Raw genomic sequence first — 451,527 nt, forward strand, 5'->3', positions numbered from 1 at the left:
GTCCTGGGCCTGGTGATCTACTTCGGTTACGGGATCCGGAAGTCGAGGCTGGCGTGAGGGTCGCGATCCACCAGGGCCCGCTCGAGGACCTGCGCGAAATCGACGCCGACCTGGTCGTCACCGCGGAGATGAGCACGACGGGCTACCACATCGGCGCGCGCACGCACGAGCTCGCCGAACCCGCCGACGGCCCCACCGCGGCCCGGATGTCGGCGCGGGCGCGGCAACTGGGCACCGCGCTGGCCTACGGCTACCCGGAAACCGACGGCGAGCACGTCTACAACAGCGTCCAGCTGATCGACGCCAGCGGGCACCGGCTGGCCAACTACCGCAAGACGCACCTGTTCGGCGACCTCGACAAGGCCTGGTTCACCCCCGGCGACGAGCCGGTCGTCCAAGCCGACCTCGGCGGCCTCCGGATCGGGCTGCTGATCTGCTACGACGTCGAGTTCCCCGAGCTGGTCCGCGCGCACGCGCTCGCCGGCACCGAACTGCTGGTCGTGCCGACCGCGCTGATGAGCCCGTACGAGCTGGTCGCCGACACGCTCGTGCCCGCCCGCGCCTACGAAAGCCAGCTGTTCGTCGCCTACGCGAACCGCTGCGACACCGAGCGGGAGCTGACCTACTGCGGGCGGTCCTGCGTCGTGGCCCCGACCGGCGAGGTGCTGGCCCGCGCCCGGGCCGGACCCGAGGTGATCACCGCCGACGTCACCCGGGACGCCTTGGCCGCGTCCCGCCTGGAGAACACCCATCTGGCCGACCGACGGCCCGAACTGTACCGAGGAACCACCGCATGACCTCCGCCGTCCCGACCGCGATCCACCACGACGAACCGGCGGGCCGCCCGATCACGATGTTCGGCCCGGACTTCCCGTTCGCCTACGACGACTACCTGGCCCACCCGGCCGGCCTGGGCTCGGTGCCCGCGCACCGGCACGGCACCGAGGTCGCCGTGATCGGCGGCGGCCTCTCCGGCATCGTCACAGCGTACGAGCTGATGAAGCTGGGCCTGCGGCCGGTGGTCTACGAGATCGCCGAAATCGGCGGCCGGCTGCGCACCGTGCGGTTCCCCGGCTGCCCGGACGACGTCGTCGCCGAGATGGGCGCGATGCGCTTCCCGCCCGCGTCGACCGCGCTGTTCCACTACATCGACAAGGTCGGCCTGGAGACCACGCCGTTCCCCAACCCGCTCGCCCCGGGAACGCCGAGCACCGTCGTGGACCTGAAGGGGCAGAGCCACTACGCGCGCACCCCCGAGGACCTGCCCGCCGTCTTCCGCGAAGTCGCCGCGGCCTGGGACCGCACGCTGGCCGAGCACGCCTCCTTCGCCGAGATGCAGACGGCGATCCGCGACCGCGACGCGAAGACGATCAAGCGGCTGTGGAACGAGCTCGTCCCGCGGCTGGACAACCAGACGTTCTACGGCTTCCTCTGCGACTCCCCCGCGTTCGCTTCCTTCCGCCACCGGGAGATCTTCGGCCAGGTCGGCTTCGGCACCGGCGGCTGGGACACCGATTTCCCGAACTCCATCCTGGAGATCCTGCGCGTGGTCTATACGGGAGCGGACGACGAGCACCGCAGCATCGTCGGCGGCAGCAGGCAGCTCCCGCTGCGGTTGTGGGAGCACGCCCCGGAAGACATCGCTTTCTGGCCGTCCGGCACCAGCCTGAGCACGCTGCACGGCGGACGGCCGCAGCCCGGCGTCGCGCGACTGCACCGCACGGCACCGGCCAACATCACCGTGACCGACACCGAAGGACACATCCGCACCTTCCCGGCCGCGGTGTTCACCGCCCAGAGCTGGATGCTGCTGTCCAACATCGAGTGCGACGAAGCGCTCTTCCCGATCGACCACTGGACGGCGATCGAGCGCACGCACTACATGGCGTCGTCGAAGGTGTTCGTGCCGGTCGACCGGCCGTTCTGGCTGGACCGGGACCCGGCGACGGGCCGCGACGCGATGAGCATGACGCTCACCGACCGGATGCCGCGCGGCACGTACCTGCTCGGCGACGACCCGGACGCGCCCGCGGTGATCTGCCTGTCCTACACGTGGGCCGACGACTCGCTGAAGTGGCTACCGCTTTCGGTGTCCGAACGCGTCGAGGTGATGCTGCAGTCGCTGCGCGAGATCTACCCGGGTGTCGACGTCCGGCGGCACATCATCGGCGACCCGGTGACCGTGTCGTGGGAGGCCGAACCGCACTTCATGGGCGCGTTCAAGGCGAACCTGCCCGGCCACTACCGCTACCAGCAGCGGCTGTTCACGCACTTCGTGCAGGACGAGCTGCCGGCGCGCTACCGCGGGCTGTTCCTGGCCGGTGACGACATCTCGTGGACGGCGGGTTGGGCCGAGGGCGCGGTCCAGACCGCGCTCAACGCGGTGTGGGGCGTGCTGCACCACTTCGGCGGGACCACCGATCCGGCGAATCCGGGCCCGGGCGACGGCTTCGCGGACATCGCACCGATCACGCTCCCGGACTGACCGTGCCCCGATCGTGGGTGCCCCATCCGACATCGTGCTGACTAGCCTGCCCGGCGCAACGGCCCGTGCGACGATGGGCGGATGAACACCGAGCCGGCGCCGAGATGGCGAAGACTGGAACCGGACGAACGGAAGGAACAGATCTACGCTTGTGCGGCGCGGCTGTTCGGTGAGCGTCCCTACTCCGCAGTGTCCACTTCGGACATAGCCGCGGCGGCCGGAGTGGCGCGGGGGCTGATCAACCACTACTTCGGCACCAAACGCGAGCTGTACCTGGAAATCATCCGCCGCGCGCTGACGGTGCCGCGGCTGGCCGTCGAGATCCTCCCCGACGGGCCGCTCGAACTGCGCGCCGACGTCGCCATCGAGTGGTTCCTCGACATGGTCACCAGCCAGGAGCGGATGTGGCTGGCCGCGATCGCGCCCGAAGGCATCGGCCGCGACCTCGAGGTGGAGCGCATTCTCGAAGAAGCCGACCGCGAATCCGCCGACCGCGTGCTGGAGGCCGTCGGGCTGTCCCGGGAGAGCGAGCACGGACCGGAGCTCAACGCGCTGGTGCGCGCGTTCGGCGGGATGGTGAAGGCGGCGGGCCGTGAGTGGCTCGTGCGCGGGTCGCTGACGCGGGACCAGGTGCACCTGCTGCTGTCGAAGTCGCTGGTGACCCTGGTCGGCGAGATCTTCCCGGCCATCCAGGCGGAGCCGCCGCGCACCGGCCCGCCGTCACCGCGATCGGGCGACTCCGGGTAGACCGAAGCCCCCGGCGCCACGAGGGGGAGGAGGGCGCCAGGGGCTCCGGGTCAGTGGGCGAACCACCGACGCACGCCCACGGTACGCCGCGGCACTGTCAAGTCGCTGTCAACCCGAGATGTCCGGATTGCGAAGTTCGTTCAGTCGGTGCGCCAGCCCGTCGAGACACCGCCTGACCGCGTAGTCGTAGAGCTGCGCGTAGTAGCCGGAGGCGAGGTCCGGGTCGCCCATCAGGTCGTGCATCGCCGCACCCAGCTCGGCCATCCCCGGCAGGTCGGCCCGTTCGCGGTAGGTCGCGTACTCCTCGGTGTTGTCGATCCGCAGGGCGAGCGCGCCGTCGCGGTCGTCCTCCATCGCGACGAACTGGCAGGCGGTCATCAGCAGCAGGTTGTAGGCCAGCACGCTCTCGCGGCCGAAGCCGGCGGCCAGCAGCACGCCGATGCCCGCGTCGATGGACCGCGTGGCCGCCTCGACCGACGGGCCGAACAGCGCCAGCCGCCGTGCGCAGCCCGGGTAGGTCCGCAGCACCGCGCGCAGGCCGGCCAGCAGCTCGGTGAACCACTCCTGCCACGGCAGCCGCTCGTCCGGCAGCTCCAGCAGCCCGACGACCCGGTCGACGACGGCGTTCACCACCGCGTCCCGGTCGCCGACGTGGTGGTAGATCACCGCCGGGTAGGCCTCGACCGAGCGGGCCAGCTCCCGCAGCGTCCAGTTGTCCAGGCCGCGCTGGGCGGTGAGGGCGGTGGCCGCGCTGACGATGCGGTCGGCCGTCAGCGCCGGCAGCCCCGCCGCGGCCCGCGACCGGGGGCGCTGGCCCGTACCCGAGGATGAGGTCGGCATGGGGCGTAACGGTAACGGCACCGCCGGGCCGGGTGCCAGGTCCGCGCGGGTACGGCAGGATCGGGGTATGGCACGCGCACAGGCCAACGGTCTCGAGCTCGAGTACGACACCTTCGGCGACCCGGCGGCCCCGCCGCTGGTCCTCGTGATGGGCCTCGGCGCCCAGATGATCACCTGGGAGGACGGCTTCTGCGCACTGCTCGCCGGCCACGGGTTCTTCGTCGTGCGCTACGACAACCGGGACGTCGGGCTCTCGACGTGGCTTGACCACCTGCCGCCGCCCGACCTGGCCGCGCTCGCGGCCGGCGACCTCACGAGTGCGCCGTACACGTTGTCGGACATGGCCGATGACGCCGTGGGGCTGTTCGACGCGCTCGGGATTGCCCGGGCGCACGTCGTCGGCGCGTCGATGGGCGGGATGATCGTGCAGCAGCTGGCGATCGACCACCCGGACCGGCTGCTGTCGATCACGTCGATCATGTCGACCACCGGTGACCGGTCGGTCGGGCAGGCCGAGCCGTGGGCGCTGGCGCTGCTGACCCGGCCGCCGGCGTCGACGCGGGAGCAGGCGCTGGCGGACAGCGTCGAGGGCTACCGGAAGCTCGGCTCCCCCGGCTACCCGGACGACGAGGCGTTCCTGCTGGCGAAGGCGGCGTTGCACTACGACCGCGCCCGCCACCCGGTGGGCACGCTGCGCCACGCGGCGGCCGTGGTGGCGTCCGGCGACCGAACGGCTCTTTTGCGTTCGGTGCGCTTGCCTGCGCTGGTCGTCCACGGCGACGCGGACCCGCTGATCAACGTCAGCGGCGGCAAGGCGACGGCGGAGGCGATCCCGGGCGCGGAGCTGGTGGTGATCCCGGGGATGGGGCACAACCTGCCGCGTGCGGTCTGGGCGGAGATCGCCGACGCGATCAAGGGCGTCACCGAGCGGGTAAACGAAACGTAAAGATCACGGGCCTGGGTGTAGGGAATGTGTCCTGGGCCACGCTTCGGCTTGTCCGCCGGACTGGACTGAGCGGATGACACCGGGCTTCGGATTTCCGTTCGGGTGCGTGGCCGCGGTCGCCGCCGTGATCGTGGCGGACCTGGCCGGGGCGACGGGCCGCCCCTGGTACGCGCTGGTCACCCTGGGCGCGGTCGTCCTGGCGTTCGCCTGCCGAAGTCCCCTGCCCGCCGCGGCCGGCGTCGCCGCGGTCGCCTGGGCGTTGCACACGGGCTTCGTCCTCGGCCGCTTCGGCGAACTCACCTTCGGCGCCCCAGCCCGCCTCGCCGCGCTCGTCCTCGCCGCGGCCCTGGCCACCGGCGCCCTGACCCGCGCCGCGTCGACCCTCCAGGCACGCGAGTCGGCTTCTCGATCACGCCATCCGACCCTTCAGGCACGCAGTCCGACCCTCGGGGTACGCGAGTCGTCCGTCCGAGTGCGCGAGTTCGCCGGGCGGGTGCTCCGGGTGCCGTGATCGAAGGGTCAGCTCGCGTGTTCCGAAGGTCAACTCGTGTACCTGGAGGGTCGGCTTGCGTACCCAAGAGGTCGGCTTGCGTACCCAGAGGGTCGGACTGCGTGGCCTGGAGGGTCGGGCGGCGTGATCAGCGGCGCGTCTCGCGTGATCCGAGGGGCATCTCGCGTGATTGGAGGGGCACCTCGCGTGATTGGAGGGGCATCACTCGTGGTGGGCGGCGCGGCGGGCGGCGGAGGCCGCGATGATGCGGGGTAGGCCGGCCGGGTTGAGGGGGTCGATGCCGGTGAGGTCGCGGATGCGGCGGAGGCGGTAGTCGACCGTGTTGGGGTGGACGTGGAGCTGGGCCGCCGTGCGGCGGCGGTTCGTGTCCAGGGCCAGGTACGCGTCCAGCGTCTCGGCCAGCTCCGGGTGCGCGGCGAGGGGGTCGAGCGCCGCCGCGAGGCGGTCGCGGGCCACTCCCGGACGGGTCAGCTGGTACTCGACCAGGACGTCGTCGAGGCGGTACAGGCCCGGCGGCCGGCCGAACCAGCGCAGCACGTCCAGCACTTCGCCGGTCCGCGCGGCCACTTCCCGGACCTCCGCGGGCGCCGCTGTCTCCGCGGCCGCCAGTACGGTGACCCCCGCCGCGCGCCCGGCCGCCTCCAGGAGCGCGTGCCAATCCGGGACGCGCCCGGTCACCGGCAGCAGGACGAGCCCGCCGGGACCGTCCAGTGACGCGAGCACCCCGTCGCCGCACAGCCCTTCGAACGCCGCCAGGAACCGGCGGAGCTTGCGCCGGACGGCGATCTCGGCGTCCACCCCCGGCGACTCCTCGTCCGCGTGCGGCCCGAGTTCGACGCTCAGCACGAGGTACCGCGCGGGCAGCGTGATCCCGGCGCTGCGGGCGACGACGTCGACCGGCCCGCCGTCGACCAGCACCGACAGCAGCGTCCGGCGCGCGGTGTGCTCCTGCCCGACCTTCGTCCGCAGTTCCTCCAGGTACCCGCGCGTCACCACGCCGGTGACCGTGCCGACGAACGCCAGCACCCGGTCCGCGACGTCGAGGAGGTCGGCGACGTCCGCGCTGCCCGAGGAGGCCGACCCGACGGCGAAGATCTCCCGCGCGCCGACGTGGTACGCGGTCAGCACGGCCTCCAGCGGGAAGCCCTCCTCCGCCCGGCGGACCGCGGACGCGCCCACCTGCCGCAGCTCGGCCGCGTTGAGCTCGCGGTCCTCGCGCAGGCTCCGCGCGAACGCCCGCACCGCCTGCCGGGTGATGCCCGCGATGTCGCCGGCCAGTTCCTCCACCGGCAGCCGCCGGTAGTCGGCGACCTCGGCCTGGATGCGCGCGAGCACCCGGGCGATCAGCTCGGGCTCCTCCCGGGTGAGCCGCTCGTGCACGCGCTGCCCGCCGAGGGTGAGCTCCCCGCCGCACTTGTGCTCGGTCACAACCGATCCCCTCGTTCTCTGCCCGGATTCCCAGTCAATCCCGTGACGTCCGGTGCCGATGGTGTCACGGAGACCAACATTCGGCACTGCGTCAAGGAGGACGGCGTGCGAGTGAGAACGACGGCGTTCATCGCGATCATGGTCACCGCGCTGACGGGCGCGGCGGCGGGACCGGCGGCCGCGGCCACCGCCGGCGAGTACGTGGCTCTGGGGGATTCGGCGGCGGCCGGGCCGCTGATCCTGCCACCCGACCTCTCCTCCCCCGGCTGCCTCCGTTCGCTGGCCGACTACCCGCACGTCGCCGCCGAGGAGCTCGGCGTGCCGCTGAAGGACGTCACCTGCTCCGGCGCGACGACGGCGGACATGACCGCGCCGCAGCAGACGTCGGCCGGCGCGGTGCCGCCCCAGCTGGACGCGCTGAGCGAGCAGACCCGCACGGTGACCGTGACGATCGGCGGCAACGACGTCGGCCTGGTCGGGGCCGCGACGAGCTGCATCAACCTGCTGCCCGGCATCAACCCCGACTGCGTGGACCGCTACACCGCCGGCGGCCACGACCAGCTGGCCGAGAAGATCGCCGCGTTCGAGCCGGTGTGGGGCGCGCTGCTGGACGCGATCCACGCGAAGGCACCGAACGCCGAGGTCTTCGTCGCCGGCTACGGCACCTACCTGCCGCACAACGGCTGCTGGCCGATCGCGCCGCTGACCCCGCGCGACGCGAACTACATCCAGGGCAGCATCGACAAGACCAACGCCGCCCTCGCCCGGCAGGCCGCCGCGCACGGCGCGCAGTACGTCGACGTCCGGACGGCTTCGATCGGCCACGACGTCTGCAAGTTGCCCGGCGTGAAGTGGTTCGAAAGCGTGCTCCCGACGTCGGTCGCCGCACCGATGCACCCGAACGCCGACGGCATGGCCGCGATCGGCCGCCTGGTCGCGGCGGCGATCAGCGGGTGAAGTCCCAGCGGGTGGCGCCGTGGGGTTCGGCGGTGGCGACGCCGAAGGCCGTGTGCAGGGTCAGCCGGTACAGGTGCCAGGGCGCCGGCCCGGCGCTCGCCGCCATGAAGGGCGCGTTGAACCCGCCGTCCTCCACCGTCGCGGGCCAGCCGCCCTCGCGGTAGACGGCCGCCACCCGCTCGAGCGTGGCCGGATCGGCGACCCGGTGGGCCTCGCCTTCCATGGTGAGGTCGAGGCCGCGCAGCCGCACCGACACGGTGCACGCCGGGTTCGCCGCCAGGTTGCGGGCCCGGCGGGTGCCCGGCCCGCTCACGAAGTACAGCGCGTCGTCCACCCAGATCGCGCCGACGCCGGCGGCGTGCGGCCGCCCGCCGGGGCGGACGGTCCCGACGAAGAAGGTCAGGTCTTCCGTGGGGGTCTGGGTGGCGAGGAGATCGCGCGCCCTGCTCCACGGCAGCGCCGCGGACCCGGGGGTTCGGTCGAGGTTCCTGGTTTCGCTGGCTTCGCTCATGCCTACGCGTCGAACGGGACGACGGCGGATCGACACGCGGCGAGAGTTTTTCCGCCACCGGGGTCGTCGTCGCTGGTCGCGGGCACGATGGCCAGCTCGTCGACACCGGCCTCCGCGTACTCGGCGGCCTTCGCGGCGATCTCGGCGCGAGACCCGAGCAGGCCGACCACGGCGATCGCCTCGACCGGCACCGCGGCCAGCAGTTCACGCGGGTGCGGCCGGGTGTGCGCGAAGTCGATCAGGTCGCCGAAGCCCGCCGCGCGGAACATGTCCGCGTAGCCGGGAGCGGCGAGGTAGCCGACCACGCCGCGGCGGAGCTGCTCCAGCTCGGCCAGACCCGGGTCCGCCGCGGCGACCACCCACGCGGCCACCGGCGGCGGCATACTCCCGAGGCGCGAAGCGGCTTCTCGCAGTCCTCGCACCAGCGTCGCCGCGGCGGCCGGGCTCACGAGGTTGACCACCATCCGGTCCGCGTGCCGCGCGGCGACGTCGAGCGCGCGCGGCCCGAACGCGGCGACCGTCACCGGCGACTTCGGGGCGGGCAGCCGCAGCCGGTAGCCCCGCGAGCCGACGACCTGGCCGTCCACAGTGGACTTCTCCCCGCTCAGCAGCTGCCGGACCGCCACGGCGGACTCCGCCAGTGCCGTGGCCGCACGATCGCGGGAGCGGCCGTGCCAGCCGCGCACGACGACGTCACTGGAGGTCCCGAGCGCGACGCCGGTCGCGCGGCCGGTCAGCGCCGCCACCGACGCGACGCCCACGGCGATCGTCGCCGGGTCCCGCACGGTCACCGCCAGCGGCCCGAAAGTCAGCGAAATCCGCGAGGTGGCCGCCCCGATCGCCGTGCCGAGCGCGAAGGCGTCCCACGTCGCCATTTCGCCGATCCACAGCTCCGGGTAGCCCGCGGCCTCGGCGGCGCGGGCGGTGTCCAGTGCCTCCTCCGGCGGCCGGTCCTGCCAGAGCCCCAGCGACACCGAAAGCTTCACGCACGTCCTCCTGCGGGGAACAGCCGGTTCGCCGTCCCCGGGAGACGACGAACCGGCACCAGCCCAAGGCCGCCCCGGCGAGCGGTGCTCGCCGTATCCGGTCGCGGAGGACGACCCGGCACACCATACGGGGTGCCGGCCGGCCACGCCGCCTGCTCGCACCCCTCCGGCGAGCAGAAAGCGTGCCCGGCAACCGCTTCCGGGTGCACCGCACGACCGCGTGCGGCGGTGTTTCGTTCCGATCGGCCGGCGCGAGCCCTCCGGGCCGGCGCCTGCCCGCTCTCCTCGAGCCGGCCGATCGTCTCCGCTGCGCACCATCCCCGCGCCCGGGAAGCCCCGGGCGCGACCCTCTCGACGGTGCTCAGGTGCGGAGGTTGTCCAGCTGGTCCGCCCGGACCCAGGTCGCGTGAAAACCGAGCGGGACACGCTGGGGAAGCAGGACCCTGGCCACGGGTCCGGCAGCGAGGTCGGCGGCGTCGAAGACGTCCAGTTCCGAGCGCCCCTCACGCTCGTCCTGCACGAACGTCACCAGATACCCGTCCGCCGAATCGACGGGTGCTCCTTCGCGGGGTGCGAACGGAGCCTCGCTGCCCCACCGGCCGGGACCGAACCGGTATTCGGTCTTCGTGCCGGCAAGATCGTCGCGGCGCACCAGCCCGTCGAACTTCAGCGTCGACTCGGGCGAGATGTGCACCGCGTAGGAGTACCGGTTCCGCCGTCCGACGCCGCGGGCGTCGACGGTCGGGAACTCGGTGTTGTCGTCGTCGAGCGGGCCCTCATGGCACACGCCGGTCCGCAGGTCGAAGCGGTAGCGGTGCAGCTGTGCGTCGAGCCGCAGGTAGGACAGCATCTTCGCGAGCGGCGTGTGCGCGTCGGCGCGCGGCTGCGGACGCTGGACGCGGCAGACGTCGAGGACGACTTCGCCGCCCTGCTCCCAGGCGTTGACGACGTGGTAGATGTAGCACGGGCTCGCTTCGAACCACCGGATCTGGCTACCGTCTCCGTAGCGTGGCAGGACACCGAAGCGGCTCGGCAGCGAGCGGTCGAAGTGCAGCTTGTGGCGGCCCTGCTTCGCCGCCGCGGAGTCCTGGATCAGCGGCAGGTCCATCAGCACCGCGTAGTGCTCGGTGATGGCCATGTCGTGCGGCAGGCGCGGGCCGGGCAGCTCGACGTCGGTGGTGGTCACGACCCGGCCGTCCGCGCTGATCACGCCGTAGCGCAGGTAGGGCGGGCGGGGCCCGTAGTCGAACCAGAACAGCTCGCCGGTCGTCTCGTCGACCTTGGGGTGGGCCATCATGTCGCCGGCCAGCGTGCCGAGGAAGTCTTCGGCGCCGAGGGTCTCCAGCGAGAGCGGGTCGACCGCGTACGGCGAGCCGCACAGGTACCAGGCGGCGAGGATCCGGCCGCGGTGGAAGACGACGTCGGTGTTGGCGTTGTCCTTGAGGCCCAGACCGTGGCTGTTGCCGAAGGGGTTGCCCCGCGGGTTTTCCATGACCCCGGTCCAGAGCGCCTTGCCCGCCGCGGACTCGGCTTCGAACGCCTTCGTGCGGATCCAGCGGTTGCGGTAGCGGGCCCGGCCGTTCTCCAGGTGGACGGCGTGGATCATGCCGTCGCCGTCGAACCAGTGGTAGCGGCCTTCCGGGGCGAACCGCGGGTTGGGGCCGTTGCGCAGGTAGACGCCGTTGAGATCCTTCGGGATTTCGCCGATGACCTGCAGGTCATCGGCGTCGATCTCGGTGCTGACCGGGGCGTAGACGCCGAGCAGGTAGGGGTTCGCCTCGGCCGCGTCCGCCGTACTGGCCACCATCAGCGGCTGATCGGAGGTGCTGGTCATGGACTGCTCCCTGGCTGCGCCGGCTGATGGAGACGAGACTATGATTTGTGTACCCAGCTGTCAATAGGCTTCTTTTGGTGTAGTCAGGTGCTACCCTCAGGAGGCGATGTAACGAGGGGGAAGCTTTGGTGGAGGCGACTGCACAGCGCGTCCGGCCGGCGGGAGATCCGCTCCGCCGGGCGCTCGAGCTGGTCGGTGATCAGTGGACGCTGCTCATCCTGCAGAGCCTGTTCCTGCGCTTCCGGCGGTACGAAGAACTGCGGCTGCGCCTGGGCATTTCGCCGACGGCGTTGTCCGGACGGCTGCGGGACATGGTGGACGCGGGCATGCTCACCCGGGTCCCGTACCGGGACGCGCGCCGCACGCGGCACGAGTACCGGCTGACCGAGCGCGGCCTCGAGCTGTGGCCGCTGCTGATCTCGATCTGGGCGTGGGAGCGCGAGTGGGTCGAAGGCCGCCGCGAGGTGCTGCCGACGCTGATCCACCTCGACTGCGAGCTGGCTACATCAGCGCCGCTCGGATGTGCGGCGTGCGGCCGCCGGGTCGACGCCCGGGACGTCCGCGCGGAACGGCTGGACGGCACCGGCGTCGCGGCGGCGACGGCGTCCAAGCGCTTCCGCCGCAAGGACGCCGATTCGCTGGCCGGCGACCCGTTGATGTTCTTCCCGGACACGATGGAGCTGCTCGGCGACCGGTGGTCGACCGGCCTGGTGGTCTCGGCGCTGCTCGGCTGCCGGCACTTTTCGGAGTTCGAGCGCGAGCTGGGCATCGGGCCGAGCGTGCTGTCGGCCCGGCTGAGCAAGCTGGTCGAGGTCGGCGTGCTGCGCACGGGCACGGCGGCCACGCGCACGGACGCGCGCGACTACCGGCTGACGGCGAAGGGCCTGGCGTTCTTCCCGGCGCTGGCGTTCATCGCGGAGTGGTCGCGCGGCTTCGAGGTGGCGGGCCAGGAGCCGGACATCACGCTGCACCACGTCGAATGCGGCGAGCGGCTGCGCCCGATGCTGCTGTGCGACCACTGCGGCCGCCCGCTGACCCGCACGTCCGTGCAGTTCGGCGGCGTGCCGAGCCCGCAGCGCTGACACGTGACCCAAATCGACTCGCCAAGCAGTTTGAGTGATGCCAGGCTGGGGCGGTCACACGTCGTCGTTTTCGGAGGTAAGCATGAGTGAACCGAACCCGTCGCCCAGCGGCGAGGAGGACGACGTCAAGCGCAAGTTCCGCGAAGCGCTCGAGCGCAAGCAGGCCCACGCGCGCACGGGAGCGTCCCACGAGAACGGCGGCGGCAAGAACCAGCACGCCCACGGCCCGGCGGCGAACAAGCGCACGTTCCGCCGCAAGAGCGGCTGAGACGACGGACCGAAGGCCCCCACCGCGCGCGGTGGGGGCCTTCGCCGTGTCAGGGCGTGAACTCGCCGAGGTGGTCCAGGACCACGAACTCACTGCCCGGGCTCGCCGCCGCCACCGCCTTGCGCAGCACCTCCAGCCCGCCGTTGGGGTCGTGGGCCTGGCCCAGCGGCAGGTCGAAGTCGTCCCAATGGGTGGCCGCCACGCGGCTCGGGTGGCCCAACGTGCGCAGCAGCCGCGGGAGGTACTCCCGGACCTTCGCCCCGCCCGGCGGCACCAGCACGACGTCCGGGCGCAGGCCCGCCAGCTCGGACTCGACGTAGTTCGAACCGCCGAAGTCCAGCACGCTCGCCCCGCCACCGGACACCAGATACGCCAGCGTGCCGCCCTCCAGCAGGTCCGAGATCACCCGCGGGCGATCCCGGCGGGACAGGGACCGGGTGCCGGGGAAGGCCACCTGCGCCCGGGCGCCCGTCGCCGAGTGCAGGGAGCGCAACACCCGGATCGAGTAGCCGTCGAACACCAGGTCCTCGCCGCCGGTCGCGATGGCCAGCTGGTCCTCGGGTGCTCCCATGGCCGCCATGAGACTCAAATGCGTCTCGGTGCCGATGACCGTCGCGCCCGTCCGCTGCGCCAGGTAGGGAACGTCGGTCAGGTGGTCGTAGTGGCCGTGGGTCACCAGGATGTGGTCCGCCCGGAGGAAACCGCGGTCGAGGTAGCCGTCGATCAGCGCGCGGTTCACCGAAAGCGGTGTTCGCGGATCCGCGCCGGCCGACGTGTACGTCCCCGTCTTGAACCGGGTCAGCCACGGGTCGATGAGGACCGTCTTCGACCCGATCCGGATTTCCCAGCCGTTGTTCCCCCACCACCGCAGGGTCATTCCCGAACCGGTCGTTCCCGAAGCCGCTCGCGCCACGGCCGGGACGCCCGCCAGGATCGCGGCCGCCGCCGCGCCCGCGCCGAACAGCCCGCGCCTGCTCACTCCTTTGTCCATACCGGACACCCGACCACGACCCGGACCCCGCTGTCCAAGATCACCCGGAAGTCACCTTGATACGTGGACGGCTATCGTCGCAGCGTGGACCATCTCCGTTCGCTGCGCTACTTCCTCGTGGTCGCCGACGAACTGCACTTCGGCCGGGCCGCCGACCGGCTCGGGATCGCGCAGCCGCCGTTGAGCCAGCGCGTCAAGCGGCTCGAAGCCGAGCTGGGCGCGAAGCTGTTCGAACGCGGCCGCCGCGTCTCCCTTACCGAAGCCGGCGAAGTGCTGCGGGCCGAAGCCCGGGACTTGCTCTCCCGGTGGGATCGCATGACGGCGCTCGTCGCGAAGGCCGAACGCGGGGAGCTCGACAGCCTGCGCGCGGGCGTGCCCCCGGACCTGCCCGGCCGGGTGCTGGCCGCGATCCTGACGAAGTTCGCCGAGGAGTGTCCGGCCGTCCGGCTGGACCTGCAGGAACTCACCACCGCCGAGCAGGCCCGGCTGCTCGCCGACCGCGAACTCGACGCGGGTCTCCTGCAGCTGCCGGTGGACGCGGTCGGGCTCGAGCTCGGCCCGGTCGTCGACACCCCGCTGGGCGTGGTGCTCCCCCGCGACTCGCCGCTCGCCCGCCGCGCCCGGCTCACCCTCGCCGACCTGGCCGGGGAGGGCCTGGTCCACGCCCCGCGCGCCGCCGCGCCGGGAAGCTACGACACGCTGCTGCGCACCTGCTGGGACCACGGCTTCCGCCCGGCCGCGATCCGGCACGCCCGCAACCCCGAGTTCGTGCTGGGCCTGGTCCTGGCCGGGCACGGCGTGGCCTTCGAACCGGGCGCGCGCAAGGAACCGCGGGTGGTGTGGCGCCCGCTCGAAGGCGAGGTGCTGCGGGCCCGGATGGCGTTCGCCTGGCCTTCGACCACCCCGCACCCGCAGGCGGCGAAGCTCGCCGGAATCGCGGCCGGGGTGCTCGGCGACGACGGGGTTTCGCGGCTGGTGCCGCCTCCGCAGGGTCCCCGGCCGTGGGACGTGTTCTACGAACGGAGCTGAACCGAGCCGCCGCACCCGCCTACCCCGCCGACCGCCACCTACGACCGCAACTGCTCGACCGCCGTCCGGGCGGCTTCCCCGATCGCGCGGTCGATGTCCGGGCGCCGCAGCGTCTCCCCGCCGCCGGTCGTGAACACCGCCACCGCGTACTCCGCTCCGTCCGGGTAGGTCGCGACGCCGATTTCGTTGCGGATCCCCGGCATCGTGCCCGTCTTGCCCGCCACCGCCACCTCCGGCGGGAACCCCGCCGTCAGCCGGTGCCAGCTGACCTGCGCGGACATCCATTCACGCACCGAGGCAGCCGCCTCGTCGGCCCAGAGCGCCGACAGCAGGGCCGTCATCTCGCGGGGCGTGGTCGCGGACGTCCGAAGTGGATCCAGCGCCCGCAGCGGACGGCCCGCGTCGGTGTCTTCGATGATCGTGCGCAGCACGTCCCGCGGCGCGCCGAGCACCGTCGTGCGGGTCAGGCCCAGCTCGGCCAGCAGCGACCGGACGTTGTCCACGCCCACGCGGTCGAACAGCAGGTCGGCGGCCGTGTTGTCGGACACCGAAAGGGCCAGCAACGCCGCGTCGCGCAGGCTGTAGGAAACGTCGTCCGCGAACCCCGCCGAACCGGTGCCGCCCAGCCGGTCCGCCGCCGATACGTGCACCCGGTCGGCCGGGTCCAGCAGCCCGGCCGCGACCTGCCGGGCGAATTCGTACGCCAGCGGCACCTTCACCACGGACGCCAGGACGACCGGCGAGTCCTCGTCCAGCCCCACCGAATCGGGAGAACCGAGACGGTGGGCGTGCAGGAACCCCCGCACGCCCACCGCTGCGAAAATCGCGGAAAGGGTCACCCGGTCATGATGGACCGCAGCCGCCCGACCTCCGCCATCCGCCGCTCGGCGAGCCGGTCGGCCGCCGTCGCCGGGGGCACGCCGTCGGTGTCGGCCAGCGCGAACACGGCCTTCGTCGTGTCGTAGATGGCCGTCGTCTTGCGCTTCGCGCGGTCGAAGTCGAAGCCGTGGCGCTCGTCGTCGACCTGGATCACGCCACCGGCGTTGACCAGGTAGTCCGGCGCGTACAGGACGCCCCGGTCGGCGAGCTGCTTGTCGATGCCCGCGTGCGCGAGCTGGTTGTTCGCCGCGCCGCAGACGATCCGGGCGCCGAGCACCGGCACGGTCTCGTCGTTCAGCACACCACCCAGCGCGCACGGCGCGAAGACGTCCAGCTCGGCCCGCAGCAGGGTGTCCACATCGGACGCGACCTGCACGGACGGGTAGACCTCGAGCGTACGGGCGATCGCCGGCGCGTAGACGTCGGTGATCGTCACCTGCGCGCCGGCCTCGACGAGGTGCCCGACCAGGATGTGGCCGACCTTGCCGACGCCGGCCACGCCGACGCGCTTGCCGGCCAGGTCCGGGCTGCCCCAGACGTGTTCGGCCGAGGCCCGCATGCCCTGGAAGACGCCGAACGCGGTCAGCACGGACGAGTCGCCGGCGCCGCCGTCCTCGGGCGAGCGGCCGGTGACGTACTGGCTTTCGCGGGCCACGACGTCCATGTCCTGCACGTACGTGCCCACGTCGCACGCCGTGATGTAGCGGCCGCCCAAGGACTGCACGAAGCGCCCGTACGCGCGCAGCAGCGCTTCGGACTTGAGCGTCTTCGGATCGCCGATGATGACGGCCTTGCCGCCGCCGAGGTCGAGCCCGGCCAGCGCGTTCTTGTACGCCATGCCCTTGGACAGCGCCAGGACGTCGTCGAGCGCGTCGGATTCGGTGGCGTAGGGGTGGAAGCGCGTCCCGCCCAGAGCGGGGCCGAGCGCGGTGGAGTAGATGCCGATGATGGCCTTGAGGCCACTGGCCTGGTCGTGGCAGTACACGACCTGTTCGTGCCCGGTGCCCCGGGCGAACACTCCTTCGGTCACGGTGGTGACTCCTTTGTCATCCGCGCCCGGTTTCGTGGCCGGGACGCGCTTCACGGGTTGGCGGGTACCCGGTGCGGAGGTCGTCCGCTCGGGTGCCCGGGACCAACCTAGATCCCCGATGATCGCGAGACCAGTGGTGGTCTCGGCATACGGACCGGTAGCCGGTCTGCCGCAGCTGGTCGTGAGTGGTGAGGAGGGTTCTAACCCAATGCCACTTAGCTTGTGTTGATCATGCGGCGGTGGTGAGGGTGATGGTGGCGGGTCCGTTGTGGTGGGTGCCGGTGTCGGTGGGTTTCTTAATCCGGTATGCGGTGTGGCGGGCTCGTTTGACCACGCGTGGGTAGGTTCTGTGCCGGCGTTGCGGGTTGAGGTGACGGCGGGTGGTGATGGCGGTGGTGAGTGTTCTGGTCTGCTGGTTAGGGGGAAAAGGCCGCCGGGCCGGAGGTGGTCTGGCGGCGAACGAGGCGGACGGTGCGCAGGAATTTGACCCGGTCGGGGTCGATGTCGGCTTCGGTGGCGGCTCGGCAGATCAGTGTGCTGATGGCGTAGTGGGTGAGCAGGTAGCCGTAGATTTCCTGGCGGATCATGTCCGGGCTTTTCGATCGCAGGACCCGGCCGGGGCCGCGGAGGTGGGTTTTGAGCTGGTCGTTGCCGGTCTCGTGCTCCCAGCGCTGGTGGTAGGCCTGGGCGAGTATCTCGGCCGGGGCGTCGGCGGGATCGCCGATGGTGGTGATCACGCGGATCACCTCGTCCGGGTCGGGTCCGCGGTCGGGCACGGTGTACTCGATCACGCGCACCACGGTCGCCTCGGCGGGGTCGAGGTCACCGCCGTCGCGGGCGGTCTGCAGGATCTCGGCGCGGCGGGTGGTGCTGCGCACGGTCTTGTTGATCAGTACCGACAGGTAGGATCCGTCGTCCAGATCCATCAGCTTCGGGGTCTTCACCGTGGCGGGCAGCCGCCAGAGCAGGGCCGCGCCGGTGGCGGCCGCCTTGCTCCAGTCCTGGTAGCTGTAGAAACCGGAATCGGCGATCAGCAGCCAGTCCTCGGCCAGTGCGGGCCAGAGCCGGCGGGCCAGGGTCTGTTCGCCCTGGCGCTTCCCGCCGGTCCCGCGCCCGCCGATCCGGGTGGCCACGACTGCGTGGGAGGCGCACTCGGCGATGGTCAGTACCCGAACCTTTGCAAACGCGGATGCTTTCTCGCCGGTGCCGCCGGAATACCCGAACTCGGCGACGTTGGCGTCGGTGTCGGGGGCGTCCCACTCGAATCCGTCGATGCTCATCAGCCGCCATGGCCCCAGAAACGCGCCCTGGGTCAGCTCATCGGCTACCGGGACCGCGACCGTGTCGAACACCTCCGCCAGCGGCTCGGCGCCCAGCCGCTGGCGGGCCTGGGTGATCCCGCCTGTGGTGGGAATGTCCCAGCCCGGATCCCAGCATCCCCACGAGGCCAGCGTGCCGGCGAGGCAGGTCATGACCTCTTCGTAATCGTCGTCGGCGAACAACGACAGCGCCATCGCGTAGTACACCATCACGTGCGGGGGCAGTTTCCCGCCGGAGCGCTTCGCGCCCCGGCGGGTCACCGCGATCGCAGTGTCCACCGCGTCCCGTGGCACCGCCGTGGCCAGCACCCCCACCGACATCGAGTCCGCCCACCCGCCACCAATCCCGCTCACGGCAGCGACACTAACCAGCCAACCGACACCGCCAGAAGCACCACACCGACCAGCACAACATCAACTTAAGCTAAGCGGCATTGGGTTCTAACCCTCTTTACCACTCACGAGGCCTCAGGCGGTGATCACCTTGGCCAGGGTGCTCATGGCCGTCTCGAGCTGCGTGTCCGACAGGTACGGCGCCGGACCGAAGCGCAGGTACGGCCCCCGGCTGTCGGTGCGGACGCCTTCCACGGCCAGCGCCGCCTGCAGGCCGGCCGCGTCGGCGCAGCGCAGCGAGAGGAACCCGCCGAGCCGCTCCAGCTCCACCGAACGGTCCCGCGTGACGAGGTCCTCGGGCAGCCCGAGCGAGTCGAACACCGACGCGAGCAGGCCGACCTGGTGCTGCGACACCTGGCGGAGGAACTCGGGGGTGAGCCCCTGCTCGGCGAAGAACCGCTGCACCCGGACGCCGCGGTAGTGGCTGGCCGGGTCGTAGGTGGCCCCGGCGAACCGGTCGCCGCCGATCGCGTAGGGCACCTGGTCGGGGTGGCGCTCGTCGGCGAGGGCGCCGAACTCGGCGTACCAGCCGGTGATCACCGGCCGCAGCTCCTGGGCGTGCGCGGGCAGGCGCAGGAAGCAGTTGCCCTCGCCCAGCTGCAGGTACTTGTAGCCGCCGCCGAGCACCCAGGCGTTGGTGAGCCCGAGGTCGTGCAGGGCGAACGGCACGACGCCGAGCGCGTGGTAGGCGTCGACGAGGAGCTCGATCGAACGGCCGCGGCAGACGTCGGCGAGGTGCGCGAGGCCCGGGACGAGCCGGGAGGTCTCGAACAGCACGGCCGAGACGAGCACGGCGGCGGTGTTGCCGTCGACCTCGCCGGCCACGCGCTCGGCGAGCGTCGTCACCGGCTCCAGGGGCACCCGCACGATCTCGACGCCCTCCTCTTCGAGGCGGGCGAGCTGACGGCGGAGGGTGTGGAACTCGCCGTCGGTGGTGACCAGGCGCGGCCGGCGCGGCAGCTCCATCGCCGACAGGAACCGCAGCACCAGGTCGTGCGTGCTCGCGCCGAGCGCGTATTCGCCGTGCGGGTCGCCGAGCAGCAGGCGGAAGCCCGCGCGCAGCTGGTCCGCCTTCGCGAAGGCGCGCTCCCACTTGGCGTCGACGTCCCGGGCGGCGTCGGCGAAGGACTCCAAGAGCCCCTCCTCGGCGACGTCCGGCCAGGCCTGGTGGGAGTGCCCGGAGAGCAGGAGGCGGTCGGCCACCGCAAACCGGGTGTAGTGCGCGGCGAGGCTGTTGGCGTCCGCGCGCAGGTCGTCCAAAGTGGTCACAGTCGGCTCCGTACGGCCCAGAGATCCGGGAACATCGGCTGGAAAAGCGTGGTACGCAGGTAGGTCGCGCCGGATGATCCTCCCGTCCCGGTCTTGTCGCCGATGGTGCGTTCGACCATCTTCACGTGCCGGTAGCGCCACTCCTGCATCCCTTCGTCGAGATCGACCAGACACTCCGCGACGACCGAGGGTCCCCCGTCGTCGCTGTACACGTCCAGCAATATCGCCTGCAGGGCCGGGGACGGCTCCACCGAGCGAGTGACGTCTCGGTCACACTCCACGGCATAGCCAGAAACCTTGAGGTACGCGAGAAAAGAGTCGAACAAGGACGGTCGCGCCATCGCTTCGGCAATGCGTTTCCGCTGCTCGCCGCCTTCGGGGTAGTGCGCGAACACGCGCTCGTCACGCCGTCCCAGTACCGCCTCCAGCTCGCGGAACTGGGCCGACTGGAAGCCGCTCGAAGCGTCCAAACGGGCGCGGAAACTGGTGAATTGGCTGGGCGTCATGGTTTCCAGCACGTCGATCTGCGCGACTGCGACCTTGAGGATGGTCAGGATCCGGCGCAACGTCCGGATGGAGTGCGCGGTGTTGCCCTTTTCCAGGTTCGCCTGGAGGAAGGCCGCTTCGTGCAGGATCTGCTTGAACCACAGTTCGTACACCTGGTGGATCACGATGAACAGCAGCTCGTCGTGCTCGTCGGAGCGCAGGCGCTGCGCGTTCAGCACGTCGTCGAGCCCGAGGTACGAGGTGTAGCTCAGGGCTTCCTGCGTGGCTTGGCTGGGTTCGGTCATCCCTTGGTCACCTCGTCGAAATGGCGCTGAGCGGGTTGCGCGAGCGCGGTGTACAGGTCGTGGAACAGCTCGACGGCCGCCGCCCGGCAGTCCGGGGTGGGCACCAGGCCGGCGGGCAGTTCCGGGTCGAGCGACGGGAACATCCGGAAGGTGTGCACCAGCCGGGTGCGCACCGCGAACGCCTCCGCGTCCGGCGGCTCCCGGCCCGCGTACCCGCCGAACTGGCCGACGAACGCGGCGTACCGCGCGGCCAGGTCGTCGAGGTCCCAGGCCCGGCCGGCGAACCGGCGGACGTCGAGGGCGGCCGACGGGCGGCCGAGCAGCAGCCCGGCGTGCTCGGTGACGTCCAGCTCGCCGAGCAGGGCGACGACCTCGGCCTCGCGGTCGTGCGGGGCGATCCAGGTGCCGTCGGAGTAGGGCCCGAACCCGAGGAACCGCAGCCGCCGGACCAGGCGTTCCCGCGCCTGGCGGCGGCTCTCCGGGATGTTCTGCCAGAGCACGGTCCACTCGCCCGCGGCGCGCTCGCGGCGGCCGAGGGAGAAGATCCGCTGGTCGCCGTCGGCGAGCAGCGCGACCGTGCGCTTGGTCAGCGAGTAGTGCACGGTGCGGCCTTCGCGGTGGCGCTGCAGCAGGCCCCGGCGCACCAGGCGGGTGAGCGCGATCCGGGCGGCGCCGTCGGAGAAGCCCAGCTCGGCGAGCACCGCGACCAGGCCGCCCGACCACACCCGGCGGGTTTCGCGCGGGTGCACGTAGCTGCCCAGCAACGTCATGACCAGCTCCTGGGGGCCGGCTTCGAAGGCATCTCCGGGCACGGGAGCAACTCTATACACCTCAGGCCGCTGCGGTGTAGCTTGATTTGCGTGACGTACTTCGCGGACCTCACCTCGCGGCAGGTCGCCGCGCTGCCGGACGGCGACCGCGTCCCGGTGCTGCTGCTGCCGGTGGGCGCGATCGAGCCGCACGGCCCGCACGCGCCGCTGGGCACGGACCCGCTCATCTCCCGCGGGATGTGCGAGCGCGCGGCTGCCCGCTTGGCCGCCGACGAGGACGTCCACGTGCTGGTCCTGCCCGAGGTGCCGTACGGGGTGACGCGGTTCGCGGCCGGGTTCGCCGGCGGTGTCCACATCGGCGAAGAGACGCTGCATTCGCTGCTCGTCGACATCGGCTCCGCGCTCATCGGCCAGCGGCTCCGGCGGATCCTGCTGGTCAACAACCACTTCGAACCCGCGCACCTGGTGACGCTGCGGCGGGCGGTGGAGACGCTGAACTTCGCCTACGACGGGCGCGCCGCCCTGCTCGACCTGGTCCGGCGGCGGCAGGCGGAGCGGCTGACCGAGGAGTTCCGCTCGGGCGAGTGCCACGCCGGGCGGTACGAGACGTCGCTGGTGCTCGCCGACCGGCCCGAGCTGGTCGACCAGGCGCTGATGCGGACGCTGCCGCACGTTCCGGTCAGCCTTGCTTCGGCTCCTTCCGACGGCGGCTTCGTCGCGATGGGAATGTCCGACGCGTACTGCGGCAAGCCCGCGGAGGCGACCGCGGCCGAAGGCGAAGAGACGTTCTCGACGTTGACCGACCTGCTGGTGGAAGCGATCCGGGAGCTGGCCGGTGACTGAGCCGTTCAACCTCGCCACGCACTTCCTCGACCGGCACGTGACCGAAGGCCGGGGTGACCGGACCGCCTTGCACGTCGGGGACCGGACGGTCAGCTACGCGTCGCTGGCCGCCTTGGCCAACCGCGTCGGCAACGTGCTCCTCGACGCCGGTGTCCGGAAAGGACAGCGGGTGCTGCTGGCGTTGAGCGACGGCGAGGAGTTCGTCGCGGCCTGGTACGGCGCCCAGAAGATCGGCGCGGTCACCGCCGAGGTCTACCCGTTCCTGCAGCCCAAGGACTACGCGTACTACCTCGGCTACACCGAAGCCGTGGCGGTGCTCGCGGACGCCGTCACGCTGCCCGCGCTGCGCGAGGCCGGTGCGACGGGCTTGCTCGTCACCGGCGTACCCGAAGCGGAGCTGCGCCCCGGCGAGCATCCATTCCGGACTCTGGTCGACTCCGCATCGGACACACTGGAAGCCGCGCCGACCACTCTGGACGACGTCGGGATCTGGAAGTTCACCACCGGCAGCACCGGCGCCCCCAAGGCGTGCGTGCACACCCTGCGCAGTCCTCTCGAAAGCTTCGAGCGGTACGCGGTGCAGGTGCTCGGCCTGCGCGAGGACGACCGGGTCCTGGCCGTGCCCAAGCTGTTCTTCGGGTACGCGCGCGACCTGGTGGCGCTGTTCCCGTTCGGTGTCGGCGCCGCGGGGATCGCGTTCCCGGAGCGCAGCACGGCGGACCTGATGTTCGAGTTGATCGCCCGGTACCGGCCGACCGTGCTGGTCAACGTGCCGACGATGATGAGCGCGATGGTCGCCCACCCGGCCGCGGCGGAGCAGGACCTGAGCTGCCTGCGGATGGCGACGTCGGCGGGCGAGGCGCTGCCGCCGGAGCTGCACCGGAAGTGGGACGCGGCCTTCGGGGTGCCGGTGGTGGACGGGATCGGCTCGTCGGAGGCGTACCACATCTACCTGTCGAACCGCCCGGGCGCCGCGCGCGCCGGCACGCTCGGCACACCGGTCCCCGGCTACACCGCGCAGGTCGTCGACGAACTCGGGGACCCCTTGCCGGACGGGGAAATCGGGCCGCTGCGCGTGAGCGGGCCGACCATCGCGCTGGAGTACTTCGGCGACCCGGAGAAGTCGGCGCGGACCTTCGACGGCGACACGCTGACCTCCGGCGACCTCTTCAGCCGCTCCCCGGACGGGTACTTCCGCCACCACGGCCGCGCGGACGCGCTGCTCAAGGTCGGCGGGGTGTTCGTCGCGCCCGGCGAGATCGAGGACTGCCTGCTCGGCCACCCGGCGGTGGTGGACTGCGCGGTGGTCGGCCACGAGGTCGACGGCCTGGTCGTGCCGCGCGCGTACGTCGTGGTGCGTTCCGCGGTGTCGGCCGATGAGCTCAAGACGCACGCGAAAGCCCACCTGGCCAAGCACAAGTACCCCCGCGAGGTGGTCTTCATGACGGAACTCCCCCGCACGGCCAACGGAAAGCTCGACCGGCGCGCCCTGGCGGCCCGCCCGTGAGCCGCCTGGTGGTGGTCACCGGCGGCACCCGCGGCATCGGCGCGGCGATCGCCGACCGGTTCCGATCGGCCGGTGACACGGTGCTGGCGCCCGGCCGCGCGGAGTGCGATGTCACCTCCGAGGAAGCCGTGGCCGCGTATTTCGCGTCGGCGGGCCCGGTCGACGTGCTGGTCAACAACGCCGGGATCTCCTCCAGCGCCCCGGTTTCCCGGACTTCGCTGGCCGAGTGGCGTTCGCAGTTCGAGGTGAACGCGACCGGGGCGTTCCTGTGCACGCGCGCGGTGCTGGACGGCATGCGTTCGCGCGACAGCGGCCGGATCGTCACGGTGGCGTCAACGGCCTCGCACGTCGGTTACCGCTACACGGCCGGGTACACCGCGTCGAAGCACGCGGCGGTGGGCTTCATGCGCGCGGTGGCGGCGGAGCTGACCGGCACCGGCGTCACGGCGAACGCGGTGTGCCCGGCGTTCGTCCGCACCGACATGACGGCGACCTCGGTCGAGCGGATCGTCTCGCGGTCCGGACGGTCCACTGCGGAGGCGGAAGCGGCACTGGCGGCGGCGTCCCCGCTCGGCCGGCTGCTGGAGCCGTCGGAAGTGGCGTTCGCGGTGTCCTTCCTGGCGGCCCCGGAGGCCGCCGCGATCAACGGCCAGACCCTCGTACTCGACGGCGGAGGAATCCAGTCATGAGCCCGTTCCGCGCAACTGCCCCGCTGACGAAGGAGTGGGAGCACTTCGGCTTCACGGTGGCCGACGGGGTGGCCACCGTGACATTCACGCGTCCGGAGAAACTGAACGCGCTGACGTTCGACGTGTACGCGGATCTGCGGGACCTGGTCATCGAGCTCCCGCAGCACGAGGACGTCCGGGTGCTCGTGATCACCGGCGAGGGCCGCGGGTTCTGTTCGGGCGGCGACGTCGAGGAGATCATCGGCGAGCTGCAGAAGTTCGAGACGGCGGAGCTGCTGGAGTTCACCCGGATGACCGGCGCGGTGGTGAAGGCCCTGCGCGAGTGCCCGCTCCCGGTGATCGCGGCGGTCAACGGGGTGGCGGCCGGTGCGGGTTCGGTGATCGCGCTGGCCAGCGACTTCCGGTTGCTGGCGGAGTCGGCGAAGTTCGCGTTCCTCTTCACGAAGGTGGGCTTGGCCGGGGCGGACATGGGGTCGGCGTACCTGCTGCCGCGGCTGGTCGGCCTGGGCCGGGCGACGGAGCTGCTGATCCTGGGCGACAAGGTTTCGGCGTCACGGGCTGCGGAGATCGGCCTGGCTTCGCAGGTGGTTCCGGACGCTTCGCTGGCTTCTACGGCCGCCGCTCTGGCCCGGCGGCTGGCTGACGGCCCCGCCCTGGCGTACGCGACGACGAAGGTGTTGCTGACCCGCGAGCTCGACATGGACCTGGGCAGCGCGATCGAGCTGGAGGCGATCACGCAGGCCCTGCTGATGACGGCGAAGGACCACAAGGAGTTCTACGCGGCCTGGTCCGCGGGGCGGGAGCCCCGCTGGACCGGCCGCTGAGGCCGTTCGGTTCGCTCCGGTTTCGGCGGGTTCCCGCGCTGGTGCGGCTCGAACTCGCGCGGCCCCGGGCCCGTCAGGGCACCACTTCGGCGAGGCCGAGGAGATTGCCCTCGCTGTCGCGGAACCACGCGGCCCGCTCGCCGCTGCCCTTGCTCGGGTAGTTGCCGCGGATGTCCATGATCCCGCCGCGCATGCCTTCGTACTCCTCGAACACCACCCCGCGCTCGCGCAGCACCGCGACCGTCGATTCGAGGTCCTCGACGTAGAAACCGGCCTGCGTGAACGAACCGTCGGAAACCCCTGCCGAGGCGTACAGGCAGAAGACGCCCGACGCACCTTCGTACCGCAGGCCGCCTTCGCGTTCCTCGACGGCCTCGAGCCCGAGCTTCTCGGCGTACCAGCGCCGGGCGCGGGCGAGATCCTGGGTGGGGAGGCGGGTTTCGATCCGGACGTTGCTCAGCATCATCCGATCGTAGGCGTCACCGCGATCGCCGACTCCTCCAAAGAGCCGAAATACAGCCGTCCGCGCCACTCACGCACACCCACCAGCATGTGGAAGCCGGGGATTTTGCCCCGCAGCTCGCGGACCACCGTCCCGTCCGCCGCCACCCCCAGCACGCCGACCTCACGCCCCGGGCTGGGCTGCAGGGACGTCGGCAGCCGCCGGACACCCGCCCGCACGAACGCCGGGAGCCGGCGCACCACGTCCAGCGCCGCCACCTTCGGCGATGCCTGGGTGATCCAGATCAGGCCGTCCGTGCCCGTCGAGATGTTGTCCGGGAAGCCCCACAGGCCGTCGACGAAGACGTCGGCCCGGCCGTCGTCGAGCCACACCCGCGACACGCGGCACGCGCCGGTCTCCGCGACCGCCACGAACGATTCGTCCGGCGCCAGTGCGACGCCGTTCGCGAACTGGAGGCCGTCGAGGAGCAGGTCGATCGAGCCGTCCGGGGAGCGGCGCAGCAGCCGGCCGCCCGCCGTCTGCTCGATCAGGTCGTCGCGCCAGTTGTCGATGCCGAAGCGGCGGGACGAGTCCGTGAAGTAAACCGTCCCGTCGGCGGCTACCGCCGCGTTGTTGCAGAACACGAAGTCCAGGCCCAGTGCGGAAGTCGCCAAGGTGGACACCGCGCCGCCCGCCAGCGGGAGCACCAGCAGCCCGGCCCGCGCGTCGCAGACCAGCAGCTCGTCTTCGCCGTACAGCTCCAGCCCGAGCGGGCGGCCGCCGGTGTCGGCGATGACGTCGATGCGCTGCCCGTCGGGCGACAGGCGCAGGATCCGGCCGTCGTCGACGCCCGTGTAGATCCGGCCCTCGGCGTCGACGACGACGTCCTCCGGGCCGTGGCCGTTCACCGGGTACAGCGTGACCTCGCCGAACTGCATCGAGCCTCCTAGCGGTAGGTAAGCAACGCGGCCGCGTCCGCCTCGAAGTGCGGGTGCTCGTTGAACGACAGCAGCGTGACGCCGCCGCGGCCGGACACCAGCTTGGTGATCCCGCCGTTGACCGTGACGCGGTTGAGCTTGAGCAGCCCGGCTTCCGGGGTGCCCATGAGCAGGCCGCAGATCGTGGCGATGACGCCGCCGGAGGTGAACACCACCGCGTGCTCGCCCTTGCCCAGCGACGCCACGAGGTCGGCCAGTGCTTCGCGGCACCGCGCGAGGAAGGCCGGCCACGTCTCGACGCACGGCCCGCCGTCTCCGGCCGACGTCCACGCCGTCAGGGCCGCGTCCAGGACGCCCTGGTAGGCCCGCGAATCTTCCTGGGGCGCCCCGCCGGCGTGGTGGCGCGCGATGTCGACGTGGTCGTACTCGTTCCAGCGCGGGTCCTCAGTCACCGGGACGTCGCTGCCGAGCACCTTCAGCGCCGTGGCCGCGGTGTCGCGCTGCCGGGCCAGCGAGCCGGACCGGACCTGGCTGAAGACCACGTTGCGCCGCAGCAGTTCCGCACCGACCACAGTGGACTGCTCGAAGCCGCGCGGGGACAGCGCGTCGTAGTCGGCCGCGCCGAAGGACGCCTGGCCGTGCCGGACCAGGTAGATCGCGCCCACTCAACCCTCCTTCGGGGGGTCCAGGGGGGCTTGCCCCCCGGCCGGGGTCTGGGGCTTGGCCCCAGAAAACACAGCGCTCCCCTTCGCGATGATTTCGCGGCAGCGCCAGTCCAGGTAATTGACGAACTGCCAGAAGTCCTTGAACGCCGGGTTGCGGGTGGCGCCGTCGCGGTAACGGCGGTACAGCTGCTGCAGCACCGCGGCGAGCCGGAACAGGCCGTAGACCTCGTAGAACCGCCAGTCGCCGACCGCGAGCCCGGTCTTCTCGGCGTAGCGCGCGACGAACTCCTCGCGGGTGAACATGCCGGGCACGTGGGTCGGCTGGCGGCGGCTCGTGTGCATGACGTCGTCGTCGCCGGCCTCGGCCCAGTAGGCGAGCATGCTGCCCAGCTCCATCAGCGGGTCGCCGAGCGTGGCCATCTCCCAGTCGAGGACCCCCGTGATGTTCAGCGTCGACGGGCCGTCCAGGACCAGGTTGTCGAGCCGGTAGTCGTTGTGGATCAAGCAGATCTTGACTTCATCGGGCTGGTTCGCCGCCAGCCAGGCGCGCACCTCGGCGAAGTCGCCGACGTTGTCCGTGCGCGCCGCCACGTACCGCTCCGACCAGCCGCGGATCTGCCGCTCGACGTACCCGGCGCCCTTGCCGAGATCGGCCAGCCCGGCCTTCGCCACGTCGACGGCGTGCAGGTCGACCAGCCGGTCGACGACCTTGCCGGACAGCTCGCGCGCCTGGCCGGCGGTCAGCGTCATGCCCGGCGGGAGGTCGCCGCGCAGGATCAGGCCGTCGAGCTTCTCCATGACGTAGAAGTCGCCGCCGAGCACGGCCGGGTCGTCGCCGAAGGCCACCATCCGCGGCACGTACGGGAACACCGGCTTCAGCGCGTGCTGCACGCGGTACTCGCGCCGCATGTCGTGCGCCGACGCCGCTTTGTGCCCGGCGGGCGGGCGGCGCAGGATCAGCTCGCGGTCCGGGTAGGTCAGCAGGTACGTCAGGTTGGACGCGCCGCCGGGGAACTGCCGGACGTGCGGCGGTTCGTCGCCGAGGCCCTCGACCTTCGCGCTGAGCCAGGCGTGCACCGCGGCGACGTCGAAGGTGTCCTCCGCGCGGACCTCGACCGGGGCGTTCACGCGAACTTCCGCAGCAGCGCGGCCGGCACCACGCGCATGACGGCGCTCAGCGGCACCCACGGCCACGCCGGGACGTAGGCGCGGCGCGGCTCGGCCTCGATCGCCTTGGCCAGTGCCCGGGCACCGGTGTCCGCTTTGGCCAGCAACGGGTTCCGGCCGATCCGGTCGTTCATCTCCGACTCGATGTAGCCGGGCCGGACGTCGGTGACGGCGATGCCCCGGCGCTTCAGCTCGATCCGGGTGCCGTCGACGAACGCCGAGATCCCGGCCTTCGACGCGGCGTACGCGGTGAGGTTGCCCGGGAAGGGCCGAAGCGCGCTGAACGAGGAGATGACGGCGAGGTGGCCGGCGCCCTGCTCGCGGAAGATCCCGGCGGCGGCCTCGATCTGGGCGGCGGCCGCGACGAAGTTGACCTCGAGGGTCTGGCGGTTGGCGTCGAACCGGCCGGTGCCGACCCGCTGCCCCTTCCCGAGCCCGGCGTTCACAATCACCCGGTCGAGGGACCCGAGCTCGGCGCGGAACTCCTCGAAGACGGCGAACACGCGGTCGTGGTCGGTGACGTCGAGGGTGCGCGTGACGACCTTGATCCCCGGGTGCGCCGCGGTCAGCTCGGCGGCCAGCTTCTCGAGCCGTTCGGTGCGCCGCGCGCACAGCGCCAGGTTGCGCCCTCTCGCGGCGAACTGACGGGCCATGCCTTCGCCCAACCCGCTGCTGGCGCCGGTGATGAGGATGTTCTGCCGGAGGACCATGCTCGGATGCTACCCGGTGGTAACAAGACCGGTGGCCCGGCGCTGGGGGCGTCGCCGGGCCACCGGTCATCGCGCGGTCACCTCGGCCGGTCGCACAACTCGGCCGGGTGAACCGGAGCCGGAACCGCTCACGCGGCCGGTCGCACCTGCGCCCGGGTGGGCCGTGAGGGGGAGGCGGTGCCACCGGCGCAGGCAAGTCATACAAGCGCGTCGGCCCAGGCCGGGGCAATGGTTCACAGTTGCCAGTACTAGCCCGTTCGCCCGAGTGGGGGCCGCGGCGGCCCGGCCGAAGAGGGGGACCGAGACCGCGTGGAAAACTGCTAACGTGCTCCGTGTCGGGGATCGTCGGGGGACGGCATGGGGCGGGTCGGGATTTCAGCGATGGCGGGCAGCACGGTGGGTGACGGCCAGGAGAGCGGGCGCACCGAATTCGCCATCCGGCTGCGCGCGGCCATCGCCACCAGCGGGTTGTCGCTCGACCGGATCCAGGCGCGGCTGCGGGCCCGCGGCGTCGTCGTCAGCGTCACCGCTCTCAGCTATTGGCAGTCGGGCAAGCGGCAGCCGGAGCGGCAGAGCTCGCTCTCGGCCGTCCGCACGCTCGAAGAAATCCTCGACGTCCCCGCCGGATCGCTGCTCGGGCTGCTGCCCCCGCCCCGGCCCCGAGGCGGCGCCGGGAAGCGCCACGCCGGCGGCGAGCCGATGTCGTTCCCGCGTCAGGTGCTGCAGCCGCTGCTGGAGAAGGTCGGGGCGCCGCACGCGCTCGACCGCCAGCAGCCGCTGAAGATGGTGGGACTGCACGACCTGTGCGAGATCGCCGCGGACGGCGGGCAGCGGGCGGTGACCGCGCGGGCGGTGTTCCAGGCCGCCGCGGACGGCCAGGACCGCTGGCTGCTGGTGTACACCCAGGACGACCCGGCGGCGGGCGTCCCCGAGCTGCACGCCGTGCGCAACTGCCGCATCGGCCGCGCCGAGACCGACGAGGCGCACGGCCTGCTCGTCACCGAACTCCTCTTCGACCAGCCGATCAACCGGGGCGAGACCCACCTCATCGAGTACACGCTGACCAACAGCGGGCCGCCGTACCCGGAGTGCCGCAACACCCACTACCGCGAGTTCCGCCGCCCGGTGCGGGAGTACCTCCTGGAGGTCCGCTTCGCCCCGGGCACGGCGCCGGGCCACTGCTGGCAGTACTCGCGAAACGGCGCGACCGGCACGCTCGCCCGGCGGCCCCTGAAGCTCGACGGCGCGGACGGCGTCCACGCGGTGGTGTTCGACTTCGGCCCAGGCGTCTTCGGCATCGACTGGGACTGAGCCGTACCTGGACGGCCGACCCTTCCGGTACGCAGGCCGACCGTTTCGGTACGGCGTCAGGGCAGGCGGGCCGCCGCGAGGGTGGCGAGTTCCGTGCGGTTCGCGATGCCGAGCTTCGCGTACACGTGCGCCAGGTGGGTCTTCACCGTGCCGCGGCTCATGAACAGCCGGGTGCCGATCTCCGGGTTCGTGCAGCCCTCGGCCGCCAGCTTCACGACCTCGAGCTCCGTCGGCGTCAGGCTGCCCCAGCCGCTCGACGGGCGGCCGCGGCTGCCGCGGGCCCGGCGGACGAACGCCACCACGTCGTCCAGCTCCATCGGCGGCTCGGCGGTCACCAGGCCGAGCGCGTCCAGCTCCGCCTGCGCGGACGGACGGCGAGGCACCCCCAGCTCCGCCCGGGCCTGCGACGCCGACCCGAGCACGCGAGCGGCGTCGGCCTCGCGGCCGGTGCGCGCGAGCAGCGTCGTCAAAGCGTCGAGACTGGCCAGGACGCCCAGCCGGAGGCCGTGGTCGAGGCGCAGGGTCAGGGCTTCGTGGTGCAGCTCGGCGGCCTGCTCCGGCTCCGCGAGGTACCCCTGCTGGTCCAAAGCCTCGGCCAGCGGCGACGGCAGCGACCAGCGGCGGGTCAGCTCGACGGCGGTGGCCAGCACCTGCGCGGCCTCGTCCACCCGCCCGAGCGCGCGCAACAGAGCACCGCGTTCGGGCAGCCCCTGCGCGGCCATGTACGTCCCGGGCACGGCTTCGCGCTCGAACCAGCGCAACGCCTCTTCGGCCTCGCCTCGCCGCCAATGCAGCTCGCCCAGCACGCCGGCCATGCCGGGGACGAAGACGTCACCCGCCGTCTCGACCAGCCGCAGGAACGGCTCCATCACCCGGAACGCGGCGTCGACGTCCCCGGCCAGGCCATGCACCCGGGCCAGCTGGCACAGGGTCGTGTTGACCCGGTGGAAGTCTCCGAGCGGCGCGGCGACGTCGACAGCCTGCGAGGCGAGTTCGCGCGCCCGCGGCAGGTCCGCCGCGGCCAGCGCACTCGCCGACTGCACACTGAGGACGGTCGAGGCGAGGCCGCGGTCTCCGCGCCGGAGCAGGCCCTCGGCCGCTTCGGCCAGGAGCGGTGCCGCTTCGTCGTGGCGGTCGCGGATGGTGTGGATGATTCCGCGCAGCATCACCGCGCTGTCCCGCGCGAAGCCGTCGGCTTCCTTCCCGGCTTCGACGGCGAGGTCCCACGCCGTGTCCAAGTCCGTGTACAGGTGCCCCAGCGCGGTCAGGGACAGGCATCGCGCACGCAGGTCCGCTTCGCCGAGCTCGGTGGCGAGCTCCAGGCCCTGCCGCGCGGCTTCGACGTCGAACGGTGCCGTCGTGTCCGCGATCAGGCCCATCCCGGTCAGCAGCCGGGCCTGCAGCGGCGTCCGGTCGTCCGGGCACCGGGCCACCGCGCGCTTGAGGTAGGCCAGGCCCTCGTGGCCGCGGCCGTGCAGGTTCCACAGCCACGCGACGGCGGCGGCGAGCCGGCGGCCCCGCGCGGGATCTTCCTGCGCCAGCCCCCATTCCAGGGCCGCGCGCAGGTTGTCGCGCTCGGGCTGTACCCGGGCGCGCCAGGCGTCCTTGTCCCGGTCGAGCTCGGGCTCGGCGGCTTCGGCCAGCGCCAGGTAGTGATCGAGGTGCCGGTCGCGGAACGCGGCGGTCTCCCCCGCCTCGGCCAGCCGCGCCGCCGCGTACTCGCGGAGAGTCTCCAACAGCCGGTAGCGGCCGTCTTCGGCCAGGACAAGGGACTTGTCGACGAGCCGGCCGAGCGCGGGCAGCACGGCCGGGCCGCCCGCCGCGTCCAGGGTGAACCCGCCGGCGAACACCGCGAGCCGCCGGAACACCGCCCGGTCGCGCTCGTCGAGCTGGTCGTGGCTCCACGCGATCGAGCCTTCGAGGGTTCGCTGCCGCGCCGGCACCCCGCGCGGACCGCGGGTGAGCAGGGCGAACCGGTCCTCGAGACCGGCGTCGATCTGGTGCGGGGTCAGGGTTCCGAGCCACGCCGCGGCCAGCTCGACGGCCAGCGGGATGCCGTCGAGCCGGGTGCAAATCGACCGGACGGCCGCCGCGCTGGAAGCGTCCAGGGTGAACAGCGGCCGGACCGCGCCCGCGCGCTCGACGAACAGCGCGACGGCCTCCTCGACGGCCAGCGGCGGCACCCGCCACACCGTCTCCCCCGGCACGTCCAGCGGCTCCCGGCTGGTCGTCAGCACGGCGGCTTCGGGGCAGGACCGCAGCAGCTCGACCGCGACCTCGGCGGCGCCGTCGAGGACGTGCTCGCAGTTGTCGAGGCAGAGCAGCACGCGGCGGTCGCGCAGTTCCGTCGCGACCGAGCGGGCCGCGCCGGCCTGGGGCTCCACCGGCACGCCGAGCGTCGCGGCGACCTGCTCGGCGACCTCGGTGACGGCGTCGAGCTCCACCCACCAGACGCCGTCGGGCCACTCGGTGCTCGCGGCGACCTGGGCGGCCAGCCGCGTCTTGCCGCTGCCGCCGGGCCCGGAGAGGGTCACCAGGCGCGTCCCCGCCAGCAGCCGCCGGACCTCGGCGACTTCGGTGTCGCGGCCGACGAACCCGGTCAGCTGGACCGGGAGGTTGTTCGGGACGGCGTCGAGCGAGCGCAGCGGCCCGGGTGTCTCGCCGAGCTCGAAAACGCGCTCAGGCGCGGTGAGGTCCGGCAGGCGGTGGACGCCGAGGTCATGCAGCGTGACGGCGTCCCCGAGGGCCGCCGCGGTGCGGGCCGACACGAGGATCCGGCCGCCTTCGGCCAGCGCGCGCAGCTGGGCGCAGCGGCGGACGGCGGCGCCGGTGGGCGTGCCGTCGTCGCGCATCAGCACGTCGCCGGTGTGCACGGCCGCCGGGCCGGTGGTCAGGGTCGCGAGCGCCTCGTCCGGGGTCGCGAAGACGACCGGGGCGGCGTCGGCGGCGCAGACGATCGTGACCGTGCCGGCCGGGAGCAGTTTCGTCGCAGTCATGGCCCGGTCAGTCTGCCAGCGGATCTCGGCCAGGTGGCCGATGTTGCGGCGGTCGGCGCCTGCGATTTTCGAACGGTGGAGACGTTCGAGGAACTGCTGGCCCGCTGGCGGGACGCCGACGCCGATGGCGACACCGAGGCGCTGGCGCCGCTGCTCGCCGACGGCTTCCGCGGCGACGGCCCGGCCGGGCGCGTGCTCGGCAAGGACGGCTGGCCCGGCCGCGTCCCGGCGGGCGCGTTCCGGTGGACGCGCCTGCAGGTGACGCCGTCGGTCGGCGTCGCGACCGGGCACCGCGACGGCGTCGCCTGCACGGTGGTCGCCGAACGCCGGGATGGACGTTGGCGGGTCGTCAACGTCCAGTGTGGGTCATGACCGCTTTTCGGGGGTCCGGGTGGCGGAGCCCCCGGCCCGAGGCGAAGCCTCGGTTGTCACTGGAGCTTCGTGCGCAGCACCTTTCCCGTCGCGTTGCGCGGCAGCTCGTCCAGGAACTCGACGTCGCGGGGCACCTTGTAGCGGGCCAGGTTCGCCTTGACGTAGTCGCGGATCTCGTCGGCGTCGAGGTCGGCGCCGTCGGCTTTGACCACGAACGCCTTCAGCCGCTGCCCGAACTCCGGGTCCTCGACCCCGACCACCGCCGCCTCGATCACGTCTTCGCGCTCGACCAGCAGGTTCTCCACCTCGATCGGGAACACGTTCTCGCCGCCGGAAACGATCATCTCGTCGTCGCGGCCGTCGATGAACAGCAGGCCGTCCTCGTCGAAGTGGCCGACGTCGCCGCTGGAGAGCAGGCCGTCGATGATCTCCTTGTGGCGGCCGTCGGTGTAGCCGCCGAAGCTGAGCCCGCTGCCGACGAACACGCGTCCCGTCACGTGCGGTTTGGTGATCTTCACGCCCTTTTCGTCGTACAGCGCCACCTTGCAGCCCACCGGCGCACGGCCGACGGTGCCGGGCGCCTTCGCCCAGTCCTCCGGCGTCGCGACCGTCGCCACCGCGACCTCGGTGGAGCCGTAGAGGTTGTGCACGACCGGGCCGAACGCCTCGTTAGCCCGGTTGCCCAGGTCCGGCGAGAGCGCCGAGCCGGCGACGAAGATGATCCGCAGCGCCGAGGTGTCGTACTTCTCGCGGACGTCCTTCGGGAGGTCGACGATGCGCTGGAGCATGGTCGGCACCAGCACGAGCGCGGTGCACTTGTGCTCGGCGACGCCGCGCAGCGCCTCTTCGGGGTGGAACTTGCGCCGCATCACGACCTTCGAGCCGAGCGCGAAGGACAGGATGAACTGCGAGAGGCCGGTGCCGTGGAACAGCGGCGCGCCCATGTAGGTGGCCTCGTTCGACCGCAGCGGGATCCGGTCGAGGAACTGCGCCGAGGCCAGCGCGGAGGTGTGCGGCCGCGGTGCGCCCTTCGGCGTGCCGGTGGTGCCGCTTGTCAGCAGCACGAACCCGCCGGGCTTGGCCGGCGCGGGCCACGGCCGGTCGTCGGTGCTGGCGATGATCTCCGACAGCACCGGCACGTCCCGGTCGGCCAGGTCGCTGTCCGGGTCCACCCACGCGAGGTAGCGGTCGACGCCCTCGGGGATGGCGTCGAGCAGGCCGGTGAACTCCTGGTCGTAGACGAGCGCGGTGACGCCTTCGCGCTTCGCGACGTCGGCCAGCTGCGGCTTCGCGAACCCGGTGTTCATCAGCAGCAGGCGAACGCCGAGCTTGCCCGACGCGGCCATCGTGATGACCAGCCCGCGGTGGTCCCGGCACAGCGCGGCGACGACCTGGCCCGGCTTGATCCCGCGCTCGGACCAGGCCCTGGCCAGCGCGTTCGACTGGTCGTCGAGCTGCTTGTAGGTGAGCGGGCCGAGCTCGTCGACGATGCCGACGGCGGCCGGGTCGCGACGGGCGGAGATGTGGTTCGCGCCGGCGAACGGGCCGAACTTCCGCAACGCGACCAGCGAACGCACGCCCTCGTCGACCCGGGGGAAGGGAACGAGGCCCGCGCGTCGCATCACGTCGACGCTGCGCACCGTCTCGGTCACCTTGTCCGCCACCGTGGTGGCGAGCGCGACCAGGCTCATCCGGGCACCTCCGTTGCTGCGGGGAGAGAGCTGACGCCGTACCGGCGGTATGGGAGCTACTGGAGAGTAAACCAAGGGTAGGCCGAACGCACCAGCCCGCGAGCGAGCGGAAACTGTCGGTGGTGGTCGGCATGATGTTCACGTGCAGGTGATCGCGGGACGAGAGGAGGACGGGAGCTTCAGCGTGCACACGCCGTCGTCGACGGTGAACGGCCTGGACGAGACGGCTTTCGCGGGGCTGGCGCGGGAGCTGGAGGCGTCGATGGCGCCGCGATGGGTGTTCCCCTCGGTGGAGCGGACGTACCCGGTGCTCATGGCGGCCGGGCTGCGGGTGCGGCGATGCTACGACCTCGAGCTGGCCGAGGGGCTGCTGCTGGCGTACGAGGGCGCGGAGGACCAGTCGCGGAGCCTGCGCGCGGCCTGGGCCAAGGCGAACGGCGAAGAACCGCCGGCCGAACAGTCCGCTGTCGAGCAGGCGCAGCCGACGCTGTTCGAGACCCGGGTGCCGACGCTGCCCGAGGGCGTGACGGTCGTCACGGCGGTGCGGCGCGTCCTCGCGGAGCAGGAGCGGCGGGTGGCGGCCACCGAGCACCCGGACCGGATGCGGGTGCTGCTGGCCGCGGAGTCGGCGAGCGCGCTGGCCGCGGCGGAGATGTCGGCCGACGGCCTGCCGTGGCGGGCCGACGTGCACGAGGCGCTGCTGGCGGCCCGGCTGGGGCCGCGCGTGCCGGCCGGGCAGCGGCCGAAGGCGCTGGTCGAGCTGGCGGCGAAGATCAGCGAGGCGTTCGGCGGGCGGCCGGTGAACCCGGACTCGCCGCCGAGCGTGGTCCGGGCACTGGCCCGCGAGGGGATCGAGGTGCCGGCGGCGCGGAAGTACCTGCTGAAGGGGATCGACCACCCGGCGGTCGGGCCGTTGCTGGAGTACAAGGAGCTTTCGCGGCTGTACACCGCGAACGGCTGGGCGTGGCTCGAAGAGTGGGTCAGCGACGGCCGGTTCCGGCCGCACTACGTGGTCGGCGGGGTGGTGTCCGGCCGGTGGGCCAGCCGCGGCGGCGGGGCGCTGCAGATCCCGAAGGTGCTGCGGACGTGCGTCCGGGCGGACCCGGGCTGGAAGCTCGTGGTGGCCGACGCCGCCCAGCTGGAGCCCCGGGTGCTCACCGCGCTGTCGGGCGACCGCCGGCTCGCCGACGTCGCGGCGGCGACGGACCTGTACGCGCGGCTGGGCGAGGCGTTGTTCTCCGGCGCCCGCTGGGTGCCGGCGGCCAACGACGACCGCGACGACCGCGCGCGGGCGAAGATCGCGATGCTGTCGGCGATGTACGGGGGCACGGCCGGCGAAGCGGGGCCACTGCTGGGGTTGCTGCGGCAGCGCTTCCCGGACGCGGTGTCCTATGTGGAGCGTGCGGCGCAGGCCGGCGAGCGCGGCGAGCGGGTCCGGTCCCGGCTGGGCCGCACTTCACCCGCGCCGTCGGCGGCTTGGCGAGCATTGACGGGCGGGTTGGCCTCGGACGAGGCGGCGGAGCTGAAGGCACGCCGGGCCTCGCGCGGCTGGGGTCGGTTCACCCGCAACTTCGTGGTCCAGGCGAGCGCGGCGGACATGACGGCGGTCATGCTGGCCACGCTGCGCACCCGCTTGCCCGCACCCGCCCACTTGGTGTTCTTCCAGCACGACGAGGTGATCGTGCACACCCCGGCCGAGCTGGCCGCCTCCGTCGCCCGGTCCATCGAAGACTCGGTGACGGAGGCGGCCCGGATGCTGTTCGGCCCGGCCTGCCCGGTCCGGTTCCCGATGCAGACCGCCGCGGTCGACACCTACGCCGACGCCAAATAGCGAGTGATGCCCCGCCAATCACGCGAGAAGCCCGCCCAGTCACGCGAGATCGCCGTCCGATCACGCGGCCGCTACGGGAACATCGGCAGTGTCTGGGTCACGACGTCCTGGTTCGGCAGCGTCCTCCCCGGGTTGCCGCGGAAGTCCGTCCACACCGGGTGCAGCCGGAAGTCCGCGCCCACCGCCACGGCCGTGTAGTCGCCGATGAACACGCCCTGCAGCTCCTTGCCCGTCTCCGCTCCCGTCGAGACGAACTGGACCTGCGGGTTCGCCGTCTGCGTGGTGATCCGGCGAAGCGGGGACAAGCCGTCGCCCCAGCCGGTCGCGTACGCGTAGTCCAGGCCGATGCCGTTCGGGTCGTAGGCGCGCGTGTACGTCGTCACCGCGACTCGCCCGGCGAACGCCGCCACCGCCGGGAACACCTCGTCGGCGCCCGTGCCGATCTTCACCGGCTTCGACCAGCCGTGCCGGCCGTCGGACCCGCTGAGGAACGCGTCCCCGTTCGTCTTCACCGACTCGCCGTCGCGGTACGTGCCGTTGCGGTCGTCGGCCCAGGTCACCCACAGGTGGTCGGTCACGCGGTCGTACGTCAGCTGCGGGAAGCTGTTGACGCGGAAGTTCTCGCCGGTCAGGGCGTTGTTGGCGACGTCTTCGTCGACCGGGAAGTCGAAGTCGAGCCCCACCTCGGTGTGCCGGAAGGTCCGGCCGCCGTCGCGGGAGGTCGCCACGACGACCGCGTCGTGGTCGGCGGGCTGATCGCACGCGGCCGTCGCGCACACCGACGTCTCGTACGCGACCTGAAGCGTCCCGTCGCGGGTGACCACCGGGTTCGAGCCGCTGCCGAACGGCGTGATGCCGCCGTGGAACCCGGTCAGCGACGGCGAAATCCGCCGCATCGGCGACCACGTCCGGCCGAAGTCGCGGGACTTCGACAGCACGATCGGCGATTCGACGAACGCGCCGGACGCGTCGTAGGTGAACTGCGTCCAGGTCACGTAGACGTCCCCGGTCACCGGGTCGGCGGCGATCCACTCCTTGTCGTTGAAGATGTTCGTGGGTGTCGGCGTGCCGGCGGGCGTCACGCCGTCGAGGTGCAGGATCGCCGGGTCGCCGAAGCTGCGGCCGCCGTCGTGGGACACCGACACCGCGATGCCGCTGGCGAGCTGCTGGTCGTCCGGCACCGCCGCGCGGCTGAACACGAGCGTCGCGTAGTAGACGGTGCCGTGCGGCCCGAACGCGATCGCCGGGTCACCCGCCGCGTCCATATAGGACAGCGGCGCCGAAGCCCCGGTCGGGTAGTCGAGGTGCGGCAGCTGGACGTTCGCCCAGCTCCGGCCGCCGTCGAACGAGGTGTAGGCGAAGCCACCGGAGTCGTTGCGGGCCTCGCGCGTGTTGTACAGCCGGTAGTCGTTCGCCCCGGCGACGATGTTGCGCGGGTTCTCCGGGTTGACGGCGACGGTGGTCTCGTTCTGGGCCGTGCTGCACCCGGTCTGGCTACCGGTCGGCACGATGGTGTCCCCGTCGATGACGTCGGTGTTCGGCGCGAGCGGCCGGTACGGGTTCGGCTTGCCGAGGTAGCTCTGGCAGAGCGCGGACAGCGCGGGGTCGTCGCTGTCTTCGTCCTCCCCCTCGGCGAACTGCTCCTTGAGCAGCGGGTTCGGGACGTCGTGCCGAGCCTCGGCCGCGTGCGCGGCGGGGGTCAGGAGGAACGGCAGGAGGAGCGCGGCGCAGGCGACGACGATTCTCCGTTTGGCGGACGAAACACCCAAGGACATCGGAAAGTCCTTTCCCAGGAAGTTCTCCAGCCGACCCAGGCTTGACCGGCGAAACCGCGCGGTCAACCGACGGAAGTGGGGAGCCGGACATACCCGGCGTCACCCCAGTGCGTCGTCCAAAGCCTTCGTGATCCGCTTCAGGGACACCGGATGCGCCGTTCCCAGCGTTTGCGCGAAGAACGAAACTCGCAGTTCCTCGATCATCCACCGCACCTCGCGCAACGCCGGTGACGACGTTCCCGGCGGCAGCGATGCCAAGGCATCGGAGTACTCCCGGGTGATCCACGCGATGTCCGCCGTCCGCTGCAGGTCGCGGGTCGGCTCCGAAACCAGTTTCTCCAGCCGTCGGGAAATTCCCTGCAGATAGCGCACCACGTGACGCAGCCGCGCCGCGCCCGTCTCCGTCACGAAGCCCGGGTACACCAGACCCGCCAGCTGGGCGCGGATGTCCGCCAGGGAGTCCGCCGGACCACGGGTCGACGACAGCTGGACCTCGACGTCGTTCGCCGCGCGGAGGATCTTCTCCACGTCCGTCAGCACCGCCAGCACTTCCTGGTGCAGGCCCGCCCGGACCTTCTCCAGCAGCACCTTGAAGCCGGTCTCGTCGAACACCGGGCCGCCGCCGGCCGCCATCAGGGCGTCAACCGCGCAGTCGACGCAGTCCTCGAGCAAGGCCGCGACGCTGCCGTGCGGGTTGCGGTTCAGCATCAGCTTCGACGAATTGGACAGCGACCGCGTGATGAACTTCATCGGCGAGTTCAGGTTCAGCCGCAGCATCCGCCGCGTGCCCGCCCACATCGCGTGTTCCTGCTCGGCCGGGGTGTCCAGCAGGCGCACCGCCACCGACGCGCCCTCGTCGACCAGCGCCGGGTACGCCTTGACGTCGTGCCCGCGCTGGGTCGACTCGAACACCTTCGGCAGCGAGCCGAACGACGGTTTCGTCAGCCCGGCCTTCTCGAGGGTGTTGGCCGCCTTGGAGATCGTCGCGCGGACCTTCGGCGCCAGCCGCCGCTGCAGCTCCGCGATGTCCTTGCCTTCGGCGACGCGCTTACCGCGCTCGTCGACCACGCGGAACGTCATCTTCAGGTGCTCGGGCACCGACGAAAGGTCCCAGTCCGCATACGGCACCGTGATCCCGCGCAGCGCCCGCAGCTCGCGGCCGAGCACCTCCAGCAGCGGACCGTCCGAAGGGGACACTCGCGAAAGGACGTCCCGCGCGGTGTCCGGCGCCGGGACGAAGTTGCGGCGCAACGCCTTCGGCAGCGACTTGATCAGCTGCGTCACCAGCTCCCCGCGCAGGCCGGGGACCTGCCAGTCGAAGCCGTCCGGCGTCACCTGGTTCAGCACCGGCAACGGGATGTGCACGGTGACGCCGTCGGCGTCCGCGCCCGGCTCGAACTGGTAGGTCAGCTTGAAGACCTGCGTGCCCTGCGTCCACGAGTCCGGGTAGTCACCCTCGCGGACGCTGCCCGCGGACTCGTTGATCAGCATGGACTTCTCGAACGACAGCAGGTCCGGGTCGGTGTGGCGGGCTTTCTTCCACCAGCTGTCGAAGTGGCGCACCGAGACGACGTCCGCCGGGACCCGGGCGTCGTAGAACTCGTACAGCGTCTGGTCGTCGACCAGGATGTCGCGCCGCCGCGCGCGGTTCTCGAGGTCTTCGACCTCCTCCAGTAGCGCGCGGTTCTCGGCGAAGAAGTGGTGGCGCGTCTGCCAATCCCCCTCGACCAGCGCGTGCCGGATGAACAGCGCCCGCGACATCTCCGGGTCGATCCGGCCGTAGTTGACGCGGCGGTCGGCGATCAGCGGGACGCCGTACAGCGTCACCTTCTCGGTCGCGATCACCGCGCCCTGCTTGCGTTCCCAGTGCGGCTCGGAATACGACCGCTTGACGACGTGCTGGGCCAGCGGCTCGACCCACTCGGGTTCGATGCGCGCGTTGACCCGCGCCCACAGCCGGGACGTCTCGACCAGCTCCGCCGACATCACCCAGCGCGGCTGCTTCTTGAACAACGCCGACCCCGGGAACACGCCGAACCGGGCACCCCGCGCGCCCAGGTAGTCGCCCTTGGCCGGGTCCTTGAGCCCGATGTGCGAGAGCAGCCCGGCGATCAGCGACGTGTGCACGCGCTGCGGGTCGGCCGGTGCCGTGTTCGTGTTCAGCGAGATGCCGAGCGACTTGGCCAGCTGGCGCAGCTGGCTGAAGATGTCCTGCCACTCGCGCAGGCGCAGGTAGTTCAGGTACTCGGTGCGGCACATGCGCCGGAACTGGTTGCCGGACAACGCTTTTTGCTGCTCGGCGACGTACTCCCACAGGTTCAGGTAGGCGAGGAAGTCCGACGTCGGGTCGGCGAACCGCGCGTGCTGGGCGTCGGCCGCCTGCTGCTTCTCGGCCGGGCGCTCGCGCGGGTCCTGAATGGACAAGCCCGCCGCGATGATCATCACTTCGCGGACGCAGCCGTTCTTCGCCGCCTCCAGCACCATCCGGCCCATCCGCGGGTCGACGGGCAGCTGCGCGAGCTTGCGGCCGATGTCGGTGAGCCGCCGATCGGAGGAACTGACGCTGTCGAACGCGCCGAGTTCCTGCAGCAGGCCGATGCCGTCGCTGACCTGGCGGCGGTCCGGCGGTTCGACGAACGGGAACGCGGCGATGTCGCCGAGGCCCAGCGAAGTCATCTGGAGGATGACCGACGCGAGGTTGGTCCGCAGGATTTCGGGATCGGTGAACTCGGGCCGGCTCTCGAAGTCCTCTTCGGAATAGAGCCGGATGCAAATGCCGTCGGACGTCCGGCCGCAGCGGCCCTTGCGCTGGTTCGCCGACGCCTGCGACACCGGCTCGATCGGCAGCCGCTGCACCTTCGTGCGGTGGCTGTAGCGCGAGATCCGCGCGGTGCCCGGGTCGACGACGTACTTGATGCCCGGCACGGTCAGCGACGTCTCGGCGACGTTCGTCGCGAGCACCACCCGGCGCCCGGTGTGGGATTGGAAGATGCGCTGCTGCTCGGCCGACGACAGCCGTGCGTACAGCGGCAGGACCTCGGTGTTGCGCAGGTTCGCGCGGTTGAGGACGTCGGCGGTGTCGCGGATCTCGCGCTCGCCGGAGAGGAACACCAGGATGTCGCCGGGCCCTTCGGCGCAGAGCTCCTCGACGGCGTCGAGGATGCCCTGGGTCTGGTCGCGTTCGTCGGCGTCTTCCGAGGGGTCGTCGGGGTCGACCAGCGGCCGGTAGCGCACCTCGACCGGGTACGTCCGGCCGGAGACCTCGACGATCGGCGCGTCGTCGAAGTGCTTCGAGAACCGCTCCGGGTCGATCGTGGCCGAGGTGATGATGACCTTGAGGTCGGGGCGGCGCGGCAGCAGCTGCTTGAGGTAGCCGAGGATGAAATCGATGTTGAGGCTGCGCTCGTGGGCCTCGTCGATGATCAGCGTGTCGTACTGGCGCAGGGACCGGTCGGTCTGGATCTCGGCCAGCAGGATGCCGTCGGTCATCAGCTTGACCAACGTGTCCTGCCCGGACTGGTCGGTGAACCGGACCTTGTAGCCGACGGCGTCGCCGAGCTCGGTGTGCAGTTCGCTCGCGATCCGGTCGGCGACCGTGCGCGCGGCCAGCCGCCGGGGCTGGGTGTGCCCGATCTGGCCGCGGATGCCGCGGCCGAGCTCGAGGCAGATCTTCGGCAGCTGGGTGGTCTTGCCCGAGCCGGTCTCCCCCGCGACGATCACGACCTGGTGCTTGTCGATCGCGGCGGCGATCTCGTCCTTGAGCTTGCTGACCGGCAGCTCTTCGGGGTATTCGATCTTGGGCACGCTCTCGCGCCGCGACTGGACGCGCAGCTCCGCCTTGTCGACGTCGGCGGCGATCTGCGCGAGCACGGAGTCGCGGTTGCGGGCCTTGCGGGCGCCTTCGAGCCGGCGACGCAGCCGCTGCTCGTCGCGCGGCATCAGCTCGGGCAGGCGCGCACGCAGCGCTTCAAAGGGAGATGGCGTGGACATTCTTGGGCCAAGGATAGCCGTGCGTGACGAACCCGGCCTCCGAATATCCCCGGCGCGTGACCGGGCGCACGCCGAAGGCCCCCTCGCGGGCGGCGAGAGGGCCTTCGAATACGCGCGTCAGCCGGGCTGGCCGGGCTGCTGCGGCGGCTGGACCGGCGCCGGCTGCGGCGCCTTCTTGGCCCGGCCGAGCGCCACCGACCCGCCGATCAGCGCGAGGCCGACCAGGCCGAGGACGATGCCGAACAGCGGCTGCATGTCGCTGGCCCAGGACAGGATCCGGAACTCGTAGTCGAACTGCTCGAGGATGATCGTGCCGAACCCGAGCACGGCGCACAGCACGCCGATCCGCATCATGATCGAAGACATGGGAAAACCCCCTCGTGAAAGGACTGATGGAACCACCGGTCCGTCCCCGAGCGGCCGTGGCGAGGCAGAACCGTAGCGGCCCCGGACCCCGCTGTCGCCGGAATTCCCGATTCGTTACCTCACGTACGCTGCACCGAATCCGGCCCCAGGTCGGCGAGCGTGCGGTGGCCGGACAAACCCATGGTCAGGTCGAAGTCCGCCAGCAGGCTGCGCAGGACGTGCCGCACGCCGTCCTCGCCCGCGTGGGCCAGGCCGTACACCCACGGGCGGCCGACCAGGACCGCCCGCGCGCCCAGGGCCAGCGCCTTGAGCACGTCGGCCCCGGTGCGGATCCCCGAGTCGAACAGCACCTCCATCCGGTCGCCGACCGCCGCGACGATGCCCGGGAGGGCCTCCAGGGCGCCGAGCGCGCCGTCGACCTGGCGGCCGCCGTGGTTCGAGACGACGATGCCGTCCATGCCCGCCTCGGCCGCGCGGCGCGCGTCCCCGACGTGCTGGATGCCCTTGAGCACGATCGGGCCGTCCCAGTGCTCGCGCAGGAACGGCAGCTGGTCCCAGGTCCGGTCGGTGCCGGTGAGCATGCCGATCCAGCGCAGGATCGCCATGTTCAGGTCCTCCTCCGGCGTCTTCTCCAGCAGGCCGCGGAACACCGGGTCGGTGAACGGGACGGCGCAGCCCTCGCCCTTGAGGAACGGCAGGTACGCCTGGTCCAGATCGGACGGTCGCCAAGCCAGCGTCCACGTGTCGAGGGTGACGACCAGCGCGGTGTACCCGGCGTTCTTCGCCCGGGTCAGCAGGCTCGCGCAGACGTCGTTGTCGCCGGGCCAGTACAGCTGGAACCAGCGCGGGCCGTCGCCGTTGGCCGCGGCGACGTCCTCGATCCCGGTCGACGACGCCGTGGAGAGGATGAACGGCAGGCCGACCGACGCGGCGGCGCGGGCGGTCGCGGACTCGGCGTCCGGGTGGACGATCGACTGGACGCCGACCGGCGCGACGGCCACCGGCGCCGGCAGCCGGGTGCCCAGCACCGTCGTGGCCAGGTCGCGGTCGGTGGCACCGGTGAGCATCCGGGGCACGATCCGCCAGCGGTCGAACGCCTCGCGGTTGGCGCGGGCGGTCGCGCCGGAGCCGGCCGCACCCGCGACGTAGGAGAACGGCCCGGCCGCCATGATCTCGCGGGCCGACGCCTCGAGCTTCGTCGCGTCGGTCGAGCACGGCGGCAGCTGACCACCGAGTCCCTGCAGGTAGATCTCGTTCTGGTAGCTGCCGAAGCGTTCGGTCACGGTTGCCTCCTCGCGTTCGAGGGGGCACTGTACCCGCCGGTAGTTCACCCGGCGCCGGGAAGTGACCGGCGGGTAACCTGAGCCGCGTCGACGTCCCTCCGAAGGAGCCGCCATGCGCGCGTACGACGTGGTCCTGTTCGGCGCCACCGGGTTCACCGGCGGCCTGACCGCCGAGTACCTGGCCCGGAACGCACCGGCCGGCTTGCGCTGGGCGCTGGCCGGGCGCAACCGGGGCAAGCTCGAAGCCGTCCGGGCGCGGCTGGCGGAGATCGACGACCGGTTCGGCGCGCTCGACCTGCTCGTCGCCGACTCCGGCGACCGGGCGTCGCTGGAGGCGGTCGCCTCGTCGGCGAAGGTGGTGATCACGACCGTCGGCCCGTACCTGACGCACGGCGAGCCGCTGGTGGCCGCGTGCGCCGAGGCGGGCACCGACTACGTCGACCTGACCGGCGAGCCCGAGTTCGTCGACCGGATGTACCTCGCGCACGACCGGCGGGCCCGCGAGACCGGCGCCCGGCTGGTGCACGCGTGCGGGTTCGACTCGATCCCGCACGACCTCGGCGCGTGGTTCACCGTGCGGCAGCTGCCCGAAGGCGTGCCGCTGCAGGTCGACGGCTACGTCCGGGCCGGCGGGGTCCCCTCGGGCGGCACGTTCCTCAGCGCGCTGACCATCATGTCCCGCCTGCCGGCCGGGGCACGGGCGGCCCGCGAGCGGGCGGCGGCCGAGCCGCGGCCGGCCGGGCGGTTCGCGCGCGCCCCGCTCGGGCGCCCGCACCGGGTCGCCGACCCCGGCTGGTGGGCGGTGCCGCTGCCGACGATCGACGCCGAGGTCGTCCGCCGGTCGGCGGCCGCGTCCGCGCGGTACGGGCCGGACTTCACCTACCGGCACTTCGCCGCGGTGAAGCACCTGCCGGTGCTGGCGGGCGGCGTGGCCGGGGCGGGCGCCCTGCTCGCCGCGGCGCAGGTCCCACCGGCCCGGCGCGCGCTGTCCCGGCTGCTGACACCGGGCAACGGCCCGAGCCCCGAGCGGCGCGCGCGGTCGTGGTTCTCGGTGCGGTTCGTGGGCGAGGGCGGCGGCTCCCGGGTGGTGACGGAGGTCTCCGGCGGCGACCCGGGCTACGACGAGACGGCGAAGATGCTCGCGGAGTCGGCGCTGTGCCTGGCGACGGACGAGCTTCCCCCGACTTCCGGCCAGGTGACCCCGGCGACCGCGATGGGCGGCGCGCTGGTGGACCGGCTCACCAAGGCGGGGATCCGGTTCACGACGCTTTGACGTTTCACGCTTTCACAGTGCACGAGCGTGAAATTCCGGCGCTGTGATGAATCTTCTGACGGTCCTGTTCCGCGGTTAGCGTCGATCGGGTTCTCCCTTTCCCCTTCGCGTTTCCCAAGGAGCGTCATGAGATTGCCCCAACGGTTCGCCGCGCTCGGCGGCGCGACGGCGGCGGGCATGGTGGTGGTCGGCATCGCCGTCGCCGCGCCCGCGCAGCCCGCCCCCGTGCCCCCGCCGTCCGCCGCGCAGGCACAGGCCAACGCCACCGGCGCCGCCGCCGGCCTGGTCGCCGCCCGCCCCGCCGCCCTGCACGCCGGCAAGCACGACAAGTTCGTCCAGCGGGACGTCCGGTCGGCGGCCGGGCTGTCGTACGTGGTCTACGACCGCACCTACGACGGGCTGCCGGTGATCGGCGGCGACCTGGTCATCGCCACCGACGCCGCCGGCACGGTGAAGACCACGTCCGTCGCGCAGGAGCAGGCGCTCGGGGACCTCGACGTCCACGGCGCGAAACTGACCGCCGCGCAGGCCGAGGCCGTGGCCCGCAAGCAGCTCCGCGGGCCCAAGAGCCTGCCGGGCGGGCAGCTCGTCGTGGTCGCCGACGGCGCCGGGCGGCTCGCCTACGAGAGCAACGTCGAAGGCACCGACGAACACGGCGAGCCGAGCAGCCTGAGCGTCTACGTCGACGCGGTGGACGGGCGCGTCCTGCGGACGGTCCAGCACCTGGCCGCGGGGACCGGCACCGGCAACTGGAACGGCCCGTCGCTGCCCCTGAACACCACCAAGTCCGGCAGCACGTACTCGATGGCCGACCCGAACACGCCGAACCTCGACTGCCGCAACTACAGCAGCGACTCCGTCCTGACCGGACCGGACGACAGCTGGGGCAACGGCACCGGCACGAACATCGAAACCGGCTGCGCGGACGCGCTGTTCGTCGCGCAGACCGAGAAGAAGATGCTCTCGGAATGGGTGGGCCGCAACGGCTTCACCGGCAACGGCGGCGCGTGGAAGATCCGCGTCGGGCTCGACGACGAGAACGCGTACTACTACAACTCGCGCCCGGCGTACGTGAACCTCGGGCACAACCCGAGCGGCGAGTGGGTCGGCTCGCTGGACATCCTCGGCCACGAGATGGGCCACGGCATCGACGACTACTCCGGCTCCGGCGGCTTCTCCGGCGGCGGCACGCAGGAGTTCATCGCGGACACCTTCGGCACGGCGACGGAGTTCTACGCGAACGAGCCGTCCCAGTACGACCCGCCGGACTACGCGATCGGCGAGGAGGTCAACCTGGTCGGCACCGGAGCGATCCGGTACATGTACGACCCGTCGAAGGTCGGCGACCCGAACTGCTACTCCAGCTCGACGCCCAACGCCGAGGTGCACAAGGCGGCCGGGCCCGGCGACCACTGGTTCTACCTGTTCGCCGAGGGCAGCAACCCGGCGAACGGGCAGCCGACGAGCTCCACGTGCAACAACAGCACGGTGGCGGGCATCGGCATCCGCAAGGCGATCAACATCATGCACGGCGCCGTGCAGCTGAAGACGTCCGGCAGTTCGTACCTGCGCTACCGGACGTGGACGCTGCAGGCCGCGAAGAACCTGTACCCGAACAGCTGCGCCGAATTCGACGCGGTGAAGGCCGCGTGGAACGCGGTGAGCGTCCCGGCGCAGCCCGGTGACCCGACGTGCACCGGCACCCCGCCGACCACGACCACGCCCCCGACCACCACGCCGCCGACCACCACGACTCCCCCGGGCGGGTGCAGTGGCCAGCTGGTGCAGAACCCGGGCTTCGAGTCCGGCCAGGCGTCCTGGACCGACCCGAACACGACCATCGGCCAGTGGGGCAGCCAGGCGCCGGCGCGCACGGGCAGCTACGACTCCTGGCTCGGCGGCTGGGGTTCGGCGCACACGGACACGCTGACGCAGTCGGTCACCATTCCGGCCGGCTGTAAGGCGAGCCTGACGTTCTGGCTGCGCGTGTGGACGGCGGAGACCGAGAACGTGGCCTACGACAAGCTCGTCGTGTCCGCGGGGTCGGCGACGCTGGCGACGTACTCGAACCTCGACCGCAACTCGGCGTACGTCCAGAAGACCCTCGACCTGTCCGCGTACGCGGGCCAGACGGTCACGCTGAAGTTCGCCGGCACGGAGGACCAGTCGCTGCAGACGTCGTTCGCCGTGGACGACACCGGCGTCACCGTGGGCTGACCCGGCGGGGCCTGCCACCTACTTTGGTGGCAGGCCCTCGTTGCGCCCGATGCGTCCGGTATTCATGCTTACCCGGATGGAGGCGTTATCAGCGTCGGCCTCGTTCGCCGAGGCCTTCGACCTGGCGATCCGCCGGCGCGGCCTGAGCCTGGAGGCCCTGCAGCGGCGGATGGCGATGCGGGGCGCCCAGGTCAGCCTGGCCACGCTCAGCTACTGGCGCCGGGGCCGCCGCCACCCGGAGGGCCACCGGTCGCTGCACGCGGTGGCGGTCGCCGAAAGCTGCCTGCACTTGCCGGCGGACGCGCTGACCAGCCTGGTGACGCGGCCGCGGGAACGCCGGGCGCAGCCGTGGCCGTCCGGGGTGAGCCTGGCCAGCGCGCTCGGCTCCGAACCGACGGAACTGGCGGCCTGCGACGGCATCGACCTCGACGGCAACGCCCGGCTCGCACTGGTGTCGGTCCACCAGCGGGCGACGCTGGGCGCGGACCGCACCGAGCGATCGGTCCGCACGGAGCTGGTGGTGACCAGCCGAGCGGATGGAGTGGACCGCTGGGTGTCGTTCTTCCGCCCCCAGACCGGCGGCGGCCACCAGCCGGTGCTGAGCTCCACGCACTGCTGCCGCCCGGGCCGCGTCCGCCGAGACGCGGCGTCCGAGCTGGTGGCGTGCGAACTGCGGTTCGACTACCCGCTGCGAGCGGGCGAGACGTACGTGTTCGACTTCGAGTTCGCGTACGAGGGAGAGCCGCCGGAGACGAACTACCTGCAGTTCGGGGTGCGCGCGCCGGCCCGCCAGATCGTGCTGCAGGCGTGCTTCGACCCGGCGGCGGTGCCGGTGCGGTGTTATCGGTACGCGGGGGAAGGGGCTGCCCGGCCGGAGCTGCCGGTGGGTCCGAGCGGGACGAGTCACATCGCGGTGCTGGACGCGCGGCCGGGGGTCTACGGGATGTGCTGGGAGTGGGACTGACCGAGCTCGTAGTCCGCTTCACGGAACGCCCCCACCTCCGCCCGCAGCCGCCCCGTCGAGAACGGCCAGCTGAAGCTGTTGCGCCCGTTGACATCCGTGTAATAGCTCGAACAACCGCCGGACTGGTAGACCGTGCCCGGCAGGGCCGCCTGGACCCGCGCGTTGAACGCCGCCTGCACCTCCGGGCGGACCGCTAGCGACGTGCCCTCGGAACGCAGTGTCCGGGTCACCGCCGCCACCGTGTGCCGCAGCTGCGCCTCGACGATCGTGAACGCCGACGAGTGCCCGGTGCCGAGGCTGGGCCCGAGCAGCAGGTACAGGTTCGGGAACCCGGCCACGGACGTCCCCGCGTACGCCTGCGGGCTGCCCTTCCAGTGGTCGTCGAGGCTGCGGCCGTCGGCGTCGAACACCCGCGCCGACACCGGCATGTCGAGGATGTGGAAGCCGGTTCCGAAGATGATCGCGTCGACCTCGGCCGACGTGCCGTCCGCGCCCAGCACGCGAGGACCGTCCACCGCGCGCACGGCGGTCGGGTGAACGTCCACATGGGACCGCGTCAGCGCCCGGTAGTAGGTATTGGACATCAGCAGGCGCTTGCAGCCGAGCGTGTAGTCCGGCGTCAACGCCCGGCGCAGCACCGGATCCCGCACGGCGAACCGCAGGTGGGCGAGCCCGATCTTCTGCACCTGCCGCAGCAGCCACGGGTGCCGGAAGCCGAACCCGAGCGTCTCCATCAGGCCGTACTCGGCGCCGCGCAGCGCCCGCCGCAGCACCGGGAACCGCCGCAGCAGGAACCGCTCGACACCGGGTACGTGGTGGTCCGGCTTCGGCAGGACCCACTGCGCGGTGCGCTGGAACAGGTGCAGCCGCGCCACGCGCGGCACGATCTCCGGGACGAACTGGACCGCGGACGCGCCGGTGCCGATCACCGCGACTCGCTTGCCGGCCAGGTCGTAGCCGTGGTTCCAGCGCGCGGAGTGGAAGACCTCGCCGGGGAACCCGGCCAGCCCCGGCAGGTCCGGGATCAGCGGTTCGTGCCAGGGACCGGTGCCGGCGACCAGGATCCGCGCGGTGTACGGCCCCTTTGACGTCTCCAGCTCCCAAAGGGACTGCCGGGGGTTCCACTGCGCACGCGTCACTTCGACGCCGTAGCGGATCTTCCCGGTGACGCCGAAGCGCGCGGCCGTGTCCTGCAGGTAGGCCCGGATCTCGGCCTGGCCCGCGAACGCGCGCGTCCACTCGGGATTGGGCGCGAAGGAGTAGGAGTACAGCGCGGACGGGACGTCGCAGGCGCAGCCGGGGTAGGTGTTGTCGCGCCAGGTTCCGCCGAGCGCGCCGGCCTTCTCGAGCACGGCGAGATCGCCGACGCCGGCCTGGGTGAGGCGGATGGCGGCCCCCAGCCCCGAGGCCCCGGCACCGACGACGAGGACCGCGAAGTGACGTTGTTCCATTTTCGGAGACTAACAGTATCCGAAAACCATCGGTACCCCAATTCCGAAGTTCGCTAGAGTGCCCGCATGGCCCGACTCACCCGCGCGGAAAGCCAGGCACGCACCCGCGAGCAGCTGATCGAGACCGCCAATCTGCTCTTCCTGCGCGACGGCTACACGGTGACGTCGCTGGAGAAGGTCGCCGACGAGGCGGGGTACTCGAAGGGCGCGGTGTACTCGAACTTCCGCAGCAAGGACGAGCTCTGCCTCACGGTCCTCGACCGCATCCACGACGAGCAGGTCGCCCTGATCGCCGAGGCGCTGGCCGGCGCGGACGGGATGGAAGGCCTGCTGACGGCGTTCCAGACCTGGGCCGAGCGCAGCATCGGCGACGAGGCCTGGACCGCCCTGGAAGTCGAGTTCGCGACGAACGCGCGGCGCGACCCGCACGTGCGCGCCGAGCTGGCCGCGCGCGACAAGGCCATCCGCGACACCATCGCCGGCCTGCTCACGGGGTACGCCGAGCGGTTCGGGATCACGCTCCCGATGTCGGCCGACGACGCCGCGACAGCCCTGCTCAGCCTGGGCATCGGGCTCGGCGTCCAGCGCGCGATCGACCCGACGATCCCGGTGTCCGTGCTGCCGGACGTCATCCGCCTGTTCGCCGGGGCGCGCTGAGAAGTCCTTTGCGGACCCGCGAAAAGTGGTCTGGACCGTTCACGAACATGAACGGAGTCCGCCTCTTGTGGAGCTCGCTGACTCTTCACTACCGTGTCGCTACGCCGCAGCTCCACCCGCATCACCCGTATCGCCGTGATCCGACGGCGCATCCCGCGGAAAGGGTCCCCTCCCCATGAGCAAGAAGTTGCGGCCGGTTCTCATCGGCACGCTCGGCGCCGCGTCCGTCGCGGCCCTCGTGATCACCACGCCCGCGTTCTCCTCTGCCGCTCCGGCGCCGGTGAGCGCGTCCGTGCTCGCCGTCGGCGACCTTTCGGCGCCGGCGAAGAAGGAAATCGCGATGAAGCTGGTCTCCAGCGCGGAAAATTCCTCGCTGGACTGGAAAGCGCAGTACAAGTACATCGAGGACATCGGTGACGGCCGCGGCTACACCGCGGGCATCATCGGGTTCTGTTCGGGCACCGGTGACATGCTCGAACTGGTCGAGGCGTACACGAATTCGGTCCCGGACAACCCCCTCGCCAAGTTCCTTCCCGCGCTGCGCAAGGTGAACGGCACGGACTCGCACGCGGGCCTTGGCTCGGCGTTCGAGAGCGCATGGAAACAGGCCGCGGCGACGACGGCGTTCCAGACGGCGCAGAACAACGAGCGGGACCGCGTCTACTTCAACCCGTCGGTGAGCCAGGGCAAGTCGGACGGGCTGAGCAACCTCGGCCAGTTCGCCTACTACGACGCCATCGTGATGCACGGCCCGGGCACCAGCTCCGACAGCTTCGGCGGCATCCGCAGGACGGCGATGCAGAAGGCGAAGACCCCGGCCCAGGGCGGCGACGAAGCCACGTACCTCAAGGCGTTCTTCGCCGCGCGCAAGGTGATCATGAAGCAGGAGGAGGCGCACGCGGACACCTCCCGCGTGGACACCGAGCAGCTGAAGTTCCTGAACGAAGGGAACTTCGACCTGCACACGCCCCTGAAGTGGAAGGTGTACGGCGACTCGTACACGATCAACTGACCCATGCGCCCCAAGGCGGCCTTGGTTGCGTCTGACGCACCGAAGGCCGCCTTGGGTGCGTCAGACGCACCGAAGGCCACATTGGGGCGTTTGGCGTCATCGGGTCAGGAGCGCGTCCGCCGTCCGGGTGTTGAGGATGCGCTCCGGCCCGATGCCCGCCTTGATCGCGCGCTCGCAGCCGTACCCCAGCCAATCCAGCTGCCCCGGCGCGTGCGCGTCGCTGTCGATCGTGAAGTCACACCCGATCTCCGCGGCCAGCCGCAGCAACCGCATCGGCGGATCCAGGCGTTCCGGCCGCGAGTTGATCTCCACCGCGACCCCGTTCTCCCGGCACGCCGTGAACACCTTCTCCGCGTCGAACTCCGACTCCGGCCGCCCGCGGCCCACCACCAGCCGTCCGGTGCAGTGGCCCAGCACCCGCACGTGCGGGTTGCGGACCGCCGCCACCATCCGGCGCGTCATGTCCCGCGCAGGCATCCGCAGCTTCGAGTGCACGCTCGCCACCACGAAGTCCAGCTGCCCCAGCAGCTCCTCCTCCTGATCCAGCGAACCGTCGTCGAGGATGTCGACCTCGATTCCGTGCAGCAACCGGAACGGCGCCATCAGCTCGTTGGCCTTCGCGACGATCTGCATCTGCGTCCGGAGCCGGTCCGGGGACAGCCCGTTCGCGACCGTCAGCCGCGGCGAGTGGTCGGTCAGCACCATCCACTCGTGGCCGACGTCCCGGCCCGCGACCGCCATCTCGCCGATCGAACTGCCGCCGTCCGACCAGTCCGAATGGGTGTGGCAGTCGCCGCGCAGCGCCGACCGCAGCGGCTCCCCGTCCGGCAGCTCCTTCTCGACAATCTTGCCCCGGTACGCCGGGTCGCGGCCGGCCAGCGCGTCCTCGATCACCCCCGCGGTGGCCTTGCCGATCCCGGGCAACGACGTCAGCGTGCCGTTCTCCGCCATCTGCGCCAGCTTCTCGGCGCCGGTCTTGTCGACGGTCGCCGCCGCGTTGCGGAACGCGCGGACGCGGTAGGTCGGTTCACCCGCGCGTTCGAGCTGGAACGCGATCTCCCGCAACGCCCATGCCGGATCCATGGGACCTGTCTACCCCCTCCGGGGCAGTTGATGCAGCTCGACGTCCACCAAGGCACCCTCGCGCACCACGGCGGTCTGGTACGTGCAGTACGGCTGGCGACGCCGGTCGGTCGGCGAACCCGGGTTGAGCAGCCGCAGCCCGGACGGCGTCACCGTGTCCCACGGGATGTGGCTGTGGCCGAAGACCAGCACGTCGGTGTCCGGGAACTGCGCGTCGCACCGCTGCTCGCGGCCCTGCTTGGCGCCCGTCTCGTGGATCACCGCCAGGCGCACGCCGTCCAGGTCCGCCCGCGCGATCTCGGGCAGCCGGGCCCGCAGGTCCGGGCCGTCGTTGTTGCCGTACACGCCGATCAGCCGCTTGCTGCGCGCCTCCAGCTCGTCGAGCAGCGCGACCTCGACCCAGTCGCCCGCGTGCACGACGACGTCGGCGGCCGCGACCTCGGCCCACACCTGCGGCGGCAGCTCGCGGGCGCGGGCCGGCAGGTGCGTGTCGGAGATCAGCAGCAGCTTCATCCGATGGCCTTCAGCACCCGCTCCAGGAACCCGCCGATGTGGTCGCGCAGCAGCGCGGCCGCGCCCTCGGCGTCACCCTTCTTCGCCGCGGCGAGAACCGCCTTGTGCTCGGTCCACTCCTTCTTCCAGCTGGGGTTGGCCTCCCAGCCGACGACGCTGATCAGCGCCGCGCGGTCCTTGAGGTCGTCGAGGATGCTGACCAGCAGCGGGTTGCCGCAGCCGGAGTAGAGGGCGCGGTGGAACCGGCGGTTCAGCAGGCTCAGCGCGGCCTGGTCCTTGTCCGCGATGGCCGTCGACGCCTCCTTCAGCGCCTCGGCCGCGTCTTCCAGCAGCTCGGGGTCGTGCCGCTCGACGGTCCGCCGGACGGCCTCGGGTTCGAGCACCGTCCGCACGTCGTAGACGGACTTCGCGAGCTCGGCGTCGACCGTGATCACCGACGCGCCCTTGTACGGGCTGAACGTCACCAGCCCGGAGTTGGACAGCACCTTGAGCGCCTCGCGCACGGGGGTCTTCGACACGCCGAGCCGCGCGGCCAGCTCCGCTTCGACGAGCGGTTGGCCGGGCACCAGCTCCCGGGTCAGGATGCCGCGGCGGATCTCCTCCAGGACCACTTCGGTCCGGGAGGCGGGCAGGCTGAACGTCCCGGTCATGGCGCGCTCCCTCGGTAGTGTCGGAACCCATTCAACCAGGCCAGGCAGATCGTATATCAGATGCCATACTGGATCGCATGAAGCAACCCGAGGAACTCCGCAGCCACCGGTGGTTCGGCGGCGACGAACTGCGCACCTTCAGCCACCGCGCCCGCAGCCGCCAGCTCGGCTACAACCCGGAAGAGCACCTCGGCAAACCGGTCATCGGCATCCTCAACACCTGGTCGGACATCAACCCCTGCCACATGCACCTGCGGGAACGCGCCGAACAGGTCAAGCGCGGCGTCTGGCAGGCCGGCGGCTTCCCGCTGGAGTTCCCGGTCGCCACCCTGTCGGAGACCTACCAGAAGCCGACTCCCATGCTCTACCGCAACCTCCTCGCCATGGAGACCGAGGAGATCCTGCGGTCCTACCCGATCGACGGCGCCGTCCTGATGGGCGGCTGCGACAAGACCACGCCGGCGCTGCTGATGGGCGCGGCCAGCGCCGGGCTGCCCGCGATCTTCGTCCCCGCCGGGCCGATGCTGCGCGGCCACTGGCGCAACGAGGTCCTCGGCAGCGGCACCGACATGTGGAAGTACTGGGACGACAAGCGCGCCGGGCTGATCGGCGACGCCGAACTGTCCGAACTGGAGCGCGGGCTGGCCCGGTCACCGGGGCACTGCATGACCATGGGGACGGCGTCGACCATGACCTCGGCCGCCGAGGTGCTCGGCGTGACGCTGCCGGGTGCGGCGTCGATCCCCGCCGTCGACTCCGCGCACCATCGGATGGCCGCGGCCAGCGGCGCCCGGATCGTCGACATGGTCTGGGAAGACCTCACCCTCACGCAGGTGCTGGACAAGCGGGCCTACGCCGACGCCATCACCACCGTGCTCGCGCTCGGCGGCTCGACCAACGCCGTGATCCACCTGATCGCGATGGCCGGTCGCAGCGGGATCCCGGTCAGCCTGTCCGACTTCGACACGATCGCGCGGCGCGTGCCGGTGCTGGCGAACATCCGGCCCGGCGGCGACTGGCTAATGGAGGACTTCTACTACGCCGGCGGCCTGCCCGGGCTGCTGTCGCGGCTGACCGACCTGCTGCACACCGAACGCCTCACCGTCACCGGCCGCACTCTCGGCGAGAACCTCGAACCGGCGCGGGTGCACAACGACGACGTCATCCGGACCCGGGACAACCCGGTCGCCGCCGAGGGCGGGGTCGCGGTGCTGCACGGGAACCTGGCGCCCTCGGGCGCGGTCATCAAGCACATCGCGGCCGAGGAGCACCTGCTGACGCACACCGGCCCGGCCGTCGTGTTCGAGAACTACCCCGACCTCAAGAAGCGGATCGACGACCCGGCGATCACCGCGGACTCGGTGCTGGTGCTGCGCGGCTCCGGCCCGCTCGGCGGCCCCGGCATGCCCGAGTACGGGATGCTGCCCATCCCGGCCCACCTGCTCGAACAGGGGGTCCGGGACATGGTCCGGATCTCCGACGCGCGGATGAGCGGCACCAGCTACGGCGCCTGCGTCCTGCACGTGGCCCCCGAGTCGCACGTCGGCGGCCCGCTGGCGCTGGTCCGCGACGGCGACCTGATCACCTTGGACGTTCCGTCCCGGACCCTGCGGCTGGAGGTGTCCGATGAGGAGCTGGCGCGACGGCGTGCGGAGTGGACCGCACCGGCCCCGCGGTTCGAACGCGGTTACGGTGCGCTCTACAGCGAACACATCACGCAGGCCGACGCCGGCTGCGACTTCGACTTCCTGGCCCGCGCCGGCCACAACCCCGAACCCGACGCCCGCTGACCTTTCGACGGCACTTTCCCTATGAAAGTTCCGCTTTGCGCTGCAAAGTGGAGCTTTCCCTGTGAAAGTGCTCCTCGGGTCAGGACTCGTGACCGATTCATCCCCCGTTAGGGCGAGTCGTACGGCTTGTCCGGGTGCCCCGTACGCTGTTCCCGTCACCGACGCAACCCGGTGCCGCGTCGAAGGGGTGGAGAGTTGCCGTACGAACCGCACTGGCCCGACTCGCACGGCGAGCAGACCGACGTCCTCCCGGTCGTCCGGCCCCAGCCGGAACCGGGTCCCGCCGCGAAGCGCTCCTTCCGCAAGGCCGGCCTGATCGCGGGCGGCGTCTTCGGCGTGCTGGTCGCGATCTACGGGATCGACATCCTGATCAGCCAGGGCAGCGTCCCGCGCGGGGTGACCGTCGCCGGCGTCGACGTCGGCGGGATGGGCCGCGAGGCGGCCGAGCAGGAGCTGCGCGGGAAGATCGAGCCGCGGCTCACGCGCCCGCTCGCCGTCACCGCGGGCGAGTACCAGGGCACGCTGGCGCCGACGCTCGCCGGGCTGAAGCTCGACTGGCCGCAGACCCTCGACCAGGCGGGCGAGCAGCCGCTGAACCCCTTCACGCGCCTGTCTTCGCTGTTCTCCAGCCGCGAGGTCGGCGTGGTCAGCCACGCCGACAACGCCAAGCTCACCGGCGCGCTGGAGTCGCTGCGCGGCCAGGTCGACCGCGAGCCGGTCGAGGGCACGGTGAAGTTCGAGGGCGCCAACCCGGTCGCCGTGCCGCCGAAGACCGGGCAGAAGCTCGACGTGCCGGCCGCGACCGCCGCCGTCGTGGAGAAGTGGGCGAGCGGGGAAACGCTGGTGCTGCCGGTGACCAGCACGCCGGTCCGCACCACGCCGGAAGCCGTCCAGGCGGCACTCGACGGCTTCGCGCGGCCCGCCGTGTCGGGGCCGCTGCTGATCAAGGGCGACGGCAAGGTCGCCACCGTGAAGCCGGAGGCGATCGCCGCGGCCATCACCTTCGAACCGGCCGACGGCGGCGGGCTGAACCCGAAGATCGACAACGCGAAGATCGCCGAAGCCGCCGGGCCGCAGCTGAAGTCCACCGAAAAGGAGGGCAAGGACGCGACCGTCGTCTTCGAAGGCGGCAAGCCCGCGGTCGACCCCTCCACCGACGGACGGACCATCGACTGGGACCCCAGCCTCAAGCCGCTACCCGACGTGCTGAAGAAGACCGAGGGCCGCGAAGTCCCGGCCGTCTACAAGGACAGCCCGGCGAAGGTGACCACCGAGCAGGCGAACCAGCTCGGCATCAAGGAGGTCGTCGGCGAGTTCACCACCCAGAAGTTCGCGGCCGACTCCGGCGTGAACATCCGGGTCGTCGCCCAGAAGGTGAACGGCGCCATCGTCAAGCCCGGCGAAACCTTCAGCCTCAACGGTTTCACCGGCCCCCGCGGCACGGCCCAGGGCTACGTCGAGGCGGGCGTGATCAAGGACGGCGCCCCCGGGCGCGAGGTCGGCGGCGGCATTTCGCAGTTCGCGACCACGCTGTACAACGCGGCCTACTTCGCGGGACTGAAGGACGCGGGGCACAAGGAGCACAGCTACTACATCAGCCGCTACCCCGCCGCGCGCGAGGCGACGGTGTTCCAGAACCCCAACGGCTCCAGCGTCATCGACCTCAAGTTCACCAACGACTCGCCGACCGGCATCGCGATCCAGACGATCTGGACGCCGTCGTCGATCACCGTGAAGCTGTGGGGCACCAAGCGCTACACCGTCGAGTCGATCGAAGGCGCCCAGACCAACCAGAGCGAACCCCCGACCAAGCCCGGGCCCGCCGAGAACTGCCACCCCTCGAACGGCGCGCCGGGGTTCACCACCAGCAACACCCGCGTGCTCAAGGACGCCGCCACCGGCCGCGAGGTCGGCCGGTCGACCCGGACGGTCCACTACAACCCGCAGCCGAAAATCGTGTGCGGCGAAGGCCAGTGACCTCCGAACGGACGTTCACCCTGAGCGTCCGCAACGGTACCCTGAGTGCCCATGAAACTGCGCGCGGCAGGCTTCCGGGACGTCCTCGCCGTGACCGAGTTCCGGGCGCTGTTCGCGGCGCAGCTGGTTTCGGTCACCGGTGACCAGCTGGCCCGGGTCGCGCTGTCGATCCTGGTCTACGACCGGACGAATTCGCCGGGCTGGGCCGCGCTGACCTACGCGCTGACGTTCCTGCCGGACCTCGTCGGCGGGCCGCTGCTGGCCGGGCTCGCCGACCGGCACCCGCCGCGGGCGGTGATGGTCCTGTCCGACCTGCTGCGGGCCCTCGCGGTGGCCGTGATGGCGCTGCCCGGGCTCCCGCTGCCGGCCGTCGCGGCGCTGCTGGTCGGCGTCCAGCTGTTCAACCCGGTCTGGAACTCGGCGCGCGCCGCGCTGCTGCCGCAGGTGCTGCCGGGCGAGACGTTCGTGCCCGGGATGGGCCTGCTGATGATGCTGGTGCAGGCCGGCCAGGTCGCCGGGTTCGCGCTCGGCGGGCTGCTCGTGGCCGGTCTCGGCACCGGTGGCGCCCTCATGGCGGACGCGGCGAGCTTCGCGGTGTCGGCCCTGTTCCTGGTCTCCGGCGTCCTGCCGCGGCCGCCGCGGGAAACCTCGGGTGTCCGCTGGTGGCCGCACGTCCGGGCGGGCTGGACGGTCGTGGCCGGCGACCGGCGGCGGCTCGCACTGGTGGCACTGGGGTGCGTCTCGGGGTGCTACATCGCGGGCGAGGCGATCGCCGCCCCGTACGCCGCCGAGCTCGGCGGGGGCCCGGTGGTCGTCGGGCTGCTGCTCGGGACGTTCGCGCTGGGGAACGTGCTGGGCATGACCGCGTTGTCGCGGATCCCGCCCGCGCAGCGGGGCCGGCTGCTGGGGCCGCTCGCGGCGCTGGCGTGCGCGGCTTTGCTCGGCTGCGCGCTGGAACCGGACCTGGTGGCCACTTTGGCGCTGTTCACGCTGTGCGGAGTGGCCAGTTCGTACAACTTGATCGCGAACACGACGTTCGTGCAGCTCACACCGGACGCGCAGCGCGCGCAGGCGTTCGGGTTCGCGCTGACGGCGTTGCGGGTGTCGCAGGGCCTGGGCGTGGTGCTGGCGGGGCTGGCGGCCGAGCGGGCGGCTCCGCACGGCGTCGTCGCGGGTGCGGGCGCGATCGGCGTGGTGGCGGCGCTCGGGGCGGCCCGGCTGTGGCGGCGGGCGCAGCCGGCACCCCGGTGACCGGCGCGGACGCCGGTCACCGGGCACGGGTCAGGACTTTCAGGACTGCGTCCAGTCGGTGGGGCACTGCGGCAGCGCTGGCGCGACGCCGGGACGGGTCCAATCGGTCGGCAGCTCGCGCACGGTCCAGTCGGTGGGGAGTGCGCGGGCGGTCCAGTCGGTCGGCAGCTGCCGCGGGGTCCAGTCAGTCGGGATCGCCCGCGTCCAGTCGGTGGGGAGCTGGCGGGTCCAGTCGGTCGGCCGCTGCGCGCGGCGGCGGGACGGGACGATGTTGCTGCCGTTCAGGAAGTGCGACATGGTGTTCTCCTGGTTGTGAGGGGAAGTTGCACGGTGCGTGATCGGACCGTAGCCTGACCGGCCTAGTGACACACCGCGGTCATTCGATTACAGTGACGATTTCCGCGAAGAGTTCCGTCCTGAACAGAAGGGCGTTTCGTGGGATTGTCCGGGTCCCAAGGGCGAAAGCCCAGCTCAGAACGTCCACGATCAGGTATCCGAACGTGGGCGATGTGGAAGCTGGCCACTCCGGTGTTCGGCTACGTCCTCATCGTCGACGCACTGGCGCTGATCGCGGTCCTCTCGACGGCCGCGTTGGTGCCGATCACCACCTCGTCGCTGCTCTGGTGTGGACTGATCCTCGCCGGTGAGGTCGTGCACCTCGAAGCGGCGCAACGGATCGAGCGCATCCGCGAGCTGGCCGCCGACGGCCGCCCGCACATGCACCTGCAGTCGATTTGGATCTTCGCCGGGCTGCTCCTGCTGCCCCCGCCGCTGGCCACGCTGGTCATCGTCGTCAGTTATGCCCATTCCTGGGTCCGCGTCTACAAACGGCGGGGCGTGATTCACCGGAAAGTGTTCTCCGGGGCCACGGTAATCCTCGCGTGCACGGCCGCCGGGGCGGTGTTGTGGGCGGGCACCGGGCACGTGGCGCCCTATGTGCCGTACCTGGACGGCTTCGGCGGGATGCTCGCGCTGCTGACGTCCGGGATCGTCTACTTCGGGCTGAACTACATGCTGGTGATCGTGGCGATTCTGATGAGCAACCCGGGAAAGCCACCGCGGCAGGCGTTCGGCAACCCGTCGGACGTGCTGATCGTGCTGGCCGCAGTCGGCGTCGGCTGCGGGATCGCGCTGGTGATGACGGTCCGGCCGTGGCTGCTGCCGGTGCTCATGGTGACGCCCGTGGCGCTGCACATCGGCCTGCTACTCCCCCAGTTCCAGGCGGCCGCGCGCACGGACTCGAAGACGGCGCTGCTCGCGCCGGAGTTCTGGGTCCAGCTGGCCCGCAACGAGCTGGCCCGCGCGGCGGAGCTGTCCTCGACGGCCGGCGTGCTGATGATCGACATCGACCACTTCAAGGCCATCGACGACGGCAACGGCCACCTGGCGGGCGACGAGGTGCTGCGCGCGGTCGCGGCGGCGATCCAGGGCTCGGTCCGTGGCGGCGACTACGTCGGCCGCTTCGGCGGCGACGAGTTCGTGGTGCTGCTCCCGGGCACGACCAGCGCGGAGATCGCGTCCGTCGCGGACCGCATCCGCACGGCGATCGCCCGGATCGAGGTGCCGGTCCCGGTGGTCCGCCCGGGCAAGCCCGAGGTGATCAGCGGCCTGACGGCCTCGATCGGCGCGGCGGTGTACCCGGAAACGGCCACGGAGTACACGATCCTTTTGCAGGCGGCGGACGACGCGGTGTTCGAGGCCAAGGCGGGCGGCCGCGACCGTGTGGTCCTGGCGACCGCCCGCACCGAGCTCACCCGCCCGGAAATCCCCGACGCGCTCTAAGCGGGTCAGGGCAGCGTCGCCAGCGATTTCTCGAGGGCCGTGTCGGACAGTTCGTCGTCCACCATGTCGCCGGCGAGGTAGGCGCCGTACGCCGGCAAGTCCAGGTGGGCGTGGCCGCACAACGCCGTGAGGATCACCTTCTCCTCGCCGGTTTCCTTGCACCGCAACGCTTCCTGGATGCACGCCGCGAGTGCGTGGGTCGGCTCGGGGGCCGGGATGATGCCTTCGGACCGGGCGAACCGCACCCCCGCCGCGAAGCACTCCTGCTGCCCGATGGCGATCGCCTCGATCAGGCCGAGCTCGTAGATGTGCGAAATCAGCGGGGACATCCCGTGGTACCTCAGCCCGCCCGCGTGGATCGGGTCCGGGATGAACTCGTGGCCGAGCGTGTGCATCTTGAGCAGCGGCGTGAGCCCGGCCGTGTCGCCGAAGTCGTAGGCGTACTTGCCGCGCGTGAGCGACGGGCACGCGGCCGGCTCGACCGCGCGGATCACCGGGTCCATCCGGCCGGCCAGCTTCTCGCGCAGGAACGGGAAAGCGAGCCCGCCGAAGTTCGAGCCGCCGCCGGTGCAGCCGACCAGCACGTCCGGCGTGTCGCCGGCCAGCTCGAACTGCTTGAGCGCTTCCTCGCCGATCACCGTCTGGTGCAGCAGCACGTGGTTGAGCACGCTGCCCAGCGCGTACCGCGCGTCCGGATCCTGCGCCGCCTGCTCGACGGCTTCGCTGATGGCGATGCCGAGGCTGCCGGTGGAATCGGGGTGCTGCTTGAGGATCGCGCGGCCGGACTCGGTCAGCTCGGACGGGCTCGGGTGGACGGTCGCGCCGAACGTCTCCATCATCAGCTTGCGGTAGGGCTTCTGGTCGTAGGACGCGCGGACCTGCCAGACCTCGCACTCCAGCCCGTACTGGGCACAGGCGAAGGCGAGCGCGCTCCCCCACTGGCCGGCGCCGGTCTCGGTGGTCAGCCGCGTGACGCCCTCGGCCGCGTTGTAGAACGCCTGCGGCACGGCGGTGTTCGGCTTGTGGGAGCCGACCGGGCTGACGCCTTCGTACTTGTAGTAGATCCGCGCGGGGGTGCCCAGCGCCTTCTCCAGCCGTCGCGCCCGGAACAGCGGCGACGGGCGCCAGAGCCGGTAGACCTCCCGCACTTCCTCCGGGATGTCGACATAGCGATCAGTCGTCACTTCCTGGGCGATGAGCGCCTGCGGGAACAGCGGCGCGAGGTCGTCCGGGCCGACGGGCTCGCGCGTGCCGGGGTGCAACGGCGGTGGCGGCGGCTCGGGCAGGTCGGGGATGACGTTGTACCACTGGGTGGGGAGGTCTTTTTCGTCCAGGACGTACTTGGTCTGCTCAGCCATCGAACCTCCTTGGTCGGCACCTCAACCTAGGACGCCCGAGGCCGCGGAACCAGTACGGTGATCGGGTGAGGAATTCAGTCCTGAACGACATCCCGATCCGGCAGCCCCCGTCCGGCCGCGGCCCCGGTCTGGTGCTGGTCCAGGAGATCTTCGGCCTGGACGACTACCTGCGCTCGGTCGCCGCGGACCTGGCCGCCATGGGGTACGTGGTGGCGATCCCGGAGCTGTTCTGGCGGACGGCGCCGGGGTGGTCGTCGACGCACGACGAAGCCGGGGTCGCGGCGTCGTCGGAGGTGGCGGCCTCCTTCGACCCGGCGCTGGGGCTGTCGGACGTCCTGGCCACGATCGGCCACCTGCGCTCGCTGCCGTCGGTGACCGGCGGCGTGGGCGTCCTGGGCTTCTGCCTGGGCGGCTCGATGGCGTTCGCCGCGGCGGTCGAGGGCGACCCCGACGTGGCGGTGTCGTTCTACGGCTCGAGGGTGCCGGAGCAGATCGACGGGCTGTCCCGGGTCGACTGCCCGATCCAGTTCCACTTCGGCGGACAGGACCCCTACATCCCGCGGTCCGACGTGGCCGCGGTGGAGGCGGCCGTGGCGGCCCACCCGGGCGCGGAAATCCACGTGCAGGAGGACGCCGGGCACGCGTTCCACAACCACGTGGCCCCGATGTTCCACCACCCCGGCGCGGCGGCCCGGGCGTGGGAGCTGACGACGGAGTTCCTGCGGCGGACCCTGCCGGCGTGAAGACGGCGCTCCTCCGGGGTGCCGGCGGGCGCCCCGGAGCGCTCGTCGAACTCGTCTTCCTGCTGCTCTGGTTCCTGCTGTTCACCCGGCTCGACGCCGCTGTGGGCAAGGACTTCGCGGCCGCAGACGCCAACGCGCAGGCCCTGCAGGCCGTGGAAAGCGCGGCGCACCTGGACATCGAGCTGAGCGCGAACACCTGGCTGGCCGGCCATCCGCTCCTCGGCCACCTGGCGGTGTACGTGTACCGGCTGTACTACGTGGTGGTGGTCGGCGTGCTCCTGTGGGTGTTCCTCCGGCACGCCGGGGCCTATCGCCACGTCCGCCGGACGATGGTCACGATGACGGCACTGGTCCTGCCCGTCTACTGGGCGGTGCCGATGTCGCCGCCGCGGTTCGCGCTGCCGGGCGCGGTCGACGTCGTCGCCCGGTACGACCCCTTCGGCCTGGAGAGCTGGACGCACCCCACCCACCACACCGCGATGCCGAGCATGCACGTGGGCTGGTCGCTGTGGTGCGCATATGCGGTCTGGTACGCGCTCCGGGACACCCACCCGCGGCTGGCGTGGTCGGCGTGGTCGTTCCCGGTGCTGATGGCGGCGGTCGTGTTCGGCACGGCGAACCACTACGTCCTGGACGTCGCCGGCAGCGTCGCGCTGCTGACCGTCTCGATCTTCGTGGCGTCACTGTGGGGACGGCTCGCCGGATCCCGGTAGCGCGGATCCGCGCCGGGGACGTTGACCGCCGCACTCGGATGGTGCTAATAATACTAGCACTATGAGATGGGAAGTCGATCACTCCTCGCGAGAGGCGTTGCCACGCCAGATCATGGCGTGCGTACGGCGGGGGGTGGCTTCGGGAGAACTCGCCGTCGGCGAGCAGCTGCCACCGGCGGCCGAGCTGGCACAGGCCCTCTCGGTCGACCGCAACACGGTGCTGGCCGCCTACCGGCAGCTGCGCGACGACGGCGTACTGGAGTTCCGCCGGGGCCGCGGGGCCCGGGTCGCCTCGGCCGTCACGGAACCGGCTCCGGTCACCGAGGCGGCGCAGGCGCTCGTCACCGTCGCCCGCCGGCACGGTTTGGGCCGGCACGACCTGCTTCGCCTCATCGAGAAGCTGACCTGACAGTCGAGAGGACGGTGCCCCATGACGGCATTCCCCGGCTCCGGCCGGTATGCGATCTACACGGGACGCGTGACGAACTGGCCGCTGGTGGCCGTCTTCGGCGTGGCTGTGCTGGCGCCGCTGCTGGCACTGGCCGGCATGTCGCAGGGCAGCTGGCTCGACTCGCCGAACATCGTGACCTCCCTGCTGGTGGCTGCTTTCGCGGTGCTCCTCACCGGGGTGACCGGGTTGAGCGTCCGGACGACGGCGGGCCCCAACGGCGTCTCGGTCCACTGCGGCGCGTTCGGCTGGCCACGCCGCACCTACCGGCTGGACGAGATCGACCGCGCCGAGGTGACCCGGCTGTCCCCGCTGTGGTGCCTGTTCTTCGGCAACTCGTGGAGCCCCACCCACACCCACTTCACCGTCCGGGGCGGCCCCGTCGTGCGGCTGGTCCTGCGCACCGGCCGGTACGTGACGATCAGCGTGCCCGACCCCGCTGCCGTGGTCACGATCGTCCACGAGGCCAAAGTCGCCTGACGCCTCGTTTCGGGCGTGCGCAACGCGCTAGGACTCCTGCCGCGGGCCGGGCGGGCCCACCGGCCAAGGCGGCCCGGACGGCCACGGCGGATCCACCACGACCGGCCGCGTGGCCGGGTCGCGGGCGCCGGCCCGCCAGCCCGCCGCGACGATCAGCGGCAGGCAGACCGCGGCGAGGATCAGGCCGAGGCCGGTGGCCGCGTCGTGGTCCTGCGGGTGCCCCACCGTCCAGCCCAGCAGAGGTCCGGTGTACGCCAGCCCGGTCAGGACGGCGGCCGCGACGACGGCGGTCATGCGCGGCCGGTGCAGGAGCGGCTGCCCCAGTGCGAGCCCGGCGCCGATGCCGACCAGGCACAGCACGGTCACCAGCCAAGGGCCCGTCGCCATCCCGGAGTCCGAGGTGAAGAACGCCACCGCGCCGAGGACCGGGAGGCTCAGCACGACGAGCAGGACGAGGGGAACCACGGCGGTGAACCCGCGCCCGAGTCTGCGGCGCACCCGGCCGGCCGCCACCGTCGTGCCGATCAGCAGCGCGAGCACGGTGAACAGCCCGGCGTTCATGACGCCGTCCCCGATCACCCGGCCGAACGCGGTGAGCGGAGCCGGCCGGATGTCCAGCCCGGTCTCGGGGAGCACGACCGGGAACTGGCGCCAGGCACCGTCGGCGCCGCGGACCAGCATCCCTTCCACCCCGTTGGCGACGAGCACCTCGTGTCCACCCGGGACGGTCCGGACGGCCACCTCGGCACTGCCCACTTTGGACAGATTGACCACCTCGGCCGGGAACGGGTGCTGGCGCAGGACGAACTCCCACCGGGCGGCGGGCAGCTCCCAGGCGGTGTGCCAGGTCCGGCCGCCGTCGGTCGTCTCGTCGACGCCGGGCTGCCGGCCGCCACTCGGCAGCCTCCCCTGGTTGTCGAGATCGGCGGTGCCGCGCACTCGGTAGCAGTGTGCGGCCACGTCGGGCACGCAGGCTTCGGCCTGCCGCTTCGGCGGCGGCGCCGAGGAGTCCGACGGCGACGGCACCGGCGACACGAGCTTCCAGCCGTCGACGCCCGAGGACGAGGCGTAGACCCCGTCGGCCGCCTCGATCACCACCTGGGACCCGGCGGTCTTCACCGATTCGACCGCCTGGGTCGTGTCCATGGGCGCCGACGTCGCGGTGATCGCCAGCACCGCGAACGGCGCCACGACCACCACCCGCACCCGGAACGCCAGGCCGGCCGGCAGGGGCGGCGCGGCCGTCACCCGGCGCCAGGCCCACCAGGAAAGGCCCAGTGCGGGCAGCGCGACCAGGTCGGCCGGATCGGCCAGGACCACCGAAGGCCCGTTGACCACCGACCACGCCGCCGAAGCGACCCCGGCGCCGACGGTGGTCAGCTTGACCAGCGCGAACCCGGCGCCGGTCACCAGCACCGAGGCCGCGGCCCCGGTCCGGGCGGCGCAGAACAGGCCGAGCAGCAGCCCGAGCACCGGCGGCGCCGCCACCAGCCCGGCCACGTCGCTGAGCTTGCCGGTGACGAGCCCCGGCCACGCCGGTTTGAGCACGTGGTCGTTGAGCAGCAGCACCGCGGTGGCGCCGACGCTCAGCGGATGCGCCAGCCAGCGCAAGAAGACCCCAGTTCGCATTCGGTACAGCCTGCGGTGCGGTGATCACGACCACGACACGGCTCGGCCCCGGATCGAATCCGGGTACCCGCCGGTTCGGCGACCGGCGACGCTCGGTCACCGTTGGCGCATCCCCTTTCCTCCGGGCGCCGGACACCGGATGATGGCAGGATGGCCGCGCGGAAGTGGAAGCGAGCTGTGTCGCTCGGTGTGCCGGTCGCCGTCCTCGTGTTGTTCACCGCCACCGGAATCAGGTTCGCCTGGTTCGCCGATCCCGCGCGCGGTGCGTGGCCGTGGATCGAGGCTGCCAGCTGGGTCGTCGGCATGGGCGTGGGCATCCCGTCGCTGGTGCTGCTGGTGCTCGACCGCCGGAAACCCTCGCCGTCGGCGGCCGAACCGCGCCGCGACCCCGGAATGCTGGACCGCGAGGGAGAAGTCGAGCGACTCCACGCGCTACTCTCCGAGGAGAAAGCCGGCGTCGTCACCGTGGTGGGCGTGGCAGGCATCGGCAAGTCGACGCTCGTCGAGGCCGTGCTGAAAGACCTTGAGCGCACCACACCGCGGCCGGTCGTCTTCCGGCATACGGCGGCCCCGGACAGTCGGTTCGACGTCCGGCAGCTGATCGCCGACATCCGGGGACGCAACGTTTCGTCGATCGTGTTCGGCGAAGACGCGGCACCGCTCGGCGCCCTGGCGGCCGCCCTCGAGAACGCCACGCGGGAACGCATCATCATCGTCATCGATGACGCGCAGCACCTCCAGCCGCGCGAGGACCGGCGCCTCGACCTCCAGCTGACGGAGCTGCTCGACCGGATCGACACCGACCGGCGGCACCGCGTGACCGTCGTCCTGGTGAGTACCGAACGGCTACGGGCGAAGACCGGCGACCACCACTGGCTGACCGAACGGGTGTCCGTCAGCTTGCCCTGGCTGCCCCGCCCGGACTTCGACGAACTTCTCGACCGGGCTGATCTGACGAAACTGCGGAAGAAGCGAAGAACGCTCTGCGAACAACTCCAGGGCAACCCGGGCTGCGTCCGGCTGATGCGGGCTAGGAACCTACTCTCCGCGCGGAAGATCGGCACCGAAGAACTGCTGGCGCCCTTGGGCCCCAAGGTCACCTTGAACGATCTTCTCCGGGTGACGGTCAACGAACTCAGCCCGCCACGCCAGAAGGTCCTGTACGCCCTCGCGGCCTGCGGTACGTCGGTCGACAGTGAGACCGTCGCCGCGGTGCTGGCCGGTGTCGTGCCGGACATCGAAGTCGCTGCTGCTCTGAACGATCTGGCGAGCAGTCAGCTCGTCGGGCTGGCCGACGGACAGTACTACCTGCCCGTGTCCGACCCCGGCACGCTCCTGCCGCCGGACGGCCCGGAGCGGGAAGACCTGCTGCTCAGGGCGGCCGAGGAACTCGGGAACCGGCGGGACGTCAAGCCCACCGGACCCGGCGGGTTGCGGCTGCACTTCGCGCAGTTGGAGGCGCTGGTCGCGGCGGAACGGTATCCCGAAGCCTTCGGCGTGATCGACGACATGATCGAGTTCCTGGACCGGTGGAACTGCGGGTTCATGCTGTTCGAACAGCGCAAGAAGCTGCACGGCCGGCTGGGCCACGACTTCCTGGAAATGGCGAACGACAACGCACTCGGTTCCCTCGCCAGTGCGATGGGCGAATTCGGGGACGCCAGCGCAGCCTTCGGCCGCGCGCTGGTCTACGCGGACAAGCTGGACCAGCCGGAGATCCGGACCGGCATTCGGCTGGATCTCGCCGCGATGTACTGGCGGGACGGCAACGCCGAATCGGCCTGCAACTACTACGAACTGGCCCGGTCGGACGCCCGGTCGCAGGGTGAGGCTGGGTTCCTCGCGCGCGCTCTGCTGGGCCTCGCCGACTGCCACCGCCGCTGGGGGCAGTACGACAAGGCCATCGGGCACGCCGAAGCCATCCTGGCCATGGCCGACGGTGTCGATGCCGCGCGCAGGGTCCGGGTGTCCGTGCGGCTCGCCCGCTGGTACTCGGAAACCGGCGACCAGCACACGGCACGGGAACGCCTGGGGCAGGCACAAGCGGCCGCGGACGGGGACCAGCGGCTCCAGGTGCTGTGCCGGGATGCCGAAGCCGACCGGTTCCTGGCGAAGAATCTGCCCGACCGCGCGAAGGAGCAGGCGCTCAGGGCGGTGGACCTGGCCCTGGAACTGGAGGACCCGGTCGCCATCCTCCAGGCGCGGACCACGCTGGGCATGGCCTACCTGAGGAAAGACGATCCGGAAAAGGCCGCGCCCCACCTCGAGGACGCCATGCGTTACCGCCGCCCGGGCCGGGCCCTCATCGTGCTCGCCCTGCACGCTCTCGTCACGCAGGCAACCGCCCCCGACCGCGCACCGACCCTGTTCCGGCAACTGGCCGCACAAGCCCGTGCCAGGACCGGAAGCGACCCGCGGGACTTCGGTGCGTACGACATGCTCGGTTTTGCCATCTGCGGCGTGCGCCTGGACACCGACGAGAACCTCGGCGACGCGATTGAGGCGTTCGACCGGTCACGGGCGATCACCCGCGGCGCGGAGCCGCTTCTGCAGGAGCGACGCCGTTTCCTGGTGGAGAAGCTGCAGGGTTACGCGGGAACGGACCGGTTGGCGCCGGTCCTCGACGCCTTGTCCGGCACCCGCACCCGGCCGCCGGAGTGACTCAGCCGGACAGCCAGCCGGACTCCTGGGCACGCAGGATCGCCTGCATGCGGCCGTCGACACCGAGTTCGCGGTACAAGGTCTTAAGCAGGCGGAACATCTCCCGCTCGGAGTAGCCGGCGCGGTCGGCCAGCCGCGCGACCGTCGACCCGGCCGACAACTGCCGCAACCACGACAGCTGTTCGGCTGTCAGGGGTGCCCCCTGTGCAGGCAGCGCGGTCGCGAGCGCCGTCACCACGGCGATCGGCAGGACCGCCTGCCCGTCCGCCGTCGCCTCCACCGTGCGCAGCAGCGCCTGCGCGGTCGCGTCCCGCGGCAGCACCGCCGCCGCCCCGGTCCGCACCGCACGGGCACCTGCCGCGGGCGATCCGCCGTCGAGCACCGCCACGACAACGCTTTCGTGTCGCAACCGCCCCACGAGCTCCCAATCGGCGTCGGTCAGCAAACTGACCAGTACCACGCCATTCCGGCGGTGCCGCGCCCAAGCGAAGACATCATCCGGGGTGTCGACCACGTGACCGGCCGCGGACAGCACCGCTTCGGTACCGTGCCGGAACATCGGCAGCGGGTCGAGCACCACGACACGGAGGCCCACCCGCCCCAGCAAACATCAACAGCCGCCGCGGAACCGGCGCGACGCGCACATCCGGCGGGAATTCCGCCGGATCCTGGCAGGGCTCTGCCACGCCGCGGCATGGACCGGCGCGGACACCCACACCTAGCTTGGACGTCCGGGCGAGGTGTCTGGAGGGGCCATGGTTCACGACGACGAACTGAGCGAGCCGGAAACCACCACGCTCAGGATCAGGGACATGGTGGCGCGGGGCCGGGTCCCCCGTCCGCCCGAGCACATCTACCGGCGGATCCTGGCCGAGTGCCGTCCGGGCCGCGGGCCGGTGGCGATCTGGCAGGCACTGCGGCGGGAGCACGTGACGCTCGAGTCGGTGGTGTACGTCCTCGAGGAGCAGCGCAAGGCGTCCGACCGACGACCTTAAGCTACCCCAGCTGGTCCCGGCGGCGCGTCAGGTACGCGACCTCGGCGGTGTTGCCCGCCAGCTCGATGGCTTTGCCGTACGCCGTGCGGGCTTCCGCGTCGCGGCTCAGGCGCCGCAGCAGGTCGGCGCGGGTCACGTGGTAGGCGTGGTAGCCGGCCAGCTGGTCCCCGAGCCGGTCGACCGCCGCCAGCGCCACCTCCGGGCCGTCGAGTTCCGCGACCGCGATCGCCCGGTTGAGGGCGACGACCGGCGAGGCGTCGACGCGGACCAGCTGGTCGTAGAGGGCGACGACCTGCGACCAGTCGGTGTCGCGGATGTCGCGCGCGGACGTGTGCACGGCGTTGATCGCCGCGAGGATCTGGTACCGGCCCGGCGCCACCCCGGCGGCGAGGCGCTCGCGCACCAGCCCGTGCCCCTCGGCGATCAGCGCCGCGTCCCAGGTCGCGCGGTCCTGCTCGTCGAGCGCGACCAGCTCGCCCGCCGCCACCCGGGCGGGACGGCGGGCCTCGGTGAGCAGCATCAGGGCGAGCAGCCCGGTCACCTCGCCGTCGTCCGGGAGGAGGGCGTGGAGCAGGCGGGTGAGCCGGATCGCCTCGGCGGTCAGGTCGTGCCGGATCGGGTCGGTGCCGGGGCCGGTCGCCAGGTAGCCCTCGTTGAAGACGAGGAACAGGACCATGAGCACGCTGGACACGCGGGCGGGGAGGTCCTCGGCCGACGGCACGCGGTACGGGATGCGCGCCCCCTTGATCTTGGCCTTCGCGCGGGTGATCCGCTGTTCCAAAGTGGTCTCGCGGACGAGCAGGGCGCGGGCGATCTCGGGCACCGTCAGGCCGCCGACCAGGCGCAGGGTCAGCGCGACGCGGGCGGGCGTCGCCAGCGCCGGGTGACAGCACGTGAAGATCAGCCGCAGCCGGTCGTCGTCGATGGCGCCGGACGGCTCCGGCGGGGTGTCGTCCTGCACCATCCAGGCTTCGCGGTGCTTGTCGTCGCGCTTGCTCTCCCGCCGGAGCCGGTCGATGGCCTTGCGGTTCGCGGTGGTGTTCAGCCAGGCACCGGGGTTCGGGGGCACGCCGTCGGCCGGCCACCGCTCGACGGCGGTCGCGAACGCCTCGGCGGCCGCGTCCTCGGCGAGGCCGAGATCGCCGAACCGCCTGGTCAGCGCGGCCACCACCCGGGCCCACTCCGCGCGGTGCACCCGGGTCACGGCCTCTTTGACGTCGGTCACCGGATCGGCCGGACTTCGATCTTCCGGTCGCACACCTTCGACGCCTCGGCGGCGAGCTCGAGCGCCACGTCCGGATCGGCGACGTCCCACACCCAGAAGCCGGCGAGGTACTCCTTCGACTCCACGAACGGCCCGTCGGTGAGCACCGCCTGCTCACCCCGGTTGTCGACGACCGTGGCGGCGTCGGTGTCCGCGAGCCCGCCCGCGAAGACCCAGTAGCCGTCGGCGATCAGCCGTTCGTTGAACTCGCTGATGGCCGGCTGGCGGTCCGTGCGGCCGGGGTTCTCCTTGTCGTCGATGACGGAGACCAGATACTGCATACAACATCCTCTCCGGGAGTGGCCTACGCTGAGTCCGGTCAGGACACACGCGGAGGAACACCATGCCCTACACCGTGGACTTCGACACCGTATCGACGACCGGACTGGAGTCGTCGCCGGTGGCGGACGCGCTGGCCGGGTTGCGGGCGAACGAGGCCCGCTACTTCAAGAACAAGTACGACCACGTCTTCACGGTCGAGCCCGCCGACACGGCCCGGCCGATCATCGACCGGGTGCACCGCATCCTCGAGGAGGAACGCGGCATCGTCATCGCCTCGCGCCCGCTCGAGGCGACCGAGTTCCAGGTCGAGAACATCCGGTGGTCGTACGTCTTCTACGAGAACGGCCTTTCGATCAACGTCCTGTACACCGTGGACGAGGGCGGGAAGCGGGCGGTCGGGTTCAAGCTCTCCGACGGGATGGAGGTGCCCGCGGAACTGGCCTCCTTCAAGTTCGCCCGCCAGAAGTCGAAGCTGGCCGGCACCATCCGCGGCTCCTACTTCGTCATCAAGAACGAGTACTGACCGCTCACCCCGCGAGGGCTGCGGTGATCTGGCGGGTCGTCTGCGCCGCCACCCGCGGGTCGACGGCCGCGTACGCCACATAGGCGGTCAAGCCAGTCGCCAGCGCCCAGCCGCGGCCGCGGGTCCAGGTGGCCTCGTCGACGCCGAGCGCCGTGCGGAAGGTCGCTCGCGTGCCGGCCGACATGAGGGTGAAGGCGATCATCAGGTCGCAAGCCGGGTCGCCGGCCCCGAGCTCACCGAAATCGATGACCGCGCTGAGGCGCCCGCCCGCCGTCAGCAGGTTGCCCGTGTGGAAGTCGCCGTGGCACCAGACCGGTGGACCGGCCCACGCGGGTGCCGCGAGGGCGGCGTCCCACAGTCCGGTCAGTGCCGATGTGTCGAAGGCGTCACCGACTTCCTCGATGGCGGTCCTGGTCGCCGCGTCCCGGGCGGCGAGCGGACGGACGGCGAGGTCCGCGGTTTCGCCGTCGAACCGGTGGAGCGCGGTCAGGAACCCGGCCAGCTCGACGGCGGCCTCGTGCGAGCCCGACAGCGCTTCGACCGTGGCCACCTCGCCGTCCAGCCAGCGCGACACCGCCCACGGCCACGGGTAGCCGAAGTCCGGTTCGCCCACCGCCACCGGGACGGGGACGGCCAGTGGCAGGTGCGGTGCCAGCCGCGGCAGCCACTCGGCTTCCTTCGCCGCCTGGCCGATCGCGCCGGCGTGGCGCGGCAGCCGGACCGACAGCTCGTCGCCCAGCCGGTGGATCACGTGGTCCGAGCCGGCCGGGGCGTACCGGGTCAGCGGCAGCCCGGCCCACTGCGGAAACTGCGTGCCGACCAGCCGTCGCACCAGTGCGGTGTCGATGGCCGGGGTCGTCTCGACGTCCAAGGGAGCTCCTCCGGGGAAGCCGTCGCCAGGTCCGGGGACCCGGCGACGGCTTGCGGACTAGGTGCGGTACCGGAACAGGATCCGGCCGCGGTTCAGGTCGTACGGGCTCAGCTCCACCAGGACCCGGTCGAACGGCAGGATCTTGATGAAGTTCTTCCGGATCTTCCCGCTGATGTGCGCGAGCACCTTGTGCCCGTTCTCCAGCTCGACCCGGAACGTCGCGTTCCGCAGGCACTCGACGACGGTGCCCTCGACTCCGATCCCGGCGGTGTTGGCCATCAGCGCAGCACCAGCTCGAGGTTGCTGCCCACGCGGCGGGCTCCGGCGCCTTCGAACAACGCGATCGCCGCCGGGTTCCTTTCGTTCACTTCGGCGGAAGCCGCCGGGATTCCCTTGTCGTGCAACGCGTTCAGCACGTACGTCAGCAACGCGCGGCCGATTCCGCGCCGCCGCCGGTCCGCACGGACCGCGATCAGCCCGATCCGCGGCTGCCGCGGCACCGCAGCCAGCCGGACCAGGCCCACGTAGTCACCCGCGGACTCCGCCACCACGTACTTGGTGACGTCCGGGACGGCCGGGCGGGGCAGGATCTCCGCCGGCATCTCCTCCCAGCCCACCGTCGCCTCGATTTCGGCGCGGATCACGTCTTCGGCCGAGTTCAGCAATTCCGCGTCGGCCGGCGGCCCGATCGTCACCCCCGCCGGCGCGGAGGCTTGGCCCGGCGCCGTGGGGAGCAGGTACTCCCACTCACGGCGCCGCGTCGTGAAACCGGCCGATTCCCAGCGGGACCGGAGTTCGGTGTCGGCTTCGTCGACCACGGTGTGGAGCGGCCTCGGCAGCGCGGGCAGCATGTCGGCCGCGAGCAGCGCGAAGTCCGCGTCGTCCCACGTGTCGATGCTGAGGAAGAGGCGGCCGTCCGGCCGCCGGGACACTTCGCCACGGCCGGCCACGTCCGGCCGTTCGTGCAGATGGTTCATGGTGTCGCCTTTCGGGAGTACCGGTTCCCGGTGCTCCCGGCGACAGCTAGGCCGGCCCGCCCGTGACGACCAGGGGGAGCACCCACAACGTTGCAGCGTTCACGGGTCTCACCTCCTCGGGCCGGGTCACGGACGGCGGAAAGCTATCAGACCGCCGCGCACCGCGCCCACTCCTTTTTCCGAAGCCGGCCGGGCAGACCGATCAGGAATCGAGAAGCGCCGGTCAGCGGCCCGGACCTAGCGTTACCGGCATGACGAACATCGAAACCATCACCCTCGAAGTTGCCGACACCGCCGCCGCCGAGCGCTTCTACGCCGAGGCCTTCGGGCTCACCACCCAGCTGCGGTTCCGGGTCGCGGACGCGCCGAGCGACGGCTTCCGCGGGTACACCCTCTCCCTCACCGTGCCGCAGCCCGCCGACGTCGACTCCCTGATCGAGACCGCGCTCGCGGCCGGGGCCACGACGATCAAGCCGGCCACCAAGTCCATGTGGGGCTACGGCGGCACCGTCCGGGCGCCGGACGGCGCGATCTGGAAGCTCGCGACCTCGGCCAAGAAGAACACCGGCCCGGCCACCCGCAAGATCGACGCCATCGTGCTCCTGCTCGGCGCCGCCGACGTGGCCGCCAGCAAGAAGTTCTACGTCGGCCAGGGCCTGACCGTCGGCAAGAGCTTCGGCAAGATGTACGTCGAGTTCGACGCCGGCGAGAGCCCCGTCAAGCTGGCGCTGTACCGGCGCAAGGCGCTCGCCAAGGACGCCGGTGTCGCCCCCGAGGGCAGCGGCTCGCACCGGATCGCGGTCGGCGCGGCCGCGGCGTTCACCGACCCGGACGGCTTCGCCTGGGAGACCACGGCGTCCGCGAGCCTGTCCTGATCAGTGCCCGCCCGCGCAGCAGGTCGGTGACGGCGGCCCGGTGGCTGCTGGCGCGGCGTGATCGGCGTCCGTGCCGGAGACTGGGTCCCGTGCCTGAACTCCCCGAAGTGGAACTCGCCCGGCAGGTCCTCACCGGCGCCCTCGGCCGGAAGATCCGGTCGGTGGACGACCACGACGACTGGGTCTGCCGCCCGCACGCACCCGGGGACATCGCCACGGCGTTGACCGGCGGGCGGCTGGTGGAAGCGCATCGGCGGGGCAAGACCCTGTGGTGCGAAACGGAAGGCGGCGACGGGCAGCCCGGCCCGAACCTCGGCCTGCACCTCGGGATGGCCGGGCAGCTGCGGTTCGGCGGGGCGAGCGGGCCGCCCGGCCCGCGGCGCTTCCACGGCCGTGTGGAGAAGCCCGAGTGGTTCCGGTTCGGGATCACTTTCGCCGACGGCGAACAGCTGCAGCTGTTCGACACGCGGCGGCTCAGCCGGGTGCGGCTCGACCCGGACCTCGACGCGCTCGGCCCGGACGCCGGGGAGATCTCGCGCCGCGACTTCGGTGCGCGCGTCGGCCGCGGGCGGGCGCCGCTGAAGGCGCGGCTGCTGGACCAGTCGGTGGTGGCCGGGATCGGCAACCTGCTGGCCGACGAAACCCTGTGGCAGGCGGCGTTGTCCCCGGCCCGGCCGGTGAACGAGCTGGGCGCGGACGACCTCGCGAACCTGCACAAGGCCCTGCGGAAGGCGTTGCGCGCGGCGATCCGCCACGGCGGCGTGCACACCGGGGAGATCATCGGCCACCGCCGGGCGGGCGACCACTGCCCGCGTTGCGGCGCGGAGATGAGCCACGGCACGGTCGGCGGCCGGTCGACCTGGTGGTGCTCGAAGGAGCAGGCCTAGCTGTGATGTCCGGGGAGGTTGGTCAGTCGGGTGACCGGTGGTTTGCCGCCGGTTGAGCTGTGGGGTCGGTGGTGATTGTAGAAGTGCAGCCATCCCGGTAGCGCGGCCCGGCGCAGGGCCTCGGACGGGTAGAACCGTGCGTAGGCCCACCCCTCGGCCAGGGTCCGGTGGAACCGCTCGATCTTCCCGTTGGTTTGCGGCCGGTAGGGCCGGGTCCGTTTCGGGACGACACCCAGCTCGGCGCACGTATCCCGCCAAGCATGAGAGCGGTAGGCCGAGCCGTTGTCGGAGAGGACCCGTTCGACGGTGACGCCGAGGTCGGCGAACCAGGCCACCGCCCGGCGCAGCACGGCGGTGGCGGTGGCGGCGGTTTCGTCGGCGTGGATTTCGGCGTAGGCGACGCGGGAGTGATCATCGATGACGGTGTGGACGAACGCGGTGCCGGTGCGGGGTTTGTAATCCGCGCCGCGAGGCAGGCCCGGGGTGGCTCGTTTGTTGATCTCGCCTTGCTGTTTGCCGACGTAGCGCCAGCCGCCGCCATCGGGGATGTTGCCGAACTTGGTGACATCGACATGGATCAGTGAGCCGGGGTGGTCGTGTTCGTAGCGGCGCAAGGGTTCGCCGGTGACCCGGTCGAGGCAGGTGAGGCGGTTGATCCGGCAGCGCACCAGCACCGCGTGCACGGTGGAGGCGGGCAGGCCGAGCCGGCCGGCGATCTGGACCGGGCCCAGCCGGTGCCGCCACCGCAGCCGCACGATCGCCCGCACCAGCGCGGGCGAGGTCTTGCCCGGGCTGTGGTGCGGACGGCTGCTGCGATCGGCCATCCCGGCCACGCCTTCAGCGCGGTAGCGCCGGGCCCATTTCGCGGCGGTCTTGGCGGCGACCATGAACATCTTCGCCGCTGCGGCGCAGGTCCAGCCCTGCTCGACGATCAGCCGGGCCAGGCGTAGCCGGGTGCGTGGGGTCAGGGTGGCGTTAGGGTGGGACACGAAGGCCTCCGGCAGGTGATGTGGTTCCTAGACAGCTCCACTTCACATCCGGAGGCCTTCACCTGTCTGCACGACAGGCCGTCACCGGTCACCTCAACTCGGGACAACGTCCCTGAACATCACACCTAGCTGCCTTCAGCGGCGGGACGGCATCCTCGCGGGCGTTTTTGTCGGTGGTTGCCGGTACCGTCGCGGACATGGCAACCCTGGTCACTTTCCACGCCCACCCGGACGACGAATGCCTCCGCACCGCGGGCGTCATGCGTAAAGCCGTCGAAGAGGGGCACCGGGTCGTGCTCGTCGTCGCCACCAAGGGCGAGGTCGGCGAGGTCCCCGAGGGGTTCCTCGCCGAGGGCGAGAAGCTGGAGGACCGGCGCGTCCAGGAGTCGTACGCGGCCGCGGAGATCCTCGGCGTCGAGCGCGTCGAGTTCCTCGGCTACCGCGATTCGGGGATGATGGGCGAGCCGACGAACGACGACCCCGCGTGCTTCTGGCGCGCCGACGTCGAGAAGGCGGCCGAGCAGCTCGCGGCGATCCTGCGCGCGGAGTCGGCCGACGTCCTGACGGTGTACGACGACAACGGCGACTACGGCCACCCGGACCACATCCAGGTCCACCGCGTCGGCCTCCGCGCGGCCGAGCTGGCCGGCACGAAACGCGTCTTCCAGGCGACGTTCAACCGCGAGTTCATGCAGCGCGGCTTCGAGGCGGCGGTGGCCGACGGGGTGATCCCGCCGGAGGCCGCGCCGAAGCCACCGGAGAACGTGGAGTTCGGCAAGCCGGAGGCGGAGATCACCGCGGCGGTCGACGTGTCGAAGTACGCGGCGGTCAAGCGGGCGGCGATGCGCGCCCACCCGAGCCAGATCAGCGAGGACATGTTCATGCTGGCCATGCCGGACGACGCGTTCACCTTCGCCTTCGGCACCGAGTGGTTCATCCGCTGGGGCGAAGGCCCCGGAATCACCGAAACAGACCTCATGGCCGGCCTCTGACGAGCCCGGGGCCGGGGCCGGGGCCGGGGCCGGGGCCGGGGCCGGGGCCGGGGCCGGGGCCGGGGAGCAGGCTAAGAGGTGGCAGGCGGCGATATCAACCGGCGCGAGCAGTCGGTTTGGGCCGTGTCGCCCCTCCAATCACGCGAGATGCCCCTCCAATCACGCGAGATCGCTCCCCAATCACACGAGATCCGCCTCCAGTCACGCGAGATCGCCCGCTGATCACGCGAGTTCCGGCCCCGATCACGCGAACCGACTCCCCAGGCACGCAAGCCGACCCTCCAGGTACGCCAGTCGACCGCCCGGGTACGGGTCAGGTGAGCGCGGCCGTCACGTCCAGTTCCACCAGCTGGCCCGGGAAGCCCAGCTGGGCGACGCCCAGCAGCGTGCTCGCCGAGCTGAACGCCTCGGCGATCGGCGACTCCGTCAGGCGGGTCCAGACCGACGACAGCACCGAGCGGTCCTCCGTCACCACGTAGATCACCGTCCGGACCACGTCGGCCGGGCTCGCTCCCGCGAACTCCAACGCCCTTGCCGTGTTGGCGACGACCCGGTCGGTCTGGGTCAGGACGTCGCCCTCCACCAGTGCGCCGTCCGGGGTGAGGGGGCACTGGCCCGCCAAGTACACCGTCCGGGACGCCGAGGTCACCGTCACGTGGTGGTAGCCGGGCGGGGTGTGCAAGCCGGGTGGGTTCTGCCGTTCAATGGTCACGTCCCATCTTCACCGGCTCGGCAAGCGGAAATCTCCGAGGAGGGCTCGTGCGCAGGACCATCGACTGGGCTGACGGCGCCGTCGTCATCATCGACCAGACCGCTCTCCCCGGCGAATACCGGCTGCTCGAGCTGAGGACCGTCGGGGAGCTCGTCGACGCCGTCAAGCGGCTCGCCGTCCGGGGCGCTCCCGCGCTCGGGGCCGCCGGGGCGCTCGGGGTCGCACTGTCCGCCCACCTGAACGGCGATGTCCCGAAAGACGCCGAACTCCTCGCGCACGCCCGGCCCACCGCCGTCAACCTCGCCTGGGGCGTCGAGCGCGCGCTCGGGAAACTCGGCCAGGGCAAAGACGCCGTCCTCGCCGAAGCGCTGGCCCTGCTCGACGAGGACGAACAGCTCAACGAGACCGCCTCGAAGCACGCCGCCGAGATCGTGCTCGCCGAGTGCCCGCGACGCCCTCTCAACCTCCTCACCCACTGCAACGCCGGGCGCCTGGCCACCGTCGGCTGGGGCAGTGCCCTCGGCGTCGTCTGGCACCTGCACGAACGCGGGCTCGTCGAAGAAGTCCTGGTCGACGAGACGCGCCCGCTGCTCCAGGGCGCCCGGCTGACGGCGTGGGAGCTCGCCCAGGCGAACGTCCCCTACCGCGTGCAGCCCGACTCGGCCGCCGCGGCCGCCATGGCGCGCGGGATGGTCGACTGCGTGCTCGTCGGCGCCGACCGGATCGCCGCGAACGGCGACGTCGCCAACAAGATCGGCACCTACGGCCTCGCCATCGCCGCACGCCACCACCGGGTACCGTTCATCGTGGTCGCTCCTTCATCCACAGTGGACGGCAAGCTCGCGGACGGCTCGGGTATCACCATCGAGGAACGCGACGCCGCCGAGCTGACCGAACACACGCCGGAGGGCGCGCAGGTCTTCAACCCCGCGTTCGACGTCACCCCGTTCGACCTCATCACGGCCGTGGTCACCGAGCACGGCCGCTTCGAGCCCTAGGGACGCGGGCCGATCTCGCGGCCGCCGTCGGTCACCGTGATCGCCATGGCCGGGCAGGAGTCCGCCGCGTCGAGCACCGTCTCGTCGGGCTCGACCGACGGGGTCACCGGGTGGGCCACCGCGCCGTCGAGGGTGAACACCTCCGGCATCAGGGCCGCGCACATCCCCGACCCGATGCAGGTGTGTTCGTCGACCTTCACGTCCCAGCTCATCATCACCATCCGATCGGCATCGACCGCGGTCCGCGGACGAGCATCTGCGTCTTCCACACGATATCGCCGGCGAGGTGCAGCCCCGGCATCTCGGTGACCAGCGCGCGCAGCGCCTCCTGCAGCTCCAGCCGGGCCAGCGGCGCGCCGAGGCAGTGGTGGACGCCGTGGCCGAAACCCAGGTGCTGGTTCTCCTCGCGGTCGAACCGCAGCTCGTCCGCGTCGCCGAACCGGAGGCCGTCGCGGTTGGCCGCGCCGATCGCCACCAGCACCGGTTCACCCGCCCGGACGAGCACGCCGCCGACCTCGACGTCTTCCGTGGCGTAGCGGGCGAATCCCGCGCCGGCGCCGAGCGGCACGAACCGCAGCAGTTCCTCGACCGCGGCCGGGATCAGCTCCGGGTCGGCGCACAGCCGCTCCCACTGCTCGTGCTGGTCCAACAGCGCGTAGACGAAGTTCGGGATCTGGCTCGCGGTGGTCTCGTGCCCGGCGACGAGGATGCCGACGCACAGGTCGACCAGCTCCAGCTCGGTCAGCCGGTCGCGGACGTCCCGAGCCTCGATCAACGCCGTCATCAGGTCGTCGGCCGGCTGCTCACGGTGCTCGGCGATCAGGCCGCGCATGTAGTCGCGCAGCTCTTCGCGGTTGCGCTCGAACTCCTCCGGCGTCAGCCCGCTCGTGGACAGCGCCGCGTCGCTCCACACGCGGAACTTCGGCCGGTCGGCGACCGGGACGCCGAGCAGCTCGCAGATCACCGCGACCGGGATCGGCAACGCGTAGGCGTCGACCAGGTCGGCGGGCGCCCCGGCCGCCTTCATGTCCGCGATCAGCTCGGAGGCCAGCGAAGCAACGCGCGGCCGGAGCAGCTCGACGCGGCGCATGGTGAACGCCTTGGCGACCAGCGTCCGCAGCCGCGTGTGGTCCGGCGGGTCCATCTGCAGGATCCCGCCATCGCGCACCACCGGCGAGCGCCGCGGGGCGTCCTTTTCCTTCTCCATCGCCCGCGAGAACCGGCGATCGCCCAGCACCAGCCGGGCGTCGGCGTACCGCGTGGCCAGCCAGGCCGGCTCCCCGTAGGTCATCTTCACCCGGACCATGCCCTCGGCCTCCCGCGCGGCCGCGTACGCCTCGTTCAGGTCGAGCCCGGCCTCCTCGTTGAAGGGGTACGCGAGCGGTTCGGTGTGGGTGGTGGTCATGCGGAACCCCCAAAACAGTTTGTAAGCAGCTGCTTACAACGCTACACAGTTTCTTCCCACCTGTCACGATCCGCCATTGCCTCGTCACCGAACCCTAGGTTACGGTGACCTAGGTGTGGATCGAAATCCTTCTGCTGTCGAAACTGGCCGTCGAGCCGATGCACGGGTACGAACTGCGCAAGGCGGTGGAGGCTTCGACCGGCCACACCCTGTCGAACAACTCGCTCTACCCGACCCTGCGGCGCTTCGTCGACGCCGGTGCGGTGAGCCGCAGCGCCGAGGAGCAGGAGGCCAAACCGCCGCGGCACGTCTACACGATCACCGAAGTCGGGCGGGAACTGCTGCACGATCTGCTCGCGGACTTCCCGGCCGAGCTCGCGCTCAACGAACCGGAGTTCTTGGCGCGCGTGGGGAACTTCGCCTGGCTGCGCCCGGACGAACGGACACGCGTGCTCGAAGTCCGTAAGAAAGCGCTCACCGCCGAGCGGGAACGGCTCACCGGGCTCGCCGCCGGGCAGGCCGATTCGTGGAGCCGCGCCGCACTGCAGCACGTGCTCGGGAAGTTCGACGCCGAACTCCGCTGGCTCGCCGAACTCACCACCGATCCGAGGGAAGACGCATGACCACCACCGAAGAGACGCCACGCCTGCCCTTCGCCCGCGCGGACGCGCTCGCCATCGCTCCGGACTACGCGGTCCTCCGGCGGCAGGCGCCGATCAGCCGGGTGCTCACCCCGGCCGGCGACCCGGCCTGGCTGGTGACCTCCTACGAAGAGGCCAAGGAAGTCTTCCGCGACAAGCGCTTCGGCCGCTCGCACCCGGCGCCGGAACAGGCGTCGCGGATCTCCTACGCCGCCGTGCAGGACGGCCCGAGCGGTGACTTCGAAAACGAGGAGCGCGAGCACAAGCGGATGCGCCGGATGCTGGCGCCCGCCTTCTCCGCGCCCCGCATGCGCGCCCTCGGCGACCGCATCGCCGAACTGACCGACCGCTGCCTCGACGACATGGAAGCCGCCCGCGCCGACGGACCTGTCGACCTGACCGACTTCCTCGCCTTCCCGCTGCCGGTGCTGGTGATCTGCGAACTCCTCGGGGTGCCGTACGCCGACCGGGAGCACTTCCGCGGGCTGTCCGAGCGGATCGCGGTGATGAACGGCGGCGAAGACGCCCAAGCCGCCATGGCGGAATTCATGGCGTACATGACGAAACTGGCCGACGCCAAGCGCGCGGATCCGCAGCCGGACGTCATCTCCGACATGGTCGCCTACCAGGCCGAAGACCCGACCTTCACCGGCGAGGACCTCGCGCGGATGGGTGCCGGCCTGTTGTTCGCCGGCCACGAGACGACGTCGACGCGCATCGCGATGGGCACGCTGTTCCTGCTCGCCGACACCGCCCGCCGCGACCGCTTCGCCGCCGACCCCGATGGCCAGGTGAACCAGACCGTCGAGGAGATCCTGCGGCTGACCGCGACCAGCGGCACCGGCCTGCTCCGGTACGCCCACGAAGACGTCGAGATCGCCGGCACGCGGATCATGCGCGGCGACGCCGTGCTGATCTCCAGCGACGCGGCCAACCGGGACGCGTCGGTGTTCGCCGACCCGGACGGGTTCGATCCGGACCGGACGCCGAACGTGCACCTCGCCTTCGGCACCGGCGCCCACGTCTGCATCGGCGCCAACCTCGCCCGCACCGAGCTGCGGACGGTGTTCCGGAAGCTGTTCCACCGCTTCCCCGGCCTGCGGCTGGCCGTCGGGATCGACGAGATCCCGGTGCGCACCAACCGCGTCGCCGGTGGCGTCGAGCGCGTCCCCGTGGAGTGGTGAGCCGATGAAGATCACCGTCGACACGGGCAGCTGCGTCTCGTCCGGCCAGTGCGTCCTGCTGGCGCCGGAGACGTTCGACCAAAACGAGGACGACGGCACGGTCGTCCTTCTCACCGAAGAGCCGTCCGCCGCCGAGCAGGACGCGGTCCGGCAGGCCGAGCTGACCTGCCCGGCCGCCGCGATCCGCCTCTCCGGCACCTGAGGGTCCGTCGCGCCCGCGTCCGGTTTGCCGGTTAACCTGCTGCGATGACGGAACAGGCCGGCCGCAGGCGGGACGCGGCCGCGACGCGGCAGGCGTTGCTCGACGCCGGCGCGAAACTGTTCGCCGAGCGGGGGTTCGACCGGACGACCGTCCGGGACATCGCCGACCTCGCCGGGGCCAACCAGGCGCTGCTCTTCCGCTACTTTGGCAGCAAGGAAGCGCTGTTCGAAGAGGTCATCGCCCGCAGCGGACGCGAACACCTGGAAACCCACCCGCCGGAGCGGCTGCTCAGCGCGTCGCTGCGGAGCATGCTCGAGCCGGGCGGCGACCGGAACCGGACGCTGGAGACCTACCTGCGCTCGTCCGGCAGCGGCGAGGTCGGGGCGGTGCTCCGCCAGGAGATCGGCGACGAGTACGCCCGGATCCTGGCCACGCTGACCGACGCCCCGGACGCCGAACTGCGCGCCGACCTCGCGCTGGCCTGGCTGATGGGCATCGGGGTCGTGCGCGAGCTCACCGGCAAGCAGCCGCTGGCCGGCGCCGACCCCGACGACATCGTCCGGCTCGTCCTCACCGCCGTCCGGACGCTGCTGGAGCGGGCCGAGTAAGAGCTCTGCCGCAGCCGGTCGTGAGTGGTAAGGAGGGTTCTAACCCTCCTTACCACTCACGACGAGCTGCGGCAGAGGGGTCACGGGAGCGCGCGGCGCAGCAGTTCCGCCAGGTGCACCGGGGTCCGGCCGGACTCCTGGGCGATCTGCGTCCGGCAGCTGAAGCCGTCCGACACCACGACCGTCTCCGGGGCGGCCGCGCGGATCGCGGGCAGCATCCGGTCCTCCGCCACCGCCTTCGAAACGTCGTAGTGGCCGCGCTCGAAGCCGAAGTTGCCCGCCAGGCCGCAGCACCCCGAGTCCAACGTCGTATTGCGTACCCCCGCAGCCTTCAGCGCGGACTCGTCGGCGCCGAAGCCGAGAACCGCGTGCTGGTGGCAGTGCACCTGCGTGATCGCGTCGACGTCGAGGGCCGCGAACGGGATCGGCGCCCGCTCCAGCAGTTCGGCGAAGGTGAACGTCCGGGAAGCCAGCAGCGCGGCACGCTCGTCACCCGGCATGAGCGCGGGCAGGTCGCCGCGGAACAGCGCCGTGCAGCTCGGTTCCAGCCCGGCCACCTCGTAACCGTCCTCCAGGTACGGCGCCAGCACGGACAGCGTCCGGTCCAGGACCCGCCGGGCGCCGCCGAGCTGGCCCGTCGACACCCACGTCAGTCCACAACAGACTCCACGGTCCGGCAGCACGACGTCGTACCCGGCCGCGGTGAGCACCTCGTGGGCGGCGTCCAGCACCGACGGCGTCAGGTAGTTGTTGAACGAGTCCGGCCACAGCACCACCCGGCGCTCCCCCGTCGCCCGCCGCCGGAGATCCGCGCGCGCCGACGTGAAGGGGGAAGCGGCGAACGAAGGCAACGCGCGTTCCGGCGCGATCCCGCCGAGCCGTTTCACCAAGCCCGCCAACCGGGACCGTCCGATGGCGTTGGCCAGCCGCGGAACACGAGCGCTGACCCGCAGCCACAGCGGCAGCCAGCCCATCGAGTAGTGCGACGCCGGACGCAGTCGCCGCCGGTAGTGCTGGTGCAAGAACTCGGCCTTGTACGTGGCCATGTCGACATCCACGGGGCAGTCCGAGAGACATCCCTTGCAGGAGAGGCACAAATCGAGCGCATCGTGCACTTCGGACGAACGCCAGCCGTCCTTGATGACTTCGCCGTTGAGCATTTCGGCGAGCAGGTGCGCGCGCCCGCGGGTCGAGTGCTGTTCCTCCCGGGTGGCCCGGTAGCTCGGGCACATCACGCCGCCGCCGCTGGTGTTGCGGCACTTCCCGACACCGACGCAGCGCCGCATCGCCTGGCCGAAGTTGCCCCGGTCCTCCGGGTAGCCGAGGAAAATACTGTCCTCGAAGGACGAAGACGTCGACCGCACCCGCAAGTCGGCGTCGATCGCCCGCGGCGCCACCAGGATGCCCGGGTTCATCCGCCCGGCCGGGTCGAAGATCGCCTTGAACCGCGCGAAGACGTCCAGCAATTCCGGGCTGTACATGCGGGACAGCAGCTCGGAGCGGGCCTGGCCGTCGCCGTGCTCGCCGGACAGCGAACCGCCGTGGGCCGCGACGAGGTCCGCGGCCTCCTCCAGGAACCGCCGGAAGTCCGCGACGCCGCCCGAAGACAACAGGTCGAAGTCCAGCCGCAGGTGCAGGCAGCCTTCGCCGTAGTGGCCGTAGACGACGCTGCGGCGCCCGTGCGCGCGCATCAGCTCCTTGAACTCGCGCAGGTACGCGCCGAGCCGCTCGGGCGGGACGGCGGCATCCTCCCAGCCGGGCCACGCCTCCGAGCCGTCCGCGAGCCGCGTCGCGAGCCCGGCGCCTTCCTCACGGATGCGCCACAGCCCGCGTTGCGCGGCCGGGTCGTCGACGATCGCGAAGCCCGTCAGGTCGAGCGAAGCGGCCAGCGAACGGGCCCGCGAAGCCGGATCGTCCCCGGCCAGCTCGACGAACAGCCACGCCCCGCCCGGCGGGAGGTCACCGGCGCGGCCGGGAAGCATCGCGACCAGCTCGGCGTCCACGCCTTCGACGGTCAGCGGCGACCACGGCAGGATCGACGGCACCGCGTCGGCCGCCGCGATGTCGGACGGAAAGCCCAGGACGGCCAGCACGCGCTCGCGGGGCAGCTCGGCGAGCGAAACCGTCGCTTCGAGGATGGTCACGCAGGTGCCCTCGCTGCCGACCAGGGCCTTGGCGACGTCGAAACCGTTCTCCGGCAGCAGGTGTTCGAGCCCGTAGCCGGACACACGACGCGGCCACGTCGAAAGTTCCTTGCGCAGCAACGCCAGGTTGTCGCGCACCAGCGCCCGCAGCTCGTCGAAGATCCGGCCCTCGGTGGGCTCGTCCGGGCCGACCCGCAGCCGCGTGCCGTCGTAGAGCAGGACTTCCAGGGAGCGGACGACGTCGACCGTGCGCCCCCACGCCACCGAGTGCGACCCGCACGCGTTGTTGCCGATCATCCCGCCGAGCGTGCAGCGGCTGTGCGTCGACGGGTCCGGGCCGAACCGCAGGCCGTGCGGGGCCGCGACCGCCTGCAGGTCGTCGAGCACCGTGCCGGGCAGCACCCGCGCGAGCCGCGCCGAGGGATCCAGCGAGAGCACCCCGCCGAGGTGGCGTGAGGTGTCGATCACCAGGCCGGGGCCGCACGCGTTCCCGGCGACGCTCGTCCCGCCGCCCCGCGCGATCACCGGCAGGTCACGGTCGCGGGCGGCCGCGACCGCCGCGACGACGTCGTCGGCCGTCCGCGGCAGCACCACCCCCCGGGGCACGTGGCGGTAGTTGGACGCGTCGGTGGTGTACAGCGCGAGCGTGGCGGCGTCGGTGAGGATCTCCACACCCCCATTCAAGTCGACCGGGCCGCCGCGTGCCGAACCCGTGCGACGATCCGCGGCATGACGATCGACCTGCACGCGCACAGCACGGCCTCCGACGGGACGACGCCGCCCGCGGACCTGCCGCGGCTGGCCGCCGAAGCCGGGCTGACGGTGCTTGCCCTCACCGACCACGACACCTTCGCGGGTCTGGCCGCGGCTTCCGCGGCCGCCACCGAGGTCGAGCTCGTCCCCGGTGTCGAGATCTCGTGCCGCCTGGACGAGTCCGAGGTGCACCTGCTGGGCCTGTTCGTCGACCCGCTGTTCGCCCCGCTGGCGGACGAGCTGGAGCTGATCCGCACCGACCGGGAGCGCCGCGCGGTGCGGATGGTCGAACGCTGCCGGGAGCTGGGCGCGCCGATCTCGCTGGCACAGGTGCGGGAGATCGCCGCGGGCGCGCCGCTGGGCCGCCCGCACGTCGCCGCGGCGCTGGCCGCGGTGGGCATCACCGACGCCTTCACCGCCGACTGGATCGCCGACGGCGGCCGCGCGGACGTGCCCAAGCACGTCCTGGCCACGGTGGACGCGATCGCGCTGGTCCGCGCGGCCGGGGGCGTGGCGGTGCTGGCCCACCCGCGCTCGGTCAAGCGGCGAGCTTCGGTCACCGACGCGCAGTTGGCCGCGCTCGCCGCCGCGGGACTCGCCGGGATCGAAGCAGACCACCCGGAGCAGCCCCCGGAGGTCCGCGACCGCCTCCGCGAGGTGGCCGCGGACCTGGGATTGCTCGGAACCGGCTCCAGCGACTTCCACGGCGACCGCAAGCCGGTCCGCCTCGGCGAATGCACGACCTCGCCGGAGGTGTTCGCCGCGCTCCGCTCCCGCCGGTCGTGAGTGGTAAGGCGGGTTCTAACCCGCCTCAGCACTCACGACGGGGTGAGCCGGCGTTCGGCCAGGGCGGCTGCTTCCTGCAGCGGGGTGGTGGCGTTGGCCCCGGCCGCGGCCAGGATCGTGCGCACGGTGTCCTCGATCGTCTCGACGCGGGCGAGCGCGCTTTCGTGGTCCAAGCCCTCGGCCTCGCGCGAAAGTGTGTACAGGATTCCGCCGGCGCTCGCCACGTAGTCCGGGATCCACACAATCCCGCGGGCCGCGAGCGTGTCGGCGACGGCGTCGCCGGTGAGCTGGTTGTTGGCCGGGCCGACGACGAGCGGCGTGTCGAGCCGGGCCACCGTCTCCGGGCTCAGCACCCCGCCGACCGCCGCCGGGATCACCACGTCGGCGGTGAGGGTGAGGGCCTTCTCCGGGTCGACCCAGGTCAGGCCCTGCTTCTCCGCGCCGGCCCGCTTGCCGGGGTCGATGTCGGAGACGACGACGTCGGCGCCCGCGGCGTGCAGGCTCGCCGCGAGGTGGGCACCCACCGAGCCGTAGCCGCTGATCACCACCCGGCGTCCGGTCATGGCCGCCGAGCCGACCGCGGCGCGGAGCGCGGCGAGCACCCCGACCGCGGTCGGGCCGCTGGAGGAACCGGTTCCGCCCGCCGACTCGGGCGTGCAGAACGCGTACGGCGAGGCTTCGCGGAGCACCAGCATGTCGGCCGGTCCGGTACCGACGTCCGGGCCGGCCTGGTAGCGGCCGCCGAACTCGGCGATCAGGTCGGCGTGGTCGAGCAGGACGGCCCGGCGCTCCTCGGGTGAGAGCACGCGGCCCGGCTCGGGCGCGATGACGCTTTTGCCGCCCCCGAACGCCAGTCCGGCGACGGCGCACTTCGCCGTCATGGCGGCCGACAGGCGGAGGACGTCCCCGATGGCTTCTTCGAGCGTGGCGTAGGGCTTGAAGCGGCAGCCGCCCACGGCGGGGCCGAGGACGGTCGAGTGGATCGCGACCATCGTGGTGATGCCGGATCGACGGCCTTTTCGGGTGACGAGCTGCTCATGTGCGGTCATGCGACCCGAAGCTAGAGTGAAGATCGGCGTCAGCGAGGGCATGCCGAACGAAATTCGGAACGGACCGGGAGAGCGAATGCTGGACGAACTTGATTCGGCGATCGTGCGGCACCTGCAGGAGGACGCCCGGCAGACCAACCGCGACATCGCCCGGAAGGTCGGCATCGCACCCTCGACGTGCCTCGAACGCATCCGGCTGCTGCGCGAGCGCGGTGTCATCCGCGGCTACCACGCCGACGTCGACCTGGCGAGCCTCAACCGCGGCGTCCGGGCGCTCGTCACGGCGCAGGTGCGGCCGTTGAGCCGGGCGGTGATCGATTCCTTCCAACGGTCGATCGCCGAACTCCCGGAAGTGCTCTCGGTATACGTCACGGCGGGAAACGACGATTTCCTGATCGAAGTGACCACCCCCGACATCGACGCGTTGCACGCATTCCTGACCGACCGGCTCGCGTTGCGCCGGGAGATCGTCGGGTTCCGGACCTCGATCGTTTTCCGGCACCTGCGGAAGACGACGCTTGAACCGCTCCCGTAGGGGTACTCCTCTTACACCCCGGAACGGCGCGACACGCCAAACCCTAGGTGAACCCCTGAAATACCCGGGTTCGCACGCTCGGAGGCGGAAACTGTCGGTGGTGGGGCGTCTAATGAGCACGACGGGAAGGAGGCGCCGCCATGATCACCACATTGAACCATCGTGAGCGGGCCACGTTGAGAGCCGTGGCCGGGGGCCACGCCGAGATCAGCTGCAGCTGCGAGCCCGACCTCTTCATCGACGGCCTGAGCTGCTGCGACCAGTCCACCGTGCACCGGCTCGCGCGGCTCGGCCTGATCGCACCCGCCCACCCCGGCAAGTGCGGCGAGCGCGTGCCAGCGCTGCTCACCGAAGCCGGTTCGCGGGCGCTGGGCGAGGTCTTCGCCGCCGCGGCGTAAACACGTTGCCACACTCTGGGGTCACTGCCAGCATCACCCGATGCACGTATTCCTCGAAACCGAGCGGTTGATCCTCCGCCGGTTCACCGAGAACGACGCCGACGCGCTCTTCGAGCTCTACGACGACCCGGCCGTCATGAAGTACCTCAATGGGGGACAGCCGGCCGACCGCGCCGAGATCGTCACGCTGGATCTCCCCGCGTTCCTCGGTTACTACGAGCGTTTCCCCGGTTACGGGTTCTGGGCGGCGATCGAAAAGAACACCGGCGACTTCCTGGGGTGGTTCCATTTCCGCCCGCGCCCGGACGACCCGCCGGACGAGCCCGAACTCGGTTACCGGCTGCATCGGAAGGCCTGGGGCAAGGGCTACGGCACCGAAGGCTCCGCGGCACTGCTCGCGAAGGGCTTCACCGAACTGGGGGTCCGCCGCGTGAGCGCGTCCACCATGGCGGTGAACACGGCGTCGCGCCGCGTGATGGAAAAGCTGGGGATGAAGTTCGTCCGTACCTACTTCGAGGAGTTCCCGGAGCACGAGCGCGCCCCGGGCAGCGAGCACGGCGAAGTCGAGTACGCCATCACCCGCGACGAGTGGTCTGCCGCGGCCCGGTCGTGAGTGAGAAACAGTGTTAGAACACTGTTTCTCACTCACGAGGGGTCAGCGGTAGGCCTCGAACTCGTAGATGCGGGCCGCGCCGTTGCCGTCGTTGGCCGGGGTGGTCAAGTTGAGCTTCAGGTACCGGGCCGAGCGGGTCGCGATCGGGTGATAGGTGCGGCTCGCCCGTGACCCGGTCACGGACGCGACCGTCGTCCACGACGACCCGTCGGTCGACGTCTGGATCGTGAACGCGCCGGTGTTCCAGCCCGTGGTCTCGCCGCCGAGGCCGGCGTGCTTGACCACGAACGCCGACACGTTCTGCGCCGACCCGAGGTCGACCTGCAGGTACTTCGTCGCCGCCGTGCTGCAGAACTTGCTGTTGCCCGCCAGGCTGCCGTCGACGGCTTTGTCCGGGGTCTCGGCCGAGGCGCACGACGCCGAGCCCGTGGCCGCCTTGCCCTGGGCCAGGTTCGGGCCCAGCTCGGGCGCGGCGGGTGGCGGCGTGAACCCGTCGTTGTACGACGGCGGGACGTCCGACACGCTCGTGCCCCAGCTGCTCGGCGACGACCCCATCGAGTAACTCAGTGTGGAGGCACCCGCGATGTCGCCGTAGCGGATCCACGACTTGGTCGTCACCACGCCGTTCACGCTCACGCTCTGCACGTACTGGGCGCCCTGCCCCGCGCCGCTGCCGGTGATCCGGATCGTCCCGGACGGCCGGATGATCGAAGCCGCCGGGAACAGCGGGCCGTGCAGGGCGAGGACGTCCGCGCCGGGCGTCGCCGGGTACATCCCCAGCGCGGCGAAGACGTACCACGCCGAGGTGGCGCCGAGGTCGTCGTTGCCGGGCAGGCCGCCCGGGCCGGTGGTGAACGACTCGTTCATCACGCGCCGCACCGCCGAGCTGGTGCCCTGCGGGTGGGCCGCGTAGTTGTAGGCCCACGGCACGCCGTGCTCGGGCTCGTTGCCGATGTAGAAGTACGGCTGGGTGAGGCCGCCGTTGAGCTGGGTGAAGTGGTGGTCCAGCCGCTGGACGGCGGTCTGGCGGCCGCCCATCAGGTTGATCAGGCCCTGGTAGTTGTAGGGCACCATCCAGGTGTACTGCGACGGGTTGCCCTCGGTGTACCCGCTGTTGCTCGACGGCACGACCGGCCACGCCCAGGTACCGGTGCTGCCGCGCGGCTGGATGTAGCCGGCGTCGGGGCCGAACACGTTCTGCCACCACTGGGCGCGCTGCATGTAGGTGGTGTACTTCGTGGTGTCGCCGACCGCCTTCGCGAACTGGGCCACCGCGAAGTCCGACGCCGAGTACTCGAGCGAGTCCGACGGGTCTTCGTAGACGTAGTGCCGGCTGAGGTAACCGCTTTCCCGGCCGCGGATCGCCTGCCCCTGCGTGGTGCCGCCGCTCGCGCTCTTGTCCATCAGCGTCAAGGCGGCCGCGGTGTCGAAGCCGCGGACGCCGAAGGCGTACATGCTGCCGACGATGATCGGCCCGGGGTCGCCGGTCATCACGAAGTGCTCGTTGCTGTTGTGCGACCACTTGGGCAGCAACCCGCCCTGCTGGCCGTCCAGGACCATCGACTTCGCGATGTCGCTCGCTTCGTTCGGGGCGACCAAACCGATCAGCGCGGCCCACGACCGGTAGATGTCCCAGCCGGAGTAGTTCTGGTAGACGGTGTGGGACGCGGTGTGCACCGCCTGGTCGAACCCGCGGTACTGGCCGTTCGTGTCGCTGGCGATGTTCGGGTTCTGGAAGACGTGGTACAGCGCCGTGTAGAACTTCTGCAGGTCCGCGGTCGCCCCGCCGGTGACCTGGACGCGGTTCAGCACGTCGTTCCACTTCGTGTCGGCTGCGGCCCGGATCCCGGCGAAGTCGAAGCCGGGGTTCTCGGCGGCGAGGTTCGCCTGCGCGTTGGCCGGGCTGACGAAGGAAATGCCGATCTTCGCCTGGACGGTCGAGTTGCTCGAGGTGTCGAAGGTGACGTACCCGCCGGAGTTCGTGCCGCTGGTGCTCGAACTCCCGGCGCTGACCGTGCCGCCGAGCCAGGTGCCGAACCCGCTGGGCGCGCGGTCGAACTGGATGACGTAGAAGATCTGGTACGTCTTCGACGAGCCGCAGAAACCACCGCCGGTCACCGAACCGGTGAGCTGGCTGCCGCTGATGCCGATGCTTCCGGCACGGCTGCCGGTTGCGCTGCGGCTGGTGTTGACGAGCAGCCGCGCGGACGTCGTGTTCGGGTAGGTCAGCTTCATGAAGCCGGACCGCTGGGTGGCCGACAGCTCGACGGTGGTGTCGTAGGTGTCGAGCTTGTTCTTGTAGTAGCCGGGCGCGGCCGACTCGTTCGCCTTGGTGTAGCGGCCGGCGTACCCGGTCCAGCCGGTGCCCGGCGAAGTGCTGATCGCGCCGGTGATCGGCAGCAGGCCGAGATCTTCGTTGTTGGCGCAGCCGGCGCCGTTGAAGTGGGTGAGGCTGAATTCCTCGATGCTGGTGTCGCCGTAGCGGTACCCGGACGGCGACGCGGTCGGGGTGTCCGGGCTGAACTGCACCATGCCGAACGGCACGACGGCGCCGGGGTACGTGCTGCCGCCGGCGCCGCCGGGCACCGGGTTCGGCGAGTTGCTGTTGTCGGTGCCGATGAAGGGATTCACGTACTGCGTGAGGGCGAGCGTCGCGGCGCCGGCCGGCGGCGCGGCGAACCCCGCGCCGAGGAGAACCGCGGCGAGCACGGCGGCCCGCACCCGTCCGGCCAATGGTCTGGACATGACCCATCCTCTCCTTGTCGCACGCTTACCGCCGGGCGACAACGTTGTCGGGCGTGGTGACAACGTTGTCAGCGCGGCGATTGCCGGACTGACAACGTTCAGGGGATCGAGGTGGTACCGGAACTCGGTGGCAGGACATGGTGCCACGAAAGAACCTGCCGATGGAAGCACCGAAAGTTCGTTGCGCGCCAAGCGGTTCCGCGACCGGACCACTCAGCCCCGGTGGACCACCCAGTGGTCGCCGAGTGCGGTCGTCGCCGCCTCGCCGTTGGTGAGGTCGGCGAGCCAGCCGTGGAAAGCGCCGGCCTCGCCCGGAGCCAGACCGACCTCGAAGCGGGCCAGCTCGTCGAAGCGGGTCGCGTGGAGCACGTACGAAGAGGCGCGCAGGTCGTTCTCCAGCCGGCCCGCGCGGTCGTAGCTCACCACCACCTCGACCAGGCTGAGACGCCGGTGTTCTAGTACACCAACCACTTCGACAGCGTCCGAAACGGACTGACCGTACGCGCGGATCAACCCACCGGCCCCGAGCAGCACTCCCCCGAAGTACCGCGTCACCACCGCGACCGTGTCGGTCAGCTCGCGGCGGCGCAGCACTTCCAGCATCGGCGTGCCCGCCGTGCCCGCGGGCTCACCGTCGTCACTGGACCGCTGGATTCGCCCATCCGGCCCCAAAACGAAGGCGTGGCAGTGGTGCCGAGCACCCGGATCCGCGCGACGGCGGGCCGTGATGAACTCGCGCGCGGCCTCTTCCGAGGTCACCGGAGCGAGCGCGCAGAGGAACCGGGAGCGCTTGATCTCGATCTCGTGGACGCCATCCCGAGCCACGGAGAGATAACGATCAGTCATCGGGCCAGTCCGCCATGCACCCAGCTCCCCACCCCGGCACCGGGGTCCGACAGCCGCCCCAGGCCACTTCGGACGGACGTTTCCGCAGGTCAGACGCATTACAGCCCGCTCTACGGGAGATCCAGCCCGACATATGGGACTCCCCCCGGGCGCGTCAACGCCAGCGTGGCATTTCCCACCCGGACGCAACGACGTATGTCGATAACAGCGAATTCACACTATCGTCATAAGACCCGGCGAACCCGGGAGTAACACCGCGCGCTCCGGACGGCCCCCACCACAGTGGCCGGCCTGTGCGCGCTCGCAGCACCCGACATGTTCGGCTGCCCAGCGTTGTGCGGCCTCCCAGATGACCCACGTCCGGTTTCCGAGCATCGACGCCCGGCCGGTACCTCGCGTCATCTTGCACTTCGAGCAGGACAACTGTTCTCGACTGACCATCGCGGTCCCGGACCACTTCGTTAACCGGTTCAGCTCGAACCACCCAATGGAGTGAGTGCCGGTCGCGCCGACGCCTTGGGAGGCGGCCAGCCGTGACCCACCGTGCCAGTTCCCTGCCCCCGTCCGGGGAGCAGCTCAGCAACGCCGAGGCCAAGGGCCTCTACCGGAGCGACTACGAACACGACGCCTGCGGTGTCGCCTTCGTCGCCGACCTGACCGGGCGCCGAGATCATGCGATCGTCGCCAAGGCCCTGGTCGCGTTGCGCAACCTGGAACACCGCGGGGCTCGTGGCGCCGAACCGGACACCGGCGACGGCGCCGGCCTGCTGATCCAGATCCCGGACGAGTTCTACCGCGCGGTCGTGGACTTCGAGCTGCCCGAGCCCGGCACCTACGCCGTCGGCACGGCTTTCCTGCCGCAGGACGAAAAGCGCCGCGGCCGGGCCATGACGACCATCGAGCGGATCGCCGCCGAGGAGGACATGCGCGTCCTCGGCTGGCGCGAGCTGCCGGTGCACACCGAGCACTGCGGGCCGACCGCGGCCGAGACCATGCCGCACTTCACGCAGCTGTTCCTCGCCGCGCGCCGCCCGAAGCCGGAGCACTCGGACCCGCTGCACATCGAGCGCAGCGCGTTCTGTGTCCGCAAGCGGGCCGAACACGAGCTCGTCGAGGACGACGTCTATTTCCCGTCGCTGTCCTCGCGGACGATCGTCTACAAAGGAATGCTCACCGAGCCGCAGGTCGAGCGCTTCTTCGCCGACCTCACCGACGAGCGCGTCACCAGCGCCATCGGCCTGGTGCACTCCCGCTTCTCCACCAACACGTTCCCGTCGTGGCCGCTGGCCCACCCGTACCGGTACGTGGCGCACAACGGCGAGATCAACACGTTGCGCGGCAACCGCAACTGGATGGACGCCCGCGAGGCGCTGCTCGAGACCGACCTGATCCCGGGCGACCTCAAGCGCGTCTACCCGGTGATCACCCGCGGCGCCAGCGACTCGGCGAGCTTCGACGAGGTCCTGGAGCTGCTGCACCTCGGCGGCCGCTCGCTGCCCCACGCCGTCCTGATGATGATCCCGGAGGCCTGGGAGAACCACCAGGAGATGGACCCGGCGCGGCGCGCGTTCTACGAGTTCCACTCGACGCTGATGGAACCGTGGGACGGCCCGGCGCTGGTCGCCTTCACCGACGGCAGCCAGATCGGCGCGGTGCTCGACCGCAACGGCCTGCGCCCCGGCCGCTACTGGGTGACCGACGACGGCCTCGTCGTGCTCGCCTCCGAGGTCGGCGTGCTCGACATCGACCCGGCGACGATCGTCCGGAAGGGACGCCTCGAGCCCGGCCGCATGTTCCTCGTGGACACCGTCGAAGGCCGGATCATCGAGGACGAAGAGGTCAAGACCGAGCTGGCCACCGCGCACCCGTACGACGAGTGGGTCGACGCCGGTCTCGTGCACCTCGAGGACTTGCCCGAGCGCGACCGCGAAGTCCCGCTGCACGCCGCGCTCGTCCGCCGCCAGCAGGCGTTCGGCTACACCGAGGAGGAGCTCGAAGCCATCCTCGAGCCGATGGCCCGCACCGGCGCGGAGCCGATCGGCTCGATGGGCAACGACTCGCCGATCGCCACCCTGTCCAGCCGGCCGCGGCTGATCTTCGACTACTTCATCCAGCTCTTCGCCCAGGTGACCAACCCGCCGCTGGACGCCATCCGCGAGGAGCTCGTCACCGCGCTCGGCACCCAGATCGGCGCCGAGCCGAACCTCCTCGAGGGCAACGCGGCCAGCTGCCGCCGGATCGTGCTGCCGTTCCCGGTGCTCGACAACGACCAGTTCGCCAAGCTGGTGCACGTCAACGACGACGGCGACCTGCCGGAGTTCCAGGCGGTCACCGTGCTCGGCCGGTACAACGTGCACGGCGGCGGCGACGCGCTGCTCAAGCGCCTCGACGAGATCCGCGCCGAGGTGTCGGAGGCGATCGAGGACGGCGCGCGGCTGATCGTGCTGTCCGACCGCGGGGTCGACGAGCACCACGCGCCGATCCCCTCGCTGCTGCTGACCGGCGCGGTGCACCACCACCTCGTCCGCGAGAAGACGCGCACGCAGGTCGGCCTCATCGTCGAGGCCGGCGACGCCCGCGAGGTGCACCACATCGCGCTGCTGATCGGCTACGGCGTCGCCGCGGTGAACCCGTACCTGGCGATGGCGACCGTCGAGGAGATGGCCCACCGCGGCCTGATCCCCGGCGTGACGCCGAAGCAGGCGACGCAGAACCTGATCAAGGCGCTCGGCAAGGGCGTCCGCAAGACGATGTCGAAGATGGGTGTCTCGACGGTCGCGTCCTACACCGGCGCGCAGATCTTCGAGGCGATCGGGCTCGGCGAAGAGGTCATCGAGACCTGCTTCACCGGCACGACGTCCAGCCTCGGCGGCGTCGGCTTCGAGACGCTCGCCGAGGAGGTCGCGAAGCGGCACAAGTACGCGTTCCCGGCCGACGGCGTCCGGGCGGCGCACCGCGAGCTGGAGACCGGCGCGGACTACCAGTGGCGCCGCGAGGGCGAGCCGCACCTGTTCAACCCGCAGACGGTGTTCAAGCTCCAGCACTCCACGCGGTCCGGCAAGTACGAGATTTTCAAGGAGTACACGAAGGCCGTCGACGACCAGGCCGAGAAGCTGCTGACGCTGCGCGGGCTGTTCGACTTCAAGTACGGCCAGCGGCCGCCGGTGCCGATCGAGGAGGTCGAGCCGGTCTCGTCGATCGTCAAGCGGTTCGCCACCGGCGCGATCTCCTACGGCTCGATCTCCATGGAGATGCACCAGACCCTCGCCATCGCGATGAACCGCCTCGGCGGCAAGTCGAACACCGGCGAGGGCGGCGAAGACGCGGAGCGGCTGTACGACCCGGAGCGGCGCAGTGCCGTGAAGCAGGTCGCTTCGGGGCGCTTCGGCGTCACGAGCGAGTATCTCGTCAACGCCGACGACATCCAGATCAAGATGGCACAGGGCGCGAAGCCCGGCGAGGGCGGGCAGCTGCCCGGCGCGAAGGTGTACCCGTGGATCGCGAAGACGCGGTTCTCGACGCCGGGTGTCGGGCTCATTTCCCCGCCGCCGCACCACGACATCTACTCGATCGAGGACCTGGCGCAGCTGATCCACGACCTCAAGAACGCCAACCCGAACGCGCGCATCCACGTGAAGCTCGTGTCCGAGGTCGGCGTCGGCACGGTCGCGGCCGGTGTCTCGAAGGCGCACGCCGACGTCGTGCTCATCTCGGGCCACGACGGCGGCACCGGCGCGTCGCCGCTGTCGTCGATCAAGCACGCGGGCGGCCCGTGGGAGCTCGGCCTGGCCGAGACGCAGCAGACGCTGCTGGCCAACCGGCTGCGCGACCGGATCGTGGTGCAGACCGACGGCCAGCTCAAGACCGGCCGCGACGTCATCGTCGCGGCGCTGCTCGGCGCCGAGGAGTTCGGCTTCGCGACCGCGCCGCTGGTGGTGTCCGGCTGCATCATGATGCGCGTCTGCCACCTCGACACGTGTCCCGTCGGCGTCGCGACGCAGAACCCGAAGCTGCGCGAGAAGTTCAGCGGCAAGGCCGAGTACGTCGTCAACTTCTTCGAGTTCATCGCCCAGGAAGTGCGCGAGTACCTGGCGGCGCTCGGCTTCCGGTCGATCGCCGAGGCCGTCGGGCACGCCGAGTTCCTCGACAAGCGCAAGGCGATCGAGCACTGGAAGGCGTCCGGGCTCGACCTGTCGCCGATCTTCCACGTGCCCGACATGGCCCCGGCCGGGCTGCGGCTCCAGCAGACGCTGCAGGACCACGGGCTGGAGAAGGCTCTCGACAACACGCTGATCCAGCTGGCCGAGGGTGCGCTGAACTCCGGTGACAAGGTGCGGCTGGAACTGCCGGTGCGCAACGTCAACCGGACCGTCGGCACCATGCTCGGGTCCGAGCTGACCAAGCGGTGGGGCGGCGAAGGCCTGCCGGACGACACCATCGACGTCACCTTCACCGGCACCGCCGGCCAGTCGTTCGGCGCGTTCGTGCCGAAGGGCATCACGCTGCGGCTCTACGGCGACGGCAACGACTACGTCGGCAAGGGCCTCTCCGGCGGACGGCTGATCGTGCGGCCGCCGCGCGAAGCCCAGTACGTGGCCGAGGAGCAGATCATCGCCGGCAACGTCATCGCCTACGGCGCCACCAGCGGCGAGATCTTCATCCGCGGCAAGGTCGGCGAGCGGTTCTGCGTGCGCAACTCGGGCGCGCTGGCCGTCGTCGAGGGCGTCGGCGACCACGGTGGCGAGTACATGACCGGCGGCCGGATGGTCGTGCTCGGCCCGATCGGGCGCAACTTCGCGGCCGGCATGTCCGGCGGCATCGCCTACGTGCTGGACCTGCCCGCGCACCGCGTCAACCCGGAGATGGTCGATCTCGACCCGCTCGACTCCGAAGACGCGGACTTCCTGCGGGAAACCCTCGAAAAGCACTACAACGAAACGGAATCCGCGGTCGCGCGGGAACTGCTGGCCGACTGGGACGCGGGCGTCGACCGCTTCGGGAAGGTCATGCCGAAGGACTACAAGCGCGTGCTCGCCGCCCAGGTGCAGGCCGAGCGCGACGGGCGCGACGTGAACGAGGCGATCATGGAGGCCGCACATGGCTGACCCCAAGGGCTTTCTGACCACCACCCGCGAAGAGCCGAAGCGGCGTCCGGTCGACCTGCGGCTGATGGACTGGCGAGAGGTCTACGAAGACTTCGCCACGACGAAGCTGCAGAAGCAGGCCGGCCGCTGCATGGACTGCGGGATCCCGTTCTGCCACCAGGGCTGCCCGCTCGGGAATCTCATCCCCGAGTGGAACACGCTGACCTGGCGGGAGGACTGGCAGCAGGCGATCGAACGGCTGCACGCGACGAACAACTTCCCGGAGTTCACCGGCACGCTGTGCCCGGCGCCCTGCGAAACCGCGTGCGTGCTCGGGATCAACGACGACCCGGTGACGATCAAGCGCGTCGAGATCTCCATCATCGACCGGGCCTTCGACGAGGGCTGGGTGACGCCGCAGCTGCCGGTCGCGAAGACGGGCAAGAAGGTCGCGGTCGTCGGGTCCGGCCCGTCGGGTCTTGCCGCGGCGCAGCAGCTGACGCGCGCGGGCCACAGCGTCGTGGTCCTCGAGCGGGCCGACAAGATCGGCGGGCTGCTGCGCTACGGCATCCCCGAGTTCAAGATGGAGAAGTCCCGCCTGGACCGGCGGCTCGACCAGATGCGCGCCGAGGGCACGGAGTTCCGGACGTCGGTGAACGTCGGCGTGGACGTCTCCGCTGCCGAGCTGACTTCGTCCTACGACGCCGTGGTGCTGGCCGGTGGCGCCACCGACTGGCGCGACCTGCCGATCCCCGGCCGGGAGCTGGACGGCATCCACCAGGCGATGGAGTTCCTGCCGCCGGCCAACCGGGTGGCGTCCGGCGAGCTCGACGTCTCCCCCTTCGACGCGAAGGGCCTCGACGTCGTGGTCATCGGCGGCGGCGACACGGGCGCGGACTGCGTCGGGACGTCGCACCGCCAGGGCGCGCGTTCGGTGACGCAGCTGGAGATCATGCCGAAGCCGCCGGAAGCGCGTTCGGACGCCCACCCGTGGCCGACGTACCCGATGATCTACCGGGTGTCCTCGGCGCACGAAGAGGGCGGCGAGCGGCTCTACGCGGTCAACACGCAGGAGTTCCTGGGTGACGACGACGGCCGGGTGCGGGCGTTGAAGCTGGTCGAGGTCCGCAACGAAGGCGGCAAGTTCGTTCCGGTCGAGGGCACCGAGCGCGAGCTGCCCGCGCAGCTGGTCCTGCTGGCCATGGGCTTCCTCGGGCCGCAGAAGCAGGGCCTGCTCGAGGACCTGGGCGTCGAGCTGGACGCGCGGGGCAACGTCGCACGCGACAAGGCGTTCAAGACGAGCCTGGACAACGTGTTCGTGGCCGGTGACATGGGCCGCGGCCAGTCCCTGATCGTCTGGGCGATCGCGGAGGGCCGCAGCGCCGCGGCCGGCGTCGACGCCTACCTGACCGGCCGGGACGTCCTGCCCCGTCCGATCGCGCCGACGGACCGGCCGATCGCCTGAGACCCGGCGCCGGCGGAGGTGTCATCGTCGCCACCTCCGCCGGCGCTGCACCACCGCTCAGAACCGGTAGCGGAGGATGCGCGTGCCCTGCCGGGACAGCGCGGTGCTGTGGCTCATCAGCCGGGTGGCCGCGCGCAGCGGCTGAGGAAAGGCGTCGACCTCCGGGGCGCGGGCGAGCAGTTGTTCCTCGGCCAAGGTCAGGCCCGCGTCCCAGGTCTCGGGGTCGTGTGGATCGTCGAAGCCCTGGGCGGCGGTGATGCCGATGGCCTTGATCGTCGGGTGGTACTTCATCGACCAGGCCGCGAAGCGGGTGTAGCCGTTGATGGCGAGTTCACCGGTGGCGAAGTGCGCGGTCAGCTCACGGGTCATCCGCTGGAAGCTGTCGCCGGGTAAGAACGGCAGCAGGCCTTCGGCGACGATCATGGCCGGCCGGTCGCGGGGCAGCGGGTCGAGCCAGCTTGGGGTGGTCAGATCCGCGCCGAGGCACCGGGAGCGGTCCGGGAGGAACCGGGGCCGCAGGGCGACGACGTCGGGGAAGTCGACGTCGTACCAGTCGACGCCGCCGGGCGGATCGCAGCGGAGGACGCGGGTGTCGAGCCCGCACCCGAGGTCGAGCACGACGGCGTCCGGGTGGGCGGCGACGAACGCCCGGACCGCTTCGTCGAGCTTCTTGGCGCGCAGCGCGGTGCCGCAGACGAGGCTGGGCTTCAGCTTGAGCTTGGCGAAGTCGTAGTCGATCCGGTCGGCGAGGCCGGCGGAGTGCGTGTCGCCGAGGATCGGGTGGGGCTGTTTCGCGTCCAGGGCCCTCGCGTAGAGGGTGAGCAGCAGGGTTTCCCGGAGCGGGTCCAGCTCCGGTCGCAGACGTGACACGGGAAGTCCTCAGGCTTTCGGCGGATGGTGGGCGGCGATGTCCCGCAGCCAGGTCAGGGATTGCTGGGCGGCGCGGATGCGTTCGGTCCGGGGTCCGCTGCCGCCGGCGAGTTTCGTGCCTTCGTCGGCGATGTCGCCGAAGGCACCGAGGCTGTCGAGCTTGCGCTGGATCACCTTGTGCCAGGCGTCGTCCTCGATGCGGTAGTAGGTGGTGCGGTCACCCGGCACGCGCACCTTGCGGACCAGCCCGATGGCCGCGAGGAACCGCATGTTCGAGGTCAGCGAAGCGCGGCTGGCCTGGATCGTCTCGGCGATCTGGCCGGCGGAGCGCTCGGGCGGGTCGCAGATCATCAGCAGGCCGAGGATGCGCCCGGTGATCGGGGGCAGCGCCCATTCCTCCACGCAGAAGGTGGCCACCCGCTCGATCCACCGCAGCACCTCGTCCCGGTCGTCCTCACTGGACACAGCGCTCCTCCTCGGCCGGCTCGACGGTTGCCCGTCACTGTGTCATGGCGGCGAACGACTCGCGGGTGGGCGTCGGGGTGATGGTGGCGAGCCGGGTCTTGCGCAGATAGCGGTCGAACCAGTCCACGGCCAGCGCCATCGCCTCGTCGAGGCCCGGGCCGGTGTAGAGGCCGAGGACGTCGTAGGGCAGCACCTGCAGCCGTTTCGGCTGGCCGGCCTTGGCGAACGCGCTCTGGGCCTCCTCGACCATGTGGTACGGGTCCCACCCGCCGTTGGCGACCATCAGCAGCGGAGTGGGCGACAACCGGTGGATGAGGTCTTCCGGCGCGAAGGTGAGCAGGTGCTCGGTGGAGTCGAGGGTCTTCTCGTTGCGGTAGCTAGGGAACATCTCGGCGGCCAGGTCCGGCGTGTCCTGCACCGTCTCCCCGTCCAGGGTCAGGTGCGGCACCCGGGCGCTGGCCCCGCCTTCGTAGCGGCGCTGCCAGTCCTCGTCCAGCCGGTCCCGCAGCGCGTGCACCCCGGCGCGGCCGAGCAGCCGCTCCAGGTACCGCCATCCGTTCCACACGCTGGGGCTCTGCACCACGACGCACTTCGCGCGCCGGTCGAGCACCGCGGCTTGCACCGCGACCGAGCCACCGATGCTGACGCCCCACAGCCCGATCCGCGCCGGGTCCACTTCCGGCCGGCTCTGCAGGTAGGAGATCGCGCTGCGGAAGTCCTCCACCTGCCGCTGCGGAACGTCCTGGCCCCGCGGTTCGCCCTCGCTGGCCCCGACCGTGCGGTAGTCGATCGCCAGCACGGCGAACCCGGCGCGCACGAAGTACGGCGCGAACACGCCCAGCGCCTCTTTGACCATCACCCCGCTGTGGCCGAGGACCAGGCCGGGCACCGGGGCGTCCGCCTCCGGCAGGTACAGGTCACCGGCGCACGCGGTGCCGAGGCTGTTGAACGTCACCTGCTGAGGAGTCATCGCCGACTGCCTTTCCATGAGAAGTAGCTAGTTGTTTCAGTCTCGACTGAAATAACTAGCTACGTCAAGCATGAGTTTCCTCAGCGGTCGTAGTACCCCTTCTCGAGGTCGTCCAGCAGCCCCGGCCGCGTGGGCCGCCAGCCGAGCGACTCCTGCGTTTCCACGCTGGACGCCGGCTGGTCGAGGGCGAGCAGGCCGCCAAGGAAGCCGAGCTCTTCGGCGGCCACTGACCAGACCGGCAGGCCGAGGCGGCGGCCGGTCACCTCGGCGACGTCGCGGATCCGCACGCCTTCGTCGCCGACCGCGTGCAGCACGGCTCCCGCCGGGGCCTGCTCGAGCGCGAGCCGGAACAGGTGGGCGGCGTCCAGGACGTGCACCGCGGGCCAGCGCTGCGTCCCGTCGCCGACGTACGCGGCGACGCCCTTCTCGCGCTGAAGGACGACCAGGCGCGCGATGAGCCCGTGGGCGTCACCTTCGCCGTGGACCGACCGCGGCAGCCGGACGAGGGCCGCACGGACGCCGCGGCCGGTGGAGTGCAGGACGGCGTTGGCGATGTCTCCCCGGCCGGCCACGGGGCCCGCGAAGACGGACTCGTCCCGCTCGGTCGCCGGGCGCCCGGGCACCATCGGCGTCCCCGAGGCGGCGACGAAAGCCTTGCCCGCCAGGACTTCGGTCAGGGCACCGACGACGGCCGCGTCGGTCCGGATGGCGTCGTCCATCCGGCTGAAGTCGTGACCGAAGGCGAGGTGGACGACGCCTTCGGCACTCTCGGCCCCCTTGCGCAGGACGTCGAGGTCGGCGAGGTCGCCGCGGAGGACCTCGGCCCCCATGGCGGCGACGGTGCCGGCGGCCTCGTCCGACCGGGCGAGCCCGACGACCTCGTGGCCCGCGTCGAGGAGTTCGGGCACGAGGGCCCGGCCGATCCAGCCGGACGCGCCGGTGACGAACACACGCATGAGCTTCTCCCTTAGTGATGACACCTGGTGCCATCACCCTAGCACCGTGATGACACCTGGTGTCATCGCCTAGGCTGGGGCCATGAGCCGCTGGGAGCCGAACACGCGCGTGCGACTGCTCGATGCCGCGCTCGACCTGTTCGGCGAGCGGGGGTACGACAGCGTGACGGTCGCCGAGATCGCGGAGCGGGCGGGACTGACGAAGCGGACGTTCTTCCGTCACTTCAGCGACAAGCGCGAAGTGCTCTTCGCGGGCCAGGAAGTGCTGAGCCGCCTCTTCGCCGAGGCAATCGCGGACGCCCCGGCCTCGGCAACCCCGATCGAGGCGGTCGCGGCGGCGTTGCAGGCGGCGGCGGCGCCGTTCGGGCCGCAACGACGGGACCGGGCGCGCCAGGTCCAGGCGGTGGTCGCCGGCCACAGCGACCTGCGCGAGCGCGAGCTGCTGAAGCTCGCGACGTTGCGGGCCGCCATGGCCGACGCCCTCGGCGCCCGCGGAGTTCCGGCCCCGACGGCCACCCTGGCCGCCGAGATCGGCGGCTTGGCGTTCACGACGGGCTTCGCGCGCTGGGTCGCACCGGGCAACGAGCGGGAGTTCGGCGAGCTGGCCGGCGAGGCGCTGGACGAGCTGAGGGCAGCCACCACCGCCCTCGGCTGACTCGCCGATCGCACGCGGCGGCCGCCGCGCCTCGCGCCGCTTCCCTACCTCGCCGCCACCCGGCCCGCGAACAGCTCGACCAGGCTCGCGAAGCTGTCCGCCCCGTGTCCGGCCTCGCTCGCCCGCTCCATCATGGACTTCAGCAACTCCGGCAACGCGTTGTCCACCCCGCGCGCCCCGGCCGCGTGAATCAGGTGCCCGATGGCCGCGACCTGCACATCGACCGTGGAGTCGTCCCCGGGATAGCGGCCCTCGTCCACCTGGCTCGCATACCGCGTCAGGAACCGGTTCACCGTGCCCAGCCACCGGATCGCCACCGGCGTGAACTCGGCCGCGGTCGTCTTCTCCGCTCCCACCAGCGCCGTGCCGTGGAGCCAGCCGGCCATCGCCGACCACATCAGGCCCAGCAGGGCCGCGTCGTACAGGGACGCCCGGCCCGGATCCGCCCCGAGGTACACCGGGTCGCCCAGGGCGGCCAGCACCGGTTCGTGCGCGTCGAACACCGGCCGCGGCCCGCTGTACAAGAACATCACCTCCGCCGAGCCCACCCCGTCCGGGGTGGTCATGATCGCGCCGTCGAGGTAGCCGGCGCCCCGCGCGCCGAACCACCCCGCGGCTTCCTCCGCCTGTTCCGGCGATCCGGACGTCAGGTTGACGAAGTCCTTGCCGGACAACGGAACCGACCCGATCACCGCCCGCAGCACGGCGTAGTCGAGCACGCAGGCGACGACGAGCGGGCTCGCCGCGATCGCCTCCGCGGGCGTCGCCGCGAGCCGGGCGCCCCGCTCGACCAACGGTGCCGCCTTCTCCGCCGTGCGGTTCCACACCGTCACCGCGTGACCGCGATCCAGCAGAGCCCCGGCCAGTGCCGAGCCCATCGATCCGAGGCCGAGCACGGTCACAGATTGCGTCATTTCACTGCTCCCCAAGAAGTTCGGTGATCATCGGACGCCAGATTCGCAGCGCGGGCGCACGGCAACCAGTGGCACCACTGACCACGAACACCAAATTCCTGCCATACGATCGGAAGCATGAGCGTGGGAGTCGTCGCCCTGGTCGTGCCCGCGGAAATGGGCCTGCGGTCCTGGGACCTGTACGAGGTGAGCATTGCGGCCACCGTGTTCGGAGTGCCCCAGCCCGACCTGGCCGATCCCTGGTACGACCTGCGGATCTGCGGTGTCGGCTCCCCGGCGGCGGACGCACCCGGCCTGTCCCTGCGGACGCCGTACGGGCTCGAAGGCCTCGACGGCGCCGAGACGGTCATCGTGCCCTCGGTCCCCGACGCCTGTGTGGAGGACGGCGCGCCGGTGCCCGAGGACCTGGTCTCGGCCCTGCGCAACGCCTACGACCACGGCGCACGGGTGGTGTCGCTGTGCACCGGCGCCTTTGCGCTCGCCGCGGCCGGGCTGCTCGACGGCCGCCGCGCCACCGCCCACTGGATGCACACCGCCCAGCTCGCCGAGCGCCACCCCGAGGTGCTGGTCGACGACTCGGTCCTCTACGTCGACGACGGCGACGTGCTGACCAGCGCGGGGATGACCGCCGGGCTCGACCTGTGCCTGCACCTCGTCCGCCGGGACCTCGGCGCGCACGTCGCCAACCAGCTGGCGCGCCGGCTGGTCGTGCCCGCGCACCGGCCCGGCGGCCAGGCGCAGTTCGTCGACCTCTCCGTTCCCGCCACCGACGAACAGGGCTTGGCCCCGGTGCTGGACTGGGCCCGCGCGCACCTCGACCGCCCGCTGACCATCGAGGAGCTGGCCCGCCGGGCCGCGGTCAGCCCGCGCACCTTCTATCGGTTGCTGCGGCGCGCCACCGGGACGACCCCGCTGCAGTGGCTGCTCAACCAGCGCCTGGCCCGGGCCCAGACGCTCCTGGAGTCGACCGCGCTTTCGATGGAGAAGGTCGCGGCGCTGAGCGGCCTCGGCACCGCGAACAACCTGCGTCACCACTTCCTCAAGCAGGTCGGTGTGTCACCGGGCGACTACCGGCGCGCGTTCCCGCGCCCATTCTCCGCGGACACCGGCACCTGACGCGCGAATTATTTCCGGCCAGAAACTGTTTCGCGCTCAACTTAATCTTTCGTGTGAAAGCAGAAATCGGGTGGCATCGGCCGCCTCCGGCGCTGCACCCTGTATTCAGGGGACCCGGTCGGCCGAGGGGGGAGTCCGGCCGGCCGGGTGCCCGCCGAGAGGCGGGCTTTTTTCACACGGGAGGGGACCCGAATGAGTGTCGATCTGTCCACCACGCTGTCCTGGACCACGGCGTCCGGCGATGCCGCGACGATGCTCGGCGAACTGCAGCCGAACATCCTCAAGGCCCACGTCCGCGACCATTTGTCCGCTTTGTTCCTCGCCTTCGGCGACGCGGCGGAGGCGCGTGCCTTCATCGTCTCGGTCACCGGGAAGATGAAGTCCGCCAAGGAACACCTCGACGAAGTGAGTGCGTTCAAGACCGGTACCGGGAGCGGCACGCCGTACGTCGGCGTCGGGCTCACCGCGGCCGGCTACCGCGTTCTCGGCGTCGAGAACTTCCCGCAGGACGAGGCGTTCCTGCGCGGGATGGCCGCGCCGGACACGCGGCGCCGGCTGAACGACCCGCCGCGGTCGACGTTCGATCCGGGCTACCGCGCGGAAATCCACGCCGTCGTGCTGGTCGGGGACGCCACGGACAAAGCGATGACGGCCCGCCGCAACGAAATCCTCGACCTGCTGCCGGATTCGGCCACCGTGCTCGCGGAGGAAACCGGCCTCGGCCGGGTCAACGCGCGCGGCGAGGGCATCGAGCACTTCGGGTACGTCGACGGCCGCAGCCAGCCGCTGTTCCTCACCGAAGACGTCGATGCGGAGAAGAACAACACCGACGGCATCAACGTGTGGAATCCGTCGGCCCCGCTGGCGCAGGTGCTGGTTCCCGACACCGCGGCCCCGGATCCCGGCGTGCATTTCGGCAGCTATTTCGTTTTCCGCAAACTGGAGCAGAACGTCCGGCGGTTCAAGCAGGCCGAAGCGGATCTGGCCGACACGCTCGGCCTCACCGGCGAAGACCGCGAACGCGCCGGGGCGATGATCATCGGCCGGTTCGAAGACGGCACGCCGCTGACCACCCAGCGGGAAGACGGCGCGGAAAGCCCGGTGTCGAACAACTTCACCTACGACAGCGACCGCGCCGCGCTGAAGTGCCCGTTCCAGGCGCACATCCGCAAGACGAACCCGCGCGGTTCCGGCGGCGCCGAAGACCCGGCCGCCGAGCGCCTCCACCTGATGGCCCGCCGGGGCGTCACCTACGGGGAGCGCCCGGACGACCCGAACGCCGACGTGCCGCCCGCCGCGCGGCCGAGCGGCGGCGTCGGGCTGCTGTTCATGGCCTTCAACTCGGTGCTGGGCAACCAGTTCGAGTTCACGCAGGCGATCTGGGCGGACAACCCGGGGTTCCCGATCGTCGACGGCGTCACACCGGGGCTGGACCCGGTGATCGGCCAGGGCGAGCGCGGCACGTCGGAGTACACCGTGGACTGGGGCGGCTCGGCCCAGCGGACGGCCGGCCCGGTGCCGCAGGCGGTGACGCTGCGGGGCGGCGAGTACTTCTTCATGCCGTCGCTGGCCTTCCTGCGCGCCCTCTGACCGCCGGCGAAGGCCACCAGGGGGTGGTGGCCTTCGCCGGCTTCAGGCTCGGAGCAGGTCGAAGGCCAGCAACCCGGCGCCGAGCCGCCCGGCCTCGTCGCCCAGCTCGGCGATCCGCAGCTCCGGCATCTTCTGGAAGGTCAGGTGCGCGGCCAGCCACTCGCGCACCGGCTCCAGCACGTAGTCGGCCGCGGTGAACAGGCCGCCGCCCAGCACGATCACCTCCGGGCCGAGCAGCGTCAGCAGCGTCCGGATCCCGTGGCCGAGCCCGTCGAGCGCGTCCTGGACGACGGCGACCGCGACTTCGTCACCGCGGCGGGCCAGCTCGACGACTTCGCGCGCGCCGTCGGCGGGGCGCCCGGTGCGCTCGGTGTAGCGGCGGGCGATCGCGGCCGCCGACGAGATGGCCTCCAGGCAGCCGGTCGCGCCGCAGCCGCACTTGCCGGCGTGGCCGACGTCGATGTGCCCGACCTCGCCGGCCTGCCCGTGCGCGCGGTGGATCCGGCCGTCGAGCAGCAGCGCGGCGGCGATCCCGGTGCCGACGGGGATGAACGCCGCGTTCGTCGCGCCCCGCCCGGCCCCCACCCGGAACTCGGCGATGCCGCCGGCGGTGACGTCGTGCCCGAAGGCGACCGGCAGCCCGAGCCGCTCTTCGAGGAGTTCGCCGAAGTGGACTTCGCGCCAGTCGAGGTTGGCCGAGAAGTGGCAGACGCGGGTTTCCTCGTCGACGATCCCCGGCACCACCACCCCGACCGCCGCGGGCTGCCCGGTGCCCGCCTGCTCGGCCAGCGCGGCCACGATCTCCACGGTCTGCGCGGCGAGCGCCGTCCCGTCCGCGCTGCGGGCCGTCTCCGCGCGCAGTGCCGCCTTGGGCTGCAGCTGCTCGTCGAGCAACGCGGCCTTGATCGTCGTCCCGCCCACGTCGAGGGCGGCCACCATTCGAGTCACCGCGGCATTGTCACATTGACGGGCGCCGAAAGGGGGACCTACGCTCAACCGGCCAGACGAGGAGATTCCGGAACGCGGTGCAAGTCCGCGCGGTCGCGCCACTGTGACCCCCGCCAGGGGGAAGCCAGACCCGGATCCTCGTGACCGACCCCGATGAGGCCGCGAAAGCCCGAGGAGGCCACCATGACCCAGACGGCAGCTCCCGCCGTTCCGCTCCCGATCCGCATCCCGATCCGTGAGATCGTGCCGTGGGCGGTGTTCGTGGCGCTCCTCGCGCTGATCGCGCTCTACTTCGTCAGCGCCGAGCAGGGCGCGTTCGCGGTCTTCGCGAACAACTACGTCCACGAGTTCGTGCACGACGGCCGGCACCTGCTGGCCTTCCCCTGCCACTGATCGGCGGCACGCGCTCCCATGATGAAGACCTTGCTGGTCCGCGGTATGCTCGCGGGCCTGATCGCCGGTGTGCTCGCGTTCGGGTTCGCCTACGCCTTCGGTGAGCCGTCGGTGAACGCCGCCATCGGGCTCGAGTCCGGCGACGGCCACGCGCACTCCCACTCCCACGACGCATCGGCTCCCGCTCCTGCCGCGGAAGAGGAAGAGCTGGTCCCCCGGGACATCCAGAGCACCCTCGGGCTGCTGACCGGCGTGCTCGTGTACGGCGTGGCGATCGGCGGGCTGCTGTCGCTGGCCTTCGCGTTCGCCCAGGGACGGCTCGGCGCGCTGCGCCCGCGCGTGACGGCACTGCTGCTCACGGCGGGCGCGTTCGCCGTGGTTTTCCTGGTGCCGTTCCTGAAGTACCCGGCCAACCCGCCCGCGGTGGGCCAGCCGGGCACGATCGGCTCCCGGACCGAGCTGTACTTCGGCTTCGTCGCGGTCTCCCTGCTGGTGGGCATCTTCGCCACGGTGTTCGGCCGCAAGCTCGCGGACCGCGTCGGAGCGTGGAACGGCTTCCTCCTCGCGGCGGCGGGCTACCTGGTGGTGATCGGCGTCGTGGCGTGGCTGATGCCGTCGGTCGACGAGGTCCCGGCGACGTTCCCGGCCTCGACGCTGTGGAGCTTCCGCACGGCGTCGGTCGGCACCCAGGTGACGTTGTGGCTGGCGCTGGGCCTGGCGTTCGGCGCGTTCGCGGAGAAGGCACTGAACCGGCGGGCCACGGTCGCCGCCTGAGTTCTTCGAGGTCACGGCGCTGATCCGGCTTCACCGGACCGGCGGACGCGGCCATCGGCGGCATCGCCCCGGCTGCGACGCGGTCCGGGTGATCGCGTCGCTCCTGAGCCCGCCAAGAAGCGAAGCAGCGACCCGCCTCGCCGAGGCGCGCCGTTCGTCCCGCCCGGCCTGGCTAAGGCGCGCCGGGCGGGACGAACGGGAGGTCCGGTGGTGCGCCGTGCTCGAGGAGCGTTCGCAGGGCTGCCGTGTCCAGGTGCTCGTCGACCGCGTCCGCCAGCTTGTCCAGCATTTCCTCGCGCAGCTCGCCGAAGCCGGGGGCGTCCGGCGCCGGCGCCCACCCGACCCCCGCCTGCGCTGCCGCTTCGGTGAGCCACGCGCGGCGGAAGGCGTCGTTCTCGAACGCGCCGTGCCACATCGTGCCCCAGACCGCTCCGGCGCGCTGACCGTCCAGAAAGGACTCGCCCGGGCTCGTGGTGGTCACCGAGCCGTGGTGGATTTCGTAGGCGTGCACCGGATGCCCCCGCCAAGTTCCCGTGGGCCGGGCGAGCACCTTCTCCGTGGCGAACGTCACCCGGCCGGGCAGCAGGCCGATGCCCGCCACCTCGCCCGCGCCGGACTCGATCTCGTCCACAATGGACTCGGTGAGCATCTGGTAACCGCCGCAGATGCCGAGGACCGGGCGTCTCGCGGCGGCGCGGGCCGTCACCGCCGTGTCGAGACCGCGGTCCCGCAGCCAGGTCAGATCAGCCACGGTGGCGCGCGACCCGGGCAGCACCACGACATCCGCCGCCGCCACGACGTCGGGGTCGGCGGTGAGTGTCACCGTGACGCCGGGTTCCGCGGCCAGCGCGTCGACATCGGTGGCGTTGGACGCCCGCGGGAACCGGACGACCGCCACACCGAGGCCCCCGCCGCGCGTTTCGCGGCGCCAGCCCGCCACGGCGAGGGCGTCCTCCGAGTCGATCCACACCCGGTCCAGCCACGGCAGCACGCCCAGCACCGGCCGGCCGGTGACCTTCTCGAGGCTGTCGAGGCCCGGCCGCAGCAATCCGACGTCGCCGCGGAACTTGTTGACCACCCAGCCGGCGACCAGGGCCTGGTCCTCGGCCGAGAGCAGCGCGAGGGTGCCGAACATCGCCGCGAGCACGCCGCCGCGGTCGATGTCGCCGACGACCAGCACCGGCAGCCCGAACCGCCGCGCGAGCCCCATGTTGACGTAGTCGCCGCCGCGCAGGTTGATCTCCGCCGGGCTCCCCGCGCCTTCGCAGACGACGAGGTCGTAGCGCGCGCTGAGGTCCTCGAAGGCCCCGAAGGCGATCTCGGCCAGCCCGGCCCGGCCGGTGGCGTACTCCCCCGCTTCGAGCGTGCCGAACGGCTTCCCGAGTGCGACGACGTGGCTGCGCCGATCGCTGCCCGGCTTGAGCAGCACCGGATTCATCGCGGCTTCGGGTTCCACCCCGGCGGCGCGCGCCTGCACCCACTGCGCGCGGCCGATCTCGGCCCCGTCGCCGCAGACCATGGAGTTGTTCGACATGTTCTGCGCCTTGAACGGCGCCACCCGCACCCCTCGGCGCGCCAGCCACCGGCAGATCCCGGCGGTGACCAGGCTCTTCCCGGCATCGGACGTCGTCCCGGCGACGAGCAGCCCGCTCATCGCCGGTTGTCCACAGCCAGGCCGGCACCGGCGGAGTTGTCCACAGATCGCCGAACGGCGGTTCCGCCCCGCCGGGGACCGATAGACTGGACAGGGGCCGCCCCCCAGGGAGTGGTGGGGGCTGCGATGGCGGCGGCGAGGGCGACCGCGGCCGCGCCCACCAGCCGGGAGAGGCGCACGGCGCGCCTCAGGTCCGCCGGCTCCGGGGCCCGGCCTTCGCCGAGGCGAGCCCGGCTCTCCAGCTCGCCGCCGTAACTGTTCGTGCCGCCTAGGCGGATGTCCAGCGCTCCCGCGAAGGCCGCTTCCACCTGGCCTGCGTTGGGGCTCGGGTGCCGGCCGCCGTCGCAGCGCCACACCCGCCAGGACTGCCGTGCCCGGCCGCCCGCGCACAGCGCCGTGAGGGCCGCCCCGATTCGTGAGGGCACCAGGTTGACCAGGTCGTCGGCGCGCGCCGCGGCCCAGCCGAAGTTGCGGTAACGCGGTGAGCGGTAGCCGACCATGGCGTCGAGGGTGTTGAGCGCGCGGTAGCCGAGGAGGCCCGGCATCCCGGCGACCGCGCCCCAGAACAGGGGCGCGACCACGGCGTCCGAAGTGTTCTCGGCGATCGACTCGGTGGCTGCGCGGGTCAGCTCGGCGGAGTCGAGGGTTGTCGCGTCGCGCGCGCAGAGGTGCGAGAGTCTCTTACGTGCTTCGGGCACGTCGCCCGCTTCGAGCAGGCGGGCCATTTCGGTCCCTTCGGCGGCGAGGCCGCGTCCGCCGAGCACAACCCACGTGGACGCGGCCGTGAGCAGGAAGCGCGCGAAGGGACGTCGCCGCGTCGCCGTCTGAAGCGCGACGCCGAGGCCGACGGCCGCGGAGGTGCACAGCGCTGCGTACGCGGCTCCGCGCGGCTTCGAATCAGCCCACAGACGGTGTTCCAGACGAGTCGCGGCGGTACCGAACAGGGCGACCGGATGGCCCGTTCGGGGGTCACCGAACAGAGCGTCGGTTGCGTATCCGGTCACGAGTCCGGCCGCGGTTGTCCCTAGACGGAGTGGCACGTGGCGCACGGTAGCGCGTGCACCAGAATGCCGGGTATGACTGTGCCCAACGCCGCCTCCGCGAAGAAACGTACGTCGGCGGGGCTGACCCACCGGCTCGCCGGGTATCTCGAATCCCTGGCTCGTGCCCTCCGCCGGTACGGGCGCGACGAAAGCAAGGTGCTGGTCCTCGGCGGCGTCCGCTCGGGGAAGTCGCGGCACGCCGAGCGGCTCGTGGCCCACCACCCGCACCTCGTCTACGTCGCGCCCGGCCTGCCCGCGGGCGAGGACGACCCCGAGTGGGCCGCGCGGGTGGCCGCGCACCAGGCGCGGCGGCCGGCGAACTGGAAGACCGTCGAGACGACCGACCTGGCCGGCATCCTGCGCACGGCCACCGAGCCGCTGCTGATCGACTGCCTCGGCACCTGGCTGTCCCGCGTGCTGGACGACGTCGGCGCGTGGCGGCAGAAGCCGGGCTGGGAGCACCGCCTCGACGACCGGCTCGAGGACTTCCTCGCCGCCTGGGCCGCGGCGCGGGTACCGGTGGTCGCGGTGAGCAACGAGGTCGGCAGCGGTGTGGTGCCCGCAACGTCGTCCGGGCGGCTGTTCCGTGATGTGCTGGGCGCACTCAACAACCGGGTGTCCGCCGACGCCGACCGGGTCGTGCTGGTCGTCGCGGGCCGGGCGCTCGACCTGTAGCCAGGAGGCGCCCGTGTTCGACGTACCCGTGCCCGATCCCGCCGCCCGCGCCGCCGCGCTGGAGCGGCTCGACGGCCTGGTCAAGCCGCTTGGTGCACTGGGCAGGCTGGAAGAGATCGCGGCCTGGCTGTCCGCGGCGCACGGCACCGTGCCGCCGCGCCCGCTGGACGACGTCCGGGTGGTCGTCTTCGCGGGCGACCACGGCGTGTCGGCCCTCTCGGCGTACCCGCGCGAGGTGACCGGGGCGATGGTGCGGGTGTTCCTGGCCGGCAAAAGCGGCGTGAACGTGCTGGCCGCCCAGGTCGGGGCGAAGGTGCGGGTGGCCGACATCGCCGTCGACTGGGACGGCGACGACGTGCCCGCCTCGGTGACGGCGCACAAGATCCGCCGCGGTTCGGGCTCGATCGACGTCGAGGACGCGTTGCTGCCGGGCGAGGCGCGGGCGGCGTTCGAAGCGGGCCGGGCGATCGCCCTGGAGGAGCGCGAGGCGGACGTGCTGATCCCGGGCGACATGGGCATCGGCAACACGGCGATGTGCGCGGCGGTGGTGGCGGCCTCCCTCGGGCTGCCGGCCGCGGAGGTGGTCGGCACGGGCACCGGAGTCGACGCGGCCGGCCTCGAGCGCAAGACGGCGGCGATCGCGGCGGCGTTGATCCGGTCGGCGGGCCGGACGGACGACCCGTTCGCGAGGCTGACCGCACTGGGCAGCGCCTGCCTCGCGGCGACGGCGGGCTTCCTGGTCCAGGCGGCGGTGCTGGGCATCCCGGTGCTGCTGGACGGGGTGTTCTCCGGCGCGGCGGCATTGGTGGCCCGGGACATCGCGCCGGGCGCGGAGCAGTGGTGGCTGGCCGGGCACCGCTCGACGGAACCTTCGCAGGCGTTCGCGTTGAAGGCACTGGGACTGGAGCCGATCCTGGACTTCGGCCTGCGGCTCGGCGAAGGCAGCGGAGCGGTCCAGGCGGTCCCGACGCTGCGAGCGGCCCGCGCGATCCTGGCCGACATGGGACTGCTGGCCGACCTGGCATGAGCCGATGGAGCGATGCCGTGCGGATGGCCGTCGGGACGCTGACCACCGTGCCGGTGCCCGCTCCGCGGGTCATCGACCGGGGTGTGGCCGGGCGGGCCATGCTGCTCGCTCCTCTCGCCGCGCTTCCCCTGGCCGCTGCCGCCGGGGCGATCGTCTGGGCCGGTTCGGCCGTCGGGTTGCCGTCGCTGGCGACCGCCGCGCTCGCCCTCGGTGCCGTCGCGCTCGGCAGCCGGGGACTGCACCTCGACGGGCTCGCCGACACCGCCGACGGCCTGGGTGCCTCCTACGACCGCGCCAAGGCCCTCGACGTCATGCGCCGCGGGGACTCCGGGCCCACCGGGGTGGCCACTCTCGTTCTGGTCCTCCTCGTTCAGGTCGGTGCCCTGACGGGCGCCCATCCCGTCACGGCGGCCGCGGGCGTGCTCATCGGCCGGTGCACGCTGTCCATGGCGTGCGCGCGGGGCGTTCCGACGGCGCGCCCGGAAGGGCTCGGGGCCACCGTCGCCGGCTCGGTGCCCCGAGTCGCCGCGGTGGCCGTCGGCGTCGTCGCGGCAGGGCTGGCCGTGCTGCTGCCCGGGCTGCCGTGGTGGCGCGGGCCGGTCGCGGTCGGCCTGGCCTACGCCGTCGCCGGCGCGCTCCTGTGGCGGTGCACCAAGCGGCTCGGCGGCATCACCGGCGACGTTCTCGGTGCCGGTGTCGAAGCCGCCGTCGCGGCCGCTTTGCTCGCGCTGTCAACCTAGGCCCGGTGCCCGGTTAAGGAAGGCCCGGAGCACGAGCACCTCACGCTGCCGCAGTCGCTGGTGCTGCGCGCCGGGGTGCCGAGCGGGCACCGTTGACGGCCGAGACGCGGCTGGCCGCCCCGCGCCGGCGGCGGCCGCGATCGTGCTCCTGGCCGGGGTGATCGTCGTCGTTGCGGGCCATCTCACCCAAGGAGTCCGTACCGCCCGCCAACCCGTACCAGGAAGGCATGATGACGCTCGGCTCACCGGGCTCCGCGGCCGCCTCAGCCACGAGGTCCGCCTCGGCAACTGACCGAAACTGTCATACCCCCTCCTTAAAGTGATCCGCGTGAACCGGACCGATCGTCTCTACGCCATCGTCGAAGAACTTCGCGCCGTCGCGCCGCGGCCACGCAGCGCGCGCTGGCTCGCGAACCGGTTCGAGGTCAGCGTCCGGACCGTCGAACGCGACATCAGCGCCCTGCAGCAGTCCGGCACGCCGATCTACGCCGAGCCCGGCCGCACCGGCGGCTACTGCCTCGACAAGGCGCACACGATGCCACCGGTCAACCTCACTCCCGGCGAGGCCGTGGCCATGGCGCTCGCGTTGAAACACCTCGAGGGCACTCCCTTCCGCGCCGAAGGGCGCTCGGCGCTGCGCAAGCTGGTCGCCGCGATGCGGCAGGAGGACTCGGCTGCGGCGAAGAACCTCGCCGCCTGTGTCCTCCTGCTCGGCGACGGTCCCATCCCGCCGATGCCGCACGTGCTCCACATCCGCCGCGTCCTGCGGCTGCGGTACACCGACCGCGAAGGCACCGTCACCCGGCGGGAGATCGAGCCGCTCGGCTACGTCGGCAAGCCCGAGCACTGGTATCTCATCGCCTGGTGCCGGCTGCGGCAGGAGATCCGGGCGTTCCGCACCGACCGCATCGTCTCCTTCACCGCCACCGCCGAGATCCCGCCCCGTCGCCAGTTGCGGCCCGAGGACCTCGACATCCCGCACGGCGACGTCCACCAGCTCACTTTGGCGGGGTGAACACGGAGAAGTGGTTGCCGGCCGGGTCGAGCAGGTGCGCGAACGTCACGCCGACCGGGTTGACGCTCGGTGGCCGCTGCACCCGTCCCCCGGCCTTCTCGACCTGGCGGCAGGTGGCGTCGACGTCCTCGACCAGCACGGTGAAGACCGCGTAGTTCTCCCGGCCGCTGAACAGGCCGCCGCGTGAGCCACCGGTGTCGATGACGCGGTAGGCGGCGTCGGTGCTCGCCGCGTCGTCCTGCGCGACCTTCCAGCCGAAGACGTCGCCGTAGAACCGCTCGGCGGCCGCTGGATCGTCGGTACCGATTTCGAACCAGGCGACGTCGTTGAACCCGGGCATTGTCGTTCCTCTCGCTGCCACGCCGGGCGCTTCCCGGCTTCGCCCAGTTTCGGCGGCGGTAGCGACAACCCCCTGTCGGTGTTTAGCGAACTTTCCGAAAAGCGGCCAGGAACGCGTCGGTGGTCGCCCGGTCGCGCACCGCCAGCCGCAGGTGATCGGGACCGAGGCCGGGGAACGTGTCCCCGCGCCGCACCGCGTAGCCCGCCTCACGCAGACGCATCCGCACAGAGGCGCCCTCGGGAACGCGCACCAGCACGAACGGGCCACGCGGATCGCCCAGCACGTCAACACCCGAAGCAGCCAAGCCGGACACCAGGTATTCGCGGTCCGCTTCCGCGGCCACCGCCAGCTTTTCCGCTTCTTCCAGGGCGGACGGGCGGCAGCACGCGACGGTCGCCACACCGGCCAGAGTGGACACCGACCACGGCACCTGCACCGCCCGCAGCCGCTCGACGACGTCCACCGGAGCGAGCACGTAGCCCGCCCGGAGCCCGGCCAGACCCCACGTCTTCGTCAGGCTGCGCAGCACGACGACCCCCGGATGACCGGCAGCCAGGCTCTCGGCTTCGCCGGGAACCGCGTCCAGGAACGCCTCGTCCACCACGAGCAGCCGCCCGGGCCGGGCCAAGGAACGCAGGACCGAAGCCGGGTGCAGCACCGATGTCGGATTCGTCGGGTTCCCGACGAACACCAGGTCGGCGTCGGCGGGCACCAGGGCGGGGTCCAGCACGAACCCGTCCGCTTCGGACAGGATCACCCGCGAAACCGGGTGGCCCGCCGCCCGCAGCGCGGCTTCGGGCTCGGTGAACTGCGGGTGCACGACCACCGCGCGAAGCGGCCGGAAAGCCGCGGCCAGCAGCGTGAAGGCCTCCGCAGCACCGGCCGTGACCAGCACTTCCGAAGAAGCACGGCCGTGGCGCGCGGCCACCGCCGCCACCGCATCCCCAGTGGACGGATAGGCGGCCAGCGAGTCCAACGCGGACGCGAGTTCGTCCCGCAGCCAGGCAGGCGGCCGCGGCAACCGGACGTTCACCGCCAGATCGACCAGCCCCGGCCCGACCTCGCGATCGCCGTGGTGGTGCAGGTCGTACTCAGGCATGGGCCCGGACCCGCGCCGCGAACCGTTGCGCCAGCTCGGGATATCCCGCCCAGTGAACGTGCAGGTAGGACGCGTGCAGGGTCGGCGACGCGAAGCCGTCGAGCTGCCGGTCCCAGCCCCAGGCCGCCGAGGCACCGTGCGACGGCGTCACTTCGGTGCGGTGGAACTCGTGCCCGGTGACGCGCTGACCGGCCGTCGCCAGCAGGTTGTCCTCGACGGCGACCGCGCGGCGGTAGCCGAGCTTGCCGCGGGCGGTCATCTTGGCGTCCGCGGGCACCGCGCCGACCATGGGCACCCCGTCCAGCGACTGGCACAGGTACAGCAGGCCCGCGCACTCCGCGCTCACCGGCATCCCGGCTCGGATGGCCGAAGCCACTTCATGACGCAACGCCGTGTTCGCCGACAGTTCCGCCGCGTGCACCTCGGGGAAGCCGCCCCCGAAATACAGCCCGGCGCAGCCGTCAGGCAGCGCTTGATCCCGCAACGGATCGACGTCCACGACTTCGACACCGCAAGCCGCCAGCAGCTCGATGTTCTCGGTGTACCGGAAGGTGAACGCCGGACCACCAGCGGCCGCGATCGTCACCGGTGGACCGTCCACACCGGACGGCTCCCACGGCGGCACCGAAAGCCGAGGCGCCGCGGAAGCGATCCGGACGATCGCTTCGAGATCGACGCCGTCCCGCACCCACGCGGCGAGCGCGGGCAGCACGTGCTGCGCCTCCGCGGCCCGCTCCGCCGCCGGGACGAGCCCGAGGTGCCGGCTCGGCGCGTGGATCTCTTCGTTGCGGTACAACGCCCCCAGCAACGGGACGCCGGTGGCTTCCAGCGCGGACGCGATCTCGTCGCGGTGCCGCTGCGAGCCGAGCTTGTTGAGGATGACGCCGGCAAGCCGCACGCGGTTGTCGTAGTGGGCGAAGCCGAGCACGGTCGCGGCGACGCTGCGGGAGGCGGCCGAAGCATCGACGACCAGCACCACGGGCGCGTCCAGGACCCGGGCCACGTGCGCGGTCGAGGCGTAGCCCTCGGTGCCCAGCGCGCCGTCGAACAGGCCCATCACGCCTTCGATCACGGCGATGTCGGCGCCCTGGGAGCCGTGCCGCAGCAACGGAACCAGCCGCTCTTCACCCTGCAGGAACGGGTCCAGGTTGCGCGCGGGACGTCCGGTGGCGAGAGCGTGGTAGCTCGGATCGATGAAGTCCGGCCCGACCTTGTGCCCGGACACGCGGTGCCCGGCCGAGCGCAGCGCCGCCATCAGCCCGGCGGCGATCGTGGTCTTGCCGTGCCCGGAACCGGGCGCGGCGACGACCACCCGCGCTACCACTCGATCCCCCGCTGGCCCTTCTGGCCGGTGTCCATCGGGTGCTTGACCTTGGTCATCTCGGCGACCAGGTCGGCGGCCTCGACGAGCTCCGGCGGCGCGTACCGGCCGGTGATGACGACGTGCTGGTGCCCGGGCCGGTCCACCAAAGTGGACACGACGTCGTCCACTTCGAGCCAGCCCCACTTCAGCAGGTAGGAGAACTCGTCGAGGACGTAGAAGTCGTGCGTCTCGGCGGCGAGCCGGCGCTTGATCTCCGCCCAGCCCTCACGGGCGTTCGCCGCGTGGTCCTCTTCGGAGCCGGACTTGCGCGCCCAGCTCCAGCCCTCGCCCATCTTGTGCCACTCGACCGGTCCGCCCTGGCCGGTGTCCTCGTGCAGCTTCCCCAACGCCTTGAACGCGGCTTCTTCGCCGACGCGCCACTTCGCCGACTTGACGAACTGGAAGACCCCGATCGACCAGCCCTGGTTCCAGGCCCGCAGCGCCATCCCGAAGGCGGCCGTCGACTTGCCCTTCATCTCGCCCGTGTGCACGGCGAGCAGCGGCCGGTTGCGGCGCTGGCGCGTGGTCAGGCCGTCCTCCGGCACCACCGACGGTTTTCCCTGCGGCATCAGGCGGCCCTTCCGGTCCGGGCGCGGACGGCGTCGGCCAGCGATTCGGCGGCGACGTCGGCGAGGGGGACGTGTTCCGCGCCGAGGTGGGCGGCGAGGTCGGCGGCCAGGCCGAGCCGCATCTTGCCGCTTTCGCAGTCCATGACGATCGTCGTGACGCCGGTGAGCAATCCGGCCGCGGCCTGGGCGCGCGCGACGGCGTCGGGCCCGCTGGTGGCGCGGCCGTCGGTGACGACGACGAGCAGCGGACGGCGCCGGGGGTCGCGGATCTCCTCGACGCGCAGCACGCGCGCCGCCTCCAGGAGCCCTTCGGCGAGGGGCGTCCGGCCGCCGGTCGGCAGGCCTTCGAGGCGGGACGCGGCCGCGTCGACGCTGATCGTCGGCGGCAGCGCGAGCTCGGCGGCCTGGCCGCGGAAGGTGACGAGTCCGACCTTGTCGCGGCGCTGGTAGGCGTCGAGCAGCAGTGACAGGACCGCGGACTTGACCTCGCGCATCCGCGTCTTCGCGCCCATCGAGCCGGACGCGTCCACGCAGAACAGGACGAGGTTGCCTTCGCGGCCTTCGCGCAGTGCGTAGCGGACGTCTTCCGGCTGCAGCTTCAGGCTGGCGCCGTTCCGGCCGCGGGCTTTCTGGTGCGGTGCCGCGGCTTTCACGGTCGCGACCAGGTGCGGCCGGCCTTCGCGGACGCTGGCGGGCTGGACGCCGATGGTCCGGCCGCTGTCGGTGATCGCGCGCGAACGGCGTCCGCGCTCGCCTTCGCCCATGCCCTTGACGCGGAAGACGCGGGCCTTGAACGTCTCGCCGGCGCCGACGGTCTTCTGCTGGCCGCCCGCGTTCTGCTGAGGCTGGCCCTGCGGCGCGTTTTCGCTGCCCTGCGGCGGCTCCGGCGCTTCCGACGGCGTCGAGCCCGAGCCGGGGCCGTCGTCCTCGGGTCCCGGGTCCGGCTGGGCGTCCTGGAGTGCCTGCTCCAGCTGCTCTTCGGAGATGCCCGGTGCGTCGAACGGGTTGCGGCGGCGCCGGTGCGGCAGCGCGAGCCGCGCGGCGACGCGGACGTCCTCGGTGGTCACCTCGTCGCGGCCCGACCAGGCGGCGTGCGCGACCGCCGTCCGAGCCGTGACGATGTCCGCGCGCATGCCGTCGACCTCGAAGGACGCGCAGACCTCGGCGATCTGGCGCAGGGCCTCGTCGGGGAGCTTGACGGCGGGCAGAAGGCGTTGGGCCGCTTCGATGTCCGCGGCGAGCCGGGCGTCTTCGTCCGCGTACTGCGCAGCGAAGGCGTCGGGATCGGCTTCGTAGGCCAGGCGACGGCGGACGACTTCGACGCGCTGCTCCGGATCGCGGCTGGAGGCGACCTCGACGGTCAGCCCGAACCGGTCCAGCAGCTGCGGGCGCAATTCGCCTTCTTCGGGGTTCATGGTGCCGATCAGGACGAACCGCGCCGCGTGCGAGACCGAGACGCCTTCGCGTTCCACGGTCGCGCGGCCCATTGCGGCGGCGTCCAGGAGCGTGTCGACGAGGTGGTCGTGCAGCAGGTTGACCTCGTCGACGTAGAGCAAGCCGCGGTGCGCGGCGGCCAGGAGGCCGGGCTGGAAGTCCGTGACGCCTTCGGCGAGCGCGCGTTCCAGGTGCAGGGAGCCGATCACGCGGTCTTCGGCCGCGCCGACGGGCAGTTCGACCAGCTTCGCGGGCCGCCGGTGGCTCGTGGCGCCGTCGTGCGGGCCGTCCGGGCAGAACGGGTCGGGCGCCGCGGGATCGCAGGAGAACCGGCAGCCGTCGACGACGTCCACGCCGGGCAGCAGGCCCGCGAGCGCGCGGACCATGGTCGACTTCGCGGTGCCCTTTTCGCCGCGCACCAGCACCCCGCCGACGGCGGGCGAGATCGAGGACAGGACCAGCGCCAGGCGCAGGTCCGGCAACCCGACGACGGCGGTGAACGGGTACGGCTTCAACAGCGCTCCTCCGGCTCGGCGACCGGCCGATCATCGCACAGCGCATGCCTCGCTTAGGGTGGGAAATCGTGCGCGAAGAATCACGTCGATCCGCGGCCTCCGGGAACCGCCTGACCGTGGTCGGGATCGGGGCCGACGGCTGGCCCGGCCTGTCGGAACAGGCGAAGGCCGCGGTGCTCGCCGCCGACGTCGTGCTGGGTGCGCCCCGGCAGCTGGGCTACCTGCCCGAGGAGGTCCCGGCGCAGGCGTGGCCGACGCCGTTGCTGCCGGGGCTGGACGCGGTCATCGCCGAGCACGAAGGCGCCCGGATCTGCGTCCTGGCCAGCGGAGATCCGTTTTTGTCGGGGGTGGGTGCCACACTGGTGGCCCATGGATACGAGGTCGAGGCGCTGCCCGCGCTCTCCTCGGTGACACTGGCCCGGGCACGGCTGGGCTGGTCCGCCGAGGAGACCGAGGTGGTCACCATCGTCGGCCGGTCGTCGGCCCGCGTCGCCCGGGTACTGGCGCCGCGCCGGCGAGTGCTCGTCCTGGGTGCCGACGCGCCCGCTTTGCGCTCCCTGCTCACCGTGCGGGGTTATGGCGAGAGCGAGCTGATCGCGTTGGAGAACCTGGGCGGGCCGGACGAGCGCATCTCCGACGGCTGGGCCGGCGATCCCGGACCGCTGACGGTGTTCGCGCTGGAGTGCACGGGCCCGGCGTTGCCGCTGATCGGCATCCCGGACGACGTGTACGCCCACGACGGGCAGCTGACCAAGCGCGACCTCCGAGTGTCGGCGCTGGCCCGCCTCGCGCCGAGTCCCGGCGAGCTGTTGTGGGACGTCGGCGCGGGCGCGGGCAGCGTCGGCATCGAGTGGTCACGGCTGCACGGGCTCAACCGTGCGGTCGCGATCGAACGCTCCGCGGAGCGGGCCGAGCGGATCGGCCGGAACGCACTGGACCTGGGAGTACCGGAACTGGAGGTGGTGGCGGGGGAAGCACCGGAAGCGCTGAGCGCGCTGCCCGCACCGGACGCGGTCTTCATCGGAGGCGGCGTGACGGCGCCGGGCGTACTGGACGCGTGCGTGGCCACCGGAGCTCGGGTGGTGGCGCACGGGGTGACGCTGGAGGCCGAGCAGGTCCTGGCGCGGGCGTACGAGGAGCATGGCGGGGAGCTGCTGCGGATCGGTGTGGAGAAGGCGGCGCCGCTGGGCGGCTTCACGGGCTGGACGCCGGCTCGGGTTGTGACTCAGTGGAGCAGCCGGTGACCGGGCCGCGGGCGACGGCGTGTGGCGGCGGTCCGACTCTCGGGAGCAGCCGATGACCGTGCACTTCATCGGCGCCGGGCCCGGGGCCGCCGACCTCATCACCGTGCGGGGCCGGGACCTGCTCGCCCGCTGCGGTGTCTGCCTCTACCCCGGCAGCATGACGCCACCCGACCTGCTCGCCTACTGCCCGCCCGGGGCCGAGCTCGTCGACACGGCGAACCTCAGCCTCGAGCAGATCGTCGCGAAGCTGGTCGAGGCCCACCGGTCCGGGCAGGAGGTCGCGCGGCTGTGCTCGGGGGATCCGTCGCTCTACAGCGCCGTTGCCGAGCAGGTGCGGCGGCTCGACGCGGCCGGTGTCCCCTACGACGTCGTCCCTGGCGTGCCCGCCTTCGCCGCTTCGGCCGCCGCGCTGAAGCGGGAGCTCACCGTGCCCGAAATCGGGCAGAGCCTGGTGATCACCCGGGTGCAGGCGCGCTCCACCAAGATGCCGCCCGGGGAGACCCTCGCCGCCTTCGCCGCGACCGGGGCCACGCTCGCGCTGCACCTCGCCGTCAACCACGTCGAGCGGGTGGCCGGCGAGCTGACACCGCACTACGGCGCGGACTGTCCCGTCGCCGTCGTCGCGCTGGCGAGCCAGCCCGGGGAAACCGTCGTGCGCGGGGTGCTCGGCGAATTGCCCACGCTCGTCCGCGACGCCGGGATGACGCGCGCGGCCACCATCTTCGTCGGGCGGGTGCTCGCCGCCACGAACTTTCCCGACAGCTTCCTCTACTCGAGTGCCCGCGACCGGGCGAACCAACCGGAGTCGTTGTGACGGAACTGCGCTGGGGCCTGCTGGCCGCCGGGACGATCGCCGCCCACTTCGCCGCGGGCGTCGACGAAAGCAAACACGGTGTCCTCGGCGCCGTCGCGGCGCGGGACGCGTCTCGCGCGCGGGACTTCGCGACGCGCTTCGACATCCCGAAGGCCTACGGCAGCTACGAAGAGCTCCTCGCGGACCCGGACATCGACGCCGTGTACGTCTCGACGCCGCACGCGATGCACAAGCAGTGGGCCATCGCCGCCGCCGAGGCAGGGAAGCACGTGTTGTGCGAGAAGCCGTTGACGATCACCGCGGCCGACGCCGAGGAGGTCATCGCGGCTGCCCGGGCGAACGACGTCTTCCTGATGGAGGCGTTCATGTACCGGCTGCACCCGCAGACGCGGCGGCTGGCCGAGCTGATCTCCTCCGGCGCCATCGGCGAGGTCCGCGCGGTGGACACGACCTTCTCCTTCGACAGCAACCCGGAGGAGACCGCCCGGCTGAGCGATCCGTCGCTCGGGGGCGGCGGGATCCTGGACGTCGGCTGCTACTGCACGTCGCTGGCCCGGCTGGTCGCGCAGGCCGCGACCGGGCAGGACGTCGTCGAGCCGTCCGAGGTCAGCGGGATGGCGCACCTGTCCGCCACCGGCGTCGACGAGTGGGCGACCGGCCTGCTGCGCCTGCCCGGCGACATCCTCGCGACGATCTCCTGCGGGATCCGGCTCACCCGCGAGGACGGCATCCGCGTCTTCGGCTCGGGCGGGCAGATCCACATCCCGCAGCCGGCGTGGATCCACCCGCTGCGCAAGCCCGGCGTCTCGCAGATCATCCTGACGCCGGCCGGCGGCGAGCCGGAGGTCATCGAGGTCGAAGCCACCCAGAGCGTCTTCGCGCGCGAAGCGGACCACGTCGCCGCGCACGTCGAAGACCGGCAGGCGCCCGAGCTGACCTGGGCGGAAACCCTCGCCAACCTGCGCACGCTGGACCGGTGGCGCGAGGCCGTCGGCTACGGACGTTCCTCGTGATCCTCATCCTCGGCGGGACCGGCGAAGCCCGGCAGCTCGCCGAAGCGCTCACCGAGCGCGAAGTCCGCGTTGTCTCTTCGCTCGCGGGGCGCGTCGCACGGCCGAGGCTCCCCGTCGGCGAAGTACGCGTAGGCGGCTTCGGCGGCCCGGACGGTCTCGCGCGGTACCTGCGCGAGAACCACATCGACGCCGTAGTCGACGCCACGCACCCCTTCGCCGAGCGCATCGGCGCGAACGCGGCGAAAGCGGCCGAACTGACGCAAACACCGCTGCTCCGGCTCGCGCGACCGGGCTGGCAAGCAGGCCCGCAGGACGTCTGGCATTGGGCCGACGACCTCGCCGATGCCGCCCGGCAGCTCCCCGGCCTGGGCGACCGTGTCTTCCTCACCAGCGGCCGCCAGGGCCTCCCGGCCTTCGCGCACCTCGACGACCTGTGGTTCCTGATCCGCTGCGTCGACCCGCCCGAGCCGCCGCTGCCGCGGTACCACGAACTCCTCCTCGCCCGCGGGCCGTACGGGGTGGCCGCCGAGCGGGCGCTGCTCGACCGGGTCGACGTCCTGGTCACCAAGGACTCCGGCGGCCCGCAGACCAGCGCGAAGCTGACCGCGGCGCGGGAGCTCGGCAAGCCCGTCGTGGTGGTCCGGCGGCCGCCGCGGCCGGACACGGAGACCGCCGGCACCGTCCCCGAAGCCGTCGAATGGGTCCTGCACCGATGATCGATGAGTTCTACGAAGTCCTGCGCAAGCGGCGGGACGTCCGCGGCGAGTTCACCGGCGAGCCGATCCCCGAGGCCACGCTGACGCGGATCCTCGAGGCCGCGCACGCCGCACCGAGCGTCGGGCTCACCCAGCCGTGGGACTTCGTGCTGGTCGACGACGTCGCGACGCGGGAGAAGTTCGCCAAGCACGTCCACGACGAGCGTGAGGTCTTCGCCGGGCAGCTCGGCGAAGACCGCGCGAGCACCTTCGCGAACATCAAGATCGAGGGCATCCTCGAGGCGAGCCTGGGCATCGTCGTCACCTACGACCCGGCCCGCGGCGCGCCCGACGTGCTCGGCCGGCACGCCATCGCCGACGCCGGCCTGTACTCGGTGTGCCTGGCGATCCAGAACCTCTGGCTCGCCGCGACCGCCGAAGGCCTGGGTGTGGGCTGGGTCAGCTTCTACCGCGAGCCGTTCCTGAGCGAGCTGCTCGGCATCCCGGACGGCGTCCGGCCGGTGGCGTGGCTCTGCGCGGGGCCGGTCAGCAGGCTGGAGACCGTGCCGGACCTGGAGCGCCACGGTTGGCGCAGCCGTCGTCCCCTGTCCGCGGCGATACACCACGGGCGGTTCACCCCGCGTGACCCGGGGGCTGCGTCAGCCGCCGACCTCTGACCCGTTAGCGTTGCGCCGATGCGTCTGATTGCCGTAGCGCTGGGGCTGCTCTCGGCCTTGTGCGCGCTGGCTTTCCCCTTCCTGCCGGTGGTGCAGGACACGGCGGAGGTCGTCTGGCCGACCGGCAGCGACACCCGCTCCGTCAACGCGCCCTTGACCGGGTACTGGGCCCAGGACCTGCGTGCCGAGCTGCCGTGCGCGGCCATCCGCTCGGTCGACGCCCGGACGAACGGTCCGGGCCTCCTGTTCGCCACCGTGCCGGACGGCCGCACCGACCCGAACGCGGGCAAGGGCGTCGGCCTGCAGCTGCGCATCGACAACGGCGTGCTGTTCGCCTCCAGCCAGGGCCAGCAGATCGCCCAGCAGCCGCTGCCCGCCGAAAAGTGCGACGTCGAGCTGGACGTCGACGCGACGCAGATGACCCTCGCCGTCGCCGGGACCCCGATCTTCCACGCCAACGGCGACGTCCGCCCGCGCCTGGTCGGCATCTACTCGTCGATCAACTCGAGCAAGGACCCGATCGCCGGCCTGCACGTTTCGGTCGTGCCGGACACGCGGTACCAGACGTCGCCGACCGCGCTGAAGATCGTCGTCGGCGTGCTCGCCGTGCTGTCGCTGATCGGCTGCATGATCGCGGTCTGGCGCCGCGACTCCGGCTTCGCGCGCCGCGCCCCGCGCTGGGCGCCGGTCGGCTGGTGGCGGCTGACCGCGCGGGACGCCACGGTGATCATCGCGCTCGGGGCGTGGGTCTTCATCGGGCCGGTGACCTCGGACGACGGCTACATCCTCACGATGGCCCGGGTCACCGAGGCGACCGGCTACCTGACGAACTACCACCGCTGGTTCGGCGTCGCCGAGGCGCCGTTCGGCTGGTTCTACCACGTCTACGAGCTGATGACGCACGTCAGCACGGTGCCGCCGTGGATCCGGCTGCCGTCGTTCCTGCTCGGCGTGCTCAGCTGGCTGCTGATCAGCCGCGAGGTGATGCCGCGCCTCGGCAGCCAGATCCGCACCAGCCGCCCGGCCAGCTGGGCCGCCGCGACGGTGTTCCTGATCTGGTGGATGCCCTACAACAACGGCGTCCGCCCGGAGCCGGTGGCCGCGCTCGGCTCGCTGCTGGCGATCTGCGCGGTCGAGCGCACGCTGGTGACGCGGCGGCTGCTGCCCCTGTGCCTGGGCCTGACCGCGGCCGGGTTCACCCTGGCCGCGACGCCGACCGGGCTGATCGCGGTGGCGCCGTTCCTGGTCGCCGCGCGGCCGCTGTTCAAGCTGATCCGCCAGCGCGCGAACGAGAGCGGCTGGCTGCCGGTGCTCGCGCCGGTCGCCGCTGCGGGCCTGCTCGTGCTGGTCGTCGTATTCGCCGACCAGACGTTCGCGACCGTCCAGGAAGCGACCCGGATCCGCACCCAGGTCGGCCCGAACCTGTCGTGGTTCCAGGAGCTCGCGCGCTACCAGTTGCTGTTCGCCGACCTGCCGGACGGCTCGGCGCCGCGCCGGTTCCCGGTGCTGCTGGTCGTGCTGTGCACCGCGACCTGCCTGGTCGTGCTGCTGCGCCGCAGCCGGATCCCCGGCGCGGCCCTCGGCCCGGCCCGCCGCCTGATCGGCACCACCGCCCTGTTCTTCCTGCTCTTGGCCCTGACGCCGACGAAGTGGACGCACCACTTCGGCGCGTTCGCCGCGGTCGGCGCGTCGATGGCGGCGCTGGCCGCGCTCGCGACCAGCTCCACGGTCCTGCGGTCCCAGCGCAACCGCGCGGCCTTCCTCGCCGCGCTGCTGGTGGTCGCCGCGCTCGCCGCGACCGGGCCGAACACGTACTGGTTCGTCTCCCGCCTCGGCGTCCAGTGGACGAACGTGGCGCCGTCCATCGGCGGCATCCCGCTGTCGACCATCCTGCTGGCCGCGGCCGCGATCGCCGGGATCTACGCGTTCGTCGAGAACGTCCGCGCGCACCGCCCGGGCCTGCCGGTCCAGCCACAGGAAGGCCGGCTGCGCGCGCTGCGGCTCGGGTCGCTGTCGCTGGTGGTGGTCTGCGGCCTGGTCGCGGCGGGCGAGTTCGTCACGATGGCGTGGGCGATCCACAACCAGTCCGGCAGCTACAGCCTCGGCGCGGCCAACGTCGGGCACCTGTTCGGCAAGAGCTGCAACCTCTCCGACCACGTGATGGTCGAGCGCGACGCGGCGACGAGCATCCTGCACCCCCAGGCCGAGCAGCGGACCGTCGCGGAGAAGCCCAAGGAGCCGGAATCCCCGCTGCCCAACCCGGACCAGGACAACGGCCGCGTCCAGACCGGCTTCCACACCCGCCCGGTCGACGACAAGGACCCCCTCGCCGAGCCGCCGCACGGGTTCACGCCGGACAAGGTGCCGATGTGGTCGAGCTTCCTCGACCCGGAGACGCGCGCCGGGCGGCTGCGCAGCGACTGGTACGCGCTGACGGAGAAGCCGTCGGACGGCCAGATCGTGGTGGCCACGGCGGGTGCGCCCCGCCGTCCGACCTCGGTGAGCCTCGACTACGGCGTCGACACGCCCGAGGGCGTCAAGATCCTGCGCAGCCAGTTCATGCTCCCGCCGGGCTCGGGCACGGGCGACTGGACCGACACGCGCATCAACCTGCGTGACCTCCCGCCGGAGACGAACGCGGTCCGCATCAACATCGTCGACAACGACCTGACCGAGGACGGCTGGATCGCGGCCTCGGCCCCGCGCGTCCCGACGTTCACGACATTGACGGACCGCATCGGCTCGAAGCCGGTGTACGTGGACTGGCCGGCGTCGTTCGTGTACCCGTGCGTCCAGCCGGTGACGTCGCACGACGGGATCTCGCAGGTCCCGGACTACCGCATCACGGCGGGCGGCCTGGCCGACGAGGCCCAGTGGGCGTCTTCGACGAACGGCGGGCCGATCGGCTGGCTGGAGGAGCTGGCCGAGGAGCCGGAGGTGCCGAGCTACCTGATCGGCCAGCCGAGCCAGTCGTGGGGGCAGCTGCTGCAGATCGAGCCGTTCACCGAGGGCATCGCGCCCACGATCGTCCACGGCGAGAAGACGGTGCCGGGCTGGTGGTCGCCGGGTCCGGGGCCGCGGCAGCCGAACGGCAAGGACCCGACACGCTGAGAATCGCTTGAGCACCGTGACAGGATGACGCCATGGTGCTCAAGCTCCGCAGCCTGGAACTGCGGTCCGGCGAAGAGGTGGAAATCGCCGACGGCCTCACGGTGGTCGTGGGGCCGAACAACGTCGGCAAAAGCCTGTTGCTGCGGGAAATCGGCACCCACCTCGCGCTTCAGGTGGGGCAAGAGGCGCATCCGCCGAACAAGATCCTCCGGCAGGTCACCATCGACTTCGCCACGGACCGCACGGGGTTCCTGGACTGGGTGCGAAGCACCTACCCCGTGCAGGCCCCCGATGCGCCGGGCGCCGAAGAACGAATCAGGACGAACTCGGGTACCGTCCTGACGCTCGGCCAGCTCGACAACGCCTGGCAGTACCTGCACCGGTCTCCGGGCAGCCTGGGAACCCTGTCGCCGCTCCTCGTGCTCCAGCTGGACGCCCAAGGCCGCCTCAACCAGCCTTTCCACGGGCAGGGATTCAACCCGTTCCGGGAACCGGCCACCGGAATGGCCCAGCTGCTCTACCAGAACCGGGATTTCGAGCGCGAAATGAGCGACCTGCTGCGCCGGGCGTTCGGTGAGCCGCTGACCGTCAACCGCTACGCAGGGAACCAGATCACGCTGCATGTCGGCGAGGTGACCGCGGCCGAGCCGGCGCCACCCCCGAGCCACGAATACCTACGGCAGCTCGGTGAGCTTCCGGACCTGGGTGACCAGGGCGACGGGTTCCGGGCGTTCGCGAGCATTCTCTTCGCGCTCAAGACCTCCCACTACCCCATCGTGCTCATCGACGAACCGGAAGCGTTCCTGCACCCACCACAGGCGTACCTGCTGGGCCGGTTTCTCGCCGAGGAGCACGCCGCGGGGTCGCAGGTCATCGTGGCGACCCACAGCGCCGACGTCATCAAGGGCATCACCTCGGTCCGCGCGGATCACGAAGTGGTGATCACGCGACTGACGCGCAGGGGTGAAACCAACCACGTCGCCAGCATCGCCCCGGCGAAGGTGCGCACGCTCTACGACGATCCGCTCGTGAAGTACTACCCGATCGTCGACGGGCTGTTCGCCCGCGGTGTCATCGTCTGCGAAGCGGAATCCGACTGCACCTACTACCGCGCGGTGCTGGAAACCGAGGCGTCCGCGTCGGGTCTGCACTTCACCCACTGCAACGGGAAAGCCCGTGTCGGCCGCGCGGTCGATGCGCTGCGCTCGGCTCGGGTGCCCGTCGTCGCGATCCTGGACATCGACTTCCTCCGCGACGACAAGGACTTCTCCGAGGTCGTCATCGCGCAGGGCGGCGATCCGGATTCCTTCGCGAAAGCCCGCGCGGTCATCGAGAACTCCGTGCAGTCGTGGGGCCGGAAGATCGACCGTACCGCGGCGAAGGCGATCGTCGAGGCGCAGTTCGCCAGAAGCAAGGCCGCCACCTTGAGCGGCGGCGAGATCGCCAGGATCAAGGAGGCCGTCAGCCCGGTGAGCGGCTGGCGGGAGTTCAAGAAGTACGGCGCCCACCACCTCTCGGGCGACGCCGTGACCGCGTTCGAACAGCTCGACCGGGGTCTGCGCGAGCTGGGGATCTTCGTCGTCCCGGGTGGCGAGCTGGAACGCTTCCACCCTGACGTCTCAGGCGACAACAAAGCCGAGTGGCTGCGGACCGTGCTGGAAACCGGGCGGTACGAGAACTCGGCGGCCGCGCGGGATTTCGTGCTCGCGGCCGCCGAGTTCATCTCGGATCATCAGTAGCTGCGGGGGGTCCAGACGATGCCGTTCTCGGAGCGGGTGCGGGACGAGCCCACGATGAGCAGGCAGCGCATGTCCACAGTGGATGGGTCCAGCTCGCCCAGTGTCGTGACGCGGATGTCCTCCTCCGGGCCGCCGACGTCCCGGGCCACCACGACCGGCGTGGAAGCAGCGCGGTGGCGCAGCAGCACGGCCTGGGCGTCCGCGAGCTGGGTCGTCCGGGATCGGGACGCCGGGTTGTACAGCGCCAGCACCAGGTCCGCCGCGCCCGCCGCGTCGAGGCGCTTCTCGATGATCTCCCACGGCTTCAGCCGGTCGGACAGCGAGAGCACGCAGTAGTCGTGGCCCAGCGGTGCTCCCACCCGGGACGCCGCCGCCTGGGCCGCCGTCACGCCCGGGACGATCCTGACCCGGACGCCCGTGCCGTGCCCGAGGGACACCTGCTCCAGCACCGCCGACGCCATCGCGAACACCCCCGGGTCGCCCGAGGACACCACCGCGACCCGGGCGCCGGAAGCGGCCAGGTCCAGGGCCTCGCGCGCCCGGTCCGCTTCCACCCGGTTGCCCGACGCGTGCCGCTGCTGGCCCGCCTTCTGCGGCACCCGCGCCACATACGGGCCGTACCCGACGATGTGCTCCACCGCCGAAAGCTCCGCCGCCGCCTCGGGGGTCAGCCACTCCGGGCCAGCCGGACCCAGCCCCACGACGACGACTTCGCCGCCCACAGAAGGTGAAGGAACCGGAGCAGCAGGGGAAACCCGGGACGCGTAAGCCGGCGAAGGCAGCAGGGCCAGCGAGAAGTACGGGACCGTCGAAGGATCCACCGAGGCCAGGGGCTCGATCCGCTGCTGCCCCCACGTGGCCCGCTCGATGTACACCGCGTCGTCGAGCTTCCCGGCCTCCGCGAACGCCTCGCGCACCGACGAGAACGTTCGGCCCAGCTTCAGGACCGCCGCCGCGTCCGTGTCCGCCAGCCTGCGCGCCAGTTCCGGAGCCGGGAGCGTACCCGGGAGCACCGTCAGGACCTCGTCGCGCTGCACCAGCGGGCGGCCGAAGACCGACGCCGCCGCGCTCACCGACGTCACGCCCGGGACGACCACCGCTTCGAACCGGCCGGAAAGCCGTTCGTGCATGTACATGTACGAGCCGTAGAAGAACGGGTCGCCCTCGCAGAGCAGGACCACGTCCCGCCCGGCGTCGAGGTGCTCGGCCAGCCGCTTCGCGCTCAGCTCGTAGAAGTCGGCGATCGCGCCCTCGTAGCCACCCGGGTGGTCGGTCGTCTCGGTCGTGACCGGGTAGACGAGCTTCTCCTCGATCTGCCCCTCGCGCAGGTACGGCTCGGCCACCGACCGCGCGATGCTCCGGCCGTGCCGCGCGCAGTGGTAGGCGATCACCGACGCTTCGGAAATCAGGCGCGCCGCCTTGACCGTCATCAGTTCCGGGTCGCCGGGGCCGAGCCCGACGCCGTACAGCGTGCCGGTCATTCTTCGGCGCTCGCGAGTGCGTTGATCGCGGCGACGGCCATCGCGCTGCCGCCGCGCCGTCCGTGCACCACCAGGTACGGGGCCGGGGCGCGCTTGGCCAGTTCCACCTTGGACTCCACCGCGCCGACGAAGCCGACCGGGACGCCGATGATCGTCGCCGGCGCGCCGACGCCTTCGTCGAGGATCTCCAGCAGGCGGAACAACGCCGTCGGCGCGTTGCCGATCGCCACCACCGAGCCGGGAAGCTTGTCGCGCCACAGTTCCAGTGCCGCGGCCGAGCGCGTGGTGCCCATGCGCTCGGCCAACGAAGGAACACCGGGGTCGGACAGCGTGCAGAGCACTTCGTTGTTCGCGGGCAGGCGACGGCGGGTGACGCCGCTGGCGATCATCTGCGCGTCGCACAGGATCGGCGCGCCGGCCTCCAGCGCGGCGCGGCCGGACTCGACGACGTCGAGCGTGTAGCGCAGGTCGTCGACCAGATCGACCATGCCGCAGGCGTGGATCATCCGGACCGCCAGCCCGGCCACGTCGTCGGGCAGGATCGCCAGGTCCGCCTCCTCGCGGATCGTGGCGAACGAGTGCCGGTAGATCTCGGCACCGTCCCGCAGGTAGTCGATCACAGGTTCCCTTCCATCTCGTCGAGCGGCACCCAGCGGCCGTCGATGCGGTAGCCCCCCGCTTTGGCGACAACGTCCACATGGGACTGCGACGGCTTTCCGCACCGCCGTTCGCAGCCCGAGAAGTGCGCGCGCAGGCCGGGCCGGAACACCGCGTCGGCCCGGACGTCGGCGCGCGCCTTCGCGCAGCCCGGACGGCCGATGCACGCGGTGGTCCCCAGTGCCTCGCCGCCGAACCCCAGCCGCGCGAAGACGTCGGCGGGCACGTCCGGCAGCACCACGGACTTCCACGGCGTGACCAGCACCGTCCCGAATTCGGCCAACGCACGCGCCTGCGCCGCGGACAGCTGGCCGAAGCGCGGCACGACTCCGGCCGCGAAACCGCCGTCCCGTTCGATCAGTCCCGCCGGGACCTCGAACGGGGTCCGCGGCACCGGCGTCCCGCGCCAGGCCGGGTCGTCGAGTTCGGCGACGCGCCAGGCGGCCCCGCGCACCCGGCCGAACTCCAGCGCGACCTCGACCAGCGCCGCGACGGCGTCCGCGCGCGTCACCCGCCGTCCGGTGTCGCCGCCCGCCAGCAGCAGCGTGCCCTCGGACGAACTCACCGCGAGCCAGCAGACGTCGGCACCTTCGGCGGCGACGTCGCCGCGGCCGTCGTCGAAGGCGAAGAGGAACCGGCCGGGCAGCGACGCCAGTTCCGGCGTCGCACACAGCACGCGATCCAGCGCAGCCGCCAGGCCGCGGACGTCGGCGAGGCCGCCGCGCACCCCGCTCAACGGCGACGCGAGCACGTTCCGGACCCGCTCGTGCGACGGCGAGGGCAGCAGGCCCGCGTCGGTCAGCCGGGCCGCGAGGCCGGGCCGCGTGACGCCGCGAAGCTGTACGTTGCCCCGCGAAGTGAGGTGGAGGTCGCCGTCGCCGCACGCCTCGGCCGCGTCGGCCAGCGCGCGCAGCTGCACTGCGGAAATCGTGCCGCCCGGCAGCCGGACCCGGGCCAACGGCCCGTCGGCGGCGTCGTGGGGTGCGAAAACACCGGGGCACGCGTCGGCTCGCACACGTGCTGGGGTCGGCATGGCCTCACTGTAGCTGGCGGTTTTCCCGCTCCGGCGGGTCCGGACGCGGCCGGATCCGGGCCGTTCCGGCGTCCAAGTCCACGTCACGCCAGGGTGGTGCGCCTTCGGCGTCCTGCTTGACGAGCATCGACATCGTTTCCCGGTGTTCCAGCTCACGCCGCTTGGTCCCGTAGAGGAACGCGGTGGTCTCTTCGAGGTAGGTGGCGGACAGCCGCGCCTTGAAGCGCGAGCCGTTCTTGCGCGGGCGCAATTCGATCGCCGCCATGACCAGCAGGATCACGACGCCGCCCGGAAGGGCCAGCCCCAGCCAAGTTCCCATGCCCGGCGAACCGGGTGACCGCGGGTCAAGTTCCCGAGGCCGTAGAACTCTGATCGAATATAGTAGGTGTGCTACATTCGATCGCATCAGTCAGATGGGGGTGATCACGATGAGAGACCCAGCCGATCCCGTGGTCCGCGTGCGCGGGCTGCGGATGCGGTACGCCGCGATCGACGTGCTCCACGGCGTCGACTTCGAGGCGTACCGGGGCGAGGTCGTCGGCCTGCTCGGGCCCAACGGCGCGGGCAAGACGACGACGATCGAGATCCTCGAGGGCTTCCGCATGCGGTCGGCCGGCGAGGTCAGCGTGCTGGGCGTCGACCCGGCGCAGGGCGGCGAGGAGTGGCGGGCGCGACTGGGGGTCGTGCTCCAGTCCTGGCGTGACCACGGGAAATGGCGGGTCCGCGAGCTGCTCGCGCACCTCGGCCGGTACTACGCGCCGTACTCGACGGCGTCGCACCCGCGGCCGTGGGACGCCGACGAGCTGATCGCGACGGTCGGGCTCACCGAGCACGCGGGCAAGAAGCTCAAGCAGCTCTCCGGCGGCCAGCGGCGGCGGCTCGACGTCGCCATCGGCATCGTCGGGCGCCCCGAGCTGCTGTTCCTCGACGAGCCGACCGCCGGCTTCGACCCCGAGGCCCGGCGCGAGTTCCACGACCTGGTGCACCGGCTGTCCGACGAGCTCGACACGACGATCCTGCTCACCACGCACGACCTCGACGAGGCCGAGAAGCTGGCCGACCGGATCCTCATCCTCAACGGCGGCCGGATCGTCGCCGACGGCTCGGCCGACCAGCTCAGCCGGCAGATCTCCGGGGAGGCCGAGGTCCGCTGGAGCGTCGGCGGCCAGCGCTTCGTGCACTCGACGACCGAAGCGACGAAGTACGTGTACGACCTGTTCAAGCAGCACGGCGAGGCCGTCGCCGACCTTGAGGTCCGGCGGGCGTCGCTGGAGGACACCTACATGACGCTGGTCCACCGCGCCGAGACCGGCGGCGAGACGGAGCTCGGCCTCCAGGAAGCGGGTGCGCGATGAACGCCGTCGCCGTGCGGGCCGGGGTGGCCCGCGGCTGGATCGAGTTCAAGCAGACGTGGACCAACCTCGACGACGTGATCGGGCAGGTCGTCTTCGTCCTCCTCTTCCTCGGTACGTTGTTCTTCATGCGCAACGCCACGCTGCCCGGCACGTCGTTCTCGCTCGGCGCGGCGACCGTGCCCGGCGTGCTCGGCGCCGGCATCGTGTTCAACGGTCTGACCGGCGCGGCGGGCTACCTGGCCGTCGACCGCGAGGACGGCACGCTCCTGCGTGCGAAGGCGACCCCGAACGGGATGCTCGGCTACCTGATCGGGAAGACGACCGCGCTGACGCTCGCCCAGCTCACGTCCATCGCCGCGGTCCTGGTCCCGTGCCTGTTCGCCTTCTCCGCGCTGGCTCCCGACGGCGGCTGGTCGTACCTGCACCTGCTCGGCGTGCTGCTGCTCGGGATGGCCGCGACGATGCCGATCGGCGCGGCGCTGGGGTCGCTGACCAACAGCGCCCGGTCGATCGGGCTGATCACCCTGCCGGTGATGGGCATGGGCGCGATCTCGGGGATCTTCTACCCGATCACGGCGCTGCCGGGCTGGCTGCAGGACATCGCGCAGGTGTTCCCGATGTACTGGCTCGGTCTCGGGATGCGCTCGGCGCTGCTGCCGGACGGCGCGGTCGTCGTCGAGATCGGCCAGTCGTGGCGGCCGGTGGCGACCGTGGCGGTGCTGCTCGCGTGGACGGTGCTCGGCTTCGCGGTGGCCCCGGTCCTGCTCCGCCGCATGGCGCGGCGCGAAGCGGGCTCGTCGGTGGCCGAACGGCGGCAGAAGGCCATGCAGCGTGTGGGGTAGTCATGAGTGAGGTCGTCTACAACCGGATCGCGATGCTGCGCGCGGAACGGTCGATCTCGCGGCGGCAGCTGGCCGAAGCCCTCGGGGTGCACTACCAGACGATCGGCTACCTGGAGCGCGGCGAGTACAGCCCTTCGCTGTACCTGGCGTTGCGGATCGCGGAGTTCTTCGAGGTGTCCGTGGAAGTGCTGTTCTCGACGAAGCCCTTCCCCCGCCTCGGTGAGCGGTCCGCCTAGGGTTTGCGCAGGTCGGCGTCGGCGAGCGCGCGGACGACGTCGTCGCGGCGGGTCTCGCGGGTCGTCCGGCTGAGCTCGACGTGCAGGAACGTGCCGGCCGCGGCCCGGCTCTGGACGTTCGTCGTCCCGGCCAGGCCGCGGCAGGGCTCGGCCCAGGCCCGGCGGACGCGGAACCCGGCGGCTTCCAGGCGGTCGGCGGCCCGGCGGGCCGCGTCGCCGGCTTCCGCGGCCCCGGCCGAGACGACGACGTCGGCCGCGGGCATCGTGCGGTCGTTGAAGCCGTGCAGCTGGACCTGGGGCAGGCCGCGGCGGGCGAGCAGCGTGGTGAGTTCGTGGAAGACGGTCCGCGTGTCGTGGGCGGGGTCCTCCCGGCGCCGGTGCGCGCCGGCCACCGCGAGGACGGCGCCGGGCACCTGCCGGAAGAGGGCCAGGCCGATCAGGTCGGTCCGCAGGTCGGACGAGGCATGCGGCACCTCCACCACCAGGGACGGCGGCGCGGACCGGTCGATCGCGTAGAGGCCCCAGGCCCGTTCGGTGCCGGGCTCCTGCACGACGATGTCGTCGGTCACGGAGAAGCCCAGGTCAGCCAGGTGGTGCGGGCGGCCGCCGAGGAGAGCGGCGAAGCCGGTGGCCGCGGTTTCGAGTTCGGCCGCCGTGGGGTGGCGATACGGCTGCCGCGTCGACTGCGCGGCCGTGAAGCTCCGGAGAAGGGATTCCAAGCCGTCAGGTTACCCGGGGCAACGTCACCTTGACGCGCCTCGACCGGCACCGGAGAGTGGGTGCGATACCCACGCGTCGGCAGGTGGAGGAACCCGGTGAGAGTCCGGGGCGGTCCCGCCACTGTCATCGGAGAGTGATCTTCGAGAGCCAGGAACTCCGGCCGGCGCGCCCGTCTACCCGGGGCGCGGACCCCGAGGAGGAACCTCGTGATCCTGCTTCTGTCCACTTCGGACACCGACCTGCTCAGCGCCCGCTCGGCCGATCGCGAGTACCGGCTCGGCAACCCCGCCCGGCTCGACGTCACCGAGCTGCCGGTTCTCCTGGACGGCGTGAAGATCGTCGTCGCGCGGATCCTGGGCACGCCGCGGAGCTGGGCCGACGGCCTGGACACGCTGCGGGCGTCGGGCGCGCACGTCGTCGTCCTGGGCGGGGAGCAGACGCCGGACGCCGAGCTGATGAAGCTCTCGACCGTCCCGGCCGGCATCGCCGCCGAGGCCCACGCCTACCTCGCGCAGGGCGGCCCGGACAACCTCACCCAGCTGCACCGGTTCCTCTCCGACACGCTGCTGCTCACCGGCGACGGCTTCGAACCGCCCGCGCAGCAGCCCTCGTGGGGTGTCCTCGAGCGGCCCGCCACCGGCAACGACGGCCCGGTCATCGGCATCCTGTACTACCGCGCGCACCACCTGTCCGGGAACACGGCGTTCGTGCACACCCTCGCCGACGAGATCGAAGCCGCGGGCGGGCGCGCGTTGCCGATCTACTGCGCTTCGCTGCGGACGCGCGAGCCGGAGATGATGACCGAGCTGGCGTCGGTGGACGCGCTGCTGGTCACGGTGCTGGCGGCGGGCGGCACGCGGCCGTCCGAGGTGGGCGCGGGCGGGGACGACGAGGCGTGGGACGTCGCCGAGATGGCCGCCCTCGACGTCCCGATCCTGCAGGCGCTGTGCCTGACCAGCGACCGCGAGACGTGGGCGGCCAACGACGACGGCCTCTCGCCGCTCGACGCCGGGAACCAGATGGCGGTGCCGGAGTTCGACGGGCGGCTGATCACGGTGCCGTTCTCGTTCAAGGAACTCGACGAAGACGGCCTCCCCCGGTACGTGCCGGACGCCGAACGCGCGTCCCGCGTCGCCCGCATCGCGCTCGCGCACGCCCGGTTGCGGCACACGCCGACGTCGGAGCGGCGCATCGCGCTGATGCTGTCCGCGTACCCGACGAAGCACTCTCGCGTCGGCAACGCGGTCGGGCTGGACACGCCCGCGTCGGCGATCGAGCTGCTGCGGCGGATGCGCGAGCTGGGCTACGACCTGGGGCCGGACGCGTTCCCGGGGGTCGACCCGACCGGCACCGACCAGCCCGACGGGGACGCGCTGATCCAAGCGCTGATCGCCGCCGGCGGCCAGGATCCGGAGTGGCTGACCGAGGAGCAGCTCGCCGGCAACCCGATCCGCGTCCCGGCCGACCGCTACCGCTCGTGGTTCGAGGCGCTGCCCGCCGAGCTGCGCGAAGGCGTCGAGGAGCACTGGGGGCCGGCGCCGGGCGAGCTGTACGTCGACAACGGCGACATCGTGCTGGCGTCTCTGCAGAGCGGCAACGTGATCATCATGATCCAGCCGCCGCGCGGGTTCGGCGAGAACCCGGTCGCGATCTACCACAACCCGGATCTGCCGCCGAGCCACCACTACCTGGCCGCGTACCGGTGGCTGGAAGAGGAGTTCGGCGCGCACGCCGTCGTCCACCTGGGCAAGCACGGGTCCCTGGAGTGGCTGCCGGGCAAGACCGCGGGGCTCTCGGCTTCCTGCGCACCGGACGCCGTGCTCGGGAACCTGCCGCTGATCTACCCGTTCCTGATCAACGACCCGGGCGAGGGCGCGCAGGCGAAGCGGCGGGCGCACGCGACGATCGTCGACCACCTGATCCCGCCGATGGCGCGCGCGGAGTCCTACGGCGACATGGCGCGGCTGGAGCAGCTGCTCGACGAGCACGCCAACATCGCGGCGATGGACCCGGCGAAGCTGCCCGCCGTCCGCCAGCAGATCTGGACGCTGATCCAGGCGGCGAAGCTGGACCACGACCTCGGCGTCGAGGAACGCCCGCACGACGCGGAGTTCGACGACTTCCTGCTGCACATCGACGGCTGGCTGTGCGAGGTCAAGGACGCGCAGATCCGCGACGGGCTGCACGTCCTGGGCGCGGCGCCGACCGGCGAGGCCCGCGTCAACCTGGTGCTGGCGATGCTGCGCGCGTCCCAGATGTGGGGCGGCAAGCAGGGCGCGGTGCCGGGCCTGCGGTCGGCACTGGGGCTGAAGGAAGACGCCCCGATGTCCGAAGTGGACGCGGTGGAGAAGACGGCCCGCGAGCTCGTCCAGACGATGGAGATGCGGGGCTGGGACCCGACCGCGGTCGCGTCGGTCGCCCCGGACGCGCAGGTGGCGAAGGTGCTTTCGTTCGCGGCCGAGGAGATCGTGCCCCGGCTGGCCGGGACCACCGCCGAGCTGGACTCGGTGCTGCACGCGCTGGACGGCGGGTACATCCCGGCGGGGCCGAGCGGCTCGCCGCTGCGCGGGCTGATCAACGTGCTGCCGACCGGGCGGAACTTCTACACCGTCGACCCGAAGGCGATCCCGAGCCGGCTCGCCTGGGAAACCGGGCAGGCCTTGGCGGACTCGCTGTTGAAGCGCTACCGCGAGGACACCGGCGACTGGCCGCGTTCGGTGGGGCTGTCGGTGTGGGGCACGTCGGCGATGCGGACGTCCGGCGACGACGCGGCCGAAGTCCTCGCGCTGCTGGGCGTCCAGCCGGTGTGGGACGAAGCTTCCCGGCGCGTCACGGGCATCGAGGCGATCCCGCTGGCCGAGCTGGGGCGGCCCCGGATCGACGTCACGGTGCGGATCAGCGGGTTCTTCCGCGACGCGTTCCCGCACGTGATCACGCTCCTCGACGACGCCGTGCGGCTGGTGGCGGCGCTCGACGAACCGGACTCGGAGAACTTCGTCCGCGCGCACGTGGCCTCCGACCTGGCCACCCACGGAGACGCCCGGCGTGCGACGACCCGGATCTTCGGGTCGAAGCCGGGAGCGTACGGCGCCGGTCTGCTGCCGCTGATGGACAGCGGGAACTGGCGCGACGACAAGGACCTCGCGGAGGTGTACGCGGTGTGGGGCGGCTTCGCGTACGGCCGCGACCTGGACGGCCGCCCGGCCCGCGAAGACATGGAGAGCTCGTACAAGCGGATCGTGGTGGCGGCGAAGAACACCGACACGCGCGAGCACGACATCGCGGACTCCGACGACTACTTCCAGTACCACGGCGGAATGATCGCGACGGTCCGCGCGCTGACGGGCGCGGCCCCGGCGTCCTACGTGGGCGACAGCACGTCGCCGGACGCCGTCCGCACACGGACGCTGGGCGAGGAGACGGCCCGGGTCTTCCGCGCCCGAGTGGTCAACCCCCGGTGGCTCGCGGCGATGCGACGGCACGGCTACAAGGGCGCGTTCGAGCTCGCGGCCACAGTGGACTACCTGTTCGGCTTCGACGCCACGGCCGGCGTGGTCGGCGACTGGATGTACGAGAAGCTGACCGAGTCGTACGTGCTCGACGAGGTGAACCAGGAGTTCCTGCGGCAGGCGAACCCGTGGGCGTTGCGCGGGATCGTGGAGCGGCTGAACGAGGCGGCGGACCGCGGGCTGTGGGCGGAACCGGATCCGGCGCTGCTGGAGAAGATGCGTGAGGTGTACTTGTCGCTGGAGGGCGACCTCGAATCGGAGTGACTGCAAGCGGATTGCAGGCCGCGGTGGCTACGCTTCGCCTTCCCCACCGAGGAAGGGCGAAGACTTGAAGAAGGTTCTCGGCGTAGCTGCCGCGGCACTGGTCGCCGCGCTCTCGTTCGCTTCGCCGGCGTCGGCCGCCGACCACACGAAGCACATGCACACGGGCGACGCGTTCGGCGACGTGACCGGCTGGAGCGGCGAAGGCGTGTTCACCGAGGAAGGCGACCGCGTGCACATCTGCGACACCGACGCCGACGGCCGCGGTGTCGCCATCTACGTCTACAAGGGCACCCCGGCCAGCGGCGCGCAGCTGTACTGGATGCACGTCGGCGGCAACGGCAACTGCGTGACCAGGAGCGCGGCCGACGGCGGGGTCTACAACCTCCCCGAGACCCGCGTCGGCTTCAAGTTCTGCCGGTATTGGAAGGAAGCCGACCGGTACCACTCCGGCGAGTGCAAGGACTACGACTTCCTCAACGACAACAGCTGAGCCGGAGCCCGCGGGGGCGCCCCCCGATTTCCACTCTACCCGGGGGCACCGACAGTTTTCGGGCCGTCGCGGGGGCGGCCGGGCACTTTCACCGGTTCCCGGCCGCCCGCCGAAACAAATATCGGATATTCCGGCGCTTTTCGCCCACGAGTTCGGCTTTCCCGCCCTTGGTGTCTTGACTTCGCTAATGGTCTAGTCCAATGATCTGTCCACCTCGATCCCCCACCGGGAGGACAGCTCATGCGCAGGAGCAGACTGGCCGCCGTCGGGCTCGCCGCCGCCACTTTCGCCGCCACCGCCGTCAGCCTGGTGCTCGGCGCGTCGTCGGCGACCGCGGCGTTGAGCAACAACTGGTACGCCGCGGCGCCGTACCTGATGCCCCAGAGCAACAACCCGCCCGACCCGGTCACCGTGATGAACGCGACCGGGCTCAAGGCCTTCCAGCTCGCGTTCATCCTCGCGCCGAACGGCGGCGGCTGCAGCCCCACCTGGGACGGCACGTCCGCCGTCTCCTCCGACACCGCGGTCGCGGGCGTCATCTCGCGGATCCGCGGCGCGGGCGGCGACGTTTCGGTGTCCGTCGGCGGGTACGGCGGCACCAAGCTCGGCCAGACGTGCGGCACGGTGGCCGCGACGGCCGCCGCGTACCAGCAGGTCATCACCAAGTACTCGCTCAAGGCGATCGACTTCGACCTCGAAGAGCCCGAGTACGAGAACACCGCCGCGATCGCGAACGAGCTCGGCGCCGCGAAGACGTTGCAGGCCAACAACCCCGGCCTGTTCGTGTCGGTGACCATGCCGGGCACCGCGGCCGGCACCGGCTGGTTCGGCACGCAGCTGATCGACCAGGCGAAGTCGATCGGGTTCACGCCGAACAACTTCTCGATCATGCCGTTCGACGGTGGCTTCAACGGCGGTTCGTCGCAGGTGTCGGCGCTGGAGGCGTTCCACGGCCTGCTGATGTCGCACCTGGGCTGGGACAGCGCGACCGCGTACGCGCACGAAGGCTTCTCCGGCATGAACGGCAAATCGGACGCGGCGGAGATGTTCTACACCTCGGACTTCCAGACGGTGTACGACTACGCGACCAGTCACGGCCTCGGCCGCTTCACGTTCTGGTCGGTCAACCGCGACCGCGCCTGCGTCGGCACGACGGACAACGGCGTCTGCAGCAACGTCCCGCAGAACGACTGGGACTTCACGAAGTTCAGCGTCCGGTTCGCCGGCGCGACGCCGCCACAGACGACGCCGCCGGTGACGACGACCCCGACCACGCCGGGCGGCGGTACGTGCACCGCGGCGGAGTGGGACCGGACGAAGGTCTACGTCAAGGACAACGTCGTCTCGCACAACAGCCACAAGTGGACGGCCAAGTGGTGGACGCAGGGCGAAGAACCCGGCACCACCGGCGAGTGGGGTGTCTGGCAGGACAACGGCGCCTGCTGATCCTCTCGGAGTCTCAGAAGTCGAGGTGGGTGTTCTCGCGCTGGACCTCCGGGGTCAGCGCGGGAACCTCCACCACGTGCCGCCCGGCCTGCCGCAGCAGCTCGGTGCCCCGGGCGTCGACGAAGACGGGCGGCTCCCGCCAGGCGAACACGACGCGCGGAATCCCGGCGTCGAGGATGAGCTGGGTGCAGCTGCGCGGGTGGGAACTGCGGTGACTGCACGGTTCCAGTGAGCTGTACATGGTCGCGCCGGCCAGCCGCGGGTCGCCCGCGCACTTGGCCAGCGCGGCTTCTTCGGCGTGATTTCCCGGGTCGCCTTCGCCGGAATGCCCGGTGGCGACGACCTCCCCGTCGGCGTCGGTGATCACGGCGCCGACCCGGAAGGTGTGGCTGGGCGGACACTCGGCGGCGAGCGCGATGGCTTCCTTGAGGCGCTGGACGTCCCGGCCGGTCGGTTCGACGGCGGCACGGTACTCGAGGATCGCCATCCCCTGCAGTGCGTTCGCGGCGGTCAGGGTCATCGGCCGGGGGTAGAGGCCGGGCCCGACGAACCGCGGCGCGTCCGGCTGCCCGACGAAGAACGGCGCGATCGCGAGCCGCAGTTCGTCGGCGAGACCTTCGGTGAGGAAGCGGGTGTGGATCCCGCCGCCGCCCTCGACCAGCAGGTTCCCGATGCCGCGCGCACCGAGGTCGTCGAGGATGCGCCCGAAGTCCGGCGGGTTCCCCGCGTCGACGACGGTGGCGACGTGCTTGAGCGCGTCCGCCGCACCGGGTGGCGCGTAGACGATCTTTTCGGTGTCCCCGACGGTGAAGAACTGCGCGTCCGGATCGAGCCCGCGGGTGGTCACGGTGACCTTGACGGGTTGTTCGGGCTTCCCCCGGCTCAGCCGGTGTTGCCGCAGTTCGGGCGAGCGGACGAGCAGCCGCGGGTTGTCGGCCCGCACGGTTCCGGCCCCGACGAAGATCGCGTCGGCCTCGGCCCGCAACCGGTCGACCACGGCGAAGTCGTCCTCTGTGGACAGCACGAGCCGCTCGGGCGAGGTGTCGTCGAGGTAGCCGTCGAGCGACTGCGCGGCGGACAGCAGGACGTGCGGCCGGGAGATCACCCGGCCCAGTATGCCGTAACGCGCGGGGCCGTCTCCGCGTCCTACGACGTATCCCCCTGTCGTGCGCATCCCCCCGGAGCTTTTGAACATGACCACGCGAGGCTGGTACCAGGAACGGACGCTCACCACGGTCGACACCGTCGGCCGGGAGGTGTCGGTGACGACCGGGCTCACCCGCGACCCCGAAGGCCGCCTGGTCGCGGCGATCGCGATCAGCGACGGACCGACCGCGATCTACCGCTATTCCGGCGACGCCGGCGAGCGCACGCAGCTCGTCACCAACGCCGCGGACACGGTGGCGGAGCTGCACAGGTTCGCCGGCGGCCCACCGGCGCGCTGACCTCGGCTTCGGCTCCGGTTCAGGCCGGCAGGACCGCGTACTGGCGGACGTAGAGGTCGGTGTAGGTGACCGGACCACGCGGGCCGGGGACCTTGTCGAGGTTGATGCCGGTTTCCGGGACGGCGAGCAGCTTGAAGCCGTCGAGGAGCCGGGTCGGGGCGTTCCAGAAGACGCCGGTGCCGGTGTAGCCGTCGAAGAAGGCGTCGGCGGCCGATTCGTCCTCGGTGGTGATGCCCGCGGCCAGGCCGGAGGTGCGCTCGTTGGCGATCTCGACGGCGTCGGACAGCGAGCCGACCTTGGCGACGGTGACGGTCGCTTCGCGGTCGGAGTCCAGCGCCCATTCGTAGCCGATGGGGTGCTCGTGCGGAGCCAGCGACGGCGTGACCCCGCGCTCGGCGAGCGCGTCCGAGATGGCGGGCCAGGCGTCGTCGTGGATGTCTTCGTGGATGAGCAGCAGGTTCAGCCGGTTGCAGACCCCCAGCCGGTCGAGGCTGGCGTAGACGAGGTCGCGGGCCTTGGTGACGTCCGCGCCGCGGTCGACGTACAGGACGCCGCCGCCATCGGCGTGGGCGAGGGTGCGCACGCCGTGGACGGCCGCCTCGGTGGCGAGGGCGCGGGTGCTGTCCCCGCTGCCGCGCAGGATGACCAGCGGAACGAGGCCGGGCAGCCGCACGAGCGCGGACGCGGCCTCGCGCTCCACGCGCGGCACGAGCTGGACGCAGTCGGCGTCGATGCCCGCCTCCGCGAGCGCCGGCGCGATGACGACCTCACGCAGCCGCTGGGCCGAGCCGAGCGCGGCCGACCCGGTGCGCAGCACGCCGGCGTTGCGCGATTTGACCAGCTGGGAGGCCACGTCGACGGTGACGTTCGGCCGCGCCTCGTAGTTCGCGCCGATGACACCGACCGGCCGCCGCCGTTCGACCAGCCGCAGCCCGCCGTCCAGCGTCGAGACGTCGACGGACCGCTCCTGGTGCGGCGCGCCGGCGAGCAGCCGCAGCTGCTCGGCCATGCCGGCGAGCCGGTCCGGGGTGATGGTGAGCCGGTCGAGCAGGCCGGCGCTCATCCCGTCGGCCTTGGCGCGCTCGACGTCGGCCTGGTTCGCTTCGAGGATCTCGTCACGGTGCGCAAGCAGCCGCTCGGCCATCCCGCTCAGCGCGGCATCGACGGCCTCGGCGCTCGCGGCAGCCAGCGACGGCGCGGCCGACTTGGCGGCCCGTGCGCACTCTTCGACGGCCTTGGCGACCTCGTCCATCGTTACGTCTCCCTCCGCGCGGACCACCAGTTTGCCGCATGCACGACGGTGACCGGCCACGGGCTCCACCGCCGGTCAGCCGGGTGCGCCGGTGCGCGGGCGACCACGCACGCTGCGTGGGGTCGCGGTGGGCCGGCTCGAGCGCCGCACGAACCTTGCGACCGCGGCGCTGCCGACCACCGCGCCGCGGGCGGGACCAGCAGCGGCACCCGCAGCCGACAGCCGCAATGGTGATTCTGCCGCCGACCGGCGACCGCCTGGACCGGAGGCGACCCGCTTGGTTTCCGCTCGGCGCGGCCACGACAACGATCGGCGCGGGCCCCGAGTGGGCGCGAGCGGCGGCGTGAGGCGAGCAGCTCGCTGCGAGTGGTGCGGGTCGAGGCCGTGGTCGGCTGCGGCGAGCTGGCCGGTCATGACCGGCCAGGGCCCACGGTCACGACCGGCCCGGCCCGGCAGGCAAATCCGCGGCCGGGGCTGGTCCGGACCGGCGGCCGAGAACCGCGGCCACGCCCCACAGTCAAACCGGTCGGAACCGGTGGCCGGGGGCGTTGGCTACTTGGCCACGGGCTCCAGGAGCCACAGCGCGCCGGCGATGAGGCAGCTGATCGTGGCCACCGCGAAGACCAGGACCCACAGGATCGGCGGGACCGCCGTGAGGCGGCCCAGCTGGTCCGCGTCGGAGTCTCGGGCCTGGCCGCGGCGTCGCTTGGTCTGGAGCTCGGCCACCGGCCGCACGCCTCCGAACAGCAGGAACCACGTCACCAGGTAGCTGAACGGGGCCTGGAGCTCGACCGGGGCGACGAACGCGATCAACGCGAGCACCGCCGCGCTGGCCACGACCGTGAACACCCCGTACGCGTTGCGCACCATCACCAGCACGCCGAGCAGCAGCAGCGCGATCAGGACCAGCACCGTGCCGACCAGGTCTGCGCCCAGCAGCCCGGCGAACAGCAGCCCGAGCACCGACGGCGCCAGGTACCCGGCCATCGCCGTGAACGCCATGCCCGGCCCCTCGGGCTTGCCGCGCGAGACGGTGACGCCCGAGGTGTCCGAGTGCAGCTTGATGCCCTGCAGGCGCCGTCCGACGAGTACCGCGGCCAGCGCGTGGCCCGCCTCGTGCACCATCGTCACGACGTTGCGCGCCCGCCGCCACGGTGTGCCGCCGACCAGGACCACCAGCAGCGCCACGCCGCCGGCGACCAGGGTGATCGCCGCGGGGGCCTGGGCCTGTTCGAGCAGCGAGGGGTCGGGGGCGGCAGCCGCGCGGAAAGCTGACAGCGCGTCACCGGCGGGGCCGCCGAGCGCGAGGGGAACGGGCGAACTCACCCGGACACCTCACCACAGGCGATATCTGGCTACGGTGAGTCCCCACCGACCGCCGCTCCGCGGCCTCCGGTATCGGGTCGTAGCAGTCTCCTTTCGGTCATCGGAACGCCGGACGCAACTGCACCGGCCACCACCCCGAGCCGGGCTCGGGCTCGGGCTCGGGCTCGGGCTCGGGCTCGGGCAAGCAGCACACCACGGCCACCGTGCGGACAACGCGACACCGCCGGGGCACCAGGCTCGGACTCGGGCTGCACACCAGGATCACCGTGCGGCTGGGCGCGACACGGCCCGGCTCAGGTCATCGCGACTCCCGCATCCGTGCCTCGCCCTCGACCCGGAACAGGAACGCGACCCAGCTCCGGAACGGCGCCCAGGCCTCCGCGATCTCCGCCAGCTCCGCGACTCCCGCGTCCGGGAGGTGGTACGCGTCGCGCATGATCTCGTGGAGGCGGGTCTCGCTGCGGGGGAAGACGTCCGGGTGGCCCGCGCCGCGGATCAGGATCAGCTCCGCGCTGAACCGGCCGACGCCCGGCAGCAGCTGCAGCTCCTTCAGCGCCTCCTCGGCCGGCATCGCCCGCAGCCTGGCCGCGTCCAGCATGCCCTCGGCCGCCGCCTCGGCGATGGCTCGCAGGCGCGGCAGCTTCGGGCCCGGCAGCCCTGGCTGGTACTCCGCCTTCGCCAGCGCGGCCGGTGCCGGGAAGCACCTCAGCCTGCTGCCGCCCACCTCGACCTCGGTGCCGTAGCGCTCGGTCAGGCGGCGGCGCAGCCGCACCGCCTGCGTCATCCAGATCCGGTGGCTCAGCACGGCCCAGCACGCCGCCTCGTACGGCGATGCGAACAGGACCGGGCGCAGGCCAGGGTGCAGCCCCTGCAGCAGCGAAACCACCGGGTCACGGGCGCCTGCCTCCGGGAACGCCGCGCCGTCGACGTCCAGTGAGCACATCCGCCGCACCTGGGCCACCACGGCGTCGGTGTGCTCGGGCGGGCCGTGGACCTCGACCGTGACCTCGCCGGGCGATCTCTGCCGCAGCACCGCTCCCACCGGCGTCCATTCGCCGTCGAGCGCGAACGCCACCCGCAACGCGCCTGGCTCGGAATCCGGCTGCCCGGCGGGCGCGAAGCCGGTCAAGAAGCGGGCCGCCGCGGCCAGGTCGAACTCGCCGTACACCGCGATCTCGCCACACGGGCGGGAAATCGTCGTCATCTCTCCTCCTCGGATCGGGATCTCGCCTGCGACGTTAGGAAGGGGCACCGACAATTCCGGGCGTCGAACGCCTGATCCCGGATTTGTTCACTCGAACGAGTGGCCCAGCGATTGGCATACTGCCGGTATCCAAAAGGGAGGAGAACCCGTGCCGACCAGCGCCGCCGACCGCCTCCAGACCCTGCTCGAGACGCCGGCCCCACTCCGGGACGGCTACCTCGACCTGCTGGGCACCGCAGACCAGGCGGGCCCGCCGACCGGGCTCACGCAGCGCCTGATGCGCACGACCCTGCTCCCGCAGGTCTACGAGCGGTACTGGCGCCCCGCCCTCGGCCGCGCGCTCAAAGGCCCGTCCGGCCCGAGCATGGCGGGCGAGGTCCGGCTCGCCGCGCAGCTCCTCCGGCTCGAACCCGGCCACACGGTCCTCGACGTCGCCTGCGGAACCGGCCGGTTCACCCGGGCGTTCGGTGCGGCCGTCGGCCCGGGCGGGCTCGCGATCGGGCTCGACGGCGCCCGCACCATGCTCGCCAAGGCCGTCGCCGAAGGCGGCCCGGACACCGTCGCCTACCTGCGCGCCGACGCCGTGCGCCTCCCCCTGGTGACGTCCACAGTGGACGCCCTTTGCTGCTTCGCCGCGCTGCACATGTTCGCCGAGCCGGAGACCGCATTGGACTCCTTCGCGCGCGTGCTGAAACCGGGCGGCCGGATCGCGCTGCTGACGAGCGCCCGCAGCGGCCGGCAACCCGCGCGCCTGATCGCGTCGGCCGGCGGGATCGTGAGTGGCCAGAAGATGTTCGACCGCGGGGAAATCGCGGCGAGCCTGCGCGCCCGCGGCTTCACCGAGATCACCGAACGGTACGCCGGGGTCACGCAGATCGTCGCGGGCCGGCTCGGCTGAGCGCCGCGGATTGTCGGAGGTGCCGGTTAGCATCGCCCCATGACCCACGCCGACCCCGTCCCGCCCGACGACAGTTACCTGCGTTCCCTGGTCGAGGCCACCGCCGACGCCGTCGCGGCCGCCGAACCGCTGTCCTCGCCGCACACCGGCGCGGACGAGGCGACGCGGGCCGAGGTGACCGCCGCGATCGAGCGCAGCTCACCCGATCTGGTGGCGTTGAGCCAAGATCTGCACGCCCACCCCGAGGAAGGATTCGCCGAGCACCGGTCGGTCCGCGCCCTGGCCGATCTCCTGCGGCGCCACGGCCACGAAGCCACGATCGGCGTCGGCGGGCTCGACACCGCGCTGCGCGTCAGCACTCCCCAACGCGAGGGCCCGCACATCGCCGTGCTCGCCGAGTACGACGCTTTGCCCGGGCTCGGCCACGCGTGCGGCCACAACGTCATCTGCACCACCGCCGCGGGCGGCTTCCTCGGCGCCGCCACCATCGCCGAGCGGCTCGGCGGCCGCGTCAGCCTGATCGGCACGCCCGCCGAAGAAGGCGGGGGCGGCAAGGAGATCCTCGCCCGCGCCGGCGTGTTCGACGACGTCGACGCGGTGATCATGCTGCACCCGTTCAGCCACGACATCGCGCTGCACCCGTTCCTCGGGCGGCGGCAGCTGGAGATGGTCTTCCACGGCGTCGGCGCGCATGCGAGCGCCCAGCCGTTCATGGGCCGCAACGCGCTCGACGCCGCCGTCTCCGCGTACCAAGGCGTCTCGGCGCTGCGCCAGCAGCTCCCGCAGAGCGACCGCGTCCACGGCGTGTTCACCGACGGCGGCGCCCGGCCGAACGTCATCCCGGCCCGCGCCGCGCTGCTGTTCTACCTCCGGTCCCAGACCCCGGAGACCCTGCGCGACCTCGCCGCCCGCATGACGTCGATCGCCGAAGGCGCCGCGGCGATGACCGGCTGCGGCGTCGAGCTGATCTGGGACGCTCAGCCGGCCTACCTGCCGATCCGGTTCAACACCGCACTCGCCGGGCGCTGGTCCGTCAACCAGGTCATCACCGGCCGCAAACCGCTCCCGCCGGGCATCGTGCCGGAGTCGCTCACCGGCTCGACGGACCTGGGCAACCTGTCCTACCGGATGCCCGCACTGCACCCCATGCTCGCGGTATCGGGACCCACGGTCGCCTTGCACACCAAGGAGTTCGCGGCCGCGGCCGGATCGGAGACGGGTGACGCGGGCGTCCGCGACGGCGCGCTGGGCCTGGCCCTCACGGCCGCCGACTACCTCGCCGACGCCGAGCTGCGGCAGGCGGTGCACGACGAGTTCGAGGCGGCGGGAGGAGCGCTGGACGTCCCGTCGTTCTTCGCCTGACACCTGAGGAACGGCTGAGTTTTCTCAGCTGATTCTTCTCAGCAAAGCCTGAGGTGTTTCCACAGGCTGCTCACAAGCACAGGCGCGAATCTGGTGCCATGACCGAAAACGAGAGTCGGCCCGGCCCCGCCTCAACCGGTGGGCACCAGCCGCACCACAGCACTCAGCAGTACGGGCCGTACGCGCAGTACGCCTACCAGCAGCAGGCGGCGCCGAATCCGCTCTTCACGCCGCCCCAGGCGCCCACGGCGCTGAAGGCCAAGCCGCGCAGGGGTGGCCGGGTCGCGATGATCGTCAGCGCGACCGCGCTCGGCGCCGCGCTGGTCGGCGGGGTCGGCGGCGCGGCGATCGTCGGGCTCACGACGACCTCGGCGGACGGCGCGACGACGTCGGTCACCACGCCGGCCGCGAACGGGCAGACGGTCTCGAACTCGACGTCCGGCGACGTCAGCGCGGTCGCGGCGAAGGTGACGCCGAGCGTCGTCCAGATCAACGTCACGACCGATCAGGGCGAGGCCATCGGCTCCGGCGTCATCCTCACCTCGGACGGCCGGATCCTGACCAACGCCCACGTCGTCGACGGCGCCCGGAACGTCGTCATCACCACCTCCGACGGCAAGAAGTACCAGGCGAGCGTGGTCGGCGCGGACACCAAGGCGGACATCGCCGTGGTCCAGGCGCAGAACGCCAGCGGCCTTACCGCGGCCAGCCTCGGCGACTCGAGCAAGCTCGTCGTCGGCCAGGAAGTGGTCGCGATCGGCTCGCCGGGCGGCCTGCAGAACACCGTCACCACCGGCATCGTCAGCGCGCTGAACCGCAACCTGTCCGACATCGGGCAGGGCGAGCAGCAGCAGCGCTCGCCGTTCAGCCGCACGTCGAACCAGAGCAACGACTCGCCCAGCTACACCGCGATCCAGACCGACGCCGCGATCAACCAGGGCAACTCCGGCGGGGCGCTGGTCGACGCCCAGGGCAACGTGATCGGCATCAACTCGGCGCTGTACAGCCCGTCGGCCTCGGCCAACGGCGCGGCGGGCAGCGTGGGGATCGGCTTCGCCATCCCGATCAACGACGCCAAGAAGATCGTCGACCAGATCGTGAACAACTAGGACACGGACGGGCCGTGGTCGGGGCGGCCCGTCCCCCCGCTTCGGGGAGCGGGAGAACACGCGAAGGCCGTTTCGAGAGTCAATCGGGGGCTCTCGAAACGGCCTTCGTGCTGCTCAGAGGCGGTAGTTGAGGGTCAAGTGGTGGTCGTCTCCGTCGATCTCGATGATCGCCGTCCCCGCGATCCCGGTCAGCTCGCCCGCCCCGGAGCCGGTGACGATCTGCAAGGTCATCCCCGACTCCTCGTCGGCCGTGTGGTGCAGGACGAAGCTGCCCTTGCGGCCGTCGACCGAGACTTCGAGCCGCTCGAAGCCCACATAAGCGCGCGAAGTCGCGTTGTTCACCGTCAGGAGCTCGACCTCGCTGGTCCCCTCGACCGTCCCGGTGAACGTCTTGGCGATCACCACCCGGGCGAGCTCGTTGCCGGCGAACTCGTCGGTCGCCTGGGGCTCCCACTTGTCGACGGTGAACGACGCGGTGGCGGTGCTGGTCATGGTGATCCCTTCCTCGATGTGGACACCAGCGTCCCAGCCATACCTGACAGGAAGCGTCAGGTTTTGTCAGCGCCTTCGATTGCCGAACAACCCGCGCGTGATCTCCCGGCCCAGCGCGCTCGCCGCCGACCGCATGAACGACTTGACCGCCGGGTTCTTCATGGCCGACTCGAGGAACCCCGGCTCGTCCTTCTCCGGAGCGGGCGCCTCGGGAGCCGCTTCCGGCGACGGAGCAGGCGCGGCGGCGACCTTCGCGGCCAGCTTCTCGTAGGCCGACTCCCGGTCGATCGTCTCGGCGTACTTCGCGTGCAGGCCGGACGAAGACACGGCCGCGGCGACGGCCTCGTCACCGATCGAGCCCATCTTCGACCGCGGCGCCCGCAGCCGGGTCCACGCCACCGGCGTCGGCGCGCCCCGCTCCGACAGCACCGTGACGATCGCTTCGCCGATGCCCAGCGAGGTCAACGCCGTGTCGAGCTCGTAGAACTTCGTCTTCGGGTAGGTCTTCACCGTCTTCGCCAGCGCCGCCTGGTCGTCCGGGGTGAACGCCCGCAGCGCGTGCTGGATCCGGGCACCGAGCTGCGAGAGCACGGCGTTCGGGACGTCCGTGGGCAGCTGCGTGCAGAAGAACACGCCGACGCCCTTCGACCGGATCAGCTTCACGGTCTGCTCGATGCGCTCGAGGAACGCCTTCGACGCGTCGGCGAACAGCAGGTGGGCCTCGTCGAAGAAGAACACGAGTTTCGGCTTGTCGAGATCACCTTCCTCGGGCAGCTCCTCGAACAGCTCGGCCAGGAGCCACATCAGGAACGTCGAGAACAACGCGGGCTTCGACTGCAGGTTGTCCAGCTCCAGCAGCGTGATGACGCCCTTGCCGCCGTCCTGGCGCATGAGGTCGTGCACGTCCAGCTCGGGCTCGCCGAAGAAATCCTCGCCACCTTGGGCCTCCAGATTGGACAGTGCACGCAGGATCACCCCGGCCGTCGCCGCCGACACCCCGCCGATGCCCTTGAGGTCTTCCTTGCCCTCATCGCTGGTCAGGTGCGTGATCACCGACCGCAGGTCCTTCGTGTCCAGCAACGCCAGGCCGCGCTGGTCGGCCCAGTGGAAGATCAGCCCGAGCGTCGACTCCTGCGTCTCGTTCAGCTCCAGCACCTTGGCCAGCAGCACCGGTCCGAAGCTCGTGATCGTCGCCCGGATCGGCGACCCCTTGCCGCCGGTGCCCAGCGACAGGAACTGCACCGGGAACGCCGCGCCCGCCCAGTCGTCGCCGAGCTCCTGCGAACGCTTCGCGACCTTGTCGTTCGCCTCGCCGGCCGCGGCCAGCCCGGACAGATCACCCTTGACGTCGGCGAGCACCACCGGCACCCCCGCCGCCGACAGCTGCTCCGAGATCAGCTGCAAGGTCTTCGTCTTGCCCGTTCCGGTCGCGCCGGCGACGAGCCCGTGCCGGTTCAGCGTCGCCAACGGCAGGCGCACCGCCGCCGCCGCGTCCGCCTGCCCGTCGATCACCACCGCACCCAGCTCCAGCGCGGCACCTTCACTCGCGTAACCAGCGGCGATCTCCCTCGCCGGCGACTCCTGCTCCGCCACTGCCCACACCCCGATCTGTGTCCTGGACCACACCGGGAGCGTAACGCGCCGTACGCGCAGGTAACGCCCTTCACATCCCCGTGTCGGGTTAGGGTCACCAGGTGACCGACCGCCTAGTCTGGATCGACTGCGAAATGACGGGGCTCGACCTCGGCAAGGAAGCGTTGATCGAAATCGCCGCCCTCGTCACCGACGCGGACCTGAACGTGCTCGGCGAAGGAGTCGACATCGTCATCCACGCCGACGAGGAAAAACTCGCCGGGATGCCCGAAGTCGTCCGCGAGATGCACGCCCACTCCGGCCTCACCGAAGAAGTCCGCCGCTCCACGGTGACCCTCGAAGAAGCCGAACGCCGCGTCCTCGACTACATCCGCGAGCACGTCCCCGAACCGGGCACCGCCCCCCTCGCCGGCAACTCCATCGGCACCGACCGCGGCTTCATCGCCCGCGACATGCCCGCCCTCGACGCCCACCTCCACTACCGCATGGTCGACGTCTCCTCCATCAAGGAACTCGTCCGCCGCTGGTACCCGCGCATCTACTACGCCAAGCCGGAAAAAGGCCTCGCCCACCGGGCCCTGGCCGACATCCGGGAATCCATCGGCGAACTCGACTACTACCGGCGCGTCGCCTTCGTCCCCCAGCCCGGGCCGACCAGCGAAGAAGCCAAGGCAGCCGCCGCTGAAGTGCAGGAACACCACCAGAGGTGACCCCCTGAAAACCGGTCGCGGGCACCCGCTACGATTACTGCAAGCGAGGTGATCGCAAGCAGATCCCCTCGGCGATGGTGGGCGTAGCTCAGCTGGTAGAGCACCTGGTTGTGGTCCAGGAGGTCGCGGGTTCGAAACCCGTCGCTCACCCCATCACCCCAGTTTGGACTCCGGTCCGAGCTGGGGTTTTTGCGTTCCGCCGTCCGTGGCAACGCTCACGACCGGATGGCTCAGCGTGCGAGCGGCCGAATGCCGGTGCACGGTGTTCTGGTGGCACGTTCAGCACCGAAGATCCGGGCTCGTAAGAAGAAGCTGCGATACGAGGACATCACCGTTGTCGACCAGTCGTTGCTCAAGCGCGCGGTGGGAGCCGCCGCGCTCGGCAATGCCATGGAGTGGTTCGACTTCGGTGTGTACGCCTACATCGCCGACACCATTGCCGAGGTGTTCTTCCCCGCCAGTGTGTCCCCCGGGGTCCGGCTGATCGGGACCTTCGGGGCCTTCACCGCCGCCTTCCTGATGCGGCCCCTCGGCGGGCTCGTGTTCGGACCGCTCGGGGACCGGATCGGACGGCAGAAGGTACTGGCCGTCACCATGATCATGATGGCCATCGGGACCCTGTGCATCGGGTTGATCCCGTCGTACGCCTCGATCGGGGTGTGGTCGCCCATCCTGCTCGTGCTCGCGCGGATGGTGCAGGGGTTCTCCACCGGCGGCGAGTACGGGGGCGCGACCACCTTCATCGCCGAATACTCGCCCGACAAGCGGCGCGGGTTCATGGGCTCCTGGCTCGAGTTCGGGACGCTGTCCGGGTACGTGTTCGGGGCGTCCGTCGTCACCGGGATGAAGGCCTGGGTGCCGCACGAGACGCTGCTCGACTGGGGCTGGCGCGTTCCGTTCCTGGTCGCCGGGCCGCTCGGCATCATCGGGCTCTACATGCGGCTGAAGCTCGAGGAGACGCCGGCGTTCCAGAAGCACGCCGAGGAGGCCGAGAAGCGAGGGCGCGCCGGGGAGCCGTTCTGGAAGATGTTCACCGAGTACTGGCCCGCGCTGCTCATCTGCGTCGGCCTGGTGCTCGTGTTCAACGTCACCGACTACATGCTGCTGTCGTACATGCCGACGTACCTGTCCGAGCAGCTGCACCTCGACGCCACCCACGGCCTGCTGCTGATCATCGTCGTCATGGTCGTGATGATGCTGATCATCATGGTCGGCGGGCGGATCACCGACCACGTCGGCCGCAAGCCGGTGATGATGGCCGGCTGCCTCGGCTTCCTCGTGCTGTCCTGGCCGCTGATGCTGCTCGTGCACGACGGCGGGCTCGTCCTCACCTTCCTCGGGCTGATGGGCCTCGGCCTGCTGCTGCTCTGCTTCGAGGTGTCGATGCCCGCGGCGCTGCCCGCGCTGTTCCCGACGGCCATCCGGTACGGCGCGCTGTCCATCGCGTTCAACATCTCGGTGTCGCTCTTCGGCGGCACGACCCCGCTGGTCATGCAGTCGCTCATCTCCGCCACCGGCCACGACTTCTGGCCCGCCTGGTACCTGATGGCGGCGGGCGCGATCGGCGCCGTCGCGGTCTACTTCAGCCGCGAGACGGCGAACAAGCCGCTGTGGGGCTCGGGGCCGGCGGTGTCGACCGAGGCCGAGGCGCGGGAGCTGGTCCGCGGGTCGGGCTAGTTGGCCGCCGTCCGCCACTCGTCCCAGGACAGCTGCCACACGCTCCAGCCGTCGGTCGGCTCGAGCTTCGGGCCGCCGCTGTTCTGCACCGTGACGACGTCACCCTTCTTGGACGTGTCCATCAGCCACTTCGTGTTCTCGGTGGACAGGTTCAGGCAGCCGTGGCTGACGTTGCTGTGGCCCTGCTGCCGCACCGACCACGGCGCGGAGTGGTAGAAGATGCCGCTCCAGGACAGGCGGACCGCGTACTGCACGAAGGTGCTGTAGCCGCCGGGCGCGTCCTCGGGGACGCCGTAGGTGGCGGAGTTCATCGTGTAGCCGGTGTGCTCGCTCATGACGGTGTAGGTGCCCTGCGGCGTGTTGTGGCCGGGCTTGCCCATGGAGGTCGGCATGGTCTTGACCTCCTTGTCGTTGATCGTGACCGTCATCTGGTGGGTCTGGCCGTCGGCGACGGCGACGAGCTTGTCGCCGACGGTGGCGCTGGCGCTCTTGTCCTCCCGGCCGTAGCTGCCGCCGCCGAGCGGCTTGCCGTAGACGGCGGCGTCGACCTTGATCTTGGTGCCGCTCTTCCAGTAGTCCTTCGGCCGCCAGGTGACCTGCTTGTCGCCGGACCAGCGGAAGGCGCCCTCGGTGGCCGGCTCCGCGGTGACCTTCAGCGCCTTCTCGGCCGCGGCCTTGTCGGTGACGTTGCCGGTGAAGGTGAAGATCAGCGGCATGCCGACGCCGACGGTCTCGCCCTCGACGAGGTTCACCGAGACGTCGAGCTGCCGGGCCGGCTTGACGGTGCTGAAGGTCGTCTCCGACGTGACCGGTTTGCCATCGGAGCCGGTGGCGGTCGCGGTCAGCTTGTAGGTCTTGTTGTAGCCGAGCGGCTCGGCGGAGTCCCACCCGGAGCCGTCGGCCCGCGACTTGCCGGCGACGGCCTTCCCGTCGGCGCCGGTGAGGCTGACCTCGCCGACCTTCCCATCCGCGACGGAGACGCTCACGGGCTCCCCGGGCGCGACGTTCTTGGCGTCCTTCGCGGGCGTCAGGGTGAGCACGGCCGGCTTCGGCGCGGGCTTGGGAGCGCTGCTGGGGCTCGCGGAGGCGGTCTCCCGCGGAGGTTCACCCGAAGAGGTACTGCTGCACCCGGCCAACGAGAGCCCGATCACCCCGGCGGCCACCAGCAACCGCACCGTCACACCCCGCATGCCCACCCGCCTGTTTCGCCGTCGATGTCCGACTACAGTGTGCCCGACCAGCCGGGACACCGGGGCGGCAACGCCGGAACTCCGGTTAGGGGACCCCCCTGAAACGGGCCCCGGAGCGGGTGCTAATCTTTTCCACGTCGCCGAGGGAAGCCTCCGGCAGACACCGGCGCCATTAGCTCAATTGGCAGAGCAGCTGGCTCTTAACCAGCGGGTTCGGGGTTCGAGTCCCTGATGGCGCACCCCACTGAATCGAAGCCCACCTGCGGGTTCCTCCTTCGCGAGGATCTTGCCGGTGGGCTTTGGTCGTGGATGGGACCGAACGAGGCCGCACTCGCGCGACCAGCCGGTGAAGGTGTGCGTCACATATCCCGGTGCTCAACGACCCGACGTACCGATTGGCCAACAGGTACCCGACCGGCTCCCCGCTCTGCCCCTGCTGCGATCGCAGTGCCGCCCCCGCCACCAAGCCAGGATCCACAGCGCCAAGGTGCAGACGCTCGTTCAGGTCTTCGGCGGGCACACCACCGTGCGGCCACTACGCCCCTCCACTTGGTGCAACACCTGCATTACCGCCGCAGGGTGACACCGGCGGAATTCCAGTGACCACCAACAACCAAGCTTCGGATTGGCCGGGACGGAGCCCGGATTCTGCATGCCCTCATCGTAAATATGTGAGTCGGCTGGTTGGAGTAGCCGCTCAGCGATCCAGAAAGTCCGGCCGTAGGCAGATTCGGCAACCGTCAACTTTAAGCAGGGTTGGAACTCTACGATCAGCTGGGCGTCCTGGAGAGTGATCGAGTACGGGAGCGTCTGGATGCCCTGCAACAGCGACGTGAGGTGAACTGAGATGCCCACAGCATCGACCGCGGAGTCCGTCACCCTGCTTCGGGCGGCAGGGGCCCTCCAACCGGAGCAGGACCTACGCAATCCCGACCTGCTGGCATCCCGGATCCTCCCGTGGTGGCCACCCCTGAGTGCCATGGTCAAAGTTCCCGGGCTACGCACACTCATCGGCCGGACAATCCGCAAAAAAGCGGCCGCCGGGATGTGGTACGAAGTGGCTCGAACGAAATACATGGATGACGTTTTGTCCGACTCGATTGCGGCCGGTGCAGGTCAGGTTGTTCTGCTCGGGGCCGGGTTCGACAGCCGTGCTCATCGCATGCGGGAGGAGATCGGGAGCGCGTCGGTCTTCGAAGTGGATCGGCCGCACATGTCCGTGCGCAAGCAGAAGCGCGTCCGCGGCTTGCCCAAGGCCGATGTCCGGTACCTGTCGGCGAATCTCGAGGAAGACGATCTGGGCGAAGTTCTGCAACAGGGCGGCTTCGACCCGGCCGTCCGGACCGTGGTGTTGTGGTCGGGGGTGACGCCGTACTTGCGGGCGGAGGGCGTCGAAACCACGTTGCGCTGGTTCGCACGACTGGCACCCGGCAGTTCTCTGGCCTTCGACTACTGCTGGCAGGAAATCCTGGACGGCACGGCCGTCATCCCCGAGGCGCAGGCCGTCCTCCGGCAGGTGGCCGCGCGTGGCGAGCCGTGGCGTTGGGGTGTCCGGCGAGGCCGGGTCGACGAACTGCTCGCCGCGCACCGGCTGCACCTGGTCGAAGACCTGGAGGCCGCCGCGGCTCAACGTCGATACCTGACGCGTTCCGACGGGTCAGTGCAAGGACCGATCTGGTTCTTCGGCGGCTTCGCCCATGCCCGGGTGCCCGAGCAGTAGTCATAGGAGGTGGGATCGTTGCCAGATGGCCGTGGTGAGCCGGCCCTTGATGAAGCCGGCGTCCGTACAGAAGGCCACCAGACGTTCGGACATCCAGCGCAACGACTCGTGGTAGTGCGGATTGGCGAGCGCGGCGCGATAGGCCGCCCGCGGATCCAGCCCGGCTCGCCGGTAGGTCGCCGGCCGGAGCAGTGTGCGTCCCAGCGACCACGCCAGCAACGCCACCCCGATCCGGTTCACCCGGCGCGCGAGCGGCCCGGCTTCCGCCATCGTGCGCAGCGCGGCCTCGCGCGCGTACGTCACGTGCCGGCTCTCCTCCAGGACGTGGATCCGATAGACCATCCGAAGCAAGGGCTGAATGGTTTCGTCGTTCATCGCCTCGCGCTGCAGGCGATCCACCGGCTCCTCGAAAAACAGTGCGCTGGCCCAGAAGAACGGGCCTTGGGAGATGATCGCCGAAACGACGTTCACCAGCTTGGTGACGAGCTTCGACTGCGGCACGACCGAACCGCCGAGCCACGTGATCGCCTTGGCGAACATGGTCGAATGCCGGCACTCGTCAGCGACTTCCGTCAAGGCGTACAACGCCGGATCCGACGCCGGAGCGCCCTCCTGCACTGCGCGGAGCAATGACCGCATGAGACTGAGTTCGGCGTGGATGACAACGGACGCCAGCGTGATCGCTTCCTGGCGGGCGACCTCGATCCGCTGCTCCGGCGAGAGTGACTCCCACAACGGAGTGCCGTAGAGAGGCAATCGGCGCGTCGGGAAGCAGAGCTTGTCTTCGTCGATCGGTGCGCGCCAATCGATATCCACCTGCGGATCGTAGGATCGATCGGCCGACGACCTGAGCAACCGCCGGGCGGTCTGCTCTTGGTTCACCTGAACTCCCAACTTTTCTTCGTCCGTCTTCAGGCTGCCCAGCGTGAACCCGAGCTGTCAACGCCGGCGGCCTGGTCACCGATCTGCTGCAGCAGGCACCACCACGAAGTCGGAACCACGGGCTACTGATTTCGGCCGACCGCGGCGGCAAGGTTTCGCCGCAGGGCCGCTGACGCCGGCGGCATCACCACGACTTCGGTGGAGGAATCTCATGACCGTTCGGACGATGCCCCGGTCGCCGCGCACGGCGAGGTCTCGGGCGCGGCCCGGCTGGGCGCCCTGGGTGCTCGGCGCGGTCGCCGGTGGCCTGGTGCCGTGGGTGTTCGTGCTGGGCCGGTCCCTGCCCGCGACCACGCAGGTGCGGCACTGGCCGGCCGCGTGGATCGGACTCGACCTGGCCACGGCGATCGGCTGCGCGACCAGCGCGCGCTTGCTCCACCGCGGCGACGACCGCGCTCGTCTGGCGGCGTCGGCCGTCGCGGCGCTCATGGTGGTGGATGCCTGGTTCGACGTCCTCACCGCGCAGGCCGGCACCGATTTCACCCAGGCCGTCGTCTGCGCGGTCCCGGAACTGGCCTTGGCCGGCTTGTGCACGTGGCTCGCCCTGCGCAACGCGCAAAGGGTGGTACCAGGTTCACCATGAGGCCGGGTACAGGTTTCCTGGCACCGTCCTCCTGCGGTGCCCTAGCGTCGTGCCATGACGATTGCAGCCGGGCTGAGACGCACGGTCCTCCGGGCGCGGCGGGACACCGGCTTCCTCGCCGCCGGTGTGCTGCCGCACCTGGCGCTGGTGCCCGTGTGGACCTGGACGGCGACGACGACCGCCAGGACGGGGAACTGGCTCCTCACGGTTTCCGTCTCGGCCGTCCTGGTCCTGCTCGGCACCCCGCTGCTCACGGCCGTTCAGCGGGCTCGCCACCGGGTGCTCATCGGTGTGGACCTCCCCCGGCTCACCCCCGCCGCGCCGGAACGATGGACCTGGACCTCGGCCGCCCGGTGGCTCGCGGCGTCGCGGCTTTGGCGCAAGATCGGCTACCACCTCCTGCTGGGCCCGCTGCTCGCCCTGCTGGAGCTGCTCGTGCTCGCCGTGGCGGCGGCGAGCCTGGCGGGCGTCACCGCCTACGCCTGGTCATGGGCGCTGCCCACCGGAATCCGCCAGGACTGGTTCGGTTACCTGACCCAGCTGCCGGCCTATACGGCGGCTGGGCTTCTCCTCCTGTGCGCCCTGCCCTCGACCGCGCGGGCAGTGGCCCGGGCCGAAGCGAGGCTGGCGTCGGACCTGCTCGGGCCCAGCCGGGCGGAGCGGCTCCAGGAGCGGGTCGATCAGCTGGCCCTGAGCCGGACCGATTTGATCGAGGCCGTCGACGCGGAGCGTCGCCGGATCGAGCGCGACCTGCACGACGGCACCCAGCAGCGGTTGGTGTCTCTCGCGGTCAACCTGGGCCTGGCCGTGGCCACCCGCCCGGACCTGCCGGGTGATGCCCGCGAGGTGATCGCGAGAGCGCACCTGGAGGCGAAGGAGGCGATCGCCGAACTCGACGACCTGGTGCGGGGACTGCACCCGGCCGTACTGGAAGACCGAGGCCTGGACGCGGCGTTGTCCGGACTGGCTGCGCGCACGCCCCTGCCGGTGCGGCTGCGGGTCGATCTGGAGGAGCGGGTGGCGCCCCACGTGGAGTCGGTCGCGTACTTCGTGATCTCCGAGGCGCTGGCCAATGCCACGAAGCACGCCAACGCGATGCGCGCCGAGGTGATGGTCCGTCAGGTCGGCGAGGTCCTGCGAGTGCGCGTCACCGACGACGGGCTGGGCGGTGCCGACGCCGCCGCCGGTACGGGGCTGACCGGGCTGGCCAAGCGGGTCGGCTCCCTCGACGGGGCCTTCCACTTCAGCAGTCCCGCCGGCGGACCCACCACCATCACCGCGGAGCTGCCGTGCGCGCGGTGATCGCCGAGGATTCGGTGCTGTTGCGCGTCGGCCTGATCAAGGTGCTGGAGACGGGCGGGTTCCAGGTCGCCGCGGAAACCGGCGACGCGGAGGGGCTGTTGGCCGCAGTGGCCGAGCACCGGCCCGAACTCGCCCTGATCGACGTCCGGATGCCGCCCGGCTTCACCGACGAGGGGGTGCGAGCCGCGATGGAGATCCGCCGGCGCTGGCCGGGGACGCCGGTGGTGCTGCTTTCGCAGTACGTGGAGGAGCGGTACGCGGCCGACCTGCTGTCTGCGAACACCAGCGGTGTCGGCTACCTGCTCAAGCAGCGGGTGGCCGACGTCGCCGACTTCGTGGCGGCGGTCCGGCGGGTGGCGGCCGGGGGCACGGCCCTGGACCCGCAGGTCGTCGCCCAGTTGCTGCTGCGGCGCGACAGCGACCCGCTCGCGCGGCTGACTCCCCGTGAACGGGAGGTGCTCGGCCTGATGGCCGAGGGACGCTCCAATGCCGGCATCGCGCAGGCGCTGGTGGTCAGCGAAAGCGCCGTGGCGAAGCACATCAACAACATCTTCACCAAGCTCGACCTGCCTGTGGCCGACGCCGACCACCGCCGCGTCCTGGCCGTGCTGCGGTTCCTCGGAGCGTCCCCGGCTACGGCTGGAGTGGAGGGCCCACCACCTGGCCGGGGTAGTCCCGGAAGTAGCTGAGGAAGTACTCGACGTCCGGCTCGAACCGGATTCCGTGGCTGTCCGCCAGCAGCCGGCGCCCTTCGGCGGAGAGGGCGACGTCGCCGCCCCGGTACTCGCCGGGGTGGCCATCGAGCAGACGTGCCAGCTCCTCCTCGCCGATGCCGTCGAGGTCCTGCTCGAACACCAGGCTTTCGTCGCGGCCGTAACCGGTGACCGCCCACATCTGCTTCTCCACTCGCCTGGTCGGGTCGCCGTCCTCTTCGAGTACTTCTCGACGGCGCCGTGCTGGGAGTCCCACTCAAGGGGATCAGCGCGCTCTCGCGCCAGGCGTACCCGGCCGCCTCGCGCGATCAGGCAAAGAACAGTCAGAAGCACAACGGCGAATCGACCGGAAGGTCCGGGGCCGCTGCGGATTGCTATTTCTTGACCTTCACGTCGTCCATGCAGGTCGAGCTGACCGTGAGGTCGCGGTACGGGTAGTTCTCGCGGTCGAGCAGCTCCATCGCCATCAGCTCGGCGTGGTCGTGGGCACGCTGGGTGGCGTCCTCGCCCGCGGGGACCTCCACCGCGACGCGGAAGCTGAAGCCGCCCAAGTGCGAGCTGTAGGTGAGTGATCCCGTTTCGCTGAACACCATCTCGGACAAGGCGGCCGAGCCCACGTTGGACAACAGCCTCTCGCGGACGGCTGGCGTGGGCTTGTCGAACTTGCCCCGGACGAGGACGCGGTACGTCGGCATGTCCTCAGGCTAGCCCGGCGGGGAAGTCGTTTTCGCAAGGTGCGTCGCCGGGGCGGTCTGCGATACTGGCCCGATGGACCAGACCGGGATCCCGGGGCCAGGAACCACGCACGACTGGGCCAGCCAGGTCGACACCGGCCACCTCGACCACATCCGGCGTCACCCCGCTCAGTTCGCTCCTGGCGGCGTCGGGCACTTGGTCCTCGAAGTCCTCGCCTACGCCGACGAAGAGGCCGCGGCGAACGGTGGCGGGCGGTGCTCGGTCACGCTGCACGCCGATGGTTCGGTGTCGGTTGCGGACGACGGCCGGGGCACCGCCACCGTTTTCGACGATCAAGGTTGCGCGGTCAAGAAACCCGTCATGGTGTCGAAAGACCTGCGGTTCTTCGACGCGCCCGACCCGGCACCACTGGCCGACGGGCATCCGCGCCGGGGGATGTCGGTGGTCGCCGCCTTGAGCGAGTGGCTGGTGCACACCAACCGGCGGGACAACGGCTCCTGGTCGCAGCGCTACGAAAACGCGCTGCCCGCCAGCGGACTCGTCCCGATCGCCGTCGACGGGACCACCGGGACGTCCGTCCACTTCCGACCCCTCGATGCCGTGCGCGAACTGGGCGCCGTGCACGTCGACGACCTGCTGCGGTGGACGTGGTCCTCGGCGCACCTCGCGGTCGACGTGCGCGTCACCCCCTGAACGGCGTTGCGCACCGGCTCCGGACGAACATCGAGCGCCGGAGCGCGGCGGGATCCTCGGTGCCCGCGACGCGAACGACCTGGCCATGATCACCCCTCGGCGCACGTCGATGCAATGTGCGGGGAGCCTGGAGGAATGATCGACTTCGCGCCCGCCGAAACCGCCCGGCCGCGATTCCGGTCGAACCGCCCTCTCCGGTGATGTCCGGGCCCGCACTCCGGCCCGAAGGTGGTCCGGTTACGGGCATGACGGTAAATCTGCGGGACCGGTCCCGCCGCCAATGTGCCATTCTGTTCCGATGGGGGGAACTGAGCCGTTCGGATTTGTCGGGGCCGATGTACTGGTCAAACTGCTCGGGGCGCTTTGCCTGCGGCCGCGGCGTGGGGACCGGCCGCGGAAACTCGACGAACAATGCCACTGGGGTGACTACCAGGACGAACGGTCCGAACGGCGGGGCCTGCCCATGGTGTGCCTCGTCCGGCCGCCGGAAAACGGGGATGTGCTGCCCGCCGTCGCGGAGCGGCTCAAGACCGCGAAACCGCAGGGGAGCATCCGGTACGCGCGGCCGGACCTCACTGCGTACGAAGGGAAGGACTCAGCCGGGCCCGCGACCGCCGGCTCCGTCACCGTCGTGCGGGACATCCTGCGCGAGGCGCGGAAAGAACTCGGGGACAGCGCGACCGCGCACACCAGCCGGCTGCCGTTCCCGCTGTTCGACCTCGTCTACTGGCTCATGCTGCAGGACTACGACGGCCGCGAGGATCCCGACGGGGTGCTGCGGCGGGCCATCCGGCGGATCAGCCTCGCCGAACGGTTCAGCTCCTCCGCCGAGGACGCCGTCAAGCAGCTGCCCGAAAACCAGGGCGTCTGGAAGGTGTTCTCGCTGCTCGTGCGCGGGCTCACCCTGCTGACCTTCCGGATCGCCGTCACCGGGCGGGTGCCCTTGCTCTCCGGGCGGTACCGCTGGTTCCTGCGCCAGCCCCACCTCGCCCCCGAGATGTCCGGCAGCTTCGTCCGCTTCGCCCGGCGGCTCACCAAAGGACAGTGGCAGGAAGAGGCCCCCGAGTACGTCTGTCGCCTGCTGCTCAACGCCTTCCTCGAAGACCTGCGGCGCGCCTACCGGCTGCGGCCGTGGCGGGTGTGGCGGCGGCGCCGGATGACCTACCCGGTGCTGCTGCTCGACGAGGTGAGCGTCGGCAACGGCGGCTACCGGCTGCTGGAACTGGTCAACTCGGTGCGCAACCAGGTCGGCCTGTTCGACCCGCTGCTGGTCGTCAGCGCCAGTCCCGCGCCACCGCCGGACGCCGAGCCGACGCCGCACCGCCCGCAGTTCCAGGCGGAGCAGGCGCGCGCCGCGTACGTGGCCTGGCAGAACCAGCTCGAACGCGACCGGCGGGAGCGCCGGCCGACCGCCTGGTACCTGCCGATCGGCGTCCGGCCGCCCGGCGAAGACGACGAACCCCGGGTCCGGCAGATGCTGCAGACCCTGGGCAGCGACTACCGGTTCCGCAGGCAGGTGCGGCCGCCGTGGTGGGCGAGCCGGTGGACGCGGATCGGCGCGCCGGTCGTGGTCGTCGCGCTGGTCGCCGGGTTCGTCGCCTACCGCGCCCACGACACCTACGCCGAGCACTGCGGCTCCGGCAATCCCTGGCTGACCTGGACCGGCAGCGAGTGCGTCGGGGTCACGGACGGCTCCGAGGACGTCTTCCAGCCGTCGGACGCGACGATCCGGCAGGTCGAGGCGGTCGTGCTGGACCAGAACCACCGCGCGGAGCAGCTGCACGAAGCCCATCCGGAACGCCCGTACATCACGCTCGTCGTGCTGCAGGCGCTGACGTCGTCCAACAACCTCGCGGACGGGCTGACCACCGAACGCGAATCGCTGGAAGGAGTCGCGGTCGCCCAGCTGCGGCAACTGAACGCGCCCGGCTCGGCGGACCCGATCGTCCGGCTGCTCATCGCCAACGCGGGCCGCAACATGCGGGAAGGCGTGCGGGTGGCGAACCAGCTGCGGCTGCAGGCCCAGCAGGACAGCAGCATCGTCGGCGTGGTCGGGCTGGACATGAGCAGCACGCCGACCCAGCGGACCATCGCCGCGCTGACCAACGCCGGGCTGCCGATGGTCGCCTCGACGCTGTCCGCGGACCCGCTGGCCGACCTGAACCCGATGTACTTCCAGGTGACGCCGCAGAACCGGCGCGAGGCCGCGGTGGCGGCCGGGTTCGCCGACCGGCTGCCGGGCCCGCGCGCGGTCCGCGTCTACTACTCCGACGACGACGCCGACGTGTACAGCACCAACCTGCGTGACGACGTGCTGAAGGCCTTCCGCGACAAAGGTTTCCAGGCCGAAGCGCGGGCGTTCACCCCGGACGGGGGCCTGGGCGGGCCGCCGTCGCACGTGCGGTACGGCGAGACGCTGCTGGGCAACGCCGGTGCGGCCGGGCGGGACACCTGTTCCTACGACGGCCTGGCGTTCTTCGCCGGCCGGGGCGTGCCCGACTTCGGCCAGTTCCTCGGCAGCGCCGCGCAGTGCGGCAGCCGGGCCACGGTGATCGGCGACGACGACGTCACGCGGTTCGTCGCCGACCAGGGCGAACGCCGGCGCAACCGCGCGCTGCCCTACTACTACCTCTCGTTCGCCACCGCGCCGGTCACCCAGCCGAGCGGTGCCGCGCTCGACTTCTACACGACGCTGGACGAGACGCTGTTCCCGTTCGAGCGGACGCCGGAGGGCCGCTCGTACGACGGCCACGCCGCCCTGGCCTACGACGCCGCGCAGGTGATGATCGTCGCGGCGGCGTACCTGCGCGAGACCGCGGCCGAGATCCCGGTGACGCCGGGGGCGATCTGGCGCGAGATCACCGCCATCCACACGTCGCGCCCGGGCGCCGAACAGGTCAACAAGTACCTCGAAGGCGTCACCGGCACCATCGATTACGGCGGCGACATCGGCCGGAACGTGCCCCAGAACAAGCCGGTCGCGGTGATGGGCGTGTCGGGCGGCGAGGTGGACAAGTCCGTGCACGGCTTCTGCGGCGCCGCCGACGGGCCGGTCTCGGACACCTGGTGCCCGCCCGATCCGTAGCGGACACCTCTGGTCAAACCGGGCAAGGTGAGCAAAACTCACCTTCATGCCCGAACTGAGAGTTTTCAGCCTGCTTGCCCGGATCGGGTTGACCTGCTACGCGGCCGTCCACCTGATCGTCGCGTGGCTCGCTGTCCAGGTGGCGCTCGGCGACAACGAACGGGCCGACAAGGCGGGCGCGTTGCAGATCGTCGCGTCCGAGGGCGGCGCGTGGCTGCTCTGGCTGGTCGCCGTCGGCACGGGCGTGCTGGCACTGTGGCAGCTCGCCGAGGCGATCACCGGCCACCGGAACGCCGGGCCCCGGCGGCGGTGGGTGCGGCGGACGGTCAGCGGCGTCGAAGTGGTGCTGTACGGCCTCGTCGCCTACAGCGCGGGCAAGACGGCACTGGGCGCGTCCGGCAAGGCGGGGTCGGTGGTCGCGAGCGTGCTGGGCCGTCCGGGCGGCGCGGTCGCGGTGATCGCGGCCGGCGTCCTGGTCATCGCGATCGCCGCGTGGCTCGCCTACCGCGGCGCGCGCAAGAAGTTCCTCCGCGACCTCGACTTCGGCGGCGCGTCCCGGACGCTGCGGCGATCGACCACCCGGCTCGGCCAGATCGGCTGGTGCGCGGTGGGGGCCCTGTACGCGACGGTGGGGGCGATGTTCGTCCTGGCCGCGGTCCGCTACGACCCCGCCAAGGCCGGCGGCCTGGACCCGGCGCTGAAGACGCTGGCCGTGCAGCCGTACGGCCAGGCGCTGCTGCTGGCACTGGCCGCGGGCATCGCGGTGTTCGGCGTGTTCGCGCTGCTGGAGGCGCGGTTCCGCCGGCTGTGACGCCGACCGGGGCCGTCCCCCGGGTCAGCGGTGCAGGTGCTGGGCCCAGTCCGCGGGCACGCGGTCGGCCGGCCCGGGCGCGGGCTGGGTGAGCGGCCGGTGTTCGGGCCCGGCGAGCGCGGGGCCCGATTCGTACAGCACTTCTTCGCCGTAGTCCCAGAACCACTCTTCACCGGGCTCGAAGCTGCGCGCCAGCCGGTGCCCGCTGGCGGCGGCGTGGCCGCTGGCGTGCTGCCCGGGCGACGAGTCACAGCACCCGACGTGCCCGCATTCCGCGCAGCGGCGGAGGTGGAACCACCAGCCCTGCGGGTCCGCGGTCTCGCAGTCCGCACAACCCGGGCCGCTGGGCGGCACCGAGGGATCCACTCCTTGCACGCGCACTCCTCTGCTCGACCGGACACACCCAGCTTAGAGCGTGTCTTACGTGGTGATCGGTCGCTGGTGAGCGATGATCTTTGCTGTGGTTGATCGGTTGTCGTTGCGGTTGGTGCCGGATGAGCTGTGGGCGTTGGTGGAGCCGTTGATTCCGGTGTTCGCGCCGCGTCCGCAGGGTGGTGGCACGGCGCCGGTGGATGCTCGTGCGGTGTTCACGGCGATCGTGTACGTGCTGACCAGCGGTTGTGCGTGGCGGGATCTGCCGCCGTCGTTCGGGGTGCCGTTTCAGACCGCGCACCGCCGCTTCAGTCAGTGGACGAAAGCCGGGCTGTGGCGGCGCTTGCATCACGCGCTGCTGGACGAGCTCGGCAGCCAGGGCCTCATCGACTGGAGCCGGGCGATCGTGGACGGTGCCTGCGTGCGGGCCAAAAGGGGGGATCTTTGACCGGTCCGAGCCCGGTGGATCGCGGCAAGCCCGGTTCGAAGATTCACGCCCTGTCCGACCGCGCCGGACTGCCGCTGGCCGTCGCGGTCTCCGCCGCGAACACGCACGACTCGGCCGCGCTCAAACCGCTGGTGATGGCGATCCCGGCGATCAAATCACGCCGTGGCCCGCGCCGGCGCAAGCCGGCCAAGCTCCACGCCGACAAGGCCTACGACCAGCCCGGCCTGCGCCGCTGGGTCCGCGACCGCGGCATCAAGGTCCGCATCGCCCGCAAAGGCATCGAAGCCAAGGACAAACTCGGCCGGCACCGCTGGGTGATCGAACGAACCGTGGCCTGGCTCACCGGATACCGCCGCCTCACGTTGCGCTACGAACGCAAAGCCGAACACTTCCTCGCCTTCCTCCTCCTCGGAGCCAGCCTCATCTGCTACAAGAAACTCCGCAAACTCACCACATGAGACAAGCTCTTAGGCGCCACCGGCCGGAACCCGCAGGGCCGGGCCACCGAACCGGTTTCCCTCCGGCCCGCGTCGGAAAATTGTCGATTCTTTCGATTGTTCGACGCCTTCGATCACTGAACTCCCGGGTGGAGGATTCTTATTGGCGCGAGCATTGACGACGGATACCGATCATGTTGGAATATCTCCACCAATGGGCATGAGAGGTTTCCCTTATGACTTCGAGAGCAACGCAGCTCCGGTCCGTCTTCCTCGCCGCCGCACTGGCCGTCACCGCAACGGTTTCCGGGGTCCATCCGGCCACCGCCACCACGCAGGCGAATGCCGCGCAGATCGTGGCCGACATGGGTGCCGGGTGGAATCTGGGAAATCAGCTGGAGGCCAGCAGCAACGGCGTTCCCAGTGAAACGGCGTGGGGCCAGCCGACCATCACCCAAGCGCTCATCGACAAAGTCAAGGCCGCCGGGTTCAAAACCATCCGGATTCCGATTTCCTACCTGAACTACATCGGCGCGGCACCGGGCTACCAGGTCAACACGGCCTGGCTGAACCGGATCCAGCAGGTCGTCGACTACGCCTACCAGCGCGGCCTGTACGTGCTGATCAACATGCACGGCGACGGCTACAAGAGCGTCAACGGCGCCTGGCTGATCTGCGACTCCGGCGACCAGGCCACCATCAAGGCCAAGTACCAGAAGGTCTGGCAGCAGGTCGCCGCCCGGTTCGCCGGCTACGACCAGCACCTGGTCATGGAGGCGATGAACGAGGAGTTCGACGGCCAGTACGGCACCCCGACGCAGCCGTGCTACTCGAACATCAACGCCTACAACCAGATCTTCGTGGACACCGTGCGCAAGACCGGCGGGAACAACGGTTCACGCTGGCTGCTCATCGCCGGCTGGAACACCAACATCGACTACACCACCGGCAACTACGGCTTCGTGCTGCCGACCGACCAGTTCCGTTCGTCCTCCGTTCCGGCGAGCGAGAAACGGATCATGATCTCCGTGCACTACTACAGCCCGTGGGACTTCGCCGGCGAGGAGAACGGCACCATCACCCAGTGGGGCCGCAACTCCACCAACCCGTCGAAAAAGTCGACCTGGGGTCAGGAAGACTACCTCGACGCCCAGCTGAAAGCCGTGCGCGACGTGTTCGTCTCGAAGGGCTACCCGGCCGTCGTCGGCGAATACGGTTCCGTCGACAAGTCCGCGTTCGACTCCTCGAACAACCGCTACCGCGCGGACTTCGCGCGCGCGGTCGTGTCGACGGCCAAGAAGTACGGCGCGGCGACCATTTACTGGGACAACGGCTACAACGGCCAGTACGGGCTGGGCCTGTTCGACCGGAACTCGATCACCGTGACCCACCAGGGCATCATCGACGCCGTCATGGGCGGGCTCGCCGGCTGACCGGCGGGCGAGACGAAGCGGAGAAGCGGGCAGGCGCGCCGAGGGGGAGGAGGCGCACCTGCCCGCAGGGGAAACGCTAGCGGAGTGTCCGGGAGTTCGCCGATCGAACGCCCGGACGGCCTCCTCAGCTGCAGGTCTTCCCGTTCACGGCGAAGGACGCCGGGGCCGGGTTGCTGCCCGTGTGGCTGCCGTTGAACCCGATCGACACGGACTTGCCCGGCGCGACCGAGGCGTTCCACGACATCGCCTTGGCGGTGACTTCGACGCCGGACTGCGACCACGTCGCCGACCAGCCCTGGGTCACCTTCTGGCCGGCCGGGAAGGCGAACTTCAGCGTCCAGTCCGGCCACGCCGTGGTTCCGGTGTTGGTCAGGGTGACGTAGGCCGTGAAGCCACCACTCCACGAGGTCGCCGAGTAGGTCACCGCGCAGCCGCCCGCCGGGGTGTCCGGCAGCGTCGTGAACTGCGTCGACGCCGAGTCCGGGCCGGTGAGACCCGCACCGTTGCGGGCCACCACGACCAGGGTGTAGGCGGTCGACGGCGACAGCCCGGTCAGGGTCGCCGACGTCCCGGTGACCGTGGCGAGCACCTTGCGGGCCGCCCCGGTCACGCTCACGACGTCGTAGTTCTTGATCCCGCTCTCGGCGTCCGAAGACGCCGTCCAGGTCACCGTCGCGCCGGTGGCGGACACGCCGGACACGGCGGGCTTGCCGGCCGCGGCCGGGGCGGTCGTGTCCACCGCGGACGGCGACTTCTCCGCGGTCCAGTTCGCCAGCCAGGCCAGCGCCGAGTTCCAGTTGATGGCGACCTCGTTCACCGAGTACGCCTGGATGTCGTCGACGAAGCAGCGCTGGGGTGCGCAGCCGACGAGCAGCCGGGCCGCGGTCGGGTCCTGCAGGCCGCTGTTAGGCCCGCCGGACAGCGCCCCGGGCGGCGCGGTCGACAGCGACGGGTCCAGCTCGTGCGCCCAGAACCGGTGGTGCACGTTCTGCACGGCCTGGTCACCGTGGCCGGCGACGTAGGAGTAGTTCGCGGGGTTGCGGCCGAGCAGGTAGTCCATGGCCCCGAACGCGCCGTCGCGGTACTTGTCCTGCTTGGTGAAGTCGTACGCCAGGGCCAGGACCACGCCGTTGTTGGCCACCAGGCCGTTGGATCCCCACTCGTACGTGCCGTCGGCGGTGCGGTAGGGCGCGGGGTAGCCCATCCCCGCCATCTGGGCGAGGTGGCTGTCCGCCGTCGTGGTGATGGCGGTCTTGATGGCCGCGACGTCCGCCGCGGGCAGGTCGGTGGGCACCAGCGCGAGGGTGATGTCGCCGAGCGCGCCCGTGGAGCCCCAGTCGAAGCCGTGGGTGTTGAAGCTGACGCCCCGGTAGAGCGACGAACCGGTGACGTCGGTGCGGTACCCGCTCTTGCCGGTCGTCGCGAACAGCTCCGCGGCCGCCCAGTAGAACTCGTCGGTCACGGTGTTGTCGCTGTAGGTCCCGCCGCCGGTGCCGTCGTTCGGGTCGGCCAGCAGGCTCGGGTTGGCCTTCGCCGCGGCGTAGGCCTTCTCGGCCGCGGCGAGCAGCTTCGCCGAGTACGCCGGGTCGATGGTCTTCCACAGCCGGGACGCCTGCGCCGCGACCGCGGCCATGTTCAGCGTGGCCGCCGTGCTCGGCGGGGAGAGCCGGCGCGGCTGGCTGTCCAGCTCGGGGCGAGTCGGCAGCGCGGTCCACGCCGCGTCGTGGATCTTGTGGTGCACCATGCCGGCGTTCGGCTTGCCGTCCGGCACCTGCATGGACAGCAGGAAGTCGACCTCCCAGCGGGCTTCGTCGAGGATGTCCGGGACGCCGTTGTTCCGCTCCGGGATGGCCAGCTTCCCGTCGCCCAGCGCGCTCGCGTCGCCCAGCTTCAGCGCACGCTCGTACTCGTCGAGCAGTTCCCAGGTCGCGATGCCGCCGTTGACGACGTACTTGCCGTGGTCGCCGGCGTCGTACCAGCCACCGCGCACGTCGAGGGTGTAGCCGCAGTTCAGGTCCGACCGGCAGGGCACGTTGTTGTCGCCCTGGTTCGGCGCGACGTTGACGTGGCCCGCGGGACGCGCGTAGTTCGCGCCGACGTACTGGGCGTCGATCGCGATCCCGCTGCGCTGGTGGTAGAAGAAGGCCAGCGAGTCGTAGCGCAGCTTCTTGAGCCCGTCCGCGGAGATGTCGAACGGGAAGCTGGTCTCGGAGCCGACGGCCAGGGTGTAGCCGGTGCCCGCGGTGTCGTAGGCGGAGAAGTCGATGTCGTGGACGTTCTCGCCGGAGGCGGCGTCCGCGCCGCGGGGCCGGGTCTGGCCGGTGGTCACCGCGGTGCCGGCGGCGTTGCGCAACGTCCACGTCACCGGTGTCGCCGAGCCGCTGATCAGGGTGGCGTGCTTGGGCAGGCCGGGCGTGTAGCTCTCCTGGTTCACCCGGATGCCGCTGGTCGGCGGCAGGCCGCCGGGCGGGATCACCCCGCCGATCAGCGAGATGTTGTCCAGGCAGACGGTGTTGTTCGCGGCCTGGCCGCCGAACCAGAAGGCCAGCTGGCCGTTGCCCGCGGCCGGGAAGTCCAAAGTGGACGTGAAGGTGACGGTGAAGTGCTGGGCCGTCGGGGTGACCGTGAGGTCGGTGCGGGAGATCTGCCGGTAGGGCGAGACGGCCTCGCCGGCGACGGCGGAGATCTGCTGGGTGGTCGTGGCGTGCGCGTCGAACGTCAGCGTGTACTGCTGTCCCGCCTCGAAGGGGACGCCGTTCTGGCCGGCCAGTGCGTCGTAGCCGTTGGCCGTGCCGCCGGTGACGTCGGTGCAGAACTCACCGCCGGTGACGCGGCCGGTGGTCCCGGCCCCGGCCCACCAGGGGTCGAGGGTGCCACTGGCGAACGTGCCGTTGAGCAGCCGCTCGTAGTCCGCGGCGGACGCGGGAACGGAACCCGCCGTCAGCCCGAGCGTCGTCACCGCCAGCAACACCAATCCAGCCCGGAATCTTCTGACCCGCATTCGCCATCTCCTCGTCGTCGAGCTCGGCAAAAGTGGGAGCGCTCCCAGACAGGGCACTGTAATCATGCGCACACGGCTTTGGCAATAATCGGCGAAGGAGGGTGGACGCGGTACCCGCCTTCGTCTATACATACCGGGGTCCCCGGGTCAGCCAACGCGAAACTTTTCGAAAGTTTCGGCGAAACCAAAAATGTTAACGCTAACTCTCGGTCCGCCCGTCCGGAAAGGGGCGACGATGCCCGCTCGAACCCGTTCACGGATCCTGCACTTGTTCACCGCCGCGGCCGCCGCGCTGTCACTGTCCGCCGCGGTGCCGCCGGCCGCCACCGCCGCGCCCGGGAGCCCGGCGGTCACCCCGCCGCTCGGCTGGAACAGCTGGAACAGCTTCGGCTGCAACGTCAGCGAGTCCACCATCCACCAGGCCGCCGACGCCATGGTCTCCTCCGGCATGCGCGACGCGGGCTACCAGTACGTCGTCGTCGACGACTGCTGGTTCGACCCGCAGCGCGACGCCCAGGGCAACCTGCGCGGCAACGCCTCGAAGTTCCCGAGCGGCATGAAGGCCCTCGGCGACTACATCCACGCCCGCGGCCTGAAGTTCGGCATCTACCAGGTGCCCACCGACCGCACGTGTGCCCAGCGCACCGGCACCTACCCCGGCTCGACCGGCAGCCAGGGCCACGAAGCCCAGGACGCACGCACCTTCGCCTCCTGGGGCGTCGACTACCTGAAGTACGACTGGTGCTCCCCCGCCGGCACCCGCGACGAGCAGGTCAGCCGGTTCGGCCTGATGCGCGACGCCCTGCGCGGCACCGGGCGCCCGATCGTCTACAGCATCAACCCCAACAGCTACCACGCCATCACCGGCGACAAGTACGACTGGGGCCAGGTCGCCGACCTGTGGCGCACCACCGAAGACCTGCTCGACATCTGGCAGAACGGCAACACCAACAGCTACCCGATGGGTGTCGGCAACGTCCTCGACGTCACCGCGCCGCTCGCCGCCCAAGCCGGCCCCGGGCACTGGAACGACCCGGACATGCTCGTCGTCGGACGGCCCGGCCTATCGCTGACCGAGTCCCGCGCGCACTTCGCGCTGTGGGCGCTGATGGCCGCGCCGCTGATGGCGGGCAACGACATCCGCACCATGTCCGCGGACATCAGCGCCGTCCTGCGCAACCCGCGCCTGCTGGCCGTCGACCAGGACCGCCTCGGCGCCGGCGGCCGCCGGGTCCGCGACGACGGCAACGTCGAGGTCTTCGCCAAGCCGCTCTCCGACGGGTCCGTCGCCGTCGGGCTGCTCAACCGCGGCAGCGGCACGACCACCATCACCACCACCGCGGCGCAGATCGGGCTGTCCGGGACCTCGTTCACCTTGACCGACCTGTGGACCGGCGGCACGTCGGCGTCCAGCGGGCCGATCAGCGCGAGCGTGCCCGCCCACGGCGTCGCCGCCTACCGCGTCTCCGGTGGCACCCCGCTCGCCGCCACGACGTCCCGGCTGCGCGGCAACGGCTCGAACCGCTGCCTCGACGTCGACAACGCCTCCACCGCGTCCGGCGCGGGCACGCTGCTCTGGGACTGCCAGACCGCCGCCAACCAGCTGTGGACCACCTGGGAGAACGGCGAATTCCGGGTGTTCGGCGACAAGTGCCTCGACGGCGGCGCGAGTGGCGCCCAGGTGACCAGCCGCTCGTGCACCGGCCAGAACAACCAGAAGTGGACCGTGGGGTCGGACGGCACGATCCGCAACGTCCAATCAGGACTGTGCCTCGACGCCGAAGGGGCGGCGACCGCCAACGGGACACGCGCGATCCTGTGGTCCTGCAACGGCCAGGCGAACCAGAAGTGGAGCCGCGTCTGAACCACTGCGGTTCTCACCTGACCGAGGGACACGACGCCGGTAACGCGCGGGCGGTAACGGAGCGATAACGAGGTACGGACCGTCCGACCGCAGGAGAACTTTCGCGTGGAAACACCGTGCCGAGGCCCCATCGACGTCACCCGGGTCAGCGGGTTCGACACCGGCACCGCCGACCCTGACGACCTCCGCCGCGCCCTTGCGGCGTCTCCCGGCTACACCCGGGCCGCCACCGAACAGCAGGCCGCGGTGCTCGACATCGTGCTACGGGTGGGCACCACGCCCGTCCCGGAGCCGAGACGACGCCGCGGAGTCGTCGGGAGGCTGCTCCGCCGCTGGTGACTCCGCGCACGAAAAAGCCGCGACCGACGTGTCGGTCGCGGCTTTTCTCTGCGCCGGGTGGGGCCGGCTCACCGGTTCTCCCCCGATGGCCGGGCCCCACCCGTGCCGGCGTCGGCGCCGGGTCGCTGCGTGCCCGGAACCGGGAACCGGAGTGTGCACTCGCTCCCTGTTCCGCACACGCAGTACGACGTCAGGCGCGGCGCCGTATTCCGCGCCTCGGCCGGCTTCCGCACACACAACGGGCAGCCGGGCGCGGGGACTCAGTGGCCCTGTTCGGTGCCACCGTCGGCGAGGCCGCCCGAGGCGCAGTTCTCCGGGTTCTCGCCGCTGGCCTCGTGCTCGCCCGGCGACAGGATCGGGATGCCGATGCCGTTGAGCGAGTTCTGGACCGGCACCTGGACGCCCAGCACGTTGATGTTGTTGTCGCACACGCCGAGCACGGCGTTGACGTTGTGCAGCACGTCGGTGTTGTTCAGGTTCAGCAGGCCGAGCTGGCCGGTGTGACCACCGTGGTGGTCGTGGCCGTCCGGCGTACCGGCGGCCGCGACGCCACCGGCCAGGAAAGCGCCGGCCGCCATGGCAGCCGTGACGAAACCAACCTTCTTCAGCATTTGTTCTCCTCGATCAGTCGGTGCATCGGACAGGACGGGTGCGAGGTGTGTGTTTCCGTCCCGCGTGAGGGGAAAAGTACTGATAACGAGGGAACAAATCCACTCCGTGCCACCATCGGGTGCGCACGCAGGCCGCTGACCGGGCCATGATTGGCCCGATCGGGTAAGCGAGGTTTAAGGCGGTCGAGCCGTTTCACCGGAAACGGGACGCATTCGCACACTCGTTCATGCCACAACCACCCGAAGAACCGCAACGGAAAGAGGCCGGAAGCCCTAGGCTCGATCACACGGAACTCGTTCCCCTCGACCCCGGGAGCGGGTCTCCGATGGGGAACCGGCGAGGTGTGAACCCCTCAGCCGAGCCCGCAGCCGGGCGACGCACGACCTCGCCGGTTCCCCAGTATCCCGATGGCCGCTCGCTGATTTTTCGCGCAGCAAAAAGCCGTCGCACGGAAAGGTTTCCGCGCGACGGCTTCTTTTTACGGCTTGGTCAGTGCCCCTGGGCCGTCCCGCCGTCCGCGATGCTGCCGCTCGCGCAGTTCGACGGCACCGAGCCCTCGGCCTCGCTCGCGCCCGGCGACAGGATCGGGACGTTGATGCCGTTGGCGTCGTCCTGCACCGGGACCTGCACCCCGAGCACGTTGATGTTGTCGTCGCAGACGCCGCCGACCACGTTCACGTTGTGCAGCGCGTCGAGGCTCTGCACGTTGGCCAGGCCGAACTGCTCGCTGTGGTCGGCCGGGTGGCCCTCGACCGTGACGGTGGTCGCGGAGGCCGCGCCGCCGAACGCGGCCAATCCCGCGGCCAGTGCGGTCGCGACGAATCCGAGCTGCTTGATCACGAGAAAGAACTCCTCAACTGCCGCCCCGGCACGGGGCGGTACTTCACGGCGCGAACCGCGGTCCGCGCCAATACGGAAACCATTTCTTTCCGCCGGAGCGGAAACTTCACTCGCCCTGGCTGGTGCCACCGTCGGCGAGACCGCTCGAGGCGCAGTTGGACGGCACCTCGCCTTCGGCCTCGCTGGCACCGGGCGACAGGATCGGCACGCCGATGCCGTTGAGCGACTCCTGGACCGGCACCTGGACACCCAGCACGTTGATGTTGTCGTCGCAGAGCCCGAGCGTGGCCTGGACGTTGTGCAGCACGTCGGTGTTGTTCAGGTTCACCAGGCCGACCTGACCGGTGTGGTCGTAGCCGTAGTGGCCGTGGCGGTGGCCGTGCTCGTCGCCCGGCGTCCCGGCGGCCGCGATCCCGCCGGTGACGAACGCCCCGGCCGCCATGGTGGCCGCGACGAAGCCCAATTTCTTCAGCATGGAATCTCCTCGACAAGACAAATTTGCTGGAGCAGCATTCGAGGCAATTGTTACGCCTCGGTGGGAAAAACGTACTGATGGGCCACGGGGTGTTCCAGCCGATTCACCGATCGTGTGGGGTGCGCAAGCCCCTGACCGGGGTTCGTATAGCTCGAACGGGTGGCTCACGGTCGGATATCGCGAGGTCGGCCGGCAGCGTGCCGGGGCACCCGCCCACCTTATTACACAACGTGTTCTGCCTGTCGGAACACGGCGATACGTCACGCTTTGGTGTCGCCTCCGGCCCGCGGATCGCTCTCGGAGCGTGACGAATTCCCGAACTCCATCCTTCGAAAGTGAAGCCACTTCCGCGTTCCTACGCTTTGCCCGATCACCCGGTACGCGGTGCGGGACGTGAGGAGTCGTTCGTGGTGGATTACGCGGTGCTCGTGGCCTCCGCGGTGCTCTACGCGGTGGGGATCGTCGCGCAGAGCGTCGCCGCGCGGCGGGCGGGCAACCGGCCGGGCGCCGGCCTGGGCCTGCTGGCCCGGCTGGCCGCCGATCGCCTGTACCTGCTGGGTTTCGCCGGTCAGGTGGGCGGTTTCGCGCTCGCGTTCTTCGCGCGGGCTTCCCTGCCGCTGTACCTGGTCCAGGCCGCGTCGTCGTCGGCCATCGGGCTGGCGACCGCGTTCGGGGTCGTCGTCCTCGGGTGGCGGATCCGCACCGGGGAAGCGATGACGCTGGTGCTGCTGGCTTCCGGGCTGGTCGTGCTGGCCGGGTCGTCTTCGGCCTCGGTCGCCACGGACCTCCCGCCCGCCGGCGTCGCCGCGCTGGCGGTCGTCGTGCTCGGGACCGGGCTGGCCATGATCCCCGCGGGCCGGGCGGGGACGTTCCTGCCGGCCGCGGTCCTGTCCGGGGTCGCGTTCGCCGTCGTGGCGGTGGCCAGCCGGACGCTCGCCCACCTCGATCTCGTTGCCCTGCCGGGAAATCCGCTGACCTGGCTGATGCTCGCGGCGGCCGTCCTCGGCCAGGCTTCGATGGCGGCCGCCCTGCAGCGCGGGCCCGCGGCGGCGGTCGTGGCCACCGCCGACGCGACCACGATCGTGCTGGCGTCGGTCACCGGCATCGCCGTCCTCGGCGACCACGTCGTCGGCGGGCGCGGGCCGTGGGTCGCCACCGGCCTCGCCGTGGTCGTGTGCGGCGTCCTGCTGCTCGGCGTGCAGTCGCGCGCCGGCGCGCCCGCCCTCGCGGGGGAAGCGGCGTGACCCCGCGGCCGCTCGCCAGCGTCTCGGTCGACCTCGACAACCTGTGGGCCTACCTCAAGACCCACGGCGATCCCGGCTGGCGCGACCACCCCAGTTTCCTGCCGTCCGCGGTCCCGCGGCTGCTGGAGATCCTCGGCGAACAAGGCCTGACGACGACGGTCTTCGTCGTGGGCGCCGACGTCGTGCGCGAAGACGGCGCCAAGGCGGTCGCCGAGATCGCCGCGGCCGGGCACGAGGTGGCCAACCACTCCTTCGGCCACGAACCCTGGCTGCACCGCTACTCCCGCGAGCGCCTGGAAGAGGAACTGAGCCGGACCGAGGACGCGATCGCCGCGGCGGGTGCGCCCCGGCCGAGCGGGTTCCGCGGACCCGGCTACAGCGTCACGCGCGATCTGGTCGAGCTCCTGGCCGAGCGCGGCTACGCCTACGACGCCAGCACGCTGCCGACGTGGATCGGCCCGCTGGCCCGCGCGTACCACAACCGCACCGCGAAGAACACCGACGACGGGGCCGGCGAGCTCTTCGGCGGGTTTTCGCGGGTGCTGGCGCCGGTGCACGCCTACCGCTGGCAGACGTGCGCGGGCAGCTCGCTGGTCGAGCTCCCGGTGACGACGATGCCGCTGCTGCGCACGCCGATCCACGGTTCGTACCTGCTGCAGCTGCACGCGATCTCGCCGCGGCTGGCCCGCGCGTACTTCCGGACGGCGTTGCGGCTCTGCCTCGCCCGCGGGGTGTCGCCGTCGCTGCTGCTGCACCCCACCGACGTCCTCGGCGCCGCCGACGCGCCCGGGATGGAGTTCTTCCCCGGCATGGCGGCGGCGGGTGCGCGGAAGGTGGCCTGGCTCGGCTGGGTGCTTTCCGCGCTGCGCGAACACTTCGACGTCGTCGGCACCGGGGAGTACGTCAGCCGGACGAGCGTGCGGCGCACCCGGCCGGTGACCCGGTTGGACATCGGGAGATGACGACTCGGCTCTTTCGGGGGCCCGGGTGGCGAAGCCCCGGGCTCGGGGCGGAGCCCCGGATGACCACAGTCCGGCCCTTGGCGCGCGAAGCGCGTGAGACGATCCTGCTGCGGGTACTCGCGTGCGCGACCGTCGCGTGCGCGCCGGTCGAGGGATACCTGACCGCCGTGCAGAGCCAGCTCGGCAAGGTCGCGCCCGCGCTGCTCACCGTCGTCTGGCTCGCCGTGCGGATCCGGCGGCGGCAGCTGCCCCGCCCGACACCGCTGCACGCCGTCCTCGCGCTCCTCGCCGTCGTGCTGGCGGCGACGGCGTCCGTGCATGCGGCCGGCGCCTTCACCGCCGAGTACACCGTGCGCTGGCTGCCGTTCCTCGTGGTCACCGCGGTGCTCGCGGACGTCGCGAGCCGCGAGGTGCCGATCCGCCGGCTGCTGCTGGCCGCGGCCGCGGGCGCCACCGTCGCCGGCGCGGGCGCCCTCTACAGCCTGATCGCCGAGGGCGAAGCCCGCGCGAGCGGGCCGCAACCGGATCCGAACGACCTGGCCTACTTCCTCGTCGCCGCCGTTCCCCTGCTGGCGGCGCTGCACCGCCGCGGCCGGGGGTTCCTCCTGACGGCCGCGGGCATCGTCCTGGTGGCCGGGGCGACGGCGACGTTCTCCCGCGGCGGCGCGCTCGGCCTGGCCGCCGCGGTCGGCTGGCTGCTGCTGCGGCGGGTGCTGCCGTGGCGGGTGCTCGCCGCCGCGGCCGTGGCGGTCGCCGGACTGGGCCTGGGTGCCGTGCTGTTCGCCGGACCGCAGCTGGACCGGGCGCTGCAGGAGAAGAGCTTCATCGCCGCGACCAATGTGGACACCCGGGAGCTGCGCTGGCAGGCGGCGGCCCGGATGCTGACCGCGCACCCGGTGCTCGGCGTCGGGCCCGGCGGGTTCCGCGAGCACTACGCCGCCGAGTCGCACAACGCCGAGGTCGACGAGCAGACGCCGGTGGCGCACGACATGTACCTCGAGGTCGCCGCGGAACTCGGCCTGCCCGGGTTCGCGCTGTTCGCCGGGGTGGTGGGCGTGGCCGCGGTGGCGAGCGAGCGGACGGTCCGGCTGGCCGGTGCCGGGCCGCGGCGGACCGAAGCGGTCGCGATCCAGGCGTCGCTGCTCGCCGTGCTGGTCACGTCGACGTTCCTGTCCGAGCAGTACTACCTGCCGTTGTGGTCGCTGGCCGCGCTCGCCGTCGCGGCCGAAGCCCGGGTTCGAGAAGGAGAGGGGAGCGCCGATGCGGGTGCTGCACGTGATCAGTGAGATGGGGGCGGGCGGGGCGGAGACGCTCGTGGCCGGCATGGTGGCCCGCGGCGAGGACTACGGCTGGGTGTCCGCCGTCGCCAGCGGCGGTGGCTTCCGCGCCGACGCGCTGGCCGCGGCCGGCACGCCGACGTACCCCGTGCCGCTCGCCCGCCGCAGCAAGGCCGGCGTGCTGAAGGCGGCTTGGGCCACCCGCCGCGCGATCGCGCGGTTCCGGCCCGATGTGGTGCTGGCCCACAACGTCGGCGCGAGCCTGGTGGCGCGGCTTGCCGGGCGGCGACCGGTCACCGTCTTCCACGGCGTCGCCGACGACGACTACCCCGCCGCGGCCCGGATCCTGCGCCGCACGTCCGCGCAGGTCGTCGCGGTGTCTCCCGCCACCGCCGACCGGCTGGCGGCGGCGGGGCTGGAGCGTCCGGCGGTGATCCCGAACGCGGTGTTCCCGCGGACGCCGGTGTTCGGCCGCGCGGAGATCCGCGCGTCACTGGGTGTCCCGGAGCGGACGCCGGTCGCGCTGTGCCTGGCCCGGCTCGAACCGCAGAAGCGCCACGACGTGCTGCTGGACGCCTGGGCCGCGGTCGACGGCGACGCCGTGCTGTGGCTGGCCGGCGACGGCAGCCTGCGTGGCGAGCTGGAGCGCCGGGCGCAGGCGCTGGGCCGCCGGGTCGAGTTCCTCGGGACTCGCGCGGACGTCCCGGACCTGCTCGCCGCGGCCGACGTCACGGTGCTGACCAGCGACTGGGAGGGCCTGCCGCTGGCGGTGCTCGAGTCGATGGCGGCCGGCCGCCCGGTAGTCGCGACGGACGTCGGCGGGATCGCCGGGGTGCTGACCGGCGGCGGGATCGTGGTGCCGCCCGCGGATCCGGCCGCGACGGCCGCGGCGCTGAACACGCTGCTGTTCGACGTGGCCGCGCGGGAAACCGCCGCCCGCGAAGGCATCCGGGTCGTCGAACGCGACTACGACCCGCACGCGCTCATGAAGTCCTACGACGAACTGCTCCGAGGTGCCCGATGAAGTCCCTTGTTCCGAGCGTCGCCGTGGCGCTGCTGGTGGGTGCGCTCGTGCTGCTCGTCGGCTTGACGCGCGGCGAGGAGTACCAGGGCCGGGTGAGCCTGCTCGCCGGTCCCGCGGCGGCGGACGGTGCGCCGTACGGCGAGGTCGTGTCGCTGGCGCTGCCGGCGCTGGTCGAGCTGGCCCGCAGCCCGTCGGTGCTCGCGGCGGCCGCCCCGGTGTCCGGGTACGGGCCCGACGAACTGGGCAGGAACGTGTCGGTCGAGCTGGTCCCGGCTTCCGGCCTCGCGCGGCTGTCGGTGCGCGCCTCTTCGGCGGAGCAGGCGGGCGCGGCGGCGATGGCGCTGGGCAAGGCGATGATCGACGCGGATCTGCTGGCCCCGGCCGGGAAGCTGCGGACGCTGGATTCGCGGCCGGAGGTGATCCCGGTGGCCCCGGACGCCCCGCTGGTGGGCGGGCTGGCGCTGGTCGGCGCGGTCGCGGCCGGACTGGCGACGGCGGCCGTGCGCCGGTTGACGCCGTTCGGCGCGGGTCCGGGCCCGGTCCGCCGGGCGTTGGCGGCGGCGGGCACGCACCGGCCGGTGGCGGTCCTGAGGGAGGAGGATCCCTCGGCCGCGGACCGGCTGGCGGTGCTGTGCCGCGCGGCCGGGCGCCCGGTGCGGGTGCTGCCGGTGACCCCCTCGCTGAGCGAGGTCGCGGCCAAGCTGGCGGCGGGACTGCCGGAGGAGAGCGGCGAGGGCGCCGCGGTGGTGGCGGTGACGGCGGAGGGGCGGGACCAGGCCGAGCTGACCGCGACGGTGGGTGTGCTGCCCGCGGACACGGTGCTGGTGGCGGTGGTGCTGGCGTGAGCTCGAGACAGCGCACGCCGGGCGACACCGGAGAAGGCACCCGGCCCGGTGGCGGCATGACCGCTGCGCCCGCCCCGGTCATCGGCGGCGCGCACCTGTCCCCCCGGCAGCGGCTCGTCCTGCTCCTCGCGACCCTGGCCGGTGTCCTGAGCGCCTGGCACGCCGTCAAGCCGTCCTGGCAGGTCCCGCTCCCCACCCCGGCCGTCGCGGGCGAGGAACGGCTACAAGACTTCCGGGACGCCCTCTACTTCCCCATCCGTGAATTCCTTTCCGGCGGCAACCCCTACGACCCGGCCGCGATGTTCGCGCACTGGCCGGTACGCCAGGACTTCAACCTCTACCAGCCGTACCACCTCCTCCTGCACGCACCGTTCGCGCTGCCCGGCTACCGCGCCGGCGCCGTCGCGTTCACCCTCTTTTCGCTGCTGCTGCTCGTCGCGCTCGCCGCGCTGACCGCCCACGCGGTCCGGCGGTACGTCCCGGTGCCGTTCGCCGTCACCACCGCCGTCGTCGCCGCGCTGCTCGTGACCAGCCAGGTCGGGAAGGCCCAGCTGTACGTCGGGCAGATCAACCCGCTGATCGCGCTCGGCGCGGCCGGTGCCCTGCTCGCCCGGCGCGATCGGCCCGGCTGGGCGGCCGCCGCGCTGGCGCTCGCCTGGCTGAAGCCGCAGTACGGTTTCCCGCTGGCCGTCCTGCTGTTCGCCCGCGGCTCGCGGCGGGTCGCCCTCGCCGGCACGGCCATCGCCGCGGCCGCCAGCCTGCCCGTCGTCGTGCTCCTCGTGGTGCGCGGCGGGGGCATCGGGCCGTTCTTCGATGTCATCGTCGCGAACCTCACCCACGCCCGCGGCACCTCGTACGGCGCGGTGGATTCCGTTACCGCGCAACGCATCGACGTCGCCGCAGTGGTGTTCCGGGTCACCGGCTGGGTGCCTTCCGAACCGGTGGTGCTGGCCGGCGTGCTCGGGGCGAGCGCGGTCCTGGTCCGCCGGACCGCGGAGCCGGTCGCCGACCTGCTGACCGTGCTCGCCGTCGTGGTCTGCGTGGTGCACCAGCCCGGTGACGTGCTGATCGCCGTCCCGGCGATGGCCGTGGTGGCCGCGCTGTGGTGGCGTCGCCGCGGCGAGCCGGGGTGGGGTGCGGCCGGGACGGCCGTGCTCGCGCTCGCCGTCCCCTTCGCCCATTTGTACACGGTGGACAGACTGTTCGGACCGCTTGCGTCGGTCACCGTGGACGGTGCCGCGGTGGTCGTCGCGTGGCTTCTGGCCGTGGTCGCCGCGCGGAGGGCCACGTGACCGCGCTGGGCACCCGCGCCGTCCGCGGTTCGCTGTGGCTGGGCGTGGTCAACCTGGTCAGCAAGAGCAGCCAGATGCTCGTCACGCTGGTGCTGGCCGCCCTGCTCACCGAGGGCCAGCTCGGCGCCGTGGCGCTCGCGGTGGCGCTGGTGAACCTCGGCCAGGTCGTCCAGTCGATCGGCGTCTACGACGTCATCGGCCGCACCGAGCGCGACCCGCGCCGGACGGCGGGCACGGTGCTCACGCTGAGCGTCGGCGCCGGAATCGTGCTGGCTGTCGCGCTGGTGGCCGCGGCCGGCCCGCTGACGGCGTTGCTCGGCACGCCGGACGCCGCCGGGCTGGTCCGGCTGGCCGCGCTTGGCCTGCCGTTCTCGGCGGCGGGCGGGGTGCAGATGGGCCTGATGCACCGCGAGCTCGACTTCCGGCGCCGGCTGCTGCCCGACGGCGGGAGCGCGGTGCTGGGCGCGGCGCTGACGGTCGTGCTCGCCGCGTGCGGGGCCGGGCCGTTGTCGCTGGTGCTCGGTCTGCTGGCCACGGCGGTGACACAGCCCCTGCTCGGCGCCCTGGCCCGCGGCGGCGTGCGACCGTGCTGGGACACCGCGGCCGCGCGCGAGGTCTTGGGCTGGGTGGCCGTGGTGGGGCCGGCCGCGGTCGTGGGCGCGCTGCTGGTCAACCTGGACTACTTCGCGGTGGGGCACGTGCTCGGGCCGGACGCGGTCGGCGTCTACTCGCTGGCGTACCGGCTCGCCTGGGTGCCGTACATCATGGTGGCGGTCGTGCTCGGCGCGGTGGCTTTCCCGGTGTTCACGCGGTTGCGGCGCGAGGGGGCACCGCTCGGCGGGGCGGTCACCCGGTTCACGCGCGCGGTGCTCGTGGTGACGGGCGGGTTGTACTTGGCGTTGGCGGTGCTCTCGGGCCACGTCGTGCTGCTGGGCGAGCGGTGGGCGGGCGCGGCAGGCCCGCTCGTGCTGCTGTCCGGCTACGGCGTGGGCATCTGCCTGCTGCAGATCTGGTACCAGGCGGTCAAGGCGACCGGGCACGTCCGGCGCTACCTGGCCCTGGAGACGACGCACCTGGCGCTGCTCGCGGTGGGTCTGGCGGTGCTGGCGCACGCGGGGATCGTGGCGGTCGCGGCGGCGCAGCTCGCGGCGGCGTGGCTGGTGGTGCCGCTCGCCTGGCGGGTGCTGGCCGGGCTGGGGGTGGCGCCGCCGCCGGCGGAGCTGGGCGGGATGGCGGCGCGGGTGGCACTGGCCGGCGCGGCGGCCGCGGTACCGGCGGTGGCGCTGGGGCGGTGGTTCGGGAACTCGCTGCCGGGGGTGCTGGCCGAGGCGGCGGTTCTGGTCGCCGGATACGCCGGGGGGACGGTGGTGCTGCAGCGGAGTGCGCTCGCGGAACTGCGCCGGGGAGGGCTCCGGTGAGGCCCGCCCAACCCCGAACCCGCCGCGAGGCCGCCGGTGAAACCCGCGCAACCCACCGCCTCCGCCCCAACCCACCGCGGAAGCCGCCGGTGAAACCCGCCCACCCCACCGCCCCAGCCGACCCCGGAGGCCGCCGGTGAAGCTCGTCCACGTCTCCCAGCCCGTGACCGCGGGTGTCGCCGTCGTAGTACTGGAACTCGCCGTGGCGCAACGGGATCGCGGGTGGTCCGTCACGATCGCCTGCCCGCCGTCCGGCTGGCTCGCCGCCCGCGCCCGGGAACTCGGCCTCGAAGTCCGTGGCTGGACCGCCCGCCGCGCGCCCGGACCCGGCTCGATCGCCGAAGCGCTGCGGCTGCGCCGGCTCCTGGACGACCTCGACCCCGATGTCGTCCACCTCCACAGCTCCAAGGCCGGTCTGGCCGGACGGCTGGCCGTCAGCGGCAGCCGCCCGACCGTCTTCCAGCCCCACCTCTGGTCCTTCGAGACCGCCGGCGGGCCGCTGCGCACCGCGTCCGCCGCGTGGGAGCGCTTCGCGTCGCGGTGGACCGACCTGCTCGTCTGCGTCAGCGACGACGAACTCGCCGCCGGCCGGGCCGCCGGGGTGACCGCCGAGGCGGAGGTCGTCTGCAACGGCGTCGACACCACCCGGTTCGTCCCCGGCGACCGGACGGCGGCGCGGCGGCGGCTCGGGTTGCCCGCACGCGCGCCGATCGCCGTCTGCCTCGGCCGGCTGGCCGAGCTCAAGGGCCAGGACCAGCTGCTGTCGGCGTGGCCCGCGGTCCTGCGGCAACTGCCGGACGCGCACCTCGTCTTCGCCGGCGACGGCCCGATGGGGCCGATCTGGCGCGAGCGGCACCCGGTCGCCGGGCACGCGTCCGTGCGCTGGCCGGGGCACACCGACGACCCGGCGGCCTGGTACACCGCCGCGGACGTCGTCGTGCTCCCCTCGCGCGCCGAAGGCATGGCGCTGGTGCCGCTGGAAGCGATGGCGTGCGCGCGGCCGGTCGTCGCGTTCGACGTCGGCGGGATGCGGCAGAGCGTCGCGGACGCGGGCGCGGTCGTGCCGCCCGGTGACGTCGACCTGCTCGCCGAGGCCGTCGCCGCGCGACTCGCCGATCCCGGGCTCGCCCGGCGCGAAGGCGAACTCGGCCGCCGCCGCGTGGAACTGTCCTTCGACCGGGGGCGGATGACCGACCAGATCGCCGCCCTCGTCGACAAACTCACCCCGTCGGAGCGCCTCTCGTGACCCGCATCGTCTATCTGCTCACCCAGGACCGCGGCGGCCCGGTGGACGTCACCGTCCGGCTGGCCGCGACGCTGGCCGCCGACGGTCACGACGTCCGCGTCTTCGGTCCCGTGCCCGCGCGGGACGCCTCGCTGCTCGACGGGCGGCACGAGGAACTCGCGGTGTCCGACAAGGAGGACCTCGCGGCGGCGGGCCGGGCCCGGGCGGCGCTGCGGGCGTGGCGGCCCGACGTCGTGCACGCGCAGGACCGGCGCGCCGGGCTGGTGATCGCCGGGTTGCGGTTCGCCCGCGGCCCACGGCCCGCGTTGGTCCAGACCTACCACGGCGTGCCCGACGACGTCGCGGAACCGTGGTTCCAAGGCGAGCGCGGGGCCGCCGGGCCCTCGGCGTACACGCGGACGGTGCTGGCCGCGGACGCCGTCGTCGCCCGCGTCCTGGACCGGACGGTCGTGCCGGCGTCGGCGATGGGGACGTTCCTGCGCCGTCGCCTGCGGGTGCCCGCCGGGCGGCTGGTGCACGTGGACAACTGCGTCTCCCCCGCCTCGCCGTCCCCTCCGCGAGGGCCGGTGCGGCACCTCGTCTTCGCCGGGCTGCTGGTGGAGCGCAAGGGCGTGCTGAACCTGCTGGCCGCGTTGAGCGTTCCCGGCGTGCTGCCGGCGGACGCGCGGCTGACGGTGGTCGGCGACGGCCCGGAGCGCGCGGAGGCGGAGCGGGTCGCCCGGCAGCCGCCGCTGGCGGGGCGTGTGGCGTTCCTCGGCTTCCGGCCGGACGTCCCCGATCTGCTCGCTTCCGCCGACGCGCTGGTGCTGCCGTCCACAATGGAGCAGCAGCCCCTGGTGGTGGCCGAGGCGATGGCCGCGGGCAAGCCGGTCCTGGCGACGGCCACCGGCGGCGTCCCGGCCATGCTCGACGTCCCCGGCGGCCCGGTGTTCCTGGCCCCGCCGGGTGACGTCCCGGCCCTCGCCGACCGGCTACGCGCCCTGTTCGCGGAGCCGGACCCGGCCCGCTTGGGCCGTCTCCTCGCTGAACGCGCCCGCGCCCGCTACCACCCGGAGGCCTGCGCCCGCCGTCACCTGGACCTGTACGACGAGCTGACGCCATCGTGCCGCCCCGCCAACCACCCGTGATGCCCCTCCAATCACGGTTGATGCCCCTCCAATCACGAGTGATCCCCCTCTGATCACGGGGTGCCGGTGATCAGAGCCGGAACTCGCGTGATCGCAGGGGCATCTCGCGTGCTCGGAGGGGCATCTCGCGTGATTGGCGGGGCCACACGTCGGGCGGTCAGCTGGCGCGGAGGCGGCCGATGCGGAGCTCGTCGCGGATCACTCGCCAGACGCCGCGTTTCGCGAGCTGCTGCGGGTCGACCAGGACGGTTGCGTCCGCGGCCTCGAGGGTGAGCGCGGGCAGGGCCGGGGTTGTGGTCGTGGTGGGCGAAGCCGAGGTCGAGGTGGGGGACGAAGTGCGGGTGGGGGTCGGGGTGGGGCGGGGGGCGCCGGGGGCGACCAGGCCTTCCGGGGGCACCACCGTCTGGGTGGACGCCGTCGGGTTGACCGCCACCCAGCCGTGGGTGAACGTCCGGGTCCAGACGCCGTTGGGCAGCCGGCTCGCCGCGTCGACCGCCTCGCCCAGCCCGGAGTCCTGCAGCGCCGACCACTCCGGGTTGCGGTAGTCGTCGGTCGTCGCGCGGGTCCAGCACGTGCGGGGTCCCGCGAGCAGGGCCGCGCTCGCGTACCCGGACCGCTCCTCGCGCGCGTTGTGCGTCCGCGTGACCAGCAACAGCAGGGACTCGCCGAGGGCGGCCTGCGCCCGCAGCTCCTGGAACTCGTTGCCGCGGAAGGTCAGCAGGCCGCCCGTGCCGCCGTTCTCGCGGAACCCGAAGTTCTCCTCCATCGCGCCGCCGAAGCGGGAGTGCGCGGTCCAGCGGCCCGGCACCAGGTGCGTCTCGGACACGTTGGGCACCAGCAGCTTGTCCGCGTTCGTGAGGGCGTCGCCGGCCTTGGCCAGGAAACCGTCCAGGCCGTCACGGAGCTTGCGGTCGGTCTCCGTGACGTTGGCCGTGCCCGCGAGCACCGCGGGCGAATAGTGGCGCAGCGAGTTGAAGTCGTTGTCCGCGAGCACGCCGTCCCAGCCCTCGCGTTTCACTTCCGTGACGACGGCGTCGGTCCAGGCCTGCTGGTAGTCCGGGTTCCACACCGTCATCTGCCAGTGCCGCGGGTAGCCCTGCCACTCGATCCGCCGGCCCTGGACGTCCAGCGCGAACCAGTCCGGGTGGTGGTCCTGCGCGGCGACGTAGCCGATGCCGCTCGGCAGGAAGGCCGCGTCCTGGCCGCCGTCGACCGCGCCCGGGTAGTTGCGCGTGCTCGACAGGTCCTTGTACACCAGCACCTTCACCCGCGGGTTGAGCTGGTGCAGCCGGCGCATGGCCGCGGCCTGGTCGGCGTTGAGCACGACGACCTGGTAGCGCTTGGCCGCCTGCTCGATCTCCTGGGACGTCGGCGGCTTGCCGATCCCGTACCACCACGCGCAGGGGGCGAGCGGCTTCGGCGGCGGCGCCGAGAGGTCCTGCGCCGAGCTGGCGACGCAGCCGGCCAGGCCGCCGGCCAGCAGCACGACCGCGGCTGTCCAGCACGCCATCGGGTGCCGTCGCATCAGCGTTGCCTTCGGCACAGCAGCTCTCCCACCGTGAGGATGATGATCTTGACGTCGAGCCACAGCGACCAGTTCGCGATGTAGTAGTTGTCGTAGCGCGCCCGGTCCGCGATCGAGGTGTCGCCCCGCAGGCCGTGCACCTGGGCCAGCCCGGTCAGCCCGGTCGGCACCCGGTGCCGGGCCCAGTACAGGTCGTGGACGGCGGAGAACTCGTGCACGAACACCGGCCGCTCCGGCCGCGGGCCGACCAGGGACATGTCCCCGCGCACGACGTTCCACAGCTGCGGCAGCTCGTCCAAAGAGGACCGCCGTAGGAAGCGGCCGACCGGGCCGACCCGGCGGTCGCCCACGACCGACCAGCGCGTCTGCGAATCGTCGACGGCGGCCTGGCGCACGCTGCGCAGCTTGAACAGCACGAACGTGCCGCCGTCCATCCCGACCCGTACCTGCCGGAAGAAGACCGGGAAGCCGCTCTCCACGGCGACCGCGAGCGCGCAGACCGCGATGACCGGCGCGAGGACGACGAGCGCGGCCGCGGCCAGCGCCGTCTCGACCGCCCGCTTGACCCACCAGCTCGGCCGCCGGGTCGGCGCGCCGCCCAGCCACACCAGCGGGTAGCTGCGGAGCCGGTCGACCCCCGGCCCGTCCGGGCAGAGCTCGAACAGGTGCGGCAGCACCAGGGTGACGCACCCGAGGCGGTGGGCGGTGATGGCGGCGTCGACGATCGCGCCGTCGCGGTCGTCGGCCGGAGCGAGGATCACCGTGCCCGCGCGCAGCCGGGCGATGGCGCCGATGAGGTCGCCGTCGATCCGCTCCACCGGCAGGCCCGGCGGCACCGGCTCCGGGCCGGACGCCGCGACGCCGACCGGCAGCAGGCCGAACTCGGGGTGCTCCAGCATGGTGCGCACGAGTTCGCCGCCGATCCGGCCGGAGCCCACGACGACGGCCCGGTCGCAGCGCCGCAGCCGGCGCCGCCCCCACCGGCCGAACGCGAAGACGGCCGGCCGGACGGCCTCGCTGAGCACGGCGAAGCACAGCACGACTTCCTGCATCCGGGCCGTGTCGTCGCCGTCCATCCCGGCCACCAGGCCGAACCCGGTGACGAGCGCGAACGCCAGCGCGGTGGCGGTGACCGAGCGCGGGAGGTCCTGCAGCCAGGACAGCCAGAGGCGGCGGCGGTGGACGCGGCCGGCCACCCGGGCCCCCGCGAGGGCCGCGGCGGTCACCACCGCGCACGCCGGGCCGGGCCCGGTCCGCAGCACGGCGGCCAGCCAGGCGGCGGCGTCGACGGCGACGAGGAGCACGGCCACGGCGTTGACCCGGGCGAGCAGCGGGCGGCCGCGCACGGCGTCGCGCGGCCGGTCGCCCGGCCGGACGCGCCGCTGGGCCGGCACCGCTTCGGTGACGACCGTGTCTTTGAGTTCAGTCACCGGTCTCGACCTCTACTTGACATGAGGATTCCATTCTCGCTTTCTTCACGACTCAGCCATTCGAGGCACCACCGGCACGATCGAGTGAATTTTTCCGAGAACCCCGGGAATTGCACTCGATCGGGGCGCGCAGCAGACCCGATCCGGTGAATTCAGGAAACACCAAGTAGTTCTGATGACGCGCATCCTTCCGAGGGAGTTCCGGGGCCACTAAAGAAACCACACAACATAGCCGAATAGGACTGGACGGCCCCACCAAACCCGATTCCGGACGGGTGATGGGCAACGACGAGGACGACCGAGACGAGGGGAACCGTGGCGTACGAAGAGACCACCCTGGCCACACTGTCCGAACCGGCACTGTCCGAACCGGACCGCACCGGACCGGAGCCCACCGGGGGCCGGACCGGCGGGCGGGCGCACGTCGTGCTGCCCGCGTTCAACGAAGAAGCGTCCCTGCCGCCGCTGCTGCACCGGCTCGCCGACGTGGCCCGCACCGAGCAGGTCACCGTCTGGGTCGTCGACGACGGTTCCGCCGACGCCACGGTCGCCGTGGCCGAGTCCGGCTACGGCGGGCTCGACGTCCGCGTCGTGCGGCACCTGGTGAACCTCGGGCTCGGCCGCGCGGTGCAGTCCGGGCTCCGGGCGGCGCTGGAGGACGCGGGCCCGGACGACATCGTCGTCGTGATGGACGCCGACGACACGCACGACCCGGCGCTGATCCGCGCGCTGCAGGCGGAGATCACCGCCGGCGCCGACGTCGCCATCTGCTCCCGGTTCGTCCCGGGCGGCGACGACCGGACCGCCCCGTTCGGGCGGCGGCTGCTCTCCCGCGGCGCCGCGCAGCTGTTCCACCGCGCCCTCGACGTCGACGGCGTCCGGGACTTCACCAGCGGCTACCGCGCCTACCGGGCGTCGCTGCTGGCGCGCGCCTCCGCGCACTGGGGCGAACGGCTCATCGAGGAGCAGGGCTTCGCCTGCATGGTGGAGCTGCTGCTCAAGCTGCGCCACTGCCGCCCGGTGATCACCGAGGTCCCGCTGGCCCTGCGGTACGACCGCAAACAGGGCCCCAGCAAGCTGAAGCTGCGGCGGACCGTCGTGCAATACCTGAAACTGCTCGCCCGCGACCGGCTGAGCCCGGCGCCCTACCGGAAGCTGTGACCCGGTGACCCACCCCGACTCCCCGCACGTCGCCGTGATCGGCGGCGGCATCTGCGGCCTCGCCACCGCCCACCGCCTCGCCCGCCGCGGCACGCGCGTGACCTTGCTCGAAAGCAGCGACCAGCTCGGCGGCCTCGGCACCTTCTTCGCCCACGAAGACCAGTGGGTCGAGCGCTTCTACCACTGCATCATGCCCTCCGACGTGAGCCTGCTGGCGCTGCTGGGCGAGCTGGGCCTGCGTGATGCGGTGCAGTGGCGGGAAACGACGATGGGCATGGTCGTCGACGGCCGCCACCACGGCTTCAACTCCGCACTCGACCTGCTCCGGTTCTCTCCGCTGCGGCTGCACGATCGCGTGCGCTTCGGCGTGGTTTCGCTGCTGCTGCGCCGGCTGGGGCAGGGGCGCGACCTCGACACCCTCCGCACCGAGGACTGGCTGCGCCGGCTCTACGGCGACGTCGTCTGGGAACAGCTCTTCGCGCCGATGTTCGGCTCGAAGTTCGGGCCGTCCTTCGGGGACGTTCCCGCGCTGTACCTGTGGCAGCGGCTGGGCCGCGAGCGCAACGTCGCCACCCGCGGCTACCCGGACGGCGGCTACAAGACGATCATCGACGCGCTGCGGGCGTCGATCGAGCGGGCCGGTGGCACCGTGCGCACGGAAACCCCGGTCCGGCGGCTGCACAGCACCGGCGGCCGCTCGGTGCTCACCCTGACCGGCGGCGAGGTCCTCGACGCCGACCACGTCGTCTCCACCGTGCCGCTGCCGCTGCTGCGGCGCATCGCCGACGACGCGCTCGCCACCCGGCTGCCCGACACCGACCTGCCCTACCAGGGTGTGGTCACCGGCGTGTTCTTCCTCCGGCAGCCGGTCACCGAGCACTACTGGACGCCGGTGCTGCACTCGGGCACCGAGTTCGACGGGGTCGTCTCGATGTCCGCGCTCGCCGGCACCACCGGCGGACGGCACCTCGTCTACGTCATGCACTACACCGACCGCGACTCGCAGCTGTACCTCGACGACGACGCCGCGATCGCGGCGCGCTGGTCGGTGCAGCTGCGCGGCCTGTACCCCGCGCTCGCCGACGGCGACATCGAGGACGTGCGGGTGTTCAAGGCGCCGTTCGTGGAACCGGTGTACCCGCTCGGCTACCTGGCTGCGCGGCCGCCGGTGACCGTGGACGGCACCGGCCTCCTGCTGGCCACCACCGCCCACGTCTACCCGGACGTGACGAGCTGGAACTCGAGCGTCCGGCTGGCGAACGACGTCGTCGCGCTACTGGCGGATCAGCCCGCGGTCACGCCGGCCCGCTGAGCCAGCAGGGCGTTCAGGGCCGTCACGATCCGGGCCGAGGCGGACCCGTCGCCGTACGGTGACGGGAGGTGGCGGAGGCGGTCCCGGTGGCCGGCCACGTCGTCGAGCCACCGGGCGACCTCCGCGCCGATCGCCGGGCCCGGCAGCACCCGCGTCCCGAACGTCCCGGCGATCTCGGGCCGCTCGGTGCTGCGCCGCACGACGACCACGGGTCGCTTGAGGACACTCGCTTCCTCCTGGATGCCCCCGGAGTCCGACACGAGCACCGCGGCTTCGGCGGCCAGCGCGAGGAACGCCGGGTAGGCCTGGGGTTCCAGCTCGACGAGCGGCTCGAGCAGGTGCCGCAGGCCGAACGCCTCGACGCTCTTGGCCGTGCGCGGGTGCAGCGGGAACACCACCGGCAGCGGCAGCCGGCCGAGCTCGCGCAGGATCACCGCCAGCCGCCCGGCGTCGTCGACGTTCTCCGGGCGGTGGATGGTGGCCAGCACGAACCGGTCCCGCTCCAGCGCGCGGGCCGCCAGCACGGCCCGCCGGTCCTCGGTGGCCGGGAGCGCGGCCTGCAGTGCTTCGACGACGGTGTTGCCGGTGACGGCGATCCGTTCGTCCGGCACGTTTTCCGCCAGCAAGTTGGTGCGGTTGAGCTCGGTCGGCGCGCAGCACAGGTCGGCGAGGTGGTCGATCAGCACGCGGTTGTGCTCCTCCGGCATCGCCCGGTCGTGGCTGCGCAGCCCGGCTTCGACGTGCACCAGCGGGAGGTCGTGCGCGTTGGCGGCGAGCGCACCGGCGAGGGCGGACGTCGTGTCGCCCTGGACGACCACCGCCCGGCCGGGCCGGTCCGCCAGTACCTCGTCGACCGCGCTGACCGTCCGGCCGAGCTGCCCGCCGCGGCGCCCGGCGCCCACGCCGAGTTCGTGGAACGCCGCGGACGGCGGCAGGTCCGCGCGGATGCGGGCGTACAGCGACCGGTCGTAGTGCTGTCCCGTGTAGACGACGGCGCACCCGTCGCCGAAGGCCCGCATCAGCGGGGCGAGCTTGATCAGCTCCGGCCGGGTGCCGCAGACCAGCGTGATCCCGCCGGTTCCGGCGAGCCCCACCGCCGTCGGACGGGCGGCACGGAAATCTGCGGTGGTCGTCGACATGCGGTGCGGTCCTTTCGGGCGGTGAGTTCGCCGCACGCTACTCACCGGAACCACGAAACCGGTGGCGACTCAGTCCATCGTGTGACGACGCGGTGTCGCATCGGGGAATTGCCGAACCCTAGACTGAGCGCGATCGGAATACCGGACAGGACGGCCCCGCTCTTGCTGAAGAAATTCGCGGTACTGGCGCTCGCGGCGCTCGCGGCCACCGTTTCCGCCTCCGCTCCCCACGCCGACGCGGCGCCGAACCTGCTGCTCCCCGACCTCCGCCAGGCCCCGCCGGGGTGCGCCGGCGGCAGTTCCGGCGAACTCGCGCTGTGCACCGCCTGGGACGTGTGCCCGGTGATCGAGCCGTCCGCCCCCAACGGCCGCTGCGTCGCGCCGTCGGTGGCGAAGGCCGTCCGCCTGCGGTTCACCAGCGCGGAGGAGAACGTCGGCGACGGGCCGCTGCTGCTGTACGGCCGCCGCGACAGCACGAAGCAGGAAACCATGACGGTCCGGCAGGCGCTGCGCAACGGCACGGACGGCTCGATCCCGGGCAGCTACGCGGCGGCGCAGCGCGCCACCGGGGCCTTCACGTACTACGAGCCGGCGCTGGCCCACCAGCACTGGCACCTGATGAACTTCGAGCACTTCGCGCTGGTCTCCCAGCGGGGCGAGACGGTGGTCACCGACCGCAAGAACGGTTTCTGCCTTGGCGACCGGTTCCGGGTGTACGACGCCGGGAGGCTGGGCAACGTCCCGGGCGGCGCGGGGCCGGACGCCGATCTCGCCGAAACGTTGCGGGGCAACATGTGCCGGCACCACGAGCCTACGGCGCTGGAGGTGCTCGAAGGGATTTCCGTCGGCTCGGGTGATGACTACAAGTACAATGTGGACTTTCAGTGGCTGGACATCACCCAGGTGCCGGCGGGGACCTATGACCTGGTGAACACGGTGAATGCGGACCGGACGTTGCTGGAGACCGACTACCGGAACAATTCGTCGGCTGTTGCGTTGTCGGTTTCTTGGCCGCAGGGGATGCCGGGGGCGGATGGGAGTATCTCGGGCGCGCCGGTTGTGAAGCTGCTGCGGAGTTGTCCGGGGCAGCCGCGGTGTGCCTGAGGTTTGGCGCCGGGGTTGCTCTGCCGCGGCTTTAAGGGCTCTTCCGCGGCTGGGCGGGGGAGGTCTGGTGACGTCGTTGGTCGGCTTTCGTTGCCGGGCGCCGGTTTGCGGTCACATCGCTGGCCGGGTTGCGGGGTCGGTTACCAGGGTTGGCCCGCCGCGAGGCGAGCCGTGAAACCGGTCTCGTCGCGGTGCAGCGTCACCTGGCTGCAGATCTGGTGCGCGATCCACAACCCCCGGCCGCCGATGCTGCGGTCCGCGGGTAGCAGCCCGGCGAACGGGTCCGCCGGCCCGGTACCGGCGTCGTGCACCGAAACCACCATCTGTCCGGCGCCGGCCCAGATTCGCACCCGGACCGGTGGCCGGCCGTGGCGTAGCGCGTTGTCCACGATCTCGCTCACCGCCAGCACGAGGTCGTCCACCTCGTCCGCGGGCAGGTCCAGCGGCGCCGTGGCCAGCACCGCGCGGCGGGCGTCCGCGGGCCGCGGGTTGGCGAGCTCGGCTCGCGGGGCGGTGCTCTCGATCGGGAGTGGCGTCATCGGCCGGGGGTCGGCCAGGAACGACAGCGGGTCGACGTAGCCGGTGTTCGTGTGGTGGCCGCCGCCGGGTGTGGCGACGAAAGGGTGCGTTCTGGCGACGTCGTCGAGGACGTGGCGCGGGGTGGTGCGCGTGTCGTAGGCGCACATGCTGCGCAGCGGGAACTCTCCGTAGGCGTGGTTGACCGCCGACTCGTAGCGGGCCCACCAATCCCAGGATGTGTCGATCACGGCCGGTGGGATCTCGCCGAAGACGCGGATCCCGGCCGCGCCGTCGGCCACGAACCCGGCCAGCAGCTCGCGGTAGGACTTGATCGCCGCCGCCGGCCGCGCGTACAGGTCGCGGGTGGACAGGTACTCCACCCGCGCCGACGGCGACAGGGCGTCGCGCACCAGCTCGGCGCGCTCCGGCGCCATCGACACCACAGTCGGCTCGCCGGCGGCCAGCCCGGCTTCGAGGAACGGCACGGCGACGGCGAGCAGTTCCTCGTCGCCGCCGTAGTGGACGGCCGCGTGGTCGTAACCCTGGGTGCTCATGCGGCCTGCTCGACGCGGATGCCCGGCAGGTCCAGCAGCTCCACGAGCCGGGCGGGCGTGGACAGCTTCGTCCGCAGCACCACCGTGGTGGCGTGCCGCTCGGCGTAGGCGGCCAGTGCGACCAGGCTGCGGTGGTCGACGAAGTCCAAGCCGGCGGCGTCGATGGCGATCGTGCCGCCTTCCTCCCGGAGGCCGGCGCGCTCCAGCGCCAGCGGCCACAGCTCACGGGACTCCAGGTCCAGGTCCCCTTCGAGGGCCGCGGCGCTGCCGCCGCGCGCGTGACCGTGCAGGTGGAACGGGGCCCCGCCCTCGTGGGCGGTGGGGTGCATGCACGCGAGCTGCGCCACGACGCCGCCGCCGAGCTCGGCCACGTCGTAGCCGCACATCGCCGACATCGGGTGGCCGGCCATGTAGTGGTCGACCAGGTGCTCGTAGCGGGCGAAGGCGTCCACCTGGGCCGGCGTGCGCACCAGGGACGTCGCGTCGGCCGCGACCCGCAACCCGGTGAACCCGGCCGCCAGCGCTTCGGACGTCGCCGCGGCGTAGAGCTCGACTTGGCCGGCCGGGTCGACGACAGCTCCCGTGGGGTAGGCCTCGTCCACCGAAGCGACCTGGACCGCCCCGCGCTCCAGGCCTTCGTCGCAGCGCTCGTCCGCGCGCAGCTGCCCGGTCAACGCGGCCTCGTCGCCCGGGGCGACGTAGAGCACCCGCTCGCCGGCCGCCAGCCCCTCGGCCAGGAACTCCTGCGCGTGGGCCACGAAGCCGCCGCGGCCCCGGTAGCCCCGGCACACGTGGTCGCGGGCAGGCGCGAACGGCCTGCTTCCCCGCTCGGTCGGAATCGGCACGGACCGAGACTACGCCGTGACACGGGCACCCGCCCGCGCTCGGGGGTCGCGGACCATCGCCGCCGGTTTCACGCAGACGCAGAACAGGTTGTCCTCCGGGTCGGCCAGGACGACCCAGTCGTCGTCCGGGTCGTCGTCGACGTGGCGCACGAACCGCGCGCCCAGGCCGACGAGCCGGTCGACCTCATACTGCTGGTCGTCGGCGTAGAGGTCCAGGTGCATCTGGTCGCGCGCCGACACCGGCGTCGAGGACCGTTGCAGCGACAGGTTGACGTGCGGACCGCGCAGCAGGCGGAAGTCGCGGTCCTCGGACACCGGCTCGAGGTCCAGCGCCGCCGACCAGAAGCGGGTCATCGTGTCCAGGTCGGTGCAGTTGATCACGGTGCTGCCCAGCCGGATGGCCATGTCGTCTCCCCGTCCCCGCAGGTGCGCTCCCTCCCGGCTACCCGCCGGACCGGGCTTCGAACCCCCGCTGGTGCAGGTAGGCGGCGATCCGGACGCGCAGGGCGCGGATGTCGGCCAGGCCGACGGTGAAGGAGCCACCCGAGCCGTGGCACGGGCCGTCGACGTGGACGAAGCCGTCCGCCGGGCCGCGCCGGGGCTCCGACCAGGCCGGTTCGCCGTCGAGGGTCAGCCGGCCCGCCCGCGCCCGCGCGGTCCAGTAGGTCGGCAGCTTCATCACTTCGCCGAGCGCCTTGGCGAAGCCGGGCAGGTCCTCCTCGTGCAGGGCCAGCCCGCGCCCGCCCATCACCCGGGGCGCGGGGCTCCCGGGCACGTGCGTGAAGGTGGCCTGGTCACCGGAGGTCCGAATCGTCCACCGGGGCAATTCGGTCAAAGTGGACACGATCACTCCTCGTCCTCGCCTACCCCCAGGCACCACCCACCTTAGTTGATCTCCGCCCGGCTCAGGACTCGAAGGCGCCGAGGTCCGGTGCTTTCCCGCGGTAGGGCAGGCCGATGTCGGTGCCCTTGTCGATCAGCGAGCTGTTCGAGGCCAGGCGCAGGTTCGGCAGCACCGGCAGGCTGCCGTCGGCCTGGCGCCGTGCGTCCCAGCCCGCCGTCGACACGCTCTGGAACTGAGTGTCCGACATCGTCACGCCCAGGTTCCACGAGTTGTACGACGCGCTCGTGCCCGACATGTTCGACGTCAGGGTTCCGCCGTAGGCGATGTTGTTGCGCAGGTTGCCCAGCCCGGTGGCCGCGCCGCTCGAGGTGATGCCGAGCATGTTGTAGTCCGGGTGGTTGTTGTAGCTGGTGTTGCCGAAGTAGTCGTTGGCCAGCGTGTGGTGGTTGGCGTAGAAACCCGCCGCCTTGTTGTTGAACGCCACCGAGCTGCGGATGTAGTGCTTGACGCCGTTGCCGACGTACTTGCCGCCGTAGCCACCCATCTTGAAGCCGTTCCCGTTGCCCGACGACGTGGTCGTCTGCGGCAGGTAGCCGTTGCGCCACGCCCACGAGTTCTCGATCGTCACCGACGAGAACGCGTTGATCAGGTCGAACCCGTCGTCGGAGTTCCACCACGCCCGGCAGCCGCGGAACACGTTGCCCGGGTGGTTGGCGGAGATGTGCGCACCGAACCCGTCGGCGCTCTCTCCGGCTCCGTTGGACGTCTTCGGGTCGTAGTTGTCGTGGGAATCGGAATCGAGGACGAGGTTGCCGCCGCCGTCCTGGATGAACAACCCCGGTCCCATGTTGTTGTGCAGGTTCAGTTGTTCGAAGGTGTTGTCGCTGCCGGAGATCCAGATGCCCCACGACTCGTGGTTGAGGTTGTTGTTCTGCGGGACGCCCTTGACTTCCAGTCCCTTCAGGTGGATGTAGTTCCCGGTGACGTCGAACCCCTTGATCCGGCAGTCGTCGCTCACCCGGGAGAAGTCGAACACCGGCGTCTCCCGGGATAGGCCCAGTAGCGGATCGGGTTGCCGGCACTGCCGCTCTTGTTCAGCGTGATCGCGTCCACCCGGTCGGTCTGGCTCGCGCAGGCCTTGTTCGCGCGAGCGTAGGTGTAGGTGCCCCCGCGCAGGTAGACCGTGTCTCCGGCTTGCGCGACGGCCTGGGCGTGGGCGACCGACGCCCACGGCGCGGCCTGCGTCCCGGCGGCACTGTCACTGCCCGACGGAGCGACGTAATAGGTCTTCGCGGCCGCCGGGGCCGGGGTGGCGGCGACGGTCACCGCGGTCGCGAACGCCACGAGGGAGACGGCGAGTTTCATGGGCACACTCCGAAGTCAGTCGCAGCTGCCGGAACACGGCACGAACGGCGCCGTCGTCCCCGTCAGCGTGGTCGTGCCGAGCGTCAGCCCGGCGGAACTCGCGGTCACCGTGATGGTGCCCGCGCCGGTCGCGCGCACCAGGCCGTACGCGACGCCCTGGTAGGCCTTCCGCACCGAGCCGCGGAACGTCTCCTGCACCGGGCTGCCGCTGTCGACCGCCGCCAGCACGCCCGGCCCGCTCACGCTGAACGTGATCGGGGCGGACGAACCGGTCACCACGCGGCCCGAGGAGTCGGCCACGGTGGCCTTGACGTAGGAGACGTCGTCGACGTCCGTGGACACGGTGCTGTGGTCGGGCGAGAGCAGCACGCGATCGGCCGTGGTCCCGGTCGGCGGGGGTGACGTCGTCGGGGCGCCCCACGTGCGCTGCCACGAATACCCGATCGGCCGGACCGTGCCGACGCCGTCCATCAGCCCAAAGTCCGGCTCGGCGCGTGGCCACAACCCGTCGGCCTCCCCCAGGTACGCCGCACCGGTCCAGAGGAACAGGCCGGTCACCATCGCGTTGTTCCGGACCGTCGTCCATGCGGAGGTGTCGGTGCCCATCTCGGTGAACAGCCCGGCGCGCGCCGGAGCCGTCTTCGCGGCCTGGATCACCTCGTCCGGCCGGTAGTTGCCGCCGAAGACGTCGACGATGGTCCGGGTGGCCCCGGTGACGTCGCCGCTGTCGGCCGGCCGGAACAGGGCCTGGGTGACCGGACGGCCCGGGTCCAGGCTGTGCGCGATCGCGACCATCCGGGTCAACAGCGGCGTCCGGGTCGCGATCGGGTCGCGGATCTCGTTGCCGGTGCTCCACATCGCCACGCTGGGGTGGTTGCGGTCACGCATGACGACGCTGGTGGCGTCGACCTGGTACCACGGCACCGAGCCGCTCGCGCCGGGTACCGCCGGGGTGCCGGTGGGGGCGGCGGCCGTCCGGTTGAAGTAGGTCGCGTAGTCACCGACGTCGGAGTACTTGTGCTGGGTCCAGACGTCGAAGAACTCGTCGAGGACCAGGAACCCCATCCGGTCGGTCAGCTCGAGGAACGCCGGGCTCGGCGGGTCGTGCGCGGTGCGGATGGCGTTCACCCCGAGCGCCTTCAGCTGCGCGAGCCGCCGCTGGAGCGCCCGCTGCGGCGCGGCCATCCCCAGCCCGTGCAGGTCCTGGTGCAGCGCGACCCCCTGGAACTTCACGCTCTTGCCGTTGAGGCTCATGCCGGTCGAGGCGCTGAACGTCAAGGTCTGGATGCCCACGGACGTGACCTCGTCGTCCACCACCGTCCCGCCCACGAGGACGTTCGTGGCCAGCGAGTACAGGTTCGGGCTGGTCAGGTCCCACAGCTTCGGGTTGCTCACCGGCACGTCGTAGGCGAAGGTGGCCGACGCGCCCGCGGCGATGGTCTTGGCCGCCGTCGTCACCGCGGGCAGGGCGGCCCCGCCCGGGTCGCTGAGGACGCCCTGGACGCTGACGCTCGCCGCCGCGCCGCTCTCGTTGACCACTGTGGTCTCCGCGTGCACGGCGGTGTTGCCGGGCGTGGTGACGCGGGTGGCCCACTGTCCGATGTGGATCGGATCGGTCGTGATCAGCCGCACCTCGCGGTAGATCCCGGCGCCGGTGTAGTACCGCGACGCCGGCTGCGACGTCGTGTCGGTCTTGACCGCGACCACGTTGTCGCCGCCGAGCTTCGCCGCCGCCGTGATGTCGTAGCGGAAGCTGGTGTACCCGTAGGGGTGAGTGCCGATGAGCGAGCCGTTGACGTACACGCTCGCGTTGGCCATCACGCCGTCGAACTCCAGCGACACCCGGCGGCCCGCGGGCACCCCGGCGAGCGAGAAGTGCTTGCGGTACCAGCCGATGCCCGAGGGCAGGTACCCGCCACGGCCGGTGCTCGGCGCCGACTGCGAGAAAGGATTCGCCGGCGGGTTCCTGCCCTCGATGCTCCAGTCGTGCGGCACGCTCAGCTTGCGCCAGCCGCTGTCGTTGTACGTCGCACCACCGGCACCACTGGCGTCGCCGTAGTTGAACAGCCAGCCGGCGTCGAAGTCCGTGACCGTCCGGTACCGATCGGCCGCGGCGGCGGTGCCGGACACCACGGTCAGCGGGACGAGCACGAGCGCCAGCACCGCGACGAGAGCTTTCCGGTATCTCGGCACCCCCATCACCGGGCCAACGCGAAACTGGGGTGCGGCGGCTGGTTGTAGGCCGTGTTCTGCCAGGCCACGGCCTCGCGGTACTGGCGGTCCTGCATCAGCGACACGTGCGAGATGCTCGTCGCGTCCGTGGTCGAGTAGATCCGCAGCGCGCGGTCGTCCGACGTCGGCCACACGACCTCCTCGCGCCAGTCGCCGAACAGGTCGGCCTGCAGCGACGGCGTGCTCTTCGTGCCGTTGTTCGCGTGGACGCCGGACCCGGTCAGCAGCCGGGTGTCGCCTCCGGTGCCGTACTTGTCGATGTGCGTGCCGTCCAGCAGCTCGCGCTGGGCGTCGCCGTCCCACCAGATGACGAAGTTCGTCGACGACGGCTTGCGCCCGATGTTCTGGCCGCTTGTGTTCAGCAGCCCGGACACCGCGGACGACCACGACTCGGCGCCGGGGCTGCCAGCGTAGATGTCGTCCGAGACACCGCGGCCGTTGTCGCAGTTGCAGGAGGCGTTCTGCCAGATGATCTGGCCGGTCTTGGCGTCGGCCATCCAGGCGGCCGGCTTGGACTTGTCCTCGTCCACCTTGAACTCTTCCAGACCGGGCCGCGAAGGGATCAGGTCGCCGACGTGCATGGCGTCGCCGTGGCCGTTGCGGGTGTTCCACAGCGGACGGCCGTTGTCGTCGATGGCCATCGCCCCGAAGACGATCTCGTCGCGGCCGTCGCCGTCGGCGTCCGCGATGGCCAGCTGGTGGTCGCCCTGCCCGGCGTACTGCGAGCCGGCCGAGTCCGAGTCGAACTTCCACCGCTCGGTCAGCGTGCCGTTCCGGAAGTCCCAGGCCGCGATCACGGTCCGGGTGTAGTAGCCGCGGCTCATGATCAGGCTCGGGCGGGCGCCGTCCAGGTAGGCGGTGCCGGCCAGGAACCGGTCGACCCGGTTGCCGTAGCTGTCGCCCCACGAGGACACCGTGCCGCGCGGCGGGTCGTAGTTCACGGTGGCCATCGCGGCACCGGTCTGGCCGTTGAACATCGTCAGGAACTCCGGGCCGGACAGGACGTACCCGCTGGAGTTGCGGTAGTCGGCGCTCGCGCTGCCGATGACCTGGCCGGTGCCCGACCGGGTGCCGTCCGCGGTCTTCATCGCGACCTCGGCCTTGCCGTCGCCGTCGTAGTCGAAGACCTGGAACTGCGTGTAGTGCGCGCCGGCGCGGATGTTGCGCCCGAGGTCGATCCGCCACAGGCGGGTGCCGTCGAGCCGGTAGGCGTCGACGTAGACGTTGCCGGTGTAGCCGGACTGCGAGTTGTCCTTCGAGTTGGTCGGGTCCCACTTCAGCACGAGCTCGTACTGGCCGTCGCCGTCCAGGTCCCCGGCACTGGCGTCGTTCGCGGTGTAGGCGTAGCTCTCCCCGGACGGTGTCGTGCCACCGGGCGGCGGCTGGATCGGGACGTCCCGGGTGCTCGCGGCGGCCCCGCTGGTCAAGGTCAGCGAGTCCTCCGCGGCGAAGGCCGACATCCGCTCGACCCCGCCGGCCACCGCCCGCACGGTGTACCGCGCCCCCGCGGGCGCCCCGGTGTCCACGAAGCTCGTCGGACCGGTGACCGGCGTCGCGGTCACCTTGGTGCCGTCGCGGTAGACGTTGAACGCCACCCCGGCCGGGTCGTCGGCGAGCAGGCGCCAGCCGACGGTGTTGCCCTGGGCGGTGTGGACGCTGACCACCCCGCGGTTCAGCCGGTCGATCTGCGGCGCGGCGGCGGCGCCGGCGGCCGGGGCGGGCACCAGGCCGGCCGCGATCACTGCCGCGGCGAGCCACCTACTGACGTTGCGCATGGTTGCTCCGTTCCTGGTTCAGCGCAGGTAGGCGCCGAGGGAGAGGTCGAGCTCACGAATGCCTTGCACGACGAGGTTCGCCAGCTGCGTCGCGCCGTAGACCGAGAAGTGCGTGTTGTCGGTGACGCCTTCGGCGGCCTGGGTCAGGTAGATCTTCTGGGAGGCCGACGGGCCGAGGGATTCGACCAGCGCCTTGCTCTTGGCCGTCAGGTCGATCACCGGCACGCTCGCGCTCTTGCCGAGCGCCCGGATCACCGCGGGGAGGTCCACGCCGACGCCGTTGACGTGCAGCGCGGTCGGGGTCAGCCGGGTGCCGCTGAACTGCCGCCGCACCGGCGGGGTCACCAGCACCGGGAGGCCGCCGCGCTCGCGCACGCCGTTGACCAGTTTGGTGAGGTTGTCGCGGAACGCCATCGCCGACGTCTGCTTGTCGTTGTGCCCGAACTGGACGAGCACCAGGTCCTTGCTCTTGATCAGCGGCTTCAGCGTGGGGAACAGCTTGCCGTTCGACAGGAAACTGCCCGAGCTCTCCCCCGAGTCCCCGTAGTTGGCGATCACGGCACCGTCGCGGACCGCGGTGGGCAGCAGCTGGCCCCAGCCGGTGTAGGGCGCCACCGGCTGGTCGCAGACGGTCGAGTCGCCGGCCAGGTAGGTCACGAGCGGGGCCTGGGCGGCCGTCACGGTCAGCGAGCCGATCGCGGGCGCGCTGCCGCCGAAGGTGATGTCCAGGCCCGCGGTGCCCGTGCCGCCCTGCCCGGTGGGCTGGCCCTCGGGGTCGCGGACGTTCACCGTGACGGTCGTGGGAACGACCTGGCCCGCGCTCGTCGAGACGGCGGTCAGGACCTGCCGCCGGGCCTCCACCGACATCGACGTGACGGCCGCCTTTGTCGTGCTGCCGATTCCCACCGTGACGTCGTAGTTTCCGGGGCCGACGGCGAAGTGGCACTTGATCGGCGCGGTGCCCGAGCACGGTGCGGGAAGCGCTTTCTCAGCGGCCGCGGCCACCACCGGGGCGGGAACCAGGGTGGCCGCGGCCAGGCCGGCGAGGATGACCGCTCGCTGCCTGAGGGACATGAGGACTCCTTTGTCCTGGGAAATACTGTCCTGAGGGGATGCCGGGTTATGCGGCGGAGCAGGTGCTGCCGTTGAGGGTGAACGCCGTCGGCGCCGGGTTGGTGCCGCTGAACGTGCCGTTGAAGCCGATGCCGGTCGAGGCGTTCGGTGCCAGCGAGCCGTTCCAGCTCAGGTTCTTGGCGGTGACGGCACCGCCGGACTGGGCGAAGGTGGCGCCCCAGCCCGGCGGGGTCACCTGCTGGCCACCGGCGAAGGTGAAGGCCAGCGTCCAGCCGGTGAGCGCGCTCGCGCCGGTGTTCGTGATGGTGACGTTGGCGGTGAACCCGTTGCCGCCACCCCAGTTCGAGGCGGCATAGGCGACCTTGCACGCACCGGTGCCGCCGCCCGCGCTCGTCGTCGCCGTCGCGGTCCCGGACACCGCCGAGGTGTTGCCCGCGGCGTCCCGGGCCCGCACCTGGTACCGGTAGGTGCTCGACGCGGCCAGCCCGCTGTCGGTGTACGACGTCGTCGCGGCCGAACCGACGACCGCGAAGGTGCCCCCGCTCGTCCCCGGGGCCCGGAGGACGTCGTAGCCGGTGACGCCGACGTCGTCGGTCGACGCCGTCCAGCTCAGCGTGGCGCTGCTCGAAGTCACGCCCGACACGGACGGCGTGCCCGGAACGGAGGGCGCCTGGGTGTCCGCCTGGCCGCCGCCGTAGATGGTGGCTTCCTTCGACGTCTGCCGGATGCCGTTGGCGCCGTTGAGGAACCGCTCACCCCACGGCGTCAGGCTCGCCGGGTCGAAGTTGGTCGTCATGTCGAGGTAGGCGACATCGCTGCTGTTGCCGCTCCACGACCAGCCGAGGTAGCCCAGGCCGCGGGCCTGCGCCTGGGCCATGATCGTGTCCTCGTCCGGGTTGCCGTCGGTGTGCATGTTCCCGAACTCGCCGACCACCAGCGGCAGCCCGGCGGTGCGGAAGGCGTCGAAGTAGGCGTTGATCTCGGCCGCGGTGTCGTAGACGCCGTACATGTGGATGGAGAAGACCGTGTTGTGCTGCGGGTCGGCGGCGAACACCGTGCCCGCGTTGTCGCGCATGATGTTCTGCCAGTCCTGGCCCCACATCGGCGCGTCGGCCATCAGCAGGTGCTGCAGCCCCGCGGCCCGCAGCCGCTTGATCGCGTTGCTCGTCGCGGTCGTCCAGGTCGCGCTGACCTGCTGGTCGTTGCCGAACGGCTCGTTGCCCAGGTTGATGACGACGTAGTTCTCCTGGCCCTTCAGGGCATCGGCGACGCTGATCCAATAGCTCGCGGCCTGGTCGAGGGTGGCGGCCCCGCTCTGCTCGCCGTACCCGGTGGTGTCGTGCACCTCCAGGACGCAGATCAGCCGGTTCTGCTTGCACTGCCCGATGACGCCGGTGACTTCGGCGGCCGGCGTCGGCCCCCACCGCTGGCCGCTGCCGAGGACGACGCGGACCGTGTTGGCGCCGAAGGACTTGATGTCGGCGAAGGCGCGGTTCTGGCCGGGGTACCAGACGTACGCGTGGTTCACCCCGCGCATCACGAACGGGCTGCCGTTGGCCTCGAGGATCCGGGTGCCGTCGACGTGCAGGCCGGTCGCGGTGGGCGTGTCCGGGCCGAGCGCCGCCACCAGGGCGGGGTACCAGCGGCTCTCGATCTTCTGGATGCCGGTGGTGTTGTTGGGGTGGACGCCGTCGGTCGTGTCGGCCGCGGTGTCGAACCCGGTCCACTGGTCGACCACGGTGATCGGCGACGCCGCCGTGGAGTGCGCCTGCGCCCAGCCGGGGATGGCGCCGTTCAGGTCGGCCACCCGCTGGCCGCAGGCGGCGCAGTTGGCCGGGTTCATCGGGATGATCTTCGCGACGATCAGCTTGGTCGCCGGGTTGGCGGCCCGCATCTGGCCCAGCAGCGTGGTGAAGGCGTCGAGGATCGCGCTCGCCGGGATGGCGTTCCAGACGTCGTTGGTGCCCAGGTGCATCAGCACGATGTCCGGGTGCGTCGCCGACAGCCAGCCGGGCAGCTGGTTGTCCCGGGCGATCCCGGTCGCGAGGAACCCGCCGTGGCCTTCGTTGTCGCCGTCGTAGGCGAAGCCGCAGCCCTGCGCCGGCAGGGTGCCGACGAAGTCCACTCCCGCGTGGCCGGTGTCCTGGAGGTGTTTCCACAGCAGCGCGCGCCAGCAGCCGGGCGACCCGGTGATGGAGTCGCCCAGCGCCATGACGCGCGTGGGGGTCGCCGCCCCGGCCGCGGCGGGGGCCACAAGGGCCCCGGCGACCAGCAGCAAGCCGGCCAGGAGCGCGCGAAGGAATCGCCAGTGCATTACCGACCTCCTGGAGAACGACTCGACAGGAAAGTTTCAGGCTGGGAGCGATCCCACCGTAACACGCGAACCACGGCCGGAACACCGGCTGCGGGACGGAAAACGGCCAATCTGCTGAACGTTAAGCGGCCCGTGCCACCGCTTCGAGAAAGCGTTTTCTGTCCGTGGTGGTCACGCTCGCCAGCGGACCTGCGGGTTGACCCGGCCGGAGTGGTCGAAGACGGCCTGGTTCTCCCAGCCGTTCCCGGACCCGGTGAGGTCGGCCGGATCCCAGCCGTTGCCGTTCACCGCGTACCACGTGGGTTCCCAGTAGAAGACGCCGATCGCGCCGGCGGCGCGGGCGGTGTCCTGCACGGCGGTGAAGTTCGCCGCCTGCCCGGCCGGCGTGGCCGGGTACCCCGCACACGGCTGCGCGGCCGAGATGGTGTTCGGCGTGTTGTCGTCGTTCGCCGTCGTGTAGGGGTAGGCCGTCTCGGCGAGGACGACCGGCTTGCCGTACCGCGACCGCACGTCGGACACCACCCCGGCCAGGTTCGCCGTCGTGCCGTGCCAGTAGCAGTAGTACGACAGGCCGGTGATGTCCCACGGGACGCCTTGGGCGCGGATGCCGTCGTAGAACCAGCGGGCGTGCGCGTCGCTGTCGGCGTCCGCGGTGTGGACGATCACCTGGGTACCGCTGTTACAGGCCTTGGTGGCGTTGTACCCCGCCTTGAGCAGCAGGCCGAGGCTGGTGAAGTCGTTGTTCACGACTTTCCCGTCGTTCCAGAGCATGCCGACGTTGATCTCGTTGCCGATCTGCACGCTGTCCGGGGTCGTGCCCTGGGCCTTGAGCCCGGAGCAGACGTCGTAGGTGTAGTCGTACACGTCGGTCTGCAGCCGGCCGATGGAGTGCGAAGCCCAGGCGGCGGGCTTGGTCTGCGTGCCGGGATCGGCCCACGTGTCGGAGTAGTGGAAGTCGACCAGGAGCTTGAGGCCCTTCGCCTTCACCGTGCGGGCGTACTGCAGCACCTTGGCCTTGTTGTTGTAGCCGCTGCGGGGGTTGTTCCACACACGCAGGCGCACGTAGTTGACGCCGGCGCCCTTCAGGATGTCGAGGGGATCACGGGCCACCCCGCCCGCGTCGGTGTACGTGGCGCCGAGGTCGAGCGCCCGCTGGGCGGTCGAGACGTCCGCGCCGAGCATGGTGAGGGAGTTCGCGGCCGAAGCCGCCGGGACGGGCAGGACGAGGGGCACCAGGAGCAGGGCCGCCGTCGCCAGGCGGCCGGTGCGGGTCAGATCCATTCGTTCTTCCTCTCTTCCGGCGGAGCTTTCACGGGAAAGTGGCGGCTGGGGCGCGGGCGGCGGCTCGACTCGCGGACGATCAGCTCCGGGGTGAACACCTCGTGGCGGTGTTCGTGCTCGGCCGGCGACTGCGATTCCGCGATCACCAGGGCCGCCGCCGTGCGGCCGAGCTCGTGCCTCGGCTGGCGGACCGAGGTCAGCGGCACCGCGGCCGCCGCCGCGAAGTCGATGTCGTCGTACCCCACGATCGCCAGGTCCTCCGGGACCCGCAGGCCCGCCCGCACCGCGGCCTGGAGCAGGCCCAGCGCAAGCAGGTCGTTCGCGCAGAAGACGGCGTCGGGCCGCACGGTCCTGGCCAGCAGCTGCTCGCCGGCCCGCAGGCCGCACGCCACGTTGAGGGCCGGGGCCGTCAGCACCTCGAGGACCTCGGGCGGGCGGCCCGCCAGCCGGATCGCGTCGCGGGCGCCGCGGTGGCGCTCGGCCGCCTGGTGGATGCCCGGCGGGCCGGTGACCATCACGATCCGCTCGCACCCCTCGGCCAGCAGGTGGGTGACCGCGAGCTCGCCGCCGTGACGGTCGTCGACCGCCACCGAGCACAGGTCCGCCTCCGCGGTCGGGTGGTCGAGCAGGACCACCGAAATCCCCCGCTCCCGCAGCCACCGCACCTGCGCCGGCCCGGACTGCACCGGCGTGATCAGCACGCCGTGCACCCGCTGGGCGGCCAGCAGCTCGACGTGCCCGCGTTCCTTGGTCACGGATTCGCCGCTGTTGCACAGGATCACCGCGTGCCCGGCTTCGCTCGCCGCCTCTTCGACGCCGCGGGCGACGTCGGTGAAGAACGGGTTGCCGACGTCGAGCACCACCAGGCCGATCGTGCGGGCGGTGCCGGAGCGCAGCTGGCGCGCCGGCTCGTTGCGGACGTACCCCAGCGCGTCGATGGCGGCGAGGACCCGCGCGCGGGTGGCGGCGGCGACCACGTCCGGGCGGTTGAGCACGTTGGAGACCGTGCCGACCGACACCTCGGCCCGGAGGGCGACGTCCCGGATGCCGATCGGCGCCTTCACCGCGCACGCACCGCGACGGCGGCCAGCACCAGCAACCCCGGCGCGACGACCACGAAGGCCGGCGCCTGCGCGACGACGACCGCCACGACCACGACGGCGACGACCAGCCCGACGCTGCCCCGCCAGTCCGAGACCGTCTCGCGGCCCGCGTCGGCCAGCACCCCGGGCCACCGGAGACCCGGCCGCCACGCCGCCGCGCCCCGCAGACCGGCCGCGAGCAGCCCCGCGAGCACCAGCCCCAGGACGACCCCGAACACCCGGCCGCCGGGCAGCCCGCCCAGCACCGCGACGACGTCGACGGCCCCGATGGCCAGCAGGCCCACCGGGGCCAGCACCGCCACCGGGTGGCCGAGGGCCGCGCCGAACAGCCGGGCGAACCGGCGCACGGTCGGCGTCCGGGCGTCGGCGGCCAGCTCGGTGAGCACGACGGAACCGGCGGCCGCCGCGGCCAACGACGTCACGGCGAACACCGAAGCCACACAGGCCAGGAGGCCGACGAAGAGCACTTCGGCCAGCAGCGTCAGCGAGCGGTACCGCGTGTTCATCCCTTCAGTCCCGAGGTCGCCACGCCTTCGACCAGGTACCGCTGGAAGGCGAAGAAGAACAGCCCGATCGGCAGCAGGGCGAGCACCGACATGGCGAACATCGGGCCGAACGCCGACTGGCTCGTCTGGTCGACGAAGATCTGCAGCGCGAGCGGCAGGGTGAACTTGCGGGGTCGTTGAGGTAGATCAGCTGCGAGAAGAAGTCGTTCCAGGTCCAGATGAAGGTGAAGATCGCGGTGGTGATCAGCGCCGGGCGCAGCAGCGGCGCGATCACGTACCGGAAGGTGCGCACGGGCCCGCAGCCGTCGATCGTCGCGGCCTCGTCCAGCTCCCCGGGCAGCGCGCGGATGAACTGCACCATCAGGAAGACGAAGAACGCGTCGGTGGCCAGGAACTTCGGCAGGACGAGCGGCCAGAACGTGTTGACAAGGCCCAGCTTCTGGAAGATGACGTACTGCGGGATGAGCACGACGTGCTGCGGCAGCATGATGGTGGAGAGCAGGAACCCGAACATCGGCCCGCGGCCCCGGAAGTGCAGCCGGGCGAAGGCGTACGCCGCCAGCGAGCACGACACGACGTTGCCGATCACCGCGCCCACCGAGATGACCAGTGAGTTGCCGAAGTAGTGCCAGACGCTGTACCCGGCGACCCCGCCGAACACCTGCGTGTAGTTGTCACCGGTGGCGTGCACGGGCAGCAGCGAAAGCCCGGCCAGCACCTCTTCCGCGGGTTTGAACGACGCCGAGATCAGCCACCCCACCGGATACAGGAGCACCACCAGGACGAGCACCATCAGCAGGTGCCACCCCCACGACCGGCGGGTCACCGGCCCTCCCCCGCGTAGAACACCCACCGGCGCGACCCGCGGAACAGCAGCGCGGTGAGCACGCCGATCACCACCAGCAGCACCCACGCCATCGCCGAGGCGAAGCCCATCCGGAAGTCGGTGAAACCGCGCTGGTAGAGGTAGAGCGTGTAGAGCAGGGTCGAATCCCCGGGCCCGCCGCGGCCGCTGCTGACGACGAACGCGCCGGTGAACGACTGGAAACTGTGGATGGTCTCCAGCACCAGGTTGAACAGCAGCACCGGGGACAGCATCGGCAGCGTCACCGACCGGAACCGGCGGACCGCGCCGGCGCCGTCGAGCTCCGCCGCCTCGTACAGCTCCTTCGGGATCTGCTTGAGCCCGGCCAGGAAGATCACCATCGGAGCGCCGAACTGCCAGACGGCCAGCGCGATCACGGCGAGCAGGGCGAACTGCGGCTGGTCGACCCAGCCACCGGTGTCCAGGCCGAACGCGGCCAGCACCCGGTCCACCGTGCCGCCGGTGGAGAACATCGCCCGCCACACGAGGGCGAGGCTGACGCTCGCGCCGAGCAGCGAGGGCGCGTAGAACGCCGAGCGGTACAGCCCGGCGCCGCGGTGGGCGCGGTTCAGCAGCATCGCCACGGCCAGCGCCAACCCGAGCTTGAGCGGCACCGACAGCCCGACGTACCGCGCGGTGACGCCGGCGGCGTGCCAGAACCGGTCGTCGCGGGTGAACATCGTCGTGTAGTTGTCCAGGCCGACCCAGTGCGGCGCGTCGAACAGGTCGTAGTCGGTGAACGACAGGTACAGCGACGCGATCATCGGGCCGATGGTCAGCACCAGCACGCCGATCAGCCACGGCGACAGGAAGAGGTACCCCGTGCCCTGGTCGGCCCGGCGGCGGCGGGGCCTGGCCCGTTCCCGCGTCACCGGCCGTTCCAGCACAGCTTGCGTCATGCGCTCCTCCGTCAGGATCCGAGTGACTGCTGCGCGGTCTGCACCACGCGGGCGGCCCCGTCGGCGACACTCGTGCGGCCGAAGATCACGTCGTCGTAGACCCGCTGGAAGTCGCGCTTGACCGCCGCGGCCCCGGTGGGCCACAGGCCGGTGGCCGGGCCGATCCGGTCGGCGACCGACTTCTCGTAGTCGCACACCGCCTTCGTGGCGGCCTGGGCCGCGCCGCAGACCTGCTCGCGGATCGCGGTGTTCGGCGGCAGCCCGCGCGCCACGCCCAGCAGCTTGCCCGCCTGCTGGTTGTTGACCAGGTAGCTCAGCAGCTTCGCGGCGGCCTCCTTGTGCGCCGAGCGCTGGGCGACGGCGAAGGTGACCGGCGGCATGGCGGCCATGCCGGACGCCGGGCCGTCGGCGGGCAGCGGCGCCGCCTTGATGCCCGGGCCGTAGCTCGACAGGTAGGCGCTGAGGCTGGAGTCGTAGTTGATCTCCGACCCGGCGCGCTTGGTGACCAGCCCCGAGTTCGGCATCGAGCCGTCCATCTTCGTGGTGACCTCGGGTGCGGTGACGGCCTTGTCCGCGCGCAGGCCGCCGGTGAGCGTCCAGAACTGCGTCAGGTCGGTGGCGGTGAACCCGAGCTTGCCGTCGTCGGCGTAGAGCTGCTTGCCGTGCTGGTGCAGCCAGACCTCGAACCAGTCGATCGCCCAGCCGAAGTCGGTCGTCCCGGCCACCCCGGTCGCGGCCACCTTGCGCAGGCTCTCGCCGAACTGCGCCCACGTCCAGGTTTGACCGGGCGCGGGTGGCGGCTCGACGCCCGCCCTCGCGAAGATCTCAGGGTCGTAGGCGAGCATCTGCGTGGTCTGGCCGCCGGGCACGGCGTACTGCTTGCCCTCGATCTTGCCGCCGGCCAGCAGCGCGGGCGCGATCCCGGTGACGTCGATCGCCTTGCCCACGTAAGGGCTCAGGTCCTCGAGCACGTGCCGGTGCTGGTACTCGCCGAGCGTCGCCCGGTCCAGCTGGATGAGGTCCGGCGACGCCCCGCCGGCGACCTGGGTGGAGAGCTTCTGGAAGTAGGCGTCGTAGGCGGCGTACTCCGTCTGGACCGTGATGCCCGGATTGTCCTTCATGAACGCTTCGACCGCGGACTTCGTGGCCTTGGCGCGGTCTTCGTTGCCCCACCAGACGAAGCGGATCGTCGTGGGCCCCGACGCCTCGCCGCCGCCACCGCACCCCGTGACCAGCCCCGCCAGCGTGACCGCCACGACCGCCACCAGGCCGGCGCGCACCCCGAACCGTCGGTTCATCGAAATTCCCTTCTGGAGACCACCACCGGGCGAGCTCACCGGAATTCGGTCTTGAATCGGTTCAAGCACGGTAAGTCCGCGCGCGGGCCGCGTCAACCAGCAAAGATCCCAACGAAAGCGTCGATACTTTCGAATCGGTCGAACGGACGCACGCGTTCATCCGATCATCGAGAAAGCGCTTACTCAGGTACTGGACTGTTCGGGTCGGCCGGGTTGACAACGCCGGAACGCTCTGGCTTGAATCGGTTCATCGAGCTGATCCGGAGGCCGGCGATGTCCCCGCAGTTCCCCCTTTCCCGCAGGGTCTTCCTCGGCGGTGTGTCGGCCTTGGCCGCCACCGCCGTCACCCCACCGGTGGCCGCCGCGGCGGCCACCGGCACCGCGGCACCCGGCGGCGGCGAAGTGCCCTTGCACTGGCTGGACGGCCGGCCCACCGCCCCGGTGGGCTGCGCCTTCGGCGTCCCGTGGCCGCGCGGAACGCTGGCCCGAAACGTCCCGCTGGCCCTGCACGCCGGCGACGGCACGCCGGTCCCGGTGCAGTCGTGGCCGCTCGCGTACTGGCCGGACGGCTCGGTCAAGTGGACCGGGCACGCCGTGACGTCGTCCGCCACCGCGGACACCTTCGCGCTGGCACCCGGGACACCCGCCCCGCCACCGGTTCCGGTCACCGTGCGCCGGTCGCCCCGCGAAATCGTGGTGACCAACGGAACGGTCGAGCTCAAGCTCGCCACGACCGGGGCCGTCGCCGTGCCGTCGCTCTCCCGCGCCGGGCGGGTCGTCGCCCGCGACGGCGAGCTCGTGCTGCGACTGCAGGACCAGCCGGACGACGCCGACGACACGCGGGCGCCCCGCCGGGAGGACTGGACGGGCATCGTCGAACGCGCCGAGATCGAGCAATCGGGCCCGGTGCGCGCGGTGGTGAAGCTGACCGGCCGGTACCGGCGCGACCGCGGCCGCGGCACCCGGGCGATCCTGCCCTGGACCATGCGGGTGTACCTCGGCGCGGGTGACGACTCCCTGCGCGTGGTGCACAGTTTCCGCTGGGATGCCGACGAAAACCACGACTTCGTCCGCGGGCTCGGCCTGCGGTTCTCGGTTCCGCTGACCGACGAACCGCACAACCGGCACGTCCGCTTCGGCACGGCCGCGGGCGGGGTCTGGGGCGAACCCGTCCGGGTGCTCACCGGCCTGCGCCGCGATCCCGGCTCGGCGGTCCGGAAGGCCCAGACCGACGGCACCGCCACCCCGCCGGTCGCCCAGTGGGGCCAGCAGGTGCGCGACGGTTACCGGAATCTGGCACTGTGGAACGACTTCACGCTGTTCCAGGAGTCCGCCCGGCACTTCGCCGTGTGGAAGCGCACGAGTGCCGCGGGCAGCTGGCTGAAGCACGCCGGCCACGGCGACCGCGCGTCCGGCTTCGGCTACGTCGGCGGTCCCGCCGGCGGGCTGGGCTTCGGGCTGCGCGACTTCTGGCAGCGCGCCCCGCGCTCGCTGGACATCCGCGGCGCGGCCACGGACACCGCGTCGGTGACACTGTGGTCGTACTCGCCGCTGGCCCCGGCGATGGACCTGCGCACCTACGACACGATCGCCCACGGACTCGATCTGTCCTACGAAGACGTCCAAGAAGGCTTCGCGACACCGCAGGGCATGGTGCGCTCGACGGAACTGCGGCTGTGGGCTCTGGCGGCCACCCCGCCGCGCGACACGATCGCCGCGCTCTCGGCCACGCTGACCACCCCGCCGCAGCTCGTCACCGATCCGGCCACCTACCACGCGGCCGGGGTGTTCGGCCGCTGGAGCCTGCCCGACCGCAGCACGCCCGCCCGCGCGGCCCTCGAAGACGGGATCGCGCGCGAGATCGGGTTCTACGCCGACCAGGTCGACGAGCGCGAGTGGTACGGGTTCTGGCACTACGGCGACGTCATGCACACCTACGACGCGGACCGCCACGAATGGCGTTACGACGTCGGCGGGTACGCCTGGGACAACGCCGAACTCGGCACGGACGCCCTGCTCTGGTACGCCTTCCTGCGCTCGGGCGAGCCCCGGACGTTCCGGCTGGCGCACGCCATGACCCAGCACGTGTCCGAAGTGGACACCCACCACAGCGGCCGGTTCGCCGGGCTCGGGTCGCGGCACGCGGTCGTGCACTGGGGTGACGGCGCCAAGGAGGCACGGGTCGGCGAGTCGTTCACCAAGCGGTTCTCCTACTACCTCACCGCCGACGAGCTGCTGGGCGACCTGATCCGGTCGTCGCTGCAGGCCGACGAGACGCTGCGCACGGTGGACCCGTTGCGCGAAGTCCTGCCGCCGCAGACGAAGGCGCCCGCCCGCGTCCGCATCGGACCCGACTGGTACGCCCTGGCCGGCAACTGGCTGACGGAATGGGAACGCACCGGCGACGTCCGCTGGCGCGACCGGATCGTCACCGGCATGAAGGACATCGCCACCTTCCCCGCCGGGCTCTTCACCGGCGAGGCGGGCGGCGCGGTCGGCTTCGACCCGGCGACCGGCCACCTGGTGAACCTGGAGAAGGGCGACTTCGAGGGCGGCTACAACCTGGCGATGGCCTTCCTCGGCGAGCAGATCCTCTGGGAGACGCTCGACCTGGTCGACGTCCCGGAATTCCGCCGGACCTACCTGGACTTCGCCCGGTACGCGCAGGCGCCGCCGGCCGAGAAGATCGCCCGGTACGGTCGCGACTTCAACCCCGGGCTGTTCAAGACCATCTACTCCCGCGTCACGGCTTGGGCGGGCGAGCAGCTCGGCGACGCGGACCTGCGCAAGCGCGGCTGGGACCAGTTCACCAGCGATCCCGCGGGCAAGCCGTGGCCGCCGGCCGAACGCGTCGCCGGGTCCGCCGTGGCCGGTCCGGTGACCGAGATTCCCACGCGCACCACGACCAATCCCGCGGGCGACTTCGCCACCTTCGCCACCAACGACTTCGCCCAGCGGAACCTGGCCACGATCGCCCTGCTCGCCATCGCCCCGGAGGAAGCGCCGTGAAGCTCCTCGGACTCGCCCTGGCCGCCGCGTTCACGCTCGGGGCCGCTCCGGCGGACGCGGCTCCACGGTGGACGGTGTGCGCCGGCACGTGCTCGTTCGCCGTGCCCGCGGGCGATTACGAGATCGAGGCGCTCCTGACCGGGCAGACCGGCCTCGACGTGGAAGCCCGCCGGATCGCGCTCGCCCCGGTCGACACCCGGCCGGGCCGGTACGTCCACCGGTCGGTGACGGTCGAGGTGCGCACGCCGGAGGGCATGCCGAGCGGAGAGGACGGGCCGGGCACACCCGGCCTGCAGGTGCGGCTCACCGGCCCGGCCCCGCGGCCGGCCCGGATCATCGTGACGCCGAAACCGAAGGCGCCCCGGATTTTCGTGATCAGCGACTCCACCGCGTCCGACTGGACGTTCCCGCCGAAGAACGGCTGGGCCCAGGCCCTGCCGGAGTTCTTCCGCGCCGGGCCGAGCGTGCGGAACTACGCCCAATCCGGCGCGAGCACGGTCAGCTACCTCGCCGACCCCCGCTACTTCGCCCGTGTGCGGCCGATGATCCGGCCCGGCGACACAGTGTTGATCCAGCTGGCGCACAACGACAAGCAGACCACCGAGGACGACTACCGGGCCAATCTCGCCACCCTCCTCGACGGGGTCCGCGCGCAGGGCGGGGCGCCGGTCGTGGTCACCCCGCCGGTGCGGCACCGGTTCGGCGCGGACGGCAAGCTCACCCCGCTCGGCCTGGTCGTCAACAACCTCGGCGTCGACCTGCCCGCGGTGCTGCGCGACGTCGCCCGGCAGCGGAAGCTCCCGCTGCTCGACCTGACCGCGCGCAGCCAGGTCCTGGTGGAAGGCTTGGGCGAGGCCGCGTCGTGGCCGCTGTACCTGACCCTCGCGCACGACGGCGTCGACGACGCCACCCACCTCAGCCGGTACGGCGCCGAACAGTTCGCCGCGCTCGTCGCCCGGGCGATGCGCCAGGCCCGGTTGCCGGTCGCGCGGTTCCTGCGGCCCTGACGGGTGATCGCCCGTTTCCGCCGGACCCGTCGTGGGTATTTCCCTGGCGCCGGTAACCCCGACCATGCGTGCGCACTGCGCGAGGTGAGGTCATGGTGACGACGACAGGCGATGGCGAGCCCCTTCCGATCAGCATCGAAAGCACTGACGTCGCCGAGCTCGAAGCGGCCGTCGGAGTCCTGCGGGCCCTGGACTACCGGCAGGGCGGCGGGTTCTGCCGGGACGCCGTCCGGGTGGTCAAGACGGCGAGCCTCCTGCTGCACTGGGGCACCGTCTCGGATCCGTTGCGGGCCAGGCTGTACACGGTGCTGGCCGATGTGCACAACCTGCTGGGCTGGACCGAGTTCGACATCGGACGCGGGGAACCGGCCCGGCGCCGGTTCGGGCGCGCGCTCGAAATCGCGGCCGAGGCGGGCAACCACAGCCTGGTGGCGAACATCCGCTACCGGCTCGGCCGCGTGCACCTGCACCGCCACGACGTCTCCGGTGCGCTCGCCGAGTTCGCCAGGGGCCGGGAGGCTGCGCGCCACTCGGATTCTCGCCGGGCCATGGCGATCCTCGCGTCGAACGAGGCGTGGGCGTTCGCGATGGGCGGCGACGAGCAGGCGGCGCTGACCCGGCTGGGGGAGGCCGAGGCGGCGTTCGTGGAGGCGGGCTCGTGGCCGGAACCGCGGCCGTGGGAGTCGTTCTTCCGCGAGACGGACATGGCGGCGATGCGCGGCACGGTGCTGACGGAGCTGGCCACCGCGGTGGCGGCCCGCCACAGCGGCGAAGCGATCGTCCAGCTGTCCGGAGCGGCGGACCGCTACGGCGCCGACATGGCCCGGAGCCGGTCGCTGACGTTGATCATGCTCGCGCAGAACCACGCTCTCCGGGGTGATTTCGAGGAGGCGACCCGGGTCGGCGAGGAAGCGGTCGGCCTGGCCGCGCAGCTGGGCTCGGTCCGGCCGAAGGACCGGCTGGCGCCACTGGAGCGGTTGCTGCGCCAGCACCGGGGTGATGCCGCGGTGCGGGGGCTGGCCGACCGGATCGGCCGGTACCGGGCGGAGCCACTGCGCTGACCTGCTCTGGTGGACGACCCACGGCCGTGACTCCGTTCGGGGTCGTTGCCCGATGTTTCGTTGTCGCGATTGCGGGGTATCACCGACCCGGAGCGGACCGGCCGCTCGACGAGAAGGGATTCCCGCCATGCAGACCAGGGGTGATCGTGACCGCTGACGGCAACCGCGTCCGGCCCCAGGATCTCGTGCGCGTGACGGCTCACCACTCCGGCGGCGCGGTCGTGCTGGCGGTGGCGGGCGAGGTCGACCTGCTCAGCTCCCCCGTCCTGAGCGAAGGCGTCACCGCCGCCCTCGCCGACGGGCCGGAACTGCTGGTGATCGACCTGTCCGAAGTGTCCTTCCTCGCGTCCATCGGCATCACGGTCCTGCTCGAGGCGCGCCGCGAGGCCGGCACCGGCACCCGGGTCCGGGTCGTCGCGCCCGAATCCGGCGTCGTCAACCGCACCCTCCAGCTGACGGGCCTGCACGAGGCGCTGGCCGTCGCCGCCACCCGCGAAGAAGCGCTCACCGGCTGAACCGGGCCGCGAGGGTGTGGAAGACCTCCTTCGGCTCCCACGCCAGCCCGGCGTACGCGCGCTGTCCCGTGAGGACCTTCACCACGCCGTAGCTCGCCAGGTCCAGGTCACGCCGCGGCTGCGGATCGGACGGGTATTCGTAGCCGGCGAAGGTGAACCAGAAGGCGCCGTGCACGCCCTCGGCCTCGAAGACGTCCATCAGCTCGGTGAAGTACGCGGCCTGGCCGGCCTCGTCGCGGACGTAGTCGCCGTTCAGCGCCCGCGGGTCGGACTCGAAGTCGACGATCGTCCACCCGGTTCCGCCCGCGTCGGCCGCGCCCCGGTGCGTGCAGCAGCCGAATTCCGTAATGACCAGCGGCTTTCCGTGACTTCGGTGCTTCCGCACGTGCCCGCTGAAGTCGTCGGCGTTGGCGGCCGAGCGGTACAGGTTGACGGCGGCGAAGTCGAAGTCCGCCCAGTCGATCTCTTCCCAGTCCCCGGCGGCGTAGGTGACCTTGCCCCCGAAGTGCCGCCGCGTGGCTTCGGTGAGCTCCCGCAGCACCGTGCCGAAGTCCCACTCGCGGGTGAACCCGGCCCACGCGGCGGGGTCCATCGCGTTGCGCAGCCGTTCCAGCAGGTAGGCGCCCGGCACGAAGCCGGCGCAGAACAGGGACATCTCGCAGCCGAGCACCAGCACGGTTTCCGGATCCCGGGCCCGGATCTCCTCGGCCCGGCGGGCGCAGTCCGCGAAGTAGGGCGCCAGCTGCGGTGGCGTGAGGTCCATCGGGAACGGCGAAAACCACACGCGCAGCCCGGCGTCGATCGCGGCGTGCGCGGCCACGGCGAGGCGGTCCGGGTCGTCGCCGCTGATCCGCACCGCGGTGCAGTGCAGGTCCGCCGCGATGATCTCCAGTTCCCGCCGCACGACTTCGGGCTCGAACTCGCGGCGTGACCGATCCCCCACCGCGCCCCCGAAGCCGGTGTCGTAGTTGATCCCCCTGAGCTGCATCCGACCCTCCCGGAATGTACGTCGTACACTCGACTGTACGCTGTACACTCCGCGCATGCCACAGCTGATCTGGCACCACCCGGAGCCCCCGGGGCGGAAGAACGCGCTCACCCGCGCGTCGGTCGTGCGCGCGGCCATCGAGGTCGCCGACACCGGCGGCGTCGCCGCGCTGACCATGCGCGCGGTGGCCGACGCGCTCGGCGTGTCGACGCCGATGTCGCTGTACCGGTACGTCCTCAACAAGGACGGCCTGGTCGACCTGATGCTCGACGAGGTGTCGGCCGAGGTCGCGGTGCCGGCCGCGCCGAGCGGCGACTGGCGCGCCGACCTGCGCGGGCTCGCGCTCAGCCTGTGGGCGATGATCGGCAGGCACCGCTGGTACGCCGAGCTCGTCGACGGCAGGCCACCGTTCGGCCCCCGCACCCTCCGGCGGGCCGCCTTCCAGCTGACGGTCCTGGACGGCGCCGGCCTCACACCGGCCGTCGCGTACGCCTCGCTGCTGGACAACTACGTCACCGGTACCGCGATGAGCGTCAGCCGGGAACTCGTGATGCTCGAGCGGTTCGGCATCGGCTCGACCGACGACCTGCAGGCGTACGCGGCCGAAATGGCCGACGACTCGCTCTCCGCCTGGGTCACGGACATGCCGGACCTGACCGCGGACTCCCGGTTCGAGCTCGGCCTGGACTGCCTGCTGGACGGCTTCGCACAGCGGCGGCGGTGAAATCGCCGCTCAGCCCACGTTCCGCACGGGTCGATGGCAGGATGTGCGCCGTGAGCATGCGCGCCCGGAACAACGTGACCGTCACCGGCCGGGAAGACGGGCCGACCGTCCTGCTCGCCCACGGTTTCGGCTGTGACCAGAACCTGTGGCGCCTCGTCGTCCCGGAACTCGCGCGGCGGTACCGGGTGGTGCTGTTCGACCACACCGGCGCCGGGCGCTCGGACCTGTCCGCCTGGACCCCCGAGCGCTACGGCAGCCTCGACGGTTACGCCGACGACGTGCTGGCCCTCTGCCGCGAGCTGGACCTGCGGGACGTCGTGCTGGTGGGCCACTCGGTCAGCGCGATGATCGCGGTGCTGGCCGCCAACCGGGAACCGGACCGGTTCGCGAAGCTGGTGCTGCTCACGCCGTCCCCCTGCTACCTCGACGACGACGGCTACCGCGGCGGGTTCAGCCGGGCCGACATCGACGAGCTGCTCGACTCCCTCGAGTCGAACTACCTGGGCTGGTCGGCGACGATGGCGCCGGTGATCATGGGCAACCCGGACCGCCCGGAGCTGGGCGAGGAGCTGACGAACAGCTTCTGCCGCACCGATCCCGCGATCGCGCGCGTCTGGGCCCGGGTGACGTTCCTCTCCGACAACCGGGCCGACCTGGCGAAGGTCTCCGTGCCGACGCTGGTGCTCGAGTGCGCGAACGACGCCATCGCGCCGCCCGAGGTCGGGCGGTTCACCCACGAGCAGATCACCGGCAGCACCCTGGTGACGCTGGCCGCCACCGGGCACTGCCCGCAGCTCAGCGCCCCGGAGGCGACCGCCGCGGCGATCACGGCGTTCGTGAGCGGACCGTGATGTGCGAGGACCACCCCGGCCCGGGTGGTCAGGAGCGTGCCGCACCGGAATTCTCGGCCCTTTTGGAGGACAGCGCGGAAGACCTCTACGAGCACGCCCCCTGCGGGTACCTCTCGACGCTGCTGGACGGCACGATCGCGAAGATCAACGCGACGCTGCTCGGCTGGCTCGGCTACGAGCGCGACGACGTCGTCGGACGGCGCCGGTTCGCCGAGCTGCTCACCGTCGGCGGCCGGATCTACCACGAGACGCACTTCGCGCCGCTGCTGCGCATGCAGGGCGAGCTCGGCGGCGTGGCCTTCGAGCTGAAGACCGCCGACGGCACCCGGTTGCCGGTGCTGGTGACCTCGACGGTCAAGACCGGCTCCGACGGGCAGCCGCAACTGATCCGCACCACGGTCTTCGACGCGCGCGACCGGCGAGCCTACGAGAAGGAACTGCTGCGGGCGCGCGAAGAAGCCGAATGCGAACGCGACCGGGTGCAGCGGCTCGCGCGGACGCTGCAGCAGACCCTGCTGCCGCCCGCACTGGCCGAGGTGCCCGGCGTGGAGGTCGCGGCCTACTACCACCCCGCGTCGGCCGACGAGGTCGGCGGCGACTTCTACGACCTGTTCCCGCTGACCGGCGAAACGTGGGGGTTCTTCCTCGGCGACGTCTCCGGCAAGGGCGCCGCCGCGGCCGTGGTGACGTCGCTGGCGCGCTACACGCTGCGCGCCGCCGCGGTGATCGACCCCGACCCGGCCACCGTGCTGGACCGCCTCAACACGGTGCTGCACCACGAGTACCGGGGTGCGGATCCGCGCTACTGCACCGTCATCCAGGGCTGCCTCCGGCCCGGGGACGGCGGCGCGGAGGTCACCCTCGCCACCGGCGGGCACCCACCGGCGCTGCTGATCCGGGCCGACGGCACGTCCGCGTTCCTGCCCGGCCCGGGCGGTCAGCTGGTGGGTGCGCTGCCCCGCGCGCGCTTCGCGTCCGTGGACGTCGTGCTGGAGCCGGGCGACACGCTGCTGCTGTACACCGACGGGCTGACCGAAGCCCGCACGCAGGGCCGCGTCCGCTACAGCGAAGAGCAGCTGCGGGAGCACCTGTCCGGCCTCGCGCCGACGACGGCGCCGGCGGTGATCGCGGCGGTGACCGGCCTGCTGGCGAGCTTCGGCGACGGCGTCGAGGACGACACGGCCCTGCTGGCGTTGAGCGTTCCCCGTCCCGGAGGCGATCGACCGTGACCGGCACCCCGTTCTCCGTCACGACGGTCACCACGGGGGCCGGCGCGGTGGTGACCGTCGCGGGCGAACTCGACGTGGCCACCGCACCCCGGTTCCGCGCCGGGGTGGCCGCGCTCGCCTTGGCGCGCGGGCAGGTGCTGGTGGTGGACCTGGGCGGGGTGACGTTCTGCGACTCGAGCGGGATTTCCGCGCTGATCGCGGCCCGCAACGTCGCCGAAGCGGCCGGGGCGGACATCGCGCTGGCGGCCGTCCCCGCCCGGTTGAGCCGGACGTTCGGGCTGATCGGTCTCGCGGACTTCTTCCCGACCTACCCGAGCGCCGAAGACGCGCTCAGAGACTGACCCGCGAGCGCCTCGGCATCGAGCCGGACGAACTCGACGGCCCGCACTGCGTGCCGCTCAGGCACCCGGGAGCACTGGCCGACCGGTTGGTCGGCCACCTGCTGCCGTAGCCGGTCGTGAGTGGTAAGGCGGGTTAGAACCCGCCTTACCACTCACGACCAGCCGCGGCAGGACTGTGGTCGACCTCAGCGCCGGCCGGCCCCAGCTCGGCGAGCACCGCGCGGATCGCCGGGCTCGCCTCGGCACTGCGCCGCCACACCGCGTGCACCTCCCGCTTCGGCGGCCGCCGAAGTGGGCGCGCGAGCAGGGTCTCCCCCAGCGGGGGCCGGGCCAGGCGCGGGATCAGCGCCACGACCTGGCCCGAGGCCACCAGCGACAGCTGCGTCGCGAAGTCGTCGACCCGATGGCGCACGTCGGGCTCGTCGGCGAACAACCGGCGGAACCACTGGTGGCACACCGTTCCGGGCGGGCTCGTCACCCACGCGTGCTCCGCCAGCGCCGTCTCGTCCAGCGGTGCCTCGAGCCCGGCCAGCGGGTGCGTGCGGCTCATCACCACGTCGCCGACGTCCGTGTGCACCCACCGCCGCGCCAGCGACGGTGGCAGCGGCGCGGGCAGCAACCCGTCGGCGTCGTGGACGAGAGCGAAGTCGGCCGTGCCCGCGCCGACGCTGCGCAGGGCCTCGCCGGGGTCCTGCTCCGTGACCTCCACGCGCAACTCCGGGTACGCCGCCCGGGACAGGACCGGCGCGAGCAGGCCGCGGATCGCCGTCGAAAACGCCACCACCCGGAGCGTGCCGCGGGGTGCGCCCTCGGACGCGGACTGGGCCGCTTCGGCGCAGCGCTCCAGCGCCTGGAACACCTCCGGCGCCGAGTCGGCGATCGCCTGCCCGGCCGGGGTCAGCACCACCCCGCGGCCCGCCGGCGCCAGCACCGGGACCCCGACCTGCCGCTCCAGCCGCTTGATCTGCTGCGACACCGCCGACGCGGTGAACCCCAGCTCGTCGGCCGCGCGCGCCAGCGTCCCGAGCGCCGCCACCGACCGCAACGCCCGCAGCGCACCCACCTCGATCATAAAGCCAGGCTACGCAATATCGGCAAGAAAGCATCGCTGGACCGCAGCAGTCACGCCGGGCACGGTCGGGGCATGACCGAATTCGGCGCCAACCTCGTCGCGATGGTGACCCCCATGGAGCCCGGCGGCGCGCTCAGCGCACCCGGCCTCGCCCGGCTCGTCGAACACCTGCTGGCCACCGGCTGCGACGGCCTGGTCGTCGGCGGCACCACCGGCGAGTCCCCGACCCTGTCCGACGCCGAGTCCGCGAGCCTGGTCCGGTCCGTGGCGACCCGGGCCGGAAGCCGCGCGCGGGTGATCGCCGGCGTCGGCACCTACGACACGGCCACGAGCATCCGCCGCGCCCGCGAAGCGGAGGCGGCCGGCGCCGACGCGCTGCTGCTGGTCTGCCCGTACTACTCCCGGCCGACGCAGGCCGGCGTGATCGCCCACTGCGTGGCGGTCGCCGACGCCACCGAGCTGCCGGTGATGCTCTACGACGTCCCCGCGCGCACCGGCGTCGCGATGACGGCCGCGACCCTCATCGAATTGGCCGACCACCCGCGGATCCGGGCGGTCAAGGACGCCAAGGGTGACCTGGCCGAGGCGATGACGGTGCTGTCCCGGACGTCACTGGCGTACTACTGCGGCATCGACGAGCTCAACCTGCCGTACCTCGCCTGCGGGGCGGTGGGCCTGGTCAGCGTCGTGGCCAACGTGGCGGCCGGCCGCACGGCCGACCTGATCCGCACCACCCGCGACGGCGACCTCGCCAAGGCGCGCGCGATCAACGACGAGCTGCGCCCGCTGACCGGCCGCCTCATGAGCTCCGGGACCGCGGCGGCGAACACCAAGGCGGCGCTGGCCGAGCTGGGGATCATCCCGCACGCGAGCGTGCGGCTCCCACTGGTCGAAGCGATCGCCGTCGGCACACCGGAATAGGCGTCTCCTTCGTGAATCTCCGCCTTCCTGCCCGATTTCGGGCAAGAATTTGGGGTTCGCTCGCCGCGCAGGGCATGATGGCCCGCGTGGAGGACACCGACATCGTCGAGCGCGTGGCCGCGTCCACCGGGCTGCCGCCCGGGGTCGCCGCCCGCGTCGTCGACGACGTGCTGGCCTTCTACCGGACTCCCACCGAGGACTACGTGCGCCGGCGGCACGCCGAGCTGCAGGCGCAGGGCCGGAAGAACCCCGAGATCTTCCCCCTGATCGCCGCCGAGCTCCGCGGGCGGCTGGTGGCCGCGCCCGTCCTCTCCGAGCGGCAGCTGCGCCGCATCGTCTACGGCTAGGAAGAGGTCTCCCCATGTGCGGGATCGTCGGCTACATCGGCGGCCAGAACGCCGCCCCCATCCTGATCGAGGGCCTGACCCGGCTCGAGTACCGCGGGTACGACTCCGCCGGGATCGCCGTCCTCGGCGCGAAGGGCACCGCGCAGGTCCACCGCGTGGTCGGCCGGGTCCGCAACCTCGCCGCCGCGTTGCCCAAGCGCCTGACCGGCAAGGCCGGCATCGGGCACACGCGCTGGGCCACGCACGGGCCCGCGTCGGAGGCCAACGCGCACCCGCACACGTCCGAGGACGGCCGGATCTGCGTCGTCCACAACGGCATCATCGACAACGCCGACGCGCTGCGCGCCCAGCTCGCCGACGCCGGCGTCACCCTCGCCTCCGAGACCGACACCGAGGTCCTCGCCCACCTGATCGCGCGCTCGGCCGCCGAAACCCTCGAAGACGCCGTCGTGGAGGCGGTCTCCCGGGTCACCGGCACCTACGCGATCGCCGTCACCGACAGCGCGCACCCGGACCGCCTGGTCATCGCGCGCAACGGCTCGCCGCTGATCATCGGCGTGGGCGAACGGGAGATGTTCGTCGCCAGCGACCTCGCCGCGCTCGTCCGGCACACCTCGCAGGTCGCGCACCTCGACGACGGCGAGTTCGCGACGGTCTTCGCCACCGGCTACCGCACCTTCACCGTCGACGAGAGCGACACGACCAAGCCGGCCACCGAGATCGACATCGACGCCGAGGACCTCGACCTGGGCGGCTACCCGCACTACATGGCCAAGGAGATCCAGGAACAGCCCGAATCCGTCGAGCGGATCATCCGCGGCCGGCTGGACGACCGGTTCGGCGTCGCCCGCCTGGACGGGCTCAACCTGACGCCGCGGGAGCTGCGCGGGTTCGCCCGCGTGAAGATCCTCGGCTGCGGCTCCGCCTACTACGTCGGCCAGATCGGCGCGACGATGATCGAAGAGCTCGCGAGGATCCCCGCCGACGCCGAAGCGGCGTCCGAATTCCGCTACCGCAACCCGATCATCGAGGCCGACACGCTCTACATCGCGGTCAGCCAGTCCGGCGAGACGATCGACACCGCCTTCGCCGTCGAGGAGATCAAGCGCAAGGGCGGCCGGGTCGTCGGGCTGGTCAACGTCGTCGGCTCGACGATCGCCCGCGCCTGCGAAGGCGGCGTCTACCTGCACGCCGGCCCGGAAATCGCGGTCGCCTCGACCAAGGCGCTGACCAACATGGCCGTCGGGTTCGCCCTCATCGCGCTGGCGCTGGGCCGGGTGCGCGATCTGTCCAATGCGGACGGTCAGCGGATCATCGACGCCGTCCGCGCGCTGCCGGGCCAGATCAAGGCCATCCTGGACTTCGAGCCGGAGATCGCCGAGCACGCGAAGACGGTCGCCGCCGCGAAGAGCCTGTTCTTCGTCGGCCGCGTCCGCGGCTACCCGGTGGCCCGCGAAGGCGCGCAGAAGTTCAAGGAGATCTCCTACCGGCACGCCGAGGCGTACCAGACCTCCGAGCTCAAGCACGGCCCGCTGGCCCTGATCGACGAAGCGCTCCCGACCGTCGCCGTCGTACCGTCGGACGAGCTGACCGAGCGCAACCTGGCCGCGGTGCAGCAGATCAAGGCCCGCGGCGGCGCGGTCCTGGCGGTGACCCACGCGGACGTCGACTTCGGCGAACTGGACGTCCCGCGGATCGTGGTGCCCAAGACCGAGCCGGAACTCGACCCGATCCTGCTGACCATCCCGCTGCAGCTGCTCGCCTACCACGCGGCGCTGACCCTGGGCTACGACATCGACAAGCCGCGCAACCTGGCGAAATCCGTCACGGTCGAGTAGGGCTCACTCGCGCTCGACCTTGCGCAACCCGCCTTCGGGCGTCCACCACTCGACGACCAGCAGCGTCGCCGCCTCGTTCAGGTGGGTGTGCACGACCTCGGCGACGTCGGCCTCGAACCGCTCGCCGTCCGCGGTGCGCACCCGCCCGGCGATCTTCGCCTCGCCCGGCCACTGCGCCTCGGCGCCCTCCACCGGGTCGACCGTCGCGCTGTGCAGCGCGAACCGCGGGTCCCGCCGCAGGTCCGCGCCCTTGCGCGCGTTCGGCATCGACCCGAAGACCAGCTCACCGTCCTCGAAGGCCGTCTCGATCCCCGAGATCCGCGGTGAGCCGTCCGCCCGCAGGGTCGCGATCGTCTTGTGCTTGTGCGCGTCGAACAACGCCCGCACCCGTCGCGCGAACTCCGGTTCCGCCGCTTCGAACTCCCGCCACGCCGTCATGTCCCCATGGTCTCGCACCGCAGCCCGGCGATGAGGAGCTTCACCATCCCCCGCGCGTCGTAGCGGGGGTCGTCGGCGCCGATGCAGAGGTTGCCGACCCCGCGCATGAGGTCCAGGGGCGCCACCTCGGCCCGGACCTCGCCGGCGGCGACCGCCGCCGCGAGCAGCTCGCCGCACGCCGGCACCAGGTGGTCCAGGAAGTACGCGTGCAGGGCCTCGAAGCCGGCGTTGTCCGACTGGAGGACACCGGCGAGCCCGTGCTTGGTCACCAGGAAGTCGACGAACAGGTCGATCCACCGCGCCAGCGCGGCGTACGGCGATTCGCTCGAGGCCAGCAGCGCCGGCCCGGCTTCGGCGCAGGCGTCCACCTGGTGCCGGAAGACGGCGATGATCAGGTCCGCCCGGGTCGGGAAGTGCCGGTAGATGGTGCCCATCCCGACGCCGGCCTTGGCCGCGATGTCGCGCACCGGCGCGTCCACGCCCGAGGCGACGAAGACGGCCGCCGCCGCGTCGAGCAACGCCTTTTCGTTGCGCCGGGCATCCGCGCGCTTGGGCTTGTCCACCGGTCCTCCTTGCTAAGCGGAGCAATGTTCCGTATCGTTAGCGGAGCAACGTTCCGTTTGCTCATCATGCCACGGAGGCACCCCCATGCAGTACCGCACCCTGGGCCGCACCGGCGTCCAGGTCAGCACCCTCGCGCTCGGCGCGATGAACTTCGGCGCCATCGGCCGCACCACCCAGGACGAGGCCACCGCCATCGTCGACGCCGCGCTCGAAGCGGGCATCAACTTGGTCGACACCGCCGACATGTACGGGCAGGGCGAGTCGGAGGTGATGGTCGGCAAGGCGATCGCCGGCCGCCGCGACGACCTCGTGCTGGCCACGAAGGCGACCATGCCGATGGGCGACGAGCGCAACCACCGCGGCAACTCGCGCCGCTGGCTGGTCCGCGCGCTCGAGGACAGCCTGCGCCGCCTCGGCGTCGACCACGTCGACCTCTACCAGCTCCACCGCTGGGACCCTGCGACGAGCGACGAGGAAGCGCTTTCCGCGCTGACCGACCTGCAGCGTGCGGGCAAGATCCGCTACTTCGGGTCGTCCACGTTCCCCGCGTACCGCATCGTCCAAGCGCAGTGGGCCGCCCGCGAGCACCACCTCGGCCGGTACGTCACCGAGCAGCCCAGTTACTCCATCCTGCAGCGCGGCATCGAAGCCCACGTGCTGCCGGTGACCGAGGAGTACGGGATGGGCGTCCTGGCCTGGAGCCCGCTCGCCTCGGGCTGGCTGTCGGGCGCGATCCGGGCAAGCCAGGAGATCAGCACCAGCCGCGCGAAGGTCCTGCCGGAGCGCTTCGACCTCGACGTCCCGGCCAACCGGGCCCGGCTCGACGCGGTCGAGAAGCTGGCCAAGCTCGCCGACGCGGCCGGTCTGACCCTGATCCAGCTCGCGCTCGGCTTCGTCACCGCGCACCCCGGCGTGACGAGCGCGCTCATCGGCCCGCGGACCGTCGAACACCTGCGTTCACAGCTCGAAGCGGCCGACACCGTGCTGTCCGCCGACGTGCTCGACGAGATCGACGCCGTCGTCGCCCCCGGCGTCGACCTGGCCCCCGGCGAGAAGTTCGACACTCCGCCGTCGCTGCTCGACCCGTCGCTGCGGCGGCGCCGATGAGCTTCGGCATCATGACCGCACCCCAGCAGGTCGGTTACGACGAGATCCTGCGCGTGTGGCGGGAAGCGGACACGGTGCCGGAGATCGAGCACGCGTGGCTGTTCGACCACCTGATGCCGATCGCCGGGGACCCCGCCGGCCCGATCTTCGAGGGCTGGACGCTGCTTTCGGCACTGGCGGCATCGACAGCGCGGCTGCGCATCGGGCTCCTGGTCACCAGCAATCGCTTCCGGCCACCCGCAATGCTGGCGAAGATCGCCACGACGGTCGACATCGTCTCGGGCGGACGCCTCGACTTCGGCATCGGCGCGGGTTCCCGCCCGAGCCACCCCCTCGCCCGGCGCGAGTACGACGCGCACGGCCTGCCGTACCACACCCAGGACGACGCGGTCGCGGCGCTGGCCGAGGCGTGCACGGTCATCCGTCGCTTGTGGACATCCACGGAACCGTTCGACTTCACGGGCGCGCACGTTTCCTTGACCGGAGCGTTCGGAAACCCGCGACCGGTGCAACACCCCCACCCCCCGATCGTGATCGGCGGCCGAGCAAGCGCAACCCTGCGCGTGGCGGCCGAGCACGCAAACGTGTGGAACATCCCGGGCGGCGGCGACATCGAGGACCTGGCGAGCCGCAGCCGCCTGCTGGACAGCTTCTGCGAGGAAATCGGCCGCGACCCCGCGGAGATCACCCGATCGATCTTCCTCCCGGTCGACTACGAACGGCCGGAGGCGACGCGGGCGAAGATCGCCGAGGCAGCAGAGGCAGGGTTCGGCCATTTCGTTCTGGGGCTGGCAAATCCGTATCCGGAGGGTGTAGTGGAGTGGGTGGCGGAGAAACTGATCCGGCAGCGGTGAACCCGACCCAATAGAGGAGCTGGGTGGTCATCCCGTCGCCTGAGGCCGTCAAATCACTTTGAGCCGGGCCCGCAACCGCAAGGCCAGCGTGAGGGGCCAGCGTAAGCTTGCGGGCCCGGCTCAAAGTGATAGGCCTCGTTCAGGCGACGGGATGACCACCCAGCGGCCCATCTCGAAAACGCGAGAGAACAGCGGCGAAGAGGGGTCATCCCAGAGCCTGCCCGTCCGGCGAGGACAGGTCTTTTGCTTTTCTACCGCGGCAGAGCGGGTCCGACCTCCCCCGCCCCTCCGGTGGGATTTTCAGCCGCCGGACGGGTTCGTCAAGGCGGGAAAGCGTGCCTTGACGAACCCGTCCGGCGGCTGAAGGGAAGGCTGGGATGAGGGGCGGGGGAGGTCTGGTGATGTCGCTGGTCGCCTTGCGCTCCCGGCCGCCGGTTCGCGATCACAACGCTGGCCGAGTTGCGCTGCCGGCCGCCGGTTCGGGAGTGGCCTGGGGCCGACCTGCGCCGCCGCCCACCAGTCCGCATGCCTGTGGACATCCCCTCCGGAAGCCTCCAGTTTTGTCGGTACCCCCCGCTAGGCTGGAAATCGGGGGCTGCTCACCCCGCCTCCCGGCGACCAGCGCCGTCAATCCGAGTTCGCCAGGTGCGCCAACCCCTCCCGCAGCAACCGCCGAACCTCCGGCGCCAGCCCCGCCAGTTTCCGCTCCTCCACCTCCCGGATCGCGGCCCGGACCGCCGCGTGCCGGCGGCTGCCCTCCGGGGTCAAGCGGACCACTCGCGCTCGGCGGTCGGCCGGGTCCGGGGCGCGGGCCACCAAGCCCTCTGCCTCGAGCGCGTCCAGCAAGCCGATCAAGCGGGTCTTGTCGTAGCGGATCTGCTGGGCGAGCACCAGCTGGCTGGGCGCCGCCCCGGCGGCCAGTGCCGACAGCACGACGTACTGCCACATCGAGAGGCCGTGCCGGTCCAGCACCGGCCGCTCGGCGTCGGCCAGGCTGCGGCCCGCGCCGGCGCAGAGGGCCCCGAGATCGTCGTCCTCGTTCACCGGCGAGATCTTACGCGTCGACAAATCATACGCAGGTGCGTATCGTTTCCGGCATGACACTCGGAAGAGCCGAAACGCGCACCATCTCCATCGCCACCCCGCCGCAGCGGGTCGTCGAATACCTGGCCGATCCTCGCCACCTCCCCGAATGGGCCCCCGGCTTCGCCACCGCCGTCGACCACGACCACGGCGACGTCTGGCGCGTCCACACCGGCGGCGGCCCGCAGCGGGTCGCCGTGCGGGTCGCCGCCGAGCACGGTGTCGTCGACGTCGTCAGCGCCGATGCCCCTCACCTGGGCCTGTTCACCCGGGTGGTGCCGAACCTGACCGGCGCCGAGCTGATCTTCAGCCTGTTCTTCCCCGACGACACCGAGCCGTCGGCGGTCGACGCGCAGATGGCGGTCGTCGGGGAAGAACTGCGGGCCGTGCGCGATCGCGTCGAGTCCGGGCGTTAGCCCGCCGCGCAGAGGACGCCGTTGAGCCTGAACGCCGTCGGCAGGATGTTCGGCCCGCTGTAGTCGGCGGTGAACCCGACGTCCACGCCCGCCGCCGGCGGGGCCGACGACGAGACCGTCACCGTCGTCCCGTTCTGCGCCCACGTGCCGTTCCAGCCGCCGGTGAGCTTCTGCCGCGCGGTCGGCCAGCCGAACGTCAGCGTCCAGTCCCCCACCACGCCGCTGCCGGTGACGTGGATGCCACCGACGAACCCGCTCGCCCAGTCGGTGACGTCGGTCATCCGGACCGTGCAGCTGCTCGACGCGGGCGCGCCGGTCGTGAGCGTCAGCGGCGGGGAAGCCGCGGACACGTTGCCCGCCGTGTCGCGCGCCAGCACGTTGATCGTGTACCGGCTGCCGGGCACGAGGTTCCCGACGTCCAGTGAGGTGCCGGTCGTCTCGCCCCACTGCTCGCTCACCGCGCCCACCTGCCGGTAGACCTCGTACTTCGCGATCGGGTGGGCGCCGGGCGCGGCCGCGGGCCAGCTGATCGCCGCGGTCCGGTCGGTCGCCGTGCCGGTCGGCCGGCCGGGCGCGCCGGGTCCGGCGGACGCCGCGGCCGCCGGGTGCAGCACCACGGTGGTGAGCGAGTACGGCGGCAGCGTCTGGGCCGTGCTCGTCCCGGTCGCCGCGCCGCTGATCGAAGTCGCGCCGTTGGTGAAGGTGAACACCTGGGGCGCACCGGCGGCCGGCGTGTAGCCCGCGTAGTCCAGCGTCACCGTCCTGGCCTGGTCCTGGTCCTTGTTCAGCAGCAGCACGGCGAGATCGCCGTTCGGCCGCCGGACGGCGTGCGCGCCGACGAGCGGGTCGTCCGCGGCGGCGCGGACGAACTGGTCGCCGGGGTGCGCGAAGGTGCTCAGCATCTTCAGGCCGTAGTAGGGCGCGAACGGAGTGTTGAGCGGCGGTTCGCAGACCCCACCGTCCAGGCAGGTGCCGCTGGAGAGCAGGCCGCCGTCGCCGTAGTCCGGATATCCGGCCACAGTGGACAGCTTGGTCGGCCCGTTGTGCGTGTCCCACCAATCGACGGTGAACACCCCGTTCTCGAGCAGCGAGCTGTAGGTGTCGGCGGCGAACAGGGCACCGGGCTGGGTGTTCACGCCGACCGGCGTGTTGGTTTCGGTCATCGAGATGCCGATGCGGCCGGAGTTCGCGCCCGCGTACCGGGTGATCTGCTCGCGCGCCGCGTAGATCATGTCGTCGATCTGCTCCGGCTTGGCCAGGGCTTCCGCCGCCGTCGAGCCGGTGGGGTACCAGTGCAGGATGACGAAGTCGATGTGCGGCCCCGCGATCGACAGCACGGTCTGGTTCCAGGTCGCCGTGTCGCCGGAGCCGACGATGCCGTCCGGCCAGTTCGCCGGGGTGGTCAGCACGGCGCCGATCTTGACGCCCGGATCGACGGCCTTCATCGCGTCGGCGTAGGCGACGATGCCGTTGGCGTACGCCGCCGGGCTCTTGTCCGCGTGGTTGTCGGCTTCCCAGTTCGCGCCGTAGTGCCCGTTCCCGTACAGCTCGTTGCCGATTTCCCAGTACTTGACGCCGTATCCCTTGGTGACGTTGGCGTACCGCACCCAGTCCGCGGCTTCCTCCGGCGTGCCGGTGCCGTAGTTGGCGATGATGATCGGCTGCGCCCCGGCTCTGCGGACCCCGCCCATGAAGGTGTCGAAATCGGTGTTCGGCGCCACGTACCCGCCCGGCGCGGTGTTGTCCTTCCAGTGGTAGATGTCGCCGTAGGAACCACCGGGGTAGCGCATCGTGCGGACACCGGCGGCGCCGAAGAGGTCGGCGACCTCGTCGGTCCCCAGCTGGCTGTCCCAGACCGCGTGGTTGATGCCGATCCCGGTGTCCGGCATGGTCGCCAGCCCGGCTCGGGCGTTGACGGTGACCGTCGCCGTGGGCGCGGTCGCCGCCCCGGCGGTGCCGGCCGCGGGTATCGCCGCGGCGAGCACGGCGATCACCGGCCACGCTGCCCAGCGCAGACGTCGAGCTGTCATGAAGGTCCATCCTCACTTCGTCGGGCACGAACGGATGACTGGGAGCGCTCTCAGCGAGAGAACCACCGAGCGGGCCCGAAAGTCAACGGAAGTCGCGCGAGGGCCCGGTACTCGACGGAAGTTCGAGGTTTTCGACGCGGTCGGTCGGCGAGGAGGGAGGCAGCACGCACCGGCCTGCGGCACCACGCGTCAGCGGAAATCACGGGACGGGACGGCGAGCCCGCGGATTTCGAGCGGGACAAGACGGTCCGCGACGAGCGTGACGACACCTTCGCCCGCTTGGACCAGCCCGCGGACGACCACGGCGGCGCTGGTCCGGGCCACGAGCCGCTGCCGCTGCCAGAGCCCGGGCGAGACGAGGACGTTGGCCATGCCGGTCTCGTCTTCGAGGTTCAGGAACGTGATCCCGCCGGCCGTCGCGGGGCGCTGGCGGTGGGTGACCGCGCCGCCGACCCAGACCCGCGTGCCGTCCTCGGTGCGCAGGAGCTCGGCGACCGTGATCGCGCCGCGCCGGTCCAGGAGCTCGCGCAGGTACTCGACCGGGTGGCTGTCCGCGGAGACGCCCGTGGCCCACAGGTCCGCCGCCGTCACCTCCAGCCGCGTCATCCCGGGCAGTGCCGGTGCGTCGAGGCCCGGGGCGAGGCCGGGCAGGTGGCCGGGCCGGGTCGCCGCCGCCGCGCCGGCGGCCCACAGGTCCTGCCGCCGGTCGCCGCCGAACCCGCTGAACGCCCCCGCCGTGGCCAGCGCTTCGACGGCGTTCTTCTTCAGCCGCACCCGGCGGGTCACGTCACCGATGCTCGCGTACGGACCGTGCGCCGCCCGTTCGGCGACGATGAGGTCGGCGACGTCTTCGCCGAGGTGGCGGACCGCGGCGAGGCCCAGCCGGAGCGCGACGCCGCCGGTGCTGCCGTCGTCCGGTTCGAGGGTGGCGCCGGCGAGGCTCGCGTTGATGTCGGGCTCCCGGATGTGCACGCCGTGGCGGCGCGCGTCGGCGACCAGGGACTGCGGGCTGTAGAAGCCCATCGGCTGCGCCCGCAGCAGCCCGGCGCAGAACGCGGCCGGGTAGTAGCGCTTGAACCACGCCGACGCGTACACGAGCAGCGCGAAGGACATCGAGTGCGCTTCGGGAAAGCCGTAGCCGGAGAAGGCGTGGATCTGCTCGAAGATCCGGGTGGCGAGCTCGCGGTCGAGGCCGTTGGCCGCGCAGCCGCGGAAGAACCGCGCCATCAAGGCTTTCATCTTGGCGCTGGACCGCTTGGCGCCCATCGCGCGGCGCAGCTGGTCGGCTTCGGCCGGGGTGAAGCTCGCGACGTCCACCGCCATCTGCATCACCTGCTCCTGGAACAGCGGCACGCCGAGGGTGCGGTCGAGGGACGCGGCCAGCAGCGGGTGCGCGTGTTCCCATTCCTCGTCGCCGCGGCGACGGCGGATGTAGGGGTGCACCGAGCCGCCCTGGATCGGGCCGGGCCGGATGAGGGCGACTTCGACGACGAGGTCGTAGAACTTCCTCGGCCGCAACCGCGGCAGCGTGGCCAGCTGAGCGCGGGACTCCACCTGGAACACGCCGACGGCGTCGGCTTCGCAGAGCATGTCGTAGACCGCCGGATCGGCGAGGTCCAGCTTGCCGATGTCCACAGTGGTCTCGTGGTGTTCGGCGACGAGGTCGATCATGTGGTGCAGCGCCGAAAGCATGCCGAGCCCGAGCAGGTCGAACTTGACCAGCCCGACGGTGGCGCAGTCGTCCTTGTCCCACTGCAGCACGCTGCGGTCCTTCATCGTCGCCCATTCGACGGGGACCACTTCGGACACCGGCTGCTTCGAGATCACCATGCCGCCGGAGTGGATGCCGAGGTGGCGCGGGAAGTCCTCGATCCGCGCGGCCAGGTCGAGGACGTCGGCCGGGATCGCCCCGGCGGCCTGCTGCTTCGTGGCGGCGACCCCGCCCCAGCGATCGACGAGCTTGCCGTAGGCGTCCTGTTGCCCGGGGCTGTGGCCGAGCGCCTTCGCGGCGTCGCGGATCGCCGACGGCGCCCGGTAGGTGATGACGTTGGCGACCTGGGCGGCGTGGAACCGGCCGTGCTTTTCGTAGACGTACTGGATGGCCTCCTCGCGGCGGCCGGACTCGATGTCGACGTCGATGTCCGGCGGCCCGTCCCGCTCCGGCGCGAGGAACCGCTCGAACAGCAGGTTCCACTTCACCGGGTCGGCGTGGCAGATTTCCAGCGCGTAGCAGACCGCGGAGTTCGCGGCCGAACCACGGCCCTGGCACAGGATGTCCGCCTCCCGGCAGAACCGGACGATGTCCCAGACGACGAGGAAGTAGCCGGGGAAGCCGAGCTTCTCGATGACGGCGAGTTCGTGGTCGAGCTGGGCGTAGGCCTTGGGGTGCGCCTCCCGCGGCCCGTAGCGCTTCGCGGCGCCCTGCCAGGTCAGCTCGGTCAGGAACGACATCTCGTCGTGCCCGGCCGGGACGGGGAACGGCGGCAGGTCCGGCGCGACGAGGTTGAGGTCGAACGCCACTTCGACGCCCAGCACGGCGGCCCGGCCGACGGCGCCGGGATACCGGCGCTCGAAGCGGCGCCGCTGCTCCATCCCGGACCGCAGGAACGCCTGCCCCGACGGCGGCCGCCACCCTTCGAGGTCTTCGGTCGACCGCCGCGCCCGCACGGCGGCGACCGCGTCCGCCACGACGGCGTCTTCCGGGCGGGCGTAGTGCACGTTGTTGGACACGACCGTGGGCAGCCGCAGTTCCCCGGCCAGGTCGTCGAGGAGGTCGTTGGCGGCGGCGTCGGCGGGCAGCCGGTGGTCGATCAGCTCGACGGCGATGTGCGACCGCCCGAACCGGTCGACGAGCCGCCCCAGCTCGGCGCGCGCGGCGGCCGGGCCGTGGCGGGTGAGCGCCTGCCGGACGGCCCCCTTGCGGCACCCGGTGAGGACGACGACGTGCCCGGCCAGCTCGTCGGCGAGCTCGTCGAAGTCGTAGACCGGCCGTCCCTTTTCGCCGCCGGCGAGCTGGGCCCGCGAGATGACGCGGCACAGCCGGTGGTAGCCCGCCTGCTGCCGGGCGAGCAGCAGCAGGTGCGAGCCGTGGGGGTCCGGCTCTCCGGCCTGCGGCCCGGGCAGCCCGAGCGACAGTTCGGCCCCGAACCCGACCCGCACCCCGAGCTCCCGCGCGGCGTCGTTGAACCGCACGGCCCCGTACATGCCGTCGTGGTCGGTGAGCACGAGCGCGTCGAGCTCGAGCCGCGCGGCCTCCTCGACGAGCGTCTCGGGGTGGCTCGCACCGTCGAGGAAGCTGAAGTTGGAGTGGACGTGCAGCTCGGCGTAGGGCGCCCGGATCCGGTCCCCGCCGTCGTCCCGGCCACGCCGGTTCCGCAGGTCCTCGGGCGCCCCGCCGTAGCCCTCGCGCTTGCGCGACCACGCCGGGGCGTCGCTGCCGTCCCCGGGAACGGGCGGCCGCCCGGAGGCGATCCGCTCCACTTCGGACCACGGCACGCGCGGATTGTTGAAGGCCAAGGCCGGCTCCCACCGATTTCGCTGTGGGGAAGCCAGCGACTACTGTTCGAACACACGATCGACTACTGTGGTCCGATCCTGCGTCGGGGCGCGGCCGGTGTCAACTGTGGACTGACCGAAGTCATTCGCATCACAGCGATCAGGAAACCCGGAGGCAGGTGATCCAGTAGTCGCCGTCGGTGTCCCTTGCGACACCGTGGGTTTCGCTCGGGAAGCCCGGGAAGTGCCGGTCGAAGTCCTCCAGGGCCCGCAGGTACCGCAGCGTCGGCTCGTCGTGGCCGCCGGCGTTTTCGCCCGGCATCAGGACCGGGATGCCGGGCGGGGTGGTGACGACCTGGGTGGCGACCGTCCGGCCGGCCAGCTCGGCGAGGCGGACCGGCTCGGTGCCGCCGCGCAGCAGGCGCTGGTAGGTCTGCGCCGGGGTGAGCTCCGGGCGGGGCGGGTGGGTGAACGCCGCGTCGAGGAGCGGGATGAGGTCGCTCTTGCGCAGGTGGGCGTGCATCTGGTCGCACAGGTCCCGCAGGGTGAGCTCGCCGTAGCGGGCGGGGTGCGCCTCGACCAGGGCGGGCAGGACGTCGGCCAGGCGCGCGCCGGTGTCGTGGAGTGCCTTGAAGTCGAGGAGCCCGTCGATGAGCGTGCCCCACTTGCCCTTGGTGATGCCCATCGAGAAGAGGATCAAGCACGTGTACGCGTCGGTCTTCTCGACGACGATGCGCCGGGTCTCGAGGTAGGCGGTGAGGATCCGCGCCGGGATGCCGTGCTCGGCCACGGTGCCCGCGGCGTCGGTGCCCGGGCAGGTGACGCTGACCTTGACCGGGTCCAGCAGGCAGTAGCCCGCCTCCAGCCCGGGGAAGCCGTGCCACGACGCGCCGGGTTCGAGGCTCCAGCAGGCGGGCTCGGTGCGCAGCAGCTCCAGCGGGGCGTCCGCGAACGGGTAGCGCTGCCCGGTCTCCGGGTCGCCGACCTCGTCCGGCTGCCAGGTGCCGAAGAACCAGGCGGGCCGGTCCCCGGCGGCGGCGATGCGGCGGCCGATGCGGGCCACCGCCTGCCGGAACCGGATGGCTTCGGTGACGGCCTCGTCGACCAGCCACCGGCCGCCCGGCCCGTCCATCATGCCGGCGGCGACGTCGAGCCCGGCGATCATCGGGTACAGCGGTGACGTCGTCGCGTGCATCATGAACGTCTCGTTGAACTGCCGGTGCTCGACCGGCGACCGGGGCGAGTTCTTGACGTGCAGCATCGCGCTCTGGGACATCGCGGCGAGCAGCTTGTGGGTGGACTGGGTGCTGAACACGGTCGGCCGGACGGTGTCGGGCACCGCGTCACCGTCGACGGCCATGCCGTAGCGGCGGGCGTAGAGCGGGTGGAACCGGGCGTAGGCGAACCACGCCTCGTCCAGGTGCAGCCGCGGCACGCTGGCCCCCAGCAGCTCGGCGACGCGGACCGCGTCGTAGCACAGGCCGTCGTAGGTCGAGTTGGTGATGACCGCGTACACCGGATCCGGCGCGGCGGCTCCGGCCGCGAGCGGGCTGGCCGGCAGGAGCTCGGCGACGGCTTCGCGGGCCAGCGCGGCGGGCGGGATCGGGCCCATCAGCCCGTAGCCGTTGCGCGTCGGCACGAGGTAGACCGGACGCCCGCCGGTCAGCGTCAGCCCGTGGTAGATCGCCTTGTGGCAGTTGCGGTCGACGAGCACCAGCTCGTCGGTGGCGACGCTGGCGTGCAGGGCGATGCGGTCGCCGGTGGAATCGCCGTGCAGCACGAAGTACGTCAGGTCGGCGCCGAAGATCCGGGCGGCGTTGCGCTCGGCGTCGCCGATGGGCCCGGTGTGCTCGAACAGCGAGCCCAGTTCCGCCACGGAAATGGAAAGGTCGGTGCGGAACAGCCGTTCACCGTAGTAGTCGAACAGCGCCCGCCCGACCGGCGATTTCAGGAACGCCACGCCGCCGGCGTGGGCCGGGGTGTGCCAGGAGTATTCGTGGGTGTCGTCGAACCGGCGGAGTTCCCGGAAGAACGGCGGCAGGATTTCGTCCCGGTACCGGCGGGCGGCCACGCCGATCCGGCCGGCGATGAACCCCGGCGTGTCCTCCAGCAGCCACACGTACCCGCAGATCACTTCGGAGACCCACAGCGGCAGGTCGTCCACCGACGCCGAGGTGGTCACCAGGAACACCGGCAGCCGGGTGAACCGGCCGACCAGCGCTTTCAGCACGGCTTCGGCGGCTGCTTCGCCGTCCCCCAGGTCCCAGCTCACGAGGGCGGCGGCGAGATCGGCCCGGGTCTGCACGACGGCCAGCGCGTCCTCACCGGTGCCGGCGCGCACGACCTCGTGCCCCTCGTCGGCGAGGTGCTCGCAGATCCGCGCCAGCTGCCCGGCGGGTACCGAATCCGGCGGGATTTCGGTCAACGCCAGCAGAACCGTCGAACCGGCCACGTCGGATTCCTTTCCCGGAGATCCTTTCGGTTATAGCCGCCGTCCGGTGGCGGCGTCGATCGGCCGGACGTCTGACCCGTCCTGTTCTTTCGAGTCATTTCGCGACCGAAATGGTGCCTGCCGGTAGCGCTTCATCACGCTTTCGTGGCGGCGGCTAGTCGTAGCAACCCTCGACCGTCCACTGTGGATTATCGCCGATCGTGGCGCTGAGCAGGAGCGCGATGTCGCCGTCTTCCGCGGTGTCGCCCTCCAGCACCACCTGGACGCGGGCGAGGGGCCGCTCGCCGCGGCGGCCGGGCAGGGCCGGGTGCACCACCCACGGGCCGGCCGAGCCGATGACCCGCCGAGGCGGTCCCCCGTCGACGGCGACCGTTGACGGCGGGTAGCCGAGCTCGCCACGCGCGGTGCAGCGGACGACGTCACCGACCGCGTCGAGCACCTCGGCCGGCACCGGGCGGGGCGGCACGACCGTCGGCGAGGGCGCGGGCAGCCGTCCCGGCCAGGGCCGGTCCGCGGCGAGCGGGCGGCGCGGCTCGCCCCACGGGATGAGCCGGACGCGTTCGGCCGGGCCGCGGCCACCGTCCAGCAAAGGGGTGACGACCGCGTCCGGGCCCAGCAGGCCCTGGATGCGGACCAGGGCGCGGCCGGCGCGTTCGGCGGCGTCGGCGTCGCGGCCCACCGAGCCCAGCTGCAGCTGCAGTGCCTGGCCGCCGACGACCTCTTCGGGGTCGAGACGCAGCCGGACGATGCCGGCGGTCGGCCGGTCCCGCGTGGTGAGCCAGCCTTCGCACTGCCACCGGACGCGGTCGGCCGTCGTGCGGGCGGTGAGGGGCTCGGCACAGCGCCAGACGCGTACGCGCTCTTCGCCCGCTTCGGTGACGGCGACGATGGCCAGGCGTGTGCAGGCGAGACCGTGGTTCGCGAGCCCGGCGAAGAAGCGCTCGCCGAGGGTCTTCGCGACGAAGGCGGCTTCGTCGACCCTTGCCAGAGGGGTTTCGAAAGTTTCGGTGACGGTCAGGTCCGGCGGGAGGGCGCGGCGCAGCGGCGGGCGTTCGGAGAGGCCGCGGGCGAGCCGGTGGGCGGCGACGGCGTCTTTCGGGAACCGGCCGGCGACGTCGCGTTCGGCCAGCGCGGCGAACGCACCGAGGGTGCGCAGGCCGAGCCGCTTGAGCAGGTCGACGAGCTCACCGCGGTCCTCACCCGGCTGGTTCAGCTCGGTGATCGAGAGCGGCGCGAGGAACCCGCCCGCCCGGCCCCGCGGAACGAGCGCCGACCGGCGGGCGGCGAGGGTGGCGGCGAACAGCCCGTCGGCGACGCCGACCTGGCATTCGACCCCGGCCCGGGCGGCGACTTCGTCGATGAGCAGCTCGGCGAGGGCGGCCTCCCCGCCGAAGTACCCGGCGGCACCGTCGACGGGCACGGCGACCAGCCCGGGCCGCACGACTTCGACGCCAACGGCCTGCGCTTCGACGGCGGCGGCCACGGGTTCGAACAGCCGGGCGTCGCGATCGGGATCGTGCTGGTGCACCACGAGTTCCGGACAGCGCGACTGGGCATCCCGCCGCCGCATCCCCCGCCCGACGCCGCTGTGCCGCGCGGAGGCGGAGCAGGCCACGACGCGATTGCCGGAGAAGACGGCGGCGGGCGAGGTGGGCGGGGACCCGGCAGCGGCCCCGGCGGCGACGACCGGCCAGTCCGGGCACCACAGCACGAGCAACCGTGGCGCATCGGTCATCCGGCGGCCCGCTCCTGCGGCCGGGGTGCGGTCACCGTGGGAAGAGGGCGCGCGGACGGCGGCGGGGTCATGCGCGAGACCGGAACTCGCGTGAGCGGAACCGGAACTCGCGTGATCCGGGCCGGAACTCGCGTGGTCATCCCGCGCCCGCGCCCCGGCCGCGCCGGCACTCGCCGCGGCGCCCGGGTCATCCGGCCACCTCGACCAGCCGCCGCTCGCGCGGACCGCCGCCCGTCACCGTTCCGTCCGGGCCCGGCAACAGCAGCCCCACCGACGACGAGCGGGCCGCCGCGCCTCGGCCGCGGCTGGTCGCCACCACGTCACGCGCCCGCAGGTGACCGTGGCCGTCCTGGGTCAAGCCGTGCCAGCGCCGTCCCGACACCTTGAGCTCCAGGTCCGCTCCCGGCCACGCGCCCGCCGTCAGCAGGACCGTTCCCCGGTTGCGGACCCGGTCCGCCAGCCGGCGAGCCGTCTGCGGCGACACCGAAGCCGGGCCGAGGACCACCAGGTCGAAGCCGTCGACCAGCGCCGACAGCACCGCCACCAGCTCCGTACCCGGGTTCGGCACCAGCGCCACCCGCTCCAGGTCGACGCCGAGCTCCGCCGCCGCGGCCAGGCCCAGGTCCGGCAGGGCCGCCACCGCCGCCCAGGACCCGTTGCGGGTCGCCGCCGCGAGGAGGGCCAGCACCAGGGACCGCGCCCCGCGCACCGCGACCGTGCTGCCGCGCCGCAAGCCGCCGCCGGGGAGCAGGCGGGCCAGCTCCGGCAGCACCGTCAGGACGTCCGGTCCCGGCTCACGCAGCTGCGCGGCCGTGCGGAGCCCCGGGATGGCCGTGAGCGCCTCCGGCACCGCCACCACCGCTCACCTCCAGCACCACGTACTCGTACCGGAGACGCCTCCCGGCGAACCCAGACTTATCGAACACTTGTTCGCATAGTGCGAGACGCGCGGCCCGCTGTCAAGCCGGGGATCAGCTCCGGGGGAGGACGCCGCTGACGTACCGCACGTCGCCCGTGCGCAGGTCGTCGTCCCCCAGCGACGCGAGGCCGTGGGCGGCGAGCAGCGCGCGGACGGTCTCCCCCTGCACCACCCAGCCGAGCCCGGCCAGGTACGGCCCCGCTTCGTGGCGTTCACCGTAATAGCGGAGCCGCGCCATGTCCGTGTCGAAGCTCTCCTCGCGCCAGCGTCCGGAGATCCGGTTCAGGCCTTCCCGGGTCTTCTCCTCGTCGCCCGGCCGCTGGTTGGGCCGGCTCTCGGTCGCCACCCGGCTGCCCGGCGCGCTCAGCTCGGTGATGGTGTCCAGCAGCCGGTCCTGCGCCTCGGGTGGCAGGTAGCCGAGCAGGCCTTCGGCGCTCCACGCGGTCGGGCGCGCCGGGTCGAAGCCGGCGGCGCGCAGCGCGGCGGGCCAGTCCTCGCGCAGGTCGGCGGCCACCACCCGCCGGTCGGCCGTGGGCTCGGCCCCCAGCCCGGCCAGGGTGCGGGTCTTGAACTCCAGAACCTGCGGCCGATCGAGCTCGTACACCACCGTCCCGGCGGGCCACGGCAGCCGGTACGCGCGCGAGTCCAGCCCCGCCGCCAGGATCACGGCCTGCGTGAGACCCGCCTCGGCGAAGAACTCGTCGTAGAACTTCGTCCGGACCTTGGCCACGTCGATCCACACCTGCTCGACCAGGTCGCCGGGCACCGCTTCGCCGCTCGCCAGCCGGGTGAGGACGTCGACGCCGACCGCCCGCACGAGCGGTTCGGCGAACCGGTCGTCGATCAGCGACGGATCCGCGCGGGTCGCCATCGCCCGCACCGCCGCGGCCATCGTGGCGGTCGCGCCGACGCTCGACGCGAGGTCCCAGGTGTCGCCGTCATGCCGGGCAGTCATCCCCGGATTCTGCCCGATCCCTGTGACGCGGATCGCGGTCACACCCCCGTCCGCCGCCTCGTCCAGGGGGTGAAGCGAGAAAAGAGGACGAGATGCGCCGGATCCTGATCGTCGGCGGTGGTTACGCCGGTTTCCACGCCGCCCGGAAGCTCGAGAAGAAGCTGCGTCGCGGGGAGGCCGAGGTCACCCTCGTCGACCCGCGGCCCTACCTCACCTACCAGCCGTTCCTGCCCGAGGTCGTGGCCGGCTCGGTCGAGGCGCGGCACGCCGCCGTGTCGCTGCGGCGGCACCTGCGCCGCACGCACGTCATCGCCGGGAAGGTGACCGCCATCGACCACGCCCACCGCGTCGTCACCGTGCAGCCCGCCGACGGCGATCCCCGCGAACTGGGCTACGACACCATCGTCGTGACCGCCGGGGCCGTCACGCGGACCCTGCCCGTGCCGGGCATCGCCGACCAGGCCATCGGCCTCAAGCACGTCGAAGAGGCGGTCGCGATCCGCGACCGGCTGCTCACCGCGTTCGACCGCGCCGCCGCGCTGCCCGCAGGACCTCAGCGGCGGAGGCTGCTCACCGTCACCTTCGTCGGCGGTGGTTTCTCGGGCGTCGAGGGCTTCGGCGAGCTGCTGTCGCTGGCGACGGCTCTGCTCAAGCGCTACCCCGAACTGCACCGCGGCGAGCTGCGGTTCCACCTCGTCGAGGCGTCGGGCCGCATCCTGCCCGAGGTCACCGACCGGCCGGGCCGCTGGGTCGTGCGGGAACTGGAGCGGCGCGGTGCCCGTGTCCACCTGAACACCCTGGTGACGTCGGCGGAGAACGGCCACGTGACGCTTTCGACCGGCGAGGAGTTCGATGCGGAGCTGATCGTCTGGACCGCAGGCAACGGCGCCAACCCGGTCGTCGGCCGGCACACCGACCTCCCGGTCGACGAACGCGGGTACCTCGTCGTGCGGCCGGATCTGCGGGTCGAGGGCGTGACCGATGCCTGGGCCGCCGGGGACGACGCCGCGGTGCCCGACCTGGCCTCGCCGGTTCCGGGCGCGCGGACCGTGCCCAACGCCCAGCACGCGTACCGGCAGGGAAAACTGCTGGCCCGCAACATCATCGCGACGCTGCGCGGCCGGGCCCCGAAGCCGTACGTGCACCACAGCCTGGGCGCCATCGCGACCCTCGGCCTCGGGCGCGGGATCTTCCAGTACAAACAGCTGGTCCTCAAAGGACTCCCGGCGTGGCTGATGCACCGCGGCTACCACGTGCTCGCCGTGCCCACCTGGGAACGCAAGGTCCGGGTGCTCGCGGTCTGGCTGACGCAGGCGCTGTTCGGCCGCGACATCCTCAGCCTGGCCTCGGTGCAGCACCCGCGGGAGGCCTTCGTGGCGGCGGGCCGCACCGTCGCCGGTGCGGCCCGCCGTGCGGAAGATCAGCCCGCGAAGGGGCTGGCGTCGATCGAACAGGTCTGGCCCGCCGCGGGGAAGGTTCCCGAGATCAGGTAGTCCCGCTTGACCTTTTCGGTGCACGTGCTCGGCACGTACATCGAGGAGTGGCCGTAGCCCTCGGTCACGAACACGCGCGCCCGCGCCAGTTCCGCGGCGCCGTCGCGGGCGCCGTGCAGCGGGGTGGACGGGTCGTAGCGGTTGTTCAGCACGAGGATCTCCGCCGACGTCGGGCGGTTCCACGGGCCCGTGTAGCGGTCGGTGTCCTGCGCCTTCCAGAACGCGCAGCTCATCATGTCCAGCACCGCGATCCGCCCGAAGTACGGCACGCGCTGGTCTTCTGACTCGGCGTAGCGGCTGTAGACCGCCGGGTCGGTGGGCACGTCGCTGTCGGAGCACTGGATGGCGTTGAACGATTCGGTCCGGTTCGAAACGTACTGCTCGCCCTTGACAGCCGCGGTGCGCAGAGCCGGCGTGGCCGGAGCGTCGTACAGACGCTGCAGCAGCGCGGCGATGTCCGCCCAGCCCCGCGAGTCGGACAGGTCGGCGGCCGCGTTGATGATGCCCGAGTAGGTCCACGTTTCGCCGTCGCTGACGATCGGCGCCTGCTTGGCGCGCGCCGTGAGCGCCGCCCACTTGGCCTTCGGGTCACCCGAAGAGAACGCGCACTTCGGGCCGGCTTCGGTGCACAGCCGCAGGAACTGCTCGAAGGTCTGCGCGATGCCGGTCGCGACGTCCTGCCGGGTGTCCAGCGGGACGCTCTTGCCGTTGCCGTTCTGCCCGGTCGAGTTGCCGGCGAAGTCCATGGTGCCGTCGAACACCATGGCCCGGATCCGGTTCGGGAACAGGTTCGCGTAGGTCGCCCCGAGCTGCGTCCCGTAGGAAATGCCGTGGTAGTTCAGCTTCGGGTCGCCGACCGCGCGGCGCAGCAGCTCCAGGTCACGCGCGGTGTTCGCCGTGGAGACGTGCTCGAGGATGGGGCCGGCCTTCGCCGAGCAGCGGTCGGCGAGTTCCTTCGACTTGGCGTAGAAGGCCGTGTTGCCGCTCGGGTCGCCCGGCATCTCCGGGAACGACCCGAAGAAGTCCTGCTGCTCGGCCAGGGTGTCGAAGCACCGGACCGCCGTGCTGTTGGCGATCCCGCGCGGGTCCCAGGAGACCAGGTCGAACCGGGCGCGCAGTTCGTCGGAGAACAGCCACGGCCACTTGCCGCGCTCCCGCAGCCGCTGCAGGCCGGACGCGCCGGGGCCGCCGAAGTTGACGAACAGCGAACCGATCCGGTGCTTCTGGTCGGTGGCGGGCAGCTTGATGAGCGCGAGGTCGATCTTCGCGCCGTACGGCCGGTCGTAGTCCAGCGGCACGGAAGCCTTGGAGCACTGGAAACCGTCGGCGCAGTCCGTCCAGCTCAGCTGCGGCGTCGGCACGCTGTCGATGGAGGCCGGTGCCGCGGACGCGACCGCCGGTCCCGCCGCGACGGCCATCGAGACACCGAGCGCGACGACCACGCCGCGCACGATGCCTCCCCCAGAAAGTCGGCGCACGAATAGTCCCTTCGGAGAGGAAACGATCACTTCGCCTCCACAGACGGACGAGGAGGTGGCGAGGTTGAGTCCGGGTCCCGGAAAAGATCACTGGCCCACAGCGGCCCTAATTAGCTATAGTACTAGTCATCTAGTTAAATGGAGTTGCCGATGATCGAGTTCCACCTGGACGCCAGGTCCGGCTTGTCGCCGTACCAGCAGCTGGTCCAGCAGGTGCGGCACGCGCTGCGCCTCGGCCTGTTGTCCGAGGGAGACCAGCTCCCGAAGGTCAAGGACGTGGTCGCGAGCCTCGCGATCAACCCGAACACCGTGCTGAAGGCCTACCGCGAGCTGGAGCACGACGGCCTGGTCGCGGCCCGGCCCGGCGTCGGCACGTTCGTGACGGCGACGCTGAACGGCGGCGCTTCGTTCGCCGTGCTCGGACCGCTGCGGCGCGACCTGCGCCGGTGGCTTTCCCAGGCGCGCAAGGCGGGCCTCGACGAGGAGAGCATCGAAGCCTTGTTGATGTCCACGTTTCGCGACTCCGCCAGAGAGGACATAGCGTGAGCGTGCTGATAGCCCAAGGACTGGGCAAGACATACAAGCGCAAGCAAGCGCTTACCGGATGCACGCTGGAGATCGAGGCCGGTCACGTCACCGGGCTCGTCGGCCCGAACGGCGCCGGCAAGTCGACGCTGCTCAACATCGCGGCCGGCATGCTGGAACCGACGACCGGCACGATCGAGGTGTGCGGCGGGGTGCCGGGCAGCGGCCCGGAGCAGCTGGCGAAGGTCGGGTACGTCGCCCAGAACACCCCCGTCTACAGTGCACTGTCCATCGAGGAGCACCTGCGGCTCGGCGCCCACCTCAACCCGCGCTGGGACGCCTCGCTCGCCGAAAAGCGCGTCGAACGGCTCGGGCTGGACCCGAAGCAGCACGCCGGCAAGCTCTCCGGCGGCCAGCGCGCCCAGCTGGCACTCACGCTCGGCATCGCCAAGCGCCCCGAACTGCTGCTGCTCGACGAACCGGTCGCCGCGCTGGACCCGCTGGCGCGCCGCGAGTTCCTCCAGGACCTGATGGAAGCCGTCGCCGAGCACGGGCTTTCCGTCGTGATGTCCTCGCACCTGGTCAACGACCTCGAGCGGGTCTGCGACCACCTCGTCGTGCTGGTGGCCTCGCAGGTCCGCGTGATCGGCGAGGTGGAGACGCTGCTCGCCACGCACCACCGGCTCTCCGGGCCGCGCCGTGACCTCGACACACTGCCGGCCGACCAGCACGTCGTCTCGGCGACGCACACCGACCGCCAGACCACCGTCCTCGTCCGCACCGAGGCGCCGATCCTCGATCCCACGTGGACGGTCGGGCAGCTCGGGCTGGAGGACCTCGTCCTCGAATACATGAGCAACCCCACCGCCGCCCGCCCCGCCCTGGAGGTCCTCCGATGACGTGGCTGACCTGGCGCCAGTTCCGCGTTCCCGCCTTGTCGGTGTTCGCGGGCCTGCTCGCCATCGCCGTCGTGCTCGCGATCACCGGGCCGGAACTGGTGGGCCGCACGAGCTTCTCCGACGAGGACGTCCTCTTCCAGGGGACCATCCTGGCGCTGTACCTGCTGCCCGCGGTGATCGGCGTCTTCTGGGGCGTCCCGATGATCACCCGCGAGCTGGAGAGCGGCACGCACAGCCTGGTGTGGAACCAGACCGTCACGCGCAAGCGGTGGCTCACCACCAAGCTCGGGTTCGGCCTGCTCGCCGCGATGCTCGCCGCCGCGGTGCTGAGCGTGGCGGTGTCGTGGTGGGCGAGCCCGATCGACGCGCTCTCCGCGCAGCAGACCGACCGCGGCATGATGCCGCGCATCGCGCCCGTCGTGTTCGGCGCACGCGGCATCGTCCCGATCGGTTATGCGGCTTTCGCCCTCGCGCTCGGCGTCGCGGTCGGGATGCTGCTGAAGCGGACCGTGGCCGCCATGGCGATCACGCTCGTCACGCTCGCCGCCGTCCTGTTCCTGGTGCCGACGTTCGTGCGGCCGTACCTCATCCCTCCGGAACAGGTGACTCTCCCGATCGTCGGCGAGTACGTCACGAACATCACCGGCGACGACAAGCGGGGGATCACGGAGATCGGCGTGCGGAAGCCGGCCGGGTCGTGGGAATTGGGGAACGAAACCCTGGACCCGGCCGGAAACGTGGCCGACCCGCTGCCGTCGTTCGTGCAGGACTGTTCCCCTCGGCTCGACCAGGGGCCGCCGCCGGAACGCGGCATGCTGGAAGCGTGTGTGGCCCAGCTGGGCGCACACGGCTACCAGCAACGCGTGACCTTCCAGCCCGGTTCCCGGTTCTGGCCGCTGCAGTGGCTCGAACTCGCGCTCTACCTCGCGATGACCGCCTTGCTCACCTGGTTCTGCTTCCGCCGTCTCCGCCACCTGTCCTGACGAATTCCGACTGGGGGAATCATGCGCACTCTCGCGGTAGCCACCGCACTCACTCTGGCTCTGTCCGCGTCGCCCGCTTCGGCGGCCACGACGCCGTACCTGCCCCGTCCGACCGGCCACTCGCCCGTGGGCGTCACCACACTGTCCTTTGTGGATAAATCGCGGCCCGATCCGTGGGTGCCGTCGGTGCCCTACCGGGAGCTGATGGCCTCCCTCTTCTACCCGGCGACCTCGGGAGGAGGGCCGAAGAAGCAGTACATGACTCCGCTCGAGTCGGAACGCAACCTCGAACGGCAGAACATCCCGGGCCTCCCGCTCGACGTCTTCAGCACGGTCCGGACGAACGCCGTCGTCGACGCGCGCCCGGCCGGGCGGTGGCACAGCCTGCCGCTGGTCGTGCTGTCCCCCGGCTGGACCCAGCCGCGGGTGACGCTCACCGCGCTGGCCGAAGACCTCGCCAGCCGCGGGTACGCCGTGGTGGCGATCGACCACACCTACGAAAACCGCGCCACCACCTTCCCCGACGGCCACGTCACCGGCTGCGCCGCCTGCGAGGTCGACGACCAGCCGGGGTTCTGGGAGAAGTTCGCGCGGGTCCGGTCGAAGGACACGTCGTTCGTGCTCGATTCCCTGCTCGCTTCGAAGTGGGGCGCGCTGATCGACCCGCAGCGGATCGGCATGACCGGCCACTCCGCGGGCGGCGCGATCACCACCCAGGCGATGCTGGCCGATCCCCGGATCCGGGCCGGCGCCGACCTCGACGGGAGCGTCCACGTCCCGATCCCGGCGTCCGGGCTCTCCCGGCCCTTCCTGTTCGTGGGCAGCATGGACAACTACACGCCGGGCGCGCCGGGTCCGTACGACGACTGGGAAACGGACTGGACCCACCTGACCGGCTGGAAGCGCTGGATCATGGTGTCCGGCACGGTGCACGCGTCGTTCACCGACCTCGGCGTGCTCGCCGAGCAGCTGGGCGTTGACCTCGGCGACTCGATCGACCCGTACCGCGCGCTGACCATCACGCGCAACTACGTAAGCGCTTTCTTCGACCAGCACCTGCGCTGCCGTCCGCAGCCGCTGCTGGCCGCGCCCTCGCCCGCTTACCCGGAAGTGACGTTCATCGGATGAGAATCAAGAGTCTTATGGTCATCACCGCCCTGACCCTCGCGCTGACGTCGCCGTCCGCGTCGGCGGACCCGGCGCTCACGCTGGCGAAGCCGACCGGCGACCGGCCCGTCGGCACCACCGCCCTGCACCTGAAGGACACTTCGCGGCCCGATCCGTGGGTGCCTTCGGTGCCCTACCGCGAACTGATGGTGTCCCTCTTCTACCCGGCCGCTCCGGCGAACGGGCCGACGAAGCAGTTCATGTCCGAAGCCGAGGCGAAAGCCGTCTTCGACGAAGCGGGTATCAGGGGCATCCCCCCGTCGGTGATGACGACGGTGCACACCGACGCCGTCGTCGACGCGAAGCCAGCCGGGCGCGGCCTGCCTGCCGTCGTCCTGTCCCCCGGCTTCAAGCGGCCCCGCGCCGAGCTGACGTCGCTGTCCGAAGACCTGGCCAGCCACGGCTACCTGGTCGTCCTGGTCGACCACACCTACGAGAACGTGGCCACCACCTTCCCGGACGGCCGGGTCACCGGCTGCGCGGCCTGCGGCCGCTACGACCTCGAGTTCTGGCAGAAGCTGGAGCGCGGCCGGGCGAAGGACGTGTCGTTCGTCCTGGACTCGATGGCGCACTCGAAGTGGGCGCCGCTGCTCGACGTCTCGCGGATCGGCATGGCCGGGCACTCCGTCGGCGGCGCGAGCACGATCGGCACCATGGTGACCGATCCGCGGATCAAGGCCGGGATCGACATCGACGGCACCACCGACGACCCGCTGCTCGCGCCGGGGCTCGACCGGCCGTTCCTGTTCCTGGGCCGGGCGAACATGTACTCACCGGGTACCGGCGACGAAGCCGCGTCCTGGGAACGGGACTGGAAGCAGCTGAAGGGCTGGAAGCGCTGGCTCACCGTGGCCGGAATGGCGCACCCGTCGTTCACCGACATCGGCCTGGTCGGTGAGCAGCTCGGCATCGACTTCGGGGCGACCACCCCGGCGGTGCGCGGGCAGGCGATCACCGCGGCGTACGTCCGGGCGTTCTTCGACCAGCACCTGCGCGGCCGGCCGCAGCCGCTGCTGGACCAGCCGTCCGCGCGGTACCCGGAAGTGGCCTTCGCCCGGACGTCGACGCCGTACCTGCCCGCCCCGACCGGCGACCGGCCGGTGGGCAGCACGGCGGTGTACCTGAAGGACACCTCGCGGCCCGACCCGTGGGTGCCTTCGGTGCCCTACCGGGAGCTGATGGTCACGCTCTTCTACCCGGCCGCTTCGGCGAAGGGCCCGAAGACGCAGTACGTGACGCCGGCGGAGTCGGCGGCGTTGCTGCGGGGCAGCGGCCTCGACGTGCCCGCCGACCTGCTCACGACGATGGTGACCAACTCGGTCGCCGACGCCCGGCCCGCCGGGCGCGGGCTGCCGCTGGTCGTGCTGTCGCCGGGCTACACCAAGCCCCGCGCCACGCTGACCGCGCTCGCCGAGGACCTGGCGAGCCACGGGTACGCGGTGGCGGTGATCGGCCACACCTACGAGAACACCGGCCAGAGCTTCCCGGACGGGCACTTCGCCGGGTGCGCGTCCTGCGAAGTCCCGCACGACAACGACGATTTCTGGCAGAAGCTGGAACTCGGCCGGGCCGCCGACGTCTCGTTCGTGCTGGACTCGCTGACCCGCTCCCGGCCGGGCCTGATCGACCCGGAGCGGATCGGCATGGCGGGGCACTCCATGGGCGGCGCCAGCACCATCCCCGCGATGGTCGCCGACCACCGGATCAAGGCCGGGATCGACATCGACGGGGCCACGAAGGTCCCGCTGACCGCACCCGGGCTGGCGCGGCCCTTCCTGTTCGTCAACCACGAGCAGGTGCCGAAGTGCGCGCCCGGCAACACGGACTGGGAACGGGACTACGCGCAGATGACCGGGTGGAAGCGGTGGATCGAGGTGGCGGGCACGCAGCACGCGTCGTTCACCGACGTCGGGCTGCTGGCCGAGGAGTTCGGCGTCCCCCTCGACGGCCCGAACGCGGCGGCGCGGGCGAGTGAGATCACGCGGACGTACGTCAACGCGTTCTTCGACCAGCACCTGCGTGGTGAGGCCCGGCCGGTCCTGGACCAGCCGGGCTACCCGGAAGTCTCGTTCTGCCGCTGAGAGCGCCCTGCCGCGGCTGGTCGTGAGTGGTAAGGAGGGTTCTAACCCGCCTTACCACTCACGACGGCCGCGGCAGGGTCAGCGGTCGAGGCCGAGGAACGAAATCGCGTACGCCAGCTGGCCGGTCATCGGCAGCTGGTGCCCGACGCCGGCGATACTGACGCCCTCCACCGTGGCCTGCGTGCTCGTGTTGCCGTACCGGGTCCGCGTCCACGACGACTGCGGGTGGTCGGTGTAGGCCGGGGTCTGGCTCAACCCGTTCAGGTTGGTCCACTGCTTGATCTCTTCCCCGAAGTTCGGGTACGCCAGCGTGGTGTCGGTGGTGCCGTGCCACAGCTGCATCCGCGGGTAACGGCCGGTGTAGCCCGGATACATCGACCGGGCCAGGTCGCCCCACTGCTGCGCGGTCTTGATCGACTTTCCGCCCGAGCAGGTGCTGTTCCACAGCGAGCCGTTCGTGGTGGCGAAGCACCCGGCGGGCACGCCGGAGAACGCCGAGGCCGCGGAGAACACGTCGGGGTACTGGGCGGCCAGCACGTTCGTCATCATCGCCCCGGAGGAGAACCCGCTGACCACGACCCGCGCCGGGTCGACGTTGTACCGGGACTTGGCGTAGGCGACCATGGACACGATCCCGGTCGAGTCACCGCCACCGTTGCGCCGCAACGCGTTCGGCGTCGAGACGTCGAAGCACTTCTCGCTGCGGGTCGCTTCCGGCAGCACCATAACGTACCCGTAGCGGTCGGCGGCGGTGACGTAGTCCTTGCCGTTCCAGCCGAAGATCGAACTCGCCGAACCGCCGCAGTAGTGCACCAGCACCAGCAGGGCCGGCTTGGCCGCCACCCGGTCGGGGACGTAGACGTACATGTTCAGGTTCGTCGGGTTGTTGCCGAAGTTGGTCACCCTGGTCAGCGCGGCCGCCTGGGCGGGCGCGGCCAGGCCGGTGACCATGACCACCAGGGCCAGCAGGACACCCAGCATCCGTTTCATCGCATCTCTCCTTTACGCCGCACCGAAAGCGGCACGCGGGTTGCCGATGCTGCCCGGCACCGACCGCAGGGCGGTGTACCAGACGACGGCCATCTTGTCGTAGCCGGCGGCGTTCGGGTGGACGCCGTCGGGCAGGTCGGCGGCGGACACCGCGCTGTGCATGTTCACCAGGTGCACGCGCTTGCCGGCGTTCACCTTGCTCTGCACGATCCCGGGCAGCGCGTTGTTGAACGTCCGCACCGCGGCGTCCCCGCTCGCCCACCCGATCGGGATGAGCTGGGCGACGAAGACGTCGGCGTTCGGCGCGGCGGCGGTGAGGTGGTCGATCAGCGTGGACAGCCGTCCGGGCGCGCCGGCGACGTTGTAGTTCTGCAGCACGTCGTTGGTGCCGATGTGCAGCAGCACCGAACGCGGGTTGTAGGTCCGCATCCAGCCGGTGACGTTCGCGTCGATCTGGTCGATGCGCCAGCCCGGGTGCCCTTCGTGGTCGTGGTCCCAGAGACTGGCGGGGCCGTTGAACTGCGAGCCGACGAAGTCGTTGGTGTAGCGGCCCGCGGCCAAGCGCTGCCACAGGCCGATCCGGTACCCGCCGGGCACGCCCGTGCCGTAGGTGATCGAATCGCCCAGCGGCATGATCCGCACGCCGCCGTTCGACTCCGCTTCGGCGACACCGGTCAGGCCGGTAAACGCGATCGCCGCGGCCACCGCGGCGGCCAGGAACCTTTTCATCGTCGCCTCCGGTATTTCACAGAGCCTCCTGGGGACAGGGAGAACTGATCCGGCGGCGGCCGAAACTTTCGCCGGCGGACCAGAAATTCGACGGATTCGCGAAACTTTCGTTATCCTGTTAGCGATAACATTCGATTCCGGACCAGCTTAAACCCGCATGCCGCTCGATGACAACGTCCGATGACGGACCGGTCACCCGCCGCGAGGCTTTATCGTCTACTGTGGACAGATGTGGTGGGGAAGCGCTTCCGGGCGGTCCGCCGGGTCAGCCGTGGCCGGGGTGCCCCGAACCGGCCGCGCGCAGCCCGACGATCGGCAGCTGCCGGGCCATCCGAGCGCGTGCCTCGGCGCTGCCGTCGTAGGGCCGGCCGAGGAGCTTGCCCAGCACGCAGTGGAGGACCGGCCGCGCCCACCGGTTGCGGTGCTCGTACCGGGCGAAGACCTCGACGGCTTCGGCCTCGCTCAGCACCCGGTGGCGCGGCGCGAACCGGCGCGCACCGATGACGACCTCGACCGGCGGCCGCGCGCGGATGTTGCGGAACCAGTCCGCGCCCTCCCCCAGCCCGGCGACGACGAAGTATTCGCCGTCCCGGGCACCGGCGACCTCGAGCACCGTGCGGTACGCGCGCCCCGACCGCCGTCAGCCGGCGCAGGACCGCCGCGGCCGCGGGAATTTCGCCGGGACTCAGCGCGCGGTGCAGCAGGAGCCCGTCGACCGCGGCCACCAGCACCGCCGCCGCGGCGCCCGCGTCCGGCACGCCCCAGCCGCCGAGCCGGTCCGCGAGACGTGCGCGCAGGCCGTCGACGAGCTCCCCGATGCCCCGGCGCAGCGCCTCGTCCCGGGTCGCGGCCAGGTAGGCCTCGAGGAACACCAGCGACAGCGGGTCGGTGCCGGTGTACCCCTCGACCGAGCCGAGCACCGCCTGGACGGACGCGAAGTGGTAGTGCACGACGCTGGGCGTGACCCCGGCGCGCTCGGCGAGGACCCGGGTGCTGACCGCGGACCAGCCGCGTTCCGGCACGAGGTCCACGGCCGCCTGTCACCAGGTGGGGTGGGTCGTGACGCCGCCGTCGACGACCAGGTCGTGGCCGGTGATCCAGGACGCGAGCGGCGAAGCCAGGAACACGCACGCGTTGCCGACGTCGGCGGGCGTGCCCAGCCGGCCCAGCGGGGCCGCGCGGCGCCACCGGTCGACGCCCTCCGGCCAGTCCTCCTCCAGCCCCGGCCGCGAGATCAACCCCGGCGACACCGTGTTGACGCGGATCCCGCGCGGCCCGTACTCCAGCGCCGCGCCGCGGGCGTGCATGACCAGCGCCGCCTTGGCCGCGCTGTAGTGGACGTGGCCGGGCGCGGGCTGCCGGGCCTCGATCGACGCGATGTGCGTGACGCTCCCGCCGTCGCCCATCAGCCGCACCGCGGCCTGGGTGCAGGCGAACGCGCTGGTCAGGGTGGCGTCCAGCATCGCCCGCCAGCGCTGGATCGTCAGCCCGTCGAGGGCTTCGACCGGCTGGATGCCGGCGTTGTTCACCAGCGCGTCGAGCCGGCCGCCCCACTCCGCGACGGCGTCGAGCAGGGCGTGGTCGCCGGTGAGTTCGGCGGCGAACGCCCGGGCCCGCCCGCCGGCCGCTTCGATCGCCGCGACGACGTCGTCGGCCGCACCCGGACGGCGGTGGTGCACCGCCACGGCCGCGCCCGCTTCGGCGAACCGCAGCGCGATCCCGCGGCCGATCACCCCGGAAGCGCCGGTGACGCAGGCGACCGTGCCGGACAGGTCGGGGAGGCCGGACGCGGGAGGCACCGGCCGAGCGTAGCTGCCCACCCCGGATCCGTCGTAGGTTGTGGGACATGGCCAAGACCCGGAAGTTCGCCGAGCTGCTGCAGACGCAGATCCGCCACGAGTTCACCGCCGCCCAGCAGTACATCGCCCTCGCCGTCTGGTTCGACGCGCGCGACCTGCCACGGCTGGCCAAGCGCTTCTACCGGCAGGCGATCGAGGAGCGCAACCACGCGCTGGCGATGGTGCGCTACCTGCTGGACCGCGACGAGCCGGTGGCCATCCCGGGCAGCGGCGAAGTGCGCAACGACTTCTCGAGCGTGCACGAAGCGATCGAGCTGGCCTTGACCCAGGAACGCACGGTCACCGCCGACATCGAGGCGATGGCGAAGGCCGCACGGGCGGAGGAGGACTACCTCGGCGAGCAGTTCGTGCACTGGTTCCTCAAGGAGCAGGTGGAGGAGGTGGCGCAGATGTCCACGCTGCTCACCGTGGTCGAGCGGGCGGGCGGCAACCTGTTCGAGGTCGAAAACCACCTGTTCCGCGAAGCCGGCACGGAGGTCGAGGACGCCCCGGACATGCCGCCGGTCGCGGGCGGGAAGCTCTGAGTTCCCCTGCTAGAGTGAAACATGTTCTAGTTCCGGGGTCCCGGGGAGCGCGATGTCCGAAAACCCGTTTCCGATCGTCGACGGCGTACCACCCGGGCGGGCGCTGCTCGGCTCCCGGATCCGCGAGCTGATCGAGGCCTCCGTCTGCGTACGCGACGACGAAGCCGACCTCGCCACCGCGGCCCGCACGGTCGAAGCCGTCACCGAAGCACTGCGCGCAGCCGGCGGCGCGAAGCCGTTGCTGCTCGCCGCCCTGGACGGCGGGGGTCACCTGAGCATCAACAACCCCCTGGAAGGACCGGGGAACCCGCTGGCGCCCCCGCTGTCGTGGAGGAGCGTCGGACCGGAGTCGGTGTGCGCCGACGTCCTCCTCGGCCCGGCACACGAAGGCCCACCCGGCCGCGTCCACGGCGGCTGGGTCGCGGCGGTCCTCGACCACGTCCTCGGCCGCGCCACCGCCGCAGCGGGCTTCCCGGGGATGACGGCGTCCTTGACGGTGGACTACCACCACGGGACGCCGTACGCGGTGCCTCTCACGGTGGAAGGTCGCTTGGTCCGCCGGGAGGGTCGTAAGTTGTATGCGGCGGGAGAGCTGAAGGCCGGCGATTTGGTTTGCGCAAGTGCGACGGCGATTCTGGTGCACTTCAGTGTGGATCGGTTTCCGGTGCCCACGAAGGCGGTGGAGTCGGCAGATTAGGTATCGAGGTTTGGCGCGAATGGAGTGAGCCGCCGCCACGGTCGGGCTTTTGGTGCGCACCGCAAGGGACCGGTCTGTCCTCGGCTGGGCGTGGGTGTGGGCCCGTAGCCGTTTGGCTGCGGGCCTTTCCCCTGTTCAGGCTGCGAAGGGCAGCGGTTCGTGGAGGTTGTTGCGCCGAGGTTTTCGGCGGCGATCGATGAACTCTGGCGGAAGGAACTCCGGCAAACCATCGGCCGCGATGCGGACTTCCCATCCCGAGCGGTGCAGCAAGCGGTGGTGGTGAGCGCACATCAACACCAAGTTGTTCAAGTTGGTGGGACCGCCGTCGGCCCAGTGGCGGATGTGGTGCCCTTGGCAGTGGCGGGGTGGCCGATGACAGCCGGGAAATGCGCAGCCTCGATCGCGCAGGAACAATGCGCGGCGGAGCCCAGCGGAGATCAGGCGGCGCAAGCGGCCGAGGTTGAGGGGTTCGCTCTTCGCGCCCAGGACCGCTGGGATGATCATGGCGTCGCAGGCGTGCACCCGAGCTTCAGCGGCCGAGATCGTGCCGGTGTCGCCGAGGGTGGCCGTGCCGACTCCGGTCTTCAAACCATCCAGGGACACTGCACCCATTACGTGGGCTCGTTCCCCGGCCTGCATCGGCAGGTCCGGGGAGTTCAAGGCCAGGTCGACCGCGTCGGAGAAAGCATCTCCGTAGCGCTGGGGCAGGGTTCGGAGGTCGGGACCCTCATCACCGGTCCGGCGTTCGGCCAGGGCGTCCAATAAAGCGCTGGCGCGGGTGCCGGTCTCGTCATCGAATCTGCCGCTCAGCTCCCAGAATCCGGATCGCTTGCGGCGCAGGAACAGTTCCCGGGTCGGCGGCACTGGTTCGGTGTCGGCGGGTTCCTGACCGTCGGGGGCAACATGGGCGAGGATGCGGGCGCCGAGGGCGGCGACCTGCTTGTGCCCGGCCTCCTCGGCGAAAGTCAGCAGGTTGGCCTCGGCGCTCTCACGGTGCTCGCAGGGAACCTCGGCGAGCACACCGGTGATCACATCGATCATCGGGTTGCTCAACTGCCCAGCGAGAGCAGCGGCTCCGGTAGCAGGCGCCAAAGCGGGGATCGGACTGCCATCAAGGTTGCGGCCCGGGTTCAGCAGGCGGGCGCGCTTCACCAACCGTTCAGCAGCAGCCTTGGGAATATCGGCGAGATGCTCCAGCAACCGCGTAACAGAGCGGTAGCCGAACAACTCCGTCACTCCGCGCTGCTCGATCTCCACCAGCAACGCCCCAAGCCCCGCCTCGGCCGACCGCATACACGCGACAACCTCACCGATGCGCTCGGCAAGAGCCACCGCCTCGGAAGAACACACAGCCGCGTTGTCGGACATAACCCAAGATTACCGAGATTCGAACACACGTCATCACTCGATCAGGTATGTCCACATGCGACCATCCCACCTCAGGAAGCGACCGTCGTGTGCCGAGGCGCTTCCGAACTCGACGTCGCCATCAGGACCGCGCAGATCGGGACCGCCATCGCCAGCGCCGCCAGGACGAACACCGGGAACAGGAACGAAAACACCTCCGTTCCCGACGGGTCCGGCGCGCCCGGGTCCAGGTGCACGCGCACCGCCGCCATGCCCGTGTAGTGCATTCCGGTGACCGCCGCGCCCATCACCAGTCCCGCCGCCAGCCGGGGCAGGAGCTTGTCCAGCCCCACCGTGAACCACAGTGCCGCCGTGGCCGCCACCACCGCGATGATCACCGACAGCACCACCAGCGTCGGGTCGTAGCCGATCGTGCCCTTGATCTGGACCGCCCACATGCCCGTGTAGTGCATGACGTTCACCGCGAGGCCGGTCAGCAAGCCGCCGAGGAACAGGCGCCGCCAAGCGAACCGGTTGCGGACGCCGAACACCAGGAGCCCGCAGAACACCGCCGCCACCGAGAGGATGGCCGACAACGCCGTGCGCAGGATGTCGTAGCGGACCGGGAGGCCCGGTGTGGAGAACCCGAGCATGGCGATGAAGTGCATGACCCAGATGCCGACGCCGCCGATGGACACCGCCGCGAGCACCAGCCAGGTCAGCCGGGCGCGCGGGCTGTCGGTGGACCTCGCCTGCAGCGTGCAGGCGAGGCCGAGGGCGCACCCCACCACCGAGGTGAGGTAGGCGAGCACGACGAGCCAGTTGCCCATCGCGAAGTCTTCGTGGTCCATGGGCATTTTCCGGGCTCCTTCAGGCTTTCCGTGACTGGGGGGCGTGGTGCTCGGCGAGCGCGTGCTCGGCCGCGGCGATGAGGGTCTGCTTCGTCGACTCCGGTGACCGCGCGTCGCAGGTCACGACCTCCACCGCCGCCGGGATCTTGAGGGCCTCGCGCACCTGCTCGGGCCCGTGCTGGCGGGTGTCCTGGAACTGGTTGATGGCGATCAGGAACGGCAGGCCGCGCGACTCGAAGAAGTCGATCGAGGCGAAGGAGTCCGCCAGCCGGCGCGTGTCGACCAGGACGATCGCCGCGACCGCGCCGCAGACGAGGTCGTCCCACATGAACCAGAACCGGTGCTGGCCGGGCGTGCCGAAGACGTAGAGCACGAGGTCGTCGGCGAGGGTGAGCCTGCCGAAGTCCATCGCGACCGTGGTGGCGAACTTCCCCGGCACCGCCTCGGTCCGGTCGACGCCGACACCCGCGCTGGTCATGAGGGCTTCGGTCCGCAGCGGGTCGATTTCCGAGACGGCACCGACGAACGTCGTCTTGCCGGCCCCGAACCCGCCGGCCACGACGATCTTCGCCGAGGTGATCCGGTTCTTGGCGACAGTGCTTTCCGCCGCACCGTCAGAGCGCACGTAGTCCACTGAGGACCCTTTCGAGCAGGTCGTTCCGTTCGTCCCAGGAGGCGTCCGCGGTGAGCGTGTCGCGGATCGACACCTGGCCGGCGCTGAGCAGGTCGCCGATGAGCACCCTGGCCACCCCGAGGGGCACGCCCAGGTGGGCGCCGACCTCGGCCACCGATCGCTGCTGCAGGCACAGCTGCGTGATCACCGCCAGGGGGTTGGTCGGGCTGTACGGCGCCGTGCGGCCCTCCACCGTCGTCTCCACGAGGGCTTCCACCGCCAGGTCGACCGTCGGCCGGGTGCGACCGGCGGTCCACGAGTAGGGGCGGGCCAGCGACGCCGCGTGCCGCCCGCCTTCGCGTCGCCGGCCTTCGGTCACCGGGCCGCTCCCGGAGCAGCCGCGGGCCGAGCCGGGGTCTCGACCACCTTCCCGACCCGGTCCACCAGCAACGTCATCTCGTAGCCGACCAGCCCGATGTCGCAGCCCGGGTTGGCCAGCACCACCAGGTTCGAGCCGTCGCCGACGTTCATCAGCAGCAGGAAACCCTGTTCCATCTCGATCACCGACTGCACCACCCGCCCCGCGGTGAACAGGTCGGCGGTGCCGAGCGCGAGGCTGGAGAGGCCGGACGCGATCGCCGAGAGCTGGTCGGCGCGGTCGCGCGGCAGGGTGTCGTTCGCCGCGACGAGCAGCCCGTCGGCCGAGACCAGCGCGGCGTGCGCGACCCCGGGCACCTCCTCGGTGAACGCCGACACCAGCCAGTTCCGGGACCGCTCGGCCACTTCCGCTCCTTCCTGCCGGATGCTCATCGCTGCTCCGCCTCGGGCTCGCCCGCGACCCGGTGCCGGGCCGCGCGCATGCCGCTGTAGTGCCGGGAAAGGTTGTTCCGCACCGCGACCGGGTCGCGGAAGGACGGGTCGGCCTGCTGCGGTGCGCGCGGGGCGACCGAGCCGGGCGCGAGCTGGGCGCCCGGCGTCCGGGCCGGCAGCCCCGAGTCGGTGAACTCGGTGTCGTCGAGGGTGCCGACCGCGGCCTCCGCGGCCTGGCGCACCTGGTCGGCCGGGGTGGCCCAGGCCCCGGGCCGGGCCGGGGTCGCCGGGGCTTCGGCGAACCAGTGCGACAGCATCTGGTCGAAGATCGGCGTCGGCGGGTCCGCCACGGCCACCGGCGGCGGTTCTTCGGAGGGCCACCGCGGTTCGAGCTCGTGCCGGGCGGTGCCGTTGACCGAGCCGTTGACCGCCGGGGCCGGCCCGGGCGGGACGGCCCGTGGCGGCAGGTCGACCAGGATCAGCACGCCCGGGACGTGCACGCTGGCGGTGATGCCGGCGCTCGCGGTTCGGGTGGTCGTGGGCCGCAGCCGGACGGTGATCCCGTGCGACGCGGCCAGCCTGCTCACCACGAACAGGCCCATCCGGCGGGTGGTCTCCGGGCTGACCGCGGCCCCGGCGGCCAGCCGGGCGTTCGCCGCGTCGAGGTCTTCGCGGGTCATGCCGAGCCCGACGTCGACGACCTCGATCAGCAGGCCGCCGTCGAAGCCCCGGTCGGCGGTGAGCACGACCTGTTCCTCCGGCGGCGACGACCGGATGGCGTTCTCGAGCAGCTCGGCGAGGATGTGGACGACGTCCGCCGCGGCCTCGGACTGCACCGACCCGCGCGGCGCGTTGCCGAGCGCGACGCGCTGGTAGTCCTTGACCTCCGATGTCGCGGCCCGCAGCAGCTCGACCGTCGCGACCGGCCCGACGTCGCGGCGCACCGGCTTGCCGCCCGCGAGGACCTGCAGGTTCTCGCCGTTGCGCCGGAGCCGGGTGGCGATGTGGTCGATCTGGAACAGCTCGGCCAGCCGCTGCGGGTCCTGCTCGTCGGCTTCGAGGTCCTCGATCACCGACAGCTGCAGCTCCACCAGCGACTGGCTGCGCCGGGACAGCGTCATGAACATCTCGCTGACCTGGATCCGCATCTCGGCCTGCTCGCCGACGGCCAGGCGCACCGCCTGCCGGTGCATGTCGTCGAAGGCCCGGGCGAGCTGGCCGATCTCCTCTTCGGAGTGGACCGGGATCGGCGCGGTCGCCCGCCAGTCGACGTCCTCGCCTTCGCGGATGCGTTCGATGGTGCCGGGCAGGCGGCGTTGCGCGGTGTCGAGCGCGGCGGCGTGCAGCCGCCGGATCGGGGCGACCACCGACCGGGCCACGGCGAGGGCGATGGCGAGGGCGCCGAGGAGCGACGCGAGCACCAGTGCGGCGTCGCGCAGGGCGTCGGACCGGGCGGTGTTGGTCTGCGCGCCGACCGCGTCCGAAAGCGTTTTCACCTGCTCGGCGAGGAGGGCGCCGAGCGCCGTGCGCTTCGCCTCGGCACCCCCGGCACCGGGACTGGTCGCCGCGGCGAACCGGGCGGCCGCGGCACCGGCGGGCAGCGCGCGCCGGATTTGTCCCGTCAGTACGGTTTCTTCGGCCGCGGCGCGCTCGGCGGCCGTCACCGAAGCGCCTTCGGACCGGCCGGCCGGCGCCTGCTGATCGGCGAGGCTGGTTCTCAGCTGCACCAATGATTGGGTGACGGCGGCCAGCGCGTCGAGATCACCATTCCCGGCCTGCTCGACGATCCCGGAGATCATTTCGCTCAGCGCGACCGTGAAGTCGTGGTAAGCCGCGGTTTTCACCGACGGCGATCCGCTCTGCTGCCGCAGGTCGGCCAATTTACCGAGCTGATCTTCCAATGACCGCGACAACGCCGGGTTGAGCTGCGAAAAGGCGGCGTCGTGGCGGACGGCGGCGGCTTTCTCGTCGACCGCGGCGGTCTGGTCGGCCGCGCCGTCGTGGCCCATCTCGTCGTCGACCAGCCCGGCGAGTTCGGAAATCCCTTGCACGACGGGCATTTGGTCGCGGACGGCGCTGAGCCCGCCCGCACGGGCGAGTTCGGCCTGCACCCGGCCGCCCGCCAGCAGCAGGGCGACCAGGACGGGCAGCAACAGCACCACGGAGATCTTGGTGCGCAACCGCCAGCTGCCGGGATTCCAGGAGACGGCAGAACGGCGGGACGAGAGTTCGTCTTCTTTCATCGGTGGCGTGGCTCGATTCGTACCGGTGGCCCGAGAACGATTCCGGTTCCTTTTCCGCGGAATTCAGCCGACGACGTAACTCCGGCAACCGTGGTGCTGTCAAGGAATGCCGGTCGTTTCCCCCGTACGCACCAATCACACAGCGTGAACTGCCACGGCACGGCTTTTTACCCTTGCGGAGGGTGAAGACAGCTCGCCAAACCGTGGGGAATTCCGGCCCGGGTGCGTGAATTTCCGGCGGCCGCGCGACCCCTGTCGTGGGCCCCCGCGGTGCCCGTTACCCTCGGCCGGGAAAGGGGGTCGGAAGTCGATGTTGAAAGTTCACTTCACGGACGCGGACCTGGCGAAAATCACCATCGCCGAGGACGCCGACCCGATGTGGGAGCTGCTGATGAGCAGTTACCGCATCCGGCGGCCGGAGGGCGAGCCGTTCTACGGCCGCTGGCGCCGCGGATCACGCTCCGCGGTCCCGCAGTCCGGCCGGCTGCTGATGTCCGCCGTCCCGCCGTACGGCTACTGCCCGGACTTCCTCACCCCGGCCGGCGCCCGCACCATCGGCGACGGCGTCTCCGCGGTGCTCGAGACGCCCGCGCCGGTGCTGGCCGCCGACGTCGCCGAGCTGGCGGCGCAGGGCACGCACGTCCCGGCGTGGCTGCGTCGGGTCGGTGACGGCGAATCCGGCGAGCTGCGGCGGCTGGGCGCTGCCCTGCACGACTACTACCGCCAGTGTGTCGCTCCGGACTGGGCGACGGTGCGCCGCGCGGTGGCCCGCGACCGCCACCGGCTGCAGGCCAACCTGGACCGCGGCGGGCCGCAGCTGCTGCTTTCGACGCTGCACCCGGAGGTGACGTGGTCCCCGCCGGTGCTGCGGGTGCGCTTCCCGGTCGACCAGGAGTTACACCTGGGCGGCCGCGGGCTCCGGCTGATCCCGGCGTTCTTCGCCCACGGCATGCCGACCACGTACAAGGACCCGCTCCTCCCGCCGGTCCTGGTCTATTCGATCAGCCACCCCCGCTTCGACAGCGACGCGGAGCCGGGTCCGTCACTGGCGGCGCTGCTGGGCCAGACCCGGGCCAGGGTGCTGGTGACGATCGCGACGACGAGGTGCAACACGAGCGAGCTGGCGGACCTGACGGGCATCTCCCCGGCGACGGCCAGCCAGCACGCGTCGGTGCTGCGGGCCAGCGGCCTGATCAGCAGCAACCGGACGGGGAAGTCGCAAATCCACGAGATCACGCCGCTCGGGCTGGGCATCATCCGCGCGAGCTGAACCCCTCCCGCGCCCGGTCGTGAGTGGTAAGGCCGGTTCTAACCCGCCTTACCACTCACGACCCGCTGAGGCGTGCGTGGCGTTCCGGGGTCGTGTTAGCCTGTCGCCGTGCAGCGCCCGATGCCGTCCTTGCGGCTCGTAACCCGGCGCGCCGGCTGAACCCAGGTTGCCGGCGCGCTGCGTCGACGACCGCGTTTTCTCCGGGACCTGGCCCCGATCTCGTTCCCCCTCGAACCCGGGAGATCCGCCATGTCCACTTCCTTCGCCATTCCCGCACCCCGCTCGGCCATGCTGCTGCGCCGCCGCATCGCCACCTACTTCGTTGGCGGTGCCGAACAGATCGCGCCGCTGGTCGGGGCCCTGGACGGCCGGCTCGTCCACGAGCTGACCGTCGACGTCAAGGACGGCGTCCGCGAGAGCAGCATGGTCTGCGCCGTCCTGCTGGCGGCCGAGGAGACCGGTCCCCTGCTCGACCGGCTGCGCGAGCTGCCGTCCGTCGTCTCCGCCGAGCTCGCCTAGCTGCGCACGAGGCTCCGCGGGCGCACCGCGCGGCAAACCCGGCCGAGGTCGTTGCGCGCCAGGTCGACGAGCGCAGGTCCACTTCAGCCAGCCGGTCGGCGTGCTCGTCGCGGCCGCGCGGCCGGCTGCCGCCCAGCGGCCGGATCAGCGCCTTCCCGCCCGACAAGGTCAAGCACGGCTCCCCCGACGCGCCGACCGCCTCGAACCGCGGCCCGGCGCACCAGGAATGGTACGGCGACGGGTTGATCGCTGTCAGCCGCTCGTAGACCCGCAGTCCGTCCACAGTGGCCGGTGCGTCCAGGCGTTCGACAGCACGAGCTGGAAGACGTCGACGTCGAGGATGTGCTGCCGGGCCACCTGCTCGGCCGCCGTGCGGGCGGCGGCGGGGGTCGTGCCGCGCCCGATCACCCGGCCCACGGCGAACCGGACCAGCACCTCGGGCAGGAAGAACTCGTACACCGGCCGGTCGGTCGCCGGGTGACGGCTCGGCGGCCGCTCGGAGCCCGTGCGCGGCGTCCTGACCGGGTTTGCCCGGTTCGGGGCCGGGTAGCCGGGCGCCATGACCGAAGCCCACACCCGGCCCCGGCGGAGCACCGCCCGGGCCGCCGCCCTGCTGTTCGGGATCGCGTTCCTGCTCGTCGGGGTGCTCGGGTTCATCCCGGGGATCACCGCGGACTACGGCGCGCTGAAGTTCGCCGGGCACGAGTCGGGCGCGCAGCTGTTCGGCGTGTTCACCGTGTCGGTGCTGCACAATCTGGTCCACCTGCTGTTCGGCGTGCTGGGCGTGCTGGCCGCACGCGCCAACGGCAGTTCGCGGGCGTTCCTGATGATCGGCGGCGGGATCTACGTCCTGCTGTGGGTGTTCGGGCTCGCGATGGACCACGATAGCCCGGCCAACTTCCTCCCGATGGACAACGCCGACGACTGGCTGCACCTCGGCCTGGGCGTGGCGATGATCGCCGCGGGCATCGCCACGGCGGCGGCCGACCGGGCCCGCGGCCAGTACCCGGAGCCGGAGAAGCAGCGGGGCCGCTGACCTCAGGGCTTGCGGCCCACCCCGGTCGAGACCTCGTGCAGCCGGTGCCGGTCCGGGGCCAGCGGGGCCGTGTCCGCGCCGGCGCCCTCGCGCAGCCCCGCGAGGAACTCCTTCAGCGTGGCCGCGGCGTCCCGGCCCGGCTGCCAGTCCAATTCGGACTCCGCACGGCTCGTGTCCATCACCGGCAGCCGCATGACCGCGTCGAACAAGCCCGGTGACGCCGGGATGGCGTGCACGCGCCAGGCCGCGTCCACCGCCGCACGCACCACGCCCGCCGGAACCGGGATCGTGCGCGCACCCAGCAGGTCCGCCGCGAAGCGCGGGTCCACCACCGGGCCGGTCGCGATGTTGAACGCCCCGCGCACCGGCCGCGTCACCGCGCGGCGGACGGCGTCGGCCAGGTCGTCCGTGTGCACGATCTGGAACCGCAGGCCGCGGACGTCCGGGACCACCGGCACCAGGCCCGGCCGGACCAGCGAACCCGGGACGAACGGCCCCGCGAACAGGCGGCGCTGCTCCGTCGCGGCAGTGCGCTGGAAGACGAACCCCGGCCGCATCCGGACGACCTCGAGCTTCGGGTGCCGGGCCTCGAACGCGTCGAGGTACCGCTCCAGATAGGCCTTTTCACGCGTGTACGCCGCGCCGGGCCAGCCGTGCGTCGGCCAGTCCTCCGTCACCGGCTCGTCGTCCTCCCGCGGCGAGTACGCCCCGATCGACGACGTGTAGACGAGCTTGGGCACGCCCGCCGTGGCCGCCGCCTCGAACACCCGCATCGAGCCCAGGACGTTCGCCCGCCAGGTGCGTTCGGGACGGCGGGTGGGCTGGAACAGCCACGCCAGGTGCACGACGGCGTCGGCGCCGCGCAAGTGCGGCACGAGGTCGTCGCGTTCGACGTCGGCCGTGACGACGCCCTCCGCCGGGCGCCTCGCCAGCTTGACGATGGTTTCGACCTGCGGGTCCGCGCCGAGCGCGCGCACGACCCCGGTCCCGATGTTGCCGGTCGCTCCGGTCACCACGATGCGCATCCGGGCCGGTTACCCGGGGTCGGGGCGGACAATCCTGCTATCTTCGAAGGGAAGATCCTTCGTGAGGAGCGCAGTCGTGGCAGGTGACGTCGACATCTCCGGGTAGCCCCGGAGTCCGCAGGCCCCCGGCCGTGCCGGTGCGGGCCGCCGTCGACGTCCCCTTTTCCGCATTCACTCCATCGAGGTCTTCGCCATGTCCGAAATCGTGCTGTCCGGCCTGTCGTTCTCCTGGCCGGACGACACCCCCGTCTTCGACCGCCTGTCCGCCACCTTCGCCGGTGGCCGCACCGGTCTCGTCGCCCCGAACGGCTCCGGCAAGACGACGCTGCTCAAGCTCGTCGCCGGCGTCCTGAAGCCCGCCGCCGGCAGCGTCACCGCCGACGGCGTGCTCGGCTACCTCCCGCAGGACCTGCCGCTGAGCGGGGAGCCGTCGGTCGCCGAAATCCTCGGCGTGGCACCGGTTCTCCGTGCCATCGCCGCCGTCGAGTCCGGCGACGTCGACGAAACGCACTTCACCACCATCGGCACCGACTGGGACATCGAGGAACGCACCCGCGCCCAGCTCGACCGGCTCGGCCTCGACGGCATCGGGCTCGACCGCACGCTGAGCACCCTCAGCGGCGGTCAGATCGTTTCACTGGGCCTCGCCGCGCAACTGCTGAAGCGCCCCGACGTGTTGCTGCTCGACGAACCCACCAACAACCTCGACGCCGAAGCCCGCCACAAGCTGTACGCCGTGCTCGACGACTGGTCCGGCTGCCTGCTCGTGGTCAGCCACGACCGCGCGCTGCTCGACCGGATGGACCGGATCGCCGAGCTCCACGGCGGCGAAATCCGGTTCCACGGCGGCAACTTCACCGCTTACGAAGAAGCCGTCCGGTCCGCCCGCGAAGTCGCCGAGAAGAACATCCGCAGCGCCGAGCAGGAGGGCAAGCGCGAGAAGCGGGAGATGCAGCAGGCCCGCGAGCGCGCGGCCCGCCGGGCGAGCACGGCGTCGCGCACCCTCGGCAACGCCGGGCTGCCCAGGATCTTCGCCGGCACGATGAAGCGCAACGCGCAGGAATCGGCGGGCAGGGCGGACGGCACGCACGCCGCCCGCGTCGGCGCCGCGAAGGCCAAGCTCGACCAGGCCGAACGCGAGCTGCGCACCGAACAGAAGATCAGCCTGGAACTGCCGCAGACGGTGGTCCCGGCGGGCCGGACGCTCTTCCTCGGCGAAGGCCTGCGGGTGCGCGGGCTCTTCGGCAACGGCGTCGACCTGGCGATCCGCGGTCCCGAGCGGATCGCCCTCACCGGCCCCAACGGCGCCGGGAAGTCGACGCTGCTGCGGCTGGTGCACGGCGACCTCGAGCCCGACAGCGGCACGCTCACCCGCGCCGAGGGCCGGATCGCCTTCCTGGCCCAGCGCCTGGACCTGCTGGACGACGACCGCAGCGTCGCCGAAAACCTGGCGGCGGCCGCCCCGGCGCTGCCGGCCGACCGGCGGATGAACCTGCTGGCGCGCTTCCTGTTCCGCGGCAACCGGGTGCACCTGCCGGTCGGCGTCCTCTCCGGCGGGGAACGGCTGCGGGCCACGCTCGCCTGCGTCCTGTTCGCCGAACCGGCGCCCCAGCTGCTGTTGCTGGACGAGCCGACGAACAACCTGGACCTGGTCAGCACCGCCCAGCTGGAGAGCGCGCTGACGGCGTTCCGCGGCGCGTTCGTGGTGGTGAGCCACGACGAACGCTTCCTCGACGCGATCGGCGTCGACCGGTGGCTGCGGCTCGAAAACGGTGACGTACACGGGTGACGTCGGGCGACGGTCGCCGCGGTCACTCCGGGATTTCTAGCGTGGTGAAGTCACCCGCTGAAAGACATCCCAGGAGTTTGAATGTCAAGCTGCGGCCGAGTTGATGTGATGCGGCCAGGCGGTTGTCTCGTCGTAGCGGGTGCGGGTTTTGAGGCAGCCGTGCAGGATGCCGACGAGCCGGTTGGCCAGTTGGCGCAGGGCAGCGTTGTGGCTGGATCCGCGGGCGCGTTGGCGGTCGTAGTAGGCGCGGGCGCCGGGGGAGGCTTGCAGCGCGGTGAAGGCCTGGGCCAGCAGGGCGTCGATGAGCCGGTCGTTGTGGATGAACCGGGCCAGGGCGACCTTCTTCTTGCCGGAGGCACGGGTGATGGGGGATGTGCCGGCGTAGTTCTTGCGGGCCTTCGCGGTGGCGTAGCGGTGCGGGTCGTCCCCGAATTCGGCGAGCACCCGGGCACCGAGCACCGCTCCCAGCCCGGGCTGGGAGGCGATGATCTCAGCGGCCGGGTGCTGCCCAAAATAGGCCTCCACCTGCCCCTGCAGCGTCGTGACCTGGGTATTGAGCACGGTCAGCACCGCGATCAGCGCCTGGATCGAGGCGGCGTAGGCAGAGGCCACGATCTCGGGCTGGCCCAGCTGCTCGGCGCGCAGGGCGGCTTGGATGGCGGCGGCCTTGCCGGTGATGTCGCGGCGGCGGGCACGTTTGAGCGCGGCACTGATCTGCGCGAGGCTCAACCGGGCGGCCTGGGCCGGTGTGGGGGCCTTCGCCAGCAATTCCAGGGTGTCGGCGGCGTCGAGGTCGTCGAAGGCGACCAGCGCGGCAGGAAAGTAGTCCCGCAGCGCATACCGCAGCCGCTGAGTGTGCCGGGTGCGTTCCCAGATCAGCGTTTTGTGGATACGGGCAACGACCTTGATCGCCTCGGCCTGGGCACTGTCCCCGGCCACCGGCCGCAGTTCGTGTGCGTGGGTGCGGACCATGTCGGCCAGCACGTGCGCGTCACCAGCATCACTCTTCGCGCCGGAAACCCCCAGCCGGTCGCGGAAACGCGCGGCCTGAACCGGATTGACCGCCAGCACCGTGTAGTCGGCCGCGACCAGCGCAGCCACCCAAGGACCCCGGTCGGTCTCGATCCCGATCACCACCTCCACCTCGTCGTCGGGAGCCTCGCCGACCGCATCGCCGATCATCGTGTGCAGCCGGGCCATCCCCGTCACACCCTCGGGCAGCCGGGCCCTGGCCAGCCGCCGCCCCGAGCCGTCCATCAGCTCGATGTCGTGATGGTCCTCGGCCCAGTCATCTCCCACGAACAGCCGCAACGGTCCTCCCGTCCTCGAAGCCGATCACCGTGCACAGCCGGCGGGAGAACCATCAGCGACCTAATCAAGCAGTGCTCACACCAACCGGTGGGCACGACATCCCAGCAGCGATCAACTCTCCCGGCCCACCGGCAGGGGCACTGTCTTTCAGCAGGACTCACGGATCCAGGAACACCGAGTGCTCACCCACCGGCCAGCTACCACCAGGAGTGTGCCCGACAGCCCACTCCCAGAACTGATTAGGAACAACATGTCCGAAGTGACCTACACCGCCGTCGCCACCTCCACCGCGGAGGGCCGCAACGGCGGCCGCGCGACCTCCGACGACGGTGCGCTCGACGTCACCCTCGCCGTGCCCAAGGCCTTCGGCGGCGCGGGCGACGGCACCAACCCGGAGCAGCTGTTCGCGGCGGGTTGGGCGTCCTGCTTCGTCGGGGCCGTGCGCCGGGTCGCGGGCGCGAAGAAGGTGCCGCTGAACGACCTCGCCGTGGTCGCCGAGGTGACCCTGCACCACGACACCGAGGCGGGCGAGTTCCGGCTCAGCGCCGTGCTGCACCTGGAGGCGACGGGCATCGACCAGGCCACGGCCGACGACCTGGTGCAGGGCGCGCACCAGGTGTGCCCGTATTCGAAGGCCACCCGCGGCAACATCGAGGTCACCCTCGACGCGACGGTCGCCTGATGAAGCGCGCACTCACCGCCCTGGCGGCCGCGGCGGTCGCCGGGGCGGGTGTGCTCACCGCCGCCTCCCCGGGGTCCGCCGAGGTCGCCGCGCGGCCGAAGCCGACGGTCGTGCTGGTGCACGGCGCGTTCGAGGACGCGTCCGCGTGGACGCCGGTCACCCGGCGGCTGCTGGCCGAGCACTACCCGGTTATCGCGCCCGCGGTTCCGCTGCGCGGGGTCGCCGCCGACGTCGCTTCGCTGCAGGGGGTGCTGGACGCGGTGCCCGGCCCGAAAATCCTCGTCGGGCACTCCTACGGCGGCCTGCTGATCAGCGAGCTGGCGGGCCGGACGGCCGACGTGCGGGCCCTGGTCTACGCGGCGGCGTTCATCCCGGAGGCCGGTGAGACGGCCGGGCAGCTGAACGCGCAGTTCCCCGGGTCGCTCATCGGGCCGGCCACGACGCACGCGGTGGGCCCGGAGCTGTTCGTGAACGCGGCGAGCTACCCCGCGCTGTTCGCCGCCGGACTCCCGGAACTCGACACGGCCGTCGCGGCGGCGGGCCAGCGTCCGATCCTGGCCGCGGCCTTCGACGAGAAGATCACCGCGACGGCGCCGGCGGGCATCCGGAAGTACGCCCTGGTGGCGACCCGCGACCAGGCGATTCCCCCGGCGGCGGAACGCTTCGAGGCCCGGCGCGCGCACGCGTCGATCACCGAGGTCGACTCGCCACACGCGATCGCTTCGGCGGCCCCCGGCGCCGTGGTCGACGCGATCCACCGAGCAACGCGTTAAGCAGTCTCCCGCGGCTTGTCGTGAGTGTTTAGGCGGGTTAGAACCCAATGCCGCTTAGCTTAAGTTGATGTTGTGCTGGTCGGTGTGGTGCTTCTGGCGGTGTCGGTTGGCTGGTTAGTGTCGCTGCCGTGAGCGGGATTGGTGGCGGGTGGGCGGACTCGATGTCGGTGGGGGTGCTGGCCACGGCGGTGCCACGGGACGCGGTGGACACTGCGATCGCGGTGACCCGCCGGGGCGCGAAGCGCTCCGGCGGGAAACTGCCCCCGCACGTGATGGTGTACTACGCGATGGCGCTGTCGTTGTTCGCCGACGACGATTACGAAGAGGTCATGACCCGCCTCGCCGGCACGCTGGCCTCGTGGGGATGCTGGGATCCGGGCTGGGACATTCCCACCACAGGCGGGATCACCCAGGCCCGCCAGCGGCTGGGCGCCGAGCCGCTGGCGGAGGTGTTCGACACGGTCGCGGTCCCGGTAGCCGATGAGCTGACCCAGGGCGCGTTTCTGGGGCCATGGCGGCTGATGAGCATCGACGGATTCGAGTGGGACGCCCCCGACACCGACGCCAACGTCGCCGAGTTCGGGTATTCCGGCGGCACCGGCGAGAAAGCATCCGCGTTTGCAAAGGTTCGGGTACTGACCATCGCCGAGTGCGCCTCCCACGCAGTCGTGGCCACCCGGATCGGCGGGCGCGGGACCGGCGGGAAGCGCCAGGGCGAACAGACCCTGGCCCGCCGGCTCTGGCCCGCACTGGCCGAGGACTGGCTGCTGATCGCCGATTCCGGTTTCTACAGCTACCAGGACTGGAGCAAGGCGGCCGCCACCGGCGCGGCCCTGCTCTGGCGGCTGCCCGCCACGGTGAAGACCCCGAAGCTGATGGATCTGGACGACGGATCCTACCTGTCGGTACTGATCAACAAGACCGTGCGCAGCACCACCCGCCGCGCCGAGATCCTGCAGACCGCCCGCGACGGCGGTGACCTCGACCCCGCCGAGGCGACCGTGGTGCGCGTGATCGAGTACACCGTGCCCGACCGCGGACCCGACCCGGACGAGGTGATCCGCGTGATCACCACCATCGGCGATCCCGCCGACGCCCCGGCCGAGATACTCGCCCAGGCCTACCACCAGCGCTGGGAGCACGAGACCGGCAACGACCAGCTCAAAACCCACCTCCGCGGCCCCGGCCGGGTCCTGCGATCGAAAAGCCCGGACATGATCCGCCAGGAAATGGGTCTGCCCAGGGTCTGGTTGACACCTCACCTGTGAGGCTTCAGCCTCACCTGGAAGGATGTCACCGTGCCCAAGCCCTACCCCCGCGAGTTCCGTGACGACGTCATCGCCGTGGCCCGTCGCGGCGAGGCCCCGTTGAAGCAGGTCGCCAAAGACTTCGGGATCTCCGAATCGTGCCTGGCCAACTGGCTGCGCTCGGCCGACGTCGAGGACGGCGCGCGGCCCGGCGTAACCCGGGACGAGTCCGCCGAGCTGCGGGAACTGCGGAAGCGGAACCGGCTGCTGGAGCAGGAGAACGAGGTCCTGCGCAAGGCCGCAGCCTATCTCGCGCAGGGCAACCTGCCGGGAAAATAGCGTTCCCGCTCGTCCGTGAACTGGCCGCGGCCGGCGCCCCCGTGCGGGTGCCGGTCGCGGTGACGTGCAGGGTGCTGGGGTTCTCCCGGCAGGCCTACTACCAGTGGTGTTCGTCCCCGGTCTCGCAGCGCGACTTCGACGACGCGCATCTGATCAACGCCGCCCTGAAGATCCATGCCGATGACCCGGCGGACGGGTACCGGTTCATCGCCGACGAGCTCGCCCGACAGGGCTTCGCCGCGTCGGAGAACCGGGTGTGGCGGATCTGCTCGATGCAGCAGATCTTCTCGCTGCACGCCAAGAAGAAAGGCCGTACACGTCAGGCGGGGCCGCCGGTGCACGACGACCTCGTCCGCCGCGACTTCACCGCCGCCGCACCGAACACCAAGTGGCTGACCGACATCACCGAGCATCCCACCGGCGAGGGCAAGCTGTATCTCTGCGCGGTCAAGGACTGCTACTCCAACAAGATCGTCGGGTACTCCATCGCCGACCACATGCGAGCCTCACTCGCCGTTGGCGCGCTGCGCAACGCCATCGCACTGCGCGAGCCACACGGCGTCGTGGTCCACTCCGACCGCGGAGCCCAATTCCGATCAGCGGCCTACCGGCGCCTGCTGCACGCTCATGGGCTGACCGGGTCGATGGGGCGGGTCGGTGCGTGCGGTGACAATGCCGCGATGGAATCGTTCTTTTCATTGCTGCAAAAGAACGTTCTCGATACCCGGCGGTGGCGCACCCGGGAGGAGCTCCGGTTGGCGATCGTGTCCTGGATCGAGACGAAATACCACCGCAAACGCCGGCAACGCGCCCTGGGCAAGCTCACCCCAGTCGAGTTTGAGACCATCTACACAGCCGCAGCAGCGGCCTGAAAATAGTCAGCTCCGGTGTCAACCGAAGTCTGGGCAGCCCCCCCGCCACCATCACCCTCACCACCGCCGCATGATCAACACAAGCTAAGTGGCATTGGGTTAGAACCCGCCTAAACACTCACGAGCGTCAGAGGTGGGCGGCGTCGATGATCGCCTGGGCGAACGGCCGGGGTGCTTCCTGCGGCACGTTGTGGCCGATGCCGTCGTAGATCCGGTGTTCGTACTTGCCGGTGAACTTCGCGCGGTAGGCCGTGCCGTCCTTGGCCGCGCCGTCGAAGTCGCTGCCGATCGTGATCGACGGGACGCCGATGGTCGCGCCGGCCGCCAGTTTGCGTTCGTACGCCTCGTACTGCGGCTCGCCCGGGGCGAGGCTCAGGCGCCAGCGGTAGTTGTGGATGACGATGGCGACGTGGTCCGGGTTGTCGAACGCCGCCGCGCTGCGGTCGTACGTCGCGTCGTCGAAGTTCCAGGCCGGGGACGCGGTCTTCCAGATCAGCTTGTTGAAGTCGTGGCGGTTGGCCGCGTAGCCGGCGCGGCCGCGCTCGGTCGCGAAGTAGTACTGGTACCACCAGCCCAGCTCCGCGGCTGGGGCCAGCGGCTGCTGGTTCGCCGCCAGGTTGGTGACGATGTACCCGCTCACCGCCACGATCGCCTGGCAGCGTTCCGGCCACAGCGCGGCGATGATGTCGACGGTCCGGCCGCCCCAGTCGTAGCCGCCGAAGACGGCCTTGCCGATCTTGAGCGTGTCCAGCAGGGCGATGACGTCGAGCGCCACGGCCGTCTGCTGGCCGTTGCGGACCGTCTCGGCGGACTTGAACGCCGTCGGGCCGTATCCGCGCAGGTAGGGGACGATGACCCGGTAGCCGGCGCCGGCCAGGATCGGGGCGACGTCGACGTAGCTGTGCGGGTCGTACGGCCAGCCGTGCAGCAGCACGACCGGCTGCCCGGTCGCCGGCCCGAACTCGTGGTAGGCCATGGTGAGCGCCCCGGCGTCGGCCTGCCTGACCGGCCCGAGCGAGGTGTGCTCCCCGGACCCGGCCCGCAGGTCGGGTGCCGCGGCGGGCGCGACGGCGGAGGTACCGGACGAGCAGGCCGCCAAGGACGTCGCCGCGAGCCCGGCCGCGAACGCCTGCCCGAACCTTCTCCTGCTGATCATCTGCTGCTCCTGTGCGAAAGACCGTGGGACTTTCACGACGTTAGGAGCAGGTTGGTGACCCTCGCGCCCGTCAGGTGACGCAGCCGGTGTACGTCATCCTTCGAGGGTCTTCAGCATCCCGGCGAGGTCGGCGCGGGAGCTTACGCCCAGCTTGGGGAAGATCCGGTGCAGGTGGGTGCCGACGGTCCGGTGCGAAAGGTACAGCCGCTGCCCGATCTCCCGGTTCGTCAGCCCCTCCGCGGCGAGCTGGGCGATGCTGAGCTCGTGCGGGGTCAGCTTGTCCCGGGCGTCCGGGCTGCGGTTCGGGCTCGACTCGCCCGCGCTGCGCAGCTCGCGGCGGGCCCGGTCGGCCCAGGCGGCCATGCCGAGCGCGTCGAACGTCTTGCGGGCGGTACGCAGGTGCGTCCGCGATTCGACGACCCGCCGCTGCCGCCGCAGCCACTCGCCGAAGGCCAGGTGGACGCGGCCGCGTTCGGCGGGCCAGCCGGCGAGGTCGGCGTCGAGGGCTTCGGCGAACCGTTCGTCGCCGGGGTCGAGCACGGCCCGCGCGTACCGGAGGCCGATGTGCAACGCGGGTGACGGCGTGTCGAGGCGCTCGAGTTCGGCCACGACGTCCCGCAGCTCGCCGGTCCGCCCAGCCCGGACCGCGGCCTCGGTGAGCTCCGCGACGCAGTACGCGCGCAGCGCCAGCTGGTAGGCGGGGTCGGCCGGGTCGAGCAGCCGGCGCAGGTCGGCGAAGGCGTCCTCGAACCGGCCTTCGCTCAGGTTGGTCAGCCCGCGGGTGAGCTGCACGGTGGCCAGGACGGGCCGGGCACCGGCCGCGAGCCCGGCGCGCTCGGCTTCGTCGGCGAGGGTCTTGGCCTGCTTGTGGTCGCCGCGCAGGGCGGCGATTTCGGCCTGGACGGCCGTGGCCAGCCCGGCCATGAACGGCTGTCCGGTCTCCCGGGCGAACCGCGCCGCCTCCGCCGCGGCGGGCACGGCCCCGGCGAGGTCACCCAGCCGGACGCGGCTCCACGCCTGGACGGCCAGCGCCCGCGGCAGCAGCCCGAGCCGGCCCTGGGCCCGCAGCCCGGGGGCCGCGGCGGCGGAGAACCGGGCGGCGAGGTCGAAGGCGCCGACCTGCAGCGCGGCGCTGCCCAGGTACCGGTCGACCTCGGGATCGGCGCCGGTCCTGGCGACCAGCTCGCGCAGGTGGGCCAGGACGGCTTCGCCGCGTTCGAAAGGAGCGACGTAGGCGGTGACGGCGACGATCCGCGGGTCGTGCTTCGGGATGGGCAGCCGATCGGCGACGTCCAGGAGGTCTCCCCGCGCTTGCGGGCCGGGCTCGGTCCAGAAGCAGCGCATCGCGGCGCTCCAGAGGATCCGCATGGCGGCGTCGTGGTGCCCGTCGTCCGCGACGGAGGCGGCGGTCCGGGCCAGTTCGGCGACGCGGGCCGGGTCTTCGCGGACGCCGTCTTCGAACTCGCTGAGCAACCGGCCGGCGGTGGCCCGGCGGCGGGGATCGGCGGGGCTTGCCGCGTGCACCAGGCGTTCGGCGGTCTCCCGACGGCCGGACTCGACGGCCAGTTCGGCGGCCAGCAGCAGCCGATCGGCCCGGCGGTCCGGCTGGTCGCTGAGCCGCGCGGCCTGTTCGAGGGCGGCGATGGCGGCGGCGGCCCCACCGCGGAACCGGGCGCGTTCGGCGGTCCGTTCCAGTTCGGCGGCGACGGTCTCGTCGGGCCCGGCGGTGGCGGCGGCCCGGTGCCAGGCACGCCGGTCGGGCTGGTCGCGGAGGACCCGGCCGAGGGCGAGGTGCGCGTTCCGGCGGTCGAGCGGGGTGGCCGAGGCGGGGATGGCGGACCGCATGAGGGGGTGCCGGAAGGTGACGGCCCCGGCGGACAGCTCGATCAGCCGCGCTTCGACGGCGGGCGCGAGGATCTCGGGATCGGCGGAGACGTCCAGCAGGGCGCTCGTCGCGTCCAGGGTCTCTGTCAACGATGTCGTCTCGTTCAGCGCCGCCACCAGCAACGCCGTGCGCGTCACCTCCGGCAGTGCCGCCACCCGGGCCGTGAACGTGCGCTCCAGCCGCTCCGTCAGCGGCAGCACCGGATCCAGCCCGTCGAGCGAGGCCACCGCCGAGGGCAGCTCCGTCAACGCCAGCGGCAATCCCGCCGCCTCCGCGAGCAACCGCGTCCGGACCGCCGGGGCCAGCCTCGGCGCGACCGAATCGAGCAGCGAGGCCGCCGCGTCCGGGGGCAGCCGGTCCAGCGCCATCGGCGCCAGGCCCGCGTCCGCCAACGGGGACTCGAACCCGTCGCGCAGGGTCGCCACCAGGACGATCGGCTCGGTCTCGATCCGCCGCGCCACGAACGCCAGCGCGTCCGCGCTCGCCCGGTCCAGCCAATGCGCGTCCTCCGCCACCAGCAGCAGCGGCTTCACCGCCGCCTCCTCGGCCAGCAGCGTCAGCGCCGCCAGCCCGACCAGGTACGCACTCGGCTCCGCGCCGGCCGCCAGGCCCAACGCCGTCTGCAGGGCGTCGCGCTGCGGCTCGGGCAGCTCCGCGACGCCGGCCCGGACCGGGTACAGCAGCTGGTGCAGCCCGGCGTAGGCGAGGTTCCGCTCCGCCTCCGCTCCGGTCGTGCGCAGCACCCGCAGCCCCGCCACCGACGCCGCCGCGGCCGTCGACGCCACCAGCGCGGACTTCCCGATGCCCGCTTCGCCGCGGATCAGGACACCGCTGCGGTCCTCCGGGCCGTCGACGAGCTCGCCCAGCTCCTTCAGCTCGGTGTCCCGTCCGCACAGCGCCATGGAAACGACCTTACCCAACGCCCGTTTCCGCAGCTCACGGCCGAGTGACGTACGCCGGCAGCGTCATCCGACGGGCGCCGGGGCCGCGGCCGCGCCCCTACCGTTCCCCCGCAATGACCAGCGACCGGAGAGACCCATGCCGAGACACCCGATGAGAAGCCTCCTTCTCGCTGCCGCCGTGCCGCTCCTGCTGACCACCGTCACGCAGCCGGCCGCTTCGGCAGCAACCCCGACTTCGTGCGCCGCCGTCGCGGTGCCCGCGCCGCCGGGCGCCAAGATCGAATCTGTGCAGGCCGCGCCCCAGGCGTCGTACTGCCTGATCACCGTCACGCTCACCCACACCGGCGCGGACCACGTCAAGGTCGCCGTGGCCATGCCGGACACCGGCTGGAACGGCCGGCTCCAGGCCCTCGGCGGCAGTGCGTACGCCGCCGGCAACTTCGACGGGCTCCCGCAGGCGATCAAGGACGGCTACGCCGCCGTCACCACCGACGCGGGCGTCTCCCTCGACGGCCTCGACACGTCCTGGGCGCTGAAGGACGGCCACGTCGACCAGACGCTCCTGACCAACTTCGCCACCCGATCGGTGCACGAAGAAGCCGTGCTCGGCAAGGCCGTCACGCAGCGGCACTACCAGCGCCCGATCTCGTACTCCTACTGGACCGGCTGCTCGACCGGCGGCCGCCAGGGCTACTCCGAAGCCCAGAAATATCCCGGGGACTTCGACGGCATCCTGGCCAACGCCCCCGCCGTCGACTGGACGCAGTTCGCGGTCGCGACCCTCTGGCCGCAGGTCGTCATGAACCAGAGTCACGACTTTCTTAGCCCGTGCGTGCTTTCGGCGTTCCGCACGGCCGCGGTCCAGGCGTGCGACGCGCGCGACGGCGTGACGAACGGCATCGTCGACCGGCCGGACGAGTGCGGCTACGACCCGCGCAGCCTCGTCGGGACGAAGGTGGTCTGCGACGGCCGCGAGGTCACCGTCACGGCCGCGGACGCCGAGGTCGTCCGCAAGATCTGGGCCGGCCCGACCGACGAGCGCGGCCGCCGGCTGTGGGCGGGGCTGCCGAAGGGCGCGGACTTCACGTGGCTGGCCGGCACCCAGCCCGGTCCCGACGGCACGCTGACCGCGCCCGGCTTCCCGGTGGCCGTCAAGTGGGTGCAGTCGTTCCTGGAGAAGCAGGCCGACTTCGACACTTCGAAGCTCACGTACGCGCAGTTCGCGGCCCTGTTCCGCCAGTCGGTGCGTGAGTACGACGACGTCATCGGCACGTCGGACCCCGACCTGTCGGCGTTCCGCCGCGCCGGCGGCAAGCTGATCACCTTCGTCGGTGCGAACGACCAGCTGATCCCGCCGGGCGGCACGCTGTCCTACCGCACCCAGGTCGAACGGACGATGGGCGGCCCGCGGCGGGTGAACGACTTCTACCGGTTGTTCCTCGCGCCGGGTGTCGAGCACTGCTTCGGCGGTGGTGGCCCGGAGCCGACGAACGCGCTGGGTGCGCTGGTCGACTGGGTCGAGCACGGCAAGGCGCCGGCCACGCTGGCGGCGGCGTCCGCGGACGGCAAGACGCGCAACCTGTGCCCGTACCCGCGGGTTTCGCGCTACACCGGCGGTGACCCGGCCACGGCGTCGAGCTACCGCTGCCGCTGATCCCCGGTCCGCGAGCGCTTCCCCCGGCGCTCGCGGACCGCGGTCCTTCGTGGACGCGCTGGGTGTGGCGGCGAAATCCGGGTAACCGCGGACCATGGACATCGGCTTGCTGTACCCGACCCGCGACTGCGGCGAGGACGACTTCGCCGCTCTCTGCCGCCGGCTCGATCCCGCCCCCGGCCTCGACTTCGCCTATGTCGAAGGGGATCTGGACGGGCTCGACGCGGCCGACGCGGTGCGGGTGCTCGGGACACCCGAACACCTCATCGCCGCCGCCGACACCTTCCCGGCCGTTCCGGACGTCGTGAGCTGGGCGTGCTCCAGCTGCAGTTTCACCCACGGCCTCGACGGCGCCCGCGACCAGGCGCGAGCGCTCACCGGCCACCTCGGCGTCCCCGCGAGCAGCACGTCGCTGGCCTACCTCGCCGCCCTCGACCGGCTGGGCATCGACCGCGTCACGCTCGCTTCCGTCTACCGCCCGGACCTGACCGGCGCCTTCGCCGCCTTCCTCGCCGAGGCCGGCGTGACCACGGTGCACGCCGTCTCGGCCGACGCGGGCTCCGATCGCGCGCTCGCCGGCTGGGACGGACGCCGGATCACCGAGCTCGCCGTGGCGGCCGACCACCCGGACGCCGAGGCGGTGCTCGTCCCCGAGACCGCCCTGCACACCACGCCGCTGCTCGCCGAACTGGACGAACGGATGGGGAAACCCGTGCTCACGGCGACCGCGGTCACCGTGTGGGACGCCCTCGGCGGCGCGCCGGCGCAGGACGGACTCGGGACGTTGTTCAATGCCGGGCCGGGCCTCCGTCCGCCGAGCTCATCCGCTTCGTGAACCGGGCCGCCACGTCCCGCAGCTTGATGTTCGTGTGCTGGGACTCCACGATCAGCCGGTGCATCGCCGCGTCCTCGGTGACCCGGTGGATCAGCATCAGCATGCCCTTGGCCTGCTCGATCACCGCGCGCGTCTCCATCGCGTTGCGCAGCTCGTCCGCGAGTCTTCGCGCCTCGCGGTACCGGCGGGTCAACCGCAGCACCGTCTCCACGCACAACGTGAACAGCCGCAACACCTTCGTGTCGAACTCGTGGTAGCCGTGGGTCTCGAAACCGAACAGGGTGATCGCGCCCACCAGCGTGTCGTCCACCCGCAGCGGCACCGCCAGGTAGCTGCCCACGCCGAGTTCCTTGGCCGCGGCCACGAATTCGGGCCACTGGTCACCCGTTTCGGCGACGGCCACCCGCACGACTTCACCGGTCAGCGCCGCGAGCAGGCCCGGACCGTCGCCTGCCGCGTATTGGACGTCGTCGATGCGCCGGGCTCGCTCGTCGGTGAACGCCGCGGTCTGCGTCACTCCGTCGCGGACGACCATGATGCTGGCCAGGTCCGCGTCCGGGACGACCCGGACCGCCTCGCCGCAGACCGCGTCGAGCAGGCCCGGCGTGTCGGACATCGATTCGAGGACCCCGACGAGATCGGCCAGCACGGCGTTCAGCTCGTCGACCCGCTCCGCCATGCCGTCGCCAGTGGTCGGCAAGGCCCACCCCTCCCATGCGTCAAGCGGCGAGCACGGGATCGAGCTCGCCAGCAGCGTCAACAGAGACCACCGCTGGCGTTTCAACGGGTCCGGACGAATTCTACCGGCCGGGGGAGCCCGGTTTGGCGGAGGCCGCGCCGGGTAGCCGCCGAAGATGGACAATCCGGCTGTTGACGACGAGTTGTGGGCGGAGTTCCACCGGGTGGTGAACATGACCTCGCGCGAGCTGGAGGACTGGCTGCGCACCCGCGACGCGGGCCCGGAGACCGAGCCGCTCCCCGACGAAGCAGGCCCGCCGACCGGGCACCAGGTCCTGGCCGTCCTGCGCAAACGGCGGTCCGACGTGGACGACCACGACGCCGACGTGATGCGGAAGGTGGTCGACCGGGTGCTCTCGGAGCGCCGCGACGACCTGGAGCCGACGGCGGGCGAGGCCCACTGGCGCCACCGCCTGATGTCCCTCGGCCACGACCCGCTCAAACCAGCCTGACCCAAGCCGTCGTGAGTGGTAAGGCGGGTTAGAACCCGCCTTACCACTCACGACCCGGGGAACCAGGTCAGCGGGGGATGGCCTGCCAGCGCTGGTTGGGGCCGTTGGTCGGCTTGTACAGGCCGATCCGGGCGCCGTCCTCACGGGACTCGCTCGTGACGTCGAGCAGCTGCCCGCTCGCCGCGTTGACGAACGTCCACGTGCCGTCCCCGGTCGTGGACAGCGTCCACTCCGACGCCGGGTCGCACGCGCCCGCCGCGGCCAGCGTCACCGCGCCGCCGGACGTGCTGAGCACCTGGCCCGTGCCCGCGTTGGTGATGGTGAACCGATCGCGGTTGCCGTAGCGGCCGGTGCGGTCGGTGAGCGTCCAGCGCTGCGCCGGCGCCGACGCGTCCGTCGTGCGCTGCACCAGCGCGCCGTTCTCCGCCGACAGCGACTTGCCGCTCTGCACGCCGGTGAACGTGACGGGCTTGCCCGAGCCGATGCCCGTGCCGGCCGCCGTCGAGGAGACGCCGTTGACGAGGAAGCTCGTCACCGAGCGCGCCGGCACCCGGAGCGTGGCGTGCGAAGACGTCACCTTCACCGGCTTGCCCCGCTTCAGCGCCCCGGTGACGTCGGTGACGACCGGCGTCACCGACGCGCCCGGCCGGATGTTCCGGAAGCCCGACAGGTCCAGCGTGACGTCCTGGTCGTCGGTGCCCGCGTTGGTGTGCACGACCGTGGCCAGGTCCTCGCCGCGCATCGCGACCGTCGACGCGGTGTCGTTCACGCCGATCAGCCGGTCACCCGGCTTGATGTAGTGGGTGAAGTTGCGCATCGTGTTGAACTTCGTGTTCATCTTGATCTGGCACGTCTTCAGCGTGGCGTTCTTCGGGCAGTCGAACGGGACCTGGATCTCGCCCCAGTTCATCCCGGCCGCGGACTCGCCGCCCGGCTTCATGTTGTTGTAGTCCTCGATCGGCTGCCAGCTGACCCACGCGCTCGGTTCCAGCAGCCGCAGGTCGTCGGTGATCTGCTTGGCCATGCCGAGGCCCGGGTCCATGTCGGTGAAGTCCTGGCGGTCCAGCCAGCTGCCGCCGACCTCGCTCATCCACAACGGCTTCTCCGCGCCCTTGGCCAGGTCGCGCGGGACCGGCCGGTTGCCGGTGCCGTAGGTGTGCACGTTGAGCCGGCCCGCCGCCGCGCGGGCGTCGGCCGACCAGCCGGCCCAGTCCGCGGCGAAGATGTCCGGGTTGGTCTCGTCGGGCGCGGAGACGATCGCCCGCGAACCGGCCGCCTTCAGGGCCGAGGCCATCGCCGGGATCAGCTGCGACTGGACCGCCGGGCCGATGTGCGCGCCTTCCTGCCTGCCGCCGGTCGGGTTGCCGTCGGCCCCGAGCGTGGTCTTCCAGTAGTTCGTGTTCGGCTCGTTCAGCGGGTTCACCGAGGCGAACTTGATGCCGTGCGCCTTCTCGAGCGTCCGCACCACCTGCGTCATATACGCGGTGAAGTCGCCGATCTTGTCGGAGCGCAGCTGCTCGTCGGTGGCGTTGAAGCCGCCCGAGACGTACCCGGACACGGTCTGGAAGTACGGCGGCGAGTTGCTGAACGCCTCCCACTTCGTGACGCGGTTCTTGATCTTGTCGACCCACCAGCGCTGGTTCGGGTCGGCCTTCGGGTCGAACTCGGCCGGGTCGCCCGGCGTCCACCAGTCCTTGTCGGCGCGGGTGGTGCCGGCCGGCGCCTTCCACCAGCCCGGGACCGCGGCCCCCGCACGCAGGTACGACGGGACGTCGGGGGCGTTGCCGCCGCCGACGTTGAACCGGGCGATGTTGAGGTTCAGCCCGTCGGGCCCGAAGACCAGGTCCGCCAGCTTGTTCCGGACGGCGTCGGGGTAGCCGCCGGTCGCCTCGGCCATCCAGGCCAGGCTCGCGCCCCAGCCGTCGAACGGCTGCTGCCGGTAGGTCGGGTCCGGCTTCACGGTCACCGCGGTGGCCGCTTCCGCGGGCGCGACCGCCAACCCGGTCGAAACAATCGGTACACAAAGGACGGTGAGCAAACGCCGCAAGTTCATCGTCGAACTGCCCTTCGGTGTGCGGTGGGGACTTTTCAGGCCTCGGTGTGGCCGAGCATCGGCCGCGGCACGAACCGGGCCGCGGGGTCGAGCATCGTGCCCAGTTCGAGCACGACCAGTTCGTTGGCGCCGGCCCGGACCACCGGGCGCGGCACGTACAACGTCCGTTGCGGGCCGCGCCGCCAGTACCGGCCGAGCGCGAACCCGTTGAACCACGCGACGCCCTTGCCCCACTCCCCCGTGTCGAGGAAGAGGTCGGCGGGCTCGTCGACGTCGATCCCGGCGCGCAGCACCGCCGGCCCGGCCGCCGGGCCCGTCACCGACTTCGGCGTGTCGGGCCGCAGCGAAGGCAGCCTGGCCAGGTCGAACGGCAGCACGTCCCAGCCGGTCAGCGGCTCGCCGTGCAGCGCCGCCCCGCCGATGATGCCCTTCGCCTCGCCGATGCGCGGGCCGTAGTCGACGCGGCCCTGGTCCTCGACCAGCACCAGCAGCTCGCCGGCCGCGCGCGGCAGCGGGATCGCGCGCTCGTGGTGGTCCCGGCTGAGCGTGCCCACGAGGTCGCCGTCGAAGAACACCGTGGCGCGGTCGCGGACCTCGCCGAAGGTCAGCACGCCGGGCCGGTCGCCTTCGATCCTCGTGCGCAGCAGCGCGAGCTGCGGCATCGGCGTGAGGTCGTCGAACGCGGGCAGTTCCTCGTGGAATTCCCAGGTCCCCCAGCGGTCCGGGGCGTCGAGCAGCCGGACGGGGTCGCCGAGCGCTCCGGACGGCGTCGGCGCGGGCCGCGCCGGCGGCGGGACCGTGTCGGGCACCTTGTGGTAGCGGGCGATCACGTCGCGGAAGGCGTGGTACTTCGGCGTCGGGTCGCCGGCTTCGTCCAGCGGCGCGTCGTAGTCGTAGGAGGTGATCAGCGGCTGGTAGACGCCCTTGTCGTTGGCGCCGTTGGTGAGCCCGAAGTTGGTTCCGCCGTGGAACATGTAGAGGTTGACCGACGCGCCCGCGGCCAGCAGCGCGTCGAGCTCCGCCGCCGAGTCCGCGGCCGAGGTCGTGTGGTGGTGCGCGCCCCAGTGGTCGAACCAGCCGTTCCAGAACTCGCTGCACATCAGCGGGCCGGTCGGCTGGTGCGCGCGCAGGACGGCCAGCCGCGCCTCGGCGCCGGACCCGAAGGACGCGGTGCGGTGCAGCCCGTCGAGGCTGCCGGCCGCCAGCATCTCCGGCGTCGGCTGGTCCACTGTGGTCAGTGGCACGGTGACGCCGGAGTCGCGCGTGTGCTCGGCGAGCGCTTTCAGGTAGCGCTTGTCGTCGCCGAACGCGCCGTATTCGTTCTCCACCTGCACCAGCAGCACCGGTCCGCCGCGGTCGATCTGGTGCGGGACGACGACCTCGTACACCTTCGTCAGGTATTCGCGGACGGCGTCGAGGTACTTCGGCTCGTACCGGCGCACCCCGACCGTCGGGTCGCGGAACAGCCACGCGGGCAGCCCGCCGTTGTCCCACTCGGCGCAGATGTACGGGCCGGGCCGCACGATCGCGTACATCCCGGCGTCGGCGATCATGCGCAGGAACCGGTCGAGGTCGAGCCCGCCGGTCAGGTCGAACGTGCCCGGCTCGGGGGCGTGCGCGTTCCACGCCACGTACGTCTCGATGGTGTTGAGCCCCATCCGCCGGGCCTTGTCGATCCGGTCCGCCCACAGGTCCGGGTGCACCCGGAAGTAGTGCAGGGCACCGGAAAGGATGCGGAACGGGCGGCCGTCGAGCAGGAAGTCGTGCTCCCCGATGGCGAACTCAGGCATGCGGGCCCGCCTGGGGGGTCAGCTGGAGCACGGTCCAGGACAGCGGTGGCAGTGTCACGGTGATGGTGGTCCCCCCGGGATCGGACGTCGCGACGGCGCCGGGTAGCGGCACCGGCCGGACCGGTTGTGCGTCGGCGGTGTTCACCGTGTGGCGGGTCTCGCCGTCCGGTGTGGTCAGGGTTTCGGCGGCGTAGACGCCGAACCGGGCGCCGCGCAGGCGGATCCGGACTTCGGTCGGCGACGCCGTCGCGCGGTTGGTGAGGAACACCGCCCCGCGCCCGGAGTCCTCGACCGTCGCGGCGGCGTCGACGAGGTCGACTTCGCCGTGCTGCGCGGTGCGGAGCCGGTCGCCGTCGACGGCCAGGCGCAGGCTCGCCCCGCCGGCCAGCGCGGCGACCTGCCGGAACGGGTGGAACGTCGTCTGCCGCCACGCCGGGCCGCCGGGCTCGGAGCGGATCGGCGCGATGACGTTCACCAGCTGCGCCTGGTTCGCCATGGTGACGCGGTCGACGTTGCGCAGCAGGGAACTCAGCAGCGAGCCGACGACGACCGCGTCGGTGACCGTGTAGGTGTCCTCGATGATCCGCGGGTGCTGCCGCCAGCCGCCCGCGGCGAGTTCGGCCTGGTCGACCTCGTTCCAGCGGCGCAGGTCCCAGACGTTCCACTCGTCGACGCTGATCCCGATCTTCTTGTCCAGGCCCAGCTCGGCGAGGGTGGCGTCGATGACGCCCGCCGTCGTGCGGATGTAGCGGTCCAGCGCCGCCCCGCTGGCCAGGTAGCTGTCGGTGTCGCCGTGCAGCTCCTGGTAGTAGGCGTGCAGCGAGATGTGGTCGACCAGCTCGGCCGTGTGGCGCAGCACCGTGCGCTCCCACGAGCCGAACGTCGGCATGTCGGCGTGCGAGCTGCCCGCGACGACCAGCTCGACGTCCGGATCGATCATCCGCATCAGCCGGGCGGTCTCCGCGGCCAGGCGGCCGTACTCCTCGGCCGTCTTGTGGCCGATCTGCCACGGGCCGTCCATCTCGTTGCCGAGGCACCACAGCTTGAAGCCGAACGGGCGGTCGGCGCCATTCGCGCGCCGCCGCTCGCTCAGCTCCGTCCCGCCGGCGTGGTTGCAGTACTCCAGGACGTCGGCGGCCTCCTGGATGCCGCGGGTGCCGAGGTTGACCGCGTACATCACCTCGGCACCCGCGGCTTCGGCCCACGCGACGAATTCGTGCAGGCCGAAGCGGTTGGACTCGACGCTGTGCCACGCCGGGTCCAGCCGGACCGGCCGGGTTTCGGCCGGTCCGACGCCGTCTTCCCAGCGGTAACTGGAGACGAAGTTGCCACCGGGGTAGCGCAGCACGGTCGGCCCGAGTTCCCGGACCAGCTCCAGGACGTCGCCGCGGAACCCGCGATCGTCCGCCGTGGAGTGCCCGGGCTCGTACAGCCCGGTGTAGACCGACCGGCCCATGTGCTCGACGAACGAGCCGAAGAGGCGACGCGGGACCGGGCCCACGACCTGGCCCGCGTCACCTTCGATGTGGACGGTCATCCCGCGCTGACCGTGAAGCCCTGCTGGTTGCCGTAGTCGACGATGGCCTGCTGCCAGGCCGCCAGGCCCGCGTCGAGCGGGGTGGCGTTCAGGTAGGCCTTGCCGGCGGTGTCGCTGAAGATGCTGTTGGCGTAGGTCTGGTACGGCAGGTACGTCCAGCCCGGCGCGACGTCCTTCGACGCCTGCGTCAGCACCTGGTTGATCTTCTGGCCGCCGAAGTACGGCACGGCTTCGTCGACGTACGCGGGCGAGGTCAGGTCGGCCGTGGTGGACGGGAAGCCGCCGCTCTTGATGAACGGCTGGACACCGCCGCCGTGGTTGAGCCAGCGCACGAACGCCGCGGCGAGCGCCGGGTTCTTGCTCTGCTTGACCACGGACTGGGCGCTGCCGCCGTTCTCCGCGGTGACCGCCTTCTGCCCGTCGTAGGTCGGCATCGGCGCCACGGCCCACTTCCCGCTGCCGCCGGGCACCGAGGAGATGAAGTTGCCCGGCATCCACGCGCCGGTGACCAGGGAGGAGATGGTGCCGTCACCGAGGGCGCGGAACCAGTCGTCGGACCACTCCTTGACCGGGGCGAGCAGCTTGCCCTGCACCAGCTGGTCCCACATCGCGGTCCACTTCTTGGCGCCCGCGTCGGCCAGGTTGACCTTCACGTTCCGGCCGTCGACGGTGAACGGGTGCCCACCGGCCTGCCAGATCATGCTCAGCACGAACCCGGGGTCACCGGTGTCCGAGGTGATGTACTTGGTGGGGTCGGCCGTGTGCAGCTTCTTCGCCGCGTCGATGTACTCGGCCCAGGTCTTCGGCACGGCGATGCCGTTCTTGTCGAAGACCTCCTTGTTGTAGAACAGGGCCATCGGACCGGAGTCCTGCGGGAGGCCGTAGATCCCGTTGCCGTTCTTCACCTGCGCCCACGTCGAGGCGCTGTAGTCCTTTTCGAACGACCCGAAACCGAACTGGTTGAGGTCGGCCAGCGAATCGGTCAGCGCGAACTGCGGCAGGGCGTAGTACTCGATCTGGGCGACGTCGGGAGCGCCCGAGCCGGCCTTGATCGCGTTCTGGAGCTTGGTGTACTCCTCCTTGTTGGTCCCCGCGTTGACGTAGTTGACCTTGACGTTCGGGTATTCCTTCTGGAACGCGGCCACCTGGTCCTTGGCCGAGGGGGTCCAGCTCCAATAGGTGATCTCCCCGCCGGCCTTCAGCGCGGCGTCGACGGAGTCCTGGGTGCCGGTGGCGGCGGCGGGCGCGGACGGCGAGCCCCCGGACGAGCAGCCGACCGCGAGCGCGGCGGCCAGCGCGAGGGCGGCGGCCGCCTTGACGCGGGTGCGGATTCTTGACATCGAGTGTCCCTTCACGACGGTGTGACGGCGGGTTATTGCTTAACGCTTCCGGCGCTCAGCCCGGACTGCCAGAACCGTTGCATGAGCAGGAAAGCGACGACGAGGGGAATGATGGTGAGCAGCGACCCGGTGAGGACCAGGTTGAAGATCGGCTGGGCGCCGGCGCCGTTGGCCTGGGCGCTCCACTGGTTGAGCCCGACGGTCAGCGGGTACCACTTCGGCTCGCTGAGCATGATCAGCGGCAGGAAGTAGTTGTTCCACGTCTGCACCATCGTGAACAGCGCGACCGTGATGATGCCGGGGACCAGCTGGCGCAGCGTCACGGTGAGGAAGATCCGGAGCTCGCCCGCGCCGTCGATCCGCGCCGCCTCCAGGAGCTCGTCCGGGATGGCGTCGGCGGCGTAGACCCAGATCAGGTACAGGCCGAACGGGCTGATCAGCGACGGGATGAGCACCGCCAGTGGCGTGTTGGTCAGCCCGAGCTTGCTGAACATCAGGAACGTCGGCACGGCCAGCGCGGTGGGCGGCACGGCCACCGCCCCGAGGACGACGGCGAACACCCCGCGGCGGCCGGGGAAGCGGTACTTGGCCAGCCCGTAGCCCGCCGCCGTGGCGAGGACCGTCGCGCCGCCGGCGCCGACCACGACGTACAGCAGCGTGTTGCCGAGCCAGCGGAAGAAGATGCCGTCGTTGTAGGTGAACGTCTGGCCGATGTTGTCGAACAGCGCGAACGGGCCGCCGAACGAAAGCCCCGACGTCGAGAACAGGGCGGGCTGCGTCTTGCTGGCGTTGACGACCAGCCAGACGAGCGGGACCAGGCTGTAGATCAGGTACAGCACCATGACCGACGTGAGGACGCGTGACTTGCGGGGCCGCGTCACCGAAAGCGTGGCCATCACATTTCCTTCCGGGAGCCGCGCAGCTGCACGACGTAGGCGATGACGCCGGTGATCACGCCCATCACGATCGCGACGGTGGCGGAGTAGTTGTATTGCTGCCCGTTGAAGGAAAGGGTGTACGCGTACATGTTCGGCGTGTAGAAGGTGCCGATCGTGTTCGGCACCAGGTTGCGCATGATGTTCGGCTCGTTGAAGAGCTGGAAGCTGCCGATGATCGAGAAGATCGTGGCGATCACGATGGCGCCCCGGATCGCGGGGAGCTTGACCGACAGGATGGTGCGGAACGTGCCGGCGCCGTCGATCGCGGCCGCCTCGAACAGCTCCTTGGGGATCACCTTCAGCGCGGAGTAGAAGATGAGCATGTTGTAGCCGACGAACTCCCACGTGACGATGTTGCCGATCGACGTGAGCAGCCAGTTCTCCGACAACGGCTTCACCGCGTCGGTGCCGAGCAGGTGGTTCAGGTCGGCGGCCAGTCCGAAGTGGTCACCGTAGATGAAGCCCCACATCAGCGAGGCGACCACGGCGGGCACCGCGTACGGCAGGAAGATCACGATCCGGAAGAACCCGGCGGCGTGCAGCCGGGCGCTGTCGATGGCCAGCGCCGCGATCAGGGCGAGCACGAGCATGATCGGCACCTGCACGGCGAGGAAGACCAGCACCCGCCGGAAGGCCTCCCAGAACTTCGGGTCGCCGAAGACCTGCACGTAGTTGTCGGCGCCGACGAACACCGTGCCGCCGAAGAAGGCCTGGTCGCGGAAGAGGCTCAGCACGAACGCGTACACGACGGGCGCGATGAAGGTCAGCGCGAAAACCACCATGAACGGGGCGACGAAGAGCCAGCCCCGCCATTTCCGCCGCGGCCGGCGGGCCGCGGGCACCCGGCGCGCGGGCACCGGGGCGGGCGGAGCCGCTGTGGACGTCATCGTCTCTCCGAGTGGTCAGGTGAGCCGGGCGCTGGACCCGGCGCGATGTTTACGTCAACATGGACGGCCGCAGAGTAACGTGTTGACGTAAACATGTCCAGGGAACCAAGGAGTGACCGTGCCGCGCCAGACAGCGACGTCATCCGCACCCGGCCCCGCCCGGCGCCGGGGCCCGTCGATGGCGGACGTCGCCCGCGAGGCGGGTGTCTCGGGCCAGACGGTCTCGCGCGTCGCGAACGGCAAGACCAATGTGGACGAAGCGACCCGGGAGCGGGTCCTCGCCGCGATGCGCCGGATCGGCTACCGGCCCAACAGCGCGGCCCGCGCCCTGCGCAACGGCCAGTTCCGCAGCATCGGCGTGATCATTTCGGCCCTCCCGACGTTCGGCAACAGCCGCACCCTCGACGCCATCGCGGCGGCGGTCGTCCCGGAGGGGTTCTCGATCATCCTGATGCCGGTGACGCGGCCGACGCAGGGCGAGGTGACGGGCGCGTTCAGCACGCTGAACGAGCAGGCCGTCGACGGCGTGATCATCCTGATCGAGCAGCACCAGCTTGACCAAAGCGAAATCGAACTGCCGCACGGGCTGCCGGTGGTCGTGATCGACTCGAGCGCCCGCTACGACTACCCGGTGGTCGACAACGACCAGGCCGACGGCGCGGCCCGGGCGACCAGCCACCTGCTTTCCCTGGGTCACTCGACGGTCTGGCACATCGCGGGACCGCCGCAGTCCTACTCGGCCGAGCGCCGCCGGAAGTCGTGGCAGGCCACGTTGGAGCGCGCCGGCGCTTCGGTACCGCCGGTGCTGGTGGGCGACTGGTCGCCGGAGTCGGGTTACCAGGCGGGCCTGCGCCTGGCGGCGGACCCTTCCGTGACGGCCGTGTTCGCGGCGAACGACCAGATGGCGCTGGGCCTGCTGCGCGCCCTGCACGAGTCGGGTCGCGCGGTGCCGGCGTCGGTGAGCGTGGTCGGGTTCGACGACATGGAGGAGTCAGCCCACTTCTGGCCGCCGTTGACGACGATCCGCCAATCGTTCGAGGCGGTCGGCCGCCACGCGGTGAAGGCCCTCCTGACGGAAATCGAGACGGGCACGGAAGCCGGCGAACCGGTGCTGCTCCCGACGGAACTGGTCATCCGCTCCAGCACCGCCCCACCCCCAGCCTGACAACCCGGCCAACCCCCGTGCCCAGCAAGGCATCACACGAACCGACCCTCCAGGTACGCAAGACGACCGACCAGATACGCGAACCGACCGGCCAGGCACGCGCGCGGGCGGCCTCGGGCGGGCGAGCGGGCGCGGGCGTGGCCCGGGTGGGCGGGGGCGTGTTGTGAGCGGGGGGGGAAATGGGTCGTTTCAGGGGGGCGGGGCGGGGGAATTACCGGCCACCAAGCCGGGAACTCCGGTACCCCCAACGTCCCAGTGGCGTGGACCATTCGGCCCCACTCCACGGAAACGAGGCCGTCATGCTCGCCATTCTCGCCGCCGTCCTCTTCGGGCTCGCCCTGCTCATGGAGCTGGCCGGGTTCGGGCTGGGGCCGGTGATCACCACCGGGACGCTCACCACCGCCGGGCTGCTGTGCGTGGCCCTGCACCTGGCCGGGGTCGCCACCGACCGGTCGCGGTTCACCCGGCGGCGGCGTCGTCGCTGACTCGCCTCAGCACCTGCGCGAACACCTCCGGCGACTGGGCTCCCGCCACGCCGTAGCGCTGGTCGATCACGAAGAACGGGACGCCGGACGCGCCGAGGGCGCGGGCCTGCTCGCCGTCCGCCGCCACCTCTTTTTCGTACGCGTCGGACTCGAGTACGGCTCGCGCCTCGTCCGCGTCCAGTCCCGCTTCCGCGGCCAGCGAGATCAGGGAATCGTGGTCGAACAGCGAGCGACGCTCGGTGAAGTGCGCCGCGTAGAACCTGTCCACGACAGCGTCAGCCAGACCGTGTGAAGCCGCGAGGTGGACCAGGCGGTGGCCGTCGACCGTGTTGCCCATGTGGACGCCGTCGAGGTGGTACTCGAGGCCGTCGGCCGCCGCGCGCTCCTCCATCTGGGCTTCCATCGCGTCCGCTTCTTCCAGTGTGCGGCCGTACTTCTCGGCCAGCACCTCGCGCGTCGGCCGCGATGTCCCGCGGGGGAACGTCGGGTCGAGCTGGAACGAGTGGTGCACCACTTCGACGTCGGCACCCACTTCGGCCACCGCCTGCTCGAAGCGGCGTTTGCCGAGATAGCACCAGGGACAGACCAGATCGGACCAGATGTCTACGCGCACGAAACCCACGCTAATCGAAGGGACGCCGCGCACTTCAAGGTAACCGGGCCCCACCTGCGCACTAGGGTGGGCAGGTGACCGTCTCGACCGACGACATCGTCCGGCACGCGGCCCGGCTGCTGATGGCCGGGACCCGCCTCGATCTCGGGCGGATGGCCGCCGAGCTCGGGATTTCGCGCACCACGTTCTTCCGGCGCGTCGGCAACCGCGACGACCTGATGGGCGCCGGGCTGCGGCTGCTGTCCGACCGGACCTGGCAGCGGGCGCTCGACGGCTGGCGCGCCCAGCACGGCGACGCGGTCCGCACCCCGGACGGCCGGCTGCGCTGCCTGTGGGTCATGGAGGCCTACCGCCGCGAGGTCGCCGGCAGCGAGGGCATGCGCAAGCTGATCGAAGCGGAGTCGACCGTCGCCCTCCGCGTGCTCACCGACCCGCGCGGCGCGGTCCAGCCCGGGCTGGTCGACGCGCACGTCGAGCTCTTCCACGCCGACGCCGAAGCCGCCGGGCTGGCCCCGCTGGTCGGCCTGCCGGACCTGGCCTTCGCGGTCGTCCGGCTCGGCGAGTCCTTCCTCTACTCCGACGTCCTCGCCGCCCGCTCGGTGGACCTGACCGTCGCCACGACGCTGGTCGACACCCTCGTGCGCGGTGCGATGGAGCCGGTCAAGGTTCACTGAGCGACCGCACAGTTCGTCAGACCACTCCCCCATTCGGAGGATGTGGAACATTTCGCCAAGGTGTTTCATAGGCGCAGGGAAAGCGGTTACCCCGCACCCCGCCCGCGGCACGTCTTTCCGTGGCCGTTGCACCAGTTCTCCGATCCGCCCGTCTGTGTCCGGGCGTGCTTTCGCCTGCCCGGGGAAAGAGAGCGATCCATGTCCGCACCCACCAGCTCGCCGACGACGTCCGGCTTGGGTGAGAAAATTTCCCGCCGACGCGGCTGGCGTGCCAAGGCCGCCGGCGTCGTGCTGGCCGCCTTGGCGGTGACCACCGCGGTCGCCGCGCCGGCGCCCGCCGCCGCGAACCCCTACGAGCGGGGCCCGGACCCGACCAACGCCAGCATCGAGGCCACCCGCGGCTCGTTCGCGACCAGCACCGACACGGTGTCGCGACTGGCCGTCTCCGGCTTCGGCGGCGGCACCATCTACTACCCGACGACCACGACCGCCGGCACGTTCGGCGCGATCTCGATCGCGCCCGGCTTCACCGCCACCCAGTCGAGCATCGCCTGGCTGGGCCCGCGCCTGGCCTCGCAGGGCTTCGTGGTGTTCACCATCGACACCCTGACCACCAGCGACCAGCCCGACAGCCGCGGCAGGCAGCTCCTCGCTTCCCTGGACTACCTGACGCAGCAAAGCAGTGTCCGGTCACGGATCGACAGCAGCCGGCTCGGTGTCGTCGGGCACTCCATGGGTGGCGGCGGCACGCTCGAAGCGGCGCGCTCCCGCCCGTCGCTGCAGGCCGCGGTGCCGCTGACCGGCTGGAACCTGACGAAGAACTGGTCGACGCTGCGGGTGCCGACGCTCGTCGTCGGGGCGCAGTCGGACACCATCGCGCCGGTGGCGTCGCACTCGATCCCGTTCTACACCAGCCTGCCGTCCTCTCTGGACCGGGCGTACCTCGAACTGCGCGGCGCCAGCCACTTCGCGCCCAACACGGCGAACACGACGATCGCGAAGTACACGCTCTCCTGGCTCAAGCGGTTCATCGACAACGACACCCGCTACGAACAGTTCCTCTGCCCGATCCCCAGCACCAGCCTGTCCATTTCGGACTACCGCGGCAACTGCCCGCACAACGGTTAGCCCGCCACGCCGAGGGTGACGACGACCTTGCCCTTGGCGTGCCCGGCTTCGGAGTAAGCGAACGCGGCACGCAGGTCGTCGAACGGGTAACTCCGGTCGACGACCGGCGTGACCGCGCCGCGCTCCACGAAACCGGTCAGCTCCCGGAGCACCGCCGCCTTGTCCGGGCAGGCGACGGCGTCCGCGAGCACGACCCGCCTTCGCGCTACCGGCCCGGAAGCCAGCGCCGCGAAGACGTGCCCGGCCGGCTGCACCCAGCGCCCCGCCGGACCGCCGACGGCGACGAAGGTGCCGCCCCGCGCCAGCACCCGGCGGCAGGCGAACACCGACCGGCTGCCGGCGACGTCCAGCACGACGTCGTAGCGGCGGCCGCTGCGCGTGAAGTCCTCCGCCCGGTAGTCGAAGACGTGCTCGGCGCCCAGTGAGCGCGCCGCCGACGCGTTCGCGGCGCTGCAGACCGCATCGACCCTCGCCCCCAGCGCCCTGGCCAGCTGGACGGCGAACGTGCCGACGCCGCCGGAAGCGCCGTTGACCAGCACTCGCTGCCCGGCTTCGACACCCCGCAACGACAGGAGCGCGGTGACGGCCGCCATCGGCATTGCGGCCGCTTGCTCGTAGGTGAGGTTCACCGGCATCGGCGCCAGCAGGTCCTCGCGTACGCAGACGTACTCGGCGTGCGCACCCCGTGGCAGCAGGGCGTAGACATCGTCACCCGGGGCGAACCGGGCGCCGGGCGTCGCGACCCGGCCCGCGAGGTCGCAGCCGAGGACGCCGGCTCGCGGACGCAGGCCGAAGCCGCCCGGCATCAACCGGGCCACATACGGCTCGCCTCTCAGGTGGTGCCAGTCGTACGGGTTGACCGAGCTCGCCCGCACCCGCACCAGCACCTCGCCTTCGCCAGGGACCGGATCGGGCACGTCCTCGAGGACCAAGCTCGACGCAGGGCCGTACCCGCGCTGGACCAGGGCTTTCATGTCGCCTCCCGCATTCGTACGCCGTAAGTCTTACAACGTAAGGTACGCCGTACACCGTAAGAACGTCAACGGCGCCTTACCTTGTACGATCTTGTGGGTGACAACCGACGCCCGGATGCCTCTCAGCCGCGAGCGCGTCCTGCGCGCGGCGGTCGGCCTCGCCGACGAACACGGGTTGCGCGCGCTCACGATGCGCCGCCTCGCCGAAGAGCTCGGCGCCGAGGCGATGTCGCTCTACTACCACGTGGCCAAGAAGGAAGACGTGCTCGACGGCATCGTCGACGTCGTGGCCGGGGAGATCAACGAGGCCGTCGCCAGGGTCGAACCGGCCCCGGACTGGAAGACGGCGGTGCGGCGGCGGATCCTGGCCGCGCGGCAGGTGTTCCTCCGGCACCGCTGGGCGCCCGAGCTGTTCGAGACGCGGTCGTCGACGAGCACCGAGGTCCTGCGCTACTACGACGCGCTGGTCGGGCTCATGCGCGACGGCGGGTTTTCCTACGACCTGGTCCACCACGCGCTGCACGCGCTCGGCAGCCGCGCGCTCGGGTTCAGCCAGGAGCTGTTCGACCCGAGCGCCGGCGAGTCGGCGGACGTGCCGGTCGACCTGGCCTGGCAGCTGCCGAACCTGGCGACGATGCTCAGCGAGATCGCCCACGACGACCCGGACTCGACGCTGGGCTGGTGCGACGACCAGGCCGAGTTCGAATTCGGCCTCGACGTCATCCTCGACGGCCTGGACCGGCTGCGGCAGCGGTAGTCCACCAGCTGGGACACCCCCGCTCACCGGGGCAAAATCAAAGCTGTGTCACGACCTCTGCGGAAGCTCGGCTTCCTGACCATCGGCCTGTTCGACGCGGCCGACCCGCGCCGGGGCCACGAGTCGACGCTGGAGATCATCGAGCTGGGCGAACGGCTCGGGTTCGACAGCGCCTGGGTGCGCCACCGGCACCTGCAGTACGGCATCTCGTCGCCGGTCGCCGTGCTGGCCGCCGCGTCGCAGCGGACGAGCCGGATCGAGCTCGGCACCGCCGTGATCCCGCTCGGCTGGGAAAACCCGCTGCGGCTGGCCGAGGACCTCGCCACCGTCGACCTGCTCTCCGGCGGACGGCTCAACCCGGGTCTCAGCGTCGGGCCGCCGATGCGCTGGGACGAGGTCAAGCACGCCCTCTACCCGGACACCGCCGAGGCCGAGGACTTCTCCTACGCCCGGGTGGAGCGGCTGCTCGGCTTCGTGCGCGGCGAACCGGCCACCGGGTTCAGCGGCACCGAAGGCTTCGAGGTGTTCTCCGACCGCGTCCAGCCGCAGGCGCCCGGCCTCGGCGACCGCCTCTGGTACGGCGGTGCGAGCCTGCGTTCGGCGGAGTGGGCGGGCAAGCACCGGATGAACTTCCTGACCAGCAGCGTGGTCAAGGCCGATGGCGAAAGCACCGACTTCGCCGAAATCCAGCTCTCGCACATCCGGACGTTCCGCGCGCAGCACCCCGCCGGCCGCATCTCGCAGGGCCTCGTCGTCATCCCCACCGACAGCGCGACGCCGGAACAGCGGGCGAAGTACGCGGCCTACGCCGAAAAGCGGCTGCCCCGCACGGCGGAACCCCAGGGGCCCGCGCGGATGCTGTTCTCCCCCGATTTTGTCGGCACGTCCGCGGAAATCGCCGGGCGGCTGCACGAGCACAAGGCGTTCCGCGAGATCGACGAGGTGGCTTTCGCACTGCCCTTCACCTTCGAACACGAAGACTACGTGCAGATCCTCACCGACATCGCGGAACGCCTCGGCCCCCTGCTGGGGCGCTAGCTCACTGGTTGGTGCCCGGCGTGAGCACCTTGTCGATCACGAAGACCGTGGCGTTCTTCGTGGGGATGTTGCCGCACAGGATCTTCGCGCCGTTGATCGTCATGTTCTCGCCCGAGCCCTCGATCTTCACCGGGCCACCGGCGGTGTTGAGCGTGTCGACCGAACCGGCCGCGGCGAGGCCCTTGGCGTCGTAGCGCTTGCCGACGACGTGGTACTGCAGGATCGGCGCCAGCTCGGCGGGCTTGCCGGCGAGTTCGTTGAACTTGGCGTCACCCAGCGCCTGGAACGCCGGGTCGGCCGGCGCGAAGACCGTGATGGCCTCCTGGCTGTTCAGCGTGTCGACCAGGTTGGTGGCCTTGACCGCCGCCACCAGCTTGGTCAGCAGCGGGTTGGTCGACGCGGCCGAGGCGACCGGCTGCGGGCCCATCGAGTCCAGCGAACCGGGCGCGGAGCCCTGCGGCAGCTGCGAACAGGCCGGGCCGAAGACGTCGGCGTTGGTGGTCATGCCGTTGCCGGAGCCGGACGCCATGCTGGAGGTCGGCGCGGGCACCGACGACGACGGCATCGCACTGCTGGAACTGCCCGACGAAGCGGTGTCGCTACCGCTGCACGCGGTCAGCGAAAGGGCGGCGACGGCGGCGACGCCGATTCCGGCGACACGGAGCTTGGTCACGAAAATCACTCCCATAAAGCGGCTGAGAACTGCTTCTTGCCCTGGATTCGGAACTGTGGGGAATCCGGCTTGCCCCCATTCGGGTGATCCGGGTCACCGGGCCGTGAAGGCGATGCTGTGCCACCCGGTCGCGCCGTCGGGGACGGTCCCGGCGCGCAGTTCGGTCTGCGTGTACCCGCTTTTGTCCGTCGCCCGGCAAAAGACCTGGTGGCCGCCCGGTGCGACGTCGAACTCGAGCCACCACATGCGCCAGGTGTTCAGGTTGACTTCGTGGGACAGCACGGCTTCCCGCCACGGCCCGTCGTCCAGGCGCAGCTCGACCTTGGCGATCCCGGTGTGCTGCGCCCAGGCGATCCCGGCGACCCGCACATTCCCGGAAGAAACGGTTTCAAACCCCTTCGGCGTATCGATGCGCGATTGTGTCTTGATCGGCGCTTCGCGACCCCAGCCGCGTTTCAGCCAATACGCCTGCCGCGCGTCCCAGGTCGTGACTTCGAGGTCGGTCACCCATTTCGTGGCCGACACGTACCCGTACAGCCCGGGAATGACCAGCCGGGCCGGGAAACCGTGCTCGATCGGCAGCGGCTCACCGTTCATCCCGATGGCGAGCATGGCCCCGCGCGCCCGGTCCAGCGCCGCGGCGACCGGGCTGCCGGACGTCCAGCCGTCCACACTGGACGAAAAGAGCTGCTCGGCACCGGGGCGCACCCCGGCCTCTTCGAGCAGATCGGCCAGGTCGACGCCGACGAAGTTCGCGGTGGACACGTAGGTACCGCCGACCTCGTTGGACACGCAGGTCATCGTGATCGTGCGCTCCACCAGCGGCCGGTTCCGGATGTCGCCGTAGCGGTACCGGAGTTCGCGGTCGACCATCCCGTGCAGCCGCAGGCTCCAGTCCTCGGCGCGCACCTGCGGCACGGTCAGCGCGGTGTCCACCCGGTAGAAGCGGTCGTTGCGGGTCAGGAAAGCCGGCGTGCCCAGCTTCGCGAAGTCGGCGTCGGCCGGGATCATCGGCGCGGTCCGGGCCGGGACGAGCCGCCCGACCGCTTCGCGCGACGCCGCCGCGTCCCGGCGGCCGGCGAGCAGCTGCCCGCCGAGACCGGCGACCCCCGCCCCCACGACGACGCCGGCGCCGGCCAGCAGCACCGTCCGGCGCGAAGAGTCCGGGGCGACGTCGAGCCGGTGCAGGAAGGCGAACGTCGCGACACCGGCGACCAGGCTCGCCAGCGGGGCGAGCAGCGCGACCGCGTCGAGGTCGGGCCGCGTGTACACGGCGACGAGACCGACGAGCCCGAACCCGGTGATCACCACCAGCCCCGGCAGCGGCGTCCGGCGGGACAGCAGGCCCGCCACCGCCGCGACGGCCACCATGACGACGGCCATCCCGGACAGCAGCACGAGCTTGTCGTGGGTGCCGAAGGTGCGTACGGCGAAGTCCTTGAGCCACACCGGGGTCAGGTCGATGGCGCCGTTGCCGACGGCCAGGTAGGGCGAGGCGTTGACGCCGACGAACCCGGCGACGAGGTGGCCCGCCGCCAGGGCCGCCCCGAGCGCCAGGACGCCGAGCAAGGCGGCCCACCCGCGGCTACGCAAGGGAAATCCTGGTGACGGCGGGGGTGGTGGGGCCGTCCGAACCCCCGGCGGGCTCGACGGTGATCCCGATCCGGTCGACGTCCGCCGGGAGGTCGGCCACGAGCATCCGCTGCGACTTCTCGGTCGACATCAGCCCGGCCGAGCGCGCACCTCCGCTGCCGATCAGCCACACCTGGTAGACGTGCCCGGGGTCGAGCGCGGGGAGGTCCGACGCGAGCAGCACGGCCTGGTGACGGCTGCGCGAGACGACCAGGGTGGCGTGCCCTTCGCCGACCGCCTGGATCGCGGACGCGTCCGGTGCGCTCAGCACCGAGTCGACCGGCGCGGGCGTCCTGGCCACCCCGAACACGACCGCCACCGCGGCCGCCGCAGCGGCGCCGAGCAGGGCGAAGCGCACCTGCCACGTCTTGGCCCGGCTCAGCCGCCGCACCACCGGCACGCGCGGCGGCAGCTGACGGGTGCGGGCCACCTCGGCGAGCACCGACACCTTCAGCAGCGGCGGCGGGTCCACCGCGGTGGCCACGGCGAGCCGCGCGCCGGTTGCCCGCAGCTCGGCCACCTCCTGGCCGCAGGCGGGGCATTCGCCGAGGTGGCGTTCGAACTCCGCGCGGTCCACGTCGGACACGGCGTCCAGGGCGTAGGCCCCGGTCAGCATGTGCAGTTCGGCGGTCATCGGTCCACCCCCAGGCAGTCGCGCAGCCGGATCAGGCCGTCGCGGATGCGGGTCTTCACCGTGCCCGGCGCCACCTTCAGCACCTCGGCGACCTCGGGGTAGGTGTAGCCGTTGTAGTAGGCCAGCACGATCGACTCGCGCTGCAGCTCGGTCAGCGCGGCCAGGCACTGCCGCACCCGCTGCTGCTCCAGACCGGCCAAAGTGGACTCGGTGACCTCGTCGAACGGCCGCCGCACGTCCATCAGGCCGGCCCGCTCCTCGCGGTCGACGCCGGCCTGGTGCGCGCGCACGCGGTCCACGGCCCGGCGGTGGGCGATGGTCAGCACCCACGACAGCGCGCTGCCGCGCTCCGGCTCGTACCGCGTGGCCTTGCGCCACACCTCCACCAGCACCTCCTGCGCCACTTCCTCGGCCTGCGCGTGACTGCGCAGCACGCGCGTCGCGAGGCCGAGCACCGGGCCGGCGACGAGGTCGTAGAGCGACGCGAACGCCGTCTCGTCACCCGCCGCCACCCGCGCGAGCAGCTCTTCGGCGCTCGGCGCGGGCGCCGGCGCCTCGTCCGGTGGCAGCCGCAGCCGCCCTCGCTCACCCATGCCCGATCCTCCATCCATGCCCCCACCGCCGCCCTCAACGGAGAAGCTGCGCTTCACTGCTTCACTCACACCCCTGACTTGCCGGGGATTCGCGGCCGGACGGCGGACCGGACTGGTGCTCGGTGACCCTTCCCACCCGGACGGCCCAAATCCGGCGCCGGGACCCATCCGGCAGCGACGCGGCTCCGAACTCCTGTCACCACCGGTCACGATCAGTGAGGGTGGTTGCCCGTTCGGCCACGCGGACGGTGACCTCGGCCACTTCTTGATCACCCTCGCGTGTGAAAGTTATTCGGATCGCTGGGCGTTGAACTGACTATGGGTTATCCCTGGAACCAGACGAAGTTAACCGACGAGTAGCAAAGAGGTCCGATGACCGACCCCACCAACGTCACCAGCGCCCGCATCGACTTCGCCCTGCGCACCTTCGGGGCCGGGCCGCGGCCGGTGCCGGCCGAGCTGGAGTACGACACCACCGACCCGTACGCGGTCGCCGTGGTCCTGCACGCCGGCCCGAGCGCGGTCCGGTGGCTCTTCGGCCGCGACCTGCTCGCCGACGGCCTGCTGGCCCGCTGCGGCGACGGCGACGTGCGCATCGGGCCCGCCGGCGACCCCGCGCTGGTCGTCGTCGAGCTGAGCTCCCCCGACGGCGCCGCCGTGCTCGAAGCGCCCGCCAAGGAGATCGCGGCCTTCCTCGACCGCACCTACGACGTCATCCCGGCCGGCAGCGAGAGCGACTGGTTCGACTTCGACGAGGAACTGGCGAAGCTCTCTTACCAGGACTGAGTACCGTCCCCGGGTGAGCTTCTTCCTGACGAAGGTCCTCGCCGCCCTCGACGACGGCGGTGATCGCCCGCTCTTCGTCCACGACGGCGTCACCACCTACCACCAGGCTCGCGCCCGCCTGCGCCGGCTCCACGGCGGCCTCGGGGAAACCGAAGCCACCCTCGCCGTAGACCTGCGCAACCGGCCCGAGACGGTCCTCGTCCAGCTGGCGGGCCTCCTCCGCGGCGCGACCGTCCTCCTGGTCCCCGCCTCCGCTCCGAAAGCCGACCGGCTCGCCGCGGCGAGCGGCGCCACCGTCGTCACCGACCGCCCGCACGCCTGGCCCGCGGGTGACGTCCGCACCCTCGAGGACCTCGACGGCGATCCCGAGCCGCTGAACCCGCCGGAGACCGTGCGGCTGCTGTTCCCCACCGGCGGCACCACCGGCCGCCCCAAGCTGATCCGCCACAGCGGCATCTACGACGGCATGGCGCACATCTTCGCGCCGTCGCCGGACGGCCCGGGCCGCACGCTGCTGGTCGCCCCGATGACGCACATGACCGGCAACGCCACCGTGCTCGGCGCGCTGCTGCGGCGGGACACCGTCGTCATCCAGGACGGTTTCGACGCAGGAGCGGTCCTCGACGCGATCCAGGCGCACCGGATCGACACGCTCTCGCTCACCCCGCCGCGCCTGGCCGCCGTCCTGGACCACCCGAAGCGCCCGGAAACCGACCTCACCAGCGTCCGCTCGCTCTCGCTCGGCGCCGCGCCGCTGCCGCCGCACCGGCTCGCGCAGGCGCTCGACGTCTTCGGGCGGGTCGTCGGCCAGGGCTACGGCCTCACCGAGGCGCCGATGATCGCGAGCATCTCCGCCGCCGAGCTGGCCGACCGGCCGGAGCGGCTGGGCTCGGTCGGCCGGATCGTGCCCGGCATGGAGGCTCGCATCACCGGCGACGGCGAGGTTGAAGTCCGCGGACTGTCCATGATGGACGGTTATCTCGGCGGCCCGGAGATCGGCGCGGGCTGGCTGCGCACCGGTGACCTCGGCCGCTTCGACGACGAGGGCTACCTCTACCTGCTCGACCGGGCGGACGACGTCGTCGTGGTGGGCGAGCACGGCACGAAGGTCCCCACCACCGTCGTCGAACACGCGCTCCAGACGCACCCGGCGGTGCGGACCGCGGCCGTCTTCGGCCACGGCGATCGGCTGCACGCCGTCGTCGTCGCGACGAGTGAAGTCACGGCGGCCGAGCTGCAGGCGCACGCCCGGGAGACCTTCGGCCAGGAGCACTACGTCCCGGCGCGGGTGGACTTCGCCGACGCGCTGCCGCTCACCGACGTGGGCAAGGTCGACAAGCGCGCTCTCGCTCAGCTCGTGACGGCCCCGTAGGACGACGACCGCACCAGCTTGACGTACTTGCCGAGCACGCCTTCCGGGAACTTGTTCGGCAGCGGCTCCCAGCCTTCGCGGCGCCGGGCCAGTTCGGCCGCGTCGACCAGCAGGTCGATGCTGCGCGCCTTGATGTCGACGGCGATCCGGTCGCCGGTGCGGACGAAGGCGATCGGGCCGCCGTCGACCGCCTCGGGTGCGACGTGGCCGATGCACAGGCCGGTGGTGCCGCCGGAGAACCGCCCGTCGGTCAGCAGGAGGACGTCCTTGCCCAGCCCGGCGCCCTTGATCGCCGCGGTGATCGCCAGCATCTCCCGCATCCCCGGGCCGCCCTTGGGGCCTTCGTAGCGGATGACCACGACGTCCCCCGCTTCGATCCGGCCCTCGTTCAGCGCCGCCATGGCCTCCTGCTCGCGCTCGAACACGCGGGCCGGGCCCTCGAAGTTGGCCGTGTCGAAGCCCGCGGACTTCACGACCGCGCCCTCCGGCGCGAGCGAGCCGCGCAGGATGGTGATGCCGCCGGTCGGGTGCAGCGGGTTGTCCAGGCCGCGCAGGACCTCGCCGTCGATCGGGTCGGGGTCGAGCTCGGCGAGGTTCTCGGCCACCGTCCGGCCGGTGACGGTGAGCGCGTCGCCGTGGATCAGGCCCTCGTCCAGCAGGGCCTTCATCAGCACCGGGATGCCGCCGTGGCGGTCGATGTCGTTCATGACGTACTTGCCGAACGGCTTCAGGTCGCCCAGGTGCGGGACGCGGTCGCCGACGCGGTTGAAGTCGTCGAGGGTCAGCTCGACCTTGGCCTCGTGCGCGATGGCCAGCAGGTGCAGCACGGCGTTGGTCGAACCACCGAGGGCCATCACGACGGTGATGGCGTTCTCGAACGCCTCCCGCGTGAGGATGTCGCGGGCGGTGATGCCCTTTTCGAGCAGCCCGACGACGGCTTCGCCCGAGAGGTGCGCGTAGTGGTCGCGGCGGCGGTCCGCGGACGGCGGCGCGGCCGACCCCGGCATGCTCATCCCCATGGCTTCGGCCGCCGACGCCATCGTGTTCGCGGTGTACATCCCGCCGCAGGCGCCCTCACCGGGGCAGATGGCCCGCTCGATGCGGTCCAGGTCGGCGTTCTTCATGCGTCCGGCCCGGCAGGCACCGACCGCCTCGAAGGCGTCGATGAGGGTGACGTCCTTCTCGGTGCCGTCGGTGAGCTTCACCCAGCCGGGGGCGATCGTGCCCGCGTAGAGGAACACCGAGGCCAGGTCGAGGCGCGCGGCGGCCATCAGCATGCCCGGCAGCGACTTGTCGCAGCCGGCCAGCAGGATCGAGCCGTCGAGCCGCTCGGCCTGCATCACCGTCTCCACCGAGTCGGCGATGACCTCGCGGGAGACCAGCGAGAAGTGCATGCCGTCGTGGCCCATGGAGATGCCGTCGGACACCGAGATGGTCCCGAACTGCAGCGGGTAGCCGCCGGCCGCGTGCACGCCTTCCTTCGACGCCTGCGCCAGCCGGTCCAGGGACAGGTTGCACGGCGTGATCTCGTTCCACGAGCTGGCGACGCCGATGATCGGCTTCTGCCAGTCGCCGTCGCCCATCCCGACCGCGCGGAGCATGCCGCGCGCGGGCGCGGCCTCGATTCCGTCGGTCACCGTGCGGCTGCGGGGCTTCGGGTCGATCGTCATCGCTGGCCTCCGATACGACGTTCGGGCGCTGGTCATGTTACCAACGGACGCGCGGTCCGCTGGCCGGAACGATTTCCTACCCGCGCGCGTGCGCACCGGCGAAAACTCGGCCGCATGATCGCCACAGTGGTGTGGGGCACGGGCAACGTGGGCCGTGCGGCAATCCGGGCCGTCGACGCCCATCCGGCGCTGAAGCTCACCTCGGTACTGGTCCACGACCCGGCGAAGGTCGGCAAGGACGCGGGCGAGCTGGCCGGGGTCGGTGAGCTGGGTGTCGCTGCGACGGACGACATCGAGGCCGTCCTGGCGGCGAGTCCCCGCGCGGTCGTGTACGCGGCTTCGGGCGACGTCCGGTTCGACGACGCGCTCGCCGACATCGTGCGGGCGGTCCGGGCGGGCGCGGTCGTCGTGACCCCGGCCCTGTATCCCCTCTACGACCAGCGGAACGCACCGGAAGAGCTGCGGAACCCGGTGCTCGCGGCGATCAAGGAGGGCGGCGGTTCGCTGTTCGTCTCCGGCGTCGATCCGGGCTGGGGCAACGACGTGCTGCCGCTGCTGATCAGCGGGCTCGGCACCGACGTCGACGTCGTCCGCTGCCAGGAGATCTTCGACTACTCGACGTACGAACAGCCCGACTCCGTCCGGTACCTGGTCGGGATGGGCCAGCCGATGGAGTACGACCCGCCGATGCTGATGACCGGCGTGCCGTCGATGGTCTGGGGTGGGCAGGTGCGGCTGATCGCGCGCGGCCTCGGCGTCGAGGTCACCGAGCTGCGCGAGACGCTGGACCGGCGTCCGCTGGAGGAGACCGTGACCACGCGGACCATGGGCGAGTTCGAGAAGGGCACCCAGGGCGCGGTCCGGTTCGAGGTGCAGGGCATCGTCGACGGCGAACCGCGGATCGTCATCGAGCACGTCACCCGCATCCACCCGTCGTGCGCGCCGGACTGGCCCACGCCACCCAGTGGCGACGGCGCGCACCGCGTGATCATCGAAGGCCGGCCGCGCATCGAGGTCACCGTCGAAGCGACCGACGAGGGCGAGAACCGGTCCGCGGGCGGCAACGCCACCGCCGTCGGCCGCCTGGTCGGCGCGATCGACTGGCTGGCCGCCGCCGAACCCGGCCTCTACGACGCACTCGACGTCCCGCTGCGCCCGGCAGCGGGCAAGCTCGGAAGGAGCCGCTCGTGAACATCGACATCCCCGCGGGCAAGGACCCGATCGGGTACGTCTGGGGCGAAATGGTGCCCGGCATCGGGATCGCCGCTTCGAAGTTCTCGCTGGCGGTGTACGAGCACACGACGCTGGGCCTGCGCGAGTTCGAGGCCGCGCGGCTGCGGATCGCGCAGATCAACGGCTGCGTCTTCTGCCTCGACTGGCGCACCGAACGCGACGGCGTCAAGGTCGAGCCGGAGTTCGCGGACGCGGTGTCGGAGTGGCGCACGACCGACCGCTTCGACGACCGCACGCGGCTGGCCGCGGAGTACGCCGAGCGGTACGCGACCGACCACCACAACCTGGACGACGAGTTCTGGAAGCGGATGTCGGCGTCCTACAGCCAGCAGGAGATCGTCGAGCTGTCCATGAGCCTCGGCGCCTGGCTGGCTTTCGGCCGCCTCAACCACGTCCTCGGCCTCGACACCGTCTGCGTCCTCCCGCACTCGTCGTGAGTGGTAAGGCGGGTTAGAACCCGCCTTACCACTCACGACCAGCCGCGGCAGACTCTAGAAGTCCTGCGCGATGATCTTCTCGATGTTGCGTTCCGCCAGCGCGGTGATGGTGACGAACGGGTTGACGCTCGTGTTGCCCGGGATCAGCGAGCCGTCGATCGCATACAGGCCCTGGTACCCGGTGAGCCTGCCGTAGTTGTCGGTCGCCTTGCCGAGCACCGCGCCGCCGAGCGGGTGGTAGGTGAGGTGGTCGCCCCAGGTCTTGTACGTGCCGAAGAGGTCGGTCCGGTAGATCGTCCCCTCGGTCGCGTTGATCTTGTCGAAGATGGTCTTCGCCATGTCGATCGACGGCTGCTTCCACGCCGTCTGCCAATTCAGCTCCACCGCGCGGGTGGCCGGGTTCCAGGTGAACTGCGCCCGGTTCGGGTTCTTCGTGATCGACAGGTAGAACGACGCCCACGTCTCGATCCCGGTCGGCAGCGGCGCCACCTCGGCGAAGGCGCCACCCGCGTTCCAGTTGTCGATGCCGCCGCACGGGATGGTCGACTGGGAGGCCCCGGTCGGGTCCCAGATGTGGTTGGCGCGCCCGACCATCACGTTCCCGTTGTCACCCCAGCCCCTGCCGATCTCGCCGTTCAGGTTCGGCAGCGCGCCGGTCGCCTTCAGCTTCACCAGCAGCTTGCTCGTGCCGACGCTGCCCGCGGCGAAGAACACCGTGTCCGCGGTGACGGTCTTGATCGTGGACACCGCGCCGGTGGTGGTGAGCTGCTCGATCGTCACCGTGTAGCCACCGCCGGCGGCCGGCACCACCTGCGTCACGCGGTGCAGCGGCGAGATGGTGACCCGGCCGGTGGCGGCGATCTTCGGGTGGTAGGTCTTCTGCAGGGACTTCTTGCCGTAGTTGTTGCCGAACAGGATTTCCCCGGCCAGCGCGGACTTCGGGACGGTGCCCGCGGCCTCCTGCTCCATGTAGTCCCAGTCGTACACGTCCGGCACGAACACGAACGGGAAACCGGACCGCTGGGCCTGTTTCCGCCCGACGCGGGCGAACTGGTACCAGTCGGTGGAGTCGAACCAGGCCGGGCGGATGCTCGCGACCCCGAGGCCGGCGTTGGCGCGCGGGTAGTAGACGTCGTACATCTCGTTGGCGTCGACCGTGGGCAGGATGGCGCCGAAGTTCTCCCGCTTCGGCGTCACGGCCATGCCGCCGTTGACGAGCGAGCCGCCGCCGACGCCGCGGCCCTGGTACACGGTGATCCCGCTGAACTCCTCGGCGTCGAGGATGCCGGTGTAGCGCGGGATGTCCTTGTCGATCGGGAACCCGAAGAAGTTGGAGAACGGCTGTTTCGTCCTGGTGCGCAACCAGAACGACCGCTGGTCCGGATCGGGCGTGGCGCAGAAGATCTTGCCGTCGGGGCCCGGGGTGTCCCAGGCCATGCCCATTTCGACCAGCTGCACGTCGACACCGGCCTGGGCGAGCCGGAGCGCGGCCACCGAGCCGCCGTAGCCCGACCCGATCACCAGCGCGGACACGCGGGCGCCGTCGGTGATCGCGGCCGCCGCGGCGGGCTGCGCCGACGCTCGACCGGCCAGCGCGGCACTCGCCAAGATAGAACCAGTTCCAGCAATGAAGAGACGACGGGATACGGAGCCAGAAGTTGTTCTCCACACGGGTTCGTCACTCATGTGTTGTTCCTCACCGTTGAGGTATTTAGAACAAGTTATAGCGGCGTGGTGCAGACAAGTCGACATGTACCCACGAGTAACCTGGCGGGGTTGCGGGGCGGTGCCGCTGAATGGGCCATGATGGACGACTGTGGAGTCCACCCGAGTGGACCGCTGGCTCTGGGCGGTCCGGCTGACGAAGACGCGCCCGGACGCGGCGGCGGCCTGCCGCGGCGGCCACGTGCGCGTCAACGACAAACCGGCGAAACCGGCGACCACGGTCGTCCCGGGCGACGAAGTGCGCCTGCGCGTCGGCGGAACGACGAAGGTCCTCGACGTCGTCCGCGTGATCCAGAAGCGGGTGGGCGCCCCGGACGCGGCGACGTGCTACGTGGACCGGACCCCGAAACCGCCGCCGGAGACGGTGGTCCCGGTCGCCCGCCGTGACCGCGGTGCCGGGCGGCCGACCAAACGGGAGCGTCGCGTGCTGGACGCGTTCCGGTCGCAGCGGGAGCCGTAGGTCATCTCCCCTGTGGATCGACGGATCGCCGCCGGTTTCGCGGTCGTCCCGGAAATAGCCGGGAATCCCCGCCCGCCGGGTCGGTCCGCGCGGAATGCGGGTAGTTCCTCCGCACGGAGGGACGCCCATGAACACCGACCCGGATCACCTGCTGGCCGCGGCCCGGCCACTGGTGGTGCGTTACTGCCGAGCCAGACTGGACCCCGACTCGGCCGACGACGTCGCCCAGGACGTCTGCGTGGCCCTGCTCAAGGCCCTGCCCCGGCGGCCACCGGAGCGGCCGTTCCCGGACTTCGTGTGCGGGATAGCCCGGTCGAAGGTCGCGGCCGCGCGGAAGGCGGCGGCGCGGCAGGACGAGCCGGTCGCCGAACTGCCGGACGAGCCGGACGCGTCGCTGGGGCCGGAGCACCACGCGTTGCGGCGGGAGCTGCGCGAGCGGATGGCGAAGGTGCTGGGTGTGCTGCCGCGCCGGCAACGGGAAATCGTCGTGCTGCGCGTGGTGGTCGGCCTGACGGCGGAGGAAACCGCGGCCGCGGTCGGTTCGACGCCGGGCGCGGTGCGGGTGGCCCAGCACCGGGCGCTCGGCCGGCTCCGCCAAGTCGTCACGGCGGCTACCCTGGCCTGGTGAGCGACAGCGAGAATTTCGAAGGACGCGACGTCGGGTCCGGGATCTCGGTCATCCGCGAAAGCACGGACGTCGTCGGCTCCGGTCCCCGGCTGCACCGGCACCCCTACACCGAGACGTTCGTGATCATCCGCGGGCGCGCGCGGTTCACCGTCGGCGACGAGCAGCGCGACGGCGGCCCGGGTGACGTGCTCGTCGTCCCGGCCGGCACGCCGCACAAGTTCGCCGTGCTCGGCCCCGGCGTCTACGAGGCCGTGCACATCCACGAAAGCGACCACTTCATCACCGAATGGCTCGAGTGACGCCTCAGAGCTCGCCGATCATGCCGCGCAGCTTCGTCAGCGCGCGGAACTGGGTGATGCGGACGTTGCCGGCGGAGATGCCCAGCGCCTCCGCCGTCTCGTTCGCCGACAGGCCGACGATGATCCGCAGCGACAGGATGTCCTGGTGCAGCGGCGGCAGCAACGCCAGCAGCCGGGCCAGCCGGGCACCCAGGTCCAGCTCGAGGACGTGGTTCTCCGGCTCGTTCCCGCCCAGTGGCCGGTCCGGCAGCTCCGGCACCGGCTTCGAGCGGTCCCTGGCCACCGAGCGGAACGCGTCGGCGACCTTGTTCGCCGCGATCGCGCGCACCAGGTAGAGGAACGATCCCCCGCGGTCCTGGTAGCTCGGCAGCACCTTCAGCACCGCCAGGCACACCTCCTGGGCGACGTCGTCGGCCGAAAGGTAGGACAGGTCCCGGCCGCCGATGCGCGCCCGGCAGTAGCGCACGACCGTCGGCTTGATCAGCCGCAGCAGTGCCTGGACCGCCTCCGGGTCACCGTCGCGCGCCGCCGCCACCACCGGGTCGAGCCGCTCTTTCGCCAGGACGCCCTCCGGCCTCGGCGAATCCTCCAGCACGGTGTAGCCGTCGACGGCGGTGTCCGCCTCCGCGATCATGGTCTCCACGGGCCCTCCTCTGTCCGCCACCGGGAACCGGAACCGTCCACGGCAAACAGTTCGCCGCCTCGACGGTTCCGGTCCGACATAGGGCGTAATCGAGCCGCTGACCAGCAACGTTGCAGTGTCGTGGGGGTTGTCCAGCTATTGTCCGTTAACTGGCCCAGCGGATTCCGTACGCGAAGCCCGGGCGAGGTTCCGGAACCGGACGTGGACCTCGCCTGCCCGGTCGGCCGCCAGTGCGGAACCGGTTCGCGACCGGTCGTCGGCCGCCGCGGGGGAAACCTTTTCCTGGCGCACGATCCGCTTCGGCACGCGTTCACCGAACCGCACGTGCAGATCGAAAAGATCGCACGGGTGCCGCGGCACGCAGAGGTAACGCGGTTCTCGCAGGTTCGCCCGCAATCGCAGCCCGACCTCGTGCCGCGCGCCGCGGCGCAACGGCTCCGGCAGCCGCAGCACCAGCCCGGTCCGATCATTCGATTCCGGCACCCGGCGGATCAGCAACCCGCCGTGGAACACGTCGACACCGCGATCGGACTCGTGCAGCGAATCGCCGGATTCGGCGGCGACCGGCAAGGTCGGCGCGAGGTCGAGCACGGCGATTTCGTCGGCGTCGGCGATGACCCGCCGGAATTCGAACGCCTCCGGCACCGGTTGGTCGAGAGCCAGCGTGACGCGCAGTTCTTCGGTGTGCCAGCCACGTGCCGGATAGTGCCGGGGCGCCGCGACGGCCAGCGCGGCGACCTGCTCGATTCCCTCGTCGATCCGGCGCCGGACGGTCCGGTCGTCGCGGTCGAGCGTGATCGCCGCCCAGTGCACCCGTTCCTGGTAGAACGGTTTCCGGGCCCGCTCGTCGAGTGCGAATGCGGCGAGCAAGGCGATCTTCAGATCGTCCGGCAACGACTCGACCAGCGGCCGCAATCGATCCGACAGCTTACGCCGTATCTCCACGGTTCCGTCATCTTCGAGAATGCCGCAAGTGGAGCGCAATGCGGGGCCGACCCGGTCCGCGAGCGGTGTCGTGAAAATTGCCCTCCCTTTGCGCAGGGCCTTGAGTTCGCCGACCACGTCCGCCGCACTGAGGCTCACCGTTCCCCTCCCCTTCCACGCACGGGGGTCAATGTTCGTCAGCACCACCGCCGATGTCCAGTCGATCACGGCGCGGCAAACGGATCGTTATCCCGCGGTTTCCTTTCCGGCCGCCGCCGGAAAGGCCGAAACTCATTGGCGTTCTGTTAACAAGAGCCGCATTGCGCCGCAACGATTTCCCGGCGGAAAGTCACGCCACCGCCGCTGTCGAAGGTGTCGAATGACCGGCGCCGTTCGCCACCCGTCCACGCTTTCCGGCCGGAGCACGTTCACCCGGGCGGCGCACCACTCCCGCGGGTGAACGTGACCGGGCCGTTGCCGGGGCGCCGGTTGACCGCCACCGGCCGCGGGTACTTGTTGATCATGAGCCCGAGGATGTGGCGCCTGCTGATTTCGGGGTCGCTGCGGCTGTTCCTGATCAGCACGGTGCCGGCCGCGGCGCACCTGTCCGTGCTCGTCGGACTGGCGGCGGCGGTGATCGCGTTCGTCGTGCCCGCCCCGCGCGGGCGGCACGACGAGCGTGTCGGCCCAGGCGGTTAGCGCCCCCTACGCCGCCTGCCAGCGACGGAGTTTCTCGGGATTCCGCACCGCCCAGATCCGCCGGACCGACTCGCCCGCCACCTCGAACGCCATGACGGCCACGACGCCGCCGTCCCGCAGCGCGACCAGGCCCGGCTGCCCGTTGACGGTGGTCTCCTCGAGCGTCAGCGCCGGAATCCGGCCCGCGAGGTCCACGGCGTACTGCGCGACCCGCTCCCCGCCCTCGATCGGGCGACGCGCCGCGCTGACCAGACCCCCGCCGTCGGCGACGACGGTGGCCTCCGGGTCGAGGATGCCGACCAGCCGCTCGATGTCCCCCGCCTCCCAGGCCCGCTTGAAGGCGCGGACCACCGCGGCGCTCCCCTTGGCCGGTGCCGGGGCGCGGGCGGCGCGGACCCGGCGCCGCGCGGAGGAGGCCAGCTGGCGCGACGCCGCCGGTGAGCGGCCGAGGACCGACGCCACCTCCGCGAAGGGGTAGCCGAAGACGTCGTGCAGGACGAAGGCCACCCGCTCGGCCGGCGTCATCGACTCCAGCACGACCAGGAACGCCATGGTGATCGACTCGTCCAGCGTGACGCGGTCGGCCGGGTCGGCGAGAGCAGCCGCCTCCCCGGGCAATGGCTCGGGCAGCCACGCACCGACGTACCGCTCCCGCCGCACCCGCGCCGAGCCGAGCTGGTCGAGGCAGATCCGGCCGGCGACCGTCGTCAGCCACGCACCCGGCGACGCGATCGCCTCCCGCTGCGGCTCGGACAGGGCGTACCACCGGCCGTACGCCTCCTGGACGACGTCTTCGGCATCGCTCATCGAGCCCAGGAGCCGGTAGGCGAGGCCGGTCAGCTGCCGCCGCTCGTGCACAGGATCGGTCACCCCCCTCCGACGAATCGGGGCGCCGATCTGTGACGTCACCCGCGGCGCCGCACGCACCGGCCGCGCAGCACCACCGCCGCCGGGTCGGCCAGCTGGTCCGGTTCCGCGCGCGGGTCGCGGTCGTAGACCACCGCGTCCGCCGGGGCACCCGGCTCCAGGCCACCCAGCCCCAGGTACTCCCGCGCGCTCCAGGACGCCGCCGCCAGCGCGTCGTGCGGCTTCACCCCCGCCGCCCGCAGCGCCCGGATCTCCGCGACGATTCCGCCGTGCGGCAGGGAATCCGTGCCCGCCAGCACGCGCACCCCGGCTTCGGCCGCGGCCGCCGTTAGTGCGCCGTGGACCCGCGCGCCGCTCAGGTACCACGTGCGGGCCGGGCTGTCCGGTTCCTTCTCCCGGCGGCCGAGGCTCGCCGTGATCACCGACAACGTCGGCGTCAACGCCGTGCCCTGGGCGGCCATCCGGGCCAGCAGGTCACTGTCCAGGCACATGCCGTGTTCGAGGGAGTCGACGCCCGCCGCCACCGCGGCCGCGCCGCCCTCGGGGTGCTGGCTGTGCACCGCGACCCGCCCACCGGCCGCGTGGACCTCGCGCACCACCGCCCGCAGCACGTCCACCGGCACCGCGGAATCGCCGACGCGCCAGTCCGCGATGACCTTCGCCCACCCCGTCCGGGCGGCCTGCGCCGCCGCCAAGGCGGGCAGCTCGTCGTGCGCGGCGCGGCGGCCCCAGCCGTCGAAGAACTGGCCGTGCTGGGCCAGCCACGGTCCCGCGTGCCGGGCCCGCGGGACGTCGGGATCCTCGCCGAACCACGGCGGCGGCTCGCCCGGCAGCCCCGGGGACCGGATCAGCGTGACACCGGCGTCGACGTGCTGGTGCAGCTGCTCCCGCAGCAGCTCCGCGTCCATCGGCTGCCCGGGGGCCGCGGCGCCGGGGTGGGTGTGCGCGTCGACCAGGCCGGGCACCAGCCAGCCTTCGCCGACCAGGGTCGCGCCGGGCACCGGATCGGTCGTCCAGCGGTCGCCGTCGGCGTAGAGGTCGGCGTACTCGCCGCTCGGCAGCGCGTACCCCCGGATGCGCGTGATCACCACGCCGACCGTACCCCGCGTACGCAGCCCGGCGTAGGCGCAAGTGCCGTCCGGCGGCGGACGCCCGCGAGCAGCCCGATCCCGACCATGGGAGACGCCGAAAAAGGAGGCCACCGTGACCCTGCCCGTGGAGACGACCGCGCTGACCAAGCGCTACGGCGAGATCGCCGCCGTCGCAGACCTGAACCTGTCCGTGCCCGCCGGCGAGGTCTACGGCTTCCTCGGCCCCAACGGTGCCGGCAAGACGACGACGCTGCGGATGCTGCTCGGCCTGATCCGGCCGACCGCCGGCCGCGTGCGGCTGCTCGGCGCCGAGCCGGGCCCCGGCAGCCTCGCCCGCGTCGGCGCCCTGCTCGAAGGACCCGCCTTCTACCCGTACCTGTCGGGCCGCGCCAACCTGCGGATCCTCGCCGACCACGCCGGGGTGCGCCGGACGCGCGTCGACGCCGTGCTCGACGTCGTCAGCCTGAGCGAGCGCGCCAAGGACCGGTACGGGACCTACTCGCTCGGCATGAAGCAGCGGCTCGGCCTGGCCGCGGCGCTGCTGAAGGACCCCGAGCTGGTGGTGCTCGACGAGCCGACCAACGGCCTCGACCCGGCCGGGATGGCCGACATGCGGGTCACCCTCCGCAAGCTGGCCGCCGGCGGCTGCACCGTGCTGCTCTCCAGCCACCTGCTGGCCGAGGTCGAGCAGATCTGCGACCGCGTCGGCGTCCTCGACCGCGGCCGGCTCGTCACCGAGACGACGGTCGAGGACCTGCGCGCGGGCGGCGCGCTGCGCGTCGTCGCCGATCCGCTGCGGGACGCCCGCGAGCACCTCGGCCGTCTCTTCGGCGCCGAGCGCGTCCGCGTCGAGGGGACGGCCCTCGAACTCGACGTCGAACCGGCGCAGGCCGGGCGGGTCAACGCCGCCCTCGTCGGCGCCGGGTGCACGGTCACCGAACTGCGCTGGCGCGAACCCGACCTGGAACAGACCTTCCTCGCCCTGACCGGAGGTACCCCCGATGCTGCGTGACATCCGCGCCGAGCTGACCAAGCAGGCCCGCCGTCCCGCGACCTGGCTGCTGCTGGCCGTCGCCGTCGTGCTGACGCTGACCTTCGGGTACGCCGTCCCGTACGCGGGCTTGAGCGGCGCGACGTCCGGGCCGCCGGGCAGTGGCCGCGGGCTGGCCGCGATGCTGCCGGACGCCTTCGTCGGCAGCGCGCTGGGCGGCCTGCCGATCTTCGTCGGCGCCCTCGCGCTGATCTTCGGCGTCCTGGTCGCCGGGAGCGAATACGGTTACGGCACCTGGAAGACCGTGCTCGTCCAGCACCCGTCGCGCGTCGCGGTGTACGGGGCGAAGCTCGTCACGGTCGCGGTGGCCGCCCTGGCCGCCGTGCTCACGCTGTTCGCGACGACGGCGGGAGCGAGCGCGCTCGTCGCGTCGCTCGAAGGCCAGGCGGTGCGCTGGCCCGCGGTGTCGGACGTCCTGCTCGGCCTCGGCGCCGGCTGGCTGGTCGCGACCATGTGGGGCGCGCTCGGCGTGCTGCTGGCGATCGGCCTGCGCTCGGTCGCCCTGCCGATCGGGCTGGGCCTGGTGTGGCTGCTCGCGGTGCAGAACCTCCTCGCGTCGGTCGCCGCGCCGCTGCTGGACTGGGTCGCGCAGCTGCAGAAGGGGCTGCCCGGGCCGAACGCCGGGGCGCTGGCCGCCGCGTTCGGGGCGAGTGCGCCGGGGGTCGAGCAGGTCGTCGGGGCCGGGCAGGCGACCGCCGTGCTGGCGGCCTACCTGATCGCGTTCGGCGTCCTCGGCGGCTGGCTGCTGCAGCGCCGCGACATCGCCTGACCGCCACCCGCGCCCCCGCCCCGCATGCAGTGAATGACTCATTCCTGGCGTCCGACGCCAGGAATGAGTCATTCACTGCGCTCGGGCACGCCGCCACGCCAGCCCGGCCGGACCTCGCCGACGCCACCGCTGACCGGCGCCCGTGCCGGTGCGTTCGCAGTTGATCACGCCCGGTGTAGTGTTTGCCGGTCCGACCGGCGTGCGTGACCGCGTGAGGTGCCATGACAGTGCGGCGGTACCCAGTGGCCATCCTGCTCGTCTTCGTCGTGGCGGCCCTGGTGGTGGTCAACGGTTTCGCCTTCTGGGGCGACACCCTCGCCCTCTGGGTCGACGACGCCCTGCAGCTGTCCGCCGGGATCACCGCGGTCGTCTGCGGCGTCGCCGTCGCCCGGCGGCTGCGCGGCCACCAGCGCTGGTGGCGGCTGCTGGTCGCGCTCGGCATGACCGGCTGGTCGATCGGCCAGTGCGTCTGGTCGTGGTACCAGCTGGTCGACGGCCGCGGGCTGCCGTCGCCGTCGCTGGCCGACGTCGGGTACCTGAGCTTCCCGCTGTTCGCGCTCCCGGCGCTGTTCGTGCTCGCGCACGCGCGGGCGCGGCCGGACCGCGAACGCTGGCAGCCCGCCCAGTGGACCGCGCACTTCGGCGTCGCGGTGGTGCTCGACGGGCTCGTCGTCACCGGCTCGCTGTTCATCCTCACCTGGACCGCGGCGCTCGGGCAGGTGGTCCGGGCCACCGGGCCGGACGCGCTGACCTGGGCCGTCGCCATCGCCTACCCGCTGACCGACCTGGTGGTCGTGGTCGTCGCGGTGCTGCTGGTCGTGTTCGACCGGGTGGACCGCCCGTACCGCGCGAACCTGCTGCTGGCCGCGCTCGGGATCGTCGCGCTGGCCTGCTCCGACAGCGTGTTCGCCTACCTGGTCAGCATCGGCGCGGAAAGCATGAAGCCGTGGTCGGACGCCGGGTTCGTGCTCGGCCCGCTGTTCATCGCCTTCGCTTTGCTGGTCACGCCCCACACGCGACGGCGGGACGACGCGAGCCAGCCGGTGGGCGTCGACTGGTGGCAGGTGGCGCTGCCGTACCTGCCGGTCACCGCGGTCGCGCTGCTGATCACCGTGCAGATCGTGGCCGGGGCGGGCCCGGACGGCGTCGAGGTGTTCGTCGGCGCGCTGGTGGTGTTCCTGGTGCTCGCCCGGCAGCTGCTTTCCTTGCTGGACAACAGGTTGCTGCTGCGCCGGGTGTACGAGGGCCAACAGCAGCTGACCCACCAGGCCTACCACGACCCGCTGACCGGGCTGGCCAACCGCGCGCTGTTCGCCGACCGGCTGGACCGGGCCGTCGAGCAGGGCGCGGAGGGCGGGCACCGGCCGCTCGTGCTGATCTTCGTCGACCTGGACGACTTCAAGGAGGTCAACGACCGGTTCGGGCACGCGGGCGGGGACGTCCTGCTGCACGCGGTCGCCCAGCGGCTGCTGAACTGCGTCCGCACGGGCGACACGGTCGCGCGCCTGGGCGGCGACGAGTTCGCGATCCTGCTGGAAGGCGAGGTCGACGCCCCGCAGGCGGTCGCCGACCGGATCCAGAGCGCGCTGCGGCGGCCGTTCGCGGTGCACGGCACGCTGGTGGCGGTCCGCGCGAGCATGGGCCTGGTGGTGCCGGACCCGGCCGAACCGGCGGTCACCGCCGACGTGCTGCTGGGCCGCGCGGACACGTCGATGTACGCGGGCAAGCGGCTCGGCAAGGACACGACGGTCGTGTACCACCCGTCGCCGGACGGGCCGCCCGACTTCCCGTCGGCGCTGCGCCGCGCCGACGGCGGTCTCCCGGAGGGCTTCGCGCTGGTGTTCCAGCCGATCGTGCGGCTGGCCGACGAGCAGCCGGTGGCGGTGGAGGCGCTGGCCCGCTGGACCACGCGGGACGGCACCTCGGTGTCCCCCGAGACGTTCGTCCGCGCCGCGGAAGGCGCCGGGCTCGGCGCGGAACTGGACGCGCTGGTCCTGGACCTGGCGTGCCGCGAGATCACCGCGGCCGGGATCGAGCTCACCGTGCACGTGAACGTGTGCGCGAGCCGGCTGGGGGCCGCCACGCTGGAGCAGAGCGTCGAGGCCGCGCTGGACCGGTACGGCCTGCCGGCCGAACGCCTGATCGTCGAGATCACCGAGACGGTGCCGGTCCCGGACCTGGACGCGGGTGCGGCCGCGATCCGCCGCCTGCAGGACCTGGGCGTCCGGGTGGCCCTCGACGACTTCGGCGCGGGGTACAGCTCGCTGACGGTGCTGCACGCGTTGCCGGTCGACCTGATCAAGCTGGACCGCGCGCTGATGACGGGCGTCCGCCCGGACCGCGACGCCGCCCTGTGCCGGTCACTGGTCGGGCTGTGCGCCGACCTGGAGGTGGCGGTGGTCGCCGAGGGCATCGAGACGGCCGAGCAGGCCGAGCTGGTCACCCGCGCGGGCTGCACCACCGCCCAGGGCTACCGCTTCGGCCACCCGGCCCCGCTGTCCTCGCTCCGCCTCTCGACACTCTCGGCCGGCTAACTTCGGCGGTCTGCCGCGGCTGGTCGTGAGTGGTAAGGCGGGTTAGAACCCGCTTTTTCACTCACGACCAGCCGCGGCAGGGGACCTCAGTTCGCTTTCACGCCGGGCGGGAGCACGCCGAAGATGGTGGCCGTGGAGCCCGCGCCGTTGCGGTTGATCGGGCCGCCGGCGAGGACCCAGGCACCCGTCGTGGGCAGGGCCTTGAGGTTCGCCAGGATCTCCAGGCTGATCCGGTGCCGCCGGTAGACCAGCTTGGACACCGTGTACGTCTCGTCCGTGCCGACGTCCGGGCTGAACGTGTCGGTGCCCGTTCCGCCGCGGCGGCCCAGCCGTCCGGTGTCGATCAGCCACTGCACCGCGGGGATCGAGAACCCCGGCTGGTGCAGCACGCCGTCCGCGCCGGTGTTCGGGAAGGCGGGCGTGCCCCACTTGGCGTCCCAGCCGGTCCACAGCACCACCACGGACTCGTCCGGGATGCGGCCGTGGCGCTTCTCCCACGCCTTGAGGTCGTCGATCGTCACGGCGTAGTCCGGGTTGTGCGCCGCCTTCGCGCGTACATCGATCTTGACGGCGGGCCGGAACAGGTCCGCCGGATCCATGTCGTCGGCCAGTGGTTCGCCGGTGTTGAAGTGCCCGGGCGCGCCCCAGTGCGTCCCGGTGTGCTCGCCTTCGCGGACGAACTGCAGGTAGTAGCCGTCTTGGGGAATGGTGGCGATGGTCTCCAGCTCGAAGGCCGGGTCACCGGGGAAGACGTTGGTGGTGGCGGGGTCGTTGACGTGCGACAGGTTGACCAGGTTCAGCTGGTCGAGCCGCACCGGGGGCGCGGTTTCGGCCGCTTGGGCCGTCCGCCCGGACAGCGCGGCGCCGAACACCCCGGCCAGCCCCGCGGCCAGCACCCTGCGTCTCATCGGCATGAGGGATCACCTTTCACCGTGCCGGGCAGCACCCCGGCTCAGCACGGTCATATCACCCGGACTGGGCACGGCCATAGAGCCTGCGCGAAGATGTGTTCGTGGACAACGACATCGACGACAACGCCGACGACGGCATCCTCGACCCCGAGGACACTTTGGACGACCGCGACGAGCTTGCGGAGGGTTATTCACCACCGGAACGCGCGCAGGCCACCGAAGGCTGGGGCACGACCGCGCGCGAGACGGCGGAAGGCGAGAGCTGGGCGGGCCGGCTCGCCCGCGAGGTCCCCGACCTGGCCGACGACCTCGACGACGACGGGCTGGGCGACTCCGAGGACACCGACGGCGAGCTGATCGACGACGAGGTCGGCGACGTCCGCGCGGGCCGCCTCGTCGCCACGGACGAAGGCTTCGGCGAGGACACCGACGAAGAGCTGTACGCCTCGGACGCCGGCATCGACGGCGGCGCGGCTTCGGCCGAGGAAGCGGCCGTCCACGTGATCGACCCGTCCCGCCGCTGGTGAGCCGGTAGCGGCCGTCAGCGGACGGCGGAGTCGTACTCGCGGACCGCGGCCAGGTACTCGGTGATCGCGTCGCGGTTGCGCAGCAGGCATTCCGCCCGCCGGGTCATCCGGTCGCGCTCGGCTTCCAGGGTCGCGATCATCTCCGGCGTCGCGTCCGGGAAGTAGATCGTCCGCGGTTTGTCCAGGCAGGGCAGGATCTGCTTGATGATCCGGGTCGGCAGGCCGGCGTCGAGCAGGCCGCGGACCTGGATCACCCGGTCGACCGTCGGCTCGGCGTAGTCGCGGTAGCCGTTCGGGCCACGGCCGGCGACGATCAGGCCCTGCTCCTCGTAGTACCGGAGGAGCCGGCGGGACGTGCCCGTGCGCTCCGAGAGCTCGCCGATCCGCATGTGTGCCACCTCACGCTCGCCGGGGTAGACCTTCACATCAATGTGAGGGTTCGAGCATAGCGGCATGACGAACCTCAGCACCCGAAGTCTCCCCCTGACCGCCCTCCTCGCCCTGACCACCGCCGCGTTCGTCACCGTGCTCACCGAGGCGCTGCCGGCCGGCGTACTGCCCGGGATGAGCGCCGGCCTCGGCGTCGGCGAGTCCGCGGCGGGCCAGGCCGTGACGATCTACGCGCTCGGCACCGCGCTCACCGCGATCCCGTTGTCCGCCGCCACCGCGAGGTGGTCCCGCAAACGCTTGCTGCTCACCGGGGTCGCGGGGTTCGCGGTGGCCAACACCGTCACGACGCTGTCGGCGGACTACGCGCTGACGATGGTGGCCCGGTTCGTCGCCGGGGTGGCGGCGGGTGTCGTCTGGGCGCTGCTCGCCGGCTACGCGCGCCGGCTCGTCCCGCACGGAGAGGGCAAGGCCATCGCGATCGTGATGGCCGGCATCCCGCTGGCGCTTTCGCTCGGCATCCCGGCCGGGACGTTCCTCGGCGGCCTGCTCGGCTGGCGCTCGGCGTTCGGTGTCATGTCGGCGATCGCGGTCGTGCTGCTCGCCTGGATCGCCGCGGCCGTCCCGGACCAGCCCGGGCGGGCGGCGGACCGGACGCCGGTCCTGCGCACGCTCACCGTCCCCGGTGTCGTGCCCGTGCTCGCCGTGACGCTCGTGTTCGTGCTGGCGCACACCGTGCTCTACACCTACGTCGCCGCCTTCCTCGGCCACGCCGGGATGGGTGACGCGGTCGACACGGTCCTGCTGGTGTTCGGGATCGCGTCGATGGCGGGCATCGGGGTCGTCGGCGCCCGGATCGACCGCGCGCTGCGGACCTTGATGGTGCTCAGCACGATCGGCGTCGCGGTGGCCGCGACCCTGCTGGCGGTGTTCGCGGGCCGCCCGGCGCTGGTCTACGTCGCCGTGGCGCTCTGGGGGCTCGGCTGGGGTGGCGTCCCGACGCTGCTGCAGACGGCGGCCGGGAACGCCGGCGGTGCGGCGGCGGACAACGCGCAGGCCATGCTCGTCACGCTGTGGAACGCCGCGATGGCCGCGGGCGGGGTGGCCGGCGGGGTTCTGCTCGACGCCGCCGGCCCGGCGGCGTTCCCCTGGACGCTGCTGGTGCTCCTGCTGCCGGTGCTCGCCGTGGTGCTCGGCGCCCGGCGGCACGGGTTCCCCGCCCGCTCCTGAGTGGACGAAGGGCCCGGGCGCACGCGCCCGGGCCCTCCAGCTTTTCAGCAGCGGCCCGCGATGGCCCGCAGCAGTTCGGCGTTCGCCGTGTCGCCGGACAGCTCCCAGGCGAACACGCCGCCGAGCCCCTGCGACTTCGCGTAACCGGCCTTCGCCGACGCCGTCTCGGGTGTGTCGTAGCTCCACCACTGCGAACCGCACTTCGCGTACGCCGTGCCCGCGATCCGGCCGTTGGCGGGGCACTTGGTCTTGAGCACCTTGTAGTCCTCGACGCCGGCTTCGTACGTGCCGGGCGCGGGGCCGGTGGCCGTGCCGCCCGGCTGCTTCTGCGTGACGCCGTCCCAGCCGCGGCCGTAGAACCCGAGGCCCAGCAACATCTTCGACGACGGCACGCCCTGGTGACGCAGCTTCTTGATCGCCGCGTCGGCGTAGAACCCGGCGGACGGGATGCCCGGGTAGGCCCGCAGCGGCGAGTGCGGCGCGGTCGGCCCGGTCGGGCTGGCGCCGGCGACGAAGTAGTCGTAGGTCATCACGTTGTACCAGTCGAGGTACCGGCTCGCGGCGCCGTACTCGGTGGCGTCGATCTTGCCGCCGGCCGAGCCGTCGGCGGTGATCGCGGCGGTCACCAGCTGGCGGCCGAACTTCGCGCGCAGCGCCTTGACCAGCCCGGTGAACGCCTTCGGGCCGCTGGTGTCGCAAGTGTTGCCGCAGGCGTTCGGGTACTCCCAGTCGACGTCGATGCCGTCGAAGACGCCCGCCCAGCGCGGGTCGTTGACCAGGTTGTAGCAGGACTCGGCGAACTTGGCCGGATCCTTCGCCGCCTCGGTGAACCCGGCCGACCAGGTCCAGCCGCCGAAGGACCACAGCACCTTCAGCTTCGGGTGCAGCTTCTTGAGCTGGAGCAGCTGGTTGAAGCTGCCGTGCAGCGCACCGGGTTCGGTGCTGTCGGCCTGGCCGCTGACGCTCGTGGCCGCGTCGTAGGGCATGTCGTGGTCGGCCCACGGGTCGCCGACCGCGCACCCGCCGCCCGTCACGTTGCCGAAGGCGTAGTTGATGTGGGTCAGCTTCGCGGCCGACCCGGACGTCTCGATGTCCTTGACGTGGTAGCCGCGGGCGTAGACGTCCCAGTCGGCGAAGTAGGCCATCACCTTGCCCTGGCCTTGACCGGCGTCCGCGGGCGGCGCGACGACGGTGGCGCCGGCGAGCGCGAGCGCGACGACGGCGATGCGTTTTCTCATGCGGAGCACGGGATTCTCCTCACCACCCTGACGGACCCACCGAGGCTAACAGGTCCAGACCATTGCAAACCAGGGTCAAATCAGTACGGTCAACGGATTTCCCGATGCCGCCCCAGCCGGTCGCGGATTCACGGACGTGCGATGATCGGCCGATGACCGAGTTCGGCTGCGCGCGCTGCTCCGGCGAAGACGCCCTGACCGCGCTGGCGTTCTGCACGACCCGGCTGAACAAGACCCATCGCCTGGTCGAGCGGTCGCACTTCAGCGTCTCCCTCCGCCGGTGCCCGGAGTGCGGCCAGTCGTTCGCCGCGATCTTCACCGAGTTCGTCGACCGGGCGGGCGAAGACGCGCAGTACTTCGAGTTCGTGCCCCTCACGACGGCCGAGGTGTCGACGCTGGCCGCGCAGGGTTCCGGCGTCGACCTGGCCGAGCTGGGTGCGCTGGGCAGTGTCCGCCGCCGGCTGTCGTCGAGCTGGCCGACGGGCGGCGAGAAGGAGATCGCCTGGCGGACGGATTCGCTGTCGGTGCGCGAAGGTCACTGACGCGCCAGGCGCAGGATCGCCGCGGCACTGCGGTCGACGTCGGCCTCGGTCGTCGACCAGCCGGACACCGAGATCCGCAGGTACCGGCGGCCGCGCCAGGTGGTGCCGCCCAGCCAGCAGGTGCCGTCGTCCTGGACCTTCCGGATGAGCGCGTCGGTGTCGCCGCCGAAGGACACCAGGACCTGGTTGAGGACGACGTCGTTGGCGATCTCGGCCCCGCCGTCGGCGAGCTTTTCGGCGAAGCGCCGAGCCAGCCGGCAGCAGCGGTCGACGAGCTCGGCGACGCCGTCGCGGCCCAGCTCGCGCAGCGCCGCCCAGACCGCGAAGCCGCGAGCGCGGCGTGACGACTCCAGGGTCAGGTCGCCCATGCCGGACACCTCGCCGGCGCCGGTGAGGTAGGCGGCGCGGTAGGCGATCGCGGCGGCGTGGACCTCCGGGCGGGCACAGAAGACGAAGCCGGAGTCGTAGGGGACGTTGAGCCACTTGTGGCCGTCGCAGGCCCAGGAGTCGGCGAGTTCGACGCCGTCGAGGAGTGCCCTGGTGGCCGGGTTGGCGGCGGCCCAGAGCCCGAAGGCACCGTCGACGTGGATCCAGGCGCCGGGCGCGGCTTCCCGGGCGGCGCGCAGGTCGTCGCACGCGCCGGTGTTCACGTTTCCCGCCTGCAGGCAGACGATCAGCGGCCCGCTCCCGGCTTCGCACGCTTTTCGCAGGTCTTCGACGTCGATCGCCCCTTGTGGACCGGCCTTGACCGGCTCGACGGCCCGGGTGCCGAAGCCGAGCAGCCGCAGGGCGCGATCGATGGTGGCGTGCCGCTCTTCGCTCGCGACGACGCGGACGCGCGGAGCACCGGCGAGCCCGTCGTGCTCGACGTCCCAGCCGGCTTCGGCGAGCACGTGGTGGCGGGCGGCGGCGAGCGCGGCGGTGTTCGCGGCCTGCCCGCCGGTGACGAACCCGGCGGAGGCGGTGGCCGGGAGACCGAGCAGCTCCTTGAGCCAACCGCCGGCGACCTCTTCGGCGGCGGCCGCGGCAGGTGAGAGGACGGCGTTGAAGCCGTTCTGGTCCCAGCCCGCGGCCAGCACATCGGCGGCCGTGGCGGCCGGGAGGGCGCCACCGATGACGAAGCCGAAGAACCGCGGACCGGCGGTGGCGACGAGCCCGGGTCCGGCGGCGCGGGCGAGCTGTTCGAGCACTTCGGACGGCGGGGTGGCGCTCTCCGGCAGCGGGCCGCCGAAAGCCGACCGCAGGGCGGAGTGGTCGACGGGCGGGGCGACGGGCCGGTCCGCGAGGGTGGCCCGGTAATCGGCGGCCAGCTCGGCGGCCCGGCCCAAGAGAGCGTGCATCTCGTCCACGAGCCGACTGTAGGCCGAGGCGTCTTGAATGACTCATTCATGGCGTAGGCGGTCATGAATGAGTCATTCACGACATCGGTGGCGGGAACAATCGGCAGCCTCCCGGCGTAGCGTCCTGGTATGGAGACCCCGTTGAGCACCGACCGCCTCGTGATCCGGGACTGGACGCCTGCCGACGCCGAAGCCGCGTTCGCCATCTACGGCGCGGAGGACGTCACGCACTGGCTGACCCCGGCCATGGACCGCGTGGGCGACATCGGCGCGATGCGCGCGGTGCTGCAGGCCTGGCAGGAAGCGCAGCCGAACCTGCCGCCGCCGCGCGGGCGGTGGGCGATCGAGCGCAAAGAGGACGGCGCGGTGATCGGCGGCCTCGGCATCCGGCTGCTGCCGCCGTTCGAAGAGGACCTCGAACTGAGCTGGCAGCTGGCCCCGGGCGTCTGGGGCAAGGGCTACGCATCCGAAGCCGCGACCGCGCTGATCGAGTGGGCCTTCACCCAGGACACCGAAGAGCTGTTCGCCGTCGCGCGGCCGAACAACACGCGGGCGATCGCGGTCGCCAAGCGGCTCGGCATGAACTGGGTCGGCGAGACCGACAAGTACTACAACCTGCGGCTGCAGGTGTACCGGATCCGGCACACCGACATCATCGGCTGACCGGCTCCAGCAGGAAGACGCGGATGTCCCGGTGCGCAGCCCGCACGGCGTACCGGTCGTACGCGGGCCAATAGGCCGCGACCGCGTCCCACATCCCCTGGCGCTCGTCCCCGGTCAGGAGCCGCCCGGTGACGTCGATCGTGCGCCCGCGCAGCGCGACCGTCGCCGCCGGGTGGGCCAGCAGGTTCGCCGACCACGCCGGGTGCGCCTCGCCGCCCCAGTTCGAGCCGATGACGACGTACCCGCCGTCCCGCTCGACGTAGAGCAGCGGCACCTGGCGGGGCTCGCCGCTGCGCCGCCCGATCGTCGTGAGCAGCAGCGTCCGCAGCCCGACCGCCGCGCCGACGCCGACCCGCCCGCCGCTGATCCGCAGCAGCACCCGGTCGGCGGGCACGAGCGCCCGCCCGAGCACCGCGAACGCCCTGCTCTTGCCGAACCCGGCGAAGACACCCCGCAAACCGGCCACGCCGCGATCCTAGGTCTGGCAAGGTCACGAGCATGACCCGCCCCGAAACCGCCGCCGAGGTCTTCGACGCGCTCGGCACGGACTACGAACACGCCTTCCGCACCGCGACCGGGCAGCGCGCCGCCCTCACCGAGCTGCTCGACGCGCTGCCGCCGGAGTCGAAGGTGCTCGACCTCGGCGCCGGCACCGGGCGGCCCACCGCGGAACTCCTTGTCGCCGCGGGCCACGACGTCACCGGCTACGACGTCGCCCCGAAGATGGTCGAGATCGCGCGGAACCAGGTGCCCGCCGCCCGGTTCGAGCTCGGGGACATGCGCGAACTGTCCTTCGAGGACGGCTGCTGGGACGCGGTCACCGCCTTCTTCTCGATGCTCCAGCTGCCCCGGGCCGAGCAGGAGACCATGATCGGCCGGATCGCGGGCTGGCTGAAGCCCGGCGGCCTGCTCGTCTTCGCCACCGTGCCCGCCGACGTCGACGGCGCCGACATCGTCTTCATGGGCCACCCGGTCCGCGCGTACAGCTTCGCCGCCGGCCCGCTCAAGGAGCGGCTGCGGGCGGCCGGCCTCGAAATCGTCGTCGAGGACGCGGCCGAGTTCGTGCCCGACCACCCCGGCGCCGGCCCGGAGCCGCACGTCTACCTGACCGCGCGCAAACCGGCCTGAGCCGTCAAGCCCCCACGAAATCGATCACCCGACGGACATGAATTTTGCTCAACTTCGTGCATGTCCCGTGCGGCTGACCCGAGCTAAAGTGAGGGATGGGCATCGAAGCTCTGGCCAGGCCGGTACCTCGCGAACACCGTGAGCTCCTGCGCGAAATGCTGGCCAGGCTCCCCGAGTTCGCCGACCGCCTGGCCCGGCTGCTCAGCGAGCAGGACGAGTTCTACCGGCAGGTCGAGGACGTCGCCCCCGGCGAGCTGCGGCAGGTCTGCCGGGCCAACCTCGAGCGCGCGCTGACGGCACTGGCCGAAGGCCACGGCCTCGCCCTCGACGCCGCCCGCAAGACCGGGCTCGCCCAGGCGCGCCAGGGCATCCCGCTGCCCGCGGTGCTGCGCGCGTTCCGGATCGGCGGCACCTTCGTCTACGAAGGGCTCCTCGAGCTCGCCGGGCCGGAGTTCCTCAACCCGACCCGGACGATCGAGATCAACTCCTACGTCTGGAAGGCGATCGACCTCTACTCCGAAGCGCTGACCACGGCGTACGAAGAGGTCGCGGCCGAGCCATCGCACGCGAACGCGCGGCTGCTGGACGACCTGCTGCGCGGCCGGCTCGCTGGCCAGGCGGACATGGAGGCCGCGGCCCGCGAACTGGGCCTGCCGACCGCGGGCATGTTCGTCGCCGTGGTCACCGAACGCGTCGAGCCGGACGAGCACGACTCCGTCGAGGCGCTGCTGCGGGCGCGGCGCTGGCGGTCGGCGTGGCGGCCGGGCGGCGAGGCCGGCCTGGTCGCGATCGACCGGATCGAGGACGTCCGTCGGCTGCGCGAAGTGCTGGGTTCGCTGCCCGTCGCGGCCGGGATGAGCAAGCCCTTCACCGGCTTCCCCGACGTCCCGGACGCCCTGCACCGGGCCCGGATCGCCCGCCGTTCCCTGCCGTCGGCGACCGCGGGGGTGGTGGTGTTCGGCGACTCCCCGGTGACGACGCTGGTCGCGGCCGCGCCCGGGATGGCCCGCGACGTCGTCCGGTCGGCGCTGACCGGCGTGCTGGCCCTGCCGGCCGCGGAGCGCAAGGTCCTGCTCGACACGCTGCTGGCGTGGTTCGCCGGCCACGGCTCGGCGAAGGAGGCCGCCGACCGGTTGTTCGTGCACCCCAACACGGTCCGCTACCGGCTGCGCCGCGTGCAGGAGCTGACCAAGCGCGACCTCACCGACCCGGTCGACATCGGCGAGCTGTACGTCGCGCTGGAGTCGGTGCGTCTGGATCCCGAGTCGGATTGATCGTATTTCGATCACTACCGATTGACTTTCGATAGGAAGCGCGCGATAGTCGGCGCATGGTTACCGAGAAGTGGGCCGTTGCCGCGCTCAGATTCTTCCTCGTGGTGCTGTTCGGCGTCCTCGTCGTCTTCCAGACGATGTCGCTGCCGGGCGGCATCGCCTACCACGCGCAGCAGAACCCGCACGACGCTCCGCTGCGCTGGCCACTGACCGCCATCGCGGTGTTCCTCGTGCTGTGCGCCGAGGTGGTGGTCGTCGCGACCTGGAAGCTGCTCACCCTGGTCAAGAAGGACCGGATCTTCACCACGGCGTCCCTGAAGTGGGTCGACGCGATCGTCTGGGCCGTGGCCGCCGCGTGGCTGGTCGTCGCCGGCATGCTGCTGTTCGTCGGCTTCAACGCCGATGACCCGGGCATGCCGATGCTGCTGTTCCTGGTGACCGTGGCGATCACCGTGATCGGGCTGCTCATGGTGGTCATGCGCGCCCTGCTGCGGCAGGCCACCACCCTCCGGTCCGACATGGAAGCGGTCATCTGATGCCGATCGTCGTGCGCATCGACGTCGAACTGGCCAAGCGCAAGATGAGTGTCGGGGAGTTCGCCGAGAAGGTCGGGCTGACGCCGGCCAACGTGGCCGTGCTGAAGAACGGGCGCGCCAAGGCGGTCCGGTTCAGCACCCTGGAAGCGATGTGCCGGGTGCTCGGCTGCCAGCCCGGCGACCTGCTGGAATGGGTCGAGGAAGACGTTTAGCCGAGGTCGGAAGGTCGCACGCGCAGCTTCGCGGCGATCCGGGCGAGCGCCTGCTGGTCGGCCGCGGTGAGCGGGTCGAGGACGTCCAGGACGCTGCGCACGTGCGTCGGCGCGGCTTTTTCGACGACCTCGAACCCGGCGTCGGTGAGGGCGACCAGGGTGTACCGGCCGTCGTCCGGGTCGGGCGAGCGCCGCACCCAGCCGCGGTGCTCGAACCGCTTGACCACATTGGACAGCCGCGAGAGGGAACCGTTGGCGAGGTAGGCCAGTTCGCTCATCCGCAGGCGGCGTTCGGGCGCCTCCGAGACGTGGCTGAGCGCAAGGTACTCGAAGAGCGTCAGGCCGGCTTCGTGCTGCAACGGCGCCTCCAGCCGGCCCGGGAGCAGCAGGATGAGCGAGACCAGCCCGGTCCAGGCTTCCTTCTCGGCGGGACTGAGCCAGCGCGGGCCTTCGTGATCCGTGGCCATGAGTGGCACCCTATCCGCCGTGCGATGACTTCAAGCTTGAAGTTGTGCTACGTTGACTTCAAGCTTGAAGTCAACGGAAGGAAATCCCATGTTCTTCGTGACCCCCGGCTACGGCCCCAAGCACCTGGCGGCCCTGCACTACAGCCAAGCGGTCCGCATCGGCGACCGGGTGGAGATCTCGGGCCAGGGCGGCTGGGACGACGACACGGTGTTCCCGGCGGACCTCGAGGAGGAGATCATCCGGGCGTTCGACAACGTCGAGCGCACCCTGGCGACGGCCGGCGCCACCTGGGCGGACGTGGTATCGGTGGATTCCTTCCACATCCCGACGGCCGACGACACGATCGGCGATGAGCACACGCGGGTGATGGTGGAGCAGTTCAGGAAGCGGATGGGCGACCGGGCACCGATCTGGACACAGCTCGGCGTGGCGGCACTGGGCGCACCGGGGATGCGAGTAGAGATTCGCGCGACGGCGATTCTCGGCCAAGCCTGAGCCGCGAGGCTAAGCCGCGTCGGCCTCGACCAGGCGGGCCAGTTCCAGCAGCGTGGCCTCGAAGCCCGGGCCCGCCGTGAGCGCCACCGTGAGCGGGCTGCCGTGCCGGCTTCTCCCCACCGGCAGCGTCACCGCCGGTTCCGTCCACTGCGGACGGTCCACTCCGGCCGACACCACCACGTCCGGCCGCGGTGGGCGGTGGCGGCCGCCGCCCGCGTCGAGGTCGAGCACCACGTTGCCGTGCAACGAAAGCAGCGCCGCGACGTCCGCCACCGCGTCCCGCAGCTCGCGGTCGGCGATGGAGTCCGAATGGGCGCCGATCGCGGGCCGGGGTGAGGCGTCGTCGCGGACGAGGTGGGGCACGATCGCGCCGAGGTCACCCGAGGCACAGGTCAGCACCCGGATACCGGGCACGCCCGCCTGGGGGTCGGCGATGCTGATCCCCGCGCTCGCGGCGGCCGCCACGATCCGGGCCCGCCAGCGCGCGGTCGCCGCGATGGCGACCATCGATGGGTCCTGGGGCAAAAGGGGGGTTCTCCTTCGGGGTCCGGCGCGGCGGCGTGCGGATCGTCCGATGGTGGGCCGGTGCCCGTTGTGCCCGGGAACAAACATGTTTGGCCGCTTGGTCCGAACGGCCGCGCCCATGCCCCCTTCCGGTGGCAGCGGGCGTCTGTGACCGCCGGTCACACTTTGACGCGCGACGTGGCGCGGGCCACTATCCGTGCACCTGATTACCGCCGGGTAATTTGGCTGTCCGGAGTACGACCCAGGAGGACCGTTGCGACGAGCTTTGGGCCTGATCTTGCTGGCGCTGGGGGTCTTCGCGGTCGCCGGGGCGGTGCTGCTGCCGACCTACGTCTACCCGAAGCTCGCCAAGGTGCCGCTCGACCAGGATTCGACGTCGGTGCTGGAAGGCACCGCGAGCAAGGTCCTCGCCGTGACCGACAAGGGCACCGGCCCGGTCACCGAGATCCGGGAGAACCGGAAGCTGACCGCGACCGCCCGCGTGCAGGCGAACTTCGCGCGGCCGGAGATGCGCCAGGACACCGACTACGCGGTCTGGCTGCTCGCGGTGCAGGTCAAGGACGACGATGACGGCACCGTGCTCAGCGCGAGCAAGCGGCAGGTCTGCTTCGACCGGCGCACCGCCGAGGGCTACGACCCGCGCGGAGATGCCGACCCGAAGTGCACCAGGGAAAGCAGCTACGTCACCGAGCTCGCGGACAAGGCCGACAAGGACGGCCAGAAGCCGCCCGAGCAGAACGTGTACCAGGCGCAGCCCGGCCTGAACTTCAAGTTCCCCTTCGGCACCGAGCAGAAGGACTACCAGGTCTACGACGACAACACCGGCAAGGCCGTCACCGCCCGGTACACCGGGACCGAAGAGGTGAACGGGATCGAGACGTACAAGTTCGTCCAGAACATCCCGGACACCAAGCTCGAGACGAAGTCGGTGCCCGGCTCGCTGGTCGGTGTCGCCGATTCGAGCGTCGACGCGGACCTGTACTACCGAGGTGTCAACACGATGTGGGTGGAGCCGGTCACCGGCGTGGAGGTGAAGCAGCAGCAACAGCAGCACCAGGAACTGCGTCCGGTCATCGGCAACCCGACCGTCGTGTTCGACGGGACGCTGGCCTACAACGGCAAGACGATCGCGCAGATGGTCGACCAGATCGACGAGAACAAGGGCAAGCTGGAGTTCCTGTCGAGCACCGGCCCGCTCTGGCTCGGCATCGGCGGCGGGGTACTGATCGTCGTGGCGATCGTCCTGCTGGTCCGGCGGCGTCCGGCCCCGCCGCCGGCCCCGCGGCAGCGCCGCCAGGTCGTGTTCGCCCAGACCTGAGGTTGAGCGCTTCCGCAGGACCAGGACCAGATTCCAGGAGGCGATTTCCCGGAGGCCGGGAATCCGCACGATCCACATCGCCCAGCTCGGGTGGTACCGCGGATACCCGGCCACCAGGTCGGCGACCGGCGTCGTTTTCGCCCAGCGAAGCGCAGCGCCGACCGAAACCGGGAACAGGCTTTCCCCGAATTTGTTCTTAGGCTGCTTCCCGAGTTTCCTGGCATAACGCTGCCGGGCGTAGTAGCCGCCCAGGAAATGCCACGGCGCGGTCTCGTGACCGCCCCACGGCGAATACCACGGCGTGAACGACGCGAAGACCGTGCCGCCGGGCTTGGTCACCCGGCACATCTCGTCGAGCATGACCCACGGCTCGGAGACGTGCTCCAGCACGTTCGACGAGTAGCAGATGTCCACGGAACCGCTGCGCACCGGCAGTTCCGTGCCGCTGGCGCGGATCATGTTCTCTCCCGGCTCGCCGCGGGCGGACAGCTCGCCGACGTCCGGGTCGAGGCCGAGGTAGACCGCGCCGGCCGCGCGGAAGGCGTCGGAGAAATAGCCCGGGCCACCGCCGACGTCGAGCACCGTCCGCCCCGGCAGCGGAGCGTGCGACGCCAATTGCCGGACGGAGTCGGCGGCGAGCGCGGAATAGAAGCCGTCGGGGTCGGTCTGTTCGGTGAGGAATGTCCGGAACAGGGTCACCGACCGGCGGAGCGTGGCGCGATGCGGCTGCGCCGTCGCGACAAAAACCGGATTGCCCACCATTGAACCGTCGCTTTCCCGAATACGTTCATCTAAGGTGTACGCACCAGTAACCTAGCACCGTCGCTACAGTTTGGAAAAACCCGATGCAACGTCCTCGTGTGCTCCTGCTCAACTGGCGCGACACCGGCCACCCCGAAGGCGGCGGCTCGGAGCGGTACGTCGAGCGGATGGCCGAAGGCCTGGCCAGAGCGGGGTACCGGGTCGAGATCCAGTGCGCCGCCTACCCGGGTGCGACGGCGGGCGAGTGGCGCGACGGCGTCCGCTACCGGCGGCGCGGCAACAAGTTCGGCGTCTACGCCCACGCGCTGCGCGCGATCCGCCGGGCCCGCGCCGACCTCGTGGTGGACGTGCAGAACGGCATGCCGTTCTTCGCCCGGCTGGTCGCCGGCTGCCCGGTGCTGGTGCTCGTGCACCACGTCCACAAGGAACAGTGGATCAGCGCGCTCGGCGAGACGCTGGGCCGGGTCGGCTGGTGGATCGAGTCGCGGCTGGCGCCGTGGCTGTTCCGCCGGTGCTCCTACGTCACGGTTTCCGAGGTCACCAAGGCGGAACTGGCGGAGCTGGGCATCGAAGGCGACCGGGTCACGGTGGTCCCGAACGGCCTCGACGCGCCCCCGCCGTGCACGTCGGAACGGGACCGCGAACCGACGCTGGTCGCGGTGAGCAGGCTGGTGCCGCACAAGCGGATCGAGCACGCGATCGACGTCGTCGCGCGGCTCGCACCGCGCTGGCCGTCGCTGCGGCTGGAGGTGGTCGGCCAGGGACCGTGGGACGAGGTGCTGCGCGCCCACGCCGCTTCGCGCGGGGTCGCCGACCGGGTCGTGCTGCACGGCTGGGTCGACGAGCAGGCCAAGCACGAGGTCCTCGCGCGGTCGTGGCTGCACCTGTGCCCGTCGGTCAAGGAGGGCTGGGGCATCGTCATCATGGAGGCCGCGGCGCACGGCGTGCCCTCGGTCGCCTACCGCGCCGCCGGCGGCGTGACCGAGTCCATTGTGGAGGGCCGGACCGGCTTGCTGGCCGACGACTTCGACGATTTCACCGCGCAGGTCGACGGCCTGCTCGCCGACGGGCTGCGGCGCACGGAAATGGGCTTGGCGGGCGCCGAGCGGGCCGGGCGGTACAGCTGGGACGCGAGCATCAACCGGTTCGAGTCACTGGTGCGGGACGTCTCCGGCCAGCCGGTCCCCCGCCCCCGCACCCTGGCCCCGGCGCTCGCCCGGCAGCCGACCTGATGCAGTGAATGACTCATTCCTGGCGTCGGACGCTAGGAATGAGTCATTCACTGCGGTGGTCGCGCCGTCTGGTCCCGTACCGCGGCCCGGAACTCCTCCAGGAGCCGCCCGGCGGCCGCGGCGTCGAAGTCCCGGCGGCGAGCCCGCACGGTGACCGTGGTGGTCCCGCCGGTCGTCGCCGCCCCGAACGCCACGCCCGAGCGGCCGCTCGCCGCCGGGTAGAATGCCAGTGACCGCACGGTGTCCCCGGCGGACACCACTCCGAGGTTCGAGACGAGGAACGTCGAGCCGAGCCTGCTCGCCAGCAGCCGGGTGCCCAGCCGGGCGACGCGGCTGCTGCGGGCCGGGAAGTCCGGCTCCGGCGGCTGCGCGGCGAGCACCGCGGCGACGTCCGCGCCACGCGCCAGCCGCAGCCGGAAGAACGCGCTGTCGTGCACCGGTTCCGGCGCCGCGCCGGACCGGCGCGACGCGCCCAAGGCGGCCACAACGCGGGCGGTGCGGGCCCCGTGCGCGCGGTTCCAGCGTTCGGTGGCGTGGGCGGCGGCCGCGACGAATCCCGCGGCCCCCAGCCGCAGCCGCGGCTCGTGACCGGCCACGAAGACGTCTCCCGGGCTCTCGTGCCCACGATCCGGGGCAATCCGGCCCGGTGGCGCGAAAAGCGCCTCAGCGAGTCTCTGGAGGGCCGAAATCGCAAAGGGTTTGCCGCCCGTGCGCGCACCGATCCCCCGCGCCGCCGAGGAAACCGGGACGTCGAGCAGGATGCCGAGCAGCGAGAGCAGGCCGAGGCCGTCGAGGGCACCGTGGTGCGCGGCGACGAGCAGCACCCGTTCGACGGCGGCGACGCGGACGAGCGGCGCACCGCGTTCGTAGGGCGCGGAAGCGAAGCGGTCCCGGACGGCGGTCAAGTCATCGCATGGCTCGACTTCCGGCAGCGAGCCGAGGTGCGGGTACTGCTGGATCGCGGCCGCCAGCCGGGCGCGGAGCTTCTCCGGTTCCGGTGCGGCCGCGCCGAGTTCCGCTTCGAGGAGGATGCTCCAGGAAACGGTGGGGTCGCCGTAGAGCCCGACGACGCGGTGGGCGTGGTCGGAGGCGAGCCGGGTCACGCGTCAGCGGTCGCCGTAGAGCTTGAGCGGGAAGTCGGCAGGGTTGTACTTCACCTGCGCGTTGAGCTTCTCCTGCACCGGAGCGGCGGTGTCCGGGTCGGCCGTCGTGATGAGGGCGAAACCGCCCGCTGTCGCCGCTCCGCCGCCGATGATGACGGCGACGACCGCGCCGATGACCGTGCCCACGTGTCACTCCTTCCGCGGCGGGAGAATCCTGCCGCGGCCCAATGTACGCATCGGTAACATGCGGCACAACACTGCGACGCACAGCAACGTCAACGCTACTCCGTTCGCCAGCAACACCGGCGTCCACGAGACCGCTTTCACCGCCGGCTCACCCGGGGTCCGGTACAGCGTCAGCCAATCACCCGACCACGCCGGTGTCGCGCCGGAAAGCAACTGCGGGTCGACGTACCCCGGTGTCCCGTGCTCGACGAGGATCCAGCCGATGCCCGCGTCGGTGAGCTCCCGCGCGGAGGTCGCGGCGCGGACGTCGCCGATCCTCGGGTCCTCGCCGTCGACGCGCTCGGCACCGACCTGCAGCGTGTCGTCCATCAGCACGGGTTTCGGCAGCGCACGCGGCGCCGGGTCGAGCTGGGTCCGGTCGTCGTTCCAGGCGAACCCGCGGAACGCCGAAAGCGGCAGCACGAGCACGTCTCCCGGCCGGTCACCGAGCTTTTCGGACACTGCCTGCCAGTCGGCCGGGTACTGTGCGGTGCCGAGCCGTCCCCAGCCGCCCCACGCGAGGTCCGGCATGGTCAGCAGCGGGAAAACGGCCGCCGCCACCACCAGGGCGACTCGGCCTCGCGCGGTTTTCAGCTTCGCCGCGGCGAATTCGACGGCCAGCGCGAAGCCCAGCGCGAGCGGCAACGCCCACCACGCCACCCACTTCTGCGCGTCACGCAGCAGCCCGGCACCGGGCACGGACCGCGTCGCGGCGGTCAGCAGCGCGGTCCCGCCCGGCAAGGTCGCCAGCGAGGCCAGGAGAACCCCCAGGACGCCGAGTGCGGTCAGGGACCGGACCGGCGCCGTCCCCCAGCGTTGCGCCAGCGGCCGGAGCCCGGCGATCGCGATGGCGACGACGACGAGCGTCAGCACCGGCACCAGCGGCACGCCCCGGCTGACGGGCACGGTTTCGGCGTTCCAGATGCCCCCGAGCCCGAGCACGCTCAGCAGCGCGGGACCCCAGCTTTCGGCGCGCGCGCTGAACGCCGTGACGCCGTCCGGGTCGGAGAACGTGCCGCCGGCGTTGAGGAACGCCGGGACGAGCCAGGGCAGGTTGAGCACGAGGGCGAGCGGAACCGTCTGCCAGAGCCGCCGCGAACCGGCGGCCACGACCATGACGGCGGCCGCGAGGACACCGCCCGGCGGGGTCAGCACGGCCGGGGCACAGGCGAGCACCGATCTCGGCAGGCCACCGGGTTCGTGCGCTCGCACGGCCAGCCCGGCGAGGACGATCCACGGCAGGGCCGCGTACGTCAGCAGAAGCGGCCAATGCCCGATGAACAGCCGTTCGGCGACGTACGGCGTCCAGGCGTACGCCGTCGCCGCGACGAGCCGGGTGCCCAGGTGCTCGGTGGGGACGAGCCGTCCGGCGCCGAGTGCGGCGCAGAAGATCGCCAGGAGCAGGACGACCTTCTGGACGAGGTCGCCGGGCAGCACGGTGGTGGCGAGCGCGACGGCGGCGTCGGCGGGGACGGACCGCGGCAGCGTGCTGCCGACCCCGAAGGCGTCCGGCACGAAGTACTGCCGTGGTGCGAACACCATGTCGTAGCTCAGCACGAAGCCGCGGCCGAGCAGGGGCGCGCAGACGGCGAACGCCAGCGCGGCGGCCAGCACGGGAAGGGCCGCCCGCCTGCTCGGTGCGTTCACGGGCCTTCCTTTCCGGTGCGCGCGCGGTTATCGTCCCTGGTCATTACCCGCCGGTAATGGGAGCCCGCCGTTGAGCGTAGACACCGAAGTCCCGGCCCGGACCGGCAACCGGGTCGCGGCGATCCTCGTCTCGCTCGCGCTCGCGGGCAACAACGCGGCCAGTTACGTGCTGAGCCTGGCGGCCGCGCGGATCCTCGCGCCCGGCGCGTTCGGGGAGCTGAGCTCGCTGCTGGCGGTGCTGGTGATCGGCGTCGTCCCGGCGATGGGCCTGCAGACGGTGGTGGCCCTGCGGGTGGCGCGCTCGCCGTCGCTTGCGCACGGTTCGCTGTTCGCGCTCGGCCTGGTGACGAGCGCGATCGTCGCGACGACGGCGTTGACGCTGAGCCCGCTGCTGGTGCTCCTGCTGCACCTGGGCTCGCTGGCCCCGGCGCTGCTGGTGACGGCCGCGCTGGGGCCGTTGACGCTGCTGGGCGTGTTCCACGGTCTCCTGCAGGGCAGCCACCGGTTCGCGGTGCTCTCCGGCCTGATCGCGCTGGAGGGCGTGGGCAAGGTCGGCGGTTCCCTGGTGGGGCTGGTGGTCTCGGGGTCCCCGACCGGGGCACTCGCCGGGGCGGCGATCGGTTCGCTCGCGGTGGTCGTGGCGGGCTGGCAGCTCTGCGGCCGCCCGCGGCCCCGCTGGGCCGACCGCCACGGCGGCGAGGTCTTCCACACCGCACAGGCGATGCTCGCGCTGGTGCTGCTGGTCAACCTGGACCTGGTCCTGGCCCGCCACACGCTTCCGGCGGGCGCGGCGGGCGAGTACGCGCTGGGGGCGATCGTCACGAAGATCGCGTACTGGCTGCCGCAGGCGGTGGGCGTGCTGGTGCTGCCGCGGTTCGCGGTGTCCGACCGCCGTCGCCGGGTCCTGCCGGTGGCGCTGCTGGTGTGCGGCGGCCTGGACGCGCTGGTGCTCCTCGTGTCGCTGGTGCTCGGGCCGTCGCTGCTGGGCCTGATCGGCGGGGCGAAGTACGCGGGGAGCGCGATGCCGGTGTGGCCGTTCGCGCTGGCGGGTTCGATGCTGGCGCTGGTCCAGATCCTGCTGTACGCCCGCCTGGCGGACGGCGACCGCCGGGTGACGCTGCTGATGTGGTCGGCGGTCGGTGCCGAGGCACTGCTGATCACGACGTGGCTGCACGGGTCACCCGCCCAGGTGGTCACGGCGGCGGCCGGCACCGCGGGCGCGCTGGCCGTGGCCGGGGCGTTTCTCGAGTTCCGGCCCCGGATGCAGTGAATGACTCATTCCTGGCGTCGGACGCCAGGAATGAGTCATTCACTGCATCCGGGGCTGGCGAAGCGCGGGGTCAGGCGGTCGGCTCGGTCGGGTTTTCCTTGCGGACGAACCAGTCCACGCACGTCGCCACCGTCGCGGCCGCGGCCAGCAGGAGCGCTGCCTGCGTGACCGGGCCGTACGCCCAGTCCTGGCCGTGGCCCAGGATCCGGCCCGTCACCGACACAACCGCCGCCACTGCCATGCCGCCGAACGCCAGGTACCTCGGGGCCCGCTCCGAGAACTGGCGGGCCAGCAGGCAGGCGATCAGCAGCACCACCGGCAGCATCCCGCCCAGCGCCACCAGCAACCCGATCAGCACGACCGGTGTCCCGCCACCGCCCGCCGGGATCGTGAACCGGCGCCGTCGTGCCGGCCACGCCACGCCCACCAGCAACACCAGCACCGCCGCCGCGCCGATCAGCAGGCTCAGCCGGTAGTGCGCGTCCGGGGTGAACGACAGCGACACCACCCCGCCCGCGCCCGCCGGGACGATCCACGCCTGCTGCCAGCCGTCCACGCGGGTGCGGGTCAGCTGCTGACCGTCCAAAGTGGCCGTCCAGCCGGCGTTCGCGTTCTCGGGGACGGCCAGCACCGCCTCCGCACCCGGGCCCACCGTCACCGACCGCGACGCCGCGCCCCAGTCGTCCACCTGCACCGCGCGGTGGACCGGCGGCGCCGCGGCACCCGCCGGGCGCAGCCACAGGTCCTGGGCCACGAACGACTCCGACCGGTCCGTCCGCAGCTCGTGCCCGCCGGCCGGCAGCGCGATGCCGCCCTCGGAATCCCGGCACATCCCCAGGGACAGGGGCCGGTGCGCGGTGATGTCGGACAGCTTGCCCTGCACCGACGTCCGGTAGTCCAGCCCGTCCAGGTGGACGTTCGGCCCGGAGCCGCACGGCACCGTGAACGCCGGGTCCGGCGCGGGGAGCAGGCCGTCGCTGCCGGACAGCGTGAGGCTGCCGATGCCCACCACCGCGCGCGCCGCGGGATCGTCGTCGTCGCCCGGCAGCACGAGCTGCAGCTGGTCGGTGTCCAGTGGCTCGAAGGACGCGGACCCGCCCGCGTCGAGCTGCACGGTCCGCGTCCCCGACCGGCCCACCAGCTGCACCTGCCGCGGCGCCCGCGCCCCGCTCGACGGCGAAACCGCGATGTGCAGCCCCGAAATCCGCTTCGGTGCCGCCCACCCGAGCGTCAGCGCCGGCCGCAGGTCGGTGACGTCGGGGCGCCACGTCGTACCGGGATCGCCGTCCACCGCCGCGAACCCCGCGGCCGCCGGGTCGCCGCCCAGCTGGGACGTCGACGCCACGGTGACCCCGGGCAGCGACACCGGGTTGCGGCCACCGCCGGCCGGCAGCACCGTGCCGCCGACCAGGTACGTCTGCTCGGCCGGGGTGCTGAACAACCGCCGGATGCCGTCGGGTTCCTCGCCGTCGCGGGCCGCGGCGGCGTCGCACCGCACGGCGGCACCGAGGGGCAGGCAGGCGTACCGCGGCTGCGGGCCGCGCGTGAACGCGAACCCGGGCGCCGGCCCGGTGGGCAGGTCGGCGGGCACTTCCAGGGCCCGCTGCGGTTCGGTACCGGGGATCTGCAGCTCCGCGATGCCGACGTTGCCGTCCTGCCGCCCGACCACCAGCGACAGCAGTGTGATCCGCACCTTGCGGGTGACGCCGCCGGCCACGGAGTACTCGTGCGGCCCGGCGCCGCGGATCACCGGCTGGTCGACCGAGCCGTTGTCGGTGGTGATCCGGATCCTGGTGGCGGGCCAGCCCACCCGCAGGTCGTCCACCAGCTGCAGGTTCACCGAGGTCACCAGGCGCGGGGTGTCCAGTTCGACCTCGAGCCACTGGCCGATCGGCCCGGTGAACGACGACGAGTGCCACGCCGTGCGCGGGTCGCCGTCGATCGCCGCGAACGGCTGGTGCGAGGGATCGGACCCGCCGAAGGCGTCGGCGAACGACGCCGCGGTCGACGCGGTCACCGAGCGGATGCCCCGGTAGGCGGCCACGGTCTGGTGCTCCGGTCCGGGGAACGGGAGCAGGTCGCCCGCCGCGCGCTGCTGGCGGTAGGCCTCGCCGGCGGTCAGGGTCTGGCTGAGGTTGTCGCGGACGCCGCCGACGTTCCGCTCGGCCCGGCGCAGGCCGTCGGTCACCAGCCGCGGCCCACCCGGCGATCCGCCGTCGCCGGTGAGCACCGTCGGCGTCGCCGGGTCGAGCTGGCCGGAGTCGATCAGCGGCAGCAGGTTCTCCGGGCCACCGCTGACCGTCGGGACGTCCGTTGTGGACGTCGCGGCGGCGAGCGGCACCGGCTTGCGCACCTCGTAGACCTCGAGGGGCCCGAACTCGGCCGCCTTCGCGATGCCCGGCGAGCCGGCCAGCCCGGCCCGCAGGGTCGCGATGGGCGGGGCGGCGGTCCGCTCGCGGTCGATGTCGTTGCGCAGCAGCAGGAACCGGTACCCGGAGCGCGCGAGCAGCGCGGCGAGCCCGGGGTCGCCGCGGCCGTCGGCGAGCGCCGCGTCCACGGAGTCCATCAGCCGCGTGTTGCCTTCGGACCCCAGCGGCACCTGGTTGCGGACCGCCCACGGGCTCCGCGCGATCGCCTGCGCGGGCTCGTCGACCGTGCGGCCCCACTCGTACTCGCCGAACCCGGTGGCCGGCAGCAGCAGCGTCCGCGCGTTTGGATCCGCCTTGGCGACGTACCCCATCGCGTCGTACCAGTAGCCGGGCACCGCGTCCCAGCCCGGGCCGGAGCGCAGGTTCAGCAGCCACGCCGGCGCGGCCATCACCAGCACCAGCAGCAGGCCCAGCGCGGGCCGCAGGAACCGGCGCACGGACTTCACCGGAACCGGGACGGCGATGCCGTGCACGAACGCCAGCATCAGCGGCAGCCGCAGCACCGGCTCGAACTTGTGCACGTTGCGCAGCGGGGCGAGCGGCCCGTCGAGCAGGTGCCGGACCTGCTCGGCGAGCGGGCTGTCGAGCGAGCCGACGTAGCCGATGGTCAGCAGGGTCAGCCCGGTGACGACGCCGAGCACGAGGAACCGCCGTTCGGGCAGGCCGCGCCGGGTCAGCCCGAACAGGCCGACGCCGGCGACGAGCCCGGTGGCGAGCATCAGGACCGGGTTGTCGATCAGCGACCAGCCGCCCGGCCACCACGGCGTGCCCTGCACGACGTAGGCGACCCACTGGTTGGTCCCGCGCAGCACCTCGAACAGCGACATCGGCGCGGTGGTGTTCGTCGCGGACTCGATGTAGTCCAGGAACGGCAGGCTGTACTCGCCGAGCAGCAGCAGCGGCAGGATCCACCACAGCGTCGCCCCGACGACGAAGACGAACCACCACAGCACGAGCTCGACGTGCGCCCGCGTCCACCGGCGGGTCAGCAACCACAGTCCCGGCAGGACGAGCGCCATCACCACCATCGCGCCGTTGACGCCGCCCATGCCCAGCACGGCCAGCGCGGACAGCCCGGCGGCCCGCCGCGGCGAGCCGATCGCCCCGGCCCGCACGAGCGGCACCAGCACCCACGGCAGCAGCACCGCGGGCAGCATTTCCGCGGACAGGCCGCCGATTTCGGTCAGCATGCGCGGCGCGAGCGCGTAGCCGAGCGCGCCGACCAGCCGTGTGCGCTCGGTGCCGATCTTCATCGCCCGCGCCAGCAGCAGCGCGCCGCCGAACGCGGCCGAGAGCAGGACCGCGCCCCACAGCCGTTGCGCGATCCACGCCGGCATCCCGACGGCCTGGCACAGGGCGAAGAACGGGCCCATCGGGAACAGGTAGCCGTACGCCTGGTTCTGCAGTTCCCCCGCGGTGGCCTGGGGGTTCCACAGGTGCAGGGCGCGCCCGAGGAAGGCGAGCGGGTCGACGGCGAGGTCCAGTTTGGTGTCGAACGTCGTCTTCCCCGGCATCTGCAGGAACGACAACGTGGTCAAGGCCAGCACGATCCACGTGCTGGGCCTGCGGAAGAACGCGCCCACCGAAAACTTCCGGACGCCGCCGGAGGGCGGGGCGTCGTCCCGGGACCGTTCGCGGGTGGCGGTTACCATCCGGTAGATACTAGGCCGAAACCTGGCTACCATGTGCCGACAGTTTTGCTGGAGACACAGTTCCCGACTTCAGGCAGGTGCGCCATCTCCTTCGACGATGCCTGGGCTCTGGCCGAGCCGGTCAAGGGCTGGATGACGCGCGCCCAGGGCGAAGCGCTGTGGGACGCCGTGTGCCGCCTGGAGAAGGGCGATGTCGTCCTGGAAATCGGCAGCCACCAGGGCAGGTCCACGATCGTCCTCGGCTCGGCGGCGCGCACGGTCGGCGCCACGGTGATCGCCGTCGACCCCTTCGTGGACGGCCGCCTGTTCGGCGGATCGCCGACGCGCCGGCTGTTCGAGCGCAACATCCGCCAAGCCGGGCTGGACGACGTCGTCGAGCTCGTCGCCGGTTACAGCACGGAACTGCGCCCTGACTGGGATCGGCCCATACAGCTGCTTTACATCGACGGCAAGCACGACTACTGGACCTACACCGACGACCTGCGCTGGTCGGCACACCTGCCGCCGGGCGCGGAAATCCTGGTCCACGACTGCTTTTCCTCGATCGGCGTCACGCTCGGCACGCTCGCGAAAGTCCTCTTCGGACGGCGGTACACCTATGTGGACCGTGCCACGTCGCTGGCGCGGTTCCGGCTGGCGCCACCGTCCACGGCGGACCGCCTGCGCGTGCTGGCGCAGCTGCCGTGGTTCTTGCGCAACGTCGTCGTCAAGGTGCTGCTGCGCCTGCGGTTGCGGCCGCTCGCGCGGCTGCTCGGCCACGACAGCCCCTACGACCCCTACTGACGTCGTGAGTGGTAAAGCGGGTTAGAACCCTACTTACCACTCACGAGGGGTTTGCCGACCTCGATCCGCGCGACGCACACCGGGGCGCCCGGGCTCGACAGCTGCACGCCGATGTGGTCGAAGAGGCCGTCTACCGGCAGGTACAGCGAGTGCAGCCCGGCCTGGAACCACACCGGCGTCCGCTCGACCAGCCCTTCCCCGCCGTCACGGGTGAAGTAGTCGATCTTCAGCAGGTGCCTGCCGAGCATCGGGTTGTCGAGCGGAACGCTCACCGGCGTTTCGCCGACCGTGTACCCGCAGTCCGGCACCGGTCCCGGCAGGCCGCGGGACTCCGCGGCCACGCCGGTGATCAGGTGCGGGGTGCCGGTCGCGTCGAGCAGGTGCATCCGGTTGGTCGGCTGGTCGAAGTGCGTGCCGGGCACCAGGCCGGCGACCCGGGACGCCTGCGAGTCCGCGCCGAACCACTCGTGGACCACGTCGTTCGGCACGAAGTTGTCGTAGAAGACGAGATCCGGGTCCGCCGCGACGGCCGCGCGCACGTTCCCGAGGTACTGCCCGGAACGGTCGAACCGCATCGCCGGGGCGAGCCGGGAAAACCCGGCGACGGAACTGGCGAGCAGAAGCACGCACACGACCAGCGCGATCGGACGCTCCCGCGTGCGTCCGGATGGCTCAGTGTCGTTTGGCTGCAGGAAAGCGAAAGCACCGCAGAGGGCGGCCACGAACGCCAGTTCGGCGAGGTACCGCGGGTCGTCCCCGGCGGCCGGGCCGACTTCGCGCAGCCGCGTCGCCGCCAGCAGCCCGACGTCCACGGCGAACAGCAGCCCGAGCAGCGCCCACGCCCGCCAGGCCCGGCGGCCGCCCACGCGCACGCCGGTCACCAGCAGCGCCAGGGCCGCGGCGATCAGCAGGACCACCACCGCGAACGGCGACGGCGCCCAGGTCGCGCCCGGACCGGGCCCCGACCACGGCCCGCCGGCCAGCCCGGGCAGGAAGGTGTCGCCGAGCATCCGGCCGGTCAGGTCGGCGACGGTCCCGGCGGTCATCGGCGGCCCGCCGGGTGCCACCTGGCTCGACGTCAGCGCGAGGTAACCGGCGACGAACGCGGCGAGCAGCACCGCGTGGCCCGCCCAGTAGCGCCACCGGTCCCGGAAGGACTGTCCGAGCAGGACGGTCACCCCGGCCAGCAGCACCGGGACCACCACGGCCTTTTCGTAGAACGCGAGCCCGAAGAGCGTCCACAGGAACGTGCCGAGCCACCACCGGCCGCCGTCACGCAGGTAGCGGACGTGCCAGTACAGAGCACCGGCGGCCGCCAGGACCACCGGGACGACCTGGGAGCCGTACGCCCACCACAGCGTCGGGACCAGCAGCAACGTCGACGCCGTGAACACGGTGAACGGGACGAGGATCGCCCAGCGGCGGCCGAAGCAGCGCACCAGCAGGCACCAGAACAGCACGGTCGCCGCGGCCCGCATCAGCAGCACCGGCGCCATCATGAGCGGGAAGTTCAGCGGCGCCCACCACGTCATCACCGCCGCCAGGAAGAACCCGCCGGGCATCAGGTGCCCGTGGTAGTCCTGGAAGAGGTAGCCGAGGTCGAACGGCCCGGCGAAGGCGGCCCGGTAGGTCATGACGAAGTCGTCCTGCGCGAAGTTGCCGTGCAGCGCCGCCCAGGCGTGGAAGGCGAACGGCACCGCCCCGGCCACGAACGCGGCGAAGACCAGCGCGGACGGTCTTCGGGTCACCCGAGGCGCGGGCTTTTCGATCTCCACCAACACGGGGTTCCCTCACTTCTTGCAGGCGGGCGGCTGGCACATGAGCTTGCTCAGTGCCTGGTAGAAGACGTCGGAGATCTTGCGCGGGTCCGGCGTGGTGAAGGAGTCGCCGCCGGTCGCGGCCGAGATCTGCTTCAGCTCGCTCGAATCGATGTCCGGGCCGATGCCGATGCCGATCACCGGCAGCGGTTTCCGCGGGTCCTGCAGCCGGCCGAGCTCGGCGAGCAAGCCGGGCAGCCCGATCGAGTCGTCGTCCTCGTTGCGGCCGTCGGTGAGCACGACGACGACGTTGATCCGGCCGAGCTGCCAGCTCTGCCGGGCGTTCTGGTACGCGGCGAGGATCGAGTCGTACAGCCCGGTCGCGCCGCCGGGCTTCGGTTTCACCGCCTGCAGCGTCGCCACCCCGCCCGCGGCGAGCTGCTGGGCGATCGAGCGCATCGGCAGCAGTTCCTTGTAGTCCTTGGTGCCGTCCAGCTTGGTCGAAAACAGCCAGAGGCCGATCTCGCTGGTCGGCTTGAACAGCCCGAGCCCCTGCGTCGCGGCCTCGAGCGTCAGCGCCATCCGGCTGCGGCCGGTGCCGGGCACGGTGGCGGCCATCGAGCCGGACACGTCGAGCAGCACCTGGACGCGGGCGCTCAGGTTCGCCCCGGCCCACGACTGGAGCACGCCGTACATCGCTTCGGGCGCGGGCGGCCCGGCCGGGCGCCGGGCGGCGTCGGTGCGGGTGTCGCGCGGCCGGTCGCCGAGCAGTTGCCCGGACGGTGTCCGGAACCCGCCGTCCGCGAACGCCTTGGTGGCGGTCTGGTCGAGCAGCAGCCGCAGGAACCGCTCGGCCGCCGTGCGCGAGGCCTCCGAAGCCCGTGGCAGCACGACGTACGGGTAGTCGAAGCTCGGGACGCCGGCGGCGGGGTAGGCGGCGACGAGCTTGCGGGACAGCACCGCCTGTTCCGACGCCGGCCAAGCGGAGTACGGCTCCTTCACCGCCGAGAGCTTGCGGATCTCCTCGGTGAACGCCGCCGCCGGGTCGGGCGCGTCCTTGGTCAGTTGCTGCAGGCCGATCAGCGCGCCGATGGCGGCCGGGTCCCGGCCCGGATCGGGCAGCCCGACGGGACTCTGCGCGAGCACGTCCGCCCACGACGGCGACTTCCCCGGCCAGCCGGCTTTCTTCGCGACGTCTTCGGTCAGCGCCAGCACCACCGGCGAGCTCGCCACCGGCTGGCCGGACTCGGGGAGGTTCCACGCGCCACCGTCGCGGGCCTGCAGCAGCCAGGTGCTCGACTCCGGCACCCAGACGTCGGGGCCGTTCGCGCCATTCGCTTCGAGGGCGGTGGCGGTGGCCGTCGACGGGCCGGCGGTGACCTCCACGGCGTAGCAGTCCCGCTCCGGGACGGTCCGGGCGAGCTCGGTCAGCACCGGCGCGATGTCCGGCGCGGCCGTGAGGCGCACCGTGGTGCTCGTGTCGCAGCCGCTCCCGGCCAGCCGGTTCTTCAGGTAGTCGACCCCGGCCCACGCCAGCAGGGCGACCACCAGCAGCGCGCTCAGGACGACGACCCGTGCGTCGATCCGCCGGGCCCGCGCCGGGTGTGCCGCCAATGCACGTCCTTCCTCGTGAGGTGCTGGCAGCTTGCCAGCCGGGTGCGCGGGAAGCCAGTACCGCAAGCAGAACGTCACCGCCGGCACGTGAGCTGCCGGTGAGGAAATGGCGGGGTGCGGCCGGTTCGCGGTGCTCTCACGCGGGCGGCAGCGCGCGGCACAGCGCGTCGAGGGCCGCCGAGTAAGCGTGTTCGGGCGGGGCCGCATAGCCGACGACCAAGCCGTCCATTGTGGACATCGTGCTGCCCGGGTGCCGGAAGGCGGCCAGCCCGTCGAGCGCCAGTCCTTGCCAGGCCGCCGCCTTCAGCGCGGTGCTTTCGGTGCCCGGCGGGAGGCGGAGCACGGCGTGCAGCCCCGCGGCGATGCCGGTCGGCTTCACGTGCGGTGCCCGTTCGGCGAGCGCCGTGACGAGCCGGTCGCGCCGGCGGCGGTAGCGCTGGCGCATCCGGCGGATGTGCCGGTCGTACCCGCCCGAAGCCAGGAATTCGGCCAGGGTGAGCTGGTCGAGCACGCCCGCCCACGCCTCGCGCTCGCCCTTCACGGCGAGCACGGAATCGACGAGGTGCCCGGGCAGCACCAGCCAGCCGAGGCGCACCGCGGGCGAGAGGCTCTTGCTCACCGAACCGGCGTAGACGACGTGCTCCGGGTCGAGGCCCTGGACCGCGCCGACGGGCTTGCGGTCGTAGCGGAACTCGCCGTCGTAGTCGTCCTCGATGAGCACCCCGCCGGTCGCGCGGACGTGGCCGACGACCGCGGTGCGGCGGTCGTGGTGCAGCGGGCCGCCGGTCGGGAATTGGTGGGCGGGTGTCAGCAGCACCGCGGGGACGTCGAGGTCATCGACGCGTGCGCCGTGTTCGTCCAGGGCCAATGGGATGGTGCGCACGCCGGCGGCGGCGAAGATCGAGCGGTGGAACGCGAGACCGTAGGACTCGACGGCGAGCGGTCCCGGCAGCACGGCCGGGAACAGCAGCCGCAGGGCGTGGGCGAACCCCGAGCACACGACGATCCGCTCCGGGGACGTCCGCACGCCACGGGCCCGCGCGAGGTACTGGGCCAGTGCTTCCCGCAGTTCCGGGCGGCCGCGCGGATCGCCGGGGCCGAAGGCGTCGTGCGGAGCCACGTTCAGCGCCCGCCGCGCGGCGGCGAGCCACTCGGTGCGCGGGAACGACGTCGCGTCCGGCTGTCCTTGCCGGAGGTTGTACGCCGGTTTCGGCGCTCCTGGCGCCTTTTTCGGGGTGCGGATCGGCTTCAGCGGTTCGGCGCGCTCGGCGACGCGGGTGCCGGAACCCTGGACGGCGGTGAGCCAGCCTTCGGCGACCAGCTCGGCGTAGGCGTCGGCGACGGTGTTGCGGGCCAGCCCGAGGTCCGCGGCCAGCGACCGGTAGGGCGGCAGGCGGGTGCCCGGGGCGAGCCGGCCGGCCCGGACGGCGTCCCGCAGGGCGGCGATGAGCGCGGCCCGCTTGCCGCCGGTGCCCGGCAGCTCCAGGTGCAGGTCGGCGCCGAGCCGCTCCCCCGAATTGACCCACTCTTTCGCCACGGAAATGCACCCTACACGTGGTTCAAATCGCCCCTAGATTTCTGGTCATGACGAACTCCCGCCTCAACTTCGCCAAGACCGCCCCGAAGGCCTTCAAGGCCCTGATCGGCTTCGACGCCGCCGCTCGCGCCGGCCTGGACCCCGCGCTGGTCGAGCTGGTCCAGATCCGCGCGTCGCAGCTCAACCGCTGCGCGTACTGCCTGCACATGCACACCTCGGACGCCCGCAAGGCGGGCGAAAGCGAGGAGCGGCTGCACATGGTCGCGGTGTGGCACGAGGCCGGCCACTTCCTCAGCGAGAAGGAGCGGGCGGCACTGGCGCTGACCGAAGCCGTCACGCTCATCCACGACGGCGGTGTCCCCAACGACGTCTACGCCGCCGCGCTCGAGAAGTTCGGCGAAGAGGAATTGGCCCAGCTGCTCGCACTGATCTTCACCATCAACACGTGGAACCGCATCGCCATCACGACGGCCAAGGTGCCGGGCACGGACGAGCGGGTGGCCCGGTGAAGCGCCTGGCGTTGCTGGCCTTCGCCCAGCTGATCGTCTCCCTGGACTACAACATCGTGTACGTGGCGCTGCCGGACATCGGCCGCGAGCTCGGGTTCGGCGCCCAGAGCCTGCAGTGGGTGGTGAGTGCCTACGCCGTGGCGTTCGGCGGGGCGCTCCTGCTGGGCGGCCGGGCCTGCGACCTGTTCGGCCCGCGCCGGATGTTCGCGCTGGGCTGCGCCCTCTACGCGGTGTCGTCGCTGGCCGGCGGCCTGGCCGGGACCCCCGGCCTGCTCATCGCGGCCCGGGCCGGCCAGGGCCTGGGCGGGGCGCTGCTCTTCCCGGCAACGCTGACCCTGGTCAGCACGTCGTTCGCGGCCGGTCGCGAGCGCCACCGCGCGTTCGCGGTGTGGGGCACCGCGGGCGGCAGCGGGATGATCCTCGGCTCGCTGCTGGGCGGGGTGCTGACGCAGGCCTTCGGCTGGGCGGCGGTGTTCTTCGCGAACGTGCCGCTGGCCACGGCCGCCGCTTTGCTCGCGTTTCCGGTGCTGGCGGCGGATCCCGCGCGGGAGCCGGGCCGCCGGTTCGACCTCGCCGGCGCGCTGACCGCGACCCTCGGCACGACACTGGTGGTGTTCGCGCTGGTCGAAGGCCCGGAGCTGGGCTGGACGCCGGTGCTGGTCCCGGCTTCGGCCGGTCTCGCTTCGCTGGCCGCGTTCGCGGTGATCGAGCGGCGCAGCCGCGACCCGCTGTTGCCGGTGCGGCTGCTGCGGGAGCGCAACCTCGGGACGGGCGTGGTGGTGACTTTCCTCTACATGGGCACGTTCGGGACGCTCCTGTACTTCCTCACCGGGTACTTCCAGGGCGTGCACGGCTACGGCGCGCTGGCGACGGGGCTGGCGTTCGGGGTGCCGATGGTGGCGATCGCGGCGGGTTCGCAAGCCGCGGGCCGGCTGGCCACCCGCTGGGGAACCCGGCCGACGCTGGTGGTGTCGCTGGTCGTCGGCGGAGCCGGGGCAGTCGTGCTGGGCTGGTCGATGACGCTGGAGGCGTCCTACCTGGAGCTGGTGCCGGCGCTGGTCGTGCTGGGGCTGGGGCAGGGCGCGGGCTACACGCTGATGTTCGGCGCGGCGGCGGCCGGGATCCGGGCGGCGGACCAGGGCGTGGCGTCCGGAGTGGCGTCGACGGCCCAGCAGGTCGGCGGCTCGGTGGGGCTGGCGGTGTTCGTGGCGGTGGCCAACGCGGGCACGCACGGGCTGTCGGGTGCGGCGCTGCGATCGGCCACAGTGGACGGACTGCGGACGGCGGTGCTGCTGGCGGCGGCCGGGATCGCGGTGACGGCGGCGGCCGCGCTGCGATTCCGCGGCGCCGAGCGACCGGCGGCGGCTGTCTGAGCAGCCCCCGATTTCCACGCTACCCGAGGGCACCGACAAGTTCCGGCGCCGGACGGCTCGCTCCGCCCGGTGTTCCCCAAGGCGGTCCGGCTGTGCGGAAGGGCCACCATCCCCCGCGATGGTGGCCCTTCCGCGTTCTCCCCCCTCGGCCGACTCAGTCCGCGAGGGCCAGCAGGTCCTGCTCCTGCTCCACGACCGGCTCCTCGGCCGGCTGCTTGCGGGCCACCAGGCCGCTGATCGCGATCAGCAGGCCCAGCACCGCGATGCCGGTGACCACGCTCAACGCCGGCGTCAGCCCGGTCAGCAGCGCGGCCGGCGAAGCTTCACGGCCGCCGTTGGCGGTCAGCACCGCCGTCACGACCGCGAGGCCGATCGCGCCGCCCACCTGCAGGGACGTGTTCAGCAGGCCGCCGGCCAGGCCCTGCTCGTCGTCGGAAATCCCGGCCGTGGCCTGGATGTTCAGCGACGAGAACGCCAGCGTGAAGCCGATGCCGAGCAGGATCATGCTCGGCAGCACGCTGCCCGCGTAACCCGAGTGCTCGTCGATGCGCAGGAACAGCGCGTAGCCGATGACGTGCGCGACCACGCCCGCGAAGATCGTGCGGGGCGTGCCCACCCGGTCGATCAGGGGCTCGATGCGCGGGGACCCGAACGCCACGATCAGCGCCGCCGGCAGGAAACCCAGCGCCGTCTGCAGCGCCGACCAGCCGAGGACCCGCTGCAGGTACAGCATCACGACGAACTGGAAGCCGATGTACGCGCCGAAGAACAGCGCGCCGCCGAGGTTGGCCCTGGCCAGCGGGCCCGAGCGCAGGATGCCCAGCCGCAGCAACGGGTGGCGGCTGCGCTTTTCGATGACCACGAACGTCACCAGCAGCGCCAGCGCGACGGCGAACGTGATCAGCGTGCGCGGGGCCGCCCAGCCGATCTCCGGCGCCTCCACCACCCCGAACACCAGCAGCAGCGATCCGGCGGCGCCGGTGATGGCGCCCGGGAAGTCGTAGCCCCGGCCTTCTTCGGCGCGGTACGACGGGATCAGCTTCCACGCCGCCACCAGCGCGACCAGCGCGATCGGGGCGGGCAGCAGGAACGTCCAGCGCCAGCCGACCTCGGTCAGCAGGCCGGAGAACACCAGGCCCGCGGAGTAGCCGCTGGCGCCGAACACGGCGAAGATGCTGATCGCGTTGTTGCGGGCCGGGCCCTCCTGGAACGTCGTGGTGATGATGGACAGCGCGGCCGGCGCCGTGAACGCGGCGGCCAGGCCCTTGACGAACCGGCTCGCGATGAGCAGCGCGCCGTCGTCGACGAGGCCGCCGAGCAGCGAAGCGAGCGCGAAGATCGCGACGGCGACGAGGAACACGCGGCGGCGGCCGAGCAGGTCGGCCGTGCGGCCGCCGAGCAGCAGCAGGCCGCCGTAGCCGAGCACGTAGCCGCTGACGACCCATTGCAGCGCGTTGGTGGACAGGCCGAGGTCGGCCTGGATGGCCGGGAGCGCGACCCCGACCATCGACACGTCGAGCGCGTCGAGGCCGATGACGATCGAAACGGTGAGCAGGACACCCCAGAGACGTGCGTCCCACCGGGTCGAGGTGGTGGACAAGGACACGGAAGAGCTCATGGCGGCGACATTACATGCGCGCGCATCTAATGTCCAAGCATTAAATGCGTTTGCATCTGATGTCCACGCATGCTAAGTTGGTCGCCGTGAGCGACGTCGCTGTGGAACAGGGCCTGGTCCGGGAGTGGCACGAGCTGCTGGGCCGCTACTCGGCCGTGTTCAGCACGCTGGAGTGCCGGCTGCAGGAGCGCCACGGCATCGGCGCGAACGAGTTCGAGGCCCTGGAACGGCTCGCCACCTGCGACTTCAAGTGCCGCTCGGCCGACCTGACCGAGGCCGTCCACCTCAGCCAGAGCGCCACCTCCCGGCTGGTCGCCCGCCTGGAGAAGGAGGGCCTGGTCGAGCGCGCGCTGTGCGAGGTGGACCGGCGCGGCATCTTCGTCACGCTCACCGACGCCGGCCGGGAGAAGTACCTCGCGGCGAAGCAGACGCACCGCGAGGTGCTTCGGGAAACCCTGCGCTAGTTCAGCCCACCGGCCCTTCGACGGCCTTGACCGAGAACTGCCGCTGACCGCCGGCCGCGCCGGCCACCGTCACCGTGAGCTGGTCGCCGGGGTGGTGGGTGTCCATCACGTTCGTCAGCGTCGTCGCCGAGTCGACCGGCTTGCCGTCGATGGCCGTGATCACGTCGCCTGCCGCGAGGCCCGCCTTCTGCGCCGGCCCGCGCTGGACCACCTCGCGGACCTTGGCCCCGCCCTGGCCGTCCGTCACCGAAACCCCGATGAACGCCGTCTTGCCGATGTGGATCTTGTCGGACGCCTGCCCGCCGACGATCTGGTGGGCGATGTCGACGGCCTGGTTGATCGGGATGGCGAAGCCCTGCCCGGTGCCGCCGCTGCGCCGCCCGTTCAGCTGGTAGCCGGTGGACGCGGCGGTGTCGACGCCGATGACCTGGGCGTCCGCGTTGACGAGCGGGCCGCCGGAGTCACCCGACTCGATGTTCGCCCGGACCTGGATGAGCCCGGTGAGCTGCTCCGACGACCCGCTGGACTCGTCGGAGGCGGTGATCGACTGGCCCAGCGCCGTCACCGTGCCCGGCGCGGGCACCGGGTCGCCGCCGCGGCCGCCGGCGTTGCCGAGGCCGAGGATCTGGTCGCCGACCTGCACGGTCGACGAGTCGCCGAGGGACGCGGTGGGCAGCCCGGACGCACCCCGCAGCTGCAGGACGGCGATGTCTTCGGTGCGGTCGTAGCCGACGACCTCCGCCTGGTAGGTGTCCCCGGTGCCGATGCTGGTGACCTTGATGCTGGTCGCGCCGGCGACCACGTGGTTGTTCGTCAGCACCTCGCCGTCCGCCGTGAGCACGATCCCCGTGCCCGCCGCGGCCGCGCCCTGCAGCCCGAGCTCGGTGTTGATGTTCACGATGGCCGGGTTGACCTTGGCCGACACGGCGTCGACGTCGAGCACCGTCTTGGCCGCCTGCGGCTGCCCGGAAAAGCCGAAGTTCTGGTTGCCGCCCGCGGTGGGCGCGTTCGGCCCGGCGATGAGGTGACCGATCCCGAGCCCGGCGACCACGGCCAGCGCGATCGCGACGACCGCGACGGTCAGCGCGCGCAGCGGGTGCCGCCGGCGCGGCGGCGGCTGGTAGACGGGCTGCGGGTAGGCGTAGGTCGGTTGCGGGTAGGGGCGTCCCCACTGGTCACGCGGCTGCTCATACGGCTGCTGGGCGTAGTACCCCGGCTCCTGCGGATAGCCGTTCTGGCCGTAGTAGTCGGACGAGTACCCGCCCTGGCCGTAGCCGTACGGGTACTCGCCGCCACCTTGCGGTCCTCGGTCGTACTCGCTCATGCACAGCTCCAGCTCTCGGCAAGCCTCCGGCTCGTACCAGGTAACGCCCCCTTCCTGAGAATTTCCTGGTGCGTCTCCATGGACTTGCTGTGGATTACCGCCGGATCCGCTCCATGCCGGGGTCGACCAGTGGCTCGGCGGCCACGGTGGCCGCGACCCGGCGGCCGAAGTACTCGATCTCCACGCCGCTGCCGATGTCCGCCGACGCCGGGAGCCACGCGTAGGCGATCGGCCGGCCCACCGTGTACCCGTACGCGGCACTCGCGACATACCCCGAGGCCACGCCGTCGACGAACACCGGTTCCTTGCCCAGCACGACCGTGCGGCCGTCGTCGATCGTCAGGCACCGCAGCCGCCGCGACGCCGTCTCTTCACCGCGGCCCTCGATGGCCGACCGGCCCAGGAACTCACCCTTCGCGGGACGGACCGCGAACGCCAGCCCGGCCTCGTACGGGTCGTGCTCGGTGGTCATGTCGGTGCCCCACAGCCGGTAGCCCTTCTCCAGCCGCAGGCTGTTGAACGCCGCCCGCCCGGCCGCGACGACGCCGAGGGGCTGCCCGGCCGCCCACAGCGCGTCCCACAGCCGCAGGCCGTTGTCCGCGCTCGTGTAGATCTCCCAGCCGAGCTCGCCCACATAGGACAGTCGCATCGCGATCACCGGCACCCCGGCGATCCGGGCTTTGCGCGCGCGGAAGTACTTCAGGCCCGTGTGCGAGAAGTCCTCGCGCGACAGCGGCTGCACGAGGTCCCGCGCCAGCGGTCCCCAGACACCGATGCAGCACGTCCCGCCGGTGATGTCCCGGACCCGCACCCCCGCAGGCGCGTGCTTGACGAAGTGGTCGACGTCGATGGCGCCGTTGATCCCGGCCTGGAACACCTCCGGCTCGAGCCGCGCGACCGTGACGTCACTCCGCACGCCGCCCGCGGAGTCGAGCATCAGCGTGTACGTCACCGAACCCACCGATTTGTCCAGCTGGTTGGTGGTCAGCGACTGCAGGAACTCCAGGGCTCCCGGGCCGCTGATCTCCACGCGCTTCAACGGCGTCATGTCGTACAGCGCGACACCGTTGCGCGTGTGCCACGCCTCGGCCGCCGCGATCGGCGAGTGGAACTGCGCCGACCACGCGTCCCGCGCGGGCGGGTGGGCGTCGTGCGGGAGCTTCCCGAGCAGTGGCGCGTTGGCCTCGAACCAGTGCGGCCGTTCCCAGCCGCCCGCCTCCAGGAACACCGCGCCCAGCTCGCGCTGCCGCGCGTGGAACGGCGTCACCCGCAGGTCTCGCGGGGACAGCTTGGGCTGCAGCGGGTGCAGGATGTCGTAGACCTCGACGAAGTTCTGCTGCGCCGTCTCGCTCACGTACGACGGCGCCAGCTGGACCTCTTCGAAGCGGTGGACGTCGATGTCGTGGGTGTCCACTTCGGAATGCCCGTCGACCAGCAGCTGGGCGACCGCCTTCGCGATGCCCGCGGAGTGCGTCACCCAGATCGCCTCGGCCAGCCAGAACCCGCGGACGTCGGCCGACTCGCCGACCAGCGACTGGCCGTCCGGGGTGAAGGAGAAGATGCCGTTGAAGCCCTCCTCGACCTTCGTCCCGCCCAGCGCGGGCAGCAAAAGCTTGCTCTCCTCCCACGACGGCGCGAAGTCGTCCTCGGTGAAGGGCAGCATGGACGGCATGGCCGTCTCGGTCACCACCGGGTCCAACGTGGACTCGTCGACCGGCATCGGGCGATGGGCGTAGGAGCCGATGCCGATCCGGTCGACGTGCTCGCGGAAGTACAGGTCCTGGTCCTGGTGGCGCAGGATCGGCAGGCTCGCTTCGACCTCCTCGGTGTTGCGCCCGACGAGCTCCGCGACCTGGCCGGTCTTGACGTACTGGTGGGCCAGCGGCAGCAGCGGGACGTCCATGCCCGCCATCGCGCCGATCTCGCGGCCCCAGAACCCGGCGCACGACACGACGACGTCGGCCGGGAAGTCGCCCTCGTCGGTCCGGACGCCGGTGACGCGCCCCCCTTCCTGCAGCACGTCGGTCACGCGCGTGGAGCCGAGGAACTTCGCGCCGCGTTCACCGGCCCGCGCGGCGAGCACCTCGACCGCCTTGGCGGCCCGCGCGAGCCCGTCGGTCGGGACGTGCAGCGCACCGAAGATCCGGGAACCGTCGAGCAGCGGCCAGCGGCGGACGCACTCCTCGGCGTCGATCAGCTCGCCGGGAACGCCCCATGACGTGGCCCAGCCGTGCTTGCGCTTGAGGTCCTCCCAGCGGGCCGGGGTGGTGGCCACCTCCATGCCGCCGACCTGGAGGAAGCAGCCCAGCTCGAGGAACTTCGAAACGGTGTACTTCGCGAAGTCCGTCATCGCCTTGGACGCGTTGGTCTGGAAGACCAGCCCGGGCGCGTGGGACGTCGATCCGCCGGTGCGCGGCAGCGGGCCCCGGTCGAGCACGGTGACGTCGGTCCAGCCGCGGGCGGTCAGCTCGTCGGCCAGGTTCGCGCCGACGATGCCGGCGCCGATGATCACGACCTTCGGTGCGGTCATGGCGGATCTCCTTTACCGGAAGACGACGGTGCTGTTGCCGTTGAGCAGGACGCGGCGCTCGCAGTGCCAGCGCACCGCGCGGGACAGGGCGAGGGCTTCGGCGTCGCGGCCGACGGTCACGAGCTCGCGCGGCGAGTACGTGTGGTCGACGCGCTGGACCTCCTGCTCGATGATCGGGCCCTCGTCGAGGTCGGGCGTGACGTAGTGCGCGGTGGCGCCGACGTACTTGACGCCGCGGTCGTAGGCCTGGTGGTAGGGCTTGGCGCCCTTGAAGCCGGGCAGGAACGAGTGGTGGATGTTGATCGCGCGGCCCTCGAGCTTCTGGCACAGCTCGTTCGACAGCACCTGCATATAGCGCGCGAGCACGACCAGATCCACCGAGTACTCCCCGACCAGGTCCAGGAGCCGCTGCTCGGCTTCCGGCTTCGTCTCGGGCGTGACCGGGATGTGCACGAACGGCACTCCCGCGGCTTCGGCCATCGGCCGCAGGTCTTCGTGGTTCGAGACGACGACGGCGATCTCCGCGCCGAGACCGCCCGCGCGCCAGCGGAACAGCAGGTCGTTGAGGCAGTGCCCGAACTTCGAAACCATGACCAGGATCCGCGGCGGGGTGCCGTCGGAGAACCCGAACTCCATGCCGAAGTCGCCGGCCACCGGGGCGAACGCGCGGGTCAGGTCGTTCACCGTGGCCGGCTCGGTGCAGGTGAACGACGTGCGCAGGAACAGCGCACCGCGGAGGTCGTCGTCGAACTGCTGGTGCTCGACGATGTCGCAGCCCTGCCCGACCAGGAACGTCGTGACGGCGTGCACGATGCCCGCGCGTTCGGGGCACCTGAGTGTCAAGGTGAAAGTCACGAGACGTACTCCAGACTCGCATCGGCCAGCCAGGCTTTGAAGTAGTCCGAAAAGGACTGTCGCACGAGGATCGTGTAACCGTCTTCCCGGACCATCAGCACGATTCCCGTCCGCGCGAGCAAGGTCTGCACACAGGTACCGGGCGGCGCCATTTCCAGGTCGAGGGAACACCCGTGCGCCAGCACGTCGGCCGCGTGCGATCCGGTCAGCCGCACGACGTTGCGCTGCGCCGACACGTCCACCACGGCGAGGGCACTTTCACGTGAAAGTGCCCTCTCCAGCTCCGGCTGGCGGCCGGGTGCGGCGAGGACGAGGTACTCGTCGGGGCCCATCCAGAGGAGGTCCACGCCGTGGCCGCTGGTGAAGGTGCACGGGCCGGGCAAGGGGACGCCGAGGAGTGTCTCGCCTTCCCGGAGGCGGACGGTGAGCTGGGTGCGGAACGGTTCGTCGACCGCGTCAACCGTCACGACGGGCTCCTTCCTTGTCGAAGAGCACGGACTCGGTCACGGTCACCGGCACCACCTGGTCGCCGACCGGCACGTAGAGCGTTTCGCCGATGCGCTCGCGACCCGACCGCACCAGGGCGAGGGCGAAGGTCCGGCCGAGGGCGGCGCTGTCGTAGCTGGAGGTGACGTGGCCGAGCATCCGCACCGGCGGTTCGGGCAGGGTCGCGGATTCGATGATCTGCGAGCCTTCCGGCAGCAGCACCGACGGATCGACCGGGAGCAAACCGACCAGGTGCTTGCGGTCGGGGCGGTTGTTCTCGGCGCGGGCGAAGGAGCGTTTGCCGATGAAGTCGGCCTTCTTCTTCGACACCGCCCAGGACATGCCCAGGTCGTGCGGGGTGACCGTGCCGTCGGTCTCCTGGCCGATGATCGGGTAGCCCTTTTCGGCGCGCAGGACGTGCATGGTCTCGGTGCCGTACGGCGTCGCACCCTGATCCATTATGGACTGCCAGAGCTCGGGCCCGTGCCAGGAGGGCACGTTGATTTCGTAGGCCAGCTCGCCGGAGAAGCTGATCCGGCAGACCCGCGCCCGCAGGCCCGCGACCTCGGCGTCCTGCCAGGTCATAAACCCGAAGGCTTCGTTGGAGACGTCGAGGCCCGGCGCCAGGCGGCCGAGGACCTCCCGGGAGCGCGGGCCGACCAGCGGGATCGTGGCCCAGTGCTCGGTCACCGACGTCGCGAAAACCCGCAGGTGCGGCCATTCCGTCTGCAGCCACTCCTCCATCCACTCGAGGATCTTCGCCGCGTTGCCGGTCGTCGTGGTGACCAGGAACCGTTCCTCGCCGACGCGGATGACCGTACCGTCGTCGATGACCATGCCGTCGACCCCGCACATCACGCCGTAGCGGATGCGGCCGACGCGCAGGTTGCTCATCATGTTCGTGTAGAGCATGTCGAGGAACCAGCCGGCGTCCGGGCCCTGGACGTCGATCTTGCCCAGCGTGGACCCGTCCATGACGGCGACGTCGTTGCGGGCCGCGCGGCATTCGCGCCGGACGGCGTCGGCCATCGACTCGCCGGGCCGCGGGTAGTACCACGGCCGCTTCCACTGGCCGACGTTCTCGAACTCGGCGCCGTGCTCGACGTGCCACGGGTGGATCGTCGTGACGCGCACGGGGTCGTGCAGTGCCCCGCGGTTCCGCCCGGCCAGCGCGGCGAACGAGACCGGCGTGTACGGCGGCCGGAACGTCGTGGGCCTGCGGTCGGCGAGGTCGACGCCGAGTGCCTCGGCGGTGATCCCGGCGGCGAGCATGCCGGACGTCTTGCCCTGGTCGTGCGCGGTGCCGATGGTCGTGTAGCGCTTGACGTGCTCCAGCGAGCGCAGCCCGGCACCGGTCGCGCGCAGGACGTCGGACACCGTCGCGTCCCGCTGCAGGTCGACGAACCGGGTGTCCACTTCGGACTCGGGCGCGGGCACCTGCCACAGCACCTTCGTCTCCGGGAGTCCTTCGCCCGCCGCCGCGCCCACGACGGTCACGTTCGGCAGCGAGCCGTCCGGGACGTACGCGCCCAGTTCCGGGGAGTACCGCAGGATGCCGCGGGCCTGGCTGTAGAGGTGCACGGCCGGGTTCCAGCCGCCGGACACAAGCAGCAGGTCGCACTCGACCCGCTCCCCCCGCAGCTCACCCAGTTTCGCCACGTGGGCGGCCGTGACGTGCCCGTCGGGGCCGCCGCCGGTGCCGATCACGCCGTAGCCTTCGCGGGCGTCGACGATCCGCACGATCTCGGCCCCGGCCGCCGCCAGCTCGGAGGCGGCTTCATACGCGGAGTCGTTGGTGGTGAACACGACGACACGCTGTCCGACGAGGACGCCGTAGCGGTTCAGGTACGTGCGCGCGGCACCGGCGAGCATGATGCCGGGACGGTCGTTGTCCGGGAACACGATCGGCCGCTCGTGGGCGCCGGTGGCGATGACGATCCGCTTCGCCCGGATCCGCCAGACCCGCTGCCGCGAGATGCGTTCCGGGGCCGCGGGTTCGCCCCGGCGTTCCAGGGCCAGCACGAACCCGTCGTCGTAGACGCCGAACGCCGTGGTGCGCGAGAGGAACCGGACGCCCTCGGGGGCTTCGCCGCCGGGCTGGTCGTCCACGAGCAGGACGCGGCCGGAGGCGGCGGCCGCGGCGGCGCGCCCGGCCGGTCCGGCGCCGATGACCAGGACGTCGCAGTGGGCGTGCTTCGTGTCGTACCGGGCCGGGTCCGGTTCGGTGGCGAGCCGTCCCTGACCGCGCAGGCCACGGGCCTCCAGGCCGTCGTACAGCTCGACGGTGGTCGCGGACAGCATCGGTTCCGGGAACGGCTTTTCGATCTGCACCAGCGCATTGGGGTCCTCGACACCGGCGGCGACGATGCCGCGCGGCCGGCCGTACTTGATGCTCGTCGCGACGCGGTGGATGCCGTTGGCCAGCAACGCGGACGCCAGGGTGTCGCCGAGGAAACCGGTCAGCTCGCGGCCGTCGAAGGTGAACTTGAGCGGGATGCCGGACAGCCGGGTCACGAGATCACCGGCCTGGGCTCGTCGAGGCGGTAGACCGCCAGGAGGTCGTGGGTGCGCGTGTCGCGGACGGCGTTGAACCAGCGGCGGCAGCCGGCTGAGTGGCTCCGCCGCTCGGCGAAGGGGCCGCTCGGGTTCTCGCGGAAGAACACGAACCTGGCCCACTCCTCATCGGACAGTGCCGACGGATCCGCCGGATAGGCGACGTGCGCTTGGCCGCCGTAGTGGAATTCGGCTTCCTCGCGCGGCCCGCACCAGGGGCAGGGAATCAGTTGCATGGCGATCTCCTAGTGCGCGACGGCGGCGGCGCCGTGCTCGTCGACGAGGGCACCGGTGGTGAACCGGTCGAGACTGAAGGGTTCGGCGTACTCGTGCGGCTTCCCGCGCGCGATGGTCTGCGCGAAGACGTCCCCGACGCCGGGCGTGGCCTTGAAGCCGCCGGTGCCCCAGCCGCAGTTGAGGAACAGGTTCTCCACCGGGGTCAGGCCGATGATCGGCGAGGCGTCCGGGCTGGTGTCGACGATCCCGGCCCACGTCCGCAGCAGGTGCGCCCGCGCGAACACCGGGAACAGCTCCAGCGCGGCCGCCATCTGCTGCTCGATGATGTGGAAGGAGCCGCGCTGGCCGTAACCGTTGTAGGAGTCGATACCGGCACCCATCACCAGCTCGCCCTTGTGGGCCTGGGAAACGTAGACGTGCACGGCGTTCGACATGACGACCGTCGGGTGGATCGGTTCCAGGAGCTCGGACACCAGCGCCTGCAACGGGTGCGACGTCAGCGGCAGGTCCAGGCCGACCATCTTCGCGAGCACGGAGGTGTGCCCGGCCGCGCACAGCGCCACCTTGCCCGCCGCGATCCGGCCCCGGGACGTCTCGACGCCGGTGACCCGTCCGTCCACTGTGGAGATGCCGGTGACCTCGCAGTTCTGGATGAGGTCCACACCCATCGCGTGCGCGGCGCGGGCGAAGCCCCAGGCCACGTAGTCGTGCTTCGCGATGCCCGCGCGCGGCTGGAAGGTGGCGCCGAGCACCGGGTAGCGGACGTCCGGCGAGGTGTTGACGATCGGGCAGATCTCCTTGACGCCGTCGGCGTCCACCCACTCGGCGTCGATGCCGTTGAGCTTGTTGGCCTCGACGCGGCGGACGCTGTCGCGGACGTCCTGCAGGCTGTGCGCCAGGTTCAGCACCCCGCGCTGGCTGAACAGGATCGGGTAGCCGAGGTCCTCTTCGAGGCCTTCCCACAGCTTGAGGGAGTGCTCGTAGATGCCGGAGCTTTCGTCCCAGAGGTAGTTGGAGCGGATGATCGTGGTGTTGCGGGCCATGTTGCCGCCGGCGAGCCAGCCCTTCTCCAGCACGGCCACGTTCGTGATGCCCCGCTTGGCCAGGTAGTACGCGGTGGCGAGCCCGTGCCCGCCGCCGCCCACGACGACCACGTCGTAACTCCGGCGGGGCTCGGGGTTGTCCCAGAGGAAGTCCGGGTGGTCCGGCAGATCGGTCATCGAGCGTCCTCCGAGGACTGGTCGACTTCTGATATATCAATCGTCGATGTAGGCTAAGCGCCATGCACCCGCAGGTCAATCCCCCGTCGCTGGCCGAACAGGCGTACCTGTTCGTCCGTGATCGCCTGGTCATGCTGGACATCCCGCCGGGCTCCCCGATCAACGAAGAGGAGCTCGGCACCGCGCTCGGCATGGGCCGGACGCCGATCCGCGAGGCGCTGAAGCGGCTGGAGTCCGAACGCCTGGTCGTCGCCTACCCGCGGCGCGGGACGTTCGCCACCGACGTCAACATCTCCGACCTCGCGCACATCTCCGAGGTGCGGCGCACCCTCGAACCGATGGCCACGGCCGCCGCGGCCGCGCGCGCCACGGACGCCGACCGGACCACGCTGACCGAGCTGCGCGCGCAGCTCGACGCGGGTGTCCCGGGCGGGGACAACGCCGAGCTGCTGCGCACCGACCTCGCCCTGCACCGGGCGATCTACCGGTGCGTGCACAACCCGTTCCTCGAGGACACGCTGATCCGGTACGACAACCTGGCGACGCGGATCTGGTGCGTGTTCGTGCCCCGGCTGTCCGGGATGGCCGGCCACGTCGACGAGCACGTCCCGCTCCTCACCGCGATCATCGAGGGTGACGCCGAGAAGGCGGCCGCGCTGACGCTCGAGCACGTCACCGGGTTCGAGACCGCCATCCGGGCCTTGATCTGAGCACCACCCCTCGTGAGTGGTAAAGCGGGTTAGAACCCGCCTTACCACTCACGACAGGCGGGTGCGGACCCAGTCGTGGAACGCGCCGATGTGGTGCTCGCTGGGCACGAGCACCCCGCCGCGCGCGTACGAGCGGGAGTCCATCGCGAGCTGGCAGCGTTCGCACGCCTCGAAGTCCTGCAGGTTGACGCGGTGGAACAGCTCGACCGACCGGCTGAGGTCGCGGCCCGACTCGACCACCTCGGGCAGGTAGAGCCAGTCGCAGCGCACCAGCGTCCGGTCGGGCGCCAGGGGGAACATCCGGTGCAGGATCACGTGGTCGGGCACGAGGTTGACGAACACCCCCGGCTTGATGGTGATCGCGTAGTACTTGCGGTCCTGGGCTTCGGTGACCCCGGGCAGGCGGTCGACGCCCTCGGAGCCGTCGACGGTGAAGCCCTTGATGTCGCCGCCGAACTCGGCGCCGTGGCCGACGTAGTACTGCGCGGCGTAGCCGTCGGCGAACTCCGGGAGCACCTCGGTGAGCTCCGGGTGGATCGTCGCGCAGTGGTAGCACTCCATGAAGTTCTCGATGATCTGCTTCCAGTTCGCCTTCACGTCGTACTCGATGCGCTTGCCGAGCGCGAGACCGTCGATGCCGTAGGCGTCGATCTCGGCCGGGCCGCCGAGCCGTTCGGTGACGGCCCCGATCACCGTCTCCTCGAACGACGGCGGTTCGTCGGCCAGGCAGACCCAGGCGTAGCCGAGCCACTCCTGCAGGTGGAGCTTGGTCAGGCCGAACTCGGTGCGGTCGACGTCCGGCATCCCGGTGAGGTTGGGGGCGGCGATCAGCTTGCCGTCGAGGCCGTACGTCCAGGCGTGGTACGGGCACTGGAAGGCGCGCTTCACGGTACCGGTTTCGGAGGTGCACAGCCGGGCGCCGCGGTGGCGGCAGACGTTGAGGAACGCGTTGAGCTTGCCGTCCCGGCCCCGCGAGACCAGCACGCTCTCCTTGCCGATCTGCACGGTCTCGAACGCCCCCGGCCCGGCGAGGTCGGCACTGCGCACGGCGCAGAACCAGTCCGCCTCGAAGATCTTCGCCTGCTCCCGCGCGAAGATCGCCGGATCGGTGTAGGAGCTGCCGGGCAACGTGGCGAGCAGGCTCGGCGGGAGATCGATAGCGGTCACCGGCGTGGTCCTCTCCGCGGATCAGTACGGGAGTAGTTGCGCAGAACGCGTCTTGTTGCTCACTCCGGAACAGAGTGACTGCCGCCACGCGCGCCTGTCAATGGCTCAGGCCGCCGGTCCCTCGATCGCCCGCCGGAACAGCGTTTCGATCTCCTCCCGCGTCGGCCGCGGGTCGGCGAGTGCCGCCTGCATCAGGAGGCCGCAGAACAAGCCGGCCAGGAGACGGCCGGTGAGCGGGTCGGTGCGGGAGCCGAAGAACGCGATCAGGGCGTCGTCCCAGGCCGCGCTCGCCTTGCGCAGGGCCGGCCGGTGCAGCGCCGCGACGTAGAGGTCGTACTCGACGACCGTGTCCCGGTACTGCTCGTTGATGTAGCCCATCACCAGGTCGGCCAGCGCCGCGGCGAAGTCGGCGTCCGGCGGGAGCGCGGACTCCCACTCCTTCAGCGCGTGGACGTTCTTCTCGGCCGCCTCGTGCAGGGCGACTTCCAGCAGGTCGTCCAAGGTCGCGAAGTGGTAGGTCGTCGAGCCGAGCGGGACACCCGCCGCGGCCGCCACCGACCGGTGCGTGACCCCGTCGATCCCCCGCTTGGCGACCACCTCGATCGCCGCCTTGGCGATCCGCGCCCGCCGTTCGGGGTCGTTCGGACCACGGCGCCGCGTCGCGCCGGGTTCGCTGTTCGCCATCGAGCCCCCTTGTGGACATCTGTACACACTTCGCGTACAAATGTACGCACTCTTGACGTGAACCGGCCACCACCGATCCGGAAGGAGCCGCATGGTCGATGTGCTGAACCCCGCGACCGGCGAGGTCATCGCGACCCTCGCCGCGGCGAGCCGCGCGGAGGTCGACGCCGCCGTCAGAGCGGCGAGGCGGGCCTTCGACGAGGGCCCGTGGCGCCGGACGACGGCCACCGAGCGCGGCGCCCTGCTGCGCCGGACGGCCGACCTGCTGGTCCGCGACCGCGAGGAACTGGCCCGGACGGAGAGCCTCGACACGGGCAAGACGCTCGGCGAGGGCCGCATCGACATCGACGACGTGACGAACGTCTTCCGCTACTACGCCGACCTCGCCGACAAGGACGCCGGCCGCCTGGTCGACGCGGGCAGCGCGACCGTGGTCAGCCGGATCGTGCACGAACCGGTCGGCGTCTGCGCGCTCATCGCACCGTGGAACTACCCCCTGCTCCAGATGTCCTGGAAGGTCGCGCCCGCGCTGGCCGCGGGCAACACCGTGGTGCTCAAGCCCAGCGAGGTCACCCCGCTCACCACGATCAAGCTGGTCGCCCTGCTCGAAGAGGCCGGGACACCGGACGGTGTCGTCAACCTGCTGCTCGGCGACGGCCAGATCGGCGCGGCGATGGTCGAGCACCCGGCCGTGGACCTCGTCTCCTTCACCGGCGGCTACGCGACCGGCGAGAAGATCATGACCGCCGCCGCGAAGGGCGTCCGCCGGGTCGCCCTCGAACTCGGCGGCAAGAACCCGAACGTCGTCTTCGCCGACGCCGACTACGAAACCGCGCTCGACTACGCCCTGATGGCCGCGTTCGTCCATTCCGGGCAGGTCTGTTCGGCGGGCGCCCGGCTGATCGTCCAAGAGGGGATCCACGACCGGTTCGTCGCGGACCTCGCCGCGCGCGCCGACCGGATCCGCGTCGGCGACCCGCTCGACCCCGCGACCGAAACGGGCCCGCTCGTCTCGGCGCAGCACCGCGCCAAGGTCGAGAGCTACATCGAAAGCGCTCTCAAGGACGGCGCGACGCTGCGGGCGGGTGGCAAGCGACCCGAAGGACCGGAGTACGACGGCGGTTTCTTCCTGCGCCCCACCGTGTTCTCCGACTGCACCCGGGACATGGCGGTCGTCCGGGAAGAGGTCTTCGGCCCGGTCGTCACCGTGGAACGCTTCCGAGACGAGGCCGACGCGATCGCGCTGGCCAACGACACCGAGTACGGGCTCGCCGGAGCCGTGTGGACGTCGGACGCGTCCCGCGCCCAGCGGGTCGCCGGGGCCCTGCGCCACGGCACCGTGTGGATCAACGACTACCACCCCTACCTGCCCCAGGCGGAGTGGGGTGGTTTCGGCAAGTCGGGCGTCGGCCGCGAACTCGGGCCGTCCGGGCTGGCCGAGTACCAGGAGAGCAAGCACATCTACCAGAACATCGATCCCGTTCCGCAGCACTGGTTCAAAGGCTGATTTCCCCTCCCCCACCACGTGAGGACGCATGCCATGACCACTCAGGAAATACCGGCGGGCGGGGGGCCTGCTGCCGACGACAGCTCCGAACTCGAGAAGTTCGGCTACCGCCAGGAACTCGAGCGCTCGCTCGGGTCGTTCTCCAGCTTCGCCGCCGGGTTCAGCTACATCTCCATCCTCACCGGCGTGTTCCAGCTCTTCTTCTTCGGCTTCGGGTCGGGGGGCCCGGCGTTCATCTGGACGTGGCCGCTGGTCTTCCTCGGCCAGCTCGCCGTCGCGCTGTGCTTCGCCGAGCTCGCCGGGCAGTTCCCGCTCGCCGGCTCGGTGTACCAGTGGGCCAAGCAGATCGCGAAACCGGCGACGTCGTGGCTGGCCGGCTGGATCATGATCATCGGCGCGATCGTGACGGCGGCGGCGGTCGCCGTCGCCTACCAGATCATCCTGCCGCAGGTCTCGACCGCCTTCCAGATCGTCGGCAGCGACGCCGACGCCGGCCTGACGTCCACCCCCGGCGGCGCGCAGAACGCCATCATCCTGGCCCTGGTCCTGGTCGTGTTCGCCACGATCGTCAACATCATCGGCGTCAAGCTGATGGCGAAGATCAACAACTTCGGCGTCGCGGTGGAGCTGGGGGCGAGCATCCTGCTCGTGATCGCCTTGGCCATCCACATCCGACGCGGTCCCGGTCTCGTCTTCGACACCCACGGCACCGGTGAGGGTCACTCGTTCGGGTACCTCGGCGCGTTCCTGGTGGCGTCGCTGATGAGCGCGTACGTCTTCTACGGCTTCGACACCGCGGGTTCGCTGGCCGAGGAGACGACCCAGCCGCGGCGGCACGCGCCCCGCGCCATCCTGCGCGCCATCACGGCCGCGTTCATCGTCGGCGGCCTGATCATGCTGTTCGGCATGATGGCCGTCGGGAACCTCAACGCCGAAGAGCTGAGCACGTCCGGCATGCCGTACCTGCTGAAGAGCACCCTCGGCGAAGGCCTCGGTGACGCCTTCCTGATCTGCTCGGCGATCGCCATCACCGTCTGCTGCCTGGCCGTGCAGACCGCCGCCATCCGGATGACCTGGGCGATGGCCCGCGACGGCCGCCTGCCGTTCAGCCGCGCGATGGCGAAGGTGTCCCCGCGGTCCAAGACGCCGGTGCTCCCGGCGCTGCTCACCGGCGGCCTCACCGTCGTCGTGCTGCTGATCAACCTCGGCAACCAGCGGGCGTTCTTCATCCTCACCTCGACGGCGATCATCCTGTTCTACATCCCCTACCTGATGGTCACCGGCCCGATGCTGGTGCGCCGCCTGCGCGGGCACTGGCCGCGGCCGGAGCACGGGCCGTACTTCAAGCTCGGCCGATGGGGCACGCTGGTGAACCTGGTCGCGGTGCTCTACGGCGGCGCCATGACGATCAACCTGATCTGGCCGCGGGCCGAGGTCTACGGCTCCGACCACTGGTACTTCCAGTGGGGCGCGGTGATCGTCACCGGGCTGATCGTGATCATCGGTGCGATCATGCTCTACGTCCGGCGGCGCACCTGGGGCTCGGCCCACACCAGCCCCGAGCACATGCCCGACAACACCCCGGACACCTTGCCCGGCTAGGAGGCGCCATGAGTTCCGAAACCTACGACTTCGTCATCGTCGGCGGTGGCTCGGCGGGCTGCGCGCTGGCGAACCGGCTCTCGGCCGACCCGGCGAACAAGGTCCTCGTCCTGGAGGCGGGCCGGTCGGACCACAAGTGGGACGTCTTCATCCACATGCCGGCCGCGCTGACCTTCCCGATCGGGTCGAAGTTCTACGACTGGGGCTACCGCAGCGAACCCGAGCCGTACATGAACCGGCGTCGCATCTACCACGCGCGCGGCAAGGTGCTCGGCGGGTCGTCCAGCATCAACGGGATGATCTTCCAGCGCGGCAACCCGATGGACTACGAGCGCTGGGGCGCCGACCCCGGAATGTCCACATGGGACTACGCGCACTGCCTGCCGTACTTCAACCGCATGGAGAACTGCCTCGCCGACGCGCCCGACGGGCAGTGGCGCGGCCACGACGGTCCCCTGGAGCTGGAGCGCGGCCCGGCGTCGAACCCGTTGTTCCAGGCGTTCTTCGACGCCGCCGAGCAGGCGGGTTACCCGCGCACCGACGACGTCAACGGCTACAAGCAGGAAGGGTTCGCGGCGTTCGACCGGAACGTCCGGAAAGGACGGCGCTTGTCGGCCGCGGGTGCGTACCTGCACCCGGTGATGAACCGGCCCAACCTCACGGTGAAGACGCACGCGTTCGTGTCGCAGATCCTCTTCGACGGCACGCGCGCGGTCGGCGTCGAGTACGCGCAGGGCCGCGGCGTGCCGGGCGAGGTGTACGGCAAGGAGATCATCCTCTGCGGCGGCGCGATCAACACCCCGCAGCTGCTGCAGCTCTCCGGCGTCGGGAACGCCGCGGAGCTGGAGAAGCTCGGCATCGACGTCGTGAAGGACCTGCCGGGTGTCGGCGAGAACCTGCAGGATCACCTGGAGGTGTACATCCAGTACGCCTGCAAGCAGCCGGTGTCGATGCAGCCGTCGCTGGCGAAGTGGAAGCGGCCCTACATCGGTGCGCAGTGGCTGTTCCTGCGCTCCGGGCCGGCCGCCACCAACCACTTCGAGGGCGGCGGGTTCGTCCGGTCGAACGACGAGGTCAAGTACCCGAACCTGATGTTCCACTTCCTGCCGGTGGCCATCCGCTACGACGGCTCGGCCCCCACGGAAGGGCACGGCTACCAGGTGCACGTCGGCCCGATGTACGCCGACACCCGCGGCTCGGTGAAGATCAGGTCCACCGACCCGCGGGAGCACCCGGCGATCCGGTTCAACTACCTGTCGACGGAGACCGACCGGAAGGAATGGGTCGAGGCCGTGCAGGTGGCGCGGAAGATCCTCAACCAGAGCGCTTTGGACCCGTACAACGGCGGGGAGATCTCGCCGGGGCCGTCGGTGGAGACCGACGAAGAGATCCTCGACTGGGTGGCCAAGGACGCCGAGACGGCGTTGCACCCGTCGTGCACCGCCAAGATGGGTGTGGACGAGAAGTCCGTCGTCGACCCGCAGAGCATGCGGGTGCACGGCACCGAGGGCCTGCGCGTGGTCGACGCGTCGGTGATGCCCTACATCACCAACGGCAACATCTACGCGCCGGTGATGATGACCGCCGAGAAGGCGGCCGACCTGATCCTCGGCAACACCCCGCTGGCCCCGCTCAAGCTGCCGTTCTACCGGCACGGGGAGACGCCACTTTCCTAGGGAAAGTTCCGCGCCCGAGCCGTCACTTTCGTAGGGAAAGTGACGGCCCGGGCCTTCGGCGTGCCCGAAACACCGTTACCCGGCAACGAAAAACTACCCGGGCGTACCCCCTTGACGGGGGTGGGACCGACGCCCAGACTTGTTGCGTATCACAGTCGATGTTCCCTCATGCGCAACATTCGGAGGCGTCATGATTCGCGCGTGCACGGTGGACGAGCTGCCCCCCGGCGAGTCCGTCCGGATCCCCGGGCCGCCCGCCATCGCGGTGTTCCGCACCGAGGACGGCGAGCTGTACGCGATCGGCGACACGTGCACCCACCAGGACGCCTCCCTGGCCGACGGCTGGCTGGAAGGCTGCTTCGTCGAGTGTCCGCTGCACGCGGCCATGTTCGACCTGCGCACGGGCGCGCCGACCTGCCTGCCGGCGAAGGACCCGGTGCGCACGTACCGCGTGGTCGTCGAGGAAGGTGTCGTGTACGTCGAGGGCGTGGCCGACGAGGACGCCGCGTGAAGCGCATCGCGGTCGTCGGCGCTTCGCTCGCCGGGGTCCGCGCGGCGCAGGAGCTGCGCGCGCAGGGGTACGACGGCGGGATCGTGCTGATCGGCGACGAGCCGCACCTGCCCTACGACCGGCCGCCGCTGTCCAAGGGCTTCCTGGCCGGGACGGCGTCGCGGGAGTCCCTCGACCTGCTCGAAGCCGGCGACCTGGCGTCCCTGGCCCTGGACTTCCGGCTCGGCGTCCGGGCGACGGCGCTGGAGCCGGGCGACCGGCGCGTGCTGCTGTCGGACGGGACTTCGGTGCACGCGGACGGCGTCGTGATCGCCACCGGCGGCCGCGCGCGGACGCTGCCGGGCTTCGAGGGCGCTTTCGTGCTGCGGACACTCGACGACGCCGTGGCGTTGCGGGCGGCCTTGGTGCCCGGGGTGCGGGTGGCCATCGTCGGGGCCGGGTTCATCGGGGCGGAGGTGGCTTCGACCTGCCGTTCCCTGGGCCTCGACGTCGTCGTCCTGGAAGCGCTGGCCGCGCCGCTGGCCCCGGTGCTGGGGCCTTCGCTGGCCGCGGTGTGCGCCCGGCTGCACCTCGACCACGGCACGGATCTGCGGTGCGGCGTCCAGGTGGTGGGCTGTTCCCCGGCCGGCGTCTCGCTGGCGTCCGGTGCGGTCGTCCCGGCCGATGTGGTGGTGACGGGCGTCGGGATGACGCCGTCGACCGAGTGGCTCGCCGGTTCGGGGTTGAAGGTCGGCAACGGCGTCCACACCGACGACGGGCTCGTCACTTCGCTTCCTCAGGTGGTGGCGGTCGGGGACGTGGCCCGCTACGGCGGACGGCGGCACGAGCACTGGACGAACGCGTCCGAGCAGGCGCCGGTCGCGGTGGCCAACCTGCTGGCCGGCCACACCGCGCAGACGTACACGCCGAGCGGATACGTGTGGTCGGACCAGTATTCGGGGACGCTGCAGCTGGCCGGCCACCCCCGCCCGGACGACACGCTTTCGTTCGTCGACGGCGATCCTTCGGCGTCCTCGTTCGTGGCGACGTTCTCGCGCGACGGCGTGACGACCGGGGTGTTCGCGTTGAACAACGCCAAGCTGTTCACCCGCCTTCGCCGGCAGGCTCTGCGGCGCCCGGAGTTTCAACCGTCGGTTCAAGGATAAGCTTCAGGGGCATGGAACTGGATCTTGACGAGCTGCGGGCACTGGCGGGCTGGACCGCCGACTGCGCCGCCCGGGTGTTGCCGCTGATCCCGGACGACGCCCGCCCGGCGGCGGCCATCGCGGCCGCCCGCGAGTTCGCCGCGGGCGCACCCCGCACGAAAGCACTGCGCACGGCGGCCTGGGGCGCCCAGGCGGCGGCAACCGCGGCGCCGAACCCGGCCGCCGCGGCGGCCGCCCGGGCCGCGGTGGGCGCGGCGGGTGCCGCCTACCTCCACCCGCTGGAGTCGCCGCACCAGGTGAAGCACATAGTCGGCCCGGCCCAGCAGGCCGCGCTGGCCCGCGAGCTGGCGGGCGATTCGGCCGAGGCCGAGCTCGAGTGGGCCCTCACCCACGCCCCACCCGAAGTCCGCACCCTCCTGAACCGCTTCCCACCCGGCAAACCCGGCAAAACCCGCCTCGGCGCCCTCCACCGCCACCTCGAGTCCGCCCTCCGCACCGGCTCGTGAGTGGTAAGGAGGGTTCTAACCCTCTGTTGAGTTTCAGGAGTTGTCGGACAGTTGATGTCTCAGGACCTCACGGACACTGACCGGCCTGTCGGTGTCGTGATCGGGTGGGTTGTACCGATCATGCGGCGATGGGCAGAGCAGGGTTTGCGATGGATCCTGAGTTCGTCGCCGCGGTCGCTCGGGCCGCGGGCGGGGAGAAGATCAACGTCGCGGTGTTCTGCCGCGAGCACGGACTGTCCCGGGACACCTTCTACCGGTATGTGACCCGGTTCCGGGCCGAGGGCGCCGACGGGTTCACCCGCCGCAGCACCGCCCCGCACCATCACCCCACCGCGCTCGCGCTGGAGGTGGTCGAGGCGGTGCTGCGGGCCCGCAAGCAGCTGGCCGAGGCAGGCTTGGACAACGGGCCGATCTCGATCCGCTGGCGGCTGCAGGACGCCGGGTTCCACCCCCTGCCTTCCCGGGTGTCGATCTACCGGATCCTGCGCGAACGAGGCCAGATCGTGGCCCAGCCACGCAAACGCCCCAAGACCCGGCGGCGGTTCAGCTACGCCGACCCCAACGGCTGCTGGCAGATCGACGGCATGGAACACCACCTCGCCGACGGCACCACCGTCTGCATCATCCAGATCCTGGACGACCACTCCCGCCTCGACGTCGGCACCTACGCCGCAGCCGGTGAAACCACCGCCGGCACCTGGGCCGCCCTGCAACGAGCGTTCGCCGGCTACGGCCTGCCGGTCAGAATCCTGTCCGACAACGGCCTGGCCTTCACCGGCCGCCACCGCGGGTGGATGGTCGAACTGGAACGCCGGCTCGCCGCGCTCGGGGTCACCACCATCGCTGCCACCCCGCACCACCCCCAGACCTGCGGAAAGAACGAACGCGCCCACCAGACCCTGCAGAAATGGCTCGCCGCCCGCCCACCCGCCAGCACCCTCACCGAACTGCAGGACCTGCTCGATGAGTACCGACAGATCTACAACCACCGCCGCCACCAAAGCCTCAACGGCGACACACCCCAGCAGCGCTACGACGCCCGACCGAACGCCATCCCCACCACCGGCCCACACCGACCCAGCGGCGTGACCACCCGACCGGTCTCGACCACCGGCGTGATCGCGTTCTCCGGCTGCTCCATCGTCCTGGGACGCACCTGGGCCGGACGCACCGCCAGCGTCTACTGGCAAGGCGACCGCGTCACCGTCATGATCGGCGACACCGTCACCCGCCAGCTCACACTAGACCGCTCGGTACGCTACCAACGCCTCACCAACCACACACTGTCCGGAAAGTCCTGAGACACATCTGTCCGTGAGGTCCTGAGACAGCACAGAGGGTTCTAACCCTCCTTACCACTCACGACGACCTGCGCCGGGGCTAGAGGGAGAGGTCGTCGAGGTCGGACTCGAGGCGGGCTCGCCAGGTCCAGCGGCGTTCCGTCGTGTCCGCGCCCTCGCCCGGCGGCGGGCCCAGCGGCAGGGCCGGGTCGGCCACCCCGAACGTCACCCGGTACGCCAGGACCGACGCCGCCGTGCGGATCCAGGCGTCGCCCGAGGTGCCGGGGGGTGGGGCCACCCCGAGTGCGTGGCTGAACCAGGCCGGGAGCAGGGCGTTCGAGCCCAGAGCGTCCGTGATCCGGGTCCGCAGCCGGACCTGCAGGTCGTGCCACGCGCGCTCGGCCCGCTCCAGCTGCGGGACCACCCGCGCCTCGACCGCGTCCGCCTCGCGCAGGGCCAGCCGGGCCTGGTCCGCCGTCGAGACGGCCGCCGGGATCTCCTCGTCCAGCAACGTCCGGCGCCGGGTCGACAACGCCCGCAACGACGACTCCGCGTCCCCGCGGGCGCGGGACCTCCGGTCGGTCGAGGCCAGGACGCGCACCACCTCGAGCAGGTCGGCATCGCACCGGGAAAGCGCCGACCGCACCGAATCCAGGTGCGCGATCTCGTCGGCGTACCGCGCGCGCTGCTCCTTGGTGACCAGCTCCTTGTGCAGGTCGTCCCAGCGCGCCGCCTCCGCCGCGAGCGCGCGCGTCTCCGCGCCGACGTCGTCGAGGTTCACCTGCGGGACGCCGTCGGACACGCGGACCGCGCGCTCCAAAGCCTGGACCTGCTGCTGCAGCCGGTCCAGCCGCCTGCCGAGCAGCTCGAGCCGGTCGTCCTGGCCCGGGCCGCCGCTGTCGAGCCGCTCGGTCAGGTCGGCGACCTCCTGACCCAGGCGATCTTCGGCCTCGCGCAGCCCGTCGACCGCCGCGAAGAGCTCGTCGAGGTCGCGGCGGGTCGGGTCGGCGGGCTCGAGATACTCCTGGGTGAACTCCGGGTCGTCGCCGTAGGTCGCGTAGCCGTGGCTCATGGGATCCGGCTTTCCCGCCACAGCAGGGCGATCGTGCCCGCGACACCCAGCACCGTCAGAACCGTGCAGACCACCGCCCCCGGCCACGGAACCAGGGCGAGGACCAGCACCAACGCCGTCACGCTGCCCGTCCACGCCGCCCGCCTCCGCTCGCGGATCACCGCGCCGGCCCGGCGGACGGGTGCGAAGCCGATCCACAACCCCGCGCCGAACAGCGGGACCAGAGCCGGCAGCCAGACCGGCGAAAGCACCTCGAACAGCACCAGCGCCGCGGCGACCAGCGGCACGAGCGCGGGCGCGGCCGCGAACCAGACGACCGCGCGCTGCGTCGCCGCGTGCCGGGACTCGAGCTCGGCGTCGGCCAGCCGCCGCCGGGCCTCGTCGAACGCCACCTCCGCGTCGAGCAGCCGGTGGGCCGTCGCCACGAGCTCGTCCATCGCCTCGACGTCCCCGGGCGGGGTCGCGAGCCCGTCCCGCAGGTTCTGCTTGAGCCGGGCGACGCGCCCCTCCGCGAGGTCGCGGTCGTGCTGGGCCGGTGTCGTCACGCGACCACTTTAGGTGCCACCAGCGTCACCACCCGGCCAACGCGGCCGGTGAGTCGTGAGCCGTCAGAGGTCCCCGAGGGCGGTGACCGGTGACTCCACGCAGTCGGCGACGAACCGCAGGAACCCGCCCGCCGTGCCGCCGTCGCAGACGCGGTGGTCGAAGGCCAGCGTCAGCTCGCAGATCTTCCGGGCCACCAGCGCGCCGTCGACCACCCACGGCCGGTCGATGATCCGGCCGATGCCGAGGATGGCCGCCTCGGGGTGGTTGATGATCGCGGCCGAGCCGTCGACGCCGAAGACGCCGTAGTTGTTGACCGTGAAGGTGCCGCCGGTGAGGTCCGCGGGCGCGAGCTTGCCTTCCCGCGCGGTGCGGGCGCGGTCGCCGATCGCCGCCGACAGCTCGCGGGTGGACAGCGCTCCCGCGTCCCGCACGACCGGCACCACCAGCCCGCGGTCGGTCTGCGCGGCGAACCCGAGGTGGATTTCGTCGAGCAGCACGATCTCGTCGCCTTCGACGCGCGAGTTCAGCTCGGGGAACTTGCGCAGCCCCGCGACGGCGAACCGCGCGATCAGGCCGAGCAGGCTCACCGGCTGGTCCGTCTTGGCGTTCAGCGCGGCTCGCGCGGCGACCAGCCCGGTCGCGTCGACGTCCACCCAGACCGTGGCCTCGGGGATCTCCCGCCGGGACGTCGTCAGCTTGTCGGCGACGGCCTTGCGCACGCCGGTCAGCGGGATGCGCTTGCCCTTCGCGGCGGGCTTCTTCAGCGCCGCTTCGACGTCGGCGCGGCGGATGATGCCGTCCGGCCCGCTCGGGGTCAGCTTCGCGAGGTCGATCCCGTTGTCCGCCGCCAGTTTCCGGACGAACGGCGAGATCACGCCGGGCTGCCGCGGGCGCGTGGGCGCGGCGACGTTCACCGGCCGCCGGGCTCGCTTGCGCCTTGTCGTGGGCGCGGTCCCGTAGCCGATGAGGACGTTGCCGCTACCCGAAGAGGTCGTGACACCGGGTTCGGAAAACCCGCCGACGCTCAGCAGCGGCGCCCCGACCGGCAGCAGCTGCCCGGGCTCGCCGTGCAGCGCGGACACCACGCCGGCGAACGGCACCGGCACCTCGACCGCCGCCTTCGCCGTCTCGACCTCGACGACGACCTGGTCGACGTCGACGGTGTCGCCGACCTTGACCCGCCAGTCCACGATCGCCGCCTCGGTGAGGCCTTCGCCGAGGTCCGGCAGCAGGAAGTCAGGCACCGGCCACCACCGGCGTGTCGTCCCACTGCAGGCGCGCGATCGTGTCGAGGATCCGGTCGACGTCCGGCAGCATGTGCCGCTCGAGCTTCGGCGCCGGGTACGGGATGTCGAGCCCGGTGACCCGCAGGACGGGCGCGTGCAGCTGGTGGAAGCACTGCTCGGTGACGCGCGCGACGACCTCGGCGCCGTACCCGCCGAACCCGGCGGCCTCGTGCACGACGACGGCGCGCCCGGTGCGGCGGACCGAAGCCGTGACGGTCTCGTCGTCGAACGGCGACAGCGAGCGCAGGTCGACGACCTCGACGTCCCAGCCCTCGGCCTTCGCGGCTTCGGCGGTTTCCAGTGCGGTGGCGACCATCGGGCCGTACGCGATGAGCGTGACGTCCTTGCCGTGCCGGCGGACCAGGGCCTGGTCCATGCCGGGCCCGCTGCGGGTGAAGGTGACCTCTTCACTCGACCAGTAGCGGCACTTCGGCTCGAGGAAGACCACCGGGTCCGGCGACTCGATGGCGTCGCGAAGGAGGTCGTAGGCGTCCTGCGCGGTACCCGGCGTGACGACGCGCAGGCCCGGCGTGTGCGTGTAGTAGGCCTCGCTGGAGTCGCAGTGGTGCTCGACGCCGCCGATTCCGCCGGCGTAGGGCACGCGGATGACCATCGGCATTTCCAGCGCGCCCCGGGTGCGGTTGCGCAGCTTCGCCACGTGGGAGGTGATCTGCTCGAACGCGGGGTAGGCGAAGGCGTCGAACTGCATCTCGACCACCGGCCGGAACCCGCCCATGGCCATCCCGACGGCGAACCCGACGATGCCGGATTCGGCGAGCGGCGTGTCGAAGCAGCGGTCCTCGCCGAAGTCGGCGGTGATGCCGTCGGTGACCCGGAAGACACCGCCGAGCGTGCCGACGTCCTCGCCGAAGACGAGGACGCGGTCGTCGTCCTTGAGGGCGTCCCGCAGGGCCGCGTTGAGGGCCTGCGCCATCGTGGTCGTCATCAGGCCTCCAGTTCGGCTTCGAGGGTGGCGCGCTGGGCTTCGAGCTGGCGGGTCGGTGCCGCGTAGACGTGGTCGAACAGCGACAGCGGGTCGAGCTCGGGCTCGGCGTTCAGCGTGTCGCGGACGGACTGGGCGAACACCTCGGCGTCGGCCGCGAACCGCTCGATTTCTTCGCTGGTCAGGCTTTCGCGGCTCTTGAGGTAAGTCTCGAGCCGCTTGAGCGGGTCGGCTTCGCGCCACTTCGCGACTTCTTCGGCGTCGCGGTAGCGGGTGGCGTCGTCGGCGTTGGTGTGGGCGTCGATGCGGTAGGTGTGGGCCTCGACGAGCACCGGGCCCCGGCCTTCGCGCGCGTGCTTCACCGCGTCGTCGAGGACGGCCAGGACGGCGACGGCGTCGTTGCCGTCGACCTGCTCCGAGCGCATGCCGTAGCCGACGCCCTTGTACGCCAGCGCTTCGGCGGCGCTCTGCTTTTCGAAGGGCACCGAGATGGCGAAGCGGTTGTTCTGCACGAAGAACACGACGGGCGCCTTGAAGACGGCGGCGAAGTTGAGCGCTTCGTGGAAGTCGCCTTCGCTGGTGGCGCCGTCGCCGATGAGCGCGAGCGCGACGGCGTCTTCGCCGCGACGCTGCATCGCGTGCGCCAGCCCGGCGGCGTGCAGAGTCTGCGTCGCGAGCGGAGTGCACTGAGGCGCGACGCGCGTCTCGACGGGGTTGTAGCCGCAGTGCGCGTCGCCGCGAAGGAGCGTCAGGACTTCGCCGGGCTTCAGACCGCGGGCGACGAGGGCGACGGAGTCGCGGTAGGTCGGGAAGAGCCAGTCGCGCTCTTCGAGCGCCAGCGCGGCGACGACCTGGCAGGCCTCCTGGCCGGCGCTGGAGGGGTAGACGGCGAGGCGGCCCTGCTTGGTGAGCGCGGTCGCCTGGACGTCGAACCGGCGGCCCAGGACCATCAGCCGGTAGGCCTCCTTGAGCCGGTCCCCGGCGGGTTCGCCGTACCCGCCGTTTCGGTCGGCACGACGCCCGTCCTCGGCGACGAACCGCACCGGGGCAGCGGACGGCAGGAGGGTTTCCGCAGCCATGACGCACACCACCTCTCCCAGACATATGATGCTGAAATGGTGGTTCTCGACGGTGTTGTGTTCAAGGGCTGGCGGAAATGAGCGACAAACGGCCTTCTGCAGCGGTTGTCGCTGACCAAACGTCCACGGGTGTCCTGGCTCACGGCGGTCTGGCGGGACGAACGGTCCCGGCCCTGGACGACGTGGACCGGGCGATGCTGGCGGAGCTGTCGGCGGACGGCCGTCTGGCGGTGCGCGCGTTGGCCGAGCGCCTGCACATTTCGCGGACGAACGCGTACGCACGGCTGGAGCGCCTGATGGCGGAGGGGGTGATCACGGGCTTTGGCGCGCGGATCGATCCGCGCCGGGCGGGCCTGGGCACGTCGGCGTACATCATGGTGACGGTGGAGCAGACGTCCTGGCGCACGATGGCCACGGACCTGCACGAGATCCCGTACGTCGACCACGTGACCCTGGTCGGCGGCGACTTCGACATCCTGCTGCTGGTCCGGACCCCGGACAACTCGACGTTGCGAGACGTGGTCCTGGAGCGGCTGCAGGCGCTGGAGGGGGTGCGGTCGACGCGGACGTGGCTGATCTTCGAGGAGCTGCCGGGCTCGGTGCTGAGCTGAGGGGATCAGTCGAGGTCTTCGTCCCCCGGCCGCGGCTTCCACTCCGGCGGGGCGTACAGGACGCCGCCGAGGACGCAGCCGGTGAACCGGACGTCCTCACTGAACGTCACGTCCTTGAAGTCGGTGTTCCCGCCGAACTCGACGTTGATGAACCACCCGTCCCTGGCGAAGACGACCTCGACGAACCGCGCGTCCCGGCCGAAGTCGACCCCGGGCAGGTAGGCCGCATCGGCGAATCTCGCGCGCGCAAACTCCGCGTTACCGCTGAAGGCGGCCTCGCTGAAGATCACCTTGCCCGTGAACTGGGCCTTCTCGAACCGCGCGTCGCCCAGGAACCGAGCCCGGCGGAACACGGTGGCACCGAAGAACGTGGCTTCGTCGAATCTCGCGTCGGCCCAGAACGTGACACCGTCGAACCTCGTACTGTCGGTGAACTCCGCTTCCGCGAACCAGGCCTCCCCCTCGAAGACCGCGTCGTCGAACCTCGTGCTGCCGCGAAACCGAGGTCGAGATCGAGGTCCGCCCAGAACCGCTCATGATCGCCGTCGGCCGGGGCCAGATGACCGGTGAGGATCTGCTGGGCGGTGATCCGCACCTCCCGTTCTTCCAGGCAGGCGCGCTGGTGCTCGCCGTCGGCCCGTGGCTCGTACGGCATGCGCAGGTAAGCGCTGATCACGTTGACGATGGTCTGCCGGTGGGCCGGATTGTCCTGCGCCAACCGCTCCAGCGCGTAGAGCCCGGCCAGCCGGACCGGCGCCTTCTCCGCGCCGAGTTGCCCGGCGGCCTTGAGGTAGAGGTCGCTGATCCGCCGTTCGGCCGCGTCGTGGCGGGCGTCTTCGTTGGCTTGCTCGCGCAAGAGCAGATCGTTGCGCTTCGTGGCCAGGTCGTGCTCCGCCGTCTGCTGCCGTCGGGCAGCCAGCAGCAAGGCGATGAACCCGCCCGCGCCGAGCACGATCGTGCCCACGGTCCGGACGCTCTCCAGCCGAGCCTTGTCCGCGTCGGTGCCTCGGCCGTACAGCGCCCGCAACACCCAGCACCCCGCCGCGGCCACCAGGACCAGGACAACCGCCGAAACGGCGATCGTCCGGTTCGACAGCAGCCGGTTCCCGCGCTGGACTTCCCCCACCCGTCCAGGATCGCAGCTCTGCCGCCGAGCCCGGGAAGTTCACCCGGTCGGCCCCGCTGACCAAGACCCCTGACCCGACGGGCAACACCCTTGCCCCGCAGTGCTCTTGACCTCCGGCGCCCAGCCCGTTAAGGGTGGCTCCGACACCGACCGACTCTTAGTTTATGTCGAGAATTAACAGGCCCTCCAAACAATCGAAACCCTTGACTGCCTCCCCGTCGCCCGGTGAGGATCGGCCGGTCCGCCGTTCATCGCAGAATGGACCAGACCCATGGCCAGTAGATCCCGCGCGTGGTCCCGTGCGCGCCGAAGTTCGCTCGTCACGCTGATGAGCCTGAGCCTGCTGGGCGCCGCAGCACAGGCACTCCCCGCGCAAGCCGACGCACCCGCGCAGCCCGTCATCGGCCAGCCCGCCAAGGACAAGGACGGGTGCGCCAAGATCGAGAAGAGCCTGCCGACCCTGGCGGACTGGCCGAAGGTCGACAGCCGGCTGAAGGGGAAGGCCGGCGACGAGCAGCGGATCGCCGAAATCCTCAAGGGCATGACCCTGGAGGAAAAGGTCGGGCAGATGACGCAGCCCGAGATCGCCGCCATCACCCCCGACGAGGTCCGCCAGTACGCCATCGGCTCGGTCCTCAACGGCGGCGGCTCGTGGCCGGGCGGGAAGAAGTACGCCACCCAGCAGGACTGGCTGAACCTCGCCGACGCCTTCTGGAACGCCTCCAAGACCAGCCGCACGAAGATCCCCGTCATCTGGGGCATCGACGCCGTGCACGGCAACAACAACGTCTACGGCGCCACCGTCTTCCCGCACAACATCGGCCTCGGCGCCGCGCACGACCCGTGCCTCGTCCGCGACGTCGCCGGCGCCACCGCCCGGCAGATCCGCGCCACCGGCCAGGACTGGGCCTTCTCGCCCACCCTCGCCGTCGTCCAGGACGACCGCTGGGGCCGCACCTACGAAGGCTTCTCCGAGGACCCGCGCATCACGCGCTCCTACGGCTTCGAGGCCATCAACGGCCTCCAGGACGGCGCGACCAAGCGCATCGGCTACAACGGCGTGATCGCCACCGCCAAGCACTTCATCGGCGACGGCGGCACGATCAACGGCCAGGACCAGGGCGTCAACCCCTCGTCCGAGGCCGACATGATCAACATCCACGGCCAGGGCTACTACGGCGCGCTCGCCGCCGGCTCGCAGACCGTGATGGTGTCCTTCAACAGCTGGACCAACGCCGACCTCGGCATCAACGAGGGCAAGCTGCACGGCAGCGACAAGGCGCTGAACCAGATCCTCAAGGGCAAGATCGGCTTCGACGGCCTGGTCGTGTCCGACTGGAACGGCATCGGCCAGGTCACCGGCTGCACGAACTCCTCGTGCCCGCAGGCGATCAACGCCGGCATCGACATCGTGATGGTGCCGAACGACTGGAAGGCGTTCATCACCAACACCGTGGCGCAGGTCCAGAGCGGCCAGATCCCGATGTCCCGCATCGACGACGCCGTCACCCGCATCCTGCGCGTGAAGCTGCGCGACGGCCTGTTCGAGTCGCAGAAGCCGTCCGACCGCTCCTACGCCAACTCCGACGAGGCGCTCAAGGACAACTGGCTGGCCCGCGACGCCGTCCGCGAGTCGCAAACGCTGCTGAAGAACAACGGCAACGTGCTGCCGCTCAAGCCGTCCTCGAAGGTCCTGGTCGTCGGCAAGAGCGCCGACAACATCGCGAACCAGACCGGCGGCTGGACGCTCAGCTGGCAGGGCACCGGCAACACGAACGCCGACTTCCCGAACGCCACGTCGATCCTGACCGGCATCAAGCAGAACCTCGGCGACGCCAACGTCACCTTCGACGCCACCGGCACCGTCGACCCGAAGGGCTTCGACGCGGTCATCGCGGTCATCGGCGAGACGCCGTACGCCGAGGGCGTCGGCGACCTGACCCGCAAGAGCCTCGAAGCGGCGCGCCTCTACCCCGAGGACCTGGCCGTGCTGGACAAGGTCAGCGGCAAGGGCACCCCGGTCGTCACCGTGTACGTCGGCGGCCGCCCGCTGTACATGAACAAGGAGATCAACCGCTCCGACGCGTTCGTGGCGGCCTGGCTGCCGGGCACCGAGGGCGGCGGCGTCGCGGACATGCTGGTCAAGGGCAAGGACGGCACGGGTTACCAGGGCACGCTGAGCTACTCGTGGCCGAAGAGCGCGTGCCAGTCGCCGCTCAACCCGTGGTCGCCGGGCTACGACCCGCTGTTCAAGCTCGGCTACGGCCTCAAGACCGGGCAGCGCGTGACGATCGGGCAGCTGGACGAGACCTCCGGGCCGGCGTCCTGCACCTCGACCGGCGGCGGCGGGACCGCGACCGAGGACCTGTCGATCTTCGACCGCACCGACGTCCCGCCGTACACGAGCCAGATCGGCTCGACGGAGAACTGGGGCGGCACGGTGATCGGCCCGGACGGGACGGCGGCGCACACCGAGATCAACGTCGTCCCGACGGACGTCAACGTGCAGGGCGACGGCCTGAAGGCGACCTGGACGGGCGCCGGAGCGGCCCAGCTCTACATGCAGAACACGGCGGGCACCAACGATCTGCGCGGCTACCTCAACGCCGACGCGGCCCTGGAGTTCGACACGACCGTGCAGCAGGCACCGGCCAACCGGACGGTGATCAGCATGCACTGCGTCTACCCGTGCTTCTCCGAGGTGAACGCGACCAAGCTGTTCACGGACCTGGCGGGCGGCCCGAAGACGACGGTGAAGATCCCGGTGTCCTGCTTCGACAACGGGCTGGACTTCGAGCACATCAACACCCCGTTCCTGGTCTACACCGACGGCACGTTCCAGGCTTCGTTCGCGAACGTGCGGTGGGTGCCGAAGGGCGCGAAGGATCCTGATGCGAGAACCTGTTCGAGCTTGACCTGACGGCGACCGGGCCGGGAGCGAATCCGCTCCCGGCCCGGTTCGTTTCCGGCACGATGCACCTGCCGGTCAGTGCTGCATGCCGTGCCGGTCGAAACCGGTGCCTGGGAAGCGCTTCCGGCGATCGTGCGCGGCAAGCCGCACGGGGCCTCATCCCGTCCTGGTCAGGTGGCTGCCGACGATGACACCGCCGGAAACCGTGTACGTGCCGGAAAACGTGCGGGTGGAGCCGTCGGTCTGGACAGCCGACAGCACCACGTGGACGGTGCTGCCGCGGACGTCGGTGACCGTCAGCGTGTCCCACACCGTCGTGGCGAAACCGTTGGCGTACTTGGTGTACCCACCGCCGCCCGCGATGTGGCTGCCGCCGAGGGACCACGCCGTGGCGAAGTCACGCCGGTTGATCGCGTCGTAGTACGCGATCACCACGCCCGCTTCCGTGGTTTGCCTCGGTGGCGGGGAAGCCGGCGGCTGGACGTACACCGGGACGGGCACCGCGACCGTGGCGGTGCTGGTCGACGGTGCCTGCGGGACCACGGTGACCGGCACCGGCACGCCGGTCACGGGGATCCCGCACGCGGCCGCGCCCAGCAGCACCAGGGCGCCCACGGCGATCTTGGTCGCGTTCACGGCCATCACCTTCTTCCGTGTCCGCCCCCTGGAATCGGGCGGTCGGCCGGATCTGCAACGGATCCGGACAACCGCGACGCAAGCGTTATCCCGGCCAATCCCCGCCGGGATCACCACTCCGACGAAGACTGTCCCGTGCCTCAAGGTGTGAAGATCCGGTCAGGATGCGGTGGGAACGGTGTCAGGACGCCTACCCTCGACGCCGTGTGCGCACGTGTACTGGTCGCCGAGGACGACGAGAAGCAGGCTGAGGTTCTCCGGCTCTACCTCGAGAGCGAAGGCCACGCCGTGGTGCTGGTCCCGGACGGCCGGGCCGCGCTCGACGAAGCCCGGCGCGATCGGCCCGACCTGGTGGTCCTGGACGTGATGATGCCGAAGGTCGACGGTCTCGACGTCTGCCGGATCCTGCGCCGGGAGTCCGATGTCGCGGTGCTCATGCTGACCGCCCGCGCCACCGAGGACGATCTCCTGCTCGGCCTCGACCTCGGCGCCGACGACTACCTGACCAAGCCGTACAGCCCGCGCGAGCTGATGGCCCGGGTGCGGACGCTGCTGCGGCGGACCGCCGGGCGCCGCGAGCCGCCCGACACCGCGTTGCGGGCCGGTGGGCTGCGGCTCGACCCGGTGCGGCACGAGGTGTCGGTCGGCGGGCGCCCGGTGGAGACGACCCCGGGCGAGTTCCAGCTGCTCGAGACGCTGATCCGGCAGCCGGGCCGGGTGTTCACCCGCCGTCAGCTGCTCGAACTGACCCGGGGCGACGACCGGTTCGTCAGCACCCGGATCATCGACGTCCACGTGCTCAACCTGCGGAAGAAGCTCGAACCGGACCCGCAGAAGCCCGTCTACCTGCGGACCGTCTTCGGCGTCGGGTACAAGCTGACGGCGGAAAATGAGCCCGGGTAGCTTTCCGCGGCGGCGCAGCCTCGTCGTCCGGCTCACCGCCGTCTCCCTGCTCATCGCGCTCGCCTCCATCACCGCGACCGCGTGGCTCGCCGTGCAGACCACCACCCGCGCGATCCAGCAGGAGCAGGGCCAGGCCCTCTCCGGCGACGCGACGATCTACACCGAGCTGCTCGGCTTCGCCGCGGTGAACCACACGTGGGACCAGGTCGGCCCCCGGCTGCGGGCGCTGTCGGAGCAGACCGGCCGCCGGGTCGTGCTGACCACCCTCGACCGGCGCGTCCTCGGCGACTCCGGGGGCGCGCCGGTCACCCTGCCGGTCAAGGCGACCGCGTCGGTCGACCCGCTGCACGTCGACCCGGTGCTGCTGCCCGAGGCCGGCACGAGCGGCATCGACCCGCGCGCGGCCGGTCCGTTCAAGCTGCCGCCGTCCGAACGCGAGGAGCTCGCCACCCTGGCCAGGAAGGCCACCGCCTGCCTCGGCGCGATCGGCCTGCCCAGTCAGGTGCGCGACTCGCCGACCGGGCGGCCGCTGCTCACCGGGCTCGACCAGCTGTCCGCCCGCTACTACGCCGGCAAGTGCGGGCTGTTCGAACTGGCCGAACCGACGCCGACCGAGCAGGCCGCGCTCACCGGCCTGAACGACATCGTCAACCGCTGCCTGCAGAGCCAGGGCGCCGAGCCGGTGAAACTGGGCCTCGACCTGGAAGCCCTCGAAATCCCGACCCCGCGGCCGGTCCAGGGCTGCCTCGACGCGGGCCGCCGCGAGCAGCTCTCGCCGTACGTCGCGCCGCCCGCGTTGCTGTTCACGCTCGGCCCGGGCGGCTCGCCGCTGCCGACGTTCACGCTCTCCCGGGAGAACCTGACCCGGATCTTCGCGGTGACCGGCGGCGTGCTGGTGCTGGCCGTTGTCCTCACCGCCCTCGTCGCGCGGCGGCTGTCCCGCCCGCTGCGGGCCCTGACCGAGGCCGCGCTGCAGGACCGGCCGGCGCCGGTGAAGTCCCGTGACGAGGTCGGCTACCTCGCCGCCGCGTTCAACGACCTCACCGCGCGGCGCGAACGCATCGAGGAGCAGCGGAAGGCGATGGTGAGCGACATCGCCCACGAGCTGCGCAACCCGCTCAACGTCATCCGCGGCCGGCTCGAAGCCGCCGAAGACGGGCACCTGCCGTTCGACCGGGCCCTGAGCGCGTCACTGCTCGAGGAGACCGTGCTGCTGCAGCACATCGTCGACGACCTGCAGGACCTCGCCGCGGCCGACGCCGGGCAGCTGCGCCTGCACCCCGAGCCCGTCGACGCCGCGGAGCTGGCCGGCCACGTCGCCGCCGCGCACGCCGACCGGGCCGCCGCCGGTGGTGTCACGCTCACTGTCGAAGCGCTCGGCGAAGCCGCGTTGACCGCCGACCCGGTCCGGCTCCGGCAGATCGTCGGCAACCTGGTGACGAACGCGATCCGGCACACCCCGGCCGGCGGCCGGGTGACGATCCGCGTCTCGGCCACCTCGGACGAAGTGACGCTCGCCGTGGCCGACACCGGCACCGGCATCGCCGCCGAGGACCTGCCGCACGTGTTCGACCGGTTCTGGCGGGCCGAGAAGTCCCGCAGCCGCCAGACCGGCGGTAGCGGGCTCGGGCTCGCCATCGTGCGGCACCTCGTGCAGGCCCACGGCGGGACGGTGACGGTGGAGTCCGAAGTGAACGCCGGATCGACGTTCACCGTCCGGCTGCCGCGGCAGAGCTACAGAGGAAGGCCGGCGTAATTCTCGGCCAGCTCGGTCTTCGCGGGGAGGGAACTCACCGTGCGGTGCAGCTGGGAGAGCTGGAGCTGGGCGTCGAAGTCGTCGCCGTGGCGGTGCAGCATCGACGTCATCCACCACGAGAAGTGCGTGCAGCGCCAGACGCGCCGCAGCGCCGTCTCCGAGTACGCGTCGACGAGCCGGTCGTCGCCGCGGAAGGACGCCGTCAGCGCCCGCGCCAGCAGGGCGACGTCCGCCACCGCCAGGTTGAGCCCCTTCGCCCCGGTCGGCGGCACGATGTGCGCGGCATCCCCGGCCAGGTAGAGGTTTCCGTGCCGCATCGGGGTCGTCACGAAGCTCCGCATCGGGAGCACGCTCTTCTCCGTGATCGTCCCGGTCTCCAGCGTCCACCCCGGAACGCCCAGCCGCTGCGACAGCGCCGTCCAGATCCGGTCATCGCTCCACTGCTCGATATCTTCGTCCGGCGCGACCTGCAGGTAGAACCGGCTGACCCGCGGCGAGCGCATGCTGTGCATGGCGAACCCGTCCGGGTGCCAGGCGTAGATCAGCTCGTCCGTCGAGGGGGCGACGTCGGCCAGCACGCCCAGCCAGGCGAAGGGGTAGGCCCGCTCCCAGACCTGCGACCGGGGAACCGACGCGCGGCTCGGCCCGTGGAACCCGTCGCAGCCGACGACGACGTCGGCGTCAATCCGCCGTGCCGTGCCATCACCGTCCACAAAGGTCACGTGTGGCGTGCCGGTGACGTCGTGCAGCGTGACGTCGGCGGCCGAGTAGTACGCCGGGCGGCCGGCCTTCTCCCGCGCCGCCATCAGGTCCTTGGTCACCTCGGTCTGACCGTAGACGGTCACCGACCGTCCGATGAGGTCGGTGAAGTCGACGTGGTGCCGGTTTTCGGGCCACTGCAGGTAGATGCCGCGGTGCTCCATGCCTTCGACGTCGAGCCGGGCGCCGAGGCCGACGTCCCGCAGGAGTTCCACCGTGCCCGCCTCGAGGATCCCGGCGCGGATGCGCGCCTGGACGTACTCCGCGGTCTGCCGCTCGACCAGCACCGAGTCGATGCCTTCGAGCCCGAGCAGGTGGGACAGCAGCAGCCCGGCCGGGCCGGCGCCGACGATGACGACCTGGGTGCGCACGGCGAACGTCCTTTCACGCGAGGAGAGCCCGAGCATGGATCGGCGGCCGCGCCCGCCACTACGGCATTCTCATTCAGTGAGAGGAATTCCCCATCGCCCGCGAGATGCCGCGCGCCGCGGCCTGCAGGGCGGGGATCTGCGTCCGCGCGTTCCGGTCGTTGGGCACGATCACCGACAGCGCCGCGACGACGTCGCCGCCCGGGCCCCGCAGCGGGACGGCGATGCCCGTGGTCTCTTCGTCGATGAAGCCCGCGCAGAACGCGTAGCCGGTGCGCCGGACGTCGGCGAGGAACCGGCGCAGCCGCGCCGGATCGGTCAGCGTCGTGCGGCGGAAGGCTTCGAGCGGGCCGGCCAGCACGTGTTCCTGCAGGTCGGCGGGCGCGTGGGCGAGCAGCACCAGCCCGGACGACGACGCGTGCAGCGGCAGCCGCCCGGCCACCCGCGTCACGTTGACGACCGCGCCGGGCGCCGAGAGCCGCTCGACGAACAGCACCTCGCGGTCCTCGAGCACCGCGAGCTGGGTGTGGTGCCCGACGACGGCGTACAGGTCCTCCATGAACGGCATCGCCGCCTCGCGCAGCCCGAGCGTCGGCGAGGCGCGGGACGCCAGCTCCCACAGCCGGACGCCGACGCGGACCCGCCGGTCCGGATCGCGCCGCAGCCAGCCGTGCCCGACCAGCTCTTCGACCAGCCTCGACGCCGTCGCGACGGGGAGATCCGCCCGCCGCGCGATGTCGGTGACGCGCAACGCCGGCGTGTCCGGGCCGAAGGTCTCGAAGATCCGGACGACACGGCTCAGCACGGATTCGCCCTGCGCCGGCTTGACCACGTCGGACAGTGTGCCCCACCCGGGCGGCGGGGCACACCGCCCGGCGTCACGGCAGGACGTTCAGGAACGGTTCGTGGCTGTTCTGGAACTCCCAGCCGTAGTACTTGTCCCAGTTGATCGACCACGTCATCAGCCCGCGGAAGTTCGGCGAGGTGCCGCCGCGCAGCGTGTACGAGCCGCAGCCACTGCCCTTGACCAGGCAGTTCACCGCGGTCTGGACGTCGGCGGGTGAGGTGTAGCCGTTGCCCGCGCTGACCGCGGCGGGCAGCCCGATCGCGATCTGGTCCGGCCGCAGGCCGGGGAAGAACTGCCCGGTGTTCGCGACGCTGAAGCCGGCCTTGAGCATGTCGGTCATGGCGATGTGGAACTCGGCTCCGCCCATGTTGTGGTACTGGTTGTCGAGGCCCATGACCGGGCCGGAGTTGTAGTCCTGGACGTGCAGCACGGTGAGCGAGTCCCGCAGCGCGTGGATGACGGGCAGGTAGGCGCCGGTCCGCGCGTCCCCGGCGCCCGAGCCGCCGTAGAACTGGTAGCCGACCTGCACGAAAAACGTCTCCGGCGCCATCGTGAGCACGAATCCGGAGCCGTACTTGGCCTTGAGCGTCTTCAGCGCGGAGATCAGGTTGACGATGACGGGCGTGGTCGGGTTGCGGAAGTCGGTATCCCCGGCGTTGAGCGACAGCGAGTGCCCCTCGAAGTCGACGTCGAGGCCGTTGAGACCGTACTTGTCGATGATCGCCGAGACGGAGCTGACGAACTTGTCCCGCGCGGCGGTGGTCGTCAGCTGGACCTGGCCGTTCTGCCCGCCGATGGAGATGAGGACCTTCTTGCCCTGCGCTTGCTTGGCCTTGATCGCGGCGACGAAGTCGGCGTCACTTTCGACGTTCGGGCACTCGGTGGCCGGGCAGCGGTTGAAGCGGATGTCCCCGGAGGTGACGGAGGTCGGCTCGCCGAAGGCCAGATCGATGATGTCCCAGGCGGCGGGCACGTCGGCCATCCGGATGTAGCCGGAGCCGTTCGCGAAGCTGGCGTGCAGGTAGCCGACGAGGGCATGCTTGGGCAAGCCGGTGTCAACGCACCCGGAGGTGCTCCCGCTGGCCGCGGCGCTCTTCGGCGACTCCCCGGCACCGTTGTAGGCGGCGACCGTGTAGCTGTGGGTGGTGCAGGCGGTGAGGCCGCCGACGGTGGCGCTGGTCCCGCTGCTCGTGGCGACGACGGTGCTGCCTTCGTAGACGCGGTACCCGGTGACGGTCCCGGCGCTGGCACCCCAGCTCAGGGCCACGGAGTTGGCCGTGACGGCGGTGATCTGCGGGGTGCCGGGGGAGGTGGGAGTGCCGGGGGTGTTGCCACCGGGGCCATCGAGGACGACGTCGTCGGCGTAGTAGGTGCCGGCGCCGTACCAGCCGTGGAGGTAGAGCTGGGCGGAGGTCTGGTTGCCGGTGGTGAAGCTGAGCGACAGCTGGTTGTAGGCGCTCGAGTTGCCGGACCAGGTCGAGGGGCCACCGGTGACCCCGAGGTAGACGGGGTTCCCCCGCACCCAGGCGGAGACGGAGTAGGTGGTGTTGGGCTGAACGGAGACGGTCTGCGAGCACTGGGCATAGTCGGCGCCGGCGGGGGTGCCGGCGAGGGCATGACTGCCGGAGTGCACAGGGCTGGTCACGGCGGTGGCATTGGCACAGGTCCAGCCGGCCAGCGACCCGGCGTCGAACCCGGGATTGGTGAGGAGGTTGGCGGCCGCGGCGGGGACGGCGAGCAGCCCCGAGAGCGCGAGCAGGAAAGCGGCGAGGGTTGCGGAGAGTCGGGAACGCCTCATCGGGTCCTCCAGTCAGGGAGAGACCCTATTGTCTGGACCAATGTGTGAGTTGTCCAGACCAAAAGGAGGGTTGACAGAGGCGGCCGGGCAGCACGGCTCAACAAAGCCACGGCAGAGCGATCCCCGAGCACACCCCCCTGCCGACCCGATACAAAGCCGCATCAGCGGCCGTCACGCCGGGTCAAGGCACGCTTTCCCACCTTGACACCTTCGCCACCAACCGCATCCGCCCCGCCCCCACCCGATCAACCACCCGGACACTCCGCCACCCCACCGGCACCTCCCCCGCCAGCAGCTCCTCCCGCCACTTCCCCACCCGCCGCACATGCCGCGCAAACGACCGCGCCCGCACCACCCGCCCCCGGCTGCGCTGCCCCGCCAGCGCGATCTCCGCCGGCACGTCGAGGAACAGCAACCGCACCGATCGCCCGCTGACCACCCCGACCAGCGCCAGCAGCGCCCGGGTCGAAGCGCGCGTCGACGGCTCGTGGACCACGATCGGGCCGTCCTCACCCAGCGCGCGCCCGACGATCCGCAGCCGGTGCCACGCGTGCACCAGCGGCCGGTACCAGCGGTACGGCACCGCCGCCGGGACCACCGCCCCGAGCCGCTCCCGGACCTGGTCGGAGTCCAGCACCGACAGGCCCGCCGCGGCGTGGCGGAGCATGGTCGTCTTGCCCGCTCCGGGCAGCCCCGCCACGACGAGCAGGTCGCGCGGGCCGAGCTCGAGGACAGAGGGCTCGCTCATGCCCCGCCAACGTCCCGGCGAAGGTAATGGTTCCTTTACCTTGAACTCACCCTCCGTGACGGACAACCATCCGTGCGGCGAAGACCACCCGGCCGGACAGCCCGTTGTCACCCGCCGTGCCCACGTCACTCCATCGCCTGAAAACCCATGCGCGGCAAGGCATCCGATACCGGAACCCTTCGGGCGAAGATCGCTCCGGCCCCTTCCCGGCGTACGGAAAATCCCTATCTTCTGAAAGGGACGCTCAGTGAGAACAGGGGAAACTCGTCATGACCCAGTCGCTGGAACTCCCGGTCCAGGAATTCTGTCTCGATTGGACGCTCACGGGCGGCGAAGGCGCCCGGGTCGGGATCACCCTCTCCGGTCAGGTGTCCCTCTTGGACAACAACCGGTTCTACAAGATCGACGGCGTCGTCTACGTCACCGAGGGCGACGCCGACATCCGCGCGGTCGGCAACCCGCGGATCTCCGTGCGCCGCAACGGCGTCGAGAAGTCCGGGCGCCAGTGGGGCTGGGAAATGTGCTCGGCGCGCAAGAGCCTCGGCGCGCTGAACACGATGGAGGGCTACTTCGTCCGCACCGGCTACTGGGCGCCCGCCGACCGCGCCATCCAGCTGAGCCTCTGCGCCGAGCAGGGGTGGAACCGGCGCAAGAGCTACAGCCCGAACGTCACCGTCCGGATGGTCGACTGACCACTGTGGACGCCCGGCGCCGCGCCGCCGCGACGACCAGCCCGGCCGCGACCGCGCCGGCCACCGCGCACCCGGCCCCGAACCCCGGCGACGGCTCGTGCACGCGCAACACCGACACGCACAGCCACACCGCGGCGCCGAACAGCAGGCCCAGCACCGGCCCGCCGATCGCCGCGCCCCGCCAGCGGTGGCCGTTGCGGATCGTGCGCAGCCCCGACTCGAGGTAGGCGAGGGCGAACAACGCCAGGATGAGGCTGCCCGCCCCCATCGCGCTGGCCAGCGGGTGCTGGCTGGTGAGCAGGGTGAACGTCTGGGTGGCCGAACCGGTTCGCACCTCGGCGGTGACGGCGCCCCCGACGATCCACCGGGCGATCCCCGGCAGGGTGAGTTCCGCGGTGAAGCCGTTGCCGTCGGGCTTGGCCTCGCCGGCCGCGGACCCGAGCGGAATCCCGGCGGCGGACAGGTCGAGTGCGACGCGGCCGGGGTTCCCGGGCCCGGTGAAGACCAGCGGCTTGCTGAGGTCGACTTCGACGGGCGCCGAGACGGAGGCACCCCCGAGCTGCAGCCCACCCGGCACCTCATGCGGCAGCCGGGCCGGGTTGAGCAGCGCGAGCACGACGAGCACGATCGCGGCCGCCGCCGCGGCCAGCCGCAGCCACACCACGGCGGCCTGGGAAGCGCCGGAACCATCGCCCGCGCCGCCGGAACCCTCGGCGCCCGGCGCGGCGCCAGCCCGCCCGGCCCCGCCTTCGCCGCCAGGCCGGCCCGCTCCGGCGACCCCGACACCACCCGCGCCACCAGGCCAGCCCGCTCCGGCGACCCCGGCACCACCCGCGCCGCCAGGCCGGTCCGCTCCGCCTTCGCCGCCAGGCCGGCCCACTCCGGCGACCCCGACACCACCCGCGCCACCAGGCCAGCCCGCTCCGGCGACCCCGGCACCACCCGCGCCGCCGGGCCGACCTGCTCCGGCGCCGCCCGGGTTGCCGGACCACCCAGTGCCCTCGGCACCCAGCCCGGCCTGCCCGTCAGGCGCTCCCACCAGCGTCGCCCCGGGCCGCGCCACCGGGCGCGTCCTCGCCTCTGCCGGCGCCGCCGGTGCGGTCGCCGAATTGAGCCCGGCGATCACCCTCGGCGTCAGGTGCAGCACCGGCACCCCGGACCGCTCCAGCCACCCCGGCCCGTACACGACCGTCGCCGCCGCGGCGAGGTCCGCCGCGAACGACTCCGCTTCCCGGTACCGCGCGTCCAACTCGCGGGCCAGGCTGCGCATCACCACCCCGGCGACCGGCGACGGCACCCCGGAAATCGGCTGCGGGTCGGTGAACATGTGCTGGCGCATCATGCTGATCGCGCCGCGGGTGTTGTCGAACGGCAGCCGGCCCGACAGCAGCTCGTACAGCACCGTGCCCGCCGCGTACACGTCGGCCGCCGGGCTCAGCGCGTTGCCCATCGCCTGCTCGGGGGCGATGTACGCCGGTGTTCCGAGGATCTCGCCACCGTGCGTCACCAGCGTGGCGCCCTCGCTGATCACCCGGGCGATGCCGAAGTCGGCCACCTTCACCACGCCCTGCGTGCTGAAGAGCAGGTTCCGCGGCTTGACGTCGAGGTGCAGCACGCCCGCCCGGTGCGCCGCGTGCAGCCCGGCCAGCATCGCCAGCCCGATCGCGCACGCCTGCTCGCCGCTCACGCCGCCGCCGTGGAAGCGGCTGTGCACCGTCCCGCCGTCGAGGCGTTCCATCACCAGCAGGTGCTCGCGGCCGGTGCGGACGTAGTCGTACACCGGCACGATGTGCGGGTGGTCCAGGCTCGCGAGCACCCGCGCCTCGCGGTCGAAGAGCTCGCTGCTCGCCGCGTGGTTGAGCACGTCCCACGGCAGCTGCTTGATCGCGACGCTGCGGCCCAGCGTCCGGTGCACCCCGGCGAACACGACCCCCATGCCGCCCTCGCCGATCGACTCCCCGATGTCGTACTGCGGCAGGGCGGCGACCAGCTCGGCCGGTGCGCTCATCGGGTGAGCTCCTGCGTGGACGGGACCGCGAGCCGGACCGTCTGGTCACTCTCGGTCACCGCGGGCGGGGCCGGGTGCGGGGTCAGGTAGCCGAGCAGGAACGCGATCGCCGCCGCGCCGAGCACCACCGGGATCTCGACCGCCGGCTCGGGCGGGACCAGGCGCAGCACCGACAGGCTGATCACCGCGACCAGGCCGGTGCCGAACCCGGCGGGCAGGAACCGCACGCCGCGGCGCCAGCGGTTGGGCGCCAGCCGGTGCCGGGCCAGTGCCAGCAGCGCCGTCACCCACGCCAGGATGGTCAGCACCAGCATCGCGAGGCCGAAGACCCCGTAAACCGACCAGAAGGAGCCGCGGACGTCGGCGACCGTGGTCGCCTCCCCCAGCGTGACGCGGCCGGCGTCGAGCAGCTCGACCGACGACGGCAGCAGCCCGGTCGCCTGCCCGGCCAGGTCGCCGAGGTCGAGGACGAACGTCCGGGACACCGAGCCGCGGGCCGGCACCTCGAAGGGCGCGGTCGTGTCGTAGGCGAAGAAGGTCAACGCGAGGGCGACGCCCGAGAGCCGCACGCTGCGGACCTTCACCGGGGCGGTGCCGGGGTTGGTCGCGACGACCTGCAGCTCGACCTGGCTCGCCGGATCGATCGCGACGGTGGCGTCCTCGATCGGGCGCTGGTCGATCGACACCTGCAGCCGCAGGGAGCCGGAGTCCGCCGACGCGGGTGGCGCGCCCAGCAGCACCGCGCACAAACCCAACGCAACCCCCGCCGCGATGACACGTCCCATTGGGCACCCCTACTTGCCTTATCGACTGGCCTGGAATGCTACAGCGAGCACACACCGGGGAGGGACGTCCCAATGCGATTCGTGGTTCGGCTGTTTTTCGGCGCCGTGGCCGGAACGTTGCTTCTGCTCGCCGGGGCGGGCACCGCCAACGCACAATACACATCGTCGGTTGGTTTGAAACCGTCGAGCGGCCAGGCCGGGAGCTCCTTCACCATTTCCTGGAATTTCTACCCCTGCAAAGGGCCGGTCACCTTTTCCTGGAACGGCACGCCGATGTGGTCGGCGAACGCGACCCTCACCGAGACCAGCGGCACGGTCGCGGCCACCGTGCCCGGCGGCGCCCAGCCGGGGACCTACCCGGTCACCGGCACGTGCACCAACGCCCGGACCGGCGGCCCGCTCAGCGCCGGCAGCCGGTTCACCGTGACCGCCACGCCCACCACCACACCCCCGCCGCCGGTGACGACCACGCCGCCCCCGCCGGCGACCACGCGCCCGACCCGGCCCGGCACCACCACGACCCCGGCCAAGCCGACGACCACCACCCCGGCGCCGACCACGAGCACGCCGCCGACGACGACGGCGACGACCCCGCCGGCCACACCCGGCACCCCCACGACGTCCACCACCGCGCCGAAGCCCGGCGAGCTGGTGCTCGACCACCCGAGCATCAAGCCCGGCGACGCGCTTTCGGCGTCCGGGAAGGGCTGCCTGCCGGGCCGGATGGTGACGCTGGTGTCCGACGGCACCGAGGTCGGCACCGCCTACACCGACAGCTCGGGCGCCTTCACCGCACCGGTCGAGTTCACCCGCATCGAGGCCGGGCCGCACACCGTGATCGCCGAGTGCGGCGTGCGGCTGACCGGGGCCGTCGACCAGGTCGTGACCCGCTCGTCCGGCGGGCAGACCGGCACGCTGGTCGTCCTCGTGTTCTTCGTCCTCGCGGGCATCACGGTGATCCGCTTCCGGTGAGCCCCGGTTGACATGCAGCCGTCCGGCTGCCTATCGTCAAAAGGCAGCCGGACGGCTGCATTTCGACGGGAAGGCGCGATGGACGAGGTCTTCAAGGCACTGGCCGATCCCAGCCGCCGCCTGCTGCTGGACGTGCTCAACGAGCACAACGGCCAGACCCTGCGCGAACTGTGCGCGGGGCTGGACATGGCCCGCCAGTCGGTGAGCAAGCACCTGGCCGTGCTCGAGGCGGCCGGGCTGATCACCACGACCTGGCGCGGCCGGGAGAAGCTGCACTACCTCGACGCCGGCCCGATCAACGCGATCGCCGAGCGCTGGATGACCCGCTACGACCGGCGGCGGGCCGGCGCGCTGGCCGATCTCAAGCGAGCACTGGAGTCCGTACCGATGAACGATTTCGCCTACACCACCTACATCAACACGACGCCGGAGAAACTCTGGCAAGCGCTTACCGATCCGGCGTTCACGAGCCGGTACTGGGGTGTCTCCTTCGAAACCGACTGGAAAAAGGGCTCGCCGATGACGTGGGCCGAACGAGGCGCGAAATCGAGCGATCCCGAACAGGTCGTGCTCGAATCGGAGCCCCACCGACGGCTGTCGTACACCTGGCACACTTTCACCGCCGATTGGGCGAAAGCGAACGGCATCGACGCCGAAACGCTGGAAAAACTGCAGCGGGAAAGCCGGAGCAAAGTCACGTTCACCATCGAGCCGCACGGGGAAATGGTGAAGCTGACCGTGCTCCACGACGGTTTCGACCCCGGCAGCACGACGCTGGAGATGTGCAGCCAGGGGTGGCCGGCCCTGCTGTCCAGCCTGAAGACGCTGCTGGAGACCGGTGCACCCCTTCCGTGACCCCCGCCAACCGGTCTAATTACCCGAACCAGACAGATCTGGCACAGAGATACGTCTGAATCCTCCCCGTTTCGTGAGCGCCCCGCTGAAGTCCGGGTGAATTTCGCTCGTTCGACCGGATCCGATGCGGTTTTGCGGGCGTTAGGCTCGCATAATCCGTGACCGGTGATGGTCCGATCGAGTGACGGGAGAGTGCGCGTGCCGGGGTCAGTGCGTACCCGCTGGATCGTGGTGGCCGTGGTCGTGGCCGCCGCGGCGGGCGCCGTCGTGGCGTTCTGGCCGGACGACGCGGCCGCCGTCGACCCCGAGATCGCGGTCTCGCGCTCGGCGTGCGGCACCGGCTGGACGGACCCGAAGCCGGGACCGCAGACGTTCCGCCTGCACAACACCGGGTCGGTGACGGCCGAGGTCGACCTGATCGACCCGGCCACCGGCGTGATCTACGGCGAGGTCGAGGGCCTCGGCGCGGCGACGACCCGGCCGTTGCAGGTGAACCTGGGCAACGGCAGCTACGCGTTCCGCTGCCTGCCCGAGGACGCGGGCGCGATCGTCGGGCCGTCCGTGCGGATCACCGGCGGCGCCGAGCGGACCGGGCCGGGCGTCGCGCCGGTGACGCACGACGACCTGCTCGGCCCGCTCAAGGCCTACCAGCAGCACGTCACGGCGGGGCTCGGCGAGCTGGTGGCGAACACCGGCGCGCTGAAGAACGCGGTGCACGGCGGTGATCGCGCGGCGAGCCAGGCCGCGTGGCTGACCGCGCACCTGACGTACGAGCGGCTGGGCGCGGCCTACGACGCGTTCGGCGACTCCGACGGCGCCCTCAACGGCACGGCCGACGGCCTGCCGGGCGGCGCGGCCGACCCGGGTTTCACCGGCTTCCACCGCCTGGAGCAGGGCCTTTGGCACGGCGAGGACCTGAGCGGGCTCGCCGCCGTCGCCGACCAGCTGGACACCGACGCCCACGCGTTGCAGACGTCCTTCGCCGACAGCCAGGTCGACGGGAACGACCTCGGGCTGCGCGCGCACGAGATCATGGAGAACACGCTGCAGTTCGAACTGACCGGCCGCACCGACTACGGCAGCGGCACGAACCTGGCCACGGCCCGCGCCAACCTCGACGGCACCCGCGCGGTCCTGGACGTCCTGCGGCCGCTGCTGACGCCGAGGTACCCGGACCTGTCCAAGGTGGACAGCTGGCTGAACCGGACGCAGTCCGCGCTGGACGCGGCGCACCGTCCGGACGGCACGTGGCTGCGGCCGGCGGAGCTGGGCCGGGAGCAGCGGCAGAAGCTCAACGCGGACGTGAGCGAGCTGACCGAACTGCTGGCCCCGATCGCGGCGATCGCCGAGCCGAGGAGGACCTCGTGACGCACTCGCCTGGCGAGAACCGGACCGCGGGTTCGCCGCACGGGCCGATCGGCGGAACCGGCCTCCCCCGCCGTTCGTTCCTGCGCCGGGCCGCGATGGGGGCCGGTCTCACCGTGGCCGCCGGGGCCGGGCTCGGGGCTTCCTCCGCGACCGTCACCGACGGCAGTTCGCCCGTGCCCTTCCACGGCCCCCACCAGGCCGCCATCCTCCGCAAGCCGCCGTCCCAGACCATCGTCGCCTCCTTCGACGCCGTCGCCGAGTCCAAGGCGGAGCTCACCGAGCTCTTCCGCGCGATCACCGACCGGGCCCGGTTCCTCACCGCCGGCGGGGCGCCCGCGTCGCTCGGGATCACCGCGCCGCCCGCCGACTCCGGGGTGCTCGGGCCCGTCGTGCCCGGCAGCGATCTCGGCGTCATCCTCGGCGTCGGCGCGAGCCTCTTCGACGACCGGTACGGGCTCGCGAAACTCAAGCCCGCCAAGCTGAAGCCGATGACGACGTTCCCGGACGACGCCCTGGACCCCGCCCAGTGCCACGGCGACCTCAGCCTGATCCTGTCCGCGAACGACACCGACACCGTCCTGCACGCGCTGCGGGACATCGCCCGCGCCACCCGCGGTGGCATGCAGCTGCGCTGGAAGCTCAACGGCTTCAGCTCCCCACCGCGCCCGGAAGGCACGCCCCGCAACCTCATGGGCTTCAAGGACGGCACCGCCAACCCCACCGGGTCCGAACTAGACGGTCTCGTGTGGACAGCGGGCGAACCCGCGTGGACCGCCGGCGGCAGCTACCAGGTGATCCGGCTGATCCGGATGCTCGTCGAGTTCTGGGACCGGGTCTCCCTGGCCGAGCAGGAGAACATGTTCGGCCGCCGCCGGGACACCGGCGCCCCGCTCGACGGCACGCAGGAAACCGACGTCCCCCGGTACGCCGACGACCCGGTCGGCACGGTCATCCCGCTGACCAGCCACATCCGGAAGGCGAACCCGCGCACGCCGGAGACCGACGCGAGCCGGATCCTGCGCCGCGCGGTGAACTACGACCGCGGCGTCGACAGCAACGGCAACCTCGACATGGGCCTGCTGTTCGTCTGCTACCAGCAGGACCTCGAGCGCCAGTTCGAGGCCGTCCAGACGCGGCTGGCCGGCGAACCCCTGACCGACTACATCTCCCCGTTCGGCGGCGGCTACTTCTTCGCGCTGCCGGGTGTCACCGGCCCGGACGACCACTTCGGGCGTTCCCTGCTCACCTGAAGTCCCCACCACGAAAGGAATCCACTGTGGACAGAAAGACCCGTCGGCGACGACGCGGCCTGCTCGGCGCCGGGGCCCTCGCCTCCGCCGCCGCGCTGGCCGTCGTCACCGGCTCCGCGGCGACCACCGCGGACGCCCAGCCGCTGAACCTGTTCCCCGCGCACTGGATCCCGACGTCGACGCCGATCAAGCACGTCGTCGTCATCTTCGGCGAGAACATCTCGTTCGACCACTACTTCGGCACCTACCCGAACGCGGCGAACACCGACGGCACCCCGTTCACCGCCGCGCACGGAACCCCGAAGGTCAACGGCCTGGACCACCGGCTGCTGACCGACAACCCGAACGCGTACAACCCGAGGCGGCTCACCCACGAGCAGGCGATGACCTGCGACCAGAACCACAACTACGGCGCCGAGCAGGCCGCCTTCAACGGCGGCAAGATGGACAAGTTCGTCGAGAAGACCGAGACCGACAAGTGCACCGGGCAGCCGATCCTGTTCGGCGAGCCCGGCCTGGTGATGGACTACTACGACGGCAACACCGTCACCGGCATGTGGAACTACGCCCAGCACTACGCCCTGAACGACAACTCGTTCAACACGGTGTTCGGCCCGTCCAGCCCCGGCGCGATCAACCTGATCTCGGGCAACACCCACGGCGTCCAGGCGGTCGACCCGGTGACGCACGAGCCGGTCAGTGACGCCTACGCGGTGCAGTCACCGGACTCCAGCGGCGTCGGCACGATGATCAACGACCCGGACCCGGCCTGGGACGACTGCTCGGGCAAGAACCACACGAGCAAGGACAACCTGGCCACCATGCACGGCCGCAACATCGGTGACCTGCTCAACCAGCGCCACGTCACCTGGGGCTGGTTCCAGGGCGGCTTCCGCCCGACCGGCTCGGCCAACGGGTACGCGGTCTGCGGCCAGACCCACACGAACGTCGGCGGCAACGCGGTCGTCGACTACAGCCCGCACCACGAGCCGTTCCAGTACTATCCGTCGACGTCGAACCCGAAGCACCTTCCGCCGTCTTCGGTGCAGGCGATCGGCCAGACCGACCGCGCGAACCACCAATACGACATCTCGGACTTCAACGACTCGCTCCAGGCCGGCTCGATGCCCGCGGTGAGCTTCCTCAAGGCGCCGGAGTACCAGGACGGCCACGCGGGTTACTCGGACCCGCTGGACGAGCAGCAGTTCGTCGTCGGCGAGATCAACAAGATCCAGCAGTCCCCGGACTGGAAGTCGACGGCGATCGTGCTGGCCTACGACGACTCCGACGGCTGGTACGACCACCAGCGCTCGCCGATCGTCAACGGCTCGCACGACGCTTCGCAGGACCAGGCGATCTGCACGGCCAAGGCGACGACGGTGGGCACGTACGCCGACCGCTGCGGCTACGGCCCGCGCCTGCCGCTGCTGGTGGTTTCGCCGTTCAGCAAGGTCAACCACGTCGACCACACGCTGACGGACCAGACGTCGGTGCTGAAGTTCATCGAGGACAACTGGTTCACCGGCCGCATCGGCGACTCGTCGTTCGACACGCGCGCGAACTCGCTCACCGGGATGTTCGACTTCTGGTGGCCGAAGGCCCGCAAGGTCACCCTCGACCCGAAGACCGGAGCCGTCGTCCACTAGCGCCCCTGCAGTGAATGACTCATTCCTGGCGTCGGACGCCAGGAATGAGTCATTCACTGCGTTCGAAGGTCAGGGGGTGACGGGGTCGAGGTCCCAGGTCAGGGTGACGACCGTGCCCGACTCGCCGGAGGTGATGTCGGCGCGGTCGGCGCTCGCGCGGAGCAGCAGCAACCCCCGGCCCCGCAACGAAACCGGGCGGGTGTCCGGTACCGGGGTGCGCCACTGGCCGTGGTCGGTGATCACCACCTCGAGCCGGCCGGGGGACACCGACGCGTCGACGTCCACGAGACCGCCGTCCACACCGTCGTAGGCGTGGTCCGCCACGTTCGCCAGTGCCTCGTAGCTGGCCAGCACGATGTCGCCGGCCCGCTCCTCGTCGACGCCCGCCGCCAGCACCCACGCCATCAGGTCGTGCCGCAGGCGGCGGAGGGCGCCCGGCGCCGCGGGGACGTCGTGGCAGCGGAACGGTTCCGGCGTCATGTGAGTGCTTCGTCGACGGTCGGGTGGACGCCGATCCACGTGTCGAGCCCGGTCGTCTTCAACGGACCCGACGTCACCGGGGAATCGCTCACCACGCACAACGCGCGCTCGGCCAGCCTGCGGTGGGCCGCCGCGAGCACCTGCAGCCCCGCCGAGCAGAAGAACGTCACCTCGCGCAGATCGACCACCAGCTTCTCCGGCCCGCGGGCCAGCACCACGTCGACGACTTCCCCGAACTCCGGCGCACTGACCAGGTCGATCTCCCCCGCCACGGCCAGGACCGCGGCCCGGCCCCGCCAGTCGAGCGTCACCGCCAGCTCGGTGGCCGGCAGGTCCGGCGTCGAAGGGGTCACGGCCTCCCATCGTGCCGCACTCTCCGCCAAACGGCTACCTGTGCGGCAGCTTCACCACCGTCACCCAGAAATCGTCGATCTTCCGGACCACTTCGACGAACTTCTCGAAGTCGACCGGCTTGGTGACGTAGGCGTTGGCGTGCAGCTCGTAGCTGCGCAGGATGTCCTCCTCCGCTTCGGACGTGGTCAGCACGACCACCGGGATCGTGCGCAGCCCGGGGTCCTGTTTGATCTCGCCGAGCAGTTCCCGGCCGTCCTTGCGGGGCAGGTTGAGGTCGAGCAGGATCAGCCCCGGCCGCGGCGCCGCGCCGAACGGCCCTTCGCGCTTCAGGAACCGCAGCGCTTCGACGCCGTCTTCGGCGACGTGCAGCGGGTTGCGGATCTTGTGGTGCGCGAAGGCTTCCCGGGTCATCAGCACGTCACCCGGGTCGTCCTCGACGAGCAGGATGTCGATCGGGGTCGGCGCCTCGGTCATGCGGTCCCCTCGTCTTCGAGAGCCGGCAGGGTGAAGCGGAACGTGGTGTCCGCGGCCTCGGTGTCGAGCCAGATCCGGCCGCCGTGGTGCTCGACGATCCGGCGGCACAGGGCCAGACCGATCCCGGTGCCCGGGTACGCCGAGCGCGTGTGCAGCCGCTGGAACAGCGCGAACACCCGTTCCGCGTACTCAGCGTCGATGCCGATCCCGTTGTCCGTCACGGAGAACACCCAGTCGCCGCCGTCGCGCTCGGCGGTGACCCGGACCTCCGGCGGCGCCTCGCCCTTGAACTTCAGCGCGTTGCCGATGAGGTTCTGGAACACCGCCGTCATCAGCGCCGGCTCGACGCGGACCTCCGGCAGGTCGCCGCGGGACACCTTGCCGCCGCTGAGCGAAAGCGCGACCTCCAGGTTCGCGATCGCGTCGTCGACCAGCGCGCCCGCGTCGGCCACGACGTGCTCGCCCGGCTTCCGGCCGACCCGGGAGAACGCCAGCAGGTCGTTGATCAGGGTCTGCATCCGCTTCGCGCCGTCGACGGCGTACTCGATGTACTGCTCGCCCCGCTCGTCGAGCAGGCCCTGGTACCGCCGCTGGAGCAGCTGGCAGAAGCTGGCCACCTTCCGCAGCGGCTCCTGCAGGTCGTGCGAAGCGACGTAGGCGAACTGCTCCAGGTCGGCGTTGGACCGCTCCAGCTCCCGCGTGCGCCGGTCGAGCATCGCGTTGGTTTCTTCCGCCTCGCGCGTGCGCCGGTCCAGCATCGCGTTGGTTTCCTCCGCCTCGCGCGTGCGCCGATCCAGCAGGGCGTGCGCCTGCTCGAGCTCGGCGACCTCGTCGAGGATGCGCTGCCGCATCGCCTCGACGTCGGCGCCGAGCTGGGCGATCTCGCGCGGCCCGCTCCCGCTCACCGGGTGGTGGATGTCGGAATCCGCGACCCGGCGGACTTCGGCGGCCAGCCGCAGGATCGGCCGGGTGACGACCTGCCGCAGGCCGAGGAACAGCATCGCGAACAACACCAGGACCAGCGCGCCGACGACCACGAACATCGCGTTGAGGAAGCGCGCCGCCGCGTCGAGGTCGCTTCGGCCGCTGTCGCGCAGTGCGGCGAGGTGGTCGAGCTGGGCGTCGAGTGCCCGCCGCACGTCGACGAACAGCGTCCGGCCGCGCTCGACCTGGTCGGCGGTGACCGGCGGCGCGCCGGGGGCGATGGTGGGGGCGGCCGCGGCCTGCCAGGCGGTGGCCGCCCGCAGCACGGCGTCGAGGTCGTCACCGATCCGGGTGCCCGGGGCCGCGCCGAGCTGCCGCAGCTGCGCGACGGCGTCGGCCTGCGACCGCATTCCGTCCGTGTAGGGCACCAGGAACGCCGGCTGGCGGCCGAGCTGGTAGCCGCGGACCCCGCTCTCCTGGTTGAGCAGCGCGGTGGACAGCTGGATGGCGGCCAGCCGCTGCGGCGCGACCACGTCGAGCAGGCGAGTGCGCGCTTCGGTGAGGTTGTTCAGCGCGATGCCCGCGGCGATCAGCGCGGCGACCAGCAGCACGGTTTCGACGGCGGCCAGCAGCGCCAGGCGGCGGCGGATCGGCCGGCCACGTGCGTCAACGCTCATCGGCCTCGGCTTCCGGGTCGTGGGCTTCGGGGTCGTGGGCTTCGGGGTCGTGGCTGAGCAGGGCGAGGGCGACGTCGTCGTCGAGCGGGCCCGAGTTGAGCCGTTCGGCCCGGGCGATCAGCTCGTCGAGCAGGGCGTGGCCGTGGATCCCGGTCTCCCGCTTGATGTCGAGGACCAGCGCGGCCATCCGCTCGTGGCCCAGCCGCTCGGACCCGGCGCCGACCCGGCCCTCGAACACGCCGTCGGTGTACAGCAGCAGCGACCACCCCGGTTCCAGCGGCACGTCCACCGCGTCCCACTTGGCGCCTTCGACGACGCCGAGCGGGACGCCGAGGCGTTCGCGGGAGAGCAGGTGCCCGTCGCCCGGGGTGAGCAGCAGCGGCGGCAGGTGCCCGGCCAGCGACAGGCGCAGGGACCTGCGGTCGGGCGCGACGACGACCATGCAGACGGTGGCGAACAGCGGCTCGATCCGCTCGTGCACCAGGACCCGCTCGACCATGCTCAGCACGTCGGGCATCGGCAGGCCGGCCATCACCAGCGAGCGCCACGCGATCCGCAGCGCGACGCCGAGCGCGGCCTCGTCCGGGCCGTGGCCGCAGACGTCGCCGATCATCATGTGCACCGTGCCGTCGGCGAGCTCGATCGCGTCGTAGAAGTCGCCGCCGAGCAGGGAGCCGTTGCGGCCGGGCCGGTAGCGGGCGGCCAGGTCGAGGTGGGGGTCGCGCAGCAGCGGGCTGGGCAGCAGCCCGCGTTCGAGCCGCGCGTTCTCGCGCGCGAGCAGCTGCTGCTGGAGGAACTGCTGCTCGACCTGCTCGGCGCGCTTGCGTTCGCGGGCGAAGCGCAGGGCCTTCACCAGCAGCGGGCCGTCAACCTGGTCCTTGACGAGGTAGTCCTGCGCGCCGGCGGCGACCGCGGCGACCCCGGTGGCCTGGTCGTGCTGCCCGGTCAGGACGACCACCGCGACCCCCGGCGCGTGCTGCCCGAGCTTGGTCAGGCCGCCCAAGCCCATGGCGTCGGGCAGCTGCAGGTCGAGCACGACGCAGTCGGCGGTGAGCGGACCGCTGAGCGCGGCGGTGAGCGTCTCGACGCGTTCGAGCGCGTACGGCACGTCGGTGTCCGCCAACATCTCCTCGACCAGCAGCGCGTCGCCGTCGTCGTCCTCGATCAGGAGCACCCGCAGGCGCGTGCGGGGGTCCCACGATGAGTCGAGCGCGGCGGTCACCGGCGTCTCCCGTTCGGCTGCTCTTGAGCCAGCACATCCAGACGATCAACCCTAGCGGCACCGGCCGCGGCCGCCTACGGCCGTGGAACCGGTCCCACCGGGGAAGCGTTTTATAGCACCCCGGTGTGACACCGGATCGATAACGGTTCGGCTGCCGCCCGTGCCGGGACCGGACATCTCCCGCATACGCTGCGCGGATGCCCCGGTCCGCCGCGCTCGCCTGGTGGGGCGCGACGGCGTGCTGGTTCCTCGGCACGCTCGCCGGCCGCCTGACCGGTCACCGGAGCGAGGTCACCGGAGCGGTCCCGCTGCCGGTCGCCGTGCTCGTGTTCGCCGTCTGCGCGGGGGCTTTCGCGCTGCTCGTCCACGCTGCCCGCCGCGGGGTGAAGGGCGCCCACCCGGCGCTGGCGGTCGCCGGTGGGCTCGGCGTCGTCGACCTCGTGATTCAGCTCGTCGGAGACGTGGTCGCGCGCGACTTCGGGCACGGTGGGTTGTTCCTGGCCGCGCTGGTCTGCTCGGGTGCCGGGTTCAGGCTGATGTTCCGGTCCCGCTGAGCCGGTCAGAACAGGGGCTGTCCGCTGTTCTTCGCGGTGACGTAGGCCTGCCAGTCCCGGGTGACCTGGTCGGCGTAGCTCGCCGCGAAGGTCCGCGTCTCGGCCTGCAGGCCGGGAACCGACGTGATCGCGCCGTCGATCGCCGCGTCCGCCGAGTAGGTGAGGCCGGTGTCCGGGATGTCCTGGTCGGCGCGGGCGTGCGCGGCCGCCAGCAGGCGCCCGATGTCCCGGACGGTGTCGTCCCAGATCGCCGATGTCGTCAGGTCGCCGATCTTCAGGTCTTCGGCGAACGGAGACTTCTCCTTGACCAGCACCGGCGTGCTGCCGACGCTCGCCCAGCCCGCCAGGGGGTCCGACTGGCCGGCGAGCCAGCGCAGGGCCAGCGCGGGCCGCTGGCCGCCGGTGAGGGTGGTGGCGTTCGGCGCGAGCTGCTGGGGCGCCGGGTCGACCTCCTGCTTGAGCTCGAGGATCCGGTCGTCCGACGCCGAGGTCGTGTCGCCTTCGACGAGCACGTACCAGCGGAAGCGGCCGAGGCTGCCGGTGCCCGCGCCGGTCCGCCGCCGCACGTCCTTCACGACGGCTTCGGACGCCTTGAGCGGACGGCCCGCGGTCGTCCGGTACGCCGCGATCGCGGCCACGAGCTGCGTGCGGGTCGCCGCGGACACCGTCTGCAGCTGCGGGTCGGCCTTGAAGTGGCCGCCGGTGGTCCACTTCGCGATCAGGTCGGCCCGCTTGTCCCCCGCGGCGTCGTCGACGAGGTCCCCGACGAGGTCGGAGGTGTTGCCCGAGGTCAGCCGCCAGCTCGCTTCGTCGTTCGTCCCGTGGAACTTGGCGATCCACTGCGCGTACTCGGCGACGAAGGTGTCGACGTCGGCGGCGATCTGGCTCCCGCTGCGGCCGTCGGCCCGGCCGGCGAGCACGATCGACACGGCTTCGCGGCGCAGTTCCCACGTCCACGACCCGCGCCAGGCGTCGTCGGTGTCGGTGAGCGCGAACTGCTCTTCGTTGTCGGCGCCGCGGTCGGCGCCGGTGTTCTCCAGGTGCGCGTCGCCGGTCAGCCAGACGTCCCCGCCCGCGGTGGCGTACGCGGACGGCGGCAGTTCGCCCAGGTCGCGGTAGTAGAGCGGCGAGGTACCGCGGAAGAACGTCCACGCGTTCGACGCGAGCGCCTGCGTTCGCAGCGTCAGCTCGTCGTCGGTCGCGCCGCCGTTGAGCACGTGCAGCGCGTGGTCTCGGTCGTGGATCACCGCCACGGGATCCCGGCTCAGGCCGGCCGCCTCCCCCGGCGCGGCGGTGGCGAGCAGCGTGACAACGACCAGAGTTCCCACCGTGGTTCGACGCATTCCCCACGTATACGCGCGGGAAGTGAGCGGCAGTCAGCGCGCGGTCAACGTCAGGGCGAACGTGTTCCCCTCGCCCTGCACCAGCGAACTCAGGAACGCGGTGAACGCGCCACAGCCGGTCAGCGGCGGGATCGTGTACGTGCCGGTGACCGGGCCGCCCGTCGCCACCGCGAACCCGCTGCCGGTCCGCAGGTCGACCGGGATGGGCGCGCCCGCCCGGCAGCCCGGGTCGGCGACCGGCAGCCCGAAGAGCGTCACCTGCGGCAAGACCAGCGTGAACGCCGAGTGCGCGGTGAACCCGTCGTCGCGTAGTTCGCCGGTCTGCGGGCCGTCCGGGGTGAACTGCAGGTCCGCGCGGCCGGGCACGAACCCGAACGCCTTGAACTCCGCGCCGGTCCGGTCGAAGGTCGTCGCGAACTCCGGGCCGGCCGCGAGCGACCCGGTGAGCGGGGCGGTCGAGCCCAGTGCCTTCACCGCCGTCGACCCCGCCACGGTGTAGCGGTGCTGGGCCTGCGTGCTGCCGAGCTCGAAGCCGAGCAGCACCGGGTCCTGGCCGGGGTCGAGCGTGCACTCCGAGGTGAACGAGCCGAGCCCGGTGGCGGAACCGTCCGCCTTCTTCGGCGTCAGCCGGGTGCTGAACCCGCCGATGGTCAGCGTCGTCTTCCCGGCGTTCGGCAGCTGGACCGGCGGCACCGAACCGGACGCCGTGGCGGTGAACGCCCCCGACGGCGGCACCGCCGTCTTCGCCACCGTCAACGGGAGGCTCAGCGGCAGCGTCAGCGGGCCGTTGGCCAGCGTCACCCCTGCGGACGCCGTCCCTTCGATGCTCGCCCCGCCGACCAGGGCCAGGCCACGGGTGGACTTGTCCGGCACCGTCACCGAGACCGCGAGGTCCCCCGTCGTGAACGTCCCGCCCGGTGCGGACGGCACCTCGAAGGCAGCCTTGATCTCCACGGCGAGCTGCTGCCTGCCGATCAACGGGAACGGGCAGGTGAACGTCAGCTCCTCGTCGACCGGCGTCGACGCCGCCGCGGGCGTGGCGACGGCGGAAGCGAGCACGCAGGCGGCGAGCAACGACCGGGCGATCCGCACGGGCGCTCCCTTTCTCGAGGTTTCCGGACGTGGCACCGGCCCCCGCCGCGGCACGGTCAGCGCGCAGCGGGGGCCGGCAGATCGGGCTACTTCTTGGTGAGGGTCAGGTCCAGCGAGTTGCCGTCGCTCTTGGCGAAGGCGCTGACGATGTCGTTGAACGGACCGCAGTTCTGCAGCGCGGACAGCGAGTAGGTGCCCGACAGCTTGCCGCCCTTGAGCAGGTCGAAGTCGGGTCCGGTGGTCATTTCGCTGGTCGAGGGGCTGGTCGTGCCGCACTTCGGGTCGGTGCTGATCGGGATGCCGAACAGGTTGACCGTGGTGAGGAACGTGTCGAACTTGATGTGCGCCTTGAAGCCGGTGCCCACCAGCTCACCGGTCTGCGGGCCGTTCTGCACGACCTTGACGTCCGAGCTGCCCTGCAGGAAGCCGAACAGCTTGAACTCGGTGTGCGTCGGGTTCAGCTGCAGGTTGCCGGTGAACGTCTTGGCCGACAGGTTGACGTCGGCGTCGAACGAACCGGTGATCGGCGCGGTGCTGCCGAGCGACTTCAGCGCCGTCTGCCCGGTGATGCCGAAGGAGTACTTGATGCCCCCGCCCGGCGGCGTGGTCGTGGGCGGGGTCGTCACCGGCGGCGTGGTCGTCGGCGGCGTGGTGACCGGCGGGGTCGTGGTGGGCGGGGTCGTCGTCCCGCCGCCGCCGTTGATGGTGATCGTGGCCAGCGTGTTGTTCTGGCCGCTGTCCTGCGTGCAGGGCGCGTCGATCGTGCCGTCCGGCGTGATGCCGGTGACCGAGCCGTCGGCCTTGCGCGGGGTGACCTTGAGGTTCAGGTCGCCCACGGTGATCTTCGCCTGGCCGGCCTGGGTGAACGTCAGCGACGGCGTCTTGCCCGCCGCGTTGATGTTCATCTCACCGGACGCCGGGATGTTCGTCTTGTCCAGCGTGATCGGCACGCTGACCGGCAGGTTGAGGCTCGGCGCGGCGACGGTCGCGCTCGCCGTGGCGGTGCCCTCCAGCGTCGTGGCGCCGATCAGGCTCAGGCCGCTGACGGTGTCCGCGTTGATCGTGGACACGGCCTTGATGTCGAACGCGCCGGTCGGCTGCCCGGTGTTCACCGTGGTCGGCAGGTCGGTGTTGATCACCACCTTCAGCGACTGGGAACCCACCAGCGGGAAGGTGCAGTGGTAGTTCAGCGTCAGCGAAATCGGGTCGGCGGCGCTGGTCTGCGCCCCGGCGACGAGCGCGGTGGCGACGAGCCCGACCGCACCCGCGGCCGCGGCGGCCGCGACCGTCATTTTCTTGCCTCTTGGGTGACTCACGATGGTCCTTCCGTGTATCAACAGTGATACGAAACGGCGGCGCGTTCTCTGCAATCGCGGCCGGACCGTAAGCTAACGAGCGCCGATGGCACCGATCAAGGGCTTTCGGTAAAAAGGCCACACGGGCACCGCAAATTGTCACACCGGCACGCCAGACCACCCGGTTTCCTAGCAGGCCGGGGAAGGTTCCCCCAGCACAGGGGCATCATCGAACCGCTGATGCACGTAACAAAGCCGGTCCCCGAAATGTTTACGCACATGCCAACCGGCCATTCTCTTCTTGCTCGCGCGCGAGCGCGGCGCGTAGCTTCGAAACCCATGAAAAGAATGCACAGCGCGGTGCTCGTGATGTCGGTGGCCGCGCTCCTGTCGTGCGCCGCGTGCGCTTCCGACGCCCCGCCCGACCCCGGACGGCACGCCGACCCCGCGGCCCTCGCCTGGGTCGACAAGGTGTGCACCGGCGTGGCCGCGGGCTCGGCGAAGCTCTCGCAGCCGCCCGCCGTCGACGACGCCGACCCGGTGAAGACCCGCGACGCGATGGTGGACTTCCTGGGGCGCCTCGGTTCCGCACTGGAGGACATGGCGGGCGGCCTGCGCACGGCCGGCGTCCCCCCGGTCCCGGATGGACAGTCCGTTGTGGACAAAGCCACCGGCAACCTCACCGAGACGCAGAGCAAGCTGGCCGAGACGAAGACCCGGATGGCGCAGGCGAAGGTGACCGACCAGCCCAGCCTGCGCCAGGTCATTTCCGAAGCCGACGCGACGATGGGCAAGCTGGCCGATCCCGAAGGCCCGATCAAGGACCTCAAGGCCAACCCGGAACTCGACCTGGCCTTCAGCGAGTCCGCGACCTGCAAGCGCGTCTACGGGAGCGGCGCGTGAGCGCCCGCCGTGTGCTCGCCACGCTGGTGGCGCTGGTCCTGACCACGGCGTTCGCCCCCGCGGTGGCCACCGCCGAGCCCGCGCCGCCCGACGACACCTTCTACGTGCCGCCCTCGCCCTTGCCCGCGGGCCGGCCGGGTGACGTCATCCGGTGGCGGCCCTCGAACGCCGGCCCCCGGCACGCGTCCGTCGACGCCTGGCAGGTGATGTACCTGTCGACGAACGCGCTCGGGCAGCCCGACGCCGTCACCGGCACGGTCCTGGTGCCGAAGACCGCCGACCGCGCGACGGCGCCGATCGTCGCGTTCGCGCCGGGCACGCACGGCCCGGCGTTCGCCTGCACCCCGTCGAAGATGATCGACATCGGCGCCTTCTACGAGCAACCCGGCCTCGACGACCTGCTCGACGCGGGGTACGCCGTCGCCGTCCCGGACTACGAGGGTTACCAACCGGCGCCGAAGACGACGTACGTCGTGGGCCGGTCCGAAGGGCCCGCGGTGATCGACGCGGTCCGCGCGGCCCAGCGGCTCGGCGCGGCCGGGCTGTCGACGTCGGCGAAGGTCGTCTTCCGCGGGTACTCCCAGGGTGGCGGCGCCGCGGCGTGGGCGGGTGAGCTGCAGCCGTCGTACGCGCCGGAGCTGAACCTCGTCGGCGTCGCGGCCGGCGGCGTGCCGGCCGACCTGGTCCAGGTGACGCTGCAGCTCGACGGCAAGTTCGGCTTCGGCGTGTTCGCCTACGCCCTGCTCGGCCTCGACCAGGCGTACCCCGAGCTGCAGCTGGACTCGTTCCTCAGCGACAACGGCCGGGCGAAACTGGCCGAGATGAAGCAGAGCGCGTGCACGTTCGAGCTGCTCACGACGTACGCGAACCAGAAGATCGCGGACTACACGACCGGCCCGGGCTACATCAAGCCCGCGTGGGTGGCGCGGCTGAACGAGAACAAGCTCGGCGGGACCCCGCCGCGGGTGCCGGTGTTCCTCTACCACGCCACCGGCGACCAGCTGGTGCAGTTCGCGCAGGCCGACAGCCTGCACAAGACCTACTGCGCGGCCGGGGTCCAGGAGACCTGGAAGACCTACGACACCGACCACATCACGCTGGTCTACACCGGCAACGCCGACGTCCTGGCCTTCGTGCGGGACCGGATCGCCGGGAAACCGGCGACGGCGAACTGCTGATCAGCGGCTCCGGCCGCCGCGGGGGTGCTGCTGCCACGAGCTGATCACCGAGCTGACGTAGGAGCGCCACTGGTCCTCCGGCGACGCCGAGGTCGGGGTGGCGGTCGGCTCGGGCCCCGCGGGCTTGCGCCCCGCGCCGGGCGGCGCGCTCGTGGTCTCCGCCGTGGTGTGCCGGACCTCGGCGGTGAGCGGCGGGGCGGAGGCGGCGGCACTCATGGTCTCCACGGCTTGGCTGGAGGTCGGCGGCGGCGGCACGACCGGCGCGGGCGCGTCGGGCGGCGGCACGGCCGTCCCGCCCACCTGGCCCGGCTGGAGCAGCACGACCGCGGCCAGCCCGAGCCCGACGGCCGCCCCCGCGGCGAGGACGTACGGCTTCGCGCGGCGGGACCGGTCGGCGGGCGGCGCCTCCCGCGGACGGCTGTCATCGTCCTCGCTCGTGGCCAGCTCGGCATCGAGGATGGCCAGCGGATCGGGGGTGGGATCGGGCTCGGTGGCCGCCGCTTCTTCGGCGAGCTTCGCGTCGAGTTCACCGCGGATCATCAGCGGCTTCGTCTGCGAAAGGTTCACCAGCTCGGCGACCGAGGGGAGTTCGCCCTCACCGCCCGTGCGTGCCATCGAAAACCTCCACCCGTTCCGGCGTCACCTGGAGGAACCATGCCAGAGCCGCGAGAGCTGCTCCGCTTCGCCGTCGTCGGCCTGGCCGCGTACGGGGTCACACTACTGGGCGACTACAGCCTGAAGCTCACCGTGTGCCGGGAGAAGCCGGTGACGGCCCTCGCGATCGCCACGGTCGTCTCGACGGCGTTCGCGTACCTGCTGTCCCGCCGCTGGTCGTTCGCCTCGCGCGGCGGCCACCGGCGGCTGCGGGAGGCGACCCTGTTCTTCGCGGTCAACGCGGGCGCGGTGGCGGTGAACCTCGTGCCCGCGCTGGTGTCGCGGTACGTGCTGCACCTGTCGGTGCCGCACGTGGATCACCTGACGCAGGAGGTCGCGGACTTCGTCGCCGGGATGCTGCTGGGCACCCTGGCCGGGACGGCGTTCCGCTGGTTCGGGTACCGGCGGTGGGTGTTCCCGTCAGCGCCACCAGTCGGCGTCGCCGAGGGTGGCGAACCCGAGCTTCTCGTAGAGCGGCCGCCCGAGCTTCGAGGCGGTCAGCGTGACGGGCAGGTCGTCGAAGTGCCGTAGGACGGCGTGCATCAGCGCGCGCCCGACACCCTTCGAGCGGTGTTCGGGCAGCGTGGTCACCCAGTAGACGCCGACGACACCGCCGTGGGCCATCGTGAGGCACGCGCCCTGGGCGCCCTTGCGGAAGAACGCGGTGGCCTGGTCGAGGAGGCCTGCCGGGAAGACGCTGCCGGGCCGGTGGGGCTGGTACTCCTCCAGCGGGAAGCCGCGGACGATCAGGTCTTCGGCTTCGGCCAGGCCGGCGGCGGTTCCGATCCGCTCGACGCCGTCGGCTTCCGGGGCGGAGCCGGGCTCCCGGGCCATCACCGGCAGCTGCCCGGCGGACATCCCGAGCCCGGTCAGGTCGAGCACCCGGAACGGGTCTTCGACGACGACGGTCCGCCCGTCCGCGCGGCGCTTCCCGGCGAGTTCGGTCAGCGCCTCGACGGCAGCGGCGCCGGGCGCGGCGGTCCGCAGCATGATCCGGAACCGGCGGCCGTCGATCACGGTGAAGGCCGGGTGGTCCTCGACGTGGTCCCCGCGCGCGCGGGCCAGGGTGCTCCACATAGCAACGGCGTTGTCGGAGGCTTGGCGCAGGCGCTCGGTGAGCAATCCGGTCATGTCCGGCAGCCTAGAGCCGGACAACCACCCACCGGACCGTTTTCCCCGAGCCGCCCACCCACCCGACCCTCCGGGCACGCAAGCCGACCCTCCAGGTACGCACGCCGACCCTTCAGATACGCAGGCCGACCCTCCAGGTACGCGCGTCCGGGCTGGTCACGGCCAGCCGCGGGCCGGTCAGCCGCGGTCCGGCAGCGCCCGTTCGGCCAGCAGGGCCAGCTCCAGCCGCAGCCGCTCCGACGGGTCGTCCAGCTTCTCCCCGAACAACTCGCCCAGCTTCTTGAGCCGCGCGCGGATCGTCTGCGGGTGCAGGTCGAGCAACCGCCCCAGCTCGGGCGCGCTGCCGCGGGTCCGGACCAGCGCCAGCAGCGTCTCCGCCAGCTGCTCCCGCCGCCGCTCGGGCAACCCCGCCAGCGGCTCCAGCGTCGTCGAGGCCAGCTGGCCGACCAGGAACTCGTCCGCGAGCAGCAGCAACGTCGTCACGTGGTCGCGGCACCAGATGACCGGGCCCGGCGCGTCCAGCAGCCCGCGGGCGGCGAGGTCGACCGCGCGGCGGGCGATGCGAAAGGACTCCGGCGCCTCCGCCGGCGGGACCAGCGGGCCGACCGCCGCCGTCCAGCCCGGGGGCAGGTCCGTCAGTCCGATCAGGTCCACGTCCGGGGCCGGGGTCAGCGCGGCCGGTGGGTCGCCGGCCGGGTCGGCCGGGACGTGCTCCGGCAGCAGGCCGGGCGGGAGCTCCGGGGCGCCCGGCAACGCACGGAACGCCACCGCCGCCACCCGCTCGGGCACCGGCAGCCCGGACACCGCGATCAGACCGTCCACTTCCGACGGTGTCCGGCCGCCGAGCAGCGCGTGCAGCAGGCGCCGGTGCCGTTCGCCGGTGCCGGACACCGCGGCCTCGGCCGCGCTGTATCCCTCGGCGACGGCCGCCATCGACGTCTCGACGTCGGCGAACATCCCTTCGGCGGCGCCGTACAGGACGTCACCGGACAGGCCCGCTTCCCGCGCGATGTCGGCGATCCACCGCCAGGTGACCCGGCTCGACACGCGCACCGCCGCCTGCACGGCTTCGCGGCTGAGACCACTGTGGAACGCGTCGCGCCCGTGGCCGCGGAACCCGGCCAGCCGGTCGGCCTGCCACAGCGACGGCGTGCCGACGCGGTCGACGTCCCGCTCGATCCCGCGCCGCGCCAGCTCGATCGCGGTCGCGCGGCCGGGGCCGTCGCCGAATCTCCCGGAATAATCCGGAATCTCCGCGGCGATCGCGTCGATGCAGGCCCGGGCGATCTCGGGGATGCGCGGGCGGACCGCGTCACCGAGCTCCTGCGGCAGGCGGGACCACACGGAACTGTCCGAGGCAGCGGAACCGCGCATGGGGAATTCAGTCCTCCACTGGGAATTGGCTCCTCGGAAATCTGACACGGAGCGTAGAACGCGCACCCGTCCGTGTCAAAAGGACGTGTCGGCGTCACCCTTTCCGGGAACCGATCGTTGATTTTTCAGTGACACGTGCGTCGGATACGCTCGGCGCCCACGCACTCGAAGGGGGATTGGTGGTCGAGTACCGCAGCTTTCGCCTGCTGGCTTCGCTGCCGCGCGCGCTCGGCGCGGGATTGCGCCCGCACGTCGGGCACGCGGCGGCCTCGATGATCCAGGAGGTGCAGCGCACGGTGCCGGCCTACGGCCAGCCGCTCAAGGGCGTGTTCGGCAAGGTGCTGGTGAAGAGCGTCGAGTTCGCGGTGCAGCACTGCATCGATTCGATGGGCGAGCCGGCGCTGGGCCACGAGCACTGGATCGAGTTCTACCGCGGCCGCGGCCGGATCGAGTTCACCGAGGGCCGCAACCTCGACGCGCTGCAGGACAGCGCCACGATCGGGGCCCGGGTGGCCTGGCGCGCGATGCACCCGGCGGTGGTCGCCGCCGGCGTCGACCCGGCCGTCATCTCGGTGGCCGCGGAGGCCATCTTCGCCTACGTCGACGAGCTGTGCGCGACCGCGATCGAGGGCTACCAGCAGGCGCAGGCCGAGGCCGAGGGCGCCGTCCCGGTCCGGCGTCGCCGGTTGCTGGAGCTGATCGCGGGCGCCCCGGAGGGCGCGGCGAGCAGCATCGCGGGCCTGGCCGGCGGGGCGGGCTGGCCGCTGCCGGAGACGGCGGCGATGGTGGCCCTCGAACGCGGCCCAGACGCGGCGGACTTCCCGGCGGACCTGCTCGGCGACGGCGTCCTGGCCGACCTCGACGGGCCGGAGCCGTACCTGCTGACCAGCGACCCGGACGCCGACCTGGCCCCGCTGACGGCCAAGCTCGACGGCTGGCGCGCGGCGGTGTCCCCGACGGTCCCGCTGGTCGACGCCCCGGCCGCGCTGCGCACGGCCCGCCGGGCGCTGCTGCTGTCCGGCCCGGACGTTCCCGGCCCGATCATCTGGTGCCGCGACCACCTCGCGACGCTCTGGCTGCTGGCCGAGGACTTCCTGGCGGCCGAGCTGGCCCGGCAGAGCCTGGATCCGTTCGCGTCGCTGAGCGAGAAGCAGCGGGAGCGGCTGAGCGAGACGCTGCTGGCCTGGCTGGAGACGCGCGGGGGTGCGCCGGAGATCGCGCAGCGGCTGGGGGTGCACCCGCAGACGGTCCGCAACCGCCTGCGCCAGCTCGAGGAGCTCTTCGGGGAGCGTCTGAAGGACGCCGACGACCGCTTGGGGATGCAGCTGGCCCTGCGGGCGCAGCGGCTGATGCGTGCTCACCGGCCCCCGGAGGGCTGAGCGGCCGCTGGTGCGGCGAACGTTGTGGACAACTCCGGGCGCGGCCCGGACTTGTGGACAACTCCGGGTGCGGCCCCGCGCGCGGGACCGGAATTGTCAGTGGCCGCGAGTAACGTTGAAACCGGGGGTCCCCCAAGCGGCCGGGAGCTTCGGCGCGTCCGGAGATCCGGCGCGGCCGGCCCCGTGCCCCGCCACGCTCACCAGCCGGTCCAGCGCGCGCACCGGCATCGGCAGCACCCGCCGCCACGGGCGGCGGCCCGACCACCCCGGCCGCGGCCCCTGGTGAACGAAATGGAAACTCGCGCGGCAGGACATCAGCGCGTCCGGTGCGTCATTGCGACCATGCCTCCGAGGATTACCGGATACCGGCGGAATGTCGATACGCATTCCCGGTGACGCCGCGAAAACCCGCACGCGCCGCCGCCTTTCCGCAATCGGACTTGTCACGCCCGTCCGTGATTCCCCGGCGGTGGCGTTCACCACATCCGCGGCAGCAGTCGGATGCCCTAATTTCCCCTTCGCGAGAAAGGCCGCCCATGACCGTCAAGACCCTCACCCTCCACGGCCGCCGCCTCCGGCTGCACGACCACCTGCCGCACGCAAGCGAGAGCGACGAAGCGGTCGTGCTGCTGCACGGGATCGCCGGCAGCGCCGAAACCTGGGCGCCGGTGCTGGAGCGCTGCGCCCGGCTCGGCCGCCGCGTGCTGGCCCTCGACCTGCCCGGCCACGGCGAATCCGAGGCACCCCGTGCCGACTACGGGCTCGGCGCGCTGGCGAGCACCGTGCGGGACGTCCTCGCGGTGTCCGGGGTGCGGCACGCGACCGTCGTCGGACACTCGCTCGGCGGCGGCATCGCGCTGCAGTTCGCCTACCAGTTCCCGGAAATGTGCGACCGCCTCGTGCTGGTGGGCAGCGCCGGCCTGGGCCCGGAGGTGAGCCCGGTGCTGCGGGCCGCTGCCCTGCCGGGCGCACCGGCCACAATGGCCCTCGCGGTCAACCGGGTGACGCTCGCGCTCGCGCGGGCGGCCGCCCGGCTCGGACGACGGCTCGGCGGGTCGTTGAAAACTGAAACACGGGAACTGGTCAGGCATTTCGCCTCGCTGGCCGACCCCGCGCGCCGCCGGGCGTTCCTGTTCATCGCGCGCAGCCTGATCGACCTGCGCGGCCAGCGCGCGAGCGCCGTCGACAAGCTCTACCTCGCCGAAGCCGTGCCGGTCCTGCTGGTCTGGGGCGAGCGCGACCCGCTCATCCCGGTCGCGCACGGCCGCCGGACCGCCGCGCTGCTGCCGAACAGCCACTTGACCGTTCTGGAAAACGTGAAACACTTTCCGCACGTGGCCGAGCCGGATCGGTTCTGCGCGCTGCTCAACGAGTTCCTCGCGGAGACCGCGCCCGCCCGGCTCACGCTCGACGACGTCGTCACGCGGCTGACAACCCCGGAACCGCTCGCCTGAAAAGTTGTCACGCGCGCACCATCGGCGCCCGCCGGAAGTGTCACCTCCTCCCGCGCCGTTCCACCCGTTCGGGTGTAGTCCGGACGGGTTACCGCAAAGTCAGCGGAGAACCCGTTGACAGTGCCGTTCACACGAAATTATGTTGCCTGAGCCACAAAAACCGGATCGGCGTTCCCGCCGACGAGGCCGATTTTGTTGCCAGCAAGGATAAAACACATGACCGACGTGGACACTGGAGTCTCCGTACCCGTCCTGCGGGCCGGACGGCCGCACCCCGGCGAGCGCACTCCCGGACCGGCCTACCGGCAGCAGTCCGTGTCGGCCGACCGGCCCCGCCCTGCCTACCCGCCCGCGCCGCGCACCCCGGCGGATCCCCGGCCCGGCCGGGCTTCCGGCGCGATCGGGCTGTGGGCGTCCCTGCCGCGCGAGCTGGCGATCCGCTTCAAGCCGCGGGTCGACCCGCTCGCCCGCGCCATCCTGCAGGAGGTGCAGCGGGCGGTGCCCGAGTACCGCCAGCCGCTGGAGGGCGCGTTCGGGCACATCATCACGCAGGGTGTCCGGCAGTCGATCATCCAGTGCCTCGACAGTGTCGGCACCCCCGGTGCCGTGCCGCTCGAGACGTGGACGACCGTGTTCCGCAACCTCGGCAAGATCGAGTTCAACGAGGGCCGCAGCCTCGACTGCCTGCAGACCGCCTACCGGGTCGGCGGCCGGGTCGCCTGGCGGCACATCAGCGAGTTCGGGCAGGCCGCCGGCGTCTCCGCGGACACGCTGTGCACCAGCGCCGAAGCCATCTTCGCCTACGTCGATGAGATCTCCGCCCTCTCGATCGAGGGCTACACGGCGGCCCAGACGCGCGCTGCGGGCACCCGCGCGCGCCGCCGCCGGCGGCTGCTGGAGCTGCTGCTGGCCGATCCGCCGTCCGCGCCCCAGACCATCACCGCGCAGGCCGCCACGGCGCAGTGGACCCTGCCGGCCGAAGTCACCGTCGTCGCCCTCGAACCCCGCGCCGACCAGCACAGTCTCGCCGCACCGGACCTGCACTCCGACGTCCTCGTGGACCTGGAGGGCAGCGAGCCGTGCCTGGTCACCGGTGCCCCGGAGAAGCACCTGAGGAACCTCGCCGAGCGGCTGCCGGGCTGGCGCGCGGTGATCGGCCCGACCGTGCGGCTCACCGACGCGCCGCGCTCGCTGCTGTGGGCGCGCCGCACGCTCAAGCTGGTCCAGCGCGGCGTCCTGCCGGACGCGCCGGTGACGCGCTGCACCGACCACCTGTCCACGCTCTGGCTGCTCGCCGACGAGTTCCTCGTCCGCGAACTGTGCGCGCGCAGCCTCCAGCCGTTCAAGGACCTCACGCCCAAGCAGCGGGCGCGGCTCGGGGAGACGCTGCTGATCTGGCTGCAGTCCCGCGGCAGCGCCCCCGAAATCGCGAAGAAGCTCAAGGTGCACCCGCAGACCGTCCGGTACCGCATGCACCAGCTGATCGATCTGTTCGGCGACCGGCTCAACAACGCCGACGACCGGCTCGACATGGAGATCGCGCTGCGTGCGGAGGCACTTCTCGGTTCCTGACTCCCTTCAACGACGAGGTGAGCCATGACGGGATCGCCCGTCGAGACGGCCTTCGGGCCGATGCTGAGCGGTGACGGCAGGCCCGGGCAGCTGTGGGCCATGCTCCCCCGCGAGCTGGCCGCGGTGTTCCGGCCGCGGCTGCTCGACGTCGCCGACGAGGTGCTGCGCGAGATCCAGCGGACCATCCCGGACTACGCGCGGCCCCTCGACGGCGCGTTCGGGAAGGCGCTGCGGGCCGGCGTCCAGGCGGCGATCCTGCAGTTCATCGACCGGATCGCCGCGTCGGGACCGCTGCCGGACGAGCGGCGCAAGGTGTTCGTCGGGCTCGGCGTGCACGAGCTCGCGCAAGGGCGCAACCTCGACGTCCTGCAGGCCGCGTACCGGGTGGGCGCGCGGGTGACGTGGCGGCGGATGGCAGAGGTGGGGACGCGGGCGGGCGTGCCGTCGGCGACGCTGTGTCTGCTGGCCGAGGCTATTTTCGCCTACATCGACGAGCTGTCCGCGCTGTCGATCGCGGGACACGCGGCGGCCCAGGCGCGGGCGGCGGGCGCGCTGGAACGGCGGCGGCGCCGGCTGCTGGACCTGCTGCTGGCGGACCCGCCGTCGCCGTCCAGGACGGTGCAGGAGGCCGCGACGGCGGCGGAGTGGCCGTTGCCGCACCGGCTCGTCGCGGTGGCGCTCGACGGGCCCGCCGACGTCACCGGCTTGGGCGCGCTGGAGGACCTCGAAGACGGCACCCCGCGCCTGCTGTTGCCGGCGCCGGCGGACCGGAGCGCGCTGACCGAGGCCCTGGCCGGCCACCGGGCGGCGGTGGGGCCGCCGGTCCCGCCGCGTCAGGCGGGTCGTTCGCTGGCGACGGCCCAGGAGGCGCTGCGGCTGGTGGCCGCGGAGGTCCTCCCGGACGAGCCGCTGACCTGGTGCGAAGACCATCTGGCGACGTTGTGGCTGCGCAAGGAGCCGTTCCTCGTGACGGAGGTGTCCCGCCGCCGCCTGGCCCCGCTGACGGCGTTGACCCCGAAGCAGTACAACCGGCTCGCGGGAACGCTGCTGGCCTGGCTGGAGACGTGCGGCAACGTCCGCGAGGTCGCCGACCGCCTCGCGATCCACCCCCAGACGGTCCGTGCCCGCGCCCAGGAGCTGGAAACCCTCTTCGCGGACCACCTCCGCAACCCGGACGCCCGCTTCGAGATGATCCTCGCCCTCCGCGCCACCCTCCCCTGACCCCCGTGTCGACCCCTCAATCACGCGTGTCGACCCCTCAATCACGACCGAAGCCCCTTGCCGCCCGGACAGCCCGAGGCGGGGCGGGGCATCTCTGTGATCAGAGGGGCATCACTCGTGACTGGAGGGGCGACACGCGTGATTGGAGGGTCGACACGGTCAGAGGGTGGAGAAGTAGGGACGGGGGAGGTCGGGGAGGCGGGGGGTGCCGAGCTGGACGATCGTGGCCGGGAGGCCGCGGGAGCGGCGCCAGGCGGCGAACGCCTCGAGCCAGGCGTCCGCCGTGGCGCGGGAGGTTTCGCCGGGGGCGCCGAACAACGCCGCGGCCGACGTGGCCAGGAGCCACCAGTCCGGCGGGGTGTCCGCGGTCGCCTCGTGGAGGCGGCGGGCGCCCAGGACGCCGCGGTGCCAGGCGGCCGACGGGTCGTCGGTGAGGACGCCCGCCGCGTGGATGATGCCCCGCAGCGGCAGGCCGTCCGCCGTGGCCGCCGTGACCAGGCGCTCCGCGACGCCGGGCTCCGTGATGTCGCCGGGGACCACCACCGCGCCGGACGCCCCCGCGGACGGTCCACAGAGGACGATCCGGGTGGCCCCCGTGCCGGCCAGCCACCGCGTGGCCGCCGGTCCGAGGCCACCGGTGACGACGTACGCGCCGGGCCCGGTCGGCACTTCGACGGCGAACGGCACCCGCGTAAGCCTGGCCGCGTACCGGACGTCGTGCCGCCAGCGGACTTCGTCGTCCGGCGCGTCCGACCGCAGTTCCCGCGCCAGGGCGTCCACATCGGACCGCGTGTCGAAGTCGACCAGGCTCGCCCGCAGCTGCGGCCGCTCGAGGGCGAGCACCCGCACCAGCCCGCGCAGGCACGCCAGCCCCGGCTCGCCGCCGCCCTGCGTGACCAGGTGGAACCGGACACCGAAGCCGAGGCGCGCGACCACCGACCGCACCGACAGCAGCAGTTCCTGCGCGGCCTCGGGATCGTGGTAGGCGTAGGGCGACCCGGTCAGGTAGACGACGCCGCGCACCGGCCGTTCGGTGAGGAACCCGGGCAGCTCGTCGAGGTCGTCGCGCGGCAGCGACAGCGCGTCGTCTCCGGCCGCGGCCAGCGCCAGTGCCAGCGCGACGGCCCGGCCGAGCGCGGCCGGGTGCTCGTCGGTGAGCAGCAGCCACGCGCCCGGCCCGGGCGGGACCACCGGCGGCAGCGGCACTTCGGGCCACATCACCTCGAACGACGAGGTGGCGAACGGGACGCCCGGCGACAGCGCCCGCTCCACCGGCCCGGTCACCACAGGCCGTCCCCGATGGAGGACTGCAGCACGACGACCCGGCGCAGCGTGAGCCCGTGCCGCGCCGACACCGCGTGCCGCACCGCCCGCTCGACCTCACCGCGCGGCGGGACGACGCCGTCGGCCAGCTCGAGCACCACCACGGCCTGGCCCCCGGGAACGGCGAACGCCGACGCCGCACGCGGCCGGATCGCCGGGTGCGCCTGCTCGGCCGTCGCCTCGAGGTCCTCCGGCCGGTGCCCGGCGACGAAGTTCCGGCCGGTGACGCACAGCTCGCCCGCAGCGTTCAGAAAGCCCTGGTCACCGGTGCGCAGCCACCACCGCGGCTCGTCGTCGCCGAGGATGAGGGCGCAGAAGACCCGCGCGGACTCCTCGGGCCGCCGCCAGTAGCCACGGGCGACGTTGGGCCCGCTCACCCAGATCTCGCCGACGTCGCCCGCCGGCACCCGCCGTCCGGCGCGGTCGACGATCGCGACCCGCTGGCCGGCCGGGTGTCCACAAGCGACCAGAGCGGTCGCTTCGGCGACGACGTAACACCCCGTCAGCGCGTCGGGAGCGGACTCGTCGTGCACCACGGGCCGGCCGGTGACGATCGGCAGGGCCACCCCGAGCACCAGCCCCAGCGGGTCGCTCGGCGGCCGGCTCACCACGGCGGTGTGCCCCAGCGCCTGAGCCGCCTGCCGGGCGTTGGCCAGCACGTTCGCGTGCGTGACCATCACCCCGCCCGGGTACTGCAGGTAGGCGACGTCCGACGGCGTGACCGGGACTTCGGCGAAGCCGGGAGCGTCCGGGACGGTGTCCACGGCGAGCACCCGGTGCCCGCAGGTGTCCAAAGTGGCCAGGAACCGCCGGATCGCGGGCACGGTGGCCGCGGTCGCCAGCACGATCGACGGCTCGGCGTCGGCGAGGACGCTCGCCCGGCGCTCCGGCCCGGCGGGGATCGCGACCAGCCCGGCCCGCAGCACGCCGAGGAACGCGACGACGTGGTCCGGTGACGGCTCGATGAGGATCGCCGCCCGCTGCCGCGGCTCGGTGACCCGGCGCAGGGCGGCGGCGACGGCGGTGACCCGCCGGTCCAGCTCGGCCCAGGTCAAGGTGACCGCCGGCCGGGCCCAGGTCAAGGCCGGCGCCGAGCCCGCCGCCGCGGCACGGCCGGCCAGCAGCTCGGAGAGGGTCATGGGGTCCTCGCGCATGCTCAGGCCGCGGCCATCCCGGTGACGCGCCACTTCCCGGCGACGCGCTCGGCCGTGACGCTCAGCTGGGCGGCGCCGCTGCTGCGCTGCCCGTCCCCTCTCGTGCCGGTCTGGTCGAGGAACACCAGCAGCGCCGCCCGATCACCGTCCAGGAGCTTCACTCCGGACGCGACGGCGGTCGACGTCACGACCAGCTTCTGCTCGGCAGCCAGCTTCCGGACCTGGCCGAAGAGCTGTTCGTACTGCGCGAGCGCGGGCCCGGTCAGGACGTCCTTCGCCGCCTGCTCGCTCTTGGCCGGATCGTCGTAGCGGTAGGAGAAGACCGTGCCGAGCGCGGCGCTGACCTGCTTCCCGGCTTCGGCCGTGCCCGCGACATCGGAAAGCGCGCTGTTGTGCGCGACGACGGCGTTCGTGCTCCGCGCTTCGAGCGTGAACCACACCGCGAGCCCCGCCATGACCACGGCCACCACCGCGAGCACCACCGTCACCCGCCGCCGTGGCCCGGGGGTCGTGAGTGGTAAGGCGGGTTCTAACCCTTCCAAACACTCACGAGGGTCTGGGTGCCGGCGGCCGGCGACCTTCACGGGACGCTTTTTCGTCGCTGTCTTCACGGTGCCTCCCCGACGGGAACCTGGCCGAGGCCGGTGACGCGCCAGCCGTCCGGGCCGCGGGTCAGCTCGGCCTGGAACCGGTTGCGCTTGGTCACGGCGTCCCCGCCGTCCGGCGCCACGATCAGCTCGACCGAGGCGATCAGCTTCGCCGTCCCGGCGCCGGTGTCCACTTCGGTCACCGCCGCGTCGGTCACCTTCCCGGTGGTGACGGTCTTCGCCTGGGCGATCCGGTCGAGGCTGCCCTGGCGGTCGGCCGCGAGCTCGTCGTGCAGCGCGCCGCCGGAGAGGTCCAGCCAGTGCTGGTACCCGGGCGCGGCCTGCCGGTAGTCCAAGGTGGTCAGTCCGGTGACCGCCGTCCGGCCCGCCTCCAACGCCTCCTCCCGGACGACCGCGCGGGCAACGCCGTCGTCGTGCGCCGCCTGCCACCAGGTGAAACCCGACCAGCCGGTGGCGACGGTCGCCAAGACCGCGACCACCCACGCAAGAATCCTCACGGCCGTCCTCCCGGTGCGTTCTGCGAGCCCCGCACGTTCGTCGGGTCGCCCTTCGGCAGCGCACAGCGCGCGGCCGTGTTCAGCGGGCGGACCGACGTGTCGAGGCCGTTGCGGTACGGCGTCGTGTACCCGGTGGTGCACGGCGGTGGGTCGAAAAACGTCAGCGAAAGTCCGATGTGGACGCCGTCCGGCCGCACGATCGCGCCCGCCGCCGCGACCGCCTGCGGCGCGGTGATCAGCAGCTGCCGGATTCCGTTCTGACGTGCTTCCAGGACGTCCGCGGTGGTCAGCAGGTTCGCCAGCAGCACCCCCAAGTTCGGACCGGAGTCGCGGATCAGCGCGCCGACCTCGTTCGCGGCCGCGGGCACCGCCGGGATCAGCGTGCGCAGGTCGCCGTCGGACTGCTTCAGCGTCGAAGCCAGGAGTTTCGCGTTGGCGCCGAACTCGCGGATCGCGCCGGCCTGCTGCACCTGGGTGTCGAGCACGGTGTGGGCGTCGGTGACGAACCGGGTCAGCGGCGCGACGTGCGCGCTCGCCGCCTGCACGAACTCGATGCCGCGGCCGACGAGCTGGTCCAGTGCCGGGCCGGCGTCGGACGTCGCGTTGTACAGCTCGTCGACGACCGTCCGCAGCGCGGGTTTCGGCACCGAGTTGGCGAAGGAGTCCACTGTCGACAGGACGATGTCGACCGGCAGCGGGATCTTCGTGTCGGCTTGGGTGAGCACCGAGCCGTCGTGCAGCTTCGGCCCGCCGTCGGTGCGCGGCCGCAGGTCGACGTACTGCTCCCCGACGGCCGAGCGGTCCGCGACGACGGCTTCGGTGTCGGCCGGGACGGGTGCGGTGCCGGAGTCGATCTCGAGGTCGGCTTCCATTCCGGCGGGCGTGAGCCGCAGCTCGCCGACGCGGCCGATCGGCACCCCGCGGTAGGTGACCTCGGCGTTGGTGAAGATGCCGCCGCCGGTCGGGAACTGCGCGGTCACGGTGTAGCCGCGGTCGAAGAAGACCTTGTCGAGGCCCGCGTAGGTGGCTCCGACGTAGGCGACGCCGACGACGGCGATGACGACGAAGATCGTCACCTGCGCGCGCACGAACCGGGTCAGCATCAGTGGCCTGCTTTCAGGAACCCGTTGAGGTAGTCGCCGCGAATGGTGTCTAAGGCGGCGTCCGGGAACGGGAAGGTGAAGACCATCTCCATCGCTTTCGGCAGCTTGTCGCCGGAGTCGGCCAGCCGTCGCAGCAACGGCTCCAGCGCGCGGAGGTCGGCGACGAGGTCGTCCTTGCTGCGGTTGACCGTGTCGACGGCGACCGAAGTCAGCCCGTCCAGCGACTCCAGCATCCCGACCAGGGCTTCCCGCTGTTGGTTGAGGACGCCGATGCCGGGGGTGAGGCCGTTCAGCGTGGTGGTGATCCGGTCGGTGTGCGCGTTCAAGGTCGTCGCGAGCTTGTTGACGCTCTCGATGGCCCGGGTGATCTCGTTCCGGTGTTCGTCGAGGCCCTGCACAAAGCTGTCCAAATTAGACAGCAGAGAACGCGCCGCGGTCTCCTTGCCCCCGAGGGCGTCGTTCAGCTCGTGGCTGATGTTCTGGACCTGCGCGACACCACCACCGTTGAGCAGCAGCGACAGCGCTCCGAAGACCTCCTCGATCTCGGGCGTCAACGTCGACCGGTCCAGGGGGATGGTCGCGCCGTCGAGCAGCCGTCCCGACGGCGTCGCGTCGTCCGGCGGGGCGAGCTCGACGAACTTCTCGCCGAGGATGCTGGCCTGCCGCAGCCGGGCGACGGCGTTGGCCGGCAGGTCGACGTCGCCGTTGAGCAGCAGCTCGACGACCGCGCTGCGGGAGTCCGGCGCCAATTCGACCTTGACGACCTGGCCGGCCGGGACGTCGTTGACCTTGACGCCGGACTGCGGCACCAGGTCCAGGACGTTCGTGAAGCTCGCGGTCACGTGGATCGGGTGGTCGCCGAGCGCGGCGCCGCCCGGCAGCGGGATGTCGTAGACGCTCACGCCGCTGCCGCAGCCGGTGGTGACCAGCGCGAGGGTGACCACCGCGGCCAGCTTGACCAGGGATTTCATTTCGGCTCCGCGAATTCGAGGAGGTTGCCGCGGCCGTCGATGGTGCCGTTGGCCTGGTCGTAGGCGCCCAGAAGGTTCGTCAGGGCGTTCGGGGCCGCCTGCAGCGCTTCGGCGAGGGAGTCCTTCTGGTTCACGAGCACCTTCGTGACGTCGGCCAGCTTGTCCACATCGGACTGGACCTTGCCGCGGTTGTCCTTGATGAACCCCTGCACGACGCTCAGCGCCTGGGTCAGCTCGGTCAGCGCGCCGGAGAACTGGTCGCGCTGGTCGGCCAGCACCTTGCTCAGCGAAGCGATCTGCGAAATGGCCTGCTTCACCTGGCCGTCGTTGGCCGCGAGCATCGCGGTGAACTTGCTGATGTTGTCGACGGAACCGAACAGGTCGTCCTTCGAATCGCTCGCGGTGCGGGCGAACTCGCCGAGGTTCTTGATCGCGGTGCCGATGGTCTGCCCGGTGCCGTTCAGGTAGTCCGCCGACCGGGTCAGCACCTCACTGACCGCGCCGTCCTTGTTGGCGCCCTGCGGCCCGAGCGCCGACATGAGCTGGTTGAGGCTGTGCAGCAGGTCGTCGACCTCGACCGGCGTCGCCGTGCGCTCCCGCGGGATCGAAGCGCCGTCGGCCAGCTGCGGCCCGCCGCGGTAGACCGGCGTGAGCTGCACGTACCGGTCGGCGACCAGGCTCGGCGTGATGACTACGGCCCCGGCGTCGGCGGGCAGCGCCACCCCGGGCCGCAGCGTCATGGTGACCTTGACATCGGTGCCGTTCGGTTCCACTTTGGACACCGAGCCGATGGCGACGCCGAGGACGCGGACGTCCGAGTTCGGGTAGATACCGACGGCGGCGGTGAAGTACGCGGTCAGCTTCCGCTCGGCCGGGGCGGTCACCACCGGCCAGGCGGCCGACACGACGAGCGCGAGGACGACGCCGAGCGTGAGGGCCCGCAGTCTCGTCCGCCGCCGCGCCGCCGCACCCAGGTCGATCAGCTGGTGGGCCATCAGCGTCCCCCGTTCTTCGGTGGCTGGCAGCTGCCCGGCGTGGTGCCGGTGGGGATCAGCCCGCAGATGTAGGTGTCGATCCACCGGCCGTTGCCGACGGCGTTGCCGAGCAGCCGGTAGAACGGCCCGGCCAGGCGCAGGCTGTCCTCGAGCTTCCCCTGGTTCCGCTGGAGCACTCCGGCGACGCGGTCGAGCTGGTCGAGGGCCGGTCCCAGGGTCTTCTGGTTCTCCGCGACCAGCCCGCGCAGCTGGATCGAAAGGTTCTTGATGCCGGTGAACAGCTTCGCGATGGCGTCCTTGCGGGCGTTGAGCTCGGTGAGCAGCGTGTTGCCGTCGCGGATCAGGGCCTGGATCTGGTCGGACCGCTGTCCGAGCGTCTTCGAGACCTGGTTGGTGTTCTGGAACAGTTTGACCAGCTCTTCGTCCCGGGAAGCCAGCGTTTGCGACAGGGCCGCGATCCCGTTGAAAGCCGTCTTGACGTCGCTGGGAGCGGACGCGCCGAGCGTGTCGGACAGCACCCGGAACGCCTGCGCGAGCTGGTCGGTGTCGATGGCGCCGACCGTGCTCGCCAGGTCGTTGAAGACCGCGGTGACGTCGTAGGGCGAGCTCGTGCGCTCGGCCGGGATGGCCTGGTCCGGGTTCAGCTCGGCGTTGCCGACCGGGTCGAGCACCAGGTTCTTCTGGCCGAGCAGCGTCTTGATCTTGATCGCCGCCGTGGTGCGGTTGCCGACCCAGGTGTCGCGGACCCGGAACAGCACCTCGACGTGGTCGCCGGCCAGCCGGACGTCGGTGACCTCGCCGACCTTCACCCCGGCGACGCGGACCTCGTCGTTCGGCTTGAGCCCCGCGGCCTCGTGGAACTCGGCCCGGTAGGTCGTGCCGCCGCCGATGAGCGGCAGGTCGTCGGAGAAGAAGGTTGCGCTGCCGATCAGGGCCATGACCAGCGCGGTCGCCGCGCCGACGGCGATCGGGTTGCGGCTGCGGAACGCTTTCACCGGCACCTCGCAGCCGTCACGGGGATGCCCGGTGGCGGACCGCCCGGTGCCGGTTTCGCGTCGGTCTGGACCGAACACAGGTAGAAGTTCGCCCACGAGCCGTAGGAGAAGAGCGTGCCGATCCGGTCGAGCTTCTTCGGGAGGTTGTCGATGAACTGCTGGAACACCGGGGTGTTGTCGGCCAGGTTCTTCGACAGGTCGCCGAGCGCGGTGATGCTGTCCTTGAGGGGCTGACGGCCCTGCTCGAGCAGCCCGGCGGTCGCCGTGGTCAGCTCGCCGAGGCCGCCGATGGCCTGCCCGATCGGCTTGGCGTCCGCGGCGAGGCCGGTGACCAGCTGGGCGGTGGTGTCGACGAGCGTGTCGAACTGGTCGCCCTGGGCGTTCAGCGTGTCGAGCACGGTGTTGAGGTTGCCGATCACCTGGCCGATCAGCGCGTCCTTCCCGGCCAGCGTCGAAGTCAGTGACGCCGTGTGCCGCAGCAGGCTGTCGATCGTGCTGCCCTCCCCCTGCAGAACCTGAATGATTTCGAACGACAGCTGGTTGACGTCGTTCGGCGACAGCGCCTGGAAGAGCGGTTTGAAGCCGTTGAACAACGCGGTGAGGTCGAGCGCCGGCCTGGTCCGCTCCAAGGGGATCTGCGCGCCTTCGGCGAGCGTCGGCGAAGTGTCGGTGGCACCGGGGTCGATCGAGAGGTACCGCTGGCCGACCAGGTTGCGGTAGCGGATGGTGACCGAGGCCGCCGCGGTGAGCCGGTGCGCGCGGCCGACCGAGAACTCGACGTCGGCGAGGCGGTGTTCGACCACCCGCACCGAGTCGACCTGGCCGATCCGGACCCCGGCCATCCGCACCTCGTCCCCGCGGTTGACCGAGGTGGTGTCGGTGAAGCGGGCGGTGTAGCCGATGGTCGCGCCGACGTTCGAATTGGCGATGGTGACCGCCAGCACGGCGGTGGCGGCCGCGGTGACCAGGAAGAAGATCAGGCCCTTGACGGCGGGGCCGGCAATGCTCCTCATCGGACGGTCACCTCAGTCCCGCGCAGCGCCGGTCCGATGAGGACGCTGCTCCAGTCCGGCACCTCACCCAGCGTCGGCCGCAGCAGTTCCGCGACCAGCCGCCGCTCGCCGGGCGAGTTCGCGGGCCCGAGGTCGCCGTCGGCCGGGCCCGCGGCCGCCGCGCCACCGCCGTAGCACTTCGGGCCGCCGGTGGCGTCGAACCGCGGGTTGTCCCGGCCGGGGACGTACTTCTCGCGCGGGTCCTGCACGGTGAGCGTGACGTGCAGGCCCGGCTCGTTCGTGCCCTTGCCGAGGGCCTTCTCCATCAGCGGCTTGAGCCGGTTGACCGCGTCGAACAGGCACGGGAACTCCGGCGAGTAGCGCGCCAGCAGCTCCAGGGTGGGCCGGCTCGCCGCCGAGACGCCGATGAGGTTGTCCTTGTTCTTGCGCAGGAACTCGTTCAGGTGCCCGGTGGCGCTGGTGACGCTCGAGTAGAGGTTGTCCAGGTCCGCGCGGGTGTCCACAATGGTCTTCGCGGTCGTCGACAGGTCGCTCAGCGCCTTCAGGATGTCCGGTGCGGCTCCCGTGTAGACGTCGGCGGCGTTCGCCAGGCCGGTGATGTCGGCCTTGAACTGCGGCATCAGCGGGTTCACCTGCCCGAGGAGGTCCTGCAGCCGGACGATGCTGTCGCCGAGGGGCTTCCCGCGGTTGTCGAGAGCCTGGGAAATCGCGCCGAGCGAGCTGTTCAGCTTCTGCGGCTGGACCGCGCGCAGCAGCGGCAGCAGGTCGCCGAGCACCCGTTCCAGCTCGATGGCGTTGGTCGAACGGTCCTGGGCGATCACGGCACCGGCCTGGAGTTTCCCTTGTGGACTGTCCGGCAGCACGAGGTTGACGTACCGCTCGCCGAACACCGTCTTCGGCAGCAGCCGCGCGGACACGTTCCCCGGCAGCAGGCCGATCTTCGCCGGATCGAGCGCGAGATCGATTTCGGCGCCCGCACGGGTGCTGCGCACCGCCCGGACCTCGCCGAACGGGACACCCTTGACCTTGACCTCCGCGGTCGGCGCGAGCTGGTTGCCGAGGCGGTCCGCCCGCAGCGTCACCAGTTCGGCGTCGTCGAAGTCCTTGTCGTAGATGGCCACCGCGAGCCAGCCGAGCAGGGCCAGCACGCCGAGGAAGGCGACCCCGGCGAGCTGCGTGCGGAACCGGCTCATCCGGACACCTTCACCGTGGTCGTCGCGCCCCAGATGGCCAGCGAGAGGAAGAGGTCGAGCACGCTGATCAGCACGATCGACGTCCGCACGGCCCGGCCGACCGCGACGCCGACCCCGGCCGGGCCGCCACTCGCGCGGTAACCGTAGAAGCAGTGCGTCAGGATCACGCCGACGCTGAAGACCAGCACCTTGCCGAACGACCACAGGACGTCGCCGGGCGGCAGGAACAGCGTGAAGTAGTGGTCGTAGGTGCCGCCGGACTGTCCGAAGAAGACGACCGTGGTGAGCCGCGAGCCGAGGTAGGAGATCAGCAGGCCGATGACGTACAGCGGGACGATGGCGATGAACCCGGCGACGATCCGGGTGGTGACCAGGTACGGCATGCTCCGCACGGCCATCACCTCCAGCGCGTCGATCTCTTCGGAGATCCGCATCGCCCCGAGCTGCGCGGTGAAGCCACTGCCCACAGTGGACGACAGCGCCAGCCCGGCGACCAGCGGCGCGATCTCGCGGGTGTTGAAGTACGCGGTCAGGAAGCCGGTCATCGCCGAGATGTTGATCTGGTTCAGCGCGCTGAAGCCCTGCAGGCCCACCGTGACGCCGGTGAACACGCACAGCCCGACCATCACGCCGATCGTGCCGCCGATCACCGCGAGCGCGCCGCTGCCGAACGTCACTTCGGCGAGCAGCCGCACGACTTCGCGGAAGTAGCGCGTGACGGCGAGCGGGACGGCCGCGAGCGCGCGGACGTAGAAGAGCAGCTGGTCGCCGAGGTCGAACAGCCGGTCGCCGGGTTTGCCGAGGATGGCCACTCAGGTTCCCTTCGCCGGGACGAGCTGCAGGTACAGCGCGGTGAGCACGGTGTTGACGAAGAACAGCAGCAGGAACGTGATGACGACGGACTGGTTGACGACGTCGCCGACACCCTTGGGGCCGCCCTTCGGGTTGAGGCCGCGGTAGGCCGCGACGACCCCGGCGAGGTAGCCGAAGATGACGGCCTTGATCGAGCTGACGACCAGGTCCGGCAGCTGCGCGAGGGCGTTGAAGCTGGCCAGGTAGGCGCCGGGCGTGCCCCCCTGCACGATCACGTTGAAGAAGTAGCCGCCGAGCACGCCGACCACGCTGACCAGGCCGTTCAGCAGCACGGACACCCCGACGGCGGCCTGCACGCGCGGCACGACCAGCCGCTGGATCGGCGAGACGCCGAGCACCTCCATCGCGGCGATCTCCTCGCGGATGCTGCGCGCGCCGAGGTCGGCGCAGATGGCGCTGCCGCCCGCGCCGGCGATGATCAGCGTCGTCACGATCGGGCTGGCCTGCTGCACGACGGCCAGCACGCTCGCCGCGCCGTTGAACTGCTGGGCGCCGATCTGGCTGGTGAGCGAACCGAGCTGGAGCGAGATGACCGCGCCGAACGGGATCGAGACCAGGATCGCCGGCGTGATGGACACGCTGGCGATGAACCAGAACTGCTGGACGAACTCCCGCACCTGGTACGGGCGGCGGAGCATGGCGAGCAGGACGTCGAGGCCCATCGCGCACATCCGGCCGAACTCACGCAGGCCGTTCGCGGCCTTCTGCGGCGCTTCGCTGAGGAACGTCGTCATGGCTGCTTGCACCCGGTGCTGAAGCAGCGCAGCTGGAGGTTCGAGACGAAGGTGTTACCCGGGCCGGAAACCAGGCCGGTGAGCAGCCGGCTGACGTCCTCGTGCCCGACGCACCCGGCGAATTCCGGCGTGGTGAAGGTCGACGTCACCTTGACCGGCGGGGCGGGCAGCGAAATCGGCACCAGCGCCTTGATGGTCACCGCCGCGGGCTGGGCGGTCCGGCAGTCGGGGCCGACGTCGAGCGGTCGTCCGTCCACTTCGACATCCGAAAGCTTGATGAACACCTTGGCGGTCACGTCCGTGTCGGCGCAGATGTTGGTCTGGGTGGCCTTGCAGTCCTTGTCTTTTCCCGTGTGGACGGTCGCGGTCCCGGCGGCGTCGCCGTCCGGGACGATTTCGACCCGGCCGGTGGTGGCCATGAACCGGAACGCGACGAAGTAGCCGTTCGTGGGCGGGATGGTCAGCTTGCCGGTGATCGGCACGGTGCTCGTGAGGCCGCCCAGCGCGCCGTCGAAGGTGCCCGGCGGGAAGACGACGTCGGACCCGAGCTTGGCCACGTGGCTCGTGGTCGGCTGCTGCGCGTCCCCGAGGGTGAAACCGAAGGGGATCTGGGTGGCCGCCTGCACCGCCGGGGCGTTCTCGCCCGGCGCGGCTTGCGCGGCGCCGAGCGAGAACGCGGCCACTGCCAGCACGAGCGGCAGGGAAAAGCGGATCAGCTTCATCGAGTTCATTTCTTGGTGAGGGTCACGTCCAGCTTGTTGCCGGGGCCGGAGGTGATGCCGGTGATCAGGCCGGTCAGGAAGCCGCAGCCGGTGAACTGCGGGATGCCGTAGGTGGCGGTCAGCTTGCCGCCCTTGAGCGGGTCGAAGCCGGGCGCCGAGACGAGCGGCACGTCCGCGGGCTTGACCGTGTGGCACGACTTCGACGACAGGATCGGGAAGCCGAACACGCGGACCTTGGTGAGCTGGACGTCGACCTGCGCGTTCGCCTTGACCGCACCGGCGGTGAGGGTGCCGGTGATCGCGCCGACCTGGTTCAGCTTCACCGTCGCGGACGCCGGGATGAAGCCGAGGACGCGGAAGTTCACGTCCGACTTCGGCAGCGCGAGCTGGGCGCCGAACTTGCCGGAGGCCGCGTCGAGCTTGGCGTCCAGGGTGCCGGGACCGAGGGGCAGCGTGGCGTGCAGCTGCTTGAGCTCCGACTTGCCCTTGACCGAGTACTTGACCTCGATGCCGCCCGGCGGGTTCGTCGGCGTGGTGCTCGGGGTTGTCGGCTGGGTGGTCGGGGTCGTCGGCTCAGTTGTCGGAGTCGTCGGCTCGGTGGTCGGAGTCGTCGGTTCCGTGGTCGGAGTCGTCGGCTCAGTTGTCGGAGTCGTGGGCTCCGTGGTCGGAGTCGTGGGTTGCGTGGTCGGGGTCGTCGGCTCGGTGGTGGGCGTGGTCGGCTCGGTCGTGGGAGTGGTGGTTTCCGTGGTCGGAGTCGTCGGCTCAGTTGTCGGAGTCGTCGGTTCCGTGGTCGGGGTGGTCGGCTCGGTAGTGGGGGTCGTCGGCTGGGTGGTCGGGGTGGTGGGCTCCGTGGTCGGCGTGGTCGGTTCCGTGGTCGGCGTGGTCGGTTCCGTGGTCGGGGTCGTCGGCGTGGTGGGCGTGGTGGGCGTGGTCGGCGTCGTGGGTGTGGTCGTGCCGCCCGCCGGCTTGATCTCGAACGTGCCCAGCTGCTGGTTCTGGCCCGGGACCGCGACGCAGTCCGAGGTGAACGTGCCGAGGTCGGTCGGCTGGCCGTCGGCGGTGCGCGGGGTCATCGTGGTGCTGAAGTTCCCGACCGTCACCGACGCGGTCCCCGGGCTGGGGAACGTCACCGCCGGCGCCTTTCCGCTGCTCTTGACGTGGAACGCGCCCGACGGCGGCACCGGCGTCGAGGCGATCGTCAGCGGCAGGTTCAGGTTCAGCGTCTTGTCGACCGGGTACTTGAGCACGGCCGCGGCCTTCGCCGAGCCGTCCAGCGAAGTCGCGCCGACCAGGGCGAGGCCCTCGGTGGCGGTCTCCGGCACGGTGACGTCGACGTCGAAGGTGATCGGGGTCGACGCGGCGCCCGCGACGGCGTTGTCCGGCAGGTTGGTGTCGATCTTCACCGACAGCACCTGGTCGCCGATCAGCGGGAACGGGCAGTTGTAGTTCAGCGTCAGGCTCACCGGCGCGGCCTGGCTCGGGCCCGCCCCGACCAGCGCGACGGTCGCGGCGACCGCCGTTGCGGTCGCCGCGGCCAGGCCGAAGGCGGGCTTTCTCGACTTCCACGAAAACTTCACGGGTCGTCACCTCGGGAAATGGGGGAATTTCGGCAAAGCTACCTCCGTGTTTCTGCGGGAACAAGCCACCGGCGATTCTTTGTCACGCGCAGGGGATAGCGCATGTCCGGAAGAGTCACGCAGGTCAGCCCTTGTCACGCGGGTGCGATCCGATTCCGCGAAATTGTCACGCGCACGGCGGATGGCGGCGGTCTTCTTGATCGACACGACCCGGTCCCGATACCTTTTACCCGGCAGGAAAGGAGCGGTCATGTCGCAACCGGTCATCGCCGTGACGGACCTGGCGAAACAGTACGGCGAAGTCACCGCGCTCGCCGGGATCAACCTCACCGTCGCCCGCGGCGCGGTGCTGGCGGTCCTCGGCCACAACGGCGCCGGGAAAACCACCCTGATCGACATCCTCAGCACCCGCGTCCGGCCGAGTGCGGGCACCGCCCGCGTCTGCGGCTACGACGTCGTGCAGCGCGGCCGCGCGGTCCGGCGGCGGATCGGCGTGACCGGGCAGTACGCCGCGGTCGACGACACGCTGTCCGGGCGCGGGAACCTCCTGCTGATCGCCCGGCTGCTGGGCGCGAAACCGCGGCAAGCGCTGGCGCGCGCCACCGAACTGATCGCCGCCTTCGGCCTCGAAGACGCGGCCGACCGCCCGGCCGGGACGTACTCCGGCGGGATGCGGCGGCGGCTGGACCTGGCCGCGGGCCTGGTCGGCGCGCCGCAGGTGCTCTTCCTCGACGAGCCGACCACCGGGCTCGACCCGGTGAGCCGGGCCGGGTTGTGGACGATCGTCGAGGGCCTCGCGGCGCGTGGCACCACCGTCGTGCTCACCACGCAGTACCTCGAGGAAGCGGACCGGCTGGCCGACCACGTCGTCGTCCTCGGCTTCGGGCACATCACCGTGTCGGGGACGCCGGCGCAGCTGAAGGCCCGGCTCGGCACCCGGACGGCGACGTGCACGTTCGGCACCGAACTGGCGTTGCGGCGTGCGGCGGATGCGGTGGCGCGCCTCGGTCTCCCGGCCGGCCGCGCCGGGCTGGTGCTCACCGTGCCGCTGTCCGGCCCGGGTGACATCCCGGTGGTGGTGCGCGCGCTCGACGCGGCGGGCGCGCCGCTGCGGGACCTGACGGTGACCGAGCCGACGCTCGACGACGTCTACCTTTCCCTGCACCGGGCGGCGTCGTGACGCAGCCCCGGCACCACGCCGCCGTCGCCGCGCTCGGTGATCCCACGGCCTGGCCGGAGTCCGGCTTCTGGACGCAGGTTCGCGTGCTCGCGACCCGATCGCTGCGCACGGCGTTCGGCGACCGCCGCCTGGTGTTCTTCGGCCTGCTGCAGCCGGTGGTGCTGTTGCTGTTGTTCAGCCAGGTGTTCAGCGGGGTCGGCGCGCTGCCGGGTGTCGCGGCGTACCAGGGTTACGTGAACTTCCTGGTGCCCGCGACCTTGGTCAACATCGCGATGACGACGGCGATGAGTTCGGGAGCGGGCCTGCTGGCGGAGATCTACGGCGGCTTCACCGGGCGGCTGCGCTGCCTGCCGATCTCGCTGTTCTCCGTCCTGGTGGCCCGGACGCTGGCGGATTCCGCGCGGCTGGGCGTCCAGCTGGTGGTGACGGCCCTGGCGAGCGTGGTCTTCCTGGGCTTCCGCCCGGCGGGCGGGGTACTGGGCCTGGGCTCGGCTCTGGTGCTGACGTTGGTGGTCGGCTGGTGCCTGAGCTGGGTGTTCGTGGCGATCACGACGTGGCTGCGCAAGGCGGAGACGCTGCAGGCGGCGTCGTTCGTGGTGATGTTCCCGCTGATGTTCTCCTCGAGCGCGTACATGCCCCTGGACACGATGCCGGCGTGGGTGCGCGCGGTCTCGGCGGTGAACCCGCTGACGTACGCGATCGACGCGACCCGGACGCTGGCCCTGGCCCGCCCGCTCGGCTGGTCTCTCGTGGTGGCGCTGCTGATCGCGGCGATGGCCGCGGTGGCGGGCGCCGTCCTGTCGGCCCGCACCTTCCGCGCCCGCACGTGATCAGAACGCCAACTCGCGTGATTGAAGAGCCAACTCCCGTGATCGAAGGGTCGACACGACCCCCGCGGCTGCCCAGGCCGTGTCGGCCCGCCAATCACGCGTGTCGACTCTTCAATCACGCGTGTCGACCTCTCGATCACGGGTTGGCGAGTGACTCCAGGTGGGTGGCGGCCTCTTCGGCACCACCGGCCGCTTCGAAGGACTCGCGGATCTTCTCCGCGCCCGGGCGGTACTGCTCCGCCGCCTCGATCGCCGCGCGGATGTCCGCCGCCTTCGCCCGGTCGAACCGCAGCCGGACGCCCGCCGAGGCCGCGGTCACCTGCTGGGCCAGCATCGACTGGTCGTCCCGGATCGGGGCGACCGCCAGCGGCACCCCGGCCGCCAGTGCTTCGCAGACCGTGTTGTGCCCGCCGTGGCAGACCACCACCGACGCCCGCGCGAACACCGCCACCTGCGGGATCCGCCGGGCCAGCAGGACACTTTCGCTGCTCAGCTCCCCGGACGGATCCACCACCAGCCCCCGCACCGACGGCATCCCCGCCAGCGCGTCCACGCTTTCGGCCAGGAACCGGGTACCCGCCGCACCGTTCGACGTCCCCAGCGTGACCACGACCAGCGGGCGATCGTCCACAAGGGACCACTCGCCCGAAGCCGCGGGCAGCACCGGCCCGACGTAGGCCACCGGCACCGCCGGCCGGGCCTCCCCCGCCAGCGCGCGGGTGGTGAACGCGAGCACCAGGTGCGGCGAAAACCGCAGGTCACCGAGCAGCACGCCGTGGCGGGCGCGCAACCCGGCCTGGAGCTCGGTCACCCAGGACGCGATCTTCGGCAACGACCCCAGCGGGTCGGCCAGCTCGGTCGACGTCGACGCCGAGGTCGCCCACGGCACGCCGCACCGGGCCGCCACCAGCGCTCCCGCCATCGCCTGCTGGTCGGCCACCACCACGTCCGGCGCGAACGAGGAGACCGCCGAAGCCACCCCCGGCACCATGGCGTCGGCCAGCGGCACCAGGTACGACTCCCACAGGTACTTCAGGGCCGCGAACCCGCGCAGCTCCGGCGGCCGCAGAGCCACGGAGAACGGTCCGGAGTCCCCGGCCGGGAACACCCGTCCGGAGACCAAAGCGGACAGCTCCGGCTCCGGACCGCACCAGGCCACCGCATGGCCACGCGAAGAAAGCACCGCGGCCACCCCGCGCAACGGCGCCACGTGCCCGGCCAGCGGCGGCACGACCAGCAGGAACCTCACGCCGCGTGCCGTTCGATCCACTTCAGCACCAGCTCGCGCACCTCCCGGTGCTGCTCCACCAGCACCGAATGCCCCTGCCCTTCGAACACGTGCAACTCGCCGTTCGGCAGCAGTGACGTCAACGCCTCGAGGTCGTCGGCCTGGTAGCCGTGACTGCCCAGGATGGACAGCACCGGGCAGCCGATTCCCGCCACCTGTTCCCAGGTGAGCAACGGCCCGAGCGGCACCTCCTCGGCCATCTTCGTCGACGTGATCCGCTCGGCCGCCAGCCGCGCCAGCCGCCGGTGGTGCGCGCTGAAGTTCGCTTCGATCCAGTCGAAGCTCTCTTCCACCTGCAGGAACCGCACGGTGTGCGCCAGGATCGCGCTCATCTTCTCCGCCCACACCTCGGTCGCGGGCTCGGACTCGATGCACACGATGCTGCGGACCCGCGAAGGATTCGCCACGGCGTAGCTGTAGGCCAGCGTGCCGCCGAAGCTGTTACCCACCAGGTGCACCGGCCGATCGACGCCGAGCTGCCGCAGCAGGTCGTCGAGGTCGGCGACGAAGTCCCCGAGCGTGTACCCGCGTTCCGGCCGCTCGGTCTTGCCGTGCCCGCGCAGGTCGTAGCTGATCACGTCGATGCCCGCGGCCGCGACCGGGGGCGCCAGCGTGAGGTAGAAGCTCGCCAGGCTGTCGGTGCCCATGCCGTGCAGGAACACCACGGTCTCGGTGCCGCCGGCGGGCACGAGCTGCACGTTCGTGCGCAGCCCGTTGACGGTCATCGTGGGCACGTGCGCTCCCCCACGAACCGGGCGATGTCGCCGACGGTCAGCCCGATGACGTCGTCCAGGTCCTTCTCCGCCAGGTACTCGGCGAGGTTGACGTCGGCGCCGAAGTGCTCGGACAGGATGCTGGCGAAGGTCACCAGGTCGATGCTCTCCAGCTGGAGGTCTTCGTGGAACGTCGTGTCCGGCGTGATCTCGATGCCGAGGACGTCGGCGTCGCCGACGAGCTCGGCGAGCAGCTCGGCGACGACGTCGAAAGTGGCGGACGCGTGGTCGATGGTCATGAAATGCTCCTGAGTCGTGCGATGGCGGTGTCGCCGTCCAGTTCGGCCGTGACGGCGAAGGGCGGCAGGTCCCGGTGCCGTCCGGACACCGTGCCGTCGTCGTGGACGCGGATTTCCGCCGGATAGAGGGGTTCACCGAGCCTTGCCCGGACGGCGTCCTTGACGGCGATCCGCGTCAGCAGCCAGCCGCGCTGCTGCCGCGGCGGGACGGCGGCGAACTCGGCGCGTTCGGACGCGCTGAGGTAGATCCCGGCGTAGATGTCCCGCGCGGCGACCGTCGGCCAGCGGTCGGTCACGGCGACCGAACCGTCGTCCCGCCGCTCACCCAGAAGGTGCTCCGCCGGGAACGCGTAGACGCGGTGGGCCGCGCGGTCGCAGGGGAAGCGGACGTCCCGCCAGCCCTCGATGCTCGCCAGGACCCGGCCGTCGAGGACCAGCTCGGCGTCCATCTCGAGGACGTCCGGCCGGGGCAGCCGGACCCGCACCAGGCATTCGAGCCGCGTTCCGGGCGCCGGTTCGGGGCCGTGCCAGGTCAGCCGGCCGATCGAGCGCGGGAACGCGAGCAGGTCGTCGGCCCGGGTGGCCATCAGCCAGCAGCCGAGCAGCTGGCCGACGTTGTCGAGCAGCCCGCCGGGCGCTTCCGGGACGACCAGTTCGCCGCGGATGTGCTGGGTGCCGAGGCCGGTCAGCCGGGCCAGGCCCTGGTAGGCGGGGCCGTGGAACATCTCGCGCCGGGCGTAGATCTCGGCCGCGCTCAGCGGTGGCGCGGTCTCCGGCCCGGGCACCCCGGCCCGCGGCGGCGGTGGTGTGCACGCTCCCAGCTCGACGGTCATCAGCGCGTACGGTCCGATCTCGACGGTCACGTGATCGTCCTCGCGGCTCATCGACAGCGGCACCTGCTGCGCCGGGGCGGCGATGAGCCAGCGGGAGAACACCGCGTCCCGCACCGCGACCGCCGTCGTGCCCGGCCAGGCGCGCTCGGCCGCCCGGCAGGCGAGGTCGACCAGGGTCGTCGCGGGCACCACCGGCCGGAAGTCCGACTCGTCGGGCCAGCCGTCGCGCTGCCGGAAGAACCGGTGGTCGCGCAGGTACGGCATGGCCGCCACCGAGACGTCCACAGTGGACTCGACGCGGCGGCGGGCGGCCGCGACGACGTCTGCGGCGGCCCGGCGGGTCTCGGTGAGCAAGGCGGTGAACTCGGCGACGATCGGGTCCGGCACGCCGGACGGCAGGCTCGGCTCGTCCAGCAGGCCGCGAGCCGATTCCCCCAGCGAAAGCAGGGCATTGCCGGTGGTGAGCCGGATCCGCCGCGGTTCCAGCGCCGCGAAGTCCGGGTCGCCGCCTTCGGTCCACAGCGCGGTCGCGAGGCGCCGCAGCTGCGCGAGCCCGGGCCGGGTGCCGGACGCGGCGGCGACGACCAGGTGCCGCCGCTCGCCCAGCGTGTCGGTGACGAACGAGCCGAGCTGACCGGCGCCGACCTGCACGAACACCCGGAACCCGGCGTCGTGCAGGGCTTCGGTCAGCTCCCGGAACCGGACCGGGCGCAGCAGGTGGTCCAGGTAGAGCCGGCGGACGTCCGCCGGGGCCGCCGGGTACGGTCGGGTGGTCGTCGCCGACCACACCGGCAGCGCCGGGGCACGCAAGTCCAGGTCCGCGACGAGCCGGGCGAAGGGCGCGAGGTGGGGCCGCATCAGCGGGGTGTGGAAACCGGACCGGAACGGCAGCGTGGTGGCCACGATCCCGGCGCCCCGGCACGTCGTCGCGAAGTCGGCGACGGCATCGGGCGGACCGCACACGATGGTCTGCCGCGCCGCGTTTTCGTGCGACACGACGAGTTCGCCGGGCAGCAGCTCGGCCACGCGCGCCGCCGGGGCGCCCAGCACGAGGTAGTCCGCCTCCGGCAGCGCGAAGCCGTCCGGCCAGTAGCGCGCCAAGGCGTCCGGCACCGCGGTGCACATCCCGGCGGCCTGCATGGCGGTCCACTCCCCGACGCTGTGCCCGGCCAGCGCGTCCGGCCGGATCGCCAGCCGCCGCAGGACGTCGTCGAGCAGCAGCCCGGCCGCCGACACGCTCGCCGCGCGGTCGAGCACGTTCGCCGTCGACCACCGTGGCCGGTCGAGGCCGAAGTGCCGGGCCACGTCGTCGAGGCATGGTTCGCCGCCGGCTTCCAGTCCCGGGTGGACGAACGCGGTCTTCCCGCCCGGCAGGAGGGCATCGACGCTGCACCACACGTCACCGGCGCCGTGCCACGACCGGCCCTCGGCCGCCACCTTGGCGACCACCCGGCGGGCGGCGGCGAGCTTGCGGTCGTCCGGGCTCACGATCCCGAGCCGGCACGGTCCGTCGCCCTGGCCGGGCCGGTCGAGCCGGTCCAGCAGCTCCGCCGGCGTGCGTGCGGCCAGGCGCAGCACGCGTTCCGGCTCGTCGACGCGGATCCGCCGCTTCGGCGCCGGATCGCCGGCTTCGACGACGACGTGGGCGTTGACCCCGCCGAAGCCGAACGCGTTGACCGCGGCCACCCGCGGCAGCGCGCCCCACGGCTCGGCCTCGGCCAGCACCCGGAACCGCGTCTTGTCGAGCAGCGGGTTCGGGTCGGCGCAGTGCAGGGTCGGCGGCAGGACGCCGTGGTGCAGGGCCAGCGCCACCTTGACCAGCCCGGCGACCCCGGCGGTCGGCAGCGTGTGCCCGATCATCGACTTGACCGAGCCGATCACCGCGCGGGGCCCGTCCGCCGGGCCGAAGACGTCGGCCACGGTGGTCAGCTCGGCGGCGTCCCCGGCGGGGGTCGCGGTGCCGTGGGCCTCCAGCAGCCCGATTTCCGCGGGATCGCGGCCCGCCCAGGCGCGGCGCAGGGCGAGGGTCTGCCCGGCGACGGACGGGCTGAGCAGGCCCGCGCCCCGGCCGTCACTCGACGTGCCGGTACCGCGGATCACGGCGTACACGCGGTCGCCGTCGCGACGGGCGTCGGCGAGCCGCTTGAGCACGACGATCGCGGTGCCCTCGCCGATGAGCATGCCGTCCGCCTCGCGGGACAGCGGGCTGATCCGCTGGCTCGGCGACAGCGCGCCGAGCTGGGTGAACAGGGCCCACAGCGTGTCGTCCTGGGTCTGGTGCGCGCCGCCCGCGAGGACGACGTCGCAGCGGCCGCGGGTCAGCTCGCCGATGGCCTGGTCGACGGCGACCAGCGAGGACGCGCAGGCGGCGTCCACTGTGTACGCCGGGCCGCCGAGGTCGAGCCGGTTCGCCACCCGGGCGGCGGCGAGGTTCGGGACCAGGCCGGCGGCGGTCTCGGGCCGGAACTCGCCGAGCGGTTCGAGCAGCGCGGTCCGCAGCCGCTCGAGGACGGCAGGCCCGGCCGAGGGCATCAGCTCGCCGACCGTGCGGGTGATCTGCCGGACGGTGCGGACCCGCTGGTCGAAGCCCCGCAGGCCGGGCGAGAGGTACCCGCCGCGGCCGAGCACGACACCGATCCGCTCCGGGTCGCCGAGCCGGCCGAGGCCCCCGGCGTCGCCGACCGCGGTCACCGCGACGGCCAGTGCCGTCAGCTGGTCCGGCTCGGTGCCGTCGAGGGACGTCGGCGGGACGCCGTGGGCGACGGGGTCGAAGTCCAGGGTGTCCGGGGTGAAGCCGCCGCGGCGGCCGGGGAACTCCGGGTCCCGGTGGTGCGGCGGGACTTCGGTGACGGCATCGACGCCGTTGACCAGGTTCCGCCAATACTGGTCCATCGTGGACGCGCCGGGCAGGAACACGCCCATGCCCACGATCGCGACCGGGGTCACCACAGCGACGCCGTGTACAGAACCGCACGGTCCGTGCCGTAGGCGAGTTCCCGCAGCAGGGCCGCGGTGGCCTCGGCCGGGTCGAGCAGGGCGACGTCGCGGCGTTCGTACTCGCGCGCCAGTTCCGGCGACACCATCCCCGCGTGGTCGCCGTCCGGCGCCCACGGTCCCCAGTGGACGGTCACGGCGCGGCCCGGCCAGGTCGTTCCCAGGGTTTCGAGCGCGTCGTTCGCGGCGGCGTAGTCGGTCTGGCCGCGGTTGCCGAGCACCGCGGCGATGCTGCCGAAGAACGCGACGAACCCGGGCTCGGCCTCGAGCGCGCCGAGCAGGGCACGTGCACCGTCCACTTTGGTCTCGAAGACGGTCCGGAACGACGGCTCGTCCTTGTCCGCCATGAGCTTGTCGTCGATCACCCCGGCGGCGAAGACGACGCCGTCGACCCGCCCGCCGAGGTCCTTGACCAGCCGGTGCACCGCGTCCGCGTCGCGCACGTCGATGCTGTGGTAGGCCGGGTTGCCGCCGGCCGCGCGGATCTCGTCGAGGGTCCGGCCGATCTCGCGCTGGGCCAGCACGGTCCGCACCCGGCGTTCGATGTCGGCGACCGGCCCGCCGCGGCCGGCCAGCACCGCGCGCATCGCCGTGGTATCCTGCGGCAGGTCGTCCGGTTCACCCGGCCACGGCGTTCGCCCGGCGAGCTCCAGCCGGCACCCGGAAGCGGCGAACGCGACCGCGGCGCGGGCGGTGATCCCGCGGGCCCCGCCGACGAGCAGCACGACGGAGTCCGGCCCCAGGCCCAGCGCGGCGAGTTCACCGCTGCCCGGACCGGCGCCGGAGTAGGCGATCGACGGCAGGTCCGCCGGCCGCGGCTCGATGGTGAAGCGGCCGGCGTTGTCGTGGCCGACGACCGGCGGGCCGTCGCTGAGGGCTTCGTCCACCAGCGTTTTCGCCACGTCCTGCGTGACCTCGACGAGCCGCGTCACGCCGTCGCGCTCCAACCCGGCCGACCGCACCAGGCCCCGGAGCCCCGGGACGGTGTCGGGCTCCGCCGCCACGAAGACGTCCCCTCGCAGGGCTTTGAGCTGGTTGAAGACCTCGGTGAGGTCGCGGGCGAACAGCACGGTGATGTCCGCGTCCCCGGTGACGACCTCCGCCCCGGCCGCGGCGAAGGCGGTCCCCACGGCGTCGTCCGGCGTGGCCACGGTTTTCCCGCGCAGCCGCCCGGGGTCCGAGTCCAACGGCACCGGGACCCGCTCGAGGCGGTATCGGCGCGGCGGGGCGGCGGGTGGTTTCGGCGTCAGCCAGCTTTCCAGGTGCGCGACGAGGGCGTTCGCCGTGCGGTCGCGGCTGAGCTGGTCGGTGCGGTCGTCGGCGGGCAGGCCGAGGCGGGACAGCAGGGTGCCGGCGATCTCGGTCCGCTTGATGGAGTCGATCGAGAGGTCGGCTTCGAGGTCGAGGTCGGCGGCGATCATGTCGGCCGGGTAGCCGGTGCGTTCGCTGATCACGCCGAGCACGGTGCTCATGACGTCGGCGGCTTCGGGTTCGGGTTCTTCCCGCGGGACCGGTACTTCGACGACAACCGGGGCCGGCAGCGGGGCGGCGGGTGCGTTGCCGAGGTAGCCGAGCATGACCTCGCGCTGCGCGGCGACGAGTTCGCGGGTGGTGCGCAGGAAGTCGGCGATCGCCTGGTCTCGGCCGGGCGCGGGCTGGGTCATGGCGGTACTCCGGATTCGTCGAGCCGGGGGCAGGGCGGGGGCAGCGGAGCCGGGCGCGCGGGCGGACCGCCCGTCGACGGCCCAGGCGGTGGGGGCGGGTCCGGGAGGCTTCGACCGGGCCAGCCGTTCGGTCCGGACGTCGACACCGGCTTCGGCGAGGGCCTTGAGCGCGGCCAGGAAGCCGGTGAGGTCCGGCCCGCAGGCGACGACGGTGTGCGGCCGATCGCCGAGGATGTCCTTCACCAGCCGGGTGAGGACGCGCCCGGGCCCGGCTTCGACGAAGATGCGCGCCCCGGCCGCGTACATGGCTTCGATCTGGTCGAGGAACCGCACCGGAGCCCCGATTTGCGCGGCCAGTTCACCGCGTACATCGTCTTGGTAGGGCTTCGCGGTCCGGTTGGCCCAGACGGGTTTCCGCGGGGGCTCGATTGCTTCTTCGTCGAGTGCCCGGGCGAACACCTCTCCCGCGGCGGCGACCAGCGGGCTGTGGAAGGCGCAAGCGACCGGGATCCGCTGGGCGGAGATGCCGGTTTCCCCGAGCCGCCGGACGGCGCGTTCGACGGCGGGGACGGGACCGGAGAGGACGACCTGCTCGGGCGCGTTGTGGTTGGCGACGACCACGTCGGGACCGATGAGGGTGGCGCTGAGCGCATCCCGGTTCGCTTTGACGGCGGCCATGGTGCCCGGTTGCGCGACCTCGGCGATGGCTCGCGCCCGGGCCCGGCTGAGGCGCAGGAGGGTCTCGGTGTCGAAGGCCCCGGCGACGGAGAGGGCGACGAGCTCGCCATAGCTGTGCCCGCCGAGGAAGTCGGGGTGCACGCCGACCTGGGCGAGCAGCCGGGCGACAGCGGTTTCGACGAGCCCGAGAGCAGGCTGGGCGACGCGGGTATCGGTGAGGGCGGCTTCTTGGGCATCGACGGCCTCGGCGCTGAAGGCGCGCGGCGGGAAGACCGTGGCGGCGATGTCGGGGGCGAGGCGGAGAAGCTCGGCGAGTTCGGGGAAGTGGACGAAGAGGTCGGCGAGCATGCCGGTGCGCTGGCTGCCCTGGCCGGGGAAGAGGAAGGCGATCTTGCCGGGGTCGGCGAGCGGCGCGCCGAACGCCGCCGCATCAGCTACGCCCGCGCCACCCCGCTCACCCAGCCCGGCGGCGGCCATTGGCCGCCCGGCGGCGCTCCCGGTGCCGGAGCCGCCCGTCTGCTTCTCCGCCACCGTGCGTTCCAGCTCCACCAGGGCCTGCTCCGCCTCCGGTGCCCAGTCCCGCAACCCGTGCCTGCGGTCCGGCGCCACCGGCGCCGCGCCCAGGACCGCGTGGAAGTTCGTCCCGCCGAAGCCGAACGCGCTCACCCCCGCCAGCCGGGCCGGGTTTGCCCAGGGCCGGGCCGCCGTCGTGAACGTGAACGGGCTCGCCGCCGGGTCCCAGGCGTCGTTCGGCTTGGTCAGCTGCAGCGTCGGCGGGACCACCTCGTGCCACAGCGCCAGTGCCGCCTTGATCAGCCCCGCCAGTCCCGCCGCGCACTTCGTGTGGCCGATCTGGCTCTTCACCGAACCCAGCACGCACGAACCCGGCTCCGCGCCGGCCTCGGTGAAGAAGCCGGTCAGCGTCCGCAGCTCCGTCGCGTCGCCCACCACCGTTCCGGTGCCGTGGGCCTCGACCAGCCCCACGTCCACAGGGGACACTCCCGCGTCCCGGTACGCCCGCTCCAGCGCGCGGCGCTGACCCTCCGGCCGCGGCGCCGTCAGCCCGAGCGCCTTGCCGTCGCTGGCCGCGCCGACGCCCTTGACCAGCGCGTAGATCCGGTCGCCGTCGCGCTCGGCGTCGGACCGGCGCTTGAGCACCAGGCACGCCCCCCCCTCGCCCAGCGCGATGCCGTCGGCCGCCGCGTCGAACGGGCGGCAGCGGCCCGTCGGGGACAGCGCCCCCGCCGAGGTGAACATCAGGTAGTCGTGGATGCCGTTGTGCAGGTCGACCGCGCCGCACAGGACCAGGGAGCTCGTTCCCGCGCGCAGCTCCTTCGCCGCCAGGTCCAGCGCGGCCAGCGACGAGCCGCACGCCGCGTCCACCGTGTAGTTCGCGCCGCCGAGGTCGAGCCGGTTCGCGATCCGGCCCGAGATGACGTTGGCCAGCGTGCCCGGGAACGTGTCCTCGGTCGGCTCGGGCAGCTGGGCGAGCAGTTCGTGCGGCACCTCGTCGAGGTAGCCGTCGAGCAGGGACCGCAGCGTGCCCGCGTTCGCCAGGTCGCCGCCCGCCTCCGCGCCGAACACGACACTCGTGTGCTCGCGGTCGAAGTCCCGGTCCGCGTACCCGGCGTCGGCCAGCGCACGCCGCGCCGTCTCCAGCGACACCAGCTGCGCCGGGTCGATGCTGCCCATCGCCGACGGCGGGATGCCGTATTCCAGCGGGTCGACGTCCAGCGCGGGCAGGAACCCGCCCCACTTCGACGTCGACTGTCCGAAGTAGACGTCCGGGTCCCAGCGGTCGCGGGGGACTTCGGTGACGGCGTCGTCGCCGCGGAGGACGGCGGACCAGAACGCCGGGAGGTCGCGCGCGCCGGGGAACGTGCAGGCCATGCCGACGATCGCGATGTCGTCCGAGTCCGTCGCCGGTTCTTCCTGGCGCACGAACGTCTTTCCGGACGTCACGTCGCCGTGCAGCTCGGCGATCGTCGTCCGGCGGTCCCGCAGCACCGCGACCTCGCCCGCCATGAACATCCCCTCGGCCAGCTGGGTAGCGGGATCGAGCGCCTCGCCGTCGCGGCGGACGCCCTTGCTGGCGACGCGCAGCCGTCCGGTGTTCAGCTCCTCCAGCCGTTGCCAGGCTTCGGGCGTGTCGCCCAGACTGGCCTTGACCTGCGCGAACTCGGCCGTGTACGGGCTCGGCAGGCACCGCGTGCGGTGGCCCGGCGCGGTTTCCAGGGTCACGGTGGCGTCCGCGGCCAGCGCGCGGTCCTGGAACAGGCCGGTGATCGCGCCGTGCGTCACGGCTTCTTCGGTGAACAGGTACGCGGTGCCCATCAGGACACCGGCGTCGAGCGGCGCGGCCATTGCGGCGACCATGGCGGCCGAGCAGGCGTCGTGGATGCCGCCCGCGAAGAGCACCTCGACGTCCTTCGCGCCGTCGAGGACGGCCAGTTGTTCCTCCCAGAGCTCGAAACTCGCCCGCGGGCCGACGTGCCCACCGCATTCGGCGCCCTCGAAGACGAACCGGCGGAGCCCGGCGTCGAGGTACTGGCGGAGCAGGACCGGCGAGGGCACGTGCAGGAACGTCGCGATCCCGTCGGCTTCCAGGGCCTTGGCCTGTCCCGGTTTCCCGCCCGCGACCAGCACGCACCGCGGCCGCGCCGCCCGGATGGCGGCGAGCTGGGCGACCCGCAGGTCGTCGGGCACGAAGCCGAGGATGCCCGCGCCCCACGGCCGGTCGCCGAGGCGTTCGGCGGTCCGGGCGAGCAGCTCCGCGGTGCGCGCGCCGTTCGCCGTGGCCACCGCGACGAACGGGAACCCGCCCGCGTCGGCGACCGCGGCCGCGAAGCCCGGCTGGTCGCTCACCCGCGTCATCGGGCCCTGGACGACCGGCAGCGCGCTGCCCAGGGTCGCGCACAACCGCGTGCCGAGACCGGCCGCGGGCACCTTCGCGCCGACGATCCGTCCGACGTCCACAGTGGATTCGACGACGACACCGGCCGCGCCGCCGGCGAGCGCACCCACCGCCGTCCGCGGCCCGGCCACGCTTCCCCAGACCGGGACGTCGAAGGCGTTCAGCAGCCGTTGCAGCAGAACGAAGTCGCTCAAGGCGCCCCCACGGGCGACGAGTCCCCGCGCGCCGCCGCGGACCGCCTCGGCGGCCGTGGCCACGTCCGCGACCTCGGCGAGCGCTCCGGTCCACGGTGCTTGCGTGCGGACAGCGAACGCCGCGCCGTCGGGCAAGGGGCCGTCCGTCCGCACGGCGTACGGCACCCGGACCCGGGCCGCGACCAGCCGCAGTGCTTCCGGATCGGCGCCGTCGAGCACGCCGAGGCCGCCGCGGCGCGCGACCGCGGCGACCACGTCGGGATCGCCGACTCCCAGGCACCGGAGCCGTCGAATGTGCGACGGCGGGACGAGCTCGGCCATCGGCGGACCTCCTGTGCGCGGGGCGTTGCGATCTTCAGGAATAACGCACCGGGCACCGGAAACGCAATACTCGTGCTAACGTGCAAAACTGTGGAACAAGGCAGGATCATGGCACTGACCAGCACTTTTATCACCCGCATCGCAACCGGGAAATACATTTCCCGCACCCGCGTGACAATTCGACGCTGAAATACCTGGAGCCCCGCGTGGAACTGACTGGACGCGTGGTCGCGCTGACCGGCGCGGCACACGGAATCGGGGCCGCGATGGCCCGCCGCTTCGCCGCGGAAGGCGCGGCCGGGGTGGTCGTGTCCGACGTGGACGGCCCGGGGGCCGCCCGGGTGGCGGACGAGATCACCGCCGCCGGTGGGCGGGCCGTCGCCGTGCCCGCCGACGCGACGTCCAAAAAGGACCTCAAGACCCTGGTCGCGACGGCCCGCGCCGAGTTCGGCCGGCTCGACGTGTTCTGCGCCAACGCGGGCGCCGCGTTCGGCACCGGCGTGCACGCGGCCGACGAGCAGTGGCAGCGGTCGTGGGAGATCAACGTCATGCAGCACGTCCACGCCGCGCAGGTCGTGCTGCCCTCGATGCTGGCGCGCGGCGAGGGCTACCTGCTGATCACCGCGTCGGGCGCCGGCCTGCTCGGCATCCCGGGCGACGCGCCCTATTCGGTCACCAAGCACGCGGCCGTCGGCCTCGCCGAGTGGCTGGCGATCACCTACCGGCCGCGCGGGGTGCGGGTCAGCGCGTTGTGCCCGCTCGGCGTCCGGACGGCGCTGCTGGAGCCCGGCATCGCCGCCGGCCACCCGGCCGCGCTGGCCATCGCCGCGGCGGCCCCGCTCATCGCCCCGGAGGACGTCGCGGAAGCGGTCGTGCGCGGACTCGGTGAAGAGCAGTTCCTGATCCTGCCGCACGAATCGGTGCGGGAGTCGTTCGCCCGCAAGGCCGGCGCGGTCGACGCGTGGATCGACGAGATGGCCGTGGGAGGCTGACGTGGAGTACCGCAGGGTCGGCGCGAGCGGGCTCGCCGTCAGCGAGATCGCCTACGGGAACTGGCTGACGCACGGCTCGTCGGGCTGCGTCGCCGCGGCGCTGGACGCGGGCGTCACGACCTTCCACACCGCGGCGGCCTGGGACGGCGGCGCGGCGGAGGCCGCGTTCGGGGCGGCGTTCGCCGGAGTGCGCCGCGACGACCTGGTGCTGTGCACCGGAGTGTTCTGGCCGGAGGGGCCGGGCCCGAACGACGCGGGTCTGAGCCGCAAGCACGTGATCGCGTCGCTGGAGGGCTCGCTGCGGCGGCTGCGCACCGACCACGTCGACGTCTACCAGCTGCTGCGCTTCGACTACCGCACCCCGGTCGCGGAGACGTTCCTCGCGCTCTCGGACCTGGTGCGCCAGGGGAAGGTCCGGTACGTGGGCACGTCGGAGTGGACGGCCGAGCAGCTGCTGCAGGCCCATGAGGCCGCCACGCGGTACGCCGTGCCGCTGATCGCCAACCAGCCGCACTACTCGATGCTGTGGCGGGTGCCCGAGGCGCAGGTGATGCCGGTGGGCGCGCGGATCGGCCTCGGGCAGTTCGCGTCGATGCCGCTCGCCCAGGGCGTGCTGACCGGCAAGTACCGGGACGGGCGGATCCCGGCGGGTTCGCGCGCGGCGGGGCCGCCTCCCACCCGGCCGCTGCTCCTGCCGGAGCTGCTGGAGCGCGTGGCGTTGCTGCGCGGTGTCGCGGACGACGCCGGCCTGACGATGGCCCAGCTCGCGCTGGCGTGGACGCTGCAGCACGAGACGGTCGCCTCGGCGGTGACCGGCGCGAGCACGCCGGAGCAGGTCACCGAGAACGCCAAGGCCGCCGGCGTCCGGCTCGACCTCGACGTGCTGACCCGGATCGACCAGCTGCTCGGCAGCTTCGTCCAGACCGACCCGCGGCTGGTGTGGTCGCCGCCGGCCCAGCCGGGCTAACCGGCCCCGAGGCAGACGAAGGGGCGCCGGAAGGGGTCGACGGCGATCGCGTCGGCCAGCGCGAGCGCCGGGCTTTCCCGGACGGCCAGCGCGCGGTAGTAGTCGTCCATCGCGGCCGCCGACGCGAGGTCGCCGACGCGCGAGAGCGGCGCGATCACCGTCCGGGAGCCGCTGGCCAGCAGCGCGCTGGCGAAGCCGAGGGCCTCGTCGCCGGGCCGGATCCGGTTCATCGCCAGCTCGCAGGCGGCGAACACGACCTGCCGCGGCGGTTGCCGCAGCCCGGCCATCTCGTGCCCGAAGAGGGCGCCGTCGGCGAGTTCCAGCCGGGAGAACAACGCGTTCTCCGGCTCGTGCGCGCCGTGCGCGGCGAAGTGCGCGAGCTTGGCGCCGTCCATCGCGCGCAGCACGGACTTCACGGTGGCCTTGGCGCCGGTCATCGTCGTCGCGGTGCGGTAGTGGGTCGTGAGCTTCTCGAGCTCACCGCGGGCGCCGGCCAGCCCGGGCCCGCGGACGAGCACGATCTTGCGGGCGCGCGACGACTTCGTCAGCTCGGCGGCGAGCCAGGCGGTCGCCGACGGGGCGACGACGGTCGGCCGCCCCCGCAGGCCCGGCAGCACGCCCCACGGCACGGCGTAGAGCGGGCCGGTCGGGACGATGACCAGCTCGCGGTCGCCGATGCTGTCGGCCAGGGGCTGGATGAGCTGCGTGTCGAGCTTGTCGGCCTGCTTGTGCGCCGACGCCATGACGACCTCGGCCAGCCGTTCGGGCAGGTTGTCGGGCGCCAGGGCATCGAGGTCGACGTTGAGGACGCGCGCGGACTCGGCGGCGGCCCCGGCGGACCCGAGCCGCACGAGCCGGCACTCACCCCCGGCGACGACGACGGCGACGAGCTCGTCCCCGGAAGCGGCGAAGCTGACCATGGCCCGCTCCCCGAGCCGCGCGACGACCTCGGCGAGCCCGGCGACGGGTCGCGGCCGGCCCCACCGCCCGGTGTGCCAGCCGAGCCGCTGGGCTTCCCGCAGCCGTTCGTTGTACTTCGCCCGCAGCCCGGCGATGGGGTGCCCGTCGTGCTGGGCTTCCTGGATCGCCTGCCCGAGCCCCCGCACCTCGGCCACGCGCGCGGCGAGCTCCGGATCGGTCCCGGCGGAGAGGGGTTCGTAGCGGTAGGTCTGCGCGCGCGTCCGCTCGAGCCAGACAAACAGACGCCGGGCATCGTTGCGCTCCAGCACGAGCTTCACGGCCAGATCGGCGAGTTCCTGCCCGTGCAGCGCGGTCCCGGAGACGAGGTCCAGCCCACCCATCCGATCCCGGACGGCGTCGAGCTCGGTGAGCCCGGACCGGATCTCGGTGAGCGCCTTGCCCCGGTCGCCCTGCGCCACGGCGAGTTCGGCCCGGCAGAGCCGCCGGAGCATCCGGTAGTCGATGGGGGTGAGCTGCCCCGGTCGAGGGACTTCCTGGAGGGTTTCGACGGCCCGCTTGAGGTTCCCGCGGCGGATGTCCAGCCGCACGGCGAGCATGCGCGCGGTGGCGGCCTGCTCCACCAGGCGGGGCTCCCGCATCTTTTCCGCGGTGCGCAGGGCCCGCACCGGCAGCGCGGCGGGCAGCGTTCCGCTCGCCACCGCCTCGCGCACGTCGGCCTGCAGGCCGAGGACGGTCGCGTTGGCCACACAGGTCTGGCAGCCCACCCGCAGCAGGAGCCGGCGAGCGGAGGCGGCGGTCTGCCGGGCGAAGGCGACATCGTCGTTCAGCAGCGCGGCCGAGGCCCGCAGCAGCTCAGCGTTCCCAAGGTGGTTGGCGATGCTGGGTTCCGCGGTCATCCGGGTGATCAGGTCGTCGAGGTGGCTTCCCGCCTCGTCGGCCAGCCCGGCGGTCAGCAGGGCCTGGGCCTGCTCCATCGACAGGAGGGCCGGCGCCTCGAGATCCAGCGCGCGGTACGCCCGCTCGCTCTCCTCGTACAGCCGCAGGGCCTCCGGCACATCACCGGTCCGCAGCGACAACGTGCCGAGGATGCGCCGTACATCCGCGGCCTGCGCCCATAATTCGTATTTCTCCGACAGCTCGAGAGCGCGGTTCAGGTCCGCCCGCGCCTGGCTCACGTTGCCGAGCTTGGTGTGCACCCAGCCGCGCGAATAGAGCGTGATGACGAACCCGCGCATCTGCGGAGCCGGATCACTCAGCCGGGCGAGGAGGAACTCCTTGTGCTCGAGCGAAGCGTCGAAAGAGGCGAGGCTCTCCTCGTTGCGCCCGACGGTCATCAGGCGCATGGCGTAGTTGTGGTTCAGGGCGCCATTCAGTTCGGCACGCAGGACCGGGTCCGCGACCGCGTTGATGAGCAGCCGCACGTCGTCCAGCCCGGCCAGCCCGGCGGCGACGTCCCCGGTGATTTCCGACGACATCCCGGCCAAGGTGCTGGCCACCTTGATCCGCGTGACCAGCCAGTCGGTGCGGTGCTCGTCGGCGACCGGGTGGATCGAATCCAGCAGGCTCATGCCCCGCCGCAGGTGCTTGACCCCCTGGTGGAACCGCCCGAGACACGACGCATCGGCGGCGGCTTGCTGGAGTGCGCGGACCGACTCGATGACTTCCGGGGGGTCCAGGTTCGTCACAGGCACCCTCTTATGACAGCACAGCCGATGGCAGAAAGAAGCCCGCCTACCGGTCAAAGATCAGCAGGCGGGCGTGGAACACGCGCGGGTGGCTATCAGGCCGTGACCTTCTGGTAGCAGCCACCCACGCACTCGGTGTGAACCGGGTGCTCGGTGTGGATCTTGCCGTCCGAGTCGGTCCACTGGACCGTGGGCTCGGTCGGCTCGACCGGCTCCGGGGCTTCCTCCGGCTTGACATCCGTGGGCGTCGACATGGTCGATCTCCTCTCCCCTGGGGATCTTCATGGGGACGCGGCCGTGACGGTGAGTCCCCCAACTCGCGAGGCCCTCTCCTCGCGAACGGACCAATAGTTTCACATCGGAGCAATGATCGGGAGAGTTTTCGCTACGGAAAGTCAGTCCGAGCCGCGTGAGCAGGGTCGATGTCTCGAGCGGAACGTCCTAACGGGTGAATGCTGTAACGACGTCCACTACGGACGTGCATTCTCGCACGTCAGGAACACTGACCGGCACGTGGCGCTCCGAGTACGGAACGTGACGACCGGCCGACTCCGCAATGTCCTGTGTGGACGGCGGGGCCGGGGCGGGCCCGGCTAGGCGGTCGCTGCCGCGTGGACCGCCCGGACGAGCCGGACGTTCTCCGGCGCCGCTCCACCCGGGAAGGCGAACCGGCGGCGGTTGTAGCCGTACGCGAGGCCGCTGCGGGGGTCGGCGAACGCCTGGGAGCCGGCCGCGCCGCTGTGGCCGAAGGCGCCCTGGCCCAGTACCGGGTAGTCGTCCGAGACGATCGAGAAGCCGAGGCCGAACGCGTTGCGGTTGCGCGTGACGAGGTCGTCGCCGATCGAGTGGATTTGCGCGAACTCCGCCGCGGTCTCCGGGCGCAGAAGCGGCTCCGGGCCGCTGATCGCCGCCGCGTACATGCCGGCCAAGCCGCGGGCCGACGCGACGCCGCCCACCGAAGCGGGGCTCAGCGTGCGGACGACCTTGAGGTTCGGCAGCTCCCCGAGCTCGGGCGCCTTGGGGTGGTTGCGGTTGAAAGCGATGCCCGTGAGGCTGTCCGGCCCCGTCGCGTTCGCCTCCAGCTGCGCCAGCTGCTCCGGTGTCGGCAGCATCGGCTGCGTGGTCAGGAACCGCGGCTCCAGCTCCTCGGGCAGCCCCAAGTAGAAGTCCAGGCCGAACGGCTTCCGGACACGCTCCTCGTAGTGCTCCTGGATGCTGCGGCCGGTCACACGCCGGACGACCTCGCCGGTCAGCGCGCCGATCACCAGCGCGTGGTAGCCGAACGCCGTGCCGGGCCGCCAGTACGGCCGCTGCGGGGCGAGCCGCTCGGCGATGACGCGGTCGTCCGCGATCTCGTCGCCGGTGAACCCGTCGTCGGCGCCCACGACGCCCGCCCGGTGCGCGAGCAGCTCCCGCAGGGTGATGCCGCCTTTGCCCGCCGCGCCGAACTCCGGCCAGTAGTGGGCGACTCGCTGGTCGAGATCGAGCACGCCTTCCTGCACCAGCAGCGCGACGACCAGGTGCGCGGCCCCCTTGGTCGAGGAGAACACACCCGTCAGCGAGTCCCCGGTGATGGCGGGCCCGGTCCACAGGTCGACGACCCGCTCGCCGTCGACGTGCGCGACGAGCTGGGCGGCGTAGTCACCGCCTTGCTCGGCCGCGACGGCGGCGAACTCCTCCTGGACGGGCTCGAACCCCTCGGCGACGGTTCCCTGGACGTGTTCGGACGACATGGCAGCTCCCTCGGTGATCTCGACGCCTGCGCCAGGAACCAACCCACGCGATGCCCAGGTATTCCGGTAACACCCGACCGCTCCGACGAGATGTTTCCGGCATGGGGGAACCAGAGCTCGACGCCACGGAAGCCACCACCACCCGGCCCGGCCGCGGCCTGGCGATCGCGTCGCTGGCGATCGCGTCGCTGGCGATCGGCGCGACCGGCCTGACCCTGGCCGTCGCGACCTGGGCGGCCTGGCTGATCGTCCGGCCGGCGATCGTGTCCGCGTGGATGCTCTCCTGGGTCACGCAGGCGTTCGTCCTGGTCCTCGGCGCGCTGTGGTTCGCGCTGCTGCCGATCAGCGTGCTCGCGCTCGTCTTCGGCGTCTGCGCCGGCGCCCGCACCCGGCCGGGGTACGCCCGGATCGGCGCCACACTGGCTGTTATCACCGCCCTTCTCGCGTTGTCGGGTGCCGCGGTCTTCGCAACGACGTCGTGGCGGCACGTCGGCCCGCCGGTGGCCTATTTCGACAACGGGCCCTCCGGACCGCGGTAGGCCGAGCGGCCGCACGGGTACCAGTCCGATCATGAAGCTGACTTCCACGGTGCTCGGCACCCCGGAACCCCGCGCGCTCGCCGAGTTCTACTCGAAGCTCCTCGGCTGGCCGATCCGCACCGACGAACCGGAGTGGGTGACCCTGCGCCCGGACGACGGCAGCGCGGGCCTGTCGTTCCAGCTGGAGACCGGCCACGTCCCGCCGGTGTGGCCACCGGCCGACGGCGCCCAGCAGATGCAGCTGCACCTCGACATCGAGGTCGACGACCTTCAGGAGGCCACAGCGGTGGCGACCGCGGCGGGCGCGGTGGTCGCCGAATTCCAGCCGCAGGACGATGTCCGAGTCTGTTTTGATCCGGCCGGGCACCCGTTCTGCCTGTGGATCCGCGAGGGGTGACGTTGGGCCAGGGCGGGATCGACCGCCCTGGTTCTCTCGACCCGCGAGGGGGTTGCGCCGAAGCGGGCGGTCACCGAGGTCGACCTCCTCCGCCAGCTTCTGAACCCGCAGAGGCTGAACCGGGCAGCGGCGATTGCCGGGGTCCCCGGCTCCGCCGTACTGGCTCTGGCCGACAGCCCCGAGCTGCCCCTGGGCCCGCAGTGCGGTCGGGCCCGCTTGGCGGTGGTGGCCGAGGTCGACGGTCCGCGGGTCGAGGACCTCGATCTGCCTGGATTCCCGGGCCGAGCGGGCGTTCGGGCGGGTGGACCGGCTGGAGGAGGCTGCTGCGGCAGGCAGGGCGGCGATCGATCTCGTGTGCCAGGCTGCGGAGCGGACGCTGCCGGCACGGGGCCCGGCGCGGGTCGACAGCGAGACCGCCGCACCGGAGCGCCGGGGCGGGTCGCCGACGGGGTGGGTGCTGTCGGCATTGGGAGCAGGGTGAGGGCCGCCCGGGCCCGGCGAGGGTGACGCCCCGCGTTCGATCGATCACAGGATCCGCTATGTTCGGCTGAGGTCCTGTTCCCGGCGAACGGAGTTGAGTCCTGTGGGGGTGCACCGGATCTGGCACCACGGACTGGTCCCCACCGAGGGCAAACGCCCCCTGGACGCCCTGCGCAGCAGGCTGATCAGCCGCCAGCGGCAGCACGACGACTACTCGGTGGCCGATCTCGGCTCGTCCGATGACGGTGGCTCGCGCCGGTGTGACCTCCAGTTCGCGTATGAGGGCAGCGAAGGCCGCTACTCCGTTCAGGTATTGCTTTCGCTCTGCTACCGCGCGGGCGAAGATCGGGTGACGTGGTTGCTGAGCGCCGCGTGTACGCGGCCGTGGCGTAGCTGCCACGTGGCGCCCGCCCAGCGGATCGGCCTGGAGGAGCTGGGCGCCAGCGGCAGCGACGAAATCCCGATCGAAACGCCGGTGCTGGCCATGCGCGGGTGGTCGCGCAAGGAGTGCGACCACCTCGCCGACCTGCTGGGCGAGGCGCTGGTGGCGCCGTGGCGGTCTTCGGCGGTGCTGGTGCTCACCGAGCCGCCGACGGTGCCGGTGGAGGGCTGGCCCGGGTTGGTCAACGTCTTCGACGTCGACGACCGCTTCCGCCACACCCTCAACCGTCACCTGCCGCTCGGATGCGATGTGCCGCAGGGCGCGCGGCTGTACGTGC

At 71.7% G+C, this 451,527-nt stretch carries 412 protein-coding genes, 2 tRNA genes, 5 pseudogenes and 1 riboswitch (2 of these 420 only partly in view); of the genes and pseudogenes, 200 read left to right on the forward strand and 219 right to left on the reverse strand.

Translation table 11 applies throughout. The annotated features are described in order from the left end of the window. The 4 genes from ACFPLC_RS02300 to ACFPLC_RS02315 all read left to right on the forward strand — a co-directional run. Positions 1-57, forward strand: the final stretch of a protein-coding gene (locus ACFPLC_RS02300; protein WP_378204816.1) for an amino acid permease. Its footprint begins 1,335 nt before the window's first position; only the last 57 of its 1,392 coding nucleotides appear in the window; its start codon lies off the left edge, out of view; its stop codon occupies positions 55-57. Then, positions 54-797, forward strand: a complete 744-nt coding sequence (locus ACFPLC_RS02305) for a carbon-nitrogen hydrolase family protein (protein WP_378204819.1) — start codon at positions 54-56, stop codon at positions 795-797. The genes ACFPLC_RS02300 and ACFPLC_RS02305 overlap by 4 nt, the downstream gene beginning before the upstream one ends. Beyond that, the gene (locus tag ACFPLC_RS02310) at positions 794-2,485 is read left to right on the forward strand and encodes a flavin monoamine oxidase family protein (RefSeq protein ID WP_378204821.1); all 1,692 of its coding nucleotides are present in this window, start codon (positions 794-796) and stop codon (positions 2,483-2,485) included. Before ACFPLC_RS02305 ends, ACFPLC_RS02310 begins: the two co-directional genes overlap by 4 nt. An 81-nt stretch (positions 2,486-2,566) precedes the next feature. Next, positions 2,567-3,232, forward strand: a complete 666-nt coding sequence (locus ACFPLC_RS02315) for a TetR/AcrR family transcriptional regulator (protein ID WP_378204824.1) — start codon at positions 2,567-2,569, stop codon at positions 3,230-3,232. A 108-nt stretch (positions 3,233-3,340) separates the two neighbouring features. Here the strand turns inward: ACFPLC_RS02315 and ACFPLC_RS02320 are convergent, their stop codons facing one another. After that, positions 3,341-4,072: a TetR/AcrR family transcriptional regulator gene (locus ACFPLC_RS02320; protein WP_378204827.1), complete on the reverse strand. Its 732-nt coding sequence runs from the start codon at positions 4,070-4,072 to the stop codon at positions 3,341-3,343. A 67-nt stretch (positions 4,073-4,139) separates the two neighbouring features. Here ACFPLC_RS02320 and ACFPLC_RS02325 point away from each other — a divergent pair, with 67 nt between their 5' ends. Next, positions 4,140-5,018 carry an alpha/beta fold hydrolase gene (locus tag ACFPLC_RS02325; protein WP_378204830.1) on the forward strand — a complete coding sequence of 293 codons (879 nt, stop codon included), beginning with the start codon at positions 4,140-4,142 and terminating at the stop codon, positions 5,016-5,018. 73 nt (positions 5,019-5,091) lie between these two features. Further along, the gene (locus ACFPLC_RS02330) at positions 5,092-5,529 is read left to right on the forward strand and encodes a hypothetical protein (protein WP_378204833.1); all 438 of its coding nucleotides are present in this window, start codon (positions 5,092-5,094) and stop codon (positions 5,527-5,529) included. 201 nt (positions 5,530-5,730) lie between these two features. Here the strand turns inward: ACFPLC_RS02330 and ACFPLC_RS02335 are convergent, their stop codons facing one another. Further along, a complete protein-coding gene (locus tag ACFPLC_RS02335) occupies positions 5,731-6,957 on the reverse strand; it encodes a PucR family transcriptional regulator (protein ID WP_378204836.1) in 1,227 nt (408 codons plus the stop codon). Positions 6,958-7,068: 111 nt separating this feature from the next. On the opposite strand from ACFPLC_RS02335, the gene ACFPLC_RS02340 reads away from it, so the two are divergent. Continuing rightward, positions 7,069-7,914, forward strand: coding sequence for an SGNH/GDSL hydrolase family protein (locus ACFPLC_RS02340; RefSeq protein WP_378204848.1), 846 nt, complete (start codon positions 7,069-7,071; stop codon positions 7,912-7,914). Here ACFPLC_RS02340 and ACFPLC_RS02345 read toward each other — a convergent pair. The 3 genes from ACFPLC_RS02345 to ACFPLC_RS02355 form a co-directional block, all read right to left on the reverse strand. Then, entirely contained in the window at positions 7,904-8,425 is a 522-nt protein-coding gene (locus ACFPLC_RS02345) for a pyridoxamine 5'-phosphate oxidase family protein (RefSeq protein WP_191313656.1), read from the reverse strand. The two genes, ACFPLC_RS02340 and ACFPLC_RS02345, sit on opposite strands and share 11 nt — an antisense overlap. 2 nt (positions 8,426-8,427) lie before the next feature. Then, entirely contained in the window at positions 8,428-9,411 is a 984-nt protein-coding gene (locus ACFPLC_RS02350; RefSeq protein WP_378204839.1) for an LLM class F420-dependent oxidoreductase, read from the reverse strand. 361 nt (positions 9,412-9,772) lie between these two features. Then, positions 9,773-11,245, reverse strand: a complete 1,473-nt coding sequence (locus tag ACFPLC_RS02355; protein ID WP_378208141.1) for a carotenoid oxygenase family protein — start codon at positions 11,243-11,245, stop codon at positions 9,773-9,775. 125 nt (positions 11,246-11,370) lie between these two features. Between ACFPLC_RS02355 and ACFPLC_RS02360 the strand changes: the two genes are divergently transcribed. Both ACFPLC_RS02360 and ACFPLC_RS02365 read left to right on the forward strand, forming a co-directional pair. Beyond that, positions 11,371-12,327 (forward strand): winged helix-turn-helix transcriptional regulator, encoded by a 957-nt coding sequence (locus ACFPLC_RS02360; protein ID WP_378208144.1) that lies wholly within the window; start codon positions 11,371-11,373, stop codon positions 12,325-12,327. 82 nt (positions 12,328-12,409) lie between these two features. Continuing rightward, positions 12,410-12,595, forward strand: a complete 186-nt coding sequence (locus ACFPLC_RS02365) for a DUF5302 domain-containing protein (RefSeq protein WP_361100261.1) — start codon at positions 12,410-12,412, stop codon at positions 12,593-12,595. A 49-nt stretch (positions 12,596-12,644) separates the two neighbouring features. Here the strand turns inward: ACFPLC_RS02365 and ACFPLC_RS02370 are convergent, their stop codons facing one another. Then, positions 12,645-13,586, reverse strand: a complete 942-nt coding sequence (locus tag ACFPLC_RS02370) for an MBL fold metallo-hydrolase (protein WP_378208147.1) — start codon at positions 13,584-13,586, stop codon at positions 12,645-12,647. Positions 13,587-13,670: 84 nt separating this feature from the next. Here ACFPLC_RS02370 and ACFPLC_RS02375 point away from each other — a divergent pair, with 84 nt between their 5' ends. Further along, entirely contained in the window at positions 13,671-14,615 is a 945-nt protein-coding gene (locus ACFPLC_RS02375) for a LysR substrate-binding domain-containing protein (protein WP_378208150.1), read from the forward strand. A 38-nt stretch (positions 14,616-14,653) separates the two neighbouring features. On the opposite strand, the gene ACFPLC_RS02380 is transcribed toward ACFPLC_RS02375, so the two are convergent. The 6 genes from ACFPLC_RS02380 to ACFPLC_RS02405 form a co-directional block, all read right to left on the reverse strand. Next, positions 14,654-15,454 carry a serine hydrolase gene (locus ACFPLC_RS02380; RefSeq protein WP_378208153.1) on the reverse strand — a complete coding sequence of 267 codons (801 nt, stop codon included), beginning with the start codon at positions 15,452-15,454 and terminating at the stop codon, positions 14,654-14,656. Further along, positions 15,451-16,524, reverse strand: a complete 1,074-nt coding sequence (locus ACFPLC_RS02385) for a Glu/Leu/Phe/Val dehydrogenase dimerization domain-containing protein (RefSeq protein ID WP_378208156.1) — start codon at positions 16,522-16,524, stop codon at positions 15,451-15,453. The genes ACFPLC_RS02380 and ACFPLC_RS02385 overlap by 4 nt, the downstream gene beginning before the upstream one ends. Before the next feature lie 416 nt (positions 16,525-16,940). Beyond that, the gene (locus ACFPLC_RS02390; protein ID WP_378235674.1) at positions 16,941-18,197 is read right to left on the reverse strand and encodes an IS4 family transposase; all 1,257 of its coding nucleotides are present in this window, start codon (positions 18,195-18,197) and stop codon (positions 16,941-16,943) included. A gap of 114 nt (positions 18,198-18,311) precedes the next feature. Continuing rightward, a complete protein-coding gene (locus ACFPLC_RS02395; protein WP_378199157.1) occupies positions 18,312-19,505 on the reverse strand; it encodes a PLP-dependent aminotransferase family protein in 1,194 nt (397 codons plus the stop codon). Next, positions 19,502-20,296, reverse strand: a complete 795-nt coding sequence (locus ACFPLC_RS02400; RefSeq protein ID WP_191313666.1) for a tryptophan 2,3-dioxygenase — start codon at positions 20,294-20,296, stop codon at positions 19,502-19,504. The genes ACFPLC_RS02395 and ACFPLC_RS02400 overlap by 4 nt, the downstream gene beginning before the upstream one ends. Further along, on the reverse strand, positions 20,293-21,108 hold the full coding sequence (locus tag ACFPLC_RS02405) for a PaaX family transcriptional regulator (protein WP_378199154.1): 816 nt from the start codon (positions 21,106-21,108) through the stop codon (positions 20,293-20,295). Before ACFPLC_RS02405 ends, ACFPLC_RS02400 begins: the two co-directional genes overlap by 4 nt. Positions 21,109-21,156: 48 nt before the next feature. Here ACFPLC_RS02405 and ACFPLC_RS02410 point away from each other — a divergent pair, with 48 nt between their 5' ends. From ACFPLC_RS02410 to ACFPLC_RS02425, 4 genes are read left to right on the forward strand one after another with little or no spacing between them, the layout of a single operon-like run. Next, positions 21,157-21,909, forward strand: coding sequence for a creatininase family protein (locus tag ACFPLC_RS02410; RefSeq protein WP_378199151.1), 753 nt, complete (start codon positions 21,157-21,159; stop codon positions 21,907-21,909). Beyond that, a complete protein-coding gene (locus ACFPLC_RS02415) occupies positions 21,902-23,416 on the forward strand; it encodes a benzoate-CoA ligase family protein (protein WP_378199148.1) in 1,515 nt (504 codons plus the stop codon). The genes ACFPLC_RS02410 and ACFPLC_RS02415 overlap by 8 nt, the downstream gene beginning before the upstream one ends. Beyond that, positions 23,413-24,105 (forward strand): SDR family NAD(P)-dependent oxidoreductase, encoded by a 693-nt coding sequence (locus tag ACFPLC_RS02420; protein WP_191313670.1) that lies wholly within the window; start codon positions 23,413-23,415, stop codon positions 24,103-24,105. The genes ACFPLC_RS02415 and ACFPLC_RS02420 overlap by 4 nt, the downstream gene beginning before the upstream one ends. Then, on the forward strand, positions 24,102-24,929 hold the full coding sequence (locus ACFPLC_RS02425) for an enoyl-CoA hydratase family protein (RefSeq protein WP_378199145.1): 828 nt from the start codon (positions 24,102-24,104) through the stop codon (positions 24,927-24,929). Before ACFPLC_RS02420 ends, ACFPLC_RS02425 begins: the two co-directional genes overlap by 4 nt. Positions 24,930-25,002: 73 nt before the next feature. Here the strand turns inward: ACFPLC_RS02425 and ACFPLC_RS02430 are convergent, their stop codons facing one another. From ACFPLC_RS02430 to ACFPLC_RS02450, 5 genes are read right to left on the reverse strand one after another with little or no spacing between them, the layout of a single operon-like run. Then, positions 25,003-25,392 carry a VOC family protein gene (locus ACFPLC_RS02430; RefSeq protein WP_378199142.1) on the reverse strand — a complete coding sequence of 130 codons (390 nt, stop codon included), beginning with the start codon at positions 25,390-25,392 and terminating at the stop codon, positions 25,003-25,005. Further along, positions 25,392-26,309, reverse strand: coding sequence for an SMP-30/gluconolactonase/LRE family protein (locus tag ACFPLC_RS02435; RefSeq protein ID WP_378199139.1), 918 nt, complete (start codon positions 26,307-26,309; stop codon positions 25,392-25,394). Before ACFPLC_RS02435 ends, ACFPLC_RS02430 begins: the two co-directional genes overlap by 1 nt. Positions 26,310-26,317: 8 nt before the next feature. Then, complete coding sequence (locus ACFPLC_RS02440; RefSeq protein ID WP_378199136.1) at positions 26,318-26,974, reverse strand: histidine phosphatase family protein; 657 nt, start codon at positions 26,972-26,974, stop codon at positions 26,318-26,320. Next, complete coding sequence (locus ACFPLC_RS02445) at positions 26,975-28,102, reverse strand: phosphotransferase family protein (protein ID WP_378199133.1); 1,128 nt, start codon at positions 28,100-28,102, stop codon at positions 26,975-26,977. Continuing rightward, positions 28,099-28,851, reverse strand: coding sequence for an SDR family oxidoreductase (locus ACFPLC_RS02450; protein WP_378199130.1), 753 nt, complete (start codon positions 28,849-28,851; stop codon positions 28,099-28,101). The genes ACFPLC_RS02445 and ACFPLC_RS02450 overlap by 4 nt, the downstream gene beginning before the upstream one ends. 381 nt (positions 28,852-29,232) lie before the next feature. Between ACFPLC_RS02450 and ACFPLC_RS02455 the strand changes: the two genes are divergently transcribed. Beyond that, entirely contained in the window at positions 29,233-30,162 is a 930-nt protein-coding gene (locus tag ACFPLC_RS02455; RefSeq protein ID WP_378199127.1) for a hypothetical protein, read from the forward strand. A gap of 56 nt (positions 30,163-30,218) precedes the next feature. Here the strand turns inward: ACFPLC_RS02455 and ACFPLC_RS02460 are convergent, their stop codons facing one another. Then, positions 30,219-33,158 carry a helix-turn-helix transcriptional regulator gene (locus ACFPLC_RS02460; RefSeq protein WP_378199124.1) on the reverse strand — a complete coding sequence of 980 codons (2,940 nt, stop codon included), beginning with the start codon at positions 33,156-33,158 and terminating at the stop codon, positions 30,219-30,221. A 75-nt stretch (positions 33,159-33,233) separates the two neighbouring features. On the opposite strand from ACFPLC_RS02460, the gene ACFPLC_RS02465 reads away from it, so the two are divergent. Next, positions 33,234-33,530 (forward strand): nuclear transport factor 2 family protein, encoded by a 297-nt coding sequence (locus ACFPLC_RS02465; protein WP_378199122.1) that lies wholly within the window; start codon positions 33,234-33,236, stop codon positions 33,528-33,530. 56 nt (positions 33,531-33,586) lie between these two features. On the opposite strand, the gene ACFPLC_RS02470 is transcribed toward ACFPLC_RS02465, so the two are convergent. Next, on the reverse strand, positions 33,587-35,221 hold the full coding sequence (locus ACFPLC_RS02470; protein WP_378199119.1) for an acyl-CoA synthetase: 1,635 nt from the start codon (positions 35,219-35,221) through the stop codon (positions 33,587-33,589). Between the two features lie 142 nt (positions 35,222-35,363). Here ACFPLC_RS02470 and ACFPLC_RS02475 point away from each other — a divergent pair, with 142 nt between their 5' ends. Beyond that, positions 35,364-37,052, forward strand: a complete 1,689-nt coding sequence (locus ACFPLC_RS02475; protein WP_378199116.1) for a bifunctional 3'-5' exonuclease/DNA polymerase — start codon at positions 35,364-35,366, stop codon at positions 37,050-37,052. 71 nt (positions 37,053-37,123) lie between these two features. Here the strand turns inward: ACFPLC_RS02475 and ACFPLC_RS02480 are convergent, their stop codons facing one another. The 4 genes from ACFPLC_RS02480 to ACFPLC_RS02495 form a co-directional block, all read right to left on the reverse strand. Continuing rightward, complete coding sequence (locus tag ACFPLC_RS02480; RefSeq protein ID WP_378199113.1) at positions 37,124-38,827, reverse strand: sialidase family protein; 1,704 nt, start codon at positions 38,825-38,827, stop codon at positions 37,124-37,126. Between the two features lie 99 nt (positions 38,828-38,926). Beyond that, a complete protein-coding gene (gene hrpA / locus ACFPLC_RS02485) occupies positions 38,927-42,766 on the reverse strand; it encodes an ATP-dependent RNA helicase HrpA (protein WP_446681644.1) in 3,840 nt (1,279 codons plus the stop codon). Between the two features lie 168 nt (positions 42,767-42,934). Next, entirely contained in the window at positions 42,935-43,183 is a 249-nt protein-coding gene (locus ACFPLC_RS02490; protein ID WP_378199107.1) for a hypothetical protein, read from the reverse strand. 119 nt (positions 43,184-43,302) lie between these two features. Further along, entirely contained in the window at positions 43,303-44,466 is a 1,164-nt protein-coding gene (locus ACFPLC_RS02495; RefSeq protein ID WP_378199104.1) for a lactate 2-monooxygenase, read from the reverse strand. A gap of 112 nt (positions 44,467-44,578) precedes the next feature. On the opposite strand from ACFPLC_RS02495, the gene ACFPLC_RS02500 reads away from it, so the two are divergent. The 3 genes from ACFPLC_RS02500 (at position 44,579) to ACFPLC_RS02510 (ending at position 48,920) form a co-directional block, all read left to right on the forward strand. Next, positions 44,579-45,739, forward strand: coding sequence for a saccharopine dehydrogenase family protein (locus tag ACFPLC_RS02500; RefSeq protein WP_378199102.1), 1,161 nt, complete (start codon positions 44,579-44,581; stop codon positions 45,737-45,739). Between the two features lie 126 nt (positions 45,740-45,865). Further along, positions 45,866-47,956 carry a M4 family metallopeptidase gene (locus ACFPLC_RS02505; RefSeq protein WP_378199099.1) on the forward strand — a complete coding sequence of 697 codons (2,091 nt, stop codon included), beginning with the start codon at positions 45,866-45,868 and terminating at the stop codon, positions 47,954-47,956. A gap of 76 nt (positions 47,957-48,032) precedes the next feature. Continuing rightward, the gene (locus tag ACFPLC_RS02510; RefSeq protein ID WP_378199096.1) at positions 48,033-48,920 is read left to right on the forward strand and encodes a hypothetical protein; all 888 of its coding nucleotides are present in this window, start codon (positions 48,033-48,035) and stop codon (positions 48,918-48,920) included. Here the strand turns inward: ACFPLC_RS02510 and ACFPLC_RS02515 are convergent. Then, a complete protein-coding gene (locus tag ACFPLC_RS02515) occupies positions 48,893-50,371 on the reverse strand; it encodes a flavin-containing monooxygenase (RefSeq protein ID WP_378199093.1) in 1,479 nt (492 codons plus the stop codon). The genes ACFPLC_RS02510 and ACFPLC_RS02515 overlap by 28 nt on opposite strands. Before the next feature lie 66 nt (positions 50,372-50,437). On the opposite strand from ACFPLC_RS02515, the gene ACFPLC_RS02520 reads away from it, so the two are divergent. Further along, a complete protein-coding gene (locus ACFPLC_RS02520; RefSeq protein ID WP_378199090.1) occupies positions 50,438-51,028 on the forward strand; it encodes a TetR/AcrR family transcriptional regulator in 591 nt (196 codons plus the stop codon). Positions 51,029-51,203: 175 nt separating this feature from the next. Further along, on the forward strand, positions 51,204-52,040 hold the full coding sequence (locus tag ACFPLC_RS02525; RefSeq protein WP_378199087.1) for a chitosanase: 837 nt from the start codon (positions 51,204-51,206) through the stop codon (positions 52,038-52,040). A 96-nt stretch (positions 52,041-52,136) separates the two neighbouring features. Here ACFPLC_RS02525 and ACFPLC_RS02530 read toward each other — a convergent pair whose 3' ends face one another. The 3 genes from ACFPLC_RS02530 to ACFPLC_RS02540 are packed head-to-tail and all read right to left on the reverse strand — an operon-like array spanning position 52,137 to position 54,286. Further along, the gene (locus tag ACFPLC_RS02530; protein WP_378199084.1) at positions 52,137-53,123 is read right to left on the reverse strand and encodes a PHP domain-containing protein; all 987 of its coding nucleotides are present in this window, start codon (positions 53,121-53,123) and stop codon (positions 52,137-52,139) included. 9 nt (positions 53,124-53,132) lie between these two features. Further along, positions 53,133-53,636, reverse strand: coding sequence for a metallophosphoesterase family protein (locus ACFPLC_RS02535; protein WP_378199082.1), 504 nt, complete (start codon positions 53,634-53,636; stop codon positions 53,133-53,135). Next, positions 53,633-54,286, reverse strand: coding sequence for a GntR family transcriptional regulator (locus ACFPLC_RS02540; RefSeq protein ID WP_378199079.1), 654 nt, complete (start codon positions 54,284-54,286; stop codon positions 53,633-53,635). Before ACFPLC_RS02540 ends, ACFPLC_RS02535 begins: the two co-directional genes overlap by 4 nt. A gap of 77 nt (positions 54,287-54,363) precedes the next feature. Between ACFPLC_RS02540 and araD the strand changes: the two genes are divergently transcribed. The 3 genes from araD (at position 54,364) to ACFPLC_RS02555 (ending at position 59,304) form a co-directional block, all read left to right on the forward strand. Further along, on the forward strand, positions 54,364-56,076 hold the full coding sequence (araD, locus tag ACFPLC_RS02545; protein WP_378199076.1) for an L-arabinonate dehydratase: 1,713 nt from the start codon (positions 54,364-54,366) through the stop codon (positions 56,074-56,076). 195 nt (positions 56,077-56,271) lie between these two features. Then, positions 56,272-58,053: a VanW family protein gene (locus tag ACFPLC_RS02550; protein ID WP_378199073.1), complete on the forward strand. Its 1,782-nt coding sequence runs from the start codon at positions 56,272-56,274 to the stop codon at positions 58,051-58,053. Between the two features lie 51 nt (positions 58,054-58,104). Then, positions 58,105-59,304, forward strand: a complete 1,200-nt coding sequence (locus tag ACFPLC_RS02555; RefSeq protein ID WP_378199070.1) for an MFS transporter — start codon at positions 58,105-58,107, stop codon at positions 59,302-59,304. 39 nt (positions 59,305-59,343) lie between these two features. Here the strand turns inward: ACFPLC_RS02555 and ACFPLC_RS02560 are convergent, their stop codons facing one another. After that, positions 59,344-59,601, reverse strand: coding sequence for a hypothetical protein (locus ACFPLC_RS02560; RefSeq protein ID WP_191313696.1), 258 nt, complete (start codon positions 59,599-59,601; stop codon positions 59,344-59,346). A 210-nt stretch (positions 59,602-59,811) separates the two neighbouring features. Here ACFPLC_RS02560 and ACFPLC_RS02565 point away from each other — a divergent pair, with 210 nt between their 5' ends. Beyond that, positions 59,812-61,086, forward strand: a complete 1,275-nt coding sequence (locus ACFPLC_RS02565) for a diguanylate cyclase (RefSeq protein WP_378199067.1) — start codon at positions 59,812-59,814, stop codon at positions 61,084-61,086. A gap of 5 nt (positions 61,087-61,091) precedes the next feature. On the opposite strand, the gene ACFPLC_RS02570 is transcribed toward ACFPLC_RS02565, so the two are convergent. Next, positions 61,092-62,444 carry a TrpB-like pyridoxal phosphate-dependent enzyme gene (locus ACFPLC_RS02570; protein ID WP_378199064.1) on the reverse strand — a complete coding sequence of 451 codons (1,353 nt, stop codon included), beginning with the start codon at positions 62,442-62,444 and terminating at the stop codon, positions 61,092-61,094. 65 nt (positions 62,445-62,509) lie between these two features. Here ACFPLC_RS02570 and ACFPLC_RS02575 point away from each other — a divergent pair, with 65 nt between their 5' ends. The 4 genes from ACFPLC_RS02575 to ACFPLC_RS02590 all read left to right on the forward strand — a co-directional run bounded on the left by ACFPLC_RS02575 (position 62,510) and on the right by ACFPLC_RS02590 (position 64,828). Continuing rightward, the gene (locus ACFPLC_RS02575; RefSeq protein ID WP_378199061.1) at positions 62,510-63,187 is read left to right on the forward strand and encodes a dienelactone hydrolase family protein; all 678 of its coding nucleotides are present in this window, start codon (positions 62,510-62,512) and stop codon (positions 63,185-63,187) included. Beyond that, the gene (locus ACFPLC_RS02580) at positions 63,184-63,900 is read left to right on the forward strand and encodes a phosphatase PAP2 family protein (RefSeq protein ID WP_378199058.1); all 717 of its coding nucleotides are present in this window, start codon (positions 63,184-63,186) and stop codon (positions 63,898-63,900) included. The genes ACFPLC_RS02575 and ACFPLC_RS02580 overlap by 4 nt, the downstream gene beginning before the upstream one ends. 61 nt (positions 63,901-63,961) lie before the next feature. Then, positions 63,962-64,309, forward strand: coding sequence for a GntR family transcriptional regulator (locus ACFPLC_RS02585; RefSeq protein ID WP_378199055.1), 348 nt, complete (start codon positions 63,962-63,964; stop codon positions 64,307-64,309). Between the two features lie 21 nt (positions 64,310-64,330). Further along, positions 64,331-64,828: a hypothetical protein gene (locus tag ACFPLC_RS02590; RefSeq protein ID WP_378199052.1), complete on the forward strand. Its 498-nt coding sequence runs from the start codon at positions 64,331-64,333 to the stop codon at positions 64,826-64,828. A 27-nt stretch (positions 64,829-64,855) separates the two neighbouring features. Here the strand turns inward: ACFPLC_RS02590 and ACFPLC_RS02595 are convergent, their stop codons facing one another. Then, a complete protein-coding gene (locus ACFPLC_RS02595; protein WP_378199049.1) occupies positions 64,856-66,457 on the reverse strand; it encodes a hypothetical protein in 1,602 nt (533 codons plus the stop codon). A 150-nt stretch (positions 66,458-66,607) separates the two neighbouring features. Here ACFPLC_RS02595 and ACFPLC_RS02600 point away from each other — a divergent pair, with 150 nt between their 5' ends. Then, positions 66,608-69,118, forward strand: a complete 2,511-nt coding sequence (locus tag ACFPLC_RS02600; RefSeq protein WP_378199046.1) for a tetratricopeptide repeat protein — start codon at positions 66,608-66,610, stop codon at positions 69,116-69,118. A 1-nt stretch (position 69,119) separates the two neighbouring features. On the opposite strand, the gene ACFPLC_RS02605 is transcribed toward ACFPLC_RS02600, so the two are convergent. Beyond that, complete coding sequence (locus ACFPLC_RS02605) at positions 69,120-69,713, reverse strand: DNA-binding response regulator (RefSeq protein WP_378235675.1); 594 nt, start codon at positions 69,711-69,713, stop codon at positions 69,120-69,122. 160 nt (positions 69,714-69,873) lie between these two features. Between ACFPLC_RS02605 and ACFPLC_RS02610 the strand changes: the two genes are divergently transcribed. Next, positions 69,874-70,113 carry a hypothetical protein gene (locus tag ACFPLC_RS02610; protein ID WP_378199041.1) on the forward strand — a complete coding sequence of 80 codons (240 nt, stop codon included), beginning with the start codon at positions 69,874-69,876 and terminating at the stop codon, positions 70,111-70,113. A 1-nt stretch (position 70,114) separates the two neighbouring features. Here the strand turns inward: ACFPLC_RS02610 and ACFPLC_RS02615 are convergent, their stop codons facing one another. Then, positions 70,115-71,338 carry an RNA polymerase sigma factor gene (locus ACFPLC_RS02615; RefSeq protein WP_378199038.1) on the reverse strand — a complete coding sequence of 408 codons (1,224 nt, stop codon included), beginning with the start codon at positions 71,336-71,338 and terminating at the stop codon, positions 70,115-70,117. Next, on the reverse strand, positions 71,335-71,658 hold the full coding sequence (locus ACFPLC_RS02620; RefSeq protein WP_378199035.1) for a YciI family protein: 324 nt from the start codon (positions 71,656-71,658) through the stop codon (positions 71,335-71,337). Before ACFPLC_RS02620 ends, ACFPLC_RS02615 begins: the two co-directional genes overlap by 4 nt. A gap of 62 nt (positions 71,659-71,720) precedes the next feature. Here ACFPLC_RS02620 and ACFPLC_RS02625 point away from each other — a divergent pair, with 62 nt between their 5' ends. Further along, the gene (locus ACFPLC_RS02625) at positions 71,721-72,182 is read left to right on the forward strand and encodes a phage tail protein (protein ID WP_378199032.1); all 462 of its coding nucleotides are present in this window, start codon (positions 71,721-71,723) and stop codon (positions 72,180-72,182) included. Between the two features lie 4 nt (positions 72,183-72,186). Here ACFPLC_RS02625 and ACFPLC_RS02630 read toward each other — a convergent pair whose 3' ends face one another. The 3 genes from ACFPLC_RS02630 to ACFPLC_RS02640 are packed head-to-tail and all read right to left on the reverse strand — an operon-like array spanning position 72,187 to position 74,030. Next, complete coding sequence (locus tag ACFPLC_RS02630; RefSeq protein ID WP_378199029.1) at positions 72,187-73,053, reverse strand: aminoglycoside phosphotransferase family protein; 867 nt, start codon at positions 73,051-73,053, stop codon at positions 72,187-72,189. Between the two features lie 57 nt (positions 73,054-73,110). Then, positions 73,111-73,332, reverse strand: a complete 222-nt coding sequence (infA, locus tag ACFPLC_RS02635; protein WP_378199026.1) for a translation initiation factor IF-1 — start codon at positions 73,330-73,332, stop codon at positions 73,111-73,113. Then, positions 73,332-74,030, reverse strand: a complete 699-nt coding sequence (locus tag ACFPLC_RS02640) for a GNAT family N-acetyltransferase (protein WP_378199023.1) — start codon at positions 74,028-74,030, stop codon at positions 73,332-73,334. Before ACFPLC_RS02640 ends, infA begins: the two co-directional genes overlap by 1 nt. 251 nt (positions 74,031-74,281) lie before the next feature. Here ACFPLC_RS02640 and ACFPLC_RS02645 point away from each other — a divergent pair, with 251 nt between their 5' ends. Together ACFPLC_RS02645 and ACFPLC_RS02650 are read left to right on the forward strand one after the other, a co-directional pair. After that, positions 74,282-74,905 (forward strand): VOC family protein, encoded by a 624-nt coding sequence (locus ACFPLC_RS02645; RefSeq protein WP_191313708.1) that lies wholly within the window; start codon positions 74,282-74,284, stop codon positions 74,903-74,905. 89 nt (positions 74,906-74,994) lie between these two features. Next, positions 74,995-75,792, forward strand: coding sequence for an Fpg/Nei family DNA glycosylase (locus ACFPLC_RS02650; protein ID WP_378199020.1), 798 nt, complete (start codon positions 74,995-74,997; stop codon positions 75,790-75,792). Here the strand turns inward: ACFPLC_RS02650 and ACFPLC_RS02655 are convergent. Further along, positions 75,789-76,781, reverse strand: coding sequence for an IS481 family transposase (locus ACFPLC_RS02655; RefSeq protein WP_378199017.1), 993 nt, complete (start codon positions 76,779-76,781; stop codon positions 75,789-75,791). The two genes, ACFPLC_RS02650 and ACFPLC_RS02655, sit on opposite strands and share 4 nt — an antisense overlap. A 197-nt stretch (positions 76,782-76,978) precedes the next feature. Between ACFPLC_RS02655 and ACFPLC_RS02660 the strand changes: the two genes are divergently transcribed. Then, a complete protein-coding gene (locus ACFPLC_RS02660) occupies positions 76,979-77,773 on the forward strand; it encodes a PIG-L family deacetylase (RefSeq protein WP_378199014.1) in 795 nt (264 codons plus the stop codon). Between the two features lie 313 nt (positions 77,774-78,086). Here the strand turns inward: ACFPLC_RS02660 and ACFPLC_RS02665 are convergent, their stop codons facing one another. Beyond that, the gene (locus ACFPLC_RS02665) at positions 78,087-78,485 is read right to left on the reverse strand and encodes a RidA family protein (protein ID WP_378199011.1); all 399 of its coding nucleotides are present in this window, start codon (positions 78,483-78,485) and stop codon (positions 78,087-78,089) included. A 47-nt stretch (positions 78,486-78,532) separates the two neighbouring features. Here ACFPLC_RS02665 and mtnA point away from each other — a divergent pair, with 47 nt between their 5' ends. Continuing rightward, positions 78,533-79,483 (forward strand): S-methyl-5-thioribose-1-phosphate isomerase, encoded by a 951-nt coding sequence (mtnA, locus tag ACFPLC_RS02670; protein ID WP_378199008.1) that lies wholly within the window; start codon positions 78,533-78,535, stop codon positions 79,481-79,483. Here mtnA and ACFPLC_RS02675 read toward each other — a convergent pair. Beyond that, a complete protein-coding gene (locus ACFPLC_RS02675) occupies positions 79,480-79,695 on the reverse strand; it encodes a ferredoxin (protein WP_191313713.1) in 216 nt (71 codons plus the stop codon). The genes mtnA and ACFPLC_RS02675 overlap by 4 nt on opposite strands. Before the next feature lie 2 nt (positions 79,696-79,697). Further along, the gene (locus tag ACFPLC_RS02680; protein WP_378199005.1) at positions 79,698-80,888 is read right to left on the reverse strand and encodes a cytochrome P450; all 1,191 of its coding nucleotides are present in this window, start codon (positions 80,886-80,888) and stop codon (positions 79,698-79,700) included. A 113-nt stretch (positions 80,889-81,001) separates the two neighbouring features. Here ACFPLC_RS02680 and ACFPLC_RS02685 point away from each other — a divergent pair, with 113 nt between their 5' ends. From ACFPLC_RS02685 to ACFPLC_RS02700, 4 genes are read left to right on the forward strand one after another with little or no spacing between them, the layout of a single operon-like run. After that, on the forward strand, positions 81,002-81,511 hold the full coding sequence (locus ACFPLC_RS02685) for a PadR family transcriptional regulator (protein ID WP_378199003.1): 510 nt from the start codon (positions 81,002-81,004) through the stop codon (positions 81,509-81,511). Then, positions 81,508-82,713 carry a cytochrome P450 gene (locus tag ACFPLC_RS02690; RefSeq protein WP_378199000.1) on the forward strand — a complete coding sequence of 402 codons (1,206 nt, stop codon included), beginning with the start codon at positions 81,508-81,510 and terminating at the stop codon, positions 82,711-82,713. The genes ACFPLC_RS02685 and ACFPLC_RS02690 overlap by 4 nt, the downstream gene beginning before the upstream one ends. A 4-nt stretch (positions 82,714-82,717) precedes the next feature. After that, positions 82,718-82,915 carry a ferredoxin gene (locus ACFPLC_RS02695; RefSeq protein WP_378198997.1) on the forward strand — a complete coding sequence of 66 codons (198 nt, stop codon included), beginning with the start codon at positions 82,718-82,720 and terminating at the stop codon, positions 82,913-82,915. 44 nt (positions 82,916-82,959) lie between these two features. Then, positions 82,960-83,523, forward strand: coding sequence for a TetR/AcrR family transcriptional regulator (locus tag ACFPLC_RS02700; RefSeq protein WP_191313718.1), 564 nt, complete (start codon positions 82,960-82,962; stop codon positions 83,521-83,523). 80 nt (positions 83,524-83,603) lie between these two features. Here the strand turns inward: ACFPLC_RS02700 and ACFPLC_RS02705 are convergent, their stop codons facing one another. Further along, positions 83,604-86,339 carry an FAD-binding and (Fe-S)-binding domain-containing protein gene (locus ACFPLC_RS02705; protein WP_378235676.1) on the reverse strand — a complete coding sequence of 912 codons (2,736 nt, stop codon included), beginning with the start codon at positions 86,337-86,339 and terminating at the stop codon, positions 83,604-83,606. A 57-nt stretch (positions 86,340-86,396) separates the two neighbouring features. Here ACFPLC_RS02705 and ACFPLC_RS02710 point away from each other — a divergent pair, with 57 nt between their 5' ends. Next, on the forward strand, positions 86,397-87,206 hold the full coding sequence (locus tag ACFPLC_RS02710; protein ID WP_378198991.1) for a PHP domain-containing protein: 810 nt from the start codon (positions 86,397-86,399) through the stop codon (positions 87,204-87,206). A gap of 32 nt (positions 87,207-87,238) precedes the next feature. Here ACFPLC_RS02710 and ACFPLC_RS02715 read toward each other — a convergent pair whose 3' ends face one another. After that, positions 87,239-88,255 (reverse strand): Glu/Leu/Phe/Val dehydrogenase dimerization domain-containing protein, encoded by a 1,017-nt coding sequence (locus tag ACFPLC_RS02715; protein WP_378198988.1) that lies wholly within the window; start codon positions 88,253-88,255, stop codon positions 87,239-87,241. 79 nt (positions 88,256-88,334) lie between these two features. On the opposite strand from ACFPLC_RS02715, the gene ACFPLC_RS02720 reads away from it, so the two are divergent. The 3 genes from ACFPLC_RS02720 to ACFPLC_RS02730 all read left to right on the forward strand — a co-directional run bounded on the left by ACFPLC_RS02720 (position 88,335) and on the right by ACFPLC_RS02730 (position 89,801). After that, positions 88,335-88,790 carry an Lrp/AsnC family transcriptional regulator gene (locus ACFPLC_RS02720; RefSeq protein ID WP_191310833.1) on the forward strand — a complete coding sequence of 152 codons (456 nt, stop codon included), beginning with the start codon at positions 88,335-88,337 and terminating at the stop codon, positions 88,788-88,790. Between the two features lie 140 nt (positions 88,791-88,930). Further along, a complete protein-coding gene (locus ACFPLC_RS02725) occupies positions 88,931-89,188 on the forward strand; it encodes a hypothetical protein (protein WP_191310549.1) in 258 nt (85 codons plus the stop codon). A 40-nt stretch (positions 89,189-89,228) separates the two neighbouring features. Next, a complete protein-coding gene (locus ACFPLC_RS02730; RefSeq protein ID WP_378198985.1) occupies positions 89,229-89,801 on the forward strand; it encodes a GNAT family N-acetyltransferase in 573 nt (190 codons plus the stop codon). A 42-nt stretch (positions 89,802-89,843) separates the two neighbouring features. On the opposite strand, the gene ACFPLC_RS02735 is transcribed toward ACFPLC_RS02730, so the two are convergent. Continuing rightward, on the reverse strand, positions 89,844-92,546 hold the full coding sequence (locus ACFPLC_RS02735) for a GH92 family glycosyl hydrolase (RefSeq protein ID WP_378198982.1): 2,703 nt from the start codon (positions 92,544-92,546) through the stop codon (positions 89,844-89,846). 213 nt (positions 92,547-92,759) lie between these two features. Continuing rightward, positions 92,760-93,392: a YigZ family protein gene (locus ACFPLC_RS02740; RefSeq protein ID WP_378198979.1), complete on the reverse strand. Its 633-nt coding sequence runs from the start codon at positions 93,390-93,392 to the stop codon at positions 92,760-92,762. A gap of 533 nt (positions 93,393-93,925) precedes the next feature. Between ACFPLC_RS02740 and gltB the strand changes: the two genes are divergently transcribed. Both gltB and ACFPLC_RS02750 read left to right on the forward strand, forming a co-directional pair. After that, positions 93,926-98,497: a glutamate synthase large subunit gene (gene gltB / locus ACFPLC_RS02745; protein ID WP_378198976.1), complete on the forward strand. Its 4,572-nt coding sequence runs from the start codon at positions 93,926-93,928 to the stop codon at positions 98,495-98,497. Beyond that, the gene (locus tag ACFPLC_RS02750; RefSeq protein ID WP_378198973.1) at positions 98,490-99,941 is read left to right on the forward strand and encodes a glutamate synthase subunit beta; all 1,452 of its coding nucleotides are present in this window, start codon (positions 98,490-98,492) and stop codon (positions 99,939-99,941) included. The genes gltB and ACFPLC_RS02750 overlap by 8 nt, the downstream gene beginning before the upstream one ends. Positions 99,942-99,998: 57 nt before the next feature. Here the strand turns inward: ACFPLC_RS02750 and ACFPLC_RS02755 are convergent, their stop codons facing one another. From ACFPLC_RS02755 to ACFPLC_RS02770, 4 genes are all read right to left on the reverse strand, one after another. Then, a complete protein-coding gene (locus tag ACFPLC_RS02755; protein WP_378198970.1) occupies positions 99,999-100,811 on the reverse strand; it encodes a class I SAM-dependent methyltransferase in 813 nt (270 codons plus the stop codon). 9 nt (positions 100,812-100,820) lie between these two features. Continuing rightward, entirely contained in the window at positions 100,821-101,276 is a 456-nt protein-coding gene (locus ACFPLC_RS02760; RefSeq protein WP_378198967.1) for a GbsR/MarR family transcriptional regulator, read from the reverse strand. A gap of 34 nt (positions 101,277-101,310) precedes the next feature. Then, positions 101,311-102,264 (reverse strand): alpha/beta hydrolase, encoded by a 954-nt coding sequence (locus tag ACFPLC_RS02765; protein ID WP_378235677.1) that lies wholly within the window; start codon positions 102,262-102,264, stop codon positions 101,311-101,313. Between the two features lie 62 nt (positions 102,265-102,326). After that, positions 102,327-103,202: an SDR family oxidoreductase gene (locus ACFPLC_RS02770; protein ID WP_378198961.1), complete on the reverse strand. Its 876-nt coding sequence runs from the start codon at positions 103,200-103,202 to the stop codon at positions 102,327-102,329. A gap of 82 nt (positions 103,203-103,284) precedes the next feature. Between ACFPLC_RS02770 and ACFPLC_RS02775 the strand changes: the two genes are divergently transcribed. Continuing rightward, complete coding sequence (locus ACFPLC_RS02775) at positions 103,285-103,857, forward strand: TetR/AcrR family transcriptional regulator (RefSeq protein WP_378198958.1); 573 nt, start codon at positions 103,285-103,287, stop codon at positions 103,855-103,857. A gap of 44 nt (positions 103,858-103,901) precedes the next feature. Here ACFPLC_RS02775 and ACFPLC_RS02780 read toward each other — a convergent pair whose 3' ends face one another. Then, positions 103,902-104,771, reverse strand: a complete 870-nt coding sequence (locus ACFPLC_RS02780) for an NAD(P)-dependent oxidoreductase (protein ID WP_378198955.1) — start codon at positions 104,769-104,771, stop codon at positions 103,902-103,904. A 156-nt stretch (positions 104,772-104,927) separates the two neighbouring features. Between ACFPLC_RS02780 and ACFPLC_RS02785 the strand changes: the two genes are divergently transcribed. Together ACFPLC_RS02785 and ACFPLC_RS02790 are read left to right on the forward strand one after the other, a co-directional pair. Next, positions 104,928-105,887: a helix-turn-helix domain-containing protein gene (locus ACFPLC_RS02785; protein ID WP_417281638.1), complete on the forward strand. Its 960-nt coding sequence runs from the start codon at positions 104,928-104,930 to the stop codon at positions 105,885-105,887. A gap of 192 nt (positions 105,888-106,079) precedes the next feature. Next, positions 106,080-107,477, forward strand: coding sequence for a Dyp-type peroxidase (locus tag ACFPLC_RS02790; RefSeq protein ID WP_378198949.1), 1,398 nt, complete (start codon positions 106,080-106,082; stop codon positions 107,475-107,477). A 42-nt stretch (positions 107,478-107,519) separates the two neighbouring features. Here the strand turns inward: ACFPLC_RS02790 and ACFPLC_RS02795 are convergent, their stop codons facing one another. Then, a complete protein-coding gene (locus ACFPLC_RS02795) occupies positions 107,520-108,416 on the reverse strand; it encodes an ROK family protein (protein WP_378199162.1) in 897 nt (298 codons plus the stop codon). Between the two features lie 192 nt (positions 108,417-108,608). Between ACFPLC_RS02795 and ACFPLC_RS02800 the strand changes: the two genes are divergently transcribed. After that, the gene (locus ACFPLC_RS02800; RefSeq protein WP_191310578.1) at positions 108,609-108,818 is read left to right on the forward strand and encodes a CbtB domain-containing protein; all 210 of its coding nucleotides are present in this window, start codon (positions 108,609-108,611) and stop codon (positions 108,816-108,818) included. 18 nt (positions 108,819-108,836) lie between these two features. Further along, positions 108,837-109,592, forward strand: a complete 756-nt coding sequence (locus ACFPLC_RS02805; RefSeq protein ID WP_378198946.1) for a CbtA family protein — start codon at positions 108,837-108,839, stop codon at positions 109,590-109,592. Positions 109,593-109,764: 172 nt separating this feature from the next. Here the strand turns inward: ACFPLC_RS02805 and ACFPLC_RS02810 are convergent, their stop codons facing one another. Together ACFPLC_RS02810 and ACFPLC_RS02815 are read right to left on the reverse strand one after the other, a co-directional pair. Then, positions 109,765-111,246, reverse strand: coding sequence for a cobyric acid synthase (locus tag ACFPLC_RS02810; protein WP_378198943.1), 1,482 nt, complete (start codon positions 111,244-111,246; stop codon positions 109,765-109,767). Next, on the reverse strand, positions 111,243-112,286 hold the full coding sequence (locus ACFPLC_RS02815; protein WP_378198940.1) for a cobalamin biosynthesis protein: 1,044 nt from the start codon (positions 112,284-112,286) through the stop codon (positions 111,243-111,245). Before ACFPLC_RS02815 ends, ACFPLC_RS02810 begins: the two co-directional genes overlap by 4 nt. A gap of 36 nt (positions 112,287-112,322) precedes the next feature. Between ACFPLC_RS02815 and ACFPLC_RS02820 the strand changes: the two genes are divergently transcribed. Genes ACFPLC_RS02820 through ACFPLC_RS02830 form a run of 3 tightly spaced genes read left to right on the forward strand, consistent with a single transcriptional unit; the run spans position 112,323 to position 114,731 of the window. Continuing rightward, positions 112,323-112,964 carry a bifunctional adenosylcobinamide kinase/adenosylcobinamide-phosphate guanylyltransferase gene (locus tag ACFPLC_RS02820; protein ID WP_191310587.1) on the forward strand — a complete coding sequence of 214 codons (642 nt, stop codon included), beginning with the start codon at positions 112,323-112,325 and terminating at the stop codon, positions 112,962-112,964. A gap of 13 nt (positions 112,965-112,977) precedes the next feature. Continuing rightward, positions 112,978-113,991, forward strand: a complete 1,014-nt coding sequence (cobT, locus tag ACFPLC_RS02825) for a nicotinate-nucleotide--dimethylbenzimidazole phosphoribosyltransferase (RefSeq protein WP_378198937.1) — start codon at positions 112,978-112,980, stop codon at positions 113,989-113,991. Then, entirely contained in the window at positions 113,988-114,731 is a 744-nt protein-coding gene (locus ACFPLC_RS02830) for an adenosylcobinamide-GDP ribazoletransferase (protein WP_378235678.1), read from the forward strand. Before cobT ends, ACFPLC_RS02830 begins: the two co-directional genes overlap by 4 nt. Here the strand turns inward: ACFPLC_RS02830 and ACFPLC_RS02835 are convergent. After that, positions 114,723-114,917, reverse strand: coding sequence for a hypothetical protein (locus ACFPLC_RS02835; protein WP_378235679.1), 195 nt, complete (start codon positions 114,915-114,917; stop codon positions 114,723-114,725). The two genes, ACFPLC_RS02830 and ACFPLC_RS02835, sit on opposite strands and share 9 nt — an antisense overlap. A 142-nt stretch (positions 114,918-115,059) precedes the next feature. Here ACFPLC_RS02835 and ACFPLC_RS02840 point away from each other — a divergent pair, with 142 nt between their 5' ends. Then, positions 115,060-115,746: a helix-turn-helix transcriptional regulator gene (locus ACFPLC_RS02840; RefSeq protein WP_378198934.1), complete on the forward strand. Its 687-nt coding sequence runs from the start codon at positions 115,060-115,062 to the stop codon at positions 115,744-115,746. On the opposite strand, the gene ACFPLC_RS02845 is transcribed toward ACFPLC_RS02840, so the two are convergent. From ACFPLC_RS02845 to ACFPLC_RS02865, 5 genes are all read right to left on the reverse strand, one after another. Continuing rightward, positions 115,730-116,086 (reverse strand): VOC family protein, encoded by a 357-nt coding sequence (locus ACFPLC_RS02845; RefSeq protein WP_378198931.1) that lies wholly within the window; start codon positions 116,084-116,086, stop codon positions 115,730-115,732. The two genes, ACFPLC_RS02840 and ACFPLC_RS02845, sit on opposite strands and share 17 nt — an antisense overlap. Positions 116,087-116,168: 82 nt before the next feature. Continuing rightward, a complete protein-coding gene (cobC, locus tag ACFPLC_RS02850; protein ID WP_378198928.1) occupies positions 116,169-117,185 on the reverse strand; it encodes an Rv2231c family pyridoxal phosphate-dependent protein CobC in 1,017 nt (338 codons plus the stop codon). Beyond that, complete coding sequence (locus tag ACFPLC_RS02855; RefSeq protein WP_378198925.1) at positions 117,178-118,509, reverse strand: cobyrinate a,c-diamide synthase; 1,332 nt, start codon at positions 118,507-118,509, stop codon at positions 117,178-117,180. Before ACFPLC_RS02855 ends, cobC begins: the two co-directional genes overlap by 8 nt. Further along, positions 118,503-119,117 (reverse strand): cob(I)yrinic acid a,c-diamide adenosyltransferase, encoded by a 615-nt coding sequence (gene cobO / locus ACFPLC_RS02860; RefSeq protein ID WP_378198923.1) that lies wholly within the window; start codon positions 119,115-119,117, stop codon positions 118,503-118,505. Before cobO ends, ACFPLC_RS02855 begins: the two co-directional genes overlap by 7 nt. Further along, positions 119,117-121,066 (reverse strand): putative cobaltochelatase, encoded by a 1,950-nt coding sequence (locus ACFPLC_RS02865; RefSeq protein WP_378198920.1) that lies wholly within the window; start codon positions 121,064-121,066, stop codon positions 119,117-119,119. The genes cobO and ACFPLC_RS02865 overlap by 1 nt, the downstream gene beginning before the upstream one ends. 68 nt (positions 121,067-121,134) lie before the next feature. Here ACFPLC_RS02865 and cbiE point away from each other — a divergent pair, with 68 nt between their 5' ends. The 7 genes from cbiE to ACFPLC_RS02900 are packed head-to-tail and all read left to right on the forward strand — an operon-like array spanning position 121,135 to position 130,359. Then, positions 121,135-122,310, forward strand: a complete 1,176-nt coding sequence (cbiE, locus tag ACFPLC_RS02870; protein ID WP_378198917.1) for a precorrin-6y C5,15-methyltransferase (decarboxylating) subunit CbiE — start codon at positions 121,135-121,137, stop codon at positions 122,308-122,310. 52 nt (positions 122,311-122,362) lie between these two features. Beyond that, complete coding sequence (gene cobM / locus ACFPLC_RS02875) at positions 122,363-123,124, forward strand: precorrin-4 C(11)-methyltransferase (protein ID WP_378198914.1); 762 nt, start codon at positions 122,363-122,365, stop codon at positions 123,122-123,124. Beyond that, the gene (locus ACFPLC_RS02880; protein WP_378198911.1) at positions 123,121-124,137 is read left to right on the forward strand and encodes a Gfo/Idh/MocA family protein; all 1,017 of its coding nucleotides are present in this window, start codon (positions 123,121-123,123) and stop codon (positions 124,135-124,137) included. The genes cobM and ACFPLC_RS02880 overlap by 4 nt, the downstream gene beginning before the upstream one ends. Next, positions 124,134-124,853: a cobalt-precorrin-6A reductase gene (locus tag ACFPLC_RS02885; RefSeq protein ID WP_378198908.1), complete on the forward strand. Its 720-nt coding sequence runs from the start codon at positions 124,134-124,136 to the stop codon at positions 124,851-124,853. Before ACFPLC_RS02880 ends, ACFPLC_RS02885 begins: the two co-directional genes overlap by 4 nt. Continuing rightward, positions 124,850-125,509, forward strand: coding sequence for a 5,6-dimethylbenzimidazole synthase (gene bluB, locus ACFPLC_RS02890; protein ID WP_378198905.1), 660 nt, complete (start codon positions 124,850-124,852; stop codon positions 125,507-125,509). Before ACFPLC_RS02885 ends, bluB begins: the two co-directional genes overlap by 4 nt. Before the next feature lie 18 nt (positions 125,510-125,527). Beyond that, positions 125,528-128,620: an arabinosyltransferase domain-containing protein gene (locus ACFPLC_RS02895; protein WP_378198902.1), complete on the forward strand. Its 3,093-nt coding sequence runs from the start codon at positions 125,528-125,530 to the stop codon at positions 128,618-128,620. A gap of 32 nt (positions 128,621-128,652) precedes the next feature. After that, complete coding sequence (locus ACFPLC_RS02900) at positions 128,653-130,359, forward strand: ATP-dependent nuclease (protein WP_378198900.1); 1,707 nt, start codon at positions 128,653-128,655, stop codon at positions 130,357-130,359. Here the strand turns inward: ACFPLC_RS02900 and ACFPLC_RS02905 are convergent. The 4 genes from ACFPLC_RS02905 to ACFPLC_RS02920 are packed head-to-tail and all read right to left on the reverse strand — an operon-like array spanning position 130,353 to position 133,849. After that, on the reverse strand, positions 130,353-131,840 hold the full coding sequence (locus ACFPLC_RS02905) for a precorrin-2 C(20)-methyltransferase (RefSeq protein ID WP_378198897.1): 1,488 nt from the start codon (positions 131,838-131,840) through the stop codon (positions 130,353-130,355). The two genes, ACFPLC_RS02900 and ACFPLC_RS02905, sit on opposite strands and share 7 nt — an antisense overlap. Further along, a complete protein-coding gene (locus ACFPLC_RS02910) occupies positions 131,837-132,460 on the reverse strand; it encodes a precorrin-8X methylmutase (RefSeq protein WP_378198895.1) in 624 nt (207 codons plus the stop codon). The genes ACFPLC_RS02905 and ACFPLC_RS02910 overlap by 4 nt, the downstream gene beginning before the upstream one ends. Further along, positions 132,457-133,530, reverse strand: a complete 1,074-nt coding sequence (locus tag ACFPLC_RS02915) for a precorrin-3B synthase (RefSeq protein WP_378198892.1) — start codon at positions 133,528-133,530, stop codon at positions 132,457-132,459. The genes ACFPLC_RS02910 and ACFPLC_RS02915 overlap by 4 nt, the downstream gene beginning before the upstream one ends. A 4-nt stretch (positions 133,531-133,534) precedes the next feature. Further along, positions 133,535-133,849, reverse strand: a complete 315-nt coding sequence (locus ACFPLC_RS02920) for a DUF6191 domain-containing protein (RefSeq protein WP_378198889.1) — start codon at positions 133,847-133,849, stop codon at positions 133,535-133,537. 109 nt (positions 133,850-133,958) lie between these two features. Between ACFPLC_RS02920 and ACFPLC_RS02925 the strand changes: the two genes are divergently transcribed. Genes ACFPLC_RS02925 through ACFPLC_RS02935 form a run of 3 tightly spaced genes read left to right on the forward strand, consistent with a single transcriptional unit; the run spans position 133,959 to position 135,963 of the window. Continuing rightward, a complete protein-coding gene (locus ACFPLC_RS02925) occupies positions 133,959-134,885 on the forward strand; it encodes an ABC transporter ATP-binding protein (RefSeq protein ID WP_378198886.1) in 927 nt (308 codons plus the stop codon). Beyond that, positions 134,882-135,727: an ABC transporter permease gene (locus ACFPLC_RS02930; RefSeq protein ID WP_378198882.1), complete on the forward strand. Its 846-nt coding sequence runs from the start codon at positions 134,882-134,884 to the stop codon at positions 135,725-135,727. The genes ACFPLC_RS02925 and ACFPLC_RS02930 overlap by 4 nt, the downstream gene beginning before the upstream one ends. Positions 135,728-135,729: 2 nt before the next feature. After that, entirely contained in the window at positions 135,730-135,963 is a 234-nt protein-coding gene (locus ACFPLC_RS02935; RefSeq protein ID WP_043784651.1) for a helix-turn-helix transcriptional regulator, read from the forward strand. Here the strand turns inward: ACFPLC_RS02935 and ACFPLC_RS02940 are convergent. Then, complete coding sequence (locus ACFPLC_RS02940; RefSeq protein ID WP_378198879.1) at positions 135,960-136,682, reverse strand: hypothetical protein; 723 nt, start codon at positions 136,680-136,682, stop codon at positions 135,960-135,962. The two genes, ACFPLC_RS02935 and ACFPLC_RS02940, sit on opposite strands and share 4 nt — an antisense overlap. A gap of 41 nt (positions 136,683-136,723) precedes the next feature. Next, a riboswitch (cobalamin riboswitch) is annotated at positions 136,724-136,862 on the forward strand. 27 nt (positions 136,863-136,889) lie between these two features. Between ACFPLC_RS02940 and cobN the strand changes: the two genes are divergently transcribed. The 3 genes from cobN to ACFPLC_RS02955 all read left to right on the forward strand — a co-directional run bounded on the left by cobN (position 136,890) and on the right by ACFPLC_RS02955 (position 142,392). Next, positions 136,890-140,456: a cobaltochelatase subunit CobN gene (gene cobN, locus ACFPLC_RS02945; protein WP_378198876.1), complete on the forward strand. Its 3,567-nt coding sequence runs from the start codon at positions 136,890-136,892 to the stop codon at positions 140,454-140,456. Positions 140,457-140,520: 64 nt separating this feature from the next. Next, complete coding sequence (locus ACFPLC_RS02950) at positions 140,521-140,946, forward strand: hypothetical protein (protein ID WP_378198874.1); 426 nt, start codon at positions 140,521-140,523, stop codon at positions 140,944-140,946. A 240-nt stretch (positions 140,947-141,186) separates the two neighbouring features. After that, positions 141,187-142,392, forward strand: a complete 1,206-nt coding sequence (locus ACFPLC_RS02955) for a chitinase (RefSeq protein WP_378198871.1) — start codon at positions 141,187-141,189, stop codon at positions 142,390-142,392. A gap of 13 nt (positions 142,393-142,405) precedes the next feature. Here the strand turns inward: ACFPLC_RS02955 and ACFPLC_RS02960 are convergent, their stop codons facing one another. Further along, a complete protein-coding gene (locus tag ACFPLC_RS02960; RefSeq protein ID WP_378198868.1) occupies positions 142,406-143,497 on the reverse strand; it encodes a dihydrofolate reductase family protein in 1,092 nt (363 codons plus the stop codon). A gap of 88 nt (positions 143,498-143,585) precedes the next feature. On the opposite strand from ACFPLC_RS02960, the gene ACFPLC_RS02965 reads away from it, so the two are divergent. Beyond that, positions 143,586-143,837 carry a hypothetical protein gene (locus ACFPLC_RS02965; protein ID WP_378198866.1) on the forward strand — a complete coding sequence of 84 codons (252 nt, stop codon included), beginning with the start codon at positions 143,586-143,588 and terminating at the stop codon, positions 143,835-143,837. A gap of 19 nt (positions 143,838-143,856) precedes the next feature. Here the strand turns inward: ACFPLC_RS02965 and ACFPLC_RS02970 are convergent, their stop codons facing one another. From ACFPLC_RS02970 to ACFPLC_RS02985, 4 genes are all read right to left on the reverse strand, one after another. Continuing rightward, positions 143,857-145,089, reverse strand: coding sequence for an aldehyde dehydrogenase family protein (locus ACFPLC_RS02970; RefSeq protein ID WP_378198863.1), 1,233 nt, complete (start codon positions 145,087-145,089; stop codon positions 143,857-143,859). A 75-nt stretch (positions 145,090-145,164) separates the two neighbouring features. Beyond that, complete coding sequence (locus tag ACFPLC_RS02975; RefSeq protein WP_378235681.1) at positions 145,165-145,503, reverse strand: hypothetical protein; 339 nt, start codon at positions 145,501-145,503, stop codon at positions 145,165-145,167. A gap of 138 nt (positions 145,504-145,641) precedes the next feature. Further along, positions 145,642-146,415 carry a M50 family metallopeptidase gene (locus ACFPLC_RS02980; protein WP_378198861.1) on the reverse strand — a complete coding sequence of 258 codons (774 nt, stop codon included), beginning with the start codon at positions 146,413-146,415 and terminating at the stop codon, positions 145,642-145,644. Positions 146,416-146,713: 298 nt separating this feature from the next. Continuing rightward, on the reverse strand, positions 146,714-147,619 hold the full coding sequence (locus ACFPLC_RS02985; protein WP_378198858.1) for a DNA-3-methyladenine glycosylase family protein: 906 nt from the start codon (positions 147,617-147,619) through the stop codon (positions 146,714-146,716). Between the two features lie 148 nt (positions 147,620-147,767). Here ACFPLC_RS02985 and ACFPLC_RS02990 point away from each other — a divergent pair, with 148 nt between their 5' ends. From ACFPLC_RS02990 to ACFPLC_RS03000, 3 genes are all read left to right on the forward strand, one after another. Continuing rightward, positions 147,768-148,517, forward strand: a complete 750-nt coding sequence (locus ACFPLC_RS02990; protein ID WP_378198855.1) for a class I SAM-dependent methyltransferase — start codon at positions 147,768-147,770, stop codon at positions 148,515-148,517. Positions 148,518-148,556: 39 nt separating this feature from the next. Then, complete coding sequence (locus tag ACFPLC_RS02995; RefSeq protein ID WP_378198852.1) at positions 148,557-149,879, forward strand: M20 family metallopeptidase; 1,323 nt, start codon at positions 148,557-148,559, stop codon at positions 149,877-149,879. 98 nt (positions 149,880-149,977) lie between these two features. Then, on the forward strand, positions 149,978-150,988 hold the full coding sequence (locus ACFPLC_RS03000; protein WP_378198849.1) for a S1C family serine protease: 1,011 nt from the start codon (positions 149,978-149,980) through the stop codon (positions 150,986-150,988). Positions 150,989-151,102: 114 nt separating this feature from the next. On the opposite strand, the gene ACFPLC_RS03005 is transcribed toward ACFPLC_RS03000, so the two are convergent. Continuing rightward, on the reverse strand, positions 151,103-151,480 hold the full coding sequence (locus ACFPLC_RS03005; protein ID WP_378198846.1) for a DUF3224 domain-containing protein: 378 nt from the start codon (positions 151,478-151,480) through the stop codon (positions 151,103-151,105). Positions 151,481-151,546: 66 nt separating this feature from the next. Further along, a complete protein-coding gene (locus tag ACFPLC_RS03010) occupies positions 151,547-153,073 on the reverse strand; it encodes a helicase HerA-like domain-containing protein (protein WP_378198843.1) in 1,527 nt (508 codons plus the stop codon). A 101-nt stretch (positions 153,074-153,174) separates the two neighbouring features. Here ACFPLC_RS03010 and orn point away from each other — a divergent pair, with 101 nt between their 5' ends. The 3 genes from orn (at position 153,175) to proP (ending at position 155,460) form a co-directional block, all read left to right on the forward strand. Beyond that, entirely contained in the window at positions 153,175-153,783 is a 609-nt protein-coding gene (gene orn / locus ACFPLC_RS03015; protein ID WP_191310649.1) for an oligoribonuclease, read from the forward strand. Between the two features lie 77 nt (positions 153,784-153,860). After that, positions 153,861-153,936: transfer RNA gene (locus ACFPLC_RS03020), tRNA-His, on the forward strand. Between the two features lie 96 nt (positions 153,937-154,032). Continuing rightward, on the forward strand, positions 154,033-155,460 hold the full coding sequence (gene proP / locus ACFPLC_RS03025; RefSeq protein ID WP_378198840.1) for a glycine betaine/L-proline transporter ProP: 1,428 nt from the start codon (positions 154,033-154,035) through the stop codon (positions 155,458-155,460). On the opposite strand, the gene ACFPLC_RS03030 is transcribed toward proP, so the two are convergent. Beyond that, on the reverse strand, positions 155,457-156,650 hold the full coding sequence (locus tag ACFPLC_RS03030) for an Ig-like domain-containing protein (protein WP_378198838.1): 1,194 nt from the start codon (positions 156,648-156,650) through the stop codon (positions 155,457-155,459). The two genes, proP and ACFPLC_RS03030, sit on opposite strands and share 4 nt — an antisense overlap. A 166-nt stretch (positions 156,651-156,816) precedes the next feature. Between ACFPLC_RS03030 and ACFPLC_RS03035 the strand changes: the two genes are divergently transcribed. Both ACFPLC_RS03035 and ACFPLC_RS03040 read left to right on the forward strand, forming a co-directional pair. Further along, a tRNA-Lys gene (locus ACFPLC_RS03035) sits at positions 156,817-156,889 on the forward strand. A gap of 608 nt (positions 156,890-157,497) precedes the next feature. Beyond that, the gene (locus ACFPLC_RS03040) at positions 157,498-158,370 is read left to right on the forward strand and encodes a class I SAM-dependent methyltransferase (protein WP_378198835.1); all 873 of its coding nucleotides are present in this window, start codon (positions 157,498-157,500) and stop codon (positions 158,368-158,370) included. On the opposite strand, the gene ACFPLC_RS03045 is transcribed toward ACFPLC_RS03040, so the two are convergent. Continuing rightward, positions 158,371-159,252 (reverse strand): AurF N-oxygenase family protein, encoded by an 882-nt coding sequence (locus tag ACFPLC_RS03045; protein WP_378198832.1) that lies wholly within the window; start codon positions 159,250-159,252, stop codon positions 158,371-158,373. It abuts the gene before it with no gap. 211 nt (positions 159,253-159,463) lie between these two features. Here ACFPLC_RS03045 and ACFPLC_RS03050 point away from each other — a divergent pair, with 211 nt between their 5' ends. The 3 genes from ACFPLC_RS03050 to ACFPLC_RS03060 are packed head-to-tail and all read left to right on the forward strand — an operon-like array spanning position 159,464 to position 161,886. Continuing rightward, positions 159,464-159,895, forward strand: a complete 432-nt coding sequence (locus ACFPLC_RS03050) for a hypothetical protein (RefSeq protein WP_378198829.1) — start codon at positions 159,464-159,466, stop codon at positions 159,893-159,895. 54 nt (positions 159,896-159,949) lie between these two features. After that, a complete protein-coding gene (locus ACFPLC_RS03055) occupies positions 159,950-161,197 on the forward strand; it encodes a sensor histidine kinase (RefSeq protein ID WP_378198826.1) in 1,248 nt (415 codons plus the stop codon). After that, a complete protein-coding gene (locus ACFPLC_RS03060; RefSeq protein WP_378198823.1) occupies positions 161,185-161,886 on the forward strand; it encodes a response regulator in 702 nt (233 codons plus the stop codon). The genes ACFPLC_RS03055 and ACFPLC_RS03060 overlap by 13 nt, the downstream gene beginning before the upstream one ends. Here the strand turns inward: ACFPLC_RS03060 and ACFPLC_RS03065 are convergent. The 3 genes and pseudogenes from ACFPLC_RS03065 to ACFPLC_RS03075 all read right to left on the reverse strand — a co-directional run bounded on the left by ACFPLC_RS03065 (position 161,831) and on the right by ACFPLC_RS03075 (position 162,605). Next, positions 161,831-162,166: a hypothetical protein gene (locus tag ACFPLC_RS03065; RefSeq protein WP_378235682.1), complete on the reverse strand. Its 336-nt coding sequence runs from the start codon at positions 162,164-162,166 to the stop codon at positions 161,831-161,833. The two genes, ACFPLC_RS03060 and ACFPLC_RS03065, sit on opposite strands and share 56 nt — an antisense overlap. Beyond that, positions 162,139-162,243: pseudogene (locus tag ACFPLC_RS03070) on the reverse strand (hypothetical protein); the annotation flags it as partial. The gene ACFPLC_RS03065 and the pseudogene ACFPLC_RS03070, both read right to left, overlap by 28 nt. Positions 162,244-162,284: 41 nt before the next feature. Then, positions 162,285-162,605 carry a DUF6204 family protein gene (locus tag ACFPLC_RS03075; RefSeq protein ID WP_378198818.1) on the reverse strand — a complete coding sequence of 107 codons (321 nt, stop codon included), beginning with the start codon at positions 162,603-162,605 and terminating at the stop codon, positions 162,285-162,287. A gap of 73 nt (positions 162,606-162,678) precedes the next feature. Between ACFPLC_RS03075 and ACFPLC_RS03080 the strand changes: the two genes are divergently transcribed. The 3 genes from ACFPLC_RS03080 to ACFPLC_RS03090 all read left to right on the forward strand — a co-directional run bounded on the left by ACFPLC_RS03080 (position 162,679) and on the right by ACFPLC_RS03090 (position 167,195). After that, complete coding sequence (locus ACFPLC_RS03080; protein ID WP_378198815.1) at positions 162,679-163,299, forward strand: ATP-binding protein; 621 nt, start codon at positions 162,679-162,681, stop codon at positions 163,297-163,299. A gap of 298 nt (positions 163,300-163,597) precedes the next feature. Further along, positions 163,598-166,384: a type 1 periplasmic-binding domain-containing protein gene (locus ACFPLC_RS03085; protein ID WP_378198813.1), complete on the forward strand. Its 2,787-nt coding sequence runs from the start codon at positions 163,598-163,600 to the stop codon at positions 166,382-166,384. Between the two features lie 46 nt (positions 166,385-166,430). Continuing rightward, positions 166,431-167,195 (forward strand): DUF1206 domain-containing protein, encoded by a 765-nt coding sequence (locus ACFPLC_RS03090; RefSeq protein ID WP_378198810.1) that lies wholly within the window; start codon positions 166,431-166,433, stop codon positions 167,193-167,195. A gap of 24 nt (positions 167,196-167,219) precedes the next feature. Here ACFPLC_RS03090 and ACFPLC_RS03095 read toward each other — a convergent pair whose 3' ends face one another. After that, entirely contained in the window at positions 167,220-167,570 is a 351-nt protein-coding gene (locus ACFPLC_RS03095; protein WP_378198807.1) for a UBP-type zinc finger domain-containing protein, read from the reverse strand. Between the two features lie 73 nt (positions 167,571-167,643). Here ACFPLC_RS03095 and ACFPLC_RS03100 point away from each other — a divergent pair. Together ACFPLC_RS03100 and ACFPLC_RS03105 are read left to right on the forward strand one after the other, a co-directional pair. Then, positions 167,644-168,473 (forward strand): IS5 family transposase gene (locus tag ACFPLC_RS03100; protein WP_378235683.1). Its coding sequence is split into 2 segments (ribosomal slippage): positions 167,644-167,998 and positions 167,998-168,473, totalling 831 coding nucleotides; the frame shifts between segments, so codons are not numbered across the junction. Positions 168,474-168,688: 215 nt separating this feature from the next. Beyond that, positions 168,689-169,885, forward strand: coding sequence for a glycoside hydrolase family 5 protein (locus ACFPLC_RS03105; RefSeq protein WP_378202026.1), 1,197 nt, complete (start codon positions 168,689-168,691; stop codon positions 169,883-169,885). Positions 169,886-170,009: 124 nt separating this feature from the next. Here ACFPLC_RS03105 and ACFPLC_RS03110 read toward each other — a convergent pair whose 3' ends face one another. After that, on the reverse strand, positions 170,010-172,886 hold the full coding sequence (locus ACFPLC_RS03110) for a glycoside hydrolase family 9 protein (protein ID WP_378202029.1): 2,877 nt from the start codon (positions 172,884-172,886) through the stop codon (positions 170,010-170,012). A 235-nt stretch (positions 172,887-173,121) separates the two neighbouring features. On the opposite strand from ACFPLC_RS03110, the gene ACFPLC_RS03115 reads away from it, so the two are divergent. Continuing rightward, positions 173,122-174,750: a glycoside hydrolase family 27 protein gene (locus ACFPLC_RS03115; RefSeq protein ID WP_378202032.1), complete on the forward strand. Its 1,629-nt coding sequence runs from the start codon at positions 173,122-173,124 to the stop codon at positions 174,748-174,750. A 105-nt stretch (positions 174,751-174,855) separates the two neighbouring features. After that, positions 174,856-175,089, forward strand: coding sequence for a hypothetical protein (locus ACFPLC_RS03120; protein WP_378202035.1), 234 nt, complete (start codon positions 174,856-174,858; stop codon positions 175,087-175,089). Positions 175,090-175,349: 260 nt separating this feature from the next. On the opposite strand, the gene ACFPLC_RS03125 is transcribed toward ACFPLC_RS03120, so the two are convergent. From ACFPLC_RS03125 to ACFPLC_RS03135, 3 genes are all read right to left on the reverse strand, one after another. Continuing rightward, positions 175,350-175,700, reverse strand: coding sequence for a hypothetical protein (locus ACFPLC_RS03125; RefSeq protein ID WP_378202037.1), 351 nt, complete (start codon positions 175,698-175,700; stop codon positions 175,350-175,352). A gap of 490 nt (positions 175,701-176,190) precedes the next feature. Continuing rightward, positions 176,191-176,541 carry a hypothetical protein gene (locus ACFPLC_RS03130; RefSeq protein WP_378202040.1) on the reverse strand — a complete coding sequence of 117 codons (351 nt, stop codon included), beginning with the start codon at positions 176,539-176,541 and terminating at the stop codon, positions 176,191-176,193. A gap of 106 nt (positions 176,542-176,647) precedes the next feature. Next, positions 176,648-177,016, reverse strand: coding sequence for a hypothetical protein (locus tag ACFPLC_RS03135; RefSeq protein ID WP_378202043.1), 369 nt, complete (start codon positions 177,014-177,016; stop codon positions 176,648-176,650). Positions 177,017-177,423: 407 nt separating this feature from the next. Here ACFPLC_RS03135 and ACFPLC_RS03140 point away from each other — a divergent pair, with 407 nt between their 5' ends. From ACFPLC_RS03140 to ACFPLC_RS03180, 9 genes are all read left to right on the forward strand, one after another. Then, the gene (locus tag ACFPLC_RS03140) at positions 177,424-178,260 is read left to right on the forward strand and encodes a DMT family protein (protein ID WP_378202046.1); all 837 of its coding nucleotides are present in this window, start codon (positions 177,424-177,426) and stop codon (positions 178,258-178,260) included. Continuing rightward, complete coding sequence (locus tag ACFPLC_RS03145; protein WP_378202049.1) at positions 178,257-179,222, forward strand: polysaccharide deacetylase family protein; 966 nt, start codon at positions 178,257-178,259, stop codon at positions 179,220-179,222. Before ACFPLC_RS03140 ends, ACFPLC_RS03145 begins: the two co-directional genes overlap by 4 nt. Before the next feature lie 59 nt (positions 179,223-179,281). After that, a complete protein-coding gene (locus tag ACFPLC_RS03150; RefSeq protein WP_378202052.1) occupies positions 179,282-180,508 on the forward strand; it encodes an O-antigen ligase family protein in 1,227 nt (408 codons plus the stop codon). Further along, positions 180,483-181,523 carry a glycosyltransferase gene (locus ACFPLC_RS03155; RefSeq protein ID WP_378202055.1) on the forward strand — a complete coding sequence of 347 codons (1,041 nt, stop codon included), beginning with the start codon at positions 180,483-180,485 and terminating at the stop codon, positions 181,521-181,523. The genes ACFPLC_RS03150 and ACFPLC_RS03155 overlap by 26 nt, the downstream gene beginning before the upstream one ends. After that, positions 181,520-182,368 carry a hypothetical protein gene (locus ACFPLC_RS03160; RefSeq protein ID WP_378202058.1) on the forward strand — a complete coding sequence of 283 codons (849 nt, stop codon included), beginning with the start codon at positions 181,520-181,522 and terminating at the stop codon, positions 182,366-182,368. The genes ACFPLC_RS03155 and ACFPLC_RS03160 overlap by 4 nt, the downstream gene beginning before the upstream one ends. Then, positions 182,365-183,660: a glycosyltransferase 87 family protein gene (locus tag ACFPLC_RS03165; protein WP_378202061.1), complete on the forward strand. Its 1,296-nt coding sequence runs from the start codon at positions 182,365-182,367 to the stop codon at positions 183,658-183,660. The genes ACFPLC_RS03160 and ACFPLC_RS03165 overlap by 4 nt, the downstream gene beginning before the upstream one ends. Then, positions 183,621-185,078 carry an oligosaccharide flippase family protein gene (locus ACFPLC_RS03170; RefSeq protein WP_378235684.1) on the forward strand — a complete coding sequence of 486 codons (1,458 nt, stop codon included), beginning with the start codon at positions 183,621-183,623 and terminating at the stop codon, positions 185,076-185,078. Before ACFPLC_RS03165 ends, ACFPLC_RS03170 begins: the two co-directional genes overlap by 40 nt. Before the next feature lie 136 nt (positions 185,079-185,214). After that, complete coding sequence (locus tag ACFPLC_RS03175; RefSeq protein WP_378202067.1) at positions 185,215-186,324, forward strand: glycosyltransferase; 1,110 nt, start codon at positions 185,215-185,217, stop codon at positions 186,322-186,324. Beyond that, positions 186,321-187,451: a glycosyltransferase family 4 protein gene (locus ACFPLC_RS03180; protein ID WP_378202070.1), complete on the forward strand. Its 1,131-nt coding sequence runs from the start codon at positions 186,321-186,323 to the stop codon at positions 187,449-187,451. The genes ACFPLC_RS03175 and ACFPLC_RS03180 overlap by 4 nt, the downstream gene beginning before the upstream one ends. A 157-nt stretch (positions 187,452-187,608) precedes the next feature. Here the strand turns inward: ACFPLC_RS03180 and ACFPLC_RS03185 are convergent, their stop codons facing one another. Both ACFPLC_RS03185 and ACFPLC_RS03190 read right to left on the reverse strand, forming a co-directional pair. Then, positions 187,609-188,994: a putative glycoside hydrolase family 15 protein gene (locus tag ACFPLC_RS03185; RefSeq protein ID WP_378202073.1), complete on the reverse strand. Its 1,386-nt coding sequence runs from the start codon at positions 188,992-188,994 to the stop codon at positions 187,609-187,611. After that, positions 188,976-190,406, reverse strand: coding sequence for an exopolysaccharide biosynthesis polyprenyl glycosylphosphotransferase (locus tag ACFPLC_RS03190; RefSeq protein WP_378202076.1), 1,431 nt, complete (start codon positions 190,404-190,406; stop codon positions 188,976-188,978). The genes ACFPLC_RS03185 and ACFPLC_RS03190 overlap by 19 nt, the downstream gene beginning before the upstream one ends. A 315-nt stretch (positions 190,407-190,721) precedes the next feature. Between ACFPLC_RS03190 and ACFPLC_RS03195 the strand changes: the two genes are divergently transcribed. Next, entirely contained in the window at positions 190,722-191,567 is an 846-nt protein-coding gene (locus ACFPLC_RS03195; protein WP_378202079.1) for a glycosyltransferase, read from the forward strand. Positions 191,568-191,571: 4 nt separating this feature from the next. Beyond that, positions 191,572-192,879 carry an NAD(P)/FAD-dependent oxidoreductase gene (locus tag ACFPLC_RS03200; protein ID WP_378202082.1) on the forward strand — a complete coding sequence of 436 codons (1,308 nt, stop codon included), beginning with the start codon at positions 191,572-191,574 and terminating at the stop codon, positions 192,877-192,879. Here ACFPLC_RS03200 and wecB read toward each other — a convergent pair. Beyond that, the gene (wecB, locus tag ACFPLC_RS03205; protein WP_378202084.1) at positions 192,852-194,018 is read right to left on the reverse strand and encodes a non-hydrolyzing UDP-N-acetylglucosamine 2-epimerase; all 1,167 of its coding nucleotides are present in this window, start codon (positions 194,016-194,018) and stop codon (positions 192,852-192,854) included. The genes ACFPLC_RS03200 and wecB overlap by 28 nt on opposite strands. Positions 194,019-194,180: 162 nt before the next feature. Here wecB and ACFPLC_RS03210 point away from each other — a divergent pair, with 162 nt between their 5' ends. Continuing rightward, positions 194,181-195,122: a lysyl oxidase family protein gene (locus ACFPLC_RS03210; RefSeq protein WP_378202087.1), complete on the forward strand. Its 942-nt coding sequence runs from the start codon at positions 194,181-194,183 to the stop codon at positions 195,120-195,122. Between the two features lie 140 nt (positions 195,123-195,262). On the opposite strand, the gene ACFPLC_RS03215 is transcribed toward ACFPLC_RS03210, so the two are convergent. The 15 genes and pseudogenes from ACFPLC_RS03215 to ACFPLC_RS03285 form a co-directional block, all read right to left on the reverse strand. Further along, a complete protein-coding gene (locus ACFPLC_RS03215; protein ID WP_378202089.1) occupies positions 195,263-196,195 on the reverse strand; it encodes an anti-sigma factor RsbA family regulatory protein in 933 nt (310 codons plus the stop codon). Then, positions 196,192-197,040, reverse strand: coding sequence for an MEDS domain-containing protein (locus ACFPLC_RS03220; protein ID WP_378202092.1), 849 nt, complete (start codon positions 197,038-197,040; stop codon positions 196,192-196,194). Before ACFPLC_RS03220 ends, ACFPLC_RS03215 begins: the two co-directional genes overlap by 4 nt. A 9-nt stretch (positions 197,041-197,049) precedes the next feature. Further along, the gene (locus ACFPLC_RS03225) at positions 197,050-197,445 is read right to left on the reverse strand and encodes a VOC family protein (protein WP_378202094.1); all 396 of its coding nucleotides are present in this window, start codon (positions 197,443-197,445) and stop codon (positions 197,050-197,052) included. 37 nt (positions 197,446-197,482) lie between these two features. Further along, positions 197,483-197,884 carry a hypothetical protein gene (locus ACFPLC_RS03230; protein WP_378202097.1) on the reverse strand — a complete coding sequence of 134 codons (402 nt, stop codon included), beginning with the start codon at positions 197,882-197,884 and terminating at the stop codon, positions 197,483-197,485. A gap of 61 nt (positions 197,885-197,945) precedes the next feature. Beyond that, positions 197,946-199,249, reverse strand: a pseudogene (locus tag ACFPLC_RS03235) (right-handed parallel beta-helix repeat-containing protein). A gap of 15 nt (positions 199,250-199,264) precedes the next feature. After that, a complete protein-coding gene (locus ACFPLC_RS03240; protein ID WP_378202103.1) occupies positions 199,265-201,442 on the reverse strand; it encodes a glycoside hydrolase family 2 TIM barrel-domain containing protein in 2,178 nt (725 codons plus the stop codon). Between the two features lie 5 nt (positions 201,443-201,447). Next, positions 201,448-203,256, reverse strand: a complete 1,809-nt coding sequence (locus ACFPLC_RS03245; protein WP_378202106.1) for a rhamnogalacturonan lyase — start codon at positions 203,254-203,256, stop codon at positions 201,448-201,450. Between the two features lie 18 nt (positions 203,257-203,274). Continuing rightward, on the reverse strand, positions 203,275-204,330 hold the full coding sequence (locus tag ACFPLC_RS03250) for a rhamnogalacturonan acetylesterase (RefSeq protein WP_378202109.1): 1,056 nt from the start codon (positions 204,328-204,330) through the stop codon (positions 203,275-203,277). A 46-nt stretch (positions 204,331-204,376) separates the two neighbouring features. After that, positions 204,377-206,644: a cellulase family glycosylhydrolase gene (locus tag ACFPLC_RS03255; protein WP_378202112.1), complete on the reverse strand. Its 2,268-nt coding sequence runs from the start codon at positions 206,642-206,644 to the stop codon at positions 204,377-204,379. A 171-nt stretch (positions 206,645-206,815) separates the two neighbouring features. Next, positions 206,816-207,925 carry a glycoside hydrolase family 53 protein gene (locus tag ACFPLC_RS03260; protein WP_378202115.1) on the reverse strand — a complete coding sequence of 370 codons (1,110 nt, stop codon included), beginning with the start codon at positions 207,923-207,925 and terminating at the stop codon, positions 206,816-206,818. After that, positions 207,916-208,989, reverse strand: coding sequence for a LacI family DNA-binding transcriptional regulator (locus ACFPLC_RS03265; RefSeq protein WP_378202118.1), 1,074 nt, complete (start codon positions 208,987-208,989; stop codon positions 207,916-207,918). The genes ACFPLC_RS03260 and ACFPLC_RS03265 overlap by 10 nt, the downstream gene beginning before the upstream one ends. Then, positions 208,986-209,534: a hypothetical protein gene (locus ACFPLC_RS03270; RefSeq protein ID WP_378202121.1), complete on the reverse strand. Its 549-nt coding sequence runs from the start codon at positions 209,532-209,534 to the stop codon at positions 208,986-208,988. The genes ACFPLC_RS03265 and ACFPLC_RS03270 overlap by 4 nt, the downstream gene beginning before the upstream one ends. 4 nt (positions 209,535-209,538) lie before the next feature. Then, positions 209,539-210,360 carry a carbohydrate ABC transporter permease gene (locus tag ACFPLC_RS03275; RefSeq protein WP_378235685.1) on the reverse strand — a complete coding sequence of 274 codons (822 nt, stop codon included), beginning with the start codon at positions 210,358-210,360 and terminating at the stop codon, positions 209,539-209,541. Continuing rightward, the gene (locus tag ACFPLC_RS03280) at positions 210,357-211,298 is read right to left on the reverse strand and encodes a carbohydrate ABC transporter permease (protein WP_378202127.1); all 942 of its coding nucleotides are present in this window, start codon (positions 211,296-211,298) and stop codon (positions 210,357-210,359) included. Before ACFPLC_RS03280 ends, ACFPLC_RS03275 begins: the two co-directional genes overlap by 4 nt. 11 nt (positions 211,299-211,309) lie before the next feature. Next, on the reverse strand, positions 211,310-212,596 hold the full coding sequence (locus ACFPLC_RS03285; protein ID WP_378202130.1) for an ABC transporter substrate-binding protein: 1,287 nt from the start codon (positions 212,594-212,596) through the stop codon (positions 211,310-211,312). A 237-nt stretch (positions 212,597-212,833) separates the two neighbouring features. Between ACFPLC_RS03285 and ACFPLC_RS03290 the strand changes: the two genes are divergently transcribed. The 4 genes from ACFPLC_RS03290 to ACFPLC_RS03305 all read left to right on the forward strand — a co-directional run bounded on the left by ACFPLC_RS03290 (position 212,834) and on the right by ACFPLC_RS03305 (position 218,188). Then, positions 212,834-215,605, forward strand: a complete 2,772-nt coding sequence (locus ACFPLC_RS03290; protein ID WP_378235686.1) for an exo-rhamnogalacturonan lyase family protein — start codon at positions 212,834-212,836, stop codon at positions 215,603-215,605. Next, entirely contained in the window at positions 215,602-216,612 is a 1,011-nt protein-coding gene (locus ACFPLC_RS03295) for a GDSL-type esterase/lipase family protein (protein WP_378202136.1), read from the forward strand. The genes ACFPLC_RS03290 and ACFPLC_RS03295 overlap by 4 nt, the downstream gene beginning before the upstream one ends. 92 nt (positions 216,613-216,704) lie before the next feature. Next, positions 216,705-217,673, forward strand: coding sequence for a hypothetical protein (locus tag ACFPLC_RS03300; protein ID WP_378202139.1), 969 nt, complete (start codon positions 216,705-216,707; stop codon positions 217,671-217,673). A gap of 140 nt (positions 217,674-217,813) precedes the next feature. After that, a complete protein-coding gene (locus ACFPLC_RS03305) occupies positions 217,814-218,188 on the forward strand; it encodes an STAS domain-containing protein (RefSeq protein WP_378202142.1) in 375 nt (124 codons plus the stop codon). On the opposite strand, the gene ACFPLC_RS03310 is transcribed toward ACFPLC_RS03305, so the two are convergent. Beyond that, entirely contained in the window at positions 218,178-219,176 is a 999-nt protein-coding gene (locus ACFPLC_RS03310; RefSeq protein ID WP_378202145.1) for a hypothetical protein, read from the reverse strand. The two genes, ACFPLC_RS03305 and ACFPLC_RS03310, sit on opposite strands and share 11 nt — an antisense overlap. Before the next feature lie 55 nt (positions 219,177-219,231). Between ACFPLC_RS03310 and ACFPLC_RS03315 the strand changes: the two genes are divergently transcribed. Genes ACFPLC_RS03315 through ACFPLC_RS03330 form a run of 4 tightly spaced genes read left to right on the forward strand, consistent with a single transcriptional unit; the run spans position 219,232 to position 222,321 of the window. Beyond that, positions 219,232-219,900, forward strand: a complete 669-nt coding sequence (locus tag ACFPLC_RS03315; RefSeq protein WP_378202147.1) for a TetR/AcrR family transcriptional regulator — start codon at positions 219,232-219,234, stop codon at positions 219,898-219,900. A 50-nt stretch (positions 219,901-219,950) separates the two neighbouring features. After that, entirely contained in the window at positions 219,951-220,751 is an 801-nt protein-coding gene (locus ACFPLC_RS03320; protein ID WP_378202150.1) for an alpha/beta fold hydrolase, read from the forward strand. Continuing rightward, positions 220,751-221,980, forward strand: a complete 1,230-nt coding sequence (locus ACFPLC_RS03325) for a PP2C family protein-serine/threonine phosphatase (RefSeq protein WP_378202153.1) — start codon at positions 220,751-220,753, stop codon at positions 221,978-221,980. Before ACFPLC_RS03320 ends, ACFPLC_RS03325 begins: the two co-directional genes overlap by 1 nt. Next, the gene (locus ACFPLC_RS03330; RefSeq protein ID WP_378202156.1) at positions 221,977-222,321 is read left to right on the forward strand and encodes an STAS domain-containing protein; all 345 of its coding nucleotides are present in this window, start codon (positions 221,977-221,979) and stop codon (positions 222,319-222,321) included. The genes ACFPLC_RS03325 and ACFPLC_RS03330 overlap by 4 nt, the downstream gene beginning before the upstream one ends. Before the next feature lie 145 nt (positions 222,322-222,466). Here the strand turns inward: ACFPLC_RS03330 and ACFPLC_RS03335 are convergent, their stop codons facing one another. Continuing rightward, positions 222,467-223,393, reverse strand: coding sequence for a LysR family transcriptional regulator (locus tag ACFPLC_RS03335; protein WP_378202159.1), 927 nt, complete (start codon positions 223,391-223,393; stop codon positions 222,467-222,469). 72 nt (positions 223,394-223,465) lie between these two features. Between ACFPLC_RS03335 and dapA the strand changes: the two genes are divergently transcribed. The 3 genes from dapA (at position 223,466) to glmS (ending at position 226,499) form a co-directional block, all read left to right on the forward strand. After that, positions 223,466-224,314, forward strand: coding sequence for a 4-hydroxy-tetrahydrodipicolinate synthase (gene dapA, locus ACFPLC_RS03340; RefSeq protein WP_378202162.1), 849 nt, complete (start codon positions 223,466-223,468; stop codon positions 224,312-224,314). 74 nt (positions 224,315-224,388) lie between these two features. Next, positions 224,389-224,661 (forward strand): hypothetical protein, encoded by a 273-nt coding sequence (locus ACFPLC_RS03345; protein ID WP_086842019.1) that lies wholly within the window; start codon positions 224,389-224,391, stop codon positions 224,659-224,661. Between the two features lie 14 nt (positions 224,662-224,675). Further along, the gene (glmS, locus tag ACFPLC_RS03350; protein ID WP_378202165.1) at positions 224,676-226,499 is read left to right on the forward strand and encodes a glutamine--fructose-6-phosphate transaminase (isomerizing); all 1,824 of its coding nucleotides are present in this window, start codon (positions 224,676-224,678) and stop codon (positions 226,497-226,499) included. 3 nt (positions 226,500-226,502) lie between these two features. Here the strand turns inward: glmS and ACFPLC_RS03355 are convergent, their stop codons facing one another. Both ACFPLC_RS03355 and ACFPLC_RS03360 read right to left on the reverse strand, forming a co-directional pair. Then, a complete protein-coding gene (locus ACFPLC_RS03355) occupies positions 226,503-226,937 on the reverse strand; it encodes a pyridoxamine 5'-phosphate oxidase family protein (protein WP_378202168.1) in 435 nt (144 codons plus the stop codon). Beyond that, positions 226,934-227,500, reverse strand: a complete 567-nt coding sequence (locus ACFPLC_RS03360) for a TetR/AcrR family transcriptional regulator (RefSeq protein WP_378202170.1) — start codon at positions 227,498-227,500, stop codon at positions 226,934-226,936. The genes ACFPLC_RS03355 and ACFPLC_RS03360 overlap by 4 nt, the downstream gene beginning before the upstream one ends. An 85-nt stretch (positions 227,501-227,585) precedes the next feature. Here ACFPLC_RS03360 and ACFPLC_RS03365 point away from each other — a divergent pair, with 85 nt between their 5' ends. Together ACFPLC_RS03365 and ACFPLC_RS03370 are read left to right on the forward strand one after the other, a co-directional pair. Next, entirely contained in the window at positions 227,586-228,608 is a 1,023-nt protein-coding gene (locus tag ACFPLC_RS03365; RefSeq protein ID WP_378202173.1) for an aldo/keto reductase, read from the forward strand. Next, entirely contained in the window at positions 228,605-229,462 is an 858-nt protein-coding gene (locus ACFPLC_RS03370; RefSeq protein WP_378202176.1) for an LLM class flavin-dependent oxidoreductase, read from the forward strand. Before ACFPLC_RS03365 ends, ACFPLC_RS03370 begins: the two co-directional genes overlap by 4 nt. Before the next feature lie 627 nt (positions 229,463-230,089). On the opposite strand, the gene ACFPLC_RS03375 is transcribed toward ACFPLC_RS03370, so the two are convergent. Further along, the gene (locus tag ACFPLC_RS03375) at positions 230,090-230,506 is read right to left on the reverse strand and encodes a MarR family winged helix-turn-helix transcriptional regulator (protein ID WP_378202179.1); all 417 of its coding nucleotides are present in this window, start codon (positions 230,504-230,506) and stop codon (positions 230,090-230,092) included. Positions 230,507-230,559: 53 nt separating this feature from the next. On the opposite strand from ACFPLC_RS03375, the gene ACFPLC_RS03380 reads away from it, so the two are divergent. Further along, a complete protein-coding gene (locus ACFPLC_RS03380; RefSeq protein ID WP_378202182.1) occupies positions 230,560-230,961 on the forward strand; it encodes an SRPBCC family protein in 402 nt (133 codons plus the stop codon). On the opposite strand, the gene ACFPLC_RS03385 is transcribed toward ACFPLC_RS03380, so the two are convergent. From ACFPLC_RS03385 to ACFPLC_RS03415, 7 genes are all read right to left on the reverse strand, one after another. Beyond that, entirely contained in the window at positions 230,958-232,991 is a 2,034-nt protein-coding gene (locus ACFPLC_RS03385) for a cellulose binding domain-containing protein (protein ID WP_378202185.1), read from the reverse strand. The genes ACFPLC_RS03380 and ACFPLC_RS03385 overlap by 4 nt on opposite strands. 189 nt (positions 232,992-233,180) lie before the next feature. Then, complete coding sequence (locus ACFPLC_RS03390) at positions 233,181-236,507, reverse strand: error-prone DNA polymerase (protein ID WP_378202188.1); 3,327 nt, start codon at positions 236,505-236,507, stop codon at positions 233,181-233,183. 139 nt (positions 236,508-236,646) lie between these two features. Beyond that, positions 236,647-238,938 carry an Orn/Lys/Arg family decarboxylase gene (locus ACFPLC_RS03395; protein WP_378202191.1) on the reverse strand — a complete coding sequence of 764 codons (2,292 nt, stop codon included), beginning with the start codon at positions 238,936-238,938 and terminating at the stop codon, positions 236,647-236,649. 154 nt (positions 238,939-239,092) lie between these two features. Then, positions 239,093-240,673, reverse strand: coding sequence for a DNA polymerase Y family protein (locus ACFPLC_RS03400; protein ID WP_378202194.1), 1,581 nt, complete (start codon positions 240,671-240,673; stop codon positions 239,093-239,095). After that, positions 240,670-240,864 carry a hypothetical protein gene (locus tag ACFPLC_RS03405; RefSeq protein ID WP_378235687.1) on the reverse strand — a complete coding sequence of 65 codons (195 nt, stop codon included), beginning with the start codon at positions 240,862-240,864 and terminating at the stop codon, positions 240,670-240,672. The genes ACFPLC_RS03400 and ACFPLC_RS03405 overlap by 4 nt, the downstream gene beginning before the upstream one ends. Continuing rightward, entirely contained in the window at positions 240,861-241,529 is a 669-nt protein-coding gene (locus ACFPLC_RS03410; protein ID WP_378202197.1) for a hypothetical protein, read from the reverse strand. The genes ACFPLC_RS03405 and ACFPLC_RS03410 overlap by 4 nt, the downstream gene beginning before the upstream one ends. Positions 241,530-241,644: 115 nt before the next feature. After that, the gene (locus ACFPLC_RS03415) at positions 241,645-242,547 is read right to left on the reverse strand and encodes a class I SAM-dependent methyltransferase (protein ID WP_378202200.1); all 903 of its coding nucleotides are present in this window, start codon (positions 242,545-242,547) and stop codon (positions 241,645-241,647) included. Positions 242,548-242,639: 92 nt separating this feature from the next. Here ACFPLC_RS03415 and ACFPLC_RS03420 point away from each other — a divergent pair, with 92 nt between their 5' ends. Next, positions 242,640-244,040, forward strand: a complete 1,401-nt coding sequence (locus tag ACFPLC_RS03420; RefSeq protein ID WP_378235688.1) for an NAD(P)/FAD-dependent oxidoreductase — start codon at positions 242,640-242,642, stop codon at positions 244,038-244,040. Here the strand turns inward: ACFPLC_RS03420 and ACFPLC_RS03425 are convergent. After that, on the reverse strand, positions 243,968-245,491 hold the full coding sequence (locus tag ACFPLC_RS03425) for an alpha/beta hydrolase (RefSeq protein WP_378202206.1): 1,524 nt from the start codon (positions 245,489-245,491) through the stop codon (positions 243,968-243,970). The two genes, ACFPLC_RS03420 and ACFPLC_RS03425, sit on opposite strands and share 73 nt — an antisense overlap. A gap of 177 nt (positions 245,492-245,668) precedes the next feature. On the opposite strand from ACFPLC_RS03425, the gene ACFPLC_RS03430 reads away from it, so the two are divergent. Genes ACFPLC_RS03430 through ACFPLC_RS03450 form a run of 5 tightly spaced genes read left to right on the forward strand, consistent with a single transcriptional unit; the run spans position 245,669 to position 251,173 of the window. Further along, positions 245,669-246,064, forward strand: coding sequence for a GntR family transcriptional regulator (locus ACFPLC_RS03430; RefSeq protein ID WP_378202209.1), 396 nt, complete (start codon positions 245,669-245,671; stop codon positions 246,062-246,064). Then, on the forward strand, positions 246,061-246,942 hold the full coding sequence (locus tag ACFPLC_RS03435; protein WP_378202212.1) for an ABC transporter ATP-binding protein: 882 nt from the start codon (positions 246,061-246,063) through the stop codon (positions 246,940-246,942). Before ACFPLC_RS03430 ends, ACFPLC_RS03435 begins: the two co-directional genes overlap by 4 nt. Then, positions 246,939-247,925, forward strand: a complete 987-nt coding sequence (locus tag ACFPLC_RS03440; RefSeq protein WP_378202214.1) for an ABC-2 transporter permease — start codon at positions 246,939-246,941, stop codon at positions 247,923-247,925. Before ACFPLC_RS03435 ends, ACFPLC_RS03440 begins: the two co-directional genes overlap by 4 nt. A 21-nt stretch (positions 247,926-247,946) precedes the next feature. Continuing rightward, complete coding sequence (locus ACFPLC_RS03445; protein ID WP_378202217.1) at positions 247,947-249,053, forward strand: alpha/beta hydrolase family protein; 1,107 nt, start codon at positions 247,947-247,949, stop codon at positions 249,051-249,053. Between the two features lie 14 nt (positions 249,054-249,067). Further along, entirely contained in the window at positions 249,068-251,173 is a 2,106-nt protein-coding gene (locus ACFPLC_RS03450; RefSeq protein ID WP_378235689.1) for an alpha/beta hydrolase family protein, read from the forward strand. Positions 251,174-251,251: 78 nt separating this feature from the next. Here the strand turns inward: ACFPLC_RS03450 and ACFPLC_RS03455 are convergent, their stop codons facing one another. The 5 genes and pseudogenes from ACFPLC_RS03455 to ACFPLC_RS03475 all read right to left on the reverse strand — a co-directional run bounded on the left by ACFPLC_RS03455 (position 251,252) and on the right by ACFPLC_RS03475 (position 254,691). Then, positions 251,252-252,163: an extracellular catalytic domain type 1 short-chain-length polyhydroxyalkanoate depolymerase gene (locus tag ACFPLC_RS03455; protein WP_378202223.1), complete on the reverse strand. Its 912-nt coding sequence runs from the start codon at positions 252,161-252,163 to the stop codon at positions 251,252-251,254. A 12-nt stretch (positions 252,164-252,175) separates the two neighbouring features. Beyond that, on the reverse strand, positions 252,176-252,892 hold the full coding sequence (locus ACFPLC_RS03460; protein WP_378202225.1) for an SGNH/GDSL hydrolase family protein: 717 nt from the start codon (positions 252,890-252,892) through the stop codon (positions 252,176-252,178). A gap of 265 nt (positions 252,893-253,157) precedes the next feature. Next, a complete protein-coding gene (locus ACFPLC_RS03465; RefSeq protein WP_378202228.1) occupies positions 253,158-253,505 on the reverse strand; it encodes a nitroreductase/quinone reductase family protein in 348 nt (115 codons plus the stop codon). A 28-nt stretch (positions 253,506-253,533) separates the two neighbouring features. Beyond that, positions 253,534-253,923: pseudogene (locus tag ACFPLC_RS03470) on the reverse strand (TetR family transcriptional regulator C-terminal domain-containing protein); the annotation flags it as partial. A 9-nt stretch (positions 253,924-253,932) separates the two neighbouring features. Continuing rightward, positions 253,933-254,691 carry an SDR family NAD(P)-dependent oxidoreductase gene (locus ACFPLC_RS03475; RefSeq protein ID WP_378202231.1) on the reverse strand — a complete coding sequence of 253 codons (759 nt, stop codon included), beginning with the start codon at positions 254,689-254,691 and terminating at the stop codon, positions 253,933-253,935. 47 nt (positions 254,692-254,738) lie between these two features. Here ACFPLC_RS03475 and ACFPLC_RS03480 point away from each other — a divergent pair, with 47 nt between their 5' ends. Together ACFPLC_RS03480 and ACFPLC_RS03485 are read left to right on the forward strand one after the other, a co-directional pair. Next, positions 254,739-255,275 carry a ferritin gene (locus tag ACFPLC_RS03480; protein ID WP_191317034.1) on the forward strand — a complete coding sequence of 179 codons (537 nt, stop codon included), beginning with the start codon at positions 254,739-254,741 and terminating at the stop codon, positions 255,273-255,275. Between the two features lie 52 nt (positions 255,276-255,327). Continuing rightward, entirely contained in the window at positions 255,328-255,972 is a 645-nt protein-coding gene (locus ACFPLC_RS03485) for a PaaI family thioesterase (protein ID WP_378202235.1), read from the forward strand. Between the two features lie 135 nt (positions 255,973-256,107). Here the strand turns inward: ACFPLC_RS03485 and ACFPLC_RS03490 are convergent, their stop codons facing one another. The 6 genes from ACFPLC_RS03490 to ACFPLC_RS03515 all read right to left on the reverse strand — a co-directional run bounded on the left by ACFPLC_RS03490 (position 256,108) and on the right by ACFPLC_RS03515 (position 261,773). Continuing rightward, a complete protein-coding gene (locus tag ACFPLC_RS03490; RefSeq protein WP_378202238.1) occupies positions 256,108-257,340 on the reverse strand; it encodes an HNH endonuclease signature motif containing protein in 1,233 nt (410 codons plus the stop codon). A gap of 71 nt (positions 257,341-257,411) precedes the next feature. Further along, the gene (locus tag ACFPLC_RS03495; protein ID WP_191317054.1) at positions 257,412-258,170 is read right to left on the reverse strand and encodes an MHYT domain-containing protein; all 759 of its coding nucleotides are present in this window, start codon (positions 258,168-258,170) and stop codon (positions 257,412-257,414) included. A gap of 19 nt (positions 258,171-258,189) precedes the next feature. Further along, entirely contained in the window at positions 258,190-258,804 is a 615-nt protein-coding gene (locus ACFPLC_RS03500; protein WP_373309243.1) for a GTP-binding protein, read from the reverse strand. Further along, positions 258,785-259,162 carry a DUF742 domain-containing protein gene (locus ACFPLC_RS03505; protein ID WP_378202241.1) on the reverse strand — a complete coding sequence of 126 codons (378 nt, stop codon included), beginning with the start codon at positions 259,160-259,162 and terminating at the stop codon, positions 258,785-258,787. The genes ACFPLC_RS03500 and ACFPLC_RS03505 overlap by 20 nt, the downstream gene beginning before the upstream one ends. After that, positions 259,159-259,593, reverse strand: a complete 435-nt coding sequence (locus tag ACFPLC_RS03510) for a roadblock/LC7 domain-containing protein (protein ID WP_378202244.1) — start codon at positions 259,591-259,593, stop codon at positions 259,159-259,161. The genes ACFPLC_RS03505 and ACFPLC_RS03510 overlap by 4 nt, the downstream gene beginning before the upstream one ends. Then, positions 259,590-261,773 carry a HAMP domain-containing sensor histidine kinase gene (locus ACFPLC_RS03515; protein ID WP_446681651.1) on the reverse strand — a complete coding sequence of 728 codons (2,184 nt, stop codon included), beginning with the start codon at positions 261,771-261,773 and terminating at the stop codon, positions 259,590-259,592. Before ACFPLC_RS03515 ends, ACFPLC_RS03510 begins: the two co-directional genes overlap by 4 nt. Before the next feature lie 373 nt (positions 261,774-262,146). Here ACFPLC_RS03515 and ACFPLC_RS03520 point away from each other — a divergent pair, with 373 nt between their 5' ends. Both ACFPLC_RS03520 and ACFPLC_RS03525 read left to right on the forward strand, forming a co-directional pair. Continuing rightward, complete coding sequence (locus tag ACFPLC_RS03520; protein WP_378202250.1) at positions 262,147-263,106, forward strand: ArsR/SmtB family transcription factor; 960 nt, start codon at positions 262,147-262,149, stop codon at positions 263,104-263,106. A gap of 249 nt (positions 263,107-263,355) precedes the next feature. Continuing rightward, entirely contained in the window at positions 263,356-263,625 is a 270-nt protein-coding gene (locus ACFPLC_RS03525) for a hypothetical protein (protein ID WP_378202252.1), read from the forward strand. A gap of 124 nt (positions 263,626-263,749) precedes the next feature. Here ACFPLC_RS03525 and ACFPLC_RS03530 read toward each other — a convergent pair. Then, positions 263,750-263,908: pseudogene (locus ACFPLC_RS03530) on the reverse strand (anthranilate synthase component I family protein); the annotation flags it as partial. Further along, positions 263,878-264,186: a hypothetical protein gene (locus ACFPLC_RS03535; protein WP_378202254.1), complete on the reverse strand. Its 309-nt coding sequence runs from the start codon at positions 264,184-264,186 to the stop codon at positions 263,878-263,880. The gene ACFPLC_RS03535 and the pseudogene ACFPLC_RS03530, both read right to left, overlap by 31 nt. On the opposite strand from ACFPLC_RS03535, the gene ACFPLC_RS03540 reads away from it, so the two are divergent. Next, positions 264,185-264,661: a DUF4383 domain-containing protein gene (locus tag ACFPLC_RS03540; protein ID WP_378202257.1), complete on the forward strand. Its 477-nt coding sequence runs from the start codon at positions 264,185-264,187 to the stop codon at positions 264,659-264,661. The two genes, ACFPLC_RS03535 and ACFPLC_RS03540, sit on opposite strands and share 2 nt — an antisense overlap. 2 nt (positions 264,662-264,663) lie before the next feature. Here the strand turns inward: ACFPLC_RS03540 and ACFPLC_RS03545 are convergent, their stop codons facing one another. Next, positions 264,664-265,686 (reverse strand): NAD-dependent epimerase/dehydratase family protein, encoded by a 1,023-nt coding sequence (locus ACFPLC_RS03545; protein WP_378202260.1) that lies wholly within the window; start codon positions 265,684-265,686, stop codon positions 264,664-264,666. Positions 265,687-265,879: 193 nt separating this feature from the next. Here ACFPLC_RS03545 and ACFPLC_RS03550 point away from each other — a divergent pair, with 193 nt between their 5' ends. Beyond that, a complete protein-coding gene (locus ACFPLC_RS03550) occupies positions 265,880-267,475 on the forward strand; it encodes an ABC-F family ATP-binding cassette domain-containing protein (protein ID WP_378202263.1) in 1,596 nt (531 codons plus the stop codon). An 84-nt stretch (positions 267,476-267,559) separates the two neighbouring features. On the opposite strand, the gene ACFPLC_RS03555 is transcribed toward ACFPLC_RS03550, so the two are convergent. Next, positions 267,560-268,786: an IS110 family RNA-guided transposase gene (locus ACFPLC_RS03555; protein WP_446681650.1), complete on the reverse strand. Its 1,227-nt coding sequence runs from the start codon at positions 268,784-268,786 to the stop codon at positions 267,560-267,562. A gap of 250 nt (positions 268,787-269,036) precedes the next feature. Here ACFPLC_RS03555 and ACFPLC_RS03560 point away from each other — a divergent pair, with 250 nt between their 5' ends. The 4 genes from ACFPLC_RS03560 (at position 269,037) to ACFPLC_RS03575 (ending at position 272,699) form a co-directional block, all read left to right on the forward strand. Continuing rightward, positions 269,037-269,468, forward strand: a complete 432-nt coding sequence (locus tag ACFPLC_RS03560; RefSeq protein ID WP_191314044.1) for an organic hydroperoxide resistance protein — start codon at positions 269,037-269,039, stop codon at positions 269,466-269,468. After that, the gene (locus tag ACFPLC_RS03565) at positions 269,468-270,241 is read left to right on the forward strand and encodes an alpha/beta fold hydrolase (protein ID WP_378202266.1); all 774 of its coding nucleotides are present in this window, start codon (positions 269,468-269,470) and stop codon (positions 270,239-270,241) included. Before ACFPLC_RS03560 ends, ACFPLC_RS03565 begins: the two co-directional genes overlap by 1 nt. A gap of 128 nt (positions 270,242-270,369) precedes the next feature. Further along, a complete protein-coding gene (locus ACFPLC_RS03570) occupies positions 270,370-271,509 on the forward strand; it encodes an IS4 family transposase (RefSeq protein WP_378235690.1) in 1,140 nt (379 codons plus the stop codon). Positions 271,510-271,539: 30 nt separating this feature from the next. Further along, positions 271,540-272,699, forward strand: a protein-coding gene (locus ACFPLC_RS03575) for an IS3 family transposase (RefSeq protein WP_378208302.1) whose coding sequence is annotated in 2 segments (ribosomal slippage) — positions 271,540-271,818 and positions 271,821-272,699 — 1,158 coding nt in all. Because the reading frame shifts where the segments join, the coding sequence is not laid out codon by codon here. 127 nt (positions 272,700-272,826) lie between these two features. On the opposite strand, the gene ACFPLC_RS03580 is transcribed toward ACFPLC_RS03575, so the two are convergent. Together ACFPLC_RS03580 and ACFPLC_RS03585 are read right to left on the reverse strand one after the other, a co-directional pair. Next, a complete protein-coding gene (locus tag ACFPLC_RS03580) occupies positions 272,827-273,855 on the reverse strand; it encodes an alpha/beta fold hydrolase (RefSeq protein WP_378206674.1) in 1,029 nt (342 codons plus the stop codon). A 93-nt stretch (positions 273,856-273,948) separates the two neighbouring features. Beyond that, positions 273,949-276,642, reverse strand: coding sequence for an ATP-binding protein (locus ACFPLC_RS03585; RefSeq protein WP_378206671.1), 2,694 nt, complete (start codon positions 276,640-276,642; stop codon positions 273,949-273,951). A 151-nt stretch (positions 276,643-276,793) separates the two neighbouring features. Between ACFPLC_RS03585 and ACFPLC_RS03590 the strand changes: the two genes are divergently transcribed. Both ACFPLC_RS03590 and ACFPLC_RS03595 read left to right on the forward strand, forming a co-directional pair. After that, the gene (locus ACFPLC_RS03590; protein WP_378206668.1) at positions 276,794-278,296 is read left to right on the forward strand and encodes a tannase/feruloyl esterase family alpha/beta hydrolase; all 1,503 of its coding nucleotides are present in this window, start codon (positions 276,794-276,796) and stop codon (positions 278,294-278,296) included. A 94-nt stretch (positions 278,297-278,390) separates the two neighbouring features. Further along, the gene (locus ACFPLC_RS03595) at positions 278,391-279,131 is read left to right on the forward strand and encodes a maleate cis-trans isomerase family protein (protein WP_378206665.1); all 741 of its coding nucleotides are present in this window, start codon (positions 278,391-278,393) and stop codon (positions 279,129-279,131) included. Here ACFPLC_RS03595 and ACFPLC_RS03600 read toward each other — a convergent pair. Continuing rightward, positions 279,085-279,810: an ANTAR domain-containing response regulator gene (locus ACFPLC_RS03600; protein WP_167385061.1), complete on the reverse strand. Its 726-nt coding sequence runs from the start codon at positions 279,808-279,810 to the stop codon at positions 279,085-279,087. The two genes, ACFPLC_RS03595 and ACFPLC_RS03600, sit on opposite strands and share 47 nt — an antisense overlap. Before the next feature lie 175 nt (positions 279,811-279,985). On the opposite strand from ACFPLC_RS03600, the gene ACFPLC_RS03605 reads away from it, so the two are divergent. Then, positions 279,986-280,321 carry a DUF3140 domain-containing protein gene (locus tag ACFPLC_RS03605; protein ID WP_378206662.1) on the forward strand — a complete coding sequence of 112 codons (336 nt, stop codon included), beginning with the start codon at positions 279,986-279,988 and terminating at the stop codon, positions 280,319-280,321. A gap of 67 nt (positions 280,322-280,388) precedes the next feature. On the opposite strand, the gene ACFPLC_RS03610 is transcribed toward ACFPLC_RS03605, so the two are convergent. The 6 genes from ACFPLC_RS03610 to ACFPLC_RS03635 are packed head-to-tail and all read right to left on the reverse strand — an operon-like array spanning position 280,389 to position 288,866. Then, a complete protein-coding gene (locus ACFPLC_RS03610; RefSeq protein WP_378235691.1) occupies positions 280,389-282,374 on the reverse strand; it encodes an RICIN domain-containing protein in 1,986 nt (661 codons plus the stop codon). Between the two features lie 35 nt (positions 282,375-282,409). After that, the gene (locus ACFPLC_RS03615) at positions 282,410-284,164 is read right to left on the reverse strand and encodes a glycoside hydrolase family 35 protein (RefSeq protein WP_378206657.1); all 1,755 of its coding nucleotides are present in this window, start codon (positions 284,162-284,164) and stop codon (positions 282,410-282,412) included. After that, positions 284,157-285,701, reverse strand: coding sequence for an arabinosylfuranosidase ArfA (arfA, locus tag ACFPLC_RS03620; RefSeq protein WP_378206654.1), 1,545 nt, complete (start codon positions 285,699-285,701; stop codon positions 284,157-284,159). Before arfA ends, ACFPLC_RS03615 begins: the two co-directional genes overlap by 8 nt. Beyond that, a complete protein-coding gene (locus ACFPLC_RS03625; RefSeq protein ID WP_378206651.1) occupies positions 285,698-287,041 on the reverse strand; it encodes an ABC transporter substrate-binding protein in 1,344 nt (447 codons plus the stop codon). The genes arfA and ACFPLC_RS03625 overlap by 4 nt, the downstream gene beginning before the upstream one ends. A gap of 32 nt (positions 287,042-287,073) precedes the next feature. After that, a complete protein-coding gene (locus ACFPLC_RS03630; RefSeq protein WP_378206648.1) occupies positions 287,074-287,937 on the reverse strand; it encodes a carbohydrate ABC transporter permease in 864 nt (287 codons plus the stop codon). Next, complete coding sequence (locus ACFPLC_RS03635) at positions 287,937-288,866, reverse strand: carbohydrate ABC transporter permease (protein ID WP_378206645.1); 930 nt, start codon at positions 288,864-288,866, stop codon at positions 287,937-287,939. The genes ACFPLC_RS03630 and ACFPLC_RS03635 overlap by 1 nt, the downstream gene beginning before the upstream one ends. A 112-nt stretch (positions 288,867-288,978) precedes the next feature. Here ACFPLC_RS03635 and ACFPLC_RS03640 point away from each other — a divergent pair, with 112 nt between their 5' ends. Together ACFPLC_RS03640 and ACFPLC_RS03645 are read left to right on the forward strand one after the other, a co-directional pair. Beyond that, entirely contained in the window at positions 288,979-290,031 is a 1,053-nt protein-coding gene (locus ACFPLC_RS03640) for a LacI family DNA-binding transcriptional regulator (protein WP_378206642.1), read from the forward strand. 299 nt (positions 290,032-290,330) lie between these two features. Then, positions 290,331-290,516: a hypothetical protein gene (locus tag ACFPLC_RS03645; protein WP_013229246.1), complete on the forward strand. Its 186-nt coding sequence runs from the start codon at positions 290,331-290,333 to the stop codon at positions 290,514-290,516. On the opposite strand, the gene ACFPLC_RS03650 is transcribed toward ACFPLC_RS03645, so the two are convergent. Beyond that, positions 290,491-291,129, reverse strand: a complete 639-nt coding sequence (locus ACFPLC_RS03650; RefSeq protein ID WP_378206639.1) for a DsbA family oxidoreductase — start codon at positions 291,127-291,129, stop codon at positions 290,491-290,493. The genes ACFPLC_RS03645 and ACFPLC_RS03650 overlap by 26 nt on opposite strands. A 74-nt stretch (positions 291,130-291,203) precedes the next feature. Between ACFPLC_RS03650 and ACFPLC_RS03655 the strand changes: the two genes are divergently transcribed. Continuing rightward, the gene (locus ACFPLC_RS03655) at positions 291,204-291,803 is read left to right on the forward strand and encodes a QsdR family transcriptional regulator (RefSeq protein ID WP_378206636.1); all 600 of its coding nucleotides are present in this window, start codon (positions 291,204-291,206) and stop codon (positions 291,801-291,803) included. A gap of 198 nt (positions 291,804-292,001) precedes the next feature. Further along, positions 292,002-292,931 carry a bis(hydroxyethyl) terephthalate hydrolase gene (bdeA, locus tag ACFPLC_RS03660; protein WP_191314029.1) on the forward strand — a complete coding sequence of 310 codons (930 nt, stop codon included), beginning with the start codon at positions 292,002-292,004 and terminating at the stop codon, positions 292,929-292,931. Here bdeA and ACFPLC_RS03665 read toward each other — a convergent pair. After that, the gene (locus ACFPLC_RS03665) at positions 292,928-293,905 is read right to left on the reverse strand and encodes an NAD(P)-dependent alcohol dehydrogenase (protein WP_378206634.1); all 978 of its coding nucleotides are present in this window, start codon (positions 293,903-293,905) and stop codon (positions 292,928-292,930) included. The genes bdeA and ACFPLC_RS03665 overlap by 4 nt on opposite strands. Before the next feature lie 97 nt (positions 293,906-294,002). On the opposite strand from ACFPLC_RS03665, the gene ACFPLC_RS03670 reads away from it, so the two are divergent. Beyond that, complete coding sequence (locus ACFPLC_RS03670; protein ID WP_191314027.1) at positions 294,003-294,662, forward strand: TetR/AcrR family transcriptional regulator C-terminal domain-containing protein; 660 nt, start codon at positions 294,003-294,005, stop codon at positions 294,660-294,662. A 45-nt stretch (positions 294,663-294,707) separates the two neighbouring features. Then, the gene (locus tag ACFPLC_RS03675; RefSeq protein ID WP_378206631.1) at positions 294,708-295,700 is read left to right on the forward strand and encodes an LLM class flavin-dependent oxidoreductase; all 993 of its coding nucleotides are present in this window, start codon (positions 294,708-294,710) and stop codon (positions 295,698-295,700) included. 1 nt (position 295,701) lies between these two features. On the opposite strand, the gene ACFPLC_RS03680 is transcribed toward ACFPLC_RS03675, so the two are convergent. The 4 genes from ACFPLC_RS03680 to sigK form a co-directional block, all read right to left on the reverse strand. Then, a complete protein-coding gene (locus ACFPLC_RS03680) occupies positions 295,702-296,373 on the reverse strand; it encodes a fasciclin domain-containing protein (protein WP_378206629.1) in 672 nt (223 codons plus the stop codon). Between the two features lie 93 nt (positions 296,374-296,466). Further along, positions 296,467-297,966 carry a molybdopterin-dependent oxidoreductase gene (locus ACFPLC_RS03685; RefSeq protein ID WP_378206626.1) on the reverse strand — a complete coding sequence of 500 codons (1,500 nt, stop codon included), beginning with the start codon at positions 297,964-297,966 and terminating at the stop codon, positions 296,467-296,469. Then, complete coding sequence (locus tag ACFPLC_RS03690) at positions 297,959-298,639, reverse strand: anti-sigma factor (protein WP_378206625.1); 681 nt, start codon at positions 298,637-298,639, stop codon at positions 297,959-297,961. The genes ACFPLC_RS03685 and ACFPLC_RS03690 overlap by 8 nt, the downstream gene beginning before the upstream one ends. After that, entirely contained in the window at positions 298,636-299,232 is a 597-nt protein-coding gene (gene sigK, locus ACFPLC_RS03695; RefSeq protein ID WP_378206622.1) for an ECF RNA polymerase sigma factor SigK, read from the reverse strand. The genes ACFPLC_RS03690 and sigK overlap by 4 nt, the downstream gene beginning before the upstream one ends. A gap of 372 nt (positions 299,233-299,604) precedes the next feature. Here sigK and ACFPLC_RS03700 point away from each other — a divergent pair, with 372 nt between their 5' ends. Together ACFPLC_RS03700 and ACFPLC_RS03705 are read left to right on the forward strand one after the other, a co-directional pair. After that, positions 299,605-300,018: an SsgA family sporulation/cell division regulator gene (locus ACFPLC_RS03700; protein ID WP_378206619.1), complete on the forward strand. Its 414-nt coding sequence runs from the start codon at positions 299,605-299,607 to the stop codon at positions 300,016-300,018. Positions 300,019-300,031: 13 nt separating this feature from the next. Further along, positions 300,032-301,390: a class I adenylate-forming enzyme family protein gene (locus ACFPLC_RS03705; protein ID WP_378206616.1), complete on the forward strand. Its 1,359-nt coding sequence runs from the start codon at positions 300,032-300,034 to the stop codon at positions 301,388-301,390. Here the strand turns inward: ACFPLC_RS03705 and ilvD are convergent. Further along, on the reverse strand, positions 301,369-303,060 hold the full coding sequence (ilvD, locus tag ACFPLC_RS03710) for a dihydroxy-acid dehydratase (RefSeq protein ID WP_191314019.1): 1,692 nt from the start codon (positions 303,058-303,060) through the stop codon (positions 301,369-301,371). The genes ACFPLC_RS03705 and ilvD overlap by 22 nt on opposite strands. 114 nt (positions 303,061-303,174) lie before the next feature. On the opposite strand from ilvD, the gene ACFPLC_RS03715 reads away from it, so the two are divergent. Then, on the forward strand, positions 303,175-304,251 hold the full coding sequence (locus tag ACFPLC_RS03715) for an NAD(P)H-dependent amine dehydrogenase family protein (protein ID WP_378206612.1): 1,077 nt from the start codon (positions 303,175-303,177) through the stop codon (positions 304,249-304,251). Further along, entirely contained in the window at positions 304,248-304,730 is a 483-nt protein-coding gene (locus tag ACFPLC_RS03720) for a carboxymuconolactone decarboxylase family protein (protein ID WP_378206609.1), read from the forward strand. The genes ACFPLC_RS03715 and ACFPLC_RS03720 overlap by 4 nt, the downstream gene beginning before the upstream one ends. A gap of 54 nt (positions 304,731-304,784) precedes the next feature. Here ACFPLC_RS03720 and ACFPLC_RS03725 read toward each other — a convergent pair whose 3' ends face one another. Beyond that, the gene (locus ACFPLC_RS03725; RefSeq protein WP_378206606.1) at positions 304,785-306,338 is read right to left on the reverse strand and encodes a GMC oxidoreductase; all 1,554 of its coding nucleotides are present in this window, start codon (positions 306,336-306,338) and stop codon (positions 304,785-304,787) included. A gap of 208 nt (positions 306,339-306,546) precedes the next feature. On the opposite strand from ACFPLC_RS03725, the gene ACFPLC_RS03730 reads away from it, so the two are divergent. The 3 genes from ACFPLC_RS03730 (at position 306,547) to ACFPLC_RS03740 (ending at position 307,842) form a co-directional block, all read left to right on the forward strand. Further along, positions 306,547-306,915: an RNA-binding S4 domain-containing protein gene (locus ACFPLC_RS03730; RefSeq protein ID WP_229902923.1), complete on the forward strand. Its 369-nt coding sequence runs from the start codon at positions 306,547-306,549 to the stop codon at positions 306,913-306,915. Between the two features lie 127 nt (positions 306,916-307,042). Next, the gene (locus ACFPLC_RS03735) at positions 307,043-307,543 is read left to right on the forward strand and encodes a sigma-70 family RNA polymerase sigma factor (RefSeq protein WP_191314015.1); all 501 of its coding nucleotides are present in this window, start codon (positions 307,043-307,045) and stop codon (positions 307,541-307,543) included. Further along, positions 307,540-307,842 (forward strand): cupin domain-containing protein, encoded by a 303-nt coding sequence (locus ACFPLC_RS03740; RefSeq protein ID WP_378206603.1) that lies wholly within the window; start codon positions 307,540-307,542, stop codon positions 307,840-307,842. Before ACFPLC_RS03735 ends, ACFPLC_RS03740 begins: the two co-directional genes overlap by 4 nt. A 4-nt stretch (positions 307,843-307,846) precedes the next feature. On the opposite strand, the gene shbA is transcribed toward ACFPLC_RS03740, so the two are convergent. Further along, entirely contained in the window at positions 307,847-308,476 is a 630-nt protein-coding gene (gene shbA, locus ACFPLC_RS03745; RefSeq protein ID WP_378206677.1) for an RNA polymerase sigma factor ShbA, read from the reverse strand. Positions 308,477-308,620: 144 nt separating this feature from the next. Further along, entirely contained in the window at positions 308,621-309,568 is a 948-nt protein-coding gene (locus ACFPLC_RS03750) for a hypothetical protein (protein WP_378235692.1), read from the reverse strand. Between the two features lie 363 nt (positions 309,569-309,931). Between ACFPLC_RS03750 and ACFPLC_RS03755 the strand changes: the two genes are divergently transcribed. After that, positions 309,932-310,108, forward strand: coding sequence for a hypothetical protein (locus tag ACFPLC_RS03755; protein ID WP_378206597.1), 177 nt, complete (start codon positions 309,932-309,934; stop codon positions 310,106-310,108). A 6-nt stretch (positions 310,109-310,114) separates the two neighbouring features. Here ACFPLC_RS03755 and sigJ read toward each other — a convergent pair whose 3' ends face one another. Together sigJ and ACFPLC_RS03765 are read right to left on the reverse strand one after the other, a co-directional pair. Then, a complete protein-coding gene (gene sigJ / locus ACFPLC_RS03760; protein WP_378206594.1) occupies positions 310,115-310,978 on the reverse strand; it encodes an RNA polymerase sigma factor SigJ in 864 nt (287 codons plus the stop codon). A 35-nt stretch (positions 310,979-311,013) separates the two neighbouring features. After that, complete coding sequence (locus tag ACFPLC_RS03765) at positions 311,014-312,063, reverse strand: amidohydrolase family protein (RefSeq protein WP_378206591.1); 1,050 nt, start codon at positions 312,061-312,063, stop codon at positions 311,014-311,016. 115 nt (positions 312,064-312,178) lie between these two features. Between ACFPLC_RS03765 and ACFPLC_RS03770 the strand changes: the two genes are divergently transcribed. The 3 genes from ACFPLC_RS03770 (at position 312,179) to ACFPLC_RS03780 (ending at position 316,420) form a co-directional block, all read left to right on the forward strand. Beyond that, positions 312,179-313,078, forward strand: coding sequence for an ABC transporter ATP-binding protein (locus ACFPLC_RS03770; protein WP_378206588.1), 900 nt, complete (start codon positions 312,179-312,181; stop codon positions 313,076-313,078). Continuing rightward, complete coding sequence (locus ACFPLC_RS03775; protein WP_378206584.1) at positions 313,068-313,886, forward strand: ABC transporter permease; 819 nt, start codon at positions 313,068-313,070, stop codon at positions 313,884-313,886. The genes ACFPLC_RS03770 and ACFPLC_RS03775 overlap by 11 nt, the downstream gene beginning before the upstream one ends. Positions 313,887-314,113: 227 nt before the next feature. Further along, positions 314,114-316,420, forward strand: coding sequence for a putative bifunctional diguanylate cyclase/phosphodiesterase (locus ACFPLC_RS03780; RefSeq protein ID WP_378235693.1), 2,307 nt, complete (start codon positions 314,114-314,116; stop codon positions 316,418-316,420). Positions 316,421-316,506: 86 nt separating this feature from the next. On the opposite strand, the gene ACFPLC_RS03785 is transcribed toward ACFPLC_RS03780, so the two are convergent. Then, on the reverse strand, positions 316,507-317,334 hold the full coding sequence (locus tag ACFPLC_RS03785) for a cyclase family protein (RefSeq protein WP_378189394.1): 828 nt from the start codon (positions 317,332-317,334) through the stop codon (positions 316,507-316,509). 98 nt (positions 317,335-317,432) lie between these two features. On the opposite strand from ACFPLC_RS03785, the gene ACFPLC_RS03790 reads away from it, so the two are divergent. Next, positions 317,433-317,858, forward strand: a complete 426-nt coding sequence (locus ACFPLC_RS03790; RefSeq protein WP_191314006.1) for a DUF5709 domain-containing protein — start codon at positions 317,433-317,435, stop codon at positions 317,856-317,858. 14 nt (positions 317,859-317,872) lie between these two features. Here the strand turns inward: ACFPLC_RS03790 and ACFPLC_RS03795 are convergent, their stop codons facing one another. Continuing rightward, positions 317,873-318,247 (reverse strand): MerR family transcriptional regulator, encoded by a 375-nt coding sequence (locus tag ACFPLC_RS03795; protein ID WP_378189393.1) that lies wholly within the window; start codon positions 318,245-318,247, stop codon positions 317,873-317,875. Positions 318,248-318,311: 64 nt separating this feature from the next. Between ACFPLC_RS03795 and ACFPLC_RS03800 the strand changes: the two genes are divergently transcribed. Beyond that, on the forward strand, positions 318,312-319,475 hold the full coding sequence (locus tag ACFPLC_RS03800; RefSeq protein ID WP_378189392.1) for an MFS transporter: 1,164 nt from the start codon (positions 318,312-318,314) through the stop codon (positions 319,473-319,475). Between the two features lie 44 nt (positions 319,476-319,519). On the opposite strand, the gene ACFPLC_RS03805 is transcribed toward ACFPLC_RS03800, so the two are convergent. Further along, on the reverse strand, positions 319,520-320,713 hold the full coding sequence (locus ACFPLC_RS03805) for a glycoside hydrolase family 18 protein (protein ID WP_378189609.1): 1,194 nt from the start codon (positions 320,711-320,713) through the stop codon (positions 319,520-319,522). A 152-nt stretch (positions 320,714-320,865) separates the two neighbouring features. Here ACFPLC_RS03805 and ACFPLC_RS03810 point away from each other — a divergent pair, with 152 nt between their 5' ends. Continuing rightward, complete coding sequence (locus ACFPLC_RS03810; RefSeq protein ID WP_378189391.1) at positions 320,866-321,255, forward strand: hypothetical protein; 390 nt, start codon at positions 320,866-320,868, stop codon at positions 321,253-321,255. Here the strand turns inward: ACFPLC_RS03810 and ACFPLC_RS03815 are convergent. Then, positions 321,249-322,595 (reverse strand): pyridoxal phosphate-dependent decarboxylase family protein, encoded by a 1,347-nt coding sequence (locus ACFPLC_RS03815; protein ID WP_378189607.1) that lies wholly within the window; start codon positions 322,593-322,595, stop codon positions 321,249-321,251. The two genes, ACFPLC_RS03810 and ACFPLC_RS03815, sit on opposite strands and share 7 nt — an antisense overlap. A gap of 129 nt (positions 322,596-322,724) precedes the next feature. Here ACFPLC_RS03815 and ACFPLC_RS03820 point away from each other — a divergent pair, with 129 nt between their 5' ends. After that, the gene (locus ACFPLC_RS03820; RefSeq protein WP_191314001.1) at positions 322,725-323,258 is read left to right on the forward strand and encodes a GNAT family N-acetyltransferase; all 534 of its coding nucleotides are present in this window, start codon (positions 322,725-322,727) and stop codon (positions 323,256-323,258) included. Here the strand turns inward: ACFPLC_RS03820 and ACFPLC_RS03825 are convergent. Further along, positions 323,248-323,715: a nitroreductase family deazaflavin-dependent oxidoreductase gene (locus ACFPLC_RS03825; protein WP_378189605.1), complete on the reverse strand. Its 468-nt coding sequence runs from the start codon at positions 323,713-323,715 to the stop codon at positions 323,248-323,250. The two genes, ACFPLC_RS03820 and ACFPLC_RS03825, sit on opposite strands and share 11 nt — an antisense overlap. A gap of 41 nt (positions 323,716-323,756) precedes the next feature. Here ACFPLC_RS03825 and ACFPLC_RS03830 point away from each other — a divergent pair, with 41 nt between their 5' ends. From ACFPLC_RS03830 to ACFPLC_RS03845, 4 genes are all read left to right on the forward strand, one after another. Continuing rightward, the gene (locus ACFPLC_RS03830) at positions 323,757-324,386 is read left to right on the forward strand and encodes a class I SAM-dependent methyltransferase (RefSeq protein WP_378189390.1); all 630 of its coding nucleotides are present in this window, start codon (positions 323,757-323,759) and stop codon (positions 324,384-324,386) included. Positions 324,387-324,481: 95 nt separating this feature from the next. Next, entirely contained in the window at positions 324,482-325,660 is a 1,179-nt protein-coding gene (locus ACFPLC_RS03835; RefSeq protein WP_378189389.1) for a PucR family transcriptional regulator, read from the forward strand. A gap of 56 nt (positions 325,661-325,716) precedes the next feature. After that, positions 325,717-326,196 carry a DUF2975 domain-containing protein gene (locus ACFPLC_RS03840; RefSeq protein WP_378189388.1) on the forward strand — a complete coding sequence of 160 codons (480 nt, stop codon included), beginning with the start codon at positions 325,717-325,719 and terminating at the stop codon, positions 326,194-326,196. After that, entirely contained in the window at positions 326,196-326,408 is a 213-nt protein-coding gene (locus ACFPLC_RS03845) for a helix-turn-helix domain-containing protein (protein WP_378189387.1), read from the forward strand. Before ACFPLC_RS03840 ends, ACFPLC_RS03845 begins: the two co-directional genes overlap by 1 nt. On the opposite strand, the gene ACFPLC_RS03850 is transcribed toward ACFPLC_RS03845, so the two are convergent. After that, entirely contained in the window at positions 326,405-326,875 is a 471-nt protein-coding gene (locus ACFPLC_RS03850) for a MarR family winged helix-turn-helix transcriptional regulator (RefSeq protein WP_378189385.1), read from the reverse strand. The two genes, ACFPLC_RS03845 and ACFPLC_RS03850, sit on opposite strands and share 4 nt — an antisense overlap. A gap of 88 nt (positions 326,876-326,963) precedes the next feature. Between ACFPLC_RS03850 and ACFPLC_RS03855 the strand changes: the two genes are divergently transcribed. Then, a complete protein-coding gene (locus ACFPLC_RS03855; protein WP_378189384.1) occupies positions 326,964-327,371 on the forward strand; it encodes a RidA family protein in 408 nt (135 codons plus the stop codon). 9 nt (positions 327,372-327,380) lie between these two features. Here ACFPLC_RS03855 and ACFPLC_RS03860 read toward each other — a convergent pair whose 3' ends face one another. Next, entirely contained in the window at positions 327,381-327,878 is a 498-nt protein-coding gene (locus tag ACFPLC_RS03860; protein ID WP_378189383.1) for a hypothetical protein, read from the reverse strand. A gap of 271 nt (positions 327,879-328,149) precedes the next feature. On the opposite strand from ACFPLC_RS03860, the gene pgfA reads away from it, so the two are divergent. Beyond that, on the forward strand, positions 328,150-329,214 hold the full coding sequence (pgfA, locus tag ACFPLC_RS03865) for a cell envelope lipid trafficking protein PgfA (protein WP_378189381.1): 1,065 nt from the start codon (positions 328,150-328,152) through the stop codon (positions 329,212-329,214). A gap of 6 nt (positions 329,215-329,220) precedes the next feature. On the opposite strand, the pseudogene ACFPLC_RS03870 reads toward pgfA, so the two are convergent. Continuing rightward, positions 329,221-329,913, reverse strand: a pseudogene (locus ACFPLC_RS03870) (class I SAM-dependent methyltransferase); the annotation flags it as partial. A 161-nt stretch (positions 329,914-330,074) separates the two neighbouring features. Here ACFPLC_RS03870 and ACFPLC_RS03875 point away from each other — a divergent pair. After that, on the forward strand, positions 330,075-331,208 hold the full coding sequence (locus ACFPLC_RS03875; protein ID WP_378189603.1) for a glycosyltransferase family 4 protein: 1,134 nt from the start codon (positions 330,075-330,077) through the stop codon (positions 331,206-331,208). A gap of 47 nt (positions 331,209-331,255) precedes the next feature. Here ACFPLC_RS03875 and ACFPLC_RS03880 read toward each other — a convergent pair whose 3' ends face one another. Genes ACFPLC_RS03880 through ACFPLC_RS03890 form a run of 3 tightly spaced genes read right to left on the reverse strand, consistent with a single transcriptional unit; the run spans position 331,256 to position 334,183 of the window. Then, positions 331,256-332,311, reverse strand: a complete 1,056-nt coding sequence (locus ACFPLC_RS03880; protein WP_378189380.1) for a hypothetical protein — start codon at positions 332,309-332,311, stop codon at positions 331,256-331,258. 3 nt (positions 332,312-332,314) lie between these two features. Further along, the gene (locus tag ACFPLC_RS03885; RefSeq protein WP_191313991.1) at positions 332,315-332,497 is read right to left on the reverse strand and encodes a hypothetical protein; all 183 of its coding nucleotides are present in this window, start codon (positions 332,495-332,497) and stop codon (positions 332,315-332,317) included. A 3-nt stretch (positions 332,498-332,500) separates the two neighbouring features. Continuing rightward, entirely contained in the window at positions 332,501-334,183 is a 1,683-nt protein-coding gene (locus tag ACFPLC_RS03890; protein ID WP_378189378.1) for an MmpA family trehalose lipid delivery protein, read from the reverse strand. Between the two features lie 70 nt (positions 334,184-334,253). Here ACFPLC_RS03890 and ACFPLC_RS03895 point away from each other — a divergent pair, with 70 nt between their 5' ends. Further along, positions 334,254-335,453, forward strand: coding sequence for a lipopolysaccharide biosynthesis protein (locus ACFPLC_RS03895; protein ID WP_378189377.1), 1,200 nt, complete (start codon positions 334,254-334,256; stop codon positions 335,451-335,453). 70 nt (positions 335,454-335,523) lie between these two features. On the opposite strand, the gene ACFPLC_RS03900 is transcribed toward ACFPLC_RS03895, so the two are convergent. Then, positions 335,524-339,534, reverse strand: coding sequence for an alpha-(1->3)-arabinofuranosyltransferase domain-containing protein (locus ACFPLC_RS03900; RefSeq protein WP_378207359.1), 4,011 nt, complete (start codon positions 339,532-339,534; stop codon positions 335,524-335,526). A gap of 45 nt (positions 339,535-339,579) precedes the next feature. On the opposite strand from ACFPLC_RS03900, the gene ACFPLC_RS03905 reads away from it, so the two are divergent. After that, positions 339,580-340,317: a class I SAM-dependent methyltransferase gene (locus ACFPLC_RS03905; protein WP_378207356.1), complete on the forward strand. Its 738-nt coding sequence runs from the start codon at positions 339,580-339,582 to the stop codon at positions 340,315-340,317. A gap of 29 nt (positions 340,318-340,346) precedes the next feature. Here the strand turns inward: ACFPLC_RS03905 and ACFPLC_RS03910 are convergent, their stop codons facing one another. The 3 genes from ACFPLC_RS03910 to pdxR form a co-directional block, all read right to left on the reverse strand. Beyond that, positions 340,347-342,095, reverse strand: coding sequence for a hypothetical protein (locus ACFPLC_RS03910; protein WP_378207353.1), 1,749 nt, complete (start codon positions 342,093-342,095; stop codon positions 340,347-340,349). A gap of 12 nt (positions 342,096-342,107) precedes the next feature. Further along, positions 342,108-343,688: a substrate-binding and VWA domain-containing protein gene (locus ACFPLC_RS03915; RefSeq protein WP_378207351.1), complete on the reverse strand. Its 1,581-nt coding sequence runs from the start codon at positions 343,686-343,688 to the stop codon at positions 342,108-342,110. A 136-nt stretch (positions 343,689-343,824) separates the two neighbouring features. Further along, entirely contained in the window at positions 343,825-345,225 is a 1,401-nt protein-coding gene (gene pdxR / locus ACFPLC_RS03920; protein ID WP_378207348.1) for a MocR-like pyridoxine biosynthesis transcription factor PdxR, read from the reverse strand. Between the two features lie 47 nt (positions 345,226-345,272). Here pdxR and ACFPLC_RS03925 point away from each other — a divergent pair, with 47 nt between their 5' ends. Continuing rightward, positions 345,273-345,734, forward strand: a complete 462-nt coding sequence (locus ACFPLC_RS03925; protein WP_378207345.1) for a carboxymuconolactone decarboxylase family protein — start codon at positions 345,273-345,275, stop codon at positions 345,732-345,734. Then, positions 345,671-347,107 (forward strand): MFS transporter, encoded by a 1,437-nt coding sequence (locus tag ACFPLC_RS03930; protein ID WP_378235694.1) that lies wholly within the window; start codon positions 345,671-345,673, stop codon positions 347,105-347,107. The genes ACFPLC_RS03925 and ACFPLC_RS03930 overlap by 64 nt, the downstream gene beginning before the upstream one ends. A 154-nt stretch (positions 347,108-347,261) precedes the next feature. Here the strand turns inward: ACFPLC_RS03930 and ACFPLC_RS03935 are convergent, their stop codons facing one another. Continuing rightward, positions 347,262-348,725: an MFS transporter gene (locus tag ACFPLC_RS03935; protein ID WP_378207339.1), complete on the reverse strand. Its 1,464-nt coding sequence runs from the start codon at positions 348,723-348,725 to the stop codon at positions 347,262-347,264. Positions 348,726-348,811: 86 nt separating this feature from the next. Here ACFPLC_RS03935 and ACFPLC_RS03940 point away from each other — a divergent pair, with 86 nt between their 5' ends. Beyond that, positions 348,812-349,189 carry a MarR family winged helix-turn-helix transcriptional regulator gene (locus tag ACFPLC_RS03940; protein ID WP_378207337.1) on the forward strand — a complete coding sequence of 126 codons (378 nt, stop codon included), beginning with the start codon at positions 348,812-348,814 and terminating at the stop codon, positions 349,187-349,189. A 1-nt stretch (position 349,190) separates the two neighbouring features. On the opposite strand, the gene ACFPLC_RS03945 is transcribed toward ACFPLC_RS03940, so the two are convergent. From ACFPLC_RS03945 to ACFPLC_RS03975, 7 genes are all read right to left on the reverse strand, one after another. Beyond that, positions 349,191-350,513 carry a S1C family serine protease gene (locus ACFPLC_RS03945; RefSeq protein ID WP_378207334.1) on the reverse strand — a complete coding sequence of 441 codons (1,323 nt, stop codon included), beginning with the start codon at positions 350,511-350,513 and terminating at the stop codon, positions 349,191-349,193. A gap of 94 nt (positions 350,514-350,607) precedes the next feature. Further along, positions 350,608-353,043: a GcvT family protein gene (locus tag ACFPLC_RS03950; protein WP_378207331.1), complete on the reverse strand. Its 2,436-nt coding sequence runs from the start codon at positions 353,041-353,043 to the stop codon at positions 350,608-350,610. Between the two features lie 12 nt (positions 353,044-353,055). After that, positions 353,056-353,898, reverse strand: coding sequence for a formyltetrahydrofolate deformylase (gene purU / locus ACFPLC_RS03955; protein ID WP_378207329.1), 843 nt, complete (start codon positions 353,896-353,898; stop codon positions 353,056-353,058). Continuing rightward, positions 353,895-354,365, reverse strand: coding sequence for a sarcosine oxidase subunit gamma (locus tag ACFPLC_RS03960; RefSeq protein WP_378207326.1), 471 nt, complete (start codon positions 354,363-354,365; stop codon positions 353,895-353,897). Before ACFPLC_RS03960 ends, purU begins: the two co-directional genes overlap by 4 nt. After that, positions 354,355-356,898: a 2Fe-2S iron-sulfur cluster-binding protein gene (locus ACFPLC_RS03965; protein ID WP_378207323.1), complete on the reverse strand. Its 2,544-nt coding sequence runs from the start codon at positions 356,896-356,898 to the stop codon at positions 354,355-354,357. Before ACFPLC_RS03965 ends, ACFPLC_RS03960 begins: the two co-directional genes overlap by 11 nt. Continuing rightward, positions 356,895-357,173: a sarcosine oxidase subunit delta gene (locus tag ACFPLC_RS03970; protein WP_378207320.1), complete on the reverse strand. Its 279-nt coding sequence runs from the start codon at positions 357,171-357,173 to the stop codon at positions 356,895-356,897. The genes ACFPLC_RS03965 and ACFPLC_RS03970 overlap by 4 nt, the downstream gene beginning before the upstream one ends. Positions 357,174-357,182: 9 nt before the next feature. Then, positions 357,183-358,394, reverse strand: a complete 1,212-nt coding sequence (locus ACFPLC_RS03975; RefSeq protein ID WP_378207317.1) for a sarcosine oxidase subunit beta family protein — start codon at positions 358,392-358,394, stop codon at positions 357,183-357,185. A 62-nt stretch (positions 358,395-358,456) separates the two neighbouring features. Here ACFPLC_RS03975 and ACFPLC_RS03980 point away from each other — a divergent pair, with 62 nt between their 5' ends. After that, positions 358,457-359,104 carry a GntR family transcriptional regulator gene (locus tag ACFPLC_RS03980; RefSeq protein ID WP_378207314.1) on the forward strand — a complete coding sequence of 216 codons (648 nt, stop codon included), beginning with the start codon at positions 358,457-358,459 and terminating at the stop codon, positions 359,102-359,104. 48 nt (positions 359,105-359,152) lie between these two features. Here ACFPLC_RS03980 and ACFPLC_RS03985 read toward each other — a convergent pair whose 3' ends face one another. Together ACFPLC_RS03985 and ACFPLC_RS03990 are read right to left on the reverse strand one after the other, a co-directional pair. Next, on the reverse strand, positions 359,153-360,271 hold the full coding sequence (locus ACFPLC_RS03985) for an aromatic ring-hydroxylating oxygenase subunit alpha (protein WP_378207311.1): 1,119 nt from the start codon (positions 360,269-360,271) through the stop codon (positions 359,153-359,155). A gap of 105 nt (positions 360,272-360,376) precedes the next feature. Beyond that, positions 360,377-360,955 carry a TetR/AcrR family transcriptional regulator gene (locus tag ACFPLC_RS03990; RefSeq protein WP_378207308.1) on the reverse strand — a complete coding sequence of 193 codons (579 nt, stop codon included), beginning with the start codon at positions 360,953-360,955 and terminating at the stop codon, positions 360,377-360,379. A 91-nt stretch (positions 360,956-361,046) separates the two neighbouring features. Between ACFPLC_RS03990 and ACFPLC_RS03995 the strand changes: the two genes are divergently transcribed. The 7 genes from ACFPLC_RS03995 to ACFPLC_RS04025 all read left to right on the forward strand — a co-directional run bounded on the left by ACFPLC_RS03995 (position 361,047) and on the right by ACFPLC_RS04025 (position 369,203). Then, on the forward strand, positions 361,047-362,462 hold the full coding sequence (locus ACFPLC_RS03995; RefSeq protein ID WP_378207305.1) for an aldehyde dehydrogenase family protein: 1,416 nt from the start codon (positions 361,047-361,049) through the stop codon (positions 362,460-362,462). A 33-nt stretch (positions 362,463-362,495) separates the two neighbouring features. After that, entirely contained in the window at positions 362,496-364,064 is a 1,569-nt protein-coding gene (locus tag ACFPLC_RS04000) for an amino acid permease (RefSeq protein ID WP_378207302.1), read from the forward strand. A gap of 8 nt (positions 364,065-364,072) precedes the next feature. Next, positions 364,073-365,740 carry a choline dehydrogenase gene (gene betA, locus ACFPLC_RS04005; protein ID WP_378207299.1) on the forward strand — a complete coding sequence of 556 codons (1,668 nt, stop codon included), beginning with the start codon at positions 364,073-364,075 and terminating at the stop codon, positions 365,738-365,740. A gap of 190 nt (positions 365,741-365,930) precedes the next feature. Further along, positions 365,931-366,251 (forward strand): bifunctional 3-phenylpropionate/cinnamic acid dioxygenase ferredoxin subunit, encoded by a 321-nt coding sequence (locus ACFPLC_RS04010; RefSeq protein ID WP_378207296.1) that lies wholly within the window; start codon positions 365,931-365,933, stop codon positions 366,249-366,251. Next, positions 366,248-367,396, forward strand: a complete 1,149-nt coding sequence (locus ACFPLC_RS04015) for an NAD(P)/FAD-dependent oxidoreductase (protein WP_378207293.1) — start codon at positions 366,248-366,250, stop codon at positions 367,394-367,396. The genes ACFPLC_RS04010 and ACFPLC_RS04015 overlap by 4 nt, the downstream gene beginning before the upstream one ends. Positions 367,397-367,407: 11 nt before the next feature. After that, positions 367,408-367,902 (forward strand): putative immunity protein, encoded by a 495-nt coding sequence (locus tag ACFPLC_RS04020; protein ID WP_378235695.1) that lies wholly within the window; start codon positions 367,408-367,410, stop codon positions 367,900-367,902. A 149-nt stretch (positions 367,903-368,051) separates the two neighbouring features. Then, positions 368,052-369,203 (forward strand): IS481 family transposase, encoded by a 1,152-nt coding sequence (locus tag ACFPLC_RS04025; protein WP_378235696.1) that lies wholly within the window; start codon positions 368,052-368,054, stop codon positions 369,201-369,203. 79 nt (positions 369,204-369,282) lie between these two features. On the opposite strand, the gene ACFPLC_RS04030 is transcribed toward ACFPLC_RS04025, so the two are convergent. The 5 genes from ACFPLC_RS04030 to pdhA form a co-directional block, all read right to left on the reverse strand. Next, on the reverse strand, positions 369,283-370,254 hold the full coding sequence (locus tag ACFPLC_RS04030) for a hypothetical protein (protein ID WP_378188523.1): 972 nt from the start codon (positions 370,252-370,254) through the stop codon (positions 369,283-369,285). After that, positions 370,251-370,799, reverse strand: coding sequence for a hypothetical protein (locus ACFPLC_RS04035; protein ID WP_378188524.1), 549 nt, complete (start codon positions 370,797-370,799; stop codon positions 370,251-370,253). The genes ACFPLC_RS04030 and ACFPLC_RS04035 overlap by 4 nt, the downstream gene beginning before the upstream one ends. Before the next feature lie 63 nt (positions 370,800-370,862). Then, positions 370,863-372,044 carry a dihydrolipoamide acetyltransferase family protein gene (locus tag ACFPLC_RS04040; RefSeq protein ID WP_378188525.1) on the reverse strand — a complete coding sequence of 394 codons (1,182 nt, stop codon included), beginning with the start codon at positions 372,042-372,044 and terminating at the stop codon, positions 370,863-370,865. Further along, positions 372,037-373,032, reverse strand: coding sequence for an alpha-ketoacid dehydrogenase subunit beta (locus ACFPLC_RS04045; protein WP_378188527.1), 996 nt, complete (start codon positions 373,030-373,032; stop codon positions 372,037-372,039). The genes ACFPLC_RS04040 and ACFPLC_RS04045 overlap by 8 nt, the downstream gene beginning before the upstream one ends. Then, a complete protein-coding gene (gene pdhA, locus ACFPLC_RS04050; RefSeq protein ID WP_378188528.1) occupies positions 373,032-374,108 on the reverse strand; it encodes a pyruvate dehydrogenase (acetyl-transferring) E1 component subunit alpha in 1,077 nt (358 codons plus the stop codon). The genes ACFPLC_RS04045 and pdhA overlap by 1 nt, the downstream gene beginning before the upstream one ends. Before the next feature lie 134 nt (positions 374,109-374,242). On the opposite strand from pdhA, the gene ACFPLC_RS04055 reads away from it, so the two are divergent. Next, complete coding sequence (locus ACFPLC_RS04055; protein ID WP_378189051.1) at positions 374,243-374,719, forward strand: Lrp/AsnC family transcriptional regulator; 477 nt, start codon at positions 374,243-374,245, stop codon at positions 374,717-374,719. A 5-nt stretch (positions 374,720-374,724) separates the two neighbouring features. Here ACFPLC_RS04055 and ACFPLC_RS04060 read toward each other — a convergent pair whose 3' ends face one another. Then, positions 374,725-375,246, reverse strand: coding sequence for a pentapeptide repeat-containing protein (locus ACFPLC_RS04060; RefSeq protein ID WP_378189052.1), 522 nt, complete (start codon positions 375,244-375,246; stop codon positions 374,725-374,727). A 927-nt stretch (positions 375,247-376,173) separates the two neighbouring features. Here ACFPLC_RS04060 and ACFPLC_RS04065 point away from each other — a divergent pair. Beyond that, positions 376,174-378,765 carry a glycoside hydrolase family 3 protein gene (locus ACFPLC_RS04065; protein ID WP_378189053.1) on the forward strand — a complete coding sequence of 864 codons (2,592 nt, stop codon included), beginning with the start codon at positions 376,174-376,176 and terminating at the stop codon, positions 378,763-378,765. A 147-nt stretch (positions 378,766-378,912) separates the two neighbouring features. Here ACFPLC_RS04065 and ACFPLC_RS04070 read toward each other — a convergent pair whose 3' ends face one another. Further along, complete coding sequence (locus tag ACFPLC_RS04070) at positions 378,913-379,398, reverse strand: hypothetical protein (protein ID WP_378188530.1); 486 nt, start codon at positions 379,396-379,398, stop codon at positions 378,913-378,915. Positions 379,399-379,596: 198 nt separating this feature from the next. On the opposite strand from ACFPLC_RS04070, the gene ACFPLC_RS04075 reads away from it, so the two are divergent. Together ACFPLC_RS04075 and ACFPLC_RS04080 are read left to right on the forward strand one after the other, a co-directional pair. Continuing rightward, the gene (locus tag ACFPLC_RS04075) at positions 379,597-380,295 is read left to right on the forward strand and encodes a response regulator transcription factor (protein ID WP_378188531.1); all 699 of its coding nucleotides are present in this window, start codon (positions 379,597-379,599) and stop codon (positions 380,293-380,295) included. Then, positions 380,282-382,051, forward strand: a complete 1,770-nt coding sequence (locus tag ACFPLC_RS04080) for a sensor histidine kinase (RefSeq protein ID WP_378188532.1) — start codon at positions 380,282-380,284, stop codon at positions 382,049-382,051. The genes ACFPLC_RS04075 and ACFPLC_RS04080 overlap by 14 nt, the downstream gene beginning before the upstream one ends. On the opposite strand, the gene ACFPLC_RS04085 is transcribed toward ACFPLC_RS04080, so the two are convergent. From ACFPLC_RS04085 to ACFPLC_RS04100, 4 genes are all read right to left on the reverse strand, one after another. After that, a complete protein-coding gene (locus ACFPLC_RS04085) occupies positions 382,030-383,181 on the reverse strand; it encodes a 4-hydroxybenzoate 3-monooxygenase (protein ID WP_378188533.1) in 1,152 nt (383 codons plus the stop codon). The two genes, ACFPLC_RS04080 and ACFPLC_RS04085, sit on opposite strands and share 22 nt — an antisense overlap. Before the next feature lie 73 nt (positions 383,182-383,254). Continuing rightward, positions 383,255-384,010 carry an IclR family transcriptional regulator gene (locus ACFPLC_RS04090; RefSeq protein WP_378188534.1) on the reverse strand — a complete coding sequence of 252 codons (756 nt, stop codon included), beginning with the start codon at positions 384,008-384,010 and terminating at the stop codon, positions 383,255-383,257. A gap of 46 nt (positions 384,011-384,056) precedes the next feature. Further along, positions 384,057-385,823 (reverse strand): chitinase, encoded by a 1,767-nt coding sequence (locus ACFPLC_RS04095; RefSeq protein WP_378188535.1) that lies wholly within the window; start codon positions 385,821-385,823, stop codon positions 384,057-384,059. A gap of 181 nt (positions 385,824-386,004) precedes the next feature. Then, entirely contained in the window at positions 386,005-386,571 is a 567-nt protein-coding gene (locus ACFPLC_RS04100) for an AAA family ATPase (protein ID WP_378188536.1), read from the reverse strand. A gap of 269 nt (positions 386,572-386,840) precedes the next feature. Between ACFPLC_RS04100 and ACFPLC_RS04105 the strand changes: the two genes are divergently transcribed. Further along, the gene (locus ACFPLC_RS04105) at positions 386,841-387,263 is read left to right on the forward strand and encodes a hypothetical protein (protein WP_378188537.1); all 423 of its coding nucleotides are present in this window, start codon (positions 386,841-386,843) and stop codon (positions 387,261-387,263) included. On the opposite strand, the gene ACFPLC_RS04110 is transcribed toward ACFPLC_RS04105, so the two are convergent. Both ACFPLC_RS04110 and ACFPLC_RS04115 read right to left on the reverse strand, forming a co-directional pair. After that, on the reverse strand, positions 387,241-389,271 hold the full coding sequence (locus ACFPLC_RS04110) for a serine/threonine-protein kinase (RefSeq protein ID WP_378188538.1): 2,031 nt from the start codon (positions 389,269-389,271) through the stop codon (positions 387,241-387,243). The genes ACFPLC_RS04105 and ACFPLC_RS04110 overlap by 23 nt on opposite strands. Beyond that, positions 389,268-390,056 carry a hypothetical protein gene (locus ACFPLC_RS04115; RefSeq protein ID WP_378188540.1) on the reverse strand — a complete coding sequence of 263 codons (789 nt, stop codon included), beginning with the start codon at positions 390,054-390,056 and terminating at the stop codon, positions 389,268-389,270. The genes ACFPLC_RS04110 and ACFPLC_RS04115 overlap by 4 nt, the downstream gene beginning before the upstream one ends. Positions 390,057-390,128: 72 nt before the next feature. Between ACFPLC_RS04115 and ACFPLC_RS04120 the strand changes: the two genes are divergently transcribed. From ACFPLC_RS04120 to ACFPLC_RS04140, 5 genes are all read left to right on the forward strand, one after another. Continuing rightward, positions 390,129-391,028 carry a hypothetical protein gene (locus ACFPLC_RS04120; RefSeq protein ID WP_378235697.1) on the forward strand — a complete coding sequence of 300 codons (900 nt, stop codon included), beginning with the start codon at positions 390,129-390,131 and terminating at the stop codon, positions 391,026-391,028. Between the two features lie 78 nt (positions 391,029-391,106). Beyond that, positions 391,107-391,883, forward strand: coding sequence for an ArsR/SmtB family transcription factor (locus tag ACFPLC_RS04125; protein ID WP_378189055.1), 777 nt, complete (start codon positions 391,107-391,109; stop codon positions 391,881-391,883). Positions 391,884-392,093: 210 nt separating this feature from the next. Beyond that, positions 392,094-393,251, forward strand: coding sequence for an EfeM/EfeO family lipoprotein (locus tag ACFPLC_RS04130; RefSeq protein WP_378189056.1), 1,158 nt, complete (start codon positions 392,094-392,096; stop codon positions 393,249-393,251). 95 nt (positions 393,252-393,346) lie between these two features. Then, entirely contained in the window at positions 393,347-394,501 is a 1,155-nt protein-coding gene (locus tag ACFPLC_RS04135; protein ID WP_378189057.1) for a Dyp-type peroxidase, read from the forward strand. Between the two features lie 26 nt (positions 394,502-394,527). Beyond that, positions 394,528-396,147: a phospholipase C gene (locus ACFPLC_RS04140; RefSeq protein ID WP_378188543.1), complete on the forward strand. Its 1,620-nt coding sequence runs from the start codon at positions 394,528-394,530 to the stop codon at positions 396,145-396,147. A 69-nt stretch (positions 396,148-396,216) separates the two neighbouring features. Here ACFPLC_RS04140 and ACFPLC_RS04145 read toward each other — a convergent pair whose 3' ends face one another. From ACFPLC_RS04145 to ACFPLC_RS04165, 5 genes are read right to left on the reverse strand one after another with little or no spacing between them, the layout of a single operon-like run. Continuing rightward, a complete protein-coding gene (locus ACFPLC_RS04145; RefSeq protein ID WP_378188545.1) occupies positions 396,217-396,627 on the reverse strand; it encodes an ATP-binding protein in 411 nt (136 codons plus the stop codon). Further along, positions 396,624-396,980 (reverse strand): STAS domain-containing protein, encoded by a 357-nt coding sequence (locus tag ACFPLC_RS04150; RefSeq protein WP_244211068.1) that lies wholly within the window; start codon positions 396,978-396,980, stop codon positions 396,624-396,626. Before ACFPLC_RS04150 ends, ACFPLC_RS04145 begins: the two co-directional genes overlap by 4 nt. A 34-nt stretch (positions 396,981-397,014) precedes the next feature. Beyond that, complete coding sequence (locus tag ACFPLC_RS04155; protein WP_378188547.1) at positions 397,015-397,455, reverse strand: response regulator; 441 nt, start codon at positions 397,453-397,455, stop codon at positions 397,015-397,017. Continuing rightward, a complete protein-coding gene (locus ACFPLC_RS04160) occupies positions 397,452-399,056 on the reverse strand; it encodes a sensor histidine kinase (protein ID WP_378188548.1) in 1,605 nt (534 codons plus the stop codon). Before ACFPLC_RS04160 ends, ACFPLC_RS04155 begins: the two co-directional genes overlap by 4 nt. Further along, entirely contained in the window at positions 399,046-400,278 is a 1,233-nt protein-coding gene (locus tag ACFPLC_RS04165; protein WP_378188549.1) for a PP2C family protein-serine/threonine phosphatase, read from the reverse strand. The genes ACFPLC_RS04160 and ACFPLC_RS04165 overlap by 11 nt, the downstream gene beginning before the upstream one ends. Positions 400,279-400,475: 197 nt before the next feature. Here ACFPLC_RS04165 and ACFPLC_RS04170 point away from each other — a divergent pair, with 197 nt between their 5' ends. Then, positions 400,476-400,832, forward strand: a complete 357-nt coding sequence (locus ACFPLC_RS04170; RefSeq protein WP_378188550.1) for a hypothetical protein — start codon at positions 400,476-400,478, stop codon at positions 400,830-400,832. Between the two features lie 5 nt (positions 400,833-400,837). Here the strand turns inward: ACFPLC_RS04170 and ACFPLC_RS04175 are convergent, their stop codons facing one another. From ACFPLC_RS04175 to ACFPLC_RS04185, 3 genes are all read right to left on the reverse strand, one after another. After that, positions 400,838-402,175 (reverse strand): DUF2252 family protein, encoded by a 1,338-nt coding sequence (locus ACFPLC_RS04175; RefSeq protein WP_378188551.1) that lies wholly within the window; start codon positions 402,173-402,175, stop codon positions 400,838-400,840. A gap of 33 nt (positions 402,176-402,208) precedes the next feature. Then, positions 402,209-403,267 (reverse strand): DUF6801 domain-containing protein, encoded by a 1,059-nt coding sequence (locus tag ACFPLC_RS04180; RefSeq protein WP_378188552.1) that lies wholly within the window; start codon positions 403,265-403,267, stop codon positions 402,209-402,211. 86 nt (positions 403,268-403,353) lie between these two features. Then, positions 403,354-404,583 carry a DUF6801 domain-containing protein gene (locus ACFPLC_RS04185; protein WP_378188553.1) on the reverse strand — a complete coding sequence of 410 codons (1,230 nt, stop codon included), beginning with the start codon at positions 404,581-404,583 and terminating at the stop codon, positions 403,354-403,356. Positions 404,584-404,901: 318 nt separating this feature from the next. Between ACFPLC_RS04185 and ACFPLC_RS04190 the strand changes: the two genes are divergently transcribed. Both ACFPLC_RS04190 and ACFPLC_RS04195 read left to right on the forward strand, forming a co-directional pair. Continuing rightward, positions 404,902-405,465 (forward strand): hypothetical protein, encoded by a 564-nt coding sequence (locus tag ACFPLC_RS04190; RefSeq protein ID WP_378188554.1) that lies wholly within the window; start codon positions 404,902-404,904, stop codon positions 405,463-405,465. Further along, a complete protein-coding gene (locus ACFPLC_RS04195; protein WP_191314767.1) occupies positions 405,462-406,643 on the forward strand; it encodes a lipase family protein in 1,182 nt (393 codons plus the stop codon). The genes ACFPLC_RS04190 and ACFPLC_RS04195 overlap by 4 nt, the downstream gene beginning before the upstream one ends. On the opposite strand, the gene ACFPLC_RS04200 is transcribed toward ACFPLC_RS04195, so the two are convergent. Further along, positions 406,644-407,258, reverse strand: a complete 615-nt coding sequence (locus tag ACFPLC_RS04200; protein ID WP_378188555.1) for a hypothetical protein — start codon at positions 407,256-407,258, stop codon at positions 406,644-406,646. Between the two features lie 39 nt (positions 407,259-407,297). On the opposite strand from ACFPLC_RS04200, the gene ACFPLC_RS04205 reads away from it, so the two are divergent. Next, on the forward strand, positions 407,298-407,828 hold the full coding sequence (locus tag ACFPLC_RS04205; RefSeq protein WP_191314769.1) for a GtrA family protein: 531 nt from the start codon (positions 407,298-407,300) through the stop codon (positions 407,826-407,828). On the opposite strand, the gene ACFPLC_RS04210 is transcribed toward ACFPLC_RS04205, so the two are convergent. Further along, the gene (locus tag ACFPLC_RS04210; protein WP_378188557.1) at positions 407,718-408,428 is read right to left on the reverse strand and encodes a GNAT family N-acetyltransferase; all 711 of its coding nucleotides are present in this window, start codon (positions 408,426-408,428) and stop codon (positions 407,718-407,720) included. The genes ACFPLC_RS04205 and ACFPLC_RS04210 overlap by 111 nt on opposite strands. A 177-nt stretch (positions 408,429-408,605) precedes the next feature. Further along, a complete protein-coding gene (locus tag ACFPLC_RS04215; RefSeq protein ID WP_378188559.1) occupies positions 408,606-409,802 on the reverse strand; it encodes an RsbRD N-terminal domain-containing protein in 1,197 nt (398 codons plus the stop codon). A gap of 176 nt (positions 409,803-409,978) precedes the next feature. On the opposite strand from ACFPLC_RS04215, the gene ACFPLC_RS04220 reads away from it, so the two are divergent. Beyond that, entirely contained in the window at positions 409,979-411,181 is a 1,203-nt protein-coding gene (locus ACFPLC_RS04220) for an RsbRD N-terminal domain-containing protein (protein ID WP_378189058.1), read from the forward strand. 96 nt (positions 411,182-411,277) lie between these two features. Here ACFPLC_RS04220 and ACFPLC_RS04225 read toward each other — a convergent pair whose 3' ends face one another. Further along, entirely contained in the window at positions 411,278-411,496 is a 219-nt protein-coding gene (locus ACFPLC_RS04225; RefSeq protein ID WP_378235698.1) for a hypothetical protein, read from the reverse strand. A gap of 221 nt (positions 411,497-411,717) precedes the next feature. On the opposite strand from ACFPLC_RS04225, the gene ACFPLC_RS04230 reads away from it, so the two are divergent. The 3 genes from ACFPLC_RS04230 (at position 411,718) to ACFPLC_RS04240 (ending at position 415,428) form a co-directional block, all read left to right on the forward strand. Beyond that, positions 411,718-412,635 carry an alpha/beta fold hydrolase gene (locus ACFPLC_RS04230; protein WP_378188560.1) on the forward strand — a complete coding sequence of 306 codons (918 nt, stop codon included), beginning with the start codon at positions 411,718-411,720 and terminating at the stop codon, positions 412,633-412,635. 216 nt (positions 412,636-412,851) lie between these two features. Then, a complete protein-coding gene (locus tag ACFPLC_RS04235; protein ID WP_378188562.1) occupies positions 412,852-414,207 on the forward strand; it encodes an RsbRD N-terminal domain-containing protein in 1,356 nt (451 codons plus the stop codon). Positions 414,208-414,231: 24 nt separating this feature from the next. Next, entirely contained in the window at positions 414,232-415,428 is a 1,197-nt protein-coding gene (locus ACFPLC_RS04240; protein WP_378188563.1) for an RsbRD N-terminal domain-containing protein, read from the forward strand. Positions 415,429-415,587: 159 nt separating this feature from the next. On the opposite strand, the gene ACFPLC_RS04245 is transcribed toward ACFPLC_RS04240, so the two are convergent. The 14 genes from ACFPLC_RS04245 to ACFPLC_RS04310 form a co-directional block, all read right to left on the reverse strand. Then, the gene (locus ACFPLC_RS04245) at positions 415,588-416,712 is read right to left on the reverse strand and encodes a KR domain-containing protein (RefSeq protein WP_378188564.1); all 1,125 of its coding nucleotides are present in this window, start codon (positions 416,710-416,712) and stop codon (positions 415,588-415,590) included. After that, positions 416,709-417,890, reverse strand: coding sequence for an AMP-binding protein (locus tag ACFPLC_RS04250; RefSeq protein WP_378188565.1), 1,182 nt, complete (start codon positions 417,888-417,890; stop codon positions 416,709-416,711). Before ACFPLC_RS04250 ends, ACFPLC_RS04245 begins: the two co-directional genes overlap by 4 nt. 17 nt (positions 417,891-417,907) lie before the next feature. Continuing rightward, entirely contained in the window at positions 417,908-418,393 is a 486-nt protein-coding gene (locus ACFPLC_RS04255; RefSeq protein ID WP_378188566.1) for a hypothetical protein, read from the reverse strand. 119 nt (positions 418,394-418,512) lie between these two features. Then, positions 418,513-419,010 (reverse strand): hypothetical protein, encoded by a 498-nt coding sequence (locus ACFPLC_RS04260; protein ID WP_378188567.1) that lies wholly within the window; start codon positions 419,008-419,010, stop codon positions 418,513-418,515. Next, on the reverse strand, positions 419,007-420,113 hold the full coding sequence (locus tag ACFPLC_RS04265; RefSeq protein WP_378188568.1) for an MlaD family protein: 1,107 nt from the start codon (positions 420,111-420,113) through the stop codon (positions 419,007-419,009). The genes ACFPLC_RS04260 and ACFPLC_RS04265 overlap by 4 nt, the downstream gene beginning before the upstream one ends. Continuing rightward, positions 420,113-421,084 carry an MCE family protein gene (locus ACFPLC_RS04270; protein ID WP_378188569.1) on the reverse strand — a complete coding sequence of 324 codons (972 nt, stop codon included), beginning with the start codon at positions 421,082-421,084 and terminating at the stop codon, positions 420,113-420,115. Before ACFPLC_RS04270 ends, ACFPLC_RS04265 begins: the two co-directional genes overlap by 1 nt. Beyond that, positions 421,081-422,079 carry an MCE family protein gene (locus tag ACFPLC_RS04275; RefSeq protein ID WP_378188570.1) on the reverse strand — a complete coding sequence of 333 codons (999 nt, stop codon included), beginning with the start codon at positions 422,077-422,079 and terminating at the stop codon, positions 421,081-421,083. Before ACFPLC_RS04275 ends, ACFPLC_RS04270 begins: the two co-directional genes overlap by 4 nt. Beyond that, positions 422,079-423,080 carry an MCE family protein gene (locus ACFPLC_RS04280; RefSeq protein WP_378188571.1) on the reverse strand — a complete coding sequence of 334 codons (1,002 nt, stop codon included), beginning with the start codon at positions 423,078-423,080 and terminating at the stop codon, positions 422,079-422,081. Before ACFPLC_RS04280 ends, ACFPLC_RS04275 begins: the two co-directional genes overlap by 1 nt. Next, on the reverse strand, positions 423,071-424,087 hold the full coding sequence (locus ACFPLC_RS04285) for an MCE family protein (RefSeq protein WP_378188572.1): 1,017 nt from the start codon (positions 424,085-424,087) through the stop codon (positions 423,071-423,073). Before ACFPLC_RS04285 ends, ACFPLC_RS04280 begins: the two co-directional genes overlap by 10 nt. Beyond that, complete coding sequence (locus tag ACFPLC_RS04290; RefSeq protein ID WP_378235699.1) at positions 424,084-425,280, reverse strand: MCE family protein; 1,197 nt, start codon at positions 425,278-425,280, stop codon at positions 424,084-424,086. Before ACFPLC_RS04290 ends, ACFPLC_RS04285 begins: the two co-directional genes overlap by 4 nt. Then, on the reverse strand, positions 425,277-426,092 hold the full coding sequence (locus tag ACFPLC_RS04295) for an MlaE family ABC transporter permease (RefSeq protein WP_191314785.1): 816 nt from the start codon (positions 426,090-426,092) through the stop codon (positions 425,277-425,279). Before ACFPLC_RS04295 ends, ACFPLC_RS04290 begins: the two co-directional genes overlap by 4 nt. Next, positions 426,093-426,887, reverse strand: coding sequence for an MlaE family ABC transporter permease (locus tag ACFPLC_RS04300; protein WP_043782186.1), 795 nt, complete (start codon positions 426,885-426,887; stop codon positions 426,093-426,095). Beyond that, the gene (locus ACFPLC_RS04305) at positions 426,884-427,618 is read right to left on the reverse strand and encodes a hypothetical protein (protein WP_378188574.1); all 735 of its coding nucleotides are present in this window, start codon (positions 427,616-427,618) and stop codon (positions 426,884-426,886) included. The genes ACFPLC_RS04300 and ACFPLC_RS04305 overlap by 4 nt, the downstream gene beginning before the upstream one ends. Beyond that, positions 427,615-429,186 (reverse strand): DUF6801 domain-containing protein, encoded by a 1,572-nt coding sequence (locus ACFPLC_RS04310; protein WP_378188575.1) that lies wholly within the window; start codon positions 429,184-429,186, stop codon positions 427,615-427,617. Before ACFPLC_RS04310 ends, ACFPLC_RS04305 begins: the two co-directional genes overlap by 4 nt. Before the next feature lie 250 nt (positions 429,187-429,436). Here ACFPLC_RS04310 and ACFPLC_RS04315 point away from each other — a divergent pair, with 250 nt between their 5' ends. Both ACFPLC_RS04315 and ACFPLC_RS04320 read left to right on the forward strand, forming a co-directional pair. Next, the gene (locus ACFPLC_RS04315; RefSeq protein WP_378188576.1) at positions 429,437-430,366 is read left to right on the forward strand and encodes an ATP-binding cassette domain-containing protein; all 930 of its coding nucleotides are present in this window, start codon (positions 429,437-429,439) and stop codon (positions 430,364-430,366) included. After that, on the forward strand, positions 430,363-431,196 hold the full coding sequence (locus ACFPLC_RS04320; RefSeq protein ID WP_378188577.1) for an ABC transporter permease: 834 nt from the start codon (positions 430,363-430,365) through the stop codon (positions 431,194-431,196). Before ACFPLC_RS04315 ends, ACFPLC_RS04320 begins: the two co-directional genes overlap by 4 nt. Before the next feature lie 136 nt (positions 431,197-431,332). On the opposite strand, the gene ACFPLC_RS04325 is transcribed toward ACFPLC_RS04320, so the two are convergent. From ACFPLC_RS04325 to ACFPLC_RS04345, 5 genes are read right to left on the reverse strand one after another with little or no spacing between them, the layout of a single operon-like run. Further along, on the reverse strand, positions 431,333-432,466 hold the full coding sequence (locus ACFPLC_RS04325; RefSeq protein WP_378188578.1) for a glycosyltransferase: 1,134 nt from the start codon (positions 432,464-432,466) through the stop codon (positions 431,333-431,335). Beyond that, entirely contained in the window at positions 432,442-433,218 is a 777-nt protein-coding gene (locus tag ACFPLC_RS04330; RefSeq protein WP_191314790.1) for an alpha/beta fold hydrolase, read from the reverse strand. The genes ACFPLC_RS04325 and ACFPLC_RS04330 overlap by 25 nt, the downstream gene beginning before the upstream one ends. After that, on the reverse strand, positions 433,206-433,496 hold the full coding sequence (locus tag ACFPLC_RS04335) for an acyl carrier protein (RefSeq protein WP_191314791.1): 291 nt from the start codon (positions 433,494-433,496) through the stop codon (positions 433,206-433,208). The genes ACFPLC_RS04330 and ACFPLC_RS04335 overlap by 13 nt, the downstream gene beginning before the upstream one ends. Further along, positions 433,493-437,278: a beta-ketoacyl synthase N-terminal-like domain-containing protein gene (locus tag ACFPLC_RS04340; RefSeq protein WP_378188580.1), complete on the reverse strand. Its 3,786-nt coding sequence runs from the start codon at positions 437,276-437,278 to the stop codon at positions 433,493-433,495. The genes ACFPLC_RS04335 and ACFPLC_RS04340 overlap by 4 nt, the downstream gene beginning before the upstream one ends. Continuing rightward, positions 437,272-443,094 (reverse strand): SDR family NAD(P)-dependent oxidoreductase, encoded by a 5,823-nt coding sequence (locus ACFPLC_RS04345; protein WP_378188581.1) that lies wholly within the window; start codon positions 443,092-443,094, stop codon positions 437,272-437,274. Before ACFPLC_RS04345 ends, ACFPLC_RS04340 begins: the two co-directional genes overlap by 7 nt. A 206-nt stretch (positions 443,095-443,300) precedes the next feature. Between ACFPLC_RS04345 and ACFPLC_RS04350 the strand changes: the two genes are divergently transcribed. Together ACFPLC_RS04350 and ACFPLC_RS04355 are read left to right on the forward strand one after the other, a co-directional pair. Then, positions 443,301-444,086: an SDR family oxidoreductase gene (locus tag ACFPLC_RS04350; protein ID WP_378188582.1), complete on the forward strand. Its 786-nt coding sequence runs from the start codon at positions 443,301-443,303 to the stop codon at positions 444,084-444,086. A gap of 1 nt (position 444,087) precedes the next feature. After that, positions 444,088-445,053 carry an aldo/keto reductase gene (locus ACFPLC_RS04355; RefSeq protein ID WP_378188584.1) on the forward strand — a complete coding sequence of 322 codons (966 nt, stop codon included), beginning with the start codon at positions 444,088-444,090 and terminating at the stop codon, positions 445,051-445,053. Here the strand turns inward: ACFPLC_RS04355 and ACFPLC_RS04360 are convergent. The 3 genes from ACFPLC_RS04360 to ACFPLC_RS04370 form a co-directional block, all read right to left on the reverse strand. Then, complete coding sequence (locus ACFPLC_RS04360) at positions 445,050-447,659, reverse strand: CHAT domain-containing protein (RefSeq protein WP_378188586.1); 2,610 nt, start codon at positions 447,657-447,659, stop codon at positions 445,050-445,052. The two genes, ACFPLC_RS04355 and ACFPLC_RS04360, sit on opposite strands and share 4 nt — an antisense overlap. A gap of 95 nt (positions 447,660-447,754) precedes the next feature. Next, entirely contained in the window at positions 447,755-447,913 is a 159-nt protein-coding gene (locus tag ACFPLC_RS04365; RefSeq protein ID WP_191314796.1) for a hypothetical protein, read from the reverse strand. A gap of 339 nt (positions 447,914-448,252) precedes the next feature. Beyond that, a complete protein-coding gene (locus ACFPLC_RS04370; protein WP_378188587.1) occupies positions 448,253-449,392 on the reverse strand; it encodes a serine hydrolase domain-containing protein in 1,140 nt (379 codons plus the stop codon). 101 nt (positions 449,393-449,493) lie between these two features. Here ACFPLC_RS04370 and ACFPLC_RS04375 point away from each other — a divergent pair, with 101 nt between their 5' ends. The 4 genes from ACFPLC_RS04375 to ACFPLC_RS04390 form a co-directional block, all read left to right on the forward strand. Further along, entirely contained in the window at positions 449,494-449,931 is a 438-nt protein-coding gene (locus ACFPLC_RS04375; protein ID WP_378188588.1) for a hypothetical protein, read from the forward strand. Between the two features lie 31 nt (positions 449,932-449,962). Next, positions 449,963-450,328, forward strand: a complete 366-nt coding sequence (locus tag ACFPLC_RS04380) for a VOC family protein (protein WP_378188589.1) — start codon at positions 449,963-449,965, stop codon at positions 450,326-450,328. 133 nt (positions 450,329-450,461) lie between these two features. Continuing rightward, positions 450,462-450,809, forward strand: coding sequence for a hypothetical protein (locus ACFPLC_RS04385; protein WP_378235700.1), 348 nt, complete (start codon positions 450,462-450,464; stop codon positions 450,807-450,809). A 102-nt stretch (positions 450,810-450,911) separates the two neighbouring features. Further along, positions 450,912-451,527, forward strand: partial view of a hypothetical protein gene (locus ACFPLC_RS04390; protein ID WP_378188590.1) — the 5' end (the start) only. It continues 1,055 nt past the right edge of the window; 616 of the gene's 1,671 nt are visible here — the first part of the coding sequence; its start codon is at positions 450,912-450,914; its stop codon lies off the right edge, out of view.

Source organism: Amycolatopsis plumensis, from assembly GCF_042652605.1.
GTDB classification, from domain to species: Bacteria; Actinomycetota; Actinomycetes; order Mycobacteriales; family Pseudonocardiaceae; genus Amycolatopsis; species Amycolatopsis plumensis.

What these genes read in the sequence shown, in the direction of transcription:
- ACFPLC_RS02310 (WP_378204821.1), top strand. Translation starts at nt 794, where the DNA reads ATGACCTCCGCCGTCCCGACCGCGATCCACCACGACGAACCGGCGGGC.
- ACFPLC_RS02315 (WP_378204824.1), top strand. Translation starts at nt 2,567, where the DNA reads ATGAACACCGAGCCGGCGCCGAGATGGCGAAGACTGGAACCGGACGAA.
- ACFPLC_RS02320 (WP_378204827.1), bottom strand. Translation starts at nt 4,072, where the DNA reads ATGCCGACCTCATCCTCGGGTACGGGCCAGCGCCCCCGGTCGCGGGCC.
- ACFPLC_RS02325 (WP_378204830.1), top strand. Translation starts at nt 4,140, where the DNA reads ATGGCACGCGCACAGGCCAACGGTCTCGAGCTCGAGTACGACACCTTC.
- ACFPLC_RS02330 (WP_378204833.1), top strand. Translation starts at nt 5,092, where the DNA reads ATGACACCGGGCTTCGGATTTCCGTTCGGGTGCGTGGCCGCGGTCGCC.
- ACFPLC_RS02345 (WP_191313656.1), bottom strand. Translation starts at nt 8,425, where the DNA reads ATGAGCGAAGCCAGCGAAACCAGGAACCTCGACCGAACCCCCGGGTCC.
- ACFPLC_RS02355 (WP_378208141.1), bottom strand. Translation starts at nt 11,245, where the DNA reads ATGACCAGCACCTCCGATCAGCCGCTGATGGTGGCCAGTACGGCGGAC.
- ACFPLC_RS02365 (WP_361100261.1), top strand. Translation starts at nt 12,410, where the DNA reads ATGAGTGAACCGAACCCGTCGCCCAGCGGCGAGGAGGACGACGTCAAG.
- ACFPLC_RS02370 (WP_378208147.1), bottom strand. Translation starts at nt 13,586, where the DNA reads ATGGACAAAGGAGTGAGCAGGCGCGGGCTGTTCGGCGCGGGCGCGGCG.
- ACFPLC_RS02400 (WP_191313666.1), bottom strand. Translation starts at nt 20,296, where the DNA reads ATGACCGAACCCAGCCAAGCCACGCAGGAAGCCCTGAGCTACACCTCG.
- ACFPLC_RS02425 (WP_378199145.1), top strand. Translation starts at nt 24,102, where the DNA reads ATGAGCCCGTTCCGCGCAACTGCCCCGCTGACGAAGGAGTGGGAGCAC.
- ACFPLC_RS02430 (WP_378199142.1), bottom strand. Translation starts at nt 25,392, where the DNA reads ATGCTGAGCAACGTCCGGATCGAAACCCGCCTCCCCACCCAGGATCTC.
- ACFPLC_RS02435 (WP_378199139.1), bottom strand. Translation starts at nt 26,309, where the DNA reads ATGCAGTTCGGCGAGGTCACGCTGTACCCGGTGAACGGCCACGGCCCG.
- ACFPLC_RS02450 (WP_378199130.1), bottom strand. Translation starts at nt 28,851, where the DNA reads ATGGTCCTCCGGCAGAACATCCTCATCACCGGCGCCAGCAGCGGGTTG.
- ACFPLC_RS02455 (WP_378199127.1), top strand. Translation starts at nt 29,233, where the DNA reads ATGGCGGGCAGCACGGTGGGTGACGGCCAGGAGAGCGGGCGCACCGAA.
- ACFPLC_RS02460 (WP_378199124.1), bottom strand. Translation starts at nt 33,158, where the DNA reads ATGACTGCGACGAAACTGCTCCCGGCCGGCACGGTCACGATCGTCTGC.
- ACFPLC_RS02470 (WP_378199119.1), bottom strand. Translation starts at nt 35,221, where the DNA reads ATGAGCCTGGTCGCGCTCGCCACCACGGTGGCGGACAAGGTGACCGAG.
- ACFPLC_RS02480 (WP_378199113.1), bottom strand. Translation starts at nt 38,827, where the DNA reads ATGTCCTTGGGTGTTTCGTCCGCCAAACGGAGAATCGTCGTCGCCTGC.
- hrpA (WP_446681644.1), bottom strand. Translation starts at nt 42,766, where the DNA reads ATGCCGCGCGACGAGCAGCGGCTGCGTCGCCGGCTCGAAGGCGCCCGC.
- ACFPLC_RS02490 (WP_378199107.1), bottom strand. Translation starts at nt 43,183, where the DNA reads ATGTCTTCGATCATGATGCGGATCGGCGTGCTGTGCGCCGTGCTCGGG.
- ACFPLC_RS02500 (WP_378199102.1), top strand. Translation starts at nt 44,579, where the DNA reads ATGCGCGCGTACGACGTGGTCCTGTTCGGCGCCACCGGGTTCACCGGC.
- ACFPLC_RS02505 (WP_378199099.1), top strand. Translation starts at nt 45,866, where the DNA reads ATGAGATTGCCCCAACGGTTCGCCGCGCTCGGCGGCGCGACGGCGGCG.
- ACFPLC_RS02510 (WP_378199096.1), top strand. Translation starts at nt 48,033, where the DNA reads ATGGAGGCGTTATCAGCGTCGGCCTCGTTCGCCGAGGCCTTCGACCTG.
- ACFPLC_RS02515 (WP_378199093.1), bottom strand. Translation starts at nt 50,371, where the DNA reads ATGGAACAACGTCACTTCGCGGTCCTCGTCGTCGGTGCCGGGGCCTCG.
- ACFPLC_RS02520 (WP_378199090.1), top strand. Translation starts at nt 50,438, where the DNA reads ATGGCCCGACTCACCCGCGCGGAAAGCCAGGCACGCACCCGCGAGCAG.
- ACFPLC_RS02525 (WP_378199087.1), top strand. Translation starts at nt 51,204, where the DNA reads ATGAGCAAGAAGTTGCGGCCGGTTCTCATCGGCACGCTCGGCGCCGCG.
- ACFPLC_RS02530 (WP_378199084.1), bottom strand. Translation starts at nt 53,123, where the DNA reads ATGGATCCGGCATGGGCGTTGCGGGAGATCGCGTTCCAGCTCGAACGC.
- ACFPLC_RS02535 (WP_378199082.1), bottom strand. Translation starts at nt 53,636, where the DNA reads ATGAAGCTGCTGCTGATCTCCGACACGCACCTGCCGGCCCGCGCCCGC.
- ACFPLC_RS02540 (WP_378199079.1), bottom strand. Translation starts at nt 54,286, where the DNA reads ATGACCGGGACGTTCAGCCTGCCCGCCTCCCGGACCGAAGTGGTCCTG.
- araD (WP_378199076.1), top strand. Translation starts at nt 54,364, where the DNA reads ATGAAGCAACCCGAGGAACTCCGCAGCCACCGGTGGTTCGGCGGCGAC.
- ACFPLC_RS02555 (WP_378199070.1), top strand. Translation starts at nt 58,105, where the DNA reads ATGAAACTGCGCGCGGCAGGCTTCCGGGACGTCCTCGCCGTGACCGAG.
- ACFPLC_RS02560 (WP_191313696.1), bottom strand. Translation starts at nt 59,601, where the DNA reads ATGTCGCACTTCCTGAACGGCAGCAACATCGTCCCGTCCCGCCGCCGC.
- ACFPLC_RS02565 (WP_378199067.1), top strand. Translation starts at nt 59,812, where the DNA reads ATGTGGAAGCTGGCCACTCCGGTGTTCGGCTACGTCCTCATCGTCGAC.
- ACFPLC_RS02570 (WP_378199064.1), bottom strand. Translation starts at nt 62,444, where the DNA reads ATGGCTGAGCAGACCAAGTACGTCCTGGACGAAAAAGACCTCCCCACC.
- ACFPLC_RS02585 (WP_378199055.1), top strand. Translation starts at nt 63,962, where the DNA reads ATGAGATGGGAAGTCGATCACTCCTCGCGAGAGGCGTTGCCACGCCAG.
- ACFPLC_RS02590 (WP_378199052.1), top strand. Translation starts at nt 64,331, where the DNA reads ATGACGGCATTCCCCGGCTCCGGCCGGTATGCGATCTACACGGGACGC.
- ACFPLC_RS02595 (WP_378199049.1), bottom strand. Translation starts at nt 66,457, where the DNA reads ATGCGAACTGGGGTCTTCTTGCGCTGGCTGGCGCATCCGCTGAGCGTC.
- ACFPLC_RS02600 (WP_378199046.1), top strand. Translation starts at nt 66,608, where the DNA reads ATGGCCGCGCGGAAGTGGAAGCGAGCTGTGTCGCTCGGTGTGCCGGTC.
- ACFPLC_RS02610 (WP_378199041.1), top strand. Translation starts at nt 69,874, where the DNA reads ATGGTTCACGACGACGAACTGAGCGAGCCGGAAACCACCACGCTCAGG.
- ACFPLC_RS02620 (WP_378199035.1), bottom strand. Translation starts at nt 71,658, where the DNA reads ATGCAGTATCTGGTCTCCGTCATCGACGACAAGGAGAACCCCGGCCGC.
- ACFPLC_RS02625 (WP_378199032.1), top strand. Translation starts at nt 71,721, where the DNA reads ATGCCCTACACCGTGGACTTCGACACCGTATCGACGACCGGACTGGAG.
- infA (WP_378199026.1), bottom strand. Translation starts at nt 73,332, where the DNA reads ATGGCCAACACCGCCGGGATCGGAGTCGAGGGCACCGTCGTCGAGTGC.
- ACFPLC_RS02640 (WP_378199023.1), bottom strand. Translation starts at nt 74,030, where the DNA reads ATGAACCATCTGCACGAACGGCCGGACGTGGCCGGCCGTGGCGAAGTG.
- ACFPLC_RS02645 (WP_191313708.1), top strand. Translation starts at nt 74,282, where the DNA reads ATGACGAACATCGAAACCATCACCCTCGAAGTTGCCGACACCGCCGCC.
- ACFPLC_RS02660 (WP_378199014.1), top strand. Translation starts at nt 76,979, where the DNA reads ATGGCAACCCTGGTCACTTTCCACGCCCACCCGGACGACGAATGCCTC.
- ACFPLC_RS02675 (WP_191313713.1), bottom strand. Translation starts at nt 79,695, where the DNA reads ATGAGCTGGGACGTGAAGGTCGACGAACACACCTGCATCGGGTCGGGG.
- ACFPLC_RS02680 (WP_378199005.1), bottom strand. Translation starts at nt 80,888, where the DNA reads ATGACCACCACCCACACCGAACCGCTCGCGTACCCCTTCAACGAGGAG.
- ACFPLC_RS02690 (WP_378199000.1), top strand. Translation starts at nt 81,508, where the DNA reads ATGACCACCACCGAAGAGACGCCACGCCTGCCCTTCGCCCGCGCGGAC.
- ACFPLC_RS02695 (WP_378198997.1), top strand. Translation starts at nt 82,718, where the DNA reads ATGAAGATCACCGTCGACACGGGCAGCTGCGTCTCGTCCGGCCAGTGC.
- ACFPLC_RS02700 (WP_191313718.1), top strand. Translation starts at nt 82,960, where the DNA reads ATGACGGAACAGGCCGGCCGCAGGCGGGACGCGGCCGCGACGCGGCAG.
- ACFPLC_RS02710 (WP_378198991.1), top strand. Translation starts at nt 86,397, where the DNA reads ATGACGATCGACCTGCACGCGCACAGCACGGCCTCCGACGGGACGACG.
- ACFPLC_RS02715 (WP_378198988.1), bottom strand. Translation starts at nt 88,255, where the DNA reads ATGACCGCACATGAGCAGCTCGTCACCCGAAAAGGCCGTCGATCCGGC.
- ACFPLC_RS02725 (WP_191310549.1), top strand. Translation starts at nt 88,931, where the DNA reads ATGATCACCACATTGAACCATCGTGAGCGGGCCACGTTGAGAGCCGTG.
- ACFPLC_RS02730 (WP_378198985.1), top strand. Translation starts at nt 89,229, where the DNA reads ATGCACGTATTCCTCGAAACCGAGCGGTTGATCCTCCGCCGGTTCACC.
- ACFPLC_RS02735 (WP_378198982.1), bottom strand. Translation starts at nt 92,546, where the DNA reads ATGTCCAGACCATTGGCCGGACGGGTGCGGGCCGCCGTGCTCGCCGCG.
- ACFPLC_RS02740 (WP_378198979.1), bottom strand. Translation starts at nt 93,392, where the DNA reads ATGACTGATCGTTATCTCTCCGTGGCTCGGGATGGCGTCCACGAGATC.
- ACFPLC_RS02750 (WP_378198973.1), top strand. Translation starts at nt 98,490, where the DNA reads ATGGCTGACCCCAAGGGCTTTCTGACCACCACCCGCGAAGAGCCGAAG.
- ACFPLC_RS02765 (WP_378235677.1), bottom strand. Translation starts at nt 102,264, where the DNA reads ATGGAAAGGCAGTCGGCGATGACTCCTCAGCAGGTGACGTTCAACAGC.
- ACFPLC_RS02770 (WP_378198961.1), bottom strand. Translation starts at nt 103,202, where the DNA reads ATGCGTGTGTTCGTCACCGGCGCGTCCGGCTGGATCGGCCGGGCCCTC.
- ACFPLC_RS02775 (WP_378198958.1), top strand. Translation starts at nt 103,285, where the DNA reads ATGAGCCGCTGGGAGCCGAACACGCGCGTGCGACTGCTCGATGCCGCG.
- ACFPLC_RS02780 (WP_378198955.1), bottom strand. Translation starts at nt 104,771, where the DNA reads ATGACGCAATCTGTGACCGTGCTCGGCCTCGGATCGATGGGCTCGGCA.
- ACFPLC_RS02785 (WP_417281638.1), top strand. Translation starts at nt 104,928, where the DNA reads ATGGGCCTGCGGTCCTGGGACCTGTACGAGGTGAGCATTGCGGCCACC.
- ACFPLC_RS02790 (WP_378198949.1), top strand. Translation starts at nt 106,080, where the DNA reads ATGAGTGTCGATCTGTCCACCACGCTGTCCTGGACCACGGCGTCCGGC.
- ACFPLC_RS02795 (WP_378199162.1), bottom strand. Translation starts at nt 108,416, where the DNA reads ATGGTGGCCGCCCTCGACGTGGGCGGGACGACGATCAAGGCCGCGTTG.
- ACFPLC_RS02800 (WP_191310578.1), top strand. Translation starts at nt 108,609, where the DNA reads ATGACCCAGACGGCAGCTCCCGCCGTTCCGCTCCCGATCCGCATCCCG.
- ACFPLC_RS02805 (WP_378198946.1), top strand. Translation starts at nt 108,837, where the DNA reads ATGATGAAGACCTTGCTGGTCCGCGGTATGCTCGCGGGCCTGATCGCC.
- ACFPLC_RS02810 (WP_378198943.1), bottom strand. Translation starts at nt 111,246, where the DNA reads ATGAGCGGGCTGCTCGTCGCCGGGACGACGTCCGATGCCGGGAAGAGC.
- ACFPLC_RS02820 (WP_191310587.1), top strand. Translation starts at nt 112,323, where the DNA reads ATGACTGTGCCCAACGCCGCCTCCGCGAAGAAACGTACGTCGGCGGGG.
- ACFPLC_RS02830 (WP_378235678.1), top strand. Translation starts at nt 113,988, where the DNA reads ATGAGCCGATGGAGCGATGCCGTGCGGATGGCCGTCGGGACGCTGACC.
- ACFPLC_RS02845 (WP_378198931.1), bottom strand. Translation starts at nt 116,086, where the DNA reads ATGCCCGGGTTCAACGACGTCGCCTGGTTCGAAATCGGTACCGACGAT.
- cobC (WP_378198928.1), bottom strand. Translation starts at nt 117,185, where the DNA reads ATGCCTGAGTACGACCTGCACCACCACGGCGATCGCGAGGTCGGGCCG.
- cobO (WP_378198923.1), bottom strand. Translation starts at nt 119,117, where the DNA reads ATGCCGCAGGGAAAACCGTCGGTGGTGCCGGAGGACGGCCTGACCACG.
- cobM (WP_378198914.1), top strand. Translation starts at nt 122,363, where the DNA reads ATGACCGTGCACTTCATCGGCGCCGGGCCCGGGGCCGCCGACCTCATC.
- bluB (WP_378198905.1), top strand. Translation starts at nt 124,850, where the DNA reads ATGATCGATGAGTTCTACGAAGTCCTGCGCAAGCGGCGGGACGTCCGC.
- ACFPLC_RS02895 (WP_378198902.1), top strand. Translation starts at nt 125,528, where the DNA reads ATGCGTCTGATTGCCGTAGCGCTGGGGCTGCTCTCGGCCTTGTGCGCG.
- ACFPLC_RS02900 (WP_378198900.1), top strand. Translation starts at nt 128,653, where the DNA reads ATGGTGCTCAAGCTCCGCAGCCTGGAACTGCGGTCCGGCGAAGAGGTG.
- ACFPLC_RS02905 (WP_378198897.1), bottom strand. Translation starts at nt 131,840, where the DNA reads ATGACCGGCACGCTGTACGGCGTCGGGCTCGGCCCCGGCGACCCGGAA.
- ACFPLC_RS02915 (WP_378198892.1), bottom strand. Translation starts at nt 133,530, where the DNA reads ATGCCGACCCCAGCACGTGTGCGAGCCGACGCGTGCCCCGGTGTTTTC.
- ACFPLC_RS02920 (WP_378198889.1), bottom strand. Translation starts at nt 133,849, where the DNA reads ATGGGAACTTGGCTGGGGCTGGCCCTTCCGGGCGGCGTCGTGATCCTG.
- ACFPLC_RS02925 (WP_378198886.1), top strand. Translation starts at nt 133,959, where the DNA reads ATGAGAGACCCAGCCGATCCCGTGGTCCGCGTGCGCGGGCTGCGGATG.
- ACFPLC_RS02930 (WP_378198882.1), top strand. Translation starts at nt 134,882, where the DNA reads ATGAACGCCGTCGCCGTGCGGGCCGGGGTGGCCCGCGGCTGGATCGAG.
- ACFPLC_RS02935 (WP_043784651.1), top strand. Translation starts at nt 135,730, where the DNA reads ATGAGTGAGGTCGTCTACAACCGGATCGCGATGCTGCGCGCGGAACGG.
- ACFPLC_RS02955 (WP_378198871.1), top strand. Translation starts at nt 141,187, where the DNA reads ATGCGCAGGAGCAGACTGGCCGCCGTCGGGCTCGCCGCCGCCACTTTC.
- ACFPLC_RS02965 (WP_378198866.1), top strand. Translation starts at nt 143,586, where the DNA reads ATGACCACGCGAGGCTGGTACCAGGAACGGACGCTCACCACGGTCGAC.
- ACFPLC_RS02970 (WP_378198863.1), bottom strand. Translation starts at nt 145,089, where the DNA reads ATGGACGAGGTCGCCAAGGCCGTCGAAGAGTGCGCACGGGCCGCCAAG.
- ACFPLC_RS02975 (WP_378235681.1), bottom strand. Translation starts at nt 145,503, where the DNA reads ATGACCGGCCAGCTCGCCGCAGCCGACCACGGCCTCGACCCGCACCAC.
- ACFPLC_RS02985 (WP_378198858.1), bottom strand. Translation starts at nt 147,619, where the DNA reads ATGACGACGATTTCCCGCCCGTGTGGCGAGATCGCGGTGTACGGCGAG.
- ACFPLC_RS02995 (WP_378198852.1), top strand. Translation starts at nt 148,557, where the DNA reads ATGACCCACGCCGACCCCGTCCCGCCCGACGACAGTTACCTGCGTTCC.
- ACFPLC_RS03000 (WP_378198849.1), top strand. Translation starts at nt 149,978, where the DNA reads ATGACCGAAAACGAGAGTCGGCCCGGCCCCGCCTCAACCGGTGGGCAC.
- ACFPLC_RS03005 (WP_378198846.1), bottom strand. Translation starts at nt 151,480, where the DNA reads ATGACCAGCACCGCCACCGCGTCGTTCACCGTCGACAAGTGGGAGCCC.
- proP (WP_378198840.1), top strand. Translation starts at nt 154,033, where the DNA reads ATGCCGGTGCACGGTGTTCTGGTGGCACGTTCAGCACCGAAGATCCGG.
- ACFPLC_RS03030 (WP_378198838.1), bottom strand. Translation starts at nt 156,650, where the DNA reads ATGCGGGGTGTGACGGTGCGGTTGCTGGTGGCCGCCGGGGTGATCGGG.
- ACFPLC_RS03040 (WP_378198835.1), top strand. Translation starts at nt 157,498, where the DNA reads ATGCCCACAGCATCGACCGCGGAGTCCGTCACCCTGCTTCGGGCGGCA.
- ACFPLC_RS03050 (WP_378198829.1), top strand. Translation starts at nt 159,464, where the DNA reads ATGACCGTTCGGACGATGCCCCGGTCGCCGCGCACGGCGAGGTCTCGG.
- ACFPLC_RS03055 (WP_378198826.1), top strand. Translation starts at nt 159,950, where the DNA reads ATGACGATTGCAGCCGGGCTGAGACGCACGGTCCTCCGGGCGCGGCGG.
- ACFPLC_RS03075 (WP_378198818.1), bottom strand. Translation starts at nt 162,605, where the DNA reads ATGCCGACGTACCGCGTCCTCGTCCGGGGCAAGTTCGACAAGCCCACG.
- ACFPLC_RS03080 (WP_378198815.1), top strand. Translation starts at nt 162,679, where the DNA reads ATGGACCAGACCGGGATCCCGGGGCCAGGAACCACGCACGACTGGGCC.
- ACFPLC_RS03085 (WP_378198813.1), top strand. Translation starts at nt 163,598, where the DNA reads ATGGGGGGAACTGAGCCGTTCGGATTTGTCGGGGCCGATGTACTGGTC.
- ACFPLC_RS03090 (WP_378198810.1), top strand. Translation starts at nt 166,431, where the DNA reads ATGCCCGAACTGAGAGTTTTCAGCCTGCTTGCCCGGATCGGGTTGACC.
- ACFPLC_RS03105 (WP_378202026.1), top strand. Translation starts at nt 168,689, where the DNA reads ATGACTTCGAGAGCAACGCAGCTCCGGTCCGTCTTCCTCGCCGCCGCA.
- ACFPLC_RS03110 (WP_378202029.1), bottom strand. Translation starts at nt 172,886, where the DNA reads ATGCGGGTCAGAAGATTCCGGGCTGGATTGGTGTTGCTGGCGGTGACG.
- ACFPLC_RS03115 (WP_378202032.1), top strand. Translation starts at nt 173,122, where the DNA reads ATGCCCGCTCGAACCCGTTCACGGATCCTGCACTTGTTCACCGCCGCG.
- ACFPLC_RS03125 (WP_378202037.1), bottom strand. Translation starts at nt 175,700, where the DNA reads ATGCTGAAGAAGGTTGGTTTCGTCACGGCTGCCATGGCGGCCGGCGCT.
- ACFPLC_RS03135 (WP_378202043.1), bottom strand. Translation starts at nt 177,016, where the DNA reads ATGCTGAAGAAATTGGGCTTCGTCGCGGCCACCATGGCGGCCGGGGCG.
- ACFPLC_RS03150 (WP_378202052.1), top strand. Translation starts at nt 179,282, where the DNA reads ATGACCACAGTCCGGCCCTTGGCGCGCGAAGCGCGTGAGACGATCCTG.
- ACFPLC_RS03155 (WP_378202055.1), top strand. Translation starts at nt 180,483, where the DNA reads ATGCGGGTGCTGCACGTGATCAGTGAGATGGGGGCGGGCGGGGCGGAG.
- ACFPLC_RS03160 (WP_378202058.1), top strand. Translation starts at nt 181,520, where the DNA reads ATGAAGTCCCTTGTTCCGAGCGTCGCCGTGGCGCTGCTGGTGGGTGCG.
- wecB (WP_378202084.1), bottom strand. Translation starts at nt 194,018, where the DNA reads ATGTCGACGACCACCGCAGATTTCCGTGCCGCCCGTCCGACGGCGGTG.
- ACFPLC_RS03215 (WP_378202089.1), bottom strand. Translation starts at nt 196,195, where the DNA reads ATGAGCACCCAGGGTTACGACCACGCGGCCGTCCACTACGGCGGCGAC.
- ACFPLC_RS03225 (WP_378202094.1), bottom strand. Translation starts at nt 197,445, where the DNA reads ATGGCCATCCGGCTGGGCAGCACCGTGATCAACTGCACCGACCTGGAC.
- ACFPLC_RS03245 (WP_378202106.1), bottom strand. Translation starts at nt 203,256, where the DNA reads ATGCGCAACGTCAGTAGGTGGCTCGCCGCGGCAGTGATCGCGGCCGGC.
- ACFPLC_RS03250 (WP_378202109.1), bottom strand. Translation starts at nt 204,330, where the DNA reads ATGTCCCTCAGGCAGCGAGCGGTCATCCTCGCCGGCCTGGCCGCGGCC.
- ACFPLC_RS03255 (WP_378202112.1), bottom strand. Translation starts at nt 206,644, where the DNA reads ATGCACTGGCGATTCCTTCGCGCGCTCCTGGCCGGCTTGCTGCTGGTC.
- ACFPLC_RS03260 (WP_378202115.1), bottom strand. Translation starts at nt 207,925, where the DNA reads ATGGATCTGACCCGCACCGGCCGCCTGGCGACGGCGGCCCTGCTCCTG.
- ACFPLC_RS03270 (WP_378202121.1), bottom strand. Translation starts at nt 209,534, where the DNA reads ATGAACACGCGGTACCGCTCGCTGACGCTGCTGGCCGAAGTGCTCTTC.
- ACFPLC_RS03280 (WP_378202127.1), bottom strand. Translation starts at nt 211,298, where the DNA reads ATGACGCAAGCTGTGCTGGAACGGCCGGTGACGCGGGAACGGGCCAGG.
- ACFPLC_RS03285 (WP_378202130.1), bottom strand. Translation starts at nt 212,596, where the DNA reads ATGAACCGACGGTTCGGGGTGCGCGCCGGCCTGGTGGCGGTCGTGGCG.
- ACFPLC_RS03300 (WP_378202139.1), top strand. Translation starts at nt 216,705, where the DNA reads ATGGTGACGACGACAGGCGATGGCGAGCCCCTTCCGATCAGCATCGAA.
- ACFPLC_RS03310 (WP_378202145.1), bottom strand. Translation starts at nt 219,176, where the DNA reads ATGCAGCTCAGGGGGATCAACTACGACACCGGCTTCGGGGGCGCGGTG.
- ACFPLC_RS03315 (WP_378202147.1), top strand. Translation starts at nt 219,232, where the DNA reads ATGCCACAGCTGATCTGGCACCACCCGGAGCCCCCGGGGCGGAAGAAC.
- ACFPLC_RS03325 (WP_378202153.1), top strand. Translation starts at nt 220,751, where the DNA reads ATGTGCGAGGACCACCCCGGCCCGGGTGGTCAGGAGCGTGCCGCACCG.
- ACFPLC_RS03335 (WP_378202159.1), bottom strand. Translation starts at nt 223,393, where the DNA reads ATGATCGAGGTGGGTGCGCTGCGGGCGTTGCGGTCGGTGGCGGCGCTC.
- dapA (WP_378202162.1), top strand. Translation starts at nt 223,466, where the DNA reads ATGACCGAATTCGGCGCCAACCTCGTCGCGATGGTGACCCCCATGGAG.
- ACFPLC_RS03345 (WP_086842019.1), top strand. Translation starts at nt 224,389, where the DNA reads ATGATGGCCCGCGTGGAGGACACCGACATCGTCGAGCGCGTGGCCGCG.
- glmS (WP_378202165.1), top strand. Translation starts at nt 224,676, where the DNA reads ATGTGCGGGATCGTCGGCTACATCGGCGGCCAGAACGCCGCCCCCATC.
- ACFPLC_RS03355 (WP_378202168.1), bottom strand. Translation starts at nt 226,937, where the DNA reads ATGACGGCGTGGCGGGAGTTCGAAGCGGCGGAACCGGAGTTCGCGCGA.
- ACFPLC_RS03365 (WP_378202173.1), top strand. Translation starts at nt 227,586, where the DNA reads ATGCAGTACCGCACCCTGGGCCGCACCGGCGTCCAGGTCAGCACCCTC.
- ACFPLC_RS03370 (WP_378202176.1), top strand. Translation starts at nt 228,605, where the DNA reads ATGAGCTTCGGCATCATGACCGCACCCCAGCAGGTCGGTTACGACGAG.
- ACFPLC_RS03380 (WP_378202182.1), top strand. Translation starts at nt 230,560, where the DNA reads ATGACACTCGGAAGAGCCGAAACGCGCACCATCTCCATCGCCACCCCG.
- ACFPLC_RS03385 (WP_378202185.1), bottom strand. Translation starts at nt 232,991, where the DNA reads ATGACAGCTCGACGTCTGCGCTGGGCAGCGTGGCCGGTGATCGCCGTG.
- ACFPLC_RS03400 (WP_378202194.1), bottom strand. Translation starts at nt 240,673, where the DNA reads ATGACCGATGCGCCACGGTTGCTCGTGCTGTGGTGCCCGGACTGGCCG.
- ACFPLC_RS03405 (WP_378235687.1), bottom strand. Translation starts at nt 240,864, where the DNA reads ATGACCCGGGCGCCGCGGCGAGTGCCGGCGCGGCCGGGGCGCGGGCGC.
- ACFPLC_RS03415 (WP_378202200.1), bottom strand. Translation starts at nt 242,547, where the DNA reads ATGACTGCCCGGCATGACGGCGACACCTGGGACCTCGCGTCGAGCGTC.
- ACFPLC_RS03420 (WP_378235688.1), top strand. Translation starts at nt 242,640, where the DNA reads ATGCGCCGGATCCTGATCGTCGGCGGTGGTTACGCCGGTTTCCACGCC.
- ACFPLC_RS03430 (WP_378202209.1), top strand. Translation starts at nt 245,669, where the DNA reads ATGATCGAGTTCCACCTGGACGCCAGGTCCGGCTTGTCGCCGTACCAG.
- ACFPLC_RS03440 (WP_378202214.1), top strand. Translation starts at nt 246,939, where the DNA reads ATGACGTGGCTGACCTGGCGCCAGTTCCGCGTTCCCGCCTTGTCGGTG.
- ACFPLC_RS03445 (WP_378202217.1), top strand. Translation starts at nt 247,947, where the DNA reads ATGCGCACTCTCGCGGTAGCCACCGCACTCACTCTGGCTCTGTCCGCG.
- ACFPLC_RS03450 (WP_378235689.1), top strand. Translation starts at nt 249,068, where the DNA reads ATGGTCATCACCGCCCTGACCCTCGCGCTGACGTCGCCGTCCGCGTCG.
- ACFPLC_RS03455 (WP_378202223.1), bottom strand. Translation starts at nt 252,163, where the DNA reads ATGAAACGGATGCTGGGTGTCCTGCTGGCCCTGGTGGTCATGGTCACC.
- ACFPLC_RS03460 (WP_378202225.1), bottom strand. Translation starts at nt 252,892, where the DNA reads ATGAAAAGGTTCCTGGCCGCCGCGGTGGCCGCGGCGATCGCGTTTACC.
- ACFPLC_RS03480 (WP_191317034.1), top strand. Translation starts at nt 254,739, where the DNA reads ATGGCCAAGACCCGGAAGTTCGCCGAGCTGCTGCAGACGCAGATCCGC.
- ACFPLC_RS03485 (WP_378202235.1), top strand. Translation starts at nt 255,328, where the DNA reads ATGTCCGAAAACCCGTTTCCGATCGTCGACGGCGTACCACCCGGGCGG.
- ACFPLC_RS03490 (WP_378202238.1), bottom strand. Translation starts at nt 257,340, where the DNA reads ATGTCCGACAACGCGGCTGTGTGTTCTTCCGAGGCGGTGGCTCTTGCC.
- ACFPLC_RS03495 (WP_191317054.1), bottom strand. Translation starts at nt 258,170, where the DNA reads ATGGACCACGAAGACTTCGCGATGGGCAACTGGCTCGTCGTGCTCGCC.
- ACFPLC_RS03510 (WP_378202244.1), bottom strand. Translation starts at nt 259,593, where the DNA reads ATGAGCATCCGGCAGGAAGGAGCGGAAGTGGCCGAGCGGTCCCGGAAC.
- ACFPLC_RS03520 (WP_378202250.1), top strand. Translation starts at nt 262,147, where the DNA reads ATGTTGAAAGTTCACTTCACGGACGCGGACCTGGCGAAAATCACCATC.
- ACFPLC_RS03525 (WP_378202252.1), top strand. Translation starts at nt 263,356, where the DNA reads ATGTCCACTTCCTTCGCCATTCCCGCACCCCGCTCGGCCATGCTGCTG.
- ACFPLC_RS03540 (WP_378202257.1), top strand. Translation starts at nt 264,185, where the DNA reads ATGACCGAAGCCCACACCCGGCCCCGGCGGAGCACCGCCCGGGCCGCC.
- ACFPLC_RS03535 (WP_378202254.1), bottom strand. Translation starts at nt 264,186, where the DNA reads ATGGCGCCCGGCTACCCGGCCCCGAACCGGGCAAACCCGGTCAGGACG.
- ACFPLC_RS03545 (WP_378202260.1), bottom strand. Translation starts at nt 265,686, where the DNA reads ATGCGCATCGTGGTGACCGGAGCGACCGGCAACATCGGGACCGGGGTC.
- ACFPLC_RS03550 (WP_378202263.1), top strand. Translation starts at nt 265,880, where the DNA reads ATGTCCGAAATCGTGCTGTCCGGCCTGTCGTTCTCCTGGCCGGACGAC.
- ACFPLC_RS03560 (WP_191314044.1), top strand. Translation starts at nt 269,037, where the DNA reads ATGTCCGAAGTGACCTACACCGCCGTCGCCACCTCCACCGCGGAGGGC.
- ACFPLC_RS03565 (WP_378202266.1), top strand. Translation starts at nt 269,468, where the DNA reads ATGAAGCGCGCACTCACCGCCCTGGCGGCCGCGGCGGTCGCCGGGGCG.
- ACFPLC_RS03580 (WP_378206674.1), bottom strand. Translation starts at nt 273,855, where the DNA reads ATGATCAGCAGGAGAAGGTTCGGGCAGGCGTTCGCGGCCGGGCTCGCG.
- ACFPLC_RS03585 (WP_378206671.1), bottom strand. Translation starts at nt 276,642, where the DNA reads ATGGCGCTGTGCGGACGGGACACCGAGCTGAAGGAGCTGGGCGAGCTC.
- ACFPLC_RS03590 (WP_378206668.1), top strand. Translation starts at nt 276,794, where the DNA reads ATGAGAAGCCTCCTTCTCGCTGCCGCCGTGCCGCTCCTGCTGACCACC.
- ACFPLC_RS03595 (WP_378206665.1), top strand. Translation starts at nt 278,391, where the DNA reads ATGGACATCGGCTTGCTGTACCCGACCCGCGACTGCGGCGAGGACGAC.
- ACFPLC_RS03600 (WP_167385061.1), bottom strand. Translation starts at nt 279,810, where the DNA reads ATGGCGGAGCGGGTCGACGAGCTGAACGCCGTGCTGGCCGATCTCGTC.
- ACFPLC_RS03605 (WP_378206662.1), top strand. Translation starts at nt 279,986, where the DNA reads ATGGACAATCCGGCTGTTGACGACGAGTTGTGGGCGGAGTTCCACCGG.
- ACFPLC_RS03610 (WP_378235691.1), bottom strand. Translation starts at nt 282,374, where the DNA reads ATGAACTTGCGGCGTTTGCTCACCGTCCTTTGTGTACCGATTGTTTCG.
- ACFPLC_RS03615 (WP_378206657.1), bottom strand. Translation starts at nt 284,164, where the DNA reads ATGCCTGAGTTCGCCATCGGGGAGCACGACTTCCTGCTCGACGGCCGC.
- arfA (WP_378206654.1), bottom strand. Translation starts at nt 285,701, where the DNA reads ATGACCGTCCACATCGAAGGTGACGCGGGCCAGGTCGTGGGCCCGGTC.
- ACFPLC_RS03625 (WP_378206651.1), bottom strand. Translation starts at nt 287,041, where the DNA reads ATGTCAAGAATCCGCACCCGCGTCAAGGCGGCCGCCGCCCTCGCGCTG.
- ACFPLC_RS03630 (WP_378206648.1), bottom strand. Translation starts at nt 287,937, where the DNA reads ATGGCCACGCTTTCGGTGACGCGGCCCCGCAAGTCACGCGTCCTCACG.
- ACFPLC_RS03635 (WP_378206645.1), bottom strand. Translation starts at nt 288,866, where the DNA reads ATGACGTCCACAGCGGCTCCGCCCGCCCCGGTGCCCGCGCGCCGGGTG.
- ACFPLC_RS03645 (WP_013229246.1), top strand. Translation starts at nt 290,331, where the DNA reads ATGCTCGCCATTCTCGCCGCCGTCCTCTTCGGGCTCGCCCTGCTCATG.
- bdeA (WP_191314029.1), top strand. Translation starts at nt 292,002, where the DNA reads ATGTCCGCACCCACCAGCTCGCCGACGACGTCCGGCTTGGGTGAGAAA.
- ACFPLC_RS03665 (WP_378206634.1), bottom strand. Translation starts at nt 293,905, where the DNA reads ATGAAAGCCCTGGTCCAGCGCGGGTACGGCCCTGCGTCGAGCTTGGTC.
- ACFPLC_RS03690 (WP_378206625.1), bottom strand. Translation starts at nt 298,639, where the DNA reads ATGACCGCCGAACTGCACATGCTGACCGGGGCCTACGCCCTGGACGCC.
- sigK (WP_378206622.1), bottom strand. Translation starts at nt 299,232, where the DNA reads ATGGGTGAGCGAGGGCGGCTGCGGCTGCCACCGGACGAGGCGCCGGCG.
- ACFPLC_RS03700 (WP_378206619.1), top strand. Translation starts at nt 299,605, where the DNA reads ATGACCGACCCCACCAACGTCACCAGCGCCCGCATCGACTTCGCCCTG.
- ilvD (WP_191314019.1), bottom strand. Translation starts at nt 303,060, where the DNA reads ATGACGATCGACCCGAAGCCCCGCAGCCGCACGGTGACCGACGGAATC.
- ACFPLC_RS03715 (WP_378206612.1), top strand. Translation starts at nt 303,175, where the DNA reads ATGATCGCCACAGTGGTGTGGGGCACGGGCAACGTGGGCCGTGCGGCA.
- ACFPLC_RS03735 (WP_191314015.1), top strand. Translation starts at nt 307,043, where the DNA reads ATGAACACCGACCCGGATCACCTGCTGGCCGCGGCCCGGCCACTGGTG.
- shbA (WP_378206677.1), bottom strand. Translation starts at nt 308,476, where the DNA reads ATGATCGCGGAGGCGGACACCGCCGTCGACGGCTACACCGTGCTGGAG.
- ACFPLC_RS03755 (WP_378206597.1), top strand. Translation starts at nt 309,932, where the DNA reads ATGAGCCCGAGGATGTGGCGCCTGCTGATTTCGGGGTCGCTGCGGCTG.
- ACFPLC_RS03775 (WP_378206584.1), top strand. Translation starts at nt 313,068, where the DNA reads ATGCTGCGTGACATCCGCGCCGAGCTGACCAAGCAGGCCCGCCGTCCC.
- ACFPLC_RS03785 (WP_378189394.1), bottom strand. Translation starts at nt 317,334, where the DNA reads ATGCCGATGAGACGCAGGGTGCTGGCCGCGGGGCTGGCCGGGGTGTTC.
- ACFPLC_RS03795 (WP_378189393.1), bottom strand. Translation starts at nt 318,247, where the DNA reads ATGCGGATCGGCGAGCTCTCGGAGCGCACGGGCACGTCCCGCCGGCTC.
- ACFPLC_RS03800 (WP_378189392.1), top strand. Translation starts at nt 318,312, where the DNA reads ATGACGAACCTCAGCACCCGAAGTCTCCCCCTGACCGCCCTCCTCGCC.
- ACFPLC_RS03805 (WP_378189609.1), bottom strand. Translation starts at nt 320,713, where the DNA reads ATGAGAAAACGCATCGCCGTCGTCGCGCTCGCGCTCGCCGGCGCCACC.
- ACFPLC_RS03810 (WP_378189391.1), top strand. Translation starts at nt 320,866, where the DNA reads ATGACCGAGTTCGGCTGCGCGCGCTGCTCCGGCGAAGACGCCCTGACC.
- ACFPLC_RS03815 (WP_378189607.1), bottom strand. Translation starts at nt 322,595, where the DNA reads ATGCACGCTCTCTTGGGCCGGGCCGCCGAGCTGGCCGCCGATTACCGG.
- ACFPLC_RS03820 (WP_191314001.1), top strand. Translation starts at nt 322,725, where the DNA reads ATGGAGACCCCGTTGAGCACCGACCGCCTCGTGATCCGGGACTGGACG.
- ACFPLC_RS03830 (WP_378189390.1), top strand. Translation starts at nt 323,757, where the DNA reads ATGACCCGCCCCGAAACCGCCGCCGAGGTCTTCGACGCGCTCGGCACG.
- ACFPLC_RS03835 (WP_378189389.1), top strand. Translation starts at nt 324,482, where the DNA reads ATGGGCATCGAAGCTCTGGCCAGGCCGGTACCTCGCGAACACCGTGAG.
- ACFPLC_RS03840 (WP_378189388.1), top strand. Translation starts at nt 325,717, where the DNA reads ATGGTTACCGAGAAGTGGGCCGTTGCCGCGCTCAGATTCTTCCTCGTG.
- ACFPLC_RS03845 (WP_378189387.1), top strand. Translation starts at nt 326,196, where the DNA reads ATGCCGATCGTCGTGCGCATCGACGTCGAACTGGCCAAGCGCAAGATG.
- ACFPLC_RS03850 (WP_378189385.1), bottom strand. Translation starts at nt 326,875, where the DNA reads ATGGCCACGGATCACGAAGGCCCGCGCTGGCTCAGTCCCGCCGAGAAG.
- ACFPLC_RS03855 (WP_378189384.1), top strand. Translation starts at nt 326,964, where the DNA reads ATGTTCTTCGTGACCCCCGGCTACGGCCCCAAGCACCTGGCGGCCCTG.
- ACFPLC_RS03860 (WP_378189383.1), bottom strand. Translation starts at nt 327,878, where the DNA reads ATGGTCGCCATCGCGGCGACCGCGCGCTGGCGGGCCCGGATCGTGGCG.
- ACFPLC_RS03900 (WP_378207359.1), bottom strand. Translation starts at nt 339,534, where the DNA reads ATGGTAACCGCCACCCGCGAACGGTCCCGGGACGACGCCCCGCCCTCC.
- ACFPLC_RS03925 (WP_378207345.1), top strand. Translation starts at nt 345,273, where the DNA reads ATGACGAACTCCCGCCTCAACTTCGCCAAGACCGCCCCGAAGGCCTTC.
- ACFPLC_RS03935 (WP_378207339.1), bottom strand. Translation starts at nt 348,725, where the DNA reads ATGAGCTCTTCCGTGTCCTTGTCCACCACCTCGACCCGGTGGGACGCA.
- ACFPLC_RS03945 (WP_378207334.1), bottom strand. Translation starts at nt 350,513, where the DNA reads ATGAGCGAGTACGACCGAGGACCGCAAGGTGGCGGCGAGTACCCGTAC.
- ACFPLC_RS03950 (WP_378207331.1), bottom strand. Translation starts at nt 353,043, where the DNA reads ATGACCGCACCGAAGGTCGTGATCATCGGCGCCGGCATCGTCGGCGCG.
- ACFPLC_RS03970 (WP_378207320.1), bottom strand. Translation starts at nt 357,173, where the DNA reads ATGCAACTGATTCCCTGCCCCTGGTGCGGGCCGCGCGAGGAAGCCGAA.
- ACFPLC_RS03975 (WP_378207317.1), bottom strand. Translation starts at nt 358,394, where the DNA reads ATGACCGATCTGCCGGACCACCCGGACTTCCTCTGGGACAACCCCGAG.
- ACFPLC_RS03980 (WP_378207314.1), top strand. Translation starts at nt 358,457, where the DNA reads ATGCACCCGCAGGTCAATCCCCCGTCGCTGGCCGAACAGGCGTACCTG.
- ACFPLC_RS03990 (WP_378207308.1), bottom strand. Translation starts at nt 360,955, where the DNA reads ATGGCGAACAGCGAACCCGGCGCGACGCGGCGCCGTGGTCCGAACGAC.
- ACFPLC_RS03995 (WP_378207305.1), top strand. Translation starts at nt 361,047, where the DNA reads ATGGTCGATGTGCTGAACCCCGCGACCGGCGAGGTCATCGCGACCCTC.
- ACFPLC_RS04000 (WP_378207302.1), top strand. Translation starts at nt 362,496, where the DNA reads ATGACCACTCAGGAAATACCGGCGGGCGGGGGGCCTGCTGCCGACGAC.
- betA (WP_378207299.1), top strand. Translation starts at nt 364,073, where the DNA reads ATGAGTTCCGAAACCTACGACTTCGTCATCGTCGGCGGTGGCTCGGCG.
- ACFPLC_RS04010 (WP_378207296.1), top strand. Translation starts at nt 365,931, where the DNA reads ATGATTCGCGCGTGCACGGTGGACGAGCTGCCCCCCGGCGAGTCCGTC.
- ACFPLC_RS04020 (WP_378235695.1), top strand. Translation starts at nt 367,408, where the DNA reads ATGGAACTGGATCTTGACGAGCTGCGGGCACTGGCGGGCTGGACCGCC.
- ACFPLC_RS04025 (WP_378235696.1), top strand. Translation starts at nt 368,052, where the DNA reads ATGGATCCTGAGTTCGTCGCCGCGGTCGCTCGGGCCGCGGGCGGGGAG.
- ACFPLC_RS04030 (WP_378188523.1), bottom strand. Translation starts at nt 370,254, where the DNA reads ATGAGCCACGGCTACGCGACCTACGGCGACGACCCGGAGTTCACCCAG.
- ACFPLC_RS04045 (WP_378188527.1), bottom strand. Translation starts at nt 373,032, where the DNA reads ATGACGACCACGATGGCGCAGGCCCTCAACGCGGCCCTGCGGGACGCC.
- pdhA (WP_378188528.1), bottom strand. Translation starts at nt 374,108, where the DNA reads ATGGCTGCGGAAACCCTCCTGCCGTCCGCTGCCCCGGTGCGGTTCGTC.
- ACFPLC_RS04065 (WP_378189053.1), top strand. Translation starts at nt 376,174, where the DNA reads ATGAGCCTGAGCCTGCTGGGCGCCGCAGCACAGGCACTCCCCGCGCAA.
- ACFPLC_RS04070 (WP_378188530.1), bottom strand. Translation starts at nt 379,398, where the DNA reads ATGGCCGTGAACGCGACCAAGATCGCCGTGGGCGCCCTGGTGCTGCTG.
- ACFPLC_RS04080 (WP_378188532.1), top strand. Translation starts at nt 380,282, where the DNA reads ATGAGCCCGGGTAGCTTTCCGCGGCGGCGCAGCCTCGTCGTCCGGCTC.
- ACFPLC_RS04095 (WP_378188535.1), bottom strand. Translation starts at nt 385,823, where the DNA reads ATGAGGCGTTCCCGACTCTCCGCAACCCTCGCCGCTTTCCTGCTCGCG.
- ACFPLC_RS04100 (WP_378188536.1), bottom strand. Translation starts at nt 386,571, where the DNA reads ATGAGCGAGCCCTCTGTCCTCGAGCTCGGCCCGCGCGACCTGCTCGTC.
- ACFPLC_RS04105 (WP_378188537.1), top strand. Translation starts at nt 386,841, where the DNA reads ATGACCCAGTCGCTGGAACTCCCGGTCCAGGAATTCTGTCTCGATTGG.
- ACFPLC_RS04110 (WP_378188538.1), bottom strand. Translation starts at nt 389,271, where the DNA reads ATGAGCGCACCGGCCGAGCTGGTCGCCGCCCTGCCGCAGTACGACATC.
- ACFPLC_RS04115 (WP_378188540.1), bottom strand. Translation starts at nt 390,056, where the DNA reads ATGGGACGTGTCATCGCGGCGGGGGTTGCGTTGGGTTTGTGCGCGGTG.
- ACFPLC_RS04120 (WP_378235697.1), top strand. Translation starts at nt 390,129, where the DNA reads ATGCGATTCGTGGTTCGGCTGTTTTTCGGCGCCGTGGCCGGAACGTTG.
- ACFPLC_RS04125 (WP_378189055.1), top strand. Translation starts at nt 391,107, where the DNA reads ATGGACGAGGTCTTCAAGGCACTGGCCGATCCCAGCCGCCGCCTGCTG.
- ACFPLC_RS04135 (WP_378189057.1), top strand. Translation starts at nt 393,347, where the DNA reads ATGGGGGCCGGTCTCACCGTGGCCGCCGGGGCCGGGCTCGGGGCTTCC.
- ACFPLC_RS04145 (WP_378188545.1), bottom strand. Translation starts at nt 396,627, where the DNA reads ATGACGCCGGAACCGTTCCGCTGCCACGACGTCCCCGCGGCGCCGGGC.
- ACFPLC_RS04155 (WP_378188547.1), bottom strand. Translation starts at nt 397,455, where the DNA reads ATGACCGAGGCGCCGACCCCGATCGACATCCTGCTCGTCGAGGACGAC.
- ACFPLC_RS04160 (WP_378188548.1), bottom strand. Translation starts at nt 399,056, where the DNA reads ATGAGCGTTGACGCACGTGGCCGGCCGATCCGCCGCCGCCTGGCGCTG.
- ACFPLC_RS04170 (WP_378188550.1), top strand. Translation starts at nt 400,476, where the DNA reads ATGCCCCGGTCCGCCGCGCTCGCCTGGTGGGGCGCGACGGCGTGCTGG.
- ACFPLC_RS04175 (WP_378188551.1), bottom strand. Translation starts at nt 402,175, where the DNA reads ATGCGTCGAACCACGGTGGGAACTCTGGTCGTTGTCACGCTGCTCGCC.
- ACFPLC_RS04190 (WP_378188554.1), top strand. Translation starts at nt 404,902, where the DNA reads ATGAAAAGAATGCACAGCGCGGTGCTCGTGATGTCGGTGGCCGCGCTC.
- ACFPLC_RS04200 (WP_378188555.1), bottom strand. Translation starts at nt 407,258, where the DNA reads ATGGCACGCACGGGCGGTGAGGGCGAACTCCCCTCGGTCGCCGAGCTG.
- ACFPLC_RS04205 (WP_191314769.1), top strand. Translation starts at nt 407,298, where the DNA reads ATGCCAGAGCCGCGAGAGCTGCTCCGCTTCGCCGTCGTCGGCCTGGCC.
- ACFPLC_RS04210 (WP_378188557.1), bottom strand. Translation starts at nt 408,428, where the DNA reads ATGACCGGATTGCTCACCGAGCGCCTGCGCCAAGCCTCCGACAACGCC.
- ACFPLC_RS04215 (WP_378188559.1), bottom strand. Translation starts at nt 409,802, where the DNA reads ATGCGCGGTTCCGCTGCCTCGGACAGTTCCGTGTGGTCCCGCCTGCCG.
- ACFPLC_RS04225 (WP_378235698.1), bottom strand. Translation starts at nt 411,496, where the DNA reads ATGTCCTGCCGCGCGAGTTTCCATTTCGTTCACCAGGGGCCGCGGCCG.
- ACFPLC_RS04230 (WP_378188560.1), top strand. Translation starts at nt 411,718, where the DNA reads ATGACCGTCAAGACCCTCACCCTCCACGGCCGCCGCCTCCGGCTGCAC.
- ACFPLC_RS04235 (WP_378188562.1), top strand. Translation starts at nt 412,852, where the DNA reads ATGACCGACGTGGACACTGGAGTCTCCGTACCCGTCCTGCGGGCCGGA.
- ACFPLC_RS04240 (WP_378188563.1), top strand. Translation starts at nt 414,232, where the DNA reads ATGACGGGATCGCCCGTCGAGACGGCCTTCGGGCCGATGCTGAGCGGT.
- ACFPLC_RS04250 (WP_378188565.1), bottom strand. Translation starts at nt 417,890, where the DNA reads ATGACCCTCTCCGAGCTGCTGGCCGGCCGTGCCGCGGCGGCGGGCTCG.
- ACFPLC_RS04265 (WP_378188568.1), bottom strand. Translation starts at nt 420,113, where the DNA reads ATGCTGACCCGGTTCGTGCGCGCGCAGGTGACGATCTTCGTCGTCATC.
- ACFPLC_RS04270 (WP_378188569.1), bottom strand. Translation starts at nt 421,084, where the DNA reads ATGAAATCCCTGGTCAAGCTGGCCGCGGTGGTCACCCTCGCGCTGGTC.
- ACFPLC_RS04275 (WP_378188570.1), bottom strand. Translation starts at nt 422,079, where the DNA reads ATGGCCCACCAGCTGATCGACCTGGGTGCGGCGGCGCGGCGGCGGACG.
- ACFPLC_RS04285 (WP_378188572.1), bottom strand. Translation starts at nt 424,087, where the DNA reads ATGAGGAGCATTGCCGGCCCCGCCGTCAAGGGCCTGATCTTCTTCCTG.
- ACFPLC_RS04290 (WP_378235699.1), bottom strand. Translation starts at nt 425,280, where the DNA reads ATGAGCCGGTTCCGCACGCAGCTCGCCGGGGTCGCCTTCCTCGGCGTG.
- ACFPLC_RS04300 (WP_043782186.1), bottom strand. Translation starts at nt 426,887, where the DNA reads ATGACGACGTTCCTCAGCGAAGCGCCGCAGAAGGCCGCGAACGGCCTG.
- ACFPLC_RS04305 (WP_378188574.1), bottom strand. Translation starts at nt 427,618, where the DNA reads ATGAACTCGATGAAGCTGATCCGCTTTTCCCTGCCGCTCGTGCTGGCA.
- ACFPLC_RS04315 (WP_378188576.1), top strand. Translation starts at nt 429,437, where the DNA reads ATGTCGCAACCGGTCATCGCCGTGACGGACCTGGCGAAACAGTACGGC.
- ACFPLC_RS04335 (WP_191314791.1), bottom strand. Translation starts at nt 433,496, where the DNA reads ATGACCATCGACCACGCGTCCGCCACTTTCGACGTCGTCGCCGAGCTG.
- ACFPLC_RS04345 (WP_378188581.1), bottom strand. Translation starts at nt 443,094, where the DNA reads ATGGCCGAGCTCGTCCCGCCGTCGCACATTCGACGGCTCCGGTGCCTG.
- ACFPLC_RS04365 (WP_191314796.1), bottom strand. Translation starts at nt 447,913, where the DNA reads ATGTCGACGCCCACGGATGTCAAGCCGGAGGAAGCCCCGGAGCCGGTC.
- ACFPLC_RS04370 (WP_378188587.1), bottom strand. Translation starts at nt 449,392, where the DNA reads ATGTCGTCCGAACACGTCCAGGGAACCGTCGCCGAGGGGTTCGAGCCC.
- ACFPLC_RS04375 (WP_378188588.1), top strand. Translation starts at nt 449,494, where the DNA reads ATGGGGGAACCAGAGCTCGACGCCACGGAAGCCACCACCACCCGGCCC.
- ACFPLC_RS04380 (WP_378188589.1), top strand. Translation starts at nt 449,963, where the DNA reads ATGAAGCTGACTTCCACGGTGCTCGGCACCCCGGAACCCCGCGCGCTC.